At 37.6% G+C, this 461,373-nt stretch carries 401 protein-coding genes, 4 tRNA genes, 1 other RNA gene, 65 pseudogenes and 1 riboswitch (2 of these 472 cut by a window edge); of the genes and pseudogenes, 219 read left to right on the top strand and 252 right to left on the bottom strand.

What is annotated here, in order from left to right; genetic code table 11:
- A protein-coding gene (locus LZ575_RS07560; protein ID WP_235330130.1) for a M14 family metallopeptidase crosses the window boundary here: on the bottom strand, positions 1–2,300 show its 5' portion. The gene continues 199 nt to the left of window position 1, outside the view; only the first 2,300 of its 2,499 coding nucleotides appear in the window; the start codon lies at positions 2,298–2,300; the stop codon falls past the left edge of the window.
- A gap of 118 nt (positions 2,301–2,418) precedes the next feature.
- Here LZ575_RS07560 and bshC point away from each other — a divergent pair, with 118 nt between their 5' ends.
- Together bshC and LZ575_RS07550 are read left to right on the top strand one after the other, a co-directional pair.
- Complete coding sequence (gene bshC, locus LZ575_RS07555) at positions 2,419–4,035, top strand: bacillithiol biosynthesis cysteine-adding enzyme BshC (RefSeq protein WP_235330129.1); 1,617 nt, start codon at positions 2,419–2,421, stop codon at positions 4,033–4,035.
- A 1-nt stretch (position 4,036) separates the two neighbouring features.
- Positions 4,037–5,413: a pyridoxal-dependent decarboxylase gene (locus LZ575_RS07550; RefSeq protein ID WP_235330689.1), complete on the top strand. Its 1,377-nt coding sequence runs from the start codon at positions 4,037–4,039 to the stop codon at positions 5,411–5,413.
- A gap of 256 nt (positions 5,414–5,669) precedes the next feature.
- Here the strand turns inward: LZ575_RS07550 and LZ575_RS07545 are convergent, their stop codons facing one another.
- The gene (locus LZ575_RS07545; protein WP_235330128.1) at positions 5,670–6,698 is read right to left on the bottom strand and encodes a M28 family metallopeptidase; all 1,029 of its coding nucleotides are present in this window, start codon (positions 6,696–6,698) and stop codon (positions 5,670–5,672) included.
- Between the two features lie 110 nt (positions 6,699–6,808).
- Positions 6,809–7,879 (bottom strand): NADPH dehydrogenase NamA, encoded by a 1,071-nt coding sequence (namA, locus tag LZ575_RS07540; RefSeq protein ID WP_235330127.1) that lies wholly within the window; start codon positions 7,877–7,879, stop codon positions 6,809–6,811.
- Between the two features lie 157 nt (positions 7,880–8,036).
- Between namA and LZ575_RS07535 the strand changes: the two genes are divergently transcribed.
- The 11 genes from LZ575_RS07535 to LZ575_RS24235 all read left to right on the top strand — a co-directional run bounded on the left by LZ575_RS07535 (position 8,037) and on the right by LZ575_RS24235 (position 18,078).
- Positions 8,037–9,827: a mechanosensitive ion channel family protein gene (locus LZ575_RS07535; protein WP_235330126.1), complete on the top strand. Its 1,791-nt coding sequence runs from the start codon at positions 8,037–8,039 to the stop codon at positions 9,825–9,827.
- A gap of 119 nt (positions 9,828–9,946) precedes the next feature.
- Positions 9,947–11,149 (top strand): porin, encoded by a 1,203-nt coding sequence (locus tag LZ575_RS07530; protein WP_235330125.1) that lies wholly within the window; start codon positions 9,947–9,949, stop codon positions 11,147–11,149.
- A gap of 707 nt (positions 11,150–11,856) precedes the next feature.
- Positions 11,857–12,105: a hypothetical protein gene (locus tag LZ575_RS07525; protein WP_235330124.1), complete on the top strand. Its 249-nt coding sequence runs from the start codon at positions 11,857–11,859 to the stop codon at positions 12,103–12,105.
- The gene (locus LZ575_RS07520; RefSeq protein ID WP_235330123.1) at positions 12,102–13,070 is read left to right on the top strand and encodes a TonB-dependent receptor plug domain-containing protein; all 969 of its coding nucleotides are present in this window, start codon (positions 12,102–12,104) and stop codon (positions 13,068–13,070) included. Before LZ575_RS07525 ends, LZ575_RS07520 begins: the two co-directional genes overlap by 4 nt.
- Positions 13,071–13,345: 275 nt before the next feature.
- Positions 13,346–14,491: a TonB-dependent receptor domain-containing protein gene (locus tag LZ575_RS07515; RefSeq protein ID WP_235330122.1), complete on the top strand. Its 1,146-nt coding sequence runs from the start codon at positions 13,346–13,348 to the stop codon at positions 14,489–14,491.
- A gap of 32 nt (positions 14,492–14,523) precedes the next feature.
- On the top strand, positions 14,524–15,264 hold the full coding sequence (locus LZ575_RS07510) for a hypothetical protein (RefSeq protein WP_235330121.1): 741 nt from the start codon (positions 14,524–14,526) through the stop codon (positions 15,262–15,264).
- Positions 15,265–15,331: 67 nt separating this feature from the next.
- A complete protein-coding gene (locus LZ575_RS07505) occupies positions 15,332–16,519 on the top strand; it encodes a SusD/RagB family nutrient-binding outer membrane lipoprotein (protein ID WP_255702856.1) in 1,188 nt (395 codons plus the stop codon).
- A gap of 11 nt (positions 16,520–16,530) precedes the next feature.
- On the top strand, positions 16,531–16,788 hold the full coding sequence (locus LZ575_RS22395) for a SusD/RagB family nutrient-binding outer membrane lipoprotein (protein ID WP_255702855.1): 258 nt from the start codon (positions 16,531–16,533) through the stop codon (positions 16,786–16,788).
- A 22-nt stretch (positions 16,789–16,810) separates the two neighbouring features.
- Positions 16,811–17,545 carry a BT_2262 family domain-containing protein gene (locus LZ575_RS07500; protein WP_235330120.1) on the top strand — a complete coding sequence of 245 codons (735 nt, stop codon included), beginning with the start codon at positions 16,811–16,813 and terminating at the stop codon, positions 17,543–17,545.
- A 16-nt stretch (positions 17,546–17,561) separates the two neighbouring features.
- Positions 17,562–17,921 (top strand): lipid-binding protein, encoded by a 360-nt coding sequence (locus LZ575_RS07495; protein ID WP_235330119.1) that lies wholly within the window; start codon positions 17,562–17,564, stop codon positions 17,919–17,921.
- A gap of 1 nt (position 17,922) precedes the next feature.
- Positions 17,923–18,078 (top strand): lipid-binding protein, encoded by a 156-nt coding sequence (locus tag LZ575_RS24235; RefSeq protein ID WP_409187208.1) that lies wholly within the window; start codon positions 17,923–17,925, stop codon positions 18,076–18,078.
- A 423-nt stretch (positions 18,079–18,501) separates the two neighbouring features.
- Here LZ575_RS24235 and LZ575_RS07490 read toward each other — a convergent pair whose 3' ends face one another.
- From LZ575_RS07490 to LZ575_RS07475, 4 genes are all read right to left on the bottom strand, one after another.
- Positions 18,502–18,801 carry a hypothetical protein gene (locus LZ575_RS07490; protein ID WP_235330118.1) on the bottom strand — a complete coding sequence of 100 codons (300 nt, stop codon included), beginning with the start codon at positions 18,799–18,801 and terminating at the stop codon, positions 18,502–18,504.
- A 661-nt stretch (positions 18,802–19,462) separates the two neighbouring features.
- On the bottom strand, positions 19,463–20,140 hold the full coding sequence (locus LZ575_RS07485; protein WP_235330117.1) for a hypothetical protein: 678 nt from the start codon (positions 20,138–20,140) through the stop codon (positions 19,463–19,465).
- A gap of 43 nt (positions 20,141–20,183) precedes the next feature.
- Entirely contained in the window at positions 20,184–23,039 is a 2,856-nt protein-coding gene (locus LZ575_RS07480; RefSeq protein ID WP_235330116.1) for an ABC transporter permease, read from the bottom strand.
- Entirely contained in the window at positions 23,036–23,956 is a 921-nt protein-coding gene (locus tag LZ575_RS07475) for an ABC transporter ATP-binding protein (protein WP_235330115.1), read from the bottom strand. The genes LZ575_RS07480 and LZ575_RS07475 overlap by 4 nt, the downstream gene beginning before the upstream one ends.
- Positions 23,957–24,252: 296 nt before the next feature.
- Here LZ575_RS07475 and LZ575_RS07470 point away from each other — a divergent pair, with 296 nt between their 5' ends.
- From LZ575_RS07470 to LZ575_RS07460, 3 genes are all read left to right on the top strand, one after another.
- On the top strand, positions 24,253–25,581 hold the full coding sequence (locus tag LZ575_RS07470) for a sensor histidine kinase (RefSeq protein ID WP_235330114.1): 1,329 nt from the start codon (positions 24,253–24,255) through the stop codon (positions 25,579–25,581).
- A 74-nt stretch (positions 25,582–25,655) separates the two neighbouring features.
- On the top strand, positions 25,656–26,333 hold the full coding sequence (locus LZ575_RS07465; protein ID WP_235330113.1) for a LytTR family DNA-binding domain-containing protein: 678 nt from the start codon (positions 25,656–25,658) through the stop codon (positions 26,331–26,333).
- A 20-nt stretch (positions 26,334–26,353) separates the two neighbouring features.
- On the top strand, positions 26,354–26,908 hold the full coding sequence (locus LZ575_RS07460) for an FISUMP domain-containing protein (protein ID WP_235330112.1): 555 nt from the start codon (positions 26,354–26,356) through the stop codon (positions 26,906–26,908).
- Positions 26,909–26,985: 77 nt separating this feature from the next.
- Here LZ575_RS07460 and LZ575_RS07455 read toward each other — a convergent pair whose 3' ends face one another.
- The 6 genes from LZ575_RS07455 to LZ575_RS07430 all read right to left on the bottom strand — a co-directional run bounded on the left by LZ575_RS07455 (position 26,986) and on the right by LZ575_RS07430 (position 31,910).
- The gene (locus LZ575_RS07455; protein ID WP_235330111.1) at positions 26,986–27,186 is read right to left on the bottom strand and encodes a hypothetical protein; all 201 of its coding nucleotides are present in this window, start codon (positions 27,184–27,186) and stop codon (positions 26,986–26,988) included.
- An 80-nt stretch (positions 27,187–27,266) separates the two neighbouring features.
- Positions 27,267–28,184, bottom strand: a complete 918-nt coding sequence (locus LZ575_RS07450) for a hypothetical protein (protein WP_235330110.1) — start codon at positions 28,182–28,184, stop codon at positions 27,267–27,269.
- A complete protein-coding gene (locus LZ575_RS07445) occupies positions 28,181–29,017 on the bottom strand; it encodes a type 1 glutamine amidotransferase (protein ID WP_235330109.1) in 837 nt (278 codons plus the stop codon). Before LZ575_RS07445 ends, LZ575_RS07450 begins: the two co-directional genes overlap by 4 nt.
- 121 nt (positions 29,018–29,138) lie before the next feature.
- Positions 29,139–30,128, bottom strand: a complete 990-nt coding sequence (locus LZ575_RS07440) for a carboxylate-amine ligase (RefSeq protein ID WP_311196019.1) — start codon at positions 30,126–30,128, stop codon at positions 29,139–29,141.
- A 24-nt stretch (positions 30,129–30,152) separates the two neighbouring features.
- On the bottom strand, positions 30,153–31,103 hold the full coding sequence (locus tag LZ575_RS07435) for a RimK family alpha-L-glutamate ligase (protein WP_235330108.1): 951 nt from the start codon (positions 31,101–31,103) through the stop codon (positions 30,153–30,155).
- A 102-nt stretch (positions 31,104–31,205) separates the two neighbouring features.
- On the bottom strand, positions 31,206–31,910 hold the full coding sequence (locus tag LZ575_RS07430; protein ID WP_235330107.1) for an esterase family protein: 705 nt from the start codon (positions 31,908–31,910) through the stop codon (positions 31,206–31,208).
- A 181-nt stretch (positions 31,911–32,091) separates the two neighbouring features.
- Here LZ575_RS07430 and LZ575_RS22390 point away from each other — a divergent pair, with 181 nt between their 5' ends.
- The 5 genes from LZ575_RS22390 to LZ575_RS07410 all read left to right on the top strand — a co-directional run bounded on the left by LZ575_RS22390 (position 32,092) and on the right by LZ575_RS07410 (position 35,150).
- Complete coding sequence (locus LZ575_RS22390; RefSeq protein ID WP_255702854.1) at positions 32,092–32,466, top strand: alpha/beta hydrolase-fold protein; 375 nt, start codon at positions 32,092–32,094, stop codon at positions 32,464–32,466.
- Positions 32,453–32,875 carry an esterase family protein gene (locus LZ575_RS22385; protein WP_255702853.1) on the top strand — a complete coding sequence of 141 codons (423 nt, stop codon included), beginning with the start codon at positions 32,453–32,455 and terminating at the stop codon, positions 32,873–32,875. The genes LZ575_RS22390 and LZ575_RS22385 overlap by 14 nt, the downstream gene beginning before the upstream one ends.
- 375 nt (positions 32,876–33,250) lie before the next feature.
- The gene (locus tag LZ575_RS07420) at positions 33,251–33,691 is read left to right on the top strand and encodes a MarR family winged helix-turn-helix transcriptional regulator (RefSeq protein ID WP_235330106.1); all 441 of its coding nucleotides are present in this window, start codon (positions 33,251–33,253) and stop codon (positions 33,689–33,691) included.
- Positions 33,688–34,089 carry a GIN domain-containing protein gene (locus LZ575_RS07415; protein ID WP_235330105.1) on the top strand — a complete coding sequence of 134 codons (402 nt, stop codon included), beginning with the start codon at positions 33,688–33,690 and terminating at the stop codon, positions 34,087–34,089. The genes LZ575_RS07420 and LZ575_RS07415 overlap by 4 nt, the downstream gene beginning before the upstream one ends.
- Before the next feature lie 350 nt (positions 34,090–34,439).
- Positions 34,440–35,150: a head GIN domain-containing protein gene (locus LZ575_RS07410; RefSeq protein WP_235330104.1), complete on the top strand. Its 711-nt coding sequence runs from the start codon at positions 34,440–34,442 to the stop codon at positions 35,148–35,150.
- A gap of 282 nt (positions 35,151–35,432) precedes the next feature.
- On the opposite strand, the gene LZ575_RS07405 is transcribed toward LZ575_RS07410, so the two are convergent.
- Positions 35,433–36,095, bottom strand: coding sequence for a hypothetical protein (locus LZ575_RS07405; RefSeq protein ID WP_235330103.1), 663 nt, complete (start codon positions 36,093–36,095; stop codon positions 35,433–35,435).
- 373 nt (positions 36,096–36,468) lie between these two features.
- Here LZ575_RS07405 and LZ575_RS07400 point away from each other — a divergent pair, with 373 nt between their 5' ends.
- From LZ575_RS07400 to LZ575_RS07375, 6 genes are all read left to right on the top strand, one after another.
- Complete coding sequence (locus LZ575_RS07400) at positions 36,469–37,383, top strand: VOC family protein (RefSeq protein WP_235330102.1); 915 nt, start codon at positions 36,469–36,471, stop codon at positions 37,381–37,383.
- Between the two features lie 49 nt (positions 37,384–37,432).
- A complete protein-coding gene (locus tag LZ575_RS07395; protein WP_235330101.1) occupies positions 37,433–37,855 on the top strand; it encodes an SRPBCC family protein in 423 nt (140 codons plus the stop codon).
- Between the two features lie 130 nt (positions 37,856–37,985).
- Positions 37,986–38,417, top strand: coding sequence for an MATE family efflux transporter (locus LZ575_RS07390; RefSeq protein ID WP_235330100.1), 432 nt, complete (start codon positions 37,986–37,988; stop codon positions 38,415–38,417).
- Entirely contained in the window at positions 38,332–38,832 is a 501-nt protein-coding gene (locus tag LZ575_RS07385) for an MATE family efflux transporter (RefSeq protein WP_235330688.1), read from the top strand. The genes LZ575_RS07390 and LZ575_RS07385 overlap by 86 nt, the downstream gene beginning before the upstream one ends.
- A gap of 114 nt (positions 38,833–38,946) precedes the next feature.
- Positions 38,947–39,093, top strand: a complete 147-nt coding sequence (locus LZ575_RS07380) for a hypothetical protein (RefSeq protein ID WP_235330099.1) — start codon at positions 38,947–38,949, stop codon at positions 39,091–39,093.
- Complete coding sequence (locus LZ575_RS07375) at positions 39,078–39,395, top strand: MATE family efflux transporter (protein WP_235330098.1); 318 nt, start codon at positions 39,078–39,080, stop codon at positions 39,393–39,395. Before LZ575_RS07380 ends, LZ575_RS07375 begins: the two co-directional genes overlap by 16 nt.
- A 201-nt stretch (positions 39,396–39,596) precedes the next feature.
- Here LZ575_RS07375 and LZ575_RS07370 read toward each other — a convergent pair whose 3' ends face one another.
- Positions 39,597–39,887: a hypothetical protein gene (locus LZ575_RS07370; protein WP_235330097.1), complete on the bottom strand. Its 291-nt coding sequence runs from the start codon at positions 39,885–39,887 to the stop codon at positions 39,597–39,599.
- A 291-nt stretch (positions 39,888–40,178) separates the two neighbouring features.
- Here LZ575_RS07370 and LZ575_RS07365 point away from each other — a divergent pair, with 291 nt between their 5' ends.
- From LZ575_RS07365 to LZ575_RS07345, 5 genes are all read left to right on the top strand, one after another.
- Positions 40,179–40,376 carry a hypothetical protein gene (locus LZ575_RS07365; RefSeq protein ID WP_235330096.1) on the top strand — a complete coding sequence of 66 codons (198 nt, stop codon included), beginning with the start codon at positions 40,179–40,181 and terminating at the stop codon, positions 40,374–40,376.
- A gap of 513 nt (positions 40,377–40,889) precedes the next feature.
- Complete coding sequence (locus tag LZ575_RS07360) at positions 40,890–41,438, top strand: YsnF/AvaK domain-containing protein (protein ID WP_235330095.1); 549 nt, start codon at positions 40,890–40,892, stop codon at positions 41,436–41,438.
- A 41-nt stretch (positions 41,439–41,479) separates the two neighbouring features.
- Positions 41,480–41,686, top strand: coding sequence for a hypothetical protein (locus LZ575_RS07355; protein ID WP_235330094.1), 207 nt, complete (start codon positions 41,480–41,482; stop codon positions 41,684–41,686).
- A 74-nt stretch (positions 41,687–41,760) separates the two neighbouring features.
- Positions 41,761–42,756 carry a DUF2382 domain-containing protein gene (locus LZ575_RS07350; RefSeq protein ID WP_235330093.1) on the top strand — a complete coding sequence of 332 codons (996 nt, stop codon included), beginning with the start codon at positions 41,761–41,763 and terminating at the stop codon, positions 42,754–42,756.
- A 202-nt stretch (positions 42,757–42,958) separates the two neighbouring features.
- On the top strand, positions 42,959–44,884 hold the full coding sequence (locus tag LZ575_RS07345; protein WP_235330092.1) for an ATP-binding protein: 1,926 nt from the start codon (positions 42,959–42,961) through the stop codon (positions 44,882–44,884).
- Between the two features lie 49 nt (positions 44,885–44,933).
- Here LZ575_RS07345 and LZ575_RS07340 read toward each other — a convergent pair whose 3' ends face one another.
- Positions 44,934–45,290: a hypothetical protein gene (locus LZ575_RS07340; protein WP_235330091.1), complete on the bottom strand. Its 357-nt coding sequence runs from the start codon at positions 45,288–45,290 to the stop codon at positions 44,934–44,936.
- 193 nt (positions 45,291–45,483) lie between these two features.
- Here LZ575_RS07340 and otsB point away from each other — a divergent pair, with 193 nt between their 5' ends.
- A complete protein-coding gene (otsB, locus tag LZ575_RS07335) occupies positions 45,484–46,293 on the top strand; it encodes a trehalose-phosphatase (RefSeq protein WP_235330090.1) in 810 nt (269 codons plus the stop codon).
- A gap of 321 nt (positions 46,294–46,614) precedes the next feature.
- Entirely contained in the window at positions 46,615–48,048 is a 1,434-nt protein-coding gene (locus LZ575_RS07330) for an exonuclease domain-containing protein (protein WP_311196096.1), read from the top strand.
- Between the two features lie 25 nt (positions 48,049–48,073).
- On the opposite strand, the gene LZ575_RS07325 is transcribed toward LZ575_RS07330, so the two are convergent.
- The gene (locus LZ575_RS07325; protein WP_235330089.1) at positions 48,074–48,220 is read right to left on the bottom strand and encodes a hypothetical protein; all 147 of its coding nucleotides are present in this window, start codon (positions 48,218–48,220) and stop codon (positions 48,074–48,076) included.
- Positions 48,221–48,561: 341 nt separating this feature from the next.
- The gene (locus tag LZ575_RS07320) at positions 48,562–49,299 is read right to left on the bottom strand and encodes a hypothetical protein (protein ID WP_235330088.1); all 738 of its coding nucleotides are present in this window, start codon (positions 49,297–49,299) and stop codon (positions 48,562–48,564) included.
- Positions 49,300–49,520: 221 nt separating this feature from the next.
- Here LZ575_RS07320 and LZ575_RS07315 point away from each other — a divergent pair, with 221 nt between their 5' ends.
- A complete protein-coding gene (locus LZ575_RS07315) occupies positions 49,521–49,700 on the top strand; it encodes a hypothetical protein (RefSeq protein WP_235330087.1) in 180 nt (59 codons plus the stop codon).
- Between the two features lie 266 nt (positions 49,701–49,966).
- Here the strand turns inward: LZ575_RS07315 and LZ575_RS07310 are convergent, their stop codons facing one another.
- The 3 genes and pseudogenes from LZ575_RS07310 to LZ575_RS07300 all read right to left on the bottom strand — a co-directional run bounded on the left by LZ575_RS07310 (position 49,967) and on the right by LZ575_RS07300 (position 52,215).
- Positions 49,967–50,320, bottom strand: coding sequence for a hypothetical protein (locus LZ575_RS07310; RefSeq protein WP_235330086.1), 354 nt, complete (start codon positions 50,318–50,320; stop codon positions 49,967–49,969).
- Between the two features lie 238 nt (positions 50,321–50,558).
- A pseudogene (locus LZ575_RS07305) lies at positions 50,559–51,405 on the bottom strand (neutral zinc metallopeptidase).
- Between the two features lie 366 nt (positions 51,406–51,771).
- Positions 51,772–52,215, bottom strand: a complete 444-nt coding sequence (locus LZ575_RS07300) for a DinB family protein (RefSeq protein WP_235330085.1) — start codon at positions 52,213–52,215, stop codon at positions 51,772–51,774.
- 261 nt (positions 52,216–52,476) lie between these two features.
- Here LZ575_RS07300 and LZ575_RS07295 point away from each other — a divergent pair, with 261 nt between their 5' ends.
- Entirely contained in the window at positions 52,477–52,893 is a 417-nt protein-coding gene (locus LZ575_RS07295; RefSeq protein ID WP_235330084.1) for a DoxX family protein, read from the top strand.
- Positions 52,894–52,929: 36 nt separating this feature from the next.
- On the opposite strand, the gene LZ575_RS07290 is transcribed toward LZ575_RS07295, so the two are convergent.
- Together LZ575_RS07290 and LZ575_RS07285 are read right to left on the bottom strand one after the other, a co-directional pair.
- A complete protein-coding gene (locus LZ575_RS07290) occupies positions 52,930–53,301 on the bottom strand; it encodes a hypothetical protein (RefSeq protein ID WP_235330083.1) in 372 nt (123 codons plus the stop codon).
- 72 nt (positions 53,302–53,373) lie between these two features.
- Positions 53,374–53,952, bottom strand: a complete 579-nt coding sequence (locus LZ575_RS07285; RefSeq protein ID WP_235330082.1) for a DUF4202 domain-containing protein — start codon at positions 53,950–53,952, stop codon at positions 53,374–53,376.
- Between the two features lie 167 nt (positions 53,953–54,119).
- Here LZ575_RS07285 and LZ575_RS07280 point away from each other — a divergent pair, with 167 nt between their 5' ends.
- From LZ575_RS07280 to LZ575_RS07250, 7 genes are all read left to right on the top strand, one after another.
- Positions 54,120–54,323: a hypothetical protein gene (locus LZ575_RS07280; protein WP_235330081.1), complete on the top strand. Its 204-nt coding sequence runs from the start codon at positions 54,120–54,122 to the stop codon at positions 54,321–54,323.
- A 28-nt stretch (positions 54,324–54,351) separates the two neighbouring features.
- Entirely contained in the window at positions 54,352–54,786 is a 435-nt protein-coding gene (locus LZ575_RS07275) for a carbohydrate binding family 9 domain-containing protein (RefSeq protein ID WP_235330080.1), read from the top strand.
- Positions 54,755–56,611 carry a DUF5916 domain-containing protein gene (locus tag LZ575_RS07270; protein ID WP_311196095.1) on the top strand — a complete coding sequence of 619 codons (1,857 nt, stop codon included), beginning with the start codon at positions 54,755–54,757 and terminating at the stop codon, positions 56,609–56,611. The genes LZ575_RS07275 and LZ575_RS07270 overlap by 32 nt, the downstream gene beginning before the upstream one ends.
- A gap of 110 nt (positions 56,612–56,721) precedes the next feature.
- The gene (locus LZ575_RS07265) at positions 56,722–57,129 is read left to right on the top strand and encodes a LytTR family DNA-binding domain-containing protein (protein WP_235330079.1); all 408 of its coding nucleotides are present in this window, start codon (positions 56,722–56,724) and stop codon (positions 57,127–57,129) included.
- Positions 57,116–57,472 carry a LytTR family DNA-binding domain-containing protein gene (locus LZ575_RS07260; RefSeq protein WP_235330078.1) on the top strand — a complete coding sequence of 119 codons (357 nt, stop codon included), beginning with the start codon at positions 57,116–57,118 and terminating at the stop codon, positions 57,470–57,472. The genes LZ575_RS07265 and LZ575_RS07260 overlap by 14 nt, the downstream gene beginning before the upstream one ends.
- A complete protein-coding gene (locus LZ575_RS07255; protein ID WP_235330077.1) occupies positions 57,450–60,431 on the top strand; it encodes a histidine kinase in 2,982 nt (993 codons plus the stop codon). The genes LZ575_RS07260 and LZ575_RS07255 overlap by 23 nt, the downstream gene beginning before the upstream one ends.
- A gap of 543 nt (positions 60,432–60,974) precedes the next feature.
- Positions 60,975–61,532: a pyridoxamine 5'-phosphate oxidase family protein gene (locus LZ575_RS07250; RefSeq protein ID WP_235330076.1), complete on the top strand. Its 558-nt coding sequence runs from the start codon at positions 60,975–60,977 to the stop codon at positions 61,530–61,532.
- Positions 61,533–61,889: 357 nt separating this feature from the next.
- Here LZ575_RS07250 and LZ575_RS07245 read toward each other — a convergent pair whose 3' ends face one another.
- Positions 61,890–62,111 (bottom strand): hypothetical protein, encoded by a 222-nt coding sequence (locus LZ575_RS07245; protein ID WP_235330075.1) that lies wholly within the window; start codon positions 62,109–62,111, stop codon positions 61,890–61,892.
- Positions 62,112–62,533: 422 nt separating this feature from the next.
- Between LZ575_RS07245 and LZ575_RS22380 the strand changes: the two genes are divergently transcribed.
- From LZ575_RS22380 to LZ575_RS07230, 3 genes are all read left to right on the top strand, one after another.
- Positions 62,534–62,878 carry an SDR family oxidoreductase gene (locus LZ575_RS22380; protein ID WP_255702852.1) on the top strand — a complete coding sequence of 115 codons (345 nt, stop codon included), beginning with the start codon at positions 62,534–62,536 and terminating at the stop codon, positions 62,876–62,878.
- Between the two features lie 5 nt (positions 62,879–62,883).
- Positions 62,884–63,102 (top strand): SDR family NAD(P)-dependent oxidoreductase, encoded by a 219-nt coding sequence (locus LZ575_RS22375; RefSeq protein ID WP_311196094.1) that lies wholly within the window; start codon positions 62,884–62,886, stop codon positions 63,100–63,102.
- Positions 63,103–63,372: 270 nt separating this feature from the next.
- On the top strand, positions 63,373–64,320 hold the full coding sequence (locus tag LZ575_RS07230; RefSeq protein WP_235330073.1) for an NADP-dependent oxidoreductase: 948 nt from the start codon (positions 63,373–63,375) through the stop codon (positions 64,318–64,320).
- A gap of 348 nt (positions 64,321–64,668) precedes the next feature.
- Here the strand turns inward: LZ575_RS07230 and LZ575_RS07225 are convergent, their stop codons facing one another.
- Positions 64,669–65,676 carry an IS110 family transposase gene (locus LZ575_RS07225; protein ID WP_235324700.1) on the bottom strand — a complete coding sequence of 336 codons (1,008 nt, stop codon included), beginning with the start codon at positions 65,674–65,676 and terminating at the stop codon, positions 64,669–64,671.
- 213 nt (positions 65,677–65,889) lie between these two features.
- Between LZ575_RS07225 and LZ575_RS07220 the strand changes: the two genes are divergently transcribed.
- The 5 genes from LZ575_RS07220 to LZ575_RS07200 all read left to right on the top strand — a co-directional run bounded on the left by LZ575_RS07220 (position 65,890) and on the right by LZ575_RS07200 (position 69,980).
- Entirely contained in the window at positions 65,890–66,234 is a 345-nt protein-coding gene (locus tag LZ575_RS07220; protein ID WP_235330072.1) for a hypothetical protein, read from the top strand.
- 26 nt (positions 66,235–66,260) lie between these two features.
- Entirely contained in the window at positions 66,261–66,398 is a 138-nt protein-coding gene (locus LZ575_RS07215; protein ID WP_235330071.1) for a hypothetical protein, read from the top strand.
- A 598-nt stretch (positions 66,399–66,996) separates the two neighbouring features.
- The gene (locus LZ575_RS07210; RefSeq protein ID WP_235330070.1) at positions 66,997–68,124 is read left to right on the top strand and encodes an acyltransferase family protein; all 1,128 of its coding nucleotides are present in this window, start codon (positions 66,997–66,999) and stop codon (positions 68,122–68,124) included.
- A 118-nt stretch (positions 68,125–68,242) separates the two neighbouring features.
- The gene (locus tag LZ575_RS07205; protein ID WP_235330069.1) at positions 68,243–68,569 is read left to right on the top strand and encodes a hypothetical protein; all 327 of its coding nucleotides are present in this window, start codon (positions 68,243–68,245) and stop codon (positions 68,567–68,569) included.
- Positions 68,570–68,840: 271 nt separating this feature from the next.
- On the top strand, positions 68,841–69,980 hold the full coding sequence (locus tag LZ575_RS07200) for a sensor histidine kinase KdpD (RefSeq protein WP_235330068.1): 1,140 nt from the start codon (positions 68,841–68,843) through the stop codon (positions 69,978–69,980).
- A gap of 197 nt (positions 69,981–70,177) precedes the next feature.
- Here LZ575_RS07200 and LZ575_RS07195 read toward each other — a convergent pair.
- Positions 70,178–70,262: transfer RNA gene (locus tag LZ575_RS07195), tRNA-Ser, on the bottom strand.
- A gap of 353 nt (positions 70,263–70,615) precedes the next feature.
- Between LZ575_RS07195 and LZ575_RS07190 the strand changes: the two genes are divergently transcribed.
- Positions 70,616–71,590, top strand: coding sequence for a potassium channel family protein (locus LZ575_RS07190; protein ID WP_235330067.1), 975 nt, complete (start codon positions 70,616–70,618; stop codon positions 71,588–71,590).
- Between the two features lie 14 nt (positions 71,591–71,604).
- On the opposite strand, the gene LZ575_RS07185 is transcribed toward LZ575_RS07190, so the two are convergent.
- From LZ575_RS07185 to wrbA, 6 genes and pseudogenes are all read right to left on the bottom strand, one after another.
- On the bottom strand, positions 71,605–72,171 hold the full coding sequence (locus LZ575_RS07185; RefSeq protein WP_235330066.1) for a pentapeptide repeat-containing protein: 567 nt from the start codon (positions 72,169–72,171) through the stop codon (positions 71,605–71,607).
- 11 nt (positions 72,172–72,182) lie between these two features.
- A pseudogene (locus LZ575_RS07180) lies at positions 72,183–72,565 on the bottom strand (DUF3037 domain-containing protein).
- A pseudogene (locus LZ575_RS07175) lies at positions 72,543–73,333 on the bottom strand (HipA family kinase). The pseudogenes LZ575_RS07180 and LZ575_RS07175 overlap by 23 nt, the downstream one beginning before the upstream one ends.
- Before the next feature lie 123 nt (positions 73,334–73,456).
- Positions 73,457–73,903 (bottom strand): hypothetical protein, encoded by a 447-nt coding sequence (locus LZ575_RS07170; protein WP_235330065.1) that lies wholly within the window; start codon positions 73,901–73,903, stop codon positions 73,457–73,459.
- 35 nt (positions 73,904–73,938) lie between these two features.
- Positions 73,939–75,021, bottom strand: a complete 1,083-nt coding sequence (locus LZ575_RS07165) for a Gfo/Idh/MocA family protein (RefSeq protein ID WP_235330064.1) — start codon at positions 75,019–75,021, stop codon at positions 73,939–73,941.
- A gap of 220 nt (positions 75,022–75,241) precedes the next feature.
- On the bottom strand, positions 75,242–75,859 hold the full coding sequence (gene wrbA / locus LZ575_RS07160; protein ID WP_235330063.1) for an NAD(P)H:quinone oxidoreductase: 618 nt from the start codon (positions 75,857–75,859) through the stop codon (positions 75,242–75,244).
- 274 nt (positions 75,860–76,133) lie between these two features.
- Between wrbA and der the strand changes: the two genes are divergently transcribed.
- The 3 genes from der to LZ575_RS07145 all read left to right on the top strand — a co-directional run bounded on the left by der (position 76,134) and on the right by LZ575_RS07145 (position 80,309).
- Positions 76,134–77,438, top strand: coding sequence for a ribosome biogenesis GTPase Der (der, locus tag LZ575_RS07155; protein WP_235330062.1), 1,305 nt, complete (start codon positions 76,134–76,136; stop codon positions 77,436–77,438).
- 90 nt (positions 77,439–77,528) lie between these two features.
- Positions 77,529–78,038: a carboxypeptidase-like regulatory domain-containing protein gene (locus tag LZ575_RS07150; RefSeq protein WP_235330061.1), complete on the top strand. Its 510-nt coding sequence runs from the start codon at positions 77,529–77,531 to the stop codon at positions 78,036–78,038.
- A gap of 15 nt (positions 78,039–78,053) precedes the next feature.
- Positions 78,054–80,309 (top strand): outer membrane beta-barrel protein, encoded by a 2,256-nt coding sequence (locus LZ575_RS07145; RefSeq protein WP_235330060.1) that lies wholly within the window; start codon positions 78,054–78,056, stop codon positions 80,307–80,309.
- A 303-nt stretch (positions 80,310–80,612) separates the two neighbouring features.
- Here LZ575_RS07145 and LZ575_RS07140 read toward each other — a convergent pair whose 3' ends face one another.
- The 5 genes and pseudogenes from LZ575_RS07140 to LZ575_RS07120 all read right to left on the bottom strand — a co-directional run bounded on the left by LZ575_RS07140 (position 80,613) and on the right by LZ575_RS07120 (position 83,778).
- Positions 80,613–81,419, bottom strand: a complete 807-nt coding sequence (locus LZ575_RS07140) for a YgcG family protein (protein ID WP_235330059.1) — start codon at positions 81,417–81,419, stop codon at positions 80,613–80,615.
- Positions 81,403–81,858: a TPM domain-containing protein gene (locus LZ575_RS07135; protein ID WP_235330058.1), complete on the bottom strand. Its 456-nt coding sequence runs from the start codon at positions 81,856–81,858 to the stop codon at positions 81,403–81,405. Before LZ575_RS07135 ends, LZ575_RS07140 begins: the two co-directional genes overlap by 17 nt.
- Positions 81,859–81,870: 12 nt before the next feature.
- Complete coding sequence (locus tag LZ575_RS07130) at positions 81,871–82,467, bottom strand: LemA family protein (protein ID WP_235330057.1); 597 nt, start codon at positions 82,465–82,467, stop codon at positions 81,871–81,873.
- A 1-nt stretch (position 82,468) separates the two neighbouring features.
- Positions 82,469–82,798 carry a MerR family transcriptional regulator gene (locus LZ575_RS07125; RefSeq protein ID WP_235330056.1) on the bottom strand — a complete coding sequence of 110 codons (330 nt, stop codon included), beginning with the start codon at positions 82,796–82,798 and terminating at the stop codon, positions 82,469–82,471.
- Positions 82,798–83,778, bottom strand: a pseudogene (locus LZ575_RS07120) (M23 family metallopeptidase). Before LZ575_RS07120 ends, LZ575_RS07125 begins: the two are co-directional and overlap by 1 nt.
- 142 nt (positions 83,779–83,920) lie before the next feature.
- Between LZ575_RS07120 and alaS the strand changes: the two are divergent.
- The 3 genes and pseudogenes from alaS (at position 83,921) to LZ575_RS07105 (ending at position 88,711) form a co-directional block, all read left to right on the top strand.
- Positions 83,921–86,538: pseudogene (gene alaS / locus LZ575_RS07115) on the top strand (alanine--tRNA ligase).
- Between the two features lie 62 nt (positions 86,539–86,600).
- Positions 86,601–87,548: a GSCFA domain-containing protein gene (locus LZ575_RS07110; protein WP_235330055.1), complete on the top strand. Its 948-nt coding sequence runs from the start codon at positions 86,601–86,603 to the stop codon at positions 87,546–87,548.
- Between the two features lie 641 nt (positions 87,549–88,189).
- Complete coding sequence (locus LZ575_RS07105; RefSeq protein WP_311196017.1) at positions 88,190–88,711, top strand: DUF4230 domain-containing protein; 522 nt, start codon at positions 88,190–88,192, stop codon at positions 88,709–88,711.
- A 3-nt stretch (positions 88,712–88,714) separates the two neighbouring features.
- On the opposite strand, the gene LZ575_RS07100 is transcribed toward LZ575_RS07105, so the two are convergent.
- From LZ575_RS07100 to LZ575_RS07085, 4 genes and pseudogenes are all read right to left on the bottom strand, one after another.
- Entirely contained in the window at positions 88,715–90,481 is a 1,767-nt protein-coding gene (locus LZ575_RS07100) for an aromatic amino acid hydroxylase (RefSeq protein WP_235330054.1), read from the bottom strand.
- A 121-nt stretch (positions 90,482–90,602) separates the two neighbouring features.
- On the bottom strand, positions 90,603–91,145 hold the full coding sequence (locus LZ575_RS07095) for a DUF4136 domain-containing protein (protein ID WP_235330053.1): 543 nt from the start codon (positions 91,143–91,145) through the stop codon (positions 90,603–90,605).
- A gap of 22 nt (positions 91,146–91,167) precedes the next feature.
- Positions 91,168–93,208: pseudogene (locus tag LZ575_RS07090) on the bottom strand (urocanate hydratase).
- Positions 93,209–93,341: 133 nt separating this feature from the next.
- On the bottom strand, positions 93,342–93,512 hold the full coding sequence (locus LZ575_RS07085) for a DUF5522 domain-containing protein (protein WP_235330052.1): 171 nt from the start codon (positions 93,510–93,512) through the stop codon (positions 93,342–93,344).
- A gap of 1 nt (position 93,513) precedes the next feature.
- Here LZ575_RS07085 and LZ575_RS07080 point away from each other — a divergent pair, with 1 nt between their 5' ends.
- From LZ575_RS07080 to hemL, 4 genes and pseudogenes are all read left to right on the top strand, one after another.
- Positions 93,514–93,882, top strand: a complete 369-nt coding sequence (locus LZ575_RS07080; RefSeq protein ID WP_311196016.1) for a hypothetical protein — start codon at positions 93,514–93,516, stop codon at positions 93,880–93,882.
- Between the two features lie 34 nt (positions 93,883–93,916).
- The gene (locus LZ575_RS07075; RefSeq protein WP_409187207.1) at positions 93,917–94,855 is read left to right on the top strand and encodes a 1-aminocyclopropane-1-carboxylate deaminase/D-cysteine desulfhydrase; all 939 of its coding nucleotides are present in this window, start codon (positions 93,917–93,919) and stop codon (positions 94,853–94,855) included.
- Position 94,856: 1 nt separating this feature from the next.
- Positions 94,857–95,642, top strand: a pseudogene (locus tag LZ575_RS07070) (glucosaminidase domain-containing protein).
- 9 nt (positions 95,643–95,651) lie between these two features.
- Positions 95,652–96,939, top strand: a pseudogene (hemL, locus tag LZ575_RS07065) (glutamate-1-semialdehyde 2,1-aminomutase).
- Between the two features lie 283 nt (positions 96,940–97,222).
- Here the strand turns inward: hemL and LZ575_RS07060 are convergent.
- Together LZ575_RS07060 and LZ575_RS07055 are read right to left on the bottom strand one after the other, a co-directional pair.
- Positions 97,223–97,627: a thioesterase family protein gene (locus tag LZ575_RS07060; RefSeq protein ID WP_235330050.1), complete on the bottom strand. Its 405-nt coding sequence runs from the start codon at positions 97,625–97,627 to the stop codon at positions 97,223–97,225.
- Entirely contained in the window at positions 97,624–98,679 is a 1,056-nt protein-coding gene (locus LZ575_RS07055) for a glutaminyl-peptide cyclotransferase (protein WP_235330049.1), read from the bottom strand. The genes LZ575_RS07060 and LZ575_RS07055 overlap by 4 nt, the downstream gene beginning before the upstream one ends.
- 87 nt (positions 98,680–98,766) lie before the next feature.
- Here LZ575_RS07055 and ffs point away from each other — a divergent pair.
- From ffs to fsa, 3 genes and pseudogenes are all read left to right on the top strand, one after another.
- An RNA gene (gene ffs / locus LZ575_RS07050) (signal recognition particle sRNA small type) lies at positions 98,767–98,865 on the top strand.
- Positions 98,866–98,908: 43 nt separating this feature from the next.
- Positions 98,909–99,729: pseudogene (locus LZ575_RS07045) on the top strand (SDR family oxidoreductase).
- A gap of 39 nt (positions 99,730–99,768) precedes the next feature.
- Positions 99,769–100,422, top strand: coding sequence for a fructose-6-phosphate aldolase (fsa, locus tag LZ575_RS07040; protein WP_235330048.1), 654 nt, complete (start codon positions 99,769–99,771; stop codon positions 100,420–100,422).
- A 52-nt stretch (positions 100,423–100,474) separates the two neighbouring features.
- Here fsa and LZ575_RS07035 read toward each other — a convergent pair whose 3' ends face one another.
- Positions 100,475–101,914 carry a hypothetical protein gene (locus LZ575_RS07035; protein WP_235330047.1) on the bottom strand — a complete coding sequence of 480 codons (1,440 nt, stop codon included), beginning with the start codon at positions 101,912–101,914 and terminating at the stop codon, positions 100,475–100,477.
- A 169-nt stretch (positions 101,915–102,083) separates the two neighbouring features.
- On the opposite strand from LZ575_RS07035, the gene LZ575_RS07030 reads away from it, so the two are divergent.
- Positions 102,084–103,715 (top strand): ABC-F family ATP-binding cassette domain-containing protein, encoded by a 1,632-nt coding sequence (locus tag LZ575_RS07030; protein WP_235330046.1) that lies wholly within the window; start codon positions 102,084–102,086, stop codon positions 103,713–103,715.
- Between the two features lie 50 nt (positions 103,716–103,765).
- Here the strand turns inward: LZ575_RS07030 and LZ575_RS07025 are convergent, their stop codons facing one another.
- The 3 genes from LZ575_RS07025 to LZ575_RS23410 all read right to left on the bottom strand — a co-directional run bounded on the left by LZ575_RS07025 (position 103,766) and on the right by LZ575_RS23410 (position 105,019).
- Positions 103,766–103,966, bottom strand: a complete 201-nt coding sequence (locus tag LZ575_RS07025) for a hypothetical protein (protein ID WP_235330045.1) — start codon at positions 103,964–103,966, stop codon at positions 103,766–103,768.
- Complete coding sequence (locus LZ575_RS07020; protein WP_235330044.1) at positions 103,956–104,219, bottom strand: putative signal transducing protein; 264 nt, start codon at positions 104,217–104,219, stop codon at positions 103,956–103,958. The genes LZ575_RS07025 and LZ575_RS07020 overlap by 11 nt, the downstream gene beginning before the upstream one ends.
- Positions 104,220–104,629: 410 nt before the next feature.
- Positions 104,630–105,019 carry a hypothetical protein gene (locus tag LZ575_RS23410; RefSeq protein WP_311196014.1) on the bottom strand — a complete coding sequence of 130 codons (390 nt, stop codon included), beginning with the start codon at positions 105,017–105,019 and terminating at the stop codon, positions 104,630–104,632.
- Positions 105,020–105,211: 192 nt separating this feature from the next.
- On the opposite strand from LZ575_RS23410, the pseudogene LZ575_RS07010 reads away from it, so the two are divergent.
- Positions 105,212–105,785 (top strand): annotated as a pseudogene (locus tag LZ575_RS07010) (fasciclin domain-containing protein).
- 79 nt (positions 105,786–105,864) lie between these two features.
- Here the strand turns inward: LZ575_RS07010 and pheT are convergent.
- The 4 genes and pseudogenes from pheT to recG form a co-directional block, all read right to left on the bottom strand.
- Positions 105,865–108,289 (bottom strand): annotated as a pseudogene (gene pheT / locus LZ575_RS07005) (phenylalanine--tRNA ligase subunit beta).
- 138 nt (positions 108,290–108,427) lie between these two features.
- Positions 108,428–108,811, bottom strand: a complete 384-nt coding sequence (locus LZ575_RS07000; RefSeq protein ID WP_235330043.1) for a hypothetical protein — start codon at positions 108,809–108,811, stop codon at positions 108,428–108,430.
- The gene (locus LZ575_RS06995; RefSeq protein ID WP_235330041.1) at positions 108,804–109,295 is read right to left on the bottom strand and encodes a M48 family metallopeptidase; all 492 of its coding nucleotides are present in this window, start codon (positions 109,293–109,295) and stop codon (positions 108,804–108,806) included. The genes LZ575_RS07000 and LZ575_RS06995 overlap by 8 nt, the downstream gene beginning before the upstream one ends.
- Positions 109,296–109,817: 522 nt before the next feature.
- Positions 109,818–111,930, bottom strand: a pseudogene (gene recG / locus LZ575_RS06990) (ATP-dependent DNA helicase RecG).
- Positions 111,931–112,113: 183 nt separating this feature from the next.
- Between recG and LZ575_RS06985 the strand changes: the two are divergent.
- From LZ575_RS06985 to LZ575_RS06970, 4 genes and pseudogenes are all read left to right on the top strand, one after another.
- On the top strand, positions 112,114–112,932 hold the full coding sequence (locus LZ575_RS06985) for a hypothetical protein (protein WP_235330039.1): 819 nt from the start codon (positions 112,114–112,116) through the stop codon (positions 112,930–112,932).
- On the top strand, positions 112,932–114,188 hold the full coding sequence (locus tag LZ575_RS06980; protein WP_235330038.1) for a M1 family aminopeptidase: 1,257 nt from the start codon (positions 112,932–112,934) through the stop codon (positions 114,186–114,188). The genes LZ575_RS06985 and LZ575_RS06980 overlap by 1 nt, the downstream gene beginning before the upstream one ends.
- 48 nt (positions 114,189–114,236) lie before the next feature.
- On the top strand, positions 114,237–115,139 hold the full coding sequence (locus tag LZ575_RS06975) for a patatin family protein (RefSeq protein WP_235330036.1): 903 nt from the start codon (positions 114,237–114,239) through the stop codon (positions 115,137–115,139).
- Positions 115,139–116,061, top strand: a pseudogene (locus LZ575_RS06970) (patatin family protein). Before LZ575_RS06975 ends, LZ575_RS06970 begins: the two are co-directional and overlap by 1 nt.
- Here the strand turns inward: LZ575_RS06970 and LZ575_RS06965 are convergent.
- From LZ575_RS06965 to LZ575_RS24230, 4 genes and pseudogenes are all read right to left on the bottom strand, one after another.
- Positions 116,058–116,579 (bottom strand): hypothetical protein, encoded by a 522-nt coding sequence (locus tag LZ575_RS06965; protein WP_235330034.1) that lies wholly within the window; start codon positions 116,577–116,579, stop codon positions 116,058–116,060. The pseudogene LZ575_RS06970 and the gene LZ575_RS06965 overlap by 4 nt on opposite strands.
- An 11-nt stretch (positions 116,580–116,590) precedes the next feature.
- Positions 116,591–118,209 (bottom strand): annotated as a pseudogene (locus LZ575_RS06960) (FMN-binding glutamate synthase family protein).
- Positions 118,210–118,211: 2 nt separating this feature from the next.
- A pseudogene (locus tag LZ575_RS06955) lies at positions 118,212–119,255 on the bottom strand (amidohydrolase).
- A 2-nt stretch (positions 119,256–119,257) separates the two neighbouring features.
- A complete protein-coding gene (locus LZ575_RS24230) occupies positions 119,258–119,494 on the bottom strand; it encodes a hypothetical protein (protein WP_409187192.1) in 237 nt (78 codons plus the stop codon).
- A 161-nt stretch (positions 119,495–119,655) separates the two neighbouring features.
- On the opposite strand from LZ575_RS24230, the pseudogene LZ575_RS06950 reads away from it, so the two are divergent.
- From LZ575_RS06950 to LZ575_RS06940, 3 genes and pseudogenes are all read left to right on the top strand, one after another.
- Positions 119,656–121,980, top strand: a pseudogene (locus LZ575_RS06950) (ATP-dependent helicase).
- Positions 121,981–122,058: 78 nt separating this feature from the next.
- Positions 122,059–122,274 carry a DUF2945 domain-containing protein gene (locus LZ575_RS06945; RefSeq protein ID WP_235330032.1) on the top strand — a complete coding sequence of 72 codons (216 nt, stop codon included), beginning with the start codon at positions 122,059–122,061 and terminating at the stop codon, positions 122,272–122,274.
- A 42-nt stretch (positions 122,275–122,316) separates the two neighbouring features.
- Positions 122,317–122,937 (top strand): L-threonylcarbamoyladenylate synthase, encoded by a 621-nt coding sequence (locus tag LZ575_RS06940; RefSeq protein ID WP_235330030.1) that lies wholly within the window; start codon positions 122,317–122,319, stop codon positions 122,935–122,937.
- 72 nt (positions 122,938–123,009) lie between these two features.
- On the opposite strand, the gene LZ575_RS06935 is transcribed toward LZ575_RS06940, so the two are convergent.
- From LZ575_RS06935 to LZ575_RS06920, 4 genes and pseudogenes are all read right to left on the bottom strand, one after another.
- Positions 123,010–124,146, bottom strand: a complete 1,137-nt coding sequence (locus tag LZ575_RS06935; RefSeq protein ID WP_235330028.1) for a neutral zinc metallopeptidase — start codon at positions 124,144–124,146, stop codon at positions 123,010–123,012.
- A gap of 182 nt (positions 124,147–124,328) precedes the next feature.
- Positions 124,329–125,163 (bottom strand): annotated as a pseudogene (locus LZ575_RS06930) (flagellar motor protein MotB).
- Positions 125,164–125,247: 84 nt separating this feature from the next.
- On the bottom strand, positions 125,248–126,240 hold the full coding sequence (locus LZ575_RS06925) for a glycosyltransferase family 2 protein (RefSeq protein ID WP_235330027.1): 993 nt from the start codon (positions 126,238–126,240) through the stop codon (positions 125,248–125,250).
- 67 nt (positions 126,241–126,307) lie between these two features.
- A complete protein-coding gene (locus LZ575_RS06920; protein WP_235330026.1) occupies positions 126,308–126,763 on the bottom strand; it encodes a type I restriction enzyme HsdR N-terminal domain-containing protein in 456 nt (151 codons plus the stop codon).
- A gap of 81 nt (positions 126,764–126,844) precedes the next feature.
- Between LZ575_RS06920 and holA the strand changes: the two genes are divergently transcribed.
- The 6 genes and pseudogenes from holA (at position 126,845) to LZ575_RS06890 (ending at position 132,687) form a co-directional block, all read left to right on the top strand.
- Entirely contained in the window at positions 126,845–127,849 is a 1,005-nt protein-coding gene (gene holA / locus LZ575_RS06915; protein ID WP_235330025.1) for a DNA polymerase III subunit delta, read from the top strand.
- Entirely contained in the window at positions 127,849–128,751 is a 903-nt protein-coding gene (menA, locus tag LZ575_RS06910) for a 1,4-dihydroxy-2-naphthoate octaprenyltransferase (RefSeq protein WP_235330024.1), read from the top strand. Before holA ends, menA begins: the two co-directional genes overlap by 1 nt.
- Positions 128,752–128,842: 91 nt before the next feature.
- Positions 128,843–129,523: a metal-dependent hydrolase gene (locus LZ575_RS06905; RefSeq protein WP_235330023.1), complete on the top strand. Its 681-nt coding sequence runs from the start codon at positions 128,843–128,845 to the stop codon at positions 129,521–129,523.
- A gap of 16 nt (positions 129,524–129,539) precedes the next feature.
- Positions 129,540–130,575: pseudogene (locus tag LZ575_RS06900) on the top strand (o-succinylbenzoate synthase).
- A gap of 6 nt (positions 130,576–130,581) precedes the next feature.
- Positions 130,582–131,527, top strand: a pseudogene (locus LZ575_RS06895) (lysostaphin resistance A-like protein).
- A gap of 65 nt (positions 131,528–131,592) precedes the next feature.
- On the top strand, positions 131,593–132,687 hold the full coding sequence (locus tag LZ575_RS06890; RefSeq protein ID WP_235330022.1) for an AMP-binding protein: 1,095 nt from the start codon (positions 131,593–131,595) through the stop codon (positions 132,685–132,687).
- Between the two features lie 140 nt (positions 132,688–132,827).
- Here the strand turns inward: LZ575_RS06890 and LZ575_RS23405 are convergent, their stop codons facing one another.
- From LZ575_RS23405 to LZ575_RS06875, 4 genes and pseudogenes are all read right to left on the bottom strand, one after another.
- Positions 132,828–133,244 (bottom strand): hypothetical protein, encoded by a 417-nt coding sequence (locus LZ575_RS23405; protein ID WP_311196013.1) that lies wholly within the window; start codon positions 133,242–133,244, stop codon positions 132,828–132,830.
- The gene (locus LZ575_RS06885; RefSeq protein ID WP_311196012.1) at positions 133,205–134,374 is read right to left on the bottom strand and encodes a M1 family metallopeptidase; all 1,170 of its coding nucleotides are present in this window, start codon (positions 134,372–134,374) and stop codon (positions 133,205–133,207) included. Before LZ575_RS06885 ends, LZ575_RS23405 begins: the two co-directional genes overlap by 40 nt.
- The gene (locus tag LZ575_RS06880) at positions 134,355–135,230 is read right to left on the bottom strand and encodes a hypothetical protein (protein ID WP_235330021.1); all 876 of its coding nucleotides are present in this window, start codon (positions 135,228–135,230) and stop codon (positions 134,355–134,357) included. Before LZ575_RS06880 ends, LZ575_RS06885 begins: the two co-directional genes overlap by 20 nt.
- A gap of 41 nt (positions 135,231–135,271) precedes the next feature.
- Positions 135,272–136,900 (bottom strand): annotated as a pseudogene (locus LZ575_RS06875) (acyl-CoA carboxylase subunit beta).
- A gap of 235 nt (positions 136,901–137,135) precedes the next feature.
- Between LZ575_RS06875 and LZ575_RS06870 the strand changes: the two are divergent.
- From LZ575_RS06870 to ettA, 3 genes and pseudogenes are all read left to right on the top strand, one after another.
- A complete protein-coding gene (locus LZ575_RS06870) occupies positions 137,136–137,315 on the top strand; it encodes a CAL67264 family membrane protein (protein WP_235330020.1) in 180 nt (59 codons plus the stop codon).
- Positions 137,316–137,325: 10 nt separating this feature from the next.
- Positions 137,326–137,796: a DinB family protein gene (locus LZ575_RS06865; RefSeq protein ID WP_235330019.1), complete on the top strand. Its 471-nt coding sequence runs from the start codon at positions 137,326–137,328 to the stop codon at positions 137,794–137,796.
- A gap of 110 nt (positions 137,797–137,906) precedes the next feature.
- Positions 137,907–139,599, top strand: a pseudogene (gene ettA / locus LZ575_RS06860) (energy-dependent translational throttle protein EttA).
- 66 nt (positions 139,600–139,665) lie between these two features.
- Here the strand turns inward: ettA and LZ575_RS06855 are convergent.
- From LZ575_RS06855 to LZ575_RS06840, 6 genes are all read right to left on the bottom strand, one after another.
- Positions 139,666–140,064, bottom strand: coding sequence for a hypothetical protein (locus LZ575_RS06855; protein WP_235330018.1), 399 nt, complete (start codon positions 140,062–140,064; stop codon positions 139,666–139,668).
- A gap of 242 nt (positions 140,065–140,306) precedes the next feature.
- On the bottom strand, positions 140,307–140,435 hold the full coding sequence (locus tag LZ575_RS23400; RefSeq protein WP_311196011.1) for a hypothetical protein: 129 nt from the start codon (positions 140,433–140,435) through the stop codon (positions 140,307–140,309).
- Positions 140,436–140,484: 49 nt separating this feature from the next.
- On the bottom strand, positions 140,485–141,546 hold the full coding sequence (locus LZ575_RS06850) for a DEAD/DEAH box helicase (RefSeq protein ID WP_311196010.1): 1,062 nt from the start codon (positions 141,544–141,546) through the stop codon (positions 140,485–140,487).
- 87 nt (positions 141,547–141,633) lie between these two features.
- Positions 141,634–142,158 carry a phosphoglycerate mutase family protein gene (locus tag LZ575_RS06845; RefSeq protein ID WP_235330017.1) on the bottom strand — a complete coding sequence of 175 codons (525 nt, stop codon included), beginning with the start codon at positions 142,156–142,158 and terminating at the stop codon, positions 141,634–141,636.
- Between the two features lie 3 nt (positions 142,159–142,161).
- Positions 142,162–142,446 carry an esterase-like activity of phytase family protein gene (locus tag LZ575_RS22370; protein ID WP_255702849.1) on the bottom strand — a complete coding sequence of 95 codons (285 nt, stop codon included), beginning with the start codon at positions 142,444–142,446 and terminating at the stop codon, positions 142,162–142,164.
- Positions 142,447–142,468: 22 nt separating this feature from the next.
- Entirely contained in the window at positions 142,469–143,263 is a 795-nt protein-coding gene (locus LZ575_RS06840) for an esterase-like activity of phytase family protein (RefSeq protein ID WP_255702848.1), read from the bottom strand.
- Between the two features lie 119 nt (positions 143,264–143,382).
- On the opposite strand from LZ575_RS06840, the gene LZ575_RS06835 reads away from it, so the two are divergent.
- Positions 143,383–143,568 carry a CsbD family protein gene (locus LZ575_RS06835; protein ID WP_235330016.1) on the top strand — a complete coding sequence of 62 codons (186 nt, stop codon included), beginning with the start codon at positions 143,383–143,385 and terminating at the stop codon, positions 143,566–143,568.
- Between the two features lie 61 nt (positions 143,569–143,629).
- On the opposite strand, the pseudogene clpB reads toward LZ575_RS06835, so the two are convergent.
- Positions 143,630–146,238: pseudogene (clpB, locus tag LZ575_RS06830) on the bottom strand (ATP-dependent chaperone ClpB).
- Between the two features lie 233 nt (positions 146,239–146,471).
- Here clpB and ytxJ point away from each other — a divergent pair.
- From ytxJ to LZ575_RS22365, 4 genes are all read left to right on the top strand, one after another.
- Positions 146,472–146,846, top strand: a complete 375-nt coding sequence (gene ytxJ / locus LZ575_RS06825) for a bacillithiol system redox-active protein YtxJ (RefSeq protein WP_235330015.1) — start codon at positions 146,472–146,474, stop codon at positions 146,844–146,846.
- 145 nt (positions 146,847–146,991) lie between these two features.
- The gene (locus LZ575_RS06820; RefSeq protein WP_235330014.1) at positions 146,992–147,219 is read left to right on the top strand and encodes a hypothetical protein; all 228 of its coding nucleotides are present in this window, start codon (positions 146,992–146,994) and stop codon (positions 147,217–147,219) included.
- Between the two features lie 189 nt (positions 147,220–147,408).
- Positions 147,409–147,567: a hypothetical protein gene (locus LZ575_RS06815; RefSeq protein ID WP_235330013.1), complete on the top strand. Its 159-nt coding sequence runs from the start codon at positions 147,409–147,411 to the stop codon at positions 147,565–147,567.
- A gap of 91 nt (positions 147,568–147,658) precedes the next feature.
- Positions 147,659–147,787, top strand: coding sequence for a hypothetical protein (locus LZ575_RS22365; protein ID WP_255702847.1), 129 nt, complete (start codon positions 147,659–147,661; stop codon positions 147,785–147,787).
- 73 nt (positions 147,788–147,860) lie between these two features.
- Here the strand turns inward: LZ575_RS22365 and fahA are convergent, their stop codons facing one another.
- A complete protein-coding gene (gene fahA / locus LZ575_RS06810; protein ID WP_235330012.1) occupies positions 147,861–149,150 on the bottom strand; it encodes a fumarylacetoacetase in 1,290 nt (429 codons plus the stop codon).
- Between the two features lie 108 nt (positions 149,151–149,258).
- Here fahA and glyA point away from each other — a divergent pair, with 108 nt between their 5' ends.
- The 6 genes and pseudogenes from glyA (at position 149,259) to LZ575_RS06780 (ending at position 154,401) form a co-directional block, all read left to right on the top strand.
- Complete coding sequence (gene glyA, locus LZ575_RS06805; RefSeq protein ID WP_235330011.1) at positions 149,259–150,533, top strand: serine hydroxymethyltransferase; 1,275 nt, start codon at positions 149,259–149,261, stop codon at positions 150,531–150,533.
- 99 nt (positions 150,534–150,632) lie between these two features.
- Positions 150,633–151,727 (top strand): hypothetical protein, encoded by a 1,095-nt coding sequence (locus LZ575_RS06800; protein WP_235330010.1) that lies wholly within the window; start codon positions 150,633–150,635, stop codon positions 151,725–151,727.
- Between the two features lie 91 nt (positions 151,728–151,818).
- Entirely contained in the window at positions 151,819–152,772 is a 954-nt protein-coding gene (locus LZ575_RS06795) for a trehalase family glycosidase (RefSeq protein ID WP_235330009.1), read from the top strand.
- Between the two features lie 16 nt (positions 152,773–152,788).
- Positions 152,789–152,982, top strand: a pseudogene (locus LZ575_RS06790) (trehalase family glycosidase); the annotation flags it as partial.
- A 116-nt stretch (positions 152,983–153,098) separates the two neighbouring features.
- Positions 153,099–153,494, top strand: coding sequence for a trehalase family glycosidase (locus LZ575_RS06785; RefSeq protein WP_255702846.1), 396 nt, complete (start codon positions 153,099–153,101; stop codon positions 153,492–153,494).
- Positions 153,442–154,401: a DUF6929 family protein gene (locus tag LZ575_RS06780; protein WP_235330007.1), complete on the top strand. Its 960-nt coding sequence runs from the start codon at positions 153,442–153,444 to the stop codon at positions 154,399–154,401. The genes LZ575_RS06785 and LZ575_RS06780 overlap by 53 nt, the downstream gene beginning before the upstream one ends.
- Positions 154,402–154,628: 227 nt before the next feature.
- Here the strand turns inward: LZ575_RS06780 and LZ575_RS06775 are convergent, their stop codons facing one another.
- The 6 genes from LZ575_RS06775 to hutI form a co-directional block, all read right to left on the bottom strand.
- Positions 154,629–155,432 carry an MBL fold metallo-hydrolase gene (locus LZ575_RS06775; protein WP_235330006.1) on the bottom strand — a complete coding sequence of 268 codons (804 nt, stop codon included), beginning with the start codon at positions 155,430–155,432 and terminating at the stop codon, positions 154,629–154,631.
- Between the two features lie 64 nt (positions 155,433–155,496).
- The gene (locus tag LZ575_RS06770; protein ID WP_235330005.1) at positions 155,497–155,955 is read right to left on the bottom strand and encodes a GNAT family N-acetyltransferase; all 459 of its coding nucleotides are present in this window, start codon (positions 155,953–155,955) and stop codon (positions 155,497–155,499) included.
- A 2-nt stretch (positions 155,956–155,957) separates the two neighbouring features.
- Positions 155,958–156,308, bottom strand: coding sequence for a DUF1622 domain-containing protein (locus tag LZ575_RS06765; RefSeq protein ID WP_235330004.1), 351 nt, complete (start codon positions 156,306–156,308; stop codon positions 155,958–155,960).
- Positions 156,308–156,529: a hypothetical protein gene (locus LZ575_RS06760; protein ID WP_235330003.1), complete on the bottom strand. Its 222-nt coding sequence runs from the start codon at positions 156,527–156,529 to the stop codon at positions 156,308–156,310. Before LZ575_RS06760 ends, LZ575_RS06765 begins: the two co-directional genes overlap by 1 nt.
- A 68-nt stretch (positions 156,530–156,597) precedes the next feature.
- Entirely contained in the window at positions 156,598–157,314 is a 717-nt protein-coding gene (locus LZ575_RS06755) for an arginase family protein (RefSeq protein ID WP_235330002.1), read from the bottom strand.
- On the bottom strand, positions 157,314–158,552 hold the full coding sequence (gene hutI, locus LZ575_RS06750; RefSeq protein WP_235330001.1) for an imidazolonepropionase: 1,239 nt from the start codon (positions 158,550–158,552) through the stop codon (positions 157,314–157,316). The genes LZ575_RS06755 and hutI overlap by 1 nt, the downstream gene beginning before the upstream one ends.
- Positions 158,553–158,723: 171 nt before the next feature.
- Between hutI and LZ575_RS06745 the strand changes: the two genes are divergently transcribed.
- From LZ575_RS06745 to LZ575_RS06735, 3 genes are all read left to right on the top strand, one after another.
- Positions 158,724–159,902: a PLP-dependent aspartate aminotransferase family protein gene (locus tag LZ575_RS06745; protein WP_235330000.1), complete on the top strand. Its 1,179-nt coding sequence runs from the start codon at positions 158,724–158,726 to the stop codon at positions 159,900–159,902.
- 227 nt (positions 159,903–160,129) lie between these two features.
- A complete protein-coding gene (gene bshB1 / locus LZ575_RS06740; protein ID WP_235329999.1) occupies positions 160,130–160,846 on the top strand; it encodes a bacillithiol biosynthesis deacetylase BshB1 in 717 nt (238 codons plus the stop codon).
- Between the two features lie 60 nt (positions 160,847–160,906).
- Positions 160,907–160,981, top strand: a tRNA-His gene (locus LZ575_RS06735).
- A gap of 73 nt (positions 160,982–161,054) precedes the next feature.
- Here LZ575_RS06735 and LZ575_RS06730 read toward each other — a convergent pair.
- Together LZ575_RS06730 and LZ575_RS06725 are read right to left on the bottom strand one after the other, a co-directional pair.
- A complete protein-coding gene (locus tag LZ575_RS06730; RefSeq protein WP_235329998.1) occupies positions 161,055–161,600 on the bottom strand; it encodes a pyridoxamine 5'-phosphate oxidase family protein in 546 nt (181 codons plus the stop codon).
- 204 nt (positions 161,601–161,804) lie between these two features.
- Positions 161,805–162,529: pseudogene (locus LZ575_RS06725) on the bottom strand (SIMPL domain-containing protein).
- An 82-nt stretch (positions 162,530–162,611) separates the two neighbouring features.
- Between LZ575_RS06725 and guaA the strand changes: the two are divergent.
- The 7 genes and pseudogenes from guaA (at position 162,612) to LZ575_RS06690 (ending at position 167,096) form a co-directional block, all read left to right on the top strand.
- Positions 162,612–164,145, top strand: a pseudogene (guaA, locus tag LZ575_RS06720) (glutamine-hydrolyzing GMP synthase).
- 45 nt (positions 164,146–164,190) lie between these two features.
- Entirely contained in the window at positions 164,191–164,715 is a 525-nt protein-coding gene (locus LZ575_RS06715) for a LysM peptidoglycan-binding domain-containing protein (protein WP_235329997.1), read from the top strand.
- On the top strand, positions 164,670–165,572 hold the full coding sequence (locus LZ575_RS06710) for a LysM peptidoglycan-binding domain-containing protein (RefSeq protein ID WP_235329996.1): 903 nt from the start codon (positions 164,670–164,672) through the stop codon (positions 165,570–165,572). The genes LZ575_RS06715 and LZ575_RS06710 overlap by 46 nt, the downstream gene beginning before the upstream one ends.
- A 23-nt stretch (positions 165,573–165,595) precedes the next feature.
- Positions 165,596–166,132 carry a hypothetical protein gene (locus LZ575_RS06705; protein ID WP_235329995.1) on the top strand — a complete coding sequence of 179 codons (537 nt, stop codon included), beginning with the start codon at positions 165,596–165,598 and terminating at the stop codon, positions 166,130–166,132.
- Positions 166,133–166,134: 2 nt separating this feature from the next.
- Positions 166,135–166,533, top strand: a complete 399-nt coding sequence (locus LZ575_RS06700; RefSeq protein WP_235329994.1) for an OsmC family protein — start codon at positions 166,135–166,137, stop codon at positions 166,531–166,533.
- A gap of 14 nt (positions 166,534–166,547) precedes the next feature.
- The gene (locus LZ575_RS06695; protein WP_235329993.1) at positions 166,548–166,727 is read left to right on the top strand and encodes a hypothetical protein; all 180 of its coding nucleotides are present in this window, start codon (positions 166,548–166,550) and stop codon (positions 166,725–166,727) included.
- Positions 166,728–166,802: 75 nt separating this feature from the next.
- Positions 166,803–167,096, top strand: a complete 294-nt coding sequence (locus LZ575_RS06690; RefSeq protein ID WP_235329992.1) for a DUF922 domain-containing protein — start codon at positions 166,803–166,805, stop codon at positions 167,094–167,096.
- Here the strand turns inward: LZ575_RS06690 and LZ575_RS06685 are convergent.
- From LZ575_RS06685 to LZ575_RS06675, 3 genes and pseudogenes are all read right to left on the bottom strand, one after another.
- Positions 167,084–168,032 (bottom strand): annotated as a pseudogene (locus LZ575_RS06685) (NAD(P)H-dependent flavin oxidoreductase). The gene LZ575_RS06690 and the pseudogene LZ575_RS06685 sit on opposite strands and share 13 nt — an antisense overlap.
- Positions 168,033–168,052: 20 nt before the next feature.
- Positions 168,053–169,240 (bottom strand): tRNA 2-thiouridine(34) synthase MnmA, encoded by a 1,188-nt coding sequence (gene mnmA, locus LZ575_RS06680; RefSeq protein ID WP_235329991.1) that lies wholly within the window; start codon positions 169,238–169,240, stop codon positions 168,053–168,055.
- A 113-nt stretch (positions 169,241–169,353) separates the two neighbouring features.
- Complete coding sequence (locus LZ575_RS06675; RefSeq protein WP_235329990.1) at positions 169,354–169,740, bottom strand: lipocalin family protein; 387 nt, start codon at positions 169,738–169,740, stop codon at positions 169,354–169,356.
- Between the two features lie 180 nt (positions 169,741–169,920).
- On the opposite strand from LZ575_RS06675, the gene LZ575_RS06670 reads away from it, so the two are divergent.
- Complete coding sequence (locus tag LZ575_RS06670) at positions 169,921–170,895, top strand: fasciclin domain-containing protein (RefSeq protein WP_235329988.1); 975 nt, start codon at positions 169,921–169,923, stop codon at positions 170,893–170,895.
- A 66-nt stretch (positions 170,896–170,961) separates the two neighbouring features.
- Here LZ575_RS06670 and yidC read toward each other — a convergent pair whose 3' ends face one another.
- From yidC to LZ575_RS06655, 3 genes and pseudogenes are all read right to left on the bottom strand, one after another.
- Entirely contained in the window at positions 170,962–172,821 is a 1,860-nt protein-coding gene (yidC, locus tag LZ575_RS06665) for a membrane protein insertase YidC (protein ID WP_235330685.1), read from the bottom strand.
- A 57-nt stretch (positions 172,822–172,878) separates the two neighbouring features.
- Positions 172,879–174,523, bottom strand: a pseudogene (locus LZ575_RS06660) (CTP synthase).
- Positions 174,524–174,644: 121 nt separating this feature from the next.
- Positions 174,645–174,884, bottom strand: coding sequence for a DUF3820 family protein (locus LZ575_RS06655; protein ID WP_235329986.1), 240 nt, complete (start codon positions 174,882–174,884; stop codon positions 174,645–174,647).
- Between the two features lie 94 nt (positions 174,885–174,978).
- Here LZ575_RS06655 and LZ575_RS06650 point away from each other — a divergent pair, with 94 nt between their 5' ends.
- Complete coding sequence (locus tag LZ575_RS06650; RefSeq protein WP_235329984.1) at positions 174,979–176,538, top strand: NAD(P)/FAD-dependent oxidoreductase; 1,560 nt, start codon at positions 174,979–174,981, stop codon at positions 176,536–176,538.
- Between the two features lie 104 nt (positions 176,539–176,642).
- Entirely contained in the window at positions 176,643–178,178 is a 1,536-nt protein-coding gene (locus LZ575_RS06645) for a GH3 auxin-responsive promoter family protein (protein WP_235329982.1), read from the top strand.
- Positions 178,179–178,183: 5 nt separating this feature from the next.
- Here LZ575_RS06645 and LZ575_RS06640 read toward each other — a convergent pair whose 3' ends face one another.
- From LZ575_RS06640 to LZ575_RS06630, 3 genes are all read right to left on the bottom strand, one after another.
- Positions 178,184–178,750 (bottom strand): hypothetical protein, encoded by a 567-nt coding sequence (locus tag LZ575_RS06640; protein WP_235329981.1) that lies wholly within the window; start codon positions 178,748–178,750, stop codon positions 178,184–178,186.
- A gap of 235 nt (positions 178,751–178,985) precedes the next feature.
- Positions 178,986–179,177, bottom strand: coding sequence for a cold-shock protein (locus LZ575_RS06635; RefSeq protein WP_235329979.1), 192 nt, complete (start codon positions 179,175–179,177; stop codon positions 178,986–178,988).
- Between the two features lie 177 nt (positions 179,178–179,354).
- Positions 179,355–179,822: a DUF4168 domain-containing protein gene (locus tag LZ575_RS06630; protein ID WP_235329977.1), complete on the bottom strand. Its 468-nt coding sequence runs from the start codon at positions 179,820–179,822 to the stop codon at positions 179,355–179,357.
- A 218-nt stretch (positions 179,823–180,040) separates the two neighbouring features.
- Here LZ575_RS06630 and LZ575_RS06625 point away from each other — a divergent pair, with 218 nt between their 5' ends.
- The 4 genes and pseudogenes from LZ575_RS06625 to LZ575_RS06610 all read left to right on the top strand — a co-directional run bounded on the left by LZ575_RS06625 (position 180,041) and on the right by LZ575_RS06610 (position 181,816).
- Positions 180,041–180,349: a hypothetical protein gene (locus tag LZ575_RS06625; RefSeq protein ID WP_235329976.1), complete on the top strand. Its 309-nt coding sequence runs from the start codon at positions 180,041–180,043 to the stop codon at positions 180,347–180,349.
- Between the two features lie 12 nt (positions 180,350–180,361).
- Positions 180,362–180,592: a hypothetical protein gene (locus LZ575_RS06620; protein WP_235329974.1), complete on the top strand. Its 231-nt coding sequence runs from the start codon at positions 180,362–180,364 to the stop codon at positions 180,590–180,592.
- Between the two features lies 1 nt (position 180,593).
- Positions 180,594–181,007 (top strand): annotated as a pseudogene (locus LZ575_RS06615) (L,D-transpeptidase); the annotation flags it as partial.
- A gap of 131 nt (positions 181,008–181,138) precedes the next feature.
- On the top strand, positions 181,139–181,816 hold the full coding sequence (locus tag LZ575_RS06610) for a hypothetical protein (protein WP_235329973.1): 678 nt from the start codon (positions 181,139–181,141) through the stop codon (positions 181,814–181,816).
- Positions 181,817–181,822: 6 nt separating this feature from the next.
- On the opposite strand, the gene LZ575_RS06605 is transcribed toward LZ575_RS06610, so the two are convergent.
- From LZ575_RS06605 to LZ575_RS06595, 3 genes are all read right to left on the bottom strand, one after another.
- Positions 181,823–182,629 (bottom strand): Cof-type HAD-IIB family hydrolase, encoded by an 807-nt coding sequence (locus LZ575_RS06605; RefSeq protein ID WP_235329971.1) that lies wholly within the window; start codon positions 182,627–182,629, stop codon positions 181,823–181,825.
- 153 nt (positions 182,630–182,782) lie between these two features.
- Positions 182,783–183,139 carry a phage holin family protein gene (locus tag LZ575_RS06600; RefSeq protein ID WP_235329969.1) on the bottom strand — a complete coding sequence of 119 codons (357 nt, stop codon included), beginning with the start codon at positions 183,137–183,139 and terminating at the stop codon, positions 182,783–182,785.
- 60 nt (positions 183,140–183,199) lie between these two features.
- Positions 183,200–183,856, bottom strand: a complete 657-nt coding sequence (locus LZ575_RS06595; RefSeq protein ID WP_235329967.1) for a vancomycin high temperature exclusion protein — start codon at positions 183,854–183,856, stop codon at positions 183,200–183,202.
- 176 nt (positions 183,857–184,032) lie between these two features.
- Between LZ575_RS06595 and LZ575_RS06590 the strand changes: the two genes are divergently transcribed.
- Positions 184,033–184,662 (top strand): NAD(P)H-dependent oxidoreductase, encoded by a 630-nt coding sequence (locus LZ575_RS06590; protein ID WP_235330684.1) that lies wholly within the window; start codon positions 184,033–184,035, stop codon positions 184,660–184,662.
- A gap of 1 nt (position 184,663) precedes the next feature.
- Here LZ575_RS06590 and ribB read toward each other — a convergent pair whose 3' ends face one another.
- From ribB to LZ575_RS06530, 12 genes and pseudogenes are all read right to left on the bottom strand, one after another.
- Positions 184,664–185,785, bottom strand: a complete 1,122-nt coding sequence (ribB, locus tag LZ575_RS06585) for a 3,4-dihydroxy-2-butanone-4-phosphate synthase (RefSeq protein ID WP_235330683.1) — start codon at positions 185,783–185,785, stop codon at positions 184,664–184,666.
- Between the two features lie 64 nt (positions 185,786–185,849).
- Positions 185,850–187,292, bottom strand: coding sequence for an LptF/LptG family permease (locus tag LZ575_RS06580; RefSeq protein WP_235329965.1), 1,443 nt, complete (start codon positions 187,290–187,292; stop codon positions 185,850–185,852).
- Positions 187,293–187,294: 2 nt separating this feature from the next.
- Positions 187,295–187,939 (bottom strand): outer membrane lipoprotein carrier protein LolA, encoded by a 645-nt coding sequence (locus tag LZ575_RS06575; protein WP_235329963.1) that lies wholly within the window; start codon positions 187,937–187,939, stop codon positions 187,295–187,297.
- A 15-nt stretch (positions 187,940–187,954) separates the two neighbouring features.
- A pseudogene (locus LZ575_RS06570) lies at positions 187,955–190,340 on the bottom strand (DNA translocase FtsK).
- Between the two features lie 112 nt (positions 190,341–190,452).
- A pseudogene (locus LZ575_RS06565) lies at positions 190,453–191,440 on the bottom strand (alpha/beta fold hydrolase).
- Positions 191,437–191,817: a diacylglycerol kinase family protein gene (locus tag LZ575_RS06560; RefSeq protein ID WP_235329962.1), complete on the bottom strand. Its 381-nt coding sequence runs from the start codon at positions 191,815–191,817 to the stop codon at positions 191,437–191,439. Before LZ575_RS06560 ends, LZ575_RS06565 begins: the two are co-directional and overlap by 4 nt.
- On the bottom strand, positions 191,817–192,317 hold the full coding sequence (tpx, locus tag LZ575_RS06555) for a thiol peroxidase (RefSeq protein ID WP_235329960.1): 501 nt from the start codon (positions 192,315–192,317) through the stop codon (positions 191,817–191,819). Before tpx ends, LZ575_RS06560 begins: the two co-directional genes overlap by 1 nt.
- Before the next feature lie 132 nt (positions 192,318–192,449).
- The gene (locus LZ575_RS06550) at positions 192,450–192,698 is read right to left on the bottom strand and encodes a DUF6952 family protein (RefSeq protein WP_235329959.1); all 249 of its coding nucleotides are present in this window, start codon (positions 192,696–192,698) and stop codon (positions 192,450–192,452) included.
- On the bottom strand, positions 192,679–192,993 hold the full coding sequence (locus LZ575_RS06545; protein ID WP_235329957.1) for a thioredoxin family protein: 315 nt from the start codon (positions 192,991–192,993) through the stop codon (positions 192,679–192,681). The genes LZ575_RS06550 and LZ575_RS06545 overlap by 20 nt, the downstream gene beginning before the upstream one ends.
- Positions 192,994–193,005: 12 nt before the next feature.
- Entirely contained in the window at positions 193,006–193,650 is a 645-nt protein-coding gene (locus LZ575_RS06540) for a peroxiredoxin (RefSeq protein WP_235329956.1), read from the bottom strand.
- 168 nt (positions 193,651–193,818) lie between these two features.
- A pseudogene (nhaC, locus tag LZ575_RS06535) lies at positions 193,819–195,298 on the bottom strand (Na+/H+ antiporter NhaC).
- 270 nt (positions 195,299–195,568) lie between these two features.
- Positions 195,569–196,783 (bottom strand): aminotransferase class I/II-fold pyridoxal phosphate-dependent enzyme, encoded by a 1,215-nt coding sequence (locus tag LZ575_RS06530; protein ID WP_235329954.1) that lies wholly within the window; start codon positions 196,781–196,783, stop codon positions 195,569–195,571.
- Positions 196,784–197,095: 312 nt separating this feature from the next.
- Here LZ575_RS06530 and LZ575_RS06525 point away from each other — a divergent pair, with 312 nt between their 5' ends.
- From LZ575_RS06525 to lpdA, 3 genes are all read left to right on the top strand, one after another.
- Positions 197,096–197,554, top strand: a complete 459-nt coding sequence (locus LZ575_RS06525; protein ID WP_235329951.1) for an Lrp/AsnC family transcriptional regulator — start codon at positions 197,096–197,098, stop codon at positions 197,552–197,554.
- A 143-nt stretch (positions 197,555–197,697) separates the two neighbouring features.
- Complete coding sequence (locus LZ575_RS06520) at positions 197,698–197,937, top strand: hypothetical protein (RefSeq protein ID WP_235329950.1); 240 nt, start codon at positions 197,698–197,700, stop codon at positions 197,935–197,937.
- Between the two features lie 139 nt (positions 197,938–198,076).
- Entirely contained in the window at positions 198,077–199,483 is a 1,407-nt protein-coding gene (gene lpdA, locus LZ575_RS06515) for a dihydrolipoyl dehydrogenase (RefSeq protein WP_235329948.1), read from the top strand.
- 54 nt (positions 199,484–199,537) lie between these two features.
- Here the strand turns inward: lpdA and LZ575_RS06510 are convergent, their stop codons facing one another.
- From LZ575_RS06510 to LZ575_RS06495, 4 genes are all read right to left on the bottom strand, one after another.
- Positions 199,538–199,834, bottom strand: coding sequence for a type II toxin-antitoxin system RelE/ParE family toxin (locus LZ575_RS06510; protein WP_235329947.1), 297 nt, complete (start codon positions 199,832–199,834; stop codon positions 199,538–199,540).
- Positions 199,819–200,055, bottom strand: a complete 237-nt coding sequence (locus tag LZ575_RS06505; RefSeq protein ID WP_235329945.1) for a hypothetical protein — start codon at positions 200,053–200,055, stop codon at positions 199,819–199,821. The genes LZ575_RS06510 and LZ575_RS06505 overlap by 16 nt, the downstream gene beginning before the upstream one ends.
- 363 nt (positions 200,056–200,418) lie before the next feature.
- Positions 200,419–201,171 (bottom strand): aldose 1-epimerase family protein, encoded by a 753-nt coding sequence (locus tag LZ575_RS06500; RefSeq protein WP_235329944.1) that lies wholly within the window; start codon positions 201,169–201,171, stop codon positions 200,419–200,421.
- 3 nt (positions 201,172–201,174) lie between these two features.
- Complete coding sequence (locus LZ575_RS06495) at positions 201,175–202,521, bottom strand: DEAD/DEAH box helicase (RefSeq protein ID WP_235329942.1); 1,347 nt, start codon at positions 202,519–202,521, stop codon at positions 201,175–201,177.
- Between the two features lie 381 nt (positions 202,522–202,902).
- On the opposite strand from LZ575_RS06495, the gene LZ575_RS06490 reads away from it, so the two are divergent.
- The 7 genes and pseudogenes from LZ575_RS06490 to LZ575_RS06465 all read left to right on the top strand — a co-directional run bounded on the left by LZ575_RS06490 (position 202,903) and on the right by LZ575_RS06465 (position 212,130).
- Positions 202,903–203,439: an NADPH-dependent FMN reductase gene (locus LZ575_RS06490; protein ID WP_235329940.1), complete on the top strand. Its 537-nt coding sequence runs from the start codon at positions 202,903–202,905 to the stop codon at positions 203,437–203,439.
- Positions 203,440–204,993, top strand: coding sequence for a chorismate-binding protein (locus LZ575_RS06485; RefSeq protein ID WP_235329938.1), 1,554 nt, complete (start codon positions 203,440–203,442; stop codon positions 204,991–204,993).
- Between the two features lie 83 nt (positions 204,994–205,076).
- Entirely contained in the window at positions 205,077–206,390 is a 1,314-nt protein-coding gene (gene tilS, locus LZ575_RS06480) for a tRNA lysidine(34) synthetase TilS (RefSeq protein WP_235329936.1), read from the top strand.
- A pseudogene (locus tag LZ575_RS06475) lies at positions 206,387–208,391 on the top strand (cytochrome c biogenesis protein CcdA). The gene tilS and the pseudogene LZ575_RS06475 overlap by 4 nt, the downstream one beginning before the upstream one ends.
- A 52-nt stretch (positions 208,392–208,443) precedes the next feature.
- A pseudogene (locus tag LZ575_RS06470) lies at positions 208,444–210,299 on the top strand (CocE/NonD family hydrolase).
- 6 nt (positions 210,300–210,305) lie between these two features.
- Positions 210,306–210,749 (top strand): DUF885 family protein, encoded by a 444-nt coding sequence (locus LZ575_RS23395; protein ID WP_311196009.1) that lies wholly within the window; start codon positions 210,306–210,308, stop codon positions 210,747–210,749.
- A gap of 1 nt (position 210,750) precedes the next feature.
- The gene (locus LZ575_RS06465; protein ID WP_311196008.1) at positions 210,751–212,130 is read left to right on the top strand and encodes a DUF885 domain-containing protein; all 1,380 of its coding nucleotides are present in this window, start codon (positions 210,751–210,753) and stop codon (positions 212,128–212,130) included.
- 67 nt (positions 212,131–212,197) lie between these two features.
- Here the strand turns inward: LZ575_RS06465 and LZ575_RS23390 are convergent, their stop codons facing one another.
- Positions 212,198–212,614: a DUF2254 family protein gene (locus tag LZ575_RS23390; protein ID WP_311196007.1), complete on the bottom strand. Its 417-nt coding sequence runs from the start codon at positions 212,612–212,614 to the stop codon at positions 212,198–212,200.
- A gap of 53 nt (positions 212,615–212,667) precedes the next feature.
- Entirely contained in the window at positions 212,668–213,510 is an 843-nt protein-coding gene (locus LZ575_RS23385) for a DUF2254 family protein (protein WP_311196006.1), read from the bottom strand.
- Between the two features lie 170 nt (positions 213,511–213,680).
- Between LZ575_RS23385 and LZ575_RS06455 the strand changes: the two genes are divergently transcribed.
- On the top strand, positions 213,681–214,124 hold the full coding sequence (locus LZ575_RS06455; protein ID WP_235329935.1) for an Hsp20/alpha crystallin family protein: 444 nt from the start codon (positions 213,681–213,683) through the stop codon (positions 214,122–214,124).
- A 70-nt stretch (positions 214,125–214,194) separates the two neighbouring features.
- Here LZ575_RS06455 and LZ575_RS06450 read toward each other — a convergent pair whose 3' ends face one another.
- The 4 genes and pseudogenes from LZ575_RS06450 to LZ575_RS06435 all read right to left on the bottom strand — a co-directional run bounded on the left by LZ575_RS06450 (position 214,195) and on the right by LZ575_RS06435 (position 219,435).
- On the bottom strand, positions 214,195–215,415 hold the full coding sequence (locus LZ575_RS06450; RefSeq protein WP_235329933.1) for a hypothetical protein: 1,221 nt from the start codon (positions 215,413–215,415) through the stop codon (positions 214,195–214,197).
- Between the two features lie 137 nt (positions 215,416–215,552).
- Positions 215,553–217,558, bottom strand: a pseudogene (gene uvrB, locus LZ575_RS06445) (excinuclease ABC subunit UvrB).
- 136 nt (positions 217,559–217,694) lie between these two features.
- A complete protein-coding gene (locus LZ575_RS06440) occupies positions 217,695–218,531 on the bottom strand; it encodes an ABC transporter permease (protein WP_235329932.1) in 837 nt (278 codons plus the stop codon).
- Between the two features lies 1 nt (position 218,532).
- The gene (locus LZ575_RS06435) at positions 218,533–219,435 is read right to left on the bottom strand and encodes an ABC transporter ATP-binding protein (protein ID WP_235329931.1); all 903 of its coding nucleotides are present in this window, start codon (positions 219,433–219,435) and stop codon (positions 218,533–218,535) included.
- Between the two features lie 89 nt (positions 219,436–219,524).
- Between LZ575_RS06435 and LZ575_RS06430 the strand changes: the two are divergent.
- A pseudogene (locus LZ575_RS06430) lies at positions 219,525–220,585 on the top strand (hypothetical protein).
- Position 220,586: 1 nt separating this feature from the next.
- On the opposite strand, the gene LZ575_RS06425 reads toward LZ575_RS06430, so the two are convergent.
- The 7 genes and pseudogenes from LZ575_RS06425 to LZ575_RS06395 all read right to left on the bottom strand — a co-directional run bounded on the left by LZ575_RS06425 (position 220,587) and on the right by LZ575_RS06395 (position 227,468).
- Positions 220,587–221,645, bottom strand: coding sequence for a nucleoid-associated protein (locus LZ575_RS06425; protein WP_235329929.1), 1,059 nt, complete (start codon positions 221,643–221,645; stop codon positions 220,587–220,589).
- A gap of 195 nt (positions 221,646–221,840) precedes the next feature.
- The gene (locus LZ575_RS06420; protein WP_235329928.1) at positions 221,841–222,350 is read right to left on the bottom strand and encodes a plasmid pRiA4b ORF-3 family protein; all 510 of its coding nucleotides are present in this window, start codon (positions 222,348–222,350) and stop codon (positions 221,841–221,843) included.
- A gap of 49 nt (positions 222,351–222,399) precedes the next feature.
- A pseudogene (locus tag LZ575_RS06415) lies at positions 222,400–223,418 on the bottom strand (COX15/CtaA family protein).
- 14 nt (positions 223,419–223,432) lie between these two features.
- A pseudogene (locus LZ575_RS06410) lies at positions 223,433–224,880 on the bottom strand (CCA tRNA nucleotidyltransferase).
- A gap of 3 nt (positions 224,881–224,883) precedes the next feature.
- Positions 224,884–225,444 (bottom strand): L-threonylcarbamoyladenylate synthase, encoded by a 561-nt coding sequence (locus LZ575_RS06405; protein ID WP_235329926.1) that lies wholly within the window; start codon positions 225,442–225,444, stop codon positions 224,884–224,886.
- A 3-nt stretch (positions 225,445–225,447) separates the two neighbouring features.
- Positions 225,448–226,356 carry a polysaccharide pyruvyl transferase family protein gene (locus tag LZ575_RS06400; protein ID WP_235329925.1) on the bottom strand — a complete coding sequence of 303 codons (909 nt, stop codon included), beginning with the start codon at positions 226,354–226,356 and terminating at the stop codon, positions 225,448–225,450.
- Positions 226,356–227,468, bottom strand: coding sequence for a glycosyltransferase family 4 protein (locus LZ575_RS06395; RefSeq protein ID WP_235329923.1), 1,113 nt, complete (start codon positions 227,466–227,468; stop codon positions 226,356–226,358). The genes LZ575_RS06400 and LZ575_RS06395 overlap by 1 nt, the downstream gene beginning before the upstream one ends.
- Before the next feature lie 164 nt (positions 227,469–227,632).
- On the opposite strand from LZ575_RS06395, the gene LZ575_RS06390 reads away from it, so the two are divergent.
- Together LZ575_RS06390 and LZ575_RS06385 are read left to right on the top strand one after the other, a co-directional pair.
- Positions 227,633–228,424: a glycosyltransferase family 2 protein gene (locus LZ575_RS06390; protein ID WP_235329921.1), complete on the top strand. Its 792-nt coding sequence runs from the start codon at positions 227,633–227,635 to the stop codon at positions 228,422–228,424.
- A 143-nt stretch (positions 228,425–228,567) separates the two neighbouring features.
- Positions 228,568–229,509, top strand: coding sequence for a hypothetical protein (locus LZ575_RS06385; RefSeq protein ID WP_235329920.1), 942 nt, complete (start codon positions 228,568–228,570; stop codon positions 229,507–229,509).
- On the opposite strand, the gene LZ575_RS06380 is transcribed toward LZ575_RS06385, so the two are convergent.
- The 3 genes from LZ575_RS06380 to LZ575_RS06375 all read right to left on the bottom strand — a co-directional run bounded on the left by LZ575_RS06380 (position 229,506) and on the right by LZ575_RS06375 (position 230,625).
- Positions 229,506–229,856: a glycosyltransferase family 4 protein gene (locus tag LZ575_RS06380; protein WP_255702833.1), complete on the bottom strand. Its 351-nt coding sequence runs from the start codon at positions 229,854–229,856 to the stop codon at positions 229,506–229,508. The genes LZ575_RS06385 and LZ575_RS06380 overlap by 4 nt on opposite strands.
- Before the next feature lie 7 nt (positions 229,857–229,863).
- Complete coding sequence (locus tag LZ575_RS24225; protein WP_409187191.1) at positions 229,864–230,007, bottom strand: glycosyltransferase; 144 nt, start codon at positions 230,005–230,007, stop codon at positions 229,864–229,866.
- 120 nt (positions 230,008–230,127) lie between these two features.
- A complete protein-coding gene (locus LZ575_RS06375) occupies positions 230,128–230,625 on the bottom strand; it encodes a glycosyltransferase (protein WP_235329919.1) in 498 nt (165 codons plus the stop codon).
- Positions 230,626–230,698: 73 nt separating this feature from the next.
- Between LZ575_RS06375 and LZ575_RS06370 the strand changes: the two genes are divergently transcribed.
- The gene (locus LZ575_RS06370; RefSeq protein WP_235329917.1) at positions 230,699–231,466 is read left to right on the top strand and encodes a lipopolysaccharide kinase InaA family protein; all 768 of its coding nucleotides are present in this window, start codon (positions 230,699–230,701) and stop codon (positions 231,464–231,466) included.
- Here LZ575_RS06370 and LZ575_RS23380 read toward each other — a convergent pair.
- Together LZ575_RS23380 and LZ575_RS23375 are read right to left on the bottom strand one after the other, a co-directional pair.
- The gene (locus LZ575_RS23380; RefSeq protein ID WP_311196093.1) at positions 231,463–232,098 is read right to left on the bottom strand and encodes a glycosyltransferase family 9 protein; all 636 of its coding nucleotides are present in this window, start codon (positions 232,096–232,098) and stop codon (positions 231,463–231,465) included. The genes LZ575_RS06370 and LZ575_RS23380 overlap by 4 nt on opposite strands.
- A gap of 63 nt (positions 232,099–232,161) precedes the next feature.
- On the bottom strand, positions 232,162–232,524 hold the full coding sequence (locus tag LZ575_RS23375; protein WP_311196005.1) for a glycosyltransferase family 9 protein: 363 nt from the start codon (positions 232,522–232,524) through the stop codon (positions 232,162–232,164).
- Positions 232,525–232,920: 396 nt separating this feature from the next.
- On the opposite strand from LZ575_RS23375, the gene LZ575_RS06360 reads away from it, so the two are divergent.
- On the top strand, positions 232,921–233,988 hold the full coding sequence (locus LZ575_RS06360) for an IS110 family transposase (protein ID WP_235329915.1): 1,068 nt from the start codon (positions 232,921–232,923) through the stop codon (positions 233,986–233,988).
- Between the two features lie 118 nt (positions 233,989–234,106).
- Here LZ575_RS06360 and LZ575_RS06355 read toward each other — a convergent pair whose 3' ends face one another.
- On the bottom strand, positions 234,107–234,922 hold the full coding sequence (locus tag LZ575_RS06355; RefSeq protein WP_235329914.1) for a 2,3,4,5-tetrahydropyridine-2,6-dicarboxylate N-succinyltransferase: 816 nt from the start codon (positions 234,920–234,922) through the stop codon (positions 234,107–234,109).
- A gap of 187 nt (positions 234,923–235,109) precedes the next feature.
- Between LZ575_RS06355 and ruvX the strand changes: the two genes are divergently transcribed.
- The 4 genes and pseudogenes from ruvX to mazG all read left to right on the top strand — a co-directional run bounded on the left by ruvX (position 235,110) and on the right by mazG (position 237,578).
- On the top strand, positions 235,110–235,517 hold the full coding sequence (gene ruvX, locus LZ575_RS06350; protein WP_235329912.1) for a Holliday junction resolvase RuvX: 408 nt from the start codon (positions 235,110–235,112) through the stop codon (positions 235,515–235,517).
- Between the two features lie 50 nt (positions 235,518–235,567).
- Positions 235,568–236,158 (top strand): peptide deformylase, encoded by a 591-nt coding sequence (gene def / locus LZ575_RS06345; RefSeq protein ID WP_235329911.1) that lies wholly within the window; start codon positions 235,568–235,570, stop codon positions 236,156–236,158.
- A gap of 58 nt (positions 236,159–236,216) precedes the next feature.
- Positions 236,217–236,681: a DUF5606 domain-containing protein gene (locus LZ575_RS06340; RefSeq protein ID WP_235329909.1), complete on the top strand. Its 465-nt coding sequence runs from the start codon at positions 236,217–236,219 to the stop codon at positions 236,679–236,681.
- 127 nt (positions 236,682–236,808) lie between these two features.
- Positions 236,809–237,578: pseudogene (gene mazG / locus LZ575_RS06335) on the top strand (nucleoside triphosphate pyrophosphohydrolase).
- Positions 237,579–237,608: 30 nt separating this feature from the next.
- Here mazG and LZ575_RS06330 read toward each other — a convergent pair.
- The 4 genes from LZ575_RS06330 to LZ575_RS06315 form a co-directional block, all read right to left on the bottom strand.
- Positions 237,609–238,418: a hypothetical protein gene (locus tag LZ575_RS06330; RefSeq protein ID WP_235329907.1), complete on the bottom strand. Its 810-nt coding sequence runs from the start codon at positions 238,416–238,418 to the stop codon at positions 237,609–237,611.
- 60 nt (positions 238,419–238,478) lie between these two features.
- Positions 238,479–239,114, bottom strand: a complete 636-nt coding sequence (locus tag LZ575_RS06325; RefSeq protein WP_235329906.1) for a class I SAM-dependent methyltransferase — start codon at positions 239,112–239,114, stop codon at positions 238,479–238,481.
- Positions 239,115–239,286: 172 nt separating this feature from the next.
- Complete coding sequence (locus tag LZ575_RS06320) at positions 239,287–239,886, bottom strand: hypothetical protein (RefSeq protein ID WP_235329905.1); 600 nt, start codon at positions 239,884–239,886, stop codon at positions 239,287–239,289.
- A gap of 147 nt (positions 239,887–240,033) precedes the next feature.
- Entirely contained in the window at positions 240,034–240,276 is a 243-nt protein-coding gene (locus LZ575_RS06315; protein ID WP_235329903.1) for a hypothetical protein, read from the bottom strand.
- A gap of 486 nt (positions 240,277–240,762) precedes the next feature.
- On the opposite strand from LZ575_RS06315, the gene LZ575_RS06310 reads away from it, so the two are divergent.
- Positions 240,763–241,113 (top strand): hypothetical protein, encoded by a 351-nt coding sequence (locus LZ575_RS06310; protein ID WP_235329902.1) that lies wholly within the window; start codon positions 240,763–240,765, stop codon positions 241,111–241,113.
- 110 nt (positions 241,114–241,223) lie between these two features.
- On the opposite strand, the gene LZ575_RS06305 is transcribed toward LZ575_RS06310, so the two are convergent.
- Positions 241,224–241,856 (bottom strand): hypothetical protein, encoded by a 633-nt coding sequence (locus tag LZ575_RS06305; RefSeq protein ID WP_235329901.1) that lies wholly within the window; start codon positions 241,854–241,856, stop codon positions 241,224–241,226.
- 383 nt (positions 241,857–242,239) lie between these two features.
- Here LZ575_RS06305 and LZ575_RS06300 point away from each other — a divergent pair, with 383 nt between their 5' ends.
- On the top strand, positions 242,240–243,586 hold the full coding sequence (locus LZ575_RS06300; protein WP_235329900.1) for a serine hydrolase: 1,347 nt from the start codon (positions 242,240–242,242) through the stop codon (positions 243,584–243,586).
- 84 nt (positions 243,587–243,670) lie between these two features.
- Here the strand turns inward: LZ575_RS06300 and LZ575_RS06295 are convergent, their stop codons facing one another.
- The 9 genes and pseudogenes from LZ575_RS06295 to LZ575_RS06255 form a co-directional block, all read right to left on the bottom strand.
- Positions 243,671–244,129, bottom strand: a complete 459-nt coding sequence (locus tag LZ575_RS06295; protein ID WP_235329899.1) for a small multi-drug export protein — start codon at positions 244,127–244,129, stop codon at positions 243,671–243,673.
- Positions 244,130–244,139: 10 nt separating this feature from the next.
- Positions 244,140–245,093, bottom strand: coding sequence for a calcium/sodium antiporter (locus LZ575_RS06290; protein WP_235329898.1), 954 nt, complete (start codon positions 245,091–245,093; stop codon positions 244,140–244,142).
- A gap of 10 nt (positions 245,094–245,103) precedes the next feature.
- Positions 245,104–245,610, bottom strand: a complete 507-nt coding sequence (locus LZ575_RS06285) for a hypothetical protein (protein ID WP_235329897.1) — start codon at positions 245,608–245,610, stop codon at positions 245,104–245,106.
- 653 nt (positions 245,611–246,263) lie between these two features.
- Positions 246,264–246,743 (bottom strand): annotated as a pseudogene (locus LZ575_RS06280) (glutathione peroxidase).
- A gap of 178 nt (positions 246,744–246,921) precedes the next feature.
- Positions 246,922–247,509, bottom strand: a complete 588-nt coding sequence (locus tag LZ575_RS06275) for an HD domain-containing protein (RefSeq protein ID WP_235329896.1) — start codon at positions 247,507–247,509, stop codon at positions 246,922–246,924.
- Positions 247,510–248,199, bottom strand: coding sequence for a YitT family protein (locus LZ575_RS06270; RefSeq protein ID WP_235330682.1), 690 nt, complete (start codon positions 248,197–248,199; stop codon positions 247,510–247,512).
- A 243-nt stretch (positions 248,200–248,442) separates the two neighbouring features.
- Positions 248,443–249,480: an adenylate/guanylate cyclase domain-containing response regulator gene (locus tag LZ575_RS06265; RefSeq protein ID WP_235329895.1), complete on the bottom strand. Its 1,038-nt coding sequence runs from the start codon at positions 249,478–249,480 to the stop codon at positions 248,443–248,445.
- 10 nt (positions 249,481–249,490) lie between these two features.
- Positions 249,491–249,868 (bottom strand): response regulator, encoded by a 378-nt coding sequence (locus LZ575_RS06260; protein ID WP_235329894.1) that lies wholly within the window; start codon positions 249,866–249,868, stop codon positions 249,491–249,493.
- An 11-nt stretch (positions 249,869–249,879) separates the two neighbouring features.
- A complete protein-coding gene (locus tag LZ575_RS06255) occupies positions 249,880–251,211 on the bottom strand; it encodes a sensor histidine kinase (RefSeq protein ID WP_235329893.1) in 1,332 nt (443 codons plus the stop codon).
- A gap of 518 nt (positions 251,212–251,729) precedes the next feature.
- Between LZ575_RS06255 and LZ575_RS06250 the strand changes: the two genes are divergently transcribed.
- From LZ575_RS06250 to LZ575_RS06240, 3 genes are read left to right on the top strand one after another with little or no spacing between them, the layout of a single operon-like run.
- On the top strand, positions 251,730–253,079 hold the full coding sequence (locus LZ575_RS06250; RefSeq protein WP_235329892.1) for an SdrD B-like domain-containing protein: 1,350 nt from the start codon (positions 251,730–251,732) through the stop codon (positions 253,077–253,079).
- Positions 253,080–253,108: 29 nt separating this feature from the next.
- A complete protein-coding gene (locus LZ575_RS06245; RefSeq protein WP_235329890.1) occupies positions 253,109–253,534 on the top strand; it encodes a two-component regulator propeller domain-containing protein in 426 nt (141 codons plus the stop codon).
- Positions 253,498–256,581: an ATP-binding protein gene (locus LZ575_RS06240; protein WP_235329888.1), complete on the top strand. Its 3,084-nt coding sequence runs from the start codon at positions 253,498–253,500 to the stop codon at positions 256,579–256,581. The genes LZ575_RS06245 and LZ575_RS06240 overlap by 37 nt, the downstream gene beginning before the upstream one ends.
- Positions 256,582–256,694: 113 nt before the next feature.
- On the opposite strand, the gene LZ575_RS06235 is transcribed toward LZ575_RS06240, so the two are convergent.
- Together LZ575_RS06235 and LZ575_RS06230 are read right to left on the bottom strand one after the other, a co-directional pair.
- Positions 256,695–259,244, bottom strand: a complete 2,550-nt coding sequence (locus LZ575_RS06235; protein WP_235329886.1) for an ABC transporter permease — start codon at positions 259,242–259,244, stop codon at positions 256,695–256,697.
- Positions 259,244–259,930: an ABC transporter ATP-binding protein gene (locus tag LZ575_RS06230; RefSeq protein ID WP_235329884.1), complete on the bottom strand. Its 687-nt coding sequence runs from the start codon at positions 259,928–259,930 to the stop codon at positions 259,244–259,246. The genes LZ575_RS06235 and LZ575_RS06230 overlap by 1 nt, the downstream gene beginning before the upstream one ends.
- Positions 259,931–260,002: 72 nt before the next feature.
- On the opposite strand from LZ575_RS06230, the pseudogene LZ575_RS06225 reads away from it, so the two are divergent.
- From LZ575_RS06225 to glgP, 5 genes and pseudogenes are all read left to right on the top strand, one after another.
- Positions 260,003–260,681, top strand: a pseudogene (locus LZ575_RS06225) (arylesterase).
- A 236-nt stretch (positions 260,682–260,917) separates the two neighbouring features.
- Positions 260,918–262,386, top strand: a pseudogene (locus LZ575_RS06220) (DUF5687 family protein).
- An 11-nt stretch (positions 262,387–262,397) separates the two neighbouring features.
- Entirely contained in the window at positions 262,398–263,093 is a 696-nt protein-coding gene (locus LZ575_RS06215; RefSeq protein WP_235329882.1) for an ABC transporter ATP-binding protein, read from the top strand.
- 227 nt (positions 263,094–263,320) lie between these two features.
- The gene (locus tag LZ575_RS06210) at positions 263,321–264,493 is read left to right on the top strand and encodes a glycogen/starch/alpha-glucan phosphorylase (RefSeq protein WP_235329880.1); all 1,173 of its coding nucleotides are present in this window, start codon (positions 263,321–263,323) and stop codon (positions 264,491–264,493) included.
- Complete coding sequence (gene glgP, locus LZ575_RS06205) at positions 264,480–265,817, top strand: glycogen/starch/alpha-glucan family phosphorylase (protein ID WP_235329878.1); 1,338 nt, start codon at positions 264,480–264,482, stop codon at positions 265,815–265,817. The genes LZ575_RS06210 and glgP overlap by 14 nt, the downstream gene beginning before the upstream one ends.
- A 67-nt stretch (positions 265,818–265,884) precedes the next feature.
- Here glgP and xseB read toward each other — a convergent pair whose 3' ends face one another.
- From xseB to LZ575_RS06190, 3 genes are all read right to left on the bottom strand, one after another.
- Positions 265,885–266,091 carry an exodeoxyribonuclease VII small subunit gene (gene xseB, locus LZ575_RS06200; RefSeq protein ID WP_235329876.1) on the bottom strand — a complete coding sequence of 69 codons (207 nt, stop codon included), beginning with the start codon at positions 266,089–266,091 and terminating at the stop codon, positions 265,885–265,887.
- 1 nt (position 266,092) lies between these two features.
- Positions 266,093–267,409: an exodeoxyribonuclease VII large subunit gene (gene xseA, locus LZ575_RS06195; protein WP_235329874.1), complete on the bottom strand. Its 1,317-nt coding sequence runs from the start codon at positions 267,407–267,409 to the stop codon at positions 266,093–266,095.
- A 766-nt stretch (positions 267,410–268,175) separates the two neighbouring features.
- Positions 268,176–268,655 (bottom strand): hypothetical protein, encoded by a 480-nt coding sequence (locus LZ575_RS06190; protein WP_235329872.1) that lies wholly within the window; start codon positions 268,653–268,655, stop codon positions 268,176–268,178.
- Between the two features lie 321 nt (positions 268,656–268,976).
- Between LZ575_RS06190 and LZ575_RS06185 the strand changes: the two are divergent.
- Positions 268,977–270,474, top strand: a pseudogene (locus LZ575_RS06185) (TrkH family potassium uptake protein).
- Between the two features lie 12 nt (positions 270,475–270,486).
- Here the strand turns inward: LZ575_RS06185 and LZ575_RS06180 are convergent.
- On the bottom strand, positions 270,487–270,912 hold the full coding sequence (locus tag LZ575_RS06180; protein WP_235329870.1) for a DUF1810 domain-containing protein: 426 nt from the start codon (positions 270,910–270,912) through the stop codon (positions 270,487–270,489).
- A 433-nt stretch (positions 270,913–271,345) separates the two neighbouring features.
- Between LZ575_RS06180 and LZ575_RS06175 the strand changes: the two genes are divergently transcribed.
- Together LZ575_RS06175 and LZ575_RS06170 are read left to right on the top strand one after the other, a co-directional pair.
- Positions 271,346–273,532, top strand: coding sequence for a PAS domain-containing protein (locus LZ575_RS06175; RefSeq protein ID WP_235329868.1), 2,187 nt, complete (start codon positions 271,346–271,348; stop codon positions 273,530–273,532).
- Positions 273,513–273,953 carry a response regulator gene (locus LZ575_RS06170; protein ID WP_235329866.1) on the top strand — a complete coding sequence of 147 codons (441 nt, stop codon included), beginning with the start codon at positions 273,513–273,515 and terminating at the stop codon, positions 273,951–273,953. The genes LZ575_RS06175 and LZ575_RS06170 overlap by 20 nt, the downstream gene beginning before the upstream one ends.
- A 124-nt stretch (positions 273,954–274,077) precedes the next feature.
- Here LZ575_RS06170 and LZ575_RS06165 read toward each other — a convergent pair whose 3' ends face one another.
- Complete coding sequence (locus LZ575_RS06165; protein ID WP_235329864.1) at positions 274,078–275,553, bottom strand: glycosyltransferase; 1,476 nt, start codon at positions 275,551–275,553, stop codon at positions 274,078–274,080.
- Positions 275,554–276,106: 553 nt separating this feature from the next.
- On the opposite strand from LZ575_RS06165, the gene LZ575_RS06160 reads away from it, so the two are divergent.
- From LZ575_RS06160 to LZ575_RS06135, 6 genes are all read left to right on the top strand, one after another.
- On the top strand, positions 276,107–276,406 hold the full coding sequence (locus LZ575_RS06160; RefSeq protein WP_235329862.1) for a hypothetical protein: 300 nt from the start codon (positions 276,107–276,109) through the stop codon (positions 276,404–276,406).
- The gene (locus LZ575_RS06155; protein ID WP_235329860.1) at positions 276,390–276,761 is read left to right on the top strand and encodes a fasciclin domain-containing protein; all 372 of its coding nucleotides are present in this window, start codon (positions 276,390–276,392) and stop codon (positions 276,759–276,761) included. The genes LZ575_RS06160 and LZ575_RS06155 overlap by 17 nt, the downstream gene beginning before the upstream one ends.
- A gap of 342 nt (positions 276,762–277,103) precedes the next feature.
- Complete coding sequence (locus LZ575_RS06150; protein WP_235329858.1) at positions 277,104–279,416, top strand: DUF2339 domain-containing protein; 2,313 nt, start codon at positions 277,104–277,106, stop codon at positions 279,414–279,416.
- A gap of 141 nt (positions 279,417–279,557) precedes the next feature.
- On the top strand, positions 279,558–279,968 hold the full coding sequence (locus LZ575_RS06145; protein WP_235329856.1) for a TlpA disulfide reductase family protein: 411 nt from the start codon (positions 279,558–279,560) through the stop codon (positions 279,966–279,968).
- 6 nt (positions 279,969–279,974) lie between these two features.
- The gene (locus LZ575_RS06140; protein ID WP_235329854.1) at positions 279,975–280,352 is read left to right on the top strand and encodes a redoxin domain-containing protein; all 378 of its coding nucleotides are present in this window, start codon (positions 279,975–279,977) and stop codon (positions 280,350–280,352) included.
- Entirely contained in the window at positions 280,286–280,576 is a 291-nt protein-coding gene (locus LZ575_RS06135; protein WP_235329852.1) for a redoxin family protein, read from the top strand. Before LZ575_RS06140 ends, LZ575_RS06135 begins: the two co-directional genes overlap by 67 nt.
- A gap of 4 nt (positions 280,577–280,580) precedes the next feature.
- Here the strand turns inward: LZ575_RS06135 and LZ575_RS06130 are convergent, their stop codons facing one another.
- Positions 280,581–281,369, bottom strand: a complete 789-nt coding sequence (locus LZ575_RS06130) for a PhzF family phenazine biosynthesis protein (RefSeq protein ID WP_235329850.1) — start codon at positions 281,367–281,369, stop codon at positions 280,581–280,583.
- A 395-nt stretch (positions 281,370–281,764) separates the two neighbouring features.
- Positions 281,765–282,646, bottom strand: a complete 882-nt coding sequence (locus LZ575_RS06125) for a DUF808 domain-containing protein (RefSeq protein WP_235329848.1) — start codon at positions 282,644–282,646, stop codon at positions 281,765–281,767.
- Positions 282,647–283,156: 510 nt separating this feature from the next.
- Here LZ575_RS06125 and LZ575_RS06120 point away from each other — a divergent pair.
- Positions 283,157–284,920: pseudogene (locus tag LZ575_RS06120) on the top strand (von Willebrand factor type A domain-containing protein).
- 4 nt (positions 284,921–284,924) lie between these two features.
- On the opposite strand, the gene LZ575_RS06115 reads toward LZ575_RS06120, so the two are convergent.
- From LZ575_RS06115 to LZ575_RS06090, 7 genes are all read right to left on the bottom strand, one after another.
- Positions 284,925–285,083: a hypothetical protein gene (locus tag LZ575_RS06115; RefSeq protein WP_235329846.1), complete on the bottom strand. Its 159-nt coding sequence runs from the start codon at positions 285,081–285,083 to the stop codon at positions 284,925–284,927.
- A gap of 233 nt (positions 285,084–285,316) precedes the next feature.
- Positions 285,317–285,910 (bottom strand): DUF3471 domain-containing protein, encoded by a 594-nt coding sequence (locus LZ575_RS06110; RefSeq protein WP_235329844.1) that lies wholly within the window; start codon positions 285,908–285,910, stop codon positions 285,317–285,319.
- Positions 285,882–286,769, bottom strand: coding sequence for a serine hydrolase (locus LZ575_RS06105; RefSeq protein ID WP_235329842.1), 888 nt, complete (start codon positions 286,767–286,769; stop codon positions 285,882–285,884). Before LZ575_RS06105 ends, LZ575_RS06110 begins: the two co-directional genes overlap by 29 nt.
- Positions 286,770–287,733: 964 nt before the next feature.
- Positions 287,734–288,315 carry a DUF3471 domain-containing protein gene (locus LZ575_RS06100; protein ID WP_235329840.1) on the bottom strand — a complete coding sequence of 194 codons (582 nt, stop codon included), beginning with the start codon at positions 288,313–288,315 and terminating at the stop codon, positions 287,734–287,736.
- A 206-nt stretch (positions 288,316–288,521) separates the two neighbouring features.
- On the bottom strand, positions 288,522–289,082 hold the full coding sequence (locus tag LZ575_RS06095; RefSeq protein ID WP_255702814.1) for a serine hydrolase: 561 nt from the start codon (positions 289,080–289,082) through the stop codon (positions 288,522–288,524).
- A complete protein-coding gene (locus tag LZ575_RS22360) occupies positions 289,042–289,290 on the bottom strand; it encodes a serine hydrolase (RefSeq protein WP_255702813.1) in 249 nt (82 codons plus the stop codon). The genes LZ575_RS06095 and LZ575_RS22360 overlap by 41 nt, the downstream gene beginning before the upstream one ends.
- Before the next feature lie 82 nt (positions 289,291–289,372).
- Positions 289,373–289,651 (bottom strand): hypothetical protein, encoded by a 279-nt coding sequence (locus tag LZ575_RS06090; protein WP_235329838.1) that lies wholly within the window; start codon positions 289,649–289,651, stop codon positions 289,373–289,375.
- A 158-nt stretch (positions 289,652–289,809) separates the two neighbouring features.
- Here LZ575_RS06090 and LZ575_RS06085 point away from each other — a divergent pair, with 158 nt between their 5' ends.
- The gene (locus LZ575_RS06085; RefSeq protein WP_235329828.1) at positions 289,810–290,193 is read left to right on the top strand and encodes a hypothetical protein; all 384 of its coding nucleotides are present in this window, start codon (positions 289,810–289,812) and stop codon (positions 290,191–290,193) included.
- Between the two features lie 475 nt (positions 290,194–290,668).
- A complete protein-coding gene (locus tag LZ575_RS06080; RefSeq protein ID WP_235329826.1) occupies positions 290,669–291,016 on the top strand; it encodes a DUF2147 domain-containing protein in 348 nt (115 codons plus the stop codon).
- A gap of 240 nt (positions 291,017–291,256) precedes the next feature.
- On the opposite strand, the gene LZ575_RS06075 is transcribed toward LZ575_RS06080, so the two are convergent.
- Positions 291,257–291,637, bottom strand: a complete 381-nt coding sequence (locus LZ575_RS06075) for a hypothetical protein (protein WP_235329824.1) — start codon at positions 291,635–291,637, stop codon at positions 291,257–291,259.
- A 287-nt stretch (positions 291,638–291,924) separates the two neighbouring features.
- Here LZ575_RS06075 and LZ575_RS06070 point away from each other — a divergent pair, with 287 nt between their 5' ends.
- The 6 genes from LZ575_RS06070 to LZ575_RS06045 all read left to right on the top strand — a co-directional run bounded on the left by LZ575_RS06070 (position 291,925) and on the right by LZ575_RS06045 (position 299,123).
- Positions 291,925–292,770 carry an aldehyde dehydrogenase family protein gene (locus tag LZ575_RS06070; protein ID WP_235329822.1) on the top strand — a complete coding sequence of 282 codons (846 nt, stop codon included), beginning with the start codon at positions 291,925–291,927 and terminating at the stop codon, positions 292,768–292,770.
- Between the two features lie 84 nt (positions 292,771–292,854).
- Entirely contained in the window at positions 292,855–293,307 is a 453-nt protein-coding gene (locus tag LZ575_RS06065; protein WP_235329820.1) for an aldehyde dehydrogenase family protein, read from the top strand.
- A gap of 316 nt (positions 293,308–293,623) precedes the next feature.
- Positions 293,624–294,703: an efflux RND transporter periplasmic adaptor subunit gene (locus tag LZ575_RS06060; RefSeq protein ID WP_235329818.1), complete on the top strand. Its 1,080-nt coding sequence runs from the start codon at positions 293,624–293,626 to the stop codon at positions 294,701–294,703.
- The gene (locus LZ575_RS06055; RefSeq protein WP_235329817.1) at positions 294,703–297,828 is read left to right on the top strand and encodes an efflux RND transporter permease subunit; all 3,126 of its coding nucleotides are present in this window, start codon (positions 294,703–294,705) and stop codon (positions 297,826–297,828) included. Before LZ575_RS06060 ends, LZ575_RS06055 begins: the two co-directional genes overlap by 1 nt.
- The gene (locus tag LZ575_RS06050) at positions 297,821–298,687 is read left to right on the top strand and encodes a TolC family protein (protein ID WP_235329814.1); all 867 of its coding nucleotides are present in this window, start codon (positions 297,821–297,823) and stop codon (positions 298,685–298,687) included. Before LZ575_RS06055 ends, LZ575_RS06050 begins: the two co-directional genes overlap by 8 nt.
- Positions 298,659–299,123 (top strand): TolC family protein, encoded by a 465-nt coding sequence (locus LZ575_RS06045; protein WP_235329812.1) that lies wholly within the window; start codon positions 298,659–298,661, stop codon positions 299,121–299,123. The genes LZ575_RS06050 and LZ575_RS06045 overlap by 29 nt, the downstream gene beginning before the upstream one ends.
- A 561-nt stretch (positions 299,124–299,684) precedes the next feature.
- Here LZ575_RS06045 and LZ575_RS06040 read toward each other — a convergent pair.
- The 19 genes and pseudogenes from LZ575_RS06040 to LZ575_RS05955 all read right to left on the bottom strand — a co-directional run bounded on the left by LZ575_RS06040 (position 299,685) and on the right by LZ575_RS05955 (position 316,351).
- On the bottom strand, positions 299,685–301,274 hold the full coding sequence (locus LZ575_RS06040; RefSeq protein WP_235329810.1) for a hypothetical protein: 1,590 nt from the start codon (positions 301,272–301,274) through the stop codon (positions 299,685–299,687).
- A gap of 180 nt (positions 301,275–301,454) precedes the next feature.
- Positions 301,455–301,997 carry an SOS response-associated peptidase gene (locus LZ575_RS06035; protein ID WP_235329808.1) on the bottom strand — a complete coding sequence of 181 codons (543 nt, stop codon included), beginning with the start codon at positions 301,995–301,997 and terminating at the stop codon, positions 301,455–301,457.
- A gap of 35 nt (positions 301,998–302,032) precedes the next feature.
- A complete protein-coding gene (locus LZ575_RS06030; RefSeq protein ID WP_235329806.1) occupies positions 302,033–302,668 on the bottom strand; it encodes an oxygenase MpaB family protein in 636 nt (211 codons plus the stop codon).
- Positions 302,643–302,831: a hypothetical protein gene (locus LZ575_RS06025; RefSeq protein ID WP_235329804.1), complete on the bottom strand. Its 189-nt coding sequence runs from the start codon at positions 302,829–302,831 to the stop codon at positions 302,643–302,645. The genes LZ575_RS06030 and LZ575_RS06025 overlap by 26 nt, the downstream gene beginning before the upstream one ends.
- Positions 302,832–303,421: 590 nt before the next feature.
- Positions 303,422–303,754 carry a hypothetical protein gene (locus LZ575_RS06020; RefSeq protein WP_235329802.1) on the bottom strand — a complete coding sequence of 111 codons (333 nt, stop codon included), beginning with the start codon at positions 303,752–303,754 and terminating at the stop codon, positions 303,422–303,424.
- A complete protein-coding gene (locus LZ575_RS06015; RefSeq protein WP_235329800.1) occupies positions 303,747–304,082 on the bottom strand; it encodes a hypothetical protein in 336 nt (111 codons plus the stop codon). The genes LZ575_RS06020 and LZ575_RS06015 overlap by 8 nt, the downstream gene beginning before the upstream one ends.
- Entirely contained in the window at positions 304,075–304,665 is a 591-nt protein-coding gene (locus LZ575_RS06010; protein WP_235329798.1) for a hypothetical protein, read from the bottom strand. The genes LZ575_RS06015 and LZ575_RS06010 overlap by 8 nt, the downstream gene beginning before the upstream one ends.
- Positions 304,666–304,796: 131 nt before the next feature.
- A pseudogene (locus tag LZ575_RS06005) lies at positions 304,797–305,095 on the bottom strand (winged helix-turn-helix domain-containing protein).
- Positions 305,092–305,718 carry a hypothetical protein gene (locus tag LZ575_RS06000; RefSeq protein ID WP_235329796.1) on the bottom strand — a complete coding sequence of 209 codons (627 nt, stop codon included), beginning with the start codon at positions 305,716–305,718 and terminating at the stop codon, positions 305,092–305,094. Before LZ575_RS06000 ends, LZ575_RS06005 begins: the two are co-directional and overlap by 4 nt.
- Before the next feature lie 202 nt (positions 305,719–305,920).
- Entirely contained in the window at positions 305,921–306,307 is a 387-nt protein-coding gene (locus LZ575_RS05995) for a class I SAM-dependent methyltransferase (protein WP_235329794.1), read from the bottom strand.
- On the bottom strand, positions 306,240–306,542 hold the full coding sequence (locus LZ575_RS05990; RefSeq protein ID WP_235329792.1) for a hypothetical protein: 303 nt from the start codon (positions 306,540–306,542) through the stop codon (positions 306,240–306,242). The genes LZ575_RS05995 and LZ575_RS05990 overlap by 68 nt, the downstream gene beginning before the upstream one ends.
- A 13-nt stretch (positions 306,543–306,555) precedes the next feature.
- A pseudogene (locus tag LZ575_RS05985) lies at positions 306,556–308,789 on the bottom strand (DUF349 domain-containing protein).
- Positions 308,790–309,150: 361 nt separating this feature from the next.
- A pseudogene (locus LZ575_RS05980) lies at positions 309,151–309,882 on the bottom strand (shikimate dehydrogenase family protein).
- Positions 309,879–310,896 (bottom strand): annotated as a pseudogene (locus tag LZ575_RS05975) (DUF368 domain-containing protein). The pseudogenes LZ575_RS05980 and LZ575_RS05975 overlap by 4 nt, the downstream one beginning before the upstream one ends.
- Positions 310,874–311,822, bottom strand: a pseudogene (locus LZ575_RS05970) (DUF368 domain-containing protein). Before LZ575_RS05970 ends, LZ575_RS05975 begins: the two co-directional pseudogenes overlap by 23 nt.
- Positions 311,823–311,856: 34 nt before the next feature.
- Positions 311,857–313,254 carry a lipopolysaccharide assembly protein LapB gene (locus LZ575_RS05965; protein WP_235329790.1) on the bottom strand — a complete coding sequence of 466 codons (1,398 nt, stop codon included), beginning with the start codon at positions 313,252–313,254 and terminating at the stop codon, positions 311,857–311,859.
- 99 nt (positions 313,255–313,353) lie between these two features.
- Positions 313,354–314,542 (bottom strand): annotated as a pseudogene (locus LZ575_RS05960) (aspartate aminotransferase family protein).
- On the bottom strand, positions 314,539–315,072 hold the full coding sequence (locus LZ575_RS23365) for a hypothetical protein (protein WP_311196002.1): 534 nt from the start codon (positions 315,070–315,072) through the stop codon (positions 314,539–314,541). Before LZ575_RS23365 ends, LZ575_RS05960 begins: the two are co-directional and overlap by 4 nt.
- A gap of 7 nt (positions 315,073–315,079) precedes the next feature.
- On the bottom strand, positions 315,080–316,351 hold the full coding sequence (locus LZ575_RS05955; RefSeq protein ID WP_311196001.1) for an OstA-like protein: 1,272 nt from the start codon (positions 316,349–316,351) through the stop codon (positions 315,080–315,082).
- Positions 316,352–316,742: 391 nt separating this feature from the next.
- On the opposite strand from LZ575_RS05955, the gene LZ575_RS05950 reads away from it, so the two are divergent.
- Together LZ575_RS05950 and LZ575_RS05945 are read left to right on the top strand one after the other, a co-directional pair.
- The gene (locus tag LZ575_RS05950; protein WP_311196000.1) at positions 316,743–317,378 is read left to right on the top strand and encodes a ferritin-like domain-containing protein; all 636 of its coding nucleotides are present in this window, start codon (positions 316,743–316,745) and stop codon (positions 317,376–317,378) included.
- A gap of 31 nt (positions 317,379–317,409) precedes the next feature.
- Entirely contained in the window at positions 317,410–318,255 is an 846-nt protein-coding gene (locus LZ575_RS05945; RefSeq protein WP_235329788.1) for a ferritin-like domain-containing protein, read from the top strand.
- Positions 318,256–318,326: 71 nt separating this feature from the next.
- Here LZ575_RS05945 and LZ575_RS05940 read toward each other — a convergent pair whose 3' ends face one another.
- The 8 genes and pseudogenes from LZ575_RS05940 to LZ575_RS05905 form a co-directional block, all read right to left on the bottom strand.
- Complete coding sequence (locus tag LZ575_RS05940) at positions 318,327–319,598, bottom strand: adenylosuccinate synthase (RefSeq protein WP_235329786.1); 1,272 nt, start codon at positions 319,596–319,598, stop codon at positions 318,327–318,329.
- A 6-nt stretch (positions 319,599–319,604) separates the two neighbouring features.
- Positions 319,605–320,063: a Fur family transcriptional regulator gene (locus LZ575_RS05935; RefSeq protein ID WP_235329784.1), complete on the bottom strand. Its 459-nt coding sequence runs from the start codon at positions 320,061–320,063 to the stop codon at positions 319,605–319,607.
- 28 nt (positions 320,064–320,091) lie between these two features.
- Positions 320,092–322,299 carry a bifunctional (p)ppGpp synthetase/guanosine-3',5'-bis(diphosphate) 3'-pyrophosphohydrolase gene (locus LZ575_RS05930; protein ID WP_235329782.1) on the bottom strand — a complete coding sequence of 736 codons (2,208 nt, stop codon included), beginning with the start codon at positions 322,297–322,299 and terminating at the stop codon, positions 320,092–320,094.
- Positions 322,300–322,334: 35 nt separating this feature from the next.
- Positions 322,335–323,573 carry a M48 family metallopeptidase gene (locus LZ575_RS05925; protein ID WP_235329780.1) on the bottom strand — a complete coding sequence of 413 codons (1,239 nt, stop codon included), beginning with the start codon at positions 323,571–323,573 and terminating at the stop codon, positions 322,335–322,337.
- A 239-nt stretch (positions 323,574–323,812) separates the two neighbouring features.
- Positions 323,813–324,616: an RNA methyltransferase gene (locus tag LZ575_RS05920; protein WP_235329778.1), complete on the bottom strand. Its 804-nt coding sequence runs from the start codon at positions 324,614–324,616 to the stop codon at positions 323,813–323,815.
- Between the two features lie 179 nt (positions 324,617–324,795).
- Entirely contained in the window at positions 324,796–326,106 is a 1,311-nt protein-coding gene (locus tag LZ575_RS05915) for an amidohydrolase family protein (RefSeq protein ID WP_235329776.1), read from the bottom strand.
- 11 nt (positions 326,107–326,117) lie between these two features.
- Positions 326,118–329,097: pseudogene (locus LZ575_RS05910) on the bottom strand (amidohydrolase family protein).
- A 73-nt stretch (positions 329,098–329,170) separates the two neighbouring features.
- A pseudogene (locus tag LZ575_RS05905) lies at positions 329,171–330,109 on the bottom strand (DUF3810 domain-containing protein).
- A 227-nt stretch (positions 330,110–330,336) separates the two neighbouring features.
- Between LZ575_RS05905 and LZ575_RS05900 the strand changes: the two are divergent.
- The gene (locus tag LZ575_RS05900) at positions 330,337–331,797 is read left to right on the top strand and encodes an aminoacyl-histidine dipeptidase (protein ID WP_235329774.1); all 1,461 of its coding nucleotides are present in this window, start codon (positions 330,337–330,339) and stop codon (positions 331,795–331,797) included.
- A gap of 316 nt (positions 331,798–332,113) precedes the next feature.
- On the opposite strand, the gene LZ575_RS05895 is transcribed toward LZ575_RS05900, so the two are convergent.
- The 3 genes and pseudogenes from LZ575_RS05895 to LZ575_RS05885 all read right to left on the bottom strand — a co-directional run bounded on the left by LZ575_RS05895 (position 332,114) and on the right by LZ575_RS05885 (position 334,824).
- A complete protein-coding gene (locus LZ575_RS05895) occupies positions 332,114–333,241 on the bottom strand; it encodes a peptidylprolyl isomerase (protein ID WP_235329772.1) in 1,128 nt (375 codons plus the stop codon).
- Between the two features lie 4 nt (positions 333,242–333,245).
- Entirely contained in the window at positions 333,246–333,731 is a 486-nt protein-coding gene (gene gldI / locus LZ575_RS05890; RefSeq protein ID WP_311195998.1) for a gliding motility-associated peptidyl-prolyl isomerase GldI, read from the bottom strand.
- 73 nt (positions 333,732–333,804) lie between these two features.
- Positions 333,805–334,824, bottom strand: a pseudogene (locus tag LZ575_RS05885) (DHH family phosphoesterase).
- Positions 334,825–335,138: 314 nt separating this feature from the next.
- On the opposite strand from LZ575_RS05885, the gene LZ575_RS05880 reads away from it, so the two are divergent.
- A complete protein-coding gene (locus LZ575_RS05880; RefSeq protein WP_235329770.1) occupies positions 335,139–335,558 on the top strand; it encodes a nucleoside-diphosphate kinase in 420 nt (139 codons plus the stop codon).
- A gap of 65 nt (positions 335,559–335,623) precedes the next feature.
- Here the strand turns inward: LZ575_RS05880 and LZ575_RS05875 are convergent, their stop codons facing one another.
- From LZ575_RS05875 to recF, 3 genes are read right to left on the bottom strand one after another with little or no spacing between them, the layout of a single operon-like run.
- Positions 335,624–335,917 (bottom strand): DUF721 domain-containing protein, encoded by a 294-nt coding sequence (locus tag LZ575_RS05875; protein ID WP_235329768.1) that lies wholly within the window; start codon positions 335,915–335,917, stop codon positions 335,624–335,626.
- On the bottom strand, positions 335,901–336,338 hold the full coding sequence (locus LZ575_RS05870; protein WP_235329766.1) for a lipocalin family protein: 438 nt from the start codon (positions 336,336–336,338) through the stop codon (positions 335,901–335,903). Before LZ575_RS05870 ends, LZ575_RS05875 begins: the two co-directional genes overlap by 17 nt.
- 10 nt (positions 336,339–336,348) lie before the next feature.
- Positions 336,349–337,428, bottom strand: a complete 1,080-nt coding sequence (gene recF, locus LZ575_RS05865; protein WP_235329764.1) for a DNA replication/repair protein RecF — start codon at positions 337,426–337,428, stop codon at positions 336,349–336,351.
- Between the two features lie 146 nt (positions 337,429–337,574).
- Between recF and LZ575_RS05860 the strand changes: the two are divergent.
- The 7 genes and pseudogenes from LZ575_RS05860 (at position 337,575) to LZ575_RS05830 (ending at position 343,788) form a co-directional block, all read left to right on the top strand.
- A pseudogene (locus LZ575_RS05860) lies at positions 337,575–338,347 on the top strand (tetratricopeptide repeat protein).
- Positions 338,348–338,350: 3 nt separating this feature from the next.
- A pseudogene (gene ribH, locus LZ575_RS05855) lies at positions 338,351–338,849 on the top strand (6,7-dimethyl-8-ribityllumazine synthase).
- 103 nt (positions 338,850–338,952) lie between these two features.
- Positions 338,953–339,240: a hypothetical protein gene (locus tag LZ575_RS05850; RefSeq protein WP_235329762.1), complete on the top strand. Its 288-nt coding sequence runs from the start codon at positions 338,953–338,955 to the stop codon at positions 339,238–339,240.
- A gap of 7 nt (positions 339,241–339,247) precedes the next feature.
- Positions 339,248–341,113: pseudogene (gene mutL / locus LZ575_RS05845) on the top strand (DNA mismatch repair endonuclease MutL).
- The gene (locus LZ575_RS05840; protein WP_235329760.1) at positions 341,114–341,857 is read left to right on the top strand and encodes a rhomboid family intramembrane serine protease; all 744 of its coding nucleotides are present in this window, start codon (positions 341,114–341,116) and stop codon (positions 341,855–341,857) included.
- On the top strand, positions 341,857–342,759 hold the full coding sequence (locus tag LZ575_RS05835; protein WP_235330681.1) for a rhomboid family intramembrane serine protease: 903 nt from the start codon (positions 341,857–341,859) through the stop codon (positions 342,757–342,759). Before LZ575_RS05840 ends, LZ575_RS05835 begins: the two co-directional genes overlap by 1 nt.
- Positions 342,760–342,975: 216 nt before the next feature.
- A complete protein-coding gene (locus tag LZ575_RS05830) occupies positions 342,976–343,788 on the top strand; it encodes an endonuclease/exonuclease/phosphatase family protein (protein ID WP_235330680.1) in 813 nt (270 codons plus the stop codon).
- Here the strand turns inward: LZ575_RS05830 and LZ575_RS05825 are convergent.
- The 16 genes and pseudogenes from LZ575_RS05825 to LZ575_RS05750 all read right to left on the bottom strand — a co-directional run bounded on the left by LZ575_RS05825 (position 343,785) and on the right by LZ575_RS05750 (position 361,875).
- Positions 343,785–344,414, bottom strand: coding sequence for a WbqC family protein (locus LZ575_RS05825; RefSeq protein ID WP_235329758.1), 630 nt, complete (start codon positions 344,412–344,414; stop codon positions 343,785–343,787). The two genes, LZ575_RS05830 and LZ575_RS05825, sit on opposite strands and share 4 nt — an antisense overlap.
- A gap of 4 nt (positions 344,415–344,418) precedes the next feature.
- Positions 344,419–345,971, bottom strand: a pseudogene (gene lepB / locus LZ575_RS05820) (signal peptidase I).
- A gap of 50 nt (positions 345,972–346,021) precedes the next feature.
- Positions 346,022–346,731 (bottom strand): annotated as a pseudogene (dapB, locus tag LZ575_RS05815) (4-hydroxy-tetrahydrodipicolinate reductase).
- A gap of 67 nt (positions 346,732–346,798) precedes the next feature.
- Positions 346,799–347,296 (bottom strand): DUF5683 domain-containing protein, encoded by a 498-nt coding sequence (locus LZ575_RS05810; protein ID WP_235329756.1) that lies wholly within the window; start codon positions 347,294–347,296, stop codon positions 346,799–346,801.
- Between the two features lie 30 nt (positions 347,297–347,326).
- Complete coding sequence (locus LZ575_RS05805; protein ID WP_235329754.1) at positions 347,327–348,229, bottom strand: ParB/RepB/Spo0J family partition protein; 903 nt, start codon at positions 348,227–348,229, stop codon at positions 347,327–347,329.
- Positions 348,230–348,231: 2 nt separating this feature from the next.
- A complete protein-coding gene (locus LZ575_RS05800; RefSeq protein ID WP_235329752.1) occupies positions 348,232–348,996 on the bottom strand; it encodes a ParA family protein in 765 nt (254 codons plus the stop codon).
- 470 nt (positions 348,997–349,466) lie between these two features.
- Positions 349,467–350,345: pseudogene (locus LZ575_RS05795) on the bottom strand (SDR family oxidoreductase).
- Positions 350,346–350,367: 22 nt separating this feature from the next.
- The gene (locus LZ575_RS05790; RefSeq protein ID WP_235329750.1) at positions 350,368–352,569 is read right to left on the bottom strand and encodes a TlpA disulfide reductase family protein; all 2,202 of its coding nucleotides are present in this window, start codon (positions 352,567–352,569) and stop codon (positions 350,368–350,370) included.
- Between the two features lie 170 nt (positions 352,570–352,739).
- The gene (locus LZ575_RS05785; RefSeq protein ID WP_235329748.1) at positions 352,740–353,537 is read right to left on the bottom strand and encodes a TlpA disulfide reductase family protein; all 798 of its coding nucleotides are present in this window, start codon (positions 353,535–353,537) and stop codon (positions 352,740–352,742) included.
- A 7-nt stretch (positions 353,538–353,544) separates the two neighbouring features.
- The gene (locus LZ575_RS05780) at positions 353,545–354,843 is read right to left on the bottom strand and encodes a hypothetical protein (RefSeq protein ID WP_235329746.1); all 1,299 of its coding nucleotides are present in this window, start codon (positions 354,841–354,843) and stop codon (positions 353,545–353,547) included.
- A gap of 226 nt (positions 354,844–355,069) precedes the next feature.
- Positions 355,070–357,200, bottom strand: a pseudogene (scpA, locus tag LZ575_RS05775) (methylmalonyl-CoA mutase).
- A gap of 48 nt (positions 357,201–357,248) precedes the next feature.
- Complete coding sequence (locus LZ575_RS05770) at positions 357,249–358,622, bottom strand: methylmalonyl-CoA mutase subunit beta (RefSeq protein WP_235329744.1); 1,374 nt, start codon at positions 358,620–358,622, stop codon at positions 357,249–357,251.
- Between the two features lie 36 nt (positions 358,623–358,658).
- Positions 358,659–358,973 (bottom strand): septum formation initiator family protein, encoded by a 315-nt coding sequence (locus LZ575_RS05765; RefSeq protein ID WP_235329742.1) that lies wholly within the window; start codon positions 358,971–358,973, stop codon positions 358,659–358,661.
- Positions 358,974–359,067: 94 nt separating this feature from the next.
- Positions 359,068–359,676, bottom strand: a complete 609-nt coding sequence (udk, locus tag LZ575_RS05760) for a uridine kinase (RefSeq protein WP_235330679.1) — start codon at positions 359,674–359,676, stop codon at positions 359,068–359,070.
- A gap of 610 nt (positions 359,677–360,286) precedes the next feature.
- The gene (locus LZ575_RS05755) at positions 360,287–360,745 is read right to left on the bottom strand and encodes a cytochrome c (protein ID WP_235329740.1); all 459 of its coding nucleotides are present in this window, start codon (positions 360,743–360,745) and stop codon (positions 360,287–360,289) included.
- Positions 360,742–361,875 (bottom strand): PQQ-dependent sugar dehydrogenase, encoded by a 1,134-nt coding sequence (locus LZ575_RS05750; RefSeq protein WP_235329738.1) that lies wholly within the window; start codon positions 361,873–361,875, stop codon positions 360,742–360,744. The genes LZ575_RS05755 and LZ575_RS05750 overlap by 4 nt, the downstream gene beginning before the upstream one ends.
- A gap of 243 nt (positions 361,876–362,118) precedes the next feature.
- Between LZ575_RS05750 and LZ575_RS22355 the strand changes: the two genes are divergently transcribed.
- The 10 genes and pseudogenes from LZ575_RS22355 to LZ575_RS05705 form a co-directional block, all read left to right on the top strand.
- A complete protein-coding gene (locus tag LZ575_RS22355; RefSeq protein WP_311195997.1) occupies positions 362,119–362,532 on the top strand; it encodes an ATP-binding cassette domain-containing protein in 414 nt (137 codons plus the stop codon).
- Positions 362,502–362,933 (top strand): hypothetical protein, encoded by a 432-nt coding sequence (locus LZ575_RS22350; RefSeq protein WP_255702811.1) that lies wholly within the window; start codon positions 362,502–362,504, stop codon positions 362,931–362,933. Before LZ575_RS22355 ends, LZ575_RS22350 begins: the two co-directional genes overlap by 31 nt.
- A gap of 2 nt (positions 362,934–362,935) precedes the next feature.
- Positions 362,936–363,778, top strand: a complete 843-nt coding sequence (locus LZ575_RS05740; protein WP_235329736.1) for a hypothetical protein — start codon at positions 362,936–362,938, stop codon at positions 363,776–363,778.
- A 1-nt stretch (position 363,779) separates the two neighbouring features.
- Positions 363,780–364,130 carry a GntR family transcriptional regulator gene (locus LZ575_RS05735; RefSeq protein ID WP_235329734.1) on the top strand — a complete coding sequence of 117 codons (351 nt, stop codon included), beginning with the start codon at positions 363,780–363,782 and terminating at the stop codon, positions 364,128–364,130.
- 17 nt (positions 364,131–364,147) lie between these two features.
- Positions 364,148–364,897, top strand: coding sequence for a hypothetical protein (locus LZ575_RS05730; RefSeq protein WP_235329726.1), 750 nt, complete (start codon positions 364,148–364,150; stop codon positions 364,895–364,897).
- Positions 364,898–365,153: 256 nt separating this feature from the next.
- Positions 365,154–365,228 (top strand) — tRNA-Pro (locus tag LZ575_RS05725).
- A 216-nt stretch (positions 365,229–365,444) separates the two neighbouring features.
- Positions 365,445–366,689, top strand: a complete 1,245-nt coding sequence (locus LZ575_RS05720; protein WP_235329724.1) for a site-specific integrase — start codon at positions 365,445–365,447, stop codon at positions 366,687–366,689.
- 470 nt (positions 366,690–367,159) lie between these two features.
- Positions 367,160–368,842: a hypothetical protein gene (locus LZ575_RS05715; protein WP_235329722.1), complete on the top strand. Its 1,683-nt coding sequence runs from the start codon at positions 367,160–367,162 to the stop codon at positions 368,840–368,842.
- Positions 368,843–368,849: 7 nt separating this feature from the next.
- On the top strand, positions 368,850–369,335 hold the full coding sequence (locus LZ575_RS05710; protein ID WP_235329720.1) for a hypothetical protein: 486 nt from the start codon (positions 368,850–368,852) through the stop codon (positions 369,333–369,335).
- A gap of 327 nt (positions 369,336–369,662) precedes the next feature.
- Positions 369,663–370,247: pseudogene (locus LZ575_RS05705) on the top strand (phage integrase SAM-like domain-containing protein); the annotation flags it as partial.
- Positions 370,248–370,393: 146 nt separating this feature from the next.
- Here LZ575_RS05705 and istB read toward each other — a convergent pair.
- Positions 370,394–371,131: an IS21-like element helper ATPase IstB gene (gene istB, locus LZ575_RS05700; protein WP_235329718.1), complete on the bottom strand. Its 738-nt coding sequence runs from the start codon at positions 371,129–371,131 to the stop codon at positions 370,394–370,396.
- A 22-nt stretch (positions 371,132–371,153) separates the two neighbouring features.
- The gene (gene istA, locus LZ575_RS05695) at positions 371,154–372,707 is read right to left on the bottom strand and encodes an IS21 family transposase (RefSeq protein ID WP_235329716.1); all 1,554 of its coding nucleotides are present in this window, start codon (positions 372,705–372,707) and stop codon (positions 371,154–371,156) included.
- Positions 372,708–372,822: 115 nt separating this feature from the next.
- Here istA and LZ575_RS05690 point away from each other — a divergent pair, with 115 nt between their 5' ends.
- Entirely contained in the window at positions 372,823–373,512 is a 690-nt protein-coding gene (locus LZ575_RS05690; RefSeq protein ID WP_235329714.1) for a site-specific integrase, read from the top strand.
- 153 nt (positions 373,513–373,665) lie between these two features.
- Here LZ575_RS05690 and LZ575_RS05685 read toward each other — a convergent pair whose 3' ends face one another.
- The 6 genes from LZ575_RS05685 to LZ575_RS05655 all read right to left on the bottom strand — a co-directional run bounded on the left by LZ575_RS05685 (position 373,666) and on the right by LZ575_RS05655 (position 380,248).
- Positions 373,666–374,613 carry a hypothetical protein gene (locus LZ575_RS05685; protein WP_235329712.1) on the bottom strand — a complete coding sequence of 316 codons (948 nt, stop codon included), beginning with the start codon at positions 374,611–374,613 and terminating at the stop codon, positions 373,666–373,668.
- A gap of 76 nt (positions 374,614–374,689) precedes the next feature.
- Entirely contained in the window at positions 374,690–376,666 is a 1,977-nt protein-coding gene (locus LZ575_RS05680; RefSeq protein ID WP_235329710.1) for a DUF262 domain-containing protein, read from the bottom strand.
- Between the two features lie 349 nt (positions 376,667–377,015).
- The gene (locus tag LZ575_RS05670; RefSeq protein WP_235329706.1) at positions 377,016–377,693 is read right to left on the bottom strand and encodes a hypothetical protein; all 678 of its coding nucleotides are present in this window, start codon (positions 377,691–377,693) and stop codon (positions 377,016–377,018) included.
- A 332-nt stretch (positions 377,694–378,025) separates the two neighbouring features.
- Positions 378,026–378,349, bottom strand: coding sequence for a DUF262 domain-containing protein (locus LZ575_RS05665; protein ID WP_235329704.1), 324 nt, complete (start codon positions 378,347–378,349; stop codon positions 378,026–378,028).
- 574 nt (positions 378,350–378,923) lie between these two features.
- A complete protein-coding gene (locus LZ575_RS05660) occupies positions 378,924–379,631 on the bottom strand; it encodes a trans-aconitate 2-methyltransferase (RefSeq protein ID WP_235329702.1) in 708 nt (235 codons plus the stop codon).
- 146 nt (positions 379,632–379,777) lie between these two features.
- On the bottom strand, positions 379,778–380,248 hold the full coding sequence (locus LZ575_RS05655; RefSeq protein WP_235329700.1) for an META domain-containing protein: 471 nt from the start codon (positions 380,246–380,248) through the stop codon (positions 379,778–379,780).
- 767 nt (positions 380,249–381,015) lie between these two features.
- On the opposite strand from LZ575_RS05655, the gene LZ575_RS05650 reads away from it, so the two are divergent.
- The 5 genes from LZ575_RS05650 (at position 381,016) to LZ575_RS05630 (ending at position 383,937) form a co-directional block, all read left to right on the top strand.
- A complete protein-coding gene (locus LZ575_RS05650) occupies positions 381,016–381,444 on the top strand; it encodes a hypothetical protein (protein WP_235329698.1) in 429 nt (142 codons plus the stop codon).
- A 68-nt stretch (positions 381,445–381,512) separates the two neighbouring features.
- Positions 381,513–382,379 (top strand): UvrD-helicase domain-containing protein, encoded by an 867-nt coding sequence (locus tag LZ575_RS05645; protein ID WP_235329696.1) that lies wholly within the window; start codon positions 381,513–381,515, stop codon positions 382,377–382,379.
- Positions 382,380–382,448: 69 nt separating this feature from the next.
- Entirely contained in the window at positions 382,449–383,198 is a 750-nt protein-coding gene (locus LZ575_RS05640; RefSeq protein ID WP_311196092.1) for a 3'-5' exonuclease, read from the top strand.
- Positions 383,199–383,476: 278 nt separating this feature from the next.
- A complete protein-coding gene (locus LZ575_RS05635) occupies positions 383,477–383,671 on the top strand; it encodes a hypothetical protein (RefSeq protein WP_235329694.1) in 195 nt (64 codons plus the stop codon).
- A gap of 53 nt (positions 383,672–383,724) precedes the next feature.
- Positions 383,725–383,937, top strand: coding sequence for a hypothetical protein (locus LZ575_RS05630; RefSeq protein ID WP_235329692.1), 213 nt, complete (start codon positions 383,725–383,727; stop codon positions 383,935–383,937).
- An 812-nt stretch (positions 383,938–384,749) separates the two neighbouring features.
- On the opposite strand, the gene LZ575_RS05625 is transcribed toward LZ575_RS05630, so the two are convergent.
- Positions 384,750–385,052: a hypothetical protein gene (locus LZ575_RS05625; RefSeq protein WP_235329690.1), complete on the bottom strand. Its 303-nt coding sequence runs from the start codon at positions 385,050–385,052 to the stop codon at positions 384,750–384,752.
- Between the two features lie 231 nt (positions 385,053–385,283).
- On the opposite strand from LZ575_RS05625, the gene LZ575_RS05620 reads away from it, so the two are divergent.
- The 7 genes and pseudogenes from LZ575_RS05620 (at position 385,284) to LZ575_RS05590 (ending at position 395,931) form a co-directional block, all read left to right on the top strand.
- Positions 385,284–385,700: a helix-turn-helix domain-containing protein gene (locus LZ575_RS05620; RefSeq protein ID WP_235329688.1), complete on the top strand. Its 417-nt coding sequence runs from the start codon at positions 385,284–385,286 to the stop codon at positions 385,698–385,700.
- Positions 385,701–385,715: 15 nt separating this feature from the next.
- The gene (locus tag LZ575_RS05615; protein WP_235329686.1) at positions 385,716–388,742 is read left to right on the top strand and encodes an SIR2 family protein; all 3,027 of its coding nucleotides are present in this window, start codon (positions 385,716–385,718) and stop codon (positions 388,740–388,742) included.
- Positions 388,743–388,850: 108 nt separating this feature from the next.
- On the top strand, positions 388,851–390,926 hold the full coding sequence (locus LZ575_RS05610) for a DEAD/DEAH box helicase (protein WP_235329684.1): 2,076 nt from the start codon (positions 388,851–388,853) through the stop codon (positions 390,924–390,926).
- A 2-nt stretch (positions 390,927–390,928) separates the two neighbouring features.
- Positions 390,929–391,606 carry a DUF2290 domain-containing protein gene (locus LZ575_RS05605; protein WP_235329682.1) on the top strand — a complete coding sequence of 226 codons (678 nt, stop codon included), beginning with the start codon at positions 390,929–390,931 and terminating at the stop codon, positions 391,604–391,606.
- 844 nt (positions 391,607–392,450) lie between these two features.
- Positions 392,451–393,254: pseudogene (locus LZ575_RS05600) on the top strand (GLPGLI family protein).
- 30 nt (positions 393,255–393,284) lie between these two features.
- A complete protein-coding gene (locus tag LZ575_RS05595) occupies positions 393,285–394,271 on the top strand; it encodes a carboxypeptidase-like regulatory domain-containing protein (protein ID WP_235329680.1) in 987 nt (328 codons plus the stop codon).
- A 208-nt stretch (positions 394,272–394,479) separates the two neighbouring features.
- The gene (locus LZ575_RS05590) at positions 394,480–395,931 is read left to right on the top strand and encodes a hypothetical protein (protein WP_235329678.1); all 1,452 of its coding nucleotides are present in this window, start codon (positions 394,480–394,482) and stop codon (positions 395,929–395,931) included.
- A gap of 265 nt (positions 395,932–396,196) precedes the next feature.
- Here the strand turns inward: LZ575_RS05590 and moeB are convergent, their stop codons facing one another.
- From moeB to thiS, 9 genes and pseudogenes are all read right to left on the bottom strand, one after another.
- Positions 396,197–397,282, bottom strand: coding sequence for a HesA/MoeB/ThiF family protein (gene moeB, locus LZ575_RS05585; protein WP_235329676.1), 1,086 nt, complete (start codon positions 397,280–397,282; stop codon positions 396,197–396,199).
- On the bottom strand, positions 397,255–398,364 hold the full coding sequence (thiH, locus tag LZ575_RS05580; protein ID WP_235329674.1) for a 2-iminoacetate synthase ThiH: 1,110 nt from the start codon (positions 398,362–398,364) through the stop codon (positions 397,255–397,257). Before thiH ends, moeB begins: the two co-directional genes overlap by 28 nt.
- Positions 398,357–399,138, bottom strand: a pseudogene (locus LZ575_RS05575) (thiazole synthase). Before LZ575_RS05575 ends, thiH begins: the two are co-directional and overlap by 8 nt.
- A complete protein-coding gene (locus LZ575_RS22345; RefSeq protein WP_255702810.1) occupies positions 399,135–399,314 on the bottom strand; it encodes a thiamine phosphate synthase in 180 nt (59 codons plus the stop codon). The pseudogene LZ575_RS05575 and the gene LZ575_RS22345 overlap by 4 nt, the downstream one beginning before the upstream one ends.
- Complete coding sequence (locus LZ575_RS22340) at positions 399,307–399,759, bottom strand: thiamine phosphate synthase (protein ID WP_255702809.1); 453 nt, start codon at positions 399,757–399,759, stop codon at positions 399,307–399,309. The genes LZ575_RS22345 and LZ575_RS22340 overlap by 8 nt, the downstream gene beginning before the upstream one ends.
- Before the next feature lie 8 nt (positions 399,760–399,767).
- Entirely contained in the window at positions 399,768–400,529 is a 762-nt protein-coding gene (locus LZ575_RS05565; protein ID WP_235329672.1) for a hydroxymethylpyrimidine/phosphomethylpyrimidine kinase, read from the bottom strand.
- The gene (locus tag LZ575_RS05560; protein ID WP_235329670.1) at positions 400,516–401,112 is read right to left on the bottom strand and encodes a thiamine phosphate synthase; all 597 of its coding nucleotides are present in this window, start codon (positions 401,110–401,112) and stop codon (positions 400,516–400,518) included. Before LZ575_RS05560 ends, LZ575_RS05565 begins: the two co-directional genes overlap by 14 nt.
- Positions 401,113–401,124: 12 nt before the next feature.
- Positions 401,125–402,981, bottom strand: a complete 1,857-nt coding sequence (gene thiC / locus LZ575_RS05555) for a phosphomethylpyrimidine synthase ThiC (RefSeq protein WP_235329668.1) — start codon at positions 402,979–402,981, stop codon at positions 401,125–401,127.
- 56 nt (positions 402,982–403,037) lie between these two features.
- Entirely contained in the window at positions 403,038–403,241 is a 204-nt protein-coding gene (gene thiS / locus LZ575_RS05550; protein ID WP_235329666.1) for a sulfur carrier protein ThiS, read from the bottom strand.
- Positions 403,242–403,339: 98 nt separating this feature from the next.
- Positions 403,340–403,439: riboswitch (TPP riboswitch) on the bottom strand.
- A 322-nt stretch (positions 403,440–403,761) separates the two neighbouring features.
- On the opposite strand from thiS, the gene LZ575_RS05545 reads away from it, so the two are divergent.
- Genes LZ575_RS05545 through LZ575_RS05535 form a run of 3 tightly spaced genes read left to right on the top strand, consistent with a single transcriptional unit; the run spans position 403,762 to position 406,594 of the window.
- Positions 403,762–404,109, top strand: coding sequence for a response regulator (locus LZ575_RS05545; protein ID WP_235329664.1), 348 nt, complete (start codon positions 403,762–403,764; stop codon positions 404,107–404,109).
- On the top strand, positions 404,109–405,125 hold the full coding sequence (locus LZ575_RS05540) for a hypothetical protein (protein ID WP_235329662.1): 1,017 nt from the start codon (positions 404,109–404,111) through the stop codon (positions 405,123–405,125). The genes LZ575_RS05545 and LZ575_RS05540 overlap by 1 nt, the downstream gene beginning before the upstream one ends.
- Positions 405,126–405,157: 32 nt before the next feature.
- On the top strand, positions 405,158–406,594 hold the full coding sequence (locus LZ575_RS05535) for a glycosyltransferase (protein WP_235329660.1): 1,437 nt from the start codon (positions 405,158–405,160) through the stop codon (positions 406,592–406,594).
- 53 nt (positions 406,595–406,647) lie between these two features.
- On the opposite strand, the gene LZ575_RS22335 is transcribed toward LZ575_RS05535, so the two are convergent.
- The 3 genes from LZ575_RS22335 to LZ575_RS05525 all read right to left on the bottom strand — a co-directional run bounded on the left by LZ575_RS22335 (position 406,648) and on the right by LZ575_RS05525 (position 409,465).
- Complete coding sequence (locus tag LZ575_RS22335; RefSeq protein WP_409187206.1) at positions 406,648–406,956, bottom strand: hypothetical protein; 309 nt, start codon at positions 406,954–406,956, stop codon at positions 406,648–406,650.
- Positions 406,957–407,032: 76 nt separating this feature from the next.
- Complete coding sequence (locus tag LZ575_RS22330; RefSeq protein WP_255702808.1) at positions 407,033–407,896, bottom strand: YaiO family outer membrane beta-barrel protein; 864 nt, start codon at positions 407,894–407,896, stop codon at positions 407,033–407,035.
- Between the two features lie 222 nt (positions 407,897–408,118).
- On the bottom strand, positions 408,119–409,465 hold the full coding sequence (locus LZ575_RS05525; RefSeq protein WP_235329658.1) for a DUF5723 family protein: 1,347 nt from the start codon (positions 409,463–409,465) through the stop codon (positions 408,119–408,121).
- A gap of 201 nt (positions 409,466–409,666) precedes the next feature.
- On the opposite strand from LZ575_RS05525, the gene LZ575_RS05520 reads away from it, so the two are divergent.
- Positions 409,667–410,944, top strand: coding sequence for an alginate export family protein (locus LZ575_RS05520; RefSeq protein ID WP_235329656.1), 1,278 nt, complete (start codon positions 409,667–409,669; stop codon positions 410,942–410,944).
- Between the two features lie 11 nt (positions 410,945–410,955).
- On the opposite strand, the gene LZ575_RS05515 is transcribed toward LZ575_RS05520, so the two are convergent.
- On the bottom strand, positions 410,956–411,498 hold the full coding sequence (locus LZ575_RS05515) for a S24/S26 family peptidase (protein ID WP_235329654.1): 543 nt from the start codon (positions 411,496–411,498) through the stop codon (positions 410,956–410,958).
- A 20-nt stretch (positions 411,499–411,518) separates the two neighbouring features.
- A complete protein-coding gene (locus tag LZ575_RS05510) occupies positions 411,519–411,719 on the bottom strand; it encodes a helix-turn-helix domain-containing protein (RefSeq protein WP_235329652.1) in 201 nt (66 codons plus the stop codon).
- A 243-nt stretch (positions 411,720–411,962) separates the two neighbouring features.
- Here LZ575_RS05510 and LZ575_RS05505 point away from each other — a divergent pair.
- Positions 411,963–412,036 (top strand) — tRNA-Pro (locus tag LZ575_RS05505).
- Positions 412,037–412,788: 752 nt separating this feature from the next.
- Here LZ575_RS05505 and LZ575_RS05500 read toward each other — a convergent pair.
- The 3 genes from LZ575_RS05500 to LZ575_RS05490 form a co-directional block, all read right to left on the bottom strand.
- Positions 412,789–413,310 (bottom strand): hypothetical protein, encoded by a 522-nt coding sequence (locus LZ575_RS05500; RefSeq protein WP_235329650.1) that lies wholly within the window; start codon positions 413,308–413,310, stop codon positions 412,789–412,791.
- A gap of 13 nt (positions 413,311–413,323) precedes the next feature.
- Positions 413,324–414,505, bottom strand: coding sequence for a zinc-dependent alcohol dehydrogenase (locus LZ575_RS05495; RefSeq protein WP_235329648.1), 1,182 nt, complete (start codon positions 414,503–414,505; stop codon positions 413,324–413,326).
- A 242-nt stretch (positions 414,506–414,747) separates the two neighbouring features.
- Positions 414,748–415,119, bottom strand: a complete 372-nt coding sequence (locus LZ575_RS05490; protein ID WP_235329646.1) for a hypothetical protein — start codon at positions 415,117–415,119, stop codon at positions 414,748–414,750.
- A gap of 84 nt (positions 415,120–415,203) precedes the next feature.
- On the opposite strand from LZ575_RS05490, the gene LZ575_RS05485 reads away from it, so the two are divergent.
- Entirely contained in the window at positions 415,204–416,133 is a 930-nt protein-coding gene (locus LZ575_RS05485; protein WP_235329644.1) for a LysR family transcriptional regulator, read from the top strand.
- A 229-nt stretch (positions 416,134–416,362) separates the two neighbouring features.
- Positions 416,363–417,415 carry an NAD(P)-dependent alcohol dehydrogenase gene (locus LZ575_RS05480; RefSeq protein ID WP_235329642.1) on the top strand — a complete coding sequence of 351 codons (1,053 nt, stop codon included), beginning with the start codon at positions 416,363–416,365 and terminating at the stop codon, positions 417,413–417,415.
- Between the two features lie 618 nt (positions 417,416–418,033).
- Here the strand turns inward: LZ575_RS05480 and LZ575_RS05475 are convergent.
- Both LZ575_RS05475 and LZ575_RS05470 read right to left on the bottom strand, forming a co-directional pair.
- Positions 418,034–418,945 (bottom strand): DUF4126 domain-containing protein, encoded by a 912-nt coding sequence (locus LZ575_RS05475; protein WP_235329640.1) that lies wholly within the window; start codon positions 418,943–418,945, stop codon positions 418,034–418,036.
- A 146-nt stretch (positions 418,946–419,091) separates the two neighbouring features.
- On the bottom strand, positions 419,092–419,934 hold the full coding sequence (locus tag LZ575_RS05470) for an alpha/beta hydrolase (protein ID WP_235329638.1): 843 nt from the start codon (positions 419,932–419,934) through the stop codon (positions 419,092–419,094).
- Positions 419,935–420,155: 221 nt separating this feature from the next.
- Between LZ575_RS05470 and LZ575_RS05465 the strand changes: the two genes are divergently transcribed.
- The 5 genes from LZ575_RS05465 (at position 420,156) to LZ575_RS05445 (ending at position 425,252) form a co-directional block, all read left to right on the top strand.
- Positions 420,156–420,941, top strand: a complete 786-nt coding sequence (locus LZ575_RS05465; protein ID WP_235329636.1) for a hypothetical protein — start codon at positions 420,156–420,158, stop codon at positions 420,939–420,941.
- A 90-nt stretch (positions 420,942–421,031) separates the two neighbouring features.
- Positions 421,032–422,117 (top strand): Gfo/Idh/MocA family protein, encoded by a 1,086-nt coding sequence (locus tag LZ575_RS05460; protein WP_235329634.1) that lies wholly within the window; start codon positions 421,032–421,034, stop codon positions 422,115–422,117.
- Positions 422,118–422,505: 388 nt separating this feature from the next.
- Positions 422,506–423,063 carry a hypothetical protein gene (locus LZ575_RS05455; protein WP_235329632.1) on the top strand — a complete coding sequence of 186 codons (558 nt, stop codon included), beginning with the start codon at positions 422,506–422,508 and terminating at the stop codon, positions 423,061–423,063.
- A 316-nt stretch (positions 423,064–423,379) separates the two neighbouring features.
- Entirely contained in the window at positions 423,380–424,147 is a 768-nt protein-coding gene (locus tag LZ575_RS05450; RefSeq protein ID WP_235329630.1) for a LytTR family DNA-binding domain-containing protein, read from the top strand.
- A gap of 1 nt (position 424,148) precedes the next feature.
- Positions 424,149–425,252, top strand: coding sequence for a sensor histidine kinase (locus LZ575_RS05445; RefSeq protein ID WP_235329628.1), 1,104 nt, complete (start codon positions 424,149–424,151; stop codon positions 425,250–425,252).
- A gap of 14 nt (positions 425,253–425,266) precedes the next feature.
- On the opposite strand, the gene LZ575_RS05440 is transcribed toward LZ575_RS05445, so the two are convergent.
- From LZ575_RS05440 to LZ575_RS05425, 4 genes are all read right to left on the bottom strand, one after another.
- Positions 425,267–428,977: a carboxypeptidase-like regulatory domain-containing protein gene (locus tag LZ575_RS05440; protein WP_235329617.1), complete on the bottom strand. Its 3,711-nt coding sequence runs from the start codon at positions 428,975–428,977 to the stop codon at positions 425,267–425,269.
- A gap of 221 nt (positions 428,978–429,198) precedes the next feature.
- The gene (locus LZ575_RS05435) at positions 429,199–430,230 is read right to left on the bottom strand and encodes an MG2 domain-containing protein (protein WP_235329615.1); all 1,032 of its coding nucleotides are present in this window, start codon (positions 430,228–430,230) and stop codon (positions 429,199–429,201) included.
- A 223-nt stretch (positions 430,231–430,453) separates the two neighbouring features.
- Complete coding sequence (locus LZ575_RS05430) at positions 430,454–431,749, bottom strand: hypothetical protein (protein WP_235329613.1); 1,296 nt, start codon at positions 431,747–431,749, stop codon at positions 430,454–430,456.
- A gap of 550 nt (positions 431,750–432,299) precedes the next feature.
- The gene (locus tag LZ575_RS05425) at positions 432,300–433,883 is read right to left on the bottom strand and encodes an IS1182 family transposase (protein ID WP_235329611.1); all 1,584 of its coding nucleotides are present in this window, start codon (positions 433,881–433,883) and stop codon (positions 432,300–432,302) included.
- Positions 433,884–434,251: 368 nt separating this feature from the next.
- Between LZ575_RS05425 and LZ575_RS05420 the strand changes: the two genes are divergently transcribed.
- Positions 434,252–434,917 (top strand): response regulator, encoded by a 666-nt coding sequence (locus tag LZ575_RS05420; RefSeq protein WP_235329609.1) that lies wholly within the window; start codon positions 434,252–434,254, stop codon positions 434,915–434,917.
- Between the two features lie 132 nt (positions 434,918–435,049).
- Here the strand turns inward: LZ575_RS05420 and LZ575_RS05415 are convergent, their stop codons facing one another.
- The 6 genes from LZ575_RS05415 to LZ575_RS05390 form a co-directional block, all read right to left on the bottom strand.
- A complete protein-coding gene (locus tag LZ575_RS05415) occupies positions 435,050–436,159 on the bottom strand; it encodes a GAF domain-containing sensor histidine kinase (RefSeq protein WP_235329607.1) in 1,110 nt (369 codons plus the stop codon).
- Between the two features lie 166 nt (positions 436,160–436,325).
- Positions 436,326–437,369: a PQQ-dependent sugar dehydrogenase gene (locus LZ575_RS05410; protein WP_235329605.1), complete on the bottom strand. Its 1,044-nt coding sequence runs from the start codon at positions 437,367–437,369 to the stop codon at positions 436,326–436,328.
- 236 nt (positions 437,370–437,605) lie between these two features.
- Complete coding sequence (locus LZ575_RS05405) at positions 437,606–437,857, bottom strand: hypothetical protein (protein ID WP_409187205.1); 252 nt, start codon at positions 437,855–437,857, stop codon at positions 437,606–437,608.
- 1,759 nt (positions 437,858–439,616) lie between these two features.
- Entirely contained in the window at positions 439,617–440,066 is a 450-nt protein-coding gene (locus LZ575_RS05400; protein WP_235329604.1) for a hypothetical protein, read from the bottom strand.
- Between the two features lie 5 nt (positions 440,067–440,071).
- Positions 440,072–440,632 carry an AAA family ATPase gene (locus LZ575_RS05395; RefSeq protein ID WP_235329602.1) on the bottom strand — a complete coding sequence of 187 codons (561 nt, stop codon included), beginning with the start codon at positions 440,630–440,632 and terminating at the stop codon, positions 440,072–440,074.
- Positions 440,633–440,677: 45 nt separating this feature from the next.
- Positions 440,678–441,853 carry an exonuclease SbcCD subunit D C-terminal domain-containing protein gene (locus tag LZ575_RS05390; protein WP_311195996.1) on the bottom strand — a complete coding sequence of 392 codons (1,176 nt, stop codon included), beginning with the start codon at positions 441,851–441,853 and terminating at the stop codon, positions 440,678–440,680.
- Between the two features lie 256 nt (positions 441,854–442,109).
- Here LZ575_RS05390 and trhA point away from each other — a divergent pair, with 256 nt between their 5' ends.
- The 11 genes and pseudogenes from trhA (at position 442,110) to LZ575_RS05340 (ending at position 453,238) form a co-directional block, all read left to right on the top strand.
- Complete coding sequence (trhA, locus tag LZ575_RS05385; protein ID WP_235329600.1) at positions 442,110–442,763, top strand: PAQR family membrane homeostasis protein TrhA; 654 nt, start codon at positions 442,110–442,112, stop codon at positions 442,761–442,763.
- Positions 442,764–443,375: 612 nt separating this feature from the next.
- Positions 443,376–444,677: a cytochrome ubiquinol oxidase subunit I gene (locus LZ575_RS05380; protein ID WP_235329598.1), complete on the top strand. Its 1,302-nt coding sequence runs from the start codon at positions 443,376–443,378 to the stop codon at positions 444,675–444,677.
- Position 444,678: 1 nt separating this feature from the next.
- Positions 444,679–445,737: a cytochrome d ubiquinol oxidase subunit II gene (locus LZ575_RS05375; RefSeq protein ID WP_235329596.1), complete on the top strand. Its 1,059-nt coding sequence runs from the start codon at positions 444,679–444,681 to the stop codon at positions 445,735–445,737.
- A 4-nt stretch (positions 445,738–445,741) separates the two neighbouring features.
- A complete protein-coding gene (locus LZ575_RS05370; RefSeq protein ID WP_235329594.1) occupies positions 445,742–446,779 on the top strand; it encodes an MBL fold metallo-hydrolase in 1,038 nt (345 codons plus the stop codon).
- Positions 446,776–447,045, top strand: coding sequence for a class I SAM-dependent methyltransferase (locus LZ575_RS23360; protein ID WP_311195995.1), 270 nt, complete (start codon positions 446,776–446,778; stop codon positions 447,043–447,045). The genes LZ575_RS05370 and LZ575_RS23360 overlap by 4 nt, the downstream gene beginning before the upstream one ends.
- A gap of 5 nt (positions 447,046–447,050) precedes the next feature.
- Positions 447,051–447,410 (top strand): hypothetical protein, encoded by a 360-nt coding sequence (locus LZ575_RS23355; protein ID WP_311195994.1) that lies wholly within the window; start codon positions 447,051–447,053, stop codon positions 447,408–447,410.
- 82 nt (positions 447,411–447,492) lie between these two features.
- Positions 447,493–448,382: pseudogene (locus LZ575_RS05360) on the top strand (sterol desaturase family protein).
- 321 nt (positions 448,383–448,703) lie between these two features.
- Positions 448,704–449,189 carry an acetyl-CoA carboxylase biotin carboxyl carrier protein subunit gene (locus LZ575_RS05355; protein WP_235329592.1) on the top strand — a complete coding sequence of 162 codons (486 nt, stop codon included), beginning with the start codon at positions 448,704–448,706 and terminating at the stop codon, positions 449,187–449,189.
- 49 nt (positions 449,190–449,238) lie between these two features.
- Positions 449,239–450,687: an acetyl-CoA carboxylase biotin carboxylase subunit gene (gene accC / locus LZ575_RS05350; RefSeq protein ID WP_235329590.1), complete on the top strand. Its 1,449-nt coding sequence runs from the start codon at positions 449,239–449,241 to the stop codon at positions 450,685–450,687.
- A 44-nt stretch (positions 450,688–450,731) separates the two neighbouring features.
- Positions 450,732–452,273: pseudogene (locus LZ575_RS05345) on the top strand (acyl-CoA carboxylase subunit beta).
- Positions 452,274–452,398: 125 nt separating this feature from the next.
- Positions 452,399–453,238, top strand: coding sequence for an NAD(P)-dependent oxidoreductase (locus LZ575_RS05340; protein ID WP_235329588.1), 840 nt, complete (start codon positions 452,399–452,401; stop codon positions 453,236–453,238).
- A gap of 88 nt (positions 453,239–453,326) precedes the next feature.
- Here LZ575_RS05340 and LZ575_RS05335 read toward each other — a convergent pair whose 3' ends face one another.
- From LZ575_RS05335 to LZ575_RS05320, 4 genes and pseudogenes are all read right to left on the bottom strand, one after another.
- Positions 453,327–454,490, bottom strand: a complete 1,164-nt coding sequence (locus tag LZ575_RS05335) for a hypothetical protein (RefSeq protein WP_235329586.1) — start codon at positions 454,488–454,490, stop codon at positions 453,327–453,329.
- Complete coding sequence (gene glf, locus LZ575_RS05330; protein ID WP_235329584.1) at positions 454,459–455,622, bottom strand: UDP-galactopyranose mutase; 1,164 nt, start codon at positions 455,620–455,622, stop codon at positions 454,459–454,461. The genes LZ575_RS05335 and glf overlap by 32 nt, the downstream gene beginning before the upstream one ends.
- On the bottom strand, positions 455,619–456,764 hold the full coding sequence (locus tag LZ575_RS05325; protein ID WP_235329582.1) for a glycosyltransferase: 1,146 nt from the start codon (positions 456,762–456,764) through the stop codon (positions 455,619–455,621). Before LZ575_RS05325 ends, glf begins: the two co-directional genes overlap by 4 nt.
- A 265-nt stretch (positions 456,765–457,029) precedes the next feature.
- Positions 457,030–457,666, bottom strand: a pseudogene (locus LZ575_RS05320) (trimeric intracellular cation channel family protein).
- 177 nt (positions 457,667–457,843) lie between these two features.
- Between LZ575_RS05320 and trxB the strand changes: the two are divergent.
- Positions 457,844–458,818, top strand: a complete 975-nt coding sequence (trxB, locus tag LZ575_RS05315; RefSeq protein ID WP_235329580.1) for a thioredoxin-disulfide reductase — start codon at positions 457,844–457,846, stop codon at positions 458,816–458,818.
- Positions 458,819–458,887: 69 nt separating this feature from the next.
- Here the strand turns inward: trxB and LZ575_RS05310 are convergent, their stop codons facing one another.
- The 4 genes from LZ575_RS05310 to LZ575_RS05295 form a co-directional block, all read right to left on the bottom strand.
- Positions 458,888–459,091 carry a hypothetical protein gene (locus LZ575_RS05310; protein ID WP_235329578.1) on the bottom strand — a complete coding sequence of 68 codons (204 nt, stop codon included), beginning with the start codon at positions 459,089–459,091 and terminating at the stop codon, positions 458,888–458,890.
- A 65-nt stretch (positions 459,092–459,156) separates the two neighbouring features.
- Positions 459,157–460,845, bottom strand: coding sequence for a PspC domain-containing protein (locus LZ575_RS05305; protein ID WP_235329576.1), 1,689 nt, complete (start codon positions 460,843–460,845; stop codon positions 459,157–459,159).
- Positions 460,838–461,182 carry a PadR family transcriptional regulator gene (locus tag LZ575_RS05300; protein WP_235329574.1) on the bottom strand — a complete coding sequence of 115 codons (345 nt, stop codon included), beginning with the start codon at positions 461,180–461,182 and terminating at the stop codon, positions 460,838–460,840. Before LZ575_RS05300 ends, LZ575_RS05305 begins: the two co-directional genes overlap by 8 nt.
- A gap of 5 nt (positions 461,183–461,187) precedes the next feature.
- A protein-coding gene (locus LZ575_RS05295) for a DUF4870 domain-containing protein (RefSeq protein ID WP_235329572.1) crosses the window boundary here: on the bottom strand, positions 461,188–461,373 show its 3' end. It continues 330 nt past the right edge of the window; the window shows 186 of its 516 coding nt (coding positions 331–516); its start codon lies beyond the right edge, outside the window; it ends in the stop codon at positions 461,188–461,190.

Below are 461,373 nucleotides of genomic sequence, written 5' to 3'. Positions count from 1 at the left end.
GGGTTTTCCTGAAGATAGGCGACATTGTATCCATCTTCAAGTAAGCCAAAACTGTCATTGCTCAATTTTAAGCTGAAATAAGATTTTCCATAACCAAAAGCCATAGGATGAGTATGATCAATGCTGGTTTGGACAATACTTCCTGTGATAAGATCCTTAATGCTTTCCCTCTCCCGTTGATTGTACGGGATCAGGTTTCCTGAACTTGTTGTGTCTTTTTCTTCTTCAGTTTTTTTCTCCTCCAGATCCATGCCATCCTTTCCGGCAAAATACCCTACAGAACTTCCAAGGGCAATTACCTTTCCTCCGGCTCTTACCCAGGTTTTAATTTTTTCAAGACCGTCCTCATTCAAAATTCGGCCGTAGTAACCCGAAGGAAGAATTAAAACATCTAATTTGCTAAGATCTACATCGCCAAAATAGTCAGTACCTATAGAAGTAGCAGGATATTCCAGCTGTTGTTCGAAGAAGTGCCAGATCTCTCCATAACTCAATGAGGAAATATCGTCCCCTCTTAAAACTCCTATTCTTGGACTGTTTATCGGTTTAATTTCAGGAGAGCCAAAATCAGGTCCGCTGGTTGCAAAACTTGTTGTTGCAGCAGTCAGCTGGCGTTGGTGCTCATTTGCAATTTCTACCAGTTTGGAATCAAAATTTTCGACAGTGCGGTTATCGCTTTTTGTAATAATTAAGCTTCCGCGGTCAAATTTCTTACCATTATTTTCAAAAGTAACTTCACTGAACCTCACTCTTATATTTTCCTTTAAGAGAGCAGCCAGGAATTTTGCATCCTGCATACTGTTCCATTTGGTAATATATCCCGGTCCTGCAGGAGTCGCAGTGTTCTTTATAGACTGAGCACCTGCAGCTATTCCTGCGCTAACTTCTTTTGTACTGGCGACAGCATCAAGACCGTAAGCGTGAGGAAGGCTCCAGGCTGTAATGTCATAAGTAAGAGAGTCGCTTAGCTGTGCTGAAGGTTCAAATAATACGCTTACCATTTTGCCTTTAGGCTGATTTGTATTAATGACCAAAGACTTTTCTGTAGCGGTAAAACCTGAATTATCATTATTGCTATAGTTAAAACCTCTTACTTTTCCCGGTTGAGCGTTACTATAAGAAATTTCATGGAGATCCAGTAACTGCTTTAAGGCAGCTAACTTGTCAGCATTTCCGCTAAGCACAAAACTTTTATATTCCTGATTTTCATTACTATAAAATTTCTGAAACTCAGTGTTTAATTTTTCGACATTTTTTGCTGCTATTTCTACAGTAGAAAGTCCGGTGGTGTGATGATGCTCAACACGGTCAACAAGGCTGAGTTCATATCCTTCCCGGGTATCTATTCCTAGAAAGGCACTGCCGCCTCCGGCTTGTTCATAGGTCATTCCTATACTTCCAAGATAAGTAGGATAAGTGTCACCATAGCTTGGGTAAAGCAGGTCAAATCGTTCTTTTGTAAAATATAACCAGCCCTCTTCATCGAAATATCTTGCGTGGTTTTTTCCTATTTCTGTCTGGAAATCTCTCTGGAAAGGAGTAATTATTTCATGAAAAGGTTCGGCTGCAGGAGCAAAATAATATGGCTCATTGATTCCCTGTTCGTGAAAATCTACATGGATATGTGGTAACCACTGGTTGTAGATCTCAAGCCGTTGTTTTGTTTCTATTTGCGTTGCCCAGGCCCAGTCACGATTAAGGTCAAATAAGTAGTGATTTGCTCTTCCGCCCGGCCAGGGTTCATTGTGTTCAATTGCCATTGGGGAGGTGGTATAGGGCTCTGCTTTTACCTGGTTATACCAGTTGGCATAGCGGTCTCTCCCATCAGGATTTACACAGGGATCCATAATTACAACCAGGTTTTCAAGCCAGTCTTTTTTTGAGGTCACCAGCTCGTACAGTGTTTTCATAGAAGCCTCAGTACTCGAAGATTCATTTCCGTGCACATTATAACTTAGCCAAACAATGGCTTTTTCTGAAGACTTGTTATAAGATCCACTTTCTACCCCGGTATTTCTTAAATGATTTTTCCTGATATCCTCAAGGTTATTAAGGTTTTCTTCAGTAGAAATTACCGCATATGTAAGAGGGCGAAATTCATAGGTTCTTCCATAATTGTGATACTGTACAAGATCAGAATTCTGTGCAACGTGTTCAAAATAACGAACAACATCAACATGGCGGGTAAACCTGGTACCGATTTTATAGCCCAGGAATTCTTCCGGAGATTGTATGTTTTGACCTATAAGGGAGTGGAAATTCAGAAATAAAAAAACAATGAGTAATGAGTAACTTTTCATCTATAAATTTTAGAATTGAAATTTTGAAAAAAGTAAAGATAGCATACGGGCCTGAATTAACTAAAATATGGTTTATAAAAAGTTTATCTTGGGTATCTTTGCACTTTAAAGTTTATCTATGCCTGCAGACTGTCTTTCCTATAAAGAAACCAATTATTTTACCAGCTTAATTTTAGATTATCTGGACCAGAAAGATGAATTAAAAGAATTTTACAGTAGGTTTCCCACTCTTGAAAATTTTGAGGAACAATTCAGGGAAAAGAAGGAGTTTTTTACTGCCGAAAAAAGAAAAGTACTGGTGCAGGAGCTTAAGCAGCAGTATTCGAAATTAGACATTCCTGAAGCTGTTTCAACAAATATTGAGGTTCTTTTAAAAGATTCAGCTTTTACAGTTACGACAGGTCATCAACTCAATCTCTTTACTGGCCCCTTATATTTTTTATACAAGATCGTTTCTACAATAAACCTTGCTTCCGCATTAAATAAAGAATATCCCGACAATCAATTTGTACCCATTTACTGGATGGCCACAGAAGACCATGATTTTGAGGAAATTAACTTTTTTAATCTCAAGGGTAAGAAGTTTAAATGGAATAGCACTCAGGCGGGTGCAGGCAGCGATGCGGTTGGAAATCTAAACACTGAAGGCCTTGAGGAGGTTTTTCAGCTTTTTTCTGCGGAAATTGGAGGAGGAAAAACTGCCGAATTTCTGAAGGAACTTTTCAGAAAAGCGTACTTGGAACATTCTAATCTTACCGAAGCCACCAGGTTCCTCGCAAATGAACTATTTAAGGAATATGGGCTTGTAATCCTGGACGGTGACAGCAAAGCTTTAAAGAAAGAATTTGTTCCTTACATTGAGCAGGAGTTGTTTGAACAGGTATCTCATAAAAATTCTGTTTCTGTTGCTGAAAAACTGAATAAATTAGGTTATGGCATTCAGGTGAACCCCCGGGAGATTAATTTATTTTACCTGAATAATGGCCTTCGGGAACGGATCATTGAGCAGGAGGGTAGATTTTATGTGAATGAAACTGAAATCTCCTGGAATAAGGAAGAACTGAAGAAGGAAGTAAATGAGCATCCGGAAAGGTTTAGTCCGAACGTAATAACCCGCCCATTGTACGAGGAGGTGATCCTTCCAAATTTATGTTACATAGGAGGGGGAGGAGAACTGGCTTATTGGTTTGAGCTGAAGGAATTTTTTGAGGCTGTGAATGTTCCTTTTCCCATTCTTTTACTTCGGAATTCAGCTTTAATAGAAACTGAAAAACAGAATAAGAAGAGGAAAAAACTGGAGATTTCCCAGGCTGAATTATTTCTGAAACAACACGAACTAATAAACCGAAAGGTTCGAAAAATCTCAAATATAGATATTGATTTTAGTCCGCAAAAGGAGCACCTGGTAAAGCAGTTCCAGGATCTCTATGACCTGGCCGAAAAAACTGATAAGTCTTTTCTGAACGCTGTAAAAGCCCAGGAAGTGAAACAGTTAAAAGGTTTGGACCATCTTGAAAAGCGGCTGTTAAAGGCGCAGAAACGAAAATTAACCGATGAAGTTTCGAGGATTGCAGATCTGCAAAATGAACTTTTCCCGAATAAAGCGCTGCAGGAGCGGCAAACTAACTTTTCTGAAATGTACCTGGAGTACGGTAGTGATCTTATCTCAACGCTTATTGAAACGCTCGATCCGCTAGAATTTAAATTTAAAATACTCACTTTTGGAGAAAAATAAAATGCATTCCATAGATATGGACCTGGTGGAAATGACACTTGATGTCATGAAATACACCATAGATCGTATCTCTAATATAACCCCTGAATTAGGTTCCCCAAAAAAAGAAGAAGACTTATTGCGCATAGTAGGTGAAACAGTTACTCCTACGGGAATAGGTGGGGAAAACGCTTTTAAGCTTTTTCGGGACGTTTTGGTAAAAGCAACAGTGCCAATTGATCACCCAAGGCATTTGGCTTTTGTTCCCGCAGCACCAACAAGGGCTGCGATTATGTTTGACCTTGTCACATCAGCTTCCAGTATCCATGGTGCTTACTGGATGGAAGGAGCTGGTGGGATCTTCTGTGAAAATCAGGCTATGAAGTGGCTGGTCTCTCTAACAGGTCTTCCTGAAGGTGCCTTTGGGGTTTTCACAAGTGGTGGTACAGCGGCAAATCTTTCAGCAATGGTTGCAGCCAGAGATGAATGGCGCAGTAGGGACGTGGAAAATATTGGTAAAAAAGGACTACTTTTTACTTCCAGTGGTGCACATAGTTCTGTCCAGGCAATGGCAAGAGTAATGGATGCCGATCTCCTATTAATTGATTGTGAAGGTGATTTACTTACAGGTGAAGAACTACAATTAGCTTTTGATGAACTTAAACCGGAAGATCGCTCACGACTATTTGCAGTAGTGGGAACAGGAGGAACAACAAACGCCGGAATAATTGATGATCTGGAAGGAATAGGAAATGTTTGTACAGCAGAAAATGTCTGGTTCCACGTTGATTGCGCTTATGGAGGGGGAGCTCTGGCTGCAAAGTCGGTAAGGCATCTCTTCAACGGAATTGAAATGGCAGACAGTATTACAATTGATCCTCATAAATGGTTATTCTCTCCATACGATTGTGGTGCTGTCATTTATAAGAATATGGAGCAGGCAAAGAATGCTCATTCCCAAAAGGGAGCTTATCTCGAAATTTTTAAAGATGAAGGAGCCCAGGGTTTTAATCCTTCTGACTACCAGATCCAACTTACCCGTAGATTAAGAGGTATGCCTTTATGGTTCTCACTCGCTATGCACGGCACCGAGAAATACCGCACCGCTATTGAGAGGGGAATTGAACTGGCAAAAATTGCTGCGGAAAAAATTGAACAGCGGGAAAATCTTGAATTGGTAAGGCCTGCAAGTTTATCTGTTGTCCTTTTTAAACGAAAAGGCTGGACTGCTGAACAATACAGGGACTGGACCTATAAAAACCACAGCGAGGGAATTGCCCTTGTAACACCTACGAGATGGAAAACCAATGGTGACACAGAAACTATATCTCGTTTCTGTTTTATTAATCCTGACACTACCGAGGCAGATATTGATCTAATTTTGGATACGATGAAATAGGGTTAAAGTTTAAATTTTAAGGATCGAGGATCAAAATTAAAAATGATAATGTAATTCGGAGTATCTCCATTTTTAAAGCCCCAAAGGGGCGAAATATTTATAGAAAGAAAACCGATTTCCACAAGGAGTCCCGGAGGGACGGCACTCCGAAGTTGTATAGAATTCTCTTCGATAATATTATATATTCAGGTACATTTCCGCATTAAATGCATAAGGCTGCCAATTGGCAGCCTTTCTCTTGTATAATAACTTTTAATTATTTTCCGGAAGCAGAAGCTTGTGTAGGTTTGTCAACAAAGGGTCTTGCTTCACGGTTAGCCACTTCCCAGGCAGTTAAGAAAACAAGCTGCGCACGTTTGGCCAGCATCTCGTAATGGATTTTATCTGGTGTATCTGAAATTTTGTGGTAATCAGGATGTACTCCGTTGAAATAGAAAATAATCGGAATATCGTTTTTCGCAAAATTATAATGGTCGCTTCTGTAGTAGAAACGGTTTGGATCATTCTCGTCGTTGAAGGTGTAATCCAGATTAAGATTAAGATATTTCTTGTTCACCTCTTCACTTAAATCGTGCAGCTCTGTACTTAATTTATCACTTCCAATCAGGTAAACATAATCACCTGCGTTTTCCATACCATTTCCAACTCGTCCAATCATGTCTATGTTCAGGTTAGCTACAGTGTTTGCTAGTGGAAATACAGGATTATCAGTATAATATTTAGAACCTACAAGTCCTTTTTCTTCTCCTGTTACATTAAGGAAAAGAATAGATCTTTTTGGATGGTAACCATCAGCTTTTGCCTGCATAAAAGCTTCAGCAATTTCCAATATGGCAACTGTACCAGACCCATCATCATCTGCTCCATTAAACACGTTTCCTTCATCATCCATCCCCACGTGATCATAATGTGAGGAAATAACAAGGATCTCTTCCGGTTTTTCACTTCCTTCAATAAATGCCAGAACGTTTTCTGTATCTTTCACATTACCTCTAAACACCGATCCTGGTACCTCCTGGTAGTAATCGTCTCCACCCAATGGAGAAGAAATTTCTAATTTTTTATATTCAGCCTTTAAATATTCTGCAGCTTTTTTCTGGCCAGGTTCTCCGGTTTCCCTTCCCTCAAACTCATCACTTGCAAAAGTGTATAAGTGTTCACTAAGTTCTCCGGGAGTTATGGTTTTTGCATATTCCATAACATCTGCGTTTTCAACCTTCTTTTGTTGATGAGCGCCACAACCAAATAAACTAATGCTAAGGGCGCATACAAGTATTTTTTTCATAAAATTAATAGTGGATTAAATATGTTGGGCAAGATAAAGCTTTTGGATAAATTTATAACCAGGTAACTGTAAATAAGCCCTGATCTTAGTACAAGGAATTGAAAACTTTTCTAATTCCGTGGTTTGGCTCTTTGGTATTGAGGCACCCATTCAATTTCGACTCCCAGATTTTTGGCTGCATTTAGTGGGAAGTACGGGTTTCTTAAAAATTCCCGTGCAAGAAAAACAAGATCAGCCTTTCCCGATCCTATAATTTCTTCTGCCTCTTCAGCAGTGGTAATTAATCCTACCGCTCCGGTTTTAATTTCGGCCTCTGTTTTTATTCTGTGGGCAAACTGAGTTTGATATCCTTTAGCCACAGGAATTTTAGCATCGGGGACTAATCCGCCTGATGAGCAGTCTATAAGATCTACGCCTTTAGTTTTAAGTATCTTTGAAAGAGCTACAGATTCTTCGATGTTCCATCCACCATCCACCCAATCGGTTGCTGAAATTCTCACAAACAGAGGGAAATTTTGCGGCCATTCTTTTTTAACGACATCAACGACCTCAAGTACTAATCTTATCCGGTTTTCAAAAGAACCTCCAAATTTATCGGTTCGTGAATTACTAAGGGGGGAGAGGAACTGATGCAGCAAATAACCATGTGCTGCGTGAATTTCTGCAACCTGAAATCCTGCCTCCCTTGATCTTTTAGCTGCCGCTTTAAAATCTGCAATCACTTTTTCTATACCTGCTTTATCCAGTTCCCGTGGTGCAGGATTACTATCATCAAAAGGTTTTGGACCTGGCGCCACCGTTTGCCAGCCACCATTTTGAGGGTCAAGAAATTTTCCGCCTTTCCACGGGCTGGTGGTACTGGCTTTCCTTCCGGCATGAGCAAGTTGTATTCCTGCTACTGTTCCGTGGGATTTTAAGAAATCTGTAATCTTTCTTAGTCCTGGAATATGTTCATCTTTCCAAATTCCCAGATCGTCAGGAGTGATCCTTCCTTCAGGAGAAACTGCTGCAGCTTCAGTAAAAATGAGCCCAGGCCTTCCTATTGCCCTGCTACCAAGGTGAACAAGGTGCCAATCATTGGAAAATCCATCCTCACTACTATACATACACATAGGAGAGACAGTAATACGATTATTAAATTCTATATCTTTTATTTGAAGTGGTTTAAATAGCTTTGACATTATTTTGCTGTTTTTTTAATTTTCTTTTATCTGCCCTGTAGATCAAGTTTTCTTCCCGGCTTGCAAAGGTAGTACAAACAAGAGGTGAGGATAAACTATGAGGTTGGTTTAACGAAATCTTAGAGTTTTAAATTCTCAAAAATTATATCTTAGTGTTATGATTTCAATGAACAGATCCCAACTCTTAACTTTTTTACTTTCCTTCTTTATATACACTCTGTTACTGACATTTCCTGTAAGTGCAGTCGCCCAAATTTTTCCCGATACAACTTCTAAGGAGCAGGTAAATAATGTTCCTGAAATTCCTGAAGATTCACTTAGCAGGAGAACTCCCCGCGGGACTGTAAATGGTTTTATAAAAGCTATTGCCGATGAAAATTATGACAGGGCAAGCAGATATCTCAATCTTTCTTCTACTGGTGTAGAAGAGGGGGAGGAGCTGGTGAGGGTTGTCCAGAGATTACTCGACAGGGGCGGACAAATTATGCCCTATTCCTGGATAAGCAATGACCCTGAAGGCCAGACCAATGATGATCTCCCTCCCGGAATTGACAGAATAGGTACAGTAACTGCAGAAGCTGAAACCTTTGATCTTTTTGTTGAAAAAACCACAGGTCCTGAAGATGCACCAATCTGGCTACTGTCTTCGGAAACTATAAACAAAATTCAGGCTTTGGATATACAGGATGAACTTCTTGTTGAAAAATTTATGCCCGAATTTCTTTTAAACCGAAAATGGGCAGGAATTGCGGTGGGACAGTGGCTTTTTATGTTTTTCCTTATTATCCCTGCCTATTTCATCTCCTGGGCGATAGTTTGGCTTTTTCAGTTTTTACTTCGGCTCGTTTGGCCAAAAGCACGTACAGAACCTACACAGGGTATAATAAAAGCATTTGCTTTACCAATACGTATATACCTCGCTGTTTGGTTGTTCGTAATTTTGTCACAGGAGGTTGGAATTTCTATACTTCTTCGCCAAAGATTTAGCTGGATCACTCTTATCCTTGGAATTGTTGCACTGCTCATCTTGCTGTGGAGACTGGCCGATTTTATAAGTGTTTTCAGCCAAAGGAAAATGAGTCTACAGGGAAAAGCATCTTTGGTATCGGTCATACTTTTCTTAAGGAGATTTGCTAAAATTGCGATAGTAGTATTTGGTATTATAGCAATTTTGGGCGCAGTAGGTGTAGACGTTACAACAGGGCTTGCTGCTTTGGGAATTGGAGGGATTGCACTTGCACTTGGAGCTCAAAAAACAGTAGAAAATTTTGTAGGGAGTGTCACATTAATTGCAGATCAGCCTATACGGGTTGGAGATTTTTGTAAAGTTGGGGAAACAATAGGCACTGTTGAATCAATTGGGATGAGGTCAACCAGAATTCGTACCAATGACCGTACTGTTGTGACCATACCAAACGGAGAATTTTCCTCAACCAGAATTGAAAATTTTGCACACCGGGACAGATTTTTGCTCCATACAGTTATTGGGGTGAGATATGAAACCACGCCTGACCAGTTGAGATATTTGCTGGTGGAAATAAGAGCTATTCTATATTCTCATCCTATGATCGATCCAAACCCTGCCCGGGTAAGGTTCCAGGGATTTGGTGCTTCTTCTCTTAATCTTGAAATTTTCACCTATTTCAACGCTATAAATTTTGAAAATTATGTGGAACTAAGGGAAGATCTTCTCTTGCGGATAATGGACGTAATCGCGCGAAGTGGGACAGAGTTTGCCTTTCCTTCTCAAACTCTTTACTTTGCAAAAGATACAGGGCTTTCTGAAGAAAAAGCTAAGGAAATAGAGGAGGTTGTGAAGAAATGGAAGGAGAATAATGAAATGGAAATTCCTAAATTTGATCCCGATAAAATTCAGCAGATCAAAAATTCTATTAAATATCCTCCTGAGGGATCAAGTGAGAATAAAAACAACAATCCAAAGGAATAAAATCTCCTCTTTTATGAAATCTGAATTTTTGCGTGTAAGATAATTTTTCGGCCTCTTCTTTAAGTTTTCGTTAATTTATTCATCCACTTGGTTATATTTGCACAATAAAAATTTTTTAATTGGATTTTTATAAATTATTTTTTGCGGCTTTTTTCTTGGTAGTTTTATTTCCTACTGCCCAGGCGCAGGATACTACTAGCAATTCTTTTGGGAATGGTTTAATAAATGTAATTGCCAGAGACAGCTCCTACAGCGCCAGATTTGGAGTAAGATTTCAGACTCTATTTGCCGCGAACTGGAACCATCCTGAGGACGAAAGAATTGAAAGTGCCGGGACAAACTTCTTAATAAGAAGAGCCAGGCTTAAGTTTGATGGATTTGTATACACTCCCAGGCTAAAATATAAGATCGAATTAGGTTTATCTAATCGTGATCTTTCGGGTCCTTCGGTCTATAACAATAATACTCCCAGACTAATTTTAGATGCAGTGGCCAAATGGAACTTCTACGGAAATTTCGAATTATGGGCGGGGCAAACCAAACTTCCGGGGAACAGGGAACGGGTGGTTTCTTCAGCAAACCTGGAATTGGTGGATCGCTCCCTGCTCAACAGTGAGTATAATATTGACAGAGATCTGGGTATACAGCTGCATCATAAGATGGACCTTGGAAATGAGATTATTTTAAGAGAGGTTGTTTCTATTGCCCAGGGAGAGGGAAGAAATGTCACTTCAGGAAATCTGGGCGGTTATCAATACACCGGGAGACTGGAAATTTTTCCTTTAGGAGATTTTACGGCTTATTCCGGTGCTGATCTTAAACGACATCAAACACCTAAGCTGGCGGTAGGAGTAACTTTTGACCATAATGACAATGCCGTAAGAACCAGGTCAAATTCCGGAGCTTATATGATAACTGAAGATGGGTTTTATAAAACCGATATAAACACCTTGTTCCTGGATTTTATGTTTAAGTATAAAGGTATTTCTATTATGGGAGAATATGCTGACCGAAATGCTGATAATCCTGTTGCTTTAGATGCAGATGGAACTCCAACCGGGGATTTTGTAGAAGTGGGAAGCGGACTCAACCTGCAGGCAGGATATCTTTTTAAAAATAATTACCAGCTAGTAGGACGCTTTACCCAGATTAATCCTGATGACTTTATTTCCCGGGTAGTAGAAACCCAATATACCCTGGGACTTTCCAAGTATATAGTAGGCCATAAACTAAAAGTACAAACAGACATTAGTTATAATGATCTCACTTTGAATCAAAATGACGGATTAATGTATAGGTTTCAGTTTGAAATCCACCTCTAATTTACTTTCCTGTATTAACTTTTTTAATATTCTTTTAAGTCACCTAACATCAAAAAACTGGCTCTTAAAATCATTTTTAAGAGTGTTGACTTCATTTTCCAGTACGTAGGGGAGTAGTTATACTAATTTTATACTTCAAATAATACGAAATGACTTAACCATAAAATAAACATTTTCATTTTCGTGTGTTTGAATTAGCCAAAAAAAAGGTCGGTTGTTGTTAGTAAGCCTTTATTTTTTCCCCTGATGTACATTCCTAATTCTTTGTTTTCTTGAAGAAATCAAAAAATGTTCTGTTCGTAAAAAACGATAGCATATCCTCTAGGATCTTAAAAAAGCCAGTCAGGAGTCGTTTTCTTCCGGCTTTTATTTTTCTCTAATTTCAAAGTTTTTCCTCATCTCATTCACAGTTTCCCCGGGGCATACATTTACTGGATAGATCTATTTTATATCAGGATTTGAACATCCCACTGCAATAACTGGAAAATTTAAAATAATTCCTGTTCCAGCTCACAGGTATTTTTTTGCACTTCATAGCAGCTAGCTGTATGATCGCCATAATTCATTTTATCAATCTGCACCAGAGAATAATAGCTTCAAATCGGGTTTGCAGCCATTTATATCATTATATGAGTGGTTCAAATCATTTCAGCTTTACGGGGGACTTTTCTCCGATAAATTTAGCCGAAATAACAAAATTATATAATATGAAAATTAAGTACAAACTACTGTGCTTGGTGGTTTTCCTGCTATCAGGCACATCTATTTTTGCGCAGCAAAACATAATTACAGGAATAGTCACGAGTCCCGAGGGGATTTTTAAGGCTGAAGTTATTGATATGGATATAGAGGAAACTCCTAAAGCTACATTAACAGATGTTGACAAGTATTCCCAGCACCGTCCTGAAAACGAAATACACAAGCTTAGCCTAATCTTAAAATATAGTCTGCTATGAAGATAAAGTTTTTTAGTATCCTGGCAATTTTAATGTTTGGGGTGCAATTTACCCATGCACAACAACAAACTACCGTCACAGGTACTGTAACAGATGATACAAGATTACCTTTACCAGGGGTAAATGTTCTTATTGAAGGAACTAATAGAGGAGTACAAACGGACTTCGATGGAGATTATGCCATTGAGGCTGCTCCCGGAGAAGTTCTGGTTTTTTCATTTTTGGGTATGGAAACTGCGAGACATACTTTTCGGGATATTCCTGTTATTGATGTTACTTTAGCACCTGATGATACAGAACTGGAGGAAGTTGTTGTTACTGCTTTTGGTGGAACCAAACAAAGAAGAGCCGCTACCTACGCTACTTCAACTGTAGATGCCTCTGAAATTAACACGGTTTCCAGCAACAGTTTATTCGAGAATTTATCAGGGAAAGTTGCCGGGGTGGATATTACTTCCCCTGCTCAACCAGGTGCCTCCTCCAAGGTAATCATTAGGGGGTATTCCTCTATTTCCGGATCAAATGCACCATTATATGTTATAGATGGTACACCTATGAATGCCGAGGCTACTGGTTCTACGGGTCAAACCACAACCATCAATTCTTCTTTTGAAAGAACCTATGATGCAGGTAACGCAATTAGCGATATAGATCCTAATACAATTGAGAAAATAACCATTTTAAAAGGTGCTGCAGCAACTGCTCTTTATGGGAATAGGGCAGCAAATGGAGCTATTCTTATAACCACAAAAAGAAGTAAACGAGGTGGTATGAATATAAATCTTAGTTCTTCCGTTGATTATTTGGAGGTTTCGAGAGTGCCTCACTTCCAAAACGGATGGGGCCAGGGATGGTCTGGTCTGGGTTTCTCGGCTTTGCTTAAGCCGGAGGTTCTGGAGCTAGTAACGAGAATGGATCCTGGGGTCCACGTTTTAATGGACAAATTAGACCTTGGGGGCAAATAGTAGATAATTCTCAACAAATTAAGCCTTATGCTCCTCTTGAGGATAATATTCAGGATTTTTACGATATAGGGAATGCTTATACAAATTCTGTAAGATTAAGTGGTGGTAATGAGGGAGCAGATTTTTCCCTTATCGTAAGCGATCTTGCTTTAGATGGTGTTATCCCCACTGAAGCAGATAAATTAAATAGAAGAACGTTTAATTTTAACGGAGGCCTCAAGGGAGAAAATTTATCTGCACGTTTAAGCTTTAATTATATTAAAAAGGATCAAAATGTGGTTAACACGGGTCAGGGTGATGATGCTGGTGAGGGAGGAACCTTTAGCCAGGAAATTATTCAGATTCCACGGGATATTAGTTTATTAGACCTTGCAGATTACAAAAATAATCCATTTAACATGCCGGGTAATTTTTATACTCCTTATGCCCAAAATCCCTATTTTATAATTAATGAGAACGCTACTGTTATAAATGAAGACAGGTTTTTTGGCAATCTAAATCTGGGTTATGCATTCGATGAATACTTTTCAGCCTCCTGGCAAATAGGTGGAGATATAAGAAACGAAAGAGTGAATAGTCATGGTGCGATTGTAGAGTATCCGGAAGGATCTGCTCAGGACCTGCTTATAGCTACAGAAGTAGTAGGAGGAGTTACAGAGCTTAAAAGAACAAGGAAAGAATACGATACTTACTTTAATCTTAATTATGACAGATACTTAACAGAAGATTTTCATTTAAATCTTTTAGCGGGTGCTACTTATAATGAAAGACAGACAAGCCTTCTTAATGTCTCCATTACCGATTTGGATATTCCTAATTATTATGAATTAGGAAATACTGCAAATAGTCCTGTAGTGGTTCAGGCGGACTTAAAAAGAAGATCTTATGGAGTCTATGCCCAGGCTGAACTAGGTTACTTAAACCGCTTTTTCCTGAATTTGACTGCGCGTAATGACTGGTCTTCTACCTTACCAATAGAAAACAACTCTTTCTTTTATCCATCGGCATCTTTAAGTGCTGTTATATTAGACTCCAATCAGGCATATTTAAAATTGAGAGGAGCCTGGTCCAGAGTTGGTAATGATACGGATGCATATTTAACAGAATCTACTCTTATACAAGGGGTTGCTACATCTTATTTTGGAACAATAACGTTTCCTATAGGAGGTGTTAATGCTTACGAATTGAGTCCTCAGCTGGGAAATGAGAATTTAAAACCAGAAACTACTGATGAAGTTGAAGTTGGTTTTGAATCTACATTTTTTAATAACAGGATAAATCTTGACGTTTCTTTATACCAAAGAAATACCTCAGACCTTATCGTCAATTTACTCAGGTTGATCCCTCTACAGGTTTCACTCTTTTTGCAGGAAATTTTGCTGACGTTCAGAACCGTGGAATTGAAGCCGTACTTGGAGTAACACCCATAAGAACAGATGATTTTAAATGGGATTTGACCTACACTTTTACTAAAAATGAAAATGAGGTAACCGAGCTTTACGGCGGGGAAGACACAAAACTACTTCTTACCGGGGCTTACGGAGTTAATTTTTATGCAGTAGAAGGTCAACCTCTTGGGGTGTTTTATACAACCGTACCTAAAAGAAATGAAAACGGAGAATATATTGTAAATCCGAGTAATGGCTTCTATGAGCCCAGCGATGAGGAACAAGCCGTGGGGACTTCTCAGAGGGATTTTGTAATGGGACTTACAAATAGTATTTCCTATAAAAATTTCTCGCTATCAACAAGCCTTGACTGGAAACAGGGAGGTGAAATGTACTCCTATACAGCAAGATTACTCGCCTTCACGGGTAACTCACGGCTTACTACTTTTAATGAGCGGAATCCTTTTATTATACCCAATTCTGTGGTAGAAAATGAAGATGGAAGTTTTTCAGAAAATACAACTCCTGTAACTTTTGGTGAAATTACGAACTTTTATAATGCCACTTCCAATGCTCCAATAGAAGCTACCCAGGTAATCGACAAAACTTTTGTGAGGGTGCGGGATCTATCTCTAACATACAATCTAAACACTGCCTTTGTTGAGAATTTAGGCCTTGTAAGTGCTTCAATAACAGCATATGGGAAGAATATATTTATGTGGACACCAGATGAAAACCCCTATGTAGACCCCGAAGTAAGTACCTATGGTTCAGATCTTTTGGGAGAGTTTGGAGAATTTGCTTAAGTAATCCTGCCCAGCGCAGTTATGGCTTCAAAATAAATATTGGACTGTAATTTAAAATATTATAAAAATGAAAAAAATCTTAGGAAATATATCCTGTTTATTGATTCTATTTTTAGGAGTGACAGGCTGTGAAGATCAACTGGATATCAACAGGAACCCAGACAGTCTTTCCCAGGGGGGAGTAGCTTTAGCAACTGAATTCCCTGCAGCAGTAACAGGAGTAATAGGAGCAACTGGTTCTTACGCAGCAATTGTAGGAGGGTTTTGGTCCCAGTACTGGACACAAAGTCCTTCTTCAAACCAGTACAAGGAAATTGATGATTATTCAATTCTTAGTAATTCAGGAGTTATAAATGGCTTTTGGCAGAATATGTATGATGCACTTGGTGATACAAGGAATGTTAAGAGAATTGCCCTGGAACAGGAAAATTGGAATTATTATTTGATGGCAACGGTTTTGGAAGCTTATAATGCACAGATCATGGTTGATTTTTTTGATCAGGTGCCGTTTATGGAAGCAACTAATCCCGAAATTCTACAACCACAGTTTGATAGTGGAGAAGAAGTTTATGATCAAATTATTACAAATCTTAATGAAGCTTTGGAAAAAGATCTCAATGAATCGCAGGGAGAGGCTCCCGGCGCAGACGATCTAATTTTTGGAGGGAATATGGATAATTGGGTAGCATTTGCCAATACTCTTAAACTAAAAATTTATCTGAGACAGGAAAACGCAAGGCCAGATGTGACTGCAGCGGGTATTACAAATCTTTTAAATTCTGGTGCGGAATTTTTAAACGTTGATGCTGGAATGGATCAATTTGAAGATGCGCCAAATAAAAGTAATCCCTTATATGAAAGTAATATTCGCCAGTTAAATACCCCTACAAATCTTAGAGCCAGTACTACTTTATACTCGTTTTTAGAGACTAATGAAGATCCAAGGTTAGAGGAATATTATACAAATGGGATATCTCTGGACCAGGGGGACTTTAATAATACAGATGTAGAACCAAATAGTATAGCAGTAGTTGAGTTGGATCCCCAAACTCCCGCTTATTTGATTAGTAGGGAAGAAAGTCTTTTTATGCAGGCGGAGGCTCAGTTAAAATATGGCTCTGAAGCTCTAGCTCAGGAACTTTATAATGAAGGGGTCATTGAAAATTTTAGTAAATATGGGTTGGATGGAGCAGCATTTGTTGCCCCGGGAGGCGCTTACGCTTTTCCTACTATGGAGATGAAGAAGATAAATTAAAAGCTATTATTATGCAAAAATGGGTTTCAGAATTTCCGGGGAATGGTTATGATGCATTTTTTGATCATCTAAGAACCGGATATCCCCAAATATCAGATGTTCCGCAAAGTTCAATTTCATACATCCCGGGAACTTTCAGCTACTCAATTAATGGAACTACAGGAGGAAACTTTCCGCAAAGATTGTTATTTCCAAGTAATGTACGTTCCCGTAATAATAATGCCCCAAGCCTTGTAGCTATTACCGTTCCGGTATGGTGGGCCGAATAAAAATGATCAAAAGATGAAGAATATGAAAAATACATTTAGATATCTAAGTTATTTAGCCTGTTGTGGATTTCTTCTCACAGGATGTGAAGCAGAAAGTACAGCAGAGATTTCGGAAGTAACAAACTTTGCTGTTTTCGATCTAACAGGATCTGATGAAATTCTCTTACATAAGGGGGAGGAGTATGTGGAACCGGGAGCGACAGCAGAGGAAGCGGGTGAACCTGTAGAGGTTTCTACTAACATCTCCCAGGGTTGGTTCAGAGGTCAGAATTTTGATACAGATATTTCCGACTTTTATACGGTAAGCTATTCAGCAATTAATCAGGATGGTTTTGAAGCAACCGTAAGCAGAACAATTATTGTAGCTGAAAATGGAGATTTAGTAGACGATATTTCTGGCCTCTATAGATCCTCAATAGTGAGAAATGGAGCTACCAATCCCAATCAACAGGGAATAGAATATGTTCTTATTTGGGAAAAAGAACCAGGAGTTTACGGTATTTCAGATGCAATAGGAGGTTGGTATATGTATGGTACCAACTATGGAATTGGATATGCTGCACAAGGGGCCACTATCACCAAAAATGGGCCAAATAGTTTTACATCAAGCAGTACGGTTCCAGTAGGAGCATTTGGTGGTGAAGCCAAAATTACAGCAATTACAACAAATCCACAGGCTAAAACTATTGACATAACCACAAACTGGGCAACCTTTGGCTATGTCTTTGAAGTTCACCTCGAGCAAGTTCAATTTTAATCTTTAAAATTTCAAAATGAAAAGAAAGAATATATTAAAGTCTCTTATAATAATGTTTATAAGTTTTTCCCTGGTGTCCTGCGATACAGGTGGAGATCCTGATCCCGGAGCAACAGAAGTGGTTGACCTGGCAGGAGATTGGTATGTAATGTTATTAGTTGATGGGGAGGATATCTATGGATTGGGTTATAACCTTATCTCTACCTATAATACTGCTTCTGATGAACAGGAGATGTGGGTCGATGATCACGAGTTATGGCCAATGAAAGTTGTAACTCCCGTAAACGTGCAATCTTTAACCTTTAGTGGGACAGATTTAGAAAACCTGTATTCATATGAGGACAGCGAGGGAGAAATAGTTTCACTAGGTAGTTGATATTACCAATGGCAAAGTTCTTCTTGACGCTGCCACTACTTCTGGAGGTAATATTACTGATAGTATTCATATGAACGTTGAGTTTTCTGATGATCCTGGTACTGTTTATACCTTGGCAGGATATCGAAGAACTGGTTTTCTTGAAGATGAACACTAAAAAATTCTAAAACAGTTGTTTGAAGAACCGTCTAAATTATTTTAGGCGGTTTTTTCTTTAAAGAGTAGTCCAGGATAAAATTTCAGGTTGTAAAAAGTAAAATTTTATTCTCTATTCTGATTGCTCCTGTGCATCTCCAGGTATACCAGAATAAATATGAATAAGTTTAATTTAAAGCTTTTAATAGATTTTTAAGGGGACAGAAATAATTCCCGATAATTATATAATGTTTTTGAAGACGTTTTCCAATAAATCCATTTCCAGAAATAAAGAATAATTAGGGTATTAAAAATAGCAGGGTATAAAAATAAGTTCCTTCCCTGTAGAATGGTTAAAAGTCAGTTCTAATATGGCTTAAAAATAACAGCCTGCCCTTTCCTTGTAAAGAAAAGGCAGGCCATTAGATTAGAACTTCAAATTTTATTAACAGGAAATTTCGAGGGTATCTGCTAACACACAAGACGGAGAAAGTATGGCTTTTTTAGCATCATGCTCGCCTTGATTTTTTTTGTAGTCAAGTTTATATTTGACATATTGGAGATAATATTCGTAATCGCCTTCCACACCAAGTCCGGCAATTTTAGCTGATTCATTATTTTTAGTAGTTTGGAGTCCCCCTTTTATTGTGTTGGGGTAATAAGGGTTTTGAAATTTTGTGGTTGCGGGTACTGTGCTGCCAAAACCTATGGCGAATACAAGCAAAATGACTTTTAATTCTTTCATGGTTAAAATACTTAAGGTTAATTAATACGGTTATGGTTGTTGATCATTTATTTTTCGGGAAGTGTATATAACACTTCCAATTTACTATCACAATAGTGCCAAAAAACTAAGTTTCTGATTATCTTACATTTACAAAGAAAATGTTCTTTACAATGTCCGCTTTTGATACACCAGGTGTACGGAAACGATCCTGTTTATTTCAGGATGCTTTTTCCCTAAAATCACTTTCGTTTACCAATACAATACAACAATGAGAGAATCCAAAATCTTAAGTGATGAACGAGGGGAAAGATGTGATGAACCTCCTTATTTAATAGACGATTGTGAAAATGAAATGTTACACTTAACCAGAATTTTTTTGAAAAAAATTATGAGAAATAGGTTCCCCCGATGATTTTTAACAATTATCTGATATTGAAATTGATAAAAACCAAGTACCTGTTTCTGGATTGTTCAATTTATGGAAGCTGGCAATTTAATTTTAAATGCTTCCGAAGGAAAAAATAGAGATGCATACTGTCCGGTTTTAATTGATGGTTTTTCATTTTGATGAAGATTTATTTGTTTAGAGGACAAGATTATTTAAAATCTTGGTTAATGGGAATTTAATGTGACGAAATGCAGAAAAGATGGGGTAGACAACTATTTCTTTATAGGAGTCTTACTTAATATTCCCGATTATCTGAATAAAATTATCATATATATCTTTATCAATTAAAAGTCTATTTGGGTCAATTCCGGCCAGGTCCGGTTCTTTAGAAACCGTGATTTTAATAGTCTGTTCTCCCGACTTAAGGTGTTTTTTCAGGTACAGCAATTCTCCAAGCTCACCTTCAGGTGAATTAGCATAAACCGCTATTTCCACAAAATCGTTCATAGGATATTCAGTAACATTTCCTTCTTTATCAATGGCCTCTTTTTTCGTAGTTACCTCAAATTTTATATTCCATTTCCCCTCTTCTGTAGGAGTGGCAATTATTTTTTCAGCTTTTAATTTCCAAAAAATATTTTGTTCAAAAAGATCCTTCAGCAAATACTGAAGGGAGTCTGGAGTAACAGTTTTTAGCTCTGCATATAGATCAAGAGAGGTGGGTAGTGGGGGCTGCCCGGAATCGAACTTTTCCAGCAGCCGCTTTAGTGCAAGATTTACCTTTTCAGCACCTACATACTCTTTTAAAGCATACATAGCAAAAGGTCCCCTTCTGTAACCACTAAATTTATCTGTCGATTTCAACAAGGGCACATCTGCAACAGATCGGGGGGTAAGATATTCCTGCCTAAGCACCCGCATAAGCCGTTCCAGGTGTTCTTTGCCAAAAGTGTCTTCAACCAAAACCATCGAACTGTACCAGGCAAGACTTTCCGTAAGGAGGGCAGAACCTTCAACATAGGCTAAGCCTTAATTCACCTCCCCACCATTGATGTGCTACCTCGTGTGCAATGACTGCAAAGGGAAAATCTATATTTCGTACCTCCTTTTCTACATTGAAAAATGAAAATCCTTCAGAATAAGACATGGTTACGGGATTTCCGTTTAACCCAACCCCGCTTGCAGGATATTCAACAAGATTCATTTGACGGTGAGGGTAGGGGCTAAAGTTTTTACTGAAGTAATCCAGGGAAGCAACCATTCCCTTCGCCATTCTTTCCAGGTTTTTTGTATGGTCGGGATGATGATATATATTTATTTCAACGTCCTTGCATTTTGCTTTATGCACCTCATAAACTGCAGAAAAAATCTCGTAGTTATGCCTGATAGGAGCATCGGTTTTGTAATGGGAATAACGTCTCCCATTTTCCATCCATGAGCTTTGCAAGCTTCCGGCAGTAACTGCTGTTTGTTCTTCAGAAGTTCCAAGAACAGCTTCAAAAGTTAGCTGCTGCTCCCCAAAAAGGTCCATTCTCGCTTCTTTGTCATAAACAGATCTTACCTCAGGTTGGGGAGGAAGATTAAATTTCTTTCTCGTTAAAGAGTCACTTATCTCCCGGTGGGTTTCATACCCAATTTCCGGCATCAGGTGGTACCCCAGGTAAGTACCGTTGTTCACCACAGCTTTGTCTATACCTTGGTTAGAAAAACCTTTTTGATCAAAAATGGCTTTAAATTCGAGAAAAACCGAATCTCCCGGTTTTAATGGAAGATGCAGTTTATAAATTCTATGCCCAAGATCATTGTCTATAAGGTTCTCCTGAAAACTTCTGCTGAATTTCATTTCAGGTATTTCAGTTCCTGAAGTGGTTGCAATATGGATCGTATCAATTTCAACTTTAGTTTTATTGATCAGCAAATATTCTCCCCAAATTTCTACTTTTCGCTGTTCCGGATAGATTTCTCCTTTTAGCTTTATTCCGGATAATAGTGGCTGTGGAATCCTGTCAAACCTTCCGTATTTTTTCTCATACAGGGCCTTACGCTCGATTCTTTCGTCAGCAGTAATGTATCTATTGCGGATATTCGTATTGTAAAAAATAAATCCGCCAAGGATAAAGATGAACACTGCTGTTGGAATTCCCACTCTTGCAGTTGTTCCTGTAATGTTCATTTTCGCTTTATTTACTCTTTTACTGAAGAAGCTTTCTTTTCCGCGGTTCCAGAAAAGATTGATCATCAAAGCCAGCAGAATTGCCCAGCCTGCCCAAAACAGTTTGAACCAAAGCCAGGGAATGACGTAAGGATCAAATTTGCTGATTTCAGAATAGGACCATCCCGGATCTGATCCATAGATCAATAAATTGTGGTTCAGTCCCAGGGTGCCGGAATATTCCATATAATAATATGCAAGGAAAACCAGGAGGTGTCCAAGGTATTTCTGATTGACCAGCACGTGAACGGCAAGGGCAATTATCGCAAAAAGAATAAGATCTATAAGCTGAAAACCAAACAATACTTTTAAGTAAAGCCAGAGATCGAAATTATAATAATCCTGCATTACCTGTATAATTATTCCTGAAAACAGGAAGATGGATTGGATAAAAAGGATCATCAAAACCAGAGCACCGGACTTTGATAGAAACAGAGCCCAGTCCGGCACCGGGGCAGCATCTGTCATTTCATTAACTCTGGCATCACGTTCTTTCCATACCAGTTCCCCTGCATAAAAAGTTATAATTACGGCAACGACTATATTTACAGCCGGAAAAAAACTTAGCAGCTGAAGTACTCTCCAGGCTGTTGGAAATTTTGGCACTCCAAGCTGGCCCTCAAGAACTTCCTCACTCACAGCAATAAGTATGAAAGCTGTAAGAACTATGAGGAGCCATACCTTTCCTTTGATCATACTGCCGAAGGATTTAAAAAGAAGAAATTTTGCTTGTCGCAACTGGGTTCCGGGATCAAATATTCTTTTGTCGGTGGGAGTAGATACAGGAGCATTCCAAACCCTGTTTTCCTGTTCTTCGGTAATATTTGTTGTGTTAATTTTTATTTTTTTCCTGCCTGAAGTTTGGTGTACAAAACTGAAACGGAAATAAGCCAGTACAAGAAAACAACAGCCTATCCCCATCCAGATCAATCTGTTAATTAAAAGAGATGAGGATACAGGTACAAAACCTGATTTAATTTCGAGAGGTGTCTGGAGTAATCTAAGCTCTCTTAAAACCGTGAGCCCGGAGGGATCAAGTTTCTTACCCAATTCCCACAGACCCAATTCTCCTGCGACAATATCCATGGTCATTAGGCAAATAAAAAACAATAAAGCTGCTCCCAAATATCCCGCCATCGATCTTCGGGTTAAAATTCCGAGGGAAAAAAGAATAGCAGTTGTGAGGAAAGCATTGGGTAATGCGAAAAGGAGAAAGGCATCTATAAAAGATATAGCTTTTGAATCGGTGAAAAATTCATTAAATGCCGGGATAAGAGAGGCAATGTGCAATAAGAGCAATGAGAATATAATTACCAGGAGCTGAATTAGAAAAGCAGCTATAAATCTGGCCGATAAGTAGGTGAACTTCTTAATGGGAGTGGTGTACATGATTGGATCTATTCTCGTCTCGAGATCCCGAACTGCTCCACTACCCGCAACCGCCGCAGTAAGAAATAACCCGAACATGCTGGCTACTGCAGCTAAAAGTGAAACAATTACCGGAGAGTTGAGAAAATATTCTCCCTCCCGTACATTGTCGAACATACTCCAGGAGGCAAGCCCGGTAAAAACTATTACCACTACTATATAAATCCAGGTGGCAATCTGGTGCATTTGAAAATTCAATTCAAATCTTAAAATTTCCCTGAATTTCATAACAGTACCTCCTTGTTGTTTAATTCTTTATTTCCTATAAATCCAGCCATTGTGCAGAAGTAAACATCTTCAAGATCGGCTGTTACGGGTTCAAACATATCTCCGGGATCTTCTTCGCTGTAAATGTGTACCACGGTTTGTCCTGAAAGAAGTTTAGTGGATATTACGGAATGTGCTTTTTCAATTGCGACAAATTCTGTTTTACTAAGAATCCGGCGCCATATTTTTCCCTGAAGATCATTTACTGATTGAATGGGTTCTGCTTCCAGAAGAATTTTTCCTTTATTAATAATGGCCATTCTTGTACAGAGTTCAGAAACATCCTCAACAATGTGAGTTGACAGGATCACTGCAGAATTTTCACCAAGCTCACTGAGCAAATTCAGGAAGCGGACTCTTTCTGCGGGATCCAATCCTGCTGTAGGTTCATCAACAATCATTAGTTTAGGATTACCTATCAGTGCCACAGCAACTCCAAATCTCTGTTTCATTCCGCCGGAATAACCACCAAGTTTCTGTTTCCTTACATCCCAGAGATTTGTCTGCCTGAGAAGTGCTTCAGTTACTTCTTTACGATCTGGTTTAGAGGTAATACCTTTCAGCACTGCGAAATGATTCAGAAGATTTTCAGCACTCACATTTTTATAAAGGCCAAATTCCTGCGGCAGGTATCCAAGGGTTTTCCGAAGCTCCTCTTTTTGCCGGACGACATCAATTTTTCCAAATGAGATTTGACCTTTATCAGGATCCTGTAGGGTTGCTAAAATTCGCATCAGCGTAGATTTTCCGGCTCCATTAGGTCCCAGGAGCCCGTACATTCCCGGTGGAATTGTTAGAGAGACATTTTGAAGCGCCTGCACGCCGTTAGGATATGCTTTTGAAACATCCTGAATTCGTAAAATAGTTTGATCTTTCATTAGATAGGTGGTTTGATTGCTATTTCTGCGACAAGGTTATTTCATATATCTTATAAGGGAAAATAAGTGTGACGGAGGATTGTAATTATGTGATGGCCGGGTACTATAAACTCCATTTTCAAAACCTGTCTTTTTTTCTGAAGAAAATTCTTAAAGATTTTCCGTGGTAATTCAAAAAATCTCACTTCGTCACTTTTGATTTCCGTTTCGTCACTTTTTTTATCTTTCACCAGAGATATGTTTTAATCTTGTTGCTGTAAATTTTGATGATGAACACAATGCTCAACGAACTAAAAATGACCCGGACTTATACCTTATTAGAAAAACTGGAATTCTGGTTGGCGACGGCACTATATGGTATAGCTGTAACTGCTATTTTTTCTGAAGGGGGCAGGGAAGAAGGGGCTCTTTTTGGAATTTATTATCTTAAGGATATTCTTATAATGTCTGTTCTATATTTCTCTTTTCTACTGCTGAACTTAATCATCATTCCGGGGATCAGGCTAAAGGATTCACTTTGGATCAATTCTCTTGCAATCACTGTTATTATTGTTGCTTCGGTTTTTCTTATTCCCGAGCTCGGGAGAAATTTCATTCTGATTTTACTGGCAGGTTATTTTCTGATAAAATTTGGAATAATCTTCCTTTGGAAAAGATTAAGGGCATTTAGGGAAGAAAAAGGAAGTTTCTATACAGGCATATTAATGGCAGTGGTGTTTTACCTTCTCTTAATGTTTTTTTTATTCGGAGGAAATGCGGAATTACTTGCATTAGGGATCCCCGGAATTTTACTTCCGTTTGCTATAATCCTTTACAGTTATTCCTTCCGGCGTCTTATTCCGGGCGCTATGGAGAAAAAGCATCCGTTTCGAAATTTCCTGTGGAAGGTTTTACTTGTTCTCCTGGCGGCAGCGGTTCCTTTGGGAATTCTCGCATATGTGCTTTTGCAGGATGAAGAGCTGCCTTTTGTAATTAATATGATGAATTTCTTTTTTCAGTTCTTGTTTACTGTGCCACTTGCCTGGTTTACTTATAAGCGCCATATAAGTGGAAAAGAGGAAATAAAAACCTTGCAGAAAGAGTTAGGACAATCTACTGCGAAATTTGATTTTTTGCGGTCGCAGATAAATCCTCATTTTCTTTTTAATGCCCTAAATACTCTTTACGGAACGGCAATCCAGGAAAATGCAGAACGAACAGGCGAGGGTATTCAGCAACTGGGTGATATGATGAGGTTCATGCTTCACGAAAATATGCAGGAGAAAATATCTTTAGCCAGGGAAATAGAATATCTTCAGAATTATATAAATCTGCAACGCCTGCGAACCGATCCTAATCCCAATATGACCATTCATACTGAAATCCAGGAGCAGGAAAATTATTTTCAAATTTCACCAATGTTGCTTATACCTTTTGTTGAAAACGCTTTTAAGCACGGAATAAGTTTTAGACATCCATCTCATATAAAGATTTCACTGGAACAAAAGGCGAAAAAATTTATTTTGATGTGTATAACAGCAAGCATCCAAGACCGGAGAATGATCCGGAAAAAGACAAGAGCGGAATTGGGCTTCCAAATGTTAAGGAAAGGCTGGGGTTGCTGTATCCCGGGAAGCATGAATTGATTATCAGGGAAACAGGAAAAGAATTTTTTGTTCACCTTACCTTAGATCTTTCCTAGAAAAGCAAATTAGAGAAAATGAGAGCAATTGCAATTGATGATGAACCTATGGCTTTGGAGATCGTAAAATCCCATGCCTTAAAGGTTCCGTTTCTGGACTTAGCTGCACAGTTTACAGATGCTTTTAAGGCTCTTGAATATCTGCAGAAGGAGAAAATAGATCTTATTTTCCTGGACATCAAAATGCCTGATATTTCCGGACTCGATTTTTTCAATAGTCTAAGCAAAAAACCCCTGGTTATTTTTACCACAGCTTATACCGAACACGCGGTCACCAGCTTTGAACTGGATGCTGTAGATTATCTTCTGAAGCCTTTTTCTCTGGCCCGTTTCGTGAAAAGTTGCAATAAAGCATACGAACTCTTTAACTATAGGAACTCTACTGAACCTGAGGATTATCTGTTCGTAAAAGATGGTTATGACCAGCTGAAGATCCGGTTTGATGAAATACTTTTTCTTGAAGCCGCAGGAAACTACGTGACTTTTACTTTACAGGATAAGAAGGTGCTTACCAGGAGTACTTTTGCCGAAGCAATAAACCTTTTACCTTCAGAAAAATTTGTACGGATTCACCGCTCTTATATAGTTGCGGTGAGTAAAATAGAAAAGGTGGAAAGACACCAGGTAACTATCAAAGGCATAAAGGTTCCTGTAAGTGGGGCGTACCGTGATGATTTACAGAAAGCTTTAGGCTGAGAGAAAAGAGATTTTTAATAATGAGGTATTATATAATCATATTAATTGTTTTTTTTCTCACTGCTTGTGCTTCATCAAAACCTCAGGAATCTCCTAATAGCAAAATACAAACTCTTCCTTACTCTAAGCAAATGTTGGATGGACGAGTCTGGACAGTTCAAAATTTGAACATCCCCACTGCCAATTCTTTCTGTATTAAAAATGATCCTGAAAATTGTAATCGGTATGGACGCTTGTATTCCTGGGTAGCTGCTAAAAACGCATGTAATTTGCTTGGGAAGGGGTGGAGGTTGCCAACGCTTGGGGAATGGCAAATTTTAGCCAAAGCCTATGGTGGAATGTATGGAGAATCCGGTGACAACGGAAAATCCGCTTACACTGCTCTATTTGATGGAGGAAATTCAGAATTTAATGCGCTGCTAGGAGGTAACCGGGAAGCAAATGGTAAATACGAGCGACTTGAAGCCCACGGATTTTATTGGACCGCAACCGAGGCTGATACTGCTGAGGTCTGGTTTATAAATTTTGCAAAAGGAGCTACTTTATTGAATAAGCACCTTAAGCACAAAGTATAGGGCGATTTCGGTTCGTTGCATTAAAGATTGAGAAAATACGAAGAAGCAGGAAAGGATTTAAAATTTGTACGTTTTTTTTAGGATTCGAAGAATCCTACACTTGCGCCCACCCAGTCTTTGTTTTTATTAAATTTTACACCTACCATCCTGCCCTTTGTTAAACGTACCAGATTATTCACAACCCGACCTTCCGGCTGATTTTTTTCCCATACCATCATCATTCTTATCTCGCACTTTGCCGGACCTGTGGGAGTTTCAATAACAGGAGCATATTCCACTTTTTTCTGAAGAATATAGTTGCCGCGATCTTCTATTTTATCAAGTTCTTCCCTGGTAACATCCAGCTGAATTCCCGCATTTAAGCAAAGGAATAAAGAGGCTTTAAAACATAATTTTCAAGATCTTCGGGATATTCCTGAAGTTTTTCCAGATAATAAGTTTTTGGAACGTAAGGGCTGTCAAACAGCGGAAGGATATATTTACTTATTCTGAAGAACCAGGCCGGGTGCCCTATCCATTCTACATCCACTTCATCCTTAAAATAGAATTCTCTTTGAAGGTCATTTCTTTGATCCAGTTCATCAAAAATTACGCGGTTATAAATCCTTTCCACAGTAATCTCATTTCCATTCTCGTCAAGATAGTAAAGTTTTCTGCCATTTTTTTTAAGGTCGGTAATGCATAAAATTTTTATGCCCAGGTAATGTTCTGTAACATAAAAATCAATAGCAGTATTTTGCTTTTCCGGTTCTACTTCAAGAAGGATAACATTTTTGGGATCGCTGTTACCCACAATAACTTTCCGAAGAAGTTCCAAATATTCTTTGGTATTGCTCCCGTCGGGATAAGTTGTAAACTCTTTGGGGATTTCAAAATTTTCTTTATAAGCTTCCGATAAAAGGATCTGAAAAAAATACAAAGACGGGAATCCCTGAAGTTCTATTAACTGCGGAAAAAATTCCCCGTTTTCATCTACTGCTATTCCAAAGTCCATTTGAAGAAATGTGGTGTGCTCATCTTCAGCAGGAACTTTTAAAGATGCATTTCTAATGGCATCTTTGGTACGATCCTTAAATTCAGGTTTTCTAATTACTTCAGAAATATCTCCACAAGCCTCAAGAAGCTTTTCCTTTAGCGCATCGGGTATAAAAATGGGTGTTTCAGCTATCCTGAAAGTTGGCATATGCCCATGGGCAGCCTCAATAGACTTCAGAAAACGTTCATATTTTTCCGCAGTAAAACTTTGGTTATATTGTTTTCTGATGTCTTTTATCATACTAATACCATTTTTTCGTGGTCTGTCTCCTTCAATGCTCTTATAGCCTGATCTATAAAGCCGGGAAGAATAGAACTGTATGTTAAATTGATCTTATCCGGATCATCCAGATGCCTCATCATTTCCTCATATTTTTCAATTCCGAAGTTTACAATTACCTTGTTTCTGTTTTCTTCCTCCAGGAAATATGCTTTCATTCCTTCAGGATCTGCTTCGGGGTGAAACTGAGTTCCCACGAATTCTTTGGAGAACCTAACAGCCATTATAGCTCTTTCATACTCCACATTCGTGCGGATCTTTTCCAGGGAAAGTATACTCGCCCCGTGTTCTTTAAAAACCTTAAGCCTTGGCTGCACAAGTTGATAATCCCGGCTGTCTACAGCATAATATTGATCGGCCAGCCCTGCTAATAAAGAATCTTTTTTTCCTCCGGAAGCTTTGTGAATAGGATAAACCCCAAAAGAGGTTCTTTTTCTTTTAGTTATTTCACCCAGTTTAAAATGACGTGACACAAGTTGAAATGAATGGCATATAAAGAAAGCGTACTTTTTCCTGTTTCCTTCCTGTATGTTATTCTGCCAAAGTTCATCTACCAGAGCGAGGTATTTATCAAGCCATAAAGTTCCTTCTTCCAAAGGGTCACCGGGCCCACCACTGGATATGTAAATATCAAAGCTTAGGTCCGGAAGTTCATTTTTTTGACGCACGTCAAATTCCTGGTAATCCAGAATGTCGGTATATTCAGATACTATCTTGCGAAGGCAACGCATTCCCTGGTTGGGATAACCGTTATTCATATCCAACAGGGCAAGCCTTATTTTCTTCTCTTTCATTGTCTGTTACTAAATATCACGAAGGGTTTCCTCCATAATATAATCTACTAGAGTCTTAAAGTCGTTAGTTTCGTTGTAAACTTTCAACTGCCTATCTGCTCCTGTACCTCTTTCCATTATTTCAGGAATAAAATCCAGTGCCCACTAAGCTTCCAAGATCATCTACTACATCATCAACAAAATTCAACATCTCGTATATTAGATCCTTTGTAGGTACTTCTTCTTCTTTACCAAAATCTATCAATTTACCATCGAGCCCAAATCTTGACGCACGCCATTTATTCTCATTGATCATGGGCCGCTTGTATACAATCCAGTTCATGTTACAGGTGCGCAGCTTGTATAACTTTGCTGTTAATGCCTGTATAAGAGCAGTAATGGCAATTGTTTCTTTAGCTGTCATTGGAATATCACAAATCCTTACTTCAACTGTAGGATAAAACGGATGACAACGAAGGTCCCACCATATCTTTTTAGCATTATCTATACAGCGGGTTTTGATGAGTAAATTTATATAATTATCGTATTCCGCAAGGCTGTCAAAATAATCTGGGATCCCGGTTCTCGGAAATTTGTCAAACACCTTGGTTCTAAAGGATTTAAATCCCGTATTTCTTCCTTCCCAAAAAGGGGAATTAGTAGACAGTGCAAAAATGTGCGGCAGGAAATAACGCAGGGAATTGGCAACGTGTAAGGCCATATGCCTGTCTTCAATTCCCACGTGCACGTGAAGGCCAAAAATAAGATTGGACCTCGCCGTATCCTGTAATTCAGTTATAATTTCATCATACCGGGGGTGAGGAGTGATCATTTGAGTTTGCCAGGCTGAAAAAGGATGAGTACCCGAAGCGGCAATTTTATAACCAAGGCTGTTTGCTATTTCTGAAACGTTTTTCCGCAGATAGCAAATTTGTTCCAGCCCTTCGCCAACGTCTCTACAAATGCGCGTTCCAACTTCGACCACGGCCTGGTGCATCTCTGCCTTTACCTGATCCTGCAGATATTTCTCTGCCATTTCGGTGATCTTCTGCTCGTGTGAAATGAGCTCGCGCGTTGATGGGTTAATTACCTGATACTCTTCCTCTATACCTATACTAAAATCCTTTTTCATCCCTCTACCCTAACTTTAGTTGAATTATTTACTATTCTTAACGCTGCCCGAAATAAAAGTTCCCCAGGTGAGGTTTACTTTTCCTTTTTTATACATATTTGCTTTCTCAATGGCCATATTTGCAGCGTTTTCAATGATCCAATTAAAGTTTTCTTCTCCAACAGATTGGGCGTCGGCATCGGGTGCTGGGTTACAAAAATCTATTGCGTAGGGTATTCCATCTCTTACAGCCAGTTCTACGGTATTGAAATCGTATCCAAGAGCTTTGTTTAGCTTTATCACGTAATCTTCCACTTTTTTAAGCAGCTTTTTATCGATGTGCTTTAATTCCCGAATATATCTTTCGTGAAAAGGATTTCTTGGTTCATACTGCATAATATGGACATTGTCTGTTCCCAGGCAATAACAACGGAAATACGTGTCAAAAATAATTTCTTCCTGAAGCATCATTGTTAATTCTCCTGTTTCGGGAAATCGGGCGAAAAATTCCTCTTTATTCTCCAGGCGGTAAACACTTTTCCATCCCCCGCCGGAATAAGGTTTCATATAAGCGGGAAAACCAACATATTCAAAAATACCGTCCCAGTCTAAGGGAAAATCAAGATTTCTGAAAGAGTTTTCAGAAGTATCAGGCGGTCTGTGGCTTGAGGGAAGAATTACTGTTTTAGGAACCGGAACTCCTATTTTTTCTGCCAGTGCATTATTAAAGAACTTTTCGTCGGCACTCCACCAGAAAGGGTTGTTAATTACTATTGTTCCCGAAATTGCCGCATTTTTAAGATACGCCCTGTAAAAAGGAACATCCTGGGAAATACGGTCTACTATTACTGCATATTCTGTAGGATCAGCCTGCTTAACTTTGTCTATTTTGACAAATTCAGCTTTAATTCCTTTTACATTTTTCTCATTAACTCTGTCTACAAAGGCTTTGGGAAAAGTATTTTCCTGTCCGAACAATATTCCGATTTTTTTCATATATTTTTTTGTTAGTTAATATTAAAAATCTCCTTTTACTATAGGATCAAACTCCAGAGAAGTATCGGTGGTTAGTCCAATAATTCTCCATTTAACCAGGTTTTATATTTGTGATAAATAATGAGGTAACATTTCCCGCCACAAAGGCCAGTCATGTTCATAACCTGGCCGAATATCCAACCAGTGGTCTATTCCCTTTGATTTTAAGATTTCTGAAAGATGGACGGTGGCAACCCGGCAAATATCATGTTCCCCGGCTCCCAGGACAATTTTCATTTTCCATAGATCCCCATGGTTTGATTCAGGTAAGAAATCAACCGGATTATTGAAATAGGCATTTTCATCGTAATACCCTTCAAGGAAAGATTTGATATCATATTTGCCGCTCATGGCAAATAGATGGCTCACCTTGTATGGATGCCGAAAAGCGAAATTGGCGGCGTGATAAGCTCCAAAACTGGGATAAGCAACGCAGATTTTCTCTGTTCCTGTTTCATAGCGCATTTTTTCTGAAAGCTCCTCCAGTATAAATTTGTCATAGAGCATATGATTTTTAACCCTATCTGCCGGATGTATGCTTTCATTATATAAGCTCATCCCGTCTATACTGTCGGGACAGTAGATCTTCACCTTTCCCTGTTCCACAAACCATCGTACAGACTCAATAAGTTGGAAATCCTTTGCTTCATAGTAACGGCCCTGGCTGGAAGGGAAAATTAGGACGGGATATCCCTGATGTCCATAGACAAGGGTTTCTATCTCCCTGCCCAAATTAGGGGAGTGCCATTTTACGTATTCTTCTCTCAAATGCTTGTTTTCTATTTATTTATAATAACAGAATTTAGACAAATAAACTTCTCAAAGCAAATTAATGTTCATATTTTTGGCCACCATATTTTATTTAGAACCTATGCTATTCCGGTTTAAGAAAAATGAAACTCCAGAGGACTTTCTAAAAGACAAGAGAGAAAAGAAAATAAACCCTCTTTTGAATAGGCATAAACTGTGGCTAAGATCTCAGCACCTTGGGCGTATTGTAAAGGTTGAGGTTTATCTACCTTCTGAAACGTCTAAATATCGCGGTACGCTTATTTTGAACGATGGACAGGACCGGGATCAACTACATTTGGTCAAACATTTTTCCATACTCTTATCCAAAGTGGAAATTCCTAATATTGGAATTGTTACAGTATATGCCGATGAGAATCGAATGCAGGAATACGGAGTGGCAGGGCATCCTGATTTTAAAAAAAGAGGAAAGGTGGCAGACAAATATTCAAACTTCATTGTACAGGAGCTAACTCCATTTCTCCAAACTGAATATGGATTAATGAACCCGGAGAATAAAAATGTTTTTGCTTAGTTTTTCAATGGGAGGCTTAAGTGCGTTGGATATTACCTGGAATAACCCTCAGCTTTTTAGAAAAGCAGGAATCTTTTCAGGTTCCCTATGGTGGCGAACAAATAATACTGGTACTGCCGAAGATGATAATTCCAGGATAATGCATAGTATAATAAGAGCAGGAGAGAAGCGGGAAGGTCTTCAATTCTGGTTTCAGGCTAGTACAAAAGATGAAAACCGCGATAGAAATAAAAATGGGATAATTGATTCTATAGATGATACGCTTGACCTTATTAAGGAGCTCAAAGAATTAGGTTATAGCGATGACGAAGTTCTGTACGAAGAAATTAAGGACGGTCAACACAATTTCCACACCTGGTCCAAAATATTTCCTTCCTTTTTAAAATGGGCTTTTCCGGTTAAAAATTAGTTATAATAATGAGGAAATGGCTATAGCAGAAAATTGTTTTCTGTTGGACAGTTTTCTTTATTTTTTGGCACCCGGTTTACTTAATTAGTAATTATTAAAGGCTCAGTTAAACAGTCCGGATTATAATCGCTGTCACTACCTGCGAAGATTCCATGTATTTATTTCTGAAAAAAATTACTTATGTATTTACTTTTAAAAACCAATTCCTGATAGGGGGTGTTGCAACAATTCGGTTGAACTGTTTTTTCAGATGTTTTTAAAAATCTAACTATCAAGTTATTTCCAGATAAAATGTTAGAAAAAAAACTATGGTAAAGAAAAATAAAATATATTTGTTTTATCAAAAGATGATATATCAATTATTGAATATTTATTATGGAAAGTATTGAAAATGTGATCTTTTATACTCTGGATAAGGCGATAAAATCTTATCGGCAATATGCACAAAAGCAGTTAAAGGATGCAGGATTTTCAGTGACCATAGATCAATGGCTGGTACTTAGAAACATTCAGGAAAATCCTTCTATTAATCAACAGGAGCTGAGTTTAAAAGTTTTTAAAGATAGCGCATCGGTCACTCGTATAATTCAGTTGCTGGTTCAATCTAATCTATTGCAAAGGCAAGTGAATGGGGATGACAGAAGAAGAAATTATTTATCAGTAACCCCAAAAGGCGCTAAGGTGCTCCGGGATGTTCAGGGAATCGTCCTTAATAACAGGGCCACAGCACTCGAGGGAATAAGCCAGGAGGAGCTGCAATCGATGAGAAGAAGTTTGCAGAAAATTATCGATAACGTAAAAGACCAGGGATCATGAGAAGCAAAAGTAATATTTCACTAATCCTGCCTGTTATTCTTATTTTAATGACAGGTGTAAGTTGTAACGATAATTCTTTTATCTATCATGAGGAAGAGTTTGAACTTAAGAATTTTGAAGGAGTTCGACTTGTAGGGGCTTTTAATGTTGAAATTCGTCAGGCTAAAGAATTTTCAGTTAAGGCAAAAGGGAAAAAAGAAAATTTAAAAAACCTTCAATTAGAGGTGGTAGATGGAACATTAACCGCAAGCTGCAGTCCGGGGAATAGTAACCTGCAGGAAACTATTTTAGAAATTACTATGCCTGTGCTTAAGAGCGCCGATCTTCATGGAGCCACGAGTTCTATAATTACAGGTTTTAACGAAAGTAGAGAAAACATAACATTAGTGGTAACCTAGGTTCTTCCCGGGTAATAACCGATGCTGATTGCCAATTACTGGATGTTAAGTTGGTAGGAGATTCAGTTCTGGTTTTTAGAGAGCAACTACAGTCTTCAGAAACTTCTATAAAAAGATCCTCACGTCTTTTAGGACGGGGAGGTATTTGTGAATATAGCTATCACCGGGTAGGCTGGATTTAGAAGAAATCAATAAATAGCAAAAGAAGAAGTAATAAATAAATTTGAGAACCTTTAGTAATAATTAATTGACATATCAATTAAATGTAAAAATTTCATTTCACCTAGCAGCTGAGATCTATTTGATGATTGAAAAGTGATCGAAAACGTATCAATTAAAAACCTTATATAATGAGAAAACAAGTAAAAATTCCGCTTCTGATATTTATTTTATCTCTAAACCTGCTGACTGGCTGCGATGATGAATTCCCAGATTACTACAATGAAAAAGAGTTTGAGGTCGAAGGCTTTGAGGGCGTAAAATTGGGAGATGCTTTTCAAATAGAAATAGAACGATCTTCTGGTTTTTCTCTAATCGCCGGGGGAGAAAATAAGGACCTGGAAGAGCTCAAGGTTGAAGTGGTAAATGGAATTTTAATCGTTAACTATCAACCCGGGACCAGAAATCATAAGCGAACGCTTTTAAAAATTTCAATGCCCGTGCTTAAAAAGGCAGAATTCCATAGTGCCTCCAGTTCAGTAATTTCAGGTTTTGAAAATACAGAGGATGATCTTCAAATAAAAGTAAGCGGAGCTTCCCGTGTAGTTACAGATATGGAGGGGAATATTATAGACCTCTCGGTTGATGGCGCCTCTGAATTAATTTTTAAAGGAAGTGCCGAAAAATTAAATGCACGGGTTAAGGGGGCTTCCAGATTACAGGCCTCGGAATTAACAGTAAACACCGCTATTGTAGAAGTAGGAGGATCAAGCGAGGCTTCGGTAAATGCTGCTGAAATTCTCAGTGGAGAAGTGGGGGGTCACAGCCTGTTAAGATACCGTGGAAACCCGGAGATTATTAATGTTGAGGTCTCTGTAGACAGCCAGATGCTTCCATTGTAAAATTTCTATTTGATCTTTTCAGGAATATCAAATCGGGATAACTTTAAGAGGCAACATTTGAAAGTACAAATGGAACTAATTATCCTTTCCAACCATGGAAACTGTAACAAAATCTAATTCAGCTTAGCTACAGGAGAAGCAACTTAACTGTTTTTAGCTGATATCAGAAATTCCTGAATTCTCTACAACTATTACTTGCCCTAAACGAAAAATGGGTTTGACTTTCTTTATAAGCCAAACCCAGTATTTAAACCAGTCTTTTAAATTTACACACTTAACCACTTAGTGTACTTTATTTCCACCTTTTTCACTTCTGTTCCTGGCTTGTTCTGCTCTTTTACCATGGAAATGAGCTTCACTTTTTGCTCTGGCTTTATAAAGTTTTTGTTCAGCTTTAGATAATTTTCTTTGCTGTTTAGAATATTTTTTAAGTAATGCCCTGTCCTGTTTTGCTGCAATTTTACTTCTTTCGCGGTACCATTTCGCTTCTTCTTTAGCCCTTTCCTTTACAAGTTCGGCTTCAACTTCAGCTCTTTCATTATTCCATCCGTGACCGCTTTTCCTGGTTTGGTTGTCCCTTTCAGCAGCTTCTTTGGCCCTTTCCAGGTGCCATTCTGCTTCTTCTTTTGCTCTGGAGCGGTATAGTTCATTTTCAGCTTTTGCGAGCCCTCTTTCTTCTCTAGCAGCCAGTTTCCTGTACTTTATTTCTCTCGCAGCAGCTTCTTTGGCTCTTTCACGATGATATTTTTCTTCAGCTTTTGCTATTTCCCTAAAATCTTTAGCATTTGCCTGGGCAGTTCTTTTTTCCCATTTGGTAATTTCTTTTTCAATCTTCTTTTCTCCTTTAGCCTGTTCTTTTTCAGCATTCTTACCCCTTTGGGCAAACCCTGAAAGGCTGATTGTCATTACTGCAAGAGTTGTAAGGAATAAGTTATTTAGTTTCATAGTCTTAGATTTTAAGGGGAGCTCATGAACAATTTTATACACAGATTAAAGGCTCTATTAGGCTAAATACAATTTGTATGACGATTTATATTTGGAATTCGCTTCACGTTGAGTGAATTCTTATTTAAATATTATTTTTTCTGTTTTGTGATATATAACATTTTTCCGGTTCATTTCTAGTGGGGGGATTTCCAATGTTGATTCTTTTAGAAAAATTTATTTGTCGCAAACGCCCCTTTAAGTTGGCGTGTTTCCCCTCCGGCTTTTAAAGAATTCGGAATAAATTTACAGTATCAGGAAACTCAGCAGGAATCTTTTAAATATTTTATTCTGAAGAAGTAATGCTGAAGTGTTAAATAAAATCTACATCGTCATGAGAAAGAGGAAACAAAAAATTATACCGAATTTATGGTTTTCACACCAGGCAGAAGAAGCAGTAAAATTCTACACTTCTGTGTTTACAAATTCTGAAATTCACAGGAGTACCAAATATATGGAAGCAGGCCAGGAAATTCATCAAATGGAGCCGGGATCTGTAATGACGGTTGAGTTCGAAATGGAAGGTTTAAAGATAGTTGCATTGAATGGTGGGCCGCATTTCAAATTTAATCCTTCCGTTTCACTTTTTGTTTTGTGTAAAACTGCTGAAGAAACAGAAAGCCTCTGGCAAAAACTTTCTGAAGGCGGAAAGATCCTTATTCCTCTGGACAGCTACGACTGGAGCCCAAAATACGCATGGGTTCAGGATAAATATGGCCTGAGTTGGCAATTGATGCTGGAAGAAGAGGAGGATTTCAATCAAAAAATAGTTCCCTTACTATTTTTTACCGGAAAAATACACGGGAAAGCCGAGGAGGCAATCAGATTTTATAATTCCATGTTTAAGGACGCTGAAATTCAGGGCATTTTAAATTATGGACCGGAAAATTCTTATGCTAACGGAAGCATTATGCACGCGCAATTTCTTCTGGAAGGGGAGACTTATATGGCTATGGACAGCGGCATGGAAAATGATTTTCCTTTTAATGAAGCGGTATCATTTATTATAACCTGTAAAGACCAGGAGGAAATAGATTATTATTGGGATAAACTCACTGCAGGTGGTGATCCCAATGCCCAGCAATGTGGATGGCTTAAAGACAAATATGGAGTTTCATGGCAGGTAATTCCCCAGGGCATGGAAGAAATACTGGGTAATCCAGAGAGAGAAAAAGCTAATAGAGGAATGGAGGCGGTGATGCACATGAAAAAATTTGATCTTGAAGTATTGCGGGAAGCCACCCGGTAATTGACATACTCTTATCCCCTCTAATTATATTATTGAAATTACTAAATCAATGGAAGAGCAGAAACAAAAAATTACAGTTCAGGCCAGCGTGACGGCCTCTATAGAAAAAGTTTGGGAATACTGGACAAAGCCTGAGCATATCATCCACTGGAATTTTGCCAGCCCCGAATGGCACAGCCCTGCCGCTGAAAATGACCTGAGGGAAAACGGCAGGTTCTCTTATAGGATGGAAGCTAAAGAAGGTGGAATAGGATTTGATTTTGAAGGCACCTATGATCGCGTAAAACCTCATCAAAGAATTGATTATACTTTGGGAGACGATCGAAAAGTGACGGTGATGTTCCGGAAGGAAGGTGAGAAAACAAGTGTTGAGGAAATTTTTGAAGCTGAAGATTCTCACAGTATCGAAATGCAAAAAACTGGCTGGCAGGCAATTCTTGATAATTTTAAATTCTATGTTGAAAATAATTAATATAATTTGAAATATTAACTGACCGGGAAACTCAAAATTAATTTTCCCGCAGCGGGGAATGATGCCACTCCTGTAACTACTCCGGGGTTTTGGCATCTTTTTTATAGCTGAAACATATCCACACTAAAACTTGAAAGCGAAAAATAAATTAAGGTCCTCCTGGGAACTGTTGAAAGAGGCACTACGGGGAGATGAACAGGATTTCACGAAGATCAGGATAAAGACCGGAATTTTTCTATTATCAGTCCCCATGATTCTCGAAATGATCATGGAATCCCTTTTTGCCGTGGTTGATATTTTCTTTGTAGGGAGACTGGGGGAGGAGGCAGTGGCTACTGTAGGATTAACAGAGGCAGTCATCATAATTGTTTATTCTGTGGGAGTAGGGATAAGTATGGCCGCAACAGCTATGGTTTCCCGGAGATTTGGAGAGAAAAAATATACCGAAGCTAAGCAGCGCTGCCTTTCAATTATTACTGTTTGGCGCAATAAGTTCTATAATTATTGGTATTCTGGGGTTTACCTTCGCGAGGGATATATTGGAGCTTATGGGCGCGAGTGAAGGTGTACTGGCAATTGGAGTGCCCTACACTAAAGTGATTTTTGCAGGGAACACTGCGATCATGTTGTTGTTCCTAATAAACGGGGCCTTCCGGGGGGCGGGCCAGCCGCACCTGGCGATGAATACCTTATGGCTAAGCAATGGATTAAATATAGTATTGGATCCATTGCTCATCTTTGGAATTGGCAATTTCGAAGGAATGGGGCTGGAAGGAGCTGCCTGGGCAACCACTATAGGGCGAAGTACAGGGGTTATTTACCAGTTGTACCACCTCTTCAACGCAAAGCACCGACTCGTTATCCTGCGGGATAATTTAAAAGTGAGAATGGGGACTATGCGAAAGATCATTTCAATATCAGTTAAGCGGCATGGGTCAGTTTTTAATAGAGTCGCTCAGCTGGATTGCGATAATTAGAATTGCTGCTGAATTTGGCAGTACCTCTGTTGCAGGATTTACTATAGCTTTCAGGATCCTGATGTTCAGTTTAATGCTTAAGCCTGGGGACTTTCTGCCGCTGCCGCCACCCTGGTGGGGCAAAATTTGGGAGCACGAAAATTCCGCAGAGCAGAGTTTTCAGTATGGCTTACGGCGAGGTACAATGTTATTTTTCTGGGAGTAATAACATTTTTATATTTTTTCTTTGGAAAAACTTTAGCGGGATGGTTCTCCACCTAAGCGAGGAAGTAAATGCCATTGTCACAAGAGCACTTCAAATTATAGTATTGGGTTATGTCTTCTTTGCCGTGGGAATGGTGATGATCCAGGCTTTTAACGGTGCGGGGGATACCAAAACCCCTGCATATATTAACATTGGAATCTTCTGGATAATTGAAATACCAATGGCTTACCTATTGGCAGTGACTTTTGAGATGGAAATGCTCGGAATATTTATCAGTATCGCAATCTGTCACTCTTTGCATGCAGTGGTTTCCCTCTGGTTCTTCAGAAAGGGCAAATGGAAAAAGGTTCTGGTTTAGAGAAATTCTCCCCTTTTTAAGCCTGTTTAAAAACTACGAGAAATTTTTTTGGAAATACAGGTAACAAAATAACCGCTTCAGCTTAAATTCTTTCTTATCTGTAGGGATATAAGAAAAAAAGGGTTGAAGCGGTTTTAAATCAAGGCCTCACGAGTCTTCGCGACAGTGAGGCCTTTTCTTCAATTATTATAACTAGTCTGGTTAATATACCTGATATTCTTTCCTGGTCCTATTGCGCTTAGGCTTAAGGATTAAAATTTCTTCACGATGCTTTATAATCGGCGATTGTGTGACAGGAGTCCTTAAATAGTCACAGTTAGGTGAAAGACCAAACAAATCAGCCGATATAAATTTTTGGTTATTTTCTTTAAGTTGTTTTAAAGATTCAGATTCAGTTTTTATAAGTTGTTCCTGCTGTCCTTTTATTTTCCACTGAATATAAAGAAGGATCAAAATAGGAATTGCTGTAAATATTAGAATGAGGTTTGTCATCTATAATGTGTGAAGAGTAAAAATACTTCAAAGGGCAAGGGGTAATTTGTAAGCCTTAGTTAATTAAAAGTTGACAATAAGTTAATTCTGAAAAAAAAGAATGTATTTCATCGGACTTCTCTTTAAGGAAGGGAGGTCCCGGCTTTAAAAAATTGATGAATTCCCTGACGGCGCTCCAAAAAGAGACTTATTAAAGACTATACTTTTGCTAAAATCTTCCCAAACCGTTCAAATTTCTTTACAGAATGAAATCCACCTCTTAACTTTAGGAATTACATAAATTAATGCACTATGGCTGAGACTACAGATAATAATACGAACGACTTCAAGAAAAAAAATAACAGATGGTGGATTTGGACTATCGTAGTAGTAGTAATAGTATTTATTCTGCTTATGGTTCTGGGCAAGAGATCCATAATTACTGCAGATGAGGATACTCCTACAAATATGGATCCTACCCCTATGGATCTTCCTCAGAATGATGAATAAAATTAATTCGGTATTTAAACTTAAATTTAAGATTTAAAATTAAGGAATTTAGGCTGCCCTCAGGGAAAATAAATTTTGAACCTTTTTCAAAACGTGGTAAGCCTGGAAGAGGATTAAGAGTAACCTTGAAATCCTTTCTTCTAAACTAATAATTCCTTCAGGGAATGGATTTCATTCAATTCAATTCTTCATTTTTTCTAAAAAACCTAGATCTCTTAATTAGATTCAATTTCATAGTTTTTATTGTCTTTCATTTCTTCACATTGTACAAATTATTTTGGACCTGATTTTAGAATTTGATATATCTAAATTCTCATTTAATTTCTAAAAACCAAAATCTAAAACTACTCCCAATTAGCTTGTATATTCCCGATTCCCTTCACAAGAAATTGTCAAATTATGTCAAAGTAGGTTAATTTTCTTGTGCTGTAGTGATAGTGTTTGTAATTTAAATGGTGTTTGAAAAATGTTAGGATCTTAAGGGGTTCTATATAACTTTTAATTTTCAATAGTATGATAAATGAAGAGGAAGGAAGGCAGGATCTCAATCCTGCTGCTAACAGTCCTAAAAAACTTGACGTTATTGAAGAGCGACTTGTGGTTGGGAAAGAGAAGGTTGAAACAGGAAAGGTTGTTCTTCATAAAAGAGTAATAGAAGAGGATGTTCCGCTGGATCTTGAACTTTTCGAGGAACACATGGATGTAGAGGTGAAAAAAATTGGTAAGGTAGTAGATTCAATGGGTCCTGCAGTGAGACAGGAAGGAGATACTAAAATATATTCAGTTTATCGCGAAGTCTATGTGAAACAAACCATTCTTGAGGAGGAAGTAAGAATTACTAAAAAACAAACAACAAAACCTTTTCATACTTCAGAAACATTAAGACGTGAAGTCATAGATGTTGAACGTATTTCAGGAGAACGAGATCAATCTGCTTCTCAATATAATAAGCGGGATAGTAACCGGGACCGGGAAAGACCTCTGCGGGATGGTCGCCAGGGTGATAATACCGCATTTAACGAGCAAGGGGATCTTTCAGGTTGTAATCAGCTAAAGGAGTAATATTAAAAACAATTATTAACTAATCAAACACAAATTAAATTATGGCACAATTAGATGTTGAACCAAAGAAAAATAATGACTGGTGGAAATGGGTAATAGGAATATTGGCCATTATAATAATAATCTGGGTGATCGTAGAGGCAACAGGTACAGATGATGCCGATGCTATAGACGATATGCAGGAGCCCGTTACCGAGAGTCCTGCAACTTCTTATATAAGTGAGGATAATACATACACTGTTGTATAACTTATTAAAGCTTTTGGGCTTTATAATATATACAATGGTTTTAGAATGAATAATAACTTTAAAAAATTTGAATTATGAATAATGACAGGAATGATGACAGAAAGAATATTCGTGGAACACGACTTAAAGAACTGGACCACAGCGATTATAAAATTGCCGAAAATCAACCAAAAATAGATAACTGGAAAATTTTAGATACTTCCGGTAAAAAGGTAGGAAAAGTGAAAGATCTTCTCTTTGACGAACAGGCTTTAAAAGTTAGGTATATTATTACAAACTTAAAGAAGGGAGATTTTTTGGATGAAGACAGGGATGTACTTATTCCCATTGGACAGGCGCAATTGGACAGGGAAAATGAAAGAGTAATAGTTCCTAATATTAACCGCGAGCTTTTGACAGGCTTACCACACTACAGAAAAGTTGATGATCTTACACATGATGATGAAACGAGAGTAAGAAACAGTTTTGCAGGGACTACTGCAGGAACTTATGACCGTGACAATTTCTACGATCACGAACATTTTGATGAAGACCGCTTTTATGACGATGACAGGAACAGGAGTAAGGGAAAAGTAGATGTGGTAGAGGAAAATCTTGAAGTAGGAAAAAGAGAAGTTGAAACAGGTGGGGCAAGGATCTCAAGTCGTATTGTAGAACGGCCTGCGGAAGAAAGGGTGAATCTAAGAGAAGAGCATGTTCACGTAAACCGAAACCCTGTTGACCGTCCTGCCGATAGTGCAGATCTTAAAAATTATGAGAATCGCACAATAGAAGAGCACGAAACTTCTGAAGTTCCTGTGGTAAACAAAGAAGCCCGGGTAGTTGAAGAAGTATCTTTAGAGAAAGACGTAGAAAACAGAGAAGAAGTGATTAAGGATAAGGTGCGTAAAACTGAAGTTGATGTGGATCGCCTCGAAGGTGACCGTAATCGTAATTCAGGTTTAACCGGAGAAGATTGTAACAGGGATGTTAGCGCAAGAGATCCCCGTAACAGTGATGGTGATGTTGCTCAAAGAGAAAGCATTCGGGATTACGACAAGAACAAGGATAATAAAAAAGACCGATTTTAGAATTTAATAGCAGTAAAGCTGGCTGTCTAAAAGTTTATTTGTCATTCTGGATAACTTCAAAATGACGTAATAAGGCTTTTAGACAGCTTTTTTTATTTCAAAAATTGAAAAAAACAGGTGCGCTTTCCCGCTGGAGAACGTGTCTATCTTAATAACTCATCCTTTAAAGCAAAAATGATCTTAAACATTTTATATTTACTGTATGCAATACCCCCGCAAGTCCTACAGGATATATTTCATTTTACTTCTTATCATCTCCTGTACAGGCGAGAGATCGACTAATTCCAAAAATAATGATTCGGCAGCACACAATAGAACCAGATATTTTTATGAAACAGTTAAAGCTACCGAAGATACCAGAGAGAAGATAATTTATCTTGATTCAGCTCTTGCATCTATAAAAAATTCCAGGGATACACTCCTGCCGTTGTTGCTGGATTACAAAATTTTTTATCATAATTCCTTAAAGGAATACGACACCTCATTTTTTTACGTTGACAGCCTGATCTCACTTTCAGGTGCTCATCGCGACACCGCTAATCTTGCAAAAGCTTTTTACCGCAAAGCGCGGATCTACAATTACCTGGGGGAGCAGGAGGAGGTTTTCAGTAACAGCTTTGAGTCCCGCCGATATTATTTAGCGGCTGGAGATTCTTCCCAGGCGGGAAGGCGAACTCTGGAGATGGCGTTGGCTCAAATTTCAGGAGGGGATTACCTCGGGAGCCAGGAAACAGCCACCGAAGCTTTAAGTCTTTTGGAACAGGAAAAGGATTCAGTCTATTTTAGCAGTGTACATAACATAATAGCTCAGGTTTATCACGAGCGTGAGCTTTACAACGACGCGGTGCCAGAATATCGAAATGCACTGAGATTCGCACCTTCATTATCTGACAGTTTGAGCATTTTAAACAATCTGGCACTGGTGTACCGGGATAATAAAGATTTTGATAAGGCGATTGCTACCTGGGATGAAATACTGGGAAAAGCAGATTCAAAAACAAAAATTTTGCGCTACGAAGACAATAGAGCGTTTACCCGTTGGCTCAAAGACAGCACACAGGATGTGGAGACAGAACTTTTAGATGTACTACGGCTTAGGCAGGAACTTGATGAGGAGATAGGGCTGCAGGCAAGTTACTCCCACCTTTTAAAATATTACCTCGACAAAAATGAAGCTCTATCCAGAAAATATTCTGAAGAGCTTCTAAAGCTTACACGAAAACATAAAAATGCCGGGATGGAACTTACAGCCCTGCAAAACCTTATTCCCATTTCTCCTCTTCCACAGACGAGAAGTTATTTTCAAAGATATATTCATCTCTCCGACAGCTTGCAAATGGCCTCCATCAACGCCAAAAACTTTTTTGCAAAAATACGCTTTGACGAGGAGCGAAAGCAGGAGGAAATTATAAGCCTCGAGGCCGAAAACCGTATTCAGGACCTGGAGGCTCAACGTATGCGCACCCGAACCTTAATTGGATCTCTTATCGCGCTGTTGCTCCTCCTCGCTCTTTCTTTCCTGATTTATTACCTACGGCAGCGATTTAAGCGGGAGAAAATACGGGAAGTGCACAAGACCGAAAGCAGGATTTCAAAGGTGATCCACGATGAGCTGGCAAATGACATATTTAATGTGATGAGCAGCCTGGAAGCCGTAGCTCCTGCACCTGTGGTTGATCAACTGGAAAAGATTTATTTGCGTACCCGCGACATTTCGCGGGAGAACAGCGATATAGAAACAGGTGAAAATTATATTACTTATTTAAAGGCTGCCCTCACTAATATTACACCCCGTGACTCCCGGCTTATCATTAGTGGAGAGACAAAGGTAAACTGGTCAAGGCTACAGGAGGAAAAGAAGATCGTGATCTACAGGGTGTTGCAGGAACTACTGGTGAATATGAAGAAACACAGTGGCGCAAAACTTGTCGCGGTTTCTTTTGCTGAAAACAACAAATTTGTGGAGATCAATTATTCTGATAACGGGAGAGGTCTCAACTGGAAACGAGCCAGAAAAGGCAGTGGTTTACAAAATGTTGAAAACAGGCTTTCTTCCCTCAACGGGAAAATTGAATTTGAATCCCGGGAAGGAAAAGGTTTCCGTGTGAAGATCCTCATTCCTTCTTAGGATTCAATTAAAATTTTTACAGGATTGGGCAGGTAAATATTAAATGATCTTATCCTCTGGATTTATAATCGGTCAAAAGATAGTTTGCTGCAGATAATCCTATGAGTGCAAGATGAAAGATAAGCGATCTTCTTTTGTTACGAATATGTTTCATTGCGGTTAATGCTGTGAGGGATCCTAAAACTGCTAAATCTGCTTTTTGATGAGTTTTAAATGAGATCACAGGCTTTATTCCTGCAGGAGTATCGGTGAGGGCATTCATTCCCAGTAATTTTAATCCGAAGAGTTGGTGCAGTTTGGTCGTTTTTTTATTCAGTCCCAACAAGACTGGTGCGCCCAATTGAATGGCTGCAAAACCGTAATCTATTATTCCGTGATCTACTGGTTTTAATGGTTTTTGATGCATTTTTATATGTTTAGATTATTTATAATTTGAGAGGAATTTAAAGTTAAGGATTCCCTGGTTGGGCAAAGGTTCAGGGAAGGCTAAACTTTTCTTAAATCCTTCCGGTTTAACCGAAAAACCTTTTTTCTATTTCAGGGTTTCAGTTTAAAGCCGTAAATTTTGGAAAAAAGAAAAATAGATAAGAACACAGGCTATGAATGATAAAAAAGAGAGAGACCCTTCCCAATTACCTTCGGCATTAAATAATTTTTCAGAACTCACATCCAGGTTTGGCGATTCCCTTCCGCTAATTTTTCTGGATTTTGACGGTACCCTTGCGCCCATTGTAGAACATCATGCCGATGCGGCAATAACTTCGGAAATGAGAGAACTGGTAAAGAAGCTTTCTCAAAAATTTCCGCTGGCAGTAGTCAGCGGCCGTGGTTTGGCAGATGTTAGCCGCAAAATGAATCTCCCGGAGCTTTACTACGCGGGGAGCCATGGATTTGAAATTTCAGGACCTAATAATTTTTCTAAAGACCACCAGGATGCCGAAAAAGTCCTGCCTATTTTTGAAGAAATTGAGCCTATGCTGAAGGACAGGTTGGAAGGAATTTCAGGAGTTGAATTTGAAAGAAAGAAATTCACCCTGGCTGTACACTACCGGAAGGTGAGGGGACAGGAGGAAAACGAGGTGCACAAGATCGTTCTGGACACCGTGAAACGTTATCCTGAAATCACTAAAGCTGAAGGCAAGAAAGTCATTGAGATTCGTCCTTCGATCGACTGGCATAAAGGAAAAGCTGTGGAATTTCTTAAAACAGAATTAAGCAGGGAAAATAATGCGTTTTCGATATATGTAGGTGACGACGTAACCGATGAGGATGCATTCAAATACGTTAAAAATAATCTGGGTATTCTAGTGGGGGAGCATGGCATAAAAACCTACGCAGATTATAAGGTGGAGGATATTGATGAGGTGAAACTTCTTTTTGAGAAACTTCTAAAGTGGAGAAACGAGTAAGCTGGGAGATTAGATTAGATTTGAGATTTAAGACTTGAGATTTAAGATATGAGAAGTGAGGCTCGAATAACTTGTCTAAGATTTGGTAGAGGAAGCAAAGGCCATAAGGAAATACCTTCTATTCACACTCTACTAATATGATTTTAAAACTCTCAAATTGAAATAACTTAAGACTTGCAAGTTTCTTCATTGGGACTACTTCCAAATTTTAGGAATATATCCATCATTAAAATAAAATTATTACTTTTACCATTCAAGGAGTAGTAGCGATGGAAAATCAATTATTTGCAGTTATAGATGTAGAAACCACTTAGTGGCGGAATTAGTGGAAACAGGCTTACTGAAATTTGTATTGTACTTTTAAAAGGGGCTGTAGTTGTAGATAAATATACAACCTTGATAAATCCGGAGAAATATATTCCCACTCAAATTACAGCTCTTACTAGCATTGATAATGAAATGGTGGCTGATGCTCCACGGTTTCACGAGGTGGCGAAGGAAATAGAATTAATTACCCGTGATGCTGTATTTGTTGCCCATAATGTAAATTTTGACTACAATGTCCTGCGGAATGAATTTAAAGAGCTGGGGTTTGATTTTACCCGAAAAAAACTCTGCACTGTCAGGCTATCCCGAAAGCTCATTCCCGGCCTCTTTTCCTACAGTCTTGGAAGGTTGTGTGATTCTATTAATATCCCTATTTTAAATCGCCATAGGGCAGAGGGAGATACCGATGCTACAGTTATTCTTTTTCAGCGATTGCTTAGCCTTGATAAGAATTTTGAGGTTATAAAATCATTTCTGCACGCTCATTCCAGACAGGCAACACTACCGCCCCATCTTTCTGCTGAACAAATAGAAGATCTGCCTGAGAAACCCGGAATTTATCTTTTTAAAGATAGGCAACATAAGGTAATTTATGTAGGCAAAGCTATAAATATTAAAAAGCGGGTGATTTCCCATTTTTATGACAGGATGAGTAAAGAGTATCAACTGGGGCAGGAAACTTTTTATATAGATTTTGAAACTACCGGAACAGAATTAACTGCATTGTTGCTTGAAGCCGAGTCGATAAGAAAATACTATCCTAAATACAACCGGGCACAAAAAAGACCAGGGGTAGTATACCAAATCATTAGTTACACCAATCAAAAGGGCATCCTGCAGCTGGCTTTGGGTACTACCAAAAAGGTAGTGGACTCCGTGGGGACTTTTTACAATCGATTACTGGCTTCAGAAAAACTGGAACAACTTTGCGAGGAATTTCATCTTTGCCCCAGATATTGTACGCTACAGGTAAATGTTGAGGTATGTTCCCATTACAGGATCAAAAACTGCAAGGGAATATGTGAGGGATCTGAGACAGTTGATGAATATAATGCCCGGGTATTAAAAGCAATAGGTTCCCTGGGGCAGGAAACACCTTCTTATATAATAAAGGGAGATGGGATACACTTTAATGAAGAATCTTTCGTGCTGGTAAAAGCGGGAAGGTATTGCGGTTTTGGTTATGTTGATAGCGAAGTTTCATTTAACTCAATTGAAGATTTTGAACCCTTTCTCATCCGGCAACAGCCCACTTACCACACTCACAAAATACTACGAAGTTATTTGCGAAAGAACGGGGATAGTAAATTAATTTATTTTGATGCAGCAACGGCTAAGGAGGAATTTGCAGGGAGAGGATCTACGACTGGCATTGACTTTTCAAAAATTAATGGCAGCCTTTTTAGTGACTGCCATTATGCAAATTAACTCAACGGCTCAAAGGCTGTAAATATTAAACAGTTTCAGGTGAGCGGTAACTTTGACTCATCCTGTTAAACCGGGTGCTCTTATTTAAATTTCCTTCTGATTTTTGCTCTACAACTTCTTTGTAAAGGGTAAATCTCAATAACCCGTGACGGTTCAATGCCATTTTTTTCATAATATCATTTTGTTTAGATTCTCCTGGGAACTACTGGGGGACTGAAACGAAATATATTCTAAATTCAGCTTGAGGGAACGGTAAATATAATTTATATTTTGAAAAGAATAATATTATCTAAAAATTATTTTAAAGTAGGAGGTGAAGCAGTAGAAAGGTCAATCATTGGATACCTCGTAAAAGAAGAAAGGGTCCCATGTCAGGACCCTTTTTGCTTATAACTTAACCTACAAAAGTAAAAGCATTATCTTCAAATTTAAGAAGATGTATAGTACAATTATTAAATTCATTGTTTTTTAACTTTAGTTTAGTATGTGTTGAACCACAGTAGTTTAGAAATTTTATAATATAAATATAAGGAGCACACTGTAGCCTATAACTCCTGCACAAAATGCCAGAAGATTACTTTCTCTCTCCTTTGGAAGCTCCTCCTTTAGAACATTCATAATTATACCTCCCGCCAGGAAAGCGAAAATGATCCCAACATAACCTTCGGGGATATGGAACAGCAGTGAAGTTACCCATCCCAGGAAAAGTGACAATACGAGTATCCAGCGTCCACTTTTTTTGTAGTTATCTCTAAAGTGATCTTCCATGGAATGATCGGTCACTATAAAATGAAAGGCCATTGCTATTGCATAGATCATTATACCTGCCATTGAAGTATCCTCCCTGCTAAGTAACAAGTAGCCAATTATAAAATTGTAAAAGGCAAAAGAGATGATATGGATCCTAAAGATTCCCACTATTCTTTCATTACCACCTTCGTCTGGCTCCCGGGAGGATTCACTGGATTTTTTAGTCCTGTTTTCAAGACCATAAAAAAAAGTTAGTCCCAGCAATGAAATGAGGTAGATCTCGAATTCCCGAAAACCCGGAATACTAAAGATTTCGTGATGATTTATTTTCTCCTGGATTTCCCGGAGCTCCGGAAATGATTGCAAAAATATATAGCTTACAGATATTCCTCCTGCTATAGAGAGCCATTTGCTTCTTGGTAATCCTGAGAGTCTAAGTTTATGGACAAAAACGTGGGTAAGACAAAGAATAAAAATAGCCAGAAGAGAAGAAAAGATCATTTCTATAATTGTTTTTCAGAAAGCTAATGGTAATTAGGAATAAAACAAAAAAATTCTGCTGAATACCATGGGAGTCCTTCTAAATACAGGTATCTGGATAAGAAAAATCTTCCAAAAGTAATTTTGTTGTTAAAAAAATGTAAAAATATATAATTTTTAGAGCTATAATAATTATGGATAACGGCATTAACTAATCTTTCTTATAAGTATTTTTGTACTATATGAAAAGAATAGATTATTATTATGAAGCAAGACAGGAATATATTGAGCGCACCAGGTCAATTGGAAATGCACTCACAATTTCTGTAACTATTGCTTTAAGTATCATCCTGGCTTTTGCCTTTTGGCTGGAGTTGGAGTTTGGACTTCTTTCCAATCTTTGGTTCAGCATTATTCGTTAATTTCTCATCCCTTTCCGTTTTACGAAACCTTAAACTTATTGTCTCCTGGTGAACTACCATTAGGTAATTTAAGTAGCTGCACAGGAAAAGGAAGTGCTTGGCTTCGGAACGTTCTATATGATGACTTAAGCTCTTTGAATGCTGTGTCCTGTTAAAGGATTTTTTATTGTTATTTAAAAAGACTTTAAAAAACTCTGAATACTCTTACCATATAGTTTCTCACCATCTAGTTAATGAAATTAAAGAAAATTTTTGGATGAAAATTTTTATGGCATCTGGCCAACCTGGGTATTAATATAAATTAAAATCGCAATAAGAATTAGATTAAGCGCACAAAGTAGAATGATGTAGAGGTTATTTCTAAGATATGTTTCTCTAATATTATCGGTAGTGAGTTCTTTTTCGAATTCTTCCAGTTCCACAAATTTTTCCAGTCCTATCTTTCGGGCTACCTGGCCTTTTCCTGTAAGAAAAACTCTCTGCTGGGCATCAATGAATATAAGATTAAGCTTTTTTAATTCATCTAAAAAAATTGAAGAGGAGGAGTTTCTCAGGAACTCAGTCACACGCATTCCCTCTTTTAGGAGTTTGAGATCATATATATCTTTTGTAGTAACCATAGTTGGGGGGCTTTGGATCAACTAAAGTTACGACAGTTTCCATTCACAGACAATTTATGCCGTTGGTCGAAAACTAATAAAATGAATTAGTTTTCAGAGTTTTTTGTGATTTATTGACGGTATTAAGTAAAAAAGTAAAGTTTATTAACAGTATACTCCTTATTGTCCTTATTCTAAAAAGAAATTATTAACAAATGTTTAGTATTGAATCTGTAAATTGTAGGATTATACTTACCATTTACTGAAGAAGACTATTAAAAGTATCGCCATTTCTTATTTCTCCTGAAGCATAACCCTTTTTAAACCATTCCATCCTTTGTTGGGAGGTTCCATGGGTAAAAGCGTCAGGAACGACCCTACCCGAGGTTCTCTTTTGTATTGCATCGTCTCCCACAGCACTCGCTGCACTCAGTGCTTCTTCTATATCTCCTTCCTGAAGATATTCCCTATTGTGATGGGCCCAAACCCCCGGCATAAAAGTCGGCCTGTAATTCCAGTGCTACTGAAAGCTGGTTGGCCTCGCTTTGTCCAGCCTGTTGCTGCAGTCGCCTCACCTCTCCTGCAGTTCCTAATAGAGATTGAACATGATGCCCTACTTCGTGAGCAATAACATAGGCTATGGCAAAATCCCCTTCTTTGGCCCCAAAGCGATTTCGCAGCTCTTCGAAAAACCGCAGATCCATATAAATTGTTTCATCTGCCGGACAATAAAATGGGCCAGCAGCCGCTGTAGCCGATCCACATTGGGTGCGTACAGCATCAGAAAAAAGTACCATTCCCGGCTCCCGATAATTTGCGTTGTTTTGGGAGAAGATATTATTCCAGACATCTTCAGTATCGGCAAGAACAACTTCAGTGTATTCTCCCAATTCTTTTTCTGCCTGTGTTAATTCTCTTTCTTCTGTATTTGCAGGAATTTGATTTTGGAGTTCATTCAAAATTCCTGAAGTATCGCCACCTGTAAAAAACTGAATGGCAAAAAATATTACAGCTATAATTCCGCCTCCCGCAGCTACTTTGCCTCCGGTTGAACGGCCTCTCCTATCATCAACATTAGTGCTTCTTCTACGTCCTTTCCATTTCATCAAATTAGGTTTTTAAGATTTTTAACCAAATTATAAAAATTAGCTGCGGCATCATGTTGTGGATTTCATAAAGTTGAACCACCTGCATAGAATATGCTTTGGCTCCTACCATAAAAAGCTACCAACATAATTTTAGCTTAAGGGTGGAAATAGGGGAATACCCCTAAATTGATCTGCAGCAGCAAATTTTCCTACAAATAATTTTTTGTAAAGGCTTATTATTTTTAGTTTTGCATTCTAAGAAAATTTATCTACCCTACCCTCAAAGGGTATAAAACCTCCGAAAAACGTCAGCCCTACATGAAACTTTCGGAGGTTTATTTTTTTAGTATTACGTTTTTCTCGCTTCTCCCTGTAAGAAAATATTTACCTTTTATAGAAAATATAGTCCGTTAATGGAGGATCGAAATTCTCCTGCCTTAAAAGGATAGCAACCTGGCCCCTGTGGTAAGAAGAGTGAGTGAGAACGTGGAACAGGATCTCTTCAATGCTGTTATTAAAATTTACTCCTTTTGAATTGGTATAAGAAATTCTTTTGTTCAATTCCTGCTCCTTTAGAACTTCTAAGGTAAATTCTAGGTTCCACTTATTAATTGCTAAAAATTCTTCGGAAGATATTTTTTCCCATGGTTTCCCGGATATAGTATCTCTAAAATCTATGCGCTCCAACCAGATTTTATGAGCCAGAAGAAGATGGCTAAAGATATCGATAGCTCTATCAGGAATTTCCTTTAATTCAGTTAGATTCTGAATAACTTTTAAATTGGCTTCAGAATTATAGCTGTACCATTCCCGGAATTGTTCTTTCATAATTTGTAAAATATTTTTTTACTTCTATAATCAGCAGAGGCATCGTCTTGTTTTTCAAATAGCGAAAAGGAATTTGTATAAGTGAACTAAATTTAATCAAGAAATCGGGCTTTTTAGAATACTAGAATTTTATTATCCTAATTATCTTTATACAGGTTCTCATCAAACTTGAAGTTGTTCACAGCAAAAGCTAACAGGACAAAATATTTTCTGCTATTTTAGAATGTAATTTTCATTTTCAGTTTAATTAAACTAATGTTGATGAAGGCGATCAGCGTGCAAAAAACATTTTTAGCACAATTGGAATCCAGGCATTATTTGGGATTATTTCTATTACGGCTTTTCCTTGGGTTACGGCTATTATATGGTGTGCTTGACAACGTTCTCCATTGGGAGAGAATGCTTGAGTTTGCCGTTTTTTTGGAAAATAATGATTTTCCATTGCCTTTGATTAGCGCTGTAGTTTCAGTTTATATTCAGCTTTTTGGAGCAATTTCTCTGTTAGTAGGTTATAAATTAAGGTTTTTTTCCATTCTTCTTATTTTGAATTTTATTGTGGCCCTTGTGTTTGTCCACCTTGCTAATAATGATACTATAGAAGGTATGACACCCGCTTTGGCCATATTATTTGGTTGTCTCGCACTTTTCTTTACTCAGTCCCGGGAGAATTTCAATTGAACAACCAAGGGTAATTCTCACTAAGGATATTGAAGTTTAATTTCCCTGTGGTTGCTTGCGCCGCTCTTGTTTTTTCATCCTGCGGCCAATAATTACGACACCAAAGAAACAGATGAGTGCTGCCAGTAGATAGCCGTATGGCAGGTAAATTTTTCCCAATTTAAAAAAGACGTAGGATGTTGCAAGAAAACCTATGCCTTCCAGGAAAATTACCAGAGGTTTTATTATTGAATCCTGAGGGATCTTTAGAGACACTGCAAATACATAAACAAGAAGTACACCCCCCAGGATAAAAAGAGTAATACTTATGGCAGGAAATTTATCCAGAACAGAATTCCCATTGAGGATCAATAAAAGACCCGCCAGAACGGTTTGAATTTTTACAGGTTTTTTTAATCTGCTCTTCATTTCTACAAGTATTGGACTCTATAAATTTGTGGGAAACTTATATAAATTTTAATTAGGATAAAGTAGCACCATCTAGGCCAGAGCCCGTTTTACTAATTTCCCTGCTCTTTCGGAAAGCGGGAGTTTTAACGCAGCGTTATGCCCCTCTGCCGACATTTTTTGCCAGGTCTTCCTGATGATACTAATTACCTTTTCATCTTCATGTTTTTCGGCAAATTCCTCAAAATAAAACTGAAGAAATACCAAACATATTACATCCTCCAGGGTTTGGGATTCCTCGTCTTTTTTGATCAGTTTCTTTTTTATCAGGAAAGACACCCGCTTTATAAATTTGTCCTCATAATAAGCCTCTTTCAGAATTTCAGCGGTAAGATCAGCATGCATTTTTTTAAGGTCCTCCCTCCATTGAAGATATCCTTTTCTGTCCATGGGATAGCTGTCCCTTGGATATTTCCACCTGCAAATGTGTTGGGCCCGTGCAGCAATCTGCAATTCATCTGAAGCATCGGGTCTAAATTCCAGTAATTTCTGCGACATACGTTCAGAATACAAAAGTTCTACAGGATAAATTTTACCTTCATCAACTATTGTATTAGGATCCTCGGCATTGTAATTATCAATCAGGCTAATTGCTTTCTCAAATTTGTCCATAGGGAGATTTCAGTCTATAACAATATTAGGAATTTTTCACTCTACTTTGTGCCTGAGGATGAATTCTTTCATAAAAATATCATATTCTCATTTGGGTCTAAAAATGGATTTTTTCAGCAGCAACTGCAACATACAGGATTCTGGGGTGTCTTTAAAGAAACCCGCCAATGATGAAACATTTTTTTGCCTGTTTTTTTCTAATAGCCCCTTTTTTAATTTCCGCTCAGGAAATGGATACAATTCCCCGGAAGAAAATAACGATTCCCCGGATTGAAGAACCGCCAAAAATTGATGGTTATTTGAATGATGCTGCCTGGCAAAATGCACCTGTCGCTAAAAATTTTGTGGAAAGAATGCCCTCTAACGGCTAAGCCGATTCCCGACAGTCTCAGCACGGAGGTGAAGATTATCTATGATGACCTTGGTATCTATTTTGGAGCAACTTTAAAGGATCCCGATCCTTCAAAAATCATGACCCCACTTACCGAAAGGGATAATATAGGAGCTTCTGATTTCTTTTTTGTCCTGCTCAATGGTTACAACGATCGCCAGCAAAGTATGCAGTTTATTGTCACCTCTGCCGGGGTTCAATATGATGCCAAGATGACCAACGAATTTGAAGATGCGGCCTGGAATGCAGTTTGGTATAGCGAAGTTTCTATTAATGATTCGGGATGGGTTGCAGAAATGTTCATACCCTATTCAGAACTTCGATTTCCTGATAAAAACGTACAGGAATGGGGCCTGCAAATGGAACGAGAATTTAGAAGAACTGGTACCCGCTACAGCTGGAACCACGTAGATAACAAAAAAGGGATCATTTTCGCTCTATGATGGGGAGATCCACGGAATTCAGAATATTAAGACTCAGGTCCGGCTGTCATTTCAGCCCTACGTTTCTTCCTACCTCACAAATTATGCGGGTAATACAGAAGTCAATTTCAATGGTGGCCTTGACTTAAAATATGGTATAAATGATGCCTTTACGCTAGATATGATCCTGGTTCCCGATTTTGGTCAAACCCGCTTTGATGAGGAAGTTCTAAATCTATCGGCTTTTGAAGTGCAATATGAAGAGAACCGGGCTTTTTTTACTGAAGGGACAGAGCTTTTTACAAAGGGAAATCTTTTCTATTCCAGAAGAGTCGGCGGGGCACCCGGTGGCAGTGTTAACCTGAATGAAAATGAAATAATTGAAAATTATCCTTCTACCGTGGATTTGCTGAATGCAATTAAAGTTTCAGGAAGGACCGATGATGGACTGGGAATAGGATTTTTTAATGCTATTACGGAAAAAACTTACGCAGGCATTAGAAATACGGAAACAGGGGAGGAGAGGAAACAACTCGTAGAACCCTTCAGTAATTACAACATTTTGGTTCTGGATCAAAGGTTTGGAGATAATTCTTCAGTCTCGTTTATCAATACAAATACAACCCGCGAGGGACATTTTAGAGATGCTAATGCCACCGGGGTTTATATGGATCTTACCAATAAAGCAAACACCTTTAGGTATTCAGCGGGTGCCGAAGGAAGTTGGGTAATAATGGATGATACACGTTTTGGAGCAGAATTGAGCGGCAGCATAGCTGAACTTAACGGGAAGAACAGGTTTCAGGTAGGTTTTGATTTAAGAACAAAAGATTACGATATAAATGATCTGGGTTATTCCAGTTCCACGAATTACGTCACGTATTTTGCCGGGTACCACCACAGGTTACTTCAACCAAAAGGTTTTTTAAATAATATGTATCTCAATTTTAACTTGAACCACATGCGGCGGTTAGAGACCGATCTGTCAAGTAGAGTGCTCTTCAATTTTAATTCAAGTTTTACTACGAAGAAGTTTTGGAACTTTGGCGGTGGGTTTGAGACCACTCCGTTGGGAACACAGGATATTTATGAGCCAAGGGTGGAGGGCCGTCATTTCGATATTCCTCCTTATTATGATGTGTGGGTTTGGGTAGGATCAGATTACCGGAAGAAATTCGCTTTTGAATCGGTAATTGACTGGTATAAATATGATGAAAAAGGAAGGGGAGATCTTATTATAGACTTTGAACCCCGCTATAGATTTTCAGATAAGTTCACGGTAAATTGGTCTACAAATTTAAGATTGAATGATAAGGAAGAAGGTTTTGTTGATCTTTTGCCTGAAGATATTCTTTTCGGTCAGCGGGACCGGAATACCATAATTAACTCTATGGGGTCTACTTACATTTTTAATAACAAAATGGCATTAAATCTTGCTTTCAGGCATTATTATTCCGAGGTATATTATTCTGAATTTTATACGCTTCAGCAAAATGGCGCATTGGATTTTAGGAGTTCAGGAAGTTCTGAATATGATACCACCTTTAATGCCTGGAATATTGATCTTAGGTTCTCCTGGTGGTTTGCTCCGGGGAGCCAGCTCACCCTGCTCTACCGTAATGCTATTAACAGTTCTGCCAATCTCTCACATGTAAATTTCAGGAATAATTTCAGGCATTTGTTTGCTCAGGAAGAGTTAAATAGTTTATCCCTTAGGCTTAGTTATTATCTTGATTATAACAGGATGAAAACCTGGTTTAGTTCAAGACAAAAAACTCCTGCAAATCTGGAAACTTCAGTAGGTACCTCCTATAGAAAACTCAAAGCCAATAATATGATCCATTAGAACCAGCTGCCTTTAGCCATATTATTATACATTTTCTTAGAAATTGCTGTTGTGCAATTTCTATGCGGGGAAAAAAGTCCTAAATTGTCATAAAATTGTAGTTTTAGCAAATGATAAGGACAGTTATTATAGACGATGAAATAAATGCCCAAAATTTTTTGGAAAAAACCCTGGAGAAGAGTTTTCCTAATAAATTTAATATAGTGGAGAAGTGCAATTCGGTAGATTCAGGGGTGACGGCCATTAAGAAATACGGACCTGAATTAGTTTTTTTAGACATCCAGATGCCTGAGAAGAATGGTTTTGAACTGTTTCAATATTTTGACGCTATAAATTTTGAAGTCGTTTTCACCACTGCTTACAATCAATTTGCTATTAAAGCCATTAAGCGCAGTGCGCTGGATTATTTACTCAAACCTATAAATGCTGTGGAATTATCTGAGGCGGTAAAAAAGTTTGAGAACAAATCCAAAGGAGTCTGGCCCAAAAAAATTGACCTTATTATTGGAAAACCTTAACGTAAATGATCAACAAGTAAGTAAAATTGCATTTCCCACAGTTGAAGGTTTTGATCTCATTCATTCCAACCAGATTTTGTATTGCAAGGCTGAAAGTAATTATTGCTGCATAAAAGTAATTGACGGTTCTACAAAAATGGTTACCAAAACTTTAAAATTTGTGGAAGAAATCCTTCCCACAAATTCTTTTGCAAGGATCCATAAAAGCTACGTTATAAATTTAAATTATGTTGTTAGGTACAATAAAATCAACAAGGAAGTAGAATTAACCAATGGAGAGAAACTACAGGTTTCTTTTCGAAAAGAAGAAGAGTTCATTAGTGCCATTCTACAAAATCAATAGATCCTTCCTTTTATTTTTCTTATGGTATAATTTCGCCTTTTCTCAAAATTATCCGGGTAGAAATTATACTGCAGCTAATGAGCTGCCAAATAATGCCGTTAGATCATTACTGGTGGACAGCAACCATATCCTTTGGATCGGGACCGAAAATGGGGTGGTCAAAAAAGAAAATGACGTCTTTAATTACTTCTTTGAAGAGGATGGACTCGCTCTTAACAGCTGTTGGGCGATTGCAGAAGACCCCAATAAAAATTTGTGGTTTGGTAGCTACGGTGAGGGAGTAAGCATTTATGATGGATATAAGTTTAAACTTATATCGAAAAAAGAAGGCCTGGTTCACAATGAGATAACCAAGCTCTTCTCTCACCAAAATTATATGTATGTGGGGACCAGTAATGGGGTCTCCCTTATCGATGTAAATAACTTTAAAGTGATTTCTTTAACGTTTCCCAATAATAACAAGCTGTTCAGGGTGCAGGACTTCTTTAAATACAGGAATCAAATTTATGTAGTTACCTATAACACGGGAATCTACAGGATTTCAAATGAAGATGAAGAGGCAGCCCTGGTTAAAGTGAATGACCATCAATACATATATTCCGTTTTAGTGGATAATGACAGTATTTATAGCAGTAACAAAGGGTTTTTTACAAAAAATTCTCTTGCTGATTATGTTAGCGAGAATAATTTTCTGCCTTTAAAAAAACTGGGATACTCTATTATTTGGGAGCATGTCAAAACTAATGATGATAGAATTTTTGCAGGAGCCTGGGGAATATATGACAGTGACGGAGGAATTTACGAACTGGTAAATAATCAGCTGGTTTCAAGGTCTTCAGAATTTAATGTGCCGGGCAAAGAGGTCATATCCCTTGCTTATGATCCCGGTTTTGGAAGATTATACATAGGAACTAAAGATTCCGGCTTATTTGAAATCGCTTTAAATCCTCAAATTAAGTTTGTAGAGACCCAGGGAGAAAATGTCCTGAATTTTGCCAAAACAGATAATACTTCTGCTTTAGTACTCCATGATGCCATTATTTTAAAAAGAGCCGGATGGGAACAGAAGATCACTCTGTTACAACTTAAACAATGGCAGGAGAAGTATGTAACCAACACCACCTTACCCTTACCTAAGCATCAGGATGATTTCTATGAACTGGATTATTCCATAAAGGCTAAGGAAATTAGGTTTTATGATATAAAAGTATCAGAAAACATCTTTTGGGTGAATACCAATATTGGAATATTTGCCATAAAAGATACAGGTCAATTAGACAGGTATTTACCGCTGCATTCCGAAGAGATAAACTTCACTCCGGCAGGGAGTCTTATAGAAACAAATCCTTATGGAGGCCTTAGGGTCTATAGCAATTTGGAGGCATTTGAATACAATCATTTTAGGGCAGAAGAGCTAAATACTCCCACTATGGTTGTTGGTAGTTTGAGAAAGAACAAAAAAACCTACCTATTATCAATTTTTTCCGGTCTTTATGTATGGGAAAATGGTGAGTTTAAGTCCTATTTGAAGAACGGGATTTGGGATGAAAAGAAATTGAAACACATTACCGCTTTAGGAGATAACATCGCAGTTTCAAATGAATTTGGGGATGTATTTATTATTAGTGATGAAGCATCATTTGAAATATTGGAGAAAATACCCAGGGCAGAAATTCAGGGAAACACTATCTCTTTTTTGAAGCAATATGGGGGAACTTTAATAATTGGAACAGAAAAAGGTTTGACCCTTTATAAAGACAAACGTTCTGTTTTTTTAGATAAGGAGCAGGGGCTGGAACAACCTTTATTAAATGTCACAGTAAATAAGAACATTTTATCTATAGGAAGCAATAACGGGTATTATAATATAGATATTAATGCTGTGAGAGACACCACAAAATTAGTTCACCAGGTAAATTTGAAAGAGATTTTTGTCAACAACAAAAAGATTTCAGTTGAACTGGCTACTCTGAAAGATATAGATCTTCCATACAACCAAAATACAGTTCTTCTTAAGTATACCACAAATGCTCATCCCTTTCCGAATAAATTACAGTATCAATATCGATTGAACAGCAAGGACAACTGGAGCCTGCCTTCCTCTAAACCTGAAATATTTCTTGCTTCCTTACCTATTGAAGATTATGAGGTAGACGTAAAAATCTATGATGAAAGTACAGGCTTAAATTATACCCAGCACCTGGTAAATATGGAAATACTTCCTCCTTTTTGGAAGACCTGGTGGTTTGCTCTACTGGTTTTGGGTGTAATGATATTAACGATTTTTAGTGTTTATCGATATCAATTACTGCAAACTAAAAATTTTGAAGAACAAAAAAGATTGATCCAAAAGCGTTTTGAAGAAACGAAGATGGAGGCTCTCCTGGCTCAAATGAATCCGCATTTCATATTCAATGCAATGAATTCAATTCAGTATTATATTATGGATAGCGATATAGACAATGCAACAGTATTTTTAGGAGATTTTTCTAAATTAATCAGGTTGAACCTTGATCATTGTACCAGAGCCACTATTTTACTAATTGAAGAAATAGAATATTTGCAATCTTATATAAGGCTTGAAAATACGAGGTTTAACAACGCTATTGACGTAAAATTTGAAACAGATCCTTTAATAGACCTTTATGAAATTGAAATTCCCACGATGATCTTACAGACTTTTGTGGAAAATGTTTTTGTACACGCTTTTCCTCCGGGAGTCACTCAACCCACATTAAAAATTTCTTTTTTATTGCTGAAGGATGGAGTCTTACAATGTAAGATTGAAGATAACGGGATTGGAATCTCTAACACTTCAGAAAATAAATTACACAAATCCAAAGGCGTTATTCTGGTTAAAGAGCGACTGGCCTTACTGGGATATAATGTGAAAAAAGCAGTACAAATATTTTCAGAAAAGAATGAAGGCACTACAGTGATACTTCAACTACAGGTTTAACGATTACTTCTGAATTATGCACGTTTACTCAACGCCTGTTTTTCGTCTTTACAAAATCTTTAAGTTTGGTAGAAATTAGAGATAGTGGCAGCTATATCTGAATAAGAAAGGCGTCTAAAAATAAGTTGTAAGTAGGGTTACAATTTAATTAAGCTATAGTAGCAGTCACTTCTCTAATCTTTTTATCATCTTTCCGTTTGAATTCTTGCATTAAAATAAAAATGCTCGATTACTAAAGCAGATGATTGGCGGAAATTCTTCCTGTTAAAATACCTCCTATAAATAAATCCCAAACTACTTAGATGATCCCAGAGTAAAATCCAGACTGTCTATTCCATTCCATGAAATATTTAATTCTGGTATTCTTTATACATCTACACTAAATTTTTTGCCGTTATATCCTTATTTTGATAGACACTTAGAAGTAATTGATTTAAGAAGAAGAAGGTAATTTTGAAAGACCTTAAAATCGACCGCATTCAGTTGGTAAAAAATACTTAGATTCGATACTCCGGCCATTTGAAAATAATAATAAGTAGCGATATGGGTAAATTCAGTAATTCAATAAGTACCGCACACAAAGATTTTATTAAAGAACAGCACATGTTTTTTGTTTCAACTGCTCCTCTTAGCGGTGACGGCAGAATAAATTTGTCCCCGAAAGGTTTAGATAGTTTCCGGGTGTTGGATGATAATAAAGTTGCTTATATGGATTTGATCAGCAGTGGCAATGAGACATCGGCCCATACTTTGGAAAATGGTCGAATCACGATTATGTTCTGTTCTTTTTCAGATAAACCGAATATCCTGAGATTATACGGAAAAGGATTCACTGTGTTACCAGACTCTGACTCCTGGGACATTTGCTCTAAAGACTTTACAATATATCCCAGTACCCGACAGATCATTGTTGCAGATATTGACCTGGTTCAAACCTCCTGTGGTTTTGGTGTACCTATGTACGAGTATAAGGGAGAACGCGATCTTCATTTTAAATGGGCAGAAAACAAAGGAGCCGAAGGACTTGTGGATTATATGAAAGAGAAGAATTTAAAAAGTCTCGATTCTCTGCCGACTGACATTGGTTTAAAGCTTTCGTAATATAGAATTGGTCTTAGCTCATTATGTAAAGCATCTGCTGGTCAAAGTCTTCACACTTTGAGGCATTTTACATCCTTTAGAAGAAAATTTACGAAATTCCCCAGACCTTGAAACGAAAACCGCTCTTCTTAATACAAACTACCTCCTGCTATCTGAAATATTCTGAAGATCATTGAGAGTCGCGGTAATAGTATATTTTAAAATCTCGTAGCATGTCTTTTGGCTGTGCAAAGAAAGGTGTTAATGGGGTGAAGAAGTGAAGTTCGGAGACTTCAGAAAAATTCTGCAACCTTTCCTATAAGTAGAAGCTCAAGTCTTGAAACTTTGCGGAGCAGTGCAGGTTCCTTAGAGATAAATTTATTTTGCTGCTAACTTAGCTTCTAAATCATCAATTTGAGAATTTCTATGTTTTATCTCCATTTGGTAATATCTAAGACTCGTAAATAAATATATTAGCACGAGAATCGTTCTTATGTCCGAAGTATTATAAACAGTGGGCTCTGTAAACTTTCTTATTATCCATAAAATTCCAAACGAAATAATGGCAAAGGTGGAGACTATTTTGAATGTTTGTTTCATACTTTTTAAATTAAGAATTGCATTATACTTTTTTATCAGCCCCAGCTGAACTGCAGGTAATGTCTTGTATAAAAAAATACGAGCGGGTCAGCTTGATTATCCGCAGGACAAACAATAGTTTATAGGTTCAATTTAAGAATTGTCCGTCTATAAATTCAATATATTCGACTCCATTAATTGCAAATACACCAGTTTCTCAATAAATAAGACCCAGAACAGCCCCCGCTGCGCAAAGTCTTCAGAACAACCAGGAGGTTTGCATTTTATTCAGAAAGTAAAGTTTTTAAAAATGTGGGACAAACCATTATTATCTGCTCTCCTGGCTGTTAAATAAAATTAAAACATTCCTAATCTTTCTTTCTCTTCTTCTTCGAAGTTTTACCTTTTAGGAGCACCCAAGATTAATCTTAATAAATTTTTTTATGGATTTCAAAGACAAAAAAATTCTTATTACAGGAGGAAGTTCTGGAATAGGTAAGGCAATCGTAAAACTATTAATCCAAAAAGGTACAAATAACATAGCAATTTTCGGAAGAAAAACAGCACCCATGAAGGAGCTGAAAACTGAATTTAGCTCAGTAAATTTCCTGCTCATTCAGGGAGATGTATCCAATCCTGAAGATCTTGAAAAAGCTATTTCTCAAATTACCAGGCAATGGGGAGAATTGGACATACTAATTAACAATGCGGGAGTCGTTAGTGCCGATTTGCTTTCACAATCAAGTGACGAGGATATAATTAAGCAAATAAATGTAAATCTCACCTAAGCCTTATCCTGCTAACCAAAAAATCTCTTCCTCTTTTAAAGAAAAGCAAGGAAGGAGCTATCATGAATATTTCCTCCGGCTATGGCTATATCGCAATGCCCTTCTACAGTGTATATGCGGCCACAAAAGCAGCAGTTCGGCAATTTTCAGACGCGATGGAGAAGGGAACTTCATCAATATCCTTTACATGTGATGACAGTGTATCCTTCAGCTACAGATACTAACATGATGGAAACTGCCGAAGTGGAAGGGATGGATAGCCCCGAAGAGGTTGCAAATCTGACTATTTATGGGTTACTTTCCGAAGAAATAAACGTAATCGTGGGAGGAGAAGAACGGGAAAAACAAATTGAAATGAATTTCAACGAGCCCAGAACAATGGACAAAATAGCTATAGATAATTATGAAAATCTGGAAAAAAGAACAAAGAATCACCGTTCTATGTAATATTCTATGGAGCGAAAATAAAAATATAAATTTTAAAAAATAATATTATGAAAAAGATGCAGGCAGCAAACTACAACGAATTTGGAGGACCGGAAGTTGTCAAAATTTCCGAAATAGAAATTCCGGAGTTAAAAGAAGGGGAAGTACTTGTAAAAATTAAAGCGGCAGGGGTAAATCCTGTAGATGCTGTAATAAGAGAAGGTCATTATAAAGATATGATGCCTCACAATTTTCCTGTTGTGCCGGGATGGGACATGGCGGGAGTCGTAGAAGAAAGGGGACATGCCGCAAGACGATTTGATGTAGGGGAAGAGGTTTACGCCTATGCAAGGAGACCAGAAGTAAAGTGGGGCACCTTTGCGGAATATATTGTCATTCCTGAAAGTTATTTAGCAGCAAGACCAAAAAATATTTCCTGGGAAGAAGCCGCAGGGATACCACTGGCAGGTCTTACCGCTTACCAGTCTGTATACGTGGCAGGAAATATTAAGGAAGGGCAAAAACTTTTAATCCTTGGTGCATCTGGTGGAGTAGGAAGCTTCGCCATCCAGCTTGCAAAGCTTAGAGGAGCAGAAATTATTGGTGTTGCCAGTGAAGAAAACCATGAATATATGAGATCTCTTGGCGCAAAACATACTATTGACTACAGGAAGAAGGATATTGGAACAGCTGCAAAAGAAATAGCTCCAGATGGTGTGGATCTTATATTTGATTGTGCCAGCGGTGAAAGTCTTAAGCAAAGTATTAAAGCTTTAAAATCTTCAGGAAAAATAGTATCCCTCCTCAACCAGGGAGATGACATTGATAAAAACATTGATTTTCAATTCGTATTCGTGGAACCCAATTCCAGGCAGCTGGATCATTACCGGGAACTGGTGGAAGATGGAAAAGTAACAGTAGAAGTAAATAAGTTTTATTCGCTTAAAGAAGCTCCCGAGGCCCTTAAACAAATTCAGACTTCGCACACAACAGGTAAAATAGTTATTGCTCCATAAATTTAATTTCGGGATTACTTAGTTAAGACGAAATGATTTTATATGAGAATAAATAAAAACCTCCCGGAAAATTTCATAATATAAAGCAGGCTTAGCAGGATTTTCAGGCATCAGGATCAACAATTATAATAACATATCTATGAAGAAGAACAGGGACAGACCCAAAGTTTTATTTTTTGATGTAAATGAGACTCTTTTGGATTTGCGACCTCTACAAAAAAGGTACTGCGATAAAAAACAATCTTTTTTTTGTTTTTTTACATGGAGTACGTGGCATTGTTGAAATGGAACAACTCTTAAAAAGGAGTTGTTTCCAATCCAACAAGCACAACACCATAATCATTATTTCTAATCTGAAAATAAATAATCTGGATTATACTCTGATCCATTTTTCCAAATCGTATAGATAAGCACTAGTAGTTTTCTTGCCACTGCAGTCACTGCAATCTTTTTTATGGATTTCTTCTCTGACAAGCGATTATAGAATATTTTCAGGTTTGGATTATGTTGTAGGGAAGATAATGCGGGCATATAGAGTGCAGATCTTATAAAACTGTTCCCCTTTTTACTTATGGTCGTCTTTCCAGCGTAAAGACCTGACTGCCGATGCTGTATGTCAAATCCACAGTAGCTTACCAATTGTTTGGAATTGCGTACGAGCGCAAAAGCATTCGTCTCGCCCAAAATACAAGCGATGGTCATGAACCCTACTCCTGGTATGGTCTCCATCTTTCTGATCCGTTCGTCCAGAATGCTATCTTTTCTAACAACTAGCTTGATCTCAGATTCCACCTGTGAAATCTGCTTTTCCAGTAATTGGATTTGTTGTTTAAGTCTCTTACCAACTGTGGGGGGACATTTATGAGAATTGTCCTTTGCATGCAGTTGATTTTTGGTCATAGTAAGTTTGGCCTTAAGGCTACGGTAATCCCTTGTTAGGATCTTTAAAGTTCTCATTTGAAGGGAGGGAATTTCCCAATGATCCAATTTCCTTTCCAGGCCCATCCTGCACAAAAGCTTAGCATCCACACTATCGGTCTTTGTCTTTATGTTATGGCTCTTGGCAAAGTAGTTTACTTTGTTGGGAAGTACTACCGATAAGTAAAAATCCCTCTCTTGAAGCCAATAAGCCAAATTTTCATAATAGACACCAGTGGCTTCCATCACAAAAAAAATTTCTGCAGGATCTTTTTTCTTCTTCAACCATTCCAGTAGTTTTTTAAAACCTTTAAGGTCATTTGTAAACTTCTGCACCTTAGAAAATTGTAATTCACCGAATTCGGAATACAAACCATAGGAGCATTCAAGGGAATCTTTTGATACATCAATTCCCACACAAAATTGTACTGTATTCATAATACTAGGATTTAATGAGGCAGGAAGCTTCTTATGATCTATTCTCGTCTTTACGCGGGATGCATAAAAGCTCCCTAAGTACTGCCCAGATTCTGAGAAACGAATGGGAACAGGGTATGTGTCTTTTTTACGGTATATCTCACGGACTACCTGGTAACAGCTATATCTCCTATTCCCACTGCCTTTTTCTCCAAAGAAACTAAAAGAACCTTAATGAATTACAAACGTACGAGTGTAACAGCAGCTTTAGGAGGGAAAGAGGACCTGGGGAAATTATGGTTTACTACAATGCTGCATTACTCCCTGGTAATGACCACGGCGAGCCGCTATGAAAATTTCGGTGAAATTGGTGCTGCTACTTTAAGGATGCTTGCTGCCAATAATAATATTAATTTAAGTGAAATGGAGGCAAAAAATGCCATCTCACCAATAAGATCCTTACCACCGCATCCGGAGGTAAAACAGGCTCTCCAGGATCTTTGTGACGAAAATTTTAAACTGGTCTCTTTTACTAACGGATCTAATGAGGCGGTTATAACACAATTAGAAAATGCTTAAGCCTCACCGATCTCTTTGAGGAAATTTTGAGCATTGAAGATATCGGAAAGTACAAACCTCACCAGGATACCTATAACTGGGCTTCCAGAAAATTGGGGATTAAACCGGAAGAGAGTATGCTCATCGCAGCCCATGGTTGGGATATTGCAGGAGCTTTATGGTAACTGGCGTGCAGCTTTTATAAGTCGGCCAGGAAAGCAATTATTTCCCCTGGCTCCTGAGCCGGAGATCATAGCACCGGACCTCGTAAAAGTGGCTCAAAAAATTATGGCTACTTATAGTTGTTCTTAATTGGGAAAGCTAAATTTTTTTAGACCAGATGGCATGATCCAGACTCTTCTCTGCTCAGGATTTGCAAATACCCATCCTGATCTGCTAGTTCATTATCAGGAAAAATTACTTCCTGATCATCCAAACACATCTATTTAATTATTTATCCCCTTAACCCTGAATTTCAGAGATTTCTTCTGAAATAAATTCTGAAAAGGTACCAATTTCTGCTCCTTATCTGAAACTATAGGTGTGAGAATACCTGTATCCGCCTAAGTTTTGTGTAGCCCTTATGAATTTAACAGATTCTTCCTTCCTTTGATATCTAAACCTCACCTAACTTTTGCTTTTTCATGAGAAGGTATATGTAGTTTACCAATTATATTTTCAGCTTATTGATCATCTTTAATATTTGGGAAAAACGAAAATAAAAAGTCTTGGAACATTTGCTTTTTATTTTGTTCTTTTGTTAAAATCTGTTAAAACCTATTTATGGCTCGTATTAAAGAAAGGTATTTATCTCTTGACATTTTAAGAGGTTTAACAATAGCTTTAATGATAATTGTGAATACCCCGGGAAGCTGGGGAAGCATTTACGCACCATTTAGACATGCTGCCTGGCATGGTTTTACTATAACCGATCTCGTTTTTCCAAGTTTTCTATTTGTAATTGGTAATGCCATGAGTTTTAGCCTTAGGAAGTATGAAGCTAAAGGAGAAGCTTCTTTTTTAAGAAAACTCTTTACCCGGGCCTTAATAATTTTTCTTATAGGCTTATTTCTAAACGGCTTTCCGTTTATTTATCACGAGGCTCAGGAAGGCTGGCAGCTTATTAATTTTGCAGATATTAGAATTATGGGGGTACTGCAACGTATTGCCCTTTGTTACTTAATAGCAGGCCTTTTAATAAGATATTTAGCTGTTAAACCATTAGTATTAGTGGGAGCACTGCTTTTAGGCGCCTATTGGGGGCTGATGTATTATTTTGGTGATACGGGTGATCCTTATAGTTTAGAAGGTAATGCTGCATTAAAGTTTGATTTGTTGTTGCTCGATCCTAAAAATCTTTATCAGGGTTATGGGATCCCTTTTGATCCTGAAGGATTCTTAAGCACTCTTCCTGCAATAGTAAATGTTATAGGAGGATACGTGGCGGGAATATTTATTCAGAAGTCGGGAAATAACTTTAAGACAGTGTGGAAGCTGGCGCTGGCGGGAATCCTTTTACTGGGTGTAGCTCTTATGTGGGATTTTGTTTTTCCTATAAATAAACCCATTTGGACCAGTTCCTATGTTCTTTACACAATTGGGTGGGACATCATAGGTTTGGGAGCCTTAATCTTTATTACCGAAATAATTAATTTTAAAAAGGGAGCTTATTTCTTTGAGGTTTTTGGCAGAAACCCTCTCTTTATCTATATTTTATCTGGAATCATTATTGAAATCATAGGACTTATCCAAATAGGCGGGGAAAGTCTAAAAAGTATCATTTACGAGAATCTTTTTCTTAGCTGGTTATCGGCATTAAACGCTTCTCTTCTTTTTGCGATTTGTTATACTTTAGTACTTTGGTTAATTGCCTTGTGGATGGACAGGCGTTCTATCTATATTAAAGTGTGAGATTGCATTTTGCAGAAGATCCTATTACCTCCTCTCCTGGGGAGGGAGTCGATCGCTGCCGTAATAGTCTCAACCTGGTTGTGAGTAATTATCTGAATTGATTCCTTACCTTCCTGGGATGGAAGAAGAAGAATTAAAGAAGATCGTAAAAAAAGTAAAGGAGATTTCTGATTCTCACTTTTCAGATTATGCAGGATTTCATTCGGAGGTGCAGGGGAAGGACCAGTTCCATCATTGCTTTATCGTGAATGATCAAAAAAATCATTCTTCCAATTTTTCGGTTAAGCTGGACAATGTAGAGGATGCCCATAAAATTGTAAATGCTCTTACCGGAAAAAATGAGAAAGAGGTCATGAAAGATTTAGAAAATAACGGATCTTATTTTAATTCAGGGATCCTGTATCTGCATTATCTCAAACTCCTTAAAGAATGCGATCAACCTTAAATCAGTTAGACGCTGGATTTAAATAATTTTTTTCTGCTGCGTCTTTAGCCGCGGCAAAAAAAACTTTCCTTCCACGGAATATCGTGCTGCAGGCCAATCCCACTCTGGTATTGCCTCAGCTTCCGGTGAAATTTTATCCACGATAAAAAATTTAATATAAAGCAGAATATCCTGCCAAAATCATTAAAGCCAGTTACTACAGCTGCTAAAAGAGGATGTGGTAAACAAAAATTTCCTTTTTAATATATTTGAATTCTGAACCGGAATTAATATGAAAAGAGCTGCGGAAGTTATTGAGCACCAAAAAGGAGAGATCATGAGGCGTTGGAAAAATGACGTCAAAGGAAATGTAAAAGGAGCCGAATTTTCCAATGATATGGTTCTACTGGATCACCTGCCCGATCTTTTGAACAGCTTTATTAAAGCTCTCAACCTGCCTAAAACTTCCCCACAGATGCTGGCGAACGATAATAGTGAACTCTTCAGGTTAAGTATGGAACACGGCAGGCATAGATCGGCCTCTTATGGGTATACCATTGACCAGGTAATTCATGAGTTTATTATTTTTCAAAGAGTTATTACAGATGTATTAATTTCAGAAGAGGCCTTCACCCAGGAAGTGAATCAGGTTATTAAATATGGTATAGAGACCTCGATGATGTATTCAGCTGCAGCATTTAATAAATCTATAAATGAGATGCGGCAGAAGTTGATACGCATTTTGGCTCATGATCTTCGAAATCCTGTTTCCTCTGCCATGTTGGGAATTGAATTGATGGAAAGCGGAGGGGAAACAGAACGTTTTGAGAAGATAAAAGGACTCGCATCAAACAGTCTTAAAAGAGCACTGGACCTACTGGAAGATCTACTGGAATCAATGTCTATTGAAGCAGGTGAGGGGATGACGGTAAATTTTTCTGAACTGGATTTAATGGATTACTTACACTCCGTGCATTTTGAAGCTTCAGAAATTTACACTAATGAAATTCAACTGGAGACAAAAGGAGTGGAATCAATAAAGGGAATTTTTGACGGGGCTATGATAAGGCGTGTGCTGGAAAATTTTATCTCTAATGCTGTTAAATATGGAGATAATGACACTCCCGTAAAAATAATAGTAGAGGATTCAGATGAAATAGTTACCATTAAAGTTCACAATTTAGGAGATCCCATTCCGGAAGAGAAGAAGGAAGAAATTTTTCAGTATTTAAAAACCAGCGGTAATAGAGATGGCGGTAAAAGACTTAAAAGCTGGGGAATAGGGCTGGCATTGGTTAAGGCGGTGATTGAAGCTCACGATGGAAAATTAAGTTTGGACAGCAACAGGGAGAACGGTACCACCTTCGGGGTGGAATTGCCAAAAAATAAAAACCGCCCCGGACAAATAAGAGCCCAGGTTAATTTTTCATAAGCTTGAATTCATGTTTGAAAAAGTTTTTGAAGGAATTTCCATTTAAACGGTGTCCACTGAATTTCAAATCTTCGTGGACACCGAATTGTACACAGAATAGAATGATATTAATTGATATTATTTGATATCAAGGAAAATGAAAAAGCCCGAAACATCAGTAGTTTCGGGCTTTTTGTGTTAAAATGGTATGGAACCAGCGGAGAAAGAGGGATTCGAACCCCCGGAGGTGTTACCCTCAACAGTTTTCAAGACTGCCGCAATCGACCACTCTGCCATTTCTCCCGAGCGTATCATCAGGTTTCCCTGATTGCGGGTGCAAATATAAAAAGCTTTTTTCTTTCAAACAGGATTTTTCAGGCTTTTTTTAAAATTTTAATTTTGAAAAGCTGTTTGCAAATTTAACCCCTTCAGGCAATGGGTTTTATAAGGTTACTTATTTCTGAAAGGAAAATAAGAATAAAGTTAAGATTTCGTTAGCAGCTCCTGCTAAACTTTTTCATTTAATTAAATTAGGCTTATACCATTTTCGAAAAAATATAAATTTGGATTTCTTCAGTGGAAATTAAAAGCTTTTCTTAATGCAAATCTTACTTTTTCCCTGGGAATAATATTATTCCTGGGTGTTGCTCTTGATATTGTTCAAACTACACTCTCCCTGCGGGGGAGGGTGGTTTACCACCCGGTATTATTACGCACTCTGGACGGTTCTTTTAAAATTATCTGGTAGGGATGGTAAATCTCCCTTACTTTCTAAAACTAGTTACCTACTTCTTATATCCACGGCTCTAATATGGGTTATAATGCTTTGGGGAAGTTTCGTACTTATCCTTTCTTCAACACCCGATTCAATTGTGAATAGCAGTACCAAATTACCAGCAGATTTGTATGAAAAAATATACTATTCAGGATTTACGATCTCCACCCTGGGAGTAGGTGATTTTACAGCCACTTCTGATCTTTGGAGGTTTTTTACAATCCTTTTTTCATTTTCAGGTTTGATACTTTTAACTATGTCTGTAACTTATCTTCTGCTAGCTGTCTCTGCTGCATTGGATCAGCGTAAACTGGGAGTGAATATCAGTAGTTATGGAAGTAATCCACAGGACATCATAATTAATAGCTGGAACGGAAAGAACTTTGGTAAGCTCTTTGCTCAGGCCCCCACAATGTCTGACACTCTTATTATGCACAGCCAGCACCATAGGGCGTATCCTGTTATTCAATATTTTCATAACCCCGATATGTCAAATACAATTATTCTCCAAATGACGAGATTGTATGAAGCTATTTATATTATGAAAAACTTCCTGAAGAAAGATATGAAACCTTCAGATTTTGAAGTTTCTACCCTCTCGGTAGCATTTGATAATTATTTAAAGGTGATTAGGACCATTACCAAAACTGATATTATTGATGACGTAGAACCCGGAATAGAATTGGACAGGTTAATAGAAAAAGGCTTTGTTTCACCGGAAACCGAAGTTTCAAACTTAAAAGATAAATTTAAGAGTGATAGGAAAGTATTTTTTACCCTGTTATACAGGAATGGCTGGAGGTGGAAAGATGTGTACCAGACTAACAGCGCGAACAGTGACAGCTTTAATTCTTAATTCAATTAAGGATCTTAGTCAGTAATTATAATATTCCAGGATTCCAGTAAGTAAGCAATATTTCTTGAGGAAAATTTAGCTCCCGAAATTCTGTTTTTCGTAGGATCGATAGAGAAATATGAGGCTGAACGAAAATCACATTTTTCCAGATTTGTATCCTGAAAGGTAGAACCTGCCATATTACAGTCTTTAAATGCTGAAAAACTAAGATCTGCTGCCGAAAAATCTACCTGTTCAATTTTGCAGCCATAGAAGCGCGTAGTTTTGATCTTAAGCTTGTAAAATGAAGAAAAATTCAGAATGCAATCGGTAAAGCTGAAAGAGAGCAGGAAAGGATTACATTCATCAAATCGCAGCCCCAACAGTTTACAATTCTTAAAATTCACATCCCGAAAAGTTGTACCTGCCATTGAGGCATTGCTTAGATCGCAGTTAATAAACTCACAATCACTAAAAGTTATTCCTCGCAAATTTCCAGTGGAAAAACCGCAGTTTATAAATGTACAGGAGTCGTATTCGGCAGTGGGAAAGCTTTGGGAGAAGTTTTCATTCTTGTACTCCTGGTTCTCAATGTAATTCACAATAAAAATAATTAAAGTACCAATTCACTAAAAAGACGGTTGAGCGTATGATCAAGTTCTTCACAAAAACCCGGGTGTGGCCTGGAAGTTTGAATAACTGAACTGCGTACGGCTGTAAGCCATCGAAACCGGGAAGGAACATCCAGCTGTGCAATTGGACCACCATCATTAGTGCCAAGGCATATTTTCTTAAAAGATTCCAGGTTTTTCTCCATCTGGTTAAGGTCAAAATCTTCAGCAAGGCATCTTAATCTGGCTTCATCCAGTTTATAGAGCACTTGCAGATATTTTCTCTTTTGCAAAAGATAATAATTCCCACATTCAGAAATTCTTCCCGTTCTACCCTTGGTAAAACCCGAATTACTGCATATTCATATAAGTGCTTTCCTTGCATTCTCTGCTTCTTTTATAAATATTTCTGAATGTTCCAGCCTGCTGGATAAAAACCGGATGTAAACTTCTTTAATTTCTTCAGGACTTTCGTCACTTCCTTCCCATTCTAACCAGTTATCGGGAATAAGGTTGACTATTTCCCTCACTTTTTCTGGAGGAAGTAGTTTTTTAAATTCCGCATCTTTTTCCTGAAGAAGGCTGGCTTGTGGTAACAGCACGTGGTCTTTTATAAGCGCAAAAGGGCTTTTGGCATGTTTTTCCATATTTGTCCAGGAGTAATGGAAATAAAATGCAGCTCCATGGTCTATTAACCAAAGCTCCTTATTCCAAATGAGCATATTTGTATTTCTGAAGGTTCTGTCAACATTGGTAATCAAAGCATCCAGCCATACGATCTTTGTTGCCAGTACGGGATCTACGAGGGTCACAACAGGATCAAAATTGATAGCGCCAGAGAGGAAATGAAGCGCGAGGTTGAGACCCTGGCTTCCCTGCAGCAGGTCCTGGATTTCTTCATCCCCTTCGGTACGGCCGAAAGCTTCATCAAGATTGGCAAAGACCAGCTCCGGAACTTTTAAGCCCAAAGCTCTTGCTATTTCACCTCCCAGAAATTCAGAAATTAAAGCCTTTACCCCATGGTAGCTCCTCTGAATTTTAAAACGTATTTAAAGTCGTCATCAGCTTCGGCAAGTGCAGGTAAAGAGCCTCCTTCCCGGAGCGGAGTAATATAGCGGGTAACTGTAACTGTGCGAACTTCTAACTGGCTCATCAATATTTTCTGAATGAGCACAAATTTAAACAATTAATAGTTGCAGGATTGAATACCCTGGCATTTTCAAAAAAGAGAAAGAAATATAGGTTCTATTTCTTCTGAAGAATTTAAAACAAAAATCTATTTTACCCGTTCGTAAGTTTTTGTGGGATAATCACAGGCATTTGCCGTTCCTCTAATTTTCATAGGAGAATCTATGATAAGATGTTCAGTATCATCTGAAGAACAACTTTCTATTAGATCGTTAGTTAAATCGTAATTCAACTTAAAATAATTTTCGTCGCTCATACTCACTCTGGAGTACTCTCCTTCAAGTTGCAAAGTTTCTCCATTTTCGGTTCTGCTTTTGGTAAAAGTGAGATCTTCCCTAAATATATATTTTTCCCGATAAGGCAGATCCTCTCCGGTAACCTGGGAATCCACCATCATTGTGCTGAACTCGGTTAATACAAATTCCATAGGATATTGATCTATAGAAAAATCTACTGGTTCAAGTTTTTCTTCTTTCCCGGAGGAGCAGGAAGAGAAACCAATTAGTATAGCTATAATATAGAAATAGGTTTTCATTTTTATAAATTTTTATGAATTTACAAATTTCCTGATTACAGTAGTATTCTTTTACCACCTTTTGCTGCGGACTCGTAAATCTTTTCTACAATGATTACATCTTTTAATCCCTCTTCCCCCGGAACCATTACAGGCTTATTCAATTTAATTGCCAGAGCGTCATCATCCATTTGAACTGCCTGTTGATTTTTGCCAAAAGGCTCTAAGATCGTTCCATCACTGGCCTTTCCTTTTACTCCGGAATAAGATTGGAACGGACGGAGATAATAACCGCCATTCTTGCATGTCACTTCCAGGTTATTAAGATTTTCTCCAAAACTGGTACGGCAGTTCGCAATAATGTCATTTGGAAATTCCAGTTGAAAAATAGTAGTCTCATCTACTTCATTAAACATCTGTGGACGTTTTGTAGTGTGAGTTGCAGTAACAGCCAGAGGTTCCAGGCCTGTGGAATATCTTGCGCCATTTAGGGAATAAACGCCCATATCATACATTGCTCCTCCACCCATTTCTTTTTCCAGCCTCCAGGGAGTTATGGAAGTTCCATAAAAACCAGCATCCGCATCAACTTCTGTAATCTGTCCAAAGGGTTTTGTTTCTGCCCATTTCATTATTGTTTGTGTATTGGGTTCATGTTGCATACGGTACCCAATGGACAATTTTACTTTGTTCTTATTACAGGCGTCAATTATATCTCCGCATTCTTCAGCAGTTTTTGCCATAGGTTTTTCGCACCAAACATGTTTCCCGGCGTTAGCAGCCTTAATGGCGTATTCGGCGTGTAAGCTGTTGGGAAGGACGATATATATTACGTCAATATCGTCATTATCGGCAATAGTGTGCATATTTTCATAGTTGTACACATTCTTGTCTTTAATACCATAATTTTTCTGCCAAAGAGGAATTTTTTCAGGGCTTCCGGTTACAATTCCTCTTAACTCACAATGTTCAGTTTTTTGCAAAGCAGGAGCGAGAAGATTGGTACTGTAGTACCCAAGGCCAACAAGAGCCACTCCAAGTTTCTTCTGTTGTTTTCCCGCCAGGAAATTCCAGGAGGGGAGGGCAGTGGCCGCTAAAAAAAGTCCGCTTCTTTTTATAAAGATTCTTCTGTTATTCATGGGAGATTTAGTTCTAAGTTATTGGTTATAAGTTATTAGTTATGTTTTAAAAGTAATTTAAATTGGTTTAACTCCTTCAGTTATCTACAGAAGGTTTTTAATTACTAACACCCGTACCTGGGTTATACTGAATTTCTTCAGAATCTAACATAGAAAAGATCTTCAATAATCTAAAACTAAAATTTTCTCTTTCTAACTTCCTTGTCCGGACGCGGGAAACTTATCCCTGGGACATTCCTTTTTTGACCCATCCGGCTATGGTTAAGGTTCGTTTTACCTGGTGATTTACTGCTTTTCGTGTATTATCCTTAAGGCCTTCTCCATTTGCCGTTACACTCACTCCATAAGGGTTTCCTCCGGCTTCAAAGAGAACAGGATCGGTATAAGATGGAGCAGCAACTATTGCTCCCCAGTGGTGCATGGTTTTGTACAGAGACAGGATAGTCGTTTCCTGTCCTCCATGAGGATTTTGTGCACTTGTCATAGCACTTACTACCTTATTTGCCAATTTTCCCTGGAACCATAGTCCCCCTGTGGTATCGAAAAAAGAACTCACCTGTGACGGGAGATTTCCGTAACGAGTGGGAGCACTAAAAATTATTGCATCTGCCCATTCCAGATCATTAAGACTTACCTTTTGAACATCTTTAGTTGCTTCTACATGCGCCTGCCAGTCTTTATTTTGGGCTATAGCTTCTTTCGGGGCGGTCTCTTCAATTTTTAAAAATTTTACTTCAGCCGCACCAGCATCTTTGGCAGCTTTTTCTGCCCACCTCGCCAGTTGATAATTTGTTCCTGTAGCACTGTAATAAATTATTGCAAGTTTTACGTCTTTCATGGTTCTCTCTTTTTTTATGATTCTGAATTTTAAGTCTTTATCAAGATAAAATTTAAACCTGCAAATTCTTTTAATTTTATTATAAAGTTTTAGTTGCTAAACCACCTAACTATTATTAAGTAGAGTAGCCTGGGAACAGAATTTGGAAAAGCCTTCCCCTAATAAAATCTTGTTGTTGAAATTTCTACTGCTTCCTGAATTTTGAAAATTTGTTGGAGAGGTTTATATTCAGTTTAAAAGAACTAATTTCGCAAATTAATTAAAGTATGTCAATATGGGCAATATAGTAGCCATTGTAGGAAGACCAAACGTTGGAAAATCTACCTTTTTTAACCGACTTATCCAGCGCCGGGAGGCCATTGTTGATGCCGTGAGTGGTGTAACAAGAGACAGGCATTACGGAAAGTCTGACTGGAATGGAAAGACTTTTTCTATTATTGACACAGGAGGTTACGTTAAAGGCAGTGATGATGTCTTTGAAACTGAAATAGACAAACAGGTAGAACTGGCTATTGACGAAGCTGATGCGATCATTTTTATGGTGGACGTTGAAAGTGGCATAACTGGAATGGATGAGGATGTTGCTAAACTTTTGAGGAAGGTTGAAAAACCTGTATTCCTCGCCGTAAATAAGGTGGATAATTCCAAAAGGCTGGAGAATGCAGTCGAATTTTACAACTTAGGGCTGGGGGATTATTTTCCAATTGCGAGCACTAATGGTAGTGGAACAGGAGAATTACTGGATGCCCTTGTTGAAGCCCTGCCCGAACAGGAGGATGATGATGAGACTGAGCTGCCGCGATTTGCTGTTGTGGGAAGGCCTAATGCAGGAAAATCCTCTTTTATAAATTCACTTATTGGAGAAGACCGATATATTGTGACTGATATTGCAGGCACCACCCGTGACTCAATTGATACCAGGTACAACAGGTTTGGGTTTGAATTTAATCTTGTAGATACTGCCGGGATCAGGAGAAAATCCAAGGTTAAGGAAGATCTTGAATTTTACTCGGTTATGCGATCTGTAAGAGCTATTGAGAACTGTGATGTGTGTTTAATAGTACTGGATGCCACCCGGGGATTCGATGGCCAGGTCCAGAATATTTTCTGGCTGGCGCAGCGCAATCGCAAAGGAATAGTCATTCTTGTTAATAAGTGGGATCTTTTAGAAAAAGAAACCAATACCTTAAAGGAGTACGAACAAAACATAAGGAAAGAGATCGAACCTTTTACCGATGTACCTATTGTGTTCATTTCGGTACTGGAAAAGCAAAGGATATATAAAGCAATTGAGACTGCAGTAGAGGTATATCATAACCGAAGCAAAAAAGTCAAAACGAGCGAATTAAATGATAAAATGCTTCCCATTATTGAACACTATCCACCGCCTGCCTTAAAAGGAAAATATGTAAAGATCAAATATTGTATGCAGTTGCCTACTCCGCAACCGCAATTTGCTTTTTTCTGCAACCTGCCTCAATATGTAAAAGATCCTTACAAACGCTTTTTGGAAAACAAATTAAGAGAGGAATTTAACTTTACAGGAGTGCCAATCTCAGTTTATTTTAGAAAAAAATAAATACTCATTAAACTTTGTAACAAAAAAGTGGTCTTAACAACTAATGTTTGAGACCACTTTTTTTTTAATCCGTACAATCGCTCTCCCTTAATGAAAAATTTATTTTTTGCTCTCCTTTGCTTAACTGGTTTTCAGTTAAGCGCCCAAACCTTTGAATTTTCCGGAAAAATTACAGATTCTGAAACAAAGCAACCTCTGGAAGCCGCAACCGTCTACATAGAAGATCCTGCAGATAGTACTGTTGTTAGCTACACGATTTCAGAAAAAGATGGAAATTTCTTGTTGACGGGAAATTCTTCAGCTCAAAAACTTAACCTTCTTGTTTCTTTTACAGGTTATCAGGTACATAAACAAAATATTTCACTGGCAGATGGTCTTGTAAAAACAGTTGGAACTATAGAAATGAAAATTGCAGATAATGCTTTGGATGAGGTACAGCTGGTAGGGGCAAGAGCACCTATCGTTATTAAAAAAGATACTCTCGAGTTCAATGCTTCCTCTTTTGCTACAAGGCCGGATGCTAATCTTGAGGAGCTAATGAAAAAACTCCCCGGGGTAGAAGTAGACTCTCAGGGAAATATCACCGTTAACGGTAAGTAAGTATCCCGCATCCTTGTGAACGGCAAAGAGTTCTTTGGGAATGATCCAAAAATAGCTACCAAAAACCTTCCGAAGGAAATAATCGATAAGATCCAGGTTACCGATACGAAGACCAGGAGTGAGGAGTTCACGGGAAAAGCAGGTAATCCTGATGATAAAACTATAAATATTACGATCCAGGAAGATAAAAACAAAGGCTACTTTGCACGGGCGACAGTAGGTGGCGGTACAGATGATCGTTATGAGCTAAGTGGAATTGGAAATTATTTCAAGGATAAATTGAGAGTTAGTGTGCTGGCCAGTTCAAATAATATCAATAGCTCAGGTTTTAGCTTTGATGAAGTATTTGATATGATGGGAAGAAATGCCCGAAGTTTGTCATTTAACAGCAGTGGAGGTTCTTTTGGTATTAACGGAATTAATTTTGGTAGTGGAGCTGGAATAACCAAAGCCGAAACTGCAGGAGTTAACTTTGTAAATGAGTGGGGTAAAGAATATGAACTCAGCGCCGATTATTTCTTCGGAAGAAACGATACTGAAACCAGAACAGTTATTGAACGTGAAAATATATTGCCCGATTCCCGATTCTTTTACAATTCTACCAGTGCCAGTAATCTTGTAAATGATAGTCACAGGGCAAATGCCAGGTTTGAATGGGAACCCGATACGCTTACACGTATCTCTATAGCGCCACGATTTAATTCCAATACTAGTTATTCTAATAGAAGCAGCAGTGCAACCTCACTTGATGAAGACCGCGAGTTGGTGAATTCAACTGAAACCCGGGATAATGAATATCTAAACAGCCAGAGCTTTAGTAACAGACTGGATATGATTAGGAGGTACGGCCGTCGTGGAGCTTATTCCCAGTTATTTTTTGAAAACAGCCATCAACTTCAGGAAAATGAAAATTATTTCTTTTCAGAGAGTGAGTTTTTTGAAGATGATGTGGTTGAGGTTCAGGACCAGTTTATTGATGAGGACCAAAATGAGAATCAGTACAACCTGGGAGCGACACAACGATTTGTAATGGCTGATAAGTTTTTCCTTGATGCATCCTATAACTTCTCCAGCACCAACAGCAGTAATAAGAGATATGTTTTCGACCTGGAACCGGAAACCGGAGATTATTCAATTTTAAATAATTTTTTAAGCAGTGATTTCAATTCCCGGAGCTATAAAAATATTCCCAATGTAGGAGTTAATTATGAAGGTGAGAAGTGGAGATTAGGTACAGAGATTGGCCTTCTTAATACCACATTGGAAACTTCCAACTTTCTGGAGGAGGATTCATTTTCCAATTCCTATAATAACCTTTTTTTAGAGGCAAATGTGCGGTATGAGATTTCGAGATCTAAAAGTGTCTATTTGAATTATAACAGTGATGCCGGGATACCCTCCATAAATCAATTACAACCTGTTGTAAACCTTACCAACCCGCTAAATGTTTTCATAGGGAACCCCGATCTTCGTCCTTCTTATACTCAAACGCTTCGTGGAGGTTACAGGAATTATGACTTTTCAAAACGAAGCGGTTTTTTTAGCTACGGTTCGGTTACTTTTATTGATAACAGTATTGTTTCTGTCACTACTACAGAGGAGGATCTTGTGCGAACAACAACTTATGCAAACGTAGATGGTGCTATAAATTCCAATATTGGAGCTTCTTATTCCAAGCAGTTTAAGAAAGAGAAGAGGGAATTTAGCTATCGTTTGGGAATGAATGCTAACTATGATAAAAGAGTGGGTTATACAAACGAATTTTTATTTAATGCTAAAAGGTACACCCTGGGACCCTCACTTAATCTTACTTATGCTATAGAGGATTATTTTTCTCTTAACCCCGGTTACAGGCTATCCTATACCGAAAGTCAATACGATATAAACGCCAGCAGGAATGAAAGTTTCACCAATCACTATCTTACTCTGGAAGCAACCACCTTTTGGCCTAAGAATTTTATCCTGGGTAATGATATCTCTTTTAATTACTTCGGAAATGTTTCCCCGGGATTTGATAATACTTCCCTTCTATGGAATATAAGTTTGGGATATAAATTCCTGAATGATGATGCAACATTAAAAATTAAGGTTTACGATATGCTGAATCAAAACGTTTCAACCCAAAGAATGGTAGGAGATGATTTTATTCAGGACACTCAGAATCTTATTCTTAGAAGATATGCAATGCTGAGTTTTACTTATAAATTAAGCAAATTTGGAGGAAAAGATCCTAATGATAAAGGTAGCGGTACCAGAATTATTAGAATGTAAATAATGTAATAAGGGGAAGTAAAGCCCAGTTAATAAAAATCACACCTGTTTCTGAAAAAAGCTCTTCTTCACTTTTGGTGAAGAGGAGTTTTTTATTAACTGAAAGTCTCTGATTAATATGAACCTGAAGATGTGCAGTGTGAATAATAAAGTTGTTGCAGATGAGTTTCCGTGGTCTAGTATTTAGTGCGGATGAAAATCATCCTTATTAACCCCGCTTATCTTTTCTAAATTTCTCTATCAGGAAGAGGTAATTAGAAAGGTTTTTCGCAACTTAAGTTTGTAAGAAAAGGGCATTAGAGATTACCAGCTTCCGCTAGCACCACCTCCACCGAAGCCACCTCCGCCGAAGCCACCTCCAAATCCGCCGCCACCGCCGAATCCACCACCTCCACCAAAGCCGCTACCGCCTCCCAGGCCACCACGGCCAAGGCTGCTAAGAATAACAACATCAAGTAGGGAAGGGCCTCTGCCGCCACGACCACCGCGGCCTCCACCACGCAGGTTCTTGTTGCTTAAAGAAACCAGAAATACGAGAAATACAATACCCAGAATAAGAAATTGTATAGGAATTCCTCCTGAGCTTTGCTTTCTCTGTGGGGTAGCCTCAAAAGTTCCGCTTAGCACATCGAAAATAGCTGTAGTACCATTGTCCAGCCCCTGGAAATAATTTCCATTCCTGAATTCAGGTAAAATGTAATTATCTATAATGTCTTTAGTTCGGGCATCCGTTAGGTATTCTTCCAGCCCGTAGCCAGTGGTAATCCAGATCTCCCGGTCACTTTCAGATAACAGTACTAATAACCCATTATCTTCCTCGGCTTGTCCTATTCCCCATTCGTGAGCCCATTTTGGGGCATATAATCCTATATATTCTCCGTCCAGGGACTCAATGGTAGCTACAACAATTTGTGTCGATGTAGTGTCAGCAAAATTTATCAGCTTTCTCTCCAGGCGTTGTTCTTCATCGGGAGTAAGAACATCTGCAGCATCGTAAACACTGGTTTGCATGGAGGGCCTGGGGGGTATTTCCTTTTGAGCGAAACCTGCAAAAGAGAATGCAATTAGGAATAGTAATAAAAAAAAACAGGATTTATTGGTTTTTAGCATCTCCTCTTGATATGTTGTTGGGAAGCTCATTTACAGTTTCTTCACTCCAGGGGAAATGGGTTTTTAACTGTTCTCCCGCTTTTAAAATTCCATCGATAAGACCTTGCTTATAATTCCCCAATTTAAATTGAGCAACAATAGCATCTTTAGTGCTCTCCCAGAAGTCATTGGGAACAACCTTATTAATTCCCCTGTCGCCGTAGATAACAAAATCCCTGTCTTCAACAGCTACATAAATTAAAACTCCGTTCTCGTGTTTGGTATTATCCATTTTAAGGATATGAAAAACCTCCATAGATCTTTCAAAGATGTCCTGTTTCCCATGAGTTCGTTCAATATGAACTCTAATTTCACCTGAAGTAGATTTCTCAGCTGTTCTTATCGCTTCAATAATTTGCTCCTCTTCATTGGCCGATAAAAATTTCTCTACTTTACTCATGAAAAAATATTTTTAGAAACTAAATTCTACTTCTGGAGCATCTTCAGCCCCGGGATCTGCAGTATATCTTGGCATTTGATCAAAACCGTAAATACTAGTTACAATATTATTAGGAAACTGCCTGATGTAAATATTATAGTCATTTACACTTTCATTGTAGCGGTTCCTTTCCACATTTATCCTATTCTCAGTGCCTTCAAGTTGTGACTGCAGTTGTTGGAAATTTTGTGTAGCCCTAAGTTCAGGATATCGCTCTACAGTTACCAATAACCTGGAAAGAGCAGATGAAACACCTTGCTGAGCCTGCTGAAACTGTTCCAGTTGCTGTTCATTAAGATTATCTGCATCAACATTGATAGATGTCGCTTTAGATCGGGCTTCTATTACTTCAGTTAAAGTTTCTCTTTCAAAATCGGCAGCACCTTTAACTGTGTTAACCAGGTTTGGAATAAGATCATTCCTGCGTTGGTAAGCGTTTTCAACCTGTGACCAGGCTGTTTTGGCATTCTCTTCTTTCTGGACAGCAGAATTATATACTCCTGCAAACAGTGAATAAGCTATAATTGCGATTACCACAATAATTATAACAGGAATGAGCCACTTTTTCATATTACAGATTATTTTTAATATTTATTAATTCTGCCTTGACGTTTTGCAGTTTTCTAATGATTTCAAAGTTACTAAGAGTTTTCTTCTTTTCCTCTTTTAAATGGGTTTTTGCACCTTCCAGGGTAAAACCACGCTCTTTTACGAGGTGAAAAATAAGCTCTAAATTCTTGATATCCTGTGGAGTGAAAAGGCGATTGCCTTTTGCATTTTTTTTTGGTTTCAGGACGTCAAACTCTTTTTCCCAAAACCTGATGAGAGAGGTGTTGACACCAAAGGCATCGGCTACTTCGCCTATTGCGTAATATCTCTTTTCAGGAAGGTTTTGTTGCATTAATCCAGAGATTGATTTTCTTGCTGAGCTTTGGCTAAAACCTGGTCAAATTCTTCAGGAGAAAGGTTACCGTAGTAAAAATTAATGGGATTGATTCGCTCTTCATCTTTAAAAATCTCATAATGCAGGTGAGGTGCTTCAGATCTGCCTGTACTTCCCACAAATCCTATTAGATCCCCTCTTTGAACCTTTTGACTAAGCACGTACATTGTATTTATAGAGGTGAGCGTAAAGACTTACATAACCATACCCGTGATCTATTCTTATATGATTTCCATAGCCTGTAGAGCGATTATCTGCTCTCTCAACACGCCCGTCTCCCGTAGCATAAACGGGAGTACCACGGGGAGCAGTAAAATCCATTCCATAATGGAACTTCTTCACCTTTGTAAAAGGATCGTTTCTCCAACCATATCCTGAAGCAATCCTTTTTAAATTTTCATTTTTTACAGGTTGTATAGCTAAGTACAGATGCTAATAGTTTTTCTTTTTCTTTTGCAAGTTCGGCAATCTCATCCAGGGATTTTGATTGAACCACTACCTGCTTTGTGAGGATATCCATCCTTTTGCTGGTTTCTATAATAATGCGGGAGTTATCAAATCCTTCCAGGTTTTTATACCTGTTTATCCCTCCAAAACCAGCCCTGCGTTGTTCCTCAGGAATAGGATTTGTTTCAAAATATAATCGGTATATATTATTATCACGGTCTTCAACATTTGCCAGCACGTCCTGGATCTGGTTCATCTTTCTGTTTAAGATACCGTATTGAAGCTGCATATTTTCAAGTTCCCTTTTTAAGGCTTTTTCTTTGGGAGTTTCAACTTGAGGAAGGTTTAAATAAATAACAACCAAAACAAAGGCGGCAAGAAATACACCAAGAGTACTCAGCAAGGCAATTCCAAGGCGGCGCCCCCTTTTTGCGCTCGATCTTCCTATAGGAGAGTGTCTCGCTGTCGTAATAATATTTAACCTTCGCCATAAACTAAAATATGCTATTTTTGCCAGTATAAGCGCTGCAAAAACCTTGCAACAGCTTATGAGAAACGAACAAATATAAAAATTGTTTTCTCACCTGCATAATTTAAAACTAATAAGACCTTTTCGGCCCACAAGTTAGACTTATGAAATCTAAAGAGATACGTGCTGCATACCTCAATTTTTTTAATTCAAAATCTCATACCATTGTTCCTTCTGCACCTATGGTAATTAAGGATGATCCAAGCCTTATGTTCACCAATGCGGGTATGAATCAATTTAAAGAGTTTTTCTTAGGAAATACCGTGCCAAAACATAAGCGGGTGACCGATACTCAAAAATGCCTGAGAGTAAGCGGGAAGCATAATGACCTGGAGGAAGTGGGAATGGATACGTACCACCATACCATGTTTGAAATGCTTGGGAACTGGAGCTTTGGAGACTATTTTAAAAAAGAAGCTATCCAGTGGGCATGGGAATTGTTGACAGAAGTTTTCAGGATAGATAAGGATAAGCTATATGTATCAGTTTTTGAAGGAAGTGAAGATGATAAGCTGGAGATGGACAGGGACGACTTATGCGCTTTGGAAGGAAATCGTACCTGAGGACCGGATCATTATGGGCAACAAGAAGGACAATTTCTGGGAAATGGGCGACCAGGGCCCGTGCGGTCCATGTTCTGAAATTCATGTAGACATTCGTTCAGAGGAAGAGAAACAAAAAATTCCGGGGAGAGAATTAGTAAATGCAGATCATCCCCAGGTTGTGGAGATTTGGAACCTCGTTTTTATGGAGTTTAACCGCAAGGCAAATGGTTCGCTGGAAAGGCTTCCTGCAAAACATGTGGATACAGGAATGGGTTTTGAACGCCTGTGCATGGTGCTTCAGGGTACAAAATCTAACTATGATACAGATGTTTTTACTCCGCTAATTTCTTCAATAGAGAAAGTAACTAATTCCAAATACGGAAATTCAGAAAAAACAGATATTGCCATACGGGTTATAGCTGATCATATAAGAGCAGTTGCTTTTTCTATTGCCGACGGGCAGTTGCCTGGCAATACTAAGTGCTAAGCTATGTTATTCGACGAATTCTTAGAAGGGCAATAAGATATGGCTTTACCTTTCTGGACACGAAAGAGCCTTTTATTTATAAGCTGGTAGATACCCTGGGCGATCAAATGGGAGATTCTTTTCCTGAACTTAAAGCCCAGAAAAATCTTATACAAAATGTGATTAAGGAGGAGGAACAGTCGTTTCTACGAACCCTGGACCAGGGATTGGTATTGCTGGAGAATATTATTGAAAATACTAATGGCAAAACTGTATCGGGTAAAAAAGCTTTTGAACTTTATGATACTTTTGGTTTTCCTATAGACCTTACTGCTTTAATATTGAGGGAAAGAGGTTATGATCTTGATGAGAAGGAATTTAAAGCAGAACTACAGGAACAAAAAGACCGTTCCCGGGCAGCATCGGTTATTACTGCAGGGGACTGGAACATTATAGGTGAAGAGGAAGATCATAATTTTATAGGTTATGATAAGCTGGAGGCAGATGTAAAGATCACCAGGTACCGAAAAGTAGAAGGAAAGAAGGAAGGTGCATTATACCAAATTGTTTTGAACCAAACTCCCTTCTATCCTGAAGGCGGGGGACAGGTAGGGGACAAAGGACTGCTACGAACTTCATCCGGGGAAGAAATTCCGGTTTTGGACACAAAGAAGGAAAACAATCTTATAATTCATTATATAAAGAAATTACCTGAGGATCCTTCAGCAAAAATAACCGCTGTTGTAGATTCAGGAAAAAGAGCGAGAACTCAGGCAAATCATTCAGCAACTCACTTATTACATCAGGGTCTGCGGAAGGTTCTTGGAGGCCACGTAGAGCAAAAAGGTTCTATGGTGAGCCATGAATATTTGAGATTCGATTTTTCCCATTTTAGTAAAGTCTCTTCCGAAGAATTAAAAAAGGTTGAAGATTTTGTGAATGAGAAAGTAAGGGAGAAGCACCAGCTTCTTGAGCAGCGGGAAATTCCTTATTTGGAAGCGATAGAGCAGGGGGCAATTGCGCTGTTTGGTGAGAAATATGGAGATTCTGTGAGGGCCATAAAATTTGGTGACTCTATGGAACTGTGTGGAGGAACTCACGTGCAAAATACCGGAGACATCTGGTATTTTAAAATTATTTCTGAAGTAGCTGTGGCAGCCGGAATAAGACGTATAGAAGCAATTACGGGAGATGCAGTAATGGAATATTTTTCTGAAGAAGGTGAAACATTATCTGCCATTAAAGCTGAATTAAAAAATTCCAGGGATCCACTTAAAGCTATTCAGGGCCTTCAGGAGGAAAATAACCAGCTTAAAAAACAAATTGACAGTCTATTAAGAGATAAAGCTAAAAATTTAAAAGGGGAGCTCCAAGCTGAAATAACCGAAATAAACGGTGTCAACTTCCTGGCCAAAAAAGTAGACCTTGATGCTTAAGCGGAATTAAGGATCTGGCATTTCAATTAGGGGAGACGAATGATAATCTTTTCTTATTACTGGCTTCTCAACAGGATGATAAGGCTTTGCTGTCCTGTTATATTTCGAAAGAACTGGTAGCTTCCAGGAATTTACATGCGGGAATGGTAGTAAAAGAACTGGGTAAACACATCAACGGTGGTGGTGGTGGACAACCCTTCTTCGCAACTGCCGGAGGTAAAAAACCTGAAGGAATAGAACAGGCATTGCAGGAAGCTAAAAAGTTTGTTCAATAAAAGTAAGATATAGACCTCACAGGTTTCCAAAACCTGTGAGGTCTTAAATACATACATAAAACGTGCAATTCAGGACTACTTTCTCAATACCACCACAGGAGCCAAAAATAGATCACTATTCTGAGGTCTTCTTATTAGGTTCCTGTTTTGTCGAAAATATTGGAGAAAAACTGGATTATTATAAGCTGCCCAATCTTAGAAATCCTTTTGGAATTCTTTATCATCCGGCAGCTTTGGAGAACTTTATTGACAAAGCGGTAAAGAATCTCGGGTACAGTGCAGAAGATGTTATACAGCACAATGAGCGTTGGCATAGTTTTGAAGCTCATTCTATAATGAGCAATATAGACAGGGAAGAACTGGTGAAAAACCTGAATATAAATTTAACTTTTACCAGGGAATATCTCGAAAAGGCCAGTCATGTAATCCTTACCCTGGGAACTTCTATAGGATATATTCTGCAGGAAACGGGATATTACGTTGCAAATTGCCACAAATTTCCTCAGCATAGATTTCATAAAAATATGATGGAAATTGCAGACATTATTGTTTGTCTTCAAAATATCATTTCTGCTTTGCAGAGCATTAATCCGGGAATTGCAATAATTTTTACAATTTCTCCCGTGCGCCACATAAAGGATGGTGTAGTTCAAAACCAGGTAAGCAAATCAAGATTAATAGAGGCAGTTTCTAAAATTGTAGAGAAATTTGCTGAGGTAAGTTATTTTCCTGCATATGAAATTGTGATGGACGAATTAAGGGATTACCGCTTTTATTCCGAAGATATGTTACATCCCAATTCTACGGCAATAGAGTACATCTGGCAAAAGTTTACAGAGACCTGGATGTCTAAAGAGTCAATTCCTGTTTTAAAAGAAATAGGGTCTATTCAAAGAGGATTAAATCATCGTTCCTTCAATTCAGAATCTGAAGCTCATCAAAAATTTCTTGTTGGGTTACAGGCTTCAATAGAAAAATTGAGAAATAAATTCCCCCATTTGAATTTTTAAGTAATCTTTAAAAATTAGATTCCACAATCGTTATTCTTTTCCTAAAGTATACATATGTGGGTCAAAAACGTTATCTCTACTTGAACTTTTGAGCTACATTTGTTTCACATTAATTGATAAATCGCTTTAAAAGCGGCTTTTAATTAATGTATGATTCAAAAATTCTTTGGGGTAGAATTTGAGAAAAACGAAAATGGATGGTGGGGGCCATCCATTTTTTTTTTGCTAAAATAAGAAGATTTTAATTTTAGTAAGGAAGTAAGGAAGCTCTATGTAGTTGGTTAACAAAAAATTAAGTCTTCGAAAAAGTATTAAATTTCTTGTGCAAGAAAGAAATTTTTGTATTTTTATAGTCTCTTTGATCAACAGGTTGTTTAAAACAGCATTACAATCAAAGAACTGTTTCTAAAATTTGTTGGGGTAGATTTTAGAATTAAAACGTAAATGGACGGGTGGGGCCGTCCATTTACATTTTATAAATCTGCCTTTCTTCAATTAATTGTTAATGGCACTTTTCTTATTTTTGTAGCCTTAATACCTCTGAATGAAAAAAACTATTGCAATAGTCCTTTTCGGCCTGGTGGCCATTTTTTTTGCCTGGAAATATTTTGAAACCAAAGAGGAACAGCGCGATCAACTTGTTGAAAGTACTCAGTTTAATAGAAAAGCAAATAAAAAATGTTGGAAAACTGGTAGTGACTGAAGGTAATTTTGCTCAGGTATATTCTTATAATGACTCCAAAAGATTTTATCTTGATGTCTTTTCTGCAAGAAAGAAGGCTCTTATAATTGTAAATGCAGATGTTACCGTGGCCTACGACTTAAGTAAACTAAGAACAGAAGTAGATCCTGAAACCAAAACTGTAAGGATTCATCATATTCCTAAGGAAGAAATCTCTATAAATCCTAATATTCAATATTATGATGTTACCCAGGATTATTTAAATCAATTTGAAGCTAAAGATTATAACAAGATCCAGGAGCGAATTAAAAAGTCGCTCATGACCAAGATTGAAAATTCGACCATAAAGTCTAATGCACAGAATCGCCTGATAAGTGAACTTCAAAAAATCTATATTCTTACCAATTCTATGGGATGGTCTCTGGAGTACAATGGAAACAAGATCCAAAGTCCTGAGGCGATGGATCGTATAAAAGTATAATTTTTAAGCGTCTCTGTTGATCACCAAATTTTGATTTATTAGTTCCATTCCTCCATCAATAAGGTGAGATATCTCCGGCCTCTTTCCTTTTAAAGCATCAAGATATTCCTTTACTTCTTTGGCTAATCTCTGATCACTGTCAACCGCCAATTCAAAAATTTCAACTGAAAGTAACCAGTCGCTGGAGTGATGTTTCTTCAAAATATCAAAAGCAGCCTGCAATGAGAATTTGGTGTTTTCACCATTTCGTATATTCCGAACTGCCTGATAGAGACTCTCCAGTTCTTCTCTTTCAGCTGTCTTTTTGCTTTTGATAGTAGTACTTGAAGGGGTGTGAGTAATAAGGTCAAAGGATAAAGGATCTGCAGGTCCCGAGAAGGCAGATATAATTTCTTTTCCTATAGCCATATCGTAATTTCCCCATTCAGGTTTAAAAAGAATTTCTTCTTTATAAGAAACAGTACAATCTTTTAAGCTTATCAGGATTATTTTTCCCTGCAGGTTTCGTGTAACATTAATTATCTCTCCTGTAACTACCACCCCGCCTTCAAATTCTAAAGTGATCTTCTCTCCTTCGTATATATCATAAGCTCGAAGATCGCGAGGGCTCATGTCCTCTATTGCTAAATTTATACCCTTAAGTTTTCCCACTGGTGAGCCGAAACCTTTTGGATGGTTTAAACTGCCATGTCCCACTAATTCTTTTTCCCGGTAAGATAATGCTGTTTTACCGTTGGTTTGAATATAAATTGGTTTTCCCTGATGTTCTATTACCCGGGTAAAGTCACCGGATAGTTGAATTCCTGTACTTAATTCTATTGTTCCAAGGCCTTTGGAATCTATTAGTTTTTGGATACCCTCCAGCCCTCCACGACGTAAAGCCATAGTATTAGCAAATTCTTCCAGAACCAGACTCAGGTGAGCAAAATCTGGAGTAATATAAAGTTGTGGTTGTGGTTTGGTAATATCAAACTCCTGCTGTGCCGCTTCGATCGTATACGGAATTTTTTTCACCTTATCTGTCATACACCAGGCACTTTCTCCAATGGAGGATAATAATCCCGCACCGTAAATTTTCGGATGTTCCGGGGTACCTATTAGACCATATTCTACAGTCCACCAGTGAAGGTTTCTTATTTGAGCCATTTCACTCTGCTCTCCCATATTATTCTGAAGGTAATCTACTTTTTCCTCTGCTTTTTTTATCTCTTCTTCAGGAGTGTCTTCAGCTTCTTTAATAATGGACAGGTGCCGGATTGCCTCATACATCTCATAATCTTTCCCGCTGGAAATGGCTTTGCAACCAATTTCGCCGAACCTTCTCAAATATTCAGCATATTCAGGATTGGCAATAATAGGCGCGTGTCCTGCACCTTCGTGAATGATATCTGGGGCAGGTGTGTATTCAATATGTTCCAGTTGGCGAATGTCACTGGCGATCACCAGAACATTGTAAGCCTGAAATTCCATAAAAGCCGATGGCGGAATAAATCCGTCAACAGCAACCGCTGCCCATCCTATTTCCTTCAGGATTCGGTTCATCCCATACATATTCGGGATGCTGTCTATAGAAATACCTGTTTGCTTGAGGCCGGATAAATAGGAATCATGAGCTACTCTGCTTAAATAATCGACATTTTTCCGCATAACATATCTCCAGACTGCCTGGTTGATGGCATTATAATCAGCGTAATTCTGCGGTTTTATAAATTGTTGCAGATGAGCAGGAAGCCTGTCTAATATTTCATTAGATTCTATTTTCTCTAGCATGAACAGTTATTATAGTAATATAAAGATACAAAAAGGCAAAGGATGTTTTTTTAAGAATAAGAAGATCCAAATCTGAAATAAAATAAAAATGCCTCCGTAGGGGGAGGCATTTTAGCTGATTCTATTTCCTTGTTCCGGGTGGGTAGGTTTCTAATATTTCCTCTACGATTTCATTAATTCTTTCCTGTTTCCGGTCAACTTTTTTGGCGAGGGCTCCAGTACCCATTCCCTGCCAAACCAGTTCTTTACCTTCAGCATCAACTAAATCTATATACAAAGTACCTTCACTTGTGGTATTTACAGTATTAGGGCCTGCTCCCCAAAACCACGGATTCCATCCCCAGCCGTAACCCCAGCCCATCATGTTATGCTGGTAAATGTTGATGTTTTCTTTCGTTTTGGTAAAGATGCTTACTAATACATCGGGATCTTCAGATTTTGTAAATCCTTTTTCGGCCATTTCAGTTTCTATGGCTCGTAATATCCTTTTCTTATCCAGATCAGAAATTTCTGCCTTATCAATTCCGGGCTTAAAAAAAGCATAGGTTTTATACTGATTAAAATCAACCTGTTGATCATAATCTGAAGCTACTCTTACCGAAGAACATGAAGACATCATTACTACGAAGAGGAGCAAAACGGTGGTAATTTTTACGATTTTCATAATTATTAGTTTATGGGTTACATTAAGAATCTAAGAACAAGGAATCTTCCACAAGATTAGGAAGGGTGATTTGGAGCTTTGGTTCCTGTTGCATAGCCCGTTTTATAGAAAACATAGCTTCTTTATTTCTTGCCCACGAACGTCTCGCTAACCCGTTATTAACATCCCAAAAAAGCATAGATCGTAACCTGTCATCAGACTCTCTAGAACCATCAAGAACCATTCCAAATCCGCCATTTATAACTTCTCCCCAACCAACTCCACCTCCGTTATGAATGCTCACCCATGTGGCTCCTCGAAAACTATCTCCTATAACATTTTGAATAGCCATGTCTGCAGTATATCTGGACCCATCGTAGATATTGGAAGTTTCCCGATAAGGTGAGTCTGTTCCCGAAACGTCGTGATGATCTCTTCCCAGAGCAACCACTCCTATTTCTCCTTTGGCAATTGCTTTATTAAAAGCTTTCGCAATTTCTATTCTTCCGGAAGCGTCTGCGTATAGAATTCTGGCTTTAGAACCAACTACAAGTTTGTTTTTCGCGGCATTCTTTATCCAGTGAATGTTGTCCTGCAATTGGGACTGAATTTCTTCAGGAGCATCCTTTTTTAGAGTTTGCAATACTTCTGCTGCAATAGCATCGGTTTTATCGAGATCTTCCTGTTTCCCTGAAGTACATACCCAGCGAAAAGGACCAAAGCCATAGTCAAAGCACATGGGGCCCATAATATCCTGCACGTAGGAAGGATATGCAAAATGAAGTTCCTCTCCTTGTTTGGCTTCAGATTTTACAGGAGTTCCTTCATTATTTTTGTGAATATTGGCGCCTGCACGGGAAGCCTCTAATAAAAAAGCATTTCCATAATCGAAAAAGTAAGTGCCACGGGAAGTGTGTATATTAATAGCATCAACCTGTCTTCTCAAACTTTCACGAACAGCGTATTTAAATCTTTCAGGATCTTCTGCAATTAAAATTTGAGATTCTTCAAGACTTAATCCCACAGGATAATACCCTCCGGCCCAAGGATTGTGAAGAGAAGTTTGGTCACTTCCCAGATCCACATAAACATTGTGCTCGGCAAAATATTCCCAAACGTCTACTATATTTCCCTGGTAAGCAATAGAAACAGTTTCTGCCTGTTCTTTAGCTTTTTTTACGCGGAGGGCCAACTCTTTGAGATCTGTTATAACTTCATCTACCCAGCCTTGAGAGTGACGGGTTTTTACAGCTTTCGGATTAATTTCGGCACACACCGTAATACATCCTGCGATATTACCTAGCTTTAGGTTGAGCGCCACTCATCCCGCCAAGACCGGAGGTAAGAAACAGAGCAGTTTTATTTTTTTCAGATAAAGAAGAGCCCTGGATTTTCCTCAAAGCGTTTAGGACTGTAATCGTTGTGCCATGAACGATTCCCTGTGGACCTATATACATATAGCTTCCGGCAGTCATTTGCCCATACTGCGTAACTCCCAGTGCATTAAATTTTTCCCAGTCATCTTGTGAGGAATAGTTGGGAATTACCATTCCGTTAGTTACTACTACCCTTGGAGCATTTTTATGTGAAGGAAAAAGACCCATAGGATGCCCGGAATAGATTACGAGCGTTTGGTCATCTTCCATTTGGGCCAGGTACTTCATTACTAACCTGTATTGTGCCCAATTTTGAAAAACTGCTCCATTGCCACCATACGTTATTAGTTCATGAGGATGTTGTGCCACAGCAGGGTCCAGGTTGTTCTGGATCATCAGCATAATGGCCTTAGCCTGAGTAGATCTTCCCGGATATTCTTCGATTGGTCTCGCATACATCCCATAATCAGGGCGAAATCTATACATATAAATTCTTCCGTACTTTTCCAGTTCTTCCCGGAATTCAGGGAGAAGAATGGCATGATGCTGAGGCTCAAAATACCGTAGAGCATTCCTTAGAGCCAGTTCCTTTTCGTCTTTGTTTAAGATATCTTTCCGCTTTGGCGCGTTATTTACAGAGGGATCATAGGCCTGAGCAGGCGGCAGTTCAGCGGGAATTCCCTCCAGGATCTGTTCTTTAAAATTCATTGATGTGGTATTATTTTTTTCAACTTAAAAGAAATATTAAACACTGAGAAATATTTTTGCAGGAGCAATAGACCCGTATTTTTTCTAACTTCTAACTTCTAACTTCTCAAGTCTCACTACTCAATACTCACTACTAATTAAAGCTATCAGTTTTCCTGTCGTACCCGTAAGGACAATGCCTGCAGCCACTCTTACAGCAATAACCCCTTTTGAGGAGATATTTAGCAGTGAAACATCGAAAACCTTCGGGGGTAAGGTAATAATCTCCTTCTTCTAAAGGGATTTTTTTGTTAAAAGAGCTCATAGTGCTAAATTACAATTCTTATCTTGATCGCATGATCGTGGTGGTAAACAAATATCTGCTCTCGAAGGGCTTTTTGGGGATAAGTCTTTGGCCTTTTATAATTGTAAGGCACCAAAACCTTAAAAAAGATCAGGTTTTTCTAAATCATGAAAGAATTCATTTAAGACAACAAGCAGAAATGCTGGTTCTTCCATTTTATCTTTGGTACACTTTAGAATTTTTTCTGAAACTATTGATTTACAAAAATGCTCTGGTAGCTTACCGCAATATTTCTTTTGAAAGAGAAGCATATATGAATGAAAAAGATCCTGACTACTGCAGGAGAAGAAAATTCTGGAATTTTACCCGCTACCTCAGGAGAGGAAAATAGCAGAATTTTGCCTAATGTTTTTAATATTTGCAAAATGGAAGCGAATCTGGATTTTCAGGTAAGGGATTCACCTGTTCAGCATATAAAAACCTGGAAAGGCAGTGGGATTTCTCTTTATCTTAAGAGGGAAGACCAACTTCATTCAATTGTTTCCGGAAATAAATTCAGGAAGCTGAAATACAATCTGCAGGAAGCAACCCGGCAGGGAATAGATCAAATTCTCACCTTTGGAGGAGCATTCTCCAATCATATAGCTGCAGTTGCAGCTGCAGGAAATCTTATGGGCTTTAAAACTTTGGGAATTATTCGGGGTGAGGAACTAGGTATTAATTTTGAACAGACTTTAGCTGAGAACTCTACTCTTAACTTCGCTGCCCAACAGGGAATGAAGTTGGAATTTGTAACCCGCGAGCAATATCGTGCAAAGGATGAAGCGGTTTTTCAGAATGAATTAAGAGAAAAATTTGGAGATTTTTACTTAGTTCCTGAAGGAGGTACAAATAAACTGGCAGTTAAGGGTTGTGAAGAAATATTGGCGGCATCAGATAAAAAGATGGATTTTGTATGTACAGCCGTAGGTACAGGCGGAACAATTTCCGGAATAATAAATTCTTCTGAAAAGCATCAGCAAATAATAGGCTTTCCTAGTTTAAAGGGAGATTTTCTTACTTCTGAAATAAGAAAGTGGACTTCCGCAGAAAACTGGAAATTAGTTCCTGACTATCATTTTGGCGGCTATGCAAAAATTTCTCCGGAATTAGTGGAATTTATAAACCATTTCAGGGAAACATACCAAGTCCAGTTAGATCCCGTTTATACAGGTAAAATGCTCTATGGAATTTTTGATTTGGTGAAAAAATCTTATTTTCCTCCAAATTCCCTTATTTTAGCCATTCATACGGGAGGGCTACAGGGGCTCCCGGGAATGAATGCTTATTTAAGAAAGAAGAATCTTCCTCTAATCCACATGTAATATGAAGTTGATAAAAGTTTTTTTCCTTCTAATCACAATTTCCCTTCTCGCTTCCTGCGGAAGTAAAAAAAAGACTGTTACACAAAGGGACAGGGATAGAAATGTACCTGCCAGGGTAACCGTTAACGAGCGAAATGTTCCTCTAGTTCCTATGCTGATGTTGTAGAGGAGTATATTGCTAATTATGCATTCATTGCCCAGGAAGAGATGCGGCTTTACAAAATCCCTGCAAGTATTACACTAGCCCAGGGAATTCTGGAATCTGGAGCGGGGAGGGGAGAACTTACCCGACGGGCCAATAATCATTTTGGGATTAAATGTCACGACTGGAAAGGGGAAATGGTTTACCACGATGATGACCGTAACCAGGAGTGTTTCAGAAAGTATAAAGATCCTCAAAATTCTTTCCGGGATCATTCCCTTTTCCTTGCTGAACGTAGAAGATATGCTGATTTGTTTGAACTTGATATAGATGATTATAAAGGCTGGGCGAAGGGGTTAAGAGCTGCTAGGTTATGCAACAGACAGGTTATACCCGCGAAAACTGATCGACCTCATTGAGAGATATCAGTTATACAATTATGATGCTGAAGTCTCAGGTTCTCCCATACGAAGAAATTCTCCTATAGTCCGCAGTAGCGGGGCAAGGCATGTAGTGCAAAAAGGAGATACTCTATATTCAATAGCTAAAAAATACAATACGACGGTAGAACTGCTTCAAAGAAATAATAATCTTAGTTCCACAGATATTTCAATAGGACAGGAGCTTAGCGTTCAGCCTGAATAAAAAGACAATATGATATATAAGAGAAGTAGTGATTTATTTGCAGAAGCTCAAAAGGTAATTCCCGGTGGGGTTAACTCTCCTGTAAGGGCTTTTAATGCTGTAGGAGGACATCCGCTTTTTATAGAAAGAGCAATAGGTCCATATTTATATGATTCTGACGGAAATAAATTAATTGACTATATCAATTCCTGGGGGCCTATGATCCTGGGACATGCTCACAAACCTGTAGTAGAAGCTGTCATTGAACGTGCAAGAAAAGGAACTTCGTTTGGAACTCCCACTCAAATAGAGACAGAAATTGCTGAACTCGCAGTAAAAATGGTTCCTAATATTGAGAAAATAAGATTTGTTAATTCGGGAACCGAAGCTTGTATGAGTGCAGTAAGACTTGCCCGTGGCTTTACCGGAAGAGAAAAGATCATTAAGTTTGCTTAGCTGTTATCATGGCCACAGTGATTCCTTTTTAATTCAGGCAGGAAGTGGTGCGGTTACTTTTGGAACCCCCAATAGTCCTGGAGTAACAGAAGGTACAGCAAAAGATACTCTACTTGCTGCTTACAATGATTTGGAGAACGTAAAGGAAGTAATTGAGGCAAACAAGAATAAAATTGCCTGTATAATTCTGGAGCCTGTCGCAGGAAATATGGGTTGCATTCCTCCTGCTGAAGGTTTTTTGCAGGGTTTACGCAAACTTTGTGACGAAAACGAAATCCTGTTAATTTTTGATGAGGTAATGACAGGTTTTAGACTTGCTCCGGGAGGAGTTCAGGAACGAATGGGAGTTAAAGCTGATATTGTCACGTTTGGAAAGGTAATTGGCGGTGGTTTACCCGTCGGGGCCTTCGCAGGAAGAGCCGAAATTATGGATTACCTGGCTCCTGTAGGTCCCGTGTATCAGGCAGGAACCCTAAGTGGAAATCCGTTAGCAATGGCAGCCAGTCTAGCAATGCTAACAGAACTTAACGAGAACAGAGAGATCTACAAAAGCATTGATGAAAAGACGGAATATCTTCACCAGGGTATATACAAAGCCTTACAGGAAAATAATGTGACCCATACGATCAACAGAATGGGATCAATGATCTCTGTTCATTTTAATGATATACCGGTTACAGATTTTGTTACTGCAGCCAAAGCTAATAATGAAACCTTCAAAAAGTTTTTCCACGGTTTACTTGGAGAGGGAATTTATATAGCTCCCAGTGCCTTCGAAACCTGGTTTATTACAGAGGCGCTGACCTATGAAGATTTGGACACTACTATAGAAGCAGTTAGAAAAGTCGCGAAAACATTATAAAGGTTCCAGGTTTCAAGTTTCTGATTTCAGGTTTTTATACGGTCTTACAGGTTTGACTGCTTTGCAGAAGATATTAGTATTCCTTTCTGCACCCTGACCTAAGAATTAATAAGTAACTAAAATTGAATTTTAAATAAAATAAGTAATAACCATCTTCATAAAATAGTCAACTCTATTTAGGACTTTACAAACCTATAACCTATAACCTATAACCTATAACCTATAACAGTAACCTATAACCTATAACCTACAACCTACAACCTACAACCTATAACTAATACCCCTACCTCGTAAAAATCCTCAGCATCTCTTCTGTAATTTTCACGGGTTTTTTCGTTTCGTAATCCATCAGGCACCAGGTAGATTTTGCTTTTACAATAGTAGAATTATCTTTTTTGTTAAGGATATTGACATGCCTAACAGAGGTGACGTGCGTATGTTTGCCCACGAAAGTTTGTAGGAGGAGATCATCATCCAGAAACGCCTGATTCTTGTAATCTATCTCGTGCCGAATTACCACCCAAAAATATTTATCTAAAACATCTTTTCCTGCTCTTTGTTCCCAATGAGCTTTAGCAATATCCTGAATCCACTGTACATACCTCACATTATTTACGTGACGGTTTTGGTCCAGGTCCTCCTCGTTTACTTTCTTTTCCTGTTCAAAGACTTCTGGTGTAAAATTCATTTTTCTATAATTTCAACTTCAAATAATTTATCCCAGTTTTTTCCGGTTACGTATAACTTCTTCGTGGAAGGATTATAAGCAATTCCATTGAGAACATCAAGATTTTCATGTTGGGTTACTTTTTCCCTCAACCCATTGAAGTTTATTAGCCCTTCGATCGCCCCGTTTTCAGGATTAATAATAGCTACTCCGTCTTTTTGGTAAGTATTAGCATATATCTTTCCTTCCACCCATTCCAGTTCATTGAGTTGAGTAGAAATTGATTTATGAGTGGTGGGCTGAATATAAGTTTCTTCGGCAAGAGTTTGAGCGTTTAAGATCCAGATCTTCTCTGTGCCATCACTTTTATAAAATTGTTGACCGTCATTTGTTAGTCCCCAGCCTTCCTTACTTTGGTTGAATTTAAAGACACCTCCTCTTTTTAAAGTTTCAACATCGTAGATAAGGCCTTCCCCTTCATTCCACGTGAGTTGGTAAATTTTATTATTTAAAATAGAAATTCCTTCTCCAAAATATTTATCGGCCAAATCTACTTTTTGCAGGACCTCACCTGTCTCAAAATTCGTCTTTCTCAAGGAAGATTTTCCGTACTGCCCGGTACTTTCATACAAGGTGTCCCTAAAAAATTCAAGACCCTGGGTGTAAGCTGTTCGGTCGTGAGGAAAAGTGTTTACAATATTATAAGTATATACTTTAGGAGCCGTATTATTATATATTTTGATGGGAAGTTGTAGGGTATCTGCTTCTCCTTCAGAAAAAACAATTGTTCTTATTAATTGATTTCCGAGTTTTTGGTCCTGAAGGTTAAGCTGAAGGTTGTTTGACCCGGAAGAACTTGGCAGGATTTCATTTCCGAAGTAAAATCGGGTGGAATCAATTTTTCTTTCTTTCGGATTTTTTACGCTGATGTTTAGCGTCTCTCCAAGCTGAAATTCTCTTTTCGAAGAGTCAATTTCCAAAGAAAAATCAGATTTTTTTTTACCGGAATTACTTCCGCAGGAAAAGAGGAGAAGATTTAAAATAAACAGGCAGAGGAACTTAAGTTTAATCATGAAAAAGTGCTATTATACTTGGTGCTAAATTAAATAATTCAAATTAAAAAAGTCTTGTCAAATGTTGTAAAGATTGTATATTTGCAGCGGCAAGTCCCACACAACCAGCTCCTGCTGACTCCCCCAGGGCGGGAACGCAGCAAGGGTAAGTGGTCGTAGCGGTGTGATGTGGGTAGCTTGCCATTTTTTGTATCTGTATATTTTGATTTTTATCGCATCTTTGTGATCTATGAAAACAGATACTTCTTCCAAAGTAGTCCTTATTACCTAGGTGGTTCTTCAGGCATAGGAAAATCAATAGGTGAATACCTGTCAGCAAGAGATTTTAAAGTCTATGGTACCAGTCGAGCCCCTGAAAGAAATATAAATTCTCAATTCCCTTTGGTTGCCCTGGATGTGACTAAAAAAGAAACCATTATTTCTGCAGTTTCTGAAGTTATTGCAAGAGAAGGAAGGATAGACATTCTTATTAATAACGCCGGGATAGGAATTACCGGACCTATTGAAGAAACTCCCGATGAAGAGATAAGGAAAGCCTTTGATACAAATTATTTTGGTCCTTTAAACCTCATTAAAAAAGTCTTACCTCATATGAGGTCTCAGGGCGGCGGGCTTATCATAAATATAACGTCTATTGCAGGATATATGGGCCTTCCTTACCGCGGAATATATTCTGCAACCAAAGGAGCGTTAGAACTTACTACAGAAGCTTTTAGAATGGAGCTGAAGGATCATAATATAAAAATGACCAATATTGCACCAGGGGATTTCGCAACAAACATTGCTGCCGGAAGATATCACGCTCCTGTTCTGGACACTTCTCCTTATAAAAAAGCCTATTCCAGTACATTAAAGATCATGAACCAGCACGTGGATAGCGGCAAGGATCCCGAACTTATGGCAAAGGCTGTTTATAAAATTATTAAAACTGAAGATCCTAAGGGTCATTACAAAGTGGGGGAACCACTTCAAAAATTCTCGATTGCACTTAAGCGGATTTTACCCGATAAAGTCTATGAGAAAATGTTGCTTAAACATTATAAGTTGTAAATTTGTATTACAGCAAATCAACAGGCAAAAATATTAGCTATGAAATTTTTTATAGACACAGCAAACCTTGATCAAATTAGAGAGGCTCAAAACCTTGGGGTTCTGGATGGTGTTACTACAAATCCTTCTTTAATGGCAAAAGAAGGTATAAAAGGAAAAGAAAACATCCTCGAGCATTACAAGAAAATTTGTGAAATAGTAGATGGAGATTTAAGTGCAGAAGTTATAGCTGTAGATTTTGACGAGATAGTTAAAGAAGGAGAAGAACTTGCAGCTTTGCACAAGCAAATTATCGTAAAAGTTCCTATGATAAAAGAAGGAATTAAAGCTATAAAATATTTTAGTGATAAAGGGATAAAAACCAATTGTACCCTTGTATTTTCTGCGGGCCAGGCTTTACTGGCGGCAAAAGCAGGTGCAACTTATGTTTCACCCTTTATAGGAAGGCTGGATGATATTTCTACTAACGGGTTAAGTCTTATTGAGGAAATAAGGCTTATATATGATAATTACGGCTTTGAAACTCAAATTTTAGCGGCCTCTATTAGACATACGATGCACGTTATTGATTGTGCAAAAATTGGAGCCGATGTTATGACCGGACCTCTTTCTTCTATCGAAGGTTTATTAAAACATCCTTTGACAGATATTGGCCTTGAAAAATTTCTTTCAGATCACAGAGGAGGTAACTAAGAGAGAATAAATTTGAAATAGAAAAACCCTGAATATTTAGTTCAGGTTTTTTTTATGCCTTTTTATACGGAAATAATTCGTCCAGAAATTCTTCAATGTTATCTTCAAAATCGGGCGAATTTATTTGTGCGTCACCCTTAATTATTTTTCCAGACTGGTCTAAAAAAATGGATTTATAAAGATAAATTTTTAAGAGGTCTTCATTTAAACTTAAGACGTTCAGCTTATATTCATTGATCTCATTATAACCCTGGTCTGCAATTATATTGTGCCATTCTTCAAAATGATTTTTATCAATATTAATACCCACAAATTCCACCTCGGGAAATCTTTTCTTTAATTCCTCAATCCTTTTGTGTTGCCATTTGTAATGTGACTGGGAATTAACTGTCCAATGAAATGTAATCTTTGGTTTTGAAGAAATATCATTTAACAGGATAGTGTCTTTTTGGAAATTGAGAAGTTTTAATTCACCAATATTATTGCCTGGTAACAAACTATTTTGAATGCCTGCCATTTGTCTTAGGTCTGTCCTTCTGTCTCCAGTATAATTAACTTTATCCAACAGCTTTAGAATCGCAATAAGATCTTCAGTAGATTGGGAATATATAATTCCCTGGGCGGCAAACCGATCAATAAAATTGTTTTTTATTCTCTCGTTAAGGATTAAAGAATCAGCAAGGACAATACGACGTTCAAGATTTTCAAATTTTTCAAAATCCGCACAATCAGTTCCGGGTAAAGCATCTTCGCAGTACTCTAAAGATTTGATTCGTAAAAAATCATCCAGAAAATTTAAGTAGACATAATAGTCTTCCAATTTTTCATCATTAAAGGAGATTTCTTTCCGGTATTCGTGAAAATCAGAAGGAATATTTTTAATGGCATCCTTCCCCGAATATTTTCGAATAAGAAAGGCGTATCGCTCTCTTAAATCATAAAATTCATAATCAATACTGGCTTCAGCCAGGTCAAAAAACTCATTGGAAAATTTATATTTTTTATGAAGTTTATCCAAATGTTCTTTGCGCAAACTTCTTATAGAATCAGTCTTTTTGGAAAATTCTTCAGCGCCCAGCTTGAAACAGGAAAGGATGAGATTATTGTTTTCCTGATTGAGCAAATACATCCTGTTAAGATAATTGCTCTTCTCAGCTCCTTTGCCGCTAAAATTTAAGGATTCATCAAAGTCCAGAGTATTAAGAAGTACCAGCGTACTGTCTCCGGGTTCCAGGTACAAAATTTGATGTTCAGGGGGATGTTTAAAGACGTAGAGGCCTTTTTCTACCCCTATTAATTTACCTCCAAATTGATTTTTACTATTCAGAAAAAACGTGTCTACAACAACATCCTTTTTAAGTAGAACGACATATTTGCTAGTAGGGTTTACGATTAATCCTCCAAAGTAGACGTCATTGGCAGAAGATTTCTCTTTGTTGCAGGAAAAGCACATCATGAGCAACAGGAACACCAAAAGCGATCTTAATTTCATGTGGGGAATGAGGGTATTACCATTTAATGCAACACAAACAAATATATGTTGAGGACATGTTGCTGCCGTGTTAATCGTGAGTTAAAAGGATTATTTAAATTGTTAATCTTTTAGCAAGTGCGCAATTATACCTACTTTTGCAAAAATTTACAAGAGAAAAGGGAAAAATATGTTAACAGTTTCAAATCTTTCGGTGCAATTTGGAAAGCGGGTGTTGTTTGATGAGGTGAACACTACGTTTACCCAGGGGAATTGCTATGGAATTATAGGTGCCAATGGTGCCGGAAAATCTACTTTTTTAAATATCCTCTCAGGTAAGTCTGATCCTACCAGTGGAAGGGTTTTTCTTGAACCGGGAAAAAGAATGTCTGTTCTGGAACAAAATCATAACCTTTATGATGAACATCCGGTTCTTGAGACAGTAGTTATGGGAAATAAACCCCTATACAAGATCAAGAAGGAGATGGACGATATCTATGCTAAAGCTGATTTTAACGATGCTGATGGTGAGCGGGTAGGAGTGCTACAGGTAGAATTTGAAGAAATGGATGGCTGGAATGCCGACAGTAACGCTGCTTCTCTTCTTTCAAGTCTTGGTATAAAAGAAGAACTTCATTATAACCTGATGAAAGATCTTGACGGGCAGCAAAAGGTGAGGGTATTGCTCGCACAGGCACTTTTTGGAAATCCGGATGTTCTTATTATGGATGAGCCTACTAACGATTTGGATTATGAAGCAATAATCTGGCTGGAAAACTTTTTGGCCAATTATGAGAATACGGTAATTGTTGTTTCTCACGACCGTCACTTCCTGGATTCTGTTTGTACCCATATTTCTGATATTGATTTCGGAAAAATAAATCATTACAGCGGGAACTATACTTTCTGGTATGAGTCTTCTCAGTTAGCAGCAAGACAGCGATCCCAGCAGAATAAGAAAGCTGAAGAAAAGAAAAAGGAGTTACAGGAGTTTATTATGAGGTTTAGTGCAAACGTGGCTAAATCCAAGCAGGCGACCTCCCGTAAGAAAATGATTGAAAAATTAAACATAGAGGAGATTAAGCCTTCCAGTAGAAGGTATCCTGCTATAATTTTTGAAAGGGAAAGAGAAGCCGGGGATCAAATCTTAAATGTTGATGGGCTGGAAGCTTCTATTGAGGGAGAGACTCTGTTCAAAAATGTTGATCTTAATCTTAAGAAGGGCGATAAGGTTGTGGTATTCTCAAGGGACTCCCGGGCTACTACAGCTTTCTATGAGATCATTAACGGAAATCAAAAACCTGTTTCAGGTAAATTCTCCTGGGGAGTAACTACTAATCAGTCTTATTTGCCATTAGATAACTCGCAGTATTTTGATAATGATCTCACTCTGGTTGACTGGCTTAGACAATGGGCAAAAACCGATGAAGAACGTGAAGAAGTTTATATAAGAGGCTTCCTGGGGAAAATGATCTTTAGCGGGGAAGAGGCTCTCAAAACCTCAAGAGTACTGTCGGGAGGTGAAAAAGTACGCTGTATGTTGAGCCGAATGATGATGATGCGTGCTAACGTGTTAATGCTTGACGAACCAACTAACCATTTAGATCTGGAATCAATTACAGCCTTCAACAATTCGTTAAAGAATTTTAAAGGAACAGTGTTGTTTACTACACATGACCACGAATTTGCTCAAACTGTAGCTAATCGTGTTATAGAATTAACTCCTTCCGGTTTAATTGATAGGTATACTACCTTTGATGAGTATATGGATGACAAGAAATTAAAAGAGCTTCGGGATAAGATGTATGCTGTAGAAGCTTAATTTACTCGGAAGAAAAATAAGAAAAAGGATGTGCGTTAGTACATCCTTTTTTAATTTGTTCTGCTGTTGTTGTAATATTTCCAAAGATCGTATAACCCCAGTACAACAAATAATATTGCCAATACATAGCTGAAGGTTGATCCTTCTACGCTGTTGCTCAACACATATAATCTATAGGAGCCATAGATAACGAAAATGAGACCGAGGACAAGGTTCCACATATTTCTCCTGCCAGGTATCTTATTCTCCATCTCTAAACTCTTCGTTATTATAATCGTTTGGAAAAGTTGTTCTTGCAATTTTTAATGCTTCATCGTAATGTGAATTTACGACGAAAAGCAGTACCTGCCCGGGCATACCTCCTCCAAACCCTGCGCGAAGACCAGAGTCAAAATCATTGCGTACTCTTGATGAAATACCCGCTTTGTCAAAAAGCTGCTGTAGGTATTGCACATTAACATCAGATCCTGTATAAACTCTTTTGTAATTATCCTCTGTATCCATAGTATGTATTTATTTAACTAAAATACATATTAGACCTGATAAGAATGGGGACTTTAGAGAGAGTTTAACGTTAAGCGTTGTAATACTTGCTTTGCCAGATGGCCGAGCTGAAGTTTTTTCCGCATTTAAAGCCGTAGAAGATTGCAAGGCCAGTTACCCACTTGAACATAAAAAAGAAAATAATAATAAATTCTGTTGTAGACTTTTCCTTTCCAAAAAGGCTATCGGGTACCATAGTTGCAAATAGAAAACTTAATATTAAAAGGAAAAACATGAAATTCTCCAGGTGACGAAAAGGCCACATGAGCAATTTTCTAAAGGGGTGAAGATCTTTACCCCACGAATGAATTAAATAATAATAGTCATTACCAATAGGAGCGAACAAAAGTGGATCATCTGTATTCTCCAGCCTAAAAAGACTGGCTAAGTGCCATAAGCTTAAAACCTTTCAGATTAATATTATGTTTTTTTTCCAGTTCTTTAATCTTTATAACCGCTTCATAGGGAAACTCTCCCTTATATAGCGCAGAATTCAGGAACCGAAGTCTATAGATGGTACAAATTTGCTCTATGTCAGATATATGAAAGATCTGATTGCCTTCAAGTTTATCAATTATAAAGTTATTGGAAATAATTTCACCGCCGTCATTATAGTTGGTCAATTCCTTTAGGACCAATTCATCTTTAATGCTTTCCCTGGCAATAATATCCTTTACCTGTTGCAACAAGCTCTGTTCAGAAATACGCTTGTTACGGTTAAGAAGAAGTTTTTCGGGTATATGTGTGCGACGCAGTTTCATCCTCAATTGCATAAAGCAACTAATTTAAAGAATTGAGGCTGAACAAACAAAGCAACAAAAGTTAATTTAATTGAAGATAATTATAAGGTTCTTCTCCAGGTACTACAGCTGTTAATCCTGTGCTAATTTTTAATGCAATTATAATTTGTTTAATAATAACAAGATATCTTTAAACAAAATAAACTATGTATTATGAAAAATTTTAAATTATTTACTCTTTCGTTAATGGTTATGGCTCTTTCCTTTGGTAATGCTATGCTTGCCCAGGATATGAAACAAAAAACCAAAATGGTTGGTGGGGCAGAGATGTACCCCTCAAAAAACATTGTAGAAAATGCTGCGAATTCAAAGGATCACACAACTTTGGTTGCTGCTGTAAAGGCTGCTGATCTGGCAGTTGTTCTCCAGGGAAATGGACCTTTTACTGTTTTTGCACCTACTAACGCTGCTTTTGCAAAATTACCCGGTGGTACTGTTGAGACTTTGTTGAAACCTGAAAACAAGAACATGCTTCAGGGGATTTTAACCTACCACGTTATTGCTTAGTGATTTTAAGGCAGGAGATGTTGTTGCGGCAATTAAGAAAAGTAATGGAACAGCAACTTTTAAAACAGTGAACGGAACAGAGTTAAAAGCTATGATGGATGGAAAAAATGTTAAGATCCAGGATGCTGCCGGAAATGTTGCGACGGTAACAATGGCAGATGTTAACCAGTCTAATGGTGTTATTCACGTAATCGATACGGTACTATTACCAGGTAAATAGTACCTGCCATAAATTTAAATTAATAAAGTCCTTTCCTGAATTATCAGGAAAGGACTTTTTTAATTTATCGAAGTTATAATTACCTCAGTTCAGCCTGAAGTTCAGTTTCAAATCGCTGCTGCAGTTTTTTCATAACCTTATCTACCTGGTTATCTGTAAGAGTTTTGTGCTCATCCTGGAACATAAAACTTATTGCATAACTTTTTTTGCCTTCAGGAAGGTTTTTGCCCTGGTATACATCAAAGAGATTAACTTCTTTTAATAATTTTTTTCCGTTTGAAGTGCAATATCTTCAATTTGTTCATACGGGATAGCATTATCCAATAGCAGTGCAAAATCCCTACGTACCATTGGAAACCGTGGGATAGCGCTGAATTTTATCTTTTGTGCCCTGGCTGTTTCCAGGATCAGGTCCCAGTTAAGATCGGCATACAGGACTTCCTGCTCTATATCAAAATGCTTTAGAACAGACTTTTTGACAACCCCAAATTCCCCCAGTTTTGATTTTCCATAAGAAATGGATGATCCTTCAGAAAGAACATCGGTTTTAAAACTGCCAAATTTAAGTTCATTAATTCCGAGTCGGCTAAATAAACTCTCCAAAGTTCCTTTCAGAAAAAAGAAGTTTCCCTTTGAGTAAAGCATTCCAGCGTTCAGCACTTCTGCTACTAGTAACAAAAACACAAAGATGCTTGTTCTCCTGCCTGCCGTTTTCGTAATTGTGATAGCTTTTTCCGAATTCAAACAGTTTTAGGTCACTCTGCTTTCTATTAATGTTGTAACTCACTGTTTCAAGGCCCGAGAATAACAAAGATTGCCGCATGACCGACAGGTCCTGGCTCAATGGGTTTAGAATATTGACATTATATTCTTCTTTTATTTGTTCGCTTAGTTTAACATAGGTAAGTGAAGTGAGTGAGTTTGCCATGGTTTCATGGAAGCCCTGCCCAATTAATTGATTCGCAATTACGTTCTGCATTTTATAATCCTCAAATTTTGAAGAATTGGAGACAGAAGCATTAAATTTTGAGCCAAATTCAATATTGTTGTAACCGTAAATTCTTAGAATTTCTTCAATAACATCTGCCTCCCGTTGAACATCTACCCGATATGAAGGAATGGTTAATCCCATTCCTGTTTCGGTTACATTGTTTACCCTTATCTCCAGGGAAGCAAGAATCGACTTAATGGTTTCCTGTGCCAGGTTTTGGCCTATAAGTTTATTTACTTTCTCAAAAGTGAGGAATACCTGGAAATCTTCAATTTTCCTAAAATAAAGATCGTCTATGTCGCTGGTAATTTCTCCATTAAGCGAGCTCCTTAATAAGCAGAGCAGCTCTTTTTATAGCATATTCTGTAATAGTAGGGTCTATTCCTCTTTCGTATCTAAAAGAGGCATCTGTGCTCAGCCCGTGCCTTTTTGCAGATTTCCTAATGCTCACGGGATTAAAATATGCGCTCTCTAAGAATAATTTAGTGGTATCTTTTGAAACTCCACTGCCCAGTCCTCCAAAAATACCTGCAAGTGCGAGAGGCTTTTCTGTATCACAAATCATCAGGTCCTCTTCGTGCAGTTCTCTCTCTACTTCATCAAGAGTTGTAAATTTTGTTCCGGCAGGAAGCGTTTTTACGTGAATTTCCCTGCCGGTAATTTTATCCGCATCAAAAAAGTGGAGCGGCTGGCCCAATTCGTGCATCACGTAATTGGATATATCCACAATGTTGTTTTTTGAATTGATCCCTATTGCTTTTAATCTGTTCTGAAGCCACTTAGGAGATTCCTTAACTGTTACTCCGGACATTGTTAATCCACAATATCGTGGTGCCAAAGAAGAGTCCTGAATATGAATTGGAATTCTGAAGCTTCTACTGTCTACGTGAAAACTGCTTACTGAAGGTGTAATTAATTCGAGACTAAGATCCTGTTGCTGGTAACCTGCTTTTAAGTCTCTTGCCACTCCCCAGTGGCTCATAGCATCCGCCCTGTTGGGAGTAAGACCTATTTCAATAACATGATCATTTTCGACTTCAAAGAGATCTGAAACAGGAGTACCGGGATGAAGATCTGGTTTTAGAACCATTATGCCTTCATGGCTGCCTCCCAGACCCAATTCCTTTTCTGAACATACCATTCCTTCACTTACTTCCCCACGAATTTTGCCCTTTTTAATTTCCCAGCTTTCTCCTTTTTCATCATATAATAGAGTCCCTATAGTAGCCACTGGTACTTTTTGACCTTCAGCAATATTGGGTGCTCCACAAACAATTTGCAGAAGTTCTCCCTTTCCTACCTCTATTTTTGTTAACTGAAGCCTGTCAGCATTGGGATGAGGGTCACAAGAAAGTACATGACCAACTACAACACCTTCCAGACCTCCTTTGATACTTTGGAACTTATTAATTCCCTCTACCTCAAGTCCAAGATCAGTAAGTAATTCTCCTGTTTTTTCAGGATCATTGGGTAATTTAATGAATTGTTTAAGCCAGTTGTATGAAATTTTCATTGGTAGATTTTTTCCGGCTGTAAAGATAACATTACAATTAGTTTCTGCATAATCTGAATTTTGGTTTTTAGACTGAATTAAGTGAAAAGAAAAAGGAGGCAGCGAGCCTCCTTTTGATGATGATGACAATCCTGTTCGTTATTGTTTTTTAGTCATATCCATGGCATAAACTTTTTTCCAGTCCTGCCCGTCTTTTCCAGATTCAAAAATAACCCAGTCCACTTTATTTTCTCCGCTCTTCTTTAGTTCGTGTCTCATCTTTTTCTTCGCACCTTCTTCCTCATATTCTTCTATAAGTTCATATTCTCCATTTCCGAGGTCTTTCAATTTTAAAGCTGAATGTTCAATCCCCATAGGGGCAGAAGTGCTGATATATGCCATGTCATATTCATCATTTACCGCATCATATGCCATTATTCTTTTTGCCATCACATTTCCCTGCGGATTCTTGTGGTTAATAATTACCATGTCTGCACTGTCATCCTGAATATATTCATCTGTACCGGAATATTCACTAAGCACCTATTCCCTGAAAGTTAGTTGAATTCACGTCCCAGTTACCAATCAGGAAGTCCAGTTGTTTATGTTTATTTTCGAGTTTGGCAAGTTTAGCCTTAGAGGCTTTCAGGAGCTGTTTTTCATCTTCTCTTTTATTCTTTTCATTTTGGGCAATAGATTTTTGAAGGTAGTTTTTGGCTTCTTCCGGATTCCCTTTTTCAATCAGATAATCGGCATAGGAATCCATGGGATTAGCTGCCTGGGGATATTCTTCCATATTTAAACTGAAAACATTTTCTGCTGCCTCGAGATCCCCATCATCGTGCATTAATTGATACCCTATTCTATTCAGTTCCCATTCGGTTACTTCATAATCTTTATTGGCTTTGAGGTCGCGATATTTTGCAAGAGCCTTGTCTATGCCGTTTTGCTTATATTCTTCGTAAACAGCATCTCCTATAGAATTTTTTTCTCTGTCTCCTGCCCAAAAGCAGTGGTAACAAAACATATGAGCATGATGCTCATGATCCGGCGAAGATTTAATTTTGATTCCATAACATTGATTATTAATTAGTTACAGATTAAATTTAATCAATATTAAGCTTATCGTCAATTTAGAAGTGAAAAGGAAGGTAAGTAGGAGGAGAGATAGTATTTAGCTTATCATAAGATTTAAGTTAAAAATTTAATTACAACAAGGTTTCACGCTTCATTATTCTCTTTAGACAATGCCATAGACAAACTTTTGTGAAAAGTTCTGTTTTGGCTCCTTAAAGGAGAATAAGACAGAATTGGGGGTAAACCCTCATCCAATGTAGATTCTAATTTTTAGAAATGAAAAGGTCCGCAGGCACTTTTCAAGTAATTCATTTCCTGTTTGACGTGTTCAGTCCATCCATTCCTTATATTCTTCACCTCTTGTAGAACTGGGCTTTGTCTATATTATTAATCCCTGTGAAGATTATTTACAAATACCTCTTCACTAAAACAGCTGGACCTGGAGATTGTGATAAGTAAAAGTGCATCCTGTTTAACTAATGTAGTTCCAAATGTTCTTGAATCTGGTTAACTGCTTGTATGCAAAGCGAACCATTCTATTCTTTTCCAGCTGCAAACCAGGATCTTCTGTTAAAAGTTGTTTGGCGTGATATCGGGCTACCTGTAATAGCTGATTATCTTTGACGATATCTGCAATTTTTAGATTGAGAACACCACTTTGCTGAGTTCCCATCATATCTCCCGGGCCTCTTAGCTTCAAATCAACTTCAGCAATTTCAAATCCGTCACTTGTGGAAGTCATAGTTTGCAATCTCACTTTGGCATCTTCAGAAAGTTTGTGGCTCGTCATTAAAATACAATAGCTTTGTTCTGCTCCCCGTCCAACACGACCACGCAACTGGTGCAATTGCGAGAGACCGAATCTCTCAGCACTCTCAATGATCATTACACTGGCATTGGGAACATTTACGCCTACTTCTATTACAGTTGTAGCGACCATGATTTGAGTTTCACCTTTTACAAACCGTTCCATCTCGTAATCTTTATCTGCTTAGCTTCATTTGCCCGTGCACTATGGAGATTTGGTAATCGGGTAAAGGAAACTCTCTAATCACACTTTCATAGCCATCCATAAGATCTTTATAATCCATTGTAGCCGATTCCTGGATGAGTGGATAAACTATATAAACCTGTCTTCCTTTTTTTATTTCATCCCTTAAAAATGCAAAAACTTTTAACCTGTTACTATCGTATCTGTGTACAGTTTTTATCTCCTGTCTTCCGGGAGGTAACTCGTCAATTACAGAGACATCCAAATCGCCATATAAACTCATGGAAAGGGTACGCGGAATAGGGGTGGCGGTCATCACCAAAATGTGCGGAGGCAGTTCATTTTTTTTCCACAATTTCGCTCTTTGTGCAACTCCAAATCGATGCTGTTCATCTATAATTGCCAGCCCCAAATTTTTAAATTTTACCTTGTCCTCAAGCAGCGCATGTTGTGCCAATTAAGATGTCTATTTCTCCGTTTTCAAGTTTTTCGTGAATTTCTCTTCTCTTTGGAAGCTTTAGTTGAACCAGTAAGCAAAAAAACACTGGTCTTCAATTCTTTACATAATTCAGAAATTCCCTGATAGTGTTGGACTGACAAAATTTCAGTCGGAGCCATTAAGCAGGCTTGGAATCCGTTGTCAAGTGCTATGAACATTGACATGAGCGCCACTATGGTCTTCCCGGAACCCACATCTCCTTGCAAAAGACGATTCATCTGTGCTCCGCTACCCAAATCACTCCTTATTTCTTTGATCACCCGCTTCTGTGCACCTAGTTAATTCAAAGGGTAAATGTTCCTGATAAAACTCTGAAAAGTTGTTCCCAATCTGATCAAAAACATAGCCTTTGATCTTCTTTTTTTGGATCATATTTTTGATCAAAAGCTGGAGCTGGATGTAAAATAATTCTTCAAATTTGAGTCTGATCTGTGCCTTCGAAAGTAGCTCCGGACTCTTCGGGAAATGGACATTAAAAAGTGCCTCTGCCCGGGAAATAAGTTTTAATTCCTGTTTGATTTCTTCGGGTAAAGTATCGTAAAATTTTCCTCCCGATTCCAGGAAAAGTTGCTGCATTAATTTGTTAATAACCCTATTCGTGATCCCCAGTTTTACCAGTTTTTCGGTGGAAGGATAAATAGGTTGCATTGCGCTGCGGAGACTTTTTTCATGCTCTTCGAGAGATTCCATTTCGGGATGAGGCATGCTGAAGAGGCCATTAAACCAATTAGTTTTTCCGAAAATGACATAAGGAGTGCTTACTTTTAGATTCTCCCTAATCCATTTATGCCCCCGGAACCAAACCAATTCCATTTTACCTGTATCGTCAACAAATTCCGCCACTAATCGTTTTCCCCGCTTTTGCTCCACAGTCCTTAAATGCACGATCTTTCCCACCACCTGAACTTCAGCTGAGTTCTGCTGAAGTTCATTGATCTTATAATACCTGGTTTTGTCGAGGTAGCGGTTTGGAAAAAAATGTATGAGATCCTGGTAGGTGTGAATGCCCAGTTCCTTCCGCAGCAGTTCGGCGCGATTAGGTCCAACTCCCTTTAAATAATCTATAGGAGTTTGCAACAGGTTGTTTACATTCATAAAACGAAGATATTAAAAAGCATCTTTTATTTAAGCTTAAGCGGAATCCGGTGTTTCTGAAAAATTTAATAATATGGACCTGTTTTTGTTTGAGGATCAATGATAATGATGGTTTTTGTAATTTGCAGGTCATTTAATCCCACTATGAGAAGTTATATTTTTTTGATTTTTATATTTTTTTCTTTGCAGGTTCTATCACAGGATGCTCAAAAAGAAAACGTCGATTTTAAGGCGGTTTCAGCCGAGGTTACGGTTTTACCTAAGGAGGAGATGGTCACAGGTAGTGTTGAATATTCGTTTCAAGTCCTAAAGGAAACTGATTCAATCTATATCGATGCCCGAAATATGGAAGTTACAAAGTTGCAGGTAAATGGGAATGTAGCTGATTTCAGTAATACTGGCTCCCGAATTTGGGTAAAGAAAAAGTTCTTTCCTTCCGAAGAAAATATAATAAATCTGGAATATTCTGCAACGCCAAAGCAGGCGCTGTATTTCATTAACTGGAATGCACCTGACTCTCTAAATGCAATGAAACAGGTTTGGACGCAGGGGCAGGGGAAAAATACTTCTCACTGGCTCCCTAGCTTTGATGATATGGCTGAAAAAGCCACTTTTTCAATGAAAATTAGTTTTCCTGAAGACTATAAAGTAATTGCAAACGGGGAGCTTAAGAATAGAAAAGCCATTAATGATTCTCTTGTGCAGTGGCATTATGCGATGGAGAAGCCAATGAGTAGTTATTTGGTTGCCTTCGCCGCCGGAGATTTTGAAGAGGCAAAAATTCCTTCTAATTCAGGGATTTCACTGATCAACTATTACGAACCAACGGACAAAAACAAGGTGGAACCGACATACCGATATTCTGCTGAAATTTTTGAATTTTTAGAAAAAGAAACGGGTGTCGATTATCCTTGGCAGAACTATAAGCAAGTGCTTAGGTTCGGGATTTTTTGTATTCCGGAATGGAGAATACGGGTACAACAATTTTTTCAAGAGCCCTGATGGTGGATTCTATTGCCTACAATGATCAAAACTACGTAACAGTAAACGCTCACGAACTTGCACATCAATGGTTTGGGAATTATGTTACGGCTGCTAATGGGGATCATCACTGGTTGCATGAGGGCTTTGCAACCTTTTTCGCCCTCCTGGCAGAAAAGAAGCTTTTTGGAGAAGATTATTATTACTGGAAACTATTTCAATCAGCCGAAGAGTTAAAGGCCCTGAGCGATGAGGGGAAAGGAGAGGCCCTGATAAATTCCAAAGCGAGTTCCCTTACCTATTACCAAAAAGGAGCCTGGGCTCTGCACATTTTAAGAGAGAGGATTGGTGCTGAAGCTTTTAAAAAGGCTATAAAAAATTATCTCGAGAAATATGCCTATGGAAATGCTACAACAGATGAATTTCTTGCTGAAGTTGAAGCAGCTTCAGGAAAAGATATGGATGAATTTAAAGCCGATTGGTTGACACAATCTGCCTTTCAGGGAACTGCAGCATTGACATCTTTAAAGAATTCAGAATTCATTCGGAAATATATGGAAATAGCAGCTTTACGGGAGGTTCCTTTTCAGAATAAAAAAGAAATGCTTTTGGAAGCACTTAAATTTCCTGTCAACGATTATATAGGTCAGGAGGTAATTCTACAATTAGCCGATGTAGACATAGCTGAAGCTTTACCACTTTACAACATAGCCTTGGAAAGCGGAAATCTATATGTACGGCAGGCAATTGCCATGAGCAGGCAGGATGTTCCTGAAGCTCTTAAATCTGCTTTTGAGGACTTGCTGAAGGATAACTCTTATCTAACAAAAGAAAATGCGTTAATGAATCTTAATTTGACTTATCCTGAAGAAGCAGAAAAATGGCTGACGCAAACCAAAGGGATCATAGGATTTTCAAACTTGAATGTACGAATGCTATGGCTGGTGATTAATTTAGTCTCCCCACAGGTAGATCCTGAAAGTACGCAGGAATATTTTGAAGAACTTTCAGCCTATACCAGGTCATATTATCCTTTTGAAGTGAGGCAAAATGCCTTTGGCTATTTATATCAAATTAATGCATTTACTAACGAAAATCTAAAGGATCTGTTGCAGGCTTCTCAGCACCACAACACACGTTTCCGGGACTTTTCGCGAAAGTTGCTCGAAACCCTGCTTCAAAATCCTGACTATCGGCAAAAATACGTAGATTTAAAAGGACAATTGTCAGAAAAGGATCGGGCATTTTTAGATACCAGGTTGCCAGATCAACAATAAGAAAGCCATTCCGGAAGATTCATATCCGGTTAATTTTTAATAAATAAAATGCGGGCATTGGTAATCTCAGGTGGGGGCAGTAAAGGAGCATTTGCTTATGGTGTAGCCCAATATTTAATAGATGACAAAAAGAGGGAATATGACCTTTATCTTGGAACTTCTACCGGAAGTTTACTTATTCCACATCTTGCTTTAGGTAAATGTAAAAAATTACATGAAGTCTACACCTCCGTCAATCAAAGCAGTATTTTTAGTAATCTACCTTTTACCATTAAAAGAATTCACGGCTACGATCAAATAAGTATTAATCATTTTCAGATGGCGCGGAACTTTCTAAAAGGGAAGAAAACATTTGGAGAGAGCCTAAACCTAAAAAAACTTATAAAAGAAACTTTTACTTTTCAGGAATTTGAAGAATTAAAAGCATCAAACAAGGATGTTGTTGTAACAGTTTCTAATCTTTCCCTCAACGAGGTAGAATACAAATCCATCAGGGACTTTGGGTATGAAGATTTTTGTGAATGGATATGGATCTCCTGTAACTATACCCCCTTTATGAGTCTGGTAAAAAAAGATGGATGCGAATACGCTGATGGGGGATTAGGTTCCATGGTTCCAATTGAAGAAGCAATAAAGCGGGGTGCTACAGAAATTGATGCCGTAGTTTTACAAACAGAAGTAAGTTATTATAACAGGATGCCTTCTAAAAATGTTTTTGGCCTTATTTCCACTTTATTTACTTTTATGCTGGACAGAATTGAAAATCAGAATATCCGTATTGGAAAATTTGCAGCTGCAAACAAAAACGTGATAATAAATTTTTACTATACGCCTACAGTTTTAACTACCAATTCCCTTATTTTTGACAAGGAGAAGATGAAAAGCTGGTGGAAGAGTGGATACACTTTTGCCCAATTAAAGAATGACGAATTAAATCAAATTGAACCGTAGTGAGGGCATTGGTAATCTCAGGTGGGGGCAGCAAAGGAGCATTTGCTTAAGTGGTGTAGCCCAATATTTAATAGAAGAAAAGGGTAAGAAGTACGATATTTATCTGGGGACTTCCACGGGAAGTCTGTTGATCCCGCACCTGGCTGATGGTAACATTGAAAAGGTATATGATATTTATACTAATGTGACCCAGCGAAAGATCTTTAATATTAATCCTTTTATTGTAAAGAAAAAAGATGGTCGCGAATACGTCACCATCAACTACTTCAATATGTTGTGGCAATTCCTGAAGAAGAAAAGGACTTTTGGAGAAAGTCGTAATCTTCATAAGGAAATAAAAAAACATTTCTCTCCCGGTAATTTTGAGTCCATCAAAACCAAATGCCATGATGTGGTGGTTACGGTATCCAATTTATCAAAGAACCGGGTGGAATATAAATCGATCAATGAATTTTCATATGACGATTTTTGTGACTGGATATGGATAAGCTGTAACTATATTCCGTTTATGAGTCTGGCCACAAAGAATGGCTATGAGTATGCCGACGGTGGTTTGGGTTGTGTGGTCCCTATTAGGGAAGCAATTAAACGCGGCGCTAAAGAAGTGGATGCGATAATCCTTGAAGCAGAAAATATGGAATATCATAAAGTGTTGGGGAAAAATCCCTTTTCACTCATGATCAACCTATTTGGATTTTTGCTTGACCAGGTGGAATATCACGACGTTGTTGAAGGTAAACTAACTGCTCTTAACAAGAAGGTGAAGCTTACCACTTATTATACGCCCGTGCAATTAACAGAGAATTCCCTGGTCTTCAATAAGGATTCCATGAAAAAATGGTGGCAGCAGGGCTTCGAGTACGCGAAGGAGAAAGATATTGAGCAAAAATCTTCAAAAAGGTTCTGGAGGACTTTCTTCTAAATAATATCTCTTACCTCTTTTTTAATATATTCCAGAGCAGCATCTGTAGGTGCAGCCTGATCCATTAGGTTTGTGAGAAGTACTTCCCGAAGCTTATCTGCTGTATCAACGTCTTCTCTTTTTACTGCTTTCCTTATCATTCCTATAGTAGCATTTTTAGCAGTTTTTATAACGTTCCAGCATTCAGAGGAAATATAGATCTGCTGAGCAAGGTTGTGTTCAAATTCCATGTCTATGGTATGGGTAAGAAGGGTTTCGTATTCTTCCAGGCTGTTGGAAGCAGGTTTTACTCTCAGTAACAATTTTCCAAGGGAGATGCGTTCTATAAAAAGGGTCATTCTCTCGAATGCCTGTAGTTTTACGGGAAGTGCCGATTTTTGATTCTCCTGCCTTAAAACGAATCTTCTTCTTTTTTCCTCATTGCTGGTGTGCATTTGAAAAAAATAAAAGGATACAACTCCAACGACCACTGCGGGCAATAAATAAAAAAATAACTGCAATAATTGATTATCTGCCATAAGAACTAAAACTATTGTTTAGAAACAGAGGTATCTTCTGTTTCTACCTCTTTAACATCGGTTTCTTCTCCTTTTCTGTAGGAGCCCCCTAAGTTAGCACATCCTACTAAAGTTTCAGTGGAAGTAAAAGGAACTTCTGTTTTATTGTATACGAAGGTCTGTGCCAGGGACTTAGCAATAAATCTATCTCCTAAATTGATCTCCACATCGTCCATAGTAAACTGGCATGGGTGCTCATAACCGCAGGCATGTATTATTTCCAGTAATTCTTTTCTAAAATTTGTGAAGTAATAATTCACCCGCTCCGCTTTATTTTTCACATTAATCCCTGCCTGTAACCACCTGTTTTGTGTTGCAACCCCTGTAGGGCAGGTATTGGTATGGCAAGCCTGTGCCTGAATACAGCCCACACTTAACATAGCCTCTCTTGCAACGTTGATAATGTCTACACCCATAGCAAAAGCCATGGCTGCTTTGGCAGGGAATCCTAATTTTCCGGCCCCGATGAAGACAATTCTGTTCGTCAAATTCTTACGTTGAAAGATCTTGTAAATATCTGTAAACCCATACACAAAGGGCAGGGCCACGTGATCTGCAAAACTGGGAGGAGCTGCACCTGTACCACCTTCACCACCATCAACTGCAATAAAATCGGGTCCTCTGTTGTCTCTGGCCATAATTTCTGCAAGTTCTTCCCATTCATCCAGTTTTCCTATGGCCGCTTTAATACCCACAGGCAAACCTGTATTTGCCGCTATATCTTCTATAAATTGCACCAGCTCCTCCATATTGCCGAAAGTGCTGTGGTTAGGAGGGGAGAGTACATCTTTGCCCAAAGGAACATGCCGAATACCCGCAATCTCAGGGGTAATTTTGGAAGCCAGTAAAACTCCTCCTTTTCCGGGCTTGGCTCCCTGGGAAAGTTTTACTTCTAAAGCTCTTATCTGCGGAAAATCTTTCGTCAATTTGACCAACTTTTCCATAGAAAAGGATCCATCTTCATTCCTGATCCCAAAATATCCTGTTCCTATCTGGAAGACAACGTCTGCTCCCTTCTGGTGGTAAGGCGATAATCCTCCTTCGTAGTATTATGATATGCATAAGCTTTTTTACAACCTTCATTTAGAGATTCAATTGCTTTGGCTGAAAGTGATCCAAAACTCATTGCTGAGACATTAATTACAGAGGCAGGCCTGTATGGTCTCTTTCTCTTATTGAATTCACCCATTACCTTAGCACAGGCCAGGAAGTAAGGATCCTTCAGGTAGTGGTGATTCTCCGGAACCTTATAAGGAATGACGGCATTATTAATAAAGACATAATTGACCTCATATATATCCTGGTCTGTTCCAAAACCCTCATAATTATTAACATTTTTAGAGGAGGCATATACCCAGCCGCGTTCCACCCGGTTAAAGGGTAATTCTTCCCTGTTTCCGGCTACAATATATTGCCGTAATTCAGGACCTATACTTTCGAGAAAATATCTCAGGTGGCCTACAACCGGAAAGTTGTGGGTTATAATATGTTTTTTATTGAAAAATATGTCTCTTATGGCAACGACTGCCAGAAATATGAGAATCCAGCCCCACCAGGGTATTGAACTTAATATTTCTATAAATCTGTCCATTTTTATTGGTTTAAATAATCAAGAGCGAGTTGTGACATTACTTTGACACCTAATAATAATCCGCTATCGTCGATAAAGAAATCCGGGGTGTGATGGGGTGCAGGATCGGTAGAATCCAAGGGTTGTCCTCCAAGGAAGAAATAGAACCCCGGAACCTTTTCCTGGAAAAACGAAAAATCTTCCCCATAAGGGTCGCATTTTGAAGTTCAACTTTTTCTGCGCTAAGCAACCTTTTGAAGAGTTGGCAGCATTTGACGGGTCAATTCAGGATCGTTATAGGTAATTGCAGTATTATTTTCAATTTCTATAGTGGCACTTCCCCCATAAGCTTCGGCAATTGCAGGAACCATTTCTCTCATTCTTCTTAAGATCAATTCCTTCATATCAGGATCTAATGTTCTCACTGTTCCAATCATTTCCGCAGTTTTAGGTATTATGTTAAAGCGTACCCCACTGGAAATTTTACCCACAGTTATAACTGCTGCTCCGTCAACAAGCTTGGCCTCCCGGCTGATAATGGTTTGTAATCCATCAATAATTTTTGCTGAAATGAGAATAGGATCTGTTCCGCTCCAGGGAGCTGAGCCATGTGTTCCTTTACCCTGCACGTTTATCACAAACCTTTCTACGGCAGCCATAGTGCCTTCCGGTTTATAGCGAATCGTTCCAACAGGAGTACTTGAATTAATATGGAGTCCGAAGATCGCATCAACGTCAGGATTCTGAAGGACACCTTCTTTTATCATTAAGGACGCTCCTCCTTCTTCCCCGGGTGGCGGACCTTCTTCTGCGGGCTGGAATATGAATTTTACGGTTCCGTTGATCTTGTCTTTATTTTCAGAAAGAATTTCAGCAACACCCATTAAAATAGCAGTATGTGTATCGTGCCCACAGGCGTGCATAACTCCGGTTTCAGTCCCAAGAAATTCAGTGGTTACTTTCGATCTATAGGGCAGATCATTCCTTTCAGTAACAGGAAGGGCATCAATATCGGCTCTTAAAGCTACTACCTTTCCCGACTTATCATCTTTTAAAATTCCTACCACACCTAAGTTTTTCCAACGCCTGTTTGCACCTCCATTCCCAATCTTTTAAGGTGGGCTGCTATTTTTTTTGCTGTTTCAAATTCCCGGTTAGACAGCTCGGGGTTTTGGTGAAAATCCCGGCGCCATTCTATAACCTTAGGTTCCAGTGCGTCTGCTGCAGATGCAATTTCAGGATCTATTTGTTGTGCAGAAGCAGCTGTAAAGCAAAGGCAGCAAAAGGCAACACCTATTTTTTTCATTTGTTATAATTAAACAGAGGGATAAGGGTTAATACTCCTAAGATATTTAAAATTTCAGGTTTGTCATAATTTGCGGCTACTTTGTTCAAAAGTATAAGGCCCTAAGATTTACATAAAAGCTTTAAATTGGTTAAATTCACGCCTTAAAAGAAAAAAGGAAATTGGAATCTTATTTAGCTGAATTAAATGATGCCCAGCGGGCGCTTACTGCAAAAAGACGGTGCAATGATAGTAATTGCAGGAGCCGGATCGGGGAAAACGCGGGTGCTTACCTATAGGATCGCATACCTAATGAGCAAAGGAGTGGATCCCTTTAATATTCTGGCGCTCACCTTTACCAATAAGGCGGCCCGGGAGATGAAAAAACGTATTGCCCAAATCGTGGGAAATAGTGAGGCCAAGAATCTTTGGATGGGCACTTTCCATTCCATTTTTGCCAAGATGTTACGCTTTGAGGCAGATAAACTTGGTTACCCTTCAAATTTCACTATTTATGACACCCAGGATTCCCAGCGACTAATAAGCGCTATTATAAAAGAGATGGGCTTAGATAAGGATGTATATAAGTACAAACAGGTTTATTCAAGGATCTCATCATATAAGAACAGTCTCATCACGGTAAAAGCCTATTTCCAGAACCCGGAATTAATGGAGGCCGATGCAATGTCTAAAAAGCCGAGAATGGGAGAGATTTACAGGAACTATGTGGAGCGTTGTTTCAAGGCCGGAGCAATGGATTTTGATGACCTTCTTCTGAAAACCAATGAACTTCTAAACAGGTTTCCCCAGGTGCTTCAGAAATACCAAAACAGGTTCAGATACATTCTGGTGGATGAGTACCAGGATACAAACCATTCGCAGTATTTAATTGTAAAAGCATTATCAGATAAATTTCAGAATATATGTGTGGTAGGAGATGACGCACAGAGTATTTACGCCTTCCGTGGAGCAAACATTAATAACATTCTGAACTTTCAGAAGGATTACGAAAATGTGCAGATGTACAGGCTGGAACAGAATTACCGCTCTACCCGAAACATAGTAAACGCTGCCAATTCAATCATAGAAAAGAACAAGACAAAACTGGATAAAGTTGTATGGACAGCCAATGATGATGGATCCCGGATTGTTGTTAATCGCCTGATAAATGATGGGGAAGAAGGAAGATTTGTAGCAAGTTCCATATTTGAAAACAAAATGCAGAATCAACTGAGCAATGGGGATTTTGCAATTTTATACAGAACAAACGCCCAAAGCCGGGCAATGGAAGACGCTTTGAGGAAAAGAGATATTCCATACAGGATCTACGGCGGACTATCATTTTATCAGCGGAAAGAGATAAAAGATGTCCTGGCTTATTTAAGGCTTCTAATTAATCCGAATGATGAAGAAGCTTTGAAGCGGGTGATCAATTATCCGGCGCGTGGGATTGGACAGACTACAATTGATAAACTTACCATTTTGGCCAATCAATATGGCCGTTCAATTTTTGAGGTAATTGAAAATCTGGATCAGCTAAACATTAAGATCAATTCCGGAACAAGAAATAAGCTCTCCAATTTTGTAAATATGATCAAGAGCTTTACCATTCTCAATGAGAATGCTGATGCTTTCACCGTGGCTGATACTGTAGCCAAAAAACCTAGTCTCGTACAGGAGCTGAAGAAAGATGGTACTCCTGAAGGTGTTGCCAGAATAGAAAACATCGAGGAACTGCTGAATGGTATCAGAGATTTTGTGGAAGGGCAGAAAGAACTTGCAGATGCTACGGGATCATTGACAGAATTTCTTGAGGATGTAGCCCTTGCTACAGATATGGATAAAGATACAGGAGATGATGACAGGGTAGCTCTAATGACGATTCACCTCGCTAAGGGACTTGAATTTCCATATGTTTATATTGTAGGAATGGAAGAAGATCTTTTTCCATCTGCAATGAGTATGAATACAAGGACTGAATTGGAGGAAGAACGTCGCTTGTTCTATGTCGCCTTAACCCGTGCTGAAAAACAGGCATATCTTACGTACACACAATCCAGGTACAGGTGGGGAAAATTAGTAGATGCTGAACCGAGCAGATTTATTGAAGAAATTGAAAACCAGTTTCTCGATTATATGATCCCTCAGGATGATTATAAGTACAAACCTTTAATAGATACTGACATTTTTGGAGAAGTAGATAAAAGCAAACTTCGACAATCTAAACCTGTTTCAGGATCTCCGCCATCTAAGCACACAAGCCAAGTGAGGAACAGTTGAGGAAACTCCGCAAGTTACGACCTGCAACAGCCTCTCATGCTGCAAATGATATTACCGATGGTGTAAAACTTATAGAAGGCAATGAAGTTGAACACATCCGGTTTGGAAAAGGAAAAGTGCTAAAAATAGACGGAGTAGGACAGGATAAAAAAGCAGAAATTGATTTTGAGAATGGAGGCATTAAAAAGCTCCTGCTAAGGTTTGCCAAATTAAAGTTGTTGTCCTAATTCAGGAAAGCCTTAACAGTTAAATTTCTGTTACTCAACATGCCTACTACTGCAGGTTTTATTATCTTGATTTAAAAAATGATAAGGACTGGCAGTAAAGTTAGCTGGAAGTGGGGCAAAGGTACCGCAACAGGCACGGTTAAGGACACTTTTGACCGGAAGATCACGACCACTATAAAAGGCTCTAAGATCACCCGAAATGGGGAACCCGGCAATAAAGCTCTTTTCATTCAGCAGGAGAACGGAAATGAAGTTTTAAAGCTGGAAAGTGAGGTAGAACACCTGGAGCAATAGATTTTTCTGCAACTCCTATTTATCATTTTAAAAACTAAAAGAATGGCTGAATTAATAAGGATCTACGAAGAAAACCCTAATCCAAAAGACATAAAAAAAGTAGGAGACGTACTCCGTAAAGGAGGAATTATAATTTACCCGACAGATACGGTATATGGATTAGGTTGTGATATTACTAATACCTCTGCCCTGGAAAAAATTGCCCAGTTAAAAGGAGTAAAACTGGATAAGGCAAACTTTTCATTTATTTGTGAAGACTTAAGTAATCTTTCAGATTATGTAAAGCAGATAGATACTCATACCTTTAAGATACTTAAAAGATGTTTACCGGGACCGTACACATTTATTCTACCGGGGAATAGTAATTTGCCAACAGTTTTTAAAAAGAAGAAGACCGTTGGTATAAGAGTTCCCAACAACAATATTTGTAAAGCTATAGTACACGAACTGGGTAACCCTATTGTTTCCACATCTATTAGAGATGAAGATGAGGTAATTGAGTACACAACAGATCCCGAACTTATCCTTGAAAAATGGGATAAACTTGTGGATATTGTTATTGACGGAGGCTATGGAGATAATACTCCTTCTACCGTAATAGATCTTACCACTAACTCTCCGGAAGTTATTAGGCAGGGAAAAGGAAGCCTGGAAATAATGTAAAAAGATTTTCCCAAAAATAGAAATGCCATTTTCAATTAAGAAAATGGCATTCTTTCATTTGTGGTATTGAGACTATTTAGTCGATCCCGGTGCAGGAATAACTTCTGAAATCTGTTCAACAAAAATTTCATGAAGTTCCTCTACAGTAAGGATGTGCCCTTGTTTTTGCGCGTCATTTGCGAGTTCAAATCCTAAACGAGCAGCTTCCATTCTTTGTGCAGGAGTACCGTGGTGACCATTTGATGTAAAGCTACAATCTCCAATTTGGAAGAACAATTCAAAGAATTCTTCAACTCTTTTCCAGTTGTACGTAGCTCCTCTTTTGTGCGTCATATAATATGCAGCGAAAAAGTCTGCTTCCAATTCTGTAAATCTTGTTGCTTCCGGAAGATTATCTGCCGCACCTATTGGATACCATTCCCCGTAATTGTTGAATTGTACCTGGTGTGACCACTCATGAGCAAGAATCCCTGTCCATACAATACTTTCTTCTACTCCGGCTTCAGCAAGCCATCTAACTAAACCATCACCAATTACTATTGTTCCATTGCTGGATGCGAAACCATCTGTAGCAAAATATGGATTTTCTGGTAAATTTGGAGATGCTTCATTTAATGCTAAATATTGATCTGCAATTTGTGCCGCTTGCTGAACCGTCAGAGGCAAGAAACTTCCATCAGGCAGATTATATCCATAAAAATTTGATAATACACTAATCCAAACATTTCTATCATTTAAATTAGCAGTGTGCTGTCCATTTACCCTAATGTCTATTGGCAGTTCAAAGAATTTAGAAAGTTCTCTTTCACGTTTTACCATTAAGGATGTGAATTTTCCTTCAGCCCCAAAAGTTTGTTCTCCTTTATCTATTAAATAACTGTAATAATAATTGATGTTAGAATATATCCCATTATTAGCCAAAGCTATGGGGTCTGCTATTATTTGCTGTATGTATACACCTACTACTTCATCAAGCTCTGTTGGGGCACATTCACTAGGTTCAACTGCATTTCTAACAGCAATCCCAATGTTTTCGCTAACCTGAATTTCAGCTGATTTTCCACTGTTTGGGTTAAGAATTAATTCTTTGTTCATAGTCTCGGCATTTAAATTTGTCGTAGACTGTTCTAAATTTTCTTTCTCGCATGAAACAGCAAAAGTTCCTACTGCAAGAATTAATAAGGTAGCTTTAATTTTGTGTAAATTCATTTTCATATTTAAAATAGTTAATAATCCGTTAAAAATAGGTTTATGAAAACTATTGAACAAATGAATTTTAATCAACAAATGTTAATGTTTGATAAACAGTAACAACAATCTTAAATGGATACTTTACTAAAATAAAAAAAGCCCCGAATTTCGGGGCTTCTAAATTTATTCAGGTGGCTTTATTATTTAGCACTCTGCATTCCTTGTTCGATCAGGTCATAGAACTGATCTAACTTAGGAAGAATAACGATTCTGGTTCTTCTGTTTTGAGCACGTCCATCTTCTGTCGCATTGCTAGCTAAAGGCACGTAGTAACTTCTACCTGCAGCTGTCATTCTTTCAGCTAAGTACATTAAACTCATTTTGAAGTGTTCTAACTACAGAAGTAGCACGTTTAACACTTAAATCCCAGTTATCTTCGATACAGTTGGTGCTTATAGCTTTATCATCTGTATGACCTTCAACCATAAACTCGATATTTGGACGGTTGTTAACTACCTGGGCTACTTTTCCTAAAACTTCTTTAGCACGGTTAGAAAGATTCCAACGACCGCTTTCGAATAAAAGTTTGTCAGAAATAGAAACATAAACTACACCTTTTTCAACATTAATCTGGATGTCTTCATCATTCATGTTACCAAGAACTCCTTTAAGACTTGTAACTAAAGCAAGAGTTACAGAATCTTTTTTGGTAATAGCATCCTGCATACGCTGGATCTTGATATCTTTTTCCTTGATGCTCTCTAGAGATTTTTCAAGGTTTTCAGCTTCTTTCTTTGACAATGTGGCCAAATCACCAACGTTGTTAAGTAGGGCAGCATTTGTGTTGTTTAAAGTGTTAATCTGTTGACCAAGACGTTCTTTTTCATCCAAACAGGAATTTAACTTCACGGTGGCCGTGTTAAGTTGGTCTCTTGTTTCTTTGTGTTGGGCTTCCAGTTCAGCATATTTCTTTTGTGAAACACAAGAAGAAAGTAAAATTGCCGCAGTAGCCGATAAAAGCATGATTTTCTTCATAATCGGTGTAATTAAATTTATTTGTTAGAATTTTCCAAAGTTATCAAATCTAGTGCCAATAAAATAGTTTTTAAGGGCAAAACCTTAAAAGTTTGAAAATTTTTTTTCTCCCTTTAAAAAGTAAGTGCAAACAACGGAATTTTTGGAGAAATAATTAAGCTTTTTTGGAAAATTTTTTCTCTTTCGCAGCAGCAGCGGCAGACGTTTGTAGAAATTGATATGTGCTTTAAGGACAGCGCTGAAATGATTGGCTTTTCCTTCAAATAAAAATTGTATTCCCGCAACTCCATCCAGGATCATGCGTAGAAATATTACCCAAATTAATTGATGAGAAGGAAGATTCTTTATTAAGTTGTATAAACTATTCCTGAAATTATAAAACGTTTTTTGAGGGTTCATACTATTCAAAGTGGCCCCACCAACATGGTAGACTACAGATGTAGAAACATATCTTACTTTATAACCTAAACTGTTCAGTCTCCAGCAGAGGTCGATCTCCTCCTGATGTGCAAAATAATCCTCATCAAAAGCTCCGGCTTCATAAAAAACTTCTCTTCTTATAGCCAGACAGGCACCACTGCCCCAGAATATTTCCTGCTCATCGTCGTACTGTCCTTCATCTTTTTCGATAGTCTCAAAAACCCTTCCGCGGCAGTAAGGATATCCAAACCTGTCAATATAGCCTCCGGCTGCACCAGCGTATTCAAAATATTCAGGTCTTTTAAAATCTAATAGTTTAGGCTGCACGGCACCTGCCACGGGATATTTCTTAAAAGTTGCTAAAATTGGTTCGAGCCAATGAGGGGTTACCTGTACATCGCTATTTAGCAGAACAAAAATGTCTTCTTTAACACTTGCCAGCGCATCATTATAGCCTTTAGCATATCCTCCGTTAACTTCATTTCGAATAATTTTTACTCCCGGAAAATTTAATTCCACGTATTTAATTGAATTGTCTGTAGAAGCATTATCGGCAACATACACGGTTGCTTCAGATGAAAAAGACACTACATCGGGCAAAAATTGCTTCAGAAGTTTAAGCCCATTCCAGTTTAAAATAACTACTCCTATTGTCATTAAGGTGATTTAAAAGAAGAAGAAGCAAAAGTACATAGAATAATAGTTTGCCTCTTTACTTAAGTGTTCAACTTTGGATAGGATCATAATCCGGGAGCTGTGGCAAAAAATTATACTTTTCCTTTTGGTAATCCATTTGGCAGACATAATGCTGCAGGCCATTCGTTACCATTAAGAATTGAGCGTTTAACTTCATGTTGTACCGTGCAATTTGATCAAAAGTGGCTTGAGTAATAGTGATTTCAGGTGCTTTACATTCCACAACGAGGTGAACTTCACCAGAGGAATTAAAAACCACAATATCATATCGCTTCACTATTTTTCCAATTTTCACCTGCTTTTCCACATTTATCAGGCTGGTGGGATATTTCTTTTGCTGCTTCAGGTATTGAACAGTATTAAGCCGAACCCATTCTTCAGGAGTCAGAATGACGAATTTTTTCCTTATTTCATCAAAAACAGCTATTTTATTTTCGCTATTTTTGAACCGAAACGAATAGTCGGGAAAATTTAATTTTTGCATAGCCTCAAAATTAGTAAAAAGGATGAGGCCTCAGTTTAATCTGAACAAATATTGAAATTTCCAGATTGTTTAAACCCACTAATGGAAGAAGCACTGCAAATAGTTAAAGCGATTCAAAAAGGAGATATAAAGCCAATCTATTTCCTGATGGGAGAAGAGCCTTATTACATTGATAAAATATCAGATTACCTGGAGGAGAACCTTTTACAGGAAGAGGAGAAAGGGTTTAACCAAATGGTACTTTATGGTAGGGACACCAGTGTAGATGATATTGTTAGCAATGCAAAACGCTACCCTATGATGGCTCCAAGGCAGGTTATTATTATAAAAGAGGCTCAGGATCTTTCAAGGACTATTGATAAATTGGAAAAATATGCAGAAAATCCTCAGGAAACCACTACTCTGGTTTTTTGCTATAAGTATAAAAAGATAGATAAGCGGAAAAAGCTGTATAAACTGGTTTCCAAAAATGGGGTACTATTTGAGGGAAAAAAATTATATGAGAATCAGGTGGCGGAGTGGATCCAGAAAACTTTAAAATCGCGTAACTATCAAATCTCTCCTAAAGCTTCCCAGATGCTGGTTGAGTTCCTGGGAACCGATCTTGGAAAGATAGATAATGAACTGCAAAAATTACAGCTTATCTCTCCGGTAGGTTCTACTATTACTCCGGAATTAATTGAAGAAAATATAGGAATTAGTAAGGATTTCAACAATTTCGAACTTCGGAAAGCTCTGGGACAAAGAGATGTGGTGAAAGCTCACAGGATCATTAATTACTTTTCACAAAATCCTAAGGACAATCCAATGATAGTGACAATTTCTTTACTCTATGGTTTCTTCTCTCAAATATTACAGTACCACGGGCTGGTTGATAAATCAAAAGCTAATGTGGCAAAATATTTAAAAGTAAGCCCCTATTTCGTAAGCGATTACGTCCTGGCTGCAGGAAATTATCCTATGAAAAAGGCGAGTAATGCAATTGCACTTTTGCGGGATGCAGATGTAAAAAGTAAAGGAGTGGGAGCGGCTAATATTCCTCAGGGAGATTTATTGAAAGAACTTTTGGTTAAACTCATGGCTTAATGGGAAAAGTAAGTTCATGGTTAAATGCTGCCCGCTTAAGGACTTTGCCTTTATCAATCTCAGGAATAATTGTGGGTACTACGATTGCTGCACAGGAAGGGTATTTTAATATAGTCATTTTTAGTCTTGCCCTGGGAACAACTTTAGGGCTCCAAATTCTATCTAATTTTGCAAATGATTACGGAGACGGGGTAAAAGGCACTGATAATGATGACCGCATTGGCCCTGCAAGAGCTATACAAAGTGGTCTTATTACAACAAAAGAAATGAAGCAGGGAATTATAGCCACCACAGTAATAACTTTATTTTTGGCTGTTCTTCTCATTTATACTGCTTTTGGAAGTGAAAATTTTCTTTTTGCTGTAATTTTCTTTTTGCTGGGAATTGGTGCTGTTGCAGCAGCCATAAAGTATACAGTCGGCAATAACGCCTATGGGTACAGGGGAATGGGGGATATTTTTGTATTTCTTTTCTTTGGTCTCGTAGCAGTTTTTGGCTCGTACTTTCTTTATGCTATGGCTTTAGAATGGACCGTTCTTCTTCCTGCATCGTCAATAGGACTTTTAAGTACGGGTGTTTTGAACCTTAATAACATGAGGGACAGGTTGAGTGATGAGAAAGCCGGAAAAAATACTCTTGTGGTAAAAATGGGAGCAGGTAATGCAAAAAATTACCATTACTTCTTAATATTGGGAGCTGTTTTGTGTTTAGTACTCTACGCAATTTTGACTGCAAAAGAGTGGAACGATTTTTTATTCGTAATTGCTTTTGTACCCCTATTTTTACATCTAGCTCGCGTTGGAAAAAATGAAAGTCCAATGCTTCTTGATCCGGAGTTGAAAATTTTGGCTTTAACAACATTTTTTCTATCCCTTTTATTAGGATTGGGCTTAATTATTTAAATATAACTGGGAGGGACAATAAATTATACTGCATATTGCTGAAAAAATGAATTCTAGCCGTATTTTTATAAACCACCAAAATATTAATACAATGAAAATTACCTTTTACGGACATAATTCCTTCGGAATCCAAATTGGACAGATCAATCTTCTTGTTGATCCATTTATCACGGGGAATGAAAATTCTAAAGATAAAATTGATATTAATGATCTAAAGCCCGATTATATTCTTCTTACACACGCTCATCAGGATCACACGCTGGATGCAGAAGAAATAGCGAGAAATACTGGTGCTGTGATTGTAAGCAATTTTGAAATTGCTAATCATTACGAGCAAAAAGGCCTTGAGGTGCATCCAATGAACCACGGTGGAAGTTGGGATTTTGAGTTTGGTAAAGTAAAATATGTCAATGCTATTCATACCAGTTCTTTTCCTGATGGTAGTTATGGAGGACAGCCTGGCGGTTTTGTAATTGAGAGCGAACATAAAAATATTTATATCGCCGGGGACACAGCCCTTACAATGGATATGAAGTTGATCCCTATGAGAACAAGTTTAGATCTGGCTATTCTTCCTATTGGTGATAATTTTACAATGGGAGTAGAAGATGCAATTATTGCAAGTGATTTCATTGAGTGTGATAAAATTATTGGCTGCCATTACGATACTTTTGGATACATAGAAATAGATCACGAGGAAGCCAAGAGAAAATTTTATGAAAAAGACAAGGATTTGATGCTGCTGGAAATTGGTGAAAGCATAGAACTCTAATTATTGCGGGAATTTAATGCAGGCATCTTACTATAAGTATATTTTAAATTTTAAACGCCCCAGCGGAACTTCGCGGGGCGTTCTTACGACTAAAGAGGCCTGGTTCCTCATTTTGGAAGACAACGGTAAACGTGGCATTGGAGAATGTGGTTTATTGCGGTCCCTAAGCTTTGATGACTTAGCCGGGTTATGAAGAAAAATTACAATGGGTCTGTGAAAACGTTCACCTTGGTCCAGTAGAGCTTTGGGAGCAGTTAAAGGAATTTCCCTCTATTCAATTTGGGGTGGAGATGGCATTTCTATCTTTATCTTCCAATGACGAATTTGTCCTATTCCCTTCAAAATTTACCTTGGGTAAAGCCTCCATTCCTATCAATGGATTAGTTTGGATGGGGAAAAAATCATTTATGAAAGATCAAATTTCAGAAAAAATAAAAGAAGGATTTAGTTGTATTAAACTAAAAATAGGGGCCATAGATTTTGATGCTGAAATTGATTTACTCAAATACATAAGATCCCAGTTTTCTTCTGAAGAAATAGAGCTAAGAGTAGATGCTAATGGTGCTTTTTCTGCATCTGAGGCATTGGAAAAGATCAACAGGCTAAGCGATTTTCAAATACATAGTATTGAACAACCCATAAAACAGGGCCAGTATTATGAAATGGCAGATTTATGCAGTAAAACACCTGTTCCTATCGCACTGGACGAAGAATTAATTGGAGTAACAACTGTAACCAAAAAGAAGGAATTGCTACAAACAATACAGCCACAATATTTAATTTTTAAACCCAGTCTTATAGGCGGTTTTCAAGGTACACAGGAATGGATCGACTTGGTAAAAGATTCAGGAGAGGGTTGGTGGGTCACCAGTGCTTTAGAGAGCAACGTGGGTTTAAATGCTATTAGCCAGTGGACATATACTACTGGTTCTCCTTTGCCTCAGGGATTAGGCACTGGTAGTCTTTACACTAACAATTTTGACAGTCCTCTTGAAATAAGAACAGGAAATATTTCTTACAATCCAGAAAAGGCCTGGAATTTTAAATTATAAAATAATATGTACATAGCACAAGCTTATAAATATCAGCATGATTTTTGGAGATATCTCATAGGAGTTTTAATAGTCATTGCTGCGATCTTTGCCTAGGTCAAATCCCATTTGTTATTGCTATTTTTCTTGAAACGGGCTTTGACATGGAGGGAATGGACGAATCCCAACTCATGCAAATTCTTGATTCGAACTGGTCCTTTTTCCTGATGCTGCTGGCTTTTGCAGTGGCATTGTTTGCCTTATTCTTTGTGGTAAGACTTATCCATAGCCAAAGTATAACGAGTCTTACAACTACAAGAAGAAAGATTGATTGGGGAAGGTTCTTTTTTGCTTTTGGTCTCGTGGCAATTTTTTCAGTGACAGTTACTTTAATAGATTATTTTTCTAATCCCGAAGATTACGTGTTTAATTTTCAGCCTTTGCCATTTTTTATAATGCTGGCAATTGCAGTGGTCATGGTACCCCTTCAAACAAGCTTTGAAGAATATTTTTTTAGAGGTTATCTAATGCAGGGAATTGGAATACTGGCAGGAAACCTAGGTGGCTGCCTTTATTTATTACTTCTGTATTTTTTGGAGGTCTTCATTTCTTTAATCCTGAGGTAACTAAACTTGGGAATATCATTATGATCTACTACATAGGAACAGGGTTTTTACTGGGGATCATGGCTTTAATGGACGACGGGCTGGAGCTGGCCCTGGGTTTTCACGCAGGAAATAATCTGGTTACAGCGATCCTGGTAACTGCGGACTGGACTGCCTTTCAAACTAATTCTATACTAAAAGATATTTCTGAGCCTTCAGCAGGGTGGGATGTGCTAATACTAGTACTTGTTGTATATCCTATTTTCCTCTTTATTATGGCCCGTAAATATAAATGGTCCAATTGGGGATATAAGCTTTTTGGTAAAGTAGAAAAACCAGTAATGTTAAATCCTTCAGAAGAAGTTTAAGAATTTTCGGACATTTTGTTAAATTTAGCAATTCATGTAAAAAATACTGTTTTTATACAGCACATATGAATGAAAAATTTGAAGTACCGGAAGTTCATCCAGATTTTAGGCTAAATAAACTTCATTCTTCAATTGCCGATCTTCGGAAAATTGCCTACAACTTTATTAAAGAGGGAGAACCCTATGAAGGACTGGTGGGTGACTTCATCCTGGATTGGGTAAAACCATCTGCTTTCCTTGTAGTACAAACATCAGGTTCTACCGGAAAACCGAAAAAAATAAAGATTAAGAAGGAGCACATGGTCAATTCAGCCATTGCTACAGGTAAATTTTTTGAACTTCCGGCAAAATCTAAAGCTTTAATGTGCTTACCAGCAAATTACATAGCAGGTAAGATGATGGTGGTGAGAGCAATGGTCCTGGGCTGGGAGTTAGATCTTGTTCCACCGTCTTCCAATCCACTGGACCAGGTTTTCAAGATCTATGATTTTTGTGCTATGACTCCATTTCAACTGGACAATTCTGTAGGACGTTTACACCTTATTAAGAAGTTGATAGTGGGTGGGGGTGCGGTTTCTCCACATTTACAAAACATGGTTAAAGATCTTGACACTAAAGTTTATGAAACTTTTGGTATGACTGAAACTGTCTCACATATAGCTGCCAAGAGACTTAATTCACAAAAAAAGAAATCTCAATCTATTCCTTTTAAAGTTCTGCCAGACGTTGGTATTTCTACAGATAAAAGAGGCTGTCTTGTGGTAAAAGCTCCAAAAGTGGCAGAGGGAATAATAACTACCAACGATGTGGTAGAAATTGTTACTTATAAGAAATTCTACTGGAAAGGACGATATGATAACGTGGTTAACTCCGGCGGAATTAAATTATTTCCTGAAGAAATAGAAAGCAAGCTTAATAATGCTATAGACAACAGGTTCTTTGTAACAGGTATGCCAGATGATGCATTAGGAGAAAAACTGGTGCTATTTGTTGAAGCAGATTTTTCTGAAGAACTTTTGATACAATTAAAGGAAAGTATTCAAAACCTTAATACACTGGAAAAATACGAGGTGCCAAAGAAAATTTATCTTCTGCAAAAATTTGAAGAAACTCCTAACGGTAAGATCCATAGGGAAAACACCGTTAAGAGTCGAAATTAGAATTTTTCCCTTGATAATATCAGATTATAAATTGGTGGTGATGAAAAATTCCTTTTCATTAAGCTGTATTGCATCTAAAGAATTTATAGATTTTAATTTCTTCCAATCGGTAGTAGGCTGTAGCCTTGTTTCTTTATCATTTATAAAAACATCAACCTAAGCATTTTAAAGTTTTCAACATCAACTTTCCAACGATAGGAGATGGTATTAGCTTCCTTTTTAAACTCGAGGTGAGGTAAAGCTGTATGCCTCAGGTATTGATCAAAAACTGGCTGAAGGTCAACTTTAGTGGCTTTATCAAAGAAAGTTTCTGTAGTTTGGGTGTCAATGATCTTGTGCTTATTGGACACTGTATAATCCTTAAGTGTTTTCCACCACAGTTTGTCGTCATTGTAGATGCTTCTTATTGTATTTAAAAGATTGGCTCCTTTCATATACATATCGCCGGAACCTTCACTATTTACGCCATAATCTCCAATAATAGGAGCACGGTTGCTAACCCCCCTTCTAACACCTTTCAGGTATTCAAGAGCTTTTTCTTTTCCCCATCTAAGCATTCCACGTAAACAGCTTCAGTATAAGCAGTAAAACCTTCGTGGATCCACATATCGGCAATATCTTTTGCAGTAATGCTATTGCCATACCATTCGTGACCGGATTCGTGGATAATAATATAATCCCAAAGAAGGCCAATTCCGGTACCTGATAAGTCATTCCCCAGGTAACCTTTCATATAATTATTTCCGTATGCTACAGCGCTTTGATGTTCCATTCCCAAATAAGGTGTTTCAACTAGTTTGAAACCATCTTCAGCAAATGGATATTCTCCAAATTTTTCATAAAAACATTCCATCATTGGCTTTACCTCTTCAAATTGCTTTTTTGCTTTGTCCAGGTTGTACGGCAGGACGTAGTAATCCAGGTCGAGATCTTTATAGTTATCGGAAAAATGGGTGTAGTTTGCAATGTTAACTACAATATTGTAGTTGTTAATGGGGTTAGTAACTTTCCAACTCCAGCGGGTATAACCGTCTCCCATATCTTTTTCCCCCTGAAATTTCCCGTTGGACACGTTCATCAACCCATTGGGTACTTCTACTTCAATTAGGGCTGCCTCTGGTTCGTCACTTTGATGATCTTTATTTGGATACCAAAGGCTTGCACCTGTTCCCTGTACTGCAACAGCTATCCAGTGGTTACCCTCCTTATCTTTAGTAAAAACAAATCCACCATCCCAGGGAGCATTTTTCGCAACAATAGGGTGGCCGGAAAAATATACTTTTATAGAGTCTGTTTTTGAAGCTTTAACAGGATCCTTCAAATCTACAAAAACAGCGTTATGTCGTCGGTTATATTTTAACTGCTGATCCTTCCGAAGGATAGAATCAATAGTCATATTCTCAAAAAGATCTATCTGCATCACCGGGAGATCTTTTTCAGCCTTAAAACTGATCGTATTAAATCCGGAAATAAATCTTTCCTCAGGATCAACTCTTACCTGCAGGTGATACTTTTGAACATCATAAGCTCTTTCAGAGCGTAAAGATCCTCTCAGGGTATCAGCTTCAGTATATTTTTGCTGCTTATTACTTAGTACCTGAGCCTGTATGGGATAAAAACCTAAAAAGGCAAAAACAAAAAGTATTCCTGCACATTTGTATATTGACCTATTCTGAATGGACGACATATAGTTGGGCTTTTGGATTATGGCGCAATGTTTTTTGCATGCTTTCATGTAACTCGTTAAAAGTCTTTAAGATAACACCTTTACAAATTCCATAGGAATAATGATATTTAAGAATTTCTCTATCTGATTGCGTGAGTCTTCGGGGAACTCTACAGGCTGATAAATAGCTTTCACAGTTCAGTTTTTCTGAACTTTTAAAATACCCCAGGGATTTAAAGAAGTGGAAAAACAAAAGTTGTACTTGGTCATTTTCATTCTTAACAAATTCTGTATTGATCTTTACATATCCTTTATAAATTTGTTGTTTTGCATTCCAGTTAATATAGTATCCCCCGTTTCTATTATTAATACGAGGCTCATAATCAATATTGTATTCCCGGTTAAGGTAATAGATCATAAAATTGGACTGTTCTTTATTGTCTACTTTGGTTATTTTAAGGGAATCTATTTCTGATGAAATTTCTTTTGCAAATTCCATCAATTTTTGGGAGTGGTCTTGTGGTACACCGGAAGCAAAAAAGATCTTGATTTCATCCTTCCAGTATTTCATAGTTTCTTTCTCCCTCTGTTCACTGTTCATTTTGCCATAAACCACATCCTTGTAAATCTCTAAGAACAGGGAATCTTTGGGTTCATATTCAACCCTAATTCCATTGTTATTCCTTTCTAAAAAATCCGGAGAAACCAAGACCAATGTGTCTTCTCCTTTAAATTGAAAATTTAATGAGTCCTGCTTTGTAAGATTATTGCCAAGTTTTACATATTGCTCGAGTAAAATGTAATGTCTGTGAAGAGTATCCTGTGAATACCCTGATATTGTAAAAAGAATTAATAAAAAGTATAGGCTAAATTTCATAGAAGGATTTTAAGTAATTCCCTGTTAAGCATTAAAAAATATCAAGTCTGAATCACTCCTAAATTAAAATCTTTGGTAATAGGAGCGTGGTTAGCGGCTTCAATTCCATTGGAGATCCACTTCCTCGTATCGAGCGGATCAATAACAGCATCTGTCCATAACCGTGCCGCTGCATAATAAGGAGAAGTTTGAGCATCATATCTATTTTTGATCTTTTCAAATACTTCTTTTTCTTTTTCAGCGTCTACCTTTTCACCTTTTTTTGACATTGAAGCAGTTTCTATTTGTGCCAGCACTTTTGCCGCCTGGGTACCACCCATTACTGCAAGTTCGGCGCTTGGCCATGCTACTATTAATCGGGGGTCATAAGCTTTTCCGCACATCGCATAATTTCCTGCACCGTAAGAGTTTCCAATAATTATGGTAAACTTTGGTACGACCGAATTGCTTACTGCACTTACCATTTTAGCACCGTCTTTAATGATCCCACCATGTTCACTTTTACTTCCCACCATAAAGCCTGTCACATCCTGCAGAAACACCAGCGGGATTTTCTTCTGATTACAATTAGCAATAAATCTTGTGGCTTTATCGGCAGAATCTGAATATATCACTCCGCCAAATTGCATTTCGCCTTTTTTTGTTTTTACAACTTTACGCTGATTTGCCACTATTCCTACAGCCCAGCCATCTATTCTTGCATAGCTAGTAATAATTGTTTGTCCGTAACCTTCTTTATATTCTTCAAATTCTGAAGCATCTACCAGTCGTTTAATAATCTCCCGCATATCATATTGGTCTGTACGCTTTTGGGGCAGGATTCCGTAAATTTCCTTCGGCTCATCTTTCGGCTCTACAGGATCTTTTCGGTTATAACCTGCTTTGTCAAAATCTCCAATTTTGTCAATTATATTTTTAATGGTGTCAAGAGCATCCTTGTCATCTTTCGCCTTATAATCGGTAACCCCGCTAATTTCTGAATGTGTAGTAGCTCCTCCTAAAGTTTCATTGTCGATTGATTCCCCAATAGCTGCTTTAACAAGATAACTTCCTGCCAGAAAAATACTTCCGGTTTTTTCCACAATTATAGCTTCATCGCTCATTATAGGCAGGTAAGCGCCACTAAGCAACACAACTTCCCATTATGGCAGAGATCTGGGTAATTCCCATGCTGCTCATAATGGCATTATTTCGAAAGATCCTTCCGAAGTGCTCTTTATCGGGGAAAATATCGTCCTGCATAGGCAGGTACACCCCTGCACTGTCTACAAGGTATATTATTGGCAATCTATTTTCTATAGAGATTTCCTGGGCGCGCAGATTTTTTTTAGCAGTAATAGGGAACCAGGCATAGCTTTTACAGTGGCATCATTGGCAACAACTATACATTGTGTGCCTCTTACCCGGCCTATTTTTACAACCACGCCACCACTTGGGCAGCCGCCGTGTTCCTTATACATCCCGTCTCCTGCAAAAGCTCCTATTTCAATAGCTTCCTTTGAATCATCGAGTAAATAGTCGATTCTTTCCCGGGCGGTCATTTTTCCCTTGGCATGATGCTTTTCTATGCGTTTTTCACCGCCTCCAAGTTTTACTTCAGAAAGCCTGTGCCTGAGAGTTGAAAGTAAAAGTTTGTTATGATCTTCATTTTTATTGAAGTTAATATCCATACCTGCTATGTTAGTTCCGGTTGTAAAGTTGTTGTCCCCGAAAAATTCCGGTAAGTACCCGGGGCTTTTGTATCTTGGCTAAAATACGAAATCGGGCTTATTTAAAAAGACTAATAAATCATTAAAATATTCGATATTTGTATAGAACAGGCGCAGGAAAGCACGGGGAAATCTATCAGGTAAGAACGTGTTGGGAATTCAGGAAATGATTTAGGCGCGACAAAGACAATTTTTTATGGGAATGAATAAGAACACCATATTTGCATGGGCGTCATTTTGCACGCTTATAATTGGTATTGCACTGGTTCTATTAGGGGTATTAAAATATCTTGACTACGCAATTGGTTTTTGTACTGTAGGAATTGGATTTTTTGTTATGTCCTGGGCATTTAATGCTTTAAAGGGAAGAGTGTAAGATGGAGGAAATGCAGAAAATCAGGGAACAGCTTGTAAAGCACCTGAAGGGAGGAGAAGCTTTTATGGCTGTTGAAAAAATGCTTGACAAAATTTCTTTTGAGAAACTGGGGGAAAAGCCATCAGGCTTGCCTTATTCCTTTTACTCTCTTTTTTACCACATGTGGTATGCCCAGCAGGATATTCTGGAATATTGTAAAGCTGAAGATTATAAAGAATCTAATTGGCCCAAAGATTATTGGCCGCAAAATGAAGCTCCCGATACTGAAGCTCAATGGAAGGAATTACAGCAGGCTTTTTTTGACAATAGAAAAGAACTGTCTTCTTTCCTGCTGGACTCGAAAAATCAATTATTACTTCCTGTAAGAACTGGAACAGATCATACGTTACTTAGAGAGGTGTTATTGGTGATCGAACACAATGCTTATCACACGGGGCAGTTGCTTGTAGTGCTGAGAGAATTGGGGCTCTACGCTGAATAAATCTGAGTATAGAGATAGCAATATCCTCGTAATTTTGTGATATTTGCTTAATAAATTATGATCAGCATTTTTGAAATTCTGAACTTACAAACGATAAAAAATACATTGAAATGGCAGATGATAAAAAGGTGATTTTTTCCATGAGTGGAGTCACCAAGTCTTACCCCGGTGCAAACACTCCGGTTATTAAAAATATATACTTAAGCTTTTTCTACGGTGCTAAGATCGGGATTCTTGGTTTGAATGGATCAGGAAAATCCACTTTGCTTCGCATTATTGCAGGAGAAGAAAAAAACTTCCAGGGAGATGTTGTTTTCTCACCGGGGTACACTGTAGGATATCTTGAGCAGGAGCCAAAGCTAGATGATGAAAAAACTGTACTGGAAGTAGTAAAAGAAGGTGCTGCGGAAACTGTTGCCATCCTTGATGAATACAACAAGATCAACGATATGTTCGGGCTTCCGGAAGTTTACGAGGATGCCGATAAGATGCAGAAGTTGATGGACAAGCAGGCAGAGCTTCAGGATAAAATAGACGCTTCCAACGCCTGGGAACTTGACACCAAGCTGGAAATTGCAATGGATGCTTTAAGAACTCCTGAACCTGATAAAAAGATCGGGGTTTTATCGGGAGGAGAAAGAAGAAGGGTCGCCTTATGTCGACTTCTTTTGCAAGAGCCTGATGTATTACTCCTGGATGAGCCTACAAACCACCTGGATGCCGAATCTGTACACTGGTTGGAACATCATTTAGCCGAATATAAAGGAACTGTTATTGCCGTTACTCACGACCGTTATTTCCTTGATAATGTTGCAGGATGGATCCTGGAGTTGGATAGGGGAGAAGGTATTCCATGGAAAGGAAATTATTCTTCCTGGCTGGATCAAAAATCGAAGCGTCTTGCACAGGAGCAAAAGCAGGCTAGCAAGCGCCAGAAAACTCTTGAACGGGAATTGGAATGGGCGAGGATGTCTCCTAAAGGAAGGCAGACGAAGCAAAAAGCCCGTTTAAATAATTACGATAAATTAATGAGCCAGGATCAAAAGCAAATGGATGAAAAGCTGGAGATCTATATTCCTAACGGCCCTCGTTTAGGAACCAATGTTATTGAAGCTAAAGGGGTGAGCAAGGCCTTTGGTGACAAGTTGCTTTATGAAGACCTAAATTTCACTCTGCCACAAGCGGGAATCGTAGGAATTATAGGTCCTAACGGTGCTAAGTAAAACCACTATTTTCAAGATGATCATGGGCGAAGAACAGCCGGACAAAGGGAATTTTGAAGTAGGGGATACTGTAAAGATCGCTTATGTAGATCAAAGTCATTCTAATATAGATCCTAACAGGTCCATTTGGGAGAACTTTTGTGATGGTCAGGAACTGGTGATGATGGGAGGAAGACAGGTAAATTCCCGTGCATACCTTAGCAGATTCAACTTTGGAGGAAGTGAGCAAAACAAAAAAGTAAGCGCATTATCGGGTGGGGAAAGAAACAGGCTTCACCTCGCAATGACCTTAAAAGAAGAAGGGAACGTACTGTTACTGGATGAGCCTTCAAACGACCTTGACGTAAACACGTTGAGAGCTTTGGAAGAAGGTTTGGAAAACTTTGCAGGTTGTGCGGTGGTAATCTCTCACGACAGGTGGTTTATGGATAGGGTTTGTACCCATATCCTGGCTTTTGAAGGAGACTCACAAGTTTACTTTTTTGAAGGAAGTTTTTCTGAATATGAAGAGAACAAGAAAAAACGTTTAGGTGGAGATTTAATGCCGAAGCGAATCAAATACAAGAAACTGGTAAGATAATCCAGGTATTAACAGAAAAACTCCGAAAGATCTTCGGAGTTTTTTTTGTTATGTTAGTACTGAATATTAGTTTCCCGCTCTTTCATAAATTAGATAAAGTTCATCATCAGCAATTGCAGGATCATCAATGCGGGTTAAATAAAGTTTAGATCCCTGAAGTTCGTAATAAAAAGAATCTCCACCAATGACTTTAATTATAGATCCTGTTTCCAGTACATACTCATAAGCCCCTGATTCTGCAATGTAAAAATAATCTTCAGTTGGGTTGTTTAGATAAAGTACTTTTTCAGAATCGTCAATCCTGAGTTTGAAATCCTTTATTTCTATGGAAGAATCAAATCCGCAAAAACAGTCAATATCAGTTAAAAACCAGTTTCCATTTAACTGCTGGTCATTAATGGGTTCTTCATCGCTACTACAGGAAATAAAAAGCATTAATGACAGAAAAAATAAAATGTTTTTCATTTTTCGGGTATGGTTTATCTATATGTATCCAAAATGCCTGAAAGGTGCTTGAAAATTGTAGTTATAACAATATTTTTTAAGGTTAAAGTCTTATGGTTTCAGATTTCATTTTTTAATTTTATAACCTATAACCTATAACCTATAACCTATAACCTATAACCTATAACCTATAACCTATAACCTATAACCTATAACCTATAACCTATAACCTATAACCTATAACCTATAACCTATAACCAACCCTAGTACCAGCGCTTCTTATTTTCTTTTGAACCACTCCCTTTTCTTCCTTTTTTATGTTTGCTGCCTTTCTTTTTATGAACAGGAGGAGTAGCATCTTTAGCCTGCGGGTAAGGATGGTTCTCTTCCATAGGAATTGTTGTACCAATTAGCTTCTCGATATTTTTAATATAGTCTCTTTCATCTGCACTGCAAAAGGAGATGGAAGCTCCTACATTCCCTGCCCTGCTTAGTTCGGCCAATGCGGTGCACGTATACTTCCGGTAGATTGGGAATATCAAAATTTATTACGTAATCCAGTAGATCAATATCCAGTCCTCTCGCAGCAACATCGGTGGCTACCAGGATGTTTACCTCTTTGTTCTTGAATTTGTTTAAAGCGATAGAACGTTCGCTTTGACTCTTATCCCCGTGCAGAGCTTCAGCTTTAAAACCGTTCTTATTGAGGGAATCAAAAGCTTTCTCCACGCCGAATTTTGTTCTTCGGAAAATCAATACCGATTTTTCCTTCACCACATTCCGCATAACAAAAAGGAGAAGTTCGGTTTTGTCCTGTTTTGGAACCAGGTAGAGTTTCTGTTGTACTTCCGGGGCGGCAGAAGAATTTTGATCCACCTCAATTCTTTCGGGCTCCTGAAGTAGTGTTTTCGCGAGGTCCTGTACTTTAGGAGGAATAGTGGCAGAAAACATCAGCCTTTGTACAAGATTAGATGATAACCGGATTATCTTTTGAACTTCATCAATAAAGCCCATATCCAACATGAGGTCAGCTTCATCAAGCACCAGCACTTCTATCTTATCAAGATCAATATATCCCTGTTTTCTCAGATCCAGCAATCTTCCCGGAGTCGCTACAAGGATATGAAGCCCATCGCGCAGCAAATTGATTTGAGGCTGCATTGATGCACCACCAAAAACAACTCCTGATTTAACATCAGTAAACCTTGCATAAGATCTTATGTTTTCCTCGATCTGTACCGCCAGTTCCCTGGTGGGGCTAATTATAAGGACAGTAGGATGTTTTTCTGAACTTTCCTTTGCCACCTGCTTCTGTAAAAGCTGCAAAAGCGGAATAGCAAAAGCTCCCGTTTTTCCTGTACCTGTTTGAGCCGAAGCCAAAACATCATTCCTTCTCAGAACCTCAGGAATTACCTTTTCCTGAACCGGAGTAGGAGTATTGTGACCAAGTTCTGCTATTCCTTGTAGGATATTTTGGGATAAAGGAAGGTCTTCAAATGTCATTTATTTAAATTTCGATTTATAGGCAAGATACGGGAAACCGGATACAAGAGCCAGAATTTAGTAACCAGAATTGAAGAACAGTAAATTTTAATTTATGTAAAGCACTTCAGAAGTCTTTGTTCCGTTTGGCATTAGCGTAACAATAAATAAACTTCCGCTTTCGCTCTCTTCTATATCTTTGTATTTTTTCTCTTCCAGAATATAATTCACAAAAGCGGGATTAGTGTTGCTGTGACCCACAACAAGAACCGTTTTTCCTTTCGTGTTTTTTTGAAAATTTTCATCATTCAGCTTACTAACATCGTAAAGCTGAACTTCCTTTTCCTGAAAATCTGCAATTTTTTGGGCAGTATTTCTTGTACGTTTAAAATCGGAACTGTAGATAGCATCAAAGGAAATATCTCTAAAAACCTCTGCCCACTTTTCTGATCGTTTTATTCCTTCTTCAGTAAGTTCAGGATCAGGATTATTTGGATTGGAAATGTCTTTCTCGGCGTGGCGGATAAAATAGTAAGTAGTCGGTTCTTCTGAAGTTTCCTGGGGTGTAGTGTTTTTATCTCCAAAGCTACAGGAGAAGAAGAGGGGTAAAAAGAATAATATTAGTTTTTCCATAGTTTAGTTCTTTATTATTAACTCCATTAAGATTATCTGGGAAATTTGTCTCCCCAAAGAATTAAAGTTGTTATCTGACGCTAACAGAAGTGTTTTGTTACCATTTGGAAGATCCGGTCCAAAAGTTATTGATTCAAGATTGTCGATTATTTGTTCTTTAAGGTCTTTCCTGATGGATTTAAAATCAAAAACGAGAGTTTTTTTCGCAGCTATATAATCTATCTTTCTTAAGTTGTCGGCACCGAGCGTATTTGTGGCATTCCGTGCGTCTACATCAAAAATTCTCACAGTATTGCCATTGCTGCCGTGGCTAAGCAGAGAATGCCCTTTCGAGAACGAGAAATTGGCCTGGCGCGTATTCCAGTAATTCAGTCAAACCATTTACTGCAAAATACAACCATGGAATTTTAGTGATTCCTTCAAGTTGCATTACAAATTGTTTCGTAGCTTCTCCATCTTTATTATAAAAGGATATTCGGATAGGGGATTTGGTAGGGAATAATTTAGGTTTAGATCCATCCTTCTTAAGTGGTAATTCCATACCCACCCAATATCCTGTCTTATCATAACCTGGAGCTAAACCTTCAAATACGCCATTATTCCGGGGTGACTGTTCTCCTGAAGATTTAAAGTATGCAGGAAGTTCATAATGGGAAATATATTCTCCCGATGAGGTCGTACTAAAAACAGACGGATCTTTACCATTTTGAATGGAACCTTCACTAGTGAAAATAAATTCTTCTGTTTTGGGATTGAAGCGGATAGACTCCAGGTCAAGGGTGTTCAATTTTAAAAAATCGGAGGATTCTCTTTTAAGTTCAATTACTTCAGAAATAATTACTGAATCTATTTTACGTTCTCTTATTTCTATCCTGGCTTTATAGAACCTTGGATTGCCCGGATGATCTGCCACAAGGTAATAAGTTCCGTCGTGATAATCTATACCAGACAATCCACCCACTTTTGTGCCTCCTACTTCAAGATCTTCAGAAATAATAAAATCATCCAGAAATTTTACCTGGACATTAGCGGAAATCAGCTTTTTGTTAGTTCCACACGAGCACAATATCAAAACCATGAGGAGAAGGATGATCTTCTTTAGCATATATGAAAATTTGAATGCAAAAATAACACTCCCTTAAGAGAAAAATGTGATATCGTTGAGATAAAAACTTTTTATTAAGGGGTAAATTTATTTATTATTAACCCTCAAAAATGAAAGTTATGAATAATGATCAATTAGAAGGAAAATGGAAACAGGTAAAAGGTAAGTTCAAACAAAATTATGGAGATCTTACCGATGATGATACTACGTATTCCGAAGGGAAATTTGATGAGATGCTCGGTAGACTTCAGGAAAAAACCGGAAAGTCTAAGGAAGAACTCAAAAGAGAAATTGACCGACTATAGGTAACATATAATAAAGGAAAAGGGCTGTAAAAACAGCCCTTTTTTATGTATATACCTGATACTAACTTTCAATTTCAACCGCATCCTGATTTCTAAAGACCAGGTTATCGTTGAACTCATCAAGAAGGATAATACTATCTGTAGTTACTTTTCCTGAAAGGATTTCTTTAGATAGTTTGTTTAATACTTCTCTTTGCACTACACGTTTTACAGGACGTGCACCAAATTGAGGATCAAAACCACGTGTAGCAAGGAATTTTATGGCTTCTTCTGTTGCGTCCAATACAATTCCCTGTTTTGCCAGCATCTTTTTCACATCTTTTAATTGGAGATCAACGATCTTTCGGATATCCTTCTGCGATAGCGGCGTGAACATTACTATATCGTCTATCCTGTTGATGAATTCCGGTCTTACACTTTGTTTTAACAGCCCGAGTACTTCAGTTTTTGCGCTTTCCATCGCTGTTTCTATATCCTTTACTGCCTCAAATTTCTCCTGAATAATTTGAGAACCCATGTTGGAGGTCATAATAATAATGGTGTTCTTAAAATCAGCAAGTCTTCCTTTGTTATCGGTAAGTCTTCCCTCATCCAACACCTGTAACAGGATGTTAAAGGTGTCGGGATGCGCCTTTTCAATTTCATCCAGAAGGACGACTGAATAAGGTTTTCTTCTTACAGCCTCAGTTAATTGTCCTCCTTCATCATAACCAACATATCCCGGAGGTGCACCCACAAGGCGACTTACAGCGTGGCGCTCCTGGTACTCACTCATATCTATCCTCGTCATTGCTGCCTCATCGTCAAAGAGATATTCTGCCAGAGCTTTAGCTAATTCGGTCTTACCAACACCTGTTGTTCCCAGGAAAAGGAATGTCCCGATAGGCTTTTTCTGATCCTGTAGGCCTGCACGGCTTCTTCGCACCGCGTCACTCACTGCCTGAATAGCTTCTTCCTGACCTACAACACGCTTATGAAGTTCATCTTCCAGTTTTAGAAGTTTTTCACGCTCGCTTTGCAGCATTTTGGTCACAGGCACTCCTGTCCATTTTGCGACAACTTCTGCAATATCTTCGTAAGTCACCTCCTCTTTTATAAGGGTGTGGCTGTCCTGATTTTCATCAAGCTGTTTCTGAAGTTTTTCCAGCCGTTCTTGTGCCTCTTTTATTTTGCCATACCGCAACTCCGCAACCTTACCATAATCTCCTTCACGTTCAGCTCTTTCAGCTTCCAGTTTAAATTGCTCAATATCAGACTTTGCGGTCTGGATATTATCTACTACTTCTTTTTCATTCTTCCAGCGAGCATTTAACTCGTTTCTTTCTTCTTTAAGGTTGGCAAGGTCAGCTCTAAGGGATTTCAGTTTATTTTCATCATTTTCTCTCTTAATTGCTTCCAGTTCGATTTCCAGCTGAGTGATCTTCCTGTCAAGAACATCCAGTTCTTCAGGCTTGGAGTTGATCTCCATCCGTAATTTAGAAGCTGATTCATCCATAAGGTCAATAGCCTTATCAGGTAAGAACCTGTTGGTTATGTAGCGTTGTGATAACTCCACGGCAGCAATAATTGCTTCGTCTTTAATTCGAACCTTATGGTGGGTTTCGTATTTTTCCTTTATACCTCTAAGGATCGAAATTGCACTCTCAGTGTCCGGCTCATCTACCATGACCTTCTGGAACCTTCTTTCCAGTGCTTTATCCTTTTCAAAATATTTTTGATACTCATCCAGAGTAGTAGCTCCTATCGCACGAAGTTCTCCTCGTGCAAGTGCAGGTTTAAGAATATTAGCGGCATCCATTGCACCCTGACCTCCACCTGCTCCTACGAGAGTGTGGATCTCATCTATAAAAAGGACTATATTACCTTCACTACCATGGTAACTTCTTTCACTACTGCTTTTAAACGCTCTTCAAATTCGCCTTTATATTTGGCACCTGCGATTAATGCTCCCATATCCAGGGAATAGATTTGCTTATCCCTAAGATTTTCAGGAATATCTCCTGCAATTATTCTATGGGCAAGTCCTTCAGCAATTGCTGTTTTTCCAACCCCCGGTTCACCCACGAGCATTGGGTTGTTCTTGGTCCTTCGGGAAAGGATTTGCAAAACTCTTCGTATTTCTTCGTCCCGGCCGATTACCGGATCAAGCTTTCCTTCTTCAGCAAGCTGATTGAGATTTTTGGCATATTTGTTTAAGGAATTGTAAGTTTCTTCTGCACTTTGTGAAGTAACTCTATCTCCTTTTCTTAGTTCCTCTATAGCTGATTTTAAACCTTTTTCAGTAGCACCCTGGTCTTTTAAAATTTGAGCGACTTTACTGGAGGATTTAAAGATGGCCAGGATAAGGTGTTCTACAGAAACAAACTCATCGTTCATTTTTTTAGCAACACTGGAGGCTTCATTTAAAGTTTTGGAGGCCTCTCTTGACAACATAATGTCTCCACCGCTAACTTTCGGGAAACTTTGTAACGTGTTATCAATGATCTGATTAAACAGGTTGACGTTAATATTTAATTTCTTCAGTAAAAATGGGGTCACGTTTTCATCAACTAAAGTAATAGCTTTAAAAATGTGTTCATTTTCAATTTGCTGGTGGCCAAGCTCTTGTGCAAGCTGTTGAGCTTGCTGGATGGCCTCCTGTGATTTTATAGTAAAGTTGTTAAGATTCATAGCTTTCAGTTTATGTTCAAACCTAATTAGCAAAGCATATACCAGCAGCAAGAGACTGCCTAAATGGCTGGTTATTTTGCTTTTAAACCGACAAAATGACTGGTGCCTTACTTATATTATCGTAAAATTAAGGCTTAAAATATTTGGATCCTGATCTTATAGAAACTTTAATAGTTCTATAGGCAAGATTTTATCGTACATCCTTTAAATTTATATTTTTAAAAACAAGAGAAATGGGATTTTTTGATAAAATGTTTAAAAGTGAAAGAGATATTGCAAAGCGTGAGATAATTAATGTGCCGTGGGAGGAGTTGACAAGTGTAGATACCCTTGATGAAATAGAGCAAATTTCGAAAGAGAAACCTGTAGTTATATTAAAGCACTCAACCAGTTGCGGGATTAGTAGAATGGTACTAAGACAGTTTGAGCAGGAATACGATTTGAAGGAAGGACAGGCAAAACTTTATTTTCTGGATCTCCTGAGTCACCGGGAGATTTCCAATAAAATTGCGTCTAAATTTAATGTACCTCACGAAAGTCCACAATTAATTGTCATTAAGAACGGTAAAGTGGTTTATGACGCCTCCCACAGCGAAGTAAAGGCCTAGGTAGTTTAAACCAATTTGTTGCATAGATTTCCCCCTTTATACAAATTTTTGATTTGGCTGTTAAAGTTTATTAATCGGTTTAATGATAGGAAGTTGAGGATGTAAATTGAAGGTGGAATTTTATTAACCATTTAAAAATAATATCATGGAAAATCAAAATCGAAACCAGGATCAAAAGAATCAACAGAAGGATAATGACCGCCAGAAGTCTCAGGGGCAAAACGGTGGATATGGAGGACAGAATCAACAATCAGGTAATCGAAAAAATCAGGCACAAAATCAGGAAAGAGGACAGCAGGGCGGAAAACAAGGCTCTGTAGATAATCAGGTGACTGACCATAGAAAAGACAGGAGCCGGGAAGAGGAAGAGTAGTCATTTTTGACTGGATAATCAAAAAAGCCATCGGGGATAATTCCGGTGGTTTTTTGTATAAAAATGGTGGGTCTTCTTAGGGTTTCACCTTTATATAAATTTAGTAATTCGTTGTTAAAGTTTATTAATCGATTCGGGGAGAATTGGTTGAGGTTTGTAAATTGAAGAAGAATTTAAATTATAGGAGTCATGGAAAACAACTTGAATAGAGATCAAAAATTCGATAAAGCTGATAAAGATCAAGAGCGGGGAAATTCTCAGGAAAATCAAAAGCAGCAGACGGAAATAAATCAGGAGGAGCGAAAAAATAAAAATTGGGATCAGGTCCAGAGAAGACAACAGGCTTAGTCCAAGAAGTTACAATACGAGTACTGAAGAGGAAAATGTAGAAAACCAAAATACCCTTGCAGATCAGGAACAAACAAATCGTCCCGAGGGTGTGGATCCGGAGGATTATAAAAAGAATAAGAAGCAAAACAACTATTTAGTTGGTGATCGAGCTACCGAGCGCCAACAAACACGAGATGATGAGGAGGATGAACCTAATAGTGGTGGATCTAAAGCTTGAAAGCTTGATTAGCAATTATTTACACGCAAAAAAGCCACCCATGCGGTGGCTTTTTTATTATTCTTGTTTTCAATTATTTCTTCTTGTGTTGAAAAACCGGAAGGAGTTTCGTTCGCACCTCGCCAAAACCTATCCTTCTGTCTTTCCCTTCACAATAGCCGCGCATTATTACAGTGTCATTATCTTCAATAAATTTTCTTTCAGAACCGTCCTTTAGCTTAAGTGGTTTTTCCCCTTTCCAGGAAAGTTCCAGCATCGAACCGTATGTATCGGGAGTAGGACCCGAAATGGTTCCTGATCCCATCATGTCTCCTGAATTTACAGGACAGCCATTAATGGTATGATGCGCCAGTTGCTGACTCATATTCCAGTACATGTATTTAAAGTTGGACCGGGATAGAGTCGTTTCTTCGTTATCTTCAGGTTGTATGGCTACTTCCAGTTTTATGTCAAAACTCTTTTTTCCTTTGTATTGCAGGTAGGGAAGGAGTTCTTTTTCAGGTTTTGGCCCTTCAGTTCTAAATGGCTCCAGCGCATCTAAAGTTACAATCCAGGGAGAAACTGAAGAAGCGAAATTCTTTGCAAGAAAAGGCCCCAGTGGTACATATTCCCATTTCTGGATGTCCCTTGCGCTCCAGTCATTAAAAAGCACAAGACCAAAAATATATTCTTCGGCTTCTTCAATAGGAATAGGTTCACCTAAAAGATTTGCATCTGTAGTAATAAAAGCCATTTCCAACTCAAAGTCTACATTTTTAGACGGTCCAAAACCTAGTTCTTTGGCACCCGGAGGTAAAGTTTGTCCCTGAGGACGGTGAACAGGAATTCCGCTGGGAATTATTGATGAACTTCTCCCGTGGTATCCAACGGGAATGTGAAGCCAGTTAGGCAATAAAGCATTTTCGGGATCCCGAAACATGGTTCCCACGTTAGTAGCATGTTCTTTACTTGAATAAAAATCAGTATAATCTCCTACCAGTACAGGGAGTTGCATCTCAATCTCATCAAGGGTAAATAGAACAATATTTCTATGGTCCTGATTTTCTTTTAATTTATTGTTATTGGCATCAAAAATTTCGGCAATTCGATTTCTTACAAGTCTCCAGGTTTTCTTTCCGTCAGAAATAAAATCGTTCAGCGTATCCTGTAAGAAAATATCATCGGTTAAAGGTATACCTTCAAAATATCCCAACTGGTGCAGTGCTCCAAGATCGATGGCATAATCTCCTATCCTCGTTCCAATAGTAATAATATCGTCCCTTGTTAAAAAGACTCCAAATGGGATATTTTGTATTGGAAAGTCGGTATTGTCAGGAGTGTCCAGCCACGTTTTGCGCTTAGGATCATTTGCTGTAATTGGCATAAATTTTAGATTTTATTCTTAATTCAATTCCATTCAAATATATTATTTTCCCTTTATTAACCGAATGTAATTATTACTTTTGGTGAATATTTAACGTAAAAAATTAACATGCAACGAGATACCGAAATTTTTGATCTAATTAAAGAAGAAAAGAAACGTCAAATCAATGGATTAGAACTAATTGCAAGTGAAAATTTCGTAAGTGAACAAGTGCTGGAAGCAGCAGGTTCTGTCCTTACAAATAAATACGCTGAAGGATATCCAGGGAAACGTTATTATGGAGGATGCGAGGTAGTCGACAAGGTAGAGACTTTAGCTATAAAACGCCTTAAAGAATTATTTAATGCGGAATATGCAAATGTGCAGCCGCATTCCGGTTCTCAGGCTAATACAGCCGTATTTCATGCATGTATGAAACCTGGTGATAAATTCTTAGGATTTGATCTTTCTCATGGTGGTCATTTAACTCACGGTTCTCCTGTAAATTTTTCGGGAAGATTGTATCAGCTTATATTTTATGGAGTTGATGAAGAATCAGGATTATTGAATTATGATAAAATAGCAGAGCTTGCTCAAAAAGAGAAGCCCAAAATGATCATTGCCGGAGCATCTGCATATTCGAGAGAAATAGATTATAAAAGATTCCGGGAAATAGCAGATAGTGTAGGAGCAATTTTGTTTGCTGATATTGCACATCCGGCGGGACTTATTGCAAAAGGATTACTTAGCGATCCAATTCCTCATTGTCATGTTGTTACTTCCACCACTCACAAAACCCTGCGTGGTCCAAGAGGAGGAGTAATAATGATGGGTGAAGATTTTGATAACCCATTTGGAGAAAAGCTGAAGAATGGGAACTTAAAGAAAATGTCTTCTTTGCTTGACAGCGGAGTTTTCCCAGGGAATCAGGGTGGACCTTTAGAACATATTATTGCAGCTAAGGCAGTTGCGTTTGGAGAAGCTTTGACCGATGAATTTTTGTATTACACCGTCCAGGTTAAGAAAAATGCTAAAGCTTTGGCCAAAGCATTTATGGATAAAGATTATAATGTTATCTCCGGCGGAACCGATAACCACATGATGTTGATCGATTTAAGAAGCAAAAATGTAACCGGAAAACAGGCTGAAGAAGCATTAGGAAAAGCTGAAATTACGGTGAATAAGAATATGGTTCCTTTTGATGATAAATCTCCTTTTGTTACTTCAGGAATTAGAATTGGTACAGCTGCCGTTACTACGCGGGGTCTTAAAGAAGAGGATATGGCACGTATCGTAGATTTTATTGATACGGCAATTACTAACCCTGAAAATGAAAGTAAACTTTCAGAAGTTAAGGCAAGTGTGGTTGAAATGATGCAGGGGCGACCTCTCTTTACAGCTTAAGAGATTCAAAAGAAAAAGAATTAGAGGAGTATTATTTTTAAGAATAGTACTCCTTTTTTTATTGTTTCTTCTTAATTTTCCATCACTTAGAACAATCAGATGAAGAGGATCCTTCTGGCCCTGGGTTTTTGTTTTCCATTTTTTGTTGCTGAAGCACAAAATTATGAGCCAGGATATATTGTACATACAGATCAGGACACTATTCACGGCTATATTCTGAATGCACCGGATTCTGAATACTCAAATGGAGTGAACTTTAGGATCGATCCTCAATCGATGGATGAATTTTTTGAACCGGGAGATATTCAAGCTTTCGGATTCAGCAATGGAAGAACATTTAGTACCAGAGTTATTCCTGGAAACAGGAACAAACCAGCTAAACCTGTCTTTGCAAAAAATCTTGTAAAAGGGAAAATTGATCTCTATATCTGGAACCATCCGCAGAGGTATAAACCCGATTTCTTTGTTGTTAATACTACTACTGGGGAGGAAGTTCATCTTAAGAGGCCGGAAATAAATCCTGCCGACAGGAAACAGAGAAAGGTAAGGCGGCCTGAAAAAATCTGGCAGGAGGACCTGAAAAGAGTACTTCAGGATAATGAGGCTGTTTCCGAAGATTTGAAATATTCAGAAAAGGCTATAAAAAAGGAAATTCTCGCTTATAACAGCCAGTTTGAGGAAGCCTTTCCGGTAGAAGCGTATTCCGATAAAACTTCCTACAATCTGAATATTTTGGTAGGGGTTCCGGTAAGTTTTGATATCAATTTTAAAAGTTTCAGGGGAGCTGTTTTTCTGGAAAAATTTAACCCTGACCGCACAAATAACTTTATTCTAACCCGGGGAATAATATATCATCACAATACAGAGCCAAAAGAGACACCTGTAGGTCTGGAAAATGGAGAATTTCTTTTTAGAACTCAGCTCATAAACCTCGTTCCCATAGCTGTCAAATTTCAGGGGAATTCCAAAAGAATTCAGCCTTACGGATACGCAGGAGTTGGTGCTGCGGTCTCATGGGAGGAAAATGTGGTCGTAGAAAACGGCAGTCAGGCAGGTACCTCTAAAGACACAAAATTTCTTCCCACGGTTAACGCCGGAATTGGAGCCAGGATTAAAAGCGGTTCGCATGCTTTAATAGCGGAATTAACACCCACCCTTAATAGAGTCTTCTTCAATATTGGTTTTTCCTTTTAGCTCATATCCAATTGTTCAAAAGCGGCAATAAGTACAGTAGCTACTCTTTCTACCAGGAAATATGTAAATTAGAGCTACTTAATATTTAATAATGAAAAAAAATTACTCTTACAGATCCCTCTTCGGAATCATATTTCTTTTTCTCGTCTCCTGTGCCCAGGTTAAGGAAGCCAGCCTTGAGAGGAAAGTCCAGATCCTGCCCCCTGAAGAGCTATATGGAGAACTTTTTTATGATGTACAATCGAATGAAGAGCTTTTCCCGGATAGTAAAACCTTTGTAGATGTTGTTCCTCTTTATGATGTACAGGAAATAAGGCAGAGGTACGCAGCCCTGGAAAATAAAACCACCCCTTTTCAACTGGACTTTTTAGAAGAACATTTTGCTATTCCCAGTACTCAAAATAATTTTCAGACAGATTCGGCTTCTATTCAAAAACATATTGCCTATTTATGGGATGTCCTGAAAAGACCTGCAGATGAGGCGATTTCAGGAACTTTGATTCCTCTTCCCAATCCCTATATAGTTCCCGGTGGCAGGTTCAGAGAAATTTACTACTGGGATAGCTATTTTAGTATGCTGGGGCTCCAGGAAGACGGTGAGTACGGCACTATAGAAAATATGGTCGATAACTTCTCCTACCTGATTAAAAACTATGGCTTCATTCCAAATGGAAACCGCACCTATTACCTTGGCCGTTCCCAACCTCCTTTTTATGCAAAGATGGTTGAGGTTTTAGCTGAAATAGAAGGAGACGATATTTATGAAAAGTATCTCCCGTATCTTGAGAAGGAATACCAGTTTTGGATGGATGGTGCCGAAGAGCTTTCAGAAATAAATTCTGCAGATAAACGTGTGGTGAGATTACCGGGAGGCGAAATCCTCAATAGATATTGGGATAACTATGCCACCCCCAGACCTGAAAGTTACCGGGAAGACGTAAAAACAGCCGACAAGGCTCTGGAGATGTTCCCGGGAAAATCCCGCGAAGAAGTATACAGAAATTTAAGGGCTGGAGCAGAATCAGGTTGGGATTTTTCAAGCTAAGTGGTTAAGTCGTGACGTGGAGGGCAATTTTTATCTTTCTACTATTCATACGACTGATATCCTTCCTGTTGATCTGAATTCTCTTTTGTTTAATCTTGAAAAAACTATTGCCAAAGCTTATGAACTCTCGGGAAATTCAGCTCAAGCTGAAGAATTTTTGAAAAAAGTGAAGCACGCCGAGTAGCTATAGAGAAATACTTCTGGAATAATGTAGAGGAATATTACATGGATTACAATTTTGTTGATCGTAAAACCACACCTAAGTTCTTTCTCTTGCAGGCGTATATCCATTATTCTTCAAACTGGCTGCAGATAATCGTGCTGCCATGGTCGCCACAAAAATTGAGCAAATTTTTATCCAACCCGGAGGTGTGGTTACGACACCATATAATACAGGGCAGCAATGGGATGCTCCTAATGGCTGGGCTCCACTTCAATGGATCACAATTCAGGGCCTCAGGAACTATAATCAATTTGAAATGGCTACTGATATTAAGAATAAGTGGCTTCAGTTAAATACGGGTGTGTATAAAAGAACTTATAAACTACTGGAGAAATACAATGTTGAAGATCTTTCCAGGGAAAGTGGGGGAGGAGAGTATCCCACGCAGGATGGATTTGGTTGGACGAATGGTGTTTACCAGAAATTGGTGAGAGAAAAAAGTAAGAATGAGAAACGCCGGGAGTGTTTTGTGGATAATGATTTTAATCCTTATGAGTAATTGTAAACCAACAAACGTAGAATTTAAATTACTGGAGATAAATGAGCTGAATGAAATTCCTTCAGCATCAGGAATAGAAGAAACCAGGAACGGTAGATATATTATAGGAGATAATTCTCCCTGGCTGTTTAAGCTGAATAAAAATAACGAAGTCATTGATAGGATTTCATTATTGCCGGAACGCACTTTACCCGATAGTATTTTTGAGAAGCTGGTAAAGCCGGATTTTGAAGCAATGACCAAAGTTGATCCTGAAGGAAATGTTCTCCTCATTTTTGGTTCAGGATCTAAATCTCCGGAAAGGGATGTGCTGGTAGAGGTAAATCTTTCTTCAGAAGAAATTGTGCCGAAAGAATTTTCTATTACAGAAATTTATGACGGTTTAAGAGCTGCGGCTGAAATACCTTCTGAACATCTTAATATTGAGGCTGCAGAGGTTGTAGAAGATGATCTTTACCTGTTTAACAGAGGAAAAAATTTAATTGCTAAATATTCTCTTTCCACATTCAGGAGATACCTGGAAGAAAAAGGAGAAGTTCCATTGCCGGAGATCATACGGTTTAAGTTACCCGAAATTCAAGGCATAGAATCAGGTTTTTCAGGAGCTTCTTATATAGAGGGAGCAGAAATAATTGTCTTTACTGCAACTGTGGAAAACACAGCAAACTGGATTGATGACGGGGAAGTGCTGGGAAGTTTTATTGGAGCTTTTAAAATTAATGATCTTTCTGTAAATAACACTCCGGCCTCGGCTTTAATACAGCAGGGAGGAAAATCGTTGATGATAAAAGTAGAATCGGTGACTGTTCTTTCAGAAAAAGAAGGGGAGGCAGAACTTCTACTGGTAACCGACAGCGATGGAGGTGTTTCTGAAATTTTAAGAGGAACTTTGACTTATTCTGAATAATTTTCGGCCAAAAAAAGAGACCGTCTATACAGCCTCTTTAATCAACGAGATTTAAAATTTTTAGTGTCTCCCGAGCGCAGTCGAGGGGTCCCTCTTGAGCAGAGGTCTCGACTGCGCTCGACCAGACTATTCAGAAGGTCTCAACTACACTCGACCAAACAATTTAGAAGGTCTCGACTGCGCTCGACCTGACACCCGAAAACTTAACCGCCTTCTATTAATAATTGTTACTCCTGTCTGTCCGGATACCAGTAAGCCAGTACTACTTCAATTTCAGGATTTTGCTGATTAATGAGTTCTTTAAACTTTTCTACATCGGCAAAGTCATCCTGACCGCGGAAATGATATGGGTAAACCTGTTTCGGTTCAAAGGCCAAAACTCCTTCTGCTGCCTGCTCGACTTCCATAGTGTAAGGTAAATTCATTGGAATAAGGGCAATATCAATGTCCTGAAGATTTCTCATTTCAGGAATAGCTTCAGTGTCTCCGGCTATATAGATTCTGTTCCCATCTTTTTCCAGTACATATCCGTTCCCTCGTCCTTTAGGGTGAAAACCTTCAGGATCTTCAGGTAAATTATACATGGGAATAGCTTCTATATTAATTCCCTGAACATCCAGACTTTCTCCATTGTTCATTACCGTAACCTGTCCCTGTAGCTCCTGCGGTAGCTGATCTTTTACAGCCTGCGGCGCAATAATCTGAGTGCTTCCCAATTGTAGTGCAGTAAGTGTTTTAGCATCCATATGATCTCCATGGATATCTGTAATTAAAACAAAGCCCGGCTTCTCACTTCCCTGAAAAGCTTCTGCTCCTCCTGTGGGATCTAGATAAATAACGGTGTTATCCCAGGTCAACACAGCAGTTGCATGGGAAATTGGCTTAATTTCAACAGGAATAGAGTCGTTTTCCTGTTCCACTTTTTGAGATGCTTCTGTCACTTCCGAATTATATTCTTCGGTGTTTTCACGGTTCTCATTTTTGCATGCCATAATGGAAATGCAAATTAAAAGAGTTAGTAATTGTTTCATAATTAGCGTATTTTCAGTTAAAGTTACGCAACGAAAAACTGAGGTTTACTCATTTAGGAATATTTTAAGAGAGTAGCAGTTCCAGTTTTATGTCTCCGCGGGCATAGGGATTGTTTACCTCTATAGGAATTTCAATAAAGCCATACTTTCTGTAAATGTGAAGAGCATTTACCAGTTTTCGGCTCGAGTAGATTATTAATTTTTTCCAACCTTGTGCTTTTGCGTATCCAAGGGTGTGTTCCATTAATTTCTGACCTATTTTTTTACCTTGTGAATCAGGTGTAATTGCCATTTTTGTGAGTTCAAATACACCATCTTCTAACTTCATAAGAGCCACTGTTCCAATTATCCTGTCGCCTTCCTTTACGAAAAATATGTTTCCTCCGGGATCTAAAATATATTTTTGAGGCTTTCCAAGCACTTCTTCATCGTGTGGCTCTACCCAGAAAAATTTATTTAGCCATGCAAGATTTAATTCCTTAAAATCTTCAGCATGTTTAGGGTCAAAATCGATAATCTCCATAATTAATCTCCAATGGTTTTTTTCTGCCACGGCCAGCGTCCTTCAAGCTCGACCTGAAGTGAAAGGCTAAGAAAAGTTCTTATAAGAACAATTATACCCAGCACCAATACTTTTTCTATAGTAGGATCTGTACTTACCGTGGCAATTATGTCTCCTGCAACAAGAAATTCCAAACCAAGCAAAATGGCCTTTCCCAGATCATGGCGAAACGTACGGTAAGAACTTCCATCGTTGTGTTTATTAAATGCATAACGCCATAAAGCGAAAAGAGGCCCAATTACCATCACTATTACACCTGCGATTTCAATCCCAAGGGCTGCATATTCAATGTAATCCTGTATTTTTTCCAGCATTAGATTTTTGGATTTAAGAAATCTGTTATTAAATAGCTTAAAGCTTTTCCTACTTTCCCTTCTGTTAAAGGCGAAACGGCAGCCTCACAAATATGAAGGTATTTAATTTTCTCGTTTTTCCCTGCAATAGTTATAAAGTTTCTCACCATATTAAATGGAAATCCGCTGGGAGTTTGTGCGCTGCTGGGGAAGTCTTCAATGGCGTCGACGTCCAGTTCCAAACCAAAGTTGGCATTGGATATTAAAGCCAGTTCTTCTGTATAAGCTTCAAGGATCTGCTTTGAGGATTTCAGTATAAGATGTTCAAAGAGCTTAGGTATTGATCATTTTCTGAAGCATCCATATTTTCAAAAATATATGCCGGGGTATAATTTTGATGCACACCAAAAACCCTGTATTTTGCCAGGTAGTTTTCTTTTCTGCAGTAACTAAAGCCATTTCCGCTATGCCTGTGCTCGAGCTTCCGCATATCGGTATGAGCATCAATATTTAAAATATTTACAGGCTTTTTGAGTGCCAGGCTGGTGCCTTTGATATTGCCATAAGCGTTATTATGTCCCCCACCTATAATAATCGGAATCTTTCCTGCAGCTACAATTACTTCCACTATATCACTCACTACAAGATCAATTTCTTTTACCAGGTCTCCCAGTTTTGCAAGATAATTAGGATCATTTTCATCAATATTCGCAGCTTTAGTCATGGCTTCGCTACAATCAACTTCTCCTAATAATAGTAGATTTTCGGGATTTGTATATTTATTGGCCTGTATATTCAGCAGAGTTTTAAGCATCACCTGCCAGGTTCCTGTTGTTCCCGGTTTTCCTTTGTTTGCCCTCACCCCAATATCTTCAGGTATTCCAAGAAGCACATAACGGGCAGGACTATTTTGTAATTGTGATAGATCCTGAATAGAAACTATTTTCTCACCAAACTTTATTTCTCCCTCTCTTTTAGAAATCAATCTCTCAATTATGGCCGAATTATAAATTTTGAACTTCACCATCAATTAACCTTTTTACCATTTATGAAAACGGAATCAATTTCGTTGTTTCCAAATGAGTAGGGGAGGTGAGCGTAAGAAGGTATTTTTTCTGTAACAATAAAATTAGCAGCCTTACCTTTAGTAATACTTCCGTGGGTGGAGGAAAGGCCCATCGCATAAGCAGCATTAATGGTGGCGGCATTAATAGCCTCCTCGGGAGTCATTTTCATTTTCATACAGGCCAGGGAAACCACTAAATTCATATTTCCACTGGGAGCACTTCCGGGATTGTAATCTGTCGCAAGCGCAAGAGGTAATCCTGCGTCTATCATTTCTCTTGCAGGAGTATACGGGATACCGAGGAAAAGTGAACATCCGGGAAGAGCTACTAGCATTGTAGCTGAATTTTTCAGCACTTCAATATCCTCATCTCTCATTACTTCCAGATGATCCACACTAAGAGCATTATTATTTACTCCTGTTTTTACTCCCCCAATGGCGTTAAACTGATTAACATGGATTTTTGGAACCAGTCCACATTCCCTTGCTGCTTTAAGTAGTTTTTCTGTGTCGGCCGTAGTGAAATATCCTTCCTCACAAAAAATATCAATATATTCTGCTAGGTCCTGTTTTGCTACTTCCGGTAAAATTTCGTCTATTACATAGTCGACATATTCTTCTCTTCTATTTTTAAATTCCGTCGGAAGGGCATGTGCTCCCAAAAAAGTAGCTTTAATGGGTAAAGAATAATTCTGTTTCAACTTTTTAATAACCCGAAGCATTTTTAATTCTGCTTCCTTTGTAAGTCCATAACCTGATTTAATTTCTATGGCTCCTGTACCAAGTTTCATGACCTGCTCCAGTCTTGCAGCCGACTGTTGGTATATATCTTCTTCGGAAGTTTCCTGAAGTGTTTTAGCACTATTTAATATACCGCCACCGCGGTTGGCAATTTCAGTATAGGTGAGGCCATTTATTCTGTCTACAAATTCCTGCTCCCGGTTCCTAGCATAGACAAGATGAGTATGAGAATCGCACCAGGTGGGAACTACTATTTTTCCTGAAAGATCTTCAGCCTGAATATTATCGAACTCCGGAAGAGAGTCCATCTTACCGTAGTCGGCTATTTTATCATTTTCTATAAGTAACCAGGCATTTTTTATGCAGGGTAACTCCTTCATTTCTTCACCTGAAAGTTTTTCTACAGAGGTTTCCCTTACCTGTACCAGATCCTGAATATTTATAAATAGTGATTTCATTAGGTAAAGATAAAAAAGTAGCTCTTAAAGAAAAAGACAAGCTCTCTAATACTCTGGTAAAACTTCATATTGGCGAAAGCTTAACAGGGAGAAGAAGCCTCCCGCCAAAGAGATTTAGAATAATTATTTTTACCTTAGGGGCAGAATTAAATTAACCTTAATTACCTCTTTATGTACCATAAATCCCACGGACTTAACACTGTTTGTACCCACGCCGGAGAATTGGAAGATTCTCAATATAAAGGTGCAGTATCGCCTCTTTATATGTCTACTTCTTATGCATTTGAAGATGTTGAGGTGAAACGCTATCCTCGTTACTTTAATACTCCAAATCAGGTAGCATTGGCAAAAAAAATGGCAGCTCTGGAACACGGGGAGGAAGCATTGATTTTCGGGAGCGGAATGGCTGCAGTGAGTACTTCCTTAATGGCATTTTTACATAAAGGAGATCACGTTGTTTTCCAGAATACATTATACGGAGGCACCAGCAATTTAGTGGTGGAGGAATTTGAAAAATTCGGAATAGAATATTCTTTTACGACAGGATCTTCACCGGAAGAATTTGAAGCAGAAATTAAAGATAACACTAAAGTTATTTATATAGAAACTCCTTCAAACCCATTGCTAACAATTACAGATGTAAAAGCAGTTGCTGAAATTGCAAAGCGTCACAACCTGGTAAGTATGATTGACAATACTTTTGCGTCCCCGGTTAATCAAAATCCGATAGACTTTGGAATTGACGTTGTAATTCATTCGGCCACGAAATATATGGGAGGCCACAGTGATATTCTGGCGGGAACGGTTATTTCTTCAGAAAAACACATAGATACTATTTTCCAACTGGCCAAAAATTTTGGCGGGAGTCTTAGTGATTACACTGTCTGGATGTTAGAACGAAGTATTAAGACAATGGGATTAAGAGTTAAAGCTCAAAATAAAAACGCTCAAAAGCTGGCAAAATATCTTGAGAATCATCCTGATGTTGCAAGAGTATATTATCCCGGGCTGGAATCCCACCCGGATCATGAACTTGCAAAGGCACAAATGAAGGGTTTTGGAGGAATGCTTTCTTTTGAACTAAGAGACGGCCTGGATTCTTCTTTCTTCTCCAAATCCTTGAAATTAATAAAATCAAGTATGAGCCTTGCCGGAGTAGAATCAACAATAGTAGCTCCAACTCTAACTTCACATGCGCTGTTAACTCCTGAGGAAAGGGAGAAGCAGGGAATAAAAAATGGTCTTTTAAGATTTTCTGTGGGTATAGAAGATAAAAAAGATCTTATTGCTGATATTGAGCAAGCTTTAAAGGTTGTGAGAACTGAAGTAAAAGAACTACAGGATAATTAGCAGATTTAAAAGTTAAAGAGGAAAAGAGTTAAGAAGTCAAAGAGTTAAGAAGTCAAAGAGTTAAAGAGGAAAGTTTAAAGAGTAAAAGAAGGGAAGACATACAAATTGGAATATTGACATTTTTTAGAATCTCTCACAAAAATATTAGTGCATTAGTGGCTCTTTTAAAGAATAGGAAACAAACCCAGATCTCATTCTGGTGGAAAAATAAAAAACAATAAATATTAATGAAGTTAGATATTCTGGCAATTGGTGCTCACCCCGATGATGTTGAATTAAGTTGTTCAGGGACTTTGGCAAAGGAAGTAGACCGTGGTAAGAAAATTGGCATTTTGGATCTTACGCGGGGAGAAATGGGTACAAGAGGTACAGCCGAAACAAGAAAAGAAGAAGCTGCCGCAGCCGCAGAAATATTGAGACTGAGTGTAAGAGAAAATCTGGGCTTCCGGGATGCTTTTTTCGTTAATGACGAGGCTCACCAAATAGAAATTATCAAAATGCTGCGTAAATATAGGCCGGAGATCGTTTTATGTAATGCAGTTGAAGATAGGCATATAGATCATGGTAGAAGTGCAAAACTGGTAAGTGATGCCTGTTTTTTAAGCGGACTAAGAAGGATTGAAACTTCGATTAACGGAGAGGAACAGGAGGCCTGGAGGCCAAAACATGTTTATCACTATATACAGTGGCAAAATATTGAACCTGATATAGTTATTGATATTTCAGGATATATGGATGTTAAACTTGCTGCTGTTAAAGCCTACAAAACTCAATTTTGGAATGAGAACAGCAAAGAACCCGCCACTCCCATTTCAAGTGATAATTTTTTAGATAGTATAACTTATAGAGCAAGGGATTTAGGAAGATTAATAGGAACAGATCACGCTGAGGGCTTTACCGTAGAGCGTTATGCTGCAGTCGATTCCATATTTGACCTAATTTAATTTACTTTTTTTCTTTGTTGAAATATAGAAATAATATACATTTGCAACCGCAAATAAATGGTAGTTGTAGCTCAGCTGGTTAGAGCGCTTGATTGTGGTTCAAGAGGTCGCTTAGTTCGAACCCGGTCTTCTACCCTTTTTAAACTCCTTGGGAAACTAAGGAGTTTTTTTATTCTTTACATTGAGCTTTCTAGCTGAAATGTATTTTTCAAGGAACGAGAAAGGTTTTATCCCATCCCTCTTCTGTTTTTGTGAAAGTAGCTCGAAGTCTGTTAGGTTCTGCGCGTAATTTTAAGTAATCTATCTGCTCCGGGATTAATTCGATGACTGAAAAATGCAACTCTCTGGTTCTGGTCACATCAATGGGATTTTTAATTTTTTTACCTGGAGGAGATTTTGTATTGTAATCCTGAACAGATCTTCCTTCTATTTCAAGTTTGTGATCTTCATAAATTTCATCCTGCTCGTGTACTACCACTTTTCCGCAGATGGAGACCTGAAGCTGTAAAAGTGGGTGATAAAAAATTACACTTCCATAAGGGTTAAGTTTTAACTGTTGCACTTTAAAAGAACGTGCATCAGTATAAAAAAGAAAGGTATCATTATGGGTAATTTTTCTAAGCCTTAACATGCGCTGCTTGATTTTCCCCGATTCTTCCAAACTGGCTAAAGCACAAACTTTAAATGGATGGCCAGAATCTTCAATACCGCACTTTAATTCTTTCCAGGTTTCAGAAAAAAGATCATTAATCATATTGCCCATTTTAATTTTTCTTCTGCTCTAAATGAAGGGTTTATCCGGAAGAAAAGTAGCTGTGAAATCAGGACAATCCTCCGTGCTATCTTAATACAGAGAAGCATTCCTTAAATTTAATTAAAATCTAAAGAAGTTCAAGTAGTTACAGTTAATTAACTGAAGGAATAAAGGTGAATATGATATGTACCGGAATCCCTCAAATTAATCAATATCGTACTCGAGGCGCATTGTAATAGAAGCTGTTTTATTTTTGTCGTGGGTGTTGTAGGCTCCACTCCAGCTGTAATCTTCCCCGCTATTCTGCCCGGTGATTTGAAAAACACCCATCACGGCATTATTTAATTCCCCCAGAGAACCACCACTGTTTTCCGCAATTCTTTCTGCCCGCAAACGAGCATCTTCTGTGGCTTTAGATATCATCTCGATTTTAAGATCAGCAATCTTCGTGTAGTAATAACGTGGAGGAGTGGAATTAAACTGTACCCCGAGATTAAGTAATTCTGTAATTTCCCTGAAACATTTTCAATAAGTTCAACATCGGTCGATTCAATTTTTATCGTTTGAACTAATTCATAGCCTTTGAAAATGCTGCCGACATAATTTCCGTTTTGATATTGGTTTTCCTGTTGCTCAATGGTTTCTACAGAATTAAAAACAAAATTTTCGGCTTTAATGCCGTTGTTGATCAGGTAATTGCGAACTGTTTCCTTGTCGGAATTTAGATCTTCGTACGCCTGCTTTAAATTAGGACTCATCCTGCTAAAGCGGCCTTCCCAGACAATAAGATCTGAAGTAAAATTTTCGCTGCCCGGTAGCTTAACAGATATGACTCCTTTAGGATGGGCTCTTTCAACATAGGCATTTCCTAAAAAATATGCCGCAATCACAATGGCGACGGCAAAAATAATAGCACTTAGGTATTTCATAGAGGGATTTTTTTGAAGATAATAAAGATATAAATTTAAAGAACTGCTAGGCCGTTTAAAGTTCAAATTATTACTTTTGCCTATGCAAAAAAACGTACTTATTTTAGACTTCGGTTCCCAGTATACACAACTAATTGCAAGGCGTGTAAGAGAACTAAACATTTACTGTGAGATCCACCCATACAACAAATTACCTGATGACCTTTCCGGCTATAAAGCTGTAATTCTTTCCGGAAGTCCATTTTCAGTAAGAGGAGAAAATGCTCCACATCCTGATCTTTCAGAAATTCGGGGGAAAAAACCTCTACTTGCTGTGTGTTATGGAGCGCAGTACCTGGCCCAGTTTAATGGAGGAAAAGTAGAAGCTTCAGAAATAAGAGAATACGGTCGTGCTAACTTATCTGTTATCAAAGACAGCGAAGCATTGTTTGACAATATCCTGGAGAATTCGCAGGTGTGGATGAGCCACAGTGATACTATAAAGGAACTTCCTCAAGGCGGCGTAAGGCTTGCCAGTACTACAGATGTTCTCAACGCTGCCTATAGATTAGAGGGAGAGGATACATTTGCGATTCAATTTCATCCAGAAGTTTATCATTCTACAGACGGGAAACAGTTACTGGAGAATTTCCTTGTGAATATAGCAGGGGTTCCCCAAACCTGGACACCTGAGGCTTTTGTGGATATGACGGTTGCAGAATTAAAAGAGAAAGTAGGAAATGACAAAGTGGTACTGGGTTTAAGCGGAGGAGTAGATTCCTCGGTAGCAGCAGTATTGCTTCACAAGGCAATTGGTAAAAACCTATATTGCATTTTTGTAAATAACGGATTGCTGAGAAAGGGCGAATTTGAAAGCGTTCTGGATCAATACAAGCATATGGGGCTGAATGTAAAAGGAGTTGATGCTTCGGCACGTTTCTTGGAAGCTCTTGCCGGAGTAAGTGATCCCGAGGAAAAACGTAAAGCGATCGGGAATGCATTTATCGAAGTTTTTGATGATGAAGCCCATCGTATTGAAGATGTAAAATATCTGGCCCAGGGAACGATTTATCCTGATGTTATAGAATCGGTTTCAGTTAACGGAGGACCTTCAGCAACAATAAAATCTCACCATAATGTTGGGGGATTGCCCGATTTTATGAAGCTGAAAGTGGTAGAACCATTGAAGATGTTGTTTAAGGATGAAGTGAGAAGAGTAGGAGCAGAACTGGAAATTTCAGAAGATATCTTAGGAAGACATCCATTTCCGGGACCGGGACTTGCAATAAGGATTCTGGGAGATGTCACGGCTGAAAAGGTTAGGATATTACAGGAGGTAGATGCTATTTTTATAAATGGATTGAAAGACTGGATGTTATATGATAAAGTTTGGCAGGCAGGAGCAATTCTTTTACTCGGTAAGTTCCGTAGGAGTTATGGGAGATGAGCGCACCTATGAAAAGGTCGTGGCATTAAGAGCTGTAGAATCTACAGATGGGATGACGGCAGATTGGGTGAACTTACCTTATGACTTTCTCCAAAAAATCTCTAACACAATAATAAACCGGGTAAAAGGCGTTAATAGAGTAGTTTATGATATAAGCTCAAAACCGCCCGCCACCATTGAGTGGGAATAAAAATTAATCCTCAGGGATTTCGCTTAAAAATAAAAGATGAGACCAATGAAGCATTTAATTGCGATTTGCCTGTTTTTTCAGGTTTTTTCCCTTACCGCCTTCGCACAGGCGTACAAATATCATACAGTAGCTCCTGAAGAAAATGTTTACAGGATTGCTCAACAATATAATATAACTGTAGAATCAATTTACAAATACAATCCTGATGCCCGCAATGGGGTTAACGTGGGGAGTAAACTGGTCATACCCTTACAAAATGAAGCGGTAGAAAAACCGGATGCTCCTGTTACCTTTAAAGCACATAAGGTCGAAAAAAAGGAAACCCTGTTTTCTCTTTCTCAGCGATATAATGTTAGTATTGATGATATAAAAAGGTTCAATAAGCAACTATATTCAAAAGAACTGCAGCAGGGAGAGACTATAAATATTCCTGTTTTGCCAACTGTTGATACCCCTGTTACCAAAGCTGTTGCACAACCACCTAAGCACCTGTTCAAATTACCAAGACCAGGGAACATATTATTTTGCCAAAAGAAACAAAGTATGGGATTGCCAGAAAATATGGAATGACGGTAGATGAGCTTGAAAAATTAAATCCAAAAGTGGACGTTCTGCAGCCGGGGGTGATGATAAAAGTAGCTACAAATGTTATTGATGACCAGGTGGTTATTACGAATGATGATTTTCAGTTTTACGAAGTGCAGCCAAAAGAGACCATTTTTGGACTGACTCAAAAATTTCAGGTTGATCAGGATTCTCTCCTGGCGTTAAACCCAGGATTAAAGGATGGTCTTAAATGGGGAATGGTACTAAAGGTGCCAACTAAAGATCCCCGGGGAAAAGAACTTAAGGACATAGATGTAGAGGTGGTGGAGAATGAGGCTTATGATAAGACCAGCCTGGCATCTAACCTGAAGGATTTTAGCCCTAAAAACTTAGTATTAATGCTTCCTTTTAACCTGTCTAAAGTTAAAAATGATTCTATTTCAAATTCAAGAGAAGTTATTTTAAATGACCGAGTTATGAGAGTTTCTTTAGACTTTAATAGCGGAGTTTTAATGGCTGTAGAAAGAGCAAAAGAATTGGGGATCTCTACTAACCTGAAGGTTTACGATACTCAACAACAGCCGGGGAAAGTATCTTCAATTATTGCTTCTAATAACTTTTCTAATGTAGATGCTGTTATAGGACCTTTATTCCAGGCAACATCTGAAGAAGCCGCAGCTCAACTTGCCGATTCTAAAGTTCCTGTAATTTCTCCTATAACCAACAGGGATTTGCGCTGGTTACCAAATCTCTACCAGGCGAGGCCAAGTGACGAGATGTTAAGGGAAGCAATGATAAATTATATCAAAGAAAACTCTCAGGGAAAAAATGTTATTATAGTGGCAGATGCTGCCCATGCAGGAGTGCGTAACCTAGGTTAACTGCGGCTATACCAAATGCACGCGTGGTAATTCCCGGAGAAAATAATATTACAGAAGGTGCTCTTAGTACTTCAATTCTTAAAGACAAAGACAATTGGGTAATTCTGGAGTCGGAAAGTGTTGGTTTGTTAAGCAGTGCTACTTCCGCCTTAAACCGTTTGGCCAGAGGCAACAGGATAACCCTGTTTACAACTAATAGAAATGCATCTTTTCAAAGCAACATCCTTTCTAATGAACATCTGGGTAGGCTAAGCTTTCACTTCCCTTCAGAATACAGAGAATTCAACGAAACAGGTAGTGATACCTTTGTAGATGCCTATAAAGAGAAATATGGGGTGCTTCCAAACAATTATACAGTGCGGGGATATGATCTTACTCTGGATGTATTATTGAGGTTGGGAGCTATGAGTTCTTTGGAGGAATCTGTTCGTGCGAATGTTATTACTGAATATGTTGAAAATAAATTTGCATACAGGCCAAAATCGAACGGTGGATTCTATAACGATGCAGTCTATATTATGCACTATAATAATGATCTAACTTTAAGTGTAGCCAGATAATTATGACATCAAGAGTAGTATATAAAGGAGATTTGCGTACGGAATGTGAGCATCTTCAAAGCGGCAATACATTTATTACAGATGCTCCTGTGGACAATCAGGGAAAAGGGGAGGCCTTTTCACCTACCGATACGGTTGCTACTGCACTCGCCTCCTGTATGTTGACTATTATGGGAATTAAAGCGAGAGATCTGGGTATAAATATTGAAGATACTTCTGCCCGGGTGACCAAACATATGGCGGCAGATCCAAGGAGAATTTCTAAAATTGAAATTGAATTTACTTTTACTAAGGAACTCGAACTTAAACACCGGGCTATTCTGGAAAATGCGGCAAAAACCTGTCCGGTAATTTATAGTCTTCACCCCGATATTGAGAAACTTATCAGCTTTAATTACTGATACTACAAACACACATGAAATTCTTATTCTGTTTTGCCCTGTGGGTTGCTTCAGCCAGTCTAGAGGCACAGCAAGTTCCTGAAAAATTGTTTTGGAAGGAGGATCCTTTAACAGGGGAAGATTTTCAGGCACCTGTCAATAAAAATTCTTCTTTTCAGGCAAATACAAATGCAGGCCTTTCCTATTCCTGGTGAGTAAAGAACGATAATGGGGTAATATCCCTTCAATATGAAGTAATAAGTTTTTTTAATCCGCACTTGTCCTGGGTAATGCCCTCTTCAAAAAGTGATTATTTACTAAGCCACGAACAGCTGCACTTTGATATTACAGAGCTCCACGCACGCAAACTTCGCAAACATCTTTCCCATCTTTCTATTGATCAATTGAGTAAAAAGCCAAAGGAGGTATTGAATTCTTTTTATACTAAAGTTGAAAAAGAGAGAGCAGCTATGCAGTTGCAATACGACAGGGAGACTAAGCACAGTTTAAACAAAGAGGCGGAAGCTAAGTGGCAGCTGTTTGTGAAGGAGGAGTTACAGAAGTTAGAGGATTACCAGGAATAAGAAGAAAGCTCTTCTTTAGCTATTTCAAACTCTGATACGATTTCCTGAACTATTTGTGCAGCTAAGTTTAATGTCGTTAATTAATCCTGCAATTTGTCCAATTTCAAGTTCTCCTTCTTCAAGATCACCTTCAAACATACCTCGTTTAGAACGGGCTCGTCCTAATAATTTAATAAGGTCCTCTTTGGAAGGATTGTTTTTGTATAACTCCTGAACATCCTGATAAAATTTGTTTTTCAGAAGCCGGACTGGTGCAAGTTCTTTAAGCGTTAGCTGAGTGTCACCTTCTTTTGCTCTTACCACTTCATTTTTGAAATTAGGATGAGAGGAAGCCTCCTCACTCGCCACAAACCTGGAGCCGATTTGTACGGCATCTGCTCCAAGGACCATAGCAGCAAGCATCCCCCGGCTAAGTGGCAATACCTCCTGCAGCTATCAGCGGGATTTCCAGTTTTTCTTTTACCATGGGAATTAGAGTAAAAGTAGTGGTTTCGTCACGTCCATTATGTCCTCCGGCTTCAAATCCTTCGGCTACTACAGCATCAACAATGCTTCCTGGCTTTTTAACGCAAATTTGACACTGCTTACCACATGCACAACTTTAATTCCGTGAGATTGAAGGTGTTTCGTCCAAACTTTGGGATTTCCGGCTGAAGTAAAAACGATTTTAACCCCTTCAGCAATAATTATATCCATTAGCTTTTCAATCTCCGGATACAGCATTGGCACATTAACCCCAAAAGGATTGGTAGTTGCAGCTTTACATTTTTGAATATGTTCTTTAAGAACTTCAGGATACATGGATCCCGCACCTATTAGTCCCAAACCTCCCTCATTACTAACTGAACTGGCAAGTTTCCAACCACTTGCCCATATCATTCCGGCCTGTATAAGGGGGTATTTGATGTTGAATAAGGAGGTAATTCTATTGGTCATATTTGGTCTTCAGTCGCAGTTTATGAGATGACTCCCGAGCCGATTAGTTCATCATCAAGATACCATGCCACAAATTGACCCTCAGTAATTGATGCCTGGGCCTCTTGAAAAACTATATACATTCCATTTTCTGTAGGGTAAAGAGTAGCATCCTGTAAGGGTTGGCGGTATCGTATCCTGGCTTTTACTTTTAGTTCCTCATCAAAACCGATTTTTAGGTCGGGTCTTACCCAATGAACTTCTTCAGGATTTATAAACAGCGCTTTCCTATATAGTCCAGGATGATCTTTTCCCTGTCCGGTATAAATAATATTGGAATCGACATCTGTCTCTATTACGAAAAGGGGCTCCGGAGTTCCACCTACAGCAAGGCCTTTTCTTTGGCCCTTGGTGAAATAATGAGCTCCCTGATGTTCTCCAACAACTTTCCCATCAGAAGCAGCATATCTGTATTTTTGAGAAAGATGATTTAATTCCTCTTGTTTAGAGGTATGTTCCGGGGCAGGAGTTGCATACAACTCTTTATCAGCACCAATTTCTACTATAACTCCTTTTTTAGGCTGAAGTTTTTGCTGAAGAAATTCCGGTAAACGTACTTTTCCAATAAAACATAAGCCCTGAGAGTCTTTTTTGTCTGCGGTCACCAATCCCTGTTCTGAAGCAATTCTGCGAACTTCAGGTTTTAGAAGTTCTCCAACAGGAAACAAGGTTTTTGAAAGTTGCTCCTGGGTTAGCTGACAAAGGAAGTAAGATTGATCTTTATTAGGATCTTTTCCTGAAAGCAGCCTGTAGTAAGTCTTTCCTTTTTCAGAAATTTCTTCCTTGCGGCAGTAGTGGTAAGTAGCCACAAAATCGGCACCCAGCGAAAGTGCAATTTTCATGAAAACATCAAATTTGATCTCTCTGTTACAAAGAACATCGGGATTAGGAGTACGGCCTCTTTCATACTCCCGGAACATATAATCTACTATTCGTTCCTTATACTGTTCACTAAGATCTACAGTTTGAAAAGGTATACCGAGTTTTTCTGCAACTATCATTGCGTCATTGCTGTCTTCCAGCCATGGACATTCCTTGGATATTGTGACGGAGTCATCGTGCCAGTTCTTCATAAAAAGACCTATTACCTCATATCCCTGTTGCTGCAATAAATAAGCTGCAACACTGGAATCTACGCCACCTGATAAACCTACTACTACTTTTTTCATTTCACTTTAATCCCATTTCATATGGACTCTTAAAAAGAGTCGGGATTCTGATTGCAAAATTACGAAATAAAAAAAGGTGGCAAAAGCCACCTTCTATAAGTGTTGTGTTAAGGCTATTGTTGCTCAAAAGTTAACACTCCCATGTTTGAAGTAAAAATAAACTCATCTCCATCAAAATTTGCTGTACCAGTTATATTACCAAGTACAGGAACAGTTATCTGGTAAGACGAGTTTCCATTATTTGTCCAACTTCCGGCAGATTCTGTCACTGCGCATTCATTTGCTTCCAAATAAAAAGAACCTGTCCCGGTGTTATCAGGCTTAAAAGTGATGGTAGATTCCTGTTCACAAGCGGTAACATCAATAAGGGGAGGAGTGACATTAACTAATACCCAGGTACCTAAAATAGGATCTGGTCCTGTTGCATCTGTGTCATCATCATCTTCACTACAGGCAGCGAAAACTGCGAGGCTTAAAAATAAAACGAGAAATTTTTTCATAGAAATAGGTTTTATTAAATGTAAATATAAACATCTAACGCTTTAGTAATAAATTTATGTTCCGGAGTGAACTAAATATAATTTTATTTTAACGGGTGTTTAATTTTATTTAACTTAAGTTAAACACTTTGATGAAACGAAGATGTTTACTTTTATTGAATAAATCTTAAACATAAAAAAATGCTATTTCAATCTTATTTAAAACGAACAGCTTTAATAGCTTTTCTAAGTTTTGGTCTCTTTGCGTGCAACAGTGATGATGAAGCAGGAGATGTCGTAGAACCTTCTAACAGTATTGTAGATTTCGTAGAATCCAATCCTGATTATTCAAGCTTAAATGCCGCCCTGGAAGCTGCAGATCTAAAATCTACACTTTCCGGTAGTACTGATTACACAGTTTTCGCCCCTAACAATGCTGCTTTTAATGCTTTTTTATCGGCTAATGGATTTTCAGGGCTTAGTGCAGTTCCCGTAGATGTATTGACTCAAATTCTTTTAAATCACGTACAGCAAGGTTCAATATACGCTGCAGACCTTTCAACAGGTTACATTATGAGTATGGCAACAGGTGAAGCATCTGACGAAAATCTGAGCATGTATGTTAATACAGAAGATGGCGTTGTGATCAATGGGACTTCTACTGTTACTACTGCAGATATAGAGGTGGATAATGGGGTAATACATGCTGTTAATTCCGTAATAGGATTACCTGATATAACAACCTTTGCAACTGCAGATCCTAACTTTGAAATCTTAGTTGCGGCACTTACCCGTGAAGAAAGTTTTGATTTCGTATCCACTTTGCAAATGCAGGATGCTCCTGCACCTTTTACCGTATTTGCACCTACTAATGAGGCTTTTGTAGATCTTCTGGAGGAACTGGAGGTAGGAAGCCTGGATGATATTCCTACCAATGTTCTTGCTTCTGCATTAAGTTATCACGTAGTTACTGGTGCAAACGTGAGAAGTGCCAATATAATGGACGGAATGGAAGTTACCACATTTGAATCTGGAATGTTTACAATTAATACAGGAGACCCAGTTACCATTACCGATGAAAATGATCGAATGGCTAATATTGTAGCGGTAGATGTACAGGCTACCAACGGTGTTATACACGTTATTGATACCGTACTCCTTCCAGCTATGGAATAACTCCGGCACATTGAAAAAGAGAAAAGCCCGGTAAATTTTTACCGGGCTCTCTTTTTATACTTTATATTACTTTTTGTTCTTCTTTTGTTGTTGTTCTGCCTGCTCCATCATTTCCTGCATCTTTCTGGCGAACTTCCCTTGCTTTCGGGGCTTTTTCTTGTTCTCCTGGATCTTAGCGTGAATTTTGTCCTCATCTATAATTGCATATTTTATGACCAACATAATTCCAATTGTAATTAGGTTAGACGTAAAGTAGTACAGGGAAAGACCACTCGCATAGTTATTAAAGAAGAATAACATAAGAAGAGGAGATAGGTACATTATAAATTTCATGTTAGGCATTCCCGGCTGCTGATTTTGCTGCATAGTTTGTCCTGTAGTCATCATCATATAAATGAAGATTGCTATGGAAGCAAGAATTGGGAATAAACTCACGTGGTCCCCGTAAAATGGAATTTTAAAAGGAAGTTGTGCAATAGTATCATAACTTGAGAGATCATCTGCCCATAAAAATCCTTTTTGTCTTAACTGGAAAGCACTCGGGAAAAATTGAAAGAGAGCATAGAACACAGGAATTTGCATTAAAGCAGGTAGACACCCACTCATAGGACTGGCCCCGGCTTTACTGTACAGCTTCATTGTTTCCTGCTGCTTTTTCATTGGGTTGTCCTTATACTTTTCGTTAAGCTCATTGATCTCAGGTCTAAGAACTTTCATCTTTGCCTGTGACAGGTAAGATTTGTAGGTCACAGGTGACAACACAATTCTAACCACAATAGTCATTACAATGATCGCAATTCCATAACTGGGAAGGAAGCTGTTTAAGAAACTAAAGAATGGAATAAAAATATATTGATTGATCCATCCAAATATCCCCCAACCAAGAGGAACAATTTCGTCAAGGTTACGGTCGTAATCATTTAAGATTTTATAATCCGTTGGACCATAATACCAGTTCATATTATAATTTAACTCTCCTCCATTTAAAGAAAGTGGCAGGTGAGCTGCAAATTCTTTAGTGTACAGGGTGTCAACATCCTCATCCTGAACCAGGTTCCTGGATTCAAAAGCTCCTCTTTCAAAAGGTGTATCTGTTAATAGAATAGAAGTAAAAAAGTGCTGTTTAAAAGCAACATAAGAAATATCTTCTTCTTCGTCATCGGCTAAGTCTCCCTGCCCGAGGTAATCATCACTTCCATCACCGTATTCATAAATGAGTTCTGTATATCGATTCTCGTAGGAGATACTTTTCGCATGGCGATAACCCTTCAGTTTCCAGTCGAGGCTAATATCCTGGTTATTATTAAACACGCGGTTAAGTCCCTGAGAACGAATACTGAAATCTAACATATATTCGCCCGGTTTCAGTACATACCGATATTCCAAAAACTCATTTTCAGAAACTTTCAGTTTCATGGAAAGCACCTGATTTTCTCCGTTTTGAGAAACCGTTGGTTCAAAATAAAGGTTTTCAGTATCTAAAACTCTTCCGTCAGTTGTAGTGAAGTTAATATTAAAAGAAGCGTTGCCATCTTTTATGAGATAAACCGGGATAGAGTCAAAAGTTTTAAATTCAATAAGCCTTGCTTCTGAGATATAACCACCTTTGTTATCAATCTTTAATTCAAGAACATCATTTGAAATAGTGGTGGTATTTTCAGTTGCCGAAGGTAGTCCTGCTGAATATCCAAAAGCCCCCAGCTCTTTTTGTGCTTGTGCAATTTGGGTAGAATCTGAAGTAGTTGCAGGTAAATTCTCAGTGTTTAAAGGAACTGCTGTTTCCTGAACGAGTTCTGTATTCTCCTTTTCAGCTTCAACGGGTTGATTTTCAAAGGAATTGTTGTACAACATCCAGATTAAAATTCCTCCAATAAGGAAAAACCCGATGAGGGATTGTACGTCAAATTTTTTTCTTCCATGTGTAATGATAAAAATAATTGCGAATGTATCGCTCTATGAGTGCTTTGTCAAAAAAGCGACCCTTTAGTTACTTTGTGCCACATTGACACTTTTTTTCTTGCCCGAATGATTTAAGGCAGCTTCAATAAAAGCTATGAATAACGGGTGGGGATTTGCAACGGTACTTTTGTACTCAGGATGGTATTGTACTCCTACAAACCACGGGTGGTCTTCCAGTTCAATAATTTCAACAAGACCTGTCTCAGGATTAACTCCGGAGCTCTTAAGTCCTGCGTGCTCAAGTTCGTTCTTGTATTTGTTATTATATTCATAGCGGTGCCTGTGCCGCTCTTTAATATTTTTAGCCCCGTAGATCTTTTGTACCAGAGAACCTTCAGCTAATTCACAATCCCAGGCTCCCAAACGCATTGTTCCTCCTTTATGGGTAATGTTTTTTTGCTCTTCCATAATGTCAATGACAGGATGCTTGGTTCCCGGATCCATCTCTGTAGAATTCGCATTTTTGAGCTGAAGAACATTTCTCGCAAATTCAATAACCGCCATTTGCATTCCCAGACATATTCCAAAAAACGGAATTTTATGTTCTCTGGCATAACGAACAGCATCTATCTTCCCTTCAATTCCACGCTCCCCAAAGCCGGGAGCAACCAGGATACCATCCAAATGAGCAATTTTGTTGTTGATGGTGTTCTCATTTATAAATTCTGAATGGATGCTTTCTACAACTACTTTTACCTCGTTTTCGGCACCAGCGTGTATAAAAGCTTCCTGAATAGATTTATAAGAATCCTGTAGTTCAACATATTTTCCAATGAGGCCAATTCTCACCTCGTTTTTTGGATTCTTATGTCGTTTTAAGAACTGGTTCCAACGCTCCAGGTTTGGAGTGTTAGCGTCAGATAACATTAATTTTTTAAGGACAACTTTATCAAGTCCCTCATCCAGCATCATATTAGGTACATCGTAAATAGTGGAAGCATCAATAGACTGAATGACAGCTTCCTGTCTTACATTGCAAAAAATCGCAAGTTTTCTCCTAATATCGTCAGAGAGTTCGTGTTCTGTACGGCAAACCAGGATATCAGCCTTAATCCCGCTTTCCATTAAGGTTTTTACACTGTGTTGAGTCGGTTTGGTCTTAAGCTCCCCGGCTGCAGCCAGGTAGGGCACGAGGGTAAGGTGAATGACAAGGGCATTATCATCACCCAGCTCCCATTTTAGTTGTCTTACAGCCTCTATATATGGAAGGGATTCAATGTCACCCACAGTTCCACCTATTTCAGTAATAATTATATCATAATCACCGCTTTGCCCTAATAACTGTACCCGCTCTTTTATTTCATTGGTAATGTGAGGTACAACCTGTACAGTTTTTCCCAGGAATTCACCGCGTCTCTCTTTCTCAATTACACTTTGGTAAATTCGGCTAGGTAGTAACGTTATTGGCCTGTGAGGTATTTACATTTAAAAAACGCTCATAATGGCCAAGGTCAAGGTCAGTTTCTGCACCATCTTCAGTCACATAACATTCCCCGTGCTCATAAGGATTTAAAGTTCCCGGGTCAACATTTATGTAAGGATCAAGTTTCTGAATAGTGGTTCTAAAACCACGCGCTTGTAGTAATTTTGCCAGCGAAGCAGCGATGATCCCTTTTCCTAGAGAAGAAGAAACCCCGCCTGTGACAAAAATATACTTGGTTTCGGCCATTGTGTTGTGAGTTTGGTGCGTTGTATTATTCAGCGCGCTAAATTACAAAGAAGAATATAAAAATCCCCTGAATAATCTGCCTATTATTTTTGCTGAAAAAAAGAAACACCAGTATTTTAATTTATTGATTCTTAGGGTATTTGGATCGTATAGTGCGCAGGATATGCTCCATTCCGTTTACCTTTAAATCGGTCACCTGTCTTAACTGATCTCCTAATTTACCTTCAGGAAAACCTTTTTGCTGAAACCAAATGAGATAATATTCAGGAATTTCAGATAAATAATAATCCTTGTATTTCCCAAAATACATCCTGGCATAGGCCAATTCTATGAGAGCTTTATAATCAGGTTTTACTTCCATAGGACAAAATTAAGAAGAACTTCTTCGGAAGCAATAAAAACACCGTTTCTTATTCCATCCTGAAAAGATTATTTTTGCTGAATATTATAATTAAATGAAGTATCAATATCAACTACAGGTTTCCCCTGAAGCTGCGGCACGGGAAGACTTACTGCGGAAGGAAGTTTCAAAACATTCAGGAATCTCTGTTTCAGAAATGGCTCACGTAGAAGTTTTAAAACGTTCTATTGATGCCCGCCAAAAAGCTGTAAAGGTGAACCTGAAGGTTGAGGTGTTCGTGGGAGAAGACTTTCAAAAAACGGTTTTCAATTTACCGGACTATCCTAATGTTTCAAATAAAGAAGAAATTTTTATAATTGGGGCAGGCCCTGCAGGTTTGTTTGCCGCTCTACGTTGTATTGAAGCAGGAATTAAACCAATTATTATAGAAAGAGGTAAAGATGTGAGAAGCCGCAGGAGAGATCTCAAAGCTTTAAATATTGAACATATCGTAAACGGAGACTCTAATTACTGCTTTGGAGAAGGCGGGGCAGGTACCTATAGTGACGGGAAATTATATACCAGATCTAAAAAGAGAGGTGACGTGCAGCGTATTCTCAATTTATTAGTCGCATTTGGGGCAACAAATCAAATACTTGTAGATGCTCATCCTCATATTGGTACCAATAAACTTCCCGCGATCATAACCCAAATTCGCGAAATAATTATAGAAAGGGGAGGGGAAGTTAGGTTCGAAACCCGGGTCACAGATATTCTGCTAAGTGGTAATAATATTAGTGGAATTCGCACTCATAAAGGAGAAACGTTTTCTGCAAAAAAAGTAATTCTAGCTACAGGCCATTCTGCAAGAGATATTTTTGAACTTCTGCAGGAAAAAGGAATAGAAATAGAGGCTAAACCTTTTGCTCTGGGAGTACGGGTAGAACATCCACAACAATTAATAGATAAAATCCAGTATAAATGTGATGACCGCGGGGAATTTTTACCCCCTTCACCCTATAGTATAGTAAAGCAAATTAATGGCAGGGGGATGTATTCTTTTTGTATGTGTCCCGGGGGGATCATTGCTCCCTGTGCCACAAGTCCTGGGGAAGTTGTTACAAATGGATGGTCTCCAAGTAAGCGTGATCAGCCAACAGCAAATTCAGGAATTGTTGTGGAACTCAGGATGAACGATTTTAGAAACAATGGAAATTCTCCACTTTCCGGAATGTTTTTTCAGAAAGAGATTGAGCAAAGAGCCTGGGAAATGGGAGGGAAAACCCAAAGAGTACCTGCGCAGCGCCTGGTAGATTTTGTAGAAGGGAAAATATCTTTGGATCTACCGCAAACTTCCTATACCCCCGGAGTTACTTCCGCAGATTTAAAAGAAGTATTTCCCGCCTTTATTCATCAAACTCTAAAAGCGGGTTTTAAGGAATTTGGTAAAACAATGAAAGGTTATCTTACCAATGATGCTGTTATTCACGCTCCCGAATCCCGAACTTCCTCTCCTGTTAGGATTCCCCGTAATCCTGCAACCCTGGAACACATTAGGATCAAAGGCTTGTTTCCCTGTGGGGAAGGAGCGGGTTATGCAGGTGGAATTGTTTCTGCAGCAATTGATGGGGAAAAGTGTGCAGAAGCCTGTATAGGTATACTTGATCAACAGTGATATAGTTTAAAATCAAAGGTTAAATTCTTGATAATTTGTGGAATATCTAATAGGGATTTTCCACTTTTGTTGAGAATTTAAGTGGAACAAAATCAGGTGAGAAAATGGCTATAGTAGGATCTATTATAAAAGGTTTAATTGAGTTAAGGGATAAAATAGTTTCTGAACCCGATGCTGAAAAGGCTCAACTTGATGTTCTTAAAAACCTGTTGGAAAAGGCAAAGAATACTGCTTTTGGAAAACACTATAAATTTGAAGAAATACTGGCCGAAGATGACATTCCCAAAGCTTATGCTGAAAGAGTTCCATATTTCGATTATAATAAACTGAACGATGAATGGTGGCACAGGTTGCATGAAGGCGAAGAAGATATTACCTGGCCGGGAAGACCTCCTTATTTTGCTTTAAGCTCTGGTACTACCGGAAAAACCAGTAAACGTATTCCTGTAAGCGAGGAAATGGTAGAAGCCATTCGCCAGGCAGGAATTAAACAAATTGGTGCTTTAAGTAATTTTGACCTTCCTTCCGATTTCTTTGAGAAGGAGATCATGATGCTGGGTAGTTCTACTGATCTTCATAAAGAAGGGGATCATAAAGAAGGAGAAATAAGTGGAATTTCGGCAAGCAGGATTCCTTTTTGGTTTAGAGGATATTATAAGCCCGGGGAGGAAATTGCTTCAATTGAAGATTGGGATGAGAGAGTACAAAAGATAGCCGAAAACGCAAAAAACTGGGATATTGGAGCCCTTACAGGAATTCCTTCCTGGATGGAATTGATGCTTAAAAAGGTAATTGAACACCACAAAGTTAAGAACATCCATGAAGTATGGCCCAATTTACAGGTGTACACAAGCGGGGGAGTAGCTTTTGAACCATATGAGAAGAGTTTTAATTCGTTGCTGGCGTTTCCAATCACGGTTATAGACACTTATCTGGCTTCAGAAGGTTTTCTTGCTTACCAACAAAGGCCCGAGACACATTCCATGAAGCTTATCCTCGACAATGGGGTTTATTTTGAATTTGTGCCTTTTAAGCCGGAATATGTTAATGAAGATGGTTCTATTAAAGATAATGCTCCTGTAATTTCTTTAGCCGATGTCAAAGAAGAAGAGGATTATATCCTGTTAATCACTACAGTCTCGGGCGCATGGAGATATCTTATAGGTGACACTATTAAATTTACAGATGTTGAAAGACACGAAATAAAAATTACCGGAAGGACAAAATTCTTCCTGAATGTGGTAGGATCTCAACTTTCAGTAAATAAAATGAATGATGCCGTTCAGGAACTGGAGAAAAAATTTGATATTGAAATTCCTGAGTTTACACTCGCAGCTGTGAGAATAGAGGGCGAGTTTTACCATTCCTGGTACTTGGGAACAGATGCCCATGACCTGGACGATAAAGAACTTGCAGACGCCCTGGACCAGGCTTTGATGGATGCTAATAAAAATTATAAGGTGGCAAGGAGCAAAGCCTTAAAAGGAGTAAAAGTAAAAACCATTTCACCAGATCTTTTTCCGGAATGGAATGCGGCCAACAAAAAGAAAGGTGGCCAGGTGAAAATGGAAAAAGTAATGAATGAGGAGAAGTTTGCGCAGTGGGAAGAATTTATCAAAGAACAACTTGCTTCCAGATAAAACTCTTATTCCAGTTCTTCAACAAGTTCTACAATCTCTTCCGGAGACAGGTATAATCTTTTGATCCTTCCCTTATAAACTTCAGAGAGGTGAGCGTGGTTTAATATAAAATCCTTCGTTGCCAGGATATATTCTCCCATACCGTGATTAACGGCATAGGTATCTGCAGCTCTTTCAGCTTCACGAATGTATCTTTTTGAGAAGATATATTTAACTCCAAATACCAGCATATTAAATCCTTTCCTGTCGCGATAATCCATAATGTGTCCCAGTTCGTGGCCAATCCACCCAATTAGCACGTCTTTTGGAATATCCTCAACCCCAAATTCCTCATGCTCTATGTGCAATCTTTCACTTATATATACAAAGTAAGATCTATTCTTTCGCTTCCTAAAAAGTGACGAAAATTTCGGCTGTGCCTGCATAAAAGACTTTTTAATATTCTTCTTGAACTTAAATTCAATAGGAGTATCTATAAGTTCAGGATAATGTGAGAGAGCGATGCGCACCTCATCTTCTATGGAAGAGGGAATAATTTTATTGGTAAGGACAATTCGGTCGTTATTTTTCATAGCTTCTGGAGCGCCAAAACCCAAAATTTGTACAAAGAAAATGAAACCTGCACATATTAAAATTCGTGAAGATCTCATATTAATTTAGTAGAGGCGGGTAATGTCAATTTCTCTTTTTTATAAAGATAACATTATTGAATGGTTTATAAAAACCATTGCCCTTATAAGAAAAAAAGCCCTGCACAATGTGCAGGGCTTGAAACTTTCATAAGTATAGTAACTATATAAACAAAGCCTAAGCTTGTTTTACGTTTACTGCATTTAATCCTTTTCTTCCTTCTTCAAGATCAAACGTAACTTCGTCATTCTCTCTGATGTCATCAACAAGACCATTTGCATGTACAAAATATTCTTTGTTTGATTCTTCGTCTGTAATAAATCCAAATCCTTTAGTATCGTTAAAGAATTTCACAGTTCCTCTATTCATTATATATAAATTTAATTTGCACAAATGTATATCAAATTAATGACTTTTCAGCAGAATTTAAATTTTATTTAAAATATTTTAAAAAATCATCTTTTGCTGTGAAAATAATTTAAAGTTCACAAAATGTATAATGGAGAGTGGCTTTATATTTAAAGCCTCTGCTTCCAGATTATTTTATTATGAGGACATAATCTTTTGAAGTCTTTGAAGGATTTCAGGATTGGATTGCATGGCAGTATTGATTTGTTCGAAACGTTCTACTGTAAGTCCTGCATCGGTAATAATTTTTTCCATTTGAGCCTGAATCTCAGGCTGGAGTTTATCCAGGGTTTCAACCGCTTTTGCATGTTTTTCCTGGTCCTCTTTAGAAGCTTCCACTTTTTTATTCTGCATCTTAGCCTGGTGAATTTCATTAAAAGTTTCAATTTTTAAGTCTTGTTCTTCCACAGCGGCTATCATCTTCTTTTGCGCATCCTGATTTGCCACCTGTATACCCTGGTATGCAGCTGCAAATTTTTCCAGTTCGGCATCTGTAACCTTTACCTGTTGTTCCTGTTGCTGGTTCGCTTGCGGTACCTGGGCTATTACAGCTGTTCCCGAAAATAAGCCTGCACACACCAATAGAGTGCTCAATTTCCTTTTCATTTTTAGCATCTTCATCATTTTCTTTTTTAAGAATATTTTCGCAAGCTAAGAGGGAGAGCTTGGAATAGCTAATTTGCGTCGTTAAAAGTTTGTTAGAAATGCCAGCTGCAATTTTGATAATATTATCTTCATCTTATAATATCAATTTCAGTAGATCATAAATTTTAGAAAGGTAAGGTATTGCCGGACGACTAAATTTTGCACTAAAGCCCCTCATATTGAAAACGGACTTTTCCTTTGTTAACCGAAAATTTTATTTTTTCCCATTCGCGGTAATTCTTATATTCCTCTTTTCGTGTGCTGATGATCGTTCCGAAGAAAAACAGGAGATAATTGAAAAGGAGAGGATTAGAGACAGCCTTCATAGGGATTCCCTGAAAATTGCAGAAGAAGAATTGATAATCCCACCTCTGGTAATAAAATATCGATTAGATTCGCTAATAGATGCCAATTCCCGGGATAGTATTTTGGGACTGTACAGTGAGGAACAGCAAAGAATTATATTTGCTTTAAATCGCATTGAGTAAGTACGGGTAGGAGTGGGGACAAGCCTTGTTTTTCCTGATACCCTTCTTGCTGATTTTAATAAATATGCTCCTTTTCCCGCATCACTGGGGATCCTTGATTCCATTCCAAAAGTGGTCCTTATTTCACAAAGGGTACAGGCTTTTGGACTGTATGAAAAAGGTGAGTTAATACGGTGGGGGCTAAGTAAGCTCAGGAAAGCAGTCTACTCCCACACCCAATGGCTTACACTACGGAAATTATAAAGCCCAGCGGAAAGTAAGTACAGTGAACCGCGATTGGATCCTGCCTTATTACTTTAATTTCATGAACTTTGAAGGTGTAGGAACACATCAATACCTTTTGCCCGGTTTCCCCGCCAGTCACGCGTGTGTAAGACTATATATGGATGACGCCAAATTTATTTATGACTGGGCCCGGCAATGGGAGCTGGATAAAGCTGGGCAAAAAATTGTCAAAAATGGTACACCATTTATGGTTTATGGAGAGTACAATTATCAGGATCCTTTTCCCTGGCAGCAACTACCGGAGAATCCGGAGGCAAATTCTATATCAAATGAGGAGCTGGCCATTTTAAAGAAATATGCCGAAAACTATTTTAAGGATGAAAGAAATTTTCAGGAAATAGATAACGACTCCATTAACCTTGTTCAGGAATAACTTCTTTAAATTTGTACTTTGGAGAATATTTAATTGCAAGAATGAAAACTATAAACAAAATACCCAGGGTAGTATCTCTTTTATTGCTATTTCTGATTTTTCAGAATATAACAGCACAAGAAACAACTGTAATGATAAGGGTACAGAGTAAAGATGCCAAATTTATTGGGAGCTCTATAGGAGGTGCGCAAATAGTGGTACGAGACGCTACAACAGGTGAAATTTTAGCTGAAGGTCTAACCAGGGGATCTACTGGAGATACCGATAAAATAATGAAGGAGCCCAGAACGAGAGGAAAACAACTTACAGATGATAAAACAGCCGGATTTTTGGCCCGGCTAACTATTGAAAAGCCAGTTTTTGTTACTGTAGATGCAATAGCACCTGTAAATAAAAAACAGGCAAGCGTGAGGTCCAGTACCCAGCTGTGGGTTATCCCCGGAAAAAATATTACAGGAGACGGAGTTATTCTTGAAATTCCCGGATTTGTGGTAGATATTTTGTCCCCTCAAACCCACGAACGAATTGGAGCTGAAGAAGAGATAAAAATTACTGCTAATGTTGTAATGATGTGTGGTTGTCCCGTCACTCCAGGCGGAATTTGGAATTCCGATAATTATGATGTTTCAGCAACAATTACCAAAGACAGTGGAGAATCAAATACAATAAAACTAAAAGCCGATGAAAAAGCCAGTACTTTTTCTGCCAAGACCTCGCTTACAGCAGGGAACTATGAAGTAGTGGTTTACTCCTTTGATCCCGCTACAGGAAATACGGGATTGGATAAAACCAATATTATAGTTCAATAATGTGAACTATTTTACCACGGGAAAATCAATAAGTTCTAGTTCCAGGATAGTTTTTAATACTCCGTTTTCATTGTTATCAAATTTTGTGGAATGTTTACCTGCCTTTAAAATTTCTGGATGAGCATTCTTCATAGCATAGCTGTAGGAAGCATTTTGCATCATTTCAAGGTCGTTTAAATAATCACCAAAAACCAGGGTTTCTTCAGGAGATATTTTCAATTTTTCCTGTACTTTTTTTATAGCATTTCCTTTATTAGCAGTTTTTGAAGTGATGTCCAGAAAGATCCTCGCAGCAACTGCAACTTTATAATCCTGTTCAAACTCTTTAAAAGATTTGTAACTGTTTTCTTCCACACCCTTCCATTCACAGATGGTCACTTTTAAAATGGTATCTTCAACAGTTGTGAGGTCTTCTACAAACTCCAGGCGCTCGTAATACTTTTTTATTTCTGAAATAAATTTCTCATCCTTATTTTCAACATAAGCAGAGGTTTTTCCGCAGAGCACAACCTGCACACCATTCAAGGTTCTTCCTATTTCAATAAATTTCTTTGCTGCTTCAGCATCCAGTTCATTTACATAAAGTTCTTTGTCCTGATGAACTACGTGAGTACCATTTTCAGCAAAGAATATCATTCTGTCTTTGATCCTTTTAAAATTGGATTCAAGATTATAATATTGGCGCCCGCTAGCCACAGCAAAAAGAATATCGTTCTTGTGGAGGGCCTCTTCTATCTCCCAAAAGTCGGGATGTAATTCGTGTTTGTCATTTAATAAGGTGCCGTCCATATCGGCTACTATCAATTTAATCATTTTCAGCTTTTTATTAATTTCAAAGATAAAACATAATGAATTTACACCTATGGAATTGGGATAATAATAACCACTTAAGGTATAGCTAATCCTAATTGCTTATATAAAAAAACCCGCACCAGGTGCGGGTTATGGAAGATCTCAAAATATAATTTAAAATAGGATTGCGTCTAAGATAGCACTAACTATGGCTAGTATAACGGCCAGCCATAAGGAAGGTAAAAAACCAACAGTGTTAAAATCTTTACTTAGTTTATCTGCAATTTCTATAATAATAGCATTGACTATTATTCTAATTATAAAGCCAAGTCCAATAAAATAGAAAAGCCCCAGAGTTGCAATATTGAGAACAGCAGTAAGGATCCAGCTGAGCAGAAAACTTAAAACTCCAATAATAAGTGCCACTATAATGGCCGTTTTAAAGCCCTTAAGTTCAACTTTGGACATATATTTTGCAGCAATTAGCAACACAACTGCATCAAGAAGGATGTGAAAAAGCCATTGTAACATATAATTTTCAGTTTTGGTTAGTCCTATTAAAGATACCAAATATTACGAGATAAGCAATTCTTATTCTTTTGGGATAAAGCTAATAGTTTTGGTTTCATTCCCGGTTCGGGAAGATATATTGCGAATGAATACGTCATAAACAGCTTTAAAGTTGGCGAGTTTTTCCCGAAAAATAAGTTTCTTTTCAGTTTTATATTCAACTGATGCAGCAGGAAAACCGGAATAATCCAGACCTAAATTTTGAGCAATGAATATAGTGCGGGGAAGGTGGAATGGTTGTGTTACGACTACCGCGTTTGAAACATCAAAAACGTTTTGAGACCTATGCATGCTTTCAAAGGTGTTTAGCCCGGCAGGATCTGTAGAAATATCTTTAAGGGGTACTCCTCTTTTCATCAGGTAATTTCGCATTGCACTAACCTCGTCATAATCATCTGTCCTATGATCGCTAGTAAGAAGAAATTGTTTAACTTTTCCCTTTCTATATAAATAAAAACCCGTGTCAACCCTATCCTGTAACACAGGAGAGAGCTTTCCATTCGCGTGAACACTGGCTCCTAAAATTATAACTGTGTTAGCCTCTGGAAGTGCTTCTACCGTTTTATATATCTTTTCATTGGTACTTGAGTAGATATATAAATTTAAAGCAATAACAACCAGAATTCCCGACAGGAATGAGAATAAAAGGAAAAATAAAATCTTTTTTAGTTTTTTCATTTTCAAGTAGGGGAAACTTCTGATTGAAATGAAATATAAAAATAACATTTAAACTGCTATAATAGCACTATAAATAATTTTTCTATGTTGAGACATCAACAGAATTTACCGAACTGTCTTTTTACGGGGAAAACTATTATGTAAGTTTGTTGAGTGAGCACCTAAAAGAGACCATGATGGAAAATATTAAAGCACTAAAGTGGCGTTATGCAACAAAAAAATTTGATAGTCAAAAACTTCTCCCAAAGGGAAAAATTGAGGTACTTAAAAATGCTTTTAATTTAACTGCTACTTCTTATGGGTTGCAACCTATTAAATTGGTTATTATTCAAAACAAAGAGTTGCAGGAGAAACTGGTGAAATATTCTTTTAACCAAAAACAGGTAGCTACGGCCTCACACGTTTTGGTGATTTGTATTGAGAACAAAGTTGACAGGGAATTCATAGAACGTTATTTTAAACGTGTACACGCAATCAGAGCTACCCCCGCCGATATTCTCCAACCCTTTCAAAATTTTCTTATTGGAGATTTTGAAAAAAAACATATTGATGAAATATCTGTATGGGCCACCAATCAGGCCTATCTTGCTCTGGGAACCTTAATGACAGTTTGTGCAACAGAGGCTATAGATGCCTGTCCCATGGAAGGTTTTGAACCCAAAGAATATAATGATCTTCTGGGGTTGGAAGACAGGAACCTTGAAAGCGTACTTGTGCTACCTGTGGGTTACAGGGCAAAAGATGATATGTTTTCAGAATTTGAAAAGGTGAGGCGCCCGCTTAGCGATGTAATTATTGAATTGTAAATTAATAAGGAACGTATTCGGTTATCTCCAAACCGTAACCTATCATTCCCACCCGTTTCGTTTGTCCCGAATTTGATAACAAACGTATTTTATGAATTTCGAGGTCGTGCAGGATTTGTGCGCCTATTCCAAAATCTTTATTATCCATAGAAATAGGTGGTGCCTTCATTTCTCCTTTTTTCTGGCGCTCTTTTAATTCCTTGAGGCGTTTTAAAAGATTCAAAGACTGGCTTTCCTGATTAATAAATACTATAGCCCCACGTCCTTCTTCATTAATTGCCCTGAACATATCCTCCAGCTTTTTCTCAGGATTGTTGGTAAGGGTTCCTAGCATATCATTATTTACCAGGGTAGAATTTACCCGTACTAAAATTTCCTGGTTAGGTCCCCAGGATCCTTTGGTAAGGGCAATGTGAACCTGATTATTTGTAGTTTGTTTATAGGCCCTTAACCTAAAAGTGCCAAATCTGGTGTTAATGTCAAAATCTTCCATCTTTTCTATAAGAGAATCGTGTTGCATCCTGTATGCAACCAGATCTTCAATAGAGACTATTTTAAGGTCGAATTTATTAGCGACTTCTATTAGCTGAGGTAGTCGGGCCATGCTCCCGTCTTCATTCATGATTTCTACAATTACACCTGTAAGCTGGAAACCTGCAAGCCTGGCGAAATCTATTGCAGCTTCAGTATGCCCGGTCCTTCTTAAAACACCACCTTCTTTGGCCTTAAGGGGAAAAATATGACCAGGACGACCAAGGTCATGGGGTTTTACATCTGGATCTATAAGAGCCTTTACAGTCTTCGCTCTGTCTAAAGCTGAAATTCCCGTTGTTACACCTTTTCCCTTAAGGTCAACAGAAATTGTAAAAGCAGTTTCCATAGGATCTGTATTGTTTCCTACCATCATTTCCAGCTTCAGTTCCTTACAACGTTCTTCAGTAATGGGAGCACAAATGAGCCCGCGGCCATGTGTGGCCATGAAATTAATTATTTCGGGAGTTACTTTTTCTGCTGCGGCGAGGAAATCTCCTTCATTTTCACGATCAATATCATCTACTACTATAATAACTTTTCCTTCACGTATATCATCTATAGCTTCTTTTATAGTATGAAGAACAATCATATTTTCAGTTGAAGTATTTTGCACAATACAGGGGATTATATTTAAAGCTGCAAAGGTATTTAATCTATTTCTTTTCCTTTCGAATAAGGGCGAGTTTTTTCAGCTGTTTGCTAATGGGCCTGATAAGATTTCCAAAAGCCAACAGTCCCTGATCTGTGGTTGCGCGGTAGGTAAAGAATACTCCGAGGGGTAACATAATTAAGGTTGACAACCAGGCTGCCAAAACCGGGCTTATTGTTCCGTCTTCTGCACTATTTTTGGCAAAAATTCCAATAAAGTGATAAGTAAGGAAAATTAGAATGGCAATTACCATTGGCAGGCCCATTCCTCCTTTTCTTATAATTGCTCCCAGGGGTGCACCCACGAAGAACAATATTATACAGGCAAAAGCGAGCACATATTTCTCGTGCAGGGCAATTTCAAATTTATTCAGCTGTTTGGTACTGGTCTTGAATTCCTGCTTTTTAATATTTGCTGTAGAAACAAGAGCGTCTACAGAGCCTATGGAGAGATTTAATATCTGTAAAGCTTCCTCTGTATCGTAAAGTTCAAGTATTGAATTGTCAACTTCGGGCAAACTATCATTCGGAAAAAAATTGCTGTTATACTGTGTCGCTCCCGACCTGGTGTAAATAACATCAGCAAATTTTCTCCTCTCCTGGTTGTAGGCAGTGGAAAAAGAATCGATACTTTGAGTAAGTTCCGAGATCTTAAGCATATTTTGAGAATTTTTGTAATTCTCGTCATCCAGGTCAACATCATTAAAATCTGAAATATCAATGTTGATGGTGTGCTTTTCAAAAGAACTCTTGGCAAAAGGTTTGTTAGCCCGTCTGGAAGGATCATTTTGAGGAATATCATTATAATAATTACCATCGAAAAGGATAAGAGAAAGCACATCGGAATCTGTGCTTCCCACTAATTCTCCTCTATTGGCTTTTATTACAGTTAAGTTTCCTCCACGTGCAGTTTTTTGATGAATAATTACATCGTTAAGAAATTGGTCATTTTCTCCTGTTTTATCTTCTACTTTAATATTAAAATCTCCTACATCATTAAAAGTTCCTTCAGAAATTGCCATTGCAGGTTTTAACTGGGCAATATTCTTCCGAAGGTTAATAGATTTAAATTCTGAAGCAGGAATCACATTATTCGCGAAGAAAAAGGCAATTCCACTAAGCAGAAGGATAAAAAAGGTAAGACTTCGCATGGCCCGCTGTAAAGAAATCCCCGATGATTTCATCGCAGCAAATTCATAATTTTCAGCAAAACTCCCAAAAACCATGATCGAAGTAAGAAGAATGGATAATGGAAGGACAAGCGGAATTAATTTTGGGGAAAAATAAAGCAGAAATTTTAGAATAATTTCTACATCCAGATCTTTTCCTGCTAGTTCTCCAATGTACAACCATATGGTTTGGAGTACAAAAATGAACATGAGGATGATAAATACCGTAAAGAATGTCTTTAAATAACTTACCAGTATGTATCTGTCAAGTATCTTCAAAATTAATCCAGTCTGTTGATGTAGTAATCGCTATATCTGTCTTCGGAAAAGCTGAAGAGATTTTTTGCTAAAGGTTGATTGGTCTTAAAACTTTTTACCGTGATGGTAATTTTTGTACCATTATCCTGGGTTTGAATAAGGTTATAAATATGTTTGGTTTGTGTGTCTATTCCCAATAAAATATTTTTTACATCTGCATTACTGTCAATAGGGGTCAACTTAATATACTGGATTTTACGGCCTTTTACATCCTGAACAATATCCCATTTGTACGTGTAGCCATTTTCGTAAAAACTGAACATCTTGGAAGGGGTAATATTAGTGTCATCTTCTTCAACGTAGGTTGAGACATTGATTTCCTGATCTTCCGGAATTATAGTGTAGATCTTTTTTCCATCAAAAAGCTGCGAAGTACCCATAAGATTAAGAAAATATTTGTCTCCCTTAATACTAACATCTCCCCGCGTTTCCTGGTTTACTTTTTCTGCGGTATTTTCAAGAGTGTATTTAAAGTCAATCACCATATTGTCATAGGACTTAACTTTTGAGGATACTTCATTAAGAAGCGCTTTTGCCTTATCTGCATTTTGAGCGTTAACAGAAAATAATGTCACTAATGCAATAAGGAAAATAGGTAATCTTTTCATTTTTCTTTGTTTTATTTATGCTTCATCGTTTAGCAATTGATCTAATGAAGCGATATCTGTAACCAATACCTGTCTCGCTTTACTTCCTTCAAATGGTCCTACAACCCCGGCGGCTTCTAATTGATCTATTAACCTTCCTGCACGGTTGTAACCTAACTTTAATTTTCTTTGAAGTAAAGAAGCAGATCCCTGTTGAGCTATTACTATAACTTCTGCAGCTTCACGAAACAGTTTATCGCGTTCGCTCACATCAATATCAAGTCCTGTGCCACTTTCCTCTGTCTCATATTCCGGCAGGAGGTGAGCATCAGGATAAGCCTTTTGGGAACCAATAAACTCAGTTATTCTATCCACTTCAGGAGTATCTACAAAAGCACATTGTAAACGTATTAGATCATTTCCCTGGGTAAATAACATATCCCCGCGCCCAATCAACTGGTCTGCTCCCTGATTGTCAAGAATAGTACGGGAGTCAATTTTGGAAGTTACCCTAAAGGCTATTCTGGCAGGGAAGTTAGCTTTTATAATACCTGTAATTACGTTTACCGATGGTCTTTGAGTGGCAATAATCAAATGGATACCTATTGCCCGTGCTAATTGTGCCAGACGCGCTATGGGGGTTTCCACTTCTTTAAGCAGTCATAATAAGATCTGCAAATTCATCGACCACAAGGATGATATATGGTAGAAATTTATGGCCCTGTTCAGGATTAAGTTTTCTGGCTTTAAATTTTACGTTGTACTCTTTTATGTTTCTCACCATCGCATCCTTCAACAGGTTGTAACGGTCATCCATTTCAATACATAGAGAATTCAGGGTATTGATTACCTTAGTATTGTCAGTAATAATAGCATCTTCCGTATTAGGTAATTTTGCGAGGTAGTGACGTTCAATCTTATTGAAAAGAGTAAGCTCCACCTTTTTTGGATCAACCAACACAAATTTTACTTCCGCAGGATGTTTACAGTAAAGAAGAGAAGTAAGAATGGCGTTAAGTCCAACAGATTTTCCCTGACCTGTAGCACCCGCCATTAAAAGGTGAGGCATTTTTGCAAGATCTACAACAAATGTTTCATTGGAAATTGTCTTTCCAAGTGCCATAGGTAATTCCATCTCGGCCTTTTGAAATTTAGGAGATGCAATTACAGATCTCATAGAGACAATGGTCGAATTTTTATTGGGAACTTCTATACCAATAGTTCCTTTTCCAGGAATAGGGGCAATAATACGTATCCCTAATGCCGAAAGTGAAAGAGCAATATCGTCTTCCAGGTTTTTGATCTTGGAAATCCTGATTCCGGCTTCAGGTACTATTTCGTAAAGGGTAACCGTTGGTCCAACCGTCGCTTTGATTTGCGCAATTTCGATCTTGTAATTCTTTAGAGTTGCGACAATAGTATTCTTGTTTTCTTCAAGTTCCTGTTGGTCTACAGTTATTCCACCACTGTTGCTGTTGTAATCTTTTAGAAGATCTATAGTAGGCCATTTGTAATTCTTAAGTTCCAGGGTGGGGTCAAATTCTCCAAAATCTTTCACCAGTTTTTCACTAAGAGTGTCTTCCATTTCCTCCTCTTCTACAGTCTCAACCTCCATTTGCACATCTTCCTCAGCTGTTACTGCAGCTGTACGTGCAGGTGTGGGAGAGGGAGTAGCTGGAGCTGTTCTCGTTTCTTTAGGTTTATCCTCATTAATAGAAAATGCCGGGATTTTTTCCTCTTTCTGCGGAACAGTTTTCTCTACCCAGTCCTTTTCTTCAGTAGTTACTTTTGCTGAAGTTGGTTTGTTCTCAAAATCATCTGAAAAACTTTCCTTTTTGGACTGAAGATAAGATCCAATCATTTCAGGAGTAATCTTTAACCTAATGACGAAATATATTATGAAAAGGAAAGTGAGCAGTAGTATTGTTCCTATAAAACCAATGTAATCCTGCAAATAATCATTTACTTCAAAACCAACTCTGCCCCCTAAAAGCGTACTGCTTCCGGCAAAAAATCCGAAGAAAACGGCCCACCACAACATCATGATCAAGCCCCAAAACCAGTAGCTAAAAAGGTTCTTTAATTTGAAATTGAAGAAAAGATAGACGCCCGACAGCGTTATGAGGCCAGCCAGAATAAATGCTGCGAGGCCAAAACCGTTATAGATAAAAAAATTACTTACTGAAGCTCCAAACTTGCTCAGCCAGTTTTTTGCTGCCAGTTCACGATTTCCTACTTCCTGTAAAATACTTTGATCTGCCTGCCAGGTAAATAAGAAGGAAATAAAAGCGATAAATAGCGCCAGGCCTAATAACATTAGAAAACTTCCCAGAACTACTTTTTGTTGTCGGGAAACTTTCAACGGTGATTTCCTGGGGCCTGCGGGATTCTTCTTTTTAGTGGAGGCTTTCTTACTGGCCATATATCTTCTGGGGAATTTTTGCAAAAATACAAATTAGCATTAGTCTAAAATAAATAAAAGAACACCAATTTTTGAAATGGTCTTTTTGCTTTATCTACCCAAATCTAACGATTTATTTCTTTAAATATTCCAGGAGTGGATCGATGAATTTATCAAAGGCTTCTATATGTGGAAGATGTCCTACATTTTCAATTTCTACCAATTGCGCATTAGGAATTTTATCTCGAGTGATTTCCCCCAATTGGTCATAAAGTCCCATCGTCTTTTTAACCTCTTCAGAAACCAGATTTTTACCAAGAGCGGTTCTATCCCGGGTGCCAATGATTAGGAGGGTAGGGACCTGTAATTCTTTAAATTCATACACAACGGGTTGGGTGAAGATCATGTCATACGTGAGAGCAGAGTTCCAGGCGATCAATGGATAATTTTCATTGAAGGTCCAACTAAGCCAGTAATTTTGCCCATTCCGCATAATCTTCGTTCCAGTCTCCCGCGTAATAATTCTCCTGTTGATAGGCTTTAATTCCCGAATAGTCCTGTTTCAGCTGATTTTGATACCAGTCGTCAACACTTTGATAGGGAACTTTGAGTTTCCAGTCTTCAAGTCCAATGGGATTAAGAAGTATTAATTTTTCCGTTTTTTCCGGGTACATGAGAGCGAAGCGCGTGGCGAGCATTCCTCCCATAGAATGTCCCAAAACTACAGTTTTGTTTATGTTGAGGGAATCAAGTAGATTTCTTGTATTTAGAGCGAGTTGCTGAAATGTAAATTGGAAATATTCAGGTTTTGAAGATTTGCCAAATCCAATTTGATCAGGAACAAGAACATTGTATCCATTTTTAATTAAAGCTTCTATAGTTGTACCCCAATATGCACCGTTAAAATTTTTCCCGTGAAGAAGGCTAACTACTACTCCATTAGGTTCTGGAGCTTCTAGGAACATATAGGCCATAGAATATATCTCCTGCTGTGCTTTTATTTCAAAATATTCAACCGGATATGGATATTTATAATTAGTTAACAAAATATCCCGCTCCTCCACATCCTGTGCCCAGGAAATAGAAGTAATTAAAGCGAGAACGAGAAATAAAATTTTCATTTAGGGAAATAGATTAAAAAATATAGGGCAGGTAAATAAAGCCAAGCAATAAATATGGCTGTTACTGCAGCAAAAAGTACAGCACCCGCAGCTACATCTTTAATATAGCCGATTTTAGTATGAAAGTCGGGATGAATAAAATCGGCTATTCCTTCCACTGCACTGTTAAGGCCTTCGCTACTAAGAACGAGGCCTATTGCAAAAATTTGGAACATCCATTCTGTTCGGGTAATATCAAAATAAAATCCTGCAACGGTTACTACTATAGAAATGACTGCCTGGACTTGTATACTAGGTTCAGATTTAAGTAAAATCCAGGCACCTTTTATAGCGTAACCGCCGCCTCTTATTCTTTTTCCCAGAAAACTATTGCGCATTACAGCAGCGATTTGAGCGCCGAAAGGTAATCGGGCTCATCTCCAATATCTCCTACCTGTTGGCTGTGCAGAACCTTTCCCTCCTCGTCCAGAACTATTACCACGCGTGATAAAAGGCCTGCCATAGGACCATCTATCATTTCGACTCCATAGTCTTTTCCAAAATCACCCTGGCGAAAATCAGATAGATTTGTGACATTTTTTAGACCTTCATCATCTACAAATCTTTTTTGGGCAAAGGGAAGATCTCTGGAAATACACAGGATCTCGGTATTATTTAATTTAGATGCCCTTTCATTAAAATTTCGAACCGAAGTTGCGCACACATTGGTATCTATACTTGGAAAAATATTCATAATGACCCTTTTTCCTCTAAAGTCTTTTAAAGTTGCAGTAGAAAGATCAGAACGAACAAGTTCAAAGTGAGGTGCTTTTTCTCCGGTCTCAGGCAAATTGCCGTACGTATTAATTTTTTTATCTTTTAATGTGATTTGTGACATTGTATTCAGGATTTTTTTGTTGATACCTAAAATTAATGCTTATGACACAGGCTTTTACTAAAATTATCATAAAAACAAGAAAGGCTGTTTTAAAAATTAAAACAGCCTTTCTAAAGGATTAATATTTAGGTTTTAACGGTCTATGGCACCTATAACTTTTTTCATAAAATTGTTACAGGCATCTTTTTCCGGTGTTCCCTCTTCAATCATATTATGTACTTCAACTGCACCACATAAGTTGGAGATCAATTCCCCAATAACATCCATTTCTTCATCGGTTACTGAACGGTGTTCAGTAAAACTTTCCAAAACTTCGATGCTATGCTCCAGTTTCTGTTTATCATTGTTACGTTGCAAATGTCTAATTACTGGTAACTTCATTTACTAGATCTTTTAAAAGGTCAAACTTATTAGTTTGCACCTGATTTATTAAACTTCCATTCTTAAAAGCTGCAAAGGTTGGAAGGTTGTTCACATTTGCCATTTTGCGAGATTCGGGAAACTTTTCAGCATCTACCATTATAAATGTAGCCTGCTGATTTTCACCCGCCAGTTTTTTAAATTTTGGTTTCATAACGCGGCAGTTTCCACACCACCCGGCCATATACTGAACAACTACTGTCTCACTTCCTTCAACTATCTCATTCAAATTATCCTGTTCCAGTTCTTTTACCATATTGTATGTTTTTTAGTTTACGCTTGAGCTCAAATAAGAGGCAACACCTTCACGGTTGGCATTCATTGCCTCTTTACCTTCTTCCCAGTTTGCAGGACATACTTCTCCTTTTTCCTGTACATGAGTGTAAGCATCAATAAGGCGCAAAAATTCTTTTACATTTCTACCAAGTGGCATATGGTTTACGCTTTCGTGAAAGATCGTTCCCTCTTCGTCAACAAGATATGTTGCGCGATAAGTCACGTTGTCTCCTTCTACTGTTACGGCACCTGTTTCTTCGTCATAATTTTCATTAGTAATGTCCAGAATACCAAGTTGAGAACTAAGATTTCTGTTAGAATCTGCAAGGATAGGATAAGTCACACCTTCAATTCCGCCATTGTCCTTTGCCGTGTTCAACCAGGCAAAGTGAACTTCAGCTGTATCACAGGAAGCTCCAATAACTTTTACATTTCTTTTCTCAAATTCCCCCAAAGCTTCCTGGAAAGCATGAAGTTCAGTTGGGCAAACAAAAGTGAAATCTTTAGGATACCAGAAGAGCAAAACTTTTTTATTGTTCTTTTGAGCCTCTTCAAGAACATTTAACTTGAAAGTATCACCCATTTCGTCCATTGCGTTTACACTTAAATTTGGAAATTTTCTTCCTACTAAAGCCATAAATATATTGTTTAAGTTGTTATTATTTTTCGTGTGCAAATTTATGGATTAACACGTCTTAAAAAAGGGGTAAAAATTTTTAATTCCTATTAAAGAATAGTCTTTGCTTATAGGTGGCAAAATTTTACATAGGAAATTTCTATAAGTTAATTTATAGGAATTTGAGACTTAGGAAGTTGCTGTCTTAAGTTCTTTAATTTTGATACTAAAGGCTGCAAACAGCAGAGTAGTAAAAGGGCTTAAATAATTAAAAAAAGCATAGGCAGCATATGAAAGAGTGGGTACTCCAAGAACTCCACTGTGATAAGCACCACAAGTATTCCAGGGTACCAGAACCGAAGTAACTGTTCCTGAATCTTCCAGGGTACGGCTTAGATTTTCAGGAGCCAGTCCTTTGTCGCGGTAAGCTTTGGAAAACATTTTTCCTGGCACTACAATGGCCAGGTATTGATCTGATGCAGTTGCATTTAATGCAAGACAACTAAAGACGGTGCTGGCAAACAAACCGAAGGTGGTGTGAAACATATTAAGAAGAGCCCGGCTGATTGTGGCCAGTGCGCCAATAGCTTCCATTACGCCACCAAAAACCATGGCACAAATGATAAGCCAGATAGTTCCTAACATTCCTGCCATTCCACCAGAGGAAAACAGGTCGTTTAAATTCTCATTGTCTGTAACTACAGCAGTATCTACGGTGATGGAATTCATTATCCCCTTGTAACCGCTTACAAAATCCAGAGTTTCACTTCCGGCAATTTGTGCTACGATCGTAAGCTGGAAAATTAGAGCGGCTAAAGCACCTAAAAGAGTTCCCAATAATAGAGCAATTAAAGGAGAAACTTTTCTTACAATTAAAGCTATTACAATAATGGGCACTAAAAATAGCCAGGGAGTAATTGTAAAAGTAGAATCAATAGATCCCAAAATTGCAGAAGTATCTGTAGTTCCTGAGATATCCAAATTCAACCCAATAATAATGAAAATGACTATCGTCAATAATATAGTAGGAACGGTAGTGAGCATCATATACTTAATATGGGTGAAAAGATCGGTTCCTGCCATTGCGGGTGCAAGATTGGTGGTATCGCTTAAGGGAGAAAGTTTGTCTCCAAAATAAGCTCCCGATAAAATGGCGCTAAGCCGTCATTCCTGCTGAAATTCCTAATGCTTCTGCAATACCAATGAGTGCTATCCCTACGGTTGCTGATGTTGTCCAGCTGCTTCCGGTAGCCACAGAGATTACAGAACATATAATGACACACGCTGCCAGAAAAATGGTTGGATTTAAAATTTGAAGTCCGTAATAGATCATCGTGGGTATGATCCCGCTAACCAGCCAGGTTCCTGCTAAAGCTCCTACCATTAAAAGTATTAAAATAGCACCTGCAGTACTCTGAATGTTTCCTGCAATAGCATCTATTATTACATCATACTTTACTTTATTAAAGTATCCTACAATAGCCGCGATAGCACCTCCCAGTAAAAGGATGAATTGATTTGAACCACTTAGAGAATCATCTCCGTACACATAAACATTAAAAGCTAACATGGCCACCAGAGCTACTACTGGTAATAAAGCTTCCCAAATATTAAGTTCTCTGTTTTCTACGATAGGCTCATTTGCGAAGGAAGTATCCTGGTTCTCCATTAACGTTAGGTGTAAGGACTTTCAGATTTTAATTATTCTGAAGGTTACCAAATTTAGTGTTGCTTGAATTTTGGTTTGTAATGTTACGATTTTAACCGAAATTTTGCAACCTATAGCTGAAATCAACAGGAAGAGTACGCATTAATAATTGAGAAAAATAGAGCTTAATAAATTGTTATCTACTAATAAACAATAGAAACACAAGTCATTAGAAAAAAAGGGAGACGTGTTATCCCCGTCTCCCTTTTCCAAAATCAAACTAATCATTTCTTAGTTTTCCTGTAAAGCCAGTATTTCTACTTTTTCCATACAGGCTTTCATTCGCTGGTATGTTCTTTCAATATCATTATCCAGTCCAATCGAGAACCTGATAAGGCCATCGGTTAATCCCATCTCTTTCTGTTCTTCAAGAGGAATTTCTGAAGAAGTGGAACTTCCGGGTGCGCTGAACAAGGTTTTATAAAACCCGAGACTCACGGCAAGATATCCAAGATTCTCATTCTGCATTAATTCCATTAATTCATTGGCTTTGTCCAGGGTTCCAACATCTATAGTTAACATTCCGCCAAAACCGTAATCCGGATTCATCATCCTTTTGAAAAGTTCATGACTGGGGTGGGAGGGAAGTCCGGGATAAACTGTTCTTAATCCATCTTCTTCAAATTTTTGAGCCAGATACATTGCATTATTACTGTGCTGTTTCATTCTTATATGTAGTGTCCTCATATTTTTAAGAATAGAGGCAGAGCGTAAACTATCCATAGTAGGTCCTAGCAGCATATTGGCACCATCATTTACGCTTCTAAGGGAGTTGATGAAATTTTGGGATCCACAGGTAACTCCGCCCACCGTGTCACTACTACCATTTATAAATTTGGTGAGGCTGTGTATAATAACATCGGCACCAAGTTCTTTTGGAGTTATTGACAGTGGTGAAAAAGTATTGTCTACAACAAGAGTGAGATTGTGCTTTTTTGCAATTTTAGACAGGGCTTCAATATCTGCAACTTCAAGCAAGGGATTGCTTACAGATTCACAGTACAACACTTTTGTATTTTTTGTGACAGCTGCTTCCACAGCTTCCGGTTTAGTAATGTCTACAAAGGAAGTGGTAATATTCAACCTGGGTGCAAAATTCTTCAGAAAAGCATAGGTTCCGCCATAGATTGTTCTGCTGGAAACTACGTGATCGCCTGCCATACATAACTGTAAAAGAGTTGAAGTTATGGCTCCCATACCTGATGCTGCTACGTTAGCAGTTTCTGTTCCTTCCATTGCAGCGAGAGCCTCTCCTAAATAAAGATTTGAGGGAGAGGAATGCCGGGAATATAAGTAACAACCATCTGCATTCCCCTCAAAAGTGTCAAACATGGTTTTTGCTGAAAGAAACGTATAAGTAGAAGAATCTGAAATTGATGGATTTACTCCTCCAAATTCTCCAAAGTATTGGAGATCCTGGATATGATTGGCGGGTTTATATTTCATAGTATTAGTTTTATTCTATTCAAATCTCTACTTTTAATATTATTTAATCAATAGATTGCGATATATTTAGAAAAAAAAACTACCACATTTGATTTTTATAGGAAATATTTCTCCCAAAGCGAACCTCCGCAAGCTTATGTAGTTTTTTTATTTTCAGTAATTGAAATGGGAGGTGCTAAACTCTTTCTTTATGTGGAAATGCATCGGAATAGAGTGGGATGTTCTATTTTAAGCACTGGATTTTAAAATAAAAAAGTTTTGTTCTTGAATTTTTCACACATAATTGCCCTGGCACTTTAAAACTTAATCAGTATGCATCTGGATAACATTGATATAAAAATACTGAGACAACTTCAAAAGGATAGTAAGATCACCAACAAACAACTTTCAGCAAAATTAAACCTTTCGGTTACCGCAATTTATGAGCGGGTAAAAAGGCTGGAAAGGAATGGCGTAATTTCAGGATATATTGCGGTGGTAGAGCCGGAAAAAGTGGAGAGATCTTTTATGGTTCTTTGCCAGATCAAATTGACTCAGCACACGAAAGCTTATATGATGAAGTTTGAAGCCGAAGTTGCAAAACTTCCTGAGGTAATGGAATGTTATCATGTAAGTGGGGAATATGATTATAATCTAAAAGTACGGGTAAAGAATATGGAGGCCTATCGTGAATTTATGGTAACCAAACTCACCACGCTGGAGCATATTGGTAGTACACAAAGCACATTCGTTATTAACCAGGTTAAACATACTTCAGCTTTACCATTATAGCCGCCTATTGTTAAACCTACACTATAGAGATCCTAAAATCCCCAGGTTTCTCTTCCTTTTATTTTATCTTTCTTAAAATAGGAATTTTAATTTATATGATGCTGATCCTTCCGGATCAAAATCAACATAAAAAAAATAAAATCATGGGAAAGCCAAATGTACCAAAGACAGAAGGAACTATAGCGGGACAACCGGAAAGCAGGGGAACTACAAAATCTGAGAAAGAACCCATCTCTCCCGAAACCAGTGCCAAAGCTCAAAAGAATTTTACTACAGAGGAATCAACATCAATAAAAGGAAAAGATTCTGTACCGCCAGACTCAACCGCCCAAAGAGGCAAAACTCCTTCCTCCACTTCCGAAGAGAATACTAAGAAGAAATAAATTTTCAATTAAAGGCTCTCTTTTTTACACACCGCTTTAAAAGCAAATAGCGCTCCTTTGAAGGGTTTTATTCGTTGTTCATTGAAGAGAATAATTGTACTTTTGTTACAATCTTGCAAATAAAACAAAAATTAGACTTATGAGTAAATATGATGTAGTGGTAATAGGATCAGGTCCCGGAGGATACGTAGCTGCCATTCGTTGTGCGCAACTGGGGATGAAAACTGCAATCATTGAAAAATATTCCACTCTTGGTGGTACCTGTTTAAACGTGGGCTGTATTCCAAGTAAAGCCTTGTTGGATTCTTCGCACCATTACGAGGACGCTGTAAAACATTTTGAAGAACACGGTATCGAACTTTCGGGAGATGTAAAAATCAATCTTGAAAAAATGATGAACCGTAAATCTGCAGTTGTACAACAAACCTGCGATGGCGTAAAATATCTGATGGACAAGAACAAGATTGAGGTTTTTCAAGGAGTTGGATCTTTTAAAGACGCTACACATATTAATATAGATAAAGCTGAAGGTGGTACAGAAACCATTGAAGCAACAAATACTATTATCGCAACGGGCTCAAAACCGTCCTCTCTGCCGTTTATTAAGCTTGATAAAGAGAGAGTAATAACTTCTACTGAAGCATTAAAACTGAAGGAAATTCCTAAACACATGTTAGTAATTGGTGGTGGTGTAATTGGTCTGGAATTAGGACAGGTTTACAGCAGACTTGGAGCCGAAGTTACCGTAGTGGAGTATATGGACAGGATCATTCCCACAATGGATTCTGCTTTAGCCAAGGAATTGGCGAAGGTGCTTAAGAAGCAGGGAATAACTCTTAATGTGAGCCATAAAGTAAAATCTGTTGAAAGAAATGGAGATGAGGTGATTGTTAAAGCAGATGATAAAAAAGGAAATGAAGTAGAATTTAAAGGAGATTATTGTCTTGTTTCTGTGGGAAGAAGACCTTTTACCGACGGACTAAATGCTGAAGCTGCAGGGGTTGAAGTTGGAGAACGCGGAATGATCACCGTGAATGAGCATTTGCAAACTAATGTGAAAAATATTTATGCTATTGGAGATGTAGTAAAAGGAGCAATGCTGGCACATAAAGCTTCTGAAGAAGGTTCTTTTGTTGCTGAAGTAATTGCGGGACAAAAACCACACATCAATTATAATCTTATCCCGGGAGTTGTCTACACCTGGCCGGAAGTTGCCGCAGTAGGTAAATCGGAAGAAGAATTAAAAGAAGCAGGAGTTGAATACAAAGCAGGGAAATTCCCGATGCGGGCATTAGGACGTTCAAGAGCCAGTGGTGACACGGATGGTTTTGTAAAAATTCTTTCCGATGCTAAAACTGATGAAGTATTAGGAGTACATATGATTGGAGCAAGAACAGCCGATCTTATTGCTGAAGCGGTTACTGCCATGGAATTCAGAGCCTCTGCTGAAGACATTGCGCGTATGAGCCACGCCCATCCAACTTATGCTGAAGCTATTAAAGAAGCAGCTTTAGCGGCAACCGGAGACCGTGCATTGCACGTTTAATTGAAAAAAAGTTGAATAAAAAACGCTTCAGAACTCCGAAGCGTTTTTTATTTTTTAGAGTGTTTCTAATTCTTCCGGGTCTTGCCTCGTATCCCAAATTCCCAGTATGGTAATTGGTTTGGATTTAAATTCGTAAAAAAATTTATACGATTTAAAAATTTTCACTCTAATAAATTTATCACTAGTAGATATGCCTAAATAGGGATATGCATCTAATAAATATATGATCTGTATTATTTCTTTATAGAGTTTCTTGCTATATGTATTGGATTTATTTCTACTTCTCCAGTAAGCTAAAATTTCCTGAAGATCTTCTGTAGCTTTTTTGGACCATTTTATTCTCCCAGCCATTTTTTCATGCTCTCATCCACTTCTTCCTGGGTAAAATATTGTCCGTTTTTAACTTCCTCCCTGGCTATATTTAGTTCAGTTTTCTCTTCAAAAGATAGTTCATAAATAACCTTTCCAGAATTTTCCGGATCAATTAATCTATAGATATCTTCCAGTAGAGATTTATCTTCAGTACTATTTATTCTGTTTATCAGTTCCTTTTTAAGCTCCTCGGTTTTCATAGATTTAATTTAGGGAAATTTTATTTTGTAGTGCGAATTTCGGCCCCAAATTTTTCTGCTTTGGTGTTATAAGTTTTATTACTTTTATTCCATAAACTCTTAATAACAGAGAAACCATGGCAAAAGAAAAATCCCCTTCAAAGAATTCGGTTAAAAAGGAACTTAGTTCTTACTTTAAAGGAAAAACGCGCTGCGAAAGAAGCGAAGAAAAAGAACAGAAGTTAATCTATAATCGGCAGATCTTACTCTATAGTTATGGTGTAAGACGCTTCAAATTTCTCAGAAGGCATTATTTCGATAATGCCTTCTTTTGTTTTTATATTACCTGTAGCATCTTCAGAATCGGCTATTCCCAGCCAGGGTTCAATGCAAACATATGGCGCAGCTAGGGTTTGCCCAAAGACCTAAATTTTTAAAATCATCATACTCCACAGTTAATACAGGCCCAGATCTTTTACTCTTTAAAACCACCTTCTTAGACTGGATATCTTTAAAAACCAGTGCATCCTTGTTAAAAAGGTCCTTGTGTAAATGAATCTTATCATCATTTTCAGTTACCGGAGTAGTCCTGGCCGTTATTAGTCCTTCTTCATTCAGCACGTGAGTCTTTAAGTCCAATTTTTTATCGAACTGGAGAAAATGATCCTCATAAACTTCTCCCTCATTTAACGGAACGTTAAAAGCAGGATGTCCTCCCAGGGAGAAATAAATGTATTTGTCATCCACATTGGTCACACGGTGAGAAATCTCCAGTTGCTTTTTAAATAAAGTAAATTGGATCTCCAGTTGAAACTTAAAGGGATAAACTTTTAATGTTTCTTCGGAATATTCACGAAAGAAAATCAGGCTCTCGTTGGTCTTCTCCTTCAGGATAATTTTATCATTATGCCTTACGAAACCGTGTCGGGGTAGGCTGTATTCTTTGCCGTCAAAAGAATAAGAACCGTTTTTTAATTCTCCAATAATTGGGAAAAGTATTGGGGCGTGGTTCGCCCAGATTTCAGGATTCGCCTGCCAGATATATTCTTTTTGCGTTTCACGATCAATTATGCTGCACAGTTCTGCACCAATCGGTTTAACGCCAATACTTAAAAATTCATTCTGTAACTGATGCATATTCTACTTTTTTCTTCTTCTGTTGGCATTTTTATCGCCCCGGGTTTTCGGTTTCTTGTATTTCTTGGCTATTTCCCGTCGATAAGATCCTCCAAGATTCACCTTTTTGTTTTTCTCGCTTTTCTCGTGGAAAGCTGGTCCGGGAGCATCTTCAGAATTTTTTCCGGGATTATTGATCTCAAAGACTTTTGGCTGTTCTTCAGGAATAAGTTCAGTAGAAATGGATACTTCAGGCGGTAACTCATTTTGAGGCACCTTCATATTCATTAGGTTTTCAATCTTCTCCAGGTTCTCTTCTTCTTTTTCAGTAGTAAGCACAATAGAAATTCCCTGTTTTTCGGCACGTCCTGTTCTTCCTATTCTGTGCATGTAATTTTCAGGATATTCCGGAGTGTCAAAATTTATCACGTGGGAAACGTTTTCTATATCAAGACCACGGGCCATAACATCTGTAGCTACAAGAATTCTGCAAAACCCCTCTCCAAATTGTCTCACACTTCGCAATCTGTAATTCTGAGTCTTATTGGAATGGATTACCGTTAGTTCCTCTGCATATTTTTCATTCAGCATTTCAAACAGACGGTCTGCCATTCTTTTGTAGCCTACGAAGATCAGTACTTTGCTGTAGGTTTCCCGGTCTTGCAGAATGTGCTTCAGGAAATTTACTTTGGTATGGAAATTTGGAATTTTGTAACCTCTTTGCTCAATATTCTCTAGCGGAGTCCCACTCATTGCTACCGAAATTTTCTCCGGAGCTTTAAAATTTGCGTCAATAAGCTCTTCCACAGCTTCTGTCATTGTAGCTGAAAACATAATACTTTGCTTAGTGTCCGGAAGTAGCTCAAGAATATTATTGATTTGAAACCGAAAGCCTAAATCCAGCATCACATCTACTTCATCTATCACCAGCTTTTGAACCGATTTCAGCTGAATTGCCCGTCTTAACACCAGATCATACAATCTTCCAGGAGTCGCCACCACAATATCCTGTCCCTGTAAAACATCCTGATGCTGAGTATTAATGTTTACACCTCCATAAACGGCAACTATTCTCACATTCATATATGCAGTAAGCTTTTCAATCTCCTCTGCCACCTGTACTGCAAGTTCCCGTGTTGGCACCAGCACCAGTACCCGCGGATTCTTTTGTTCGGAATATTTGAGCATCCGTAGAATCGGAAGCATATATCCAAATGTTTTCCCTGTACCCGTTTGTGCAATTCCCACTACATCTTTTCCGGACATAATAGAAGAAAATGCCTTTTCCTGGATAGGAGTAGGAGTGTGGAATTTAAGATCTTCCAGCGCGTTGAGTAAAGGAGTATTTAAATTGAGGTCTTGAAAAGTCACAGTATGAATATTAATCTGTTTGCAAAGGTAAGGGAATTATTGTGGAGAGAGAAGTATCGTGGTGCAGTAGTAGAGGAGAGAGGAAAGTGAAGAGAGGAAAGTCAGAGCGCCTTTAGAGAGGTGACTGAAGATTGGACAGGAAAAGAGGATGATTTTCTCTTTCCCGGGACGATCTGCGAAAATCACCATTTTTGATCTGCGGGCTCTGCGGGAAATTTAGGATGCAACTTAATATCTTGCAGCAGAACTTCAAGTTCTAAAACCCGACATACCTCAATCTCAAATCTCATGTCTCACATCTCAAGTCTCATATCTATCTTTAAAACAACTTTAAGAGGGCGCTTCTATATTTTTAGGTAATTTTGAACAGAATTAATAATTATGAAGAAAATTCTCGCCTTTGCAGGCTCCAATAGCAGTACATCTATTAACCACACTTTTTTGACTCACGTAGTAGATAGAATTCAGGGGCACGAAATTAAAATTCTAAAATTGCGAGAGTTTGATATCCCAATTTACAGTATAGATTTGGAGAAGGAGCGGGGAATACCTACAGATATCAGGATATTAAAAAATCTTATTGATGAACATGACGCGCTTGTTATTTCGGTAAATGAACACAATGGTACTGTATCAGCTTTTTTCAAAAATATTATTGACTGGCTTTCCAGAATGGACAGAAGTTTTCTCACAGGAAAGCATATTCTTCTTATGAGTACCTCCCCGGGAGCCAGAGGAGCTGCTGCTGCTCTTGATTACACAAAGCATATGTTACCGCGATTTGGCGGAAAAATCATTCAGAGTTTCAGCTTTCCCTCTTTTAAAGATAATCTTGAGGATGGCAAAATTCAGAATGAAGTTCTGGATATGGGAATTGAAGATGTCTTAACTACTTTTGCACATGAAATTGAAGATTAAGTGCGAACCACCAAAGAATTTCTTTTAACCAATCCCGCTGAATTTAAACTGAAGCTGCTTTCCTGGAGCAAACAGTTTGAAGAAGTTGTTTGGCTGGACAGTAATGATTACCCGCAGAAATATACCGGATTTGAAGCAGTACTTGCTGTTGAAGCCTTTACTTCAATTAAAACCGATTCTTTTAATGCTTTTGATAATCTAAAAGAATACCAGGAAATAACTGCCGACTGGATCTTTGGATACCTTTCTTACGATCTCAAAAACGATGTCGAAGAGCTTTCGTCCAATAATTTTGACGGACTTCAATTTCCGGAACTTTACTTTTTCCAACCTGCAAAAATGATCCAGATCAAAAATGGCAAAGCTGTTTTTCATTATCTGAAAATGGTAGATGAAGAAATGGAAGAAGATTTTTTCGACATTTTGGGAATTGGGAAAGAAAGTGAGGAAAGTGGAGAGAGGAAAGAGGAAAGTGGAGAGAGTTCCGAGGTTAGAGAAGAGAGAAGAGAGGAAAGAGAAGCAACGAGAGAAGAAAGAGAAGAGAGCAGAGAGAAGAGAGAAGAGAGAACACCGAACCAGAAACTAGAAACCTCAAACCTTGAACCAGAAACTTCAAACCTTAAACCTGGAATCTTAAACCAGAAGCCAGAAACCTCAAACCTTAAACCTGAAACCTTAAACTTTGAACCAGAAACCTCAAACCTTAAACCAGAAACCTTAAACCAAAAACCGCTTCCACGCATATCAAAAGAAGATTATCTTAAAAAGGTAAAGACGATTCTGCACCACATCCATCGCGGAGATATCTATGAAGCCAATTTCTGTCAGGAATTTTATGCTGAAGAAACTGAAATTGATGCTCTTGAAGTTTTCAAAAAATTAAATGCGATTTCTGTTTCACCATTTGCAGTTTTTCTGAAATTTGATAAAAATTACCTCCTTTCAGCTTCACCCGAAAGGTATCTCAGGAAAGATGGGAGCAAGATTTTCTCTCAACCCATTAAAGGCACAGCAAGACGTTCAGAAGATCCATTGGAAGATAAAGAAATATCAAAGGTTCTTTCAAACGATCCAAAGGAAAGATCAGAAAATATTATGATCGTGGATTTAGTGCGAAATGATCTTTCCAAAGTTGCAAAAAGAGGAACTGTCCAGGTGGAGGAGCTTTGCGAAGTGTATTCTTTCAGGCAGGTTCACCAATTAATCTCCACAGTTTCGGCTGAACTAGATATTGGAATTCCTCCGGTTGAAGTTTTAAGAGCTACTTTTCCAATGGGTAGTATGACAGGTGCACCAAAAATTTCGGCAATGAAAATTATTGAAGAAATGGAAGAAACCAGGCGCGGACTGTATAGTGGCGCAGTGGGATATTTTACTCCCCAGGGTAACTTTGATTTTAATGTGGTAATTCGCAGCATTCTTTACAATGCTGAAAATAAATATATATCTTTTTCTGTAGGAGGAGCAATAACTTCAGGTTCTGTGCCTGAAAGAGAATACGAAGAATGTCTCCTTAAGGCAAAAGCTATGAGAGAAGTCTTAGGCGATTTTTAGACAACGCTTTCTTCGGCTTTTTATCTATCTATAAAAATTTCTTTTAACCCGATTAGGAAGGGCTTTTGTATCTTTACTTTTCGATGGAAAAGGAATTCAAGAACATTATAAAATCAGATTTTAAAGACCTTTCAAACTCAAAGCTCTTGCTGGCGGTGAGTGGGGGAGTAGATAGTGTTGTGCTTGCACACCTTTGTAAAACTTCTCACCTCAATTTTTCCATAGCCCATTGCAATTTTAATTTGAGGGGAGAGGAAAGCGATGCTGACGAGGAATTTGTAGTAGATCTGGCTGATGCTTTGGAAGTAGAGGTTTTTAGTCAAAGGTTTGATACAGAAGCTTATGCTGAAGAAATGGGAGTTTCAATTCAAATGGCTGCCCGGGATCTGCGGTATGAATGGTTTTCTCAGCTAAGATCTACTCTTAATTTTGATTATATTCTAACAGCTCATCACGCCAATGATAACCTGGAAACTTTTCTGATTAACCTGGTAAGGGGGAGTGGTTTAGAAGGTTTTACCAGTATTAAAGCTGAAAATAATTATATAGTAAGGCCCCTGCTGAAGTTCTCGCGGAAAGAAATAGAAGCCTTTGCAAAATCAAATAATATATCCTGGAGGGAAGACAGCACCAATGCTTCTTCAAAATATCTTCGGAATAAAATAAGGCACGAAGTAGTTCCTGTATTGGAAGAAATGAATCCGCAGTTACTGGATAGTTTTGCCCAAACGCAGGAACATCTTAAGGAAAGTTTTGATCTTCTTGAAGATTATATTGGTCTTCTCTACAACGAAATTGTCACAAAATCCAATTTTGGGTATGAATTAAAGATTCCGGTATTACAAAGAATTCCAAACAGGAAAGCTGTGTTATATCACTTGCTTAAATCTTTCGGCTTTACCGAGTGGAATGATGTTTACGACCTCCTTTCAGCTCAACCGGGAAAAATGGTGTTTTCTAATACGCACCGCCTTATAAAAGATCGGGAGGTTCTAATCCTTACTGAGAAACCTTCAGCTAATAAAGGAACGAGATATGAAATTCCTGAAGGAGAGGAAATAGTCATGTTGCCCCCGGGTACTTTTACTTTACACGAGGCAGAAGAAATTCAGGAAACGACACCTAATATTATTTACGTGGCTAAGGAAAAAATTCAATTCCCCCTGGTACTGAGAAGATGGGAGAAGGGTGATTTTTTCTATCCTTTTGGAATGAAAGGAAAGAAGAAAATTAGTGACTTTTTTAAGGACAAAAAATTATCTTTGCCCGAGAAAGAAGAATCCTGGCTCCTCTGTTCCGGAGAAAAGATCTTATGGGTGGTAAACCACAGAGCCGATGGCCGATTTGCCATCACAGATCCTTCCCAGGAAATATTAAAAATTACCTATTCTCTATGAAATATCTTTGGACCCTGGCCTTTCTTATAATATCTTTTTTTACTGTACAGGCACAGGTTTTCAGTTCCTCTAGCGAATCTCAAATTGCAGACCCCATTGAGTGGGATGCAAGGATAGAAAAACAAAATGACAGTATCGCCACTCTTTTCTTAACTGCCACTTTGGAGAAAGGCTGGCACCTTTACTCTCAGCACGTAGAAGAGGGCGGTCCCATTCCTACTACCTTTACTTTTATAAATTCTGAAGGCATAGAACTTATAGGTGAAATGGAGGAACCAAACGTTCCTGCAGTTTTTGATGAGGTCTTTGAAATGGATGTTATTTATTTTGAAGATGAAGCAGTTTTTAGTCAGAATATTAGAATTTTAGATCCTGAAGCGAAAATTGAAGTAGAGGTATACTTTAGTGTATGCGATGATGCGCAATGTTTGCCTCCGGATACGGTGCCTTTTCAAATTTCTGTAAATCAGAATAAAGCTACCCAAGGTTATACAGATGTAGAATTAACCGACCGTGACCGAGGACAAACAGAGGCTTTAAATATTCAAATTCAGGGTTGGGAGGAATACCAGCCGGAAGAGGAAGAAGGAAACGGCTATATTACTATTTTTCTTTTGGGCTTCTTTGGAGGACTTATCGCGTTACTTACTCCCTGCGTTTTTCCAATGATCCCACTAACAGTATCTTTTTTTACCAAAGGTGCCAGAACAAGAAAAAAAGGTTTAGTCAACGCTATATTGTACGGGCTGTTTATTTTCCTGATATACCTTTTATTGAGCGTTCCGTTTCATTTACTGGACAGTATTGCACCGGAGATCCTTAATAACATTTCAACTAACGTGACGCTTAACGTCGTGTTCTTCGTAATTTTTATAGCCTTTGCTTTCTCTTTCTTCGGTTATTATGAAATAACTCTTCCAAGCTCGTGGAGTAGCAGGATGGATGATAAAGCTTCGAGTTTTGGTGGTGTAGTCGGAATATTTTTTATGGCTTTAACCCTTGCCCTGGTTTCATTTTCCTGTACCGGACCAATTTTAGGTTCTTTACTGGGTGGTTCTTTAACTACCGATGGTGGTGCAACCCAATTATCTTTTGGAATGGGAGGTTTCGGTCTCGCCCTTGCTCTTCCTTTTGCTCTTTTTGCCCTTTTCCCAAACTGGCTAAATTCTCTTCCTAAAAGTGGAGGATGGCTTAATACTGTAAAGGTTGTTTTAGGTTTTATCGAACTGGCACTGGCCTTTAAATTCCTTTCTAACGCAGATCTTGTAGAACACTGGGGTATCCTTAAAAGGGAGATCTTCATAGGAATATGGATCATTATCGCTATTGGATTAATGTTATATCTCTTCGGAATAATTAGATTTCCACACGATGGGCCTAAGAAAAGAATAAGTAAAGGGCGGTTTGCTTTTGGGACCCTCACCTTCATTTTTGTTCTCTATCTCTTCCCCGGCCTTACCAACACTGGTTTTGCAAATCTGAAATTACTGAGTGGTTTTCCTCCACCTTTATTTTATAGCGTTTACGATAAACCGACGGAAGGCCCGTTGGGATTAAAAGCATATAAGGATTGGGAGGAAGGACTGGCTGTTGCCCGTGAAGAGAATAAACCTATTTTACTGGATTTTACTTAGCTGGGCCTGTGTTAATTGCCGAAAAATGGAAGAACAGGTTTGGAGTCATCCTGAGGTTTACGATGTTATAAAGAATGACTATGTCCTTATCTCTCTATATGTCGACGACAAAGAGGATCTTCCAGAGGAGGAGCAGTTTAATTATCTGCGGGAAAAAGGTGGCATTAAGAAAATAAAGACGATCGGCGATAAATGGGCCACATTTCAAACTGTCAATTTTAAAAACAATTCACAACCTTTCTACGTTCTTTTAGATCCGGAAGTAAATCTTTTAAATCCCCCTGTAGGTTATACACCCGATGAAAAAGAATTTCTTGGCTGGCTGGAACAGGGGCTTGATAAATTTGGAGCAGCTGCAATAAACTAAGGGTATTCTTCCTTAAATTTCTATCTTTAGGATCAAATCAAAACCCTAGTTGATGAAATTTGTGAAAATCCAATTCAGCCTAATCCTGAGCCTGTTTTTAGTTGTCTCAGGCTTGGCACAGGATACTATAGAGTACCAGGTAAAAGAAAATTATACTAAGCAGGAGGTTACTATAACTATGAGGGATGGGGTAAAACTTCATACCACTATCTATTCACCTAAGGACACCTCACAGGAATATCCCATTTTAATGCAAAGGACCCCGTACAGCTCCCGGCCGTACGGGGAAGATCAATTTCGGTCTAAAATTGGACCCAATGATTATTTAATGAAGGAAGGTAATATTATTGTTTACCAGGATGTGCGGGGAAGGTGGATGAGTGAAGGTACTTATGACAATATGAGGCCATTTCTTCCGAAGAAAAACGGAAATAAAAACATAGATGAGGCAACTGATACTTATGATACTATTGAATGGCTTCTAAAAAATATTAGCAACAATAATGGAAGAGTAGGAGTATGGGGAATTTCATATCCGGGATTTTACTCAACCTATTCTCTTTTAAGTCGGCACCCTGCCCTTAAAGCGGTCTCCCCGCAGGCACCTATCGGGGATTTCTTTTTTGATGACTTTCACCATAACGGAGCTTATCTTTTAAGTTACTGGCGTGCGACTGCCTTATTTGGTTACGAGAAGACAGAACCTACAGCCGAGGCCTGGTACGAACTACCTGAACTTGGAACACAGGATCAATATCAGTTTTTTCTGGATGCAGGCCCTCTAAGTAATCTGAACAAATATTACAAGGAAGACAATGTCTTCTGGCAACAGCTTAAGGAGCATCCAAACTACGATGAATTTTGGCAAAAAAGGGGAATCATTCAGCATTTGGATGATATAGAACTTACCGTTATGACCGTAGGCGGATTGTTTGATGCTGAAGATTTTTACGGTCCTTTTCAAACTTATAAGACAATTGAAAAGAACAGCGACAATTTCAATATCCTGGTAATGGGGCCCTGGAGCCATGGAGACTGGGCCAGGACCAGTAAAAGACAGGCTGTAGGAAACATCTATTTTGGAGATGATATTTCTGAAGCTTATCAGAGGGAAACAGAGACCGTGTTTTTTAATCACTTTCTAAAAGGCAGCGGAGATAAAACTGTTTCTCTACCTGAAGCTCATATGTACGACACTAAGTCTTATGACCTGGAAATCTTTTGAATCATGGCCTCCGGAAGGTGTAAGGAGTAAAAGATTTTATTTAGGGGAAGATGAGAAATTGACCAGTATACCTTCAAAGGCAGAAGTTTCTTTTGTGAGTGATCCTAAAAAGTAGGTGCCGTATTCAGAAGATATAAAGGCTGTGTTTACACCAAGAAAATACATGACAGATGATCAACGCTTTGCCGCGCGACGTCCTGATGTGCTTGTGTATGAGACTCCGGTTTTGGATAAAGATATGACTCTTGCTAAGTGCTATAGAAGCACATTTAAAGGTTGCTACCACGGGTACTGCGGCAGACTGGATCGTGAAAATAATAGATGTATATCCTCCTGATGCTGAGGATTCTGAAGAAATGCAGGACCATCTGCGAATGAGCAACTATCATATGATGGTTAGGAGTGAAGTTATAAGGGGCCGCTTTAGAAACAGTTTTGAAAAACCAGAACCTTTTGAAGCCAATAAGAAGACTGATGTCACGTTTAATTTACAGGACGTGAATCATACTTTTAAAAAGGGACATAAGCTTCAGGTACAGGTTCAGAGTACCTGGTTTCCTCTGATTGATCTTAATCCGCAAATTTATGTCCCTAACATTTTTGAGGCAAAAGAAGAAGATTTTAAGAAGCAGACTCACAAAGTATACGGAGATTCATTTATTAAATTTTCTGTTTTAGAATAATTGAATATGAAAAGACTTAAAGTAGCAGTTATCCTCTTCATTTTTTCAGGCTTTATGTCGTGTAAAGATAAAACGGAGGGAAATTTTTCCGAAGAAGAGATTGAAAGGCAGTCATTAGAATTTAATCAATATCTGGACGACCAATTTCAGGAAGATTTGGCAGATTCTCCTATGCTTCAAACGCAGTTGGGGCTTAAAACCGATTATGGAAAATTTGATGATTTCTCGAATATTAAACTTGCTGAAGATCTCGAAAAGTATAAAAGACGCTTAAGTTACCTCAAAGATGAGGTAGACGAAGAAGCTCTGGACGAGGAGGCTAATCTTAGTTACAGGCTGTACAGACAGGATCTTGAAAATAGGATCGAAGACTATAAATACAGGTTTTATGATTATCCTATAAATCAAATGAGGGGGCAGCATACCAGCCTACCTAGCTTTTCTTATTAATATGCACCGAATTGATTCTGTAGCCGATGCTAAGAATTATATTTCGCGTCTTAATGATCTACCGAGAGTGTTTGATGAAATTATCGAAGGTATGAACCTAAGGGAGCAAAATGGAATAGTGCCACCAGCCTTTGTATTTGAGAGAACGGTTGATGCCTCCAAAAATATTCTGAAAGGGAAACCTTTTGAGACTTCTAAGGAAGCCAGTACCCTTCTTCATGATTTTAAAGAAAAAGTGGAAGCTTTGGATCTGGAAGATGAGGTGGAAAGAGAATTGTTAGTAAGTGCAGAGCAGGCCCTTTTAACATCAGTAAAGCCTGCTTATGAAAAATTAATAGCCAAACTGGAAGATCAGCAACAACGGGCTACTACCGATCATGGTGCCTGGAAATTCCCTAAAGGAGATGCTTTTTATAATAATGCTTTAAAAAGGACAACTACAACAGATCTTACTGCTGAAGAAATTCATGAAATTGGGTTGAATGAAGTTTCCCGAATTCATGGAGAAATGGAGAAAATTATGGATACGGTGGGATTTGACGGAACACTTCAGGACTTTTTTGAATTCCTGAGAACTGATCCCCAATTTTATTATGAAAATACTCCGGAAGGGAAACAAACTTACCTTGCTGAAGCAACGGAAGTCATAAATACAATGAAAGGACGCCTCGATGATTTATTCCAGACTTTACCTGAAGCAGACATAGTTGTAAAGGCCGTAGAACCGTTTCGAGAACGAAGTGCGGGTAAAGCTTTCTATCAGCCACCCGCTTTAGACGGTTCCAGGCCCGGTACTTACTATGCGAATTTGTATGATATGTCTGCAATGCCAAAATATCAACTGGAAGCTTTGGCTTATCATGAAGGAATACCAGGGCATCACATGCAAATTGCGATCGCACAGGAACTTGACAGTATTCCGGATTTCAGAAAGTTTTCTTTTTATACAGCCTATATTGAAGGCTGGGGATTGTACAGTGAACTACTTCCAAAGGAAATAGGATTATTTTATGAAGATCCTTATTCAGATTTTGGGCGGCTCGCAATGGAGCTTTGGAGAGCTGTAAGGCTGGTGGTAGACACGGGTATTCATGCCAAAAAGTGGACTCGTGAAGAAGGAATAGACTATTACAAAAAGAATACGCCAAATGCTGAAAGCGATGCAGTAAAAATGGTGGAAAGGCATATAGTGTTTCCGGGACAGGCTACTGCATATAAAATTGGAATGATAAAAATTCTGGAGCTAAGGGAGTTTGCCAAGACCGAACTTGGTGAAGAATTCGATCTTAGGGAATTTCATGATGTAGTTCTTCTAAATGGGGCAGTACCATTAAATATTCTGGAAGAGAACGTGCAGGAGTGGGTGAATACCAGGAAGTAGTAATATATTTCTTTTTCGTTATTAACAAAAGGAGCTTTTTCAGTTGTGAAAAAGCTCCTCTTTAAGTTTATAGTTTCCTGGTGAGTTGAAGATTGGTTTCAAAACCATAACTTCTGGCTAACTTAAAGATTGCTTCAATGTCCCTTGAATTAGAAACAGAATTTTTTACATCAATAAGAAGCGTATGAACTTCTTTTTCAATGCTGTCGAGGTAGCGATTATCTTTATTCCCGCGAGCTTTAAGGTACTTAAACATAACTAATAACTTCTGGACAAGAATAATATCGTGTTTGCAGTATGTCCTTATAGAAGCCATTATATTGTATAGTAACTCATCAAAGCTTAGAGTTTTTATTTTAATTAATGCTTTTCCCTCTTTACATATAAGGTCATTCTCCTTATGCTGTAATCTCAGAGAAAATAATTCTGTAAGATAATCTATTCCGTTTATTGCTGTACCTGGATCGTTAATACCGGGAGACATTGCTTTTACTATTATCTCAGTAATTTGTTTAAATGCATATAAATAATTATCCTCTACAAGCTCCCCCGGGAGAAATGCAAGTTAGAAAGGATCGAACTCAAAGTTTTTTCATCCAACTCTTTTTCTGACCTGAAAAGTGGTAAATCTTCCAGGACAAAAAATCCCCGTACAGGTAAGATTGATAGTCTGGTTTTATTTTCAGTACATATTACCATTAAGTTAGAATAGGAAATATGTTGGAAATAACCACTGTTCGTCGCGTAATACTCGTACCACTCCTCATCTGCCGGAAACTCTTCATTAATTTCCTCTTCCTCCTTTATCCACTGCTTCAATCTCTTCCTGGCTTCCCTGTAACGCTGCTCCAGGATATTATTAATCTGGATATTCTGAGAAATATTATGAATGAAATAGATAAAGGAATAAATACAGGCAACAGTAAAAAGAATTCCTACAAGGACAGAGAATCCGGGAATAGTGTATTTTTCTTCTGCAGGTTCAATTGAGAACAATACAAAAATGAGGTACAGAATAGTTGCCAGAAATATCCCCAGCACGATTTGGTGAACTTTATTAGATATTAAGCCCGGCAGGAGGCGTGGGGAATAATTATTGGAAGCCTGGCTCAATAGTAACATTACCATTGAAAAGCTGAAAACCATCATTGAAATAAGACTAGTAATGAGAGAGCCTAATATTGCCAGTGCAGTATCTCCATTGTCTACCATTAGCACAGGTAATTTTTCAAAAAAATATTGCGATATACCTGTTCTTTCCAGGTATAACATAAAAAAAGCAAAGGAAATTCCAAATATGGCTAAAGCAGTAGGATAAAATGCTATTTTATTTCTTACACCCTTGAGAATATTGACAACTTTGAAATAGATGTTTTTCATTCATATGTAATAGAATTTAAAAGTAAGGAATTTCAAAGAATATTAAGATGTGTGTCAAAAAGACAGCAATATTGTAAGAATTCACGACAAACTGGCGCAATAATTCAATTGGAATTTAATTTGCTAATATGTTTTCAAAAAATAAAAAGTCTAATTAAAAAATAAGAGTTATGAGTTTAGTAAAAAGAAATGAGGCCAATTGGCTGCCATCAGTTTTTGACGATATGTTTAAAACAGATTGGTTAGGTGGTACAACAAATGGAAATAATATTGGTACCAGCATTCCTGCTGTAAATATTCAGGAAACAGATGAAAACTTTTTGGTTGCTGTAGCTGCACCAGGCAAAACAAAAGAAGATTTTAAAATTGAATTAGATAACGGTGTCCTTACTATTTCTTCGGAAATAAAACAGGAAAACGAATCTAATGAAAAGAATGGTAGATATACGCGAAGGGAATTTAGCTATAGCAGTTTCAGAAGAGCATTCAGCTTACCCGATTCAGTGGATAATGAGAAAATCTCTGCGTCATACAAAAATGGGGTATTGGAAATTAGCCTGCCTAAGCGTGAAGAGGCTAAAGTTCAGCCGAAGAGAAGTATAGAAATAGGTTAATTCTATTCATTTGATTAGCAGGATAAAAGTCATTTGATTAGTAGAATAAAAGCGCCGGAGACGGCGCTTTTTATTTTCTGATATCGAGAAGAACCCAACGATTTCCGGCACTTTGCATTGTTAAGATTTCACCACCCGCAATTGAGCTCACAGAGACATCATTTACCACGTCATAAATGTCATCTGTCCCTGAAAATATTAAAGGTTTTGTTTTAGTTCCTTTCCAGGCTATTAATCTGATGATTCTGCCTTTGTTCAAATTCGCCGGAGGGATAACAAGACCGGAAATCTGGTCATTAATTCGTAGAGTAGAAACATCATCTGAAATAATAAATTGTCCCGTCATACTTCCGGTAGAGGAGTAATTTTGGTTATTAGGATAGCTCCAGTTCATGTTTCCGTTGCTGTCCAGAACGAGAGTTTGGTCTGCTTTTCCCCGGGTAGCCGGAAATATGTATTCTTCCTGCGGAGTTGCTCCAATACCTAATCTACCCGCAAAGTATCCGGCAAAAACATTGGCATTAGGATCTCCAAGGGCACTGCTATAAATTCCGTAGATGTTTCCACTTCCCTGAACAGTTCCAATCTGGCTATAGATTCCGAAATTATTACTCCGGGCACCAAAAGTTCTTCCTACCCGATTGAAAATGCCATAGATATCGCTCGTTCCGGTATTTTGGTATGCCTCATTGAAAATGCCGTAATGAACTCCCAGTCCTAAGCCACCAACATTATTTTTAATTCCATATTTCGTCCCATTGGTGGCACTTCGGTTATCACTGATGATTCCGTAGGTTGTCAAATTATCTACAGTTGGATTATTATTATCCACTTCAAGACCTTTTTTAATAGCAGCATCTGCCGGAGAGTTTAAAGCTATTTGCAATTTTGAAGTTATTTCCTGAGTGCCTATACCTATGTTTCCGTTTCTGTACATGGGATCTTCGATGTTTCCGGGATTTGTAGAAGTCCCGGTCTTATAAAAATTTCCTGTTCCGTTGGAGCCTATGGATTTCCATCTAATATCAGTTGCATCCCAATAATAAAAACCCGGTGGCCTCTCCTGCTGTTCTTTGGTAAGGAACACCATCATTCCGTGCTGCTCCACACCGGGATTAGTTGCAGGGAATTTCGAAATTCGCGGTATTAGAATCCCGTCCTTTACTCCCGGAGTATCAGGAGTGTGGGAAATGATATCAAGTTGGGCCTGAGGATTTTCCGTTCCTATCCCAACCTGGCAATAGAATGGAAGAGACAGGGAAAATAGAAAAAATACAAATAAAGATTTCATAGTAACTGTTTTTAAAGCAGTCACGATAGATTATTGGAACATCCTAGGGAAGACCTTTAAATATAAGTAAATATAAAGCTGAAGCTGAAGCAGTTATAAAAGTATTAACCAACTTTATATTTTCATTTAGAAATTTCTCAGGCCATAGATTTCGTTTTTTCCTGAAGCATCTTTATCTCATCTCTTAAGCGCGCGGCAGTCATAAAGTCAAGATCTTTCGCTGCAGCTTCCATTTCCTTTCTCTTATCCCTGATCCTTTTTTCAAGTTGATTTTTGCTGAAATAAGCCGTTTCCTTTTCCGCTGCTTTTAAGGTTGGTGCACTTTCAATTTTATAGGCTTCTTCTTTTTTGCGAATAAGTGTTTCATTAAAAGCTTTGACGAGGGCAGTGGGGGTAATATTGTTTTTCGTGTTATAAGCGATCTGTTTCTCCCTCCTGTATTCCGTTTCGTCAATAGTCTTCTGCATACTGTCTGTAATTTTATCAGCATACATTATTGCTTTTCCCTCAAGGTGTCTTGCCGCTCTACCAATTGTTTGTGTAAGTGAACGGTTACTCCTTAAGAAACCTTCTTTGTCTGCATCCAAAATGGCAACAAGTGAGACTTCAGGAAGGTCGAGTCCTTCTCTTAAAAGGTTTACTCCAATTAGTACGTCAAAAATTCCCCGTCTCAAATCATTCATAATTTCAACCCTCTCCAAAGTGTCAACATCAGAATGAATGTACCTACATCTCACGTCTATTCTTGTAAGATACTTAGTTAATTCCTCTGCCATTCGTTTGGTTAAGGTTGTTACCAGGACCCGCTGATCCTTTTCTGCCCTTATTTGAATTTCTTCAATTAGATCATCAATCTGATTCAAACTTGGCCTGATTTCTATTACAGGATCCAAAAGCCCTGTAGGCCTTATAACCTGTTCTACGTAGATTCCCTCAGTTTTTTGCAGTTCATAATCTGCAGGAGTAGCACTTACATAGATCACCTGATTTTGAAGAGCTTCAAATTCTTCAAATTTGAGTGGCTAAGTTATCCATAGCTGCTAGGTAAACGAAAACCATAATCTACCAGTGTCTCTTTTCGAGATCTGTCTCCGCCATACATTGCATGAACTTGTGGAATGGTCACGTGACTTTCATCTACTACCATTAAATAATCATTCGGAAAATAATCTAAAAGACAGAAAGGTCTTGTTCCCGGAAGTCGGCCGTCGAGGTAACGGGAATAGTTTTCAATTCCTGAACAGTAACCTAATTCCCGAATCATCTCCAGATCAAAATTCGTTCGTTCATCAAGTCGCTTTGCCTCCAGATGTTTCCCAATGTCCTGGAAGTAATCCACCTGCTTAACAAGATCATCCTGAATTTCTCTTATTGCTCCGTTAAGAACATCAGGAGATGTTACAAACATATTGGCAGGATAAATATTCAGGCGGTCGTATTTTTCAACAATTTCATTCGTTTGTGGATCAAAAGCCTCAATTTCTTCAATATCATCTCCGAAGAAATGTATTCTGAATGCATTGTCGGCGTAGCTGGGGAAGACATCAACCGTGTCTCCTTTTATTCTGAAGTTCCCGTGATTAAAGTCGGCTTCTGTTCTTGAATATAAACTCTGCACCAGTCTGTGAAGAAACTTTGTTCGGGAGATACGCATATCTCTTTCTATAGAGACCACGTTCTTCTGAAATTCCACCGGGTTACCAATACCATATAAACAGGAAACAGAAGCTACTACAAGCACATCCCGTCTTCCGCTTAAAAGGGAAGAGGTAGTACTCAATCGCAGTTTTTCTATTTCCTCATTAATCGAAAGATCTTTCTCAATATATGTTCCCGAAGAAGGAATAAAGGCTTCCGGCTGATAATAATCGTAGTAACTCACAAAATATTCTATCGCATTATCCGGAAAGAACTGCTTAAATTCTGAATAAAGCTGGGCAGCCAAAGTTTTGTTGTGAGCCAGGACCAAAGTCGGCTTCTGTACCGTTTCAACTACATTGGCAACGGTAAAGGTTTTTCCTGAACCTGTAACCCCCAGAAGAGTTTGATATTGATCGTTTTTATTAATTCCGTCAACCAGCTGCCGGATGGCTCCAGGCTGATCTCCGGTTGGTTTGTAATCTGACTTTATTGTAAATCTCATTTTCTTTTTCTTAACCCCACGAATTTAAGCAATAATCCTGCCTATTAAAAGCGGAGATGAAAAATGAAATTCCCTTCTTGAAAAGGTGTAGATATGGCAGGATTGGCGCGAAATGCACTTTCTTTAAAACCTGATCTTATAGATCCCTCTTCTTCAACAAAGCAAAAGATAGATAAATAAATAAGGTGGTCCAGACGAGTACTATTAATAATTGATACCAGTGTACACCATAATCCTTATCAAGTTCAGACCCAATTTGTGAGGCGGCAGTCTGAATAAAGTTAAGACGGGAGATAGGCTCAACTACCAGGTTACTCATCGATGAAAGTGGAAAAAACTGCATTATATTATCTGCAATATCAGTATTTCTGAAAAGTTTCCATTTTAGCACCCCATAAGCAATGGATTCCAGGATCCACCAGATGAATAAGAAACCCAGAGCAAAGGCTGACCTTTTTACAAGGATACCCAAAAACATACAGAAGGCAAAGAACCCCATAAGTTTAATGAAGTACGCAAAGAGATATTCCATATCTGAAAATATGATCGAAATCTCATTATAATCAGAAAAAGAAAGTCCCAGGATCATCGTAACAATGAAAAGGAATAGAGTTGAAATAACTGCAAACAGGAGGACAGCGAGAAATTTGGACATAACGAATTCCTTCTTGCTAAGTCCATCAATTAAGTTCTGTTTTAGAGTCCTGTTGCTGTATTCATTAGACATCATTGAGACTATCACAATTGCGAGAAATAATTTGAGAGTGGCTGCAATATAGCTGTTGAAGTGCCAGATAAATGGAAAGTTAAAGATCCCCTGATCGGCAAGCCGGAAATGTACCTGTCCCAGATCAAATTCAATGGAGGCAATAAGAGCAATAAAGGTGATAAGGATAAAATAGGTAAGTGTCAGGACTTTTGCAGAACGGCTATATTTCAGCTTGTGTAATTCTATATCTAATAATCGTAGCATCTTAATTGGAGGTTTGGTTGGTTAACTGTAAAAACTGCTCTTCAAGACTTTCTTTTCTCTTCACCAGATATGAAAGGACAATTCCTTTGCTGAAAAGGAAAGAGTTTAAAGCCTCTGCATCCATTGGTTCATCGAGAAAAGCAGTTACAAGTCCTTCAGTAAAAGTAATTTTTCCTATTGATGGATGGTTCTCAAGAAGTTCCTGTAGTTTTTGTGGATCACTACTTTTTAGTTCAAAGAAACCATGACTTGCATTCATTCGGTCTACACGGCCACTATATAGTTTTACTCCTTTTCTAATGATCACAACATGAGAACAAACCTTTTCAACTTCATCCAGTAGGTGAGAAGCGAGAAGAATGGTTGTTCCTGTGGCAGCAATTTTCCTTATAATTTCCCGAATTTGATGGATACCTTGGGGGTCAAGTCCATTTGTAGGTTCATCAAGAATAAGAATTTCAGGGTCGTTAAGCAGGGCAGAGGCAATAGCTAAACGCTGTTTCATACCAAGGGAGAACGTGCGGAATTTGCTGTCCTTCCTGTCCAGTAATCCTACTATTTCAAGTTTCTCGTCTATCTTTTCCGGGGCTACACCTTTGATCTTACAAACAAGAGCAAGATTTTGAGCCGCTGTCATATAAGGGTAAAAATTGGGATGTTCGATGATGGCCCCTACTTTCTTCAAAGCTTCGTGGGTAGAATCACTGCCATCAAACCAAAAGAATTCTCCGGAAGTTTTATTTACAACATTGAGAACCATTCCAAGGGTGGTGGACTTGCCACTCCCGTTGGGTCCTAATATTCCGTAGACATTTCCTTTCTTTATGGTAAAAGAGAGGTCGTTTACAGCTGTTAAAGAGCCGTACTTCTTCGTTAAATTTTTGATGGTAAGAATAGTCTCCAAGATGGTCGTAGTTTCTTATGTGACGACTAACTTAACGTTTTGTTACAAGAGAACTGATTGAGAATCTCTATTTTTGCAAAAACCCGTCTATGCAAGAAAGATTAATGTCCAGGAAAAAGCCTTCTTTTCCCATTAATGAAAGATTTAACACATACCTGGCAAAATATAATCGCAACACTAAAATCCCGGTTTTTTACGAAGATCTTCTTAGGTTTTCAGGTTCAATAGTAGTTTATAGTAAAGCATGATGAAGATACATTATGGGTGCGCTGCTATTATTCTGATTCTGAAAGAGTAGAAATAGACGAGTCCTTAAAACACGTTTATACCATTCTACATTCAGACGGGAGTGATGATGCCCTAGATTACCTGAATATTGATGCTATAGATTACTGCACCTTCGGAAACTCGAAACCCTTCCGTATAAAAGTCAGGAATATACTCAATGACAGTTTTACTTACTTTTACGTGAAAACGGCTGATGCTTCCAGAATTTACGGTCTGGAGGTGGAACATATACTTTCTCCTCACCGAATCAATTTTTTGGTTTATAAGGATACGCTAATCGAGGAACATATCGCGGGAATTCCCGGAGATGTATTTATAGAAAATGAACTTCCGCTTTGTGATGACAGGGCTAAAACCCAAATTGCCAAACAATTTGTAAAATTTAATGAACGCTGTATGGTGCGTCTTTTAGGCGATATGCGTTCTTATAATTACGTAGTAATTCCTACCCATGATTTTGATCATGTAGATTATACCATTCGTGCAATAGATTTTGACCAGCAGTGTTATGAAGGCAATTTGAAGGTATACTTAGCCCCAGTTCTTCAAAGAGAATTTTAAGATGGTGCAATTGGTGACGGACAGGCTTCAGGAGAATTCTATTGAACAATATCGAAAAGAGGAACGATCTCTTTTGGCAAAAAGGATGATCAATGCCAGTACCCGGTTTAAAGAATTAATCAGGTGTATGATCAACGATCACGTCTCAACCGAGGAGAATGTGCGGCAACTGCGAAAAGATCTTTATCAATTCACTACAGACATGAAATTTAAAAGAGCCAGAACGATGGGGCAAATCCTTCGTACGGCTCTTGAATTTGTAAAGAGGAATTATGAAGATGTAAATACGAAGAAAGGCTAGACTAACTTTTTTCCTCTTTGTTAAAGTAAACCAGGTAGTAATACATCTGCTTTTCTTCATCCCATCCTTTTTCCACAAATTTTTGAGCAGATTCAGGATTGATAAAATCCAGCTTTATCTGGATATTTGTGTCCAGATTAATAACATTTTTTATAGATTTTCTCGCAGCAGTTACAGCGGTATTTGCAATAGGAAATTCTGTTAGGTCTTCTATTTTATATTTTGGTGCTTTTTCGGTTTTGTAATTTTTAAACTCCGGAATAAGATCGGGATTGTCTAAAACCGAATTTAAAAAGTTTGTTTCCTCAAAAGAATCGTTTTTTGCAAAGTAGTCCACACTTCGGTTCATGAACATGACCTCTTCTTTTTTGTCTTCCGCAGGTAGAACTACATCTTTTGCGAAATTTTGACAAAACTTGAGATATTTCTTGGTGTAGAAGTTATCGTCAGCCAGTACATCTACTCCCAAAAAGTTTTCCAGCCAGTACTTAGTATCGTATTTGTTGGAGTCTACGGAAAGGATTTTATAACCTTCAGCTCTGTTCTTATTGAAGATAATAGCACCTTTGTCAAGCTTATTCAGATTAATCCCTTGCTGAATGATCATCTCCAAAATACTTCCTTTTTCCTGAAACTGAAGGAAATCGTGTTTTAATTCAGATTTAAAAATACCAATGGCCGATACTTTCTCGTTGTCCAGCAACATATTTTCAAAATAAACTATATACACCTCACCACTCTTGATGTGCGGATGAGCAGATTGCTCAAAGAGAAGCGTATTTATCTTTTTAGAAACCTCATGAACATTTTCAGGAGAATCAAAAATTTGATTTGCGAGGTTGTACAGCTCGTTAAATTCAAGATCAGTTTCGTTGAAGAACTGATAATAATTTTCTTCTTTTTCCCGGAAAGGCTTCAGAAAATATTCTTTGATAAGCGGCATAATCTCATCATTAAGCTGAAATGGTTCAGCAGACAAAAATATGTTTTCGTTGCGGCTTTTATTTCCTACCCTGTGAATTGAAAGGGATTCAATCTGGGCGTTATATAAATTGATCATACTGTGGTGATGAGTATTGAGTAGTGAGTATTTAGTATTGAGAAAAAGTATTAACTAATCAGAATTTTTTAGGCACAGAATACAGCTGCACAATGGCAGGGGCAATTATAGTAAAATCCTGAGAAAATAGTGCTGCGGGTGTCTGTTAGTAATTACAACTTATTAACTATCCTGTAGCGACAAGGGGTGCTGCGATCAATTCCAGTTTTCATCGAACGGAAGGTCGTCGTAATCTTCGAGATCAAAGTCAGAATCTATATCATCGGCAAATTCATCCTTGTCGGCAATAAATTCTTTATCCGGTGCTTCCATAGGGATCTGGCCGTGAACAAACATTAGATTAGGATAGTCTCTTCCTTCTTCTATTTCGGCTATTTCACCTAACTCAATAAGGAAAGTCCACATATTTAGAAAGTCATAGACATAGATGAGCTTAGTCTGGTCTTCAGAAACTACACTGTCCAGGGTGGTTTCATTCATTAGCCTTACAGAGTCTTCTCCATCGCTAATATCAAACTGAGATATCTCCTCGCCCTGGTTCCAGGTATCATCGCTTATATAAAATGACGCCATTTCATTACCATCAAATCCAAAGGCATTTACAATTGAATTATGAAAATCTTCAAGGGTACTTTCCTGCAGGAGTTCTATGTCGCGAAAAACGTCTTCCTCAGCATCAAGAATAATACGGAATCTATAAACCATAGTAAAAATTTAGGACTGCAAAGATACAGCTTTAGATTAGAAATCTATATTATCTGGTGAATCTGTGTAAAGTAAAAGTCATTCCTGTAAGCAGGAAAAATGCGCCTACCTGGTGAGCAACCCCTAACCATACGGGAACGGCGTATACTAATGTAAGGACCCCAAGCAGGAATTGTACAAAGACCAGAATCAACAGGGAATTTACAGCTTTTTGTTGCAGAGATGTAAGAACTAGTTCGCGGGACCTGTACCAGATCAAACCAATTATTCCAACTACAAAATATGCCAAATACCTGTGAACAAACTGAACTCCGCTTTTTCCTTCTACAAAATTCCTCCAGACTGGATTTTGTTCAATATAAACAGTTTCATGAATAAATTTCCCATCGTTCATCGTAGGCCAGGTATTGTGGATCCAGTAAGCATCGAGACTATAGCAACAAATGCTCCCCAGATAATCTGAAGCAGCAGGATTACCATTCCTATTCTTACAAGATTTCTAAAACTCTTTTCTATTACTTTCCTTTCAGGATAAATTAGATCCAGAGCTACCCAATAGGTGTATGCAAAAGTTAGAAATGCAGTAGTCAAGTGAGCTGCCAGCCTGTAGTGGCTTACTGCGGGCATATCTACCAGGCCACTTTTCACCATATACCAGCCTAAGAATCCCTGAAAAGCTCCCAGGGTAAGAAGGATCAGTGATTTCCTGATCGTGGATTTAGCAAGCTGTTTTGTAAGAAGGAAATAAATAAACGGAATAATAAAAACGATCCCTATTAACCTCCCTATAACCCTATGCAGCCATTCCCAAAAATAAATTTGCTTAAAATCTTCAAGTTCAAAATGATAATGAAGTTTTTGATATTCGGGATATTGTTTGTACAATTCAAAAGCTTCCACCCATTCCTGTTCATTTAAAGGAGGAATCGTACCGCTAATGAGTTTATATTCTGAAATGGAGAGTCCCGATTGTGTGAGCCGGGTAATACCGCCTACAATGACCATTATAAAAATTAGAAAACAACCTGTAAAAAGCCAGTAGACAACCTTTTTATTATCTTTCATCATTAAAACGGTAAAATTTATTGGGCAGTATCATTATTTTCCACAGGAGTTAATCCCAACGACTCTCCTTTTTTTAGCATATATTTCCTGGCTGCGTGATATTCGTTCGGGATTTCTCCCTCCAAAATTGCCTCTTTAATGGCATCTTTAATTAATCCAATTTCCCGGGAAGGTTTTAGATCAAAAGTTTCCATAATCTCTTCCCCGCTTACCGGGGGCTGGAAATTGCGGATATGATCTTTTTCTTCAACTTCCTTGATCTTTTTCCGGACCTTCTTAAAGTTGTTGTGGTATTTTTTAAATCGCTTTGGATTTTTAGTTGTGATATCAGCTTCACAGAGTGTCATAAGATCTTCAATATCGTCTCCGGCATCAAAAACCAATCTTCGTACAGCAGAATCGGTTACACTTTCATCAGCAATTACAATGGGCCTACTGCTCATTAGAACCATTTTTTGTACATATTTCATCTTCTCGTTTAAAGGAAGACGCATTTGCTTGAAAAGTTTATAAACCATTTTCGCTCCCACAAACTCGTGGCCGTGGAATGTCCAGCCAATCTTTTTATCGAATTTCTTAGTGGGCGCTTTACCAATGTCGTGCAAAAGAGCAGCCCATCTAAGCCAAAGATCGTTCGTGTTTTCTGAAATATTGTCAACAACTTCAAGTGTGTGCCAGAAGTTATCTTTATGACGCTGGCCTTCAATTTCCTCTATACCTTCAAGGTCGGTAAGCTGTGGCAGTATGAGGGGTAATAACCCGGTTTCGTGTAAAAGTGCGAATCCTACTGAGGGTTTTTCAGCAAGAAGAATTTTATGCAGCTCGTCTACAATCCTCTCCCTCGAAATTATCTGAATTCGCTCCTTATTGCGTGAAATAGCTTCCAGAGAATCTTTTTCTATTTTGAAACCAAGTTGAGTAGCAAACCGAATTGCCCGAAGCATTCTCAAAGGATCATCAGAATAAGTGATATCAGGATCCAATGGTGTCCGGATGATCTTGTTCTTTAGATCTTTAATTCCGTTGAAAGGATCGACAAGAGTTCCAAAATCTTCAGGATTTAAACTTAGAGCGAGAGCGTTAATGGTAAAGTCACGCCTGTTTTGGTCATCCTCCAGACTTCCGTTCTCCACAACCTAGGTTTCCTGCTGTCATGATTGTAGCTCTCTTTCCTGGCACCTACAAATTCTACTTCAAGATGATCTGCTTTAAGCATTGCAGTACCAAAATTTTTAAATACCTGAACTTTAGGTTTTTTAGGTAAAAGTTTTGAGACTTTTTTTGCCAGTTCAATTCCACTGCCAACAGCAACAATATCAATATCTTTAGGTTCTCCTCTTTTAAGAAGATGATCTCTTACAAAACCTCCAATTACATAGCTTTCAAGGGTTTCCTCTGCAGCTTTAGAAATAACTTTAAAAATATTTTGTTGCAGCGCCTGCGTGTAATTGTTGATTTTGGGCATGTCTTATTTTCGGATCACTTTCACACTTAGGTCATTTCCAATCCTGATAATGGCCGAAGGTTTATTTGATGTTTTTGAACGCTGCAAATTTACTACATAGTCCACACCTTTTAAAATTTCAGGGGCTATTTGGGAAAAAGATTCGGGGGAAGGTTCTCCGCTTATATTTGCCGAAGTAGAAACTAGTGGCCTCCTGAATTTATAGATCAGTTTTTCACAAAATTCCTCTTTCACTACTCGTATTGCGAGGGTGTTATCTGCCGCCACTAAATTATTGGCTACGCGTAATGGATTATCATAGATTATGGTAGTAGGTTTGTCAGAAAAGTCTATAATGTCATATGCAGGTTCAGGAACCTGGTCTACATACTGCTCCAGCATCTTTACACTGTTAACAAGGCAAATCATGGCTTTAGTTTCGCTGCGCTTTTTAAGCTTATAAACTTTCTCCACGGCAGTAGGATTAGTAGCGTCGCATCCAATTCCCCAAACAGTATCTGTGGGATATAATATAATACCTCCTTTTTTAAGAACCTCCAGGGTATTTTCAATCTCTTCCTTCATTAATTATAAATTTAAATAGTTAAAAACCTGTTCTGAAAATTTTTTGTTTCGCTCTCTGCAATCATCCAGGGCCCCGGTGTAACTCTGAGCATTTCGCGTATCTTTTATAGAAGACTTATATGTGGAAATAACAGGTGGATATTTAAAATCGAAAAATTTAGAAGAATTTGGTACAACCACCACCTTTCTATTAAGCAAAACACCCCAGTACATAGCGTGGTAACTATCAGTAATGATAGTTTCACTGCTACCAATAAAGTTGACAAAATCCTCCAGGTTTTCTGTATTAGATATAGCAGGAAAGTCCTGAAAAATAAGTGGGATACGAGAGTTTTTCAGGGTGCTTTTATGTAGTACTACTCCAATTTCCTGTGTAGTGTCGTATTTTTTATCAAAAACAGGATTAAGGCAGCTAACGCAGGGCACCCAGTTTTTGCTGAGGCTGTAATCCCGTATACCTGCAAGACCAAAATTATTTGGGTCGATATTATACTCCTGTAATTTTGAAAAGTCTTTTTTGTGTTTGGAATTGTGTCCTACCCCCCATAAAACTGTCTTTTTACCTTTTAATTTTAGCTGTTCAAATGTCTTCATTTGCAGTTCAAAGCTGCTTCTGTTCAGGAGCCCGCCTCCCCCGATTACGAGGGAGTTGTTTGAAATTACTTCCTTAATATTATTAGAATACCTTTTTTTAAAGTCAAAAATGTCTACTTCAATATCTCCGAGTTCTTTAAAGTAATTCTTTGGAGAACTGTAATAGTCTCCCACATTATCTGTATCTATCCTGTAAATATTGGCAATGCTCCTGTTTTTTTGAGGAGTATTTATTATCCCGTCTCTAACCTCTCTTTTTTTCAACGAGCGGGCAGGGGAGGTAAGTAGATTTTTTACAAAGGGGAAAATTCTTTTCATCAGTGCCTGCTCTTTAAGACTTTGCGGTATTCCTGTAAAGTCTTTTGAGCCATATATTCTGTCGAAAATTCCGGAAATAATTTTTTATGGCTCCTTTCTGCAAAGGTCTTACCTAATTCAGGATTTGCCAAAAGTACTTCAACATTTTCAGCTAATCCCACAGCATCTTCCTTTCCGGAAAGGAGTCCGTTGACTTTATGATCTATAAATTCCGGAATTCCACCTACGTTTGTACTTACCATAAGCACTTTATATTTAGCTGCTTCAAAGATTACCTGCGGAAGACCTTCGCTTTTTGAACTGAGCATCAGTATTTCAAATTCTGGCATAAAGGCAGAAGCATCGGGTAAGTAACCCAAAATCTTTATAGATTCCTCCAGATTATATTCTTCTACCTTCTGTTGAATGGCCGGAGTCAACTTCGAAAAAGTACCTATTTGGACGAAGAATAGATTTTGGTTCTTTCTGATATTCACCAATTCGTTAATCGCAGCAATCCAGGTTTCAAGATCTTTTGCTTTAATATGGTTTCCTATATGTCCAATTATCTTTGTTTCTGCTGAAAGGTTCAACATTTTCCGAAGTTCATAAGACTGAGAAATCGGCTTTTCATCTGTTCTGGTGCCATCATAGATGGTCACTAACTTCTCCTTATCAACAATTGCAGATTCTGTTATTCTGCGGACTTCTTCGGAAACACAAATTATCTTCTTTATTTGGGGGTGGTTGTATTTGAAAAGAGTTCGCTTCCTGTTTTTGATAGGAAAAGATGTTTTTTTACTGAAGATGAAGGGAGGTAATTCAGCCATTTTTGTTGCAATAACAGCCAGAGTTAACGAAGTCGCTCCATGCAGATGGACCAAATCAATTCTATGTTTTTTACAAAGGGAGATAAGTTTAAATACGGCTCTTGGATCTACATTAATAGCAAGCGGAACTGTAGAATACAAAAATTGACTATTCTTCAGGCGATCGTGAAACTGCCCATCCCTTGCAACTACGATTAAACTCTTAACCTCCGGATTTGATTTTGAAAGTTCATAGACAAGATTTTCAATATAATTTCCACCACCGCCCCAACTTTTTACTGCTGAAAAATGGAGAATATTCATATCTTTTGAATAGGTGAGTTCTTATGGCTAACTGACTAGTAAAATAAAGGTTTAAAATTACATTAATATTCCGAATTGATTGAAGTGAAGCGGTGACTGAATGATTATAAAAGAAGAGGTTAATTATTAAAATTATATTTTTGCTACTCCTATAAAGATAATACATGAGAACAGCCTTACTAATATCCACCTATAACTGGCCGGAAGCTTTAGAAGTTGTGCTAAAAAGTGTGAAAAGGCAGGTTCAGTTGCCCGATGAAATTCTCATTGCAGATGATGGATCTGGAAAGGAAACGCAAAATATAATTGAACAATTTCAGAATTCTCTTTCAATACCTATTAAACATTTTTGGCAGGAGGATAAAGGATTTAGAAAATCAGAGATCTTAAATAAAGCTATAGCTCAAACTAATGTTGATTATATTATTCAAATAGACGGAGATTGTATTGTACATCCTTTTTTTGTTCAGGATCATCGTAATACTGCTCAGGAAGGATCTTATGTTTTTGGTTCCCGTGTCAATATAAAACCTTCTGCCGTACCTGGTATTTATAAAAATAAACATACCCATTTTTCCGTCTTGTCACCTTCAATAAAAAACCGCACACGTAATTTTCACATCCCGATCCTGCAAAAGATTTACACACCCAAACCTACATTTTCCACTAAAACCCGTGGCTGTAATCTGGCTTACTGGAGAAAAGATTTTATTGGGGTAAACGGTTATGATGAAGCTATGGAAGGTTGGGGTAGAGAAGATACTGAATTTGTCTGGCGAATGGTAAATAAGGGAATTTACGGTAAAAGGTTACGCTATGGAGGCATAGTATATCATATTTTTCACCCGGAGAATTCAAGGAATAATCTGGATAAAAATGATAAAATACAGAAAGCGACTGAGCGTGAGAAAAGAACCTGGTGTAACGATGGAATTGATAAATATCTTAGAGCTTAAATAGAATATAAAACTGTTCCTAAATACAATTAAAACAAGTTTAGGTAATTCTCAATCCTATTTATCTTCTTAATTTGGTTCTTTCTTAAAGTTCCAGTTAACATGTTTTTCTAAGAGAATTGAAAAGCTTTAAAATACGTGATTTGAAAATAACTATAATAGCACCCTTTACCTTTGGATATATAGAAGCATTGGTGGCAGAGTTGGCCGCAAAGCCTTCAGTTGAAGTGACGCTAATTAATACAGGTGAATTCAGGTTTAAGTATCAGTCAGTTTTTGAGAGGGTATATAATGTTTATCTTAAGGTAATTAAAAGTAAAAATTTAAAGATCCAGTTTCAATCCAGGGAAATTGTCAAAATTTTAAATGAGCAGCCTCCTCAGGATATTATCATGGTTATTAGACCAGATAAGCTTGAAAGATCTCTTCTTGGTACTCTAAGGAAGTATTCGTCTAAATTAATTTCCTACTATTTTGACAGCGTAAGTAATTTCCCCCAAAAAATAAAACTTATACCTCTCTTCGATGAAGTATATAGTTATGACAAAGAGGATGCACAAAAATATAATTTGAAATTTATCACAAATTATATTCCCTATGATAGTTCAGGTTCCAAAGAGGTTTCTGGCGGTGTTTTTAATATTTCATCGTATGACAGGCGGTTTCCCGTTTTAGTTACTTTGGCAAATCAGTTAAAACAAATGAATTATCCATTTAAATTCATTGTGAGAAAAGAGAAGCTGATAAAGGTCCCGGATATTGAAATAGTAAAAGAATATATTCCTTTAACTGAGGTTAAGAAATTAATTGAAGAAGCTGAAGTTTTACTTGACATTCAAAAAGAAAATCAAATGGGATTGTCTTTCCGGGTTTTTGAAGCCCTGGGTTATGACAAGAAACTTATAACCACCAATCAGGACATAAAAACATATGATTTCTACGATTCAGATAATATCCTGGTGCTTGACAAAGAAAATTTACAAATTCCGGAATCCTTCTTAAAAAAGCAATATAAAGAGGTGCCGGAAAAGATTAAAGAGAAATACAGAAGGAAAGCCTGGTCAAAAGAAGTATTTGGTATTTAGATTTTTTGCTCGCGTATTTCTTTAAGGTTTTTATAAAAGGAATAATACTCCCGCTGCATTACGTCCAGTGTAAAATATGTGGAAACCATATGATAAGCGCTTTCTATAAGAAGTTCTTTAAGGGATGGATCGTTAATTACCTCAAGGGCATTTTCAGCAAGTTTGGCCGCATCTTTAACCGGAGACAGCATTCCTGTTTCCCTGTTCTTTACTGCTTCTCCTGTTCCACCTGCCGCTGTGGCGACCACTGGTATTTTACAGGCAAATGCTTCCAGGACAGATAGTGGTAATCCTTCAGTGTCCGAAGAAATAAGAAAAAGATCAAATTCCGGAAGTACTTTATGCACGTCATTCCTAAAACCTAGTGAATATCACATCTTTTGTCAGATCTAAATTTTTACAATAATCCTTTATTTCATTCTCCATGGGACCCTCACCGATTATTAAAAATTTAATGTTTTTGTCACTGTTACTCAGGATTATTTTGGCCGCATCCAAAAATGTAAAAAGGTCTTTTTGTTTTGTGAGACTTGGCTACATTTCCAATTAAGATGGTGTTTGGGTCAATATGATATTCACTTCTCAGGATGCCCTGGGGTTTGTTACGGGAAAGATTCTCTACATCAATTCCATCATAAATGACTTTTGCTTTTTCAGGATCATTAAGAACCTAAGCACAAGGACATCTTTAACGGCTTGTGAAACACATAAGATATTTGAAATGCGGGAGTTATTGTATTTAACTCTTTTAAAGTAATTATTCTTTATTCGGTTATTCCGTTTTCGGGAGTATATAAGGCTAACATCCGGTAAAAATTTTATTGCCAGGGATGAAAGGCTAAGTGCAATAGAATCGTGCACGTGAATTACATCAATTTCTTCCTGGCGTGTTATTTTTATAATTTCTTTTAAAAATGATAAAGAAAATTTTGATTTCCTGGAGGCGGTAAAATACTCTATCCCTATACTTTTACATTTTTCGGAAAGAACGGAATGTTTTGGACAAAGAACGACATGTTGAATATCCTTAAAATTTTTTAAAACTTCATAAGTGGTAAGCAACTGTTTGTCGCCGCCCCTCCATTCTATAGTAGTTGAAATATGTAGAACTTTCATAGAATTAAATTAAGGCTTTTATATTCAAAGGTTATTTAGCTGCAATTATACGCTATTATGTTAAATTTGCCTTATGGAATGGACATTTTCCCCTTTTTTTAAGGCAGCGGCAGACAGAAAGAGAATTAAATTCTTTGTGCACGAATTTTCTGAGCAGGGAATGCTGCTAAATGATGGACAACGTAACAGTATTAAACTGTTTATACTTGGAGAGAAAACAATAAATATTAAATCGTTTAAAATACCCAATGCCGTTAATAAGATAGCTTACAGGTTTTTTAGAAAATCTAAAGCTGAACGTTCATTTGCTTATGCAGAACATCTTCTCTCGAAAAATATAGGGACTCCTCAACCCATTGCTTATGCTGAAGAAAAGTCTGTCGTTGCTTTTCAAAGAAGCTACTACGTTAGTGAGCACCTGGAATATAATCTGACCTATCGGGAGCTGGTGCAGGAGCCGGACTTTCCTGATAATGAGAAAATTTTGCGTGCTTTCACGAGGTTCACTTATGATCTTCATGAAAAAGGGGTGGAGTTTCTTGACCATTCTCCGGGAAACACCCTTATACAATTAAATGGAGGAGCTTATAAATTCTATCTTGTAGATCTTAACAGGATGAACTTTAAGGAACTCAATTTTGAGGAGAGGATGAAAAATTTCTCCCGGCTTACTCCAAAGAAAGAAATGGTGGAAGTCATGGCCAATGAATATTCCAAATTAATAAACAAACCTGAAGCCGAAGTATTCGGGAAAATGTGGTTATACACGGTACAATTTCAGGAGAAGTTCCAGCGGAAGCAAAGAATGAAGAAAAAGATAAAGTTTTGGAAAGGGGACTAGGTGGTTTTTCCTTCTGGTTTTTTCTCCTTCGGAAGAATCTTCAAAAATGTTGACAGTTTCTCTGAAATAAATTCCGGTGTAAACTCTAAATAAAGTTCAGCCGATCTTTTTTTGAGGGTGCTTTTTGATTCCTCAGGAAATAGGTCTGGCTGAAAATCTTTTAGATGTACCGCAACGTTCTCTTCACTTTCAAAAAGAGACCAGTCCTCCTTATTAACTGCTGGCGAAAAAATAGCAAAGCTAGGAACATCCAGAGCTTTAGCCATGTTTACAGCACCGCCTTCGTTGCCAAATAATGCATCGCATTGTGAAGTTAAACCCATAAATTCCCTGAGGCTCTTACCAAAAACATTTAGGAATATGTGTTCCTGTGTCTTAGATTTACAGTATCTAAAAATCTGTTGCGCATCCTCCAGCTGATTAGGAATATAATTGAAAAGAAGCTGAGCCTCTGTTTCCTCAACTATTTGATTCAGAAGAGTTGCCAGGTATTTGTGAGGATATGTTTTTTCAGTAGAACTTCCAAGAACAGAAACCATTAGCAGCAGTTTTTCTGATGATATTCCTGCATTTCGGAGCGTATCCTTTGCCTGCTCAATTTCTGCTTCTGTAAGATAAATCTTCGGTTTAATGAGCTTTGGAATATTTTCTACAATTGGAGAAAGTAATCTTAATCGATTCTCAATAGCAAGGGCTTAAGCCGCAGTTTCCGCTTTGGTATTTCGAGAGACGGTATGGGTATAAAATTTACGGGTGTACCATTTGTCGTAGGAAACAGTAATTTTTGCTCCGGAAGAAGAAGAAATGATTGCCGTTCCTATTTTCGAATAAACATCAATGATGACATCATATTTTTCCCGCTTAATTCCCTTAAGAAAAGTATAAAGCCTAAGAGGTTTCTCAGTTTGTTTATCAAACGGAATAATTTTGTCTATAAAAGGATTATTTTCTACAACAGCGAGGGTATGTCTGTATATAAGATAATGCAGTTCAGCTTTAGGATACTCTTTTTTCAGAGCTTCAAATAAAATTGAGGACGTAAGTACGTCCCCAATCATTTTTTGCTGAATTACAAGTATCTTCATTGGCCCCACCCAACCTCCCCAAAGGGGAGGAGCTTTTATTTGTTGAAATATGATTTTCTCTTATTCATGATCAAAAATTATTTTCCCGCAATAATTCCCCCTCGTATGTTTGAATCTTGATTACTATTTCAAATATAAGATTTTGTTAGTAGAGATTATCTTGGTTATTTTAATTATAACTAAGGAAGGAACAGGATTAGCAACTCCCCCTAGATAACTCTTTTGATGTATATCGACCCGAAGATTTTGCTCCTGTTTCTTTTCTTCTCAAAATCTGAATAGTATCTAGGGAACTTGTATATCACTTGTATCCCGTATAATTACGAGGAAAGATAAAAAGAAGAATTCCTTTAATTTAAAAAACCTTTTATGAAAAAGCTTGTGGTTGGCATTGATATCTCTATGAATGATTTTCATGCCTGTATTAAATTAAGAACAGAAAATGATGTTATTAAGATTAAAGGCACCCGTACTTTTGAAAATACAGAAAAAGGATTCCAGGAATTCTATTCTTGGGCTTTAAAACAGCAAAAGAATAATTATTCTCTCAAGTTCGTAATGGAGGCCACAGGGATCTATTATGAGAATCTGGCATATTTTCTATATGCTAATGACCAGAATGTATCTGTAGTGCTGGCTAATAAAATCAAGAACTACGCTAAGAGCCTTAATATCAAAACAAAAACAGACAAGGGTGACTCAAAGATGATTAGTTTTGGAATAGAAAGAAAACTGGAAGAATGGCAACCAATGTCCCCAGGCTATAAAGATCTTAGGGATCTATGTAGAGAACTTCTTAGTATTAAAAAAGAAAAGCAACGAGCCCAATCGCAACTTCATGCCCTTGAAAAGTCTCATAGAAAGCTGGAAGTCGTTTTAAAATTAAAGAGAGAACAAATTGAATTCTTTGAAAAAGCCATTAAGCTCATTAAAAAAGATATTAAAGCCAAGGTAAATCAGGATGTGGTTTTAAAAGAGAAAATAAGAAAAATAAAAACCACCCCAGGATTAGGGTTTGAAACAGCAGTGATTTTAGTATGTGAAACAAATGGATTTGCTCTTTTTAATAACATTAGCCAATTGGTAAGCTATGCGGGATTAGATGTAACACAAAATGAGTCTGGAAAATATAAAGGGAAAACAAGAATCTCAAAACGAGGTAACACAAGGATACGCCAGGCTTTATATATGCCTTCTATGAGTGCTGTTCAAGCTAATGAGCCTATTAAAAAATTATATGAAAGAGTGAAAGAGAGAAATCCAGATATTAAAAGAAAAGGCATAGTAGCCGGAATGAGAAAATTATTGATCCTTGCCTATACCCTCTGGAAAAAAGATGAAGAATATAGAAAGGATTATGACTGGACCCAATCAAAAAAAGAAAATAAAAGTATAAACCAAATTCCAAAAAAAGCGGAGCCCAAAGCCCCGCACTAGATAGACTTCGAATCAACGAATTGACCGAAGCCTTCTTTTAAACAAAATTAAAAAAAAGAAGAGATAATCTCTATATAATTAGGAATTCACCATAGTATCTTCGGGGGTTAGGGGGATTTTAAACCGCCACGTTATATTCCCTTAGTGCATCATTTAAGGATGTTTTTTTGTTGGTGCTCTCTTTTCTTTTTCCAATAATTAAAGCACAAGGCACCTGGTATTCTCCTGCAGGAAATTTTTTGGTATAACTTCCGGGAATCACCACAGATCTTGATGGGACATAACCTTTAAATTCCTTTGGTTCGTCTCCTGTAACATCAATAATCTTAGTAGAGGCTGTTAGAACGACATTAGCTCCAAGAACGGCTTCTTTTTCTACTCTTATTCCCTCTACCACAATACATCTTGAGCCTATAAAAGCATTATCTTCAATAATTACAGGTGCAGCCTGTAAAGGCTCCAGAACTCCCCCAATACCAACTCCACCGCTCAGGTGAACATTTTTTCCTATTTGAGCGCAGCTTCCCACTGTCGCCCATGTGTCTACCATTGTCCCTTCGTCTACATAAGCGCCAATGTTGACATAGCTCGGCATCAATATCACTCCTGACGAAATATATGCACCGTATCTTGCCACTGCATTAGGCACTACTCTTATCCCTTTTTCAGCATATCCTGTCTTGAGAGGCATCTTATCGTGGTACTCGAATATTCCGGCTTCCAGGGTTTTCATTTTTTGAATAGGGAAATAAAGAACCACTGCTTTTTTCACCCATTCATTTACCTGCCAGCCATTTGAAGTAGGCTCGGCAACGCGTAATTCTCCTGAATCCAGGAGATGGATTACCCTGCGAATGGCATCTATAGTATTTGATTCGCCGAGGAGACTTCTGTCTTCCCAGGCTTTCTCGATCTGTTCCTGTAAATTTTTCATTAATGGTTGTTTTGTGCAAATATAAATATTTGAATTAAGTACACTTTAATGTTGCTTGCGTTGTTTATCTGAAGTTCCTAAAACAAAAATCATCTTATGGTGAAAAATCCCGGAGACAATCTTTTACCCAGGCTTCCTTCGGTTTTAATATTGCCTATTTAAGCTTACATTTGCCAAAAATATTTTCATGGCGAGAATAATGGCTCTAGATTACGGGATGAAACGCACAGGAATAGCAGTGACTGATGAGATGCAGATCATTGCTTCCGGACTGGGGACAGTTCCTACTGCAGAGTTGATGCCTTACCTGGAGAAATATTTTAAGGAAGAAAATGTGGAGCTTGTCCTTGTAGGGGAACCTAAGCAAATGGATAATACAGCTTCCCAAAGTGAAGGCGCTATTCTTGAATTTTTGAAGAAGTTTCAGGAAAAATTTCCGCAGATGGAGATGAAGAGAGTTGATGAACGCTTTACTTCAAAAATGGCTGTAAGAACTATGATTGACAGCGGATTGAAAAAGAAGAAGCGTCAGGATAAGTCCCTGCTTGATGAGATAAGCGCGACTATTATTCTTCAGTCATATTTATATAAATAATAATAAATGCCCGATGCAAACTAAAGCAGGTAGAGGCGAAAAGGAATAAAATGATTTTACCGATTGTAGCTTATGGAGATCCTGTTCTCAGGAAAAAAGCGAAAGAAATAGAAGAGGACTATCCTAACTTAAAAGAGCTTATTGAAAATATGTGGGAAACCATGTACGAAGCCTACGGCGTTGGGCTTGCGGCACCGCAAATAGGACTTCCCATACGTCTTTTTATTATTGATCCTACGGCATTTTCTGAAGATGAATCTCTGGAAGAGTCTGAAAAGGCAGTTTTAAAAGATCTAAAAAAGGTTTTTATAAATGCTGAGATAATTAGTGAAGAAGGGGAGGAGTGGGCTTTTAATGAAGGATGTCTTAGTATTCCTGATGTTCGGGAAGACGTATTCCGGAAACCTAAGATTACTATAGAATATCAGGATGAAAACTTTGATACACATCGGGAAGTATACGAAGGGGTAGCTGCCAGGGTCATTCAGCATGAGTACGATCATATTGAAGGGATCCTGTTTACTGATAAACTCTCAAGCCTGAAGAAAAGGCTTATAAAGGGGAAACTCAGCAATATATCAAAAGGGAAGATACAGTGCGATTACAGGATGCGCTTTCCGGCAATGAAAAAAGGCCGTTGAATCCTTTGATATTACTTGAAGAGATATGATATTTGCCAGCCAAAATTAAGATGACGCGATGGGTTTAGAAAAAATATTATCAATTTCCGGTAAACCGGGATTATATGAATTAACGGCACAAACAAGAGGAGGTTTTGTAGCAAAATCTATAACTGAAGGAAAAAAGATTTCAGTTAGTGTACGTAACAATGTAAGCCTCTTAAGTGAAATAGCGGTTTATACTTATTCTGAAGAAGTGCCTTTGGGGACAATTTTTCAGAAAATATATGAGAAAGAAGATGGAGGACAGGCTATAGATCACAAGGCATCGAAAAAAGAACTTGAGAATTATTTTGCTGAAGTCCTACCTGATTATGATGTTGACAGAGTTTACCAGAGCGATATCAAAAAAATTATTCAATGGTATAATCTTTTGGTTAGCAATGGATTTACTGATTTTTCTAAGGAATCTGACAAAGAATCCACCGAAGAAGCAGATAAAACTAAAGAGAAAGTAGATAAAACAAAAGACGAAGAGGAATAGAATCTTCTCTTAGAAACAAATCTGAAAGCAGTTTTATTTATAATAAAGCTGCTTTTTTTGTTGATAGAATTGAATATTGAAATAGCTAATATTTCCTCACAATCGTATTTTTACAAAAATGAAGATTATGAATTCCAGAAAAGATCAATTACTTGCCTTTGACAGATTACTAACCATTATGGATGAACTGCGGGAGCAATGCCCGTGGGACAGGAAGCAAACAATGGAAAGCTTGAGGCATCTTACGATAGAAGAGGTTTATGAACTGGGAGATGCCATTCTTGAAAAAGACAGGGAAGAGATCAAAAAGGAACTGGGTGATATTTTATTACACCTGGTATTCTACGCCAAAATTGGGAGTGAAACAAATGATTTTGATATAGCCGATGTCGCCAACAGTATCTGCGATAAGTTAATTGACAGGCATCCTCATATCTATGGTGATGTAGAAGTGGCCGACGAAGAAGATGTAAAGAAGAATTGGGAAAAATTGAAGTTGAAGGAAGGGAAGAAAAGCGTTCTGGAAGGAGTGCTTCTCTACCTGCCCTGGTTAAGGCCAGCAGGATCCAGGATAAAGTGGCAGGGGTAGGATTTGACTGGGAAGAACCGGAACAGGTTTTTGAAAAGCTGAAAGAGGAACTGGATGAACTGCATCATGAACTTCAGGTTCAGGACCAGGATAAAATGGAAGCAGAATTTGGAGACGTTTTGTTTTCGCTGATAAATTATGCCCGTTTTTTAAATATAAACCCTGAAAACGCCCTGGAGCGTACCAACAAGAAATTTATCAAGAGATTCAAATATCTGGAAAACAAAGCCAAAGAAAAGAACAAGCCGTTAAGCGAAATGACTTTGGCTGAAATGGATGTATTCTGGGAAGAGGCAAAGAAATTGTAGTAAGGGATCTTTGTCGTTTGTTGTCGATGACTATTCCACCTCTCTTAATACTTGTATAAAGTTATATACAAATTTATCACGTTTCTCATTTTCGAGTAGATCCAGTGAAAGATAAGGGTTAAGATCTTCAAGCTCTACAAGAAGCAGGGAACCATCTGGTAAACGGCACGCATCTACCCTTGTAATCCCCCGCTCAATATTATTCCATTCGATGAATAGCTTTGCAAATTTCAGATCCTCCGGAGTTGCTTTATATTCTTCCAGTTGCCAGCGTTTCTCCTTGTTGGGTGCGTATAAGGCGTATTGAAATTCTTTATTTAAATAATAAAAGGAAACTTCGTGTTTAAAATCTGTAAACGGCTGGATCAGCTTTCCTTTTAGGTCAGTCTCCTCAAGCTCTTTTTTAGTGAGAATTTCCATTCCTATAGAGTCTGCCCCATTTTTAATCTTCACAATATATTTATCCGAAATTCCTAACCGCGGCAATTCTTCTAAAGTGCTAACTGTTGGTATTACAGGGTAATTCAAATTTGTAAGATCAACTAAATACTGTTTTCCCTGGATGTCGGCTTTTCCGTCAAAGGAATTAAAAGTAAGAATATTCCTTTTCTTAATCTCCTTCAGAAATTTTTGAAAATATTCCTGATATTCCAAAACCGGATTAGTGTTTCTAAAAACTATAAGATCGGCACAATCCAGAAATTCCAGGGCTTGTTGTGGATGTGCAATAAGTAGATGAAAGTGCTCCTTCAGTTTGGAGGTTATATAGAGATCTTCTCTAAAATATTCCCTTCCGTTTGCCTCATAATAGAAGTTTGTGAGGTATAAAATTTTCTTCATCTTTTGCTGCATGTATAGGCTGTAATTTTTTGGTTTTACCGATTAAGTTCTTACTAATTTTTAGGGTTTCTTTTTTCTAAAGAGAAGGGCAAGAATTCGTGGTGGTGTAGATTTTTCAGGATTATCAAAATGCTCCTCCAATTTGATAAGTTCCAGTCCGTTTTTTTCAGTGGCCCGGGTAAAGTCTGAAATGTGATGAGTGAAACAATTTACTTCCTGTAGGCCCATCTCTGTTTCAAATCTTGCTTTTGTGCCGAGGTACTGCTTAAATGGATGAAGTTCCCCCAGATAAACCATTCCTTCGGAATGTAAAATTTGGGAAACTTTTTCAAATATGGGATTCAGATTTTCGATATGCTCCAGAACAAGACTAAAAACTACCAGATCGTATTTTGTGTTATCGATGAAATTCCATTCTTCAGTAATATCTGCCTGAACAAATTGCACTCTCTCAAAACTCACCTTTTTCTGCGCTCTGGCAAGCATTTCATCAGAAAGGTCGACTGCAGTAATTTTTTCTGCCTTTGTTAGTAGCCATTCAGTATTTTTGCCCGTTCCACATCCAATTTCCAAACACTCCTTAAATGAAATGTGTGCCAAAGCAGATCTCAAAGATAAAGCCTCAAGGTCGCGGGTTCTGTTCTTGTTACTGTCATATTGGCTAGCCCAAAGGTTGTATGCCAGTTTAACATTCATAGATTTTCTCTATTTAGGCGATTTAAAAAAAATTACGGATTTTGTTTCTGGATCTACCTTACTTAAATGGAAAATACTTTACTGGGTTAACGTACAATCGCTTTTCCGGCGGGAAACTGTAGGAGACCCGCGCCTGGAGAAGGCTTATGGAAAATAAAATTTTCTATAGAGATTAATTTTGTGGAGGTGTAATCATAATATGCGCCCTATGAGTCCCGGGATCCATGAGCCAGGGCATTCCGGGAGCATGAGGTTTATCTGGAAGACCAGTCGATTCTACTGTGGCGTAGGGAATGTAAATAACATATCTAAGACTACCGTCCTTGAGTTCCCCGGTAGAACGATCATAATTTTCTTCAGTTCCGGAAAAGATATACGTCATACTGGGAGCATCAGGCAAAATCAATTCCCCTGATTCTGCTTCTTTTCTTCTAATCTCTCTTTTCTCGGTTTCAGATTTTCCTTCAGCAGCCAATGCTCTTCCGCGGGACATAAAAGGATCCAGTTTTTTAGAATAGCAACTCACACTAATTCCTTTACGAGTGGGATCATCGGCAATACACACTAAATTATTAGTGCCTTCTCTTAATATTATCATTTTCCCTTGCTTATCATACCCATAAACCATGGCTCCCTCTCGTAATTGTTCGGGAGCAGGAAGAACAGCAGTGGTAATTTGAACCTCAGAGGGTAAAATTTCAGAACTTTTTTGTTGGGATGAAACAAGAAAGCTACTAAAACAAAATACAATGCAAAGAATAACTGATTTCATATTATTGGAATTATTAGTACCCTTAAAGATAAACATTATGAACTCCCTTAAGGATAATGTGGTACAGGAAAATATTTATTTAAAAAATAAGGACAAAAAAATATTATAATCTTTTCAGATCAAATAATCTAAGAATTATAATCTACTTTAATTTAACTTTTTTGAAGCTTTTCCTGACACAGGTCTTTGAGGTTTTTGTGCACAGCCAATTTTAGTAATTGCAATTATTCTTTGCCCACAGTCTCCCATTCTCGTGATTTCACTCATAGCTTCTTTGCGGGAACTATAGATCTTCGCATTCTGGATTCTTCCAATTTCAGTCTTCCCGGAAGATCCTTTAAAACCGGAAAAATACCAGCCCTCTCTTTGTAATTTGATTAGAAATTTCATTTGGCAATAATAATTTAGACCCAGGTAAAATTTAACCAAGTGAGGGTCTAAATATTACCGCGTGTCGAATTAATAATAAGGATAAATAATGGTGGAAATTTAGAGGAATTTATTTCCAAATATTGCTTCTCTAATTTACTTGCGAAAGGCGAAACTTCAAATTCTTTTATTTTTTTTAACGGTTGTTTAACATTTAGGAGTCTATATATAAGCGTTTTCTACAATCTACACTCATATAAATTGGAAGATCACAAATTGCACATTTCTTAAATGAATATGGAATATGAAGAGAAGAATTAGTAAATAGAAAATATTTGTCAATGTAAATTTCATAAAAGGTTGAAATTGCGAAAATCTATTTGAGTAAAACAAGACTTTAAAATTTCAACGGAACCTCTTTCAAAAATGGGAAAATTTTAATAATCAGCAAGTTATACCTATTCTATAATCAGTTATATTTAAATTTAATTATTAAACATTTATAAGATGGTGCAGTTCGGAATTTGGGAGGTCGATTTAAATTTCGGCCTAATCGGCAGGCCTCTTAACTTGCCGGAATTTTACCTGGAAATAAATAAACTGTGGGAAACTGAAGAAACAGGAAGTGGTACAACATGGAAGTGGCCTATCTATTATGCTCATTATTCCTGGTTTACTCCCCAGGTTGCTCACGACTTTAATAAAGCTTTTTTTTATGCTCATACATATTTCGAAAGTCAGAGGCCCCATCCTCCGCTTGATAGTTTTGATTATGATGCCAGGACCATTCAGCAACAAACAGAAATTTTAGGAGATTATCTATATGGACCAGATGAAGAAATGATTTTGGAAGCCTGAAAAATGTTGAGTTGATGTTTTTGTATTCTATAGTAGAAAGGTGGAAAATCGTATAAAAGGAAAGGCAGGATTTTATTCCTGCCCTTTTTAAAATATTCTTATATTAAATGTTATTCATGGCATACTAAAGAACAAGCTTCAATTGCAGTAAACCAACCTTTTCCATTAGTAAGAGCAATTGTTGGTACTCCTCCTGTGTTAGAACAGGAATTTAGTGCTGCTCTACATTGCTTTACATTCTCGGCTTCAGATAATTCAATTAAAGCCCCAATAACTGGTGAAGGCTCCTTAATTAAAGGATCGCCATGCCATTTGTTTGAAGAAGAACTAGCAGTTCCAGGTTTATATTTTACCGAGGAAATAAGCTGACCATTACTTAACTCTACATCAAATCTGAAAAAACCGCTTTTCAATTCTTCAAAATTTGAGAAGATCATAAATTCTCCTGTTTCTGGATTTGTAATAGTTAAACCTTCAATTGCATGTTTGTCTTCAGTAGTAGTGTAGGACAAATCATTTACAAATTTGAAGTTATAGTCTCTGTTCTCACTAAGAAATTTGGCGGTCTCACCTGTTTGTTTGAAAATGTAGGTTGTAGATTCAATTGCAAGTATACCGTTATTCTCTAGTGCCAGCTCATTCTCAAGAGCATTTACTGCAGTTTCTTCTGAATCTGAACTGCAGGAGTAGAGGGTGAGGGTTAACAGGAATATCCCTGTAACTAATTTTATTTTATTTTTCATTTTGATTTGGGGTTGAATTTTTTTCCTACTCTTTTGATTTTCAGATAGCAAGATTGCTCCTCAGTTAATCTTTTATTTAGTGTCGATTTTTACTTTCACATACTCGACGTTGGAGGGTGAGTCCCTTATCACCATATAACCACTAATAGTGGTTGTCATTTCAAGTTAAATAAAGGTAAATATTTAAAGTAATTTTTTTCAAATTAACGAAAGGTAAAATTATTAAAAAATTGTTAATATTTATAAAATTTGCAAAAAATTTTATATGGGTAAATTCCTTAAATATAATGATCAAAGGTTTTGTTTCTTATCCGGGATGTACTATGAAGTATTGAAATATCTAATTTACTACATTGAATATTTTAATAATTTCTATTTCGGAAATGGTAAAATATTATAAGTTTTTAATTGCTGCCTTTTTACTACTGGTGGTTTTTTTGGGATATATAAATTATCCAAAATTAAATATTATAACGGGGTTTGCCGCTAAAAACGCCTGTTCCTGCATCTTTGAAGCGGGAAGAGATCTGGAATTGGTGGAGACAACAGATAATAATTTTGACCCTGTTAGTTATGCAACTAATAAAGTTAATTACCAACATAAAACAGTAACTTCAACTATTATAGGTCTAAAGGAGAGAAAGGCGGTATATAATAAAGGAATCGGCTGTATTCTGTTACCGGAAGAAAAAACAGAAGAGGAAATAAGTATTCCCAGGCCTGCCCGCCAATTCCATCCAAAAAGCCTTCCCTATCCTTATGGGAACTTAGATCCAGTCGATTCTACTTTTGCTAATATTAATTACATTATGCTGGAACAGGCGATAAATAATGCCTTTGATCCAAATGAGGAGGATATAAAACGTACCCGGGCGGTAGTCGTACTTTACAAGGGCCATTTAATAGCTGAAAAATATGGACCCGGAATAAACAGTGATACAAAACTTTTAGGATGGTCTATGACGAAAAGTATTACTAGTGCAATTCTGGGGATACTTGAGAAGCAGGGGAAAATTTCACTATACCAGGACGAGCTGTTTGAATCCTGGAGCAAAGATGAACGCTCTGCCATTACTTTGGACAATCTTCTACAAATGAATAGTGGTCTGGAATGGGAGGAGGATTACAGTACAATTTCAGATGTTACAAGGATGCTTTTTCAGGAGGAAAATATGGCCGGGGTACAATTATCAAAACCTTTGACAGGAATACGCGGAGTCACCTGGAATTACTCATCAGGAACAACGAATTTATTATCGGCCTTTATTCGCAATCAATTTAAAACTCATCAGGAGTATTTGGATTTTTGGTATAAAGAATTGATAGACAAAATTAGTATGCACTCTATGACTCTAGAACCAGATTTGGCAGGGAATTATGTATGCTCTTCCTATTCCTGGGCTACAGCACGAGATTGGGCTAAATTTGGGCTGTTGTATCTAAATAAAGGATCCTGGCATGGGGAGCAGTTATTTAAAGAATCCTGGGTAGACTATACCACCCGTCCCGCGAACGGTTCTAAGGGAAAATATGGGGCCCACTTTTGGCTAAATGCAGGAGGCAAATATCCCAACATTCCCACTGACTTATATTCCTGTAATGGTTTCCAGGGGCAGCACGTATTTATTATTCCATCTAAAGATTTAGTCGTTGTTCGATTTGGTCTCGCAGAACATCCCCAATTCAATGTTGATACTTTTCTTTATGAAATATTAGAGACAATAGAATAGAAAAGTAAACATATATTAAACGGGTGCTTTAAGCACCCGTTTATAAGTTAATCAATAACTAAGACCTTTTTTTATTCTCATATTTTAGCTCATACCGTTAAATGTGAGAATGGTTATAATCCATACAACTAAACAGGACAAAAAAATGCCAATCGTATTAGCTAAAAAAGCTCTTTTTCTTTCAATTCCAAAGAGATAAGCCGCAATAGAACCTGCATAAACACCTGTTCCGGGGATGGGTAACATTACAAATATGAGCAAGCCCCAAAATCCATATTTTTGAACATTTTTGCCTGCACCAATTTTGGCTTTTCTTGCAACGTAGATTGCAGATTTTTTATAGAATCTCCACTTTAGAAAATACCTGTTTATGTAATCCAGAAATACACTCATAATAGGAAAAATGAGCACATTCGCCAGGAAACAAACCAGGAAAGCCACATAAATATTTATGTTATTAAAAATGGCATAAGGAATTCCTACCTTGGCTTCTCCAAAAGGTGAGACGCTCCACAACATGGCCATTATTACCTCTGTTATCATCTTTAATATCTTATAATTCTTTTGTAATCAACCAGGTCGTATAGGCGATATAGGCAAAAAGCAAAATTGCAGCTTCCCATAAGTCCAAAATTTTCTTTCCTGAAGTAAACATTACTATGAACAGAAATATTGTGCCGCCAAATAAAAGATAGAGGTCAATATTAAACACCTCATCAAATTCTATAGGTCGTACCACGGAACTTACTCCCAGGATGAAAAAAACATTGAAAATGTTTGATCCTATAATATTTCCAACTGCTATATCACAATTCCTTTTAACGGCTGCAACAACAGTAGTTGCTAATTCTGGTAATGAAGTTCCTGCGGCTACTATTGTAAGGCCAATGAGCTTTTCACTTACACCCATCTCGGTGGCTACATCTACAGCTGCAGTTACCACCAGTCTACCACCAACAACCAGGTAAGCGAGCCCAATCGTCAGTAGTATCCAGTTTTTTCCCTGAGAAGTTTGGATTTCGGTTGCTTCAGTTTTGTCCGGTTCTCTCTTTAGCTGTTTATATACATAGAATAAGAACAGGCAAAAGAATATAAGAAGCACAATGCCATCAATTCTCGAAAGAATTTGTTGATCTGTAAAAAAGCTGTTTGCCAATACGAATAAAAGTATCGCAGCTAATAAAGAAATAGGGATTTCCTTATATACTGTACTTCGTTGTACAACCAAAGGTGTAATTAAACCTGCAATACCAAGGATCATAAGGAGATTAAAATTGTTGCTTCCAATTACATTTCCAAAAACAATATCCTGATGATCCTTTACAGAGGCTACCACGTTTACAACGAGCTCGGGAGCAGAAGTGCCAAAAGCTACAATGGTCAAACCAATCGCAAGATCTGATACATTTTTCTTTTTGGCAATTGCAGAAGCCCCGCCAACAAGCCAGTCAGCACCTTTAATTAAAAGCACCAATCCAAGGATTAAGAACCCTATATTAATGACCATTTATTAAAAATTATGCACTTTTTTTCAGGAGAGGTTGGCTATTTAGGAAACCTGCAATTTGGGTGTTCCATTTTTCAGCATGTTTTAATTCAAGGTCTTGAGCAAAATTGATATCTCTGTCATACAAATTAATCAATTTAGTTCCCTGTCCACCAAAGAAGGAAAATTCCAAATCTAACTTTTGAAGTTCACTCTCTTCTTTTTTGCCATTTTTTTTATGGATCTCTGTTACTACAACTCTTGATTGTTTAACTGTAGCCAGGTCTACAAATTCTGAAATAAAATTTTCTTCAATTTTCTGAACAAAGAGTAATTTTTTCTGATTGGTATCAATGCCAATAAAATTGCAGCTCCAATTTTCTTTCAAGTCTATGTTCAGGCCAAGACGAACTGCCTCATCGCGGAATTTATTTTTTAGATTTTTACTTCCACGGTTTTGCACAAATGGAACCAGGATAAATGGTAGGAAAACAAGGCATACTAAGAGTATGGATATAATTATTAATTCAGTATTCATTTTTTTATATTTTAATTTTCTTTTAGGTATAAGACGAAGGTGTACTTACCTGCGATAGGTTGTACACTAATTTAATTTAAGCCCCGTGAGAGCTTGAGCTAAAAGATAAATTAGATAAAAGAATGAAAGGGAAAAATTATTTTAGACACATTGAGCCCGGGATCTATTGACCTTGAGAATTCAATATATCTAATTGCTTTCCTTGCGACATAGGAACTCTGAAAGTAAAAGTTCCCTGCGCCGTTGGAAAAAAGACGAAGTGTATCAAAAGAATTTTCTCCGGATAATGTGCTGAAAAAAAGATCCTGTATATCTTCAGAAATATCATATGATATTCCCTTTTTTTCAAAATCTTCAGTGTTCTCAGTTGAAGGAAATGCAAAACCAGTATTACCCGCAAAGAGCAGAATAAATAAACTTAGCCTCTTTAAAATTAAGAAATTCATTTCCTGAAAATAACAAACAAATGTATTAGATATTTCTGTTAAAAAAACAAAAATTAATTGAGCCTATAAAATAAATTTTAATTTGTTTATTATACAGCAATCATCATTGGTACAACTGTTTTTTCAGAATAAAAAGATCTAGAAAAGCTTAAAATGATTTTTCAAAGTTACCAATTGAGATAGTAAAACAGAGATAGCTCCTGTTACCTATAACAATTTCTGAATATATTTTTCAAGACTCTCCGGTTTTGTTGTGGGAGAAAATCTCTTTACTGGTTTTCCTTCCCGGTTAATCAAAAATTTAGTGAAATTCCACTTTATTCTACTGCCAAAAATTCCACCTAATTCTCCTTTCAAATATTTATAAATAGGATGCGCGTGATCACCATTCACATCAACTTTAGAAAACATTAAAAAATTCACTCCATAATTGATTATACACCCTTCTTCAATAGATTTCTCGTCTCCGGGCTCCTGCTTACCAAATTGATTACAGGGAAATCAATGAATAACCAATCCATCCTTTGTGTACTTCTTATTAAGCATTTCAAGTCCCTCCAGTTGAGGAGTAAAACCGCACTTTGAGGCGGTGTTTACAATTAATACTATTTTTCCTTTAAATGCGCTCATATTAATTTCCTTACCCTTTATGTCAATGGCAGAGATATCGTAGAACTTACTATTCATAGTTACATATTTTCACAAAGATAATAGCCACCTGAAGGGAAACCCTGTGTTTAGCTAAAAATTAAGAGGTAATTATAGAAGCTTATGATCAACTTTTTTAAATGAAAAAACTCTTTGAAATAAAGGTAGAAAAAGGGGGATGAGGGGATAGCAAAAACAAAATTATCTTCTTTCTTATTTATGTGCCATTAACCTTTCTTTTACTACGAGCAGATTTTTCTGTTTTACCTAGCTCCTTTTTACTTTTGCAAAATTTAGTGTGGTACTTGTGGTTTGAAAGGAAATTTATCTGTAATTCATCCCAGGCCCGGTCTTTTATATCTGGTTCAAAATGAAGGATTTCACGGTGTAGATTTCTACTAAAGCTATTAAAAAGTTCGGTTCCCAGGTATTCAAGATCAGCATCTGCTACAATTTTTTCTAGCAGGGTGTTAGGATTTTGCGGCACCTTGGTAGCCTTAATTATTTTGCAGATCTTTTCTTTTTCAACAGGAGAAAAATGTGAAACTTTAAAATCTTTTATGAAAATTTCGCAGCTTAGCTTTTCGTGATCCGGGCGATCCTTAAGGAATCCTGTGTCGTGATAAAGCGCGGCAACCTTTACCAGTAGTAAATCCTGTCCAAAAACATTTTCTTCTTTGGCAATTTCTTCTGCTTTTTGTAATACATACCTGGTGTGATTTGCATTGTGATAAGTAAGCCAGGGGGGAAGGCCCTGTTCCAAATCAGTAATTACCTTGTCGTAAACCTTTTGAAAAAATTCCATTTAATGTTGCAGGTTATTATGTTTCCCTATTCCTCCTGTAACTTCTTTGATCCTTTGCACATAGAAGAATGCCTGGGGATCTATTTCTTTTATAGCCACTTTCATCCTGTGAATTTCAAGCCGTGTTACTATAGTCATAACAATATCACAATCATGCTTAACATTGAATGCGTTTGGAAGATAACCTCTTTCTCCTTTATATACTGTTATAGCTTTACCAAAATCATTAACGATAAGAGACTTAACCTTGTCAAAATCTTTTGAAATGATAGATAAAGCAGTAAATTCTTCGAAGCCGTCAACAATATAATCTGATGTCTTCATGGCAGTATAATAGACCAAAATGGAATACATTGCAGTCTCAATCCCAAATTCAAAGGCTGCACCTATAAAAAGCAGAGAATTGAATGCCATAATAATTTCACTTGTGGAAAAGCCAAATTTCTTGTTTGTGTAATGAGCAATGATTTCTAAGCCGTCAATTACACCGCCTCCTCTAATTACCAATCCTATTCCAAGACCAATAAATAAACCGCCAAAAACCGCAATAAGTACTTTATCACTGGTAACCTGAGGGAAGGTGATGAAATTCATTAAAATTGAAAGTAGAAATACAGCCAGGAGGGCATTCACACTAAAAGTTTTTCCAATTTTTTTATATCCCAGGTAGAGGAAGGGGATATTAAATATTATTAAGGATACACTAACAGGAATATGAAAGATTTCTTCTAAAAGTATAGAAATACTTAGTTACCCCGCCATCAAGAAGATGATTGGGTATCATAAACCCCTGTAATGCGATGAGGGCGCAAAAAACTCCCAGGATCGTATAAATAATTGAAGAGAGAGAAAATATAGATTTCCAGTGTATCTTATTTGAAGAGTTCATATGTAAAATAGTTGTAAAGCATTATTATTTTATTTTCTAATTTTTTAGCTCAATACTTCATAAACCACCACGGGATCTTTTTTATTCTTCATAGAAATAGTCCCGACTTCCCGGCAGCTGAATGACTCCTTGATCAGGTTGTAATTTTGTTGGGTAATAAGGATTTGGTCCACTGTAGCAGCTGCCTGTAACCGGGCCGCGATATTTACGATATCTCCAATGACTGTATAGTCCAGGCGTCTAAGGGTGCAGGAACCAATATTTCCCGATACCATTTCTCCACTGTTTACACCTATGGAAATTTTTGGCTTAAAACCTTCCTCCAGTCGTTCCGGAAGTTCCTGTAATTTACTTTTAATTGAAAGGCAGGCATCCACCGCTCTGTCACAATGGTATTCTCCCTTAAAAACTGCCATTATACAATCACCCATAAATTTGTCCACTATTCCTTTTTGGTTAATGATCTCCTTAACCATTACATCGAAATATTCGTTCAGGAGGTTCACCACTACATCTGGAGACCGGGTTTCACTAATTTTTGTGAATTCAACAATATCAATAAAAACCACCGTGGCTTCTAAAGTTTCATTTTCAAACATAGATGACTCTATTTCCTTTTGACCCATGAAATTAAGAACGGTTTCATCAACATACATTCTTAAAATATCATTTTCTTTGAGGGCTTTAAGAGTTTGACGTATTTGTTTCACATGAGCAAGAGTTCTTTCAATAGTTATTTCGAGATCTTTAAAATCTCTCAGTTTTGTCACAAAATCAAAAGCACCACGATTCATGGCCAGCCGAATGTTTTCCAGGTCCCCATAAGCAGAGACAATTACAGATTTTAAGAGAGCGTTACTTTCATTAATTTTAGATAGCAGGGTAAGACCATCCATCTCAGGCATATTAATATCACTTAGAACAACATCAACATCTTTATGTTGCTCCAGTTGTTCCAGGGCCTGCCTGCCATTAAGGGCAAAAATAAATTCATATTCATTTTGCCTTATCTTTTGTCTAAACTTCTGTTTGATCAGGATCTCTAAGTCTGCCTCGTCGTCAACAACTAAAATTTTGGCCATAATCCTGTATTTAATTGGTCATAATCTCTCTTATTTCTTTTTTTAGGGAAAGAAAGTCAATGGGTTTTGTAAAAAACTCTTTTGCTCCGGAGGAAATAGCTTTATCGTGATTTTCAGTATCACCATAAGCCGAGATCATACTCACTTTTATTGCCGGAAAGCGGGATTTGATCTTTTCAAGTAATTCCAAACCTGTCATTCCCGGCATATTAATATCTGAAAATACGTATACCACATTTGGCGGATCAAATGCTGCGAGTATTTCAAGAGCCTCACTTCCCGAAAAGGCAAAGATCAATTCCAGGTTTTCATTCTTAATTTCCTTTCTAAATTTTTGACGGAATAACATCTCTACATCTCTTTCGTCATCTACTATCAATATCTTCATGGCACTGATTTTTAATTTTCTCTATTTAGAAAAATGGTGAATTTGGTGTAGGACCCTTCGTTAGTTTCTATTTTTAAAACTCCGTTGTGATCTTTAATTATATCCTGAGAAATGCTTAAGCCCAAACCTGTGCCATCACTTCCTTTTTTAGTGGTGAAAAATGGTAGCATCATTTTTTCGCGAATAGCCCCGGGTACTCCCGGACCATTATCTTCTACTTCTACAAGCACTTTATTAACTTCCCGTTTGGTCCTTACTACCAGTTGTGGTAAATAATCTTTGTTATCTCCCTGCTCCAATTTTTCTCTCATAGCATCAAAAGCATTCTTACAGAGATTAAGTATTACACGACTAAAATTTTCAGGATTAATTTTCACCGGGCCTAAATTCTCATCTGTTTCGACTTTTATATCCACGTTAATAGGATTTTTGTTTGCTCGCATTCCGTGGAAGGAAAGATTTACATACTCCCTAATAAGTGCATTAAGATCGGTTTCTTCCATTTTACCACTGCCTCCCCGGCTATGGAGGAGCATAGATTTTACAATACCATCGGCTCTGGTGCCGTGCTGGTGGATTTTTTCTAGATTTGCCTTAACGTCCTTAAGTAAGGAACCTATTTCGTCTGTAATTTCATTAGTTTCTAATTTTTGAAGATTTTCTTCAATTTCATCCAGAAACTCTGCACTCAGTTCAGAAAAGTTATTGATAAAATTTAGTGGATTTTTTATTTCGTGAGCTATTCCCGCAGTTAATTGGCCAAGGCTGGCAAGTTTCTCCTGTCGTAATAACTGGGCCTGGTTTTCCTCTAATTTTTCTGAAAGCTTACCTATCGCAATCGCCTGCTCCTGTAAAAGCTTTTCCTTTTCGGCATCTGGTTTTTGGGAATTTTTCTTCGGAAGAGTTTCAGCTAAAACAAAAGATTTTAAACCGAAGACCTGAAGGCTGGTAGCTTTATAACCTTCTTCAAATTTGTACAGTACAACGGAAACTCTAAAAAAAGGGGGTAAATTAGTTTCATTTTTGGAGGAAGCGAGCTGTAATTCATCAATACACACTGCGCTATCTTCAATCGGGGATACAGATCTAAAAACAGGTTTTACGATCAGTGATCCATTTTTTTCTATATTTTTTACTTTATCTCTTAGATTCCTGAAGCTCTTTTCAAGATCTTTTAAATTGTTTGTTTTAGTGTTTCCAATGTCTGAAAGAAACAGAAAAGAGGGAGCAAAAAGTTCCCCTAAGCTTTTGACCTCAGGATTGGGGATGGGAGATAGGTCTATTATAGCAGTTAAGATGTCTCTATGAACAGTCTCCGGTCTACTCATTTTTGTTGTTTTCATCCTATAGGTATTTAATAATCCTAAAATTTTATGCTGAAGTTTATTTTAAGTATGCTTGTGATTTACTGGATTCTTCCATTCGTAAATGCACCAATAAATTTTCCTTAACCAGATACAGTAACTCCAATAATCCGGAGTTGATGAAAACATCTTTTAAAGGGGAAGTAAGATGTTGTATAATTTTTAGTTAAAACGCCTTGAAAAAATAATATTAATAAGAAAACACTTACAATACCGGGAATTATGTTAAATATTTCTTACATAGTATAAGCAAATGTATAATTATTATGTTAAATATTTTTAAAAATAAGAATAATATTTTATATCTTTCCCGAAGTTATTATACTAGTTTATAACGACTTAGCCCTATTGACTTTGTTGCTGTACCAACCATATTAATACTCTACGATTAAATGGTCATTGAGAAAGGATGAGGAAATCCCGCTCCTTTATTCAAATATTTTGTTAAAGAATTTCTCCTCCCATAACCATTTTTGGACCATTTTAATCTAATTATTATGAAACAATGTATTTCTCTTGTAACAGCTGTGCTGTTATTGGGATTCATGTTTGCAGGTTGTGAAGCAGACGAATCTATTCAACTAATTGAAGCCGACTCAGGAACATCCACGGCTGAAGAAATTTTTCCAACAAATAAACTTCAGGAAGATCATTTACCTGCCTATTTTGTTGCTCAACTCGAAAAATATGAAACTGTTATGCTTAATACCTATACAGTAAACTTCATAGGCAGGACAGTAACAGGAACCGGAAATAACGTAACAACCACTTTTAAGTACAAGGTAAGTGGAGGAGGAGCTACTCCCCAGTTAGACAGTTTTACTCTTGAAATTCCTGGTTGTGCAGGTAATCTACAAAACCAGTCACCCAACAGGGCTTTCAATTTATATGAAGATGCTATTAAATGGAACAAATCGGTTTCTAAAGATGGCAGCCAGGATTATTCAATGACTATGCGAGGAAATATACCTTTAGGGGTTATCAATGTTACAGCCACAAGGGGAAGTATATCTGACACTAAAGAGATTTTGGGTCCCTGCAAAGGGGTATTTACTCTAAATGGTAGTATTTATATTGATGCTAATTCCGATGGTTTTAAACAGGCTTCAGAATCTGGAATACCTTCCTTTCTCATCGATCTATTCGATGAAAATGACAAGTTAATTGCTACAGTTCCCACTTCAGCAAACGGTTCATATTCCTTTATGGTTCTTCAGGGAACCTACAAAATCGCTGTAAATGGAGACCTTCTTAACGACGAAAATTATACAGCTGCTGGTAATACGTTCTTCACTATTGAAAATTTACAGGAAAATGGACTTAATTATAACTTTGGTTATTTAGTTAATACCTCCAAAATTATACAACAGCTGGATGATGGAAAAATTAGAGTCAATACTGAACCTACTAAATTCTGGGTCCAACAAATTAGACATGCCGGAAAGAAAGGAAGTTTATATTCAAAAGAAGATATCAGAAATCTTTTAATAGAAGTTGAAGGCATGTTACTGCCAGAACCATTTCAATTTGGTAATGATAAAGAGGCTATGGCCCTAAGTATATTGTCAAGGCCAATAAGAACAGAGCTGGATGAATTTCTACAGCAGCTTCTCACTGCAGAATTAAACATTGCGAGTGACCGAGGAGCTTTTAATCCTGAAACCAATGAATTGAATTCTGGATTTAATACAGCATTGTTAATTTATTCTGAGGCCGTAGCCTGTACCGATCTGGAAATTTGTCCTGCAGAAACAACAAGTACTTCCCGCAGAGTGGAAGAGATTAAAGCATTAAGATCTAGTGACACTAAAATGCTTTTATCTTTTAATGGCTCCGGGGGTGTCTAGAAACTGAGTATTCACAAATACCATAATTAATGAATTGGAGGTTATATCTACCAATTATTCTCTTATTATCATTGTGGTGTAAAGCGGGAGCACAGGAGCTTCCGCTTACTCACTTTACAAGTGATAGTGAAGTAAACGCTCTACCCTCTGCCCTTGTAACTCATATTTACCAGGACAGGCAGGGCTATATTTGGTTTGCGGTTTTCACATCGGGATTGTTGAGGTATGATGGTTCGGGAATGGAACTTTATGGAAAAGAAAAAGGTTTAAGGGATTTAGGAGTTTGGCAAATAATTGAAGATGGAGAAGGCTATTTATGGGTTTCTTCCGGTTCAGGTCTCGTTGTTTCTGAGAAACCCTGCACGAATATTCAGGTGAAAAAGAAATCAGGTTTACACCACTATTCAAAGGAATTTTATTGGCCAGAGATGAAGCAAGAACAAATCAACATCTAGCAGTAGATAAAGAGGGAAGGGTATGGGTGGCAACCTCAGATAAAGGAATACTTCGATATCATATTGGCGGAGACGCAAAAATTAGTGTTGATACCCTTTCTACTGCTATAACTAGTGAGGGAATGCTCGCCGTTACATCATTGACATCATCCAAAGAGGGAAAAATTCTTGTAGGTCTTGATGGAGGAATTCTGGCAAAATTCGAAAAGGATAAATTTAAAATTATATACGCTTCAGGAGATGTTGATGTTAGCTATAATTTTAATTCCCTGTTCCACGATGATATAGGTTTTATTTGGGTTCAAAGGCAAAATGGGGAACTGCTTAGGTTTACTCCGGGGTCTTCTGTTCCCCATATAATTTACAATGGTTCTCCATCAAATATATCGTCCATTATATCCCTTGGGGACGGTACGATCTTAGTGGGTAACGGAGAATCAGGAATTACCCGGATTGATCAAAAAACAGCTGAAGTAAAAAAAACTTACTCCAGGTCCAGCGGCTTATTAAGTAATAACGTCTACCACGCTTTAAAAGACGAAGAAGGAAATATCTGGATAGCCCAATCGGGAGGGGTATCTAAACTACGGTATAATTTTAATGCTTTTGAAAATTTTACTGCACGATCAGTAACAGGTGAAAAACCTGTTTTGCCTTCAGGAAAGGTTAACACGGTTCTTATTTCAGAAAAGAGCAGTAGTCCCTGTAGATTTTGGGCTGGAACAGAAGGCGGGGGTGCAGTGTGTGTAGACGAATATGGCAATTCAAAATTTATTACCACGGCAGACGGTTTACTGGGAGATTGGGTAAATGGGATTACTACTGACAGTAAAGGCCGTATTTGGATCGCAACTACTCAGGGTCTTAGTGCTGTAGTCTTTGATGAAGAATTACTTCCAAATGAGGCTTTCAATGTGAGGGAAATAGATATTTTTGGCCGTGAAGCTTTTTTATTCTCAATCTGGCAAAGCCCTCCTTTTATTGCTTCAGAAAATTTAAAACTTAGGGATGCAAAGAAAAACTTTTCTGTAGAAAGTCTCTGGTTTCTGGGCAGGAGGATCATTTATGTAATTGTAGATGAGGAGATTTATGAGTTGGGGCCAACGCAGGGACTTCCTGCAACCCGATATAACTCTGTGACTATGGATGAGGAGGGGCATCTTTGGGTAGGAACAGAGGATCGGGGACTTTTTCGAAGTAATGTAATTTTGAACCGTCAAAATATTCCGGTAATAGCAACGGCAGAAAAGAATGTTTTTGAGCAGGTATGGTCTCTTGAGAAAGGTGCACCCACGAACAGTATCGAAAAACTTCTGGTTTACAAGAACAAACTCTGGATGGGCACCCAGTTTGGTTTATTTAAAATGGACCCTACCACTTTTGAAGTAGATGATCACATAAACTCAGCAAAAGGATTACCTGCAGATAATGCTGTGAGCTTTGCTTTTTCTCCCAAAACAGGAAATTTATGGGTGGGTACGAATAATGGACTTGCAGAAGTTGATCCCGAAAAAGGGCAGGTCCTCGATGTAGTGACCCGGCAGGATGGCCTGGTAGATAATGAGGTTTGGCTCTACGGCTCAGTAAAAGTAGATGAAAATGGAAATGTTTTTTATGGTACTTCAAACGGTCTTTCCATTTATCATCCTGAAAAGGATAAACCAAATTTTGTTCCTCCAAGGTTGCAGTTAACCTCGGCAGAAATATCCTATAAAAGTGACAGCCGGAATGAAGTTACATTTGAATACGCCGCTTTAAGCTTTGCGAATGTTTCAAAAGTACAGTACAAAACACGGCTTTTAGGTTATGAGAACAGCTGGTCATTACCTACCTCTGTAAAACGTTTACGATATACCAATCTTCCCGCATATCTGTGGCCAAAGAAATATACTCTTGAAGTCATGGCAGTAAACGAGAGTGGCATTCAGGCCACTGAACCTTTGAAGTATGAATTTGTTGTTCAACCTGTTTGGTGGTTGCAATGGTGGGCATTCTTAACTTATATTATTATTCTGGGGCTCCTGGTCTTTACCATAGATAAGATACAACGTCGAAGACTTATAAAAAAAGAAAGGGATAATGCCCGTTTAAGGGAAGCGGAACTGCAGGCCGAAACCGCCATTGCAAGATCTAACGCCGCAGAGTCCCAGGCTTTGGCTCTTCGTGCCGAAAATGAAAGGAAGGCCCTGGAGCTTGAGAAGGTAAAGGAACTGGAGGTGGCATATAATGAATTAAAAACTACTCAAAACCAACTTATCCAGGCCGAAAAAATGGCTTCCCTTGGTAGATTGGCAACAGGAGTCGCACATGAGATAAAGAATCCGCTTAATTTTATTAACAATTTTGCTGAACTTTCCGTGGATTTGGTTGAAGAACTGGAGGAAGCGAGAAAGAATGGAGATGAAGAAGAAGTTGCTCTTTTAATGCAGGATCTCAGGCAAAACACAACAAAGATTGGCGAACATGGAAAAAGGGCAGATGCAATTGTAAAATCTATGATGCAGCACGCAAGAGGAGGTAAGCCAATTTTTGAACTCTTTGATATTAATGAACTTGTGAGAAAATATATTGATTTGGCTTACCAGGGAAAACGAAAGCAACTTTCTGGCATAGAAATAAATATCAAAAAAGATCTTGAACCGGGAATAGGAGAAATTAAGGTAGTGGGTCAGGAAATAGGTCAGGTATTGATTAATGTTATTGGAAATTCGCTTGATGCTGTTGTTGATAAAAAGAAAAAACTGCAAAATAATTACGACCCCTTCATAAAAATTATGACCCGGAAGTCAGCCAGCTATGTTGAAATTATTATTGCAGATAATGGACCCGGAATTCCAGAAGAAATCAGAGAAAGAATTTTTGAGCCATTCTTCACCACTAAACCTACTGGAGAAGGGACAGGATTGGGATTGAGCTTGAGTTATAATATTATAAAGGGGCACAATGGCTCTTTAAAGTTGATTAATAACGAGACTGAAGGTGCCACATTCATAATTGCATTACCTGTACTTAGAGACCATCCTACAAAAAAGATACTGGTAAAATAAAATACCTTTCCGCAAAAAGATTTTATTCTTATACCTGTCTACTTCTTCATTCTTCGTACCCGGGAAAAGAAAAACCAATCCAGGATTTAAACTTTAAATGCGGTATTTTAAACCTAAAATCCTTCCTTTCGCAGTACTTCAAGAGGAGGGCTTTTAATCACGCTAAGGCTATTGGATAGGCCTATTATCAACACCAATATTACAATTCCCGGAAAAAGGACAAGAAAAGGAACCCAGGAAGGAACAAATGGCGTATCGAATAAATACCAGGCAAGAAATTGGCTGCTTATAAGGGACAACAAAATTCCTGAAAGTGCTCCTAACACTCCCAGATAAAAATATTCCAGAGCAAGTATTTTGAGGATCTGTTCACTTTTTGCTCCTATTGTTCGTAGTAATACACTTTCTCTTATTCTTTGGTATTTACTTGTTCTTACAGCTCCCAGCAGAACAATAATACCTGTAAGAATACTAAAAAAGGCCATAAAATTTATGAGCCATGATATCTTGTCCAAAAGACCTTCGATCACAGTAAGGACCTGCCGAAGATCAATAATGGTAACATTTGGAAATTTACGTACTAATTCCTGCTGCAGTTCTGCAGATGCATTTTCTCCAGGAATATTTGTAGTAAGGACCCTAAACTGGGGTGCTTCCTCCAGTACTCCCACCGGAAAGACAATTGAAAAATTCATTTGCATCCTGCTCCAGTCTACAGTTCTTACACTTCCCACAATTGTTTTGAGCAATACTCCCTGTACATTAAATGTTACCCTGTCTCCCACCGAGACTTTAGCATCATCTGCAAAATTATCACTGATGGAAATAGGAACAGGATCCTCGTTAGTTACCCTGGGTTGCCAATTTCCCTGTTCAAGAGTTTCTGAATTTATAAGAGAATCCCTGTAGGTAACACGAAATTCGTGACTTAAAACCCACCGATTTACACCTGAAGCTGTATCCTCTCTTATTTCATTAACCGTTTTTCCCTTAATACTTTGTACCCGCATCGTTACAATAGGAATGTCATTTATAACAGGTAACTGCTGGTTTTTTATAGTGGCGGCGACCTCTTCTCTTTGCTCACTCTGCACATCGAGGAGGATCATATTAGGACTATCGGCCTGGGCTTCAACAGAAGCCTGTGCCAGCAGGACATCTTTGGTAAAGTAGAGGGTGCTTATTAAAAAACTACCTACTCCAATTGCCAAAACGAGAGTTAGCGTTTGGTTTTGAGGGCGGAAAAGATTTAATAAACTTTGCCTGGCTGGGAAACTCCAGCTCCCTGGAAAAAATTTCCTAATAGCTTTCATAAAAAGTTTTGCTATACCTGCCAGTATAGAAAAGGTGACAATAATTCCTGCTACGAAGCCTAGAGAATACCGCCATTCCTCCAGTAGCCAATAGGAGAAGAAAAGGATGAATAGAAAGATTGCAGTAAGAACTAAAATTCCTGCTTTGCCGGAATTCTCCTTTCCTTCTGCCTGGACCCTTAATGCCTGCAGCGGTGAAACATACAGGGTACTCATAAGAGGATAAGCCGCAAAGAGAATTGACATTGAGATGCCTAATAGTAATCCCATAAATATAATCCGCGGTGAAAAAGTCATCTGCACATCAACGGGAAGAAGATCACCCAGGAAAAGAGGAAATAATTGTTGAAGTACCAACCCAAGAGCAGTTCCAAGGATTCCCCCTAAAAGTCCAATTGCTGCTATTTGAAGTAAAAAAACAAGGAATGTTTGCTTCCTGGTAGCACCAAGACACTTAAGGACCGCCACAGATTTAAGTTTTCCTTTAATGTATATGTTTATAGCACTTGCTATTCCCACACAACCTAACAGAAGAGCAATAAATGCAACCAGATTAAGAAATTTGCCGAAGTTTTCATACCAGCGTCCCAGGCGTTCACTCGTTGAGGTGTGGGTATCTAAATCGGCATTGTTTTCATCCAGTTTGGATCCTAAGGTCTCATCCAGTTCTTCCATATCCATTCCACTATCGGCCAGGAAATAGAAGTCATAGCCAACACGACTACCGGGCTGGATGAGCCCCGTTTCATTGATAAATCTATATGGAATTAGAACAGGAGGGGCCACAGAACTAAAAATAGCAGTGCTTCCGGGAACAGTATTTAAAGCTCCCGAAATAGGCAGCGTTACATTTCCTATTTTAATACTGTCCCCGGTTTTAATTCCAAGTTGCAACATCACCGTTGCATCTACCAAAGCAGCTCCCTCGTCTTTATAATTTTGAGCAGAATTTGGAGGAACAGTTTCCAGTTCGCCATAGAGGGGAAAATCACCTTCTATTCCTCTTACCTGAACTAATTTGGCGGCACCATTTTTTGTAAAAGCTGCCATTGAGACGAAACTTATCTCCCGGGCATCTGCACCTCCAAGAGAATCCATGATCTCCGTCACTCTTTCATTAGGAACATTGTCACTATCTATCCTGTAATCTGCACCCATTAAAGCTTTTGATTGAAGCTGGATGTTCTCCTTTAGGTTTTCCCCAAAGGATTGTATAGAAACAACGGCAGCAATCCCCAGTACAATAGAAGCCATAAATAGACTTAGTTTTTTAGCACTGGCTTTACCGTCCCGCCAGGCCATTGCTGTAAGCCATTTAAATCCTGCTGTTTGGGCTTTTTTATTTTTCATTAAGTTGCAGAAATTGCGTTATCCACTATTTTTCCACCCTTCAGCCTTAATATACGCTGCGTTTTTTGAGCGAGTTCAAGATCATGGGTAACAATAACTAATGTGGTTCCGGCTTCTTTATTTAAATTAAAGAGAAGTTCTATGACTTTTTCTCCAGTTTCAGCATCCAGATTTCCCGTGGGTTCATCGGCAAATAAAATTGAAGGCTGATTTGAAAACGCCCTGGCGACTGCCACCCGCTGCTGTTCACCGCCGGAAAGTTGAGTTGGATAATGGTTTTTGCGTGCTCCCAATCCTACTTTTTCGAGTAATTCCCTACTTATTGCAGATGCATCTTTTGAACCCTGTAATTCGAGTGGAACTGCTACATTCTCTAAGGCTGTAAGAGTGGGCAGCAATTGAAAATCCTGGAATACAAAACCCACTTTTCGATTCCTTAAAACCGCTCTTTCATCTTCACTAAGATTTTCGAGTGCAGTGCCACAAAGTTCTATACTTCCGGAATCTGGCCTATCCAACCCTGCGCAAAGACCTAAGAGAGTCGTTTTTCCGCTACCAGAAGGGCCTACTATAGAAAATGTTTCCCGTTCTTCAATGTCAAAGTTAATATTGTGCAGAACAGTAAGTTTTTTGGAACCGCTGGAATAGGTTTTCTCCAGGTTGCGAACGTTTAATATCTTTGACATGATTCAGATTTGTTTCTTTTCTTCAGAAGTATGACAAAATAAAGAAATGATTTTGATTAAAAACCCGGTGCTATGAGAATCTTACCAGTATTTTGTGCTTTGTTGTGTTTTCTAATATGTTTTTCCTGTAAAGAAAATTCTGATAAACAAGCCGAAAAAAATGAACAGGAGGTTGCTGAGAATTCGGTTGATAACAAAAGTGTTATTCTGTTTTTTGGAGATAGTCTTACCGCCGGAATGGGCCTGGAGCAGGAGGAAGCTTTCCCCGCACTTATCCAAAACAAGATCGATTCCCTTAATTTACCGTACCAGGTGGTAAACGCGGGATTAAGTGGTGAAACTACAGCTTATGGGAAGAAACAGGATTGAGTGGGTGTTAAACCAGGATGTCGAGGTTTTTATTCTTGAACTTGGAGCAAACGACGGATTAAGGGGGGTACCTGTAGAAGAAACCAGAAAAAATTTGCAGGCTATAATCGAGACTGTACGTAAGAAAAATCCGGAGACAGAAATTATTCTTGCGGGAATGCAAATGCCGCCAAATATGGGGCAGGAATATTCTACAAGTTTTAAAAATGTTTTTCCTGATCTGGCTGAAGAAAATGATCTTTATCTTATCCCCTTTCTGTTGGAAGATGTTGGAGGTGTAGCTGAATTAAACCAAAACGATGGTATTCATCCAACAGCTGAAGGACAGAAAATCCTTGCAGATAATGTTTGGGAAGTCCTAAAACCTATCATTGAGGAATAAATGGCATTTTTGCCATATATTTTTAAAATCAGGATATCTATTTTTTTCGAATAACAAATTATTTATTTTATTCTGAAACTGACTACCTCTTTGTTTCATCTCAACAAAATTTTTTCTGCAATTCATCCTCTTTATTACAGTAAAATATTTGAAGTTTTCTGTAACAAATTTCCAGGGTAAGTAACATATAGATAGTTTTCATTAAAAATTTGATTAATCCAGGTAAACGGGATCATATGATAAAAACTTTCTTTTCTCTGGAATGGAAATCCTTCACCAGATCTGCTGCTTTTAGGGCGAACCTATTTTTAAAAATTATAATGGCCCTGGCTGTTCTATATTTTATAGGAATTTTTTCAATTTTAGGGATAGGTCTTTTCTACATCCTTGAGGAGCAGGGTTTGCCTCCGCTGGAAACAGTGAACCGATTTTTGATTATTTTATTAGTATTTGATTTTATATTCAGGTATTTCCTTCAAAAGATGCTGTAATGAATATTCGGCCATTGCTGGGTCAAAATATTGTAAAGAACAACATTGTCGGTTTCAGCCTGGGGAAAACGGTTTTCTCTATGTTTAACTGGATCTACATTTTTTTCCTGTTACCATTTACAATAGTTCTTATAAGAGAAGGTTTTGATGTTTTAGGTGCCCTTGCCTGGTTCATTGGAGTCTTTTCTTTGATTTTTTTAAATAACTTCCTCAATATACTTAGTAATAATAAGGCGCCGCTATTGTATTTTCTTGCAGCTCTAATTGTCACCTCTGCTTTACTGAGGTACTATGGAATTCTGGACCTCACGCAGTATACCCAACCTTTATTTTCCTCTTTATATGAGTCACCAGTTTGGGTTTTTGTACCATTGTTTTTACTGTTAGCAGCCGTGGCAATTACATTCAGGTATTTTAAAAAGAATCTTTACCTGGATGCAGGATTAAAGGTAAAACAGCAGGATGCTCAAACTGAAGATTATACCTGGTTAAATAAGTATGGAGTACTGGGAACTTTTATAAAGAATGATATAAAATTGATAAAGAGGAATAAGCGGTCAAAGACAACTATTTTCATAAGTGTTCTTTTCATTTTCTACGGTCTTCTTTTCTTTACGCTGGTATTGAGGCCTATGAAGGACTTAGTTTGGCGAATTTTTGCAGGAATTTTTGTTACTGGAGGATTTTTGTTCACTTTCGGCCAATTTGTTCCCAGCTGGGACAGTTCTTATTATCCATTAATGATGAGCCAGAATATTCAATACAGGGAATATCTTAATGCCAAATGGTGGTTAATGATTATTGCAACAATAGTCACAACTCTTTTAAGCAGCTTCTATCTCTATTTTGGGTGGGAAGTTTACCTGGCCATTTTGGTGGGTGCTATTTATAATATGGGAGTAAATGCTCATCTTGTTCTTTGGGGTGGTGCCTATATTAGAACCCCAATAGATCTCACTCAAAATAAAAATGTACTGGGGAATAAACAGGCTTTTAATTCAAAGACTTTATTGCTGTCTCTTCCAAAACTAGTATTGCCTCTCATTTTGTATGCTATTGGACATTATTTTTTTGAACCTCGTGCAGGTTATATTATCGTCGCAGCTGTAGGTATTCTGGGATTTACTTTTAAAAACAAGGTATTTGCCATTATTGAAAATATCTACAAAACCCAGAAGTACAAAACCCTTGCAGCTTATAAACAATCAAATTAAATTTTCCTGAAATGATACAAGTAGAAAATTTGACTAAAACTTACGGAGGAACTACTGTCCTTGATATTGAACATTTAGAAATTCCTAAGGGCCAAAGTTTTGGACTGGTTGGGAATAATGGAGCAGGTAAAACCACATTCTTCAGTCTATTGCTGGACCTTATTCAGCCAGATTCGGGGAAGATCACCAGTAATAACATACATATTAGTGAAGATGAAGGGTGGAAGCCTTTTACTTCGGCTTTTATAGATGATACTTTTCTTATAGGTTATCTTACTCCTGAAGAATACTTTTATTTTATTGGGGAACTTCGCGGCCGGAACAAATCTGATGTTGATTCCTTTCTTACCAGGTTTTCTGAATTTTTTAATGGAGAAATATTGAACGGGAAGAAATATTTAAGGGATCTTTCTAAAGGAAATTCAAAAAAGGTAGGGATAGTGGCAGCACTTATTGGCAGTCCTGAAATTATTATACTGGATGAGCCTTTTGCAAACCTTGACCCTACTACCCAATTCCGGCTGAAGAAAATTATTCGGGAACTGGCGGAGTCAAAAGAGGTTACTATTCTTGTATCCAGTCATGATCTTCAACATACTGTGGAAATTTCTAACAGGGTAGTGGTATTGGAGAAAGGAAGGATAGTGAAAGATATTAAGACTTCGCAGGAAACGATGCAGGAACTGGAAACATTTTTTTCGGTCTAGTCCAGACATTAATTCTTAGTTTATATCTAAAGCCCGGTTTACGGGCTTTTTAATTGATAGAACCGCTTGGTTAATCTTCCATAAATGTAAAATAACGGGTATTTATATGGCTGGATTTCAAGAAGATGTTGAGGTTTCATACTACATCGTTTTCTAAAAATTATACTTCAAAAAGGTATATCGGCAGCGTTATTTTATATTTTAGCACTTCTGGAAAAAACGACATTATGAATTTTAATAATAATATAATTAAAAGTTACTTAACCCAATCAGGTTCAGGAGGAGGGCGTACGGGACTTTCCAAGGATGAAATAAAAGCATCATTTTTAGATAATTTGTTATATGGAATCGGTCGGGTTCCACAAGTTGCAACTCGCAGGGATTTGTACACAGCTCTGGCACTAACTATTAGAGACCGGGTCTTTAGACAATCTGTAAGATCTACTGCAGAGTTTTCAGGACAGGATGCACGGGCAGTTGCTTATCTTTCAGCAGAATACCTGCCTGGTCCACATTTAGGAAATAATCTACTTAACCTTGGAATATTTAAAGAAACCAGGGAAGCATTAGAAGAACTTGATCTTGAATTAGATGACCTTCTTGAGCAGGAAGAAGAACCGGGCCTTGGAAATGGAGGTCTTGGAAGATTAGCATCCTGTTACATGGATTCTCTGGCAACCCTTGGAATTCCTTCTATGGGTTATGGAATACGATATGAATTTGGAATCTTCAACCAAATAATTAAAGAAGGTAAGCAGGAAGAGGCTACAGATAAATGGCTTCAGTATGGAAATCCCTGGGAGGTCATGCGGCCTGAAATTACTTATCAGGTTAAATTTGGTGGTAGAATTGAGCACCGGGAAAGTAATAGCCGCGTGTTTGAAGTAGATTGGATTCCTGATTCCGTGGTTAAAGGAACAGCTTATGACACCCCTATCCTTGGCTACCGCAGTAATGCAATTGCCCTAAGACTATGGAAAGCTGAAGCTATAGAGTCTTTCGATTTTTCTGCATTTAATCAGGGAGATTATTATAAAGCGGTCGAGGCAAAAATGATTTCTGAAAATATTACAAAAGTTCTTTATCCCAATGATGAGACCCTTTCAGGAAAGGAACTTAGATTAAAACAGCAGTACTTCTTTGTCTCCTGCTCCTTACAGGATATAATCCATCTTAATACAGAACAGGGCAGAGAATTAAATAAGCTTCATGAAAAATTTACTATACAATTAAACGACACTCATCCCTCTATTGCAGTTGCTGAACTTATGCGGCTGCTGGTGGACGAGCATCAAATTGAGTGGGAAGAGGCCTGGGAAATTACCAAAAATACTTTTGCCTATACAAACCATACGCTGCTGCCCGAAGCTTTGGAAAGATGGCTTAGTGAGTATTATTAGAAAATTACTACCCCGCCACCTGGATATTATTTTTGAAATTAATGGTAGATTCTTAAGTGAACTTAGAGAAAATGGCAGCTATTCTGAAGAGCAAATAAGCAGGATGTCAATTATTGGTGAGGGTGGAGAACAAACCGTTCGAATGGCTAATTTGGCTACTATAGGGAGTTACAAAATAAATGGAGTGTCGGCTTTACACTCCGGTTTGCTTAAGGAACAGGTTTTAAAAGATTTTGCTGAGCTGTGGCCGGAAAAATTCACCAATGTAACCAATGGTGTGACACACAGGAGGTTCCTTGCCGTTAGTAATCCGGGTCTTTCAGGTCTTATTTCTGAAAAAACAGGAAAAGAATGGCTTACTCATCTCGAGCAACTTCACAAGCTTGAACCTCTGGCTACAGATACAGAATTTCAACAAAAATGGCTGGAAGTAAAACTGGAAAACAAAAAGTTTCTTTCGAGATTTATAAAAGAAAAAACAGGAGTAGAGGTAGATCCATCCATGCTATTTGATGTACAGGTAAAAAGGATCCACGAATACAAGCGCCAGCATCTTAAAGTACTTCACATTTTAAGTTTATATAAAAGGATTAAAAACGGAGATACAGAAGGTATTTCTCCCTCAGCTTTTATTTTTGCAGGAAAGGCTGCTCCGGGTTATTTTATGGCAAAATTGATCATCAGGCTTGTAACTTCGGTTGCAGAACTCGTGAACAATGATGAGGATACAAAGCATCTGCTTAAAGTGGTGTTTTTACCAAACTTCAGTGTAAAGCAGGCTCAACACATTTATCCCGCAGCCGATCTTTCTGAACAAATCTCTTTGGCAGGAATGGAAGCATCGGGTACAGGAAATATGAAATTCGCACTAAATGGAGCGCTTACGGTAGGAACGCTTGATGGTGCCAATGTAGAAATAAGGGAGGAAGTAGGAGACGATAATTTCTTCCTTTTCGGCTTAACCACAGAGGAGGTTCAAAATACTAAATCTGCGGGATACCATCCGTATAAGATTTACGATCAGGATCAGGAATTGTGTGAGGTTCTGGATATGCTTGTTTCAGGAGAGATCTCTAAAGGCGATACAGAATTGTTCCGGCCTATTTATGATAATTTACTGGGCCGTGACCCTTATCTTCTTTTAAAAGATTACCGCTCCTATATTGAAGCAATGGAAGAAGTTCACAGTGTTTGGAGACAACCCAATGAATGGGCAAAAAGATCTATACTTAATGTCGCAAATATGGGTAAATTTTCCTCTGACCGTTCTATCCAGGATTACTGTGATAAGATTTGGAAAGTGGGAGCCGTAAAGGTAAATTAAGGTTCGGTTTCTGATTTAACTGAATGAATACAAATCCTACGGGCAGAAGACTATTTCTGCCCGTTTTTTATACCGAATAATTCTTTATTTCTTCCAGTACATCCTGCACACTTTTTTCAGTTTTAAATAATTTGTCTTTACAAATTTTCAGCAGTTCTGCGGCACGTTTTATTTTTGAATCGAGTTCATCAATTGTAATTTCAGAATTTTCCATTTCTGAAACTATTTCCTGCAGCTCATTATGGGCCGCGGTATATGTTAAATCTTCATTCATTTTATGGCTTCTTTAATTGTTCAATCCGGCTGCTAACAGTTCCCGAATATAATTGTGTTTCTAGCAGAAGGTCGGGCTGTAACTCATCGGCAGCTTTTATAAGCTTTCCATTTTGCCTGGTAATGCTGTACCCTCTTTTCAAAATGTTTTCCGGAGATAGCATTCTTATTTTTTCTTCGGTAAATTTCAGATTCTTTTTTTCAATTTCCACAGGCATCCTTGCAGCAGAAATAATGCATTGTTGTGACTGGAGTAAAAGGTTTCGCTGGTTCCTAAAATTTTGTGTGCTCAGGTTCATAAGCCTGAAAATAATTTGCTGAAGACTGGATCTGGAATTATCGGTTGCCCTGCTCGTAAGAGAACTAAATAGCCTGGCAGTTTCCCTGAGATTCGTTTTCCGGGTTTTAAACATCCAGTTGACACCGTTTTTTAATTTTTCTTCTCCTTCTTTTAAAGGCAAAGCAAAGTCGTGAAATTTCTGCAACAGGAATTCGGCAATTTTAGTTGGGGTAATAAAACTTTGATAGCTTACCAGTTCGGTTACAGTCTCATTTGTGGAATGACCTATTCCAGTTAATACAGGAATGGGAAACGTGGCTATTTTTTCTGCCAGCACAAAGGAGTCAAAACAACTTAGACCTATTTCTCCACCTCCACCGCGTATTATGGCAACTGCATCAAAAACCTCTGCGTGGATGCGGATTTTCTCTAACTGTTGATTTATAGTAGCAACCGCACGCTCCCCCTGCAGGATTGCAGGAAAAAGCAAAAAATGAAATTTATATTTCCAGGGATTCTTTTTTATTACATCCATAAAGTCACCATAACCTTTACTGGTTTCCACAGAAATTATTGCGATCGTCTTAGGTAGGGTTGCGAGGCTTTGTCTCCGGTTAGCATCAAATATGTTAGCTTCTTTCAGTCGGCTAATAGTCTCGGCTTTCTCCCGTGCAAGTTCTCCCAGCGTATATTCAGGATCAATATCAGTGATATTTATCGCAAGGCCGTGGACAGGATGGTAGTTGACTGAACCCTGAATTACAACCGTCATATCGTCGCGAAGTTCTTCCTTTAGAACAGTTTTAAATTTTTGGTTGATCATTTGAAACTGTTCAGCCCAAATGTTCCCTTTAAGTTCGGCAATTACCTTCCCATTCTTCTTTTCTACAAGGGTAGGATATGAGTGGCCACTTTTGGGATAATAATTTAATTTTACTATTTCTGCTTTTATCCAAACCACCTTACTGCACTGTGTGTTTATCACATTTTGAATCGACTGCGTAAGGCTGGACAAAGTATAAACTTTCTTTTGTGACATAATACTGTGGAATGCTGCGGGAAGATATTAATATTTTCAGCAAAAGGGAAGAGAGCTGAAAAACAAAAAAGATTGTGGGTCATTTTCTGAAGACTTTAAGGAAATAAATTAACCTTTGAGCAAGTTCTGATCCGGTTTCATAATGTTGTGACAGAACACTATAGGTGGAATTTTAAACCAAAAATACTGGAAAACCCTACTTTTAATTGAGAATATAAATAGGTAATTTAAAGCAGTCTATAATGGGGAAATAGCAAATCAATCTGGATGGTATAACTTTACTCTAAACTTATTTATCGGCCTTGTTCTAACAGCTCTTGAAAAAATCTGAAGCCGATCCACAATGTATTTTAAAGTGCTACTAATCCTGGTGAATGATAGGGAATCTTCTTTTATAGTGAATTTTATTAAAACTTAATTTTTATTACTATGGAAGCAATGAACATGTTTATCAGAAATTACAAGACTGCGACTTCCGGTTTAAATTTAATAACTAAGGTTATAATAGCCCTGGTTCTATTGTTTATCTTTGGTGCTGTCCTTTTTGCTCTAATTGGAGTTATAAAAGATTTTACTGCATAAGAACCTGATGTTTTCCCTCCCTTTTTTCCGGATAAAAATTTAAACTTTATCTGGAGTGATTCGCTTTGTCTTCTGGAGAAACTAAAATTAAATTCGTTGTTAGGTCTCAATAAAATCACGATTTATTTACCATTATTTAACCCGGAGTTCAAATACTCCATTGTTTATAAGCTTTACCAAAGCACTAGGTTTCCTGGTAATTTTCAGATGAAAAATGGCCTTTAATATAATTACCATCATCTTCGGTGATTTCAATGTAATTCAGTAATTCTCCATCCACATAATGATCGAATAAACTACTCCATAATTCTGGCGGAACAGTTTGAGCATAATTTATCCAGTGCCCGTTTGTAAAATTGCCTTCAACAGAACCAGTACGATCTCCTATAGAATAAAGTTTCTTTCCCTGGTAATTCTCAATTAAAAATTCAATAGATTTTCCATTTGTAGAAAGAACTTTGACTGAAAGATTTAGAGTCCCAAAAGGGGTTATTTGTTTTTCACCTTTTAATGTGCCGTTAGAGGAATTAATATATAATTCCTGACCATCTATCATAGCTGTAAGAAACTCTTCCCGCACTCCGGGATCATTATTTTTAGTGCAACCAATAATTAAAGAAAGTGAGAATAAAATTCCCTTTAAAGGTGGAGAAAAGGATTTCATGAGAAAGAGTATAAATTAATAGCTTGTTAAATGTACCTGATCAGGGGGTGAATAAGTAGGGGGGTTTTTACTTATTTTTTGGAAATATTTAACATTTTGTAAATGAGTTAAAAATTCATTCAATTAAGCCTCTTTTACCTTTTCCGCTTAATTTCTAGCTTTATAGTAGGAAATGACTATTTTTGATTTTGGAAAATTCAACGGGGGCGTCAATTTTAAATTTTTATATTTTTTAATAACCTTCCTGCAATTACTGTGTATGAATACTATTTTTACGTTGATTAATCTTTCCTGTTTTCTTTTGAAAAAATCCATCCTTCAATGTGGCGATTAAATTTTAAAATCATTTCCCATATTATGGGGTTGCTTTTATTATGTAATGGCGCCTTTATGCTTTTTGCCGCACTTGTGAGCTGGTATTACCAGGATGGAGTGACATTGGAAATTTCAGCAGCTTCGATAATTACTATGTTTTCTGGTATTCTATTGATGTTTTTTACCCGTGGGCACAGGAAGGAGATTAAACAAAGGGAAGGTTATATTGTAGTGACTTTTGGTTGGATTTTCATGGCTTTAAGTGGTACTCTACCATATGTTTTAAGTGAGTCAATTCCTTCATTTACCAATGCTTTTTTCGAAACCATGTCTGGATACACCACTACTGGGGCTTCCATACTTAATGATATAGAAATTGTTCCTAAAGGGGTGCTTTTTTGGAGAAGTCTTACCCACTGGATTGGGGGAATGGGAATCATAGTTTTGGCAATCGCAATACTGCCACTGCTTGGAGTAGGAGGGATGCAGTTATTTTCTGCAGAATCTCCCGGACCAAGTTCCGATAAATTAAAACCCAGGATTACAGATACTGCGAAGCGTTTATGGTTTATATATGCTTAGTTTTACTCTCATTGAAACTGTCCTTCTTAAGATCGCCGGGATGAGTATGTTTGACGCAATAAATCACGCCTTGAGTACTATGGCAACCGGGGGGTTTTCTACAAAAAACACCAGTGCAGCCTACTGGAATGATAATCCAGCAATACAATATATCATAAGCATTTTCATGTTCCTCGCAGGAACAAACTTTGTTATAAGTTATTTTGGTTTTAAAGGAAAATTTTCTAAGGTAATTAGCGATGATGAATTTAAATGGTATACTGGCTTCGTCCTGATGTTCAGTGTTATTGCTGCGGTTGTTATTCATTTTCAGGCAGATTTTGGGCTGTCATCTATAACCCATCCTCAAGTATGGGGAGAAGCTGAAAGTGCTTTTAGACATGCCTTATTCCAGGTGCTTGCCATTGTAACTACAATAAGCTTCGTAAGTGCTGATTATACCCTTTGGACACCATTTTTAACCGTCTTTTTCTTCGGAATGTTTTTCCTTGGGGGCTGTGCGGGATCTACTGCAGGAGGAGTTAAAGTTATGAGGCACATGATTATGATTAAAAACGGGGTGACAGAATTTAAAAGAACCCTTCATCCCAATGCAATTCTTCCTGTGCGCTTCAATGGTAAGGCAGTTAGGAACAATATTGTTTTTAATATTCTTGGCTTCTTCATCCTTTATATGCTTTCCTTTATTATTGGAGCAGTAGTCCTGGCTTTTATGGGACTGGATTTTGAAACGGCAATTGGTGGCGCGGCATCGTCTCTAGGTAATATAGGACCTGCATTTGGATCTCTTGGTCCCGTTAATAATTACGATTCTCTCCCGGCTGCGGGAAAATGGTGGTGTAGTTTTTTAATGCTAATTGGAAGACTTGAATTATTTACAGTGCTAATATTACTAACTCCTTTTTTCTGGAGGAATAGATAAGCGAGGAATGATTTAATTTAATTCTTGTTTTAACTTCTCAAGGGTCTGAGGATCTTTTTTGCCTTCAAAAAATTTTTCCAGGACTTTTTGAAAAACAGGAATTGTATTAGGTACTTCAGCAAATAATGTCATGGAAGATTTCAGTTTCAAATCATCGGGTTTGCCAAATATGCTGGTAGCATTATCACCTGGTAGATCGAGCAGTGCCGAGGAAATTTCGACAAGCCTTTTTCCCAGGACAGGATGTTTGAGGTATTGTTGTGCCTGTTCAAGATGTTCAAGGGCATAAAACTGCGAGGTTTCACTATATCCCAATCCCCTAATCTGCGGAAAAATGTACCACATCCAGTGAGTTTGTTTTCTTCCGTTCTTTATTTCAGCCAGTGCGACTGAGTAAGTTGACTCTTGAGCTGCCACAAATTTGTTTAACTGTTCCATTTTTTGACCTTAAAGATTAATATCAGATTAAAAATCCCGCACATAGATCCAGCCTGGTAATAATTAGCAATAATAAATCTTATAAAGTAGGAGCTATAAATTTTTTCTGTTGAACCTTTCCTGTATATTTTTAATTCAGAATTAAAATATAATTTATGGATCTTTTAAAGATAAAACTGCTGTAAAATTTCTTCAGCTTTAAAAAATATATCCTCCTGGATTCTGAAAAAATACTGTTTTTAAACTTATTTAATTTTCTTCCGTCAACCATTAATTTCTTTTTTAATATTTTTGAGCCCCCCCCCTTGGTATCGATTAACGGCTATAAATTATCGTTAAACGGACGGCAGAGCGTATAAATTTTTGTAATATTATAAATTAGTTAAATCTCTCACCTTCCTTATTTTAGGTTAAGGTCAGGTTTATTATTGTTATGACGGAATATCAGGAAATTTTCAAGACTCTCCCTTTCCCTGCTTTACTGCTTGGCTGCCGTGAGAATGTTTTTATAGTCAAAGATGTTAGCAAAAAGTTTTGCGATCTGTCGGGAAAAAAAGCTGATGAAATTATTGGAAAGAGCTATCCGTGGGAAATTTCTGCTTTCCCGAAATCACATTTTTATTTAGCGAAAAGACTCAAGTCAATTGAAACTGCGTTTGCCACAGGGAAAGCTCACCATATTGACTGCTTGCAACACGACCTTAATACCGCAGAAAGGGAAGGGAGGAAGGAAAGTTATTGGCAAATTCAAAATATACCTTTAAAAGACAATTATGGTAGGGTATTATATATCCTGAATATTGCTATAGAGCGTACTCCCGAAATTTTAGTTGAGAGGGAAAAAAATGAATTTAGAAAGAAATTACATAGTCAGCAGGAAGAACAGAAGCATTTTATAGAAAATAATCCTGATGGTCTATATTCGTTGGATACAAAAGGAAATTTTTTGAGCTTAAACAATGGCCTGGCAAATATTGCCGAATTACCAAGGGAAGAAATGCTGCATATGAATTTTCTTCCTTTTTGCACTGCTCACCACCGGGAACTAACCTTAAATAATTTTCAAAAAGTACTAAAGGGGGAAGAGCAGGAGTTTGAGGCTGAATTTATAACGGCAAGGAAAAATATCGTTGTGTTGCGGGTAAGTATGATTCCCATGAAGATAAACGGAAAGATTTCGGGCTTATACGGTATTGCAAAAGACATAACCAACTTAAGATCGGCCGAAGAGGAATTAGTCTCTCTGGAAAGGGTTTACAAAGCGTTGGTACAGGAAGGATCTGATCTTACAACTATTTTAAATCTTGACGGGACGTTTAAATATGTAAGCGACTCCAGCGTTTCTGTTTTAGGAATTTCTCCTGAAAGTTTTATAGGTAAAAACGCTTTTGATTTTATACATCCTGAAGATAAAGACCGCGTCCTTAATAAATTCTCCCTACTGGTCAATGATGAACAGGTGCGGGTTGAAGCATTTAGATTTCAGGATAAGGAAGGAAACTGGAGGTGGCTGGAATCTACAGCCACTAATTTTTGTGAAGATCCTCATGTCAACGGAATCGTAGTAAATTCAAAAGAAGTTACCGAGCTTGTAGAGAGAAACGGGGAAATAAAACAATTGTTCGAAAGATACCGTTTAGCTGTAACAGCTACGGAGGACCTGGTATACGATTGGGACCTGAGGAATGATGAGGTGGTGAGGTTACATAAAGGTACTGTGAAACCATTTGGGTATAGTCCCGGGGAGGTGGAAAAAAAGGAATTCTGGAAAGAAAATGTTCATCCACAGGAAATTGATAAGGTAAAAAATCAAATAGAGCGTGCGATGGAGACTCCAGATCGTGATCAGGTAAAGACTAAATACCGCTTTAAAAGAGCTAACGGTACCTATGCAAATATTATCGACAGGGCGCATATTGTTAGAAATGAAAAAGGTGAAGCAATAAGATTAATAGGAGCTACAAGTGATATTTCAGATATAGTTGAAAATCAAAAGGAATTAAAAGCAGCTAACCGTCGATTTAGCTTCGTCATGCAGGCTACGAAAGAAATTATTTGGGACTGGGATTTAATTAAAAAACAAATTAAAAGAAGCGGTTCTTTTAAAAAGCTATTTGGTTATAGTACACCAAGAGAAACTTCTGTAGAAGAATTTTGGTGTCAAAAAATAGTTGAAAGAGATAGAAACCGTGTTATTAATTCCATTAAAACAGCTCTTGATAATCCTGAAATAAAAAAGTGGGAAGAAGAATATTGTTTTATAAAGAGAAATGGGGAAGAAGCTTATATAGTAGATCGAGGCTACATTTTAAGAGATCCATCAGGTAAGGCCATACGAATGGTAGGGGCTGCATTGGATGTCTCAGAATCGAAGAGGATGGTGAAAGAGATTCAGAAACAAAACAAAGTACTACAGGAGGTGGCCTGGGAACAGGCACATATCGTTAGGGCTCCTCTTGCAAGACTAAAAGGACTTCTGGGATTACTGGAAATGGAATCTTATGAAGAATGGAGCAGAGAAGAACTTTTAAAGTTGATTAATGATTCAGCAACAGAGCTGGATGAAGTAATAAGAAATATAATAAAAAGGACAGAAGAGAATGAAAGAAAAGCGGGATGAACTTCTGGAAATCTTACTTGTAGAAGATGATGATGTTGTAGGACGCCTGCATAGATTTGCTGTGGAGAACCTTGTTGATAATGAGGTTAGGATAATGGAGAATGGCAAAGAAGCAATTGATTACCTGGAGAATACCAGGTGCGCTAACAAAAATTTTCTGATACTGTTGGATCTTAATATGCCTGTAATGAACGGCTGGCAATTTCTGGAATCACTTCATGAAAAAGAGTATACTCATAAAATTTTTGTACACATTCTCACTTCCTCCTCTTACAAAGAAGATTATATTAAATCTCAAAGGTATGACAGGGTAATGGGATATCATACAAAACCCCTCACCCGTACAAAGCTTCTGGAAATATTGGAATCTAATGGACAGGTTTCTGAATATTTAGAAAAACAGGTGGTAAAGAAAAGCTGATTTTATTTTCTATTTTTCTGAATTCCCGGAACCTAGGTATTAAATAAAAAAGTTACTGACGGAAGATCAGTAACTTTTTTTATGGACTATTGTTTGTTCTTTACCGCATAAACTCTTTCATCTGTTATTTCTTTTGTGGCAACTCTCTTGTTAACCAACCTCTACGGTTGGCGGTAGCCATTGCGTAAGGTGTAATCCAGAACAGGCCAAAGGTGTAAAAAATACTATAGGAATAGGCCCAGAAAGCTTCAGAAATATTATAATTTTTTGCGTAAAAGAATGCAGGCAGTGTTGAAAATATAAGAATACCCAGTAAAGTTGAACTAATAAAAAGAATTGGATGGGTAGCCAGTAATACGAACATTATTAATAATAACGGATAGGTAGTAATCATTTGCATCCATTGATTTATTAATAATAACCTGGGACCAGATTGGGATCCGTCTCTAAAGGTTTTAAAGGCAAATTTCGACATCATGAGATTTTCACGCACATTACTTCTTTCCCAACGGGTGAACATCTTGTGTAATCCACTAAATCTTTCTGGTATATTAGTTAAAACATAGGCATTCTTTTGAAACAGAACGTGGTAACCTTGTTTCAGGATCATATTTGTCATTGCCCTATCCTCTCCAATATCTGTAGGCTGTCCCATAAAAGTTTGGTTTATCCACTCCGGCAGGCAATTCATTACAGCTTTGCTGCGATAGGCTGCAAGAGCACCGGGAGTACACAGTACCGATCCCAGAACACTTTGTGCAGAACGAATGAATTCAAAACTAAATACAAAACTCACGTTCAACATTCGTGGTATTATAGCTTTTTCGTTATTAAGAACCCTAACGTTTCCGGCTACGGCTCCACAGTTTTCATTGGTAATAAAAGGTGATACAAGATTGCGAAGTGTGTCTAATTCTACAATAGAATCACTGTCTACCGTTACAAAAACATCTCCTGTGGCGAGGTGAAACCCACGGTATAATGCATGTCGCTTCCCCTGGTTGTTTGGTTGCTGATATATGGAAACCCGATCTCCCAGTTGTTCTTTGGCTTTCTTCATCCATTCCCATGTATCATCTTTACTACCATCATCAATAGCAATTAACTGTAGTTTTTCTGCTGGGTATTTGCTGTTAACAAGGCTTAATAAAGTAGAATAAACCTGTTTACCCTCATTATATGCAGGAACAATAACGGTGCAGGAAGGCAATTCCTCATCGCTCACGGAGGTTACAGGCTTATAGCGGAAAAATAATCTTGCAATGTATGCTAAAAAACTAAGTCTGAAAATTAGTAGGAAAGTGGTTAATCCAAGAATGATTATACCTCCAATAGTATTCATCCGGTTCATATTAAATTCCTCAAATTCGGCCTGCAAGAGGTAAACGAGGAAAACGGCTCCTATTAATAATAAAAAGGTCCCTGATAAGACGAGAAGATCCTTTTTATTAAAAGTTGCTTTTTTGTAATTATTAGTAATTGTTTCTCCTTTTGTTTGAGATGGAATATTTACTTCCTTTTGTTTAAACTGAAATTCATCATCCTTTTTCATTTTTTTTGTTGAAGCTGAAGAAGGTAATTTTAAGTCTTGTGTTATCATGATTTTTTTTAAACGTTTTTTATCCCACTTCTTAATAGTTCCTTATTAAACTACTTAAGAACATCGGGTCGTATTTCGATGTTGGGGAAAACCAATTATTGTACCGCCAGAGAATAGGTTGGAAATCAGGCCATATTTAAGTTTAAGCTGTGGGAATAACTGTGGCGGAAGTGTAAAAGTGTAGATAGATTCCCCACTCCCCGGCTTTTTCTTATCCTTAAAGAAATTACAGCCAGGAAAATAGTTTTGATATTTATAATATATAAGTTGGACACCAACCCAGTAATAGGAATAATGGAAAACATCCTAGGAAAAAGTTATTGAGAATTTTGTGGAAGTCTTATTCTATAGTTGAACTCTTTCACGTAAAATAGTAATCTACTGTTTGATAAGGAAACTGGATGCTTAAATGCACCTCCACTATCTTTTCTTTTTATGGATTTTTGATTTGGCTTCAACAGATGTTATTATTGTTTAAACTTTCATAGGGAAAATTAAACATAATAAAATTAGGTAATATCTTTATTTATATAAATCTTAAAATCAATTATTTATGAAAAATTACTTCTTTAATTTTGGTCGTTTTAAGCATGTGCAGCATTTTTTTCTGTTATTCCTGCTATCAGTATTTATTGTTTCCTGTGAAAGTACGGAAGTTGATGCACCTGAAGAATTAACTGTTTTAAATGTCCTGGAAAGTTTTGATGGGGAAAGTTCTACAGCAGTAAAAAAAGCAGCACCTGCACCCGGTAAAACTCCTATTGCCCAAATAGCGATAGAGAATGCCGATTTTAATGAACTTGTGGCTGCCCTTCTTTACGTAGATGCAGAACTTAATGCTAAGCCTCGTTGATCTTTTCCTCAATGGTAAAGACCAATATACTGTATTTGCTCCCACAGATGAAGCATTTATGAATCTATATGAGGCCTTAGGTCCGGAGGTAGATGAAATTACCGATTTACCTGCAGAATTGGTACTAAGCGTTCTCCAATACCATGTGACTGAAGGTCGCAGAGCATCAAATAGTGTTGTTCCTAAAAGAAATATGAGAACCATAGAAACACTTCTTGAAGGAACCACATTTAAGGTTGCGCCAGATCTTCAAATTACAGCTATTGGAAACACAGGAAATATAGTTGCTGCTGATATTTCAGCATCCAATGGGATTATACACATAATTGACACTGTACTTTTGCCAATTAATTAAATCCTGACCCCTCTATTTTGGTATCTAAGTTTGATACTTTTTAAATTAACTTCTCCAGGGGATAATGTCCAATTAGAATGGAAAACCCTCAGAACCTAAATTCTGAGGGTTTTTTTACAGAAATTTTAGTCCCACGCATATTATCTGAACGTCAATCTGGTTATTAGTTTTTAATTTGGGGTCTTAAAATATGATTGTTAATTGACTGAATCTAATTTTTTAAAATTGTTTGAAGGATCAATAGAAGCCACTGAAAGGGAAAATCTTTTTAACATTTAGTTTTCCTTAACGTTATTTCTGTACATTTATCTCACCTCATTTTCAGGAGATAAAATTATTAATATGGCCAATCACCCCGGTATAGAAGAACTTCTTGAAAGGCTGGAGTTACTTCAAAAAAAGCAGAATGAATTTTCCCGGGAGATCAATGAGCTGAAAAAGGAAATTTACAATCTTGGAAAAAAACCTTCTATAGAGTCTTCAGAAGAAATCTATGTTAAGCCTGAAGGTCTAAAAAATTCACCTGAAGAAGCGGAAGTTGCAACACAAGCTTTTTCAGCCATAGAGACACCTCCTAAGCCTACAATAAATATTCCGAAGAAAAGATCTGATCTGGAGAAGTTTATAGGGGAGAACCTTATCAATAAAATTGGTATTATAATTACCATTCTTGGAATTGCAATAGGCGCAAAATATTCTATAGAAAATAACCTCATAAGTCCTCTTACCCGAATTATCCTGGGCTACCTCTCGGGGGCAGCACTTTTGGGGTTTGGCTTAAAATTCAAAAAAAGCTATGAGAATTACAGTGCGGTACTTGTAAGTGGGGCAATAGCTATTATGTATTTTATTACTTACGCAGCTTATGGCTTTTACGCTCTTTTTCCACAGGCACTGGCTTTTGGATTGATGCTGGTTTTTACCGCTCTCACTGTTTTTAGTGCTTTTAGCTATAACAGGCAGGTAATTGCACATATAGGTATGGTGGGGGCATATGCCATTCCATTTCTACTTAGTAATGGGTCGGGAAGGGCAGAAATCCTGTTTATGTATATGGCAATTATCAATGTGGGGATTTTGGTGATTTCTTTTAAAAAATATTGGAAATCTTTGTTATACGCTGCCTTTGTCTTTACCTGGTTGATATTTATGATGTGGCTCTTTGAAAGTTACACCTCAAGCGATTTTATTCTGGCACTTGGGTTTGGGTTCATATTTTTCGGAATTTTTTACCTTACCTTCCTTGGTTACAGATTGATGCATAAGGAAAATTATAACTTTGGAGATGTTGTACTTCTTCTTTCAAATTCCTTCATATTTTATGCTATTGGATACTATCTGCTAAGTGATACAATAGGCAAGGATCAATTTCTTGGGATTTTTACTGTTACTAATTCTGCATTACATGCAATGGTTGCTTATCTCATCTTCCGCAGGAAAGAATCCGATCGCTCCTTATTCTACTTAATATCAGGTTTGGCAATCGTATTTTTCACAATTTCAATTCCGGTTCAACTGGAATCCAACTGGGTTACTCTTTTGTGGTCGTTGGAAGCAGCTGTGTTATTTTGGATAGGAAGGACCAGGAAGGCAGAAGTGTACGAAAAGATCTCTTATGCAGTAATGCTTTTTGCTTTTGTAAGTTTAATTGAAGACTGGTCAACTTTTTATAGGGTAACAAATTCAGAAGAATTTATAGCGCCGTTAATAAATAATGGTTTTTTAACTTCAGTTTTATTTTTGATCGCTTTTGGCTTTATAACCTGGCTCAATAGAAAAACCAAAGGATTAAATTTCCCGGCATCTTTTTCTGAATTTGGAAATGTTTTATCTTATTCTATTCCGGGAGTTTTCATTTTTTGCCTGTATTATTCCTTTCGACTGGAAATCGAATTTTACTGGCAGCAGCTTTATATGGCTTCAGCAAAGGAAATTATACCAACAGACGGAATGGGGGTTGTGGAGTATTACAATTTTGATCTCCTTTCCTTTCAATCAATTTGGATAATTAATTACTCCCTGTTTTTCCTCGCTGCTTTAACTTTTATCAATATTAGAAAGTTTAAGAATTATAAATCTGGAATTGTTCTGGTAATCTTCAGTGTTATTACCCTGTTGGTATTCCTTACTCAAGGTCTCATTTCTCTTGCAGATCTAAGAGAAAGCCATTTCAAGCAAACAATGGCAGAATATTATACTACAGGAGAATTCCACTTCTGGATTCGTTATATATCCATAGCTTTTGCTCTGCTTCTTCTGGTACTAACTTATAAACTACTGAGACAGGATTTTATGAAAAAGAATTTCTCGACTGCTTTTGAGATTTTTCTCCACCTCTGTATAATATCGATAGCGAGTTCTGAATTATTCTTGTGGATAGATGCTAAGAACCCCGGCAACTCCTTCAAGTTGGGACTAAGCATTCTATGGGGAGTTTATTCTTTACTGCTAATAGGCCTGGGGATTCAGCAAAACAAAAAGTACCTTAGGGTTGCCGCAATGATATTGTTTGGTGGAACCCTCGTCAAATTATTTTTTTACGACATTTCAAATCTTGACACAATTTCAAAGACTATAGTATTTGTTTGCCTTGGAATACTCCTTTTGATTATTTCCTTTTTGTACAACAAGTATAAAAACAAAATTTCTGTATAAGAATTTGTTAATCAGCAAGATAAATAAGATTTAGGAACTGTTATTTTTCCTAAATTGCTGGTGAAACCGACTTTAATTTTGAAGAACATCCTTTTCATATTGCTATTCGTTCTACCCGTTTCACTAGTATTTTGCCAGAAGGTGGAACTCTTAAGTGTAGATATGCTAAATGAGCGGTTGGAGAAGGGGAAGGACACTATATATGTAATAAACTTCTGGGCTACCTGGTGCGCTCCCTGTATCAGGGAACTTCCACATTTTGAGCAACTGCAACAGGAAAAGTTAGATGAAAAGCTAAAGGTTCTGCTGGTAAGTGTAGATTTTAAATCGCATCTCAAAAACAGAGTTGAGCCATTTGTAATTAAGCGGGGGCTGAAAAATGAAGTGTTTCTTCTGGATGAGACAGATCAACAGGAATATATAGACAGGATTGACAAATCCTGGAGCGGAGCAATTCCTGCAACATTATTCGTTAAGGGCCTGAAAAGAAAATTTACAGAAACTGAATTTACGTATCCCTCCCTTCTAAAAGAGTATCAAAACTTTAAATAATGGCATATGAAAAAATTCGCTTTCCTCAGTATTTTTATTGTTTGTATTACCACTAATGCACAAGTCCAAACAATTGAACCGGGAAATACAGCATCTGGTTTTTCCCTTAAGAACATTGACGGGAAAATGATTTCTGTTAATGATTTTCCCGAAGCCAAAGGATTCATCCTCGTGTTTACCGCGAACACCTGTCCTTATGCTATTGCTTATGAAGACAGGCTTATAGCCTTGAATGAAAGATTTGCTCCCCGGGGTTATCCCGTGATTGCGATAAATCCCAATCCACCAAAATTATCTCTAGTGACAGTTTTGAAAAAATGCAGGAAAAGGCGAAGAAAAAAGGTTTCAGTTTCCCTTACCTGTTTGATGAGAATCAAAAAGTAACCAATCAATATGGAGCAAGGGTAACTCCCCATGTTTTTCTTCTGAAAAAAGAAGGTTCCCAATTAAAAGTAGTATACACAGGAGCTATAGATAACGACACTCAGGATGAAAAGCCTGAAAAAACAACATATGTAGAAAATGCTATTGCTGCCTTGGAAAAAGGAAAGGTTCCCGTGGTCGCTTCTACAAAAGCTATTGGCTGTACGGTAAAAAGAGCGAAGTAACTGTCTATTCAGCAAATAATTTTCCTATTGAATAGGTGCGTGCTTTTCCGCTAATAGCCACTCTTTCTCCATTTAGCTTACAATGTAGGCTACCACCACGGGAAGAGATCTGCCTGGCATTAAGTTCTATCTTATCCAGTTTTTTACTCCAGTAGGGGATAAGGGAACAGTGGGCAGAGCAGGTAACGGGATCTTCGAAAACAGAAGCTCCCGGAGTAAAGAATCGTGATACAAAGTCTACTTCTTTTCCCCTGGAGGTAATTATAACGCCACCTGTGCCCAGTTCCAGTTTATCAAAATGAATACGGTTGATCTCAATATTTTTTACATCTTCCTCATCAGGATAGACCAGGACATAATCCCGGGCTTTAAGAACTTCCTCCGGCTGGATATTGAGGGAATCTTTGAGCAGCTCAGGTAAATGTGTGGGCTTAGGAGTGCGGGTGGGGAAGTTTAGTATATAATGATCGTTTTCCACATTTACTTCCAGATTTCCACTTTTGGTTTCAAAAAGGATTTTCCTACTGGTGCTCTTCCTTATCTCTTTTATGGCATGAGCCGCGGCCAGAGTCGCATGGCCGCACAAGTCCATTTCCATTTCCGGGGTGAACCAGCGTAGGGGATAGCTGTAACCTTTATCCAGAAAAAAAGCTGTTTCTGCCACTGCATTTTCCCTGGCAATCTTCAGTAAAAGCTCGTCAGGGAGCCATTCCGATAAGGGTACTACGCAAGCCGGGTTTCCTTGGAAAATCTTATCTGTAAAAGCATCAATTTGGTATAGGTGGAGTTGCATAGCTGTTTTTTCTTTAAAGATAATCTTTTTGGAAATTCGGGGCATATAGACTTTTTTGCACTTCCATAAAATGTTTTTCAGGAAAGTTCATTACTTAACGGTTCTGTAGCAAAATATCAGGATGAAGAAATGTTTTTTCAATCCCTATATTTTAATTTTCAGTACAATACAAATAGATAGTGTATTAAATCCTGGGATTAGGAATTAAATGAGGCAATAACTACTTCTGGTTAACAAAATTGAAAAGAAATCATAGAAATTCATCTGGAGTGAATGTGATGAACCTCCCAATAGGATAATATTCTTAAGTAGAAAATTTTTCTAAATATTCTTGACCTTATGATCGCGAAGTTTTGAAACTTCAACAATTTAAAGTTTCAGAGTTAACTTAATAGTTAAGATTTCAACTTTTTCCAAACCTTGCTAATAAGTTTTATAATCAACAATACAAGAATCCCCACTACTAAACCTGTAAGAAACTCCAGTACAATACCAGGAAGATGGAGGTTCTCAAACAAGTCGTGGATATAATGAATGTTGTGAACAAAGATTCCTCCCGAAACCAGAAGTAAGGCTATAGTTCCAATTACAGAGAGGCTTTTAATCACTTTCGGCAATGCATTTACCAGGAACAAACCTATTTTATCAGAAAAAGTATTTTCTTTTTCGTTAAAATCTATAAGTTTAGCTCCAAATTCATCCATTCTCACAATAAGTGCTACCAGCCCATAAACCCCAACAGTGGCTACAATAGCAATAATGGTAACCACGAGAATTTGGTTGAGTAATGGTTCATTTGTCACACTTCCCAGAGCTATAATTACTATTTCAACTGAAAGAATAAAATCGGTCACAATTGCCGATTTAATTTTTCCTTTTTCCATGCTCAAAACTTCTTCTTCGGAAAGTTCTTCAAGTTTTGGCGTTTCCGCGTGGTGAGGATGAGGAAAGATCCATTCATAAATTTTTTCGGCTCCTTCGTAAGCGAGATAGAGCCCCCCGATAATTAAAATAATAGTAATGGCAGCTGGTAAAAATGCACTGAGCAAAAATGCCAGGGGTAAGATTATAAGCTTGTTTAAGGCTGAACCTTTTGTAATTGCCCAAAGCATAAGTAATTCTCTGTCAGATAAAAATCCGGAAGCTTTTTCTGCATTAACTGCAAGGTCGTCACCCAGGATTCCCGCCGTTTTCTTGTAAGCGACTTTTCCCATCACCGCTACATCATCCATTAAAGTTGCAATATCATCGAGAAGGGCAAAAAATCCTGAGGCCATATTTATTTTTGTGTTAGGGGGAGCAAGATAAGTTTATTTACGAAATTGAAATTTATAGAATTCTTAAATATAAGTTTCTTCAGAAGATTTTTTTCGAACAGATTTTTCGAAGAAAAATATTAGCGATTTTCTTCCGCCCGTAAAGTTTAGGTTTTTAAAGTGCCTTAAATTATTAAATCTTCTATTACCGTCTGCCAATCAAATGTGTTTTGCCTTTTTTTTTATAATGAAATTACGAAACAGGAATTTATCTTGAATTGACAAGGTGGATTTTGAGCAGTGAATGGAAGAATTTCAGGAAATTTTTTAAGTCGTTGCAGTAAGCCTGTATAATTTATGTGGAAAAAATAAGGAAAAAGAAGTCGTTGCTCTAAGTCCATTATGGACATACATTTTAAGCTAAAATTTGAATAATAAAATATTTAGTTTAACTTAACTTCAGGATTTCATAAATATACCTTTTCCCTACCTCGGTTTTCCAGTTCCAAATAATATTAAAAATTTTAAAAAATGAAGATTCTTGCCTCGCTAATGCTGTTTTTTCTATTAACTGCTGCTCCTTCAGTTAAGACAATTTCAGGTGTTGTTTCAGATGAAAGTGGTACACCCATTCCTGGAGTTAATATTACAATTAAAGGTAAGAGCAAAGGGGTTCAGACAGATTTTGACGGGAGGTATAAAATAGAAGCGCAGGAGGGGGATATATTGTTATTCACCTACCTTGGATTTTATCAGGAAAAGAGGGAAGTAAAGCAAAAGGATAAGATTAATGTTACTTTAAGAGCTGATAACTCATCATTAGAAGAGGTAGTGGTAATTAGCTACGGGGGCAGGCGAAGACTATTTGGAAGAGCTTCTTCTTCAAAAATTACTCAAAACGAATCTTACAGAAAAATTGAGGAAAATATTTTTAAGAGGGTCAGTACTGCTCCTTTATCCACATTTTCTATTGATGTTGATAAAGCTGCCTATAGCAATATTCGCAGGATGATTAATAACGGTCAGGAGATTCCTGAGGATGCGGTAAAAATTGAGGAAATGATTAACTATTTCAACTATAATTACCCCCAGCCAGAAGACGAGCATCCGTTTTCCATTCACACAGAAGTAGCGCAAACTACGTGGAATTCTGATACCCGACTTGTTAAGATTGGACTACAGGGTAAGACAATACCTTTGGATGATGTTCCTGCTTCAAATCTGGTTTTTCTAGTCGATGTTTCCGGATCAATGGATGAACCTAACCGATTGCCTCTTCTAAAATCTGCTTTTAAATTACTTACAAATCAATTGCGCCCACAGGATAAAGTTGCAATTGTTGTATATGCTTAAGTGCGGCGGGTCTTGTGCTGCCATCGACCAGCGGAAGCGAAAAGTCAAAGATCCAGGCTGCGCTTGAAGAGCTTTCCGCCGGAGGATCAACTGCTTAGTGGAGCAGGAATACAATTAGCATATGAAGTTGCCAAAGAAAATTTTATTGAAGGAGGAAATAACCGTATAATCATTGCAACCGATGGAGATTTCAATGTTGGTGCCAGTAGTGACAACGCTATGGAAAAACTTATTGAGGAAAAAAGAGAAACGGGAATATTTTTTACTGCACTTGGCTTTGGGATGGATAATTACAGAGGTTCAAAATTAGAAACCCTGGCAGAAAAAGGTAATGGGAATCACGCGTATATTGATAGTATGCAGGAGGCTCAAAAAGTTTTGGGAACTGAATTTGGAGGAACTATCTACACTATTGCCAAAGATGTAAAAATCCAGGTAGAATTCAATCCTGCAAAGGTCCAGGCATACAGGCTTTTAGGATATGAAAGTAGATTGCTTGAAGATGAAGATTTTAATGATGATAAAAAAGATGCCGGAGAATTGGGAAGTGGGCATACTGTTACAGCAATTTATGAGATAATACCTGTAGGAGTTAAAAGTAAGTTTGTGAAAGACGTGGATGATCTTAAATATTCGGAACGGAAAGTAAGCAAATTTGGTGACGAATTACTCACAGTAAAATTTAGATATAAAAATCCAGATGGAAATAAAAGCAGACTTTTGGAAAAATCTGTAAAGGATGCCGATTTAGCTTTTTCTGCAGCTGGAGAGGATTTTAAATTTTCAAGTGCTGTTGCGCTTTTTGGAATGATCCTCCGAAATTCCGAATATGCTAACGGGGCAGAGTTATCAAAAGTGGTAGATATGGCAGAGAATGCTCGAGGTAAAGATGAAGACGGATATAGAGCAGAATTTATTAGGCTGGTGAAATTGATGCAATAAAGTTTTAGGAAAGGTCTCCCAGCAACAAATAGAATGCAATACCAGCAAGCAAGATCCCACCAAGGATCAATTGTCCTTTAAGGATCCACCAGTCCCTGTTGATGTGGGACAGGTAATTCTTTGTATGATCCTTTTCTTTCCAAATGTTCTCTCTTGCTTCCATGATTCTAAAGTTTAGCTTTGCTTTAATCCATTTTTTCTTCCTGATTTAAACAGAATTTAATTAATAGACGCTGAAAAGCCAAAAATGTTTCATCCTTGGGAATTTTTTAACGAAGAATAAGAGAAAATTAGGAAAATTGAAGGTCTGTCCCCTAAAAATATGGATGTCATATAGAATAAAAGCCGCAGGGCAGAAATGAAAAGATTACCAAAATCTTATTTTCCTGATACGATTTACTGCTTTACAAAATCCAGATCCTGGAAATCAAAACTAAAGTCGGTCATTGGGGAGACAGGTTCCATTTTAAAAGCGACTGCTTCTCCTTCGCGGTTGAGGGAGAATATTACAAAAGCATCTCCGTTAAGGCTTCGGTCATCCCACTTCACTACAAACGAGTTGCCTTTGTAGTAGCTCATATCCCCTTGTAAATCGGGAGCTTTTTCAGCTTCAAAACGGAGTTTTCCATTTCTGTGGGAAATAGTCACTTTTCCAAACCACGGATCCTGATAAGTACCGGTGTAACCAGATAGAGCTTCAGCACTCATTTTGTTCTTTTTCTGAACTTCAGCCACGTTCCTCCATACTTCAGCTACAACAGAATCTGCTCTTTTTTCGGCTCTTAACCTATTATCATTGTACTGCTTTATCCTGTCCTTGCCTTTTATTCCGAAGTAAGAATCTTTAATAGAGTTAGTAACCGAACTAAATGCCGCACCGCTTTGCTGATTGGTCAAAACAATTATCCCCAGTTCCAGTTCCGGTATCATAGTTACCTGACTCACAATTCCCAGAAGCCCACTAAGTGTGGGTAACTTCTTTGTAGCCATTTACATCGCTAAGGAACCAGCCTAATCCGTAGGCCTTAAAGTTTGTGTTATAATTTCCCCTTCCAGTATGCACCAAAGTCTGCGGACTCCACATCTCGTAATGTTGTTCTTCACTAAAGAGGCTGTTTTGTAAATTTTCACCGTATTTGCCGCTGTTTAGCTGTGTCTGCACCCATTTGCTCATATCGCTTACAGAAGAATAAACCCCTGCGGCAGGATTGGCAGCTTCAGTAAAGCTTAGGCCAACCGTTACCAGCTTACCGTCTGTGGGCGCATGTCCATCAATTACATTCGTTTTATCTTCAATAAGATTATAATTTACTGCAGAATCATCCATACCAAGCGGTTTGAAAATATTTTCTTCTATAAACGTCTCATAATCCTGCCCTGATACCCTTTCTACAATAACTCCTGCCACAATATAGAGCAGGTTATCGTAATCATACTGTGACCTAAAGGAGGAAACGGGTTTTAAGTACCTAAGATTATAAATAAGTTCATCCCTGGTGGTTTTGTTTTGGGAAGGCCATACCATTAAGTCCCCTGCACCAAGTCCGAGTCCGCTGCGGTGGGTGAGAAGATCCCGAACCGTAAATTCACTCGTTACGTAAGGATCATAAAGTTTGAATTCAGGAATAACTTCGGTGACTTTTGTATCCCACTCCAGCTTTCCCTGATCAATTAGAATTGCGAGAGCTGCACTTGTCATAGCTTTCGTATTAGAAGCCACGCCGAATAAAGTATTTTCATCAACCTTTCCGCCAGATTTAAGAGATCGCGTACCGTAACCTTCCATATGAATTACCTCCCCATCCTTTAATACAGCTACCGCCATTCCAGGCACGTCGAAAGTCTTCATAGATTTTTGTACAAGGCTATCAATTTGTTGATTGGTGAGACCCTGGGAATAACCTAGGTTTGAATGAAAAAAAATATAGTAGTAAGTACCGTGAAGAAGGTGATTTTCATCAAAATTGTTTTTAAATGTGCTGATAAATATAAGAAAAAGTGGAATGTGGAAGGATGCCTGAGAATAAGGCTATCGGGAGAAACGCCTTAAGGAGGAGTAGATGGATATTGAAGGCCAGAACTATAATAGCTTCTATACCTGATGAATTATTTCATCTTAAATAATGGGAATTTAATATTTTTAGTTTTAATTCAAATCCACTTGGAATAAAATGGGAGCTCGTTATATTGGAGCCGTCCAAAAATAGAAGAATACAAGACCAGCTAACATTATCCCTCCAAATAGGAGGAGACATTTAAAAAAGATTCGGTCACCATTTATCTGCATAACATAAGTATCCAGAAACTTCTTTTTTCCTTGTTTTGGTGTTAAAGCTTTCATATTTCAGGTTTAGGGGGTTTAAACCTAATAAAAGCAACACTGGTTCCACAAATTTTTAAATGTATTGCAACTTCATATAAAAGAATGAAAAAATCCTAAGTGTTTATTAAATATAATTTCTTGCCATAAGAGGGAATCTCTGTTCAACACTCCTTTCTAGGGTGATTAGGAGAATATAAACATTACTGGTTATTAAGGATTTTTAATATAACAATTAGATTTTGTTTAACAGGGGTGATGAAACACTTTAGGATGGCAATTCGTCTGGTTGACCTAAAATTCTACAATAATAAATTGAAGTCCACACGAAAATCCCGGGGTATGAGTGAATATGGACTGCTGGAACAGGGAAAGGGAATACCATAAAATTTGAGAAGTATCCTGTGAACGCATGTAAAAGAATTAATACTTATAGAACCAAAAATTTAATCTGGTAATAAAGGGGCATTACTTTACAACTTTTAATCCATTGCTATTCCACTCTCCTTAGATCCAAATCCTGAAAATCGTAACTAAAATCTATGTGGGGAGAGATTCCTCTCATTTTAATGCTCTCTCCTTTTCCGGCTTTATTTAAATTAAAGGTCGCAAAGGCATCGGCATCTAAGTTAGGGGTGGCCCAGGCAATTGCAAAGGTGTGGTCTTTATATAATTTCATAGGCCCGTTTAGTTTAGGAGAGCGTTTGGAAGTAAACCAAAGCTGCCCATCTTTTTCAGAAATTTTTACTTCCCCAAACCAATCATCCTTGTAAGTTCCTGTATAATTTTCAGGATTAATAATGGAATTATCGTTTGTTTCGACTGTTTTCCAAACTTCTTCGGTATAAGTATCTCCCTGAGTTTTTAGATAATCGTTAGTTCGAGCAATCTTTTTTATCCAACCTTGATCTTCAAGCCCAAGGTAGCTGTCGACAATGCTATTGCTTACAGCAGAAAATAAAGCGCCTCCACCACTGTCTGTATTGGTAAGTACAACAATCCCCAGTTCGAGATCTGGTATTAAAGTAGTTTGGGATAACATACCCGGTAGCCCGCTTAATATGCGATACTTCAAGGTTGCCCAGCTTATCTGTTAAAAACCAACCCAGACCATAGCCCGCGAAGTGAGAATTATATGGAGTACCAAATTGTGGATCTAGAACGGTGTGCACCTTCCACATCTCGTAGTGGTTCTTTTCAGAAAATAAAGATTTGCTGAGGTTTTCTCCATACCTACCTTTATTGAGTTGGAGCAGTAACCATTTGCTGAGATCATCAACATTAGAAAAAATTCCGCTTAGCTGCACCATTGATGCTTTTTATAATGTGTTCTATTTGCCGTATTTCTCCTGATGCCGTGGAATGTGGCATTGCAAGGCTGCTTTTATCTTCTACTCTTTTTAAGGAGGCAAAAGAGTTATTCATTGCTAATGGCTGCAAAATTCGCTGCTCAATAAATTCTTCATAAGAAAGACCGCTGACTCTTGAAATCAATTCCCCCGCCACCAGGTACAGGAGATTGTCATAATCAAATTGTGTCCTGAATGCCGAAACAGGTTCGAAATACTGGAAATTTGTCATTACATCCTGAATTGTAAAATCGGCACCGTCTGGAAAGAACATAAGGTCTCCGGCCCCCAGGCCAAGTCCGCTGCGGTGGGTGAGGAGGTCCTGGATATTAAAATTTTCCGTTACGTAGTCGTTATACATTTTGAATTCCGGTAAATATTCCTTTACCTTATCATTCCAGTTGATTTTTCCTTCTTCTTCCAGAATAGCCAGTGCAGCGGCAGTAAAAGCTTTAGTATTGGAAGCAATAGCAAAATTGGAATTTTTGGTCACTAAGTTCCTTAGTCTTAATAGATTGCACACCATAGCCTTTTTGGTGAACTACTTTTCCGTCTTTTACAACAGCTACAGCTGCACCTGCAACTTTAAATGTATTCATAGCCTCTTGTACCAAACTATCAATTTCTGCTGAAGAGAGTTGTGGATAAATTAGATGAGAAGTAAATAAAAATAGTAGCAGAAGGAATTTGTTGTTTTTCATTGAGAGATTATCAGAATCATAAATATCAGAAAAATTTGCCTGGCAGACTAAATATCCAAAAAGAAGCTTTAGAAGAGGTATTTCAGGTATAGAAATGATAGAGGGCGCGGCTTATTATTCTCCAGTAATAGGAGTCAAAGAGCAGCACTTCCAAAATGTGCTCCAGAACAATAAAGGAACCTGTATATAGGAGAACCGGATGTATTTTTCCGTGAACAATTTTATCCCACAGCATTGCAACCAGGATAAAACTGTCAGCCAGAATAAACCCGAACCAGACATCAGGTCTTGGAACAGCAGGAAAATAATGTCGGAACCTGAACCAGGCGGGCCAGATAATAACTAGCGTTGCTAAAAGCATCAGCCTTTTATGAGCTTGCGGATTTTTACGATAAGCCATTCCGCCTAGAAAAAGAAAAAGGAAAATAAAGGCAGAAAGTGTAGCCCCAAGAATAGTTGAAATGGCGGTATCCCCAAGTCCTTCTTTCAGCTCTCTTTCAGCCTGAAAAAGTCCCGCTTGTGATAATTGTTATTGCTGAACCAAAAGCAAGAATCACACCTAAAGCTCCCAGTGAAATGTGTAAGCGATGCTTCCTGTACCTAATGAGTAAGCTCTGCACCAAAAACAGTAATACCCAACCAAAAGCCAATGCACCGTGGAAATATATTGAGAATGGAGCTCTAAAAGTGCCGGAGGTAACAGGAAGTAGAAATGGTTTTGCAAATCCAATAAAAACAGCTAAAAGAGCAATTATTCCAATGACGACAAAAAATAAAGGTTTCCGTTTTTTTGCAGCCCTTTTCCCAGTTAACAAAGAAGCTCTCAATTTATTTGGAATTGATGAAAGATTTTCTTCGATTTTTCAGGTAAGAAAAATGGTAAGACATAAAATTGCCATTTAAAATATTAAATTTAAATTAAAAATTCATAGATATAGAGAAATTTGAAAATATATTACTGAAAAACAATTGTTTAAGGGTTGATTTAAAAACTCTTCTCTTTTAATAAATGATAATTTTACTCCAGGGAAACTGAGGAACAAAAGCGTGGAGGAGGAATAATTCCTAAATCTCCGGCCTGACAAAATTATGAGTTTAGTTTTACAGCTTTTGAGATCACACCTGTTTCAAAGGGTTTGTCATTTTAATACAGGCTTAGTTAAAGAAATTTATTAAAGCGTTGGTCTGTTGAAAATACTTTTAAAACTGAAATTTCTTATCATACATTAAAAAATATCAAGTTTTCATCTTATTTTTGTGGGGTAATATCTGAACAATTCCCTACTTCAATTGGTTCAGGTCCTGAACCTTAAGGTGAAGTTTCTCCACCTCCTAATAAATATCTCGTTACACAATAGCAGAACGTCTCCAGTACATCATGAATTTTATTACCATTATTTTATTCCTTTTTTTGAACAATACTCCAGATGCGCTCATCGGGATCTGGCTGTATAAAGAAGATACCTCACGGATTGAGATATATAAAAAGGACGGCAAAATTTGCGGAAAATTAATTTCCTCGAAAAACCCTGAATTTAATGCAGGAACAGAAATTTTGAAAGATTTTATATTGATCGAAGGAAAATGGCAGGGAAAGTATTTTCTTATTAAAAAGGATCAATGGATAAATGCGATGATTTATCAGAAAAAGAATATCCTGCATTTTGAATTAAACTATGGCTTCATCAATAAAAAGTTTCACTGGTATAAGGAGGCAAAGAATTGACATGCAAGTCTAATCTCAATAATTGTTTTATCATCCTATACCTTTGATAAAGCTCAACAACTTCCTTAACAATCATTTTCCTGCAGAGTGCGGTTTAGTACCTAAAGGAATTGATGAAGAGTTTAAACGGATCTCAATATTCTCAATCCCGGGTTGAACTTTAGAACGCTTGAGGTGCTCTTCAATAAACCAATTCAATAGATTTGAATGATTTAAATTCCCGGGGTGTATTAATTTTCTCTACTGAAAAAAATCTTCCCGGTAGCTAAAGAGCAGGATTATAAGGAGCAATAGAGAAACCATAAATGTAACATCAATTAATTTCTTCTTGCTGTTATATTTTTCAGGAGAGTAGTTAGAAAAGAACTCCTCTGATTTTTTCATTTCTATGTATTGATGGGCTCCCATTTTACGGGCATACAATCCTTGTTCGGTAATGATATAAGTACCGTTTGAAAGCTTTTTAATAAGATTAAAATCTTCCAGTTCATTCAACATATCTTCCCGAAAAGAATCCTGCGGAATTACATTTTCTCTTTCTTCTCTAATATATCGTAATGCCATATCTATTTCCTTAATAGCGAAAAGAGAAGTACCTGTTTGGGGGGCGGTCATTTGCATAAGATGTGTCAGACAATTTTTTGAAAATCTGTAAGACAAATATCGTTAATAAAAATATTAAAATCGCTTAAAGATAAATTTAATCGATGAAATACACTATATGCGCTTTTAAAATTGTATGAATTGCTCCTCACGGAGAGAATTCCCATTTTTAAACAAAAAATGGGCCGGGCCATTTTGCCTGTGCGAATAATATGGAGAAGTATTTCGTATTTTTAGAAGCATATGATTGAACAGTTGCCGCAGAAGGTATGCAAATTTTAACCTGTTGAAAAATAAGTCGAATTATGAAAAAAACTCCTATAGATACCATTCAGAAAATTCACGAAGAGCAACGAAAATTTTTCGGTACTCATAGAACCAAGGAGACAGACTTCAGGATAAATCAGTTAAAGAAATTCAGGCAGGTCATCTTTGATAATGAAGAAAGGATATTAACTGCACTTTGGAAAGATTTACACAAATCCAGGGAGGAGGCTTATCTTACAGAAATAGCTATCGTTCTTCAGGAAATCGATTTACACATCAAAAAGCTGGAGAAATGGTCAAAGCCGAAAAAAGTACCAACTCCGGTTCATCTCCGCCCATCGTCCAGCAGGATCTATTTTGAACCTTTAGGGCAGGCATTGATCATTGCTCCTTGGAATTACCCTTTTCAACTCCTTATGAATCCTTTAGTAGGAGCAATTTCTGCCGGATGTTGTGCGATATTAAAACCTTCAGAATTTACTATGAATATTGCCACTGTAATGGAAGATATTGTTAAGGAGGCATTCGACGAGACCTACGTAGCACTTGTACAGGGAGGACAACAAGTGGGAGAGGCGTTGCTGAATCTAAAATTTGATCTCATCTTTTTTACCGGAAGCACAAGAGTAGGTAAAATTGTAATGAAAGCAGCAGCCGAATTTCTTACTCCTGTGATCCTCGAGCTGGGAGGAAAAAGTCCCTGTATAGTAGATCATACGGCCAATATTGATCTTGCTGCAAAGAGAATTGTCTGGGGTAAAACAATAAACGCTAAGCCAAACCTGTATCGCTCCCGATTACCTGCTGGTACAGAAATCTGTAAAAGAAGCGCTCCTTCAAAAAATAGAAAAGCATCTGCGAGAAATGTACGGGGACGACATTAGTAAAAGCTAGGTTCTATCCTCGCATTGTGAATGAGAAAACTTTTAATGCCTTAGCTAAGTCAAATTGATGAAACAAAGGGAACTTTGCGGTTTGGAGGAAAAATTAAAAAGGAAGAATTGTATATCGAACCCACGATCGTGGATCAAATTACACCGGAAGATGTCCTGATGCAGGAGGAAATTTTTGGACCCATTCTCCCGGTGATGGAGTATACTGAAATTGATGAGGCAATTAATTTTATAAATTCCAGGGAGAAGCCCCTGGCCTTATACTACTTTGGAAAAGGAAATGCCGGGGAAATTTTAAAAAAGACAAGTTCTGGTGGAGCTGCTTTAAATGACACCTTAATGCATATCACAAATCACCATCTCCCATTTGGAGGCGTAGGTCATAGTGGGCAGGGGAATTATCATGGGAAACAGAGTTTTTTGGCTTTTAGTCATCAACGTGCTGTAGTTAAAACCCCCACCTGGATTGATTTACCCTTTAAGTATGCACCCTTCAAATACTTTAAATTTGTAAAACGATTATTGTAAAATTCCATTGGAAGCTCCTTGCAAAATGAATGATTCTTACAAAGAAGAAAATCATTTTGTAAAAACTTTTTTCTTTTTGTTCATTGGTCATTAAACCTTTTCTTCTCTACCAAGTCTTATGTGCAGTCGGAGTCACAATTAAAAGTGTAAGTACTATTAATTTTCACAACTCCCTTCCTCAGGATTATTGTTATGTCGCTTTTGCAGATGGAATTATCAAAGAAAACAATGATGTTAAGGAAAATTTTTGAGTAAGAAGATTTAGATTTGTTAATTAAGAATTTCAGGAATTAAGCCTGAGTTACCTCACAATTAAATGAAAGTCAAATATGTAGTTTTTATTCTCCTTGCTGTTGGTTTTATAGGATTAGTGGCCTATAGGATTTCAAATAACAGTGAAAGTGCAAATCAGGGGAAAACAGGAGGTGCACTAGCTCCGGTTAAGGTTGGAGGCCTGGTCCTGCAGCCGCGAGAATTTGCAGATAATTTATCTCTGTCAGGTTCGCTGGAGGCGAATGAAACTATCGAAATTCGCAGTGAAGTTTCAGGAATTGTTGAAAACATAAATTTTGAGGAGGGGAGCAGGGTCTCGAAAGGACAGGTTCTTTTTCGGGTGAACGATCAGGAATTGAGAGCTCAACTGGCAAAGGTGCAAACTTCAGAAAAACTGGCTTCAGAAAATGAGCGAAGGGCAAAACTGCTTCTGGAGAAAGAAGCTATAAGCAGGGAAGAATATGATATGGCTGAAGCTGATCTTGCATCGGCAAAAGCAGAATCACAGTTAATGGCAGCTCAACTTTCCAAAGCAACTGTACGAGCTCCTTTTTCAGGAATTATAGGTTTGAGATCTATATCGCAAGGTACTTATGTGACTCCTTCTACTCTCATCGCAAAACTTGTGAATACTGACAGGCTGAAAATCACTTTTTCAATTCCTGAAAAATATTCTTCACAGGTGAAATTGGGCGATACCATCTCTTTTTCTACCTCAAACTCTTCAATGGAACACAAGGCAGAAATCTATGCTATGGAACCCGAAGTTGAAGTATCTACAAGGACTCTAAAAATGAGAGCGGTTGCAGAAAATGCTGAAGGAAAATTGATCCCCGGTAGTTTTGCCAATGTTTTCGTCCCTCTGGCTAAAGTAAACAACGCTTTAATGGTTCCTTCAGAAGCATTAATCCCAATCCAAAATGGAAAGAAGATCTTTGTTTCTGAAAACGGAAAAGCAAAGGAGATCGTTGTGGAAACAGGTGCCAGGACAGAAAACCTGGTAAGGGTGCTTTCAGGTCTAAAACCAGGAGACACTATTCTTACTTCCGGAGTAATGATCCTTAAAAATGGAACTCCTCTAAAGGTAGATTTAAGACAACCAGTTGCTAATGCCCAATTGTAATGAGTTTATCTACACTTAGTATTAAGCGTCCCGTGCTCACAATTGTAATGAACATTGCAATTGTGCTTTTTGGGATCATTGGCTTTACCTATCTCGGAGTTCGGGAATTCCCAAGTATTGATCCTGCGATAATTTCGGTACGTACAAGCTATACAGGTGCCAATCCCGATATTATTGAATCCCAGATAACAGAACCTCTTGAAAAGGAGATCAACTCCATAGACGGGATAAGGAATATTAGTTCCACCAGTAGCCAGGGATCCAGCAACATTAACATTGAATTTAATCTTGATAAAGATCTTGAAGCTGCGGCAAATGATGTTCGGGACAAAGTATCGCAAGCAGTACGTAAGCTTCCGCAGGATATAGATGCACCCCCGGTAGTATCTAAAGCTGATGCTGATTCCCAGCCCATCATAGCGATGACGGTTCAGAGCAAGGAGAAGAATGTGCTGGAGCTAAGCGATTATGCCGAAAATGTCATTGCTCCCCGATTACAAACGATACCCGGAGTAAGTAGTGTTCAAATATGGGGACAGCGCAGGTACGCGATGAGGTTGTGGATTGATCCGGTAAAACTGGCTTCATACGGTGCAACAGTAAGCGACGTACGTGCGGCACTGAGTGCACAAAATGTGGAACTGCCAACGGGGAAACTTTCAGGTTCCAATACTGAACTGGCAGTAAAGACTATTGGAAATCTTTCAACAGTTGAACAATTCAATAATATAATAATCCGGTCAGACGGGGATAAACTAATAAGATTTAGTGACGTAGGATCTGCAGCCCTGGAGGCGGAAAATCTAGAGACAAAGCTCAGTGATTCCGGTCAGGAAATGGTTTCTATGGTAATTATTCCCCAGCCGGGGACTAACTACCTCGACATTGCTGATGCTTTTTATGAGCAGTACGAGATGTTGCAGAAAGATCTGCCGGAGGATTTCAATCTTAATATCGCATTCGATAATACAACATTTGTAAAAAAATCTGTAACTGAGGTTGTGGAAACCCTTGCTATTGCTATTATTCTGGTAATCCTGGTGATCTATCTTTTCTTCAGGAACTGGTCAATTGCGTTACGGCCACTAATTGATATTCCGGTGTCTTTAATTGCCACCTTTTTCATTATGTGGATCTTTGGTTTCTCAATCAATGTACTTACACTTTTAGCTATTGTTCTGGCAACGGGTCTGGTGGTAGATGACGGTATCGTGGTCACTGAAAATATTTATAAGAAAGTAGAGGAGGGGATGAGCCCGATCAAAGCAGCAATTGAAGGATCCAACGAGATATTTTTTGCGGTAATTTCTATTTCTGTTACTCTGGCGGCAGTATTCCTTCCGGTAATTTTTCTTGAAGGATTTGTGGGAAGATTATTCCGGGAATTTGGAGTAGTATTAGCGGCTGCAGTTCTTATTTCGGCATTTGTAGCTCTTACTTTGACTCCAATGTTGAACGCATACCTTATGAAACCCGGGAAGCAGAACAACTCCAAATTTTACAATTTTACTGAGAAGTATTTTGTGAAGATGAATAATAGTTATGCTGAATCGCTTCGGTCTTTTATGAATAAGAAGTGGATAAGCTTTCCCATTCTGGGATTATGTTTAGTTGCTACTGTTGTTTTTTACAGTCTGCTTCAGAAGGAAACAGCTCCCTATGAGGACAGAAGTTTTATTAGTATTAATGCGACAGCTCCTGAAGGTTCTTCCTATGAATATATGGATAGGTATATGACTGAGCTTACTCAGCTAATTAATGATTCTATTCCGGAGAAAAAAGTAAGTTTAATAATTACCTCTCCCGGATGGGGATCAAATTCGGTTAACAGTGGCTTTGGAAGAATAGCTCTTGTAGAACCCGGAGAGAGGGAGCGTTCACAGGAAGAAATAGCAAACAAATTAACTGCCTGGACCAAACAATATCCCGATGCAAGGACGAATGTTAGCCAGAGCCCCACTATTGCAGTTAACAGGAGGGGAGGAATGCCTATTCAGTATATTATTCAGGCACAGAATTTCCAGCAACTGGAAGAAAAGATTCCGGAGTTTATGGAAGAAGTGGAGAACGACCCAACTTTTTCAAATTCAGATCTTAATCTGAAGTTCAACAAACCTGAAATATATGTAACAATTGACAGGGAGAAAGCTCAAACAATGGGAGTTTCAGTTCTTGACGTGGCACAAACGCTGCAGCTTGCTTTGAGCGGACAAAGATTCGGATACTTTATGATGAATGGTAAACAGTATCAGGTAATGGGGCAGTTTGATAAAAAAGACAGGAATGCTCCCATGGATCTTACTTCAATGTTTGTGAGAAACAGGGATGGTCTTTTAATTCAGCTGGATAACCTGGTTACAACAGAAGAACAAAGTAGCCCGCCTACTTTATACCACAACAACCGCTATATGAGTGCGACTGTTTCTGCCAGTCTTGCACCAGGAAAGAGTATGGGAGACGGGATAGACGCAATGGAGAGAATAAGAGAAAAAGTGCTGAATGATTCTTTTACTACAGATCTTGGAGGAGAGTCAAGGGATTTTGTGGAAAGTAGTTCCAATACAATGTTTGCTTTTGGACTCGCATTATTGCTAATTTTTCTTCTTCTGGCTGCCCAGTTTGAAAGTTTTATGGATCCACTTATAATTATTCTTACTGTTCCCATGGCAGTAGCGGGAGCTTTATTTAGTCTCTGGCTCTTTGGACAATCCTGGAATATTTTCAGCCAGATTGGAACTGTAATGTTAATAGGCCTTGTGACGAAAAACGGAATTTTAATAGTTGAATTTGCCAATCAATTACGGGAGCAGGGAATGAATAAAAGAGATGCAATTTTAAAGGCATCAGAAAGCCGTCTGCGTCCAATCCTTATGACCAGCTTAACAATCGCACTTGGTGCTCTTCCAATTGCAGTTGCTTTTGGTGCTGCATCGACCAGCCGTATAGGAATGGGAGTTGTAATTATTGGTGGAACAATGTTCTCCCTGATTTTAACCCTTTTCATTATACCTGCAGTGTACTTAATGTGGTCCAGGGAAAAGAAGCACAGGCCAGAATTTGCCGAATTAGAAACTCAAGTAAGCCCGGAAATCAGAAGAAATCCGGAACCCCAGTTCCATGAATAAATTACTCAGCTTTTCAATATTATTTCTTTTTGTTTTTAATTCTCAATCGCAGGAGCTTTTAACCGTTGAAGAAGCTGTTAAAATTGCTTTGGAAAATAATTTCCAAATTCGGTTAGCTTCCAATGAGCTTGAAATAGACCAAACCCAGGTAAGTATAGGTAACGCTGGAATGTTACCCACTGTGGGCATAGCAGGAACAACAAATAGTAGTATCCAAAATAGTTCACAAACCCGTGCAGATGGCAATCTTATAGAGCTTGATGATGCCCGGAACAACAATATAAACTACGGGGTTGTCATGGACTGGACAATTTTTGACGGGTTCAGGATGTTTGCACGTCATGATCAATTGCAGGAATTGGAGAAACTTGGGGAGGCAGAGTTGCAGCAAACCATACTTGAGAGAGTGAGTGATGTAATGATCACGTACTATGATATGGTACAGCAGCAGCAGCAGCTGGCAGCCCTGGACAGTACACTTGTAATATCAGAACAACGGCTTGAACTTGCGCAAAACAGGTTCACTATCGGGAAATCTTCTAAGCTGGAAGTACTCAATGCGCAGGTGGATATGAATACAGACAGGACCGAGATGTTGCGGCAGCAGGAACAGTATAGAAATACAATGATCCGCCTTAACCAGATCCTCGCCCGGGATCCTCAAATTATTTTTGAAGTAATAGAGGATTTTGAAGTGGACCAGGATCTTTTCCTTCCTGAATTGGAGGCTATGGCCTTACAACAAAATCCCACTTTACAGGCACAGGTAATTAATAATAATATTGCAAAACTGGAACTGAAACAGGTAAAGGCGGGTCGCTATCCCAGTCTTGTCGCAACCACTAAGCTACCAGTTTAATGAGTCAGAATCTAGTTTAGGATTTACCACCAGTGCCAACTCCCGCGGCTGGAACTATGGTTTTACCGCAAGGATGAACATTTTTGACGGTTTTAACCAGAACAGGAATGAAAAAGTTGCCCGGATCCAAATTGAGAATACCGAGTTACTTGTAGAGGAGCAGATCTTAAATTTGCAATCGCAACTGGGAATAGCTTACCAAACCTACCTTACCAATATTAGTCTTATTGAGCTGGAAAGAAATAATGAGGCTATTGCCAAAGAGAATCTGGAAATTACAATGGACAAATTTAGGATAGGGACTATTCCAACTATAGAATTTAGGACTGCACAATTAAACTATATAAATGCTGTAGTAAGACGCAGTAACGCAATTTTTCAGGCAAAACTTTCAGAAATAAATCTGAAGGAATTCGCAGGAAATCTAATGTTGTAATTCTTCAAAAAATTCCAAAAGCTTAGACAGTCAGCCAATCGGAAACAAATTCCAGGATTTCATATCAACCAGATTAAGAAATTCAATAATCGCCCGTGAGCAGCTTTAAGGAAATATCAAAACCGGGTTCTTACGAATTGGATCTTTTTTTCGTTTTCTAATTTTAAATAGGCCCATTTTCAGTGACAGGTTCTCCAGGAAGTGCTCAATTTTCCCGTTATTTTCATCTCCTTTATATAAAGAATAAACAAAAGATAAAAAAAACATTAGCAGAAAGAAAGATCCAAGAAAGAAGAAGTAGTGATATTGATGAGAAAAAGAAATAATATCAAAGAGGCAAAAAATTGTTAGCGCATAGCATATTAAGAAGAGGCTAAAAAACAATAATCTGAACTTCAACAGAGGTCTCATAGAGTGAATAAAATATGGGGGAAATCTCTACCAAAGATAATGTTAATTTTTCGCAAATATCTGTTAAATTCTAATTAACTGAAAAAATTGGGTGATTTCCCTTATATTATTTCAAGGTAATAGTTTTAAAGATATTAGGGACCTGAGAAATTATACTCTATTTCGGAATAATGCTAAATGCTGAATAATTTTTCGACTTTCAAGACCACCTGCCAGGGCTCCGGTGGTGACGCCAATGGTACTGATAAATACTGCAATTCTTAATTGATCTTCAAGGGTAATTTCAGGGCGATTAAGAGTGGGCCAGGTTTGCATAAGATCGGGAGGAAAAACATACAGCATTAATATTAGGGCCATCACAGCTACCAGAAGAAAGAGACCAATACAGGCGAAAAATATACTAAAGTAGATCACAGAATTTGCAACTGCGAGGTGCTCGGTGATAATTCTTTTCTCCTTTCTGGGCAGGAATAGAGACTGTACCCTTACCAGGTAAAAACTGGCCAGCATGATACTTATTACTGCAAAAAAAGCTGCAGTTCCATTTGTTAATCCCAAACCTACATCCCAGATTTCTGAACTAAAAACCAGAATAATAGATGGCGCTACCGCAGCAGTTGCTAGGCCGGGGAGGGAAAGGGGTAAAAACAAGGCGCGGTTTTTTAAAAGGGGACGGAAGAATTTACCGGGGTGCCTAAGCGTCATAAGAATATGGAAAATAAAGGTTTCTATATCATTACCGTTTTGCAATTCCCTGTCGGGGGTTTTTTTTGCTTTTTGTTTTAATTTCCGTTTTTCTTCTGTTGAAAATGATGGAAATTTTTTTAGGTCTTGCTGAAAACTTTCTGCTCCCATTATCCTGCTGGATGCGGGAGAATTAGCAGTTTTTAACCCTAATATATGCCCTGCCTGGCGAAGGAAGAGCGTGGCAGTGTTCTTCCTCACAGTCTCATTTGTAAGGTCCAGGGAAGCTTTATTTTTTCCTGTGGCAGTAAGTCTTCGGGTGGAGATCACAATTACGCGGGTAACAGTGGAGCTCAAAGCCGCGACGAGATTATTGCGGCGTGACATAAGTCCAACATCTGTAATTACGGTAACCAGGTCGTAAGGACCTTCAGCCATACTCGTACTCGCTCTGTCTAAAAACTCTGAAGGACTTCGGGAGGAATCACTCTCCAGCCTAAAATCTTCAGCAACATCAAAATTCCATTTTAACCCTGTGCTCTCCTCCAATTCTATTTTTACGTCCTGTGTAATTTGTTCAGCAAAAGAAATTAAAGCTTCTTTGTCTTCCTTCCTGGTATAAGCAATTAAAAGTCCTACGTCCATCTCGGGATTCGGGCTTGGTCCCTGAGCCTCGTTTAATGCAGAAAAAAATCTTTTACCTGAAGTTATAGCTCTAATAACACGTGTAGAATTAATTACTCTAACCGTTCTAAGGATGCGCAGAGCGTTAAAGATCCTCAGCATTCTAAAAGCAGGAATGAGTAAGGCAATAAGGGTAATCCAGTTTTGCTTAATGAACTGCATCTTTCGGGGCGCTACAATAAGCTTAATTAGAAATTCCAGTATAAATAGGCCCCAGATAACGTAAATGAGAGTTTCCTGAAATTGACTTAGTCCCTTTACAAGCTCAGCTATAAAAAGATATAACCAAACCAGGGCGAGTATGAACATGGGTATCTCAAGATGTTCCTCAAGCTTATAAAACACCCTATAGGCCTTCCTGTTTTTCTGCAATTTGTGATTTTATTTTTTAAGGAGAATACAATAAGAAACTTTCTAATTTAGGAATAATTTAAATATAACTATGGATAGGCAGGAGGATAAGATTCCAAGATTACTTAAATTGCAATTGCTTCCAAAGGCACTTCGTACGGAAAAGCAAAAGCAGATATTTCATTCCCGTATAGCCATGATTTACGATCTTCCTTTCTTAGAACTACTAAGCATCCTTTTTTTTGTATTATGTATTTTAGCCATAGTCTCATTGGCTTCGGTAGTAAGAATTGTATAAGAGTTGATGAGATCGCCATTTTCAGGATGAATCCATGAGGAATAAATTCCGGCAAAAGCAAATATTTTCTGATCCTTTGGGTAAATAAGGTACTTCTGTTTATTTTTTCCCTTTGCATCCAGCCACTGCCATTCATAATACCCATCAGCAAGTATAAGACAACGATTTTTTACAGAGTTTCTGAATGCAGGTTTTTCTGTAACAGTTTCTATTTTGCCATTCAGGGTCATTTTCTTTATGTTCTCATCCTTCGCCCATTGCGGAATTAATCCCCAGTGATACAAATTTATTTCTTCGGGATTTTCATTAGTTATTACAGGCGTTCGGCAGAAGTCAAACGCATTGATCTCCTCTCTGGGAGTATGAGCCTCCGGTTCAATAAATTTAGCATCAAAGGTTTTTTCAAGATCCTTTATTTTAGCATTTAATTTTGTCCTGTAACACATTTCTAGAATTTTTTCTCCAAGTTAAAAAATTACCTTTATACATTTGAATAGGGGCATTTATTAATTTGAATACTATCGAGTTCCCTGATCTCCTTTTTATATTCGGAAGGAAGGAAAATATCTCTCATTATATAATTCAGTTTTATAAATCTGCTTAATTTATAGACAACAATTACAGGACTTAATAGGGAAACTTTTCTGAAGTTTAACAACTCCCTTACCCTGGGCGGACTTACAAGAGTCTGTGCCTCTTTAAGGATTTGAAACCGCATTGGCCCGAGATGTTTGCGATATTGCTTGTATAGATCTTTTGTAAGTTTGCTGTATTCGAGATCCTGTTCAAGGTGCTCCTCCCTCATTATTTCATAAGCCCGATAGTTTTCCGGTAATCCTTTTATTCCCATTCTGGTTCCAAGTCGGTTAAAAACATCAAAAACTTCCTCTTTTTCAGCTAAAATCAGCTCACGTTCCAACACTTCATAGGAGCGGATGGAATAATCAATTAGCAGAAACAGGACATCCCTGTAAGCCCATTCGGGAATCTTAGCTCCGCGTTTTTTTTCTACTGCGGAATGTATTGCGGCTATGGAATCTATCGCGCGAAGTGCTGCTTCTTTTTCTGAAAATATTATTTTTCTACCGTATTCAACCGTGGAAAATAGTCTTCCCAAAGGATCGGCGGGTAACTAAGCCAGTAAAGTACAGCCAGTCTACAGTTTTGTTTAAAGCAAATTCTGAAGACGCCCCGGCAAAAATGAACAGAATAGTATCTCCCTTTCCCCAAATCTCCCGGACTATTGAATCCTTATCAACAAAATATTCCATCTTCATCATTACTAATTAGCTTCTATTATTTCTTTCGACTCTATAACTGCAAAAACCTTACCCCTGCTCCCGGATTTTAAATCAGATCAGGTTCGTCTTCCTCAACATCGACCCCGTCAATTTTAACTTTCTCTGTATTGTTATTCAAATTGAGATCGATCAGCAGGTGTTTTGCATCAATCCCCGCACTTTTCGGCTGTTCAGAAACCTCTATAATAACCGTCTGCTTCCCTGATTTTATTTTATTTCAAAATTCAATTTTACATTAAATCTCTCCTCATTAATTCGATCTTATCGAACAATTCCCCCACCCCTAAAACTGCCATAATGATGAAAACTGTCAAAAGGAGCTTCACTAAAACAGGAATTGAAAAGCCGAATAAGATGTAGACAAAAGAGGTCACCGGGGGAAAATAAACGAAGGAAAGAAGGATCAAAAGTATTCCGAAGAAAAGATCATTCCCCCAAAAAGTATTAATAATGCTTAGCGGTGAAGACAGCTATTCCAAAGATCCAGCTGAGAAGGTTCAACACATTTGAGGCGATATCTGTTAGTACATTTGTTGATGTCATAATATTTATATTCAAGGTTCGATTAATTAGATTCCGAAGATCAATGGAAAAGTGAACGTGACTACGATCGCCCATATGATATAAATTGGCAGGTAGCGGGCAATTACATTTCCAACACTGTCTAAATCTGCTTTTTTGGAAGTCGATTTTAGTAGTTGTGCAGTTACCATCATTAGATTTACAAGCACCAGGAGATTGGCTCCCAGTACAGCAATACGGTTTGGAGTGATACCCCATTCAGAAATCCTGAACAGTATTGCCGAAAGAGCGATTCCGTTCACGAGAATTGTTACTACAGAAAGCAAGATGAGGATCAATACTTCAGGTTTGCTTTTCCTGGTTCCCGAAGAGCTAAGCAACCGAAAAGAAAATGATCGCCATTACTCCAATTAGCAGGACGTTAAATATGAGAAGGAATTCTCTGTCGTTGTAAGGATCTTTGCCCGAGTATAGCATTGCCACCAGATAGATCACGAGCATTACCAGGACTAACGGACTAAATATTCTGGCAATAACAGGAGAAATTTTTCCTACCAGATGCGGGTTGGTTTGTGTGAGGTATGTGCCGAGAATGGGTATAGCTGGAAGTCCAAAAACTACAACATATTCAAAATAAAATTGTTCAATATTTATACCTATCAGAGAAAAAAGCCCAATAGTTATTCCTGTCATAATTGCGCTAAGCAATACCTATTAGAGCAGAAATGACCAGGAGGTCTCCATTATATTTTAAGAAATTAAGACGTTTCTCGTCGCTCTCACGTTTTCCACCTACGTAAGCGAAACCAAGTATAGCCCACAGGAAAATCAACAAATGAATGCAGGCTAAAGTAAGGGTGTCACTATCGGGAAGATCGGGTAGGGCATTGATATAAACAACTCCTACTACTAATGAGATAACAATAACCGCGATCTTGCCTGAAGATAATTTTCTCTTCCAGGCAAACCAGGCCGCTAACATTGGAAAGAGAATGAACCCGATATTTCTGGGATAGAAAAATTCTTCATCTATTCCAAAAAATGCGGGGAATTTTGCAATTATTCCGGCAAGAAGAGAGGCAACTAGAATGAAAATTAAATCTCTGGCCGATCCCCGGTTGAGGTCATCAGTTTCGTAATTGAGTCTTTCATTCCAGAAGTCAGCTAACGGGTTGCCTTTAATTTCAGAGTAAAGGGTATTGAACTCTTTTTTAAAGTTGGTTTTGTTTGATCTGTAAAGCTTTTCCAGCTGTTCAGGATAGTCTAGTTGGGTTAAAATTTGTTCTTTCATGGTTTTTTTGTTTTTCTAAAATTTTGATACTGACTTTATCTAATTGGGTTGACAAAATCTGAAATAATCCTTTTTGAAAAGTACTTTGAATTTCAAAGTAATATGGTAAATTTTTTTATTTGCATAACTTCCTATTTTTGGGATTTGATCAATTTTTCCAGTGCCGAAATATGTTCTTCAAAAGCTTTTTTCCCTGCCTGGTCATAAAATATTTTGTGTTTGGTTTTCTATCTACAAATGCTTTTTTTACTCTAATAAATTCTTCTTTTTCCAGAGCTTTAATATGACTGGCCAGGTTACCATCAGTTACGTCTAAAAACTCCTTTAGTGCAGTAAAGTCAAGAGTATCATTTACTGCCAGGGCAGACATGATACCCAATCTTACCCTACTTTCGAAGGCTTTATGTAGATCATTCAGGTAGGTTTTCATTTCTCGTACTTCAGGTGCATAACAATTCCATACACGATGTGCATCAATCCAAAGCCTAAAGCCCAGAATAAAAGTCCGTAACCAATAAAGTAGGAAGCAAAAAGCCCCAGGATTATCTGGACAATTCCTAAAGATCTTAATTCCTCAAAGGTGAATTTACTGGCATTTACCAGGGCAAGTCCGTAAAAAAGCAGAGTTGCGGGAGCCAGAAATCCATAAAGCCCTTTGGTGAGAAGAATCAAAATAAATATTCCCCCTGTTACCAATGGAATAGCCATATTAATTACAACTCTCCTCGCAGCTGTATTCCAGATTTTTTTCCCCTCTTTTTTAGATTTTTTCCAGGATAAATAAATAGCTGTTCCCACGGCCAACACAAGAATTACGAAAGCTAAAATTAAAACATTTATTATATCACCATTTATTTCCTGCCTGTCAATCGAATTGTAAAAAACAGAATCATTTTCCACATAAAATAACCGATATGCTACATAGGCTCCAACCAATGCATATATACCCGCCATAATCCCGGACAGGCCAGATAGGGAAAGAAATTTAGTAGATCGTTCCATCATGGAACGGATCTCTGTGAGATCTTTTATATATTTTTGATCTGTTTCCATAGAAAGTACTTTGAAATACAAAGTTAAAAATTAAATTGAATTATTGACCCGGTGGTAAAAAAAGAGCAAATAATTTATTAAGCAAGATACACCGCTCTATTATTGAGGTTTTTTACTGTTGGTGTAGGAAGAGTCGTAAGAAACCTCGCATAATTAGAAGAGGAAGCGAAGAGGAATAAATCCGTAAAGGATTGAGATTAAATTATTTTGTAAAAATAATAAGCTTGGGATCTATTTGGAGTTCTGTAAACCCAAAATCTAACCTGATCCATTTTAAAGTGTCTTCAGTATAAAGAAAAACATGGGTTGGATCGTTTTTATAATACCAGCTCCCAAAATCGTTTTCTTCTCTATATAAAGAAGTTTTACAGTAAAGTTTTCCTCCTGGATTTAAAAGCTTGTGTAATAATTTAAATTCGCGCCGGGGATTTTGGAAATGCTCCATTACTTCGCAGCACATAATGAAGTCATATTTCTTTTTTAATACCTCAGGATGATCTTCAAAAAAAGGATCATAAAGATTAATGGAAAACCCCTGTCTTCTTAAAAAGACTGAAGCTACCGGGCCTGTACCACAACCAAAGTCCAAAAGTCGATGTTACAGGAAAATCTTCCTGAACAGCATTTGTTATAGGACTTATAAAGTGCAGGTAATTTAAGTCCTCAACATTATTATTGTGAAGGAGGTATCTCTTTTCCTCTTCCTCGGCAGTAAGAAAATACCGGGGTAGCAGCATAATTGCCTTGCAAACAGTACATCTGGCAAACTCGCGCTCGTCCCGGTAAAAATCTATTGTAGAACCTTTACAAAGGGGGCAGCGCATGGCAGGTAAAGACCTAATACAGAGATTTTATTTTCTCTAGTTTTTCCTTCCAAATCTCCAGCTGCTCTTTATGTTCCGCAATATTTTTATGCACATCTCTTACCAGGGGATTATCATCATCTACATTGGAAAAGAACTGAAGATTATTCTCCAACTGCATAATTTCAGCTTTGGTTTCTTCTATCTTCTTTGTGAGGAAGTAATGTTCATTGCGTAACTTTTTATCATCATCTGCATCATTTAAAGTTTGAATTTTATTTTCATACTTCATCATCTCGGCCTTTGTATTGTCTACATCCAGTTTTGAAAATAATTGATCCAGCAGCTTATTGAACTTTCCTTCTATAAACCTTTTGTTGTAAGGGACCCTTCCAATGTTTTTCCATTCCTCGATGGCAGACTTAATTTTAGGAAGGTCCTGCTTCTTTTCCCCGGTAAGTTCCAGAGACTTTAAATTGTCAAGGATCTCTTTTTTCTGCTCAAAGGCTTTTAACTCTTCAGAGTTTTCCTCATTGTTGTTCTTGTGTAAGCGATCAAAATAATGGTTACAGGCTGCCTTAAATTGTTTCCATACCTTATCACTATCTTTTCGGGGTACATGACCAATCTTTTTCCAGTCCGTCTGGATCTTTTTCATTAGAGGAGTAGTGACTTTAAAATCTTCACTCTCTTTATTGTCCTCAGCTATTTTGATCAATTCCCGTTTCTTTTCGAGATTTTCATATTGGTCTTTTTTAAGGCCTTTGTAGTAAGCATTTTTGTTACGGTTAAACTGCCTTACATTTTGCTTAAATACCGTCCAGGTCTCTTCATTTTTATCCCTTGGAACCTTTCCTGCCTTGAAAAATTCTTCTCTTAAGGCTTCCAGTTCCTTAATCTTTTGCTGCCACTGGTTATGGGAAGTATGTTCAGTTTCTGCAAGCGCTTTTATTTTGGAATTGATCTCCTGTTTAATTTCAAGATTTTTTTCATATTGTTGATCCTGTTGATCATAATATGCCTGTCTAAGGTCGTGGATCTTTTTTGTTGCTTCACTAAACCTGTTCCATATATCTTCCCGGTATTCTTTAGCTACAGGTCCCAGTTCCTCTTTCCACATTTTGTGCAACATCTGTAATTCCCTAAAGGCACGGCTGGTATCTTTTTCCTGCGTCAATTCCTCTGCCCGGTCGATAACTTTTAGCTTCTGTTCCAGGTTATGTTTAAAATCCAGATCCCGGAATTCCCTGTTAAGGTGAAGGAAATCATAGAAATTTTCTACGTGATGATGGTAAGTATTCCAAACAGTGTTGTATTTATCACGTGGAATGGGACCTGCCGTTCGCCATTTGTCCTGCAGCTCCTTAAAGTGTTTGTATGTGGTATTGATATTTTCCTCTACATCAAGCAAACCTTTAAGCTCCTCAATAATTTCCTGGCGCTTGTTAAGATTTTGATTCAAATCCTGTTTAAGCTGCTGTAATAATTATTTCGTTTTTCTTTATAATCGAAATAAACTGAATTGAATTGTTTTTTAAGAGGAGTAGAGTAGTGGAAGTCTATAATATTTCCGCCATCTGCAAGAAAATCCTCTTTTTTCTCCTCAAGCTCTTCGTCAAATTTTGCATTAAACTCTGCGCGTATTTCCTCTACGTGCTCTTTTATAGCCTGCACTTTTTCATTCTTTACCAGGCGCTCCAACTCACTTACCAATTCTTCCTTAGACATAGAATGGTAATCTTTCTTCTCTATTCCATGGCGCTCACTGGCTGTTTCATCCTCGCTTTCTTCAGCAACAGATTCTTCAAATTCTGAATGTGCGTCTTTTTTATTTCCGGCTGAAGATGATTCCGTCTTTTCATCTTCCTCTTTATGAGAAGTTTCGGCTGAAGAATTTTCTTTCTCTTTATTCTTTTCGGAAGGTGACTTTTCTGAACGCATTTTTTCCAATGCAGCGTCTACTGCTTCTATATCACTGGCAGAAATATCTTCAGAATTTTTGATAGCCTCAGTTGTTGGTTTCTCGCTGCGCATCTTTTCCAGGGCAGAGTCTGTAGGATCTTTTTCTGTTGTAGATCCTTCTGAAGCAGTTTTTTCTGATGATTTATCTTCAGAAAGTGTTTTGGCTGCTTCTTCCTCAGAATTTTCCTGAGCATCAGGAACTTCAGAATTTTTTACATTAGATTGATCTTCAGGAGATTTTAAAGGTTCATCTTCTTTTTGAGCATCAGAATATTCTTTTTCCTGAGCCTCACTCCTGGCTCTCATTCCTGTAGACTGGTTTTCCTCCAGCATTGCATTTTCAAGCTGGTCTTCTTCCTTACCCGGTTGTGGAGTGGAAGAAATAGAATTTTCAGCAGAATAAGAAAATGCACTTTTCCCGGTGTTTTCTTTCTTCCCGTTCTCCTGTCCCTTGGTATCCTCACTGCCCTTTGCCGGGGAGTCTACTTCAGGATTTTTTGGATTTGTTTCGGGGAGATCTTTTTTCGTGTGGTCATTTTCTTGCTGAGACATATCTTTCAATGTTATAGTTCTTGCTGGTATGAATTAGCCTGAAAGATACTAACTCCCTAAAAATAAGCCAAGCTTTTCCTTGAAATTATAAGTTGCCGCCGCTCCTTCCCCTGCCTTATTTCAAAGTCCAGATGCTCCATGCTTTCTCTGCCTGAAGCTTTAACATTTGTTCTCCGTTAATTGCCGTGGCTCCTTTCTTAAGTGCCAATTGCATTAATTTAGTTTCTGCGGGATTGTAAATAAGATCGTAAAGTAAATGTTGTGAGCTAAGAAAATCCAGAGGTATTGATGGAAAATTTGATGTATTGGGATGGGTTCCTAATGGGGTGCAGTTAATGATCAATTTATACTCCTGCATAATATGTTCAGAAAGATCTGAATAAGAGTATTGATCTTTTTCGGAGGATCTTGAAACAAAGGTGTAGGAAATTCCCAGTAATTTAAGTGCGTAAGCCACAGCTTTTGAAGCACCACCTAGGTTCCCAGGATCAGTGCTTTTTGATGCTCGGGTTTCAGGAAAGGTTTTAAGGATTCCATAAATCCGAAGTAATCTGTGTTATAGCCTGTAAGACTACCGTCATTTTCAAATTTAATAGTGTTTACAGCACTCAATGTCGCTTGCAACAGGATCCAATCTGTCCAGGTAAGGAATAATTTGTTCTTTATAAGGAATTGTAACATTACAGCCGGAGGGCGGGGAGGATAGTATTTCAGAAAATTCTTCTATCGTTTGCAGATCAAAATTGACATATTGAGCATCAACTCCTTCAGCCTCAAATTTCTTGCTAAAGTATGCGCGTGAGAATGAATAGCTGATATTTTTACCTATAAGTCCGTATGTTTTCATTTTACTGAATTTCTTTTTTCATACCATCCTAAACCCAAAACGATGGTAATACCGAAAATAATTAATAGAGCAGCTATCCAGGTACTGCTGTCGTAAGGATCGGGAAAATACCTGTCATAGTTATCCAGCACCTTGTTACCCGCTTTATCTATAGCTATTTCCCCCTGTGCGTTTAACTTATAGATCTTTTCTTTCCAGGGCCATACTACCCCCAGAGATCCCGTTATAAATCCTATAATTACTGCATAAGTTTGCCTTTTATAGTTCTTAAGCACGAACCCCAGTAAGTGTGAAAGGGAAACAAGTCCGGCCAGGGAACCAATGGAAAAGACAGCTAAAACCTCTAACATTCTTATTCTTACAGGATCCTGAAGAAAAGAAAAGTCCCACATGAGCATATCCTTAATGGTTATGTAAAGAGCAGTGACAGAATCTACCAGGAGCAATACATAATTTCCAAAAAGAATTAGAATAAAAGAACCGGAAAGACCTGGCAGTGTCATACCTGAAACTCCTACCATTCCACAGAAAAAGACGAACCAGAGATTGTCATTTTCTTTTGCAGGCTCAAGAAAACTTATTGCCACCCCTACAATAATTCCGGCCAGGACGTACAACAAACTTTTTCCTGTCCAGTCATCAAAATCTTTACTTATGTAATAAATAGAGCCCACGATCATCCCAAAGAAGGCAGCCCAAACATAAAGTTCATAATGTAGAATTAAATAATCGAGTAGGAGGGAAACACTAAAATAGCTTATCACCATTCCAAGGATCAACAAACCCAGGAATTTTCCATTGGTATAATTGTAAAGGCTTCTAAATCTTCCGTTTATAAGAAGTTTAAAAGCCTTTAAATTTATTTTTTGAAGTGAGTAAATAAATTCTTCGTAAAACATTAGCTACGAAAGCAACCACCCCCCCAGATACGCCGGGAACTTTATTTGCAGCTCCCATTGCCAAACCTTTGAGTACTAAGAAAAATTTATCACTAAAGGTCCGGGTTTTCTGCATTTGCTGGCACAGGCTTTTTTGTTGCGATTTTCTCTAAGATAAGGATTAAAAGAAATCCTGCAAGCATTAATATTACAGCAAGAATGAGCTGAGGATCACCCTCAAAATTTCCCGGTAAGACAGAAGCTTCTCTAAGGACCACACTCTTATCACCATACTCTGCAGTCTCTAATACTTTCTTCCAGGGCCAAATCTTATTAAGTGATCCCGCGATAAAACCTGTGAGAACGGCAAGGGTGATATTGCTGTAATTTTCGAACAGCCATTTTAAAATTTTTGAAAAGGCAAGGAGTCCAAAAACGGCACTTAGCAGCGACGATCCCCAGAGTTTTAATATCAAAGTCGTGGGCGGCTTCAGTAATGGTCTTATAAGCTCCAAGGAGCACCAGAATGAATGCTCCGGAAATTCCCGGCAGGATCATAGCACATATCGCAATAGCACCAGACATGAATAAATACCCGTTCCCCGGTACTCCTGTAGATGGAGGAAGGGAAACAATTAAATATGCTACCGCAGCACCAATGATAAGTGCCAGGACAATTTTAAAGTTCCATTTAGGAATTTGTTTGGCTACAAACCAAATACTGGCGAGAATTAAACCAAAAAAGAAAGACCAGATTAAAACGGGATGCTCTTCCAGAAGATAATTAGCAATTCTCATAAGAGAAAATATACTAATTAGTATACCCAGAAGTAAGGAAATAATGAAAGGCCCATTAAGTTTTTCCCAGGCAATTTTTACTCCTTCGGTTCTCCAAACCTGGATCAAAGAATAATTTACACCACTAATGGTAGTAATTAATTCCTGATAAATTCCGGTAATAAAAGCAATGGTACCTCCCGATACTCCGGGCACAACATCTGCGGCACCCATTGCCATTCCTTTAAGAGTTATAGTAACGTAATCTTTTATGCTGCGTTGCATCCTGAACATTTATTTCCCACCAAAGGTAAATAAATCAGGAGGCTTTCAGGTAAGAATTAATCATTTCCTTAACACTTTTTCTGCTAAAGATCTTTGGAAATAATTCTTCTATGATAATATAATATTCAGCGTCTATTTTTAAACCGTTATTCAGGTGGAAGTAGCCTTTGTCGCCTTCATTTAAATTAAAATATAAACCTGCAAGGCGATATTCAACTTCTGCCGTTTCAGGATAAAATTCTACTGCCTGCAATAAATTTTGGACAGCCGTTTCATACTCTCCCAGGTTAATAAGGATATCACATCTCTTGATCCAGGTTTCCAATTCATAATTTCCCAGGTCAATCGTTTTTTGGTATCCTCGTTCGGCCTCTTCAAAAAGATTAAGCCTGCTGTTTATTTTAGCATAACGCTTCCAGTAAAGCACATTTTCCTCATCTATATTAATAGCTTTATTAATATAGTAAAGTGCTTTTTGAAAGTTACCTTTTCGATAATAAAAATCTGTAATAGCGATCCACCCTTTGTCCAGTAATGGATCTTCATGAACTGTTTTAGAATAATGTTCTAATGCCAGTTCTTCAAGACCAAGTTTCTCAAAACATTTTCCTATTCTTAAATAAGCAAAAGATGTTGGGTCATCAAGATCCAGAGTGATACGATAATTTTCTATGGCCTCATTAAACTTACCAAGTTTCTCCAGGACCTTTCCCTTTTCCAGGTATGCACCAATAAACATATCATCACTTATAATAGCAAAATCAAAAGCAGTAAGTGCTTTGTCAAATTGTTTAAGGTCAAAATATTGTTTTCCTATCTGGTGCCAGGCAACTTCGCAGTATGGATTCTTGTTAAGGAACATATTGAGGTATTCAATTGCTTCGTTCTTCTGTTCCAGGAAATCAAAGCAATACATTATATTATAGAGAGCAGAATAATCTTCCTCATCTGCCTCCAAACATTTCATAAAACTGAACTTGGCATTCTCAAAATCTTCAAGAAATAAATATTCCATACCCAGCAGGGAATAAACATCTGCCTCATCCATTGTTATATCGAGCGCCTTCTCCAGCATCTTAATCGCTTTTTGGTGGTCATCGCGCTTGGAAAATATATTGGCTTTTTGAATGTAAACCTCTTCATTTGAAGATTCCAGTTCGTGCAGTTCATTAAGTAAACCATCTGCAAGATCCAGTTTGTCTTCAAATACTAATATCTCAACTTTAAAAAGTTTTAAGTTGGTAGAAGTAGGATGTTGGGCAAGGCCCATCTTAACGGCTTTTTTAGCTAATGCAATCTTCCCATTTTCAAGATAATGGTGAATGATATCCTCAAATTCTTCAGAGTCAAAGAATAAAACGTCATTAGTCTTAAGCATTGATTCGAAGCGTGTAAGTGAGAAATTGTTTTCTTCGTTATGACTTAATTGCATACACCGGGGATTACTGGATTTCTACTGATTTAAAGTTATAAAGGTATACCTGTAAAACCTGTAGAATAACATATTGTTTTTAACAAAGTAATTAACAGATCAAATCTGTTTACTTATATCATCTAGGACGTCAAGAATAATGCCACATCCTTCTTTTATTTCTTCAGGAGAAATAGTTAGGGGAGGAGTGATACGCACCGCTTTTTTATCGAATAGTAACCAGAATAGAATAAGACCTTTATTCTGGCTTCTTAATATAACTTCTGTAGCAATTTCTTCGGAAGGGGTCATCATTGCCAGCATTAGGCCGTTTCCTCTAACTTCGGAAATTAGCGGATGAACCAGTAATTTTCGAAAGAGTTTTTCCTTCTGAAGGGTTTCTGCCATAAGGTCAGACTCTGTAATTTCCTGAAGGGTAGCTAAAGCAGCTGCAGCAATTACAGGATTTCCCCCAAAGGTAGTTATATGACCCAGCTTTGGATTATCCATTAAACTGTCCATGATTTCTGTAGAGGAGGTAAAGGCTCCAATGGGCAATCCGCCTCCCATGCCTTTCCCCATTACCAAAATGTCTGGAACAACATCAAAATTTTCAAAACCGAACAAGGTTCCCGTTCTTCCAAAGCCAGGCTGAATTTCGTCCAGGATTAACAATGCTCCGGTCTCTTTGCAACGTTCTTTAACCTTTCCCAGGTAATCATTAGTTGGTAAAATAAACCCTGCACCGCCCTGGATAGTTTCTAAAATGACCGCTGCCGTTTTGGAAGTAATCTTCTGTAAATCTTTTTCAAGATTAAATTCTATATGGGAAATTTCTCCTATAAGCGGCCGAAAGGGTTTTTGTCTTTCTTCCAGGCTCATGAGGCTTAAAGAACCCATGGTATTGCCATGATAGGCATCTTTTGCTGCTATTATTTCCTTCCTGTAGAGTATACCTTCTGGCAAGCTTTAAGGCTCCTTCAATTGCCTCTGTCCCGCTATTGGTAAGATAAGTTTTCTCTAAAGGTTCAGGTAAATTTTGAGCTAATAAGCGGGTAAGATCCACTGCAGGTCCCTGGGCGTATTCTCCATAAACCATTACGTGCAGGTAACTTTCTGCCTGGTCTTTAATGGCTTTTACCACCCGGGGGTGACAGTGGCCAAGACTGGTAGCAGAGACTCCTGCCACAAAATCTAAATATTGCTTTCCTTCAGTTGAATATATATAAGAACCTTTGGCATGAGAAATTTCCAGTGCCAACGGGTGGGGTGTTGTCTGTGCCTGGTACTTTAAAAAATCCTGTCTCAATTTGTTTCTCCTTCTTCTTTATTTTCTGTCTCTTCCTGTTCCTTGTTTTGCTCAAGTGGCTTTACCGTTCCCGGCTCTATATTTTGCTGAACTTGTGGAATACTATCAATTTTTTTATCCTTTAAATCCTCAGGTTTTAACCTTGAATTTTCGTTTAATAAAGGTTTGTTTTCATTGGTTTCATCAAAAAAGTCTTCAGGAGTTTCTGGTAAAGGGATCCCTTTAATTCTTACAAGTTCCGGAGGTGCCTTTCCGGCAAAAAGATCTTCTTTGGAATGCAGTTCTTCATCGCCTCTCCAGTTAAAGCCCTTGAGCCTACGCGCATTTTCCGGAAATTCTTCTTCGGGAGTTAGTGTTCCATCTACGCTGGTAATGTAGTCTATATAATTAATTTCCCTGTTCTCAAACATTATTTTAATTGAGCTGGAAAGGGTTTTATTAATCCCAATAAGCTCCTGTTCTGAATTTCTGGAATAATAAATTGTTTCTGTATTTTTTACAATGTCGACCTGGTATAGTTCATTATCCACAAACAGGCTAAGTGAGCTCTTTCCCTTTGACCTGGTTAAATCCTTCTATACTATCCTTCTGAATGAGAAAGGCATTATCAAAAACCTTGAGGGAGTCCAGTTTTTCTGTTTTAGGATCACTCAGCAGGTGTATGGTATCGCCTGTCATTTGGCTGCCACTGCTCCACAATACAGGACTTCGTTTTACTGTTACAGAAGTGACAGGCCCGGCCTGAAGGTTTATTAATTTGGTTAGACCTAGGGTTTTTTGGTTAACATATATGGAGTCGCTTTTCCCGCTCATATCGCTCTTGTACATCCTCACATCATAGAATCCCCGAATGATCCGGTTTTCAGGTTTACTAGTGATCATGAGGGTATCACTATGAATAAAGATAGAATCATTATCCTGAACCGTAGCTGCCACTGCTCTTTTTGTAATAAAAACTGAATCCCGGTCGCGAAATACTTCAGCATAATGCCCGGTTATTAAACTTTTATTAAGGGTATCAGTAACCCGTATATTATTTGTGGCAGAGGCGAAACTGTTACTTCGATTAAAATAAAGACTATCTCCCTCCAGGATCCTGTTCTCGTAATCAATTCTGGAATTCTTTACAAAGTAACCCTCATCTGCACGCGTGTCATAAAAGCCGCGCTCACAATAAACGGTGCTGGTTTCACTTTCTATTGTCGTGGGCCCGTAGAAGTAAGCGTGTCCCGTATCTGAATAAAAATCCAGTTGAGCTGAATTAATAACATACTCAGGATTGGTAAGAACCACATTAGTCACAAAGGAGTATTTGTCTTCCTCCATAAAATATCTGCCAATTAGGCTTTTTAAGACACTGGCAGTATCTGTCACCGTTCCACCACTCGTAAAGTAAGCCTGCTGTTTTACACGGTTAAAAAAGAGGGTGTCAGTTTCCAGAGTGGTTTGAGGGCGGGTCATTTTTACTTTCCCACTTGCAAAAGCAAATTGCGTGGTGCCGTTATATTCAGCATAATTACTCTGCATTGTTACCGTATCTCCCTGTTGCATCCTAACATCACCGTATGCTTTAAAAAAATTTGCTTCCCGGTAAAAGACTGCGTTATTACACCATACCTCAATTCCTTCGTGATTAAAATAAACCTGTTCGTTTATACCGCTAAGAACAACTGCACCGGGATATTGCTCCTCATTAATAATTTGTCGCTCGCTTTCATAATCTATCAGCCTTCCCTGAGCATTAGCTTCAGGGATCACAGCCAAAAGTATTATGACAAGAAACAAAAAAGAATTTGCTGAAAATTTCAATTAAATAATATTTGGATCAAAAGTAATTAAAAGAGCACAAATTGTGCCTTTAATATTTCCTTATGTACAGACTACTATATCTATGATTAGCACTATTATTTTTGAAAAAATTTTATCATTTTCCTCAAAATACTGATTTTTCAACAATAAACAGAACATAAAGTTTACTTAAAATTATGATTATTTAAGGTTTTAGGATTTTCGTTAATAAAAGTTTAACTGCGAGAATTCTCCTTCAGCAGCAAAGACAGGTAAGTTTGGTGAGATCAAAAACACATATTATGAAAAAACCCCTTTTAAAAGTGCAAAAGGAAGATTTGCAGCAAAATTCAAACAACTCCCGTCGGAAATTTCTTAAGATGGGTAGCCTTGTCGTGGTTACTCAGGCTTAATGCTTTATTCGTGCAGCGATAATGATGACATGGACAATATGCCAGAGACACCTTCAGGAGAAATATTTGACCTGGGTAGTGGCGACGTGGGAATTTTAAATTATGCTTATGCACTGGAACAGCTGGAAGCAGCTTTTTACACCAATGTTATGGATGGCTCTTACTGGGCATCGGCAACTGCAGAAGAAAAACTGATTCTGGAGGACCTTTATAAACATGAAGTAATTCACCGGGAATTCTTTAAAGCTGCAATTACGGCTGCAGCACCAAATATGGTTTTACCGGAACTTGAATTCGATTTTAGCGGTGTAAATTTTAGCAGTAGAGATTCTGTTCTATCAACTGCACAAGTACTTGAAGATACCGGGGTGGCAGCATATAATGGTGCGGGAAGTTTACTGGAAACTCCCAATTATCTTGTGATTGCAGGAAAAATTGTTTCTGTAGAAGCGCGGCACGCTGCGGCGATAAGATCTTTGTTCCTTGAAAGCGATACAGCTTTTGCAGGAGATGAGATAATAGATGAGAATGGTCTTGACCTGGCGAAAACACCTGCCCAGGTATTACAGGAAGTTGGAGACAAAGGCTTTATTGTAACTGAATTTACAGCTAATAACCTGCCAACCGGATCTTAAGACGTACCTCTAATTTAAAAGAAATCACACTATGAATATTATAAAATTTTTAGACGAATTTACTTCTGAAAGTCTAACAAAAAAGACTGCTTCCAGAAGAGAAATGTTTGGAACCCTTGGTTCTTTAAGTAAGAAAGCTGCAATGGTAGCAGTTCCTTTTGGCCTTGCATCGGGTTCTTCAAAAGCTTTTGCTGCCCAGGATGCAAATTCTGCGGTTTCTGCCTTACAACTTGCTCTCACACTTGAATATCTTGAAGCTGAATTTTACATGAAAGCTCTGGATTCCGGAGTACTTCCTGCAGGAAGTAAAGCTGAAGCTATTTACATGCAAATATCAAAACATGAAGACGCTCACGTTGATTTCCTGCAAAGCGGGCTGGGAGATAACTCAGTTGAATCTCCTGAATTTGACTTTACAGTGGGAGGAATGTTTGATCCTTTCAATGAAAATGGAATTGGCCAGGAAATGGCTTATGCTCAATTATTAGCCCTTGCACAGGCTTTTGAAGATACTGGTGTACGAGCTTATAAAGGACAGGCTGGTAACCTTATGGGAACTCAATTTCTTAGGCCTGCACTCCAAATTCATTCCGTGGAAGCGAGACATGCTTCAGAAATAAGAAGACTTAGAGCTAATGTAATAGGAGAAGATCTTAATCAAAACGCGCTGGGCTGGATTACGCTCGACAACAGAGGACCCGGAATGCCGGAAGCCACTCAGGATGTGTATAACGGTGAAGAAAATGTTACTCAGGGAGGTGTAAACCTTGTTGATGCTACAGATTTTCAAGCTGTTGCAGTATCTCAGGCATTTGATGAACCAATGTCTGGTGAAACAGCGAGTAGGATTGCCGGTTTATTTATTGTGAACCCTTAGTACTTACCAATTGAAAATAAAAAATGCTTTTCAGTTTCTGAAAAGCATTTTTTTATTCTACAGTTTTAAATTTATCTTCGGATGGTTTGTTTTCGGTCCGGTCCTACAGATACAACCGAAATTGGCACTTGTAGTTCCTTTTCAAGAAAGGCTACGTAATCCTTAAATTCCTGTGGAAGATCATCTTCAGATGTCATTTTAGTGAGATCTTCTTTCCAACCTTTCATCGTAGTATACACAGGGGTTACATTTTCAGCTTCAATATTGTATGGGAAATGAGAAATTTCCTCACCCTTATAATTATAAGCTGTACAAACTTTTAAAGTTTCAAAACCGCTAAGAACATCTCCTTTCATCATAATTAGCTGGGTGATCCCATTAATCTCAACGGCATATTTTAAAGCTACCAAATCCAGCCATCCGCAACGGCGGGGCCTACCTGTTGTAGCTCCAAATTCTTTCCCAACCCGTCCCATGATCTCACCGTCTTCATCAAAAAGTTCAGTAGGGAAGGGGCCGCTACCGACTCTCGTGGTATAAGCTTTAAAAATTCCGAAAGCTTCTTTTATTTTATTAGGAGCTACACCCAAACCAGTACAGGCTCCTGCAGCTGTGGTATTTGAAGAAGTAACAAATGGATATGTTCCAAAGTCTATATCTAGTAATGATCCCTGAGCACCTTCTGCAAGAATGGTCTTTCCTTCCTTTTGTGCCTGGTAAAGATATTCTTCGCTGTCAATGAACTTTAAAGATTTTAAAACTTTTATGGCTTCAAAAAATTCCTGTTCAAGTTCTGCAAGATTGTATTGAATATCAACGTTGTAGAAGCTAATCATAGCTTCGTGTTTATCGGCAAGAGTTCTGTATTTTTCTTTCCAGTCTGCCATCTCCAAATCGCCAACCCGCAGTCCATTTCTTCCTGTCTTGTCCATATAAGTAGGCCCAATTCCTTTTAAGGTAGAACCTATTTTAGCTTTCCCCTTAGAGGCTTCAGAAGCTGCATCTAGCAGGCGATGGGTTGGTAATATCAAATGGGCTTTCCGGGAAATAAGAAGGTTTGTCTTATAATTGATATTAAATCTGTCAAGATTTTCCAATTCCCTTCTAAAGATAACAGGGTCTATTACTACCCCATTCCCAACCAGGTTAATGGTGTTTTCATGAAAAATTCCCGAGGGAATTGTATGAAGAACATGCTTTTGTCCGTCAAACTCAAGAGTATGACCCGCATTTGGACCTCCCTGGAACCTTGCGATGATGTCATATTTTTCGGTAAAAACATCTACTATTTTACCCTTTCCTTCATCACCCCATTGTAATCCAAGTAGTAAGTCTACTGCCATAAAATTTTAATTTGTTGATTGTTTTTTGGTGCCGTAAAAATATAAAGAATGTTTAGAAACATCAATATTAAAAACCTCCTCAATTGTTTGTTTGATACTTTGTATCCTTGGATCACAAAATTCTATAACCTCACCTGTATCGGTAAGAATTATATGATCGTGATTCCTGTCAAAATAGGATTTTTCATACTGAGACTGGTTTTGGCCAAACTGGTGTTTCCTTACAAGACCACATTCAAGAAGAAGTTCTATAGTATTGTATAATGTGGCACGACTAACCCGGTATTTTTTGTTTTTCATTTTAATATAAAGAGACTCTATATCAAAATGTTCTTCATTGTTGTATATCTCCTGAAGAATAGCAAAGCGTTCCGGAGTTTTCCGGTGGCCTTTTTCCTCAAGAAATTTTGTAAAAACATTTTTTACAACTGCCTGGTCGTTCTTATTAACTATTTTTTTGCTCATATTTTACCTCCCTTGCAAATGTATTGGTTTATTCTCTGGACACCTTATCAATGCCATTAATTTTTTTAAGATGCTGGATGAGAGTATTCAGGATTGTGTTATTTTTTACTATAACTGTAATTTTACCTCTAAATAAACCTTCATAGCTCTCAAAGTTAATACTTCTCATATTCACGTTGAGGCTTTTTGAGATCTCCCGGGTCACTTCACTCACTAATCCCAGGTTATCTATACCCGTTAAGTTCAACACAGCTTTAAAATCCTGCTGGGTTGAATCTATCCATTTTGCCTGGATTATCCTATAGGCATAATTGCTTTGAAATTGAATAGCGTTAGGACAATCTTTTTTATGAACCTTAATTCCTTCACTTACAGTAATAAACCCAAAAACAGTATCCCCGGGAATAGGGTTACAACAATTGGCCAGTTTATAATCGAGGATATCTTCCTCCTTCCCAAATACCAATTGATCGTACTTGCTGGTGATCTCTTCTTTGTCAAGATCTTCAGCAATGGAAGGTTTTTTGATCTTACTTTTAATATAGCTAACAAAGGCGTTACTCCTTGAGGCAGTAAATTCTTTTAGTTTTGTATTGTCAATTTTACCAATACCTACCCTGTAAAAAAGGTCAAGGCTTGTTTTAAGCTTAAAATAAATGACAAGTTCATTGATCATTCTCTCATTAAAACTCAGCTTTTGAGCTTTCAGCTTACGGGCCAAAATAGCTTTTCCTTCTTCAGCTATTTCTTTTTTCTCTTCCCTTAAAGAAGATTTTATCTTAGCTCTTGCTCTTGCTGTAGTAGCATAATCTAACCAGTTAACATTCGGTTTGGCATTTTCTGAAGTAATTATCTCTATCTGGTCCCCGCTCTTAAGTTCATGGCTTAAAGGCACCAGTTTATTATTGACTTTAGCGCCTCTTGTATGTAAACCTACTTCTGTGTGAATGCTGAAAGCAAAGTCCAGCGGTGTGGAACCTTTCGGAAGAGATTTCAGGTCCCCCTGGGGCGTAAAAACAAATATTTCCTTGGCATATAGGTTTAGTTTGAATTGCTCAACAAAATCTACGGCGTTAGTTTCAGAATTTTCCAGAGCTTCCTGTAACCTGTTAAGCCATTCTTCCATATCCTTTTCTTCCTGCTCCTCACCGTGCTTGTACTTGTAATGTGCGGCATATCCTTTTTCAGCAATCTCATTCATTCGCTGACTGCGGATTTGCACTTCTACCCATCGCCCTTTAGGCCCCATTACAGTAATGTGCAGTGCCTCGTATCCTGTAGATTTTGGAGAAGAGATCCAATCCCTTAAACGAATAGGGTTTGGCCGGAAGTGATCTGTTACGATAGAATATATTTTCCAGGCCAGGAACTTTTCGTTGGCAACATCGCTTTTGTAGATGATCCTCACCGCAAATTTGTCGAAAACTTCATCAAAAGTGACATGTTGAGCCTTCATCTTTCTCCTGATGGAGAAAATAGATTTTGGTCTTCCTTTTATTTCATAATCCAGGTTTTCGTGATCCAGGGAATCTTTTAAGACCTTAGTAAAATCATTTATATAAGCATCCTGCTCCTCTTTACTTTCCCTTATTTTGGTAAGAATATCAGTATAAACTTCCGGCTCGGTATATTTTAGGCCAAGATCTTCCAGTTCTGTCTTTACGCTGTACAAACCAATCCTGTGGGCCAGTGGTGCATAAATGTAAAGTGTTTCTGAAGCAATTTTTATTTGCTTGTCCGGCCGCATGGACTCCATGGTTTGCATGTTGTGCAACCTGTCTGCAATCTTGATAATAATAACTCTTACGTCGTCATTTAAGGTGAGTAACATTTTCCTGAAATTCTCTGCCTGTAAAGAGACATCTTTGTCCTTTTTGAGGTGAGAAATTTTAGTTAAGCCGTCAACAATTCGTGCAACGGTCTTACCAAACATTCTTTTAATATCGTCCAGCGTGTAACTGGTATCCTCTACGACGTCGTGTAAAAGAGCGGCTGCAATAGAAGTGGCATCCAGTCCAATTTCTGAGGCTACTATTTTAGCCACGGCGATAGGATGGAAGATATAAGCTTCTCCAGATTTACGGCGCTGATCCTTGTGAGCATCTACAGCAGTGTCAAAAGCCAGCCTTATCAGCTTTTTATCATCATCAGTAAGAGAGCGGTAACTTATGCGCAGCAATTCCTTATACTGTCTTGCAATATCCTTATTCTCCTGTTCAATAGCAGCTTCTGTCATAGTTTAAAATTACGATTAAGATTGTAAAGAAACAACTAAAGACTTCCTTTGAGGTTTTTATACCGCAGCAATAATGGCGGGTGAGAATAGTGTAAAAATACATATGCCTTATGCGGAGTCAAATTACTAAGGCTGGTTTTTGAGAGCTTTTTTAAACTTGAGATCAGGGCGTTTTCATTGTAGGTATTTTTAGCAAAATCATCGGCCTGATATTCAAATTTTCTTGACAGATAATTCATGAGAAGTCCTGTTATTTCTGAAATAGGACTATACAATATTCCGAAGGCAATCAAACCAATGTGAAAACTAGGTTCATTTACTCCCAATGCCTGTGAAAGCAGAGGATTCCCCACAAAAACTGAAAGCAGCCACAAAGTAAAACCTGTTGTAATAACTGCCGCAGCAAGGTTCGCGATCACGTGCTTCTTTTTATAGTGCCCAACCTCATGCGCCAGGACACTTACAATCTCCTCTTCCTCAAGGTCATTAATGAGGGTGTCATATAAAGTAATACGTTTTTCCTTACCAAAACCTGGAAAATACGCATTGGCTTTGGTACTTCTTTTAGAACCGTCTATTACAAATATATTGTGAAGGGTAAACCCAACTTTATCTGCATAAGCTTCTATTTTTTCCCGTAGCGATCCTTCGGGAAGCGGTGTTTGCTTATTAAATAGCGGCACGATCAATTTGGCGTAGAACATATTTACAAAAACAGTAAAAATGCTTACGACAATCCAGGTATACCACCAAAAATCATTTCCTGCCCATTGATAGAACCAAACAATTAGCGCCAGGATTCCACCACCACCAACAATCATTAAACCCCAGGATTTTAATTTATCCAGAAAGAATAGCTTTTTGGTAGTTTTATTAAAACCATATTTTTCTTCTATGACAAAAGTGCTGTACCAGGAAAAAGGTAAACTAAGAATATCACTCGCCAGCATTATAATTCCAAAGAAAATAAGAGCTATGACAATAGGATTATCTGAAATATTCCGTGCAATGGAATCTACCCAGGCAAAGCCATCAAATAAGAGAAAGCCAAGCATTAATAAAAAAGAAAATACTGAAGATGCCAAACCAAAGCGGTAACGTTCCTTTTTGTACTGCTGGGATCGTTTGTATTCTTCCTCATCATATACGTCTTCAAGTTCCTTAGGAATAGGGTCACTAAAATGTTTGGCATTTAATGCCTCCACAATTTTATCAATCACAAAATCAATAACAATTATGAAAATAATTATATAGAAAAGAGTTTCTGGATTCAAGATTTAAAGTTTAAAGTTCGGGGTTTAAGGTTCAAGGTATTTCTAACGTTCCTTAATTTACTTCCTCTGCGCACTATACGTTAAATAAGAGAAAGGTTTTTAGGGCTCTAAGATCAATCATAGCATAATCAAATTTTAATCCAAATATTTTTTGTCAGGTGAGATTTTTGCTGGAATATTTGTCAATAGAAATTATCCAAATCTTTTCAGTTCGTACTTATCTTTCAAAAATTCGTAGTTCAAAACCCTCTTTGCCGTTTAGCTTCAAAAATGAGAATACCTGCAGCGACAGAAACGTTCATAGAATCAATTTCCCCCTGCATCGGGATGACAATGTTTTGAGTGGAACTCTGCAGCCATTCTTTACTTAATCCTGTTGCTTCAGTTCCAACCACTATGGCGCTTGCAGCTGTAAAGTCAATTAGGGTATATGATTTTGAGGCCTGCAGGGCAGCAGCATAAATGTTTATTTGCTTTTCCTGCAGGAAAGCAATAATTTCTGAAGTTGTGCCAGTTGCTATATCATTTGTAAAAACACATCCTACACTGGAACGGATGATATTAGGATTAAAAAGATCTGTTTTTGGATTGGCAATTAGTACCGCATCTATTGCAGCTGCATCGGCTGTTCTTAGTAAGGCACCAATGTTCCCGGGCTTTTCCGGTGCCTCGGCCACCAGGATCAACGGATTTTTATTCTTTAGCTGAAGATTTTTTAAACTCAGGTCCCGGTTTCTAATTATAGCAAGTAAACCTTCTGTACTTCCGCGGTATGCGATTTTGTTGTAAACATCAGCTGAAATTTCAGTTATTTCCGGTTTTTCAGAAGTATTACTTATTAGACCTTCCAGTTTTTCAGAAGGAAATAATTCAGAACAAAAAAAAAGATCTGTAACGTCATATCCACCTTTTGTAGCAAGTTCAACTTCTCTTATTCCTTCAACAACAAAAACTCCTTCCTTTTTTCTTTGTCGTGATTTTTCCTGAAGCTGAAGGATCCTTTTTATAGTTGGATTGCTAAGACTTGAAATGTTTTTGATCATACAGCTAAAATAATTGCTTTAAAGGAAGAAACTACCTGAAAATCTGCTTTCGTAAAACTGAACCTGTTTCAGCTTCCAATTATGTATAGCCTTTACAAGTTAGATCCTGAAATAAATTCAGGATGACGAATTTCAGGAATTTTCAGGCAGTTTCGTTAGAGACTTTGGTATTAGGCTTACTATTTTTTCTTGGACTGATATTTGTTAGAATACCGCTCATACAATTCTGTCTGGTGGCTGTCCAGACTAATTTCCCTGCCCTGGATCCAGGCTTTAACGAGTACATTCCCTCTCATATCAAGAGCATCTCCTTCACTTATAAAAAGAGTAGCGTCTTTTCCTGCTTCCAGCGTGCCCACAATATTATCGATGCCAAGAATTTTGGCGGTATTGGAGGTAATGAGCTTCAAAGCTTCTTCCTTATCCAAACCGCTGGCAGCAACGGTACCTGCATAAAAGGGAAGGTTCCTGGTGTTCATAGTTTCCATTGCCCCGCTACTTTCCAGTCCCACTAATACCCCTTTTTCAACAAGTAAACGTGCGCTTTTATAGGAGAAGTCATAGTCGTCGTCATCCTGGTCCGGTGTGGTATGTGGCCTTTTAGAAAGCACCGGAATGTTGTTTTCTCTTAATTGATCTGCTACTTTGTGAGCGTCATTCCCTCCAACTATCACAAAATTCTCAAGATTTTGTTCCTTTTTGAACTGAATTGCATCCAGAATTTCCTTTTCCCCATCTACGTGTACAAAAACTTTTTTCGTGCCGTCGAATACCGGGCCCATTGCTTTATAGGGCAAATGAATAGCATTCTGGCCTCCGGCAAGATATGCCCGTGAGTTTTTAAAGAAGGAGGTGATTTCTGCAACTTCTACTGGATATTCTTTATTGGGCTTCATTCCCCGTGGTTCTCCTTCCCACCATCTTCCACTGGTAAAACTGTTGGGCCAGTTAAGGTGAATACCGTCATCCTTTTTAATTACAGCATCTTCCCAGTTCCACGCATCAAATTGAACAATTGAAGAAGTACAAGCAATAGTGCTTCCCCGCGGAGTGATCTGTCCAATTAAAACTCCATTCGGCCTCATACTTTCAACAATCTTGCTTTCAGCATTGTAAGCAATTAAACTTCTTACGTGAGGCAGCATATCTCCAATTTCATCTTCATCATCTGTAGCTCTTACTGATGATATTTCCACTAAACCAAGCGTGGAATTTGGTGCAATAAAACCGGGATAAACGTGTTTTCCTTCGGCATTTATTACATTTCCTCTGTATTGCATTTTGGTAGTAAGGGCATCCAGCACCTGAGTTAGTTTTCCATCTTCAAAAATGATCAGGCTGTTTGCAATAACTTTTCCGTTTCCAAGATGTGCTGTTGCTCCAACAATAGTAACTGCTTCAGTTTGTTTAGGTGCGGGAGTTTGCTGTGCGAATACAGCTGTGGCCACAAGCAACATTACCAGGGTAACCTTATATTTAAAATTTTTCATTGCTCTCATTTTTAGTGAATTTCCAAAGTGTTACAGTGGATGTGTTGTGCTTCTTTTTTTGTAGCAGGTTTTGTAGTAGCTCCTCCATTTTTTGCTTCCAGCATTTGGTGGATCAACTTATTTTTTTGCTTTGCAATCTCTTCCCTAAGCTGTTCATCTTTTTCAACATCAAAATAAACTGCGCCTTCTACCAAAGTTTTTTCGGCTCTGGAATAGATGGAAAGGGGATGATCGCTCCACAATACAAGGTCTGCCTGCTTTCCAGGTTCTATACTTCCCACGTATTGGTCTATGTGTAACAATTTTGCCGGATTAAGAGTGACAAATTTCCAGGCTTCTTCTTCAGAAATATCACCATATTTCATAGACTTCGCTGCTTCCTGATTAAGTCTGCGGCTCATCTCGCTGTCATCACTATTAATTGCTACAGTAACTCCTGCATTGTGAAGAATTGCAGCATTATGAGGAATTGCGTCATTTACTTCATATTTATAGGCCCACCAGTCAGAAAAAGTAGATGCACCCACCCCGTGTTCTTTCATTTTATCGGCCACTTTATAGCCTTCAAGAATATGGGTAAAGGTGTTGATCCTGAAATCAAAGGCTTCCGCAACTTTCATTAACATATTAATTTCACTCTGTACATAAGAGTGACTGGTTACATAACGTTCTCCGTTTAGGACCTCTACAAGAGTTTCCATTTCCAGATCCTTTCTGTAGTTCTTGTTGTTTTTCTTTTCCTGTTCGTAGATCCTTGCGCGGGTAAAATAATCTGTAAACACCTGTTCTACTCCCATCCGGGTTTGCGGGAACCTAGCTGTTACTGCCCCAATTTGATTGTTTCACATTTTCTCCAAGAGCAAACTTGATATATTTTGGCGCTTCTTTAAAAATTAGATCATCAGCAGAACCACCCCATTTAAGTTTAAGAATAGCAGACCTTCCACCAATAGGGTTAGCAGAACCGTGCAGTAACTGTACGGTTGTAACTCCTCCTGCAAGATTCCTGTAAATATTAATGTCAGTAGGGTCTACTACATCTTCCATAGTCACCTCTGCACTGGAGTTGTGACCAGATTCATTTATTGCTGAAGCGGCAATGTGGGAGTGCTCATCAATAATTCCGGAAGTTAGGTGTTTCCCGGTGGCGTCAATAACTTTCGCATTTCCTGCGTTAAGATTCTTTCCAACCTTCGATATCTTTCCGTCTCTCACCTTAACATCTGTTCCTTCGAGAATTCCTTCGTTTGTATTAGTCCAAACGGTAGCGTTCTTAAACAGAATATTTTCAGGTTGTGGTAAACTAGCAAAACCGTAAGCCATGTTCGGGTAAGAAACTGCAACTATTTCCATTGCTTTTTTCTCTTCTTCCTCATCTTCTTTTTTGGCTTCTTCTTTGGTCTGTGTTTTTTCCGCAGTAAATGAAGTTTCGCTTCCGTTGTGCAAAATAGCGCGACCTTTTATGGTATTTGAACTCTCACGAACTTGTGCAACCAATCGTGTAAATTCAGTCTTTGTAGAATCGTCAGATGTGGAGGTTAGCATCAAATTCATCCAGCCATCAGCATAATTAAGTTTTGACTGAATTTTAGTATCTCCTTGTTTTACTTCGGCTTTAGGGGAAGTAGGTTTCCCCGTAATCTTAAGTTCATAATTGTTGTTATTCACTTTCAAATTGTATGTACCAGCAAGATCTACAGTGTTCATGTTCTCCAGAATTGCCAGTTGTCCCTGTACCCAATTCTCGTAAATAACAGTCTCTTCATCAAAAAGGTCACCAGAGGTAATTATGAAATTTGCCCATGCACCTTGTTTTAAGGTACCAAGGGTATTTTCTTTTCCAAGTGTTTTTGCTGGTACCGTAGTAAGAGCGGCAAGTGCTTTACTCTTGTCAAGTCCATTTTCCACTGCCTTTAAAAGATTGGCACGAAAAGTCTTCTCATCTTTTGAACCATTATAGGTTATCACAAAAGGAACATTATTTTGTGCAAGAATTTTTAGATTGGCAGGTGCCTGGTTCCATCGCTTCATTTCCTGAAGACTAATGAAATCAACCATAAAAGGATCTTCCACATCATAAGCATCGGGGAAATTTACAGGAATAATGAAGGTGGCATTTGAATTTTTTACCTCATTTATTCTTTCATATTCATTTCCGCTACCAAGGATCACGTAATTCAGGTTGAATTCTTTGGCAATTTTATCGGCACGTAATGCATCCAGTAAATTGTCGGTCTTAAAGATTTGCACAAGGCTTTTGTTTCGGTTCAATGCCTCCAATGCGAGATCTTTATTCTGGGAATTTCCTTTAGAATACCATTCAGCATCCATATAGCTTTGACGAATTAGAGCCATTGCTCCCATAATAGAAGTAGGGTAGGACTGCCTTGACAGGACGCTTTTATCAAATGAAAGATATTGAGCAGATCGATCAGAAAGTACTCTGTCTCCCTCTGTACCTTCAGGATTCAAAGCGACAAGGACACCTGTCCCTCTTATAATTCCATCGGGTACATGGGTGTTGACCACTCCAAATCCGCTTTTGTGATATTTTTCAGCTTCTTCTTTATTGAAGCTGAAATGTTGTACCGCATCAGTTTCGGGCCTAAGATGGTCATTCCAATAATAACCTTCTCTTGCAGCTTCATACTGGGGCTGGTTTGAATTATTGCTTACACGTTGAAGTTTTTGGATCCCGAATTCACTATAAAGATCTATAAATGATGCATAAACCTCTTTACCCTTTAGATCTATCCTCACGCTGTTTGGTGGAACATCAATAGATTTTCCTATGGCAGTTATCTTTCCTTCTTTAACTGCAAACATAGCATTGTCTATCGTGGTAGAAGGATCGACGTGAATTTTGGCATTTTCAAATACGGTGTAGTTTGTATTCTTTGTTTTGACGCCATCATTCTTCGGAAAGTAATCCTGGGCGTGCAAATTCACCCCGACAAGAAAAAGGGTGAACATGAATAATTTTAATCTCATGAACTTATGGGTTATTTGTTTAGCTGAAAAAAGGCGAAAATTTAAGGAATTTTAAAGAATCTAAACGAAAATTTTAGAAAGCATTTTCTACATCATCAAAGTAATTTACAAGGAGAGCAACAACATAACTGTAACTTTTCATACCTTCTTTTTGATTATTTGCTTTTAAAAATCCGTTATAACTGTACTGGAAAATAGGTTCAAAAGGATTTGTGTGCAGGGCCCAGAATTCCCGCACTTCCCTGTAATTCTCCATTATTCCGAAGTTAATGGTCTTCAACAAAGCATCGGCCTGGACTTTGTCCCGTGCGTATAACTCATTTAGACAATAGCGCAGTGCAAAGGTGAGTCCTGAGTAACGAAAGTAAGGATCAGGATGATTAATTGTTGCAAGACAGGCAATAAAATTGGCTTCATTTTCCTTTGCAAATCCTAGCTGATGGCCAATTTCATGACTGGCTGTAGTTGGAAGTTTGTATTTGATGATATTGGTATTAACCTGCGCCTCATTGGTGAGCGGGTTTAAGTATCCGTTGAAACCCATATAGGTAAGAGGAATGCTGTAAATAGACCTCTTCAGGCTTTTTCCGTTATAAGTAAGTTTTGGGTATTCCTCCTGAAGAAAATCAAAACCGTCAATGGTATTCTTTAAAATTTGGCTCTTTTTAAAATTATAGGGGACTTTTAAACTGTCATCACCCATCAATTTCATTTGCACTTCGTTTGATCTTTTTATAAGAGTCCTGGTTAGTTCAACCAACTCCTCTGTATTATAGTCATTTTTTATTCTGAGAGTCTTGTGCAATGGAAGCTAGTAGTAATTTAATCCCCAGAAAAGGTGAAAACAACCATAGATTATAGACGCAAAAGCAAAGATCTCAAGGATCCATTTCCTCGGATTTTTAAATTTATTCCTGAACCTGAGGTACAACCACCGAAAAATCGAAAAAATAAAGAAGGCATATAATAGATCTCCAAGTGAAAAAGGCAGTACTCCCAGAGGGTACCTCATAAATTGGGAAATGAAAGGGTAGAGGCTAAGTGCTATACCAGGTCTCCACGAATTGAGGATAATTCGAGATAACTTTAACTGCAAAGTATTGCAGTGGTAACAAAATTGCGAGAATGAGGCCTGCGTATTTCTTCACGTGCTAAAATTACAAACTAATATAGGACCCGCAAATTTTACTGCTTTGTTAAATACCAATATCTTTGTGAAGATATCAAAAAAAGCAGAGTATGAATGAAGAAATAAGATCTCTTGAGCCAAAAAATCTTTGGAATAAGTTTGCTGACCTAAACCAGGTACCACGGCCATCTAAAAAAGAAGAACAGGTGATTGAATTCATCAAGAAGTTTGGAAACGATCTTCAATTGGAAACAATGGTGGATGAAGTGGGTAACGTGATTATAAAAAAACCTGCCACTTCAGGAATGGAAAACAGAAAAGCTGTAATCCTCCAGTCTCACCTGGATATGGTTCATCAAAAGAACAACAATACTCAGTTTGATTTTGATAATCAGGGTATTGAAATGTTTGTGGATGGAGATTGGGTAAAGGCAAAAGGTACTACCCTGGGAGCAGATAATGGCCTGGGAGTGGCAACAATAATGGCTATTCTTGAAAGTGATTCAATCGCTCATCCTCCACTTGAAGCACTTTTTACTATAGATGAGGAAACCGGAATGACCGGGGCAAAAGGACTAAAACCCGGATTTTTAAATGGTGAGATCCTGTTAAACCTGGATACAGAGGAAGATGATGAAATAGGAATTGGATGTGCGGGAGGAGTAGATGTTACAGCTTCAGGAGCTTATAACCAAGAGGAAGTACCAGACGGAGTAAAAGCTTTTAAAGTTATAGTAAATGGTCTACAGGGAGGCCATTCGGGAATGGACATTATTAAAGGCCTTGGAAATGCCAATAAATTGATGAACAGGCTGCTCTTTAATGCTTCGGAAAATTTAGAGCTTCGTATAACGGAAATTAACGGCGGAGGACTAAGAAATGCAATTCCGAGAGAGAGTGAAGCTTTGGTTGTGGTTGATGATCTTCAGGTTCAAGCTTTCAATGCTGAAATTGAAGACGCTGCAGAAGCCATTAAAGCTGAATATGCTCACTTAGAGCCAAAGCTGAACATTGTAATTACAGAAACAGAGATTCCGGATCTGGTAATGAATATGCAGGCCCAGGAACAATTATTGAAAGCGCTCTATGCTGCCCATAACGGGGTATACAGAATGAGCCCGGAGATTGATGGTTTGGTGGAGACGTCAAACAATGTCGCCAGGGTAGAGGTGAAGAACGGAAAAATCGAGATTAGATGCCTTACCAGGTCTTCTGTAGAATCTTCAAAGGATGATCTTGCCAACGGTTTAAGATCAGTTTTTGAGCTCGCAGGTTACGAAGTAGAACTGGCAGGAGATTATCCCGGTTGGGCACCCGACAGAAACTCTGATATTCTAAAAGTTCTGGATGAGCTTTACCAGAAAATGAATGGAGAGAAAGCCAATATTGCAGCCTGTCATGCAGGTTTGGAATGCGGTATTATTGGTCAACATTATCCCAACCTGGATATGATCTCTTTTGGACCCACAATTCGCGGTGCACATTCTCCTGATGAGCGGGCAAGTATTTCTTCAGCTCAGAAATACTGGGAGTTCGTATTGGAAATACTAAAGAATATTCCTGAGAATTAATTACTATTTCTGAATAAATAAGCCACTAATGCACTAATATTTATAAAAATTTATTCGTGGATTGGTGGCTTTTCAATTTGAAAATTTAGATAACTTTCTAAATATTTATCTGAAATAGTAGTACTTCTTCAGAACTAAATTTTCAGATAGTTTATTTCAAATTACACTTCTGCATTATGATTTTTTCCTAACTGAAATATGCCCTGACCTAATAAAATTACTAGTGCATTAGTGGCTAAAATTCTTCAGACATAAGAATAAAAAAAGTAGGTTTTTCAACCAGCCTTTTCTATATAATTTAATAATCTAATATATTTTATTGTTCTGCGATTCCTATCATTTCTACGTTGAAGATCAAATCGGCATTTGGAGGGATTACTCCACCAGCACCACCTGGACCATAAGCCAAATGAGAAGGAATAAATAAAACAGCTTTGTCTCCAACACTCATTTGTTGTAGTCCTTCTTTAAACCCTGGGATCATTCCTGCATCTGAACCTATACCTGTAGTCATAGGACCGTAACCTCCCTGGGCAGCTCTTTGTGGATTAAATATTCCCAATTCCTGCGCCAGTTCCTCTTTGTTAGTATCGAAAATAGTTCCGTCGTCAAAGTATCCTTCATATAAAACCTGTACCATATCTGTAGCTTCAGGTTTTGGTCCTTCACCTTTTTCGAGATAGTGAATTTGAAGTCCGCTCTCAAGTGTTTCGGCTTCTTCTTTTAAAGAAGCATATTTTTCAGCATTTGCAGCCTTAGCTTCTTCCTGTTTTTTTGTTGCTTCTTCTTCATCAGCCTTTATTTTTGCCAATCTGTCTTCAAAAACCTGGGAAGCGTTAAAGTCCTTTGCTTCTTTTCCTTTTCGAATTATGTTGACAGTTTCTATTTTAATATCTTTTAAAGGACGATCCTGAGGTCCGGTTTCTACCTGGCCTATGCTATCAACAACTTCCTGACCCTGTACTACTTTTCCGAAGATCGTGTGCCTTCCGTTAAGCCATGGAGTTTCGGCCAGAGTAACAAAGAACTGGCTTCCGTTTGTACCAGGTCCTGCATTTGCCATTGATAAATATCCTTTAGAATCGTGAGTGAGAGAATCTACGATTTCATCAGGAAATCTATAACCAGGATCTCCGCTTCCGGTTCCTGTTGGATCTCCACCCTGGATCATAAAATCTTTAATGACTCTATGAAAAACTAATCCGTCATAAAATTTCTTTCCTTTATAAGTGCTATCTACCATACTATGGCTCTTACCTTCAGCAAGAGACACAAAATTAGCTACAGTAGTGGGTGTTGCATCATAATAAAGTTCAGCAACGAAGGTCCCATAATTGGTATTAAATTCAGCATACAGGCCGTCTTCAAGATCAGGATAATCTTCTTTGCAGCCTACCAGGCCAAGAAGCATTGTAAATACAATAAGTAAACTTGTTTTTTTCATTTTTTTAATTAGGATTTATATTGCTTTCGTCAGTTATTGAATGGAGATGAACTCTCGTAATTATAGGAATGTTGGTTCCTATTTTATTTTTATCGCCATAGTAGCCAAATGCTTTGTGTGAGGGGAAAATGAATGTAATTATTTCACCTTCTTTCATTAATTTCAATCCTTCCCGTAAACCACCAAAGAGTTCTTCTTTATCCATGGCATAGCGTCGTGTAGGGATTTCTCCTTCAGCATAAATTACATTTCCATCAATATCGGTAATATTGTAATCAAAAAGTACAACATCACCAAACTCTGGTGTTTCTGTATTAGTGGAATCGGTAGATTTCTTATTATAAAAGTACCAGAAGCCGTTATTGGATGCTGTATAAAGGTTGGAAGAATCTTTTTCTATTAGTTCCAGGATTTCTGCTTCCTCGCGTGCTACTAATTCGCGGTTTCGTTCTATAGATTCATTTATAAATGATCCCGATGATTGCGTCACCTAAGCCTTCTCGCTTCGGGAGATTTACAGCCTGCAAATAAAGAAATTAACAGGATTAGTATGCTTATTTTTTTCATAGACTTAATTCTTCACGGTATAGCGGGAGAATTTCATTAAATTTCTCAACAGTGGCTTCAAGAGAAAGATCGCTTTTTCCACCCGCGGCATTTAAATGCCCGCCTCCGTTAAAGTGGTTCCTGGCAAACTGATTGACAGAAAAATTCCCCTTGGATCTCAAGCTCATCTTCACTATTCCATCGGTTTTATGTTCAATAAAAATGGCTGCAAATATAATTCCTTCCATGGATAAACCATAGTTTACAAAACCTTCAGTATCTCCTTTTCTAAAATTATGCTTAGTCAAGTTCTTCCTGGGACAATGTGATGTAGGCAGTGCGATATTCTTTATTAACCCTTAGATTTTGTAGGGCCACTCCAAGTAAATGTAATTTACTATGTGTTAAAGTGTCAAAAACATTTTGGTGAATTGCAGTATTATCTGCGCCTTTGTCTATAAGATCTGCTATCACCCTGTGAGTGTCACTGGATGTGGAACGATATCTAAAAGAGCTAGAGTATCTGTCATAATTCCAGTGTAAAGGCAGGTTGCAATTTCTGGAGTTATATGTTTTAAAGCTCTTAACTTCTGAATAAATTTATACACCATTTGGCAGGTGGAACTCATTTGTGCATCACTATAAGTATGATCTGCATAATCTGATGGTTCCGGATGGTGATCTATCATTATAAAAGTAGCCTGCGCTGCTTTTAGAGGTTCTACCAGGTCGCCTGCACGCTCCAGCATATTGAAGTCCAGGGTAAAAATAATATCGGCATTAGAAATAAGTTCATTACAAACTTCTTTCTCATTTTCATAATTGAGGACTCCTTCCTGCCCGGGCAGCCACTTAAGGAAATGCGGAAAGTCATTAGGCACAACGACGTGAGTGGTATGGCCCTTGTCTTTAAGGAAATGATATAGCCCAAGAGAGGAACCCATTGCGTCACCATCGGGTCCTTTATGAGGTACAATGACTATTTTATTAGATTGTGAAAGGGCAGAGGTAATCTCTAATATACTTTGTTCTATCATACTGGGGTCAAAGATACAATTTAAAAATACTTGTGTTAAGCAGGCTAGCTTATTTTTGGTTTGAAACGATTTTCAGTTGTTAATCATAATTAAACAATAATGGGTTTGAAAAGTAGAGAGAGGGAGTATACTGGTGAAAGGGTGGAGGTATAGTTTTATTTGTACCTAAATAAATTAATACTTCTAAAATTAAGTTTTATAACGTAGAACCTGGGAGCAGGTTAAGAGCAGCCTGCGCAGGAATTAAAAAACCTTAAAAGCCTTGCACAAAGGTTTCTATTGGTTATTTTTGCACCAAATTTAAAAAAAACAAAATGGCTACAAATAGAACATTTACAATGCTAAAACCCGATGCGGTTGAAAAGGGACACATAGGTGCTATCCTGGAACAGATCAATTCTTCAGGTTTTAGAATTGTGGCAATGAAGTTAACACAAATGACGCAGGATGATGCCAGGATTTTCTACGCTGTTCACAAAGAGAGACCTTTCTTTGGGGAATTAGTAGAATATATGACACGCGGGCCAATAGTTGCAGCTGTGTTAGAGAAGGAAAATGCTGTTGAAGATTTTAGGACTTTAATTGGAGCTACCAATCCTGATGAAGCGGCTGAAGGCACAATTCGTAAAAAATATGCGGCTTCTATTGGTGAAAATGCTGTGCACGGAAGTGACAGTAATGAAAATGCCAGAATAGAATCTGCTTTTCATTTCTCAGGTAGAGAGATGTTCTAAGTCTTATAAAATTTATACAAAAAGCCCGCTTTTTAGAGCGGGTTTTTTTATGGGATACTCAAGAACTACCGTAAAACTATTTTTTTTATTAAATTTTTCCCCAGAGCTTCGTTGAGGTTTCTAATTATTTTTTCTTTTCCATAACTTAATTCTTCTCTCAAAACTGAAGAACTTAGCTGGACATATAATGTATCTCTCTCCAGTTTTAAGGAGGTTGTGTACTTTTCTATAGCAGGTCCCATCTGTTGTGTCCATACATCCCTGGCATTTACCTTATCTAATCCTTTTTCCAGTTTATTTTCTAAAACAAAATTTTTTAATGCTTCGCTTAGAGTAATATTGTCATTGTTCCTTTTCATAGTTATTGTTTAAGAGAGGTGTAAATCTTTTGTAATGGTAAATTAACCCCTGCTCGTTTTTTAATTCCATTTCATCTTCTTCGGCTTTTAATACTTTTTCTTTCCAGGAGGTAAATGGGGTAGTATAGTAAAGAAAAAGTTCGTCTTCTTCAATTTTTAATTCGATTTGTTCCTCATCATCGGTAATTTGGTATGAACCGTCAAATTGGGGCCTTACCTTTTTTCTGAAGCCAACTTTTCCATCTACCTGAAAATAGTCTATAGTTTCATTGAACTTATAGGTTCTCAAAGAATCTCCGGGAAACTCTACCTGTTCGATCTCCCAATATCCTTCCAGATTTTTTACCTGTTCCTCAGGGCTCTGATCATTGCAGGCCAATAGCAGCAGTGGAAAAACAAAAAGGATCAGTAATTTTTTCATTTTTTGATATTTACAACTTAAAGATCTTATACGACTGGTTACTCTCTTTTACTACCTTTTCTGTTCTGTCGGCATGAGTGTCACTTATAAAGATCTGCCCCAGTTCGTTTTGGGCCACAAGAGCGACAATATGGGAAACCCGTTGTTCGTCAAGTTTATCAAATATATCGTCAAGTAATAAAATAGGATTCGCCTTATTGATGTTCTTAATAAAATCAAATTGCGCCAGTTTTAGTGCAATTAAAAAAGATTTCTGCTGTCCCTGGGAACCAAATTTTTTGATAGGATGCCCTTCAATTTCAAAACTCAAATCATCTTTGTGTACCCCCACACTTGTGTACTGCAGCACCATATCCTTCTGTAAATTTTCCTCCAGCAATTCACCAATTGGTTTTTCGAATAGCCTGCTTTTGTAGTCTATACTTACGTTCTCCTTCCCATTGGTAATTTCAGCATAACGGGTATTGAAGATAGGGATAAACTCTTTTAAAAAAGCTTTTCTTCTGCTAAAAAGAAGGTTTCCGGCTTCTGCCATTTGCCCATTATAGATTTCCAGGGTATCTCTGTCAAACTTAGTATTGGCTGCAAAAAATTTAAGCAGCGCATTTCTTTGGGCAACCACTTTATTATAATGTATAAGAGAGTTAAGATATAATTGGTCACTTTGGGAAATTACACCGTCTATAAATTTTCTTCGGGTTTCACTACCTTCTAAAATAAGATCCCTGTCCCCGGGAGAGATCATAACTACCGGAATAAAGCCTATGTGTTCACTGAATTTTTCATAGGGCTTGTTATTGCGCTTTATAATTTTTTTGTTTCCACGCCTCGCGCTAACAAGAATATGTACTTCCCTGTCATTTTTTTGAAGAGAGCCTTCAATCACGAAAAAATCTGCATCATGATTAATATTTTGACTCGTGATGGGGTTAAAATAACTTTTCCCAAAAGACAGGTGATATATACTGTCCAGCACATTGGTTTTACCTACACCATTATGACCTACCAAACAGTTTATTTTGGAATCGAAATCAAAGGAGGCAGAATCAAAATTTTTATAATTGACTAAGGAAAGGGATTTTAAAAACATAAAATGCTGTAATTCAGCTTTATAGATTCGGTAAACATTTAAAGTAAAGGTATAAGAATAGGTCCGAAAATATTAAAAAATAAGAAAAAAATTCCCTTTTAAATAAGAATAAAAATTTTATTTTTGCCACTCATTAAACAGATTTTATGGCGACTTACAAGAAAAAAGGACATAAACCAGCTAATAAAGAGGAGCAAGCTCAACACGTGGAAGATCACTCCACAACCGCAGAAGTTTTTAATACCCTTGATGAAGGCGCAAATAAGACAGAGGAGTGGGTTGCTCATAATCAAAAATACATTTATGTTATTATTGGATTAGCTGCGGTAGTTATCCTTGGATACCTTGCTTATGACCGCTTTGTACAGGAGCCTAATGAAAGAGAAGCTGCAAATGAAATGTTCCAGGCTCAGGAATATTTTGACACTGCAATTGCAAGTACAGGAGCTCAAAGTGATTCTTTATTTAATATGGCTCTTACTGGAGGTGAGGGTAAATATGGATTTCTGGATATTATTGAAGATTATAGCAGTACCAATGCTGCAAACCTTGCTAACTACTATGCTTAGGTTTCGCATATTTGCGTACCAACAGATACCAGGAAGCAATAGAATATCTTGAAGATTTTAAAAGCGATGATGAAATTTTAGCACCTTTGGCAACAGCCGGAATTGGTGATGCCTTTCTTCAATTAGAGCAGCCTGCAGAAGCTTTAAATTACTATGACAAGGCAGCTTCTATGAGATCAAATGAATTTACAACTCCAAAGGCCCTTCTTAAGGCGGCAATAACTGCGATACAACTAGGAAAGGGCGAACAGGCCACAGAATACCTGAATAGGATTAAAGATGATTATTCTGAAAGCCCTGAGGCAGATCAGGTTCCTGTTTATCTTGGGCGTGCCCAGGCAATGAAATAAATTATGGCTACTGAAGGTAAAAATCTTTCTGAATACGATAAAAACAAAATCCCTGATGCAAAGGATTTTCGCTTTGGTATCGTAGTATCAGAATGGAACGATAATATTACCGAAGGCTTATTTAAAGGAGCCTACGAAGTTTTAAGGGAAAATGGTGTAATGGAACGAAAGATCCTTCGCTGGAATGTTCCCGGAAGCTTCGAACTCGTATACGGTTGTAAGAAAATGCAGGAGAGTTACGACATGCTGGATGCCATTATTGCCATAGGAAGTGTAATAGAAGGTGAAACTAAACATTTTGATTTTGTATGTCAGGGGGTGACCCAGGGGATAAAAGATTTGAATGTTTTACACGATACCCCGGTAATCTTCTGCGTTTTGACCGATCAAAATATGCAGCAGGCAATAGACTAAGTCCGGTGGAAAACATGGCAATAAAGGAGCTGAAGCTGCCGTAACTGCCATTAAAATGGCTCAGCTTAGAAAAGACGCCCGCTTTTAAAATCTCTCTTCGGCATTATTGTTGCTTTTGTTATTTTGCTTAGACAAGCTTTATTTTCTGTGGCTTTTTAAGTAAATTTGAAACATCTGTAAAGCAACCAATTTTGAAAATCAATTTTTATAAACTCAGGAGGAATACCCGTTATAATTATACCCCAAGGTATTATAATGGTAAGGAGACGGGAAATATGTATGAGTTTGATTCAAAATTCAACAAATACAAGAACACCACCAATTCTATAGATTTTGGAGCCCAATGGGCAGACGCACGGGGAGCGAGCAGGAACAGGGGTAACCGTGAAATAAATAATCGCGTTGTCATAATTATTGCTATCCTGCTGCTCATAGTTTTATGGATATTAGACTTCGATTTATCCATTTTTTCGAATTAAGCAGTCCATGAATGACGTTATACATTTGCTGCCGGATCACGTGGCCAACCAGATCGCTGCCGGAGAAGTTGTACAGCGGCCAGCATCAGTTATAAAGGAATTGCTGGAAAATTCCATTGATGCAAAAGCCCAGTCTATACAGGTTTTTATCAAGGAAGCAGGCAAGATACTGATTAAAGTAGTAGATGACGGAATGGGTATGAGCATGACTGATGCCCGACTTTCGTTTGAACGTCACGCTACTTCAAAAATCACTTCTGCTGAAGATCTTTTCAGGTTGAACACCAAAGGCTTTCGGGGGGAAGCACTCGCTTCTATTGCCGCTATAGCTCATGTGGAGTTAAATACCCGAAGAGCAGGAGATGAGATAGGAACCTGTATTAAGATTGAAGGTAGTGAAGTAGTGTCTCAAGAGCCCTGTACAACTGCAACGGGAACTTCGATCTCGGTAAAAAATCTTTTTTATAACATCCCGGCCAGAAGAAATTTCTTAAAAAGTGACACTGTTGAATTGAGGCATATTATTGATGAATTTCAACGGGTTGCACTTGCTCATCCACAAATTTCTTTTTCCCTTATTCATAATTCCAGCGAACTCTTCCAGTTACCCGGTACAAATTATCGGCAAAGGATTACCAATATACTTGGAGGTAAGACTAATGAAAAACTGGTACTTAGTCAATGAAGAAACTGAAATTTTAAAAATTTCGGGCTTTGTAGGGAAACCTGAATTTGCAAAACGAACGCGAGGGGAACAATTTTTCTTTGTGAATGACAGGTTTATAAAAAGTCCATATTTAAATCACGCTGTAACTGCTGCTTTTGAAGGTTTGCTGAAGGATAAAGCTTACCCTAGCTATTTCCTTTACCTGCAGGTAGATCCCGGTAGTATAGATATTAATATTCATCCTACCAAGACTGAAATAAAATTTGATGATGAGCATGCTTTGTATGCTATTTTAAGAAGCTCCATTAAACACAGCCTGGGACAATTTAATGTTTCTCCGGTCCTTGATTTTGACAGGGATCCAAATCTCGATACACCTTATGAATATGAGAGACGGCCTGTTTCAACACCAAAGGTAGAGGTCGATCGTAATTTTAATCCCTTTAAAACAGAAGGAGGGGGAAGCAAAAGTTTTTCATCTAGTTTTGGGCAACAGGTTAGGAAAGATGCGGGAAATTGGGAAAGTCTATATACAGGACTGAATAACGACAGGATTGGCACAGATCAGGATCTTCGGGAAATAGAATTTGAAAGCGAGGAAGTAACAGGGAATTTGTTCAATGCAGGAAAGATAGAAGAAAATTCCGGTTCTACTTTTCAGCTGAATAAGAGATTCATTATTAGCACCCTTAAGAACGGGATGCTGGTGATAGATCAACACCGGGCCCACACCCGGATATTATACGAGGAGTTGCTAAAAAGCATAACAGTCTCAGCAGCAGTAAGTCAACAATTGTTATTTCCACTAATACTTCAGTTTAGCCAAAACGAAATTGCTTTACTTAAAGGGATAAAAGATTCCCTGGAACAAACAGGATTTATTTTTTCTGAAATTAAATTAGATTCAGTAGAAATTACCGGGATACCAACTTCTGTTTCAGAAAGTGAGGTGGAGATTCTTCTTGAGCAGCTTCTATCAGACTTTGAAAATGAAATTCCGGGAAATAATTTTTCTCAAACAGATTTACTGGCGAAATCTCTCGCAAGGAGTATGGCTGTAAAATCGGGAAATCTCTTAAATACAACAGAACAGCAACATATTGTAAATGGTTTATTCGCCTGTAAGGAACCGGGATTAACGCCTTTTAACAAGCCTAGGTTTTATTACCTTGCTAAGTAGAAGAACTTGAAAAAAAATTCATATAAATGGGAAGAATGACAGAGACCGTTAAGGTCCTATTGATCGTAAATGTTATATTTTTTATAGGGACCCTAATGGTAGGAGAATCAACTTACAGGTTGTTCTCTCTATTTTTCTTCCAGAATGATAATTTTGGATTCTGGCAAATCATTACTCACATGTTTATGCATGGGAGTTTTATGCACATCCTGTTTAACATGTATGCTTTATGGGCATTTGGTAGTCCTATTGAGCAAATGCTGGGAAAGAACAAGTTTCTTTTCTTTTATTTTTCCTGCGGAATTGGAGCTGCAATAATTCACAGTCTTGTAAATTATTTTCACGTGCAGTCAGGTGTTAATACTCTACTGGAAGCAGGAATGACTCCTGGTGGTATCCAGCAATTATTGGAAACCGGAGAATACTCAACAGCAATTTTACAAAGTGTTTCCAAGGATACACTAACTTCAATGTATACAGCCTTTAATACTCCGGCCGTCGGAGCTTCAGGTGCTATTTATGGGATTTTGGTTGCTTTCGGGATGTTATTCCCCAACGTAGAGCTTTTCTTGTTGTTTGTTCCAATTCCAATAAAAGCAAAGATTTTTATTCCAATATTAATTGCAATTGACTTATTTTCGGGATTCACAGGCTACTCATTATTTGGAGGAGGAATTGCTCACTTTGCCCACGTTGGAGGAGCCCTCTTTGGATTTATAATGATGTGGTACTGGAAGAAAAATCAATTTAATCAAAATAGATGGGATTAATGGGGACTGCAGATAAGTTTAGATATAAGCTGCAAACAGCGACGGTTGTTGAAAAACTTATTGCGCTTAACGTTCTCATTTTTATTCTTTTCTTTTTTGCAAAAACTATTGCCTTCCTTTTCCAGTGGCCTTCAGACTTTTTGCTGGAATGGTTCGTTTTTCCTAAAGAGCCCGGAGAGTATATTCTTAAGCCCTGGTCTATAATTACTTATTCTTTTCTGCATTCCGGTATCTGGCATATCCTTTCTAATATGTTGATCCTGTATTATGCGGGGATCTATTTTCTTACCTATTTTTCTCCGAAGAAGTTGCTAACTTTTTACTTTATGGGAGTAATTATAGGGGCCTTAATTTATATGCTCAGTTATAATTTGTTTCCAGCCTTTCAGGGGACAGGCAAATCTTATCTTATGGGAGCTTCAGCAGGGGTAATGGCTGTTCTTGTAGGAATAGCAACTCATGTTCCAAATCTTAAAATAAGGTTGCTCATTTTAGGGAGTATCAAGTTCTGGTACATTGCAGCTTTTCTTGTTCTACTGGATGTGATACAAATACCTATAAGCAATTCCGGTGGTCACCTGGCTCACCTGGGAGGTGCTTTATTCGGTTATATTTATGCTTCGCAATTAGGAAGAGGAAATGATATAGCAGGAGGTTTTGAGAAAGCAATCGGTGCCTTCCTTTCATTATTTGATAGCGGGAAAAAGAACAAATCTACCATGAGGACGGTGTATAGAAAGCCTGCACAATCTCCCACGTCTACGGCGAGAGCTACACGGTTTAGCAAGAGTGAGAAACAGGAAAAAATTGATGCTATCCTCGATAAAATTAGTAAGAGTGGCTACGACAGTCTTACCAAGCAGGAAAAGGATTTTTTATTTCAGGTTAGTAAAGAAAATTAGATGAGGAATCTGAATTTTTTTGACAAGTTTGTTTATTTTTTGAATATCCTTTTAGCTGCCTGCCTCTTATTTTCTTATGCTCTGCCATACATTCCTCCCAGAACCTTTGCTCTACTCTCTGTGCTTAGTTTGGGAGTACCTTTTTTAATTCTTATTAATATTGCTTTTTTGATTTACTGGCTATTGAGGTTTAAAAAACAAATCCTTTTGCCCTTGGTGGTATTGCTCCTGGGTTTTAACCATCTTAGCAGCATCTATGAAATCCCTGCTTTTGAAGATGAAGACATTGTTGAAGAAGAACTTAAAATAATAAGTTATAACGTTCGACAGTTCAATCAATATGGATTTGATAAACAGAAAAATGTACCGGAAAAAATAACTGTCTTTTTTAAAGAAGAAGATCCAGACATTATAGGTATGCAGGAGTACTTTAGAGGAGAGCTGGCTGTTGCTGAAAGATTTCCTCACAGGTATATAAAACTGAAAACAGAATCGGCAGAATTTGGCCTTGCAATTTTTTCCAAATTCCCCATAATAAATTCGGGATCTTTGGATTTTGCTACTGTTAGCAATAACAACGGAATCTTCGCTGATATTGCTACTCCTACAGATACTATTAGAGTAATTAATGTTCATTTGCAATCCTACAGCCTCAAGCCAGACCTTAATAACCTGGAAAAGGAAAAGTCTAAAAGAGTATTTCTTGGGATGGGACAAACCTTTGCCAAGCAACAGGACCAGATGGAACAGGTTTTTAAATTAATTGATGAGTCTACGTATCCTGTGATCCTGCTTGGAGACTTCAATAATACAGCCTATTCTTATATTTATCGTGAAGTCCTTGCAAGAGGTTTAAAAGATTCCTTTAAAGAAGGTGGGAGTGGTTTTGGGAGAACTTTCGATTTTGATTTCTTTCCTCTCAGGATTGATTTTATACTTGTTGATGAATCTATGCAGGTAAATTCTTTTGAGACCGAAGAAGTTCACTACTCAGATCATTTTCCTGTTAAAGCAAAAATCAGTCTCTAAGGCCGGAAAGATAATTCTCTTAGATAATTGATAGTGTTAGGCCCTTCATTGAACACCAGATCGAGAATACTAAGATTACTTAAAAATCCTTTTTTCTCCTGAAAGACCTGATTGTATGCCGGGGTTCTACTGTCAACTTTGGCATTGATCAAATCTCTCCTGTCATTTTTTTCCAGGGGTTCTTTAATATATTCTGAAGTTTTTTCAAAAGGAATATCCAGCTGAAGGCATTCACAAAGCTTTTCAAAACATCGGTAATTAAAGTCCGTCAGAAACTCAAAATCGGTATGATAAAGAGGAGCCAGATCATCCTCGTAAAATTCAAAAAATGGCGAAGTTTGGTATGCTGATTTTAAGGATTTCCAATGCTGTTTCTGCCAGTCAAAATCCTTTTCCATCCTTACATCCCGGTACTTCTGATGCTGTTTTACACCGGGAGAATTAAGGTGCTTAATTGGAATATTCAGCAGAAGTTTTCCATTTGCCCCATAGATATACATCCTGTTCCTGTAGGTTTGCTTCTGATAATTATCGTCGTTTTCAAACCAAAGCTGTTCTGCATTTACTACTTCAGCAAAATGAGTAACAGGTCCAAAATAGGGAAGATGCAAAAGTGTCCCGTGCATAAACTTAGGATTTTCTTCTTTGCCTGAAAAAATTAAAGGCTATAATTATCACAACGATGATCAGGAAGTAGGGGAGGTAAGAAACCGGGTTTCCGTTTCCTCCAACAGTGGTGAACATCCGTTCCCATCTTATTTTGTCAAGTCCACTGGCATTGCTGTCAATGCTTAGCCAAACGAATACAGGTTTACCAACAATATGAGTTTCAGGTACAAAACCAAAATAACGACTATCAAGACTGTTGTGCCTGTTATCTCCCATCATCCAGTAATAATCTTGTTTAAAAGTATAAGAATCTAATGGCTGCCCGTTAAGCTGCACCTGGGTGCCGTTAAAACTCAGCCTATTATCAATATTCATTTCTGAACCTTCGTAGACTTCTATAATCCTCCTGTAGCGCTCAATATTTTCTGCATTAATTGTAACTGTGGTACCTTCCTTTGGAATAAATATAGGTCCCATATTATCTCTGTTCCAGTCCTTTTCTTCCTTTGCCGGAAATATGTCTGCTTCAGAACTTAGGTAGTGTCTATGACCCTTTCTATAGATGCTACGTTAGGATGATTTTTGAAACGTTCGTAAGCTTCATCTGTGAGATTAATATATGTAGGACTGGACATTGGGTTAAATCCATCTGTAATATCATAGGTCTCATAGAGCGCCATTGGATTGAACGGCTGACCTTTTGAGGTAACTTTATAAGAGAACTGCGGTTTAGCCCTTTCTGGCAATTCAAGGGGCCGGGAGTTTATATGTATTTTTCCGTTGATGATTTCAAGTGAGTCTCCCGGTATACCTACCGCTCTTTTAACGTAATTGGTTTTTTTGTCAATTGGTTTATAGTAGTATTTATCTGTGTAATACATATTCATCATTGTATCTACAGGCCAGTTAAATACTACTATGTCTGTACGTTCAATGTCCTGAAAACCAGGAAGCCTGAAGTAAGGAATCTGCGGTTTTTCCAGATAAGACTTCACCCCAAGTACAGGTATGGTATCGTGTACCATTGGAAAAGCTACTGCTGTCAAAGGTGTACGTGCCCCATAATGAAACTTACTAACGAAGAGGAAGTCACCCACTAATAGAGTTTTTTCCAGGGAGGAAGTGGGTATGGTAAAAGGCTGAATTAAATAAGTATGAACAATAGTAGCGGCAATAACAGCAAAAAGAATTGAACTCACCCATTCTCCAGCCGCGGAACGAGGTTTTAAACTTCGGTCTTCAATATAAGTAACATCAAGTGCATAATTTACATAAAAGATATAGAGGCCAAGGGTAAATATTACTAGAAAGGTCTCTGGAGTACTGTTACGGCCAAAACTTCTTATCGTTTCCACCCATACCACAGGGATCATGATCAGGTTTACAATTGGGATGAACAATAATATAACCCACCACCAGGACTGATTAATGATCTTCATCAGGACTACGGCGTTATAAACCGGTATTGCTGCCTCCCAGGCGCTACGACCTGCTTTTTTATATAGCCTCCAGGTTCCGAGGAAATGAATAACCTGTACAACAAGGAAAAACAGGAGCCATTGGGTAACTGTCATATGTATATCTTTACTACAATAAGTATTATAAAAAGTCTAAGCGTTACAAATTATTTTACGCCTGAAAGTACATCTTTCATTGTGAAAACGCCTTTTTTGGTTTTAAGCCATTCTGCAGCGATAACTGCTCCTAAAGCAAATCCTTCTCTACTATGGGCGGTGTGTTTAATCTCAATATCATCTATCGCCGACTTATAAGAGACAGTATGAGTGCCCGGAACGTTTTCAATCCGCTTTGCATACACGGGAATTTCATTTTCCTCTGCACTATCCAATTTCCAGCTATTTTATCTGAATTGGCTATTATTTGTTGAGCCAGACTAATCGCTGTACCGCTAGGGGTATCAAGTTTTTGTGTATGATGCACTTCTTCAATTTCTACAGCATATTCCCGGAAGGGACTCATTAGCTTTGCCAGTGTTTGATTAAGCTCAAAGAATAGATTCACTCCTATGCTAAAATTGGAGGCTGAAATAAAAGCCCCATTTTCCTCTTTACATTTTTGAACCGCCTCTTCATATTTTTCCAGCCAACCTGTTGTACCGCTTACGACCGGAAGATCATTTTTAAAACAGGTGGTAATGTTTTCAAAGGCCGCAGCCGGGACACTAAAATCTATCGCAACGTTGGCTATAGAAAGGTCGTACTCCTTTATGTTTTTTTCCTGATCAATTTTCAGTACAATCTCATGGCCTCTTTCAAGAGCAATTTTTTCAATGGTCTTACCCATTTTACCATAGCCTAAAAGTGCTATTTTCATATTCTTCTGCTAAAAATTATAGTTTAAAGAAACGCCGTAGCCAGTCTTTCCGGTATATTCATCAAATCTAAACGCTAAGCTTTAAAGAAAGATCCTCACTTACGTTAAACTGTTGAAGGTGAGCATCAACGTTTGCATCAATAATATTGAGAGCGTATATTCCAACAATTACCAGAATGGATATTTCTTTATTTTGCTGATAAAATCGCTGCGCCCTTATTAATCCGTCAGTTGTAACCCTTTCCTGCCCGTTTACAATGAATTCATCATCCCGGAAACCTAGCCAGTCTTCTTTTGTAAATAGAGCGGTACAGTCATACTGCTCGTCGTTGGACAGGTAAAAATAGACGCCCACACCAAGCCCGGCATAGGCAATCGGGATTTTCCAGTATTTTCCATTGTAAGCCTGCCCCAAACCTGGTAAGACTGCTGAATAAAAAGCGGCACGTGCAGGAGCCAGTGGGTCATACTCCTTGTAATCCCTTTCAGGTACCTGTTCAACCACGGGTGGATCTACAGGGGTGATTGCAAGAGTATCTTCCTGGGCAGCCGCTAAGCCTGTCATCAGCAATAGTACAATTGCAGTAAGAGTTTACTAAGACTCACCCTGGATTAATTTTTTTATTCTGTTGAAATCTTCTTCTGAAGTGAAAGGGATAATAAGTTTTCCTTTGCCTTTTTGTGCAACCTTGATATCTACTTTAGTTCCAAGATAATCTGAAAATTCCTTAAGACCTTTTTTAAATTCATTGGGAAGGGCTTTTGCCTTGGGAGCTAGTTTCTCTGTAGTTACACCGCCTATCTCTCTTACGAGTTTTTCGGTATCTCTTACTGAAAGTGACTTCTCCAGGATTTTTTCATAAATATCCAGTTGTACCTGTGGGTCTTCAATATTTATTATTGCTCTTCCGTGGCCCATTGAAAGAAAACCATCTCTCATCCCGGTTTGGATAATTGGGTCTAGTTTTAGTAACCTCAGGTAATTGGCAATTGTAGAACGATTTTTCCCGACCCTTTCACTTAATTGTTCCTGGGTAAGGTTGATCTCGTCAATCAGTCTTTGGTAGGATAAAGCGATTTCGATAGGATCTAAATCCTGTCGCTGAATATTCTCCACCAGCGCCATCTCCAGCGATTCCTGGTCATTGGCAATCCTGATATATGCCGGGATGGTTTCCAGCCCAATTAATTTTGAAGCCCTGAACCTTCTTTCCCCGGAAACCAACTGATATTTGTTGAATTCAAGTTTTCTAACCGTAATAGGTTGGATTACTCCAAGCTCCTTTATGGAAGAAGCTAGTTCCCGAAGCGATTCCTCGTTAAAACTGGTCCTTGGCTGAAATGGATTTACTTCAATAGAAGTCAGTTCCAGTTCGACAATATGGCCAACGAGTTTATCGGCGTTTTTGTCTTCAGCAGATTTTATGTCTTGTTCGGGATCCTTCAGCAATGCTGAAAGTCCTCGTCCTAATGCTTGTTTCTTGGTAGCTTTCGCCATTTTTAAGCGTTTTTCTTAATAATTTCGTGCGCCAGGCTTAAATAATTTGTTGCACCCTTACTTCCCGCATCATAGTTGATTATACTTTCTCCATAACTGGGGGCTTCACTTAAACGCACATTTCTTTGTATGATTGTGGTAAAGACCATTTCATTAAAATGCTTCTGTACTTCTTCCACTACCTGATTAGAGAGTCTTAATCTTGAATCATACATAGTGAGTAGTAAGCCTTCAATGTCCAATGTTTTGTTGTGGATCTTCTGTACACTTTTTATAGTGTTGAGAAGTTTACCAAGTCCTTCCAGAGCAAAGTACTCGCACTGGATTGGAATAATAACAGAATCAGAAGCCGTGAGGGCGTTTAGAGTAAGCAGTCCAAGAGATGGTGCACAATCTATCAGGATGTAATCATAGCTGTCTTTGAGATGAGTAATAGCTTTTTTAAGCATATATTCTCTTTCATCCTGATCCACCAGCTCTATTTCTATAGCTACCAAATCTATATGCGACGGAATGATATCCAGGTTAGGGGAGCTGGTCTTCATAATGGCTTCTTCAGCCTTTATTGAATGTTCCAGAAGTTGATAAGTACCTAATTCTACCTGCTCAACATCTATTCCCAATCCCGAAGTCGCATTGGCCTGTGGGTCTGCATCTATTAAAAGAACTTTCTTCTCAAGTACTCCCAGAGAAGCCGCCAGATTCACAGAAGTGGTCGTTTTTCCAACCCCTCCTTTTTGGTTTGCAATAGCAATGATTTTACCCATTAATTTAATATCGGTTTTAAAAGGTAAAAATACAATTTATTACAGGTTTAGAAAATGATTTTGTTAACAGTTATACAGGAGTTGTTGGTTGGGGGGAATTAGTTATAGGTTATTAGTTTAGGTTATAAGTTATAAGTTATAGGTTATTTGTTATTGGTTATCTGTTATAGGTTGTTTGTTCTCTGTTCTCGGTTTGCAGTTAATTGTAGAAAGAGGAGTTGCAGTGGAAAGAGGAGAGAGGAAAGTGGATAGTCAGGACGTGTTAAAGGAGAGAAAAGGTGGAAATTATGCCGAAAAACAATAATCTCGGGATTCTGATCTTTACCAGGAAATTAATGGTAAGAAATAGTTTTATGTGTTAATAATTTGATATTTAGGGTATATACAGGTATTATTTAAAGTTTTATTTTAATTTTACAACCTACAACCTACAACCTACAACCTACAACCTACAACTTACAACTTAAAACCTATTTTTTCTTCGCCTTGATCATCGCCTCAAGCTGATCCCACATCTCTTCCGGGATCGCTTCCAGTAGATTAAATTGTCCGGCTCCTTTAAGCCATTCGCCGCCATCAATTGTAATTACTTCTCCATTAACATAGGCTGAAAAATCTGAAACAAGATAAGCGGCAAGGTTTGCCAGTTCCTGATGTTCTCCCACTCGTTTTAGTGGAACCTTTTTGGAAAGGTCGAACTTCTCCTTTAAATCACCCGGCAGTAATCTGTCCCAGGCTCCTTTTGTAGGAAAGGGTCCCGGAGCAATAGCATTAAATCTAATTCCATATTTTGCCCATTCCACAGCCAGGGAACGGGTCATGGCAAGGACACCAGCTTTTGCAGTTGCACTGGGAACCACATAGGCAGAACTAGGTCCAGGCATACGTAGTAACAATATTAAGTACAGTTTTATTTTTTTCTTTCTTATCTATCCAGTGTTTACCAAAAGCGAGTGTGCAGTTTTTACTTCCTTTTAGGACAATGTCGATAATAGTATCAAATGCATTTGCACTTAATCTTTCTGTAGGAGAAATGAAATTTCCGGCTGCATTGTTCAGTAGTACCTCTACACTTCCAAACTCGTTCACTGAAGCCCTGACCATAGCTTCTACTTCCTCATAATTCCGCACATCACATTGCACAGGCAAAACATTGCCGCTATTTTTTGCTCAAGTTCCCCTGCGGTATTTTTTAATTTTTCAATATCCCGGGAGGTGATTACCACGTTTGCACCTAATTCAAGGAAATAAGTGCTCATTGCTTTTCCAAGTCCGCTGCCACCACCTGTTACAACTATTGTTTTTCCTTGTAAAGCATCATCTCTGAGCATTTTTTTCGTGTAGTCCATTTGCCTATTTTAGAAGAGGAAGTTACTTATTCTTTTCTAAAATATCGGGCAATTTTGAGGTGAAATTGTGCATCGGGAAATTACCATCAATGAGCTCACCTTTTTTATTTAATACCACATATCGTGGAATACCGTTAAACTGAAATAATTGTCTGAACCTGTTATAAGTATCAGTATTTACTCTATGAATGTTTGTCATTTCCTGTTCTTTAGTAAATTTATTATAATACTCTAAAGGAGATTGAGCTTCGTCTGTAATAAATACAAACTCAATATCAGGATTATTTTCATGTGTTTTTCGTATTCCCTTCATTTCTTTAATTGTTGCCACACAAGGACCGCAGCTTGTAGCCCAGAAATCTATAAAAAGTATTTTACCTCTATATTGGTCGGCAATATCATAAAATAGATCTTTAGCTTTTCCTTTTAGTAAGGGAATTATCTCAAAATTTAGAGTAATTGAAGGAGGATTTGCTCCATCAGCAGTTTTCTTTTTCCCGGGAAATTTTTTCTTTACAATCCTTTCTCCTTCTTTTTTTAAAAAATCATTTTCAATAGTAGCAGAAAGATCCTTCCAGTAATGGTGAGCTTCATCTGCTTCTGTTATTCTCTCAAGAATACTTTTTAAATTTCTCGTTTTTGTGATGTCATAAATTAAATCATTCTTTAATTTAAAATGGTTCACCATAACTGAATCTTTTTTGTGCCAGGGATCCATATAATCCGTAGATTTTTTAAAATCGGCTATATAAGGTGAAATATACTTATCTGCATATTCTTTGATTTGATCTCCATATTTTTCCCGAAATTCCATTCGATCTTTCATGTTTTGCATCACCTCTTCCTGTGAATAAAATATTTTCTTTGCTAATAATTTTCTTTCCTCTTCGGTAATTTTAATACTTTGTTTTTCCAAATATTCCAGTTCCGTAATTTCAGGAGTAAAAGAAGTTTCTTTAGGATGGAAGCTTAATGGCTTTGTAAATTCAAACTGGTTTATAAATTCGCCGAAATTCTTATTGATAAGAAGTGCCCTTTCATTGAGTGGAAGGTCCTGTAGAAAGCTATAAAATTCCATTCCGATTTTCTCTTTTAGATATTCATTCTCCGGATTTTGTCTTTGATAATAATCACGATCCCTTAAGTAATTCATCATCATAATAACCCCTTGTAGTTTATTCTCATTTCGTAAGATCCATTCAGCATTACCTGAAATTTCACTGTGTTTAAGAAAAGCGTCCAATTTCTTTTTATTCTCTTCTCGGAAATTAAAAACATATTTTTTAAATTCCTCTGCAGAAAGGCTTAAGCGGTTCTTTTGGTATTCATCATAATCAAACTGCGGAAATTGAAATTGGGACAAATTTTTATTGATTTCAGCCATTCTGCCTTTAAATTCAATAGCAGCTTGTGCATAATATATATTATCCTTATGCTCTGCTTCTAAAAAATCTTTCCAGTCCAAAACCATTCCCAGGGTATGACCCGGTTCCAGATAAAAATTTAATATCCTGTTATTGAATACGATATATGATGTTGTGGGATGAATTAAAGGAATATCTGCCTCAAATCTTCCATCCTCATAAATTTCAATTGTGACAGGGTACTCTTCCCTGGTAAGTTCATTGGAAGCATAATAAATCCCGGTTTCAAAACCCAGTCTCGAATCATACCCTTTAATATATCCTATAATTTTAGCTGGTTCTTTGCTGAAGAATTTGTCGCTTTCGTAATCCTGAAGAGGGTCTTTTTTTACTTTTGCCAGCTCTGTATCCATCCATTTCTTCATATTTTCAGGAACTTCAGAAGATTTTTGAGGCTTTTTTCCATTGAGATAAAGCCCATAAAACTGGTCGTTATAATCGATCTTTTCTATTCCTTTTTCCAGAGGAGGGAATATGAATATGCTATGGTGGGTTCCGCTTGCACCAATATCAATCCGGGTGTCGAATTCTTCATCCTCTATTTTAATAACAGTAAATTTTTCCCCGGTTTCCGGATTTTTTAAAAAAGTATCGGCAGCGTACTGGATCCACCATCCCTCCGGTATACTCCATTCAAGGTGTACTTTGGTTTCTTTTTCAGACAGTTCTATTTTTGAAATCCTAAATCGTTTCGTTGTTGCGAGATCGTAGGAAGGATTGTCCACGACCTGAACTTTAGTTTTTGCAGGGACTTCTATGAAAAAAATGCAGAACAGGATTGTGAAAACTAAGGTCTTCATTCAGCGATTATTAAATGGATGAATAAAAATAACAATTAATTTAAAGGAGTTGCAGGAATAAAAATTCCGGGCAAAAACCGGAATTTAAACTTGTTGATTTAAACTTTTCCTGTTACTGGTTCTCCTGGTAATTTTAAGTAGTCATTTTACAATATTTTTTGTAGAAAGATTTACTTATTCTTTTCTAAAATATCGGGCAATTTTGAGGTGAAATTGTGCATCGGGAAATTACCATCAATGAGCTCACCTTTTTTATTTAGTACCACATATCGTGGAATACCGTTAAATTGAAATAATTGTCTAAACCTGTTATAGATATCGGTATCTACTCTATGAAGGTTTGTCATTTCTTGTTCTTTAGTAAATTTATTATAATACTCTAAAGGAGATTGAGCTTCGTCTGTAATAAATACAAATTCGAAATCGGGATTATTTTTATATTTTTTTCGAGTGTCTTTCATACTTTTTATTGTTCCCACACAAGGCCCACAGGTAGTTGCCCAAAAGTCTATAAAAACGATTTTTCCTTTGTATTTATCTGCAATCTCATAAAACAGCTTTTTAGGTTTTCCTTCGGGTAAGGGAATTGTTACAGATTTAACTGCCATTATTGGAGAACTATTTTCTCCGTTAGCCTTGATTTCTTTTTTCGGAAATTTACTTAGCACTATTCTTTCCCCTTCCTTTTTTAGAAAATCATTTTCAATAGTTGCAGAAAGTTCGTTCCAGTATTTATAAGCCTGATCTGCATCTGTTATTCTATTTTCAACATCATACTTTAAGCTTCTTGTTTTAGTAATATCATAGATCAAGTCATTTCGTAAATTAAAATGATTAGCCATGACAGAATCTTTTTTATGCCAGGGCTCCATAAAATCTATAGATTCAGATTTGCGCATATAAGGTGTAATATATTTTGCTACATAGGCTGATATCTCGCTTGAATACTTGTGTGTAAAAGCCTCCATATCCTTTTTAAACTTTTCTATGCTCTTCCGGTGTTTCAAATGATTGAAGTTTCCATAGATTTTTTTCCTCTTCAGTAAGAGGAATATTCTGTAACTCAAAATATTCTAACTGGCTAACTTCAGGAGTAAATTTTTTATAAGATGCATGAAAGTTTATAGGATCTGCATATTCAAACCTATTAATAAATTCAGGAAAATCCCTAATAATTAATAACGACTGTTTGTTCATATCAAGATCCTTAATGAAAGAATAAAATTCAATAGGAATTTCTTCTCTCAAAATATCATTATCGGGATATTGCCTTTGAAAATCCTTTTTATACATCAAATAATTAAAAAGAAGTGTAGCAGTTATTAACTTCTTTTTTTGGGTGAGAACAATTTTTGTTTTTTCCAGTAAATCATTTTCTGCAAAATACTGATCTAAAAGTTGATCGTTCTTTTTCCTCTCTTTTAAAGCTTCCTTTTTTAAATCTGTTGCCTTTAGATTAAGAACATTGTCTTCAAAAACTTCATAATCAAAAGAAGAAAATTCTAAATTAAAAAGCTCTTCATTAATCCTTGCCAGGTTGCCGCCAAAAATTACCGAATCTGCAGGATAATATCTGCTATTAAAATGTTCGGCTTGTAAAAAATGTTTCCAATTTAAAGTGAGGGCCAGCGTTTGTCCTGGTTCTAAATAGAATTTCATTAATCTATTATTAATAATGAGAAAGGATTCAACTGGATGTATTAGAGGAATATCTGTTTCGAACCTACCGTCTTCCGAAATCTCAATAGTAACTGGATAATCCTCCCGGGTAAGTTGATTAGAAGCATAATAAATACCTGTTTCAAACCCTAGTCTGGGATCATAACCTTTTATATAACCAATAATTTTTGCTGGTTCTTTGCTGAAAAATCTTTCGCTTTCGTAATTCTGAATTGGCTCTTTTTTGACTTTGGCTAATTCCGAATTCAGCCATTTGGTGACATTGTCAGGAACTTCAGAGGATTTCTCCGGCTGCTTGCCATTTAAGTAAAGCCCATAAAATTGATCGTTGTAATCAATTTTTTCAATTCCTTCTTTTAAAGGAGGGAAAACGAAAACGCTATGGTGGGTGCCACTAGGACCGATATCAATTCGGGTATCAAACTCTTCATTTTCGATCTTAATGATCGTGAATTTTTCTCCTGTCTCAGGGTCTCTAAGGAAAGTGTCTGCGCCATATTGAACCCACCACCCTTCAGGGATGTTCCATTCAAGGTGCACTTTAGTTTCACTATTACTCAGTTCAATTTTGGAGATTTTGAATCGCTCGGTCACTGCAAGATCAAATGCAGGATCTTCAATTATCGTATTGCTATTCTGAGCTAAGTAAATCGATTGTGCAAATGATGCAAAAGAGGGAATAAAGTAAGAATGTTTTCATAAATTGAGGTTGGAAGAGAAAAGTAGGGAAATTAAATATAATAAATTTTTAATTGTAAATCCCTCAAAATCAAAAAATCCCGATATTTCCGGGATTTTATAAGTAACCTTTTCAGGATTCCTAATCTATTAAAATCTGCAGAAGTTCTATCGCAGCCTCACTTATTTTAGTGCCCGGGCCAAAGACTGCGACTGCGCTTAAGCATCAAATAGAAACTGATAATCCTGTGACGGAATAACTCCACCTACAATTACCATTATATCTTCCCGGCCATGCTTTTTTAGTTCTTCAATAACCTGCGGAACTAATGTTTTATGTCCTGCGGCCAGGGAGGAAACTCCTAAAATATGCACGTCATTTTCAACTGCCTGTTTTGCAGCTTCGGCCGGAGTTTGGAACAGCGGACCAATATCCACATCAAATCCAAGATCGGCGTAACCTGTTGCAACTACTTTGGCACCGCGATCGTGCCCGTCCTGTCCCATTTTTGCAATCATAATGCGAGGCTAAGCGCCCATCTTGTTCAGCAAATTGGTCGGCTAATTCCCGGGCCTTGTGAAAAGAAGTGTCATTTTTCATTTCCTTTGAATATACTCCACTAAAAGATTGAATTTTCGCTTTATACCTGCCATAAACTTCCTCGAGGGCGTCGCTAATCTCTCCTAAAGTAGCCCTTTCCCGGGCAGCTTCTACGGCGAGTGCCAAAAGATTACCTTCCTTACTTTTTGCAGCTTTGGTAAGAGCTTTAAGAGCTGTTATTACTTTTACAGTATCGCGTTCTTTCCTTATTTTTTCAAGTCTCTCTACCTGTTGTTTTCTTACAGTTTGATTGTCGACCTCAAGAGTCACCAGCGGATCTTCTTTTTCTAATCTATATTTATTGGTGCCGACAATAATATCTGTTCCGCTGTCAATTCTTGCCTGTTTTCTTGCTGCAGCTTCCTCAATTCTCATTTTCGGAATACCTGCTTCAATAGCTTTGGTCATCCCGCCGAGATCTTCCACCTCCTGAATTAGTTGCCAGGCTTTTTGAGCAATTTGATGGGTAAGACTTTCTACATAATAACTACTAAGCCCAGGGATCTACGGTTTTTGTGATCTTTGTTTCCTGTTGCAGATAAAGCTGAGTATTCCTGGCAATCCTTGCTGAAAAATCTGTAGGCAAAGCTATTGCTTCGTCAAGCGCATTGGTGTGCAAACTTTGGGTACCTCCAAATGCTGCAGCAGCTGCTTCTATACAGGTTCTGGCAACGTTGTTAAACGGATCCTGCTCTGTTAAACTCCAGCCACTGGTTTGGGAATGAGTTCGCAGTGCGAGGGATTTTTCGTTTTTAGGATCAAATTGCTTTACAAGTTTGGCCCAAAGCATTCTTGCTGCCCTCATTTTGGCAATTTCCATAAAATGGTTCATCCCGATTCCCCAGAAAAAAGAGAGTCGGGGAGCAAAGGAATCAATATCCATTCCGGCTTCCAGGCCTTTGCGGATGTATTCTAGCCCGTCCGCCAGTGTATAGGCCAATTCTATATCACAGGTCGCCCCGGCCTCCTGCATGTGGTATCCTGAAATACTGATGCTGTTAAACCGCGGCATATTCTTCGAAGTGTATTCAAAAATATCTGAAATGATCTTCATCGAAGGAGTAGGAGGGTAGATGTAGGTATTCCTAACCATGAACTCCTTAAGGATATCGTTTTGAATGGTTCCCGAAAGCTGTTCCGGCTTCACGCCCTGTTCTTCAGCAGCGACAATATAAAATGCCATAATAGGAAGAACAGCTCCGTTCATAGTCATAGAGACAGACATCTTATCAAGGGGAATTTGATCAAAAAGGATCTTCATGTCCTCTACAGTATCAATAGCCACTCCTGCTTTCCCAACGTCACCAACAACCCGTTCATGGTCACTGTCATACCCGCGGTGGGTAGGAAGATCAAAAGCCACAGAAAGCCCTTTTTGCCCTGCGGCGAGATTCCTCCTGTAAAAAGCATTACTTTCTTCGGCAGTAGAAAAACCTGCATACTGGCGAATTGTCCAGGGTCGGCTTACATACATTGTGGTGTATGGACCGCGAAGAAAGGGCGGAATTCCGGCAGCAAAATTTAAATGTTCTGCTTCTGAAATATCTGCTTCGGAATAAGTTGGTTTTAGGTTAATCTCTTCAGCAGTAGCAAAAGATTCTTCAGGATTTTTCTCTGTTAAAACTGAAACCTGTTTCTTTAATTCTAAATGTTGAAGATCTTTTCGACTCATATTATATTCTTCTGCTAAATCAACTTCAGCTAAATTATCTTTTATTTTTTATTCTTTTTCAAGCCTTTCCTGCTCATACTTTTCAGCTAACCTTCGTTCCAGGATGGGCTGAATTAATGTCTTTCGTGGCTTGTTTTTCAGAAAAGGAAATAATTCCAATTCTCCCTTCATCTTGTCTGCAGGATTGGGGTATTTGTTTGTGCCAATGAGAACAAGTTCTCCTTTGTCAAATTGCTCCTGTTCCTTTTGCACGCTTTCTTCAATTTTCCGCTGTATAACACCTTCCTGTAATTGCTTCAGGAAACCACCACCTTTTTCTATTTCTTTAAATATTTCGAGAGCTTTTTCAGCAAATTGAGTCGTCAGGCTTTCAATATAGTAAGCTCCTTCCGCAGCATTAGAGACTTTATCGAGGTAGCTTTCATTTTTTAGAACGAGTAATTGATTTCTCGCAATCCTGTCTCCAAACTCGTTATTCTTATGATAAATAGCATCATAGGGAGAGTTGTATACAGCATCAGCCCCACCTAAAACAGCACTCATACTCTGCATTGTAGTACGCAGAAGATTTACGTTGTAGTCATACAAAGTCTTATCCCGTTTTGTAGGTTGCGCGAGAATAAAACAAGAGTCGTTCAAATTATATTCGGAAGCCAGACTGCTGAACAATAGGCGCAGTGCCCGTACCTTGGCAATTTCGAAAAAGTAATTGGCTCCTGTTGAAACCAAAAACTGAAATTTTAAGTTAGTTGAAATTTCTTTATTGCTGAAGTGGTTACAATATTCATTGGCGTGAGCTAAACTGTATGCCAACTCCTGCGGAATTGTTGCCCCCGCGTTTTGATAAAGGGTTGAATCTATACTTAAAACAGATTCAAATTTCTCTGAATTACCGATGATCTTCTCCAAAACCTGGTGATCCTGTTGCATATTCGCATACCAGTTCCCGGTTTTCGCAAGATTTCCGATAATATCTAAATTTAAATGCACTCCGGTAGATTTCTCCGGAAGAAAATCTGCCAGTTTTTTGATGTATTCTTCAGAAAGAAATAAGAAGCTGAAATATAATTTTACCTGATCAACCGGAATATTTTTGAGTAATTTTTCAATTCTTGTCTCATCAGAAGGGATGACGAACCAAAGACTTTCAGCTCCTTTCTTCAGAACTTCTTTTGCACGGTGATTACTTATTTCTTCAGAAGCCACATAGATCTTCTCGCAGATTTCCCAGTGTTGAGGGGAAGGAACCCGGGCAGGTTCTTTAATATCTTCAGAATTATAAAAGGGTTTGATATTGATACCGTCACGACTCTTGTAGATCAATTCCTTATTATAGTCGGCTCCCTTTAGATCAAACTGGATTTTTTGTTTCCATTGCTTTGCAGATATTTCTTCAAATTCCTCAAATAAAGGCTGGCTCATTTTACGTTGTTTAACTTATGAATTAGGAAAAGAGAGTTAATCTATGGTATCATATTCTATTATAAATATATCTTCATCTGGCCTTTTCATATAATAATTCTGGCGCGCATAACTCTCAAGTTCAAAAGAATCATTCAGTTTCTCTATCACCGTCTTATCTTTTGCAATTTCTTTTTGATAATATTTTTTGTTGGTCTCCAGCTCATTTATCTCCTGGTCCAGCTCATGGTGAATAAGCCAGGAATTACTATCCAGAAAAAACATCCAGAATGCAAAAATGATCAATACAAGAACATAGCGGTTGCTTAGTATCCTGAACCATCTTTTAGTACGAATATCTTTCAATTTCATTTGCTAACAATATAGTTTTAACTGGGAGAATATAGAAATTTGTAGCTCTTTGAACGGTTTTTAGACGTTTTCAAGATAGCTTAAAATTAGTAAATTATCCTAACCTGTCTTTTATAATTGTTTGCACAATATCAACAGCAACGGTATTGTACTTGTTAGTTGGAATAATAATATCTGCAAATTCTTTGGTTGGTTCAATAAACTGCTGGTGCATAGGTTTAAGAGTGGTTTGGTATCTCCACAAAACTTCATCCAGGTCACGCCCCCGGTCGTTGATATCTCTCTTTAACCTCCTGATTAACCGCTCATCACTATCGGCATGTACATAGATCTTAATATCAAACATGTTCCTAACTTCGGTGTGGGTGAGAATAAGGATTCCTTCCACAATTAAAACCTTCCGAGGATGAATCGTCCTGGTTTCCCCTGTGCGATTGTGTTCTGTAAAAGAATATATGGGTTCCTGAATAGTGTTGCCTGCTTTAAGCTCCTCAAGATGAGAAAGGAGTAATTCAAAGTCTATTGATTTAGGGTGATCAAAATTGATCTTTTTTCGATCTTCAAAACTTAAATGGCTGGTGTCCTGATAATAGGAATCCTGGGAGATCACATCGACTTCTTCATTTTTTAATTCTTCAATGATCTGACTTACAACCGTGGTTTTTCCGCTTCCCGTTCCTCCGGCAATTCCTATAATGAGCATAGCAAATATTTTTTTTGCCAAAGTTAATTAATCCTGATAAACCCTGATGTGTCGCAACGTGAAAGTCTAAGAAAATAGAAAGGTTTAAAAATGGAAAGGAAAATTTTCTCGACGTCATCCTGAATTTATTTCAGGATACAACATGTGCAAGTTTTAATGCAGGTTAGAAGCAAAAACAAGTTCAGCTTGACGCTGGGTTGAGTTTAGTGTAATTTTAGCTACGTCATCCTGAATATATTTCAGGATATAGCATGTGCAAGTTTTAATGCCGTTAGAAGCTGAAACAAGTTCAGCTTGACGTTGGGTTGAGTTTAATGTAATTTGATCGCCGTCATCCTGAATTTTATTTCAGAAGATAGTTGTCGTTACGTCATCCTGAATTTATTTCAGGATCTAGCGTGTGCAAGTTTTAATGCATGTTAGAAGCTGAAACAAGTTCAGCTTGACGCCGGGTTGAGTTTATTGTAATTTTAGCTACGTCATCCTGAATTTATTTCAGGATATAACATGTGCAAGTTTTAATGCAGGCTAGAAGCTGAAACAAGTTCAGCTTGACGTAATGGTGGTAATGATAAAAAAACTCTTTTTGTATTGCGACTAAAGAAAAAAATTACTTTTCAACTTTTGCAACTTCTTCCACAGTCACGGGTTCTTCAATTCTATTACTCCAGGAGTTGTTGATATAGTTCATAACATCAGCTACTTCCTCATCAGTGAGTCCAAGATCTACCATAACACTGTTGTACTCTTCACCGTTCACTTCTATTGGTCCTTTCAGGCCGTGCTTAACGGCACTTATACTTTCGGTTCTTTTCTTCGTAAGCCAGTTAGATCCATCCAGGGGTGGAAAAGCCCCGGAAATTCCTTTTCCATTGGCAAGGTGACAGGTAACACAAAAATCGTTGTAAACTTCCTTACCCCGTTTATAGCTCTCGCTTTGTTGCACCGGGTTTGCCTGGGCCTGTTCCTGGCCTGCCATTATATAAAGGTCGTCTTCCTGTTTTTCTTCTTTATTGGATTTACAACTAAGTAAAGCTGCAATTAAGAATATCTTTAAAACTATTTTCATTCTTCAGTTTTTTCGATTTCCTTCTCTATTAATCTGGCGATTCCCTTTCCCTCTACAGAAATATAAATGTTGCCATCTGGTGCCTGTACAACATCGCGTACCCGGCCTATTTCTTCCAGAAGTTTTTCTCTTCTTACAACTTCTTCGCCATCCAAAACATCGTGCTCCAGGTATTGAAATTTTAGGGAGCCCACTAACAGATTACCTTTTAATGAAGGATATTTATCTGATGTTACAAAAGCCATCCCACTGGGTGCTATTGAAGGGATCCAGTAATGAACAGGGTCTTCAACATCTTCTCTTGTGGTAAGATCAGATATTGCGCCACCTCCATAGTTTTCTCCGTAGGTAACTTCGGCCCAGCCATAATTTTTACCTTTTTTTACGATATTTATTTCGTCTCCTCCCTGTGGACCATGTTCGTGTACCCAAACTTCCCCGGTTTCAGGATGTAGGATCATTCCCTGCGGATTCCTATGTCCATAGCTATAGATAGCTTCTTTTGCATTTGGTTCTCCCACAAAAGGATTATCCTGTGGAATACTGCCGTCGTCATTGATACGATAAACTTTTCCTCCATCCCGGGTAATGTCCTGCGGATTTTCATTTGTTCCTCCTCTGTCACCAATCGAGAAATAGAGGTAACCCTCCCTGTCAAAAACCATTCGGGAGCCAAAGTGCTGTCCACGGGTGGTATTTGGAGTAGCTTTATATAGCACCTCCTGATTAGTAAACTGGGCGCCGTCCAGTTTTGCTCTCATAACAGCGGTATTTCCGCCTTCCCCTTCTCCTTCCGAAGAAGCATAAGTCATATAGATCCATCCATTATTTTCATAATCGGGATGTAATACTATGTCCAGTAATCCGCCCTGACCGCGGTTATAAACTTCCGGTCCCCCGGTAATCGTCTGTTTTTGTCCGTTTTTGAATTTAATAATTTCTCCGCTTTTTTCAGTAATAAGAATACTTCCATCAGGCAGAAAAGCCATACCCCACGGGATCTCCAGGCCTTCTACCACCATTTCATGATCTATAGCAGTTTCGGGTTTTTGAATATTTGTGTCCTTTTGAGCGCAGGCTGTAACTGAAACTATAGCAGCGCTAAACATTAATAATAAGGTCGATTTCATTACAATTTTATTTAGCCACAAGTTAAGTAAAAATTGAAAAGCTTGTTTTAAAACCTTGTTAATGGAATTTTTTGTTTCTAACTAGGGGAAGTGATTAGAAAAACTATTAGTTGAAACTATAAAAAACAAATCCTGGATGTTTCTGTACTACATAAGTGGGAAAAAATAATAAAATATTAGCAAACATTAAAAAAAGAATTATCCTTGAACTGTATTAGTGAAGTAACACAGTAAACAAATTTTATGATTACTATTCGGTCTTTAGAATTCTCACATTTAAAACGTGCAAGATTATTTCAAAATCTCTCCCTCAACTTAGAACCGGGAAGTATCACGGGTCTCCTGGGAAAGAATGGTGCCGGGAAAACGAGCTTGTTGAAATTAATAGCCGGAATGCTCTTCCCTAAAAAAGGGGAAATTGAAGTGCTGGGTTATCAACCAAAAAAACGACTGCCTGACTTTTTGGAGATGGTATCCTACCTTCCGGAGGAATTTTACCTTCCCAATACTTCTGTAAAAAATTATATTAAAGCAAATGCCGGGTTCTATCCTCATTTTGATCACGAATTGATGAAATATCAATTACAGGAATTTGAAATACCAGTGGAAAACCTAGGTTGGAAAAAATGTCTTACGGTCAAAAAAAGAAGTTTTTGATCTCCTTTTCCCTGGCAACTAAATGTAAGCTATTAATACTTGATGAACCAACCAACGGACTTGACATTCCTTCAAAAACTATTTTTAGAAAGGTGCTGGCAGGAACTTTGACTGATGATCAATTGGTTTTAATCTCCACCCACCAAATTAAAGACGTAGAAAACCTTATTGATCGTATTATGGTCTTGAACAATGGTGAAATCATTTTAGACGAGAAGATTATGAATATTTCAGATAAGTTTCGATTTACCACTGTGCCAGACCTAAATTCATATGACGTCCTTTACCATGAAACAAGCCCGGGTGGTTATCGGGTAATTTTGCCGGGTGCAGGTAAAAGTTCACAGGTAGATATGGAGCTCTTGTTTAACGCCACTACTAAAGGCATAAAATTAAATTAATTATGAAACAAGGTTCTCTATTCAGTGGTAAACGGTTTTTCAGTCTTCTTAGGCAACATATTTTTCACAATTACATGGCCCTTTTATTAGGTTTGGTTGTAGGTTTTGGGATTTCTTTTCTGGTGATTGCCTTTCTGCAATTTCTTAATGGAAACAACCAAAGTAGTAACAATGAATTTTTGATTATGTTAATCTTTGGCTACGCCTTCCTGGGAGGTTTTTACATTAGCTCGGCTTTTTCCCCATTTCGTAATAAGGAAAGGGCTCAGACTTACCTAATGACTCCGGGGACTACGTTTGAAAAATATTTAGTGGAATTTATTTTCTATCCTCTATTATACTTATTGGCATTTCCAATACTGTACTTAATTGCCTATGAACTTAGTTCTTCCTTAATATCTATTTTTAAGGATGGCTTTTTACCTTTTGATCTTCTGGATAAAATCAACAGTGAATTTCTATTTTCAGAGGAATTCATGTATAAGGATGGAGTAAAAATAATTATTGAAGAACGTCCTTACTGGAAACTGGTTGCTTCCATAAGTTTTTCCCTGGCGATGGCGTTTTTCCTAGGGGCTGCTTCCTTTAAAAAATATGCAATGCTAAAAACCTTACTGGGTTTGGCAGTATATTTTGGACTCTGTTTATGGATGTTCTTTTGGCTTATAAGCGAATTGGAATGGGGCCAGTATAGTTTGTCATCCCATCAAAGTTATTTAACACCTTTTGGTACTGGTGGTGTGGACCAGCAAAAACTTATAAATTTTTTTAGCATTTGGATTTTGTGCTGGGGACTTGTCCTTGGTGTAGTAACATATTTAAAATTAAGGGAAAAGGAGGTGTAAGATGGAATTTGAAAACAATCAAAGTATTTATATTCAAATTGCTGATAATCTATCGGATAAAATTATCAATGAAGAATATAAACCCGGTGAAAAGATACCCTCTGTGCGTGAACTTGCGGCAGAAGTAGGTGTAAATCCCAATACTATTATGAGAACTTATACTGAGTTACAATCAAAAGGAATAATTGAGAATAAAAGGGGGATTGGTTATTTCGTTACTTCTATAGCTCCTGAATGCATTATCAAAGAAAGGAAAATTAACTTTTTTGAAAAGATTTTACCTCAATTCATTAAAGAAGCTTCCCAATTAGGTATTACCCAGGAAGAACTTAAGAAACACTTAGACCTCTAATTTAGAATTATTAAAATATGAAAACCAGCAATATCATACTCACAGCGTTCTGCATTTTATTCATAGCTTATATATTCGGGATTGCTGCGGAAATCCGCTTCAGGGGTGAGAAAAAGGAAAGGTTTTTTGATCCTAACTCTCAGGAGTTACAGGTAGGTTGTTCTTCCAATTTCCGAAAAGACATTCCTCTTCCGTCATTCAAGATCTTAAAAATAAAAAAAATCAGTCAGGTCGGCAATATTACATTCAGCGCACAGGCCAGCAATACCTTTTCAGTATTTGCAGAAAGTGAAATAGAATTACCAGAGCTTGAATACCATGTATCTGGAGATACGCTTATTATTGACCGAATGAACAAACCCGGTCTTTGCAATCAATTTAAAATGGAGTTGGTTGAATCAAAAACTAAAATTATCGTTGACACAATGAGTATAAATTTATACAGCACTTTGGACAGTTTAAAAGGTTTGGAACTTAAAGGCATGAATGCGTCGTTTCATTTTTCAGGAAATGGTACAAATTTGAAAGTTATTGATAGTCTCCTGGTTGATTTGAAATATGATTCTTCAATTTATTCCCATTCAGTAATTTCAATAAAACACGTGGCGGGAGAAATTCAAAACAATTCAAGAATAGAGCTTTGGAATTCCAAAGTAGAATCGGGCCAGGTTCAAATCGGCGGGAATTCCACAATTACCATAGATGCTAATCATTATAATAACCCAGACCCCTCTGTACAACTAATTTATCAGAAAATAAAGCCCTAAAATTTGAAAACCTGAATTTATTTTTTATAAATTTTCTGCTTATGAAGGAGAAATGACTGGTAGGAGGGGGACAAATAGTTCCTCTTTTAAACGAATAAAAAAAAAGAAACAGAAAAAATTAGTTTGTGACAGGAATTAGATGAAATAATATATATTTGCAGCCGCTAAGTTGGTTCAAGACTTAAAGTTCAAAGTTTCAGATTTAAAGTTGGAATTTAAAATTTGACTTATTGAGATTTACAACGCAAGCTGTTCTCGGGGTGTAGCGTAGCCCGGTTATCGCGCCTGCTTTGGGAGCAGGAGGCCGCAGGTTCGAATCCTGCCACCCCGACGAACCACCTAAAAAGTGGATATATAACACTGTTAATCAATTGATTTTCAGTGTTTTTTATTTTTATTGATATCAGATGATATCATATAATATCACCCTGTTTAGTGAATGATTCGGTGAATACTTTCTTTTCACTAATTCACTATCTTAGAAGAACCTTTCGGTTAATTTGACTTTCGTCTTTAAAAACTATTGTTTCACTTAAAGACGTATAAAATGCCTGATTTTACTACCTTTTCCGTTCTTTTCTTTACCAGAAAACTGAACCGGAACACAAAAGATTTATCCATTTACGCAAGGATTACAGTAAATGGAAAATGCTCTGAAATGAGTCTTCAAAGAAAGACTTCCGTGAATGAATGGGATAATTCCAAAGGTAGACTCAAAGGAACTACTCCCCGAATTAAAAAAGTTAATAGCTACCTGGATCAAGTTTATTCTAAACTCCTTGACACGCACAAGAAACTTTTAGATAAAGATTCCCTGATTACCCCAGCTAAGATAAAAGCCTCTTACATGGGTCTGGATGAAGATCATAAGACCATTAAGGACATAGTTGCTTATCATAATGAAAAAATGAAAGACGTCCTGAAATGGGGAACCCTTAAAAACTATCGTACTACTGCAAATTACTTAGAAGAGTTTTTAAAAAAGAAAAAGAAAACGGACAACATCTACCTAAAACATATCAATTATCAATTCATTACAGAATTTGAAATGTTCCTCAGAAGCTACAGCCCGAAAAAAGGTCGGAAGACCTGTGGAACCAACGGAACTATGAAACATCTGGAACGGTTAAAGAAACTCCTCAACCTAGCAATCAAATTAGAATGGCTTGAGAAAAATCCTTTTAGGAGCTATAGCTTTAAATTTGAAAAAAATGATCGGCAATTTCTCACAGAGCGTGAGCTTCATAAAATGGAAGAAACAGTTTTTACCAGTGATTCATTGGAACGGGTAAAAGATATGTTTTTATTCTCTTGCTACTCCGGCTTATCCTATATTGATTTAAAAGAACTTACTACTGATCAAATTGTGAAAGGGATAGATGGGAAAGATTGGATCTATACCAAGAGGGAAAAAACGCAGCAATCCGTGAAAATCCCGTTGCTCGAATCTGCTAAGGAAATCATCAATAAATATCAGGAACAGCATTTAAAAGAAGCCAAGGAAGTTTTTCCGGTTATTTCGAACCAGAAGATCAATAAGTATTTGAAAGATATAATGGATAGCATAGGAATAAGGAAGAAAATCACCTTTCATTCTGCTAGGCATACCTTTGCTACGGTAATCACTCTGTCTAATGGAGTTCCAATAGAAACGGTTTCTAAGCTGTTAGGACATACAAAAATCTCCACTACCCAGATTTATGCGAGAGTGCTTGAAAGTAAGCTCAGTTCAGATATTTATAATTTGGATCAAATTATAAGTAATAAAAAGCAGGGGAATATTAAAGGATAATTGTATCTACCGAGAAAAGGAGGATACTTCTCTCTCCATACTTCGAAAAAAAAATTAAAAAGTTCGAAAATTCTGTATCTACAATGAATCATTCCTATTTTAAGAGAGTCGAGAAAAAATTCGTAGCCGAAGCCAAAAATTTAGACAACCATTCCTGAGTTTAGAAATCAGGCCCGGCTTTTCAGACTGAAAAACACTATTACTAAACAAGGTCAATAGGGTATAAAGATATCTAAACCCCATATAGTTTTCCTTCTCTATAAGTGGCGCATGAAAAGACCGTTAGGATATTAATAAAAAAATTTACCAACAATTAATTTTTATACGGTTTTAGCCGTAATTTCTTTCTTTGAAAATTTTTAGTTGCCTCAAATCATCTTATAAGTAATATTAAAAACTTATATTGAACAATATTGCATTTGGCACCCTACTGAACGATGCAAATTTTCTAATTCAAAAATCTAAATCAAATGAAGAAAATTTACTGTTTAGTCGTGTTAATTATTTTGTTTATTGGCTGTTCTAAAGATAACCCCGAAACAGGAGCTGAAAAAAAGTTTGAAAAATCTCCTTTTTCAATGGAGCTCATTCCTCACAAGGAAATAATATCCAATCCCCAAATTCAGGAAAAACTTCAAAAGATTTCCTCTAATCAAAAGAAATCTGATGAACGAACGGTATTTCTAGAAGCTCATGATATATTTATTTTTACCGACTCTGCAACTTACATTACGAATGGAAAATTTGATTCCTACACCTTCCGGACTGTTCAAGGAGATAATGAAAAAATTAAAAATATTCTATTTAATAAAAATAAGGAAGGAGATTATGATGCATATCTGGTGGAGTATAATTATAGCTGGAAAGAATTTCGCGAATCAGACCCTACGGAAAATACAAATGAATTTCGCCTTACACCTTTAAAATTAACTCTGGATTCCCTGAATCAAAAACAAATGGCGAGCATCTGGGTTTGTACTTATGAATATCTTTGGACCCCTGATCAAGGGCAACTTCAAGCTAATCACCTTTCAGGTTGGGTACTTGTAGCCACCGATTGTAGAGTGGTAAGGTATGAGATAGTAGATAATAATTATTCCCCATCTTATTACTCTGACTTTATACCGAATGGTGAAACAGCTACCTACACTTCAGGAGGAAGTACTTATACCAGCCCAACAGGTGGTGGAGCTATGTATGACGAAGATTATCTACTCTGGTTACAAACGGTAAAAAGTGAATTAGGATCTAGACTCAATAATATCCAAAGAAATTATTTAGATAGTCATGTGTCAGTTACCATGCAAAATTTAATGTTTTTAAGAGAAAATTCATTTTCTGAAGAAGCTAAGGATTTTAGTGCGGAGGCTATTAAGGCAGTTATATATGGAGGTGAAGTGGATTTTGATGAGAGGGTTATTTTAGATACCTCTTTCCGTAGTAATGCGAAAACCAAAAAAGTATATGATAATTTAAAAAATTTATCTAGCACCATTTTTAACGATATAATAAATGATCACTTCCAAAGTTCAAAAGAAGCAAATATTAAATTTGACATAGGAGCAATTCCTGATGAAAATGGTTTTTCCTATAAAGCTCGAACTTACGCTTCCTATAATGGGTCCGATAAATATATAAGGATCAGACTGAAAGATACATTTGTTCAAAACGCTTCTACTATGGAAATCGCATTAGCCATTATTCACGAATTGGTTCACGCTGAACTTTTAGTTCGTAGCATTGAATCAGGTTTAATTTTAAATATTACTCCAAGTGGTGCATATAGTTTTTCTAATTATGGAAATCCAAGTCCTTTCACAAGTTTTAACGTTTTTAATGCTTTGGCTACCTATTACAAAAATTTGGGCAGTGGCAATCCCCAATGGAATCATGATCTATTCAACATTCTTGAGCTACGGGAAGGTATTGCAGCAAATCTTATGGCAGTCCACCCCTGGTTGGATGATCCGCAAGATCCATTTGAGAATTATATCTCCTCTGGATTAATTACTTTTAGTAGTCTTTCAAATTATTTTGAATACTTAGCTTGGGCAGGTCTGGAAGGAACTCAAGAGTATATTAATTTAAGCAGTACCGAAAAAGCAAAAATTTCTTATTCAATTAATTTACTAAATAATTATAATCAAAATTGATGGACCTATGAGAACTCAATATTTCTATTATTTACTCATTTTTTTTCTGATTTTACCATTTAGTTTAATTGCTCAAAATTCGAAACAAAAGACGACAGAATTAAATATTTATGATAAGGATGGTGTTGTAAATTCTGATGAACAAGGCTTATTTCATTACTTAATAAGCATTAAAAGTAAAGATACCCTATTTCAAAGAGACGGTTATAAATTCATAATTGATAATAGAAAAGGATTTAATGAGTATGTGAATCTTGAAGAAGTAGGCCAAAAGTTCTCAATGGACACTATTAAATGTTTAACTATTTCAGATTTAGAAAAATTTTCAGCCTGCGAGCTACATAATTTTCTAAGTTCTAAAAAATCTATTTTTCTCACTTTAGGACCGAAAAACAAAAATTCCTCCGGTGAACGTCGAAAAATTTATACGAGATATCCATTAATTTATAAGGGTACACAAAAGAATATAGAAATGATGGAAAATGATTTTTAAGTTTTACTTTATTAACTCTGTCAATAAAGATGAATTTTTAAAATAACATTTCTGTAATTTAATAGGCAAGATGGAATAGCAAGAGGGAATAGCAAGAGGGTAACACCCCGACGAACCACCTAATAAGTGGAGATAAAACACTGTTAATCATTTGATTTTCAGTGTTTTTTATTTTTATTGATATCAGATGATATCATATAATATCAACCTGTTTAGTGAATGATTCGGTGAATACTTTCTTTTCACTAATTCACTATCTTAGAAGAACCTTTCGGTTAATTTGACTTTCGTCTTTAAAAACTATTGTTTCACTTAAAGACGTATAAAATGCCTGATTTTACTACCTTTTCCGTTCTTTTCTTTACCAGAAAACTGAACCGGAACACAAAAGATTTATCCATTTACGCAAGGATTACAGTAAATGGAAAATGCTCTGAAATGAGTCTTCAAAGAAAGACTTCCGTGAATGAATGGGATAATTCCAAAGGTAGACTCAAAGGAACTACTCCCAGAGTTAAAAAGTTGAATAGCTACCTGGACCAAGTCTATTCAAAACTCCTCGAAACCCATAAGAAACTTTTAGATAAAGATTCCTTAATTACCCCAGCTAAGGTAAAAGCCTCTTACCTGGGACTGGATGAAGATCATAAAACCATCAAGGACATAGTTGCTTATCATAATGAAAAAATGAAAGGCACTCTTAAATGGGGAACCCTTAAAAATTACCACACTACTGCAAAGTATCTTGAAGAGTTTTTAAAGAAGAAAAAGAAAACCGACAATATTTACCTGAAACATATCAATTACCAGTTCGTTACAGTATTTGAAATGTTCCTGAGAAGCTACAGTCCAAAAAAAGATCGTAAAACCTGTGGAACCAATGGAACTATGAAACATCTGGAACGGTTAAAGAAACTCCTCAACCTAGCAATCAAATTAGAATGGCTTGAGAAAAATCCTTTTAGGAGCTATAGTGGCTATTTCGGAGTGATGGTGCCACCTGTTTCGGTCAAACAGTGCCACTTTAAAAGATACTACAATTATATAAAAAATTACTCTTACTCGTTTTTTAAAGCTCCTTTTCTTAATGACTCTCCTTTCAGATCTATTCGATGCGAGGAGTTCACGATCCTATCCAAAATAGCATCTGCTATAGTTCCCTCACCAATAATATCATACCAAGCAGATACAGGTAATTGAGAGGATATAATAGTAGAAGCTTTATTATACCTATCGTCAATGATATCCATTAAAGTTTCCCTGGCATGGTTATCAAAGCTCTGCAGGCCAAAATCATCAAGAATCAGCAAATCTGCTTTCAGGAGTTTTCCTAATTCTTTAAGGTAGGTTCCGTCCACTTTACTGAGTTTTAGTTTTTTTAAAAGCCGGGCGGTATTGGTGTAGATGGTTTTGTATTCCATCATACATCCCTGATGTCCTAAAGCCTGAGCCAAATAACTTTTACCTACCCCGGAAGCTCCGGTAAGAATAATATTCTCCTTCCTGGTGATAAAATCCAGGCTCCCTAAGCGGGTAAACATATTCTTGTCCAGATTGCGGTTCTGGGTGTAGTTCACATCGGCAAGGCTGGCCTGTTGCTTGAACCCCGCTTGTTTTAAGAGCCGCTCTATCTTTCGGTTCTGCCAGTCTTCCCATTGGTGGTCAGTTAGCAGTGCCAGGTATTCATCTGCAGTGATGTTTTCTATGCGGTTGTCCTTTACATGTTGCAGGTGTAACTGGGCCATAGCCCCCAGGCGCATTTGTTTTAGTTTTTCAATAGTCTGATTGTTGTTCATATTTCATTGGATTAATGATACGTTATTGATATGCCGAGGCACCCCGGATGTTATCGTGTTTGGGGATATGGGATTTATCTTCTTCCAGGTCCTGGTAGAACAGGGAGGTTTTATCCAGGTTATTCTTCAGGATATTCTTGATGCGCTGGTAGGTAGCGGCATCTGCCTGAAGTGCTCTTTTACAGGCATTGTCCAGACGCTGCGTGCCATAGGATTTATGGAGCTGGATCACCCCCATAGCTCGTTTGTAGCCTATCTCCGGGTAGTCCACTCCGGCCATTATTTTCTCTACACAACCCAGTACGTGCTTGCCATGCGCGGCCGCTTTCTTCTTAAAAAATTCCGGGCTCCAGTCGCTATAGAATTTATGGGTACTGCTAAGATGCTCTTTGTTGGTATTATAGCTTCCTTTGGAGGGGTTACGCTGGTGCAAGCCAATCCGTTGATGGTAATAATAGACTTCGACTGAAGAACCAGTATAATGGATAGTGGTTTCTTTTCCGATGTAACGATAGGGTACGCTGTAGTAGCTTTTATCCGGGGAGAAGTACACATAGCCCATCTTCTGGACTTTAGCCCTTCGATAGCCTTTGAGTTCATAAGCCATCTCTGGCAAGGGTTTTAGATATTCCCGTTCCACCGATTGGAACAGTTCCAGGCGACTAGCTTCCTTACGCCGGAACAGCAGGTTATTGTATCGTTCCAGCAGCCGTCTTATCTCTCGGTTCAGGTCTTCCAAAGAGAAGAAGCGCATCTCCCGAAGTGGGTAATAGATGCGCTGGTAGGCAAGGTTTACCGCATTCTCTACCAGCGCCTTGTCCTGAGGAGCATATCCCCGCGTAGGATTGATCACACAGTTATAATGCCGGGCAAAGTCTTTAAAGCTCCGGTTGATATCGGCCTCGTACTTACTGGCTCGGGTTACAGCAGATTTTAGATTGTCCGATACGATGGCCTTGGGCACTCCTCTATAAAACTGCAGCGCATTTTTGCAGCAGTTAATCAGGTCTTCCCGTTTCTGACTCCTGCAGGCTTCCACATAGGTGTATTGGCTATTGGGAAGGATGGCTACAAATACTTCTACCGGGATCACCTCTCCGGTTTGCTTATCAATAATATGAAGTTTCTTACCCGCAAAATCAATAAATAATTCTTTCCCAGGGTCATGTTCAAGTTTCATCGACCCCTTCTCCCTGGCATATTTGCGCCAGTAATGTTCCATAAACTGGGTATACCCATAAGGATCTTTGGCCTGTTGTACATACTCCTGGTAATGGTATAAAAAGGTAAATCCGGGATGATTCCGGGCTTTATTGACCCCCTCAAAATAGAGCATAAGTTCCTCGTAGCGCGCATTGTCAATCGTGGTGTGGGAAGGAAAAAGTGCTTCTAAAGCTGCATTGTCGAGGGCTAACAATTCTTTATAAGAATAGTCACTAGCCTTGAACAAACGCATATAATTATTTACCGTATTGCGAGAGATTCCAAGGGTTGTACCAATTTTACGGTTACTAAGCCCATCGAGGTGTAAAGAAAGAATTTGTTTTAAGTCCATCGGATCAAGTGTGTTGGCCATATCGCTTATTTTAAGCGACAAGGTATTATTTACCTGATCTTTTAAAGTGGCACAAATAGAACCGAAATCACTGGCACAAAACGAACTAGGTATAAGTCCTACCAACCAGTAAAAAGTGGCACAATTTAAACCGAAATGTCTGGCACTAACCGACCGAAATCACTGGCACAATTTGATCCGTTATATCCACTATAGCTTTAAATTTGAAAAAAATGATCGGCAATTTCTAACAGAGCGTGAGCTCCATATTTTAGAAGAAACGAAATTTACCAGTGAATCCCTTGAACGGGTAAAAGATATGTTCTTATTCTCTTGCTACTCAGGCTTATCTTATACCGACTTAAAGGAACTTACTACTGATCAAATTGTGAAAGGGATAGATGGGAAGGACTGGATTTACACAAAGAGGGAAAAAACGCAGCAATCTGTGAAAATCCCTCTGCTCGAATGTGCTAAGGATATCATCAAAAAATATCAGGAACAGGTTTTTAAAGAGGCCAAGAAAGTTTTTCCGGTTATTTCGAACCAGAAGATCAATAAATATTTAAAAGATATAATAGATAGTATAGGAATAAGAAAGAAAATCACATTTCATTCTGCCAGACACACTTTTGCTACTGTAATTACACTTTCAAATGGAGTTCCTATTGAAACTGTCTCAAAACTACTAGGACATAAGAAACTCTCCACTACCCAGATTTATGCCAGGGTGCTGGAGAAAAAATTGAGCTTGGATATTAGTAAATTGGATCAAATCATGTTGAATAAAAAGCAGAATAAAGTTAAAGCTGGATGTTCAAAATAATCATGGACAAATTTATATTCGTCTCCTTCCATACTAATAGAATATGCCAAAGATTTGAAATCTCTCTTAAACAATATTACGAAAAATTAGTTTAAAGGAACGTATTCTTAAATCTAGTGCTCCGTTGTATATCTTATAATTCCTAATTTCTTCTTATGATAGATTTAAGTAACTCTTCAAATCTAATGAAAAGAATTTTTCAAACTGTTTGTCATTTTTTTTAAAGGTATTCCACATGATTACATTCTTCTCGACGTAAGCATATTCTCCAATACTAAGTTTGTACTTTTTATCCTGTTTATTAATATCTGTAATTTTTATTTTATATAATCTTTTCAATTGCATTTGATTATCCACAAAATTTGGACTTATCGCCATGTTCATTCCTGTTAATTGGGTATATATACTGGGATACATTAAAATATCAGTTCTTAAATTATGTTTTGCGTACAAGAAATTATAGGCAATTGCTGCGGAGAGTTTATGCTTAGCATCAGTAATAAAAGTGGTTCGGAAAAAGTCTAACAATTTTAGTAATCCAGCTTTTTTGTCCAAATCTAATTTGTTTTCAAATGTTTCATCAAGTTTTAGTGTTTCCATTTCTTTAATAGCACTAAATCCATTTTCTTTTGGTAAACCTGAATGAAAAAAAGGTTGAATCGCTACTGGAGTATCAGATTTTAAAATCTCCCATTTCGTTAGACAGAATTCTTTTTCTTTATAATCAGATTCTCTAATAATTTCCAGAAGACAAGTTATTGGATGATCAGAACCATAGAAGACTGGATTTTCAGGAAAATTACATCTTCCAAAGCTAGTAATATTAAGCGGGGGATAACTATGCTCCGAAATCAAGTCAATATTCTTAAATGTACTTGTTTCTCTTGCACGGAATATTGATAAATTAAATTTATCAGGTTTAAAAAATTGTAAAGCTGAAGGAATTATTTCGAATTCTTGAAAAATAATATCTTCTATTGCCTTCACATAATCCTCCGTTTGTTTAAAATTTTCAAAAATTGGCCATTCAATATTTTTTAATTTTTCAATTCCTTTAATTGCTTGGTTATAAGTCGGGAAATTCCTGAAATCTTCACTCATAATAAGGTGCTAAACGATATATGTATAAAGTTTACTCTGTAGGTATGAAAAATACACAGACCGCTGAGGGTAGTTCTTACTCAATTTTGATACACCCTTTTTTATCTCGCGGTCTTTTACTTTTTAATAAATAGCAATAACTATTGTCTTGAGAGATAGCTATGTAATTTGAACCATTCTCGTTTAATAAATTTTCTTCCTTAATTAATTTTAGTTTCCAATTAGGAAAACTGTTGTCGGGATTAAAGTTATTGACTATCTCCTTCAAACTGTTACTTCTAAGTCTATGAATTAGAATTTTGAAATATTCGCTAAACTCAGAGTGGATCAGATATTCGATCTCACGATATTTGTCTATCAATCTTCTCTTATCACTATCTACTACATTCCAAAAAGACCACCAATAGTGATAAAATTCATACCTACCGTTAACTGATATGGTCAGTAAAGCTCTTCTTAAATCATTTGTTAAGCATGTGTCGGTACTCAAGTTGTCTATGAATACGTTTTTAATTTCTTCTAAAAATTCAGTATCAATACTGTCTTGTTGTTTGTCAATATCCAAACAGTAAAAAATAAAATCAATTCTTCCCCTTAATAAATCTGTATCTTCTAACTCAAAAAGTATTTTTTTAGAGTCAGGATTTTTGAATATTATTTTAGCTTTAAATTTCTCCTCTTCAACTTGTTCTTTAGCAAATGTTGAACTTAGATTACTAATATTTGATAAATGGCCATAAATATCCTTACACCCGGTTGATAACTCAGATATAAGGTATATAACACCATCAAATGTTGCTGGACTTCTTACGATGTCAGGTCTCTTACCACTTTTTTCTATGTCCCCTCTAGAAATTATATTTCTAACTACTCTCATCCACTCTAAGTATTTTTGAGTATCTATAATTTTCACTTTTCTGAAATATTCTAATTGAGCAAAAAGAAGTACCTTCTGAGTATATGAAGCGTCTGATTCAAGTGTGATGGTTTTAATTAAACTTTCTTTTGGCTCATGCCTAAAAAGGGGGAAATTGAACTTAATCGCTTCAATTTCAACAAAATGATCGTCAATAAGATTAAGGCATTCAACTAGATAGTTGAAATCATCAACTTCAAAAAGTTTGGGAGAGATGTTATTTGAATCCTCTTGCAATTTTGAGATGATTCTCAATCTTTCTTCTGTTTTTTTATTTCTTTCAACGGACTGTCTAATCATTAATAGGGTAGAAATAAAGTTAACGAACGAAGTATCAACTGCATTATCTTTTCTAAAATGTTTCCAAAATAGATCCGTCCAAGTAGTATCTATTTTAAATGCAAATGATTTTGTGAAGTCCGAAAAAGACTCCCATTTTTCATCTCGAATTCTTTTCTCAAATCCAGCTTTAAAGTTTTCAAATGTTGAAAGCAATTTCCCCCTTGCATTCATTTTGATATAGAGATCATCAGTTAAACCGATATTTTCTAATTCTACGTGATAAAATCGGATTAAGTCAAATTCTTTAGACGTTAATTTATACCAAAGATTAGGGGTGTTATAAAATTTAAGATGAATGTCATCTATTGTCCTAAGCATTGCATCGATGGTAGGGTCATTCTTCCAGGATAAATAAAACCAAGGTGAATCAATTATAGTTTCACTAGGAGGTGAATCTTGTGTTAAAATAAGGCTGTTTTCTACCAGAGAATTACAAAAATCTCGGGAGGAAATTCTTGTTTCATATGTAAATTTTATTAAAATATTTTTTTCATCGACTAATTTTTTATCTTTTTGTGCAGCGTACCAATGTAAAAGAAATAATGTTGTTAATCTTTGCTGGCCATCTAATGGTTGAAATGCATCGTCTGTATTACTCCCGTATACGAAATCAAGCATTATTTTTTCTTCTTTGTCAATGCTATCATACAAAGCTTCTAAAAAATTTTGTCTTATTTTCTTTTTATCCTTCCTTCCTTGTGCGTAATCACGCTGGATAATGGGGATTTCAATTTTATTGGATGCTAATAGTTCATAAAAACTGAAGATTTTACCTTTGTATTTTTCGTTTTGCATAGAATTTATGATAAGTAAGAATTTAATACGTCATTTAAATCATTCTCGTAATTCTCACGGTCTTCCTGGGACCAAAAAGAAATTTTAGGAGGATATTCGCTGAAATATTTTAAGAAAACATTCTTTGTGCAGATAGGAATGAAAACACCTTGCTTATCGCGGTTGATAATGGTTTTTCTCTTAAAGGGAAATACTGCGTTTTTGTAGCTTCTGTTAGTTCCAGCATCGAGCAATGTGAGGTTTGATAAATCATTAATGTCATCATCCTCTCTTAACTCAGAATTAAAATATGAAACAACTTCTTCGAATAAACTTTTAAATCCTTCATCATCATCTTCTTTCCAATTGTTTATTTTTTTCTAAGACTCTTTTCTATTTTACTTTCATTACCAACAAATACAATAGCATCATCTATCCACTGTTTTTTATTTTTTTCAGGCAATTTATCCTTGACAGAAGTAATATGTTCGATATCCCATTTTTCATTTTTATATAAATCAAAAGGAAAGTAAGAGTTGTCTTTTGAACTTGCCAGCATAGTAAGAATATTGTATAGCAAAAGGATTTTTCTTACGTCATTTCCATCCGAATATTGAAGCTCATTAATGTCAACATTTTTTAGATCCTTTTTGATAAGTTTATCTAAATATTCTTTAAACTCAGATTTACTTATATCATCAGACATGATGTAAAGTTCCTTAATGCTTGTAGATTCAGTGCTAATTAGAAAACCGATTTTATGATAAAGTTCCCTTTCACTAAACCATTCACTAAAACGTTGATAATACCTTTTTACTTCATTCCAATTTTTTGTTAACTCCTCATTATTACCTTTTGAAAATTTCTTACTAAAATATCTAAAGGTATCATAGTTGTCATTAGGGTCTGGCTCTTCATTCATTAAGTTAAAAATGAATTCTATTCTGTTTGTTGCAACATTGTTTTGATTTAAAAAGAACCAAAATTTGTCATCTTGTAATGAATTCTCAATGTTGTCCCATTCAGTTGCGATTTCTAATTGCCGCAACCTAAGCTTATTTTCCTGGTTTTGAAAATTTGAACTATTAAGGAAAAGTGCTTTAATTAATTCAGAATTTGTTAAAGGAATTTTTCCAATATTTATTCTTGTGAAAATTGAAATTGAATCAGTCTCATTACTTAAATACCAAATGACTTTAGAATTGAATTTAAATTTAGAACGATAATCACCTGTGTCAAAATTACTCCCTTTGCTTTCAAACCAATCAGTAATTGCTTTAAAAGCATTTGAGATATAATAAAAGTCAATATTCGTTTTGTTATCAATATCGTCTTCTAATTGGCTCAGAAAAACTTTTGAACCGCTCCTCGTTTGGTAATCTAATTGAAATAACTTATCTCTTTTTTTTCAACAAAATCTTGATTTAAATAATAGAGAATCAAATATATGGTAGTAAGTCTTTGTTGCCCATCTATAACCTCATATTTGCCATTCTCAATTTTCTTTACAACAATGGGTTGAAGACAATACCATGTTTTTTCATCACTATGTTCCTCTATTAATCTAGGTGTAAAATTGGAAATATCATTTAATAACTCGACAACTTCTTTAGTACTCCATCTATAACCTCTTTGGTAAGATGGTATAAAGAAATTAAATTCTTGAAGTTCACTTATGGTTTTTAGTTCTAATATATTATCCATTTCTATTTCATTTGGGCATTTATGACAACTTTACGTTGAAGAACTGCAATCCTATGCATTTTTTCTTTTTAAAAAAAATGATACTTATATTTTATATAAATTTTTCTATTAAGGTGGGTAGTAAAGATCTAAAAGAGACCTATAAAATGGTATAAAAGAAATAAGTTTAAAATAAATGGGGAATAGCAAGAGGGTAACGGGCAGAGCCCCGTTACATTCCCCCACACTATTGATTATCAGGTATTTAATTCACTGTCAAACATAGTTTAGATGTAAATTTGCGTCAAATGCTTTGTAAAGCATCATATACAGGAAGAAATTTGCGTCAAATCTTATAAAAGGGCTATTTAAAAACTCCTTACCACCCAAAGGTTAAGGGAATTTTTGTGGGACTGGAAAGGGGTAATTACCTCTGTCCCCTTATTATTTTTTACAAACGGGGGAAATGCTCAGCTCAATAAGCTTTGAAATTCCCTGTTCAAATCGGCAATAATATCATCAAGAATATCAGGAACAGACTAAGGAAGTGCTTCCGTTAGTTACAAACAGAAGATCAATAAGGATTAACGATTAACTATTTTATTCCACCAAAAGCTCCGAAACACATATTCTTGTGAAGAATCTCAACCTTCCTAAAACCTACTTTCTTCATAAGATCCAATTGATAATTCATTGACCTAGGGGAATCTTCTTTTGCAATATAATCTAGGACCTTTTCGCGGTATTCTTTCCCACCCAAGCGTTCTAAATAGTCGCCATACTTTTCCCAAGTATAGTCATTTATTACTTCGGTGTCTTGTGTAATCAGATCAGAAATCATTAAACAACCACCTAGTTTTAATAACTTAAAAAGTTTAGTAAAGGTAGTTTCCCAGTCTCTGTCATCTCTCAAATGGTGCAAGACTGCACTTACTAAGATGATGTCAAAATGTTCTTCAGGCAGCTCTATAACTCTAATGTCCCCCTGCACAATTTCTACTTTTCTTTTTGCCTGTTGTAATACTCTTTCTAATGCTCTTTCCAGCATAGGCTGACTTAAATCAACTAAGGTGCAATTCAAATTTGGTAATTTTGAAAGCATCATAAGAGAATAATTTCCTGCACCACAACCAATATCTAATAAATTCTCAGCTTTAGGTGTAATACGTTTAGAGGCTTCTGTAATAAGTTCTAGCGAAACCTTTGCGTCAATTGTAGCAAGTTGACCTGTACCAAGGTTGGAGAACCGTTCTATATCATTGTCAAACCGCTCTCTAATTTCTTCTACTGTTGATTTTTTCATATGCTATTTCGTATTTATGAGTAATCCTTTAGGCTTTAAATTATTTTCAAACTCTTTTATGTAGTAATTTCCAGTCCTTCTAAATGCCAAGAGATAAATTCCCAAACCATTTTGGGATCAGACATTCTTGTCTTATCCAAAAATTTTTATTTTACTCTTTGAAATGTCAGCGTTTTATTATCACTTGAAGTCAACTTTAAGTGATCATCCTGTACAGTAAATGATTTGTTGTTTTTCAGTAAATTCAAGTATTCTGCTTCCCAGGTTCCCCCACATCCTTGTTCGTGCTTTTCTATAGAATCAATAAAAACAATCGAATTATCAACAATATTTAACGTTGTTCCCCAAGTGTTACATCCTGTAAAACCTCCAATTTTTCTTTCATCTGTATCTATGGCTATTTTAGGTTGACCTCCATAATTAATTGGATACACATTTTCAATAGTAAATGAGGTGTCGTTTACTCTAATTAACTTCCAACTACCATTCAACCTATCTATTACCGAGGTAGAATCACTAGTACTATCCAAAACAACTTTTCCACTATGATCCTCATTTTTACAGGAAGTAAAAATTACAAGAATTGAAATAAATAAAATTCTAATTTTCGTATTCAACTTTTAGAAGAAAGATAAATAATATTCTCCTCTATTGTATTTCAACGATAATTTAAAGTGAAAATCTGGTTCAACTTTTTGCTAAATTAAAATTAAAAGGTTCTAATAGTTAGTCTTTAAATTAAAGTTTATTTAAGGTTCAATTGTAGAAAATCAGCCGCGCAACATAGTATTAGTTATAGTAGATTTTGGGGCTTGCAGCACTTCGCTTTGCTTCGTTCGCTTTTTTCTTGCAACACTAGAAAATTTTTGCCCCATATCTACCGAACTAATACTATAAAATGTGTGGTAAAAGGAACGACTTTCTTCCATCCCTCTACAGAGTAACATTTACCATCGGCACTCAGAAAAATAGTGTTTTAAGTGAATTTACTGTAAATAATTCTTGAATTTACAGGCCTTCCCAAAGTTTTTACAGTATATCTCATCTAAAAGTTTCTAATCCCAATTCATACAACTGTGAAAATGAGGGGAATATAAATAATAACATTGCGTCAGCGTGTTATCCTCTTGCTATTTCCCTCCCACCTAAGAATAAGAAATACAGTCCTCAATTTTTGTTAAATTATTGATTATATTAGCCTCAACAGCATATGAGATTGCTTCTGTAATTGATCAAGAAATTAGACATGACATGTAAAAATGATTGTTCTTTTATGTAAAAAAATTGACAATTCGTTTAGCACTAGTTCAACCTGTGGCCTAATAAATTTTATAGGTTAGACTTGAGAATTCAAAAAAAATAAACATAAATAAACCTCTAAAAAATGAATAAATTATGGCTAGTCTTATTTGTGGCTTTGACAATAAACCTGACGTCGCAAGCTCAATTAAAAGTATTAGAGAGTAATCCCATTAAAATAGGATCTTTAAAAAATATAGAAGTATACAAATTAAATGAGGTATATACAGTACAATATAGAGACACTCAATATGAACATATCGATGAGTTCAAGAATTTCTCAATAAATGAGGAAAGTTTCGATCAGTTGTATACTTTAATAATAACTAATTGGGATAATCCACCAGAAGAAGACATTACCGTACAGTTTAATGACGGCTACTTATCCCTTGACTATTATTCCGTTATGGGAATGACTTCAGTGAGATTTATTCATGGAAGTAATAGTGGAAATGTTGGTTTTTCTAAAGCCTTAACGAAGAAACAAATAGATAAGCTATTCGGCAAGAAATAACTTACCACCTATTTTAATTCTATTTATAAGAACTTGCCAATTATTTGAACATAACCAAGAGGAATTGAATGACACCAACACCTGAACAAGAAAAAATTTACAATTTCATAAAGTTTGATTCGAATCACGGAATTATAGATGCAGTTGCTGGTTCTGGAAAAACAACGACTATAATTGAGAGTATTGGCTTTGTTGAAAAAAGTAATTCAATTCTATTTTGTGCTTTTAATAAGAGCATTAGAGATGAAATTCAAGAAAGAATATCACAAAAAAAGAATGACAATATTGTTGTTAAAAACCTTCATCAACTTGGATTTGAAATTTTAAAATCAAATTCAGAACTTCCATATAATGTAAAAACTAGAAAATATAATGACTTAATATCTAGATCAATTGAAAGTTATAATAAGGAAGCATTCTTTCGCTACTTGAAATTATATGACATTAATCCTGAACCAGAAAACAATTTCGAAAAAAGCCAACTGAATAACTATTTCAATTATTTTAAGAATAAACTCCTTGATTCAGTTGACAAATTTAGGTTAACATTAGAAAAAAATGACTTCTTTAAATTTAAGGAGATGGTTATTCATTTCAACATAATTGACCCAAACAAAACAAGCGAAAAAATTCTAGACTCAGTTATCGATATATTATTTAAAGGCACAGAAAGACTTTTAGAGGAAGGAAATAAAATTGCTACAAGCCATAATACAATTGATTTAACTGATATGCTTTACTTACCAAAAGTTTTTGAAGTTTACCCCATTAAAAAGTACGATTTACTCTTTGTTGACGAATGTCAAGATCTATCGAAAGCTCAATTAGCAGTGGCCTTAAAATATGTGAAAAAATCTGGTCGGGTCATTGCAGTTGGTGATCCTTGTCAATCGATTTATGGATTTACTGGAGCAGACATTGAATCTTTTAGCTAGTTTGAGAATTTATTAAAGAATTGTACTAAACTAACTTTATCATTTTGTTTTAGGTGTCCAAATAATGTTATCGAATATGCACAAAACTTTAGAGCGGATATAAAACCTTTTAGAGATAAAGAAGGAATTATTGAAAAACTTAAATTTAATCAAGTTATTGGAGTCGCTAAAGATGGAGATTTAATAATCAGCCGAACAAAAGCACCCTTAACAACATTGCTTTTTGTCCTACTTGAGAATAATAGAAAAGTAAATATTCACCAGGATGATGTAAAAGACCTATTTAATGAACTCCGCTTTTTATTTTCCAAACAAGAATTAAATACAAGGTTTGTATATAAAAACGGTTATGATTTCTTTGAAAAAGTTAAAGAAAGGAATATTTATTTTGTTCAGAATAAAGCAAAAAAAATGGTGAATGATTCCTCAAAGGAAGAGTTTATAAAAGAAGAGACTGAATATATTGAAAGAAGAATAAATTTTTTACAAAGGCAAGCATCAATTCATGTGGATGTATTGACAATAAACGAGCTGGTAAAACGGATAGAAGGACTTGTTACTGAAAGTGAAGATGCAATTAAACTTTCTACTATACATAAAGCTAAAGGACTTGAAAATAACAGAGTTTTCATCTTGGATTATGACAAACTTCCTTTGAAAAAGGACAATCACAAATCTTGGGAAACGATCCAAGAAAACAATTTAAAATATGTTGCCTTAACACGAGCAAGAGAATCTTTATTTTTAGTAAATACTATTAAAGAAGATGTTGAAACTGAGGAAGGAAATTTATTTGATGAGTTAGATGATATATGGTAAAAATTTATTGACGACCAATGCTTCACCCCACCATAAACTTTTTAAAATTTACGCATTAAAAAAATATAATACACATTTAAAAAAATTCGGTGTCTTCAATTTATATCGTTGATCCGGAGACTTGCAATATTTCGCAATTACTACTGTTGAAATTATTCATAAAAATCCACCATCCTCGTGTTTTATTATAATTAGTGAAAACACAGAATTCACACAGCTCACCGAATTGAAACCTTTTATAATTAGAAATTTAGGTGCAAGCGGACAAAAAAGTAGAAATGAAAGCAAAAGAAGAATTTCAAGAATTAGACTTTGAACAATATTTAATAAATATTGACAAATTAGAAACAGTGAAAATAGGAAATACGGAGGTGCCTGAATTTGAGCAAAATTTCGAGCAACCTTTTCTTGGAGCTTTTGACACCCTGAATTTTCTCGTGGGCACACCGGAAAATAACCTTCTCAAAAGTTAAATATTGCGTCAGCAACGTTTTGGAATCAATTCGGACAACTCACTATTAAACAAATGGAATATGTAGTTAATTCGTTAATGATCCTTTGCGAGATGGATAATGATTATTGGACCGATGTGGATGAAATGAGAATCAATTCTGGTTTTTGGAGAGGAAGAAGTATAATTTCTGATGTAACGGTATTTATTGAATTAGATGAAATCAAAGGATTCAAAGTGACAATAATTGGTATGAATGAATTTCTAAACCACATTGCCCGCACCTAACAAGAATTTCCAAATTGGTTAAAATATGAAATTGAAAAAAATGTGAAAGAACAGGAAGTGAATAAATTATGAAACATCTTTAATTTAATTCTAAAACGTAACTAATTTAAATATATCAGATCATCAAGTGATATATTTTATTATTCTACATGTTTTGCTTACGGTTTTTTTCTTTAATTAAAACTTGGCACGAAAACGAGTTGATTAGGCCTGCTTTAACCTTAAAGACCTTTTCAAAAACTTCATTATTTTTCACCTCATAATTTATATTTATACCTGATGAAGACGCTGCAATTCTTCGAGTTTTAATATTCCTTGCATTTTCGCTTTGTTTAAAAATTTAATCAGGAGATGATGCACATAGTCAGTATCCTCTTCTGATATATCTACATAGGATTTATAGTAAAGATTGTATTGGGCTTGAACCAATGCATTATAAACCCTCTGGGATCGAAAGGATTTTTTTGGAAATATTATGCTGGGGCTGCTACTAAAATGGTTACAAAGGTTTAATAGAAAATTCAGGTCGAAAATTGACGGCTTATACTCCCAGAAAACCGCTAACAATGCGGCACAAGTTTGTTGGAAGGCCTGGGACAGCAAGAATATTTTGGCAGCTTCATCACGGAAAGTTGCACAAGTATCAACTTTATCTTCAAAATATGAGGCTCTATTCAGACGAAATTCCCACTCCTTCTTGATCTTGGCGTAGATAAAAGGATGAGCACAATAACCAGTTACTACTAACTTGTCTGTAGAATATAGTTCTGTTTCTGGGGATATGACACGTGCCAGGAAATTATCACCATAGTTCAGCTGTAATTGACCTCATTAGTAGTATAAAGAATAGGATATATCTTTATTTTCTGCCCCAGCTTAGTAAACACTTTATTAATAAAGTGTTTCGGCTCAGCAACATATTCCTTACTAATAATTATAATGGTAATACCATAGTTGTGCCTCTTTGAAGATTTTTTCTGTTTATCGAAAATATAGGAGGAAAAAGTGTTTTCATGTTGAGCACCAATAAAATATATTGAGTGCACATCAAGAATAGAACAAATCACTTGTACGAGATCTTTTAGGTATTTCTTAGGGATTGATTGTTTTCTCATAGCTGATTAATTTTAATTTGGTTTTTGAAAACTGGGAGTTTTCCTTTTAATAAGGATAAAATCCTATATTTGAATAATCCTTCATGATGCTGATTATTATTCTTTGTTGAAGGTAGATAGATTCAAAGCCGTGCCCTACCAATAGGCTTTGTGTAGTACTCATTCGGGGTTGTAATTTACCCGTAAGGATAATCCGAAATTGTTAGAGAAAGAATTATTTATATTTGAATTATGACAACAGCTACTAAATCAAACCATATCGGCCGCAAGATTGCTCGTATACGAGAACTTCGTGGGATGAAACAGGAAACTCTTGCCGAGGAACTAGGCATTAGTCAACAAAGTGTTTCGCACCTGGAACAGAGTGAAACAGTAGAAGAAGAAAAGCTTGAAAAAATAGCGAAGGTTCTAGGAGTAACAAAGGAGGTTATTGAAAAGTTTTCCGAAGAAGCTATCTTTAACAACATCCAAAATAATTATGAAGGTTCAACCATTAATGCGGGTCCAACAGTAAACCACCATTGTACCTTTAATCCCTTGGATAAACTTGTAGAAGCTTATGAAGAAAATAAGAAACTCTATGAGCGCTTAGTTCAGGCGGAGAAGGATAAGGTTGCTTATTTGGAGAAATTAAATAATAATAAATAACTACATTTTCAAAGATTGGAAATTAAGTATCTCCAAAATAATTTAGTTCAATTAAAAAAGGCTATTAATCAGGACAGATTAGTCATTTTTGCAGGAGCTGGAGTTTCATTTGATTCTGGTTTGCCTTTGGGAAATAATTTATTAGAAAAAATAAAGAAAAAATTAAACTTTGATACCCAAGAGGATGATCCATTAAAGTTAGCTCAATTATTACATATCGAAAAAGGTGAAAAAGATTATAATGAAATTCTCAAAAATTTAATTTTTGAATCTTGTACTACTGCAAATCCTATTCATGAAATATTATTTACATTAAATCCTCAACATATTGTAACCACAAATTATGACTATTTTTTTGAGGAAATTATAGATCAGGACGGCCTACCTTTTTCAATTATTTCAAAGGATCAGGATTTGCCCTATGCGGAACATAAAAATCTTGTAATTAAATATCATGGAGATTTTCAAAATAAAAATATTGTTCTCAAGGAAACCGATTATTTGGAGTATTCTAAAACAAATATTTTAAAAGAAACATTTGTAAAATCCTTATTTAGCAATAAAGTTATATTATTTGTTGGATACAGTTTTTCAGACATAAACTTGAAAATTTTACTTAGAGAAGTCCAACACTTATTAAAAAAACATCAGCAGAAATCTTATTTGATCATTCCCGATGAAAATGTGCCTAATTCCGAAATTTCTTATTTTAATAATTTTGGTATCAATATTATAAATTTTGATCCTAATCTTTTTTTAGACGATTATCAAAAAGATAAATTATCAAAAAAGGGCCAGAAGGTATATTCAATCCTAAATTTCTTAGCTAAACTAGAAATTTTTGATCATGATTATTTTTTGACGGAGGAAGCTGACGCTGAGAACATTATAGAATCTGCCTTTCAGTCGTTGAAGAGATTTGAGATTTTTGGTGTTCTTCCTAAAATATTTATAGCAGACTTATATCCCTTTAATAAAGCAATTAAACAACCCCCAGATTATAACATCATTGAGGATAGAATACTTGTCTTTAGTAAAAATGTTTATGAAGCTTTACTACAAGGATTTAGCAGTGAAAAAGAACTTGATGATTTTACCGATAAATCATTTCGCATTAAGAAAATTCTTTTAATGTCTGGAATTAATGAAATTGCATATGTAGACAAACCCAAATCCCTTGGACAGTTTATTCCCGAAGATGAAAATATATTTAGATTAAGTACAAGAAAAACTGGGATAAATTGTAAATGTTTTGACTGCTCCCTAAATCGGTTTGAATATCAAGAAATTCAGAAAAAACAGAAGGCTTATAGGATTTCGAGTACAACCGACATCTTTGAGGATTTAAAGTATTCATATGTTCTTTATGAAATTGGTGACTACCTTAATAGTTTTAAGGCCTTTCAAAATTTGCTCCAGAAGTCCAATAAACAGCGAAGGTTCGATATAAGCTTTCTTTCCAAATTCAATTTGGTTAATTTATCAAAATATCTTTATAGATCCTATACAGCAAATGATGAAATCGAAGAAGACGATTATGAGAAATTTAAACAGGTTGTAGATTCAATAAACTTAGATAAAGAACTTGAAAAACTGAAATTCTTTTATGACAAAGATGTATACAATCTTTATAAAAATTTAAATAATGGTAAAATTGTACATCGGCTTTGTATAGAAATAGACAGTTTGAAATTCACCACTTTAGAAACTTTGGACAGGATTAAAGGCGGCGGTTCTGGGGGTAAAAGCTTTATTGAATTATTGAATAGAATGAAGGAATTAGATAATTTTTTGAGAGTTAACCATATTATCGCTGATAATCCTTATGAAGTAAATCATTCATTTCAAAAATCAATCGAAAGTTTAATTATAGGTTACAAATTAAAAAATATTCCACACATCAGTCGAGGTTTAAATCTTGGGAAGCCTCATTTGAAATGTTTCAATTACTGGATCTGCGTTACTATTATTAGAAGATCCATTCCTGAAATATTATATAAAGCATTGCGAAATTGGGAAATAGAAAACATTGAACTCTGTAAAAGTGATAGGAATAAAATTTTTAATCAAATTTCTCAATTCTTAAAAAACGGCTATGACAATAATAAATTTTTTGGCGGCTCGCGAAGGAGTGAAATGTTCAATACTAATTACCAGGGAAAAACAACTTTTAAATTAGTTATTGATCGGCAGTTTAGTAATATATGTATTTTATTATCTTATTTGGACATAGAGGAAGAGAATTTCATTAGTTATATCGATTCAATGACAGAATTTTTGAGATATATTGTGTTTAATGAAACCTCAGATAGTTTAAAATATCTTAATATATTTTTCCTTAAGAAATCCCATTTATTTTCCCAAAAGAATCTGAATGAAATTTTAGCTATTATTTATGAGAATTATGGACTAAATAATATATTCTACACACTTTTAAAAAATTCGAAGGAAGAAACCACGCTTGGATTTGTGGATGTAAATAGAGTAAATTTCCATGTCCTAAATTTTAGCTCTACAAATTTATTTCCTCTTTTAAACAATCAACAGCAGAAGGTATACAAAGAAAATCTTAGAGCAGAAATTGAGATAAAAAATGGATCATATTATTTGTATTTTGATGCCATTAATAATAATATTATAACTGAACCTGAATTCATTCAAAAGTTTAAAGAGGACATTAATTCTCTATTACAACTAGAAATAGATAACAATAGCAGAAACTTAATTTTTTATAACCACCAAATACATTTATTTCTAACTTTATTATTTGAAAATAAAATTGATTTATCCTTTCTTGATTTAGATAAAATTCATTATAAATATTATCAATTCTTATTTAATTTAAATAATTTCCCAGAAAGTGATTTTGATTTAAATTGGTTAAAATATAAACGCCCTAAAATTATTGATGATCAGGTAAGTAATATTTCCTTTGTATATGATAAGATTGAAAAATATTTATTAGATAATGATGATCCTGAATATAGGCAGATATATTTTCAATTAAAGAAAAGGCAGAGTCGCATAGCGAAACTTGAATAGGAACATAAGTGTCGATATCCAGATCTAATAGCTGAGAATTGACACTTTTTTGATTAAAAATAAATGGATTAAGGTATTGTATACTTTAATCCATCTCAAAAGAAAAAAATGAAAATAAATTCGAGAGAAAAATCGTATAGCTCTAATCCACAAGCACTTTCATTCATAAACCATTTAAAATCTAATGAAAGTAAATTGGATTTTGTAGAATCGAATTTATATTACGACTTTCCTATTTTTAAAGATTTCGATGGTGACATTCTCATTTCACAACTCCTAATCATCTCGAAAAGTCACGGAATAATACTAGTCTCATTTGATGATTCAAAAAACACTATAAAAAGTATAGACGGTGAATTTTTAATTCAGGAAATAGAACAACTTCATTCTGTCATCTTTAGTCGCTTATTGAGGAACAGGAATTTACGCAAATCTAAAACCGAACTTCTATTTCCCATTACTTCATTCATATTCAATACCAATTTACAAGCTGATAGTCAGTTAGAGGATTTAAATTGTATTTCAAACTTTTCTGGCTTGGAGAGCTTTTTTGAAGAGCTGAATAACAATGAAATTAGTGACTCAAAGTATATAGAGCTTATTGCTACTATTGAAGGTGCAAATGGACTATTAAAACCTAAAGAAAGACCGCATTTAAATGATAATACTAAAAAAGGACTTACAGCAACTGAAATTGAAAAAGAGATAAATACATTTGATGAGTTTCAGAAGAAGGCTTTTATGAATGAGATTATCGGTCCAGAAAGGATACGGGGTCTGGCTGGATCTGGAAAAACCGTAGTACTTGCTTTAAAAGCAGCTATTACACATTTAAGAGAGCCTGATGCTAATATTGTTTATACATTTTACACTAAGAGTTTATACCAACATATTCAAAGATTAATCACTCGATTTTATAGACAGTATGATGACAAAGATCCTGATTGGAACAAGTTAAAGATCGTTCATGCGTGGGGAAATGCTACAAATACAGGAATTTATTATGAAGCATGTGAAAAAAATGAAGTTCCCTTTTTCTCCTTTTCAAAAGCAGCTTCTAAGGATCCTACACACCCATTTGACTACGTCTGCAAATCCTTATTAGAAGTTGAAGAACTGGAAAAAGTTTATGATTATATGTTTATTGACGAAGGGCAAGATTTCCCTCAATCATTTATTAAGCTATGTCTAAGAATATGCAATAAAGGAAGAATAGTTTGGGCTTATGACGAACTCCAAACGATTTTTCAAGTAAAAACTCCCAGTATTGATACAGTTTTAGAAGGAACTGAATATAAAGGTCTGGAAGAAGACATAATTCTCTATAAATGCTATCGCAATCCTCGAGAAGTTTTGGTGACAGCTCATGCTGTAGGCTTTGGTATCTATGGTGAAATTGTTCAAATGCTAGATGAAAAGGACTACTGGAATGATATAGGTTATAAAGTAGTTGAAGGTGAGTTTAAGGAGGGAGATCAAATTATTATAGAAAGACCCCAAGAAAATTCATTAGAAACTATTTCTAAACATTTCAAAAAAAATGAAATCGTAAGTTTTAATTCTTATAGGGATTTTGAAGAAGAATTAACAGAATGTGTAAAGAACATTTTAGATGATTTATCTAATGGTCTCTTACCGGATGATATCTTAGTAATTGTGGTGGATGATAGAAATGCTAAATCTTATCTGAATAATATTCAAGGATTGTTAGCAGCACATAAAATTAAATCCAATAATATTCACGCAGACAAATTTAGTATTAAAGATTTTTCTATGACAAATCACGTAACCTTAAGCACCATTCATAAAGCAAAGGGCAACGAAGCCTATTCTGTACATGTTGTAGGAATCGATTCATTGTACTCACTAAAGCCTACTATTAGAGAACGAAATTTAATGTTTACTGCTATGACTAGGACAAAAGGGTGGTTATCACTAAGCGGTGTAGGAAAGTCAGCCGATAAGTGGGTTAAAGAACTGACTGTGGCTTTAGAGAAGTTCCCAAATATAGAATTTGAGTATCCTAGTAAAAGGGCTCTTAACATTATGAAAAGAGATATGGAAGCAAAAGCTACCAGAAAGAGTAAGCAGGCCAAAATGTTGGATGACTTGTTATCAGAAATGTCTCCTGATGAAATAAAACAATTTTTGGAGCAACGAGAAGTTAATAAAAAGAAGAAGTAGAAATGTCGTTTGCGAAAGGAAAATTCGAAGCAGAATTGAACGATATAGAAAAATTACTACGGAATATCGATTTTTTCGAAGAGAGAAATTTTTATCCTAGTAATGACTTTGACCCCTCTGTATATCGAAAGAAGAATTATTTAGAGAATTGGAAATCTTTAATTTCAGATAACATATATAGCTTTATGCTAACTGATAATTCCATATTGAATTTTAAATTAGATATAGACAATAGAAAAATAAGTTACACATATTATGAATGCCCCTTTAAATCTTTATCATACAAGGAGTATTTAATTGATAATGATATTGATTTCGAAGAAGATAGTAAAATTTTTATTGATTATTACGAGGTTTACCTTCATCAATGTGAACAAAAGGAAAATCCTTTAATGATAAGATATGACTATGATGAAAATTCATATTTTGAAGGAGTGCATCCCGCTTCACATCTACATGTAGGTCATAAAAACCAGGTAAGATTGGGATTAAATAAAATACTTACTCCTAAATCATTCACAAGTATAATTTTAAGACAAAATTACCCAGCATATTGGAAAACATTAATCATTAGCAAGAACACCTGGCGGGAAGCATTTCTAAAGGAAAAATCAGCTCTTTTAGACATCAGTTCATCCCATTGGAAAAAGTTGGATAAATCAGAATTCCACTTGAATTAAATTTTTAACTTAAGCTCACATCACCTAAATTTTATTTATAATTATTTTTATCTTTATGATATAAAAGACGATCAAATTAAATTAGTCTTAAAGTTCTTTCTAGTTTAGTGAATGATTCAGTGAATATTTCCACTTGATAATGTGCCAAGTGGCTGGTAGTAAGCTTTCCGAAGGGAACAGAGTTTCCTGCCACCCCGACGAACCACCTAAAAAGTGGCTATAAAACACTGTTAATCTATTGATTTACAGTGTTTTTTGTTTATAATGATATCAGATGATATCATATGATATCACCCTGTTTAGTTAATGATTCGGTGAATACATTCTTTACATTAAATTACTACAAGTAAATTGTGCTTTTCTATTTTCCTGATATTAAAAGCCAAAGCAGTAGATAATTTCTATCTCCACAAGTTTTAATAAAATTAGCACCACATCGTTTAAAACTTGTGGAATAGTCTTTGTACTTCTCATGCTCTGCAGAATAAACTCCTATATTTGTTAACACCCTTCAGAATGTTGATCTTTTTGATTCTTGTTGAAGGTAAATTTGTCGGCTTACCCGGTCTAATTTTTAGAATTGCAAGATACCAAAGCCGATTATGTGATTAGTTTTGCTGGTTTTGAAGAATTGCTACACGGATAGATTAGTAAATTTATGCCTAAAAAATCTAAGGATTTCAAAAAGAATAGACTTCTGGAGGTAATAGAAATATATGAAAATGATCCTGGTAGTTATATCATAATCCCGTAGGTGAGGGCGGTAAGACGATGAGAAGAAAGATAATTTAAGAAAGCATCAAGCAGAATTGGCTAAAAAGAATAATTTTATTGAACTTTAGAAATGAGAAAACTTATAATCGCTGTGCTTTTCCTTAGTTTAGGAAATTTACAGGCACAAAATCCATATTCCTATAAAGCTACTTATCAATTAGAATTTCAGGAGGATTCGACAGATGAGAATTCCATAAAATCTGAAATAGGTGTACTTTATTTAGGTAAAGGCCACTCGCGATATTCCAGCTTGGGTAAAGCGGTTAAGGATTCTTTAGAGAATATGAACAATCCTGTATTTATGAGGATGGATGAGTACCAACAAATGACCGACTTTAAATACAAGATCTTTAAAAATTATAAGGAAAACGAAATTGTTTTAGCCGAAGAAGTTTTCAAATATAAACTGAAATATAAACAGGATCTAAAAACGATCGATTGGGAAAATACAGCCGGAGAATAAAGAAATTTTAGGCTTTAGTGTTCAAAAAGCTACAGGCTCTTATGCTTAGGTAGAAATTATGTCGCCTGGTTTGCCCCAGAATTGCCATTTTTAGACGGACCTTATAAATTCAGTGGTTTGCCGGGACTCATTTTAGAGATTTCAGACCTGAAGAATCATTATCATTTTAGCTTAACTGCATTTCAGGAATTAGCAAATCCGGTAGATAAACTATTGAATTTAGAAAATTATAAAGCTGTTTCTCAAAAAGAACTTGATCAATTTCGAGACGATTATGACCGCGATCCTATTGGAACAATGCAAAAGGCAGGTGTCCAGTTTGGTTGGAGCGAAGAAGATGAAGCTAAAGCAAGAAAAGAACTAAGCGAAAAGTATAAAAGGCAAAATAATCCAATCGAGCTTCAGCCATAATACATCATCATCAATCCAAAAAAAAGACATTTGGGTCATTTAAGACAGATCTTCCTTTTCCTGGTATCAATATTCATTATTTCAACTAGCTATTCTCAAATAGAAATTTCGGGACAGGTTTTTGACGATCAGGATGAAAAACTTATTGGGGCAACGGTGATGGTTAGTAAAGATTCTGTTTCTTCGATATTGGCTTATGGCATTTCAGATGCAAATGGAAAATTCAAAATAGCTGTCAATAATGAGAGTGATGTCCTGTTTTTAAAGGTTTCATACATAGGTTTTGGTACTTTTAAAAAAACGATTCAGAATAAAGCACAAACACTGGAAGTTAAGCTTTCGCCCTCTTCAGAATCTTTAAAAGAGGTGATAGTGAAATCTGAAATTTTACGGCAGCGTGGCGATACGCTTAGTTTTTCAATAGCAGCCTTTAAGGGTAAGAACGACCGTGTGATCGCTGATGTTCTAAAAAAAATACCCGGCATCCATATACGGCCAAACGGGCAGATCCTTTATAAAAATGAGCCTATCCAGAAATATTATATCGAAGGTTTAGATCTGCTGGAAGGGCGTTATAATCTGGCTAATAATAATCTTTCTGTAGAAGCGGTTTCAAAAGTCGAGATCCTGGAAAATCATCAGCTAGTAAGAGTTCTGGATAGTTTGGAATTTTCAGACCGGGCTTCGATAAATATCAGGCTTAAAAAAGATATCACTCTTAGCGCAACGGCCACTGCAGGGATTGGCGCTGCACCCTTGCTGTGGCAAACAAAAGTAACGCCTATGATCTTCACCAAAAAACAACAGGCGATCGTTACCTATCAAAGTAATAATACCGGGACAGACGTCTCAGGAGAAATCAGCAATTTTACGATCAAATATGCCGGGGTAAACTTTGATATCGATAAAAAGGATTGGCTCTCGATCCAGAAAGTATTGGTGCCTCCATTTTCTCCGGAACGCTGGCTGGATAATAATGTGCATTTAGGTTCAGTAAACATTTTACAGCGCATTTAGGATAATACCGATCTAAAACTGAATATTTCTTATCTAAATGATTACCAGCAACAGGATGGAAGCTTACAAACACGCTATTTTACACCTACAGATACCATTGATGTGATCGAAAATAGCAATAATCATACTTTTGTAAATAAGTTAGAGGGGGAACTTACTTTTGAGAATAATAACGATAAGAATTACCTTAAAAATCAATTAAGATTTAATGGTAGCAGGAATACTAATCGCGGGTTTATCTACTAAGCCTGATACAGAAATTAAGCAACATCTGGAGGATCCCTTCTTCGGAATTAAAAACGATCTACGCCTGCTTCGCACTGTAGGAAAACAATTGATTACTTTCAATTCGAGCACTGGTCTTACACAAAGCAATCAGGATTTATTGGTGCAACCAGGGCAATTTGAAGCTATTTTTAATGATGGTGAACCCTATAATGTAATACAGCAACTGGTATCAGCCAGGAAAATGTATACCGATAATTCGGCTGGCTTAACAAAAGCGCTTGGCAAATTTACCATATCGCCTAAATTTGGATTTTCGATCCAAAACCAGCAATTAGATACAGATATTTTTCTTGATAACGGTGAAGAGGTTGTAGATACCGATTTTAAGAACAGAACAAATTTTGTGGAATCTTCGGTTTATTTTGAAAACTCTTTCAATTTTAAAAGTAAGGATGAAACCTGGAATTTACGTTTAAGTACACCCCTTCAATTTAAAAGTTTTCAGCTTGATGACGGGAATTTTGAAGAAACGAGGGATTTAGACCGATTGGTTTTTGAACCCTATTTTTATGCAATGAAAAAGCTTTCAGCATATTGGGAGGCAAATGCTTCGGCAGGATTGCGTAATGATTTTGGTGAACTTCAGCAATTATATTATGGGTTTTTACTTAATGGATACCGAAACCTGCATCGCTACAACGCACCAATTTCTGAAGAAACACAGCAAAACTATAGCGGGGGCCTCGCCTATCGAAATCCGTTAAAGCAATTGTTTTTAAATGCCTCTTACTCATATGCGTATTCTGAAAATAATCTATTATACAGTTCTAAAATTGGTGAAAACGGAACAATCATTTTAGAAGCTGTAGCTCGCAATAATAGTTTTGATAACCATAGTTTCAAAGTAAGCGGAAGTAAATATTTCAGGAAACTAAAAACAACACTTAAACTAAATACTTCATATAATTTATCCAGGCGGCAACAGCTTTTAAATAACACGCTGGCCGAAGTAAATACGCAAAGTTTTAATCTACAGGGAAATTTGGAAGCCGATGTTCTAAGTTGGCTAATTGCGAGTTATTCAGGTAATTTTTCAACGTATACTTCTGGTTTTGAAGATATTGATTTCCAACAAATTGAAAATCATCAACATACGCTCGATCTTTATTTTTATCCGAAAGAGAATCAGTACTTAAGTGTGGGTGGTGAATATTATGGGAATTCTTTATCTGAAAATGGAGATAATTTCTTTATGAACCTGGGCTATCAGTTTACTTTTGAAAAACCAAAAATGGATCTAAATATCAGTTGGCGAAATATTTTGAATACTGATGAATTTATTAATGTTTATAATAATCAAAATTATTACGTAGAAAGTAGTTATCGATTACGGCCATCGCAGGTGTTAGCAACATTAAAATTTACCTTATAAAATTACCAATTTCGTCAGGGAAGCCTGTATAGAATCTTTAGGAGGAGCCTTAAACGCCGAAAATCCTGGCGCAGATCGAGTAGAATTGTACGCAAACCTAGTGCAGGATAGAATTCAAAGTAATCAGTTTCCTGCCACCCCGACCTATTTAAATGCCCTAAAAAGTGTCTAACTTTTTGGGGGCACTCTAAAGTGTAGGGGTTTCTTTTTCAATCCCGAACCATTATCGCATGCCGCCGGAGGCAAAAAGGAAACAAAAAAGTTCTTATTTTATATTTTTTAAGCCTCCTTCAAGATTGTATATTTTTTTTTCGGGAAATAAAATTTCCAGTTTAGAAATGGCTTTTGAACTTCGTATCCCTGATGCGCAGTAGACGAGCAAATTGTCTTCGAAAACCAGCTCACTGTACCTCTTTTCAAGATCGGAAAGAGGAATGTGCAATCCACCAATATGATATACGGCCCGTTCATTGGAATTCCTTATGTCGAGTAAGGTAAAAGATTTTGGAGATTTTAGATACTCCTTAAAGGAAAGCGAATTGATTAGGTTATTTTCGCAGGAAAAATTTATTTCTTTCAAATTCGTTACCACCAGATCAGGATTTTTGGAGAACGGCAGGATCTGGATTTGTATATCAAGAGCGTCAAAAAGAAGTAGTTTTCCTGATAATATGTTTCCTATTCCTAAAATCATTTTTAGCACTTCATTTGCCTGCAAGTTTCCGATAATTCCCGGTAATATACCCAAAACTCCCACTTCGCTACAGGACGGCATCTCTTCGGCAAGACCGGGTTTCGGGAAGAGGCATCGGTACGTAGGCCCATTTTGATAATTGAAAACAGAAACCTGACCATCAAATTTAAATATAGAACCAAATACCAAAGGTTTTCCTGACAGGACTGCGGCATCGTTTGCCAAATATTTAGTGGAAAAATTGTCGCTCCCGTCCACGATTATGTCGTATGCAGAAAAAAGAGCGAGGGCATTTCCAGCCGATAACCTTTCCTTATAAGCCACTATTTCTATCGAACCATTCATTTCCTGAAGCCGATTTTTCGCAGCAATTACTTTTGGCTCCCCTACATTTTTTTCAGAAAAAAGGATCTGCCGCTGTAAATTTGAGCGGTCTACCAGATCATCATCTACAATTCCTATTTTTCCCACTCCTGCGGCTGTGAGGTATTGTAGAACAGGGCAGCCCAGACCATAAGCGCCAATGACCAGTACCTTTGCCTGCTTTAGTTTTAGTTGCCCCGCTTCCCCGATTTCCTCTAAAAGTATGTGCCGGAGGTAGCGTTGTTTTTCAATTTCTGTCAACATTATTACCAGCTTTTCTCCCAGTCCTTCCAAACTGGTTCTATTCCTCTTTCAGAAAGCATTTTTGCAATGATCTCTGTACTTCTTTCATCTGAAATTTCAAATTGCTCCAGAGATTGCGGCTCCACTACATAACCGCCGGGATTTGTTTTAGATTCAGCACTCATCGAGGTGATCCCCAGGTGGACAATATTATTTCTAAAAATTTCATTTTCCCTGGTAGAAATAGACAACTCCACCTCTTCATCCAGCAGCCTGTATGCGCAAATTACCTGAAGTAGATCAGGATCTGTCATCTCAACTTTGGGTTCGAGTCCGCCGCTGAAGGGTCGTAAACGTGGAAATGAAATGGAATACCTCGTTTTCCAATAGGTTTTTTGCAGATATTTGAGGTGCAGAGCAGTAAAAAAACTATCTGCTCTCCAATCTTCAAGACCAAATAACGCGCCAATCCCGATCTTATGGATTCCGGCCCCTCCTAACCTATCGGCAGTTTCCAAACGATAATCAAAATTTGATTTCTTTCCTTTTGGATGATGAATTTTATAGGTCTCTCTATGATAAGTTTCCTGGTAAACCAGCGTGGCATAAAGACCGCTTTTAATCAGTTTTTCATATTCATTCTGATCCAGTGGCTGAATTTCAATAGAAATATTCGAGAAATAAGGCCTCAGCAGTTTCACTGCATTACACATATATTCAACTCCCACGGTTTTGTTCGCTTCTCCCGTTACCAGCAGAATATGATCATATCCTTTTGATTTTAAAAATTCGGCTTCTTTAATAATTTCGGAATCGCTCAAAGTTTTCCTGGGTATTTTATTTGTCATACTGAAACCGCAATAGGTGCAAATATTTTGGCATTCATTGCTCAGGTACATTGGGGCGTACATCTGCATGGTATTCCCAAACCGCTTTTTGGTGATCATCCTGCTCTGCTGCGCCATTTGTTCGAGGAATGGTTTTGCGGCAGGGGAGATGAGGGCTTTAAAATCTTCAAGATTTCTTTTCCTGTTCTGCAGTGCAGCACGCACGTCGGCTTCTGTTTTGGAGAAAATACTTTGCAGCACCTCATCCCAGGAATATTTACTCAAAGTATCTTTAAAACTACTCATAAAGAAATTGTGTTAGAGGACTGCTTGCTTCAGCTTCTTGTTTTTGTGGAGCTAATTTTGCGTTGTAAGCCATTCTTCCGGCTTCTACAGCCATTTTAAAAGCTTTTGCTATTTCTACCGGGTTCCGGGAAACTGCAATCGCGGTATTTACCAAAACGGCGTCGGCTCCAATTTCCATCGCGTAAGCAGCATGGGACGGACTTCCAATTCCCGCATCTATAATCACCTAAGCACATTACTTTGTTCGATTATGATTTCCAGGAAATCCAGGGTTTTTAGTCCTTTGTTACTCCCGATTGGTGCTCCTAAAGGCATCACACATTGTGCTCCCACTTCTTCCAGTCGCTTGCACAAAACAGGATCGGCATGGATGTAAGGCATTACCACAAAACCCAATTTTACCAGCTCCTCACAAGCTTTTAAAGTCTCTACAGGATCTGGCAGTAAATATTTAGGATCTGGATGTATTTCCACTTTCACCCAATTCGTTTTGAGCGCTTCCCTGGCCAATTGAGCAGCAAATACTGCTTCTTTGGCATCCCGGACTCCTGACGTATTGGGGAGAAGGTTAATATAAGGATCGTTCAAAGCTGCGATCATTTTATCATTGTCATTCCCCGGTTCTACTCTTTTTAAAGCCACGGTCACCAGCTCACTTTCTGATGCTAAAACCGCCTGTTGCATTACTTCTGAAGAGCTGAATTTTCCTGTTCCCGTAAACAAACGGGAAACAAAGGTTTTGTCTGCTATTTTTAATGGATCTGTTTTGCTCATGAATGTTCTATTATAAATTGTTGTTGGATTTCCTGAAAGATTATCTCAGGTTGTGGATGCGAGGTGAGCCATCCCGAAACAGCTACTCCATGCAACCCTATTTCAGCCAGCGCCGGAATATCATTTGGTGTAATTCCCCCAATTGCGATCACCGGAATGGATTTTCCGCTAAGCACGAAGGCTACACAAAAGCTCCTGGTAACCTGCTGTGCCTAATATTGGGCTCAAATTCTTTTTAGTGGTAGTAAACCTAAACGGGCCAAGGCCAATGTAATCCACCTGCTTTTCACACAGGCTTTCACAATCCTCCAGTGTGTTTGCCGTTCCTCCAATGATCTTATCTTTTCCCAAAAGTCTCCTGGCTTCCAAAGGGCAGCTGTCTAATTTCCCCAGATGTACACCATCAGCATTTATTTTTTTTGCCACTTCAGGAAAGTCATTAATGATCAATTTCACCTGAAAGGCATCACAAATGTTTTTTACTGCTTTTGCTGTTTCCAGGACTCTCTCAAAAGTTTCATTTTTGAGCCGTAACTGAACCCAGTCTGCCCCGGCTGCACACATCCTACGGATGTTTTCCAGGTGTTCTTCAGGAATTTTTCCCTGTGAGATGTAGTGCAATTTTGAGATCATAAGTTGTGGTAGGCTAGTAAGGTGTTATTTGATGCTAAAATCTTTTCAATATATTTTTTTGCATTTTTTGAAGCTTCAACAAGGGAATTACCCAAAGCTAAATGTGCTGCCAGTGCCGATGAAAAAACACATCCGCTGCCGTGCTTTTCTGAACAATCTCGTCGAACGGGTTCTAAACGAAAGCAGTTCCCTTCTGTAGTAAACAATTCGTCCAGGCCAATATCTGCGGGGCGGTGTCCTCCCTTGAGGTATAAATTGGTCTTGCTGCTGATTTTCCTGACCGTTTCTTCAAAATTTAGTTCAGGGTAAAACAGTTTTAACTCATCAAAATTCGGAGTGACAACGTAAATTTTTTCCAGAATCGATTCCAGATCTATTTGAAATTCACCAGGTTCCTGAAATGAAAAGCCGCTACTGGATTTCAAAACCGGATCCCAAATGATCTTGGTTTTTTTATTCCTGATCATCAGTTTGTCAATTACTTTATTTAAGATCTGAAGGTTCTCCACAATTCCCATTTTCACCACTTCCACAGGATACCTTTCCATTAAAAGTGCCAGTTGCTGAAGTATGATGGCTTCAGAAGTCCAGTAGCAGGCTTCAAATTTGATATCATTCTGGATCGTATTTGCGGTGTTAACTGCCAGACCGTTACAGTTCAGCATTTCTAATGTTTTGGCATCAGCTAGCAATCCGGCTCCACCTGAAGGATCAAATCCGGCGATGCTTAAGACAAAGGGTCTGTTATTGGTAAACATTTCTGTACTCTTTAAAAATTTCAGTAAAAGCTTTATGTTTATTTCCAGAGAGCCATACGCCTCCCATAACTGCTACTCCTGAATATCCCATTTTTTTTGCCTTTAATATTTTATCAATTTCAATTCCGCCTAAAGCGATCACTTTATGCGGAAAATTTTCCACCCTGAAAGCCTGCCCCTCATATCCGGTTTTGGAAACAGAAGTAAAAACCGGGCTCAAAAAAATATAATCAAATGCCGAAGCTTCCTTCTTCACTTTTTCAGGATCGTGAAACGAGGAACTTACTGTAAGACCTTCCGATTGAAACCGCTCGATATAACTCTTTAAATCTTCTTTTTTGCTTCTGAAGCTTTCCTTTATATTAATTCCTTTCACTTGAAGAATTTCGGCTAAATGATGGTGTTGATGGAGGACCATTTTCCGAAGGTGTTTTTCATCAAATTGTGATAACCATATCTTCAGGTCTTCTTCAGTCATTCCGGGTTTTCGAACGTGCAAAAGGGGAAGCCCATTCTCGAAAAAATGAATGAGCTCTTTCTTTTCAGCACTGCCGTTTTCTTCCGAAGTAAAAAGAATGAACATCTAAATGTGTTTTTACAGGTAGACTTCACTTCCTTTTGCCTTAAATTCTTCCGACTTCTTTTTCATTCCTTCCTCAATTGCTTCCTGCGTATCCATTCCGTTTTCTTCAGCAAAATTCCGAACGTCCTGCGTGATCTTCATAGAGCAAAAATTGGGTCCGCACATAGAGCAGAAGTGGGCAACTTTAGCATTGTCAGAAGGTAAAGTCTCATCGTGGTATGATCTCGCGGTATCAGGATCAAGAGCCAGATTAAACTGATCTTCCCACCTAAATTCAAATCGGGCTTTACTCAGTGCATCATCCCTGTGTTGTGCCCCGGGGTGACCTTTCGCTAAATCGGCCGCGTGGGCAGCGATCTTATAAGTGATCACTCCTTCTTTTACATCGTCTCTGTTAGGCAATCCCAAATGCTCTTTAGGTGTCACATAGCATAGCATAGCACAGCCGAACCATCCTATCATAGCCGCACCAATCCCACTTGTAATGTGGTCGTAACCGGGAGCAATATCGGTGGTCAATGGTCCTAAGGTGTAGAAAGGAGCTTCCCCACATACTTCCAGTTGTTTATCCATATTTTCCTTGATCATGTGCATTGGAATATGGCCGGGACCTTCAATAATACATTGCACGTCGTGTTTCCAGGCAATTTTTGTGAGTTCACCTAAAGTTTCAAGTTCAGCGAACTGCGCATAATCATTAGCGTCGGCAATACTTCCGGGACGCAGGCCATCTCCAAGAGAAAATGAAACATCATAAGCTTTCATGATCTCACAGATATCTTCAAAATGGGTATACAGGAAACTTTCCTTGTGATGGGCCAAACACCATTTTGCCATGATAGAACCGCCCCGGGAGACAAGTCCGGTTACCCTTTTAGCCGTATGCGGGACGTATGCCAGACGAACTCCGGCATGAATGGTAAAATAATCCACTCCCTGCTCGGCCTGCTCAATAAGCGTATCCCTAAAAATTTTCCAGGTGAGGTCTTCGGCCTTTCCGTTTACTTTTTCCAGGGCCTGGTAAATAGGTACTGTTCCAATGGGCACCGGGGAATTCCTTAGGATCCATTCTCGAGTCTCGTGAATGTTCTTTCCGGTGGAAAGATCCATAATCGTATCTGCTCCCCAACGGCAGGCCCAGACGGCTTTTTCAACTTCTTCTTCAATTGAAGAGGACACTGCAGAATTCCCAATATTGGCGTTTATCTTCACAAGGAAATTCCGGCCAATGATCATAGGCTCATTTTCGGGGTGATTGATGTTGGAAGGAATAACTGCTCTCCCACGGGCAACTTCATCCCTTACAAATTCCGGAATGATAACCTTTGGGATACTGGCTCCAAAACTGTTCCCGGGGTGCTGTTCAGAGATTTTTTTGATCTCCTCCAACTTCTGGTTTTCCCGAATGGCGATGTATTCCATTTCCGGAGTGATAATGCCTTTCCTGGCATAATGCATCTGGGTCACATTATGTCCGGGCTTTGCTTTAAGGGGTTTTCTGTTCCTTTTGAAACGTAACTCATCAAGCTTGGGATTTTCTTCTCTTTCGCGCCCGTAAGCTGAAGAAAGGCCCTGTAGTTGTTCTACATCTTCCCGGCCCGCAATCCAGCTGTTGCGGATAGGCTCTAGTCCTACTCGCACATCGATATCTACTGACGGATCTGTATACGGTCCGCTGGTGTCATAGACTAAAACAGGATCATTCTTCTCAACTTTTCCGTTGAATTTGTCCACGGTGTCACTGAGGGAGATCTTCCGCATCGGGACTTTTATGTGGGGATGGATCTTTCCGCTTACATAGATCTTTTCTGAGTTGGGAAAGGGTTCACGGCTAAGGGTTTGCTGTTTTGGAATCTGGTCCTTTTTCATAATTACTTCTGTTTAGTGCTGTTTTTCTGCTTCCGGAAATCATTCCGTAGTAAATTTTATCCTCCCTGAGTGGCCCTAATAATGAGCACATTCTCGCCATCAGCCAATTCATGGCTATTCCAATTTGTTCGGGAAATAATTTGATTATTAACGGCAACAGCAATCCCTTTTTCGGAAATAGCAAGCTGAGTCAAAAGGTCCTGAAGACTGGATGGTGAATTAAAGGTGTGGGCGGTATTGTTGACGTTTACAGTTATCATTTTTATGATATTTAATAGCTGTAAACTGCAGGGGAGGCTCCCTAAAGAAAAAGTAAATACAAGCCAAAATTTCTCTAAAAAGAAATCATGGCAGAAAATATGTAGATAACACTTTTCCCTTCGCGGGTATTAACCGGATCAGGTTCAAAGGGTCTTATCTCAGCCGATTAGTAACAATCAGCACCCCTAAAGTTTACGTTTTCAAATATAAGGGAATTACTGGGAAAGGGAAAAATATTTTAATTAAAGCCTTCAATAATTTCTATAACTGCTGAGAGAAATGGGGCAGGATGGAAAGGAAGAGCGGCTCGACAATAAGACAAAAATTGTTATCCCAACCAAATTGTAACCTGCACTGTAATGCACTTCTTTCTTATTTTAGATCAGCTTGTTGTTCCGCGGTAATTTGGCCCCAAGGATTATAGGCGCGGGCTTCAAAATAACACCAAATTCTTTTTTGGAATATTTTCTTAATTATTCCTTAAAAATTTATACTTTTCCAGTCCCCAAATCCCCCAAAATGAAAAAAGCTCTGGTTATCCAGGAGGATATTATTATTCTGAAAATCCTGGAAAGGCTTATGAAGGTCAATTCCTATGACTGTAAAGCCATTCGTTCACTTTATGATCTTAATATAGAAGATCAAAATTACAATTACGACATAATTATATCTGATATCCTTTTTGATGGTATTGCTCCCCTGGATTTTATCTATCAAATAAAGGAAATCATCCTGCACCGCTCCCTGCTAATTGTTACCGATATGGGGCAGGATAAAATCGAACAGGATCTTTTTGCTTCTAAAAATATTGACGGTTTTTTTGCTGCACCTTTTGATATGCAGGGAATTACCAAGTTGATTGCCTGATGTCGATATTTATTCTTTCAATCGTAATAAAGCTTCTTTTGCTGCTGCTGGCGGGATGCTGGCTAACGATTGCGGTAAGTTTAATTTACAGGAAAAAAAGAACTAAACATTTAGCCTTAATAGAAGCAGCTTTTGCTGATATCACCTCGCAATACCTGTACCCATCTCCAGAGGAGCCTTTTGACCTAATTGCAGTTCAAAGAACTTTTCGCAAGCTGGGGATTGTACCTAATAAGCCGGGCAATGTGCAATACCTGGTAAATCTAATGATAAGAACGCAGCGCTCTCTTTTAGGAGAAAATTACCATAAGATTCAGGAACTTTATAAGCAAATCCCTCCTTACAGAGTTTCTTTTAATAAGCTTAAAAGTAAGAAATGGCATGTCAAGGGAAGAGGTATACGGGAGATCTATGAAATGGATCAGCAACAATACGTTAAGGAAGTATTACGGGAGATAAATAACAAGAATATTTATGTGAGAAGGGAGGCTCAAATTGCCATGGTTGTTTTTTTAGGTTGGGACAGCCTAAGATTTCTACCCTATTTAAAAAGAGAAATGACCCTGTGGCAGCAAATAAAAGTAGTTGAAAAATTACATGATTTGTATCCCGTTCCCAAATTAAAATATCTGCGGAAAGCATATGACAGTGATAAGCAGTACGCCACCGAATTAATAATGAGGATCATTAGGAAGTTTAGAATACAGGAAGAAGTAGATTTTATTCTTCGTTTTCTGGATTCCCCGAAATTTGATACACGAGAGACAGCACTCTATTGTATATCTTCATTTAAACTTAACGAGGATCAAATAAATGTTGTAAAACAGAAGTTTCACAACATTTCAAATATTGAGCAGCAGGTACAGCTGCTAAAGTATATAGATCGAATATCTCTTAATGTTGATCTTGAGTTTTATAGGTTATTACTGTACCAGAGTAATGATGTTATTAAATTAAGTACTGCAGAGATACTGTGGAACAGAGAATATAAGGAAGATATAGAGGAGTTTTACTAAGCAGTATTCTCCAGAACCTTCGCAGGTAAAAGATGGAGTCAAATTACTTTAAATACACCTATTTCGTAGTCAATTGCTTCTTCTTTTTGTATGGGCTTGTTCTCACATTGATCTATTTTGCGGGGATTATACTTTCTCACCGGGCAGTTCAAAGAAATAAGCGAAGAGCCCAATTTCTTCAGGTAAAAGATATCGTTAGCGCTACAGATATTCCTTCAGTCACCCTTGTTGCACCTGCCTATAATGAAGGGCTTACTATAGTAGAGAATGTAAAATCCCTGCTATCCATACAGTATCCTTTTTATGAACTAATAATTGTAAATGATGGAAGTAAGGATGATTCACTTGAAAAACTTATTAAGGAATATGCCCTGGAACCATTTGACGCTGCTTTTATTACGCAACCTATTCCCACTGCCACAGTAAACAGAATTTATAAGAGCAGGAAGGTGCAGTATAAGCATTTAACTGTTATTGATAAGAATAACGGTGGCCGTGCCGATGCCCTCAATGCGGGAATTAATTTTGCTAATACAGAACTTGTACTGTGTACCGATGCAGATTGCATTATTGAACAGGATGCTCTTATAAAAATGGTGCGGCCTTACCTGGAAGAAAGTGAAGAGGAAATAATTGCCTGTGGAGGTGCGATAGGGATTGCCAATGATTCAATAATCCACAACGGAGTCCTGAAGGAGCTACGCCTGCCAAAAGATCTTGTCCCAATGGTACAGGTGGTGGAGTATATTAGAGCTTTTTTAATAGGCAGGATGGGTTGGGGAGAAGTGAATGGTTTAATGTTGGTCTCCGGTGCTTTTGGAATGTATCCCAGGACAAGAATGATTGAAGTTGGTGGATTTAATCACAAAACAGTGGGAGAAGATCTAGAACTGTGCATTCGCCTGCGGGTCCATATGGAAAATCAAAAATTACCTTACAAGGTTGTTTACGTACCGGAAACCTTATGCTGGACTGAAGCACCACCAGATTACAATGTTCTTGTGAAGCAAAGAGACCGCTGGGCCAGGGGACTATGGGAGACTATAAAACTTCACAAGTATTTATTTTTTAATCCCCGCTACAGGAAAATGGGACTTATCTTTTTTCCTTACTGGTGTTTTTTTGAATTTGGAGCTCCAATTGTAGAATTCCTGGGGCTTATATGCATTATTGTTTTTGGGTTTATGGGATGGATAAGCTGGAGCACTGCTATTCTTTTCTTTCTAATGGTCTACCTGGTGGGATGCCTGTTCTCAACAGTCTCTGTATTTATGTATGTGAAAAACTTTCGGCATTATTCTACAGGGAAACAGGTTGCCGAACTTCTACTGGCGTGTTATCTTGAGCCGTTTCTATACCATCCCGTGATGTTATATGGACAAATGAAGGGTTATTACAAAAAATTATTCGGAATAAAATCTGGTTGGGGAACTATGACCCGGAAAGGTTTTCAGTCAGCAACTAAATAATAATTCATCACTTCTGCTTCAACCGGACTTTTGAAGAGTTGGATTTTCCCGGATTAAAATCTGTATCGGTAACTAATATTTCCAAGAAGTTGGGTGCCGGAGGTTTTATTAGTAATATCTTCATATAATGTCCCGCCACCAATCTGGAAGATATGATGCACTCCGGCAGTGAAATTAAAGCCTGCTGTTATGTAATAGGCATTTAGAGAAGGATTTTCCTGTACCTGGGAGAAAAGAGTGCGTTCATCTGGAGAGATGCCACTACCTAAACGCACAAAAGAATAATTATCGGCATTTGAGAAATAATATCTAATGTTCCCCTGGTAGTTCTGTACCATTTGGTTTCCTCTTTCGGGACCTATAAAGCTTCTTGCATTAAAATAAAATTTACCCGAATAAAGGCTAAGACCAATAATTCCTGTAAAATAGCTGCTTTCATTAAAGACGAGTAATCAAGCCTCCGGCTTCTGCCTCAAAGACACTGGCAAAGTTGTAAAATAATGATAAGCTGCTTCGCAGATCGGGAAAAATAGTACCATTTGAAAATCCAATATTGGTAAAGGCATAAAGCCTGTCATTGAAAACCGGGTAAGCTTCAAGTTCGTAAAGTGCGGCATCATCGTAGCCTCTATTGGAGTAATTTACTCTTCCTATAACTGCAGTTCTATCAAAATTATGTTGATACTCTGCACTGATGGTATGCCAGGGATCAGTTCGGGAATAATCTTTACTGAAGTTGATGAATTGATATGTAAATCCTATTTCATCTGAAACACTTCGGTTTAGGATAATTTGCAGGTCATATCTTTCTGCACCCGTTAATCCTTCAGAAGAAATTAGATTCATGGCAATTTCCCTGGCTTTTTTCCTTTCTCCTTCGGCTATTAAGAGTTGTGCTTTTTTTACCTGAAGGCCTTTGTCTGCCGGATAAATTATTTCAGCCATTTTTAAATAATCCAGTGCCCCGGTATTATTGGTAAACAAATTAATTCTTCTGTATACGAGAGGTTTAAGATCTGCATACTCAGGGGCTTCAGTCAATAGATACTCCAGTTCGTCATCTGCTTTGGAAAGTTCATTTACAGCCCAAAGATTTCGAATTTGTAATATCCTAATATCGTGGTATTTAGGTGCGAGCTCCAGTCCACGATTGGTGAGTTGAAGAGATTTTTGATACTCTTCATTTTTATAATGTTCCAGGGCTTTTTGGTAAAGGATATCTGTATTTGTTTCTGTCACCTCCTGGGCGTTTATTATAAAAGGACAGAGTAACAAGACCAGGGTAAAAAGCAGGTTTTTCATTGAAGGGGGATTCAGAATATTTTTCAAATTTATGTTTTTCGCTATAATTCCTGCCTTTTTTGGAAAACAACTTTAAAAAGAGTTTTAAGAATTGATCTATAGCTTCAAAAATGAGAAGGATTTTCCAATTTTCTGGAATTTACAATTCACACAAAATCCTGCACAAATCAAGCTGTGCAGGATTTTCCTGGTAATTTTAAGTTAATTCCTGTTTCAGGAGCGTTACTTTTGATAAAAGGGAAATTTTAGTCCCACGTAAACATCTGTTGTTCTACTGGAGTCTGAAATTAAATTTGTAATTGCTGATCCCGATCCTACCATTAGTGGGCCCAGTCTAAATCCAGCACCCATCGCAAAACCATCATATTGGCGGATGCTTAGTGGAAGGTAAAAACTAAACCAGCGGGTTTCCAGTCGGGGAGTGGCAGTAAGGGTGTTTAAGAGCCTGCTTGCCTGTTGTTCTTCTTCAGAAACCAGAGAAAGTGATCCCTGTAAGCTTATATAAAAATTATTTCTGAATCGGTAATCTGCAAGGAGGTGTAAAGCAGTGGGAAGATTAATTTTACTTTCAACTATTTCTTCTGTCCCTTCATAGTTTTCCTTCAGAATTGTTTCCAGGTCATCTTCTTCGCCATTGGTTTCTCTAAATTTGTTTGTATCCAGGGTTTGATCGAGGTTGTAGCGATTTACTGTAGATCCTTCATAAGAAATACTTCCTATATCAGTTATTGAAATCCCAAGTTTAAAATTGTATTTATTTTTTGCCCGTGAAAGAGAGTCAGGAGAAATATTGGGTCGGTATTCATAGGTAAAACCAAGATCAGCACCAATTCCGGAGCTAAGATTACTAAATTCTATATCTTGATTATCAAAACCTTCACTCGTTCCATACATAAGCGATCCGGTAGTGGTAAGTGTTTCATTGGTAGCATCAAACTGCCCTGATACTGAGGGAGCATTTGTAAAAAGAGTCCCTGCACCCTGGAGATATTTTAGACTTAGCCCGCCTTTCAAAAAATTACTTCCACCGTCCACCAGGATCCTCCCATATGTAAGTCCTATTTCTCCCCATACGTGCATCGTACCCGTTAAATCCTTGATTTCAAAGTCAAAATCGTCTTCCTCATCAAAATTGTTTGTGAGACTTTCATATAAGGTTCCATTGATATTATTGAGGTTGAAGAACGTTCTTACTCTTGTAGTAATTGCCAGACTACTCCGTGCATTGAGATTAAACATTGCCGAAGGTCCTAAAACATCAAGATTGACAAAAAATTTATTATCATTTAAGGGACTTTTCACTACATCATCATCAATATTAAAACCATCTTCAGCTTTAAGAATGCTGTTAAGATCGATGGCGAAATAGTCACTTCCAGCAAAACTACTTACAGAGAAAATATTAATATCACTTCTTAACCGGGAGTCAACTACAGATGACGGATTATAAATTACACCATGTACCCCGCTGTAATTATCTGCAGTATAGCCAATATATCTTTGGGAAAATAATGAGAAACTCGTGAGATAGAAGCAAACAAAAAGCAATTTGGAAATAGTAGTTTTCATAATTTTAGGTTGTTAGTTGAAGATTAAACCTAATTATTATGTGACTGTTAAAAAATACCCAATTTCGGGTATTTTCTGTATGAGTGACAGGAGTATTTTGGCCAGTGACTAATAAGGAAAACGGGGAGATATGATAGGGATCATAATAATTGATATGAAAATAAACTTGCTTTACATCTTTAAATTTTCGCACTTAAGGCAATGAAAAAAACTACTTCTTTACTTATTCTTTTTTTCTTTAGTTTTCCAATACTCAAGGCTCAGGAATTTACTGCCGGAATACAAATAAGGCCTCGATTTGAATACAGAAATGGGTTTAAAACGCTTCTGGAAAATGAACAGGAGGCTGCTGGATTTATTTCTCAACGATCGCGGTTGAACCTGCAATACCAGGAGGAGAAAATTAGTGTGAAGTTATCTATGCAGAATGTGAGAACATGGGGTGATGTTCCTACTGTCACCACGGCTGATAAGAATGGGATTGCTATTTTTGAAGCATTCGGGCAGTATAACATTCAGCCGGGCATATTTGTAAGATTAGGAAGACAGGTTTTAGCTTATGATAATCAACGAATTCTTGGAGGACTTGATTGGGCGCAGCAGGGCCAGAGTCATGATGCTTTGCTTTTTAATCTGTCATCTGGCGGTACTCATGAATTCCAACTGGCACTTGGTTTAAATGAGGATGGGGAAGATCTATATGAAGCTCCTTACCTTGTGAACACTTATAAAAATTTACAAATGGCACTTTATCGATTTGCTGCTAAAAATTCCGGGATTAGCCTGTTGGTTCTAAACACAGGTTATGAAACAGAAACCGCTGCCGATGAGAGGAAAACGCAGTATTTACAAACTTTTGGATCCTACTATTCCTTTATTTCTGAAAAATGGTCGGGAGATATATCACTTTATGGTCAAACCGGAAAAAGAAATAATCAGGAAATCCAGGGCTGGTATGTGGGAGGCAATCTCAATTATATGGTTACTTCAGCATTTACAGTAGGGGTGGGAGCAGAATATATTTCGGGAACTGATTCTTTTGAAGATATGGAAACGAGCTTTTCTTTTACCCCGTTATTTGGTACAAACCACGGGTTTAATGGTTTTATGGATTATTTCTATGTGGGTAATCATTTTAATTCTGTTGGAATTCAGGATTATTATGGAAAGTTTTCCTTCCGCTTAAAAAATGCAGAACTGGCTTTAGTACCTCACTTATTTTATACAGCAGCAAAACTTCAGGAGGGTATAAATAATTTAGATCCCTATCTTGGAACTGAAATTGACGTTGTTGGTTCCCACAGAATAAGTAAAAGTTTAACGGGCAGTCTTGGTTATTCCCAAATGTTTGGTACAAATTCCCTGGAATTTTTAAAAGGAGGAGACGCAGATAGAATTCAAAACTGGGCCTGGGTGATGATCTCTTTTCATCCGGAAGTTTTTACCGTGCGAAAAGAAGGAAAGGAAATCATAAAATAGGGGGACAAAAATTATTTTTGCTTTTTCAGAAGGTCATCCAGCTTATTTTTTATTTTAAATATTTCCTGATTAATGGAATCCAGATTCTCCTGAAAAACTTTAATTTTTCCCTTGTAAGCCAGTTCCTTATGAGGTATAAGAATATTGCTCACTTTTCCAATGATCATTAAAAGTTGCTTAATGTCAGACCGTTTAATTTTTTTCTTATTTGTCTCCCCGGGGTTGTCACTTTCCAGCCAGAAATAGTCAGAATTTTCGTGTTTAAAAATTCTTTTTGTAAAGAGATCTTCCTCGGTCACTATAACTACAAGAGAGCCATCAACAACATAAGAAAGGTTATGTTGGGTTTGACAAATAAGAACATCGCCAGATAAAATAGTAGGTTGCATACTATCTCCCTCAATTTCGATAAGGACACTGTCTTTTGTAGGGTTATACCCAGGTATTTTATAATACTCAAAATCGTCCATAAGATCCTCCTTGTGGATGTTTCTAATAAGCCCGGCGTGAGCTTTGGCGTCTATTAGGGGTAAGAAACCGTTTTTGGGTGTCATATTAACAAGTTTTTTGTTGCTTAGAGAAGATAATCTGCTGTTACATTAAATAGTTTACTTAGTCTAATAATATGGTCTGAAGTTGTGCCATTTTGAGAATTTTCCAGGAGGGAAAAAGCAGCCTGAGAAATAAATAATTTTTCGGCAACAAAAGACTGAGAGAAATGGCACCCGGTGCGAAGCTCTTTAATTCTTATGCCAATTTCTTGTTTCTCTACCACCTGGTGTATTGTTGATTTATAATTATCAATGATAAGGTAGGCAATAAAAGGAGGCACAGGGTTAAACCACTGTTAAATAAAGCTTTTAACCCAAAGCTAACCTGGCCTGTTGTAATTAAAGTTTAAACTAATATTTTTACACCTTCATTTGATGAACAGCCTGCTTCCCCATTTCGGGTGGTAAATAATCCAGTTTTCATTTTGAATATTGTAAATAACCTGTTTAATTTGCACTTCCAAAATCGGGATGTGGCGCAGTCTGGTAGCGTATACGTCTGGGGGGCGTAGGGTCGCAGGTTCAAATCCTGTCATCCCGACAATTGTAGTGTCAATAGACATCAATACATAGCTAATCTTATGAAAATCAATCATTTGTATTTTTATTGAAATTATAAGATTAGCTTTATTATCAAATGAAAGGTTACCTATTCGGTTACCTAAATTGTTGCCAGAATATTCACTAATTTGGTAATTTCACAGACTTGACTTTCGTCTCGGTTTGACTTTCCTTAAATTCTATAGAATAATTTCCATCAAACATCTTAGTATATCCATAGAGGTTGAAGTGATAATTTCGGAAATGTTACTAAAAAACAAACCCCGGAAATCAGATTTCCAGGGTTGAGAGGCAAATCGATCCCTCACTTCAATTTACCTCTATAATGTTTTTAGGGCTTTATAACCATTCCTTTTAAGTAATTAAAACGTTTTTGTAACCGTTTGTACAAACTAATGTAAAAAAGAGATATTAAGTTATAAATACTGCCATTGATAATTAACCAATTTTTAACAATAATTTTGCTGGAAGCGGGTGGTTTTTATAATGAACCATTATAAGCTGAACGCGTAAAAATAATTCAGACTATTTTTTTAATCTTAGGTTTGGAATTAAGAGTAAACAAAAAATGGTAGAAGATTGAAAGATATAAATGAAATATTGTCGTTCTGCTGGTGCAATACCACTTTTCCCTAATGAAATTTTATACTAGCTGGTTTTAAAAAGTTAGGGTCTGGAGTCGTTTAACAATTCTAACAAAAAATTTAATTGATATCTCCAGACCCTAAAATGCTAATCTTTTTTCTTTCCTTTTGTAAGTAAAAGAATTCCTGCTGTAGCAACAGTTGCTGTCAACGCAGCCTTAAGTATAAAGTTCTTCCTGTTATATTTCCATTCTGCAATCCAGCCTCTTTCAACAAAGACGTTAGGAATATATCCTTTCGAAAAATCATCTATATACCCTTCAACAACTCCTATTCTGTCTGCAAGAACGAGTTGCATCCAGCGGGCATAACTGCTTTCACTGTATTTAAAAGCAAATCTTCGTATAGCTCCACTTAAACCTTTAGGAGGCATGGCCGTTCCAAAAACCGCGGTAATATTAGGCCTTTCAACAGATTTTAATACCTCAATATTAACTGGTTGTTGAGGTGGCCTTTCCCAGGTGTACCCCTTAATTTCTTCATCTGTTCGTTTTTTCATGGGGTAGGTAGGATCATTTTTAGGATCGGCATCTATTCCCCAACCTTTAATATGGCTGTAATCTCCACCTCTTTTATTTACAAAATCTTCCGGATTTGTTTCATCTGTCATAACAAATAATGTTTTAGTTTCTTAAGAATTTATATTTCTTCTTTATGCTGAAGGCGGTATGAGAACTTAGTTTAATGCAGTTATCCAGTTTGGTAGACATTATATGATAACCTTCTGCAACTTCTTCAAGTGGAATGCGGTGCGTTATAAGTTGCTTCGGATCTATAATTCCGTTCTTTACGTGCTCAATGAGCCTGGGCAGTAACTTTTTGACTGAAGCCTGATTAGCTCTAATGGTAATACCTTTATTAAGAACATTTCCTATAGGAACTAAGGCGTCGATAGGACCATAAACTCCCACAATGGAAACAATTCCTCCTTTTTTAACCGAATTGATAGCCCAATGTAAGGCAGTAGTAGAACCTCCCTGCAGTAATAATTTCCGGCCCAGCAGAGTATTCATTGTATCTCCGGCTGCTTCTGCTCCCACAGCATCAATACAAACGTCAGCACCAAGAGAATCTGTAGTTTTCTTAATAAATACTACGGGATCCTCTAACTCTTTAAAGTTATAAACTTCAGCATCTGCATAATCCCGGGCAAATTCGAGTCTATAATCATACTGGTCAATAACAATAACACGCCCTGCACCAAATAACCAGCAACATTTGGCTGCCATTATCCCCACAGGACCCGCTCCAAAAACCACCACAGTATCCCCGGGTTGAATTCCACCCATTTGTGCTGCCTGGTAACCCGTGGGCACAACATCTGTCAACATTACTGCGTCATCCAGGTCCATCCAATCGGGAATTACTGTTGGTCCCACATCGGCATAAGGTACTCTCACATATTCTGCCTGTCCACCATTATAGCCTCCTGCGGTATGAGAATACCCAAAAATACCACCCACTGCTGTGGCCTGCGAATTTGCTTCGTGGCAATTTCCATAAAGTTCTTGTTTACAAAATGCGCATTTTCCACAGGCTATATTAAAAGGAACCATCACTTTATCTCCTACTTTTACATTTTGTATAGAAGAACCAACCTCCACAATTTCTCCTATAAATTCATGTCCAAAAGTGGATCCCACACGAGTATCTGGCACAAGTCCATGATATAAATGCAGGTCACTCCCGCAAATACAACTTCTTAAAACCCTTACAATGGCATCTTCGGGATGTTCTATTTCTGGATATGGTTGATTGTGATCTGCCCGGACACGGAATGGTCCTCTAAAATTCATTGCTAACATAATTCCTCCTTTTGATTAGTTAATTTCTTTTTCATCCTGCTATTTCACAAGATTCATAGCACTTTATGATGTTGTACTACTGAAATTACAAAAACAAGAAACCTGGGAAAAGTATTTAACTAGACTTTAGAAATACCTTAGGAAGGAACGTTAAGATATAGGCACCTATAAAAACATCGGCAGAAGGAGTAAATTTTTGAAGAAATTAAATTTAAAAATAATCAACTATTGCTTTCTAATAATTATTGCCAGAAGAACTGTATTAAAAGCATGAGTAGTATTCCCAATATTAGTAAGATGTAATACGGTACATTAGAAGTATTTATTTTTTTTGGACCAGCTTCCACCGGAATTGCCAGTACTGTTGCTTTCTTTGATTTAAGGTCAGTTAATGCTTTCTCAACTCCCACTATTAATGCAGTTTTCCCAATTTCAGTTAAATAAATATGATCATTTTTTATAACGATCAATTCAAACTTCAAAAGTTCAGAAATACAATTTTGTAAATTTTCTTCAGAAAGAATTATAGCTGCATCACCTTGTTCAATCAATTTTAATAACCTATCCTTTGGGTCAATATTTTGCGTGCAAAGAGAGCTTTGTGCCACTTCCATATTTCTATTAATTCTACAGCAAATTTAAAGTGTATTTATATTAGAAAATTTTAATAATTTTAATCTTAATCATAAAACATATTAATGAACTTTAGCCTTCATCAACTCCAGATCTTTTTAAAAGTTGCACAAACCAAATCGATTACAAAGGCAGCAGCGGAGTTATTGTTGACACAACCTGCTGTATCAATACAAATTAAAAATTTACAGGACCAATTTGAAATTCCTCTTATAGAAGTAGTGGGAAGGAAAATCTTTATTACTGGTTTTGGAAAGGAAATTGCAGCTTCTGCTGAAAGTATTTTTGAAGAGGTAAAAATTATAAATTCCAAAGCGGCGGCCTATAAAAGTAATATAGTTGGAAAACTGAAGATTACTTCTGTTTCAACTGGCAAATATATAATGCCCTACTTTTTGTCAGATTTTATGAGGCACAATAATGAAGTTGATTTAGTTATGGATGTGACAAATCGGGATAAAGTTATTGAGAGCCTTTCAAATAACGAAATAGATTTTGCCCTGGTTTCAGTCCTGCCCGAAAAGTTAAAGGTTGAGCAAATAGATCTTCTTGAAAATAATTTGTATCTCGTAGGAAGTAAATATTTAAAATACGAAGAAGAACCTCTGGATAAGACAATATTCAATAAAATTCCTTTAATTTTTAGAGAGCAGGGCTCCGGGACGCGCAATACTATGGAGAAGTTTCTAAAACAGAATAATATTAATGCAATAAAAAAAATGGAACTCACCTCTAATGAAGCAGTAAAACAAGCAGTTATTGCAGGTCTTGGTTACTCCATTATGCCTATAATTGGTATTCGTAATGAACTGGGCAGGGGAGATGTGCACATAATTAAGGTGAAAGGCCTTCCTTTAAAATCCAATTGGAGTTTAATTTGGCTGAAGAGTAAAAAACTGGCTCCTGTGGCTAATGCTTTTATTGAATTTATTCAAAATGAAAAGGAAAGGATTGTCAAAGATTATTTTTTGAAGAATAGTAAGGGAGAAATTTAGTTGCTAATTGAAGGAGGAATAGGTAATAACGGGAGGTATTTTTTGTATTAACTAAAAAAATGTGTAAATTTTTAATAGACCGCCTTTCGGTGCTAAAGTAGTTTTCTGGTTTGTAGGGAAGCCGGAAAGTGAAAAATGGTATCGGAGGCGGTTTTTTTTATTTGAAATGATAAAGATTTCACCAGGGTTGAATACAGATTACGTAACTTAGAAAATATAAAAAAACAATATGAGTCAGGTAAAAGCATACGCAGCAAAGGATCCCGAATCTAATCTTGAGCCATTCGAGATCAATAGAAGGAGTATTCTACCTAATGATGTGGAATTGGAAATTGACTACTGCGGGGTATGCCACAGCGATCTTCATACTGTGAAAAACGATTGGGGTGGAGCACAATATCCTGTAGTGCCGGGACATGAAATAATTGGTCGTGTAACAAAAACAGGAAAAAAAGTTACGCGTTTTAAGAGCGGAGATTTAGTAGGAGTGGGATGTATGGTTGACTCCTGTCAACATTGTAATTCCTGTAAGGAGGGCCTGGAGCAGTATTGTGAAAATGGAGCAGTTTTTACTTACAACGGGAAGGATGAACACCTGGGAGGGCAAACTTTTGGCGGTTATACAGAAAGAATAGTTGTAGATGAAAAATTCGTTTTAAGGATTCCGGAGAATATTGATGCCAAAGCTGCCGCACCTCTTCTTTGTGCCGGAATTACTACCTGGTCCCCCTTGAGACAATGGAAGGTAAAAAAAGGGGATAAGGTAGGAATAATTGGTCTGGGGGGTCTTGGACATATGGGAGTAAAATTTGCTCATGCCCTGGGGGCCCACGTGGTGATGATCACAACCTCTCCTGAAAAAAGCAAAGATGCTGAAGAATTAGGAGCTCATGAGGTTTTGATTTCTAAAGATGACAAACAGATGGCCGAACATCGTAATTCCTTTGATTTCCTCTTAAATACCGTTCCCGTAGGACATGATGTAAATCCTTATTTAAGCTTACTTAAAAGAGATGCGACCATGGTTCTCGTTGGTGCAGTTGAACCTTTGAAGCCCATGCATGGAGGAGCATTAATAATGGGCCGTAAAAGAATTGCAGGATCACTAATAGGAGGAATAAAGGAAACTCAGGAAATGTTAGACTTTTGCGAGGAACACACTATTGTGTCTGATATTGAAATGATAAAGATCCAGGACATTAATAATGCCTACACCCGTATGCTTAAATCTGATGTGAAATACAGATTTGTAATAGATATGAAATCGCTTCGCAACGGGTAAAAATGAGAATTAAGCAGAATACCCACAGGTTATAGGGTGGGTTCTTTCGTTCAGATTTTTCAGAGGGAAGAATTGTTTTTTTGAAGCTGCCTTATAGACTGTGATTCTTTATCTATTAAAATTTTCTGCTTTCTGTTATCCTTCCGGAGAAGGAACAGTAATATTAATGCGACGGTAAAGAGACCGATGAAAAGTAAGTTTAACATTATTGAGATTCAGGTAAATAAAAATACCGAAATCTTTTATACTTCTTTACGGAAAACCACTTATATTGTGTTAAAGTTCTTCAGGCTCAGCATTTAGCGGCTTCAGAAGAAAATTTTAAGCCCTCATATTTTATGACAGCTTTTTATAAGACGGGGCGAGAAATTTCCTTTTCCAGATGTAATACCTCATAGTAATATACAACGGGGCTGCAATGAAACCTAATGCAACTCCTAACAGAAAGAGAAGAAAAGTAAGGAATTTAATTAAAAGCCTGGTTACAAAAGAGCTTGCTTTGGGTACATAACGACGGTAAGGGGAAAACAAATATATATTTGCCAGTACTGCGCTTACTAGAAACCCCACAAAAGGAATAAATCCTAAAACGAATGAGAGGCCAGTAAGTTTATAAAACTAGCGATCCTGGCTCCTTACAAATTCATTTATTCCTGGGGATTTAAACAAACTGGCTCCACATACGCTGCAGTCCTGGTACAATCTGTGACTTTTTAATGTATTTCCACAATCTGGACATTTTCTCTGGGATATTAGGGCAATTTGATGTTTTTCCCTGTTGGTCACCAATTCCTCTTTCTTCTGCCCAAATACACCAATTGAATGCACACGAGATAAAGAATTCTTGCAGTTAAAACACTTTACAGCATAAGGTAGATTCTTTTCCCCACAGCTTTCACAGGTTAATTTTTGTTGTTCAATTTTAGTTTCATACCTCCTTCTTAGGATCACAAAAAACAAGATACCTGCAAAATAGAGAATCAACATCAGGAATCCTGTCCATATTAGCAGCACAAAACCAAATACGACCAAACTGTCTTCTACCCAACTGCTTATTTTACCTATAAACAAATTATCATCTTCATCTATGTCCTCCAGGAAAGAGATAAAATCTCTTCTTAGGCGAGACAGCCAGTGAACCGATAAAGCTCCAAAAGCGAGAAGAAGGTAACCAGGATCAAAAGCTGCCCACTGAATGTCTTTTAAAACTTCATTTGAAGCTTCATCCAGCAAGTTGAGATTAATGATTAAGAAAAATAGAGGCTTAAGATAAGTTTCAGCATTTTTCATTAAATTTCTTATAGTGGTGCTTTTATCACCTATAATCTCAAGCAAACTAAGTATCCCTAAAGTTATAAGTACCCAGTTCCGGGTAATAAAGGCGTCCTCCCCCAGAGGTGGAACATCTCCCATTCCTGGAAAATATTGAGGATATGCCAAAAGAAGTGCTGTGAGAAATGCAGGGAGAAAAGTTCTTAAGGAGAACAACGGGATCGTTCCTAAAATGGCAATTATTTGGACTAAAGTCATTACTTCACAAGGTTGAGAATTCTAATATAGAAACTCTATTTGATTCTTTCTTTTGGAATTATAAAAAAACAGGGAGTATTGTTTTGAAAAGGAAAAATCTTCAGGATAACTTTAGCAGGTAATACATTAATAAATAACTCAATTAATTAAAATTCCAGGGGCAAATGAAGATTGATAAAATTACTTAGCTTTAGTTGTAGATTTCTGTTTGCGTGCTCATTCCAGTCTCCATGACCGCCATTAAATATCGTCAGGCTGTTCTCAATCCCTGCATGTTCGAGTTGTTTTTGCAGTAATATTCCATTGCTTACAGGTACCAGAGGGTCTTCTTTTCCGTAGAAAAGGATTGTGGCACTGTTCTTATCACTTACCAGGTAAGCGGGACTAACTGCTTTAGCAAAATCTGAAACACCGGGATAAGCATTTTCATCTACTAAAAATTGCAGGGCAAGAAGGAAGTCTGGATTTTGTTTAAAAAAAGGATCAGTTAAATCTGTGGGACCCACAATGCTGCAAACAAGTTTTACCTGATCAAAATTATCGTAAACACTATCAAACTGAAGTGCTAAATGGGCACCCGCACTAACTCCTATTAATCCAAACTCAGCAAGGATTCCATAATCTACTGCTGCTTCGGTCAAATGTTGCAGTGCCCTTTGAATGTCTAAAAACTGATTGGGAAATGCTGCCCGTGTTGGTAACTTGGCCAGCCTGTAATTTAAATTGACAATGGCATAATCTGGATGATCTTCTGCCAAAATAGGGATATATTCTTCCATGTCATTTTTATCCCCCTGTATCCACCCACCGCCGTGAATGAATATTAAAACCTTGGTAATGGCTGTTGATCTGTTTGCAGGTAAATAAATGTCATATTTTTGAGCCTGATCTTCACCATAGCTTATGTTTAAAATTGATCTGGCTGTTTTTTGTTGGTCATCGTTTGAAATAACAGGAGAGTCTATACTTTCCTTTGAACAGCTAAGCAATTAGGAAAAGAACCGCTGTATAGAAAATATACTTTAGAAGAAGATTCATTTAAATTTAGAAGGGGATTGTACTTCTTTATAAAGGTGCTTATTACGAAGCCCGCTTACAACAGGGGAATTCCCCCATTTTCACAGAATTTTTTATTGGAAAAGAAGAATTGCATTGAAGGAGCTGTAACAAAAAAATATAAGGACCGTATAAGAGATACAAAGTTTTAATTATGAGAACATTACTCTATATTTTTTGTCTTTTAATCTTACCTGCCGGATGTGCAGCAGTTCAACCTGCACTTTCTATTTCCAATAGTGAAAACCTTGAAACTTTTGCTGTAAAAGGCAGGCAGGGTATTTTAATTAATCAAGAGCTGGAATTTGGGGAATTTGAAACCTCAAAAGTGAAACGTTCCTGGACAAAGGGAGGAAACTCCAGGTTACAGGTACCAGTAGGAGACGCAGGAACGACGGGTTATCCCGATCTTCCTTCTCTAAATTATATTGACCGCAATCAAACCTTTCATTTCCAAATGAAAGACTCTACAGGCCAGGAAAGTGATGTATACGCAGCTTCTGAATTTTCTTCTGAAGATCTTCAATTAGAAGAGAGAAGTAGTGTTCTGGAGGAAATACTTGGTTTTTCTCTGAAATCAGAAAACTTTTTTTATCTGCAGATATTTTTAAACAAAAATTTGCAGCCCTGGCAACTAATTTTAGATAATGAAGCAGCACAGGTCTTTCCCGGCAAGTACAGGGGTATTTTAGTTCTTGATGAAAATACATATTATTCCCTTGAGCCAATTTCAAAAGTGCAGGGAAAGAAAGGGCCAAAGAGTCTTTTATTGGGATCAATAGGATACGAAATCTTCAATAGTAGGAATCACTCTATTGCCGCAGTTTCTCTGGTAGATAATGGGAAGGTTTACTTTAATACTAATGATCCTGAGGAGAGATTTTTACTGGCTAATTTATGTGCTGCACTACTGCTACAGGAGAATATTTCAGAAGAATAAAAGCTATTTGGTCATTTTACTGTTAATACAGTTGGGGTAGGTGGAGTTTTATTATCTTGGTTTTTCCGTAGGTAACATACAAATATTTCCATGAGAGCATTTAATCTTATTATTTTTACACTTCTTATTTCTTCCAGGGCTTTTCCGCAGGAACCTGTAAAAGTCGCGGTTGCAGGATTAACCCATGGCCACGTAGACTGGATCTTCAACAGGGAAAATGCTAAAGATATTTTATTGGTGGGTATATACGAACCCAATAAAGCTCTTTCTAAAAAATATGCTGAAAGATATAAGTTAAACCCGAATATATTTTTTACAGATCTTGAGGATATGCTGGAGAAGGTTAAACCTGAAGCTGTGACAGCATTTGGTGCTACAAATGAACATATAGAAGTTGTAAGAAAAAGTGCTCCTCGTGGTATTCATGTCATGGTTGAAAAACCTTTGGCTACAAACTTAAAAGATGCCAAAGACATTCAGAGATTAGCCGCAAAACATAAAATTCACGTTCTTACTAATTATGAAACTTCCTGGTATCCCAGTAACAGGGAAGTAAAGACCATGCTTGAAGATGGCAAACTGGGTGAAATAAAGAAAGTTATCGTAAATGATGGCCATGAAGGTCCTAAGGAAATTGGGGTAAGCGATGAATTTCTTGAGATCCTTACAGATCCCGTTAAAAATGGGGCTGGAGCATTAATGGATTTTGGATGTTATGGAGCCAATCTTATGACCTGGTTAATGGAGGGTGAAAAACCCCAATCTGTTACAGCTGTTATTAACCAAAATAAACCCGGAATCTATTCCAAAGTAGATGACGAAGCTACAATTATTTTACAGTATCCTAAATCACAGTGCATTATCCAGGCTTCCTGGAACTGGCCTTTTTCCAGGAAAGATATGGAAGTGTACGGCGTGACTGGGTATGCAGTAGCAAAAGATGCAACTACATTAAAATATCGCGTTGCTGCAAACTCGCCCGAAGAAACAAAAAAGTTAAACTACAGCGGTGAAATTTATGAAGATCCTTTCAACTTTCTTGCTGCAATTGTACGTGGAAATGAGGAAATAGAAGTCAATAACCTCTATGGCTTACCTATTAATATAACTGTTGTGGAAATTCTTGAAGCGGCAAAGAAATCTGCTGCTCAGGGAAAGACCATTTATTTAGAGTAATATTTTTTCCAATATTTATTATTCTCTGCTTATAGTTTAAAATCGAAGATACTTTTCTCTTGGCATTCTTATTTTACTGCACACCTTAGATCAAGTTCATATCTCCTCGCTTGCAAAAGCGTAGGATAGGTGAATTACTTCTTTTATGCTGTGAAATATATTCAAAACCCTGTAAATCAGAAATTTTTAATTTTTTCAGGGGGGGGTGATTCCCTTTAAATCTTTTACTGCATTAAATATACTATTGGCTATCACAATTAAGGTGGTCACATCTTTCTTCCCTTAAACACTGGAGGTGTTATCTATTTTTATTCTGTAAAACAATTGGAACCAAATTCAACTCAAAATTTACACGAAAAAAATATTAAACTTTTAAAACTTAACACTTATGAAAACTCTGGTTATTTTTCTCTTTTTAGGATTCTCGGCTTTAATAACAAATGCACAGGGAGTCATTGAACTTAATGAAGCAAGGGTAGATTACAATCCCGTTTTTACTCAGGTAACCCATAAAGGAAACACTTTTACGGCACAAATAAAAGAATCTTACCTGGGACAATTTGAAAAGGATCCAATGGCATTTATGAAGGAAAATTTCAATGTAAACCAACTAATTGCCCAAACTAATAACAAAGATTTTGACGCTTATATTGTAAGTTTTCGAAGTAGAAAGGGCGAACTAAAAGTTAATTATGATAAAGAAGGAAACATTGTAAACGCCTACCAACGCTTTAAAAATGTTTCTCTTCCACAAGCCGTTGCACAGCAGTTATTTAGAGAAAATAAAGGTTGGTCTATGGTGAAAAACGTTCACGTAGCATTTGGCAGAAATGGAGAAGTAGATAAAGATTTTTACCGCATTACTATGGAGAATGGCAAAGACCGCAAAAAAGTTAAACTTGATACCAAAGAAGCACGGGAATTAGGAGTTGCAGGCAATTTCTAGAAAGGTAAACCTCAGGAATAGTTATCCAAAGTTTCATCCGGCTGAGATCCTCAGCACAACCTGATACCGCTGGGTCAGAGTCAAACGGATGTTAACCTTGGATAACTTTTTTATACCCTTAAAAGCTTTTTATGGATTGCTTCCATATCAAAATTAGGATCGTTCACCGCATTAATAAGTCAACTCACATCAGATTTAAGTGTTGTAACTGCTTTTTTACTAAATTCCCTGTTTGAAGTATCAGCCACTTATCGTTTGGACAGAAAAATAATAGGTCATGATAAAATATTACTTTTAAACACTCTTCAGGATTAATATGAAAACCATAATTATTGATGATGAAGAGCTGGCCCGTAAAAGAGTCCTTAACCTCCTGGAAGATGTTCCTGAAATTGAGGTGCTGGGAGAATGTACTAACGGGAAAACTGCTATTGAAAAAATAGACAAACTAAAGCCAAATTTGATCTTTCTGGATATTAATATGAAGGATATGAATGGCTTTGAAGTTTTACAAAAAATTCAAATTTCACCTAAACCCATTGTAATTTTTGTTACAGCATATGATAATTATGCAAGCAGAGCCTTTGATGTAGATGCCTTTGATTTTTTACTGAAACCGTTTAAGGATCAGCGTTTTTTTAGGACAATTAATAAAGTGCTTAAAATTTCCCGGACTGAAGCTGATACCAATTTCGAGAAAAGGATTAAAGACCTCTTCACGATCTATTCTGAAGAGGCCAAAGCCTCTAATCCGGCAGCTAAAATTCCTATAAAACAAGGAAATAAAACTGCGCTTTTAGATCCTTATAGTATTCTTTATATCATTGCGTCGGGTTATTATGCAGAAATTTATACAATTAATTCCAGGAAGTTCGTATTGAGGGAATCTTTAAACAGCCTGGAAGAAATGTTGGATTCCAAAATCTTTTTAAGGATACACAGGTCCACCATTATAAACATAAATCATATAAAAGAAATTGTTCATTCCGAATTTTCGGAGCTTGATGTAAAGATGAGCGATGACAAACTTTTGCATATAAGTAAATCCAACAAAAAACAGTTCCTGGAAAAAATAGGAATTTAGAATGAGTAAGTTTCACCTTAAAAAGTATCTGGATCTCAATCTGGTCCTTCTTTTAGCCGGATTTTATACACTTTTTGATATTATTTATGTTGGTAAAATGGCTTATTTCCGGGCTCATTTTCCCAGCGGGAATGAAGAATCCTGGCTGGATCTACTGGTATTCACTATTCTGGTAGACTGGTTGGTCGTAGTAACTTATATGACCCTTATTTCTGTAAGCACGAAAAGACTTTTGGACCGCAAATATCCCTGGATAAAAATTATTACAATTCATACTATTTTATCTATACTTATAGGTTTAATAATCAGGATGATCTTCGATCTTTTTGGAATGATCACAGGATATATTAATCCTTCAGATTATAAAATAGAGGAGAGTGTGCACAGGTTCATGTCTGTTATTGATCTTAACTTTCTTATCTATTTTGCAATGGTGTTCATTATCTACACCTACTATTATCTTAAGCAGGTAAAAGAAACAGAGAAGCAGCGTAACTTACTGGAAACTCAATTGGTGAACACGAGAATGAAAATGCTTTCCTCCCAGTTGCAGCCTCATTTTTTATTTAATACTCTTAATAGTATTTCTGTTCTTGCAGATATTGATGCAGGCAAAGCAAAAGATACAATAGCAGACCTCAGTGATTTTCTAAGGGAAATTTTATATTGTAGTGATACCAACGAAATTACGCTGGAGAAGGAATTACGAACCCTGGAGTATTATTTAAACATCCTCACGGTTCGCTTTTCAAATGATCTTAAAATAAGAAAGGACATTGATCAAAATCTTCTTAATAAAAAAGTTCCTGCCTTGTTGTTACAGCCATTAATAGAAAATTCCATTAAACACGGTTATTCCTATAATCATACCGAACTGGAAGTTCTAATCTCTGTTAAGTCCCTGGGAAATTATTTAATTGTTAAAGTGACAAATAATGGAGAGCCTGTAAAGCTTTCTTCTTCGGAATTAATGCAGAAGGGGGTAGGCCTCGCAAATATAAAAGACAGGTTGAAAAACCTTTACAACGACAATTTCTTTTTCGAAATAAAAAATAAATCTGAAGGTGTTGAGGGAGTTGAGACAATTGTAAAAATCCCTTTGTAAGGATTATTATTAATCTACTCATTAATATTTACCCTTAATCCCTTAGTATGGCTTGAAAATTCGGGTGCATACATACTTTCTAAAAGGGTAATTCCATTAGAAAAATTTCCGGAATTATTTGCCCGTACGGTATATTCCAGGACATAGGTTCCTTTAGCCAAAGTGTCAAAGAAAAAATGAGTAGCAGCGTCTTTTGTGCTTTCATAATAGGCGGCACCATCCTGATATTTATACTCACTTAGAACATTTGTAGGTTCAAATCCGCTGGCACGCATGTCCTTCAGGTGAATAAAATCCATATCTGCTGTAGTTCTCACTACTAATCTTATGGTTACGAGATCGCCTGTCTTCAATTGAGTTTCTTCTGAAATTCTTTTTATTGTACCTCCATCTTTACCTTTTACATTTAAATATAGCTCTTTTTCAACATTCAAAGGACTGTCAAAGTCTTCCTGAATCTTATCAAGATCTTCAAAATACTGCCAGTATGCTCCCCCATAACCTGCAGTTGAATTTTCGTTTTCTACTTCAATTTTACTAAAACTATTTTCTATAGCATTTCCTTGCCAGTTGAGTTTAAAATAACCTGTTCCGGCTTCTTTATTACCTTCAGAAAGATTTTCAGATTTAATGACATTTCCCCCCACTTTTATTGAAGTGTGGTCTTTATCCTGCAGCCATTCCTTCCCCCGCATGAGCAGTGCGTAACTCGCCTCTGTAGTAGATTTTGTAGTAGGCCAGTGGTTAGTTCTTTTATTCTGAAGAAGCCAAATTTTCATTTCCTCCACTGCTTCCTCTTCTCCGCCAACTTCAGAAAAAGCTTCTATAATTAAAGCTTGCGTTTCTATGGGAGCCCGGTACCAGTACCAGCTCACCTGGTTTTCTTTCCAGTACATCCCGTAATCCTCAGATCTTACAGCACTTTCTTTGAGGGAGGCAATAATGGTTCTGGCTAACTCTTTCTCCTGCATCTTCGAAAGAACTATAGTGAGAAGAGCTTTATTGTATAGCTCCAATTCCTGCCAGTTAGCTTTTTGAACCTCTAAAATTGTATCGGAAATTTTAGCAACATCTTCTGGCAAAGCATGTTCATCCTGAAAAAATTGACGGACGTAAAGATGATGAAGACTACTTATACTTTTATAAAATGAGTTTGAATTGGGCGACCAAATCTGGTGATGCTTTTCTGCTTTTAGAAGAGCTTTATCAAGGTAAGCAACAGCTTTTTCGAGCATGCCTTCAGTATTAGATTTTATTCCCAGGTCTTCCATATGCCCAAACCCACCAAGAATGTAGCGTGTCACAAAATAATTATCTTCTCCACCCGGAAACCATGGCCAGGCACCAGAGAAATTCTGCATTTGAAAAAGCTTCTTCAGGAGGTCATCATTATTTTTTGAAACCCTGGCCGCGTCAAAAAGCTCTGCCAATCTTTCTTTTTGTTCAGTGTCATTTTTCGCATCCAATAACCACGGGGTTTCAGAAAGAACTAAAGATTTTAGCTCTTCATTTTTTTCAAGATCACTCACAAGAGTACTGTCACCTTTCCACGATTGAAAAACCTCCTTTAATTTAGGCTGGCTTTGCATAATATGTCCTGCAATACTATTAGCATATAAACTGGAAAAAATTTGATCTGAACATTCAAACTTTGGTTCCATTAAGTATGGAAGACTCTGTAACGCATACCAGGCAGGATTTGAAGAGTATTCAATTGTAAATTTATGATGATCTAATGTTGTTGAAGAATTGTCCTGCAGATTTTTAAAGGTATAAGATTCTGTGGTCCCGGCACGAACAAAAAAGGCAAGGCTCTCGCTCACCAACATCCTGTTGGAAAGAACGGGAAGGAAATTTTCCTCCCCATCGGTAAAATCTCCTGCCTTTGCAAGGATTTTATAGGTAACGGCATCTATTCCCTCAGTAATATTCAACTTCCAGGAAACTACTGTACTTTCGGTTGAGTCAACTTTAAAATTTCTGGTATTAACTGTATTCCCGAGGTTCTCATCTATAGGTTCCATAGTGAGGGCATTAAATAATTGTAAAACTTCGGTACCGGTAAGATTTCTTTTAGATAGATTATTTATTTTAGATTTAAAGGTTATTGTGTCACCCTGCCTTAAAAAGCGTGGTGGGTTTGGGATAAGGCTCAGCTCTTTTTGCGTGGTCACAGTGGCTTCCAATTTTCCAGTGGTCCATCCTGTCGTATGGGCTAAAAGCCGGAGTTTCCATTGAGTCAAAGCTTCGGGAGAGGTAAAGGTAAATTGGAGCTTACCCTCCTTTCCTAATTGAAGATTAGGATAAAAAAACGCCGTCTCATCAAAATTTTTCCTCGTTTCTAAATTTTGAAGTTTACTTAATCCTGCTTTGGTATTTATTATTACTGCTCCATTTGCAGCCTGGGCACCATAAATACTTGTTGCCGCTTCCCCTTCAAGAAATTCTATATTGGCAATTTCATCCTCGCTTAAGTCGTAACTGCTAACGATCTCTCCATCGATTACAAAGATGGAAGCAGACTTCCCATCAACTGTAGAAGCACCTCTTATTACAATTTTTGTCTCACTTCCTGTTGGATTTTCCTGTATGGAAACCCCCGCCACTTTCCCCTGTAGTAAACTGCCTACACTTCCTGCAACCTCTTGAACAGCCTGGTTACCGTATCCAACAGTAACTACTTCATCCAGCTGAGACACATCCTCCTCCAGGACAATATAAATTTCCTTCTGTTCGCTTATTTTATAATGTTGGGAAGCAAATCCTATAAATGATATAATTAATTCATCCCCTTTTTTAGTGTCCAGAGCAAATTCTCCATTAAAGTTAGTTTCGGTGCTAGTAGTTGTTCCCTTAATTATAATTATTACTCCGGGTAAAGGTATTCCTTCTTCATCGGTAACTCTTCCCCGGGTATTTCCTGAAAGCGTGGTAGATTCCGCTTTTATTTTTTTATTGTTGAGGTACCTCCGGTAATTGTAATTGTTGGGACTGGAAAAATAGAATCCGAATAAATTTAGTTGGTCAAATATTCGTGCAGTTGAACGATACCTCCTGGTATGGGAAAATGTACTTTGTAAGGCTAACGTTTTTCCTATATTGTTAATATTGAAGGTAGGAAAACCCTGATGGTTCGGGCCAAAACCAGTAGATGTATTCCAATTTTGGGTAACGAACTGGTCCAGGGAAGCATCATACATAGAGGCTAAAATTTCAGCATCAGGTATAGCATTCTTCTCGTTCTTAACACTAAAACTCCAGGTTTCTTCAATCCCGGGCTGTAACTTATTGCGAAAAGTTTCAGTTTCAATTTTTAAGCTTTTTTCGGTTTGAGGAAGCTGAACTCTCCTGGTAACTACAATGGCAGAATTATTTTTAATACCTGTAACCTGTATTTCCATTTGCTGAGAAGAAAGACCTGAAAAAGGAATTGTAATTTCCCTATTCCCATCCAGGTTAATGAATTGGCTATAAATCTTGTTAAAGCCATCATAAGCTGCTACTTCTAAATTAATATTGGAGTATGCCGTTTGGAGTAATATGCGAACTTCTTTGTCTTCTTCAAAATTTTTATTTTGAATGCTGAAGGTGAACCGCTGATTATCTGGCAGATACTTGCCTTTTGGATTTACCAGATCAAAAGTGTGTTTTGCAGTAGAAGTATTGTCCCCATTGTAGCTTTCAGTTTCTATAAAATATTTCCCCGATTTCCAATCGAAAGGCATCGGGATTTCAGTCTCATAAATTCCATCAGATTGATATTCTGCCTCAAAAACCAGTCTTCCTTTAGACCATTCTTCAGGAGTTAATTGAGTTTTATAAGGTTCTTCGGGAAAGAGATCTATAAATTCTTTTTCAGAAATTAAATTTATTTCCGGGGCTTCCCATAAACGTTCTTTTAATATTCTATCTGGCCCAATTAACTTGAAGATCCTGATATTTCCTGTTACAGTACAGGATTTTCATTTAAGTTGGTATTTTCAATTTTGAGATCTAAGGTATCACCTGTTATAACAGATTCCGGCAGCACCAAATTGGTAAGCAGGTTTTGTGCTCCTATTTTAATGGAAGTGGAAGCTTCTCTTGTTTCACCAGTCACATCAACAACAGTAGCTTTTATTTTATATTTATATAAATAGTTTTCATTTAAATCTTCCTGAGCCTCCAATATAACAGGAAATGTTATTTGATACTTGCCTTCGGCATCTGTGGTGGTGGTATCTACAACAATTGTGACAGGATCACCATAACTGGAATACCACCATCTCCTAATTAGTTTTTGACGTGTGACTTCGTAAATAAGATTAGTATTGCTAATACCCGCACCCATAAACGATTTGGCACTTCCGGAAACTACAGCCGTGTCTCCCGGATGAAATGTTTCATTAATATCATCAAATTTCACCTCAAATGTGGGACGCTTATATTCTTCCACCTTAAAAGAGAGACTATTATATCCAAAATCTCCATTATCCAGAATGTCATTCCAAAATTCTGACTCTTCTTCTGTATCCTCTTCAGCATAAATTTCAAATTCTCCTGTAATTCCTGAAGTTGGAAGACTAAAGCTTCCGTTGAAAGATCCGTATTTATTAGTTTTTAGTCTGTAATAAGCTATTTCCTCTCCATTTGGATCGTCTACATATATTTCTACATACTCGTTAGCAACAGTAGTGGTTTTATCCTTTATATGCTTTAATAGTATTCCTTTAAAAAAAACTTTCTGCCCGGGACGATAGATAGCACGGTCAAGATAAATTAGCGTCTTAGCCAAAGGTATAAACTCTTCATCCTCATAATCATGAAAATACCCGGGCCAGTAATTGGTATTCAAAGTATCTCCATTTATACTTGCTCTAATTCTTCCGGAACGGCTGGAAGATTTTGTTTTTACCTCATTGGCAGAGCCTTCCTTATCTGTATATTTTACTGAGGGAGAACTATATTCATTAAAGAATTCCAGTTTTACACCTTCCAATAATTCTCCCGTGGCCCTGTCAAGACTTTGATAAAGAGCATATTTATCAAAATTCTTTTGTGTTAGAGCAATTTGTGAAACCTGCAGGAAACCAAAACTATAACCTTTTTTCTCTTCTGTTCCCGAAAGATAAATTAGGTAACTACCTTTTTCTAAACCTGGAATGAGAATTTCTGTAGAATGGGGATTATAATCTTTGGCTTTTGGAAGAATATATTGCTTTTTAAAAAGCGGTTCTTTTTGAGTGATTCCCTGGATTATTGAATCTCTTTTTTTGTAAGTGAGCTAAGCTTGGAAAATTTTCGGGTATTTGAAAAATTTTTATTTCTAAAGAATCCAGGGCTTTATAGGAAATATACACCCTTCCCGGTTCTTTGGGCGAAAGAGTTTGAGGGATTTTAGCATCCAGTTTTACTGCAGTTATTGCGCTTATTAGTTGATAAGCTCTTTGTGCAGCATCAGTATTGGGATAGTCGTTTGTAATTTTTTCTGCCAGGTACAGGGCCTGTTTAAGAAAATCGGGATTTTCGAGTTTTCCTTCCTCATCAGTTACAATAGAACGTTCATATAAATCTAAAGCACGGGTAACCAAAATGAGAGAGGTCCCTTGTTTGTTTTTATACCGTTTTTTTAGCCTGTCCAGAGCTGTATTAAATAATTGCCATTTATCGCTCGCTGAATAGTTGTCATTTACATATTGTAACCGACTTAATTGTGCGAAAATCAAAGGGAGAGTATTCCTTTCTTCTAAATGAAGCTTTTCAAGTTTTTGATAAATTTTCAAAACTTTTACTGTCGAAGTATTCTTAGATGCTTCAGGGAATGGAAAACTGGCAAAATCGGGAGTCGGGGAGTATAGTTCGGGTGAGTTTAAAGAAAAGAATCCCTGTGGTTTAGGAGTGGTAAAATTGGAGGTATTGGAATAATATTCTATGGCCCGGTGAGCCAATACATCAAAAAGAGTTGGCTTGAATTGCCTGTTCAAATAGTTAGGATTAAGCAGGGTTTCTACCTCTCCCGTAAATGTGGAAATCAACTCCTTTTCCTGCTTCAAAGATTTTTCAAATATACTTTGTATAGAATCCTGAAGGTTATGGAGTGACCAGGTTTCCAAATCTCCGGAATCAGGATTATCTATAGTACTGCGGTTACGGGATTTCCACCTGATCTCCTGAAAGTATTGTTCTAAAAAACTTGCTTTGTAACTTAAAAGAATGTTTTCGTAGGGCGCAGGAACTTTTTCTATAACATCATTTAAATCATTAAGAATATAATTCGTGCTGTTCTCGTGTCTTATTTGATGAAATTTGTAATGGTAGATCTTTGCTTTAAGAAAGTTGAGATGATCTTCCTTTTGTTTAGCTGAAGCAATTAGGTCCTTTGTTAATTCATCTGCCGATTCTACAAGGCCGAGAATTTCGAGAGAATCAATTTTCTGCCATTTTTCTGAACTTTCTTCCACCTGTGCATGGGTAAGACAGGTAAGCAGCAGCAAAGCTGTAATTAGAATATTTTTCATAAGTACCATTAAGCCATCCGGGGGTAGGGTTTCCGGTAGAATCTGTAAGGTAATAAAAACTACTATAATTCCTAAAGAAGGAGATCATTTGAAAAGTTTCTATTAATATATCTCAAAGAACCGTAACAAATCGAGGAAAAATTCATCTAACAGGAGGGAGTAATTAATTTTCTGTTCCTATTTTAAAATTATAAGGTCGTTTTGCCAAATAAAAAAATGGAGAATTAAACAGTTTCCTGTCAATTCAAGAGAACTGAGGAACAAATAATTAAACTTGGAATTGAAGATATGATAAATGAATTTCAAAATTTAAACAACAAATATTTTGGAATAATATCCCGAATGTATATGGAAAAGATAAAAAGTAAATACATTTTTATTGTACTACTGATAATTTTATCGGCTGTTATGATTTTCGAATTTGGGAAAAGAGCTGGTGAGTTTTTTCATTACCTTTTTAACTAAAGAAAACTTGGCCCAACAGTAGTAACCGTTGCACAAGCCTATAATTTCCTCTACAAACAAGATTTCCTATTATATTTAAAGCTTTTTAAGCAAGTGATGCTCTATTCACAAACACTTTTTGGGAAGAAAAAAGGAGGATCAAAACAGCTTGAAAAGCCATTAATTCAGCTTTTATAATAGAAGGAGCGGCGTCTTGGCATTTTTGCAGGGCATTTGCCCCGGACTTGACTTTCCTTGTGGTAAACTTCAGGTACTTCTTCAGGTTATACGCAATGGCGGCCAGGTGCATACATTTGTTGGCCTGGCGAATTCCGATGGTATTTACTTTTCTTAGTCCCAGGAATTCTTTAAGGGTACCAAAAACGGGTTCTACCGTGCCTTGTCGTTTGCCTTTCATATAGCGGCCACGCCTGCTTTTTACCCGTTCAATATTTCTTTCGTATTCTTCCCGAAAGGCGGTAATATTGATCCTTTTTTCGTGGCTCTTGCCAATGCAGGCTTTTTTTATTGGGCAGTCTTTACAATCTGCTCTTGTAGTAAAATAGTTATCCTTTAAGTTTCCATTCTCCATTTTCTGCTTCCGGAAGGTTACCTTTTTTCCTTGCGGGCACAGCCAGTAGTTGCCCTCTTTAAAATATTGGAACCCTTCAGGTCCTCCTTTGTAAGTGCCGTGTGGTGGAATATAGGGTGTAAGACCTTTATTTTCCAGGTATGCATAATTCTCCCCACTGCTATAACCTGCATCTGCCAGCAGATTTTCCCAGATCAATCCTTCCCTGCGTAAACGCCTGTTCAATCTTGTAACAGTATCCTTTAAATATTTTGTGTCTTTCTTATCTGCATGGTAGGCCTGTACATCTGTTATTACGTGGGCTTTAGTATCTACGGCTATATTGCAGAGGTAGTTAAGTTTCCTGGCTTTTCCGGGTTTGACACTGATCCTTGCATCAGGATCTGTGGGGCTGTAGTGGGTTTTGTTGCTGGTATATTTACTGCCTTTGTTCTTTGCACCGGGTTTCATATCCTGGTCCTTACTCCATCTTTTATTACGGCTCTTAATTTCCTGTAATTCTTGTTTACTGGCGGTAATTTCCTGTTGTTCTTTAGGGGCTTTGTTCTCTTTGGCTTTTCGGTCCCTGCTGCTTTGCACACGCAGCTTTGAGAGATGCTCTTCAAGATCTTCTGCCGGGACTTTAAGCTCCAGGCTATCCATAGAAGCATTGGCTTTAACAGGAGCTGAATCAATGGCTTGTGTATGCCCGCTTACCAATCCTGCTTCTACACATAGTTTAAAAACCCGGGTGAATACTTCCTCAAAGACATCATCGTTAAAAAGCTTTCGGGTACGGCTTATGGTGCTGTGCCAGGGTAGTTCTTCATCTACATCATACCCAAGGAAATAAAGGATGTCCAGCCGCATTGCACAATGATCCATTACGCCACGATCTGTAGTAATATTCTCAAGATATCCCACCAGGCAGATCTTGAAATACACCACGGGGTCGATACTTTTTTGTCCGCTCTCCCCATAGAACTGGTGGGTGAGTGGATAAAGGAAATCCAGGTTGAGAGCCTCTTTTAACCTGCGATAAAAATTTTCTTTTGGGATTCGATCACTTAACCTAAAGGAAGTGAAGAGTTTTTCCTGATAGTCTTTTTTGCCTTGCATTCCATGAAATTACCTAATTTCGGTAACTTGTGCAACAGGCACAGTATTTAAAAACAATGCTTATTTAAGTCTCAAATCGAAGGTCCGGAATCTCTTGCTACGCCTGATTGTCCTGCGGACAATCAAGCTCGCCCGCTGGCACTCATTTTATAAGAGACCTTAGGCAAATTACCCCAAAGGAAAATTTCGAAAATTAAATCGCAATTGTAAATCACGCTTAAGTGAATGTAAACTTTTTAAAAATGAATTATAAATAAGAATAACGGGAGATTACGGAAAACCGTAACTAATCCCTCTGTAGATATCTTAACTTTGAATTCAGAAATTAAAAAACAATCCAATTGTCTTTGACGTGTTAAAGAATTTATATGTTTAAAAAAGTACTGGTAGCTGAAGACATGGATAGTGTAAATCATGCTGTGGCAAGTGTTCTTACTGATTTAAATATACAAGAGGTTGCTCACGCACAGTATTGTGATAAAGCTTTTGTTCTGGCTAAGAAAGCAATACAGGATAATAACCCATTTGATCTTTTAATTTGCGATTTATCCTTTAAACCCGATCATCGCGATGAGAAGATTACCTCTGGCCAGGAACTTATAAAAACTTTAAAAACAGAAGATAATAAACTTAAAATTCTCGTTCACTCAATTGAGGATCACCCTCAAACGGTAATTAACCTTTTTAACTCGGGTAGCGTTAACGGTTATGTTTGTAAAGACAGGAATGGAATGAGGGAGCTTAAAGAAGCTATTATTGCTCTTGGAAATGGATTTTCCTATAAATCACCACAAATAGAAGCTCTTATAAAACAGGACAATCTCCTAATACTTAACGACTTTGAAGTAAACCTTCTTTCCTGCATAGCAAATGGATTAACCCAGGATGAGATTCCTGATTATTTCAAAAGAAATAGTATTTCTCCCAATAGTAAAAGCTCAATTGAGAAACGCTTAAAGGAACTAAGAGAAGAGTTTAATGCTAATACAACACCACATCTAATTAGTATTGTAAAGGATCTTAAACTTATATAATGAAATGCTTAGTTCTTGTGAAGTAAACAGTGTAGGGACTGTTTGCGGAGCCTGGGCTAAGCATCTTTTTTTGCCATATTTTTAATGTCATTATCCTACCCAGAAGCCGAAATACCTCCCCCGTAGAAAAGCCTAATTTGTTGACATCACAAATTTAAAACAGGTTTCTTCTTCAGTTGAAGTTACAAGAATTTCACCGTCGTGAGCACGGGCAATTTCAGAAGCTATAAAAAGACCTAATCCCAATCCTTCTTTTCCGGGATTTACACTGTTTTTATAAAACGGCTGAAATAGGTGTTCCATAGCAGTTTCAGAAATTTTTTCTCCTTTATTAATTACAGAAAGTTTAAACTCTCCGTTTCTGGATATGACACTGGCCTTGATAGGAGTATCCTCAGAACCGTGGGTATCAGCATTTCCAAGTAAATTAGAAAAAAGTTGTGCAACCCTGTCAGGATCATTGTTGGCACTCTCTTCCAGGATAATTTCTGTTTCTATTTTCCTTCCGGGTGACATTGCTTTTATTTCATTGATAACTTGTAATAAGGCTTTTTCCAGTTCCCCAATGTCATCTGTCTTCGTCAACTTTATACCTTCTCCTAATTTTCCTCTAGCAAAATCTAAAATATTTTCAATCAATGCCTGCATCCTAAAAGTTGTGGATTTTATCATTTTGGCATTGCGCAGCACAAGATCCTCCTTTGAAAGTTTTAAAAGAATATCGGAACACATTCTCATTGTTGCTATAGGATTTTTTAAATCGTGTCCTAAAATTGCAATAAACTGCTCCCGAAGTTCAGAATTATAGAGTTCCTCTTCAAGTTGCTTTTCAGCAATTTCCTTTTCCTGAACAGCATCAAGATGGAATGATATTAAATCAGCAAACAGGTTGAACATTCCCCTGACTTCTTCAGTATTTACTTTTGCAGGTTCCGGATCGAGCGCACAAAGAGTTCCAAAGAAGGATCCATTCTTCCTGTAAATTGGAACAGAAACATAACTTTTAAAGCCATAAAGAGCAGGGGTGGGGTGATCACAAAAAAATTCGTCTTCAGGAACATTTTCAATATACACGGCTTCTTTTTTGCTTCGAACCTCTGTACAAATTGTTGTTTCAACTTGAAGTTCGTCTCCCGGTTTAAGCCCGAAGGAAAGATCGTCTCTTGTTGTGCAGGTGACCCATTTGTCTTCGGTAACACGGGCAATAGCTGCAAAACGAAGACTTGATTGTTCGGCATACAACGTCGAGCAATTGAGGTACAATAGGAATTCTATTGACAGCAGCAACGTCTGCTATGATCGATGGGTATTCTGTTGTTGAATTGATACTGTTATGGTTTTTAATGGTAGAGAATTTTTAAAAATAGTTTATTTTTTAATATCCCGCAAGAATAGTATTTTTAGTCTTCTATTTCAATTTTCCAAGTCTTAAAACTTTTCCATTTTTGTCATCTGTTATGACAATTACAGAACCATCTGGTGCTTGTTCAACATCTCTAATTCGTGCTACAAGAGGAATTCTTTCCACCTCTTCAGCATTTTCTTCATTAACTTTTACCACAACTATTCCGCTGCTGGTCAAACCCCCTATAAGTGCGTGATTTTGCCATTCCGGATACATCTTTCCATCATAGAAAATCATTCCTGAAGGAGAAATTGTAGGCGTCCAAACAATTTTTGCATTTTCGAATTCCAGTCTGGTGTCAGGGTCGGGAATTTCACTTCCATCATAATTATCACCCCAACTTACCAGCGGCCAGCCATAATTTTTTCCGGCTTTAACCAGGTTAAATTCATCACCTCCCATAGGTCCCATTTCAGCTATCCAAAAATTTCCTGTTTTGGGATCTATTGCTGCACTTTCAATATTTCGATGGCCATAAGACCATATCTCATTTTTTGCATTTTCCTCTTTTACAAATGGATTGTCCTGCGGAACAGAACCATCCTTATTTATCCTTACAATTGTTCCCAAATGATTTGAATTATCCTGTGCAGGATCAAATTGAAATCTTTCCGCCAGAGTTAAAAGGATATGACCATCGGGTGTGAAGGAGATTCTTCCACCAAAATGGTTAGGCCCTTTAATGGCAGGTTCCATTCTAAAAATAACTTTAAAGTCGTTAAGGCGGTCATTTTCAAAAATTCCTATACCCAGGGCTGTAGTGGCCGTACTATCTTTCCCGGGTTCTGCAAAAGTTAAATAGACCTTTTTGTTTTCGTTGAAATCAGGATCAAGTGCTACATCAAATAATCCTCCCTGTCCCCGGGCAAAAACTTCAGGAGTTCCCTGCAAAGGTTGAGAAAGTCCTTCTACGGAATCTAAAATTCTTAAATTTCCCGAACGTTCAGTGACCAGTAATCTTTCATCGGGAAGGAATGTCATTCCCCATGGATGCTCAAGTTCTTCTGCTATTACTTCAATAGTAATGGCTCCTTCCTCTCTTTGCACTGTGGATTTCTGCGCAAAAGAAGGACTTGTTAGAAGGAAACAAAAAAATAATAAATTAATAGATAATAGTAAATTTTTAAATTCCATAGCCGTGATTATTGTGTTACTTACCTAATATAGTACTAGTTAGCTAGTAATCCAACCTGCTTAATAAACACTTAACAGTTGTTGTACCAGTTAAACTAAAAATAGAAAGTTCAAAATAATCCCAGGGCGGGAAATACTGTTCCTCTCCTTCAGCCAATAACTTTCAGGCTGCTGTAACCCTGACCATTTCTGGTAAGTTGAATTTGAGTGGCTATACGTTCTTTTAAAGAATCCACGTGACTAATTATTCCAATAGTTTTGGAGGACTCTGCCTGCAATTTTTCTAAAGTATCTAATGTCTGGTCCAGTGTTTCAGGATCCAGGGTGCCAAATCCCTCATCAATGAACAAACTATTGATCTCCACATTTTTGGATGCAAGGTCACTTAATGCCAATGCCATAGAAAGACTAAGAATAAATGTTTCCCCTCCCGAAAGTGTTTTGACAGATCTTCGCTGGCCGCCCATATGTTCATCAATTGCTACCAGGCCATCGTCTTCTTCGTTTCGCGGTTTATCTATACGGTACCTGTCACTTAAGTCCTTTAATCGAATATTAGCCAGGTGTAGTAATTGGGTGAGGCTAAGGTCCTGGGCAAAATCATTAAATTTTTTACCTGTAGAATCTCCAATAAGTTCATTGAGTAACCGCCAACGCTTAATTTGCTTCTCTTTTTCACCAATTTCTTCCTTGATCTTAATTATTTTCTCCCGGTTTTCCCTGTCGTTCATAAGTTTGCGCTTCAACTCCTGGCAATCATCTTTAACTTTTTCAAACCTTAGGGATTTTTCCCGTTGCAACTGCCTTAGCTCCTCTGCAGGTTGTTCCACATCATCTTTCTTAGATTTTTCTAATTGGCTATTGAGCAGCCTTAAAGATTCGTTATTCCTGTCAATAGATTTTTGGATCTTATCTTTTTGGCTATGCAGCCTATAATATTCCGGCTCAGGCAAGAGTGATTCTCCGGCAAGTGAAATACTTTCAAAACCCTGCGCAGTCACTTTTGAGGTAAGGTCATTTTCAAGTTCTTTCAGGTTTTTTCCAGTTCTGTCAATTTTTTCCTGGAGTTCCTTTAATTGTTCCCCCACTGCTTTTTCCAGTTCCCGTAATTTCGTCCAGCGGGTTTGAAATCTTTGAGTGTCAAAGTTTATATCTTTCCCACTATAGAGGGAAGTAAGTTTTTCCCGCAATTCCTTTCCCTCTGCACTTACCTGCATCATTTGTTTTATAAGCGGTAAACCTATTTCAACGCAGGTGAGGCTTCGGTTTTGTCTTTCAAATAGATCTAACTTATATAGCAGGTTATCTAACCTATCACAAATTTCCCTCCATTCCTTTTGTCCCCCTTTTTGAAGAAAGGAGTATTTATTAGAAAACTTTTCTTCCAGGATCACAAGTTTTTCTGCCAGCTCATTTTTTTGAAAGTTAACTTCTTTCAGGTTCCTTTCATGATGAGCTAAAGTAGCCTTTAAAGCGGCTATTTTTCCATGGCGTGAGGAGAACTCTTCTTCTGCGGTTTTTAATTCGTTGTCAAGGGAATGGTCTTTTTTAGGGAGATCCTTAGCATAAGGATGATTTTCTGATCCGCAAAGAGGGCAGGGATTTCCGTCTTTTAAATGGGTACGGTAATCTTCAAGATTAGCTAACAATAACTGATTTTCCCTTTTCAGGCTTATAATTTCAATTTTATCTCTAAGGCTAATAAGATTCTTTTCACCTTCTTTAATTTCGTTTGGAAGATTTTGTACCAGGGGCTTTAGCTTTTCTGCTTCAACTTTTAACCGCTCAATTTCAGCAGCTGTACGGCTAAGTTTTTCTGCTTCGGCCTGGGCCTCCCTGGCTTCTGCCAGGTTCTTTCTTATCCTTGTTCTTTCTTTGTCAGGCTCCTCAAGATCTAAATCTTTAAGATCTTCCTTTAATTCAGAAATCTTAGTATGTGCCTTAGTTTTCAACTCCTCAAGCTGTTGCCGGGTACCTTCAGGATCTTTTTCATTTAGTTTACACGGCAGTTCCCGGGTTTCTGTTTGGAACACGTCCTGAAGCCGTTTGTATTCCACCAGCTTTTGGTCCAGATCATTTTGGATAGCTCTAACCCGCGACGCAAATTCATTCAATCGCTCTTCTACTTCTTCCTGGGCTATTTCAAGGCGGGTAAAGCCGCTAACATCCTTCAGGCAGTTTTGGATCTCCCGGATGTTTTCTTCGCGCCTGTTTCTTTTTCCGCCGTAATCTATATCGAGATCGGCACATTCTTTCGTAAGTACTCCAGTTTCGCAATTCTTCAGCATAATCCCGCAATTTCTCATGCTGCTGAATTTTTAAACCATTTGCATCAACAAATTCCTTCAGGCTCAGCTCGGCAGATTCTCTTTCAGCTGAAAGATTGTCAATCTCCTTTAGTTGTTCTTCTATAGTTTTTTTTAGCTGAAGGTTTCTCTCAAGATCTTTAAGTTCTTCCTCGAGAGGTTTGCAGTTATTCTCCTTTTGTTGAAGTTCTTCAGTAAGGTCTATAACCTGTTCCTCCTCAAGCAGATCTTTTCTGATAACCTCAATAGTATCCTGTTGCTTTTGAATTTCTACATTTACCCTCTTAAATTTTTCAAAAGCCATCCTTCCTAACTGCTTAAGTAAATTCCTGTCCCCGTAATTTTCTCCAGCAATTCTCCCCGTTCATCTTTTTTTGCTTTAAGAAACTGAGCAAATTCTCCCTGTGCAAGAAGTACAGATTTTATGAACTGGTTGTAATTTAAACCTATAAGCTCCTCATTTTTTGCTGGCACATCAGATTTTTTGAGATCGAGAACAGCACCTGTTGCCTCGTTAATGATCTCCAGTTCATACTCGCGGAGATTTCCCGTTCTTGCTGTGGAAATACTCCAGTGTGAGGTATAAATACCCGATTTACTTTCATAAGTTACTTTGGCAAAAGCTTCCTGCTGGTTTCTTGTAAGAATTGCCCCCTTTGAAATAATCTCGTTCCTCGTTATTTTTCCCAGTCGTGGAACCTGGTTGAACAGTGCGAGAGAAATTACATCCAGAATAGTGCTTTTCCCACTTCCGGTAGGACCTGTAATTGCAAAGAGCGAATTGGTAGTAAAAGGTTCTGCAGTAAAATCAATAAGATTTGTTCCCCGTAAGGAATTAATATTTCGAAATTCAATTTTTAAAATTTTCATTAAGCTGCAGGGTTTTCGGTTTGATTTACTTCCTCCAGCAGTTCGTCAAAAGCGCTTAGTGATCTCCCTATGTGTTTCCCCGTCATAATCATGATTTGCTATGAGTTCATGAAAAACTTCTCTGGGAGTTAGATCTTCCAGTTGACGATCTTCATAAAGTTGAGCTGCACCTTTTATTTGATTTTTAAAAGTTGCACGGTGTTTTACAATTTCAAAACCGGGTTTATCGAAATTAGTAACCAGTTCATCAAGTAAAAAGATCTTATTAGCATCGTAATTTTCTTCTTTTAGCTCAATCTCCAGGAGTGAGTTTAATTCAAAATTTTCCCCCGGGTCCCTTAGTTTAATTTCCAGGTCTTCCAGGTTTCCGCTTATCTTTAACAGTTTCCTGAAAACGGGAACCGGAAGGCTTTTTGGGTCTACAGCATTGCCTGATTCAAAGATAAGGACCCTCTTTTCATCTTTTCGTTCACTAAAAGAAAGGGGAATTGGTGAGCCGCTGTAATACGCAGGGACAGCAGCATTCACCTTTTGAGGTTTATGAATGTGACCCAGGGCTATATAATTAAAATAATCTCCGAACTGCAGTGCATTAAATGCTGCCTGATTTCCTATTTGGATATCCCTTTCACTTTCTGATGTTTCTGCTCCGGCAGCAAAAAGATGCCCCATTGCAACTGCAGGCACACCGGGATACTTCTCTCTGCAGATTTCCGCAGCATTAGAAAATACTTTTTGAATGCCTTTTCTCACAGCTTCAAGTCGGTCCTCATAGTTGGTCCCGTCAGCAGCGGTGCGAAGATCAGAATCCCGAAGGAAGGGGAGTGCTACAATCACAACTTCTGTATTTCCTGCTGTATTATTTACGGGAATGATCACCTCTTCCAGTTTTTCCGGCAAACCTCCAATCACGTGCATGTCCAGTTCCCGAAGAATTTCTCCCGGAGCATCAAGCATGGAGGGAGAGTCGTGGTTTCCACCTGTGAGTATGATCTTTACATTCAGCTTTTTCAGCTCCATTAGAGAACGATAGTATTGCTTGCGAGCCTCAGAAGAAGGATTAGCAAGATCAAAAACATCTCCGGATACGAGAAGCACATCTACCTTTTCAGTTTCGACTGTTCGTTTCAGCCATTTAATAAATAGATTGAAATCGGCTGAAAGATCATGTTTATGTAATTTCTTTCCTATATGCCAGTCGGCGGTATGAAGGATCTTCATATTAGTGTAAATTCTGGATTTATGCGGTGTCCCGAAAATAATAAAATCTACAGGAATAGTCCTGAAAAATTAAAATGGATACATAATTAATAAGTAGTGGTGACATTCCATGGCGTTTTAAAAAATGTTTTTATTCTGAAAGAATTTATGGAGAGATTATTGCTTTCTTCAACTGTTGTTTATAAAGAATATACCCCTATTTTGTTGATTAATAAGCGGAATATTCTGAAATTTAAACTCTTTTAGATTGAGTATCATGAAGACTGAACCCTCACCGGGATATTACCCTCCCTATGAAGAAAAACTAAACATTATCACTCACGGCTTTGGCTTTGGTTTGAGTATACTGGGCCTTATCCTGCTTATAGTAAAAGCCGCCCGTTTAGAAAGTTCGCTGCTACTTGTAAGTTTTAGTATTTTTGGTGCCAGCATGGTATTACTGTATGCGGCTTCAACTTTTTACCACAGTGCCACCAATCCAAAAATAAGATACAGGTTAAATATATTAGATCATGCATCTATCTATCTTCTTATTGCTGGTACTTATACTCCATTTGCCCTGGTTACACTCAGCGGATGGATAGGGTGGACAATATTTGGCGTTGTGTGGGCTATGGCTCTCACGGGAATTATACTAAAATTATTTTACACCGGGCGATACAATCTACTTTCAACCATCATGTATGTCGTTATGGGCTGGATCATAGTTTTCGCAGTAAAACCGCTTATCAGCAACCTGGATATGCATGGTCTTATGTGGCTCGTTGCCGGGGGATTATCCTATACAGTAGGTGCAGGATTTTTTCTTTTGGACAAGGTCAGGTATAATCATGCAATCTTTCACCTGTTCGTGCTTTTGGGCAGTTTTTGCCACTTTATTTCTATTTATTTTTATGTTCTTCCGGGTTAAAATCTCTCATTTCTCCTAAGATTATGGGACTTGATTCAAAATATGTAATACTAACTTTACTTCTGTGAAGTTTTAATTTTAATTTTATATCATATCAACATCCAAAAATGTATAGAATTGAAATTTGGAGTTTACGGCTGCCTTACTTAGGGGTAGTATTCCAAAACTAATTGGCGGTGGAGGATCCATTCTCACTGTCCCGCTTCTGATCTGTTTTTTAGTTATAAATATTTTGACAGCAACAGCTTATTCTCTCTTTGCTGTGATGGCCGTTTCGTAACCAGGAGCTATTAATAAAATGCAGAGAATCTCGTAAATATTCCCATTGCAATTGTATTTTCAATACGGTTTCTATTGCTGTCTATATAACCCGAAAATATATTCTACCTGCTATTCCCAAGAAGGCTTGGTTATGACAAATTTTATCACCTTTAAAGAGATTGGTACTATTGGGTTTTAGCTGTAGAGAGAACTCCGGTTGCTTTAAAATTTTTCTATAAATAGAAACTAATTACCAGTACATATTCCGGTAAACGGGATGATTTTTACGTAAATTTATTTCCTGAAAATTACGTCAAAGAAAGCCTGTAGTTTTCTCTTGAATTCACCTGAATGGAAAATTTAGATTTCGCGAGGCTGCAAATGGCCTTTACCCTTGGCTTCCATATCATCTTTGCCTGTATAGGAATGGTAATGCCGTTCTTCATGGTAGTCTCCCATAAAAAATGGTTAAATACCCGCAATCCTGTTTATCTGCAACTTACTAAAAGCTGGCAAAAAGGAGTAGCCATATTCTTCGTTACAGGTGCAGTATCAGGAACTGCTTTGTCCTTTGAACTTGGAATGCTTTGGCCGGAATTTATGAAGCATGCGGGACCTATTATTGGAATGCCATTTTCCCTGGAAGGTGCGGCGTTTTTTGTGGAAGCAATTGCTCTGGGATTCTACCTCTACGGCTGGGGAAAAATACCAGAAAAATTCCATTGGTTTACTGGTGTTATTATAGGGCTTTCGGGAGTGGCATCGGGAATTCTGGTAGTTTCTGCAAATGGCTGGATGAACGCCCCCGTTGGATTTGATTATGTTGATGGACGTTTCCTAAATATTGATCCTGTTCAGGCTTTTCTAAATCCCGCATGGTTTACACAGGCGCTGCATATGACCCTGGCAGCATTTGTCGCCACGAGCTTTGGAGTCGCAGGTATTCACGCTTTCCAGATCTTTAAAGGAAGAAAAGTAGATCTTCATACAAAGGCCTTTAAAATAGCCATCGTCTTTGGAGCTGTAGCTGCCTTCCTGCAACCTCTGAGCGGAGATCTTTCTGCTAAGGATGTCGCACAGCGACAGCCCGTAAAACTGGCCGCAATGGAAGCTCATTACGAAACAGGTAAGGGTGTTCCTCTTTATCTTGGCGGAATCGTGGATGAGAAAAACCGCCTTGTAACCCACAAAATTGAAATTCCTAAAGCACTTTCTTTCCTGGCCTTCGGAGATTTTGATGCAGAAGTTAAAGGTCTTAATGACTTTCCTGATGATGAATTACCACCTGTGGCTATTGTACATACAGCATTTCAAATTATGGTAGGAATAGGTACATTATTAATGGTGGCTGGATTAATTTATTTTATCAGTCTTAAAAAGAAATCCTGGTTTAAATCAAAAATTTACTGGTTACTTTTTATTGTCCTTGCACCAATGGGATTTATTGCTATTGAAGCAGGATGGGTAGTTACTGAAGTAGGGAGGCAACCCTGGATAATCCATAAGATCATGCGTACGAAAGATGCGGTAACACCAATGCCTGGAATGGAATACAGCTTCTATATGTATGTTGTTCTCTATAGCATCTTGGCAATCACAGTCACATGGCTTATGAACCGTCAAATAAAGGCTCTAAATTCTTCAACTGTATGATATGCTATATGTAGTTCTGTTTTTTCTGATGTTCTCCTTTTTCCTGTACGTCTTACTGGGAGGAGCTGACTTTGGGGCGGGGATAGTAGAATTATTTTCTTCAGGAAAAGAAAAGGAAACAACCAGGAATACGGTTTACAGGGTTATGGGACCAATTTGGGAGGCAAACCATATTTGGCTCATCATTTTGCTAGTTATTCTGTGGGTAGCTTTCCCCATTTACTTTAATCTTGTAGTTATTTATCTTCATATCCCGCTAACGCTTGTTCTGCTCGGTATTACTATGAGAGGAGTTTCTTTTGTTTTCAGGCATTACGATGCTGTAATTGATAAATCTCAGGTGCTATACAACTGGATGTTCAGGATTTCAAGTTTTATAACACCTATTTTTTTGGGAATGTCTTTTGGAGCTCTTATAGGAGGAAAAATTATTGTTACTGAAGATTACATTAACTATGGGTTTCGAGACATCTTTATGGAACCGTGGTTAAACCTATTTGCTTTTTTGGTAGGATTATTCTATGCTGCTCTCTGCGCCTTCCTGGCGTCAACACTTCTAATTGGAGAAGCAACAGGGGAAGATAAAAAATTATATAGCCGGAAATCTGCTATTTTTACAATCGTTCTGGTAATAATTGGATTTATACTTATTGCCTGGGGATATTTTAATGAAGTGGAGTTCATCTCAGATTTCCTGAAAAATCCGGTTTCTGTGGGGGCTGTTCTTCTTTCAGGTCTTTTACTTTTTCCTTTGTGGAAATTTATTAAAAAAGAAAATAGGGTCGGCAGTAGATTTATGGCAGGGCTGCAGGTAGTCTTGATATTGTTTGCAGCAATTGTTGCACATTTCCCATATCTTATAATTACGAGTGATGGCGGAGTGAGCCTTCTTGATGACCTTGCGCCACAATCCAGTATCACCAACCTTGCGATCATGCTGCTCGTTGGAGGGCTTGTAATATTACCGGGACTCTTTCATTTATTGAAATCATTTAAAATGATAAAAATACTTGAGGGGGACGAAAGAGAATACGAAGAATATAATCCGAAGGAGAATTGAAATTATGTTTAAAAGAGTAGGTAAAGCACCTTCAGGGGAAAGACTGGAGAAAATTAAGAAACAGTCCAATTACAGGGATGGAAAATTCCATAATGTGGAGCCAACTTCCATGAATCCTGATGATGTTCCTTTCTATGTTATTATGAAAGCAATGATAAGCCGTCCGGCTACAGTGACTCCTTCAGAAGAAATACCGCACATAAAAACCGATCTTTCCGCATTAAGCAATGATAGAACAACGTTTGTATGGTTCGGGCACTCGTCTTATTTTATAAATCATAACGGCTTTAGAATCCTTATTGATCCTGTTTTTAGTGGAAATGCTTCGCCTGTAAAATTCTTCGGAAAACCTTTTGCAGGAACAGATATTTATAAAGCAGCAGATATTCCTGAAATTGATTTATTGATCCTCACGCACGATCATTACGATCATCTCGATTATCCTTTGATAAAGCAGATTCACCCCAAGGTGAAAAAAGTAGTCACTTCCCTGGGAGTAGGAGAGCATCTGGAGCTTTGGGGCGTAGAGAAGAATAAGATCGTAGAACTGGGCTGGAGGGAAGAACATCAGATTAAGAACCTTACTATAACAGCTATGCCTTCAAGACATTTTTCCGGCAGAAGTTTTACAAGGTTTAATACGCTATGGTCATCATTTGTTCTTCAGTGGCCGGATCAAAAGATCTATGTTGGCGGAGATTCCGGTTACAGCGCTGAGTTCAAAAAAATAGGAGAGGAATACGGCCCCTTTGATCTTGTGTTTTTGGAATGTGGTCAATACAGCAAATATTGGCCACAGATCCACATGATGCCCGAAGAAACGGTTTTAGCCGCTAAAGACCTGAACGCAAAAATATTAGTACCTGTGCATTGGGGAAAATTTGTACTCTCTTTACATCCATGGAATGAACCCATACGGCGCCTGTTGACTGCAGCAAAAAAGGAGGGACAAAAATTTGTTGCTCCCAGATTAGGAGAGGCCTGGGACACAAGGAAAGAGTATACGCAAAAGAATTGGTGGAATTTTGAAGATAAGCAATGACAAAAAATAATAAAGATCACTGGGAAAAGATCTATAAGAGCAAAAATATCGATGAGGTAAGCTGGTATCAGGAAAAACCTTTAGTAGCACTTGATTTTATTAAAAGTTTTAAACTCAAAAAGGAGGCTGCAATAATAGATATAGGGGGAGGCGACAGTTTGCTGGCAGATCATCTTTTAGCTGAAGGATATAAAAATATTACAGTTTTGGATATTTCAGAAGAGGCTCTGGAAAAAGCTAAAGAAAGATTGGGGAAAAAAGCCTAGGTGATTTGAAGTGGATAGTAGCTGATATTACTACTTACGAGCCCAAACAACAGTATGACGTATGGCACGACCGGGCTGCACTGCATTTTCTTACCAGGGAGAGTGATATTATTAGATATGTAGAAACCCTGCAAAAATCAGTAAAAGATAATGGCTTCGTCATCCTGGGGACGTTTTCAGAAAAAGGACCTGAGAAATGTAGCGGCTTGAAAATTAAACAATATTCCCTTAGCGAAATGACAGATTTACTCAAGGAGCAATTTGAGATTATGCAGTGCGAGAATGTTGATCATGTGACTCCCACAGGAGATGTTCAAAATTTCAGTTTTTGCAGATTTAAACGAAAGCTGGCTGAAGACAATTAATAGATGCAGGTTGGATAATAAGTAACTTTTGTTACCAAATAGATCTGCGTTAAAATGTAATTTTGCCAAAGAATTTATATAATTGAAATATATAAAAATAATACAGGATTCGTTTACAGGTTATTTTAACTACCTGCTAGAGGAAATTGCCAATCCTTCCTGGGGAAATTACTTTTACTGGTTAATAGCTCTTTCACTCCTTGTATGGGCAATTGAAATTGTTATACCCTGGAGGAAAGATCAAAAGATCTTTAGAAAAGGTTTTTGGCTGGATTCTTTTTATATCCTTTTTAATTTTTTCCTGTTCTCATTGGTTGGGTATAATGCGCTTTCTAATGTAGCTGTTGAATTATTTAATGATTTTCTTCACCTTTTCGGGATTACTAATATTGTTGCTTTGCAGGTTCAGGATCTTCCTGTATGGTCACAGCTTCTAATTATGTTCGTTCTTGCAGATTTTATACAGTGGAATGTTCACTTAAGCAACTTCATAAACAGCCGTGGCTTTGGGAATTTCATAAAGTTCACCACAGCGTAAAGGAGATGGGGTTCGCGGCGCAGTTCCGTTTTCATTTTATGGAAACCATTATTTACAAAACTGTACAATATGTACCACTGGCAATGATCGGTTTCGGAATTCAGGAATTTATATTAGTACATATGCTGGGGGTTTTCATAGGGCATCTCAATCATGCTAATGTAGGCTGGAGCTATGGTCCTTTTGGTTATATCTTTAACAACCCGCGAATGCACATCTGGCACCACTCCAAAGCTTTGCCCAAAGACAGGCAGCAGGGAATGAATTTTGGTCTTAGTCTTAGCTTATGGGATTATATTTTTGGAACTGCTTACATCCCGGAGGAAGGAAGAGATATAGAACTAGGTTTTGAAGGAGATGAAGATTTCCCTGAAGATTTTAAAGATCAGGTAGTTTTTCCGTTCAGAAAATCGCGGAGAACAAATAGAGAATAAGACTTAAAGTAGTTCAGGAATGAAATGCAACCGATAAAAATTAAACATCCGTCTTCTCCTGCTGGTATAAGTAATAAAAAATTGGAATTATAAACATCTTATTAAATTAGGAATAGTTTCAATTATAAAACCGAAAAATTCCAGGTGAAGATTAACTGAGGAATTAAGAGAATACACAATTCGATTTTTCAATAAATGCCTTAGCTGATTTAAATCGGTTAAGGTTTTTTTATCTAATTATTTGTTGATTCCCCGCAAAGGGCCTCAACTATTTTTATATTTACACAAATCCTGTTTAAAAGAGCTTATAAACCAACGAAAATGGAAAAAAAATATAAAGTGAGGGTGAATGATTCTCTGGAATTTGAATTTTCCGAAGAGGAATTAAATTCTCTGGATGACAGAGAAATAACCGCAGGTAATTTTCATATTTTGGAAAATAACAGATCTGTCAAAGGGGAAATTATTAATTCTGAATTCCTGAAGCGTGCTTATCGCGTTAAGATTAATAATAGTGGTTACGACGTAAAGATTTTCAATGAACTGGACCAATTGATTGAAAAAATGGGATTGTCTTTAAGTGCAGGCAAGGTACAAAATGATCTAAAGGCGCCCATGCCAGGACTAATCCTGGAAGTTAATGTAAAAGAGGGAGATGAGGTCAATGAGGGAGATTATTTACTGGTCCTTGAAGCAATGAAAATGGAGAACACTTTAACAGCACCAAGAGACGGCGTCGTAAAATCTGTTTCAGTAGAAAAAGGACAAACAGTAGATAAGAATCAGTTACTTATTGAAATGGAATAAGGTATCCAGCCACCAAAATGCGGGATAGAAAACGCAATACTTAAAAAATATGAAGAAAATATTAGTAGCAAACAGGGGTGAGATTGCACTTAGAGTGATGAAGACGGTGCAGAAAATGGGAATTAAAACTGTAGCCGTTTTTTCAACAGCTGACAGGAATGCACCTCATGTAAAATTTGCCGATGAAGCAATTTGTATAGGAGAAGCATCCTCAACTGAATCTTACTTAAGGGGAGATAAAATTATTGCTGCAGCAAAGCAACTGGGAGTAGATGGAATTCATCCCGGTTATGGATTCTTAAGTGAAAATGCGGGTTTTGCAGAGAAGGTGGAGCAAAACGGTATCACCTGGATTGGACCTGGCTCAAAGGCCATTACCATTATGGGAAGCAAACTTGCCGCTAAGGATGCAGTAAAAGAATATGATATTCCTATGGTTCCGGGAATTGATGAGGCTATAACAGATACCGTGAAGGCCAGGAAAATTGCTAATGAAATAGGTTATCCAATCCTTATTAAAGCATCTGCTTATGGGGGAGGAAAAGGAATGAGGATAGTAGAAAAAGAAAAGGACCTGGAAAGCCAGATGAAAAGAGCAATAAGTGAAGCAGAATCTGCTTTTGGTGATGGCGCTGTCTTTATCGAAAAATACATTGGCTCTCCCCGTCACGTAGAGATCCAGATCCTTGCTGACACCCACGGTAACACTCTTCATCTTTTCGAAAGAGAGTGCAGTATCCAGAGGAGGCATCAAAAAGTAGTAGAGGAAGCTCCATCTGTAGTGTTAACAGAGGAATTGCGAAAAAAAATGGGAGAGGCAGCTGTAAAAGTCGCAGAAGCCTGTGATTATGTAGGTGCTGGTACAGTTGAATTTTTGGTAGACGAAAACAATAATTTTTATTTCCTTGAAATGAATACCCGCTTGCAGGTGGAACATCCGGTAACCGAACTTATCACGGGACTGGATCTTGTAGAACAACAAATTAGAATTGCGCGGGGTGAGGCATTTTCTTTTACCCAGGAGGATCTTGAAATAAAGGGTCACGCTTTAGAATTGCGGGTTTATGCAGAAGACCCGATAGATGATTTTATGCCCAGTGTAGGCCTGTTGAAAAAATACAAATTGCCGGAAGGACCAGGGGTGAGGGTCGATAATGGATTTGAGGAGGGAATGGAAGTTCCTATATATTACGACCCAATGCTGGCCAAACTTATTACCTATGGAGCTAACCGGGAAGAAGCAATACAATTGATGCTGAAGGCTATAAGTAGTTATGAAGTGGAAGGAATTAGTACCACTCTTCCTTTTGGAAAATTTGTGTTTGAACACGAAGCCTTCCGCAGCGGGAATTTTGACACTCATTTTGTAAAAAATTATTATTCTGCTGAAAAGCTTCAGGAAGAAACCTGCGAAGAAGCGAGAATTGCCGCAATGATAGCCCTTAGCCAGTATTTAAAGGACCAAAAGAAGCTGAGGTTACCATCAGTCAAACATTAATAAGGAAATCACGAAAATAAAACTCCGGTTAATTGATTTAGATAATGAGCCAAAACATAGAGAAATTAAATGAAAAAGTTCGCCAGGCACATCTTGGCGGTGGTATAAAGCGAATAGAAAAACAACATCATAAAAAAAGCTCACGGCAAGAGAACGTGTTGAATATTTACTGGATGAGGGATCATTTGAAGAAATTGGAATTTTGGTGACACATCGCAGTATTGACTTTGGAATGGATAAGCAAAAGATCTATGGTGACGGGGTTGTTACTGGATATGGAACTATTGAGAATAAGCTGGTATATATTTACGCCCAGGATTTTACGGTTTTTGGAGGATCGTTATCTGAAACTCATGCGGAAAAGATCTGTAAAGTAATGGAACACGCAATGAAAGTAGGTGCTCCCATTATTGGTCTTAATGATTCCGGTGGAGCGAGGATCCAGGAAGGTGTGAGATCTTTGGGTGGTTATGCCGACATATTTTACAGAAATGTACAGGCTAGTGGGGTTATCCCCCAAATTTCAGCTATTATGGGACCTTGCGCCGGAGGAGCGGTGTACAGCCCCGCCATAACAGATTTTACTTTTATGGTGGAAGGCAGTAGTTATATGTTTGTCACTAAGCCCCAATGTTGTCAAAACTGTTACTAATGAGGAGGTAACCAGTGAGGAATTAGGAGGTGCCAGCACCCATTCTACGAAATCGGGTGTTACTCATCTCACTTCTCCTAATGACATCACCTGCCTTGAAGAAATTAAAAAATTACTAAGCTATATTCCCCAAAATAATAAACAGGTTACGAAAAAACTTAATTATGAATTTGGGGATGAAGTAAGGGAGAAACTCGATAATATCGTGCCTGACAGTGCTAACAAACCTTACGATATGCACGAGGTGATCAAAGAAATAATTGATCATAATTCATTTTTTGAAATACATAAAAATTATGCCGATAATATTATTGTTGGTTTTGCAAGGCTGGGCGGTCGCAGCATAGGTATTGTTGCAAATCAACCCATGAGTCTCGCTTATGTTTTAGATGTGGATTCTTCAAAAAAGGCCGCACGCTTTACCAGGTTTTGTGACTGCTTTAATATTCCTCTTCTGGTGCTCGTGGACGTGCCCGGGTTTTTACCGGGAACCGATCAGGAATGGAATGGGATAATTCTCGAAGGAGCAAAACTGCTCTATGCCCTCAGCGAAGCCACTGTACCAAGAGTCACTGTAATTACCAGGAAAGCTTACGGTGGAGCTTACGATGTTATGAATTCCAAACATATTGGAGCCGATCTAAACTTTGCCTGGCCCACTGCTGAAATTGCTGTTATGGGAGCAAAAGGAGCATCAGAAATTATTTTCAAAAAAGAGATTGAAGAGGCAGAAGATCCGGAACTAAAATTATCTGAGAAGGAAGCAGAATACGCTGAAAAGTTTGCGAATCCATTTGAAGCAGCCCGTCGCGGATTTATAGATGAGGTCATAATGCCACGGGATACAAGAAGGAAACTTTTAAAGGCCTTTAGTATGCTTGAAAATAAATCAATTTTGAGGGCTGACAGAAAGCACGGGAATATTCCTCTTTAAAGAGCAGTTCAAGGTTAAAGGTTTAAAGATTCAAGGTTACAAGTTTCAAGTTCCATGTTGAAAATTTCAATGTTCAAAAGTTTGAAATGTTGAAAAAGAGATTTTCATCAGGTTTGACTACAAAAGTGAAAAATAGAATGAAATTTAATAAGATCGTATGCGTAGACAAGACCAAAATTCAGGATTGGGCAATTGAGGAGCTACAGAGTCTGAGTGAACAGGAAGTTTTAAATTATACTGATTACCCGGAGAGCAAAGAAGAAATACAGGACAGGATAGGTGATGCTGAAGCAATTTTTGTGTCCTGGCACACTCAAATAGATGAAGAAATTATCGGGAAGTGTACAAATTTGAAGTACATAGGAATGTGTTGCAGTTTATATGATGATGAGTCAGCAAACGTAGCAGTGAATTTTGCGCGTGAAAGAGGAATAGTAGTTAAGGGCATAAAGGACTATGGTGATCCCGGAGTTGTAGAATTTATCGTTTCAGAATTAGTGCGTTTACTTCATGGCCTGGGGAAGCATCAGTGGAAAGAGATGCCAATGGAACTTACGAATAGAAAAATAGGAATTATAGGTTTGGGTACTACGGGGCAACTTTTAGCTCAATGCCTGCTGCCGTTTGGGGGAGAACTGTATTACTACAGTCGAACCAGGAAAGAGGAGTGGGAAGCGAGAGGAGTGAACTATTTGCCGCTGAACCACTTATTACAAACTGTAGAAATTATTTCTCTTCATCTGCCCAAAAACACTCCCTTACTTACAGAAAAAAACTTTGTCGCATTTGGTTCCGGAAAAATTTTAATTAATACCTCCCTTGGCCTACCCTTTGAAAAAGAAGCCTTTCAGCACTGGATTAATAACCCTTCAAATTTTTCGATTTTTGATGGAGACGGGAAAAAAGAACTCAATCAGGAAGTAGAAGGAAGAAATAATATTATTACTACACAAAAAAGTGCTTAGTTGGAGCGCAGAAACTCACCAGCGACTTTCAGAAAAAGTTATAGAGAATGTAAAAGAATACCTTTCAGCAGAGACTTAAATAATATTTTTAAATGACATTGAGGGATTTCTCGGTATCTGAACTTTTTCTTGTTTCCATGAATTCAACACACTTTGTTATCGAACTTATAGAAGAGGGGTGAGGAGTCCTATTGTAATAAGTATCCAGATCCCATAGACCACAGTTGCTCCAGGAGTTGAGATCGTCCCAATCTGGACGGTCAATAACGGGATAAATACAAATTCCTCTAAGGTCAACTCCCATAGACATTGCACGATCACATTCCAAAGAGATCTCTTCTAGCCATTGAGAACGAAGATCCCCGAAATGTCCGGTTTCTGTAATAATTGTGGGTTTATTATATCTTTTGTAGGCCTTGAACAAAAGCTTTGAAAAGGGGGTCATCTTGTTTCCGGCAGATGGCCAGGCAAGGATGGGTCCCTCGTGTTCCCATTGATTATTATAGTAATAATTAAAACCTACCATATCGAAAAGATCTGGAGAACCTCCCAACTCAGGACAAAGGCTGCCACTTATAATATCCATGGCCTGGTGTTGGTGTGAATTTAGTTCTTCCAGTTCTTCATTGGAAATTTCAAGTTCTCCTCTGTGAATTTCAACCAGAGGTTCAACTAAAATAATTTTACAGGAATCATCGCTTTGCTTCAGGACTTTTATACCTTCTATTGCTGCCTTACAAAGGTGATATTTTATATCAAACCCACTGTTAACAGCAAAGGGTACGGTCCCTCTCACATCCCCGGAATGCCAGGAGAGAAAGCTTATTTCATTTATTGGGACCACCAACAAAGGGTCTTCGCAGTACTTCTTATGAAATAGCGCAAATGCCCTGCAAAGTGACATAAATCTTGAAGGAAACAGGGGATGAGTGGGTACAAGCCCATCAGGATATCCAAAATGACATAGATCCCACATAATTTGTATTCCCAGCTCTTTTGCTGCATCTATTCTGGGTTTTAAAGAACTAAAATCCAGAACGTAAGGAGATTTTTCTACTGTACTCCAGCAAATTCCTTCACGAACTACTTTTATTCCCACATCTTTAAGCAGGGAATAATCTTCCCTGGCCCTAAGGTGATGTTGAGTTTCCTCCAGCAGGTTTATTCTTTTTCCTGACCGATTGATATGATCTGCACATTCGAATCCGCCAAAGAAAAAGCTATTGAACCCTGTGAACTGTTTTCTTTTCATTGCGTGCGATTCTTGTTCTTTTAGATTTACCTTCAAGATTTTTAAAAAGATCCAGTGCATTCTTAAATGCCTGATCCATATTAAAATATTTATAATTTGCCAGCCTCCCTACAAAGTAGATATCCTTCAGCTGGTCAGCCTCTTTTTTGTACCGCTCATAGATCTCCCTGTTTTTTTGATTTGGTACAGGATAATAAGGTTCGCCTGTATCTACGGTAAATTCTTTTACTATTGTAGTTTTACCCGCTTGTTGGTGACCAAAATGCTTGTACTCAATAATACGAGTGTATTCTACTTCCATTCCGGGATAATTTACAACAGAATTTTCCTGAAAAAAATCCTTGTTAACTGTTTCGCTTACAAAATTGATAGAGCGATATTCTAACTTGTCTTCAAGGCTATATTTAAATTCAAAGAACCTGTCAATAGGACCAGTATAAAATAATTTAGAATATCCTTCTATCTTATCCTTTACGTCAAAGTAATCTGTGTTAAGTTCTATATGAATGTTTGGGTGAGAAAGTATCTTCTCGAACAATTTAGTGTAACCGCCCTTTGGTAATGCCTGATATTTATCTGAAAAATACCTGTCATCATAGTTTGTCCTAACCGGGATTCGGTCAAGTACAGAAGCATCTAATTCCTCGGGGTATTTATCCCATTGCTTTTTCGTATAATGCCGGAACATTTTCTCATATAATTCCGGACCTACTTTAGAGAGTACTGCTTCTTTTCCATTCTGCGGATCCTGAATATCAATTCTGTTCTTTTCCAGCCAGTCTTTCATCTCTTCTTCCGAAGAAATATTTTCATTAAATAGCTTGTTAACAGTAGTGATATTTACCGGGATAGGAACCAGCTTGCCATCTACTTTAGCAATAACCTTATGTTCCCAGTCGTACCATTCAGAAAATTTGTTTACATATTTCCAAACCTCTTCTTCATTAGTGTGAAATAAATGTGCCCCATATTTTGAAACTAAAATTCCGTTCTCGTCTATATAGTCATAACAGTTCCCGGCGATATGAGATCTTTTTTCCAGAATTAAAACTTTTTTTCCAATTGCAGCATATCTTTCTGCCAGTACAGCTCCAGATATTCCCGCCCCAATAATTAGAACATCTACTTTCATTGTGCTTTCGTTTTTAATAATTGTTTCATTTGAGCAGCTGTTGAATCCCACGAGGTGTTGTTCAAAATAGTATTGTATTCACCTGTTGTTTGGCTACTCTTGTTGTCATTTAATATTTCTTTAATTTGTTTGGCAAATTCTTCAGCAGTTGCAACAATGGGAATGCAGTGACTGTAGTCTCTTTGTACATCTTTTATTGCAGTGGAGATTATAGGTTTTCCTGCGGCCATATATTCCAGAGTTTTAGTAGGGCTAATAAATTTTGTGGCATCATTAAGTGCGAAGGGCATCATAGCTATATCAAAGGCTTTTAAGTAATTAGGCAATTCCTTATAAGATTTCATTCCTAAATAGTGAATATTTTCCTCCCTTGGCAGATCCTCCTCTCCAATTTTTGCGAGAGGTCCAATCATAACAAAAGAAATTTCGGGTTGAAGTAAAGCAGTTTTATGTAGGAGGTCCAGATTAATTCTTTCGTCTATTACGCCAAAATAACCTACGATAGGACTTTTGATATTTTCTATATCCCCTGGAACCGGGATATTTGTTCTTGCTTTTTCAAAATGTTCTCTTTCTACTGAACTTGGGAAACAATGGACATTGTTGTGATGTTTTTCTTTAGATTCGTAAAGAGATTTTCCCCCTGTAAAAATTACATCAGCTTCAGAAATCAGGAACTTTTCCTGATGCATTAATTCAGGAGCTGCACCTTTAAAAAGTGATAATTCATCCATACAATCATATACAACTTTCTCAAAATTAAAGTCGGCTAAAAGAGGGCTAAAAGCAGCAGAATAGAACCACGCCACCTCTGGTCTACTGTCTTTAAGTAATTTTTCCAGGATGGGTTTAATTGAAGCAATATCTTTAACTCGGGGTTTTAGAATATGAAGATTTTCATTTATGATTTCCAGTTGATATTCTCCTTCCTCATTTATATTATATCCTATGGGTTCTTCAATGAAAAGGATTTTATAATCTTTTGCCATCCTGCTAATGAGGTGTTGCGGACGTTGATAAACGAATTCCCACCTCAAGTGACAAAAAACAACCATAGTGTATTCCTGTTGTTCTTTTTTAAATTCTTTACTAAGTAATTTTCTTTTGGAATTTTTTTCCTGCTGGACTGGTTTCTTTAACATAGACTAATCTTTTTTGAGCATACGAGGGTTTTCCCGCGACAGAAAAAACTATTCTGCCAGGTTCATACCAGGTACATAATTGTTATAAATAAAAGTTTAAATTGAAATCCCCATCACTGATTTCAGAGGGAAGTGCTGCTCAGTGAATTGTAAATTAAAAGTAGAACCTCAACCAAAAGATTCAAAATCAATTGTGAATTTATTGGGGAAAATTTTTAGCAAAATTAACAGGTAGGTGCAGGAAAAGCTGGAACCTAACTCATGTTTAATTTCCGGGATTTGAAGATCCTTTTAATTTAAATGAAGGTAGGGAGATTTCATATCTCACAACCACCAGTCTTATTATTATGATGATAAGTGAGGTAATAACATAAATGACGTCTGTATTAACCCCAAAAGAATATAAGATGATAAAAGCGAGGCCACTAAGTAAGAGATGCTGTGGCATATATTTCTTTTCTAAAAATTACGGGAATTTCTGTTACCAGAATGTCCCTTATAACACCACCAAAGGTTCCGGTCATGGTACCAAGGGCAATACAAACGATAGGATCGAGGTTATTTCTAAGTCCCATTTCTACGCCCGTTATTGTAAATACTCCAAGTCCAATAGTGTCAAAAAGGAAAAGAGATGTTTTAAGATGGTAAATTTTATCTCTAAAAATTATTGTGAGTACAGTCACCACCCCAATTAGATAAAAATATATATTATCCTCCATCCAGGTTACTGGAGTGTTTCCTATGAGAATATCTCTTAGCGTTCCACCACCTATTGCTGTCACAAATGCTATAATGAAGATTCCAAAAAGATCTAACTTCCTGTTCATTGCTGCCAAAGCTCCCGAAATGGCAAATGCAATAGTTCCCAGGAGATCGAGGGTGTAAAAAAGTGAAATTTCCATAAAGAACAAATATAATTTAAAAGCAGTAATAAGTGAGGAGGTTTATTAAAAAGGAGATTTTTGAGAATAGGCTTATAATACTTATATTGTTACTAAGGTAGGAGTTCAAAAACTATGGGTTTTACCGTAAGGTTTTACTTAAAGTTCCTACTTTTACAATATTAAATAAATACAGAAATGACCGATAAACTGGAAAGAATAAAATGTCTAATAATTGGCTCGGGACCTGCGGGATATACAGCGGCTATTTATGCTGCACGAGCAGATATGCATCCTGTAATGTATACAGGAATGGAACCCGGCGGCCAACTTACCACTACAACTGAAGTTGATAACTTCCCCGGTTATCCCCACGGAGTTGATGGACCTTCAATGATGATAGACCTTCAAAATCAGGCAGAGCGGTTTGGGACTCAGGTGAGAATAGGAATGGTGACTGAAGTTGAATTTAACAAAGAACCGGGTGGAATTCACAAAGCCCAAATAGATAATGCCAAATGGGTAGAGGCAGAAACTGTTATTATTTCTACAGGTGCAACAGCAAAATATTTAGGTTTACCCAGTGAACAAAGATTAAGAGGTGGGGGAGTATCTGCCTGTGCAGTATGCGACGGGTTTTTCTATAAAAATCAGGAAGTAGCTATTGTAGGTGGGGGAGACACTGCTGCTGAAGAGGCCACTTACCTGGCAAATATTTGTAAAAAAGTGACAATGCTTGTGAGAGGTGATGAAATGAGAGCATCTAAAGCAATGCAACACCGGGTTACCAGCACGAAAAATATTGATCTTCGCTATAATACTGAAGTTGATGAAGTAATTGGAGAACAAGTCGTGGAAGGTTTGAGGATGGTCAATAGTAAGACTGGAGTAAAAGAACAAATAGAAATTACAGGTTTATTTATAGCAATTGGCCATAAACCAAATACTGATATTTTTAAGGGGCAGTTGGATATGGATGAAATGGGTTATCTTATTACTCCCGGAAAATCTACAAAGACAAATATTCCGGGTGTTTTTGCTTCTGGAGATGTACAAGATAAAGAGTACCGCCAGGCTATAACTGCTGCGGGTACAGGTTGTATGGCCGCACTGGATGCAGAGAGATATTTGAGCGCTGTTGAGGAAGTTTCAGAAAAGGAAATTACAGCCTAAACACAAGAAAGTATAAAACAAAAAAGTCCCTGAAAGGGGACTTTTTAATTTGTGGGTAGGTACATAGATCTAACAAACTCTAACCGGACTGTAATAATATACTTTTTCACAATCAAACCACTGGCTCTCTTCTTCAGGTAAAAATACTGTAAAGAAATATTCTTTTATTTCTAAATTCTCTTTAGGCAAGGAGGATAACACACTTGGGGCTTCTTCAGCAATGCTAAAGCTGCTTAAAATTGCAGTTATTAATAATTGAATTAAATTATTCATAATTTTTAATTTTTTGATTCTTTCCTGTAGCTCCTACCTCGTTGAATGGGTTACCTTCCTGTTTTTTAAAATGTGACCTCAATGTTTACCTCATCTGTAGTATCTGCAGGAGTGCTTAGAGTATCTTCTTCTATCTCTCTTTCTTCCCAGGATTCATCGCTTTCAGATTCGGTTTCCCAGTTATTTAATTCTTCCTCGGGACAATCTTCACAAACAGCAGAGTTGGTTTGAATCTTCAGAAACTTTTCTTCAGAGTCGTAATTGAGAATATTCCCGAAGTAATCTGATGACCTGTGGAAGGATGAAATATTTTCTTCAGCATAAAGGGTGCTTCCTTCAGGTAAATAAACTACAACTCTAACTTCCTGATTTCGGAAATTCTCCTTAAGATCTGATGTTAAATAAGAATCCAGGAGAAGCTTTCCGTCTTTAAAACTGGTAGAGTAATTTATTCTTTCAGCTCGATCTCTGGCATTTTTCATATTTCCACCCTGGGCAATTTTAATAATTTCGATACGTCCTGTAGAATCTCTTGTTGATTTTACTACCAGTCTTACATCTGTAGTATATATAACCTTTTGATCATTCTCATCGTATTTCACTGATACATCTCCATGAAAAGGACCCGAAGAAAACTGTGGATTACTGTTCATCGATAGATACAGCGTGTCCTGAGAAGTTATGGGCAGGGTCTCGGTAAGAATAACTTCACCAGTAAAAGCTCTTTGCGTAGCTTGTTGTATTCCTATAACGGCAAGCCCTATAACAGAAAGTAACCATAATCCTAGTAGAACCAGTTTAGCAGGAGTTCCAATGGTCTTTAATTTTTTAACCAGGATCTTCAGTCCTAAAATGAACAGAAAGAAAAATGGAATTCCTATTGCAAAAAAGACTAACAAGGACACCACCCAAATGGGGACACCTATTGCAGTCATTTCAATATAATCGGCCCAGGGAGCTTCAAATAAGCCAAAAGTACCTACTGTAAATAGGCCAATGAAGAGTCCAATAAGAGTTGTTCCGGCAATTAGGAGGAGCATTACTCCAATTAATTTTACAAAAATGTTGAGAATAAAAAGAATTACAGACCCCAGACCTGTAGCGGCAGAGGAGGCTCCGTTTTTGGCTTTGGTGCCGTACTTTTGATAATCTACACTGCGTACTCGTCCTGAGACATCTTCAAATCCTTCTCTTATCTTTTTCTCAATATTAGTTATATTGACTTCTTCACCTCGCATGGACAGTTTATCGGCAGTGGTTTTTGCTTCGGGAACAAAGATCCATAAGGCAATATAGATAAGGATAAATGCACCACTGGACAGAATAGTCAATAAAATCCAAAGTAATCTAACCCAAAGGGTCTGTATGCCAAGATAATGGCCTAAGCCCGATGATACACCTCCAATATAGGAGCGCTCTGTATCGCGAAAAAGTTGTTTTCCGGAAGTACGGGGACGGGAATAAACAGGTTCATCTTCAAAGATTTCCTCATCAACCATATAATCTTCAGGTTGACCCATAGTGGCAATCACTTCGTCAACTTCTTTAGAGCTTACGACCTGGCGATCATTTTTAAGTTTCTCACTAAAAAGTTCTGCTATACGTGCTTCTATATCTGCAATAATCTCCTCCCTGCCCTGGGTATTCATTAAAGAGCGCTTAATAGCCTCCAGATAGTGCTGCAATTTGGCATAAGCATCCTCGTCTATATGGAAGAATACGCTAGCAAGATTTATATTTACTGTCTTATTCATGATTCCTGTTTTTTTGGGTGGTTACAATGGTTACAGCTGTTTGAAGTTCGTCCCAGGTATGGGTTAATTCTTTTAAAAATATTTTACCATCTGCTGTAAGTCCGTAATATTTCCTTGGAGGACCGCTGGTGGATTCTTCCCACCTGTAATTAAGAAGTCCGGCATTTTTGAGGCGGGTTAGAAGGGGGTAAATGGTTCCTTCAACCACGAGCAGCTTAGCGTCTTTGAGCGTTTCTAGGATTTCTGCGACATATGCATCGTTGTCTCTAAGCACTGACAGGATGCAATATTCCAGAACGCCCTTGCGCATCTGCGCCTTGGTGTTTTCAATGTTCATAACATTTAAATTTGAGTGTTGTTAAACTGTTCATTTTTTGATTGATGATTTTCAACCGAAGTTGGAGTGATGAAATTGATGGTAAATGGATAGTTGTAAGCTTCGCCGTTACTCGCTTTTACTGTTGCAGTTATAACAGCCACTATTTCCAGGATAAATAAACCTAATAACAGCAAGCCAATTATACCTAT

This window comes from Antarcticibacterium sp. 1MA-6-2 (genome assembly GCF_021535135.1).
Taxonomy (GTDB): Bacteria; Bacteroidota; Bacteroidia; order Flavobacteriales; family Flavobacteriaceae; genus Gillisia.
This window is presented reverse-complemented; position numbering and strand designations above follow the sequence as displayed.

Bases quoted from the DNA above. Each gene is read 5' to 3' on its own strand.
- LZ575_RS05540 (WP_235329662.1), top strand. From the start codon at position 404,109: ATGTCGATATTTATTCTTTCAATCGTAATAAAGCTTCTTTTGCTGCTG.
- LZ575_RS06770 (WP_235330005.1), bottom strand. From the start codon at position 155,955: ATGGAGATTATCGATTTTGACCCTAAACATGCTGAAGATTTTAAGGAA.
- holA (WP_235330025.1), top strand. From the start codon at position 126,845: ATGGAAGAAGCACTGCAAATAGTTAAAGCGATTCAAAAAGGAGATATA.
- LZ575_RS06215 (WP_235329882.1), top strand. From the start codon at position 262,398: ATGATACAAGTAGAAAATTTGACTAAAACTTACGGAGGAACTACTGTC.
- LZ575_RS23375 (WP_311196005.1), bottom strand. From the start codon at position 232,524: ATGATTGGGGACGTACTTACGTCCTCAATTTTATTTGAAGCTCTGAAA.
- LZ575_RS05395 (WP_235329602.1), bottom strand. From the start codon at position 440,632: ATGAAAATTTTAAAAATTGAATTTCGAAATATTAATTCCTTACGGGGA.
- LZ575_RS05950 (WP_311196000.1), top strand. From the start codon at position 316,743: ATGCTTTATTCGTGCAGCGATAATGATGACATGGACAATATGCCAGAG.
- LZ575_RS07220 (WP_235330072.1), top strand. From the start codon at position 65,890: ATGAATTACAAACGTACGAGTGTAACAGCAGCTTTAGGAGGGAAAGAG.
- LZ575_RS07320 (WP_235330088.1), bottom strand. From the start codon at position 49,299: ATGATCTTTTCTTCTCTTCTGGCTATTTTTATTCTTTGTCTTACCCAC.
- LZ575_RS06390 (WP_235329921.1), top strand. From the start codon at position 227,633: ATGAGAACAGCCTTACTAATATCCACCTATAACTGGCCGGAAGCTTTA.
- LZ575_RS06300 (WP_235329900.1), top strand. From the start codon at position 242,240: ATGGTAAAATATTATAAGTTTTTAATTGCTGCCTTTTTACTACTGGTG.
- LZ575_RS06545 (WP_235329957.1), bottom strand. From the start codon at position 192,993: ATGGTAAAAGAACTGGAACAGGATAATTTGAATGAGATAGTTGAAGGA.
- LZ575_RS06785 (WP_255702846.1), top strand. From the start codon at position 153,099: ATGGTCGCCACAAAAATTGAGCAAATTTTTATCCAACCCGGAGGTGTG.
- trxB (WP_235329580.1), top strand. From the start codon at position 457,844: ATGACCGATAAACTGGAAAGAATAAAATGTCTAATAATTGGCTCGGGA.
- LZ575_RS06310 (WP_235329902.1), top strand. From the start codon at position 240,763: ATGGTGCAGTTCGGAATTTGGGAGGTCGATTTAAATTTCGGCCTAATC.
- LZ575_RS06845 (WP_235330017.1), bottom strand. From the start codon at position 142,158: ATGGAAAAACTAATATTATTCTTTTTACCCCTCTTCTTCTCCTGTAGC.
- LZ575_RS07290 (WP_235330083.1), bottom strand. From the start codon at position 53,301: ATGAAGAGCAGATTAAAAAAACCTGTAAAAATTCAAACCGTTCTGGCG.
- LZ575_RS06155 (WP_235329860.1), top strand. From the start codon at position 276,390: ATGCTAAGCCTCGTTGATCTTTTCCTCAATGGTAAAGACCAATATACT.
- LZ575_RS06110 (WP_235329844.1), bottom strand. From the start codon at position 285,910: ATGGCTACAAAGAAGTTACCCACACTTAGTGGGCTTCTGGGAATTGTG.
- LZ575_RS07165 (WP_235330064.1), bottom strand. From the start codon at position 75,021: ATGAATAACAGAAGAATCTTTATAAAAAGAAGCGGACTTTTTTTAGCG.
- LZ575_RS07460 (WP_235330112.1), top strand. From the start codon at position 26,354: ATGAGGTATTATATAATCATATTAATTGTTTTTTTTCTCACTGCTTGT.
- ribB (WP_235330683.1), bottom strand. From the start codon at position 185,785: ATGATTGTTCTTCATACTATAAAAGAAGCTATAGATGATATACGTGAA.
- LZ575_RS05790 (WP_235329750.1), bottom strand. From the start codon at position 352,569: ATGAAGACCTTAGTTTTCACAATCCTGTTCTGCATTTTTTTCATAGAA.
- LZ575_RS05325 (WP_235329582.1), bottom strand. From the start codon at position 456,764: ATGTTAAAGAAACCAGTCCAGCAGGAAAAAAATTCCAAAAGAAAATTA.
- LZ575_RS06645 (WP_235329982.1), top strand. From the start codon at position 176,643: ATGGCTATAGTAGGATCTATTATAAAAGGTTTAATTGAGTTAAGGGAT.
- LZ575_RS06780 (WP_235330007.1), top strand. From the start codon at position 153,442: ATGAGAAACGCCGGGAGTGTTTTGTGGATAATGATTTTAATCCTTATG.
- LZ575_RS06025 (WP_235329804.1), bottom strand. From the start codon at position 302,831: ATGATGAAGATGGAATATTTTGTTGATAAGGATTCAATAGTCCGGGAG.
- LZ575_RS23400 (WP_311196011.1), bottom strand. From the start codon at position 140,435: ATGGAAGAGAACCATCCTTACCCGCAGGCTAAAGATGCTACTCCTCCT.
- LZ575_RS06135 (WP_235329852.1), top strand. From the start codon at position 280,286: ATGCAGGAAAAGGCGAAGAAAAAAGGTTTCAGTTTCCCTTACCTGTTT.
- hutI (WP_235330001.1), bottom strand. From the start codon at position 158,552: ATGAAATCACTATTTATAAATATTCAGGATCTGGTACAGGTAAGGGAA.
- LZ575_RS05500 (WP_235329650.1), bottom strand. From the start codon at position 413,310: ATGACAGATGAAACAAATCCGGAAGATTTTGTAAATAAAAGAGGTGGA.
- LZ575_RS07060 (WP_235330050.1), bottom strand. From the start codon at position 97,627: ATGAATTTTACACCAGAAGTCTTTGAACAGGAAAAGAAAGTAAACGAG.
- LZ575_RS07355 (WP_235330094.1), top strand. From the start codon at position 41,480: ATGGCACAATTAGATGTTGAACCAAAGAAAAATAATGACTGGTGGAAA.
- LZ575_RS06265 (WP_235329895.1), bottom strand. From the start codon at position 249,480: ATGGCCAAAATTTTAGTTGTTGACGACGAGGCAGACTTAGAGATCCTG.
- LZ575_RS06980 (WP_235330038.1), top strand. From the start codon at position 112,932: ATGGTGGATTCTATTGCCTACAATGATCAAAACTACGTAACAGTAAAC.
- LZ575_RS05375 (WP_235329596.1), top strand. From the start codon at position 444,679: ATGCTATATGTAGTTCTGTTTTTTCTGATGTTCTCCTTTTTCCTGTAC.
- LZ575_RS07360 (WP_235330095.1), top strand. From the start codon at position 40,890: ATGATAAATGAAGAGGAAGGAAGGCAGGATCTCAATCCTGCTGCTAAC.
- LZ575_RS05405 (WP_409187205.1), bottom strand. From the start codon at position 437,857: ATGGCATTGGCATTAAGTGACCTTGCATCCAAAAATGTGGAGATCAAT.
- LZ575_RS05730 (WP_235329726.1), top strand. From the start codon at position 364,148: ATGAAAACCAGCAATATCATACTCACAGCGTTCTGCATTTTATTCATA.
- LZ575_RS05875 (WP_235329768.1), bottom strand. From the start codon at position 335,917: ATGAAAAGGAACAATGACAATATTACTCTAAGCGAAGCATTAAAAAAT.
- LZ575_RS05425 (WP_235329611.1), bottom strand. From the start codon at position 433,883: ATGCAAGGCAAAAAAGACTATCAGGAAAAACTCTTCACTTCCTTTAGG.
- LZ575_RS05630 (WP_235329692.1), top strand. From the start codon at position 383,725: ATGGAATATGTAGTTAATTCGTTAATGATCCTTTGCGAGATGGATAAT.
- LZ575_RS06640 (WP_235329981.1), bottom strand. From the start codon at position 178,750: ATGAAAAATAACGACCGAATTGTCCTTACCAATAAAATTATTCCCTCT.
- LZ575_RS05940 (WP_235329786.1), bottom strand. From the start codon at position 319,598: ATGGCAGTAGACTTACTACTTGGATTACAATGGGGTGATGAAGGAAAG.
- def (WP_235329911.1), top strand. From the start codon at position 235,568: ATGATTTTACCGATTGTAGCTTATGGAGATCCTGTTCTCAGGAAAAAA.
- LZ575_RS05735 (WP_235329734.1), top strand. From the start codon at position 363,780: ATGGAATTTGAAAACAATCAAAGTATTTATATTCAAATTGCTGATAAT.
- LZ575_RS05740 (WP_235329736.1), top strand. From the start codon at position 362,936: ATGAAACAAGGTTCTCTATTCAGTGGTAAACGGTTTTTCAGTCTTCTT.
- LZ575_RS05525 (WP_235329658.1), bottom strand. From the start codon at position 409,465: ATGAAAACTACTATTTCCAAATTGCTTTTTGTTTGCTTCTATCTCACG.
- LZ575_RS05495 (WP_235329648.1), bottom strand. From the start codon at position 414,505: ATGTTAGCAATGAATTTTAGAGGACCATTCCGTGTCCGGGCAGATCAC.
- LZ575_RS07095 (WP_235330053.1), bottom strand. From the start codon at position 91,145: ATGAAAATCGTAAAAATTACCACCGTTTTGCTCCTCTTCGTAGTAATG.
- LZ575_RS06170 (WP_235329866.1), top strand. From the start codon at position 273,513: ATGAAAGAAAAGCGGGATGAACTTCTGGAAATCTTACTTGTAGAAGAT.
- LZ575_RS07500 (WP_235330120.1), top strand. From the start codon at position 16,811: ATGAAAAATACATTTAGATATCTAAGTTATTTAGCCTGTTGTGGATTT.
- LZ575_RS06920 (WP_235330026.1), bottom strand. From the start codon at position 126,763: ATGCAAAAATTAAATTTTCCCGACTATTCGTTTCGGTTCAAAAATAGC.
- LZ575_RS05645 (WP_235329696.1), top strand. From the start codon at position 381,513: ATGACACCAACACCTGAACAAGAAAAAATTTACAATTTCATAAAGTTT.
- tpx (WP_235329960.1), bottom strand. From the start codon at position 192,317: ATGTCACAAATCACATTAAAAGATAAAAAAATTAATACGTACGGCAAT.
- LZ575_RS24230 (WP_409187192.1), bottom strand. From the start codon at position 119,494: ATGAAAAAAATAGGTGTTGCCTTTTGCTGCCTTTGCTTTACAGCTGCT.
- LZ575_RS07535 (WP_235330126.1), top strand. From the start codon at position 8,037: ATGATTTCAATGAACAGATCCCAACTCTTAACTTTTTTACTTTCCTTC.
- LZ575_RS06080 (WP_235329826.1), top strand. From the start codon at position 290,669: ATGAATTTTATTACCATTATTTTATTCCTTTTTTTGAACAATACTCCA.
- LZ575_RS06500 (WP_235329944.1), bottom strand. From the start codon at position 201,171: ATGCATCAGTTACAGAATGAATTTTTAAGTATTGGCGTTAAACCGATT.
- LZ575_RS07135 (WP_235330058.1), bottom strand. From the start codon at position 81,858: ATGAGTAAAGTAGAGAAATTTTTATCGGCCAATGAAGAGGAGCAAATT.
- LZ575_RS07200 (WP_235330068.1), top strand. From the start codon at position 68,841: ATGAAAAGAGCTGCGGAAGTTATTGAGCACCAAAAAGGAGAGATCATG.
- LZ575_RS06305 (WP_235329901.1), bottom strand. From the start codon at position 241,856: ATGAAAAATAAAATAAAATTAGTTACAGGGATATTCCTGTTAACCCTC.
- LZ575_RS06010 (WP_235329798.1), bottom strand. From the start codon at position 304,665: ATGAAAGAACAAATTTTAACCCAACTAGACTATCCTGAACAGCTGGAA.
- LZ575_RS05430 (WP_235329613.1), bottom strand. From the start codon at position 431,749: ATGAAAAATATTCTAATTACAGCTTTGCTGCTGCTTACCTGTCTTACC.
- LZ575_RS23405 (WP_311196013.1), bottom strand. From the start codon at position 133,244: ATGCTTAGATGGGGAAAAGAAAAAGCTCTTGAATACCTGAAAGGTGTT.
- LZ575_RS07130 (WP_235330057.1), bottom strand. From the start codon at position 82,467: ATGAAAAAGTGGCTCATTCCTGTTATAATTATTGTGGTAATCGCAATT.
- LZ575_RS07285 (WP_235330082.1), bottom strand. From the start codon at position 53,952: ATGGACAAATTTGAGAAAGCAATTAGCCTGATTGATAATTACAATGCC.
- LZ575_RS06530 (WP_235329954.1), bottom strand. From the start codon at position 196,783: ATGAAATATAAACCCGCCAATCATATCCAGGATCTCCAATACTTTGGA.
- LZ575_RS06285 (WP_235329897.1), bottom strand. From the start codon at position 245,610: ATGAATACTGAATTAATAATTATATCCATACTCTTAGTATGCCTTGTT.
- LZ575_RS05900 (WP_235329774.1), top strand. From the start codon at position 330,337: ATGAATGAAGAAATAAGATCTCTTGAGCCAAAAAATCTTTGGAATAAG.
- LZ575_RS06700 (WP_235329994.1), top strand. From the start codon at position 166,135: ATGACATCAAGAGTAGTATATAAAGGAGATTTGCGTACGGAATGTGAG.
- LZ575_RS06635 (WP_235329979.1), bottom strand. From the start codon at position 179,177: ATGAATAGAGGAACTGTGAAATTCTTTAACGATACTAAAGGATTTGGA.
- LZ575_RS07075 (WP_409187207.1), top strand. From the start codon at position 93,917: ATGGAAGCGAATCTGGATTTTCAGGTAAGGGATTCACCTGTTCAGCAT.
- LZ575_RS07225 (WP_235324700.1), bottom strand. From the start codon at position 65,676: ATGAATACAGTACAATTTTGTGTGGGAATTGATGTATCAAAAGATTCC.
- LZ575_RS07505 (WP_255702856.1), top strand. From the start codon at position 15,332: ATGAAAAAAATCTTAGGAAATATATCCTGTTTATTGATTCTATTTTTA.
- LZ575_RS07415 (WP_235330105.1), top strand. From the start codon at position 33,688: ATGAGAAGCAAAAGTAATATTTCACTAATCCTGCCTGTTATTCTTATT.
- LZ575_RS05770 (WP_235329744.1), bottom strand. From the start codon at position 358,622: ATGAGCCAGCCTTTATTTGAGGAATTTGAAGAAATATCTGCAAAGCAA.
- LZ575_RS05990 (WP_235329792.1), bottom strand. From the start codon at position 306,542: ATGCGCTGCCCCCTTTGTAAAGGTTCTACAATAGATTTTTACCGGGAC.
- LZ575_RS05310 (WP_235329578.1), bottom strand. From the start codon at position 459,091: ATGAATAATTTAATTCAATTATTAATAACTGCAATTTTAAGCAGCTTT.
- LZ575_RS05465 (WP_235329636.1), top strand. From the start codon at position 420,156: ATGAGAACATTACTCTATATTTTTTGTCTTTTAATCTTACCTGCCGGA.
- bshC (WP_235330129.1), top strand. From the start codon at position 2,419: ATGCCTGCAGACTGTCTTTCCTATAAAGAAACCAATTATTTTACCAGC.
- LZ575_RS07100 (WP_235330054.1), bottom strand. From the start codon at position 90,481: ATGCTAGAGAAAATAGAATCTAATGAAATATTAGACAGGCTTCCTGCT.
- LZ575_RS06730 (WP_235329998.1), bottom strand. From the start codon at position 161,600: ATGATTAATGATCTTTTTTCTGAAACCTGGAAAGAATTAAAGTGCGGT.
- LZ575_RS06075 (WP_235329824.1), bottom strand. From the start codon at position 291,637: ATGCAAATGACCGCCCCCCAAACAGGTACTTCTCTTTTCGCTATTAAG.
- LZ575_RS07035 (WP_235330047.1), bottom strand. From the start codon at position 101,914: ATGAAATTAAGATCGCTTTTGGTGTTCCTGTTGCTCATGATGTGCTTT.
- LZ575_RS05880 (WP_235329770.1), top strand. From the start codon at position 335,139: ATGGCTACAAATAGAACATTTACAATGCTAAAACCCGATGCGGTTGAA.
- LZ575_RS07205 (WP_235330069.1), top strand. From the start codon at position 68,243: ATGGAAGAAGAAGAATTAAAGAAGATCGTAAAAAAAGTAAAGGAGATT.
- LZ575_RS06670 (WP_235329988.1), top strand. From the start codon at position 169,921: ATGCTATTTCAATCTTATTTAAAACGAACAGCTTTAATAGCTTTTCTA.
- LZ575_RS07550 (WP_235330689.1), top strand. From the start codon at position 4,037: ATGCATTCCATAGATATGGACCTGGTGGAAATGACACTTGATGTCATG.
- LZ575_RS05475 (WP_235329640.1), bottom strand. From the start codon at position 418,945: ATGACTTTAGTCCAAATAATTGCCATTTTAGGAACGATCCCGTTGTTC.
- thiH (WP_235329674.1), bottom strand. From the start codon at position 398,364: ATGAGTAGTTTTAAAGATACTTTGAGTAAATATTCCTGGGATGAGGTG.
- LZ575_RS22380 (WP_255702852.1), top strand. From the start codon at position 62,534: ATGGATTTCAAAGACAAAAAAATTCTTATTACAGGAGGAAGTTCTGGA.
- LZ575_RS06715 (WP_235329997.1), top strand. From the start codon at position 164,191: ATGAAGCATTTAATTGCGATTTGCCTGTTTTTTCAGGTTTTTTCCCTT.
- LZ575_RS06325 (WP_235329906.1), bottom strand. From the start codon at position 239,114: ATGAATGTTAAACTGGCATACAACCTTTGGGCTAGCCAATATGACAGT.
- LZ575_RS07365 (WP_235330096.1), top strand. From the start codon at position 40,179: ATGGCTGAGACTACAGATAATAATACGAACGACTTCAAGAAAAAAAAT.
- LZ575_RS06255 (WP_235329893.1), bottom strand. From the start codon at position 251,211: ATGAAAACAACAAAAATGAGTAGACCGGAGACTGTTCATAGAGACATC.
- LZ575_RS23385 (WP_311196006.1), bottom strand. From the start codon at position 213,510: ATGAAAAACATCTATTTCAAAGTTGTCAATATTCTCAAGGGTGTAAGA.
- LZ575_RS05835 (WP_235330681.1), top strand. From the start codon at position 341,857: ATGGGGACTGCAGATAAGTTTAGATATAAGCTGCAAACAGCGACGGTT.
- LZ575_RS05680 (WP_235329710.1), bottom strand. From the start codon at position 376,666: ATGCAAAACGAAAAATACAAAGGTAAAATCTTCAGTTTTTATGAACTA.
- LZ575_RS06765 (WP_235330004.1), bottom strand. From the start codon at position 156,308: ATGCTGGAAAAAATACAGGATTACATTGAATATGCAGCCCTTGGGATT.
- LZ575_RS07370 (WP_235330097.1), bottom strand. From the start codon at position 39,887: ATGACAAACCTCATTCTAATATTTACAGCAATTCCTATTTTGATCCTT.
- LZ575_RS07230 (WP_235330073.1), top strand. From the start codon at position 63,373: ATGAAAAAGATGCAGGCAGCAAACTACAACGAATTTGGAGGACCGGAA.
- LZ575_RS07475 (WP_235330115.1), bottom strand. From the start codon at position 23,956: ATGAAAGATCAAACTATTTTACGAATTCAGGATGTTTCAAAAGCATAT.
- LZ575_RS06330 (WP_235329907.1), bottom strand. From the start codon at position 238,418: ATGAAGAAAATTTTATACCTCACAAACTTCTATTATGAGGCAAACGGA.
- LZ575_RS06575 (WP_235329963.1), bottom strand. From the start codon at position 187,939: ATGAAAAGATTACCTATTTTCCTTATTGCATTAGTGACATTATTTTCT.
- glf (WP_235329584.1), bottom strand. From the start codon at position 455,622: ATGAAAGTAGATGTTCTAATTATTGGGGCGGGAATATCTGGAGCTGTA.
- LZ575_RS05560 (WP_235329670.1), bottom strand. From the start codon at position 401,112: ATGTTCATTCTTTTTACTTCGGAAGAAAACGGCAGTGCTGAAAAGAAA.
- LZ575_RS05605 (WP_235329682.1), top strand. From the start codon at position 390,929: ATGTCGTTTGCGAAAGGAAAATTCGAAGCAGAATTGAACGATATAGAA.
- LZ575_RS06695 (WP_235329993.1), top strand. From the start codon at position 166,548: ATGAAATTCTTATTCTGTTTTGCCCTGTGGGTTGCTTCAGCCAGTCTA.
- LZ575_RS07395 (WP_235330101.1), top strand. From the start codon at position 37,433: ATGGAAGAGCAGAAACAAAAAATTACAGTTCAGGCCAGCGTGACGGCC.
- LZ575_RS05610 (WP_235329684.1), top strand. From the start codon at position 388,851: ATGAAAATAAATTCGAGAGAAAAATCGTATAGCTCTAATCCACAAGCA.
- LZ575_RS06405 (WP_235329926.1), bottom strand. From the start codon at position 225,444: ATGAAGGAAGAGATTGAAAATACCCTGGAGGTTCTTAAAAAAGGAGGT.
- LZ575_RS05390 (WP_311195996.1), bottom strand. From the start codon at position 441,853: ATGAAGATCCTTCATACCGCCGACTGGCATATAGGAAAGAAATTACAT.
- LZ575_RS06755 (WP_235330002.1), bottom strand. From the start codon at position 157,314: ATGGTGAAGTTCAAAATTTATAATTCGGCCATAATTGAGAGATTGATT.
- LZ575_RS23360 (WP_311195995.1), top strand. From the start codon at position 446,776: ATGACAAAAAATAATAAAGATCACTGGGAAAAGATCTATAAGAGCAAA.
- LZ575_RS05805 (WP_235329754.1), bottom strand. From the start codon at position 348,229: ATGGCGAAAGCTACCAAGAAACAAGCATTAGGACGAGGACTTTCAGCA.
- LZ575_RS07375 (WP_235330098.1), top strand. From the start codon at position 39,078: ATGGTTCTCCACCTAAGCGAGGAAGTAAATGCCATTGTCACAAGAGCA.
- LZ575_RS06140 (WP_235329854.1), top strand. From the start codon at position 279,975: ATGAAAAAATTCGCTTTCCTCAGTATTTTTATTGTTTGTATTACCACT.
- LZ575_RS06235 (WP_235329886.1), bottom strand. From the start codon at position 259,244: ATGAAAAATAAAAAAGCCCAAACAGCAGGATTTAAATGGCTTACAGCA.
- LZ575_RS06320 (WP_235329905.1), bottom strand. From the start codon at position 239,886: ATGAAATCAGTTATTCTTTGCATTGTATTTTGTTTTAGTAGCTTTCTT.
- LZ575_RS06820 (WP_235330014.1), top strand. From the start codon at position 146,992: ATGGAAAATCAAAATCGAAACCAGGATCAAAAGAATCAACAGAAGGAT.
- LZ575_RS06210 (WP_235329880.1), top strand. From the start codon at position 263,321: ATGAATTTTAATAATAATATAATTAAAAGTTACTTAACCCAATCAGGT.
- LZ575_RS22385 (WP_255702853.1), top strand. From the start codon at position 32,453: ATGTTTTTGCTTAGTTTTTCAATGGGAGGCTTAAGTGCGTTGGATATT.
- mnmA (WP_235329991.1), bottom strand. From the start codon at position 169,240: ATGAAAAAAGTAGTAGTAGGTTTATCAGGTGGCGTAGATTCCAGTGTT.
- LZ575_RS05300 (WP_235329574.1), bottom strand. From the start codon at position 461,182: ATGAACATTGAAAACACCAAGGCGCAGATGCGCAAGGGCGTTCTGGAA.
- LZ575_RS06290 (WP_235329898.1), bottom strand. From the start codon at position 245,093: ATGGTCATTAATATAGGGTTCTTAATCCTTGGATTGGTGCTTTTAATT.
- recF (WP_235329764.1), bottom strand. From the start codon at position 337,428: ATGTTTTTAAAATCCCTTTCCTTAGTCAATTATAAAAATTTTGATTCT.
- LZ575_RS07280 (WP_235330081.1), top strand. From the start codon at position 54,120: ATGATGAAACATTTTTTTGCCTGTTTTTTTCTAATAGCCCCTTTTTTA.
- LZ575_RS06510 (WP_235329947.1), bottom strand. From the start codon at position 199,834: ATGGCTGGGAGAATAAAATGGTCCAAAAAAGCTACAGAAGATCTTCAG.
- LZ575_RS05750 (WP_235329738.1), bottom strand. From the start codon at position 361,875: ATGAAATCGACCTTATTATTAATGTTTAGCGCTGCTATAGTTTCAGTT.
- LZ575_RS06540 (WP_235329956.1), bottom strand. From the start codon at position 193,650: ATGGCTTTAGTAGGAAGAAAATTTCCAAATTTAAGTGTAAACGCAATG.
- LZ575_RS06190 (WP_235329872.1), bottom strand. From the start codon at position 268,655: ATGAAATCCTTTTCTCCACCTTTAAAGGGAATTTTATTCTCACTTTCT.
- bshB1 (WP_235329999.1), top strand. From the start codon at position 160,130: ATGAAGTTAGATATTCTGGCAATTGGTGCTCACCCCGATGATGTTGAA.
- LZ575_RS06400 (WP_235329925.1), bottom strand. From the start codon at position 226,356: ATGAAAAGAATTTTCCCCTTTGTAAAAAATCTACTTACCTCCCCTGCC.
- LZ575_RS05715 (WP_235329722.1), top strand. From the start codon at position 367,160: ATGAAGAAAATTTACTGTTTAGTCGTGTTAATTATTTTGTTTATTGGC.
- LZ575_RS06675 (WP_235329990.1), bottom strand. From the start codon at position 169,740: ATGAAAAAATTTCTCGTTTTATTTTTAAGCCTCGCAGTTTTCGCTGCC.
- LZ575_RS05650 (WP_235329698.1), top strand. From the start codon at position 381,016: ATGAATAAATTATGGCTAGTCTTATTTGTGGCTTTGACAATAAACCTG.
- LZ575_RS05535 (WP_235329660.1), top strand. From the start codon at position 405,158: ATGGAGTCAAATTACTTTAAATACACCTATTTCGTAGTCAATTGCTTC.
- LZ575_RS05355 (WP_235329592.1), top strand. From the start codon at position 448,704: ATGGAAAAAAAATATAAAGTGAGGGTGAATGATTCTCTGGAATTTGAA.
- LZ575_RS06850 (WP_311196010.1), bottom strand. From the start codon at position 141,546: ATGACATTTGAAGACCTTCCTTTATCCCAAAATATCCTACAAGGAATA.
- LZ575_RS23390 (WP_311196007.1), bottom strand. From the start codon at position 212,614: ATGTCTCCCGGTATTAACGATCCAGGTACAGCAATAAACGGAATAGAT.
- LZ575_RS06835 (WP_235330016.1), top strand. From the start codon at position 143,383: ATGAATAATGATCAATTAGAAGGAAAATGGAAACAGGTAAAAGGTAAG.
- LZ575_RS06945 (WP_235330032.1), top strand. From the start codon at position 122,059: ATGATAAGGACTGGCAGTAAAGTTAGCTGGAAGTGGGGCAAAGGTACC.
- LZ575_RS06595 (WP_235329967.1), bottom strand. From the start codon at position 183,856: ATGAAAAAACTAAAAAAGATTTTATTTTTCCTTTTATTCTCATTCCTG.
- LZ575_RS05870 (WP_235329766.1), bottom strand. From the start codon at position 336,338: ATGAAAAAATTACTGATCCTTTTTGTTTTTCCACTGCTGCTATTGGCC.
- LZ575_RS06130 (WP_235329850.1), bottom strand. From the start codon at position 281,369: ATGCAACTCCACCTATACCAAATTGATGCTTTTACAGATAAGATTTTC.
- LZ575_RS05840 (WP_235329760.1), top strand. From the start codon at position 341,114: ATGGGAAGAATGACAGAGACCGTTAAGGTCCTATTGATCGTAAATGTT.
- LZ575_RS05810 (WP_235329756.1), bottom strand. From the start codon at position 347,296: ATGACAGGCTTAGCGGCTGCCCAGGAAGATACTCTTGCAATCACCCCT.
- LZ575_RS23410 (WP_311196014.1), bottom strand. From the start codon at position 105,019: ATGAAACTGCGTCGCACACATATACCCGAAAAACTTCTTCTTAACCGT.
- LZ575_RS05935 (WP_235329784.1), bottom strand. From the start codon at position 320,063: ATGAGCAAAAAAATAGTTAATAAGAACGACCAGGCAGTTGTAAAAAAT.
- LZ575_RS07445 (WP_235330109.1), bottom strand. From the start codon at position 29,017: ATGAAAGAGAAGAAAATAAGGCTTGCCCTGTTGGATATGAATAACGGT.
- LZ575_RS05445 (WP_235329628.1), top strand. From the start codon at position 424,149: ATGAGTAAGTTTCACCTTAAAAAGTATCTGGATCTCAATCTGGTCCTT.
- LZ575_RS06815 (WP_235330013.1), top strand. From the start codon at position 147,409: ATGGAAAACAACTTGAATAGAGATCAAAAATTCGATAAAGCTGATAAA.
- LZ575_RS07315 (WP_235330087.1), top strand. From the start codon at position 49,521: ATGAAAAGAATAGATTATTATTATGAAGCAAGACAGGAATATATTGAG.
- LZ575_RS06885 (WP_311196012.1), bottom strand. From the start codon at position 134,374: ATGTCGTCCATTCAGAATAGGTCAATATACAAATGTGCAGGAATACTT.
- LZ575_RS06275 (WP_235329896.1), bottom strand. From the start codon at position 247,509: ATGGAATTTTTTCAAAAGGTTTACGACAAGGTAATTACTGATTTGGAA.
- LZ575_RS06465 (WP_311196008.1), top strand. From the start codon at position 210,751: ATGCACCGAATTGATTCTGTAGCCGATGCTAAGAATTATATTTCGCGT.
- LZ575_RS06125 (WP_235329848.1), bottom strand. From the start codon at position 282,646: ATGGCCTCAGGATTTTTTGCCCTTCTCGATGATATTGCAACTTTAATG.
- LZ575_RS06880 (WP_235330021.1), bottom strand. From the start codon at position 135,230: ATGAAATTTAGCCTATACTTTTTATTAATTCTTTTTACAATATCAGGG.
- LZ575_RS07405 (WP_235330103.1), bottom strand. From the start codon at position 36,095: ATGAAACTAAATAACTTATTCCTTACAACTCTTGCAGTAATGACAATC.
- LZ575_RS06650 (WP_235329984.1), top strand. From the start codon at position 174,979: ATGAAGTATCAATATCAACTACAGGTTTCCCCTGAAGCTGCGGCACGG.
- LZ575_RS06150 (WP_235329858.1), top strand. From the start codon at position 277,104: ATGGCCAATCACCCCGGTATAGAAGAACTTCTTGAAAGGCTGGAGTTA.
- LZ575_RS06890 (WP_235330022.1), top strand. From the start codon at position 131,593: ATGAATGAAAAATTTGAAGTACCGGAAGTTCATCCAGATTTTAGGCTA.
- LZ575_RS07435 (WP_235330108.1), bottom strand. From the start codon at position 31,103: ATGAAAAAAATCGGAATATTGTTCGGACAGGAAAATACTTTTCCCAAA.
- LZ575_RS05440 (WP_235329617.1), bottom strand. From the start codon at position 428,977: ATGCCTTTCGATTGGAAATCGGGGAAATATTTTATAGAAACTGAAAGC.
- LZ575_RS05660 (WP_235329702.1), bottom strand. From the start codon at position 379,631: ATGAAAAAATCAACAGTAGAAGAAATTAGAGAGCGGTTTGACAATGAT.
- LZ575_RS06425 (WP_235329929.1), bottom strand. From the start codon at position 221,645: ATGATCAATTTATATAACGCCCAGATTGAATCCCTTTCAATTCACAGG.
- LZ575_RS06865 (WP_235330019.1), top strand. From the start codon at position 137,326: ATGCAGAAAATCAGGGAACAGCTTGTAAAGCACCTGAAGGGAGGAGAA.
- LZ575_RS05620 (WP_235329688.1), top strand. From the start codon at position 385,284: ATGACAACAGCTACTAAATCAAACCATATCGGCCGCAAGATTGCTCGT.
- LZ575_RS07055 (WP_235330049.1), bottom strand. From the start codon at position 98,679: ATGATTAAACTTAAGTTCCTCTGCCTGTTTATTTTAAATCTTCTCCTC.
- LZ575_RS06105 (WP_235329842.1), bottom strand. From the start codon at position 286,769: ATGAAGACTTTCGACGTGCCTGGAATGGCGGTAGCTGTATTAAAGGAT.
- LZ575_RS22330 (WP_255702808.1), bottom strand. From the start codon at position 407,896: ATGAAAAACCTGCTTTTTACCCTGGTCTTGTTACTCTGTCCTTTTATA.
- LZ575_RS05945 (WP_235329788.1), top strand. From the start codon at position 317,410: ATGAATATTATAAAATTTTTAGACGAATTTACTTCTGAAAGTCTAACA.
- LZ575_RS07470 (WP_235330114.1), top strand. From the start codon at position 24,253: ATGACCCGGACTTATACCTTATTAGAAAAACTGGAATTCTGGTTGGCG.
- LZ575_RS06525 (WP_235329951.1), top strand. From the start codon at position 197,096: ATGCATCTGGATAACATTGATATAAAAATACTGAGACAACTTCAAAAG.
- fahA (WP_235330012.1), bottom strand. From the start codon at position 149,150: ATGCCAATTACAGCAAATGATCCTAAGCGCAAAACGTGGCTGGACACT.
- LZ575_RS07325 (WP_235330089.1), bottom strand. From the start codon at position 48,220: ATGAAAAAAATGGCATTGAACCGTCACGGGTTATTGAGATTTACCCTT.
- LZ575_RS22355 (WP_311195997.1), top strand. From the start codon at position 362,119: ATGATTACTATTCGGTCTTTAGAATTCTCACATTTAAAACGTGCAAGA.
- LZ575_RS06605 (WP_235329971.1), bottom strand. From the start codon at position 182,629: ATGATTAAATTGATAGTAGCCGATATGGACGGCACCTTATTAAATGAC.
- LZ575_RS06050 (WP_235329814.1), top strand. From the start codon at position 297,821: ATGAATAAATTACTCAGCTTTTCAATATTATTTCTTTTTGTTTTTAAT.
- LZ575_RS07490 (WP_235330118.1), bottom strand. From the start codon at position 18,801: ATGAAAGAATTAAAAGTCATTTTGCTTGTATTCGCCATAGGTTTTGGC.
- LZ575_RS06055 (WP_235329817.1), top strand. From the start codon at position 294,703: ATGAGTTTATCTACACTTAGTATTAAGCGTCCCGTGCTCACAATTGTA.
- LZ575_RS07520 (WP_235330123.1), top strand. From the start codon at position 12,102: ATGAAGATAAAGTTTTTTAGTATCCTGGCAATTTTAATGTTTGGGGTG.
- LZ575_RS07485 (WP_235330117.1), bottom strand. From the start codon at position 20,140: ATGGTTTTGGTTGAAGACACTTTTGGCAAAGAACACCTGGAACGGCTT.
- LZ575_RS07170 (WP_235330065.1), bottom strand. From the start codon at position 73,903: ATGAAAACCTATTTCTATATTATAGCTATACTAATTGGTTTCTCTTCC.
- LZ575_RS06375 (WP_235329919.1), bottom strand. From the start codon at position 230,625: ATGAAAGTTCTACATATTTCAACTACTATAGAATGGAGGGGCGGCGAC.
- LZ575_RS07345 (WP_235330092.1), top strand. From the start codon at position 42,959: ATGCAATACCCCCGCAAGTCCTACAGGATATATTTCATTTTACTTCTT.
- LZ575_RS07525 (WP_235330124.1), top strand. From the start codon at position 11,857: ATGAAAATTAAGTACAAACTACTGTGCTTGGTGGTTTTCCTGCTATCA.
- xseA (WP_235329874.1), bottom strand. From the start codon at position 267,409: ATGTCACAAAAGAAAGTTTATACTTTGTCCAGCCTTACGCAGTCGATT.
- LZ575_RS05480 (WP_235329642.1), top strand. From the start codon at position 416,363: ATGAGTCAGGTAAAAGCATACGCAGCAAAGGATCCCGAATCTAATCTT.
- istB (WP_235329718.1), bottom strand. From the start codon at position 371,131: ATGAACAACAATCAGACTATTGAAAAACTAAAACAAATGCGCCTGGGG.
- LZ575_RS06870 (WP_235330020.1), top strand. From the start codon at position 137,136: ATGGGAATGAATAAGAACACCATATTTGCATGGGCGTCATTTTGCACG.
- LZ575_RS07150 (WP_235330061.1), top strand. From the start codon at position 77,529: ATGAAAAATTTATTTTTTGCTCTCCTTTGCTTAACTGGTTTTCAGTTA.
- LZ575_RS05515 (WP_235329654.1), bottom strand. From the start codon at position 411,498: ATGACACCCAAAAACGGTTTCTTACCCCTAATAGACGCCAAAGCTCAC.
- LZ575_RS06440 (WP_235329932.1), bottom strand. From the start codon at position 218,531: ATGCTACGATTATTAGATATAGAATTACACAAGCTGAAATATAGCCGT.
- LZ575_RS06090 (WP_235329838.1), bottom strand. From the start codon at position 289,651: ATGCTTTTAGCAACGCTAGTTATTATCTGGCCCGCCTGGTTCAGGTTC.
- LZ575_RS07300 (WP_235330085.1), bottom strand. From the start codon at position 52,215: ATGAAAGAACAATTCCGGGAATGGTACAGCTATAATTCTGAAGCCAAT.
- LZ575_RS06995 (WP_235330041.1), bottom strand. From the start codon at position 109,295: ATGTTTTGTTACCACTGCTTTTGGGCAGGAGACAGAGAAAAAAATTCT.
- thiC (WP_235329668.1), bottom strand. From the start codon at position 402,981: ATGAAAAAGGACCAGATTCCAAAACAGCAAACCCTTAGCCGTGAACCC.
- LZ575_RS06935 (WP_235330028.1), bottom strand. From the start codon at position 124,146: ATGAATTTACACAAAATTAAAGCTACCTTATTAATTCTTGCAGTAGGA.
- LZ575_RS05665 (WP_235329704.1), bottom strand. From the start codon at position 378,349: ATGGATAATATATTAGAACTAAAAACCATAAGTGAACTTCAAGAATTT.
- LZ575_RS05455 (WP_235329632.1), top strand. From the start codon at position 422,506: ATGAAAACTCTGGTTATTTTTCTCTTTTTAGGATTCTCGGCTTTAATA.
- LZ575_RS06355 (WP_235329914.1), bottom strand. From the start codon at position 234,922: ATGAAAAATTTACAGGAACAGATCGAGAAAGCCTGGGAAGACAGAAGT.
- LZ575_RS07085 (WP_235330052.1), bottom strand. From the start codon at position 93,512: ATGAGCTCTTTTAACAAAAAAATCCCTTTAGAAGAAGGAGATTATTAC.
- LZ575_RS05420 (WP_235329609.1), top strand. From the start codon at position 434,252: ATGTTTAAAAAAGTACTGGTAGCTGAAGACATGGATAGTGTAAATCAT.
- LZ575_RS05765 (WP_235329742.1), bottom strand. From the start codon at position 358,973: ATGAAATTGAAAGATATTCGTACTAAAAGATGGTTCAGGATACTAAGC.
- LZ575_RS06775 (WP_235330006.1), bottom strand. From the start codon at position 155,432: ATGAAACAATTACTAACTCTTTTAATTTGCATTTCCATTATGGCATGC.
- LZ575_RS06795 (WP_235330009.1), top strand. From the start codon at position 151,819: ATGAAAAAAAATTACTCTTACAGATCCCTCTTCGGAATCATATTTCTT.
- LZ575_RS05380 (WP_235329598.1), top strand. From the start codon at position 443,376: ATGGAAAATTTAGATTTCGCGAGGCTGCAAATGGCCTTTACCCTTGGC.
- LZ575_RS06800 (WP_235330010.1), top strand. From the start codon at position 150,633: ATGAAGAGGATCCTTCTGGCCCTGGGTTTTTGTTTTCCATTTTTTGTT.
- LZ575_RS05520 (WP_235329656.1), top strand. From the start codon at position 409,667: ATGAAAAAAACTACTTCTTTACTTATTCTTTTTTTCTTTAGTTTTCCA.
- LZ575_RS07450 (WP_235330110.1), bottom strand. From the start codon at position 28,184: ATGATAAAAGACATCAGAAAACAATATAACCAAAGTTTTACTGCGGAA.
- LZ575_RS06600 (WP_235329969.1), bottom strand. From the start codon at position 183,139: ATGTTACAATGGCTTTTTCACATCCTTCTTGATGCAGTTGTGTTGCTA.
- LZ575_RS06925 (WP_235330027.1), bottom strand. From the start codon at position 126,240: ATGACAATAGGAGTAGTTATTTTAAACTGGAATGGGCTTAAACTTCTG.
- LZ575_RS07340 (WP_235330091.1), bottom strand. From the start codon at position 45,290: ATGCATCAAAAACCATTAAAACCAGTAGATCACGGAATAATAGATTAC.
- LZ575_RS05710 (WP_235329720.1), top strand. From the start codon at position 368,850: ATGAGAACTCAATATTTCTATTATTTACTCATTTTTTTTCTGATTTTA.
- LZ575_RS07265 (WP_235330079.1), top strand. From the start codon at position 56,722: ATGATAAGGACAGTTATTATAGACGATGAAATAAATGCCCAAAATTTT.
- LZ575_RS06315 (WP_235329903.1), bottom strand. From the start codon at position 240,276: ATGAAATTTCTAATCAAATTACAAAGAGAGGGCTGGTATTTTTCCGGT.
- LZ575_RS05915 (WP_235329776.1), bottom strand. From the start codon at position 326,106: ATGAAAAATTTTAAATATAAGGTTACCCTGGTAATGTTGCTTGTGGCC.
- ruvX (WP_235329912.1), top strand. From the start codon at position 235,110: ATGGCGAGAATAATGGCTCTAGATTACGGGATGAAACGCACAGGAATA.
- LZ575_RS07210 (WP_235330070.1), top strand. From the start codon at position 66,997: ATGGCTCGTATTAAAGAAAGGTATTTATCTCTTGACATTTTAAGAGGT.
- LZ575_RS22350 (WP_255702811.1), top strand. From the start codon at position 362,502: ATGTCTTACGGTCAAAAAAAGAAGTTTTTGATCTCCTTTTCCCTGGCA.
- LZ575_RS05335 (WP_235329586.1), bottom strand. From the start codon at position 454,490: ATGAAAAGAAAACAGTTCACAGGGTTCAATAGCTTTTTCTTTGGCGGA.
- LZ575_RS06160 (WP_235329862.1), top strand. From the start codon at position 276,107: ATGAAAAATTACTTCTTTAATTTTGGTCGTTTTAAGCATGTGCAGCAT.
- LZ575_RS05565 (WP_235329672.1), bottom strand. From the start codon at position 400,529: ATGTTTACCAATAACAGACCCTTTGTCTTAAGCATCGCCGGATTTGAT.
- LZ575_RS06520 (WP_235329950.1), top strand. From the start codon at position 197,698: ATGGGAAAGCCAAATGTACCAAAGACAGAAGGAACTATAGCGGGACAA.
- namA (WP_235330127.1), bottom strand. From the start codon at position 7,879: ATGTCAAAGCTATTTAAACCACTTCAAATAAAAGATATAGAATTTAAT.
- tilS (WP_235329936.1), top strand. From the start codon at position 205,077: ATGGAAAAGGAATTCAAGAACATTATAAAATCAGATTTTAAAGACCTT.
- LZ575_RS06450 (WP_235329933.1), bottom strand. From the start codon at position 215,415: ATGAAATCTTTATTTGTATTTTTTCTATTTTCCCTGTCTCTTCCATTC.
- LZ575_RS07125 (WP_235330056.1), bottom strand. From the start codon at position 82,798: ATGCAACAAAACCTTCCTGAAAAGAGATATTACGCAATAGGCGAAGTA.
- LZ575_RS05635 (WP_235329694.1), top strand. From the start codon at position 383,477: ATGAAAGCAAAAGAAGAATTTCAAGAATTAGACTTTGAACAATATTTA.
- LZ575_RS06420 (WP_235329928.1), bottom strand. From the start codon at position 222,350: ATGGTTTATAGATTCCGTATTATTCTTGATGCTGAGGAAGACGTTTTT.
- LZ575_RS06560 (WP_235329962.1), bottom strand. From the start codon at position 191,817: ATGCGCAATAGTTTTCTGGGAAAAAGAATAAGAGGCGGCGGTTACGCT.
- LZ575_RS06855 (WP_235330018.1), bottom strand. From the start codon at position 140,064: ATGAAAAACATTTTATTTTTTCTGTCATTAATGCTTTTTATTTCCTGT.
- LZ575_RS05625 (WP_235329690.1), bottom strand. From the start codon at position 385,052: ATGAGAAAACAATCAATCCCTAAGAAATACCTAAAAGATCTCGTACAA.
- LZ575_RS07420 (WP_235330106.1), top strand. From the start codon at position 33,251: ATGGAAAGTATTGAAAATGTGATCTTTTATACTCTGGATAAGGCGATA.
- thiS (WP_235329666.1), bottom strand. From the start codon at position 403,241: ATGATAACTGTAAACGTCAACAATACCGCCCACACCTTTAATTCACCA.
- LZ575_RS05825 (WP_235329758.1), bottom strand. From the start codon at position 344,414: ATGCACGGGACACTTTTGCATCTTCCCTATTTTGGACCTGTTACTCAT.
- LZ575_RS06340 (WP_235329909.1), top strand. From the start codon at position 236,217: ATGGGTTTAGAAAAAATATTATCAATTTCCGGTAAACCGGGATTATAT.
- LZ575_RS06975 (WP_235330036.1), top strand. From the start codon at position 114,237: ATGCGGGCATTGGTAATCTCAGGTGGGGGCAGTAAAGGAGCATTTGCT.
- accC (WP_235329590.1), top strand. From the start codon at position 449,239: ATGAAGAAAATATTAGTAGCAAACAGGGGTGAGATTGCACTTAGAGTG.
- LZ575_RS06115 (WP_235329846.1), bottom strand. From the start codon at position 285,083: ATGGAAGCAAGAGAGAACATTTGGAAAGAAAAGGATCATACAAAGAAT.
- LZ575_RS06655 (WP_235329986.1), bottom strand. From the start codon at position 174,884: ATGGAAGTAAAACCTGATTATAAAGCTCTCATAGAATTGGCCTATGCC.
- otsB (WP_235330090.1), top strand. From the start codon at position 45,484: ATGAATGATAAAAAAGAGAGAGACCCTTCCCAATTACCTTCGGCATTA.
- LZ575_RS07545 (WP_235330128.1), bottom strand. From the start codon at position 6,698: ATGAAAAAAATACTTGTATGCGCCCTTAGCATTAGTTTATTTGGTTGT.
- LZ575_RS07480 (WP_235330116.1), bottom strand. From the start codon at position 23,039: ATGAAATTCAGGGAAATTTTAAGATTTGAATTGAATTTTCAAATGCAC.
- LZ575_RS06070 (WP_235329822.1), top strand. From the start codon at position 291,925: ATGAAAAAAACTCCTATAGATACCATTCAGAAAATTCACGAAGAGCAA.
- LZ575_RS05800 (WP_235329752.1), bottom strand. From the start codon at position 348,996: ATGGGTAAAATCATTGCTATTGCAAACCAAAAAGGAGGGGTTGGAAAA.
- LZ575_RS05895 (WP_235329772.1), bottom strand. From the start codon at position 333,241: ATGAAAAAAACAAGTTTACTTATTGTATTTACAATGCTTCTTGGCCTG.
- lpdA (WP_235329948.1), top strand. From the start codon at position 198,077: ATGAGTAAATATGATGTAGTGGTAATAGGATCAGGTCCCGGAGGATAC.
- LZ575_RS05720 (WP_235329724.1), top strand. From the start codon at position 365,445: ATGCCTGATTTTACTACCTTTTCCGTTCTTTTCTTTACCAGAAAACTG.
- LZ575_RS06395 (WP_235329923.1), bottom strand. From the start codon at position 227,468: ATGAATATTCTCCATTTTTCAGCAGTAAAAAGTTGGGGCGGTGGTGGA.
- LZ575_RS05485 (WP_235329644.1), top strand. From the start codon at position 415,204: ATGAACTTTAGCCTTCATCAACTCCAGATCTTTTTAAAAGTTGCACAA.
- LZ575_RS06490 (WP_235329940.1), top strand. From the start codon at position 202,903: ATGAAGAAAATTCTCGCCTTTGCAGGCTCCAATAGCAGTACATCTATT.
- LZ575_RS06180 (WP_235329870.1), bottom strand. From the start codon at position 270,912: ATGGAACAGTTAAACAAATTTGTGGCAGCTCAAGAGTCAACTTACTCA.
- LZ575_RS06370 (WP_235329917.1), top strand. From the start codon at position 230,699: ATGGAATGGACATTTTCCCCTTTTTTTAAGGCAGCGGCAGACAGAAAG.
- ytxJ (WP_235330015.1), top strand. From the start codon at position 146,472: ATGGGATTTTTTGATAAAATGTTTAAAAGTGAAAGAGATATTGCAAAG.
- LZ575_RS06250 (WP_235329892.1), top strand. From the start codon at position 251,730: ATGAAACAATGTATTTCTCTTGTAACAGCTGTGCTGTTATTGGGATTC.
- LZ575_RS06550 (WP_235329959.1), bottom strand. From the start codon at position 192,698: ATGAAGTTACCAGTAATTAGACATTTGCAACGTAACAATGATAAACAG.
- udk (WP_235330679.1), bottom strand. From the start codon at position 359,676: ATGCTCATTATAGGAATTGCCGGAGGAACGGGAAGCGGAAAAACCACG.
- LZ575_RS05450 (WP_235329630.1), top strand. From the start codon at position 423,380: ATGAAAACCATAATTATTGATGATGAAGAGCTGGCCCGTAAAAGAGTC.
- der (WP_235330062.1), top strand. From the start codon at position 76,134: ATGGGCAATATAGTAGCCATTGTAGGAAGACCAAACGTTGGAAAATCT.
- LZ575_RS06360 (WP_235329915.1), top strand. From the start codon at position 232,921: ATGAAAAAGCTTGTGGTTGGCATTGATATCTCTATGAATGATTTTCAT.
- LZ575_RS06035 (WP_235329808.1), bottom strand. From the start codon at position 301,997: ATGTGTTACAGGACAAAATTAAATGCTAAAATAAAGGATCTTGAAAAA.
- LZ575_RS07025 (WP_235330045.1), bottom strand. From the start codon at position 103,966: ATGGAGAATAAGATACCTGGCAGGAGAAATATGTGGAACCTTGTCCTC.
- LZ575_RS06745 (WP_235330000.1), top strand. From the start codon at position 158,724: ATGTACCATAAATCCCACGGACTTAACACTGTTTGTACCCACGCCGGA.
- LZ575_RS05965 (WP_235329790.1), bottom strand. From the start codon at position 313,254: ATGCAATTAAGTCATAACGAAGAAAACAATTTCTCACTTACACGCTTC.
- LZ575_RS06610 (WP_235329973.1), top strand. From the start codon at position 181,139: ATGATAAGGGTACAGAGTAAAGATGCCAAATTTATTGGGAGCTCTATA.
- LZ575_RS22395 (WP_255702855.1), top strand. From the start codon at position 16,531: ATGCAAAAATGGGTTTCAGAATTTCCGGGGAATGGTTATGATGCATTT.
- LZ575_RS06690 (WP_235329992.1), top strand. From the start codon at position 166,803: ATGCCCTCTTCAAAAAGTGATTATTTACTAAGCCACGAACAGCTGCAC.
- LZ575_RS07140 (WP_235330059.1), bottom strand. From the start codon at position 81,419: ATGCTAAAAACCAATAAATCCTGTTTTTTTTTATTACTATTCCTAATT.
- LZ575_RS07030 (WP_235330046.1), top strand. From the start codon at position 102,084: ATGTTAACAGTTTCAAATCTTTCGGTGCAATTTGGAAAGCGGGTGTTG.
- LZ575_RS06260 (WP_235329894.1), bottom strand. From the start codon at position 249,868: ATGAAGATATTGATAGTAGATGACGAAAGAGATGTAGAGATGTTATTC.
- LZ575_RS07440 (WP_311196019.1), bottom strand. From the start codon at position 30,128: ATGAAAAAGGATTTTAGTATAGGTATAGAGGAAGAGTATCAGGTAATT.
- LZ575_RS06295 (WP_235329899.1), bottom strand. From the start codon at position 244,129: ATGATAACAGAGGTAATAATGGCCATGTTGTGGAGCGTCTCACCTTTT.
- LZ575_RS07295 (WP_235330084.1), top strand. From the start codon at position 52,477: ATGAAGGCGATCAGCGTGCAAAAAACATTTTTAGCACAATTGGAATCC.
- LZ575_RS06940 (WP_235330030.1), top strand. From the start codon at position 122,317: ATGGCTGAATTAATAAGGATCTACGAAGAAAACCCTAATCCAAAAGAC.
- LZ575_RS06000 (WP_235329796.1), bottom strand. From the start codon at position 305,718: ATGGAAACAGATCAAAAATATATAAAAGATCTCACAGAGATCCGTTCC.
- LZ575_RS05460 (WP_235329634.1), top strand. From the start codon at position 421,032: ATGAGAGCATTTAATCTTATTATTTTTACACTTCTTATTTCTTCCAGG.
- LZ575_RS05490 (WP_235329646.1), bottom strand. From the start codon at position 415,119: ATGGAAGTGGCACAAAGCTCTCTTTGCACGCAAAATATTGACCCAAAG.
- LZ575_RS07310 (WP_235330086.1), bottom strand. From the start codon at position 50,320: ATGGTTACTACAAAAGATATATATGATCTCAAACTCCTAAAAGAGGGA.
- LZ575_RS05370 (WP_235329594.1), top strand. From the start codon at position 445,742: ATGTTTAAAAGAGTAGGTAAAGCACCTTCAGGGGAAAGACTGGAGAAA.
- fsa (WP_235330048.1), top strand. From the start codon at position 99,769: ATGAAATTTTTTATAGACACAGCAAACCTTGATCAAATTAGAGAGGCT.
- LZ575_RS05755 (WP_235329740.1), bottom strand. From the start codon at position 360,745: ATGAAAATAGTTTTAAAGATATTCTTAATTGCAGCTTTACTTAGTTGT.
- LZ575_RS06230 (WP_235329884.1), bottom strand. From the start codon at position 259,930: ATGTCAAAGATATTAAACGTTCGCAACCTGGAGAAAACCTATTCCAGC.
- LZ575_RS06505 (WP_235329945.1), bottom strand. From the start codon at position 200,055: ATGAAAACCGAGGAGCTTAAAAAGGAACTGATAAACAGAATAAATAGT.
- LZ575_RS05545 (WP_235329664.1), top strand. From the start codon at position 403,762: ATGAAAAAAGCTCTGGTTATCCAGGAGGATATTATTATTCTGAAAATC.
- LZ575_RS05785 (WP_235329748.1), bottom strand. From the start codon at position 353,537: ATGGAGGCTTTTACACACAAGTATTCAAGCGAGATATCAGCCTATGTA.
- LZ575_RS06630 (WP_235329977.1), bottom strand. From the start codon at position 179,822: ATGAAAAGGAAATTGAGCACTCTATTGGTGTGTGCAGGCTTATTTTCG.
- LZ575_RS06840 (WP_255702848.1), bottom strand. From the start codon at position 143,263: ATGCTAAAGAAGATCATCCTTCTCCTCATGGTTTTGATATTGTGCTCG.
- LZ575_RS06175 (WP_235329868.1), top strand. From the start codon at position 271,346: ATGACGGAATATCAGGAAATTTTCAAGACTCTCCCTTTCCCTGCTTTA.
- menA (WP_235330024.1), top strand. From the start codon at position 127,849: ATGGGAAAAGTAAGTTCATGGTTAAATGCTGCCCGCTTAAGGACTTTG.
- LZ575_RS07020 (WP_235330044.1), bottom strand. From the start codon at position 104,219: ATGGATACAGAGGATAATTACAAAAGAGTTTATACAGGATCTGATGTT.
- LZ575_RS05305 (WP_235329576.1), bottom strand. From the start codon at position 460,845: ATGAATAAGACAGTAAATATAAATCTTGCTAGCGTATTCTTCCATATA.
- LZ575_RS07465 (WP_235330113.1), top strand. From the start codon at position 25,656: ATGAGAGCAATTGCAATTGATGATGAACCTATGGCTTTGGAGATCGTA.
- LZ575_RS06165 (WP_235329864.1), bottom strand. From the start codon at position 275,553: ATGATAACACAAGACTTAAAATTACCTTCTTCAGCTTCAACAAAAAAA.
- LZ575_RS05685 (WP_235329712.1), bottom strand. From the start codon at position 374,613: ATGAGTGAAGATTTCAGGAATTTCCCGACTTATAACCAAGCAATTAAA.
- LZ575_RS05400 (WP_235329604.1), bottom strand. From the start codon at position 440,066: ATGGCTTTTGAAAAATTTAAGAGGGTAAATGTAGAAATTCAAAAGCAA.
- LZ575_RS22360 (WP_255702813.1), bottom strand. From the start codon at position 289,290: ATGAAAAACAACAAATTCCTTCTGCTACTATTTTTATTTACTTCTCAT.
- LZ575_RS07350 (WP_235330093.1), top strand. From the start codon at position 41,761: ATGAATAATGACAGGAATGATGACAGAAAGAATATTCGTGGAACACGA.
- istA (WP_235329716.1), bottom strand. From the start codon at position 372,707: ATGGCCAACACACTTGATCCGATGGACTTAAAACAAATTCTTTCTTTA.
- LZ575_RS05930 (WP_235329782.1), bottom strand. From the start codon at position 322,299: ATGACAGAAGCTGCTATTGAACAGGAGAATAAGGATATTGCAAGACAG.
- LZ575_RS06245 (WP_235329890.1), top strand. From the start codon at position 253,109: ATGAATTGGAGGTTATATCTACCAATTATTCTCTTATTATCATTGTGG.
- LZ575_RS06965 (WP_235330034.1), bottom strand. From the start codon at position 116,579: ATGGCAGATAATCAATTATTGCAGTTATTTTTTTATTTATTGCCCGCA.
- LZ575_RS23395 (WP_311196009.1), top strand. From the start codon at position 210,306: ATGAAAAGACTTAAAGTAGCAGTTATCCTCTTCATTTTTTCAGGCTTT.
- trhA (WP_235329600.1), top strand. From the start codon at position 442,110: ATGAAGACTGAACCCTCACCGGGATATTACCCTCCCTATGAAGAAAAA.
- LZ575_RS06455 (WP_235329935.1), top strand. From the start codon at position 213,681: ATGAGTTTAGTAAAAAGAAATGAGGCCAATTGGCTGCCATCAGTTTTT.
- LZ575_RS06590 (WP_235330684.1), top strand. From the start codon at position 184,033: ATGGAAAATATTAAAGCACTAAAGTGGCGTTATGCAACAAAAAAATTT.
- wrbA (WP_235330063.1), bottom strand. From the start codon at position 75,859: ATGAAAGACGTAAAACTTGCAATAATTTATTACAGTGCTACAGGAACA.
- LZ575_RS07410 (WP_235330104.1), top strand. From the start codon at position 34,440: ATGAGAAAACAAGTAAAAATTCCGCTTCTGATATTTATTTTATCTCTA.
- LZ575_RS07245 (WP_235330075.1), bottom strand. From the start codon at position 62,111: ATGAAACAAACATTCAAAATAGTCTCCACCTTTGCCATTATTTCGTTT.
- LZ575_RS07250 (WP_235330076.1), top strand. From the start codon at position 60,975: ATGGGTAAATTCAGTAATTCAATAAGTACCGCACACAAAGATTTTATT.
- glyA (WP_235330011.1), top strand. From the start codon at position 149,259: ATGCAACGAGATACCGAAATTTTTGATCTAATTAAAGAAGAAAAGAAA.
- LZ575_RS05590 (WP_235329678.1), top strand. From the start codon at position 394,480: ATGGTAGCAGGAATACTAATCGCGGGTTTATCTACTAAGCCTGATACA.
- LZ575_RS07495 (WP_235330119.1), top strand. From the start codon at position 17,562: ATGAAAAGAAAGAATATATTAAAGTCTCTTATAATAATGTTTATAAGT.
- LZ575_RS06905 (WP_235330023.1), top strand. From the start codon at position 128,843: ATGAAAATTACCTTTTACGGACATAATTCCTTCGGAATCCAAATTGGA.
- LZ575_RS07400 (WP_235330102.1), top strand. From the start codon at position 36,469: ATGAGAAAGAGGAAACAAAAAATTATACCGAATTTATGGTTTTCACAC.
- LZ575_RS06060 (WP_235329818.1), top strand. From the start codon at position 293,624: ATGAAAGTCAAATATGTAGTTTTTATTCTCCTTGCTGTTGGTTTTATA.
- LZ575_RS05920 (WP_235329778.1), bottom strand. From the start codon at position 324,616: ATGATCAAAAACATTTCAAGTCTTAGCAATCCAACTATAAAAAGGATC.
- xseB (WP_235329876.1), bottom strand. From the start codon at position 266,091: ATGAATGAAGATTTAACATATACCGCGGCCCATAATGAGCTGCAGGAA.